This is a genomic window from Flavobacterium sp. KH_001, from assembly GCF_057840745.1.
The window spans coordinates 3114256-3575628 of record NZ_CM174520.1 but is presented as its reverse complement, the minus strand read 5'-3'; the positions used below and the strand labels follow the sequence as shown (position 1 = coordinate 3575628).

At 34.2% G+C, this 461373-nt stretch carries 396 protein-coding genes (2 of these 396 cut by a window edge); 199 read left to right on the top strand and 197 right to left on the bottom strand.

Annotated elements, in window-relative coordinates:
• The 3 genes in view from gndA to pgl are tightly spaced (at most 26 nt apart) and all read left to right on the top strand, a layout consistent with a single transcriptional unit that may run on beyond the window.
• Window positions 1–50: the 3' portion of an NADP-dependent phosphogluconate dehydrogenase gene (gndA, locus tag AC3ITQ_RS15475; protein ID WP_489235066.1), read on the top strand. 1360 nt of this gene lie to the left of the window's left edge; 50 of the gene's 1410 nt are visible here — the last part of the coding sequence; its start codon lies off the left edge, out of view; the stop codon is at window positions 48–50.
• A 26-nt stretch (window positions 51–76) separates the two neighbouring features.
• A complete protein-coding gene (gene zwf, locus AC3ITQ_RS15470) occupies window positions 77–1609 on the top strand; it encodes a glucose-6-phosphate dehydrogenase (protein WP_489235065.1) in 1533 nt (510 codons plus the stop codon).
• Window positions 1593–2309, top strand: a complete 717-nt coding sequence (gene pgl / locus AC3ITQ_RS15465; protein WP_489235064.1) for a 6-phosphogluconolactonase — start codon at window positions 1593–1595, stop codon at window positions 2307–2309. Before zwf ends, pgl begins: the two co-directional genes overlap by 17 nt.
• A 44-nt stretch (window positions 2310–2353) precedes the next feature.
• Here the strand turns inward: pgl and AC3ITQ_RS15460 are convergent, their stop codons facing one another.
• Entirely contained in the window at window positions 2354–3133 is a 780-nt protein-coding gene (locus AC3ITQ_RS15460) for a methyltransferase domain-containing protein (RefSeq protein ID WP_489235063.1), read from the bottom strand.
• Window positions 3134–3350: 217 nt separating this feature from the next.
• Here AC3ITQ_RS15460 and AC3ITQ_RS15455 point away from each other — a divergent pair, with 217 nt between their 5' ends.
• The 5 genes from AC3ITQ_RS15455 (at window position 3351) to AC3ITQ_RS15435 (ending at window position 7133) form a co-directional block, all read left to right on the top strand.
• Window positions 3351–4352 carry an SDR family NAD(P)-dependent oxidoreductase gene (locus AC3ITQ_RS15455; protein ID WP_489235062.1) on the top strand — a complete coding sequence of 334 codons (1002 nt, stop codon included), beginning with the start codon at window positions 3351–3353 and terminating at the stop codon, window positions 4350–4352.
• 140 nt (window positions 4353–4492) lie between these two features.
• Window positions 4493–5308 (top strand): helix-turn-helix domain-containing protein, encoded by an 816-nt coding sequence (locus tag AC3ITQ_RS15450; protein WP_489235061.1) that lies wholly within the window; start codon window positions 4493–4495, stop codon window positions 5306–5308.
• A gap of 109 nt (window positions 5309–5417) precedes the next feature.
• Entirely contained in the window at window positions 5418–5864 is a 447-nt protein-coding gene (locus AC3ITQ_RS15445; RefSeq protein ID WP_489235060.1) for a hypothetical protein, read from the top strand.
• 141 nt (window positions 5865–6005) lie between these two features.
• The gene (locus AC3ITQ_RS15440) at window positions 6006–6587 is read left to right on the top strand and encodes a TetR/AcrR family transcriptional regulator (RefSeq protein WP_489235059.1); all 582 of its coding nucleotides are present in this window, start codon (window positions 6006–6008) and stop codon (window positions 6585–6587) included.
• Between the two features lie 54 nt (window positions 6588–6641).
• Window positions 6642–7133: an acyl-CoA thioesterase gene (locus tag AC3ITQ_RS15435; RefSeq protein WP_489235058.1), complete on the top strand. Its 492-nt coding sequence runs from the start codon at window positions 6642–6644 to the stop codon at window positions 7131–7133.
• 165 nt (window positions 7134–7298) lie between these two features.
• Here the strand turns inward: AC3ITQ_RS15435 and AC3ITQ_RS15430 are convergent, their stop codons facing one another.
• Both AC3ITQ_RS15430 and AC3ITQ_RS15425 read right to left on the bottom strand, forming a co-directional pair.
• Window positions 7299–8723, bottom strand: coding sequence for a SusD/RagB family nutrient-binding outer membrane lipoprotein (locus AC3ITQ_RS15430; protein WP_489235057.1), 1425 nt, complete (start codon window positions 8721–8723; stop codon window positions 7299–7301).
• Window positions 8724–8735: 12 nt separating this feature from the next.
• Window positions 8736–11915, bottom strand: coding sequence for a SusC/RagA family TonB-linked outer membrane protein (locus AC3ITQ_RS15425; protein WP_489235056.1), 3180 nt, complete (start codon window positions 11913–11915; stop codon window positions 8736–8738).
• Window positions 11916–12636: 721 nt separating this feature from the next.
• Between AC3ITQ_RS15425 and AC3ITQ_RS15420 the strand changes: the two genes are divergently transcribed.
• Window positions 12637–14244, top strand: coding sequence for a class I SAM-dependent methyltransferase (locus AC3ITQ_RS15420; protein ID WP_489235055.1), 1608 nt, complete (start codon window positions 12637–12639; stop codon window positions 14242–14244).
• A gap of 63 nt (window positions 14245–14307) precedes the next feature.
• Here AC3ITQ_RS15420 and AC3ITQ_RS15415 read toward each other — a convergent pair whose 3' ends face one another.
• The 7 genes from AC3ITQ_RS15415 to AC3ITQ_RS15385 all read right to left on the bottom strand — a co-directional run bounded on the left by AC3ITQ_RS15415 (window position 14308) and on the right by AC3ITQ_RS15385 (window position 21081).
• Window positions 14308–15336 carry a rod shape-determining protein gene (locus tag AC3ITQ_RS15415; RefSeq protein WP_489235054.1) on the bottom strand — a complete coding sequence of 343 codons (1029 nt, stop codon included), beginning with the start codon at window positions 15334–15336 and terminating at the stop codon, window positions 14308–14310.
• Window positions 15337–15706: 370 nt separating this feature from the next.
• Window positions 15707–16159, bottom strand: coding sequence for a hypothetical protein (locus AC3ITQ_RS15410; protein WP_375031801.1), 453 nt, complete (start codon window positions 16157–16159; stop codon window positions 15707–15709).
• A gap of 189 nt (window positions 16160–16348) precedes the next feature.
• Entirely contained in the window at window positions 16349–16984 is a 636-nt protein-coding gene (locus AC3ITQ_RS15405) for a hypothetical protein (protein ID WP_489235053.1), read from the bottom strand.
• Between the two features lie 230 nt (window positions 16985–17214).
• Entirely contained in the window at window positions 17215–17409 is a 195-nt protein-coding gene (locus tag AC3ITQ_RS15400) for a hypothetical protein (protein WP_489235052.1), read from the bottom strand.
• 116 nt (window positions 17410–17525) lie between these two features.
• On the bottom strand, window positions 17526–19010 hold the full coding sequence (locus tag AC3ITQ_RS15395; protein ID WP_489235051.1) for a hypothetical protein: 1485 nt from the start codon (window positions 19008–19010) through the stop codon (window positions 17526–17528).
• Window positions 19011–19056: 46 nt separating this feature from the next.
• Window positions 19057–20835 carry a DUF8693 domain-containing protein gene (locus tag AC3ITQ_RS15390; RefSeq protein WP_489235050.1) on the bottom strand — a complete coding sequence of 593 codons (1779 nt, stop codon included), beginning with the start codon at window positions 20833–20835 and terminating at the stop codon, window positions 19057–19059.
• 45 nt (window positions 20836–20880) lie between these two features.
• On the bottom strand, window positions 20881–21081 hold the full coding sequence (locus AC3ITQ_RS15385; protein WP_489235049.1) for a hypothetical protein: 201 nt from the start codon (window positions 21079–21081) through the stop codon (window positions 20881–20883).
• 413 nt (window positions 21082–21494) lie between these two features.
• Between AC3ITQ_RS15385 and AC3ITQ_RS15380 the strand changes: the two genes are divergently transcribed.
• Window positions 21495–22943, top strand: a complete 1449-nt coding sequence (locus AC3ITQ_RS15380; RefSeq protein WP_489235048.1) for an FAD-dependent oxidoreductase — start codon at window positions 21495–21497, stop codon at window positions 22941–22943.
• Between the two features lie 7 nt (window positions 22944–22950).
• Here AC3ITQ_RS15380 and AC3ITQ_RS15375 read toward each other — a convergent pair whose 3' ends face one another.
• Window positions 22951–23376: a response regulator gene (locus tag AC3ITQ_RS15375; RefSeq protein WP_489235047.1), complete on the bottom strand. Its 426-nt coding sequence runs from the start codon at window positions 23374–23376 to the stop codon at window positions 22951–22953.
• Between the two features lie 295 nt (window positions 23377–23671).
• Here AC3ITQ_RS15375 and AC3ITQ_RS15370 point away from each other — a divergent pair, with 295 nt between their 5' ends.
• The 5 genes from AC3ITQ_RS15370 to AC3ITQ_RS15350 all read left to right on the top strand — a co-directional run bounded on the left by AC3ITQ_RS15370 (window position 23672) and on the right by AC3ITQ_RS15350 (window position 29664).
• Window positions 23672–25498 carry a PAS domain-containing sensor histidine kinase gene (locus AC3ITQ_RS15370; RefSeq protein ID WP_489235046.1) on the top strand — a complete coding sequence of 609 codons (1827 nt, stop codon included), beginning with the start codon at window positions 23672–23674 and terminating at the stop codon, window positions 25496–25498.
• Between the two features lie 11 nt (window positions 25499–25509).
• Entirely contained in the window at window positions 25510–25950 is a 441-nt protein-coding gene (locus AC3ITQ_RS15365) for a response regulator (RefSeq protein ID WP_375032874.1), read from the top strand.
• Between the two features lie 33 nt (window positions 25951–25983).
• Entirely contained in the window at window positions 25984–27315 is a 1332-nt protein-coding gene (locus AC3ITQ_RS15360; protein ID WP_489235045.1) for a sensor histidine kinase, read from the top strand.
• A 183-nt stretch (window positions 27316–27498) separates the two neighbouring features.
• Complete coding sequence (locus AC3ITQ_RS15355; RefSeq protein ID WP_489235044.1) at window positions 27499–29073, top strand: Na+/H+ antiporter; 1575 nt, start codon at window positions 27499–27501, stop codon at window positions 29071–29073.
• Window positions 29074–29121: 48 nt separating this feature from the next.
• Window positions 29122–29664 carry an isochorismatase family protein gene (locus AC3ITQ_RS15350; RefSeq protein ID WP_489235043.1) on the top strand — a complete coding sequence of 181 codons (543 nt, stop codon included), beginning with the start codon at window positions 29122–29124 and terminating at the stop codon, window positions 29662–29664.
• 84 nt (window positions 29665–29748) lie between these two features.
• Here AC3ITQ_RS15350 and AC3ITQ_RS15345 read toward each other — a convergent pair whose 3' ends face one another.
• The 6 genes from AC3ITQ_RS15345 to AC3ITQ_RS15320 all read right to left on the bottom strand — a co-directional run bounded on the left by AC3ITQ_RS15345 (window position 29749) and on the right by AC3ITQ_RS15320 (window position 35488).
• The gene (locus AC3ITQ_RS15345; protein ID WP_489235042.1) at window positions 29749–30567 is read right to left on the bottom strand and encodes an alpha/beta fold hydrolase; all 819 of its coding nucleotides are present in this window, start codon (window positions 30565–30567) and stop codon (window positions 29749–29751) included.
• Window positions 30568–30614: 47 nt separating this feature from the next.
• Entirely contained in the window at window positions 30615–31385 is a 771-nt protein-coding gene (locus AC3ITQ_RS15340) for an alpha/beta hydrolase (protein WP_489235041.1), read from the bottom strand.
• A 340-nt stretch (window positions 31386–31725) separates the two neighbouring features.
• Window positions 31726–32367 (bottom strand): NAD(P)H-binding protein, encoded by a 642-nt coding sequence (locus AC3ITQ_RS15335; RefSeq protein ID WP_489235040.1) that lies wholly within the window; start codon window positions 32365–32367, stop codon window positions 31726–31728.
• 226 nt (window positions 32368–32593) lie between these two features.
• Entirely contained in the window at window positions 32594–33646 is a 1053-nt protein-coding gene (locus tag AC3ITQ_RS15330) for an aldo/keto reductase (RefSeq protein WP_489235039.1), read from the bottom strand.
• A gap of 59 nt (window positions 33647–33705) precedes the next feature.
• Complete coding sequence (locus tag AC3ITQ_RS15325; protein WP_489235038.1) at window positions 33706–34290, bottom strand: TetR/AcrR family transcriptional regulator; 585 nt, start codon at window positions 34288–34290, stop codon at window positions 33706–33708.
• Between the two features lie 178 nt (window positions 34291–34468).
• Entirely contained in the window at window positions 34469–35488 is a 1020-nt protein-coding gene (locus AC3ITQ_RS15320) for a hypothetical protein (protein WP_489235037.1), read from the bottom strand.
• A 200-nt stretch (window positions 35489–35688) separates the two neighbouring features.
• On the opposite strand from AC3ITQ_RS15320, the gene AC3ITQ_RS15315 reads away from it, so the two are divergent.
• The 12 genes from AC3ITQ_RS15315 to AC3ITQ_RS15260 all read left to right on the top strand — a co-directional run bounded on the left by AC3ITQ_RS15315 (window position 35689) and on the right by AC3ITQ_RS15260 (window position 48148).
• Complete coding sequence (locus AC3ITQ_RS15315) at window positions 35689–36204, top strand: RNA polymerase sigma factor (RefSeq protein ID WP_375032884.1); 516 nt, start codon at window positions 35689–35691, stop codon at window positions 36202–36204.
• Window positions 36205–36253: 49 nt separating this feature from the next.
• Window positions 36254–37153, top strand: coding sequence for a FecR family protein (locus AC3ITQ_RS15310; RefSeq protein WP_489235036.1), 900 nt, complete (start codon window positions 36254–36256; stop codon window positions 37151–37153).
• Window positions 37154–37180: 27 nt separating this feature from the next.
• Entirely contained in the window at window positions 37181–39688 is a 2508-nt protein-coding gene (locus AC3ITQ_RS15305) for a carboxypeptidase-like regulatory domain-containing protein (protein WP_489235035.1), read from the top strand.
• Between the two features lie 331 nt (window positions 39689–40019).
• The gene (locus tag AC3ITQ_RS15300) at window positions 40020–40925 is read left to right on the top strand and encodes a COG4315 family predicted lipoprotein (protein WP_489235034.1); all 906 of its coding nucleotides are present in this window, start codon (window positions 40020–40022) and stop codon (window positions 40923–40925) included.
• Between the two features lie 140 nt (window positions 40926–41065).
• Window positions 41066–41461 (top strand): OB-fold protein, encoded by a 396-nt coding sequence (locus AC3ITQ_RS15295; RefSeq protein ID WP_489235033.1) that lies wholly within the window; start codon window positions 41066–41068, stop codon window positions 41459–41461.
• 2 nt (window positions 41462–41463) lie between these two features.
• Window positions 41464–42309 carry a DUF5777 family beta-barrel protein gene (locus AC3ITQ_RS15290; RefSeq protein ID WP_489235032.1) on the top strand — a complete coding sequence of 282 codons (846 nt, stop codon included), beginning with the start codon at window positions 41464–41466 and terminating at the stop codon, window positions 42307–42309.
• Between the two features lie 11 nt (window positions 42310–42320).
• Window positions 42321–42671: a cytochrome c gene (locus tag AC3ITQ_RS15285; RefSeq protein ID WP_489235031.1), complete on the top strand. Its 351-nt coding sequence runs from the start codon at window positions 42321–42323 to the stop codon at window positions 42669–42671.
• Window positions 42672–42684: 13 nt separating this feature from the next.
• On the top strand, window positions 42685–43227 hold the full coding sequence (locus tag AC3ITQ_RS15280) for a YceI family protein (RefSeq protein ID WP_489235030.1): 543 nt from the start codon (window positions 42685–42687) through the stop codon (window positions 43225–43227).
• A gap of 410 nt (window positions 43228–43637) precedes the next feature.
• Entirely contained in the window at window positions 43638–44177 is a 540-nt protein-coding gene (ilvN, locus tag AC3ITQ_RS15275) for an acetolactate synthase small subunit (protein ID WP_489235029.1), read from the top strand.
• Window positions 44178–44336: 159 nt separating this feature from the next.
• Entirely contained in the window at window positions 44337–45074 is a 738-nt protein-coding gene (locus tag AC3ITQ_RS15270; protein WP_489235028.1) for a hypothetical protein, read from the top strand.
• A 434-nt stretch (window positions 45075–45508) separates the two neighbouring features.
• Window positions 45509–47050, top strand: a complete 1542-nt coding sequence (locus AC3ITQ_RS15265; protein WP_489235027.1) for a hypothetical protein — start codon at window positions 45509–45511, stop codon at window positions 47048–47050.
• A gap of 177 nt (window positions 47051–47227) precedes the next feature.
• Window positions 47228–48148: a phytanoyl-CoA dioxygenase family protein gene (locus tag AC3ITQ_RS15260; RefSeq protein WP_489235026.1), complete on the top strand. Its 921-nt coding sequence runs from the start codon at window positions 47228–47230 to the stop codon at window positions 48146–48148.
• Between the two features lie 71 nt (window positions 48149–48219).
• On the opposite strand, the gene AC3ITQ_RS15255 is transcribed toward AC3ITQ_RS15260, so the two are convergent.
• Both AC3ITQ_RS15255 and AC3ITQ_RS15250 read right to left on the bottom strand, forming a co-directional pair.
• Window positions 48220–50232, bottom strand: coding sequence for a M56 family metallopeptidase (locus AC3ITQ_RS15255; RefSeq protein ID WP_489235025.1), 2013 nt, complete (start codon window positions 50230–50232; stop codon window positions 48220–48222).
• Window positions 50229–50591, bottom strand: coding sequence for a BlaI/MecI/CopY family transcriptional regulator (locus AC3ITQ_RS15250; protein WP_026983956.1), 363 nt, complete (start codon window positions 50589–50591; stop codon window positions 50229–50231). Before AC3ITQ_RS15250 ends, AC3ITQ_RS15255 begins: the two co-directional genes overlap by 4 nt.
• Before the next feature lie 308 nt (window positions 50592–50899).
• Between AC3ITQ_RS15250 and AC3ITQ_RS15245 the strand changes: the two genes are divergently transcribed.
• The 7 genes from AC3ITQ_RS15245 (at window position 50900) to AC3ITQ_RS15215 (ending at window position 59031) form a co-directional block, all read left to right on the top strand.
• The gene (locus tag AC3ITQ_RS15245) at window positions 50900–51949 is read left to right on the top strand and encodes a glycoside hydrolase family 130 protein (RefSeq protein WP_489235024.1); all 1050 of its coding nucleotides are present in this window, start codon (window positions 50900–50902) and stop codon (window positions 51947–51949) included.
• Between the two features lie 21 nt (window positions 51950–51970).
• The gene (locus AC3ITQ_RS15240) at window positions 51971–52120 is read left to right on the top strand and encodes a DUF6766 family protein (RefSeq protein WP_489238943.1); all 150 of its coding nucleotides are present in this window, start codon (window positions 51971–51973) and stop codon (window positions 52118–52120) included.
• A 183-nt stretch (window positions 52121–52303) separates the two neighbouring features.
• Window positions 52304–54445 carry a catalase gene (locus AC3ITQ_RS15235; protein WP_489235023.1) on the top strand — a complete coding sequence of 714 codons (2142 nt, stop codon included), beginning with the start codon at window positions 52304–52306 and terminating at the stop codon, window positions 54443–54445.
• A gap of 18 nt (window positions 54446–54463) precedes the next feature.
• Window positions 54464–55036: a YciE/YciF ferroxidase family protein gene (locus AC3ITQ_RS15230; protein WP_489235022.1), complete on the top strand. Its 573-nt coding sequence runs from the start codon at window positions 54464–54466 to the stop codon at window positions 55034–55036.
• 250 nt (window positions 55037–55286) lie between these two features.
• A complete protein-coding gene (locus tag AC3ITQ_RS15225) occupies window positions 55287–56360 on the top strand; it encodes a BamA/TamA family outer membrane protein (protein ID WP_489235021.1) in 1074 nt (357 codons plus the stop codon).
• Between the two features lie 144 nt (window positions 56361–56504).
• Window positions 56505–57101 (top strand): hypothetical protein, encoded by a 597-nt coding sequence (locus AC3ITQ_RS15220; protein ID WP_489235020.1) that lies wholly within the window; start codon window positions 56505–56507, stop codon window positions 57099–57101.
• A 460-nt stretch (window positions 57102–57561) separates the two neighbouring features.
• Window positions 57562–59031 (top strand): glycoside hydrolase family 130 protein, encoded by a 1470-nt coding sequence (locus tag AC3ITQ_RS15215; RefSeq protein ID WP_489235019.1) that lies wholly within the window; start codon window positions 57562–57564, stop codon window positions 59029–59031.
• A gap of 352 nt (window positions 59032–59383) precedes the next feature.
• On the opposite strand, the gene AC3ITQ_RS15210 is transcribed toward AC3ITQ_RS15215, so the two are convergent.
• The 6 genes from AC3ITQ_RS15210 to AC3ITQ_RS15185 form a co-directional block, all read right to left on the bottom strand.
• Window positions 59384–60478, bottom strand: coding sequence for an AI-2E family transporter (locus AC3ITQ_RS15210; protein ID WP_489235018.1), 1095 nt, complete (start codon window positions 60476–60478; stop codon window positions 59384–59386).
• Window positions 60479–60522: 44 nt separating this feature from the next.
• Complete coding sequence (locus AC3ITQ_RS15205) at window positions 60523–61209, bottom strand: ion channel (protein ID WP_489235017.1); 687 nt, start codon at window positions 61207–61209, stop codon at window positions 60523–60525.
• 52 nt (window positions 61210–61261) lie between these two features.
• A complete protein-coding gene (locus AC3ITQ_RS15200; RefSeq protein WP_489235016.1) occupies window positions 61262–62830 on the bottom strand; it encodes an efflux MFS transporter permease in 1569 nt (522 codons plus the stop codon).
• A 3-nt stretch (window positions 62831–62833) separates the two neighbouring features.
• On the bottom strand, window positions 62834–63898 hold the full coding sequence (locus tag AC3ITQ_RS15195) for an HlyD family secretion protein (RefSeq protein ID WP_489235015.1): 1065 nt from the start codon (window positions 63896–63898) through the stop codon (window positions 62834–62836).
• 11 nt (window positions 63899–63909) lie between these two features.
• Entirely contained in the window at window positions 63910–65247 is a 1338-nt protein-coding gene (locus AC3ITQ_RS15190) for a TolC family protein (protein WP_489235014.1), read from the bottom strand.
• Window positions 65248–65489: 242 nt separating this feature from the next.
• Complete coding sequence (locus AC3ITQ_RS15185) at window positions 65490–66527, bottom strand: bestrophin family protein (RefSeq protein ID WP_489235013.1); 1038 nt, start codon at window positions 66525–66527, stop codon at window positions 65490–65492.
• A gap of 186 nt (window positions 66528–66713) precedes the next feature.
• Here AC3ITQ_RS15185 and AC3ITQ_RS15180 point away from each other — a divergent pair, with 186 nt between their 5' ends.
• The 9 genes from AC3ITQ_RS15180 (at window position 66714) to AC3ITQ_RS15140 (ending at window position 75995) form a co-directional block, all read left to right on the top strand.
• Entirely contained in the window at window positions 66714–67097 is a 384-nt protein-coding gene (locus AC3ITQ_RS15180) for a response regulator (RefSeq protein WP_489235012.1), read from the top strand.
• Window positions 67098–67291: 194 nt separating this feature from the next.
• Window positions 67292–68773, top strand: coding sequence for an ankyrin repeat domain-containing protein (locus AC3ITQ_RS15175; protein WP_489235011.1), 1482 nt, complete (start codon window positions 67292–67294; stop codon window positions 68771–68773).
• Window positions 68774–68831: 58 nt separating this feature from the next.
• Window positions 68832–69311, top strand: a complete 480-nt coding sequence (locus AC3ITQ_RS15170) for a DUF2271 domain-containing protein (RefSeq protein WP_489235010.1) — start codon at window positions 68832–68834, stop codon at window positions 69309–69311.
• A 70-nt stretch (window positions 69312–69381) separates the two neighbouring features.
• The gene (locus AC3ITQ_RS15165; protein ID WP_489235009.1) at window positions 69382–71568 is read left to right on the top strand and encodes a PepSY domain-containing protein; all 2187 of its coding nucleotides are present in this window, start codon (window positions 69382–69384) and stop codon (window positions 71566–71568) included.
• A gap of 110 nt (window positions 71569–71678) precedes the next feature.
• Window positions 71679–72164, top strand: a complete 486-nt coding sequence (locus AC3ITQ_RS15160) for a hypothetical protein (RefSeq protein ID WP_489235008.1) — start codon at window positions 71679–71681, stop codon at window positions 72162–72164.
• Window positions 72165–72172: 8 nt separating this feature from the next.
• Entirely contained in the window at window positions 72173–73189 is a 1017-nt protein-coding gene (locus AC3ITQ_RS15155; protein ID WP_489235007.1) for an FAD:protein FMN transferase, read from the top strand.
• 622 nt (window positions 73190–73811) lie between these two features.
• The gene (locus AC3ITQ_RS15150; protein ID WP_489235005.1) at window positions 73812–74690 is read left to right on the top strand and encodes a helix-turn-helix domain-containing protein; all 879 of its coding nucleotides are present in this window, start codon (window positions 73812–73814) and stop codon (window positions 74688–74690) included.
• A 72-nt stretch (window positions 74691–74762) separates the two neighbouring features.
• The gene (locus tag AC3ITQ_RS15145; RefSeq protein ID WP_489235004.1) at window positions 74763–75605 is read left to right on the top strand and encodes an NAD(P)H-binding protein; all 843 of its coding nucleotides are present in this window, start codon (window positions 74763–74765) and stop codon (window positions 75603–75605) included.
• 6 nt (window positions 75606–75611) lie between these two features.
• Window positions 75612–75995, top strand: a complete 384-nt coding sequence (locus AC3ITQ_RS15140) for a DUF5367 family protein (RefSeq protein ID WP_489235003.1) — start codon at window positions 75612–75614, stop codon at window positions 75993–75995.
• Between the two features lie 66 nt (window positions 75996–76061).
• On the opposite strand, the gene AC3ITQ_RS15135 is transcribed toward AC3ITQ_RS15140, so the two are convergent.
• Window positions 76062–76754 carry a hypothetical protein gene (locus AC3ITQ_RS15135; protein ID WP_489235002.1) on the bottom strand — a complete coding sequence of 231 codons (693 nt, stop codon included), beginning with the start codon at window positions 76752–76754 and terminating at the stop codon, window positions 76062–76064.
• 998 nt (window positions 76755–77752) lie between these two features.
• On the opposite strand from AC3ITQ_RS15135, the gene AC3ITQ_RS15130 reads away from it, so the two are divergent.
• From AC3ITQ_RS15130 to AC3ITQ_RS15085, 10 genes are all read left to right on the top strand, one after another.
• Window positions 77753–77893 carry a hypothetical protein gene (locus tag AC3ITQ_RS15130; RefSeq protein ID WP_489235001.1) on the top strand — a complete coding sequence of 47 codons (141 nt, stop codon included), beginning with the start codon at window positions 77753–77755 and terminating at the stop codon, window positions 77891–77893.
• Between the two features lie 25 nt (window positions 77894–77918).
• Window positions 77919–78146 (top strand): hypothetical protein, encoded by a 228-nt coding sequence (locus tag AC3ITQ_RS15125; RefSeq protein WP_489235000.1) that lies wholly within the window; start codon window positions 77919–77921, stop codon window positions 78144–78146.
• 332 nt (window positions 78147–78478) lie between these two features.
• Complete coding sequence (locus tag AC3ITQ_RS15120; RefSeq protein ID WP_489234999.1) at window positions 78479–79084, top strand: DNA-3-methyladenine glycosylase; 606 nt, start codon at window positions 78479–78481, stop codon at window positions 79082–79084.
• Between the two features lie 524 nt (window positions 79085–79608).
• Window positions 79609–80196: a TetR/AcrR family transcriptional regulator gene (locus tag AC3ITQ_RS15115; RefSeq protein WP_489234998.1), complete on the top strand. Its 588-nt coding sequence runs from the start codon at window positions 79609–79611 to the stop codon at window positions 80194–80196.
• A 444-nt stretch (window positions 80197–80640) separates the two neighbouring features.
• Window positions 80641–81450: an SDR family NAD(P)-dependent oxidoreductase gene (locus tag AC3ITQ_RS15110; protein ID WP_489234997.1), complete on the top strand. Its 810-nt coding sequence runs from the start codon at window positions 80641–80643 to the stop codon at window positions 81448–81450.
• 623 nt (window positions 81451–82073) lie between these two features.
• On the top strand, window positions 82074–83744 hold the full coding sequence (gene kaiC / locus AC3ITQ_RS15105; protein ID WP_489234996.1) for a circadian clock protein KaiC: 1671 nt from the start codon (window positions 82074–82076) through the stop codon (window positions 83742–83744).
• Window positions 83745–83751: 7 nt separating this feature from the next.
• On the top strand, window positions 83752–84048 hold the full coding sequence (locus AC3ITQ_RS15100; RefSeq protein WP_026985338.1) for a circadian clock KaiB family protein: 297 nt from the start codon (window positions 83752–83754) through the stop codon (window positions 84046–84048).
• A gap of 4 nt (window positions 84049–84052) precedes the next feature.
• On the top strand, window positions 84053–84352 hold the full coding sequence (locus tag AC3ITQ_RS15095) for a circadian clock KaiB family protein (protein WP_072970964.1): 300 nt from the start codon (window positions 84053–84055) through the stop codon (window positions 84350–84352).
• Window positions 84353–84355: 3 nt separating this feature from the next.
• Complete coding sequence (locus AC3ITQ_RS15090; RefSeq protein ID WP_489234995.1) at window positions 84356–85615, top strand: sensor histidine kinase; 1260 nt, start codon at window positions 84356–84358, stop codon at window positions 85613–85615.
• A 1-nt stretch (window position 85616) separates the two neighbouring features.
• A complete protein-coding gene (locus AC3ITQ_RS15085) occupies window positions 85617–86018 on the top strand; it encodes a response regulator (protein ID WP_074657897.1) in 402 nt (133 codons plus the stop codon).
• A 443-nt stretch (window positions 86019–86461) separates the two neighbouring features.
• Here AC3ITQ_RS15085 and AC3ITQ_RS15080 read toward each other — a convergent pair whose 3' ends face one another.
• From AC3ITQ_RS15080 to AC3ITQ_RS15065, 4 genes are read right to left on the bottom strand one after another with little or no spacing between them, the layout of a single operon-like run.
• Window positions 86462–88156: a hypothetical protein gene (locus AC3ITQ_RS15080; RefSeq protein ID WP_489234994.1), complete on the bottom strand. Its 1695-nt coding sequence runs from the start codon at window positions 88154–88156 to the stop codon at window positions 86462–86464.
• Between the two features lie 39 nt (window positions 88157–88195).
• Window positions 88196–89374 (bottom strand): hypothetical protein, encoded by a 1179-nt coding sequence (locus tag AC3ITQ_RS15075; RefSeq protein ID WP_489234993.1) that lies wholly within the window; start codon window positions 89372–89374, stop codon window positions 88196–88198.
• Window positions 89358–90353, bottom strand: a complete 996-nt coding sequence (locus AC3ITQ_RS15070) for a nucleoid-associated protein (protein ID WP_489234992.1) — start codon at window positions 90351–90353, stop codon at window positions 89358–89360. Before AC3ITQ_RS15070 ends, AC3ITQ_RS15075 begins: the two co-directional genes overlap by 17 nt.
• Before the next feature lie 9 nt (window positions 90354–90362).
• The gene (locus tag AC3ITQ_RS15065; RefSeq protein ID WP_489234991.1) at window positions 90363–93383 is read right to left on the bottom strand and encodes an Eco57I restriction-modification methylase domain-containing protein; all 3021 of its coding nucleotides are present in this window, start codon (window positions 93381–93383) and stop codon (window positions 90363–90365) included.
• A 561-nt stretch (window positions 93384–93944) separates the two neighbouring features.
• Between AC3ITQ_RS15065 and AC3ITQ_RS15060 the strand changes: the two genes are divergently transcribed.
• The 9 genes from AC3ITQ_RS15060 to AC3ITQ_RS15020 all read left to right on the top strand — a co-directional run bounded on the left by AC3ITQ_RS15060 (window position 93945) and on the right by AC3ITQ_RS15020 (window position 104578).
• Window positions 93945–95747 (top strand): type VI secretion system Vgr family protein, encoded by a 1803-nt coding sequence (locus AC3ITQ_RS15060; protein WP_489234990.1) that lies wholly within the window; start codon window positions 93945–93947, stop codon window positions 95745–95747.
• A 2-nt stretch (window positions 95748–95749) separates the two neighbouring features.
• Window positions 95750–97111: a hypothetical protein gene (locus tag AC3ITQ_RS15055; RefSeq protein ID WP_489234989.1), complete on the top strand. Its 1362-nt coding sequence runs from the start codon at window positions 95750–95752 to the stop codon at window positions 97109–97111.
• Window positions 97095–97505, top strand: a complete 411-nt coding sequence (locus AC3ITQ_RS15050; protein ID WP_489234988.1) for a hypothetical protein — start codon at window positions 97095–97097, stop codon at window positions 97503–97505. The genes AC3ITQ_RS15055 and AC3ITQ_RS15050 overlap by 17 nt, the downstream gene beginning before the upstream one ends.
• A 113-nt stretch (window positions 97506–97618) precedes the next feature.
• Window positions 97619–99427, top strand: a complete 1809-nt coding sequence (locus tag AC3ITQ_RS15045) for a type VI secretion system Vgr family protein (protein ID WP_489234987.1) — start codon at window positions 97619–97621, stop codon at window positions 99425–99427.
• Between the two features lie 2 nt (window positions 99428–99429).
• Window positions 99430–101082 carry a phospholipase effector Tle1 domain-containing protein gene (locus tag AC3ITQ_RS15040; protein ID WP_489234986.1) on the top strand — a complete coding sequence of 551 codons (1653 nt, stop codon included), beginning with the start codon at window positions 99430–99432 and terminating at the stop codon, window positions 101080–101082.
• 67 nt (window positions 101083–101149) lie between these two features.
• Window positions 101150–102136 (top strand): DUF2931 family protein, encoded by a 987-nt coding sequence (locus AC3ITQ_RS15035; RefSeq protein WP_489234985.1) that lies wholly within the window; start codon window positions 101150–101152, stop codon window positions 102134–102136.
• 107 nt (window positions 102137–102243) lie between these two features.
• Window positions 102244–103227 carry a DUF2931 family protein gene (locus AC3ITQ_RS15030; protein ID WP_489234984.1) on the top strand — a complete coding sequence of 328 codons (984 nt, stop codon included), beginning with the start codon at window positions 102244–102246 and terminating at the stop codon, window positions 103225–103227.
• Window positions 103228–103262: 35 nt separating this feature from the next.
• Window positions 103263–103541 carry a hypothetical protein gene (locus AC3ITQ_RS15025; RefSeq protein ID WP_489234983.1) on the top strand — a complete coding sequence of 93 codons (279 nt, stop codon included), beginning with the start codon at window positions 103263–103265 and terminating at the stop codon, window positions 103539–103541.
• Window positions 103542–103543: 2 nt separating this feature from the next.
• Window positions 103544–104578 (top strand): DUF2931 family protein, encoded by a 1035-nt coding sequence (locus AC3ITQ_RS15020; protein WP_489234982.1) that lies wholly within the window; start codon window positions 103544–103546, stop codon window positions 104576–104578.
• 129 nt (window positions 104579–104707) lie between these two features.
• Here AC3ITQ_RS15020 and metQ read toward each other — a convergent pair whose 3' ends face one another.
• The 3 genes from metQ to metN are packed head-to-tail and all read right to left on the bottom strand — an operon-like array spanning window position 104708 to window position 107247.
• A complete protein-coding gene (gene metQ / locus AC3ITQ_RS15015; protein WP_489234981.1) occupies window positions 104708–105526 on the bottom strand; it encodes a methionine ABC transporter substrate-binding lipoprotein MetQ in 819 nt (272 codons plus the stop codon).
• Between the two features lie 43 nt (window positions 105527–105569).
• Window positions 105570–106223: a methionine ABC transporter permease MetI gene (locus tag AC3ITQ_RS15010; protein WP_489234980.1), complete on the bottom strand. Its 654-nt coding sequence runs from the start codon at window positions 106221–106223 to the stop codon at window positions 105570–105572.
• Window positions 106216–107247, bottom strand: a complete 1032-nt coding sequence (gene metN, locus AC3ITQ_RS15005) for a methionine ABC transporter ATP-binding protein MetN (protein WP_489234979.1) — start codon at window positions 107245–107247, stop codon at window positions 106216–106218. Before metN ends, AC3ITQ_RS15010 begins: the two co-directional genes overlap by 8 nt.
• A gap of 562 nt (window positions 107248–107809) precedes the next feature.
• Here metN and AC3ITQ_RS15000 point away from each other — a divergent pair.
• Together AC3ITQ_RS15000 and AC3ITQ_RS14995 are read left to right on the top strand one after the other, a co-directional pair.
• Complete coding sequence (locus tag AC3ITQ_RS15000) at window positions 107810–108226, top strand: OsmC family protein (protein ID WP_489234978.1); 417 nt, start codon at window positions 107810–107812, stop codon at window positions 108224–108226.
• A gap of 84 nt (window positions 108227–108310) precedes the next feature.
• Window positions 108311–109108 (top strand): alpha/beta hydrolase, encoded by a 798-nt coding sequence (locus tag AC3ITQ_RS14995; RefSeq protein ID WP_489234977.1) that lies wholly within the window; start codon window positions 108311–108313, stop codon window positions 109106–109108.
• Window positions 109109–109266: 158 nt separating this feature from the next.
• Here the strand turns inward: AC3ITQ_RS14995 and AC3ITQ_RS14990 are convergent, their stop codons facing one another.
• From AC3ITQ_RS14990 to AC3ITQ_RS14980, 3 genes are all read right to left on the bottom strand, one after another.
• On the bottom strand, window positions 109267–110238 hold the full coding sequence (locus tag AC3ITQ_RS14990) for a hydrogen peroxide-inducible genes activator (RefSeq protein ID WP_194655844.1): 972 nt from the start codon (window positions 110236–110238) through the stop codon (window positions 109267–109269).
• A 217-nt stretch (window positions 110239–110455) separates the two neighbouring features.
• The gene (locus AC3ITQ_RS14985; protein ID WP_026985355.1) at window positions 110456–110782 is read right to left on the bottom strand and encodes a metalloregulator ArsR/SmtB family transcription factor; all 327 of its coding nucleotides are present in this window, start codon (window positions 110780–110782) and stop codon (window positions 110456–110458) included.
• A 1-nt stretch (window position 110783) separates the two neighbouring features.
• Window positions 110784–111212 (bottom strand): SRPBCC family protein, encoded by a 429-nt coding sequence (locus AC3ITQ_RS14980; protein WP_489234976.1) that lies wholly within the window; start codon window positions 111210–111212, stop codon window positions 110784–110786.
• A gap of 328 nt (window positions 111213–111540) precedes the next feature.
• Between AC3ITQ_RS14980 and AC3ITQ_RS14975 the strand changes: the two genes are divergently transcribed.
• Window positions 111541–111795, top strand: a complete 255-nt coding sequence (locus AC3ITQ_RS14975; RefSeq protein ID WP_375032934.1) for a hypothetical protein — start codon at window positions 111541–111543, stop codon at window positions 111793–111795.
• 167 nt (window positions 111796–111962) lie between these two features.
• Here the strand turns inward: AC3ITQ_RS14975 and AC3ITQ_RS14970 are convergent, their stop codons facing one another.
• Window positions 111963–113000 carry a LacI family DNA-binding transcriptional regulator gene (locus AC3ITQ_RS14970; RefSeq protein WP_489234975.1) on the bottom strand — a complete coding sequence of 346 codons (1038 nt, stop codon included), beginning with the start codon at window positions 112998–113000 and terminating at the stop codon, window positions 111963–111965.
• A gap of 197 nt (window positions 113001–113197) precedes the next feature.
• On the bottom strand, window positions 113198–114799 hold the full coding sequence (locus AC3ITQ_RS14965; protein WP_489234974.1) for a Na+/H+ antiporter: 1602 nt from the start codon (window positions 114797–114799) through the stop codon (window positions 113198–113200).
• 206 nt (window positions 114800–115005) lie between these two features.
• Here AC3ITQ_RS14965 and AC3ITQ_RS14960 point away from each other — a divergent pair, with 206 nt between their 5' ends.
• On the top strand, window positions 115006–117354 hold the full coding sequence (locus AC3ITQ_RS14960; RefSeq protein WP_489234973.1) for a mechanosensitive ion channel family protein: 2349 nt from the start codon (window positions 115006–115008) through the stop codon (window positions 117352–117354).
• Between the two features lie 68 nt (window positions 117355–117422).
• Here the strand turns inward: AC3ITQ_RS14960 and AC3ITQ_RS14955 are convergent, their stop codons facing one another.
• From AC3ITQ_RS14955 to AC3ITQ_RS14940, 4 genes are all read right to left on the bottom strand, one after another.
• Window positions 117423–117896 carry a hypothetical protein gene (locus AC3ITQ_RS14955; RefSeq protein ID WP_489234972.1) on the bottom strand — a complete coding sequence of 158 codons (474 nt, stop codon included), beginning with the start codon at window positions 117894–117896 and terminating at the stop codon, window positions 117423–117425.
• A 328-nt stretch (window positions 117897–118224) separates the two neighbouring features.
• Window positions 118225–119631 (bottom strand): efflux transporter outer membrane subunit, encoded by a 1407-nt coding sequence (locus tag AC3ITQ_RS14950; RefSeq protein ID WP_489234971.1) that lies wholly within the window; start codon window positions 119629–119631, stop codon window positions 118225–118227.
• 19 nt (window positions 119632–119650) lie between these two features.
• Window positions 119651–122818, bottom strand: coding sequence for an efflux RND transporter permease subunit (locus AC3ITQ_RS14945; RefSeq protein WP_489234970.1), 3168 nt, complete (start codon window positions 122816–122818; stop codon window positions 119651–119653).
• Between the two features lie 7 nt (window positions 122819–122825).
• Complete coding sequence (locus AC3ITQ_RS14940; protein WP_489234969.1) at window positions 122826–123992, bottom strand: efflux RND transporter periplasmic adaptor subunit; 1167 nt, start codon at window positions 123990–123992, stop codon at window positions 122826–122828.
• 267 nt (window positions 123993–124259) lie between these two features.
• Here AC3ITQ_RS14940 and AC3ITQ_RS14935 point away from each other — a divergent pair, with 267 nt between their 5' ends.
• From AC3ITQ_RS14935 to AC3ITQ_RS14925, 3 genes are read left to right on the top strand one after another with little or no spacing between them, the layout of a single operon-like run.
• Window positions 124260–125303 (top strand): sensor histidine kinase, encoded by a 1044-nt coding sequence (locus tag AC3ITQ_RS14935; protein WP_489234968.1) that lies wholly within the window; start codon window positions 124260–124262, stop codon window positions 125301–125303.
• Window positions 125303–126034 carry a LytR/AlgR family response regulator transcription factor gene (locus AC3ITQ_RS14930; RefSeq protein WP_489234967.1) on the top strand — a complete coding sequence of 244 codons (732 nt, stop codon included), beginning with the start codon at window positions 125303–125305 and terminating at the stop codon, window positions 126032–126034. The genes AC3ITQ_RS14935 and AC3ITQ_RS14930 overlap by 1 nt, the downstream gene beginning before the upstream one ends.
• 16 nt (window positions 126035–126050) lie before the next feature.
• Window positions 126051–126344, top strand: coding sequence for a DUF3861 domain-containing protein (locus tag AC3ITQ_RS14925; RefSeq protein WP_489234966.1), 294 nt, complete (start codon window positions 126051–126053; stop codon window positions 126342–126344).
• Window positions 126345–126401: 57 nt separating this feature from the next.
• Here AC3ITQ_RS14925 and AC3ITQ_RS14920 read toward each other — a convergent pair whose 3' ends face one another.
• Both AC3ITQ_RS14920 and AC3ITQ_RS14915 read right to left on the bottom strand, forming a co-directional pair.
• The gene (locus AC3ITQ_RS14920) at window positions 126402–127013 is read right to left on the bottom strand and encodes a thioredoxin family protein (protein WP_489234965.1); all 612 of its coding nucleotides are present in this window, start codon (window positions 127011–127013) and stop codon (window positions 126402–126404) included.
• Window positions 127014–127024: 11 nt separating this feature from the next.
• Window positions 127025–127507, bottom strand: a complete 483-nt coding sequence (locus tag AC3ITQ_RS14915) for a TlpA disulfide reductase family protein (protein ID WP_489234964.1) — start codon at window positions 127505–127507, stop codon at window positions 127025–127027.
• Window positions 127508–127717: 210 nt separating this feature from the next.
• Here AC3ITQ_RS14915 and AC3ITQ_RS14910 point away from each other — a divergent pair, with 210 nt between their 5' ends.
• The 3 genes from AC3ITQ_RS14910 to AC3ITQ_RS14900 all read left to right on the top strand — a co-directional run bounded on the left by AC3ITQ_RS14910 (window position 127718) and on the right by AC3ITQ_RS14900 (window position 130087).
• Window positions 127718–128554 carry a sulfite exporter TauE/SafE family protein gene (locus tag AC3ITQ_RS14910; protein WP_489234963.1) on the top strand — a complete coding sequence of 279 codons (837 nt, stop codon included), beginning with the start codon at window positions 127718–127720 and terminating at the stop codon, window positions 128552–128554.
• Entirely contained in the window at window positions 128541–128948 is a 408-nt protein-coding gene (locus AC3ITQ_RS14905) for a DUF1634 domain-containing protein (protein ID WP_489234962.1), read from the top strand. Before AC3ITQ_RS14910 ends, AC3ITQ_RS14905 begins: the two co-directional genes overlap by 14 nt.
• Before the next feature lie 119 nt (window positions 128949–129067).
• Window positions 129068–130087 carry an LLM class flavin-dependent oxidoreductase gene (locus tag AC3ITQ_RS14900; RefSeq protein WP_489234961.1) on the top strand — a complete coding sequence of 340 codons (1020 nt, stop codon included), beginning with the start codon at window positions 129068–129070 and terminating at the stop codon, window positions 130085–130087.
• A gap of 205 nt (window positions 130088–130292) precedes the next feature.
• Here AC3ITQ_RS14900 and AC3ITQ_RS14895 read toward each other — a convergent pair whose 3' ends face one another.
• From AC3ITQ_RS14895 to AC3ITQ_RS14850, 10 genes are all read right to left on the bottom strand, one after another.
• Complete coding sequence (locus AC3ITQ_RS14895; protein WP_489234960.1) at window positions 130293–132686, bottom strand: TonB-dependent siderophore receptor; 2394 nt, start codon at window positions 132684–132686, stop codon at window positions 130293–130295.
• Window positions 132687–132929: 243 nt separating this feature from the next.
• A complete protein-coding gene (locus tag AC3ITQ_RS14890) occupies window positions 132930–133907 on the bottom strand; it encodes a glycoside hydrolase family 43 protein (protein WP_489234959.1) in 978 nt (325 codons plus the stop codon).
• A gap of 76 nt (window positions 133908–133983) precedes the next feature.
• Window positions 133984–135159: an aldose epimerase family protein gene (locus AC3ITQ_RS14885; protein WP_489234958.1), complete on the bottom strand. Its 1176-nt coding sequence runs from the start codon at window positions 135157–135159 to the stop codon at window positions 133984–133986.
• Between the two features lie 21 nt (window positions 135160–135180).
• Window positions 135181–136209, bottom strand: a complete 1029-nt coding sequence (locus AC3ITQ_RS14880; RefSeq protein ID WP_489234957.1) for a glycoside hydrolase family 43 protein — start codon at window positions 136207–136209, stop codon at window positions 135181–135183.
• A 220-nt stretch (window positions 136210–136429) separates the two neighbouring features.
• On the bottom strand, window positions 136430–138244 hold the full coding sequence (locus AC3ITQ_RS14875; protein ID WP_489234956.1) for a glycoside hydrolase family 2 protein: 1815 nt from the start codon (window positions 138242–138244) through the stop codon (window positions 136430–136432).
• Between the two features lie 122 nt (window positions 138245–138366).
• Entirely contained in the window at window positions 138367–140118 is a 1752-nt protein-coding gene (locus AC3ITQ_RS14870) for an exo-alpha-sialidase (protein ID WP_489234955.1), read from the bottom strand.
• Entirely contained in the window at window positions 140119–141162 is a 1044-nt protein-coding gene (locus tag AC3ITQ_RS14865; RefSeq protein ID WP_489234954.1) for a glycoside hydrolase family 43 protein, read from the bottom strand.
• A 252-nt stretch (window positions 141163–141414) separates the two neighbouring features.
• Window positions 141415–142587, bottom strand: a complete 1173-nt coding sequence (locus AC3ITQ_RS14860; RefSeq protein ID WP_489234953.1) for a glycoside hydrolase 5 family protein — start codon at window positions 142585–142587, stop codon at window positions 141415–141417.
• Between the two features lie 80 nt (window positions 142588–142667).
• The gene (locus AC3ITQ_RS14855) at window positions 142668–144194 is read right to left on the bottom strand and encodes a RagB/SusD family nutrient uptake outer membrane protein (RefSeq protein ID WP_489234952.1); all 1527 of its coding nucleotides are present in this window, start codon (window positions 144192–144194) and stop codon (window positions 142668–142670) included.
• A gap of 18 nt (window positions 144195–144212) precedes the next feature.
• Complete coding sequence (locus AC3ITQ_RS14850; RefSeq protein WP_489234951.1) at window positions 144213–147221, bottom strand: SusC/RagA family TonB-linked outer membrane protein; 3009 nt, start codon at window positions 147219–147221, stop codon at window positions 144213–144215.
• 392 nt (window positions 147222–147613) lie between these two features.
• Between AC3ITQ_RS14850 and AC3ITQ_RS14845 the strand changes: the two genes are divergently transcribed.
• Window positions 147614–151564 carry a hybrid sensor histidine kinase/response regulator transcription factor gene (locus tag AC3ITQ_RS14845; RefSeq protein ID WP_489234950.1) on the top strand — a complete coding sequence of 1317 codons (3951 nt, stop codon included), beginning with the start codon at window positions 147614–147616 and terminating at the stop codon, window positions 151562–151564.
• 185 nt (window positions 151565–151749) lie between these two features.
• On the top strand, window positions 151750–153030 hold the full coding sequence (locus AC3ITQ_RS14840) for an acetyl-CoA C-acetyltransferase (RefSeq protein ID WP_489234949.1): 1281 nt from the start codon (window positions 151750–151752) through the stop codon (window positions 153028–153030).
• Between the two features lie 90 nt (window positions 153031–153120).
• Here the strand turns inward: AC3ITQ_RS14840 and AC3ITQ_RS14835 are convergent, their stop codons facing one another.
• Window positions 153121–153732: an FMN-dependent NADH-azoreductase gene (locus AC3ITQ_RS14835; RefSeq protein WP_489234948.1), complete on the bottom strand. Its 612-nt coding sequence runs from the start codon at window positions 153730–153732 to the stop codon at window positions 153121–153123.
• Window positions 153733–153838: 106 nt separating this feature from the next.
• On the opposite strand from AC3ITQ_RS14835, the gene AC3ITQ_RS14830 reads away from it, so the two are divergent.
• The 3 genes from AC3ITQ_RS14830 (at window position 153839) to AC3ITQ_RS14820 (ending at window position 157146) form a co-directional block, all read left to right on the top strand.
• Complete coding sequence (locus AC3ITQ_RS14830; protein ID WP_489234947.1) at window positions 153839–154210, top strand: winged helix-turn-helix transcriptional regulator; 372 nt, start codon at window positions 153839–153841, stop codon at window positions 154208–154210.
• Window positions 154211–154386: 176 nt separating this feature from the next.
• Window positions 154387–156297, top strand: coding sequence for a fumarate reductase/succinate dehydrogenase flavoprotein subunit (locus AC3ITQ_RS14825; protein WP_489234946.1), 1911 nt, complete (start codon window positions 154387–154389; stop codon window positions 156295–156297).
• 102 nt (window positions 156298–156399) lie between these two features.
• Window positions 156400–157146, top strand: coding sequence for a succinate dehydrogenase/fumarate reductase iron-sulfur subunit (locus AC3ITQ_RS14820; protein WP_489234945.1), 747 nt, complete (start codon window positions 156400–156402; stop codon window positions 157144–157146).
• Window positions 157147–157251: 105 nt separating this feature from the next.
• Here AC3ITQ_RS14820 and AC3ITQ_RS14815 read toward each other — a convergent pair whose 3' ends face one another.
• The 3 genes from AC3ITQ_RS14815 to AC3ITQ_RS14805 form a co-directional block, all read right to left on the bottom strand.
• On the bottom strand, window positions 157252–158583 hold the full coding sequence (locus tag AC3ITQ_RS14815) for a S41 family peptidase (protein ID WP_489234944.1): 1332 nt from the start codon (window positions 158581–158583) through the stop codon (window positions 157252–157254).
• A gap of 1 nt (window position 158584) precedes the next feature.
• Complete coding sequence (locus AC3ITQ_RS14810) at window positions 158585–159025, bottom strand: MarR family winged helix-turn-helix transcriptional regulator (RefSeq protein ID WP_489234943.1); 441 nt, start codon at window positions 159023–159025, stop codon at window positions 158585–158587.
• Window positions 159026–159313: 288 nt separating this feature from the next.
• A complete protein-coding gene (locus AC3ITQ_RS14805) occupies window positions 159314–160063 on the bottom strand; it encodes a 4-hydroxy-tetrahydrodipicolinate reductase (protein WP_072971019.1) in 750 nt (249 codons plus the stop codon).
• A 412-nt stretch (window positions 160064–160475) separates the two neighbouring features.
• Here AC3ITQ_RS14805 and AC3ITQ_RS14800 point away from each other — a divergent pair, with 412 nt between their 5' ends.
• The 6 genes from AC3ITQ_RS14800 (at window position 160476) to AC3ITQ_RS14775 (ending at window position 167481) form a co-directional block, all read left to right on the top strand.
• Complete coding sequence (locus AC3ITQ_RS14800; RefSeq protein WP_489234942.1) at window positions 160476–160910, top strand: DUF1810 domain-containing protein; 435 nt, start codon at window positions 160476–160478, stop codon at window positions 160908–160910.
• Between the two features lie 125 nt (window positions 160911–161035).
• Window positions 161036–161383 carry a hypothetical protein gene (locus AC3ITQ_RS14795; protein WP_489234941.1) on the top strand — a complete coding sequence of 116 codons (348 nt, stop codon included), beginning with the start codon at window positions 161036–161038 and terminating at the stop codon, window positions 161381–161383.
• A gap of 268 nt (window positions 161384–161651) precedes the next feature.
• On the top strand, window positions 161652–162347 hold the full coding sequence (locus AC3ITQ_RS14790) for an ABC transporter ATP-binding protein (RefSeq protein ID WP_489234940.1): 696 nt from the start codon (window positions 161652–161654) through the stop codon (window positions 162345–162347).
• A gap of 28 nt (window positions 162348–162375) precedes the next feature.
• Window positions 162376–164670, top strand: a complete 2295-nt coding sequence (locus AC3ITQ_RS14785; RefSeq protein WP_489234939.1) for a TonB-dependent siderophore receptor — start codon at window positions 162376–162378, stop codon at window positions 164668–164670.
• A gap of 5 nt (window positions 164671–164675) precedes the next feature.
• Complete coding sequence (locus AC3ITQ_RS14780) at window positions 164676–166127, top strand: ABC transporter permease (protein WP_489234938.1); 1452 nt, start codon at window positions 164676–164678, stop codon at window positions 166125–166127.
• Between the two features lies 1 nt (window position 166128).
• Entirely contained in the window at window positions 166129–167481 is a 1353-nt protein-coding gene (locus tag AC3ITQ_RS14775; protein ID WP_489234937.1) for a DUF3526 domain-containing protein, read from the top strand.
• A gap of 75 nt (window positions 167482–167556) precedes the next feature.
• Here the strand turns inward: AC3ITQ_RS14775 and AC3ITQ_RS14770 are convergent, their stop codons facing one another.
• A complete protein-coding gene (locus AC3ITQ_RS14770; protein ID WP_489234936.1) occupies window positions 167557–169002 on the bottom strand; it encodes a serine hydrolase in 1446 nt (481 codons plus the stop codon).
• 268 nt (window positions 169003–169270) lie between these two features.
• Between AC3ITQ_RS14770 and AC3ITQ_RS14765 the strand changes: the two genes are divergently transcribed.
• Together AC3ITQ_RS14765 and AC3ITQ_RS14760 are read left to right on the top strand one after the other, a co-directional pair.
• Window positions 169271–169933 carry a VOC family protein gene (locus AC3ITQ_RS14765; RefSeq protein ID WP_489234935.1) on the top strand — a complete coding sequence of 221 codons (663 nt, stop codon included), beginning with the start codon at window positions 169271–169273 and terminating at the stop codon, window positions 169931–169933.
• A gap of 51 nt (window positions 169934–169984) precedes the next feature.
• Window positions 169985–170383, top strand: a complete 399-nt coding sequence (locus tag AC3ITQ_RS14760; RefSeq protein WP_489234934.1) for a tautomerase family protein — start codon at window positions 169985–169987, stop codon at window positions 170381–170383.
• Window positions 170384–170450: 67 nt separating this feature from the next.
• Here AC3ITQ_RS14760 and AC3ITQ_RS14755 read toward each other — a convergent pair whose 3' ends face one another.
• From AC3ITQ_RS14755 to AC3ITQ_RS14730, 6 genes are all read right to left on the bottom strand, one after another.
• Window positions 170451–172526 carry a beta-galactosidase gene (locus AC3ITQ_RS14755; RefSeq protein ID WP_489234933.1) on the bottom strand — a complete coding sequence of 692 codons (2076 nt, stop codon included), beginning with the start codon at window positions 172524–172526 and terminating at the stop codon, window positions 170451–170453.
• A 128-nt stretch (window positions 172527–172654) separates the two neighbouring features.
• Window positions 172655–174655 carry a heavy metal translocating P-type ATPase gene (locus AC3ITQ_RS14750; protein ID WP_489234932.1) on the bottom strand — a complete coding sequence of 667 codons (2001 nt, stop codon included), beginning with the start codon at window positions 174653–174655 and terminating at the stop codon, window positions 172655–172657.
• Between the two features lie 314 nt (window positions 174656–174969).
• Window positions 174970–176223: an efflux RND transporter periplasmic adaptor subunit gene (locus tag AC3ITQ_RS14745; RefSeq protein WP_489234931.1), complete on the bottom strand. Its 1254-nt coding sequence runs from the start codon at window positions 176221–176223 to the stop codon at window positions 174970–174972.
• Window positions 176224–176225: 2 nt separating this feature from the next.
• A complete protein-coding gene (locus AC3ITQ_RS14740; protein ID WP_489234930.1) occupies window positions 176226–177473 on the bottom strand; it encodes a TolC family protein in 1248 nt (415 codons plus the stop codon).
• Between the two features lie 127 nt (window positions 177474–177600).
• Window positions 177601–180720, bottom strand: a complete 3120-nt coding sequence (locus AC3ITQ_RS14735) for an efflux RND transporter permease subunit (protein WP_489234929.1) — start codon at window positions 180718–180720, stop codon at window positions 177601–177603.
• Between the two features lie 93 nt (window positions 180721–180813).
• Window positions 180814–181137: a DUF6660 family protein gene (locus tag AC3ITQ_RS14730; RefSeq protein ID WP_489234928.1), complete on the bottom strand. Its 324-nt coding sequence runs from the start codon at window positions 181135–181137 to the stop codon at window positions 180814–180816.
• A 316-nt stretch (window positions 181138–181453) separates the two neighbouring features.
• Here AC3ITQ_RS14730 and AC3ITQ_RS14725 point away from each other — a divergent pair, with 316 nt between their 5' ends.
• Window positions 181454–182575: a hypothetical protein gene (locus AC3ITQ_RS14725; protein WP_194655795.1), complete on the top strand. Its 1122-nt coding sequence runs from the start codon at window positions 181454–181456 to the stop codon at window positions 182573–182575.
• A gap of 11 nt (window positions 182576–182586) precedes the next feature.
• Window positions 182587–183360 (top strand): porin family protein, encoded by a 774-nt coding sequence (locus AC3ITQ_RS14720; RefSeq protein WP_489234927.1) that lies wholly within the window; start codon window positions 182587–182589, stop codon window positions 183358–183360.
• Here the strand turns inward: AC3ITQ_RS14720 and AC3ITQ_RS14715 are convergent.
• The 5 genes from AC3ITQ_RS14715 to AC3ITQ_RS14695 all read right to left on the bottom strand — a co-directional run bounded on the left by AC3ITQ_RS14715 (window position 183357) and on the right by AC3ITQ_RS14695 (window position 190027).
• Complete coding sequence (locus tag AC3ITQ_RS14715; protein WP_489234926.1) at window positions 183357–183950, bottom strand: chemotaxis protein CheB; 594 nt, start codon at window positions 183948–183950, stop codon at window positions 183357–183359. The two genes, AC3ITQ_RS14720 and AC3ITQ_RS14715, sit on opposite strands and share 4 nt — an antisense overlap.
• A complete protein-coding gene (locus AC3ITQ_RS14710; RefSeq protein WP_489234925.1) occupies window positions 183932–184741 on the bottom strand; it encodes a CheR family methyltransferase in 810 nt (269 codons plus the stop codon). Before AC3ITQ_RS14710 ends, AC3ITQ_RS14715 begins: the two co-directional genes overlap by 19 nt.
• A 7-nt stretch (window positions 184742–184748) precedes the next feature.
• Window positions 184749–185114, bottom strand: coding sequence for a response regulator (locus AC3ITQ_RS14705; protein WP_375032987.1), 366 nt, complete (start codon window positions 185112–185114; stop codon window positions 184749–184751).
• Between the two features lie 114 nt (window positions 185115–185228).
• Window positions 185229–188798, bottom strand: coding sequence for a response regulator (locus tag AC3ITQ_RS14700; RefSeq protein ID WP_489234924.1), 3570 nt, complete (start codon window positions 188796–188798; stop codon window positions 185229–185231).
• A 14-nt stretch (window positions 188799–188812) separates the two neighbouring features.
• Window positions 188813–190027 carry a hybrid sensor histidine kinase/response regulator gene (locus AC3ITQ_RS14695; protein ID WP_489234923.1) on the bottom strand — a complete coding sequence of 405 codons (1215 nt, stop codon included), beginning with the start codon at window positions 190025–190027 and terminating at the stop codon, window positions 188813–188815.
• Window positions 190028–190340: 313 nt separating this feature from the next.
• Here AC3ITQ_RS14695 and AC3ITQ_RS14690 point away from each other — a divergent pair, with 313 nt between their 5' ends.
• Window positions 190341–191189, top strand: coding sequence for an SDR family oxidoreductase (locus AC3ITQ_RS14690; RefSeq protein ID WP_489234922.1), 849 nt, complete (start codon window positions 190341–190343; stop codon window positions 191187–191189).
• Window positions 191190–191309: 120 nt separating this feature from the next.
• The gene (locus AC3ITQ_RS14685) at window positions 191310–191573 is read left to right on the top strand and encodes a SemiSWEET family sugar transporter (RefSeq protein WP_489234921.1); all 264 of its coding nucleotides are present in this window, start codon (window positions 191310–191312) and stop codon (window positions 191571–191573) included.
• Between the two features lie 154 nt (window positions 191574–191727).
• Here AC3ITQ_RS14685 and AC3ITQ_RS14680 read toward each other — a convergent pair whose 3' ends face one another.
• Both AC3ITQ_RS14680 and AC3ITQ_RS14675 read right to left on the bottom strand, forming a co-directional pair.
• Window positions 191728–192558: a hypothetical protein gene (locus AC3ITQ_RS14680; RefSeq protein WP_489234920.1), complete on the bottom strand. Its 831-nt coding sequence runs from the start codon at window positions 192556–192558 to the stop codon at window positions 191728–191730.
• A gap of 350 nt (window positions 192559–192908) precedes the next feature.
• Entirely contained in the window at window positions 192909–193247 is a 339-nt protein-coding gene (locus AC3ITQ_RS14675) for a hypothetical protein (RefSeq protein WP_026985405.1), read from the bottom strand.
• A 219-nt stretch (window positions 193248–193466) separates the two neighbouring features.
• On the opposite strand from AC3ITQ_RS14675, the gene AC3ITQ_RS14670 reads away from it, so the two are divergent.
• Window positions 193467–196673, top strand: coding sequence for a PAS domain S-box protein (locus AC3ITQ_RS14670; protein ID WP_489234919.1), 3207 nt, complete (start codon window positions 193467–193469; stop codon window positions 196671–196673).
• A gap of 69 nt (window positions 196674–196742) precedes the next feature.
• On the opposite strand, the gene AC3ITQ_RS14665 is transcribed toward AC3ITQ_RS14670, so the two are convergent.
• The gene (locus tag AC3ITQ_RS14665; RefSeq protein ID WP_489234918.1) at window positions 196743–197171 is read right to left on the bottom strand and encodes a response regulator; all 429 of its coding nucleotides are present in this window, start codon (window positions 197169–197171) and stop codon (window positions 196743–196745) included.
• A 255-nt stretch (window positions 197172–197426) separates the two neighbouring features.
• Here AC3ITQ_RS14665 and AC3ITQ_RS14660 point away from each other — a divergent pair, with 255 nt between their 5' ends.
• Window positions 197427–197930 (top strand): pyridoxamine 5'-phosphate oxidase family protein, encoded by a 504-nt coding sequence (locus AC3ITQ_RS14660; RefSeq protein WP_375032996.1) that lies wholly within the window; start codon window positions 197427–197429, stop codon window positions 197928–197930.
• 102 nt (window positions 197931–198032) lie between these two features.
• On the opposite strand, the gene AC3ITQ_RS14655 is transcribed toward AC3ITQ_RS14660, so the two are convergent.
• The 3 genes from AC3ITQ_RS14655 to AC3ITQ_RS14645 form a co-directional block, all read right to left on the bottom strand.
• Window positions 198033–198740: a DUF72 domain-containing protein gene (locus AC3ITQ_RS14655; RefSeq protein ID WP_489234917.1), complete on the bottom strand. Its 708-nt coding sequence runs from the start codon at window positions 198738–198740 to the stop codon at window positions 198033–198035.
• Window positions 198737–199468, bottom strand: a complete 732-nt coding sequence (locus AC3ITQ_RS14650; protein WP_489234916.1) for a DNA-formamidopyrimidine glycosylase family protein — start codon at window positions 199466–199468, stop codon at window positions 198737–198739. Before AC3ITQ_RS14650 ends, AC3ITQ_RS14655 begins: the two co-directional genes overlap by 4 nt.
• A 77-nt stretch (window positions 199469–199545) precedes the next feature.
• The gene (locus tag AC3ITQ_RS14645; RefSeq protein ID WP_489234915.1) at window positions 199546–200145 is read right to left on the bottom strand and encodes a YciE/YciF ferroxidase family protein; all 600 of its coding nucleotides are present in this window, start codon (window positions 200143–200145) and stop codon (window positions 199546–199548) included.
• A 191-nt stretch (window positions 200146–200336) separates the two neighbouring features.
• Here AC3ITQ_RS14645 and AC3ITQ_RS14640 point away from each other — a divergent pair, with 191 nt between their 5' ends.
• Window positions 200337–200849 carry a hypothetical protein gene (locus AC3ITQ_RS14640; RefSeq protein ID WP_489234914.1) on the top strand — a complete coding sequence of 171 codons (513 nt, stop codon included), beginning with the start codon at window positions 200337–200339 and terminating at the stop codon, window positions 200847–200849.
• A gap of 197 nt (window positions 200850–201046) precedes the next feature.
• Here the strand turns inward: AC3ITQ_RS14640 and AC3ITQ_RS14635 are convergent, their stop codons facing one another.
• The 7 genes from AC3ITQ_RS14635 to AC3ITQ_RS14605 form a co-directional block, all read right to left on the bottom strand.
• Window positions 201047–201691 carry a DUF5661 family protein gene (locus AC3ITQ_RS14635; RefSeq protein ID WP_489234913.1) on the bottom strand — a complete coding sequence of 215 codons (645 nt, stop codon included), beginning with the start codon at window positions 201689–201691 and terminating at the stop codon, window positions 201047–201049.
• Window positions 201692–201783: 92 nt separating this feature from the next.
• The gene (locus AC3ITQ_RS14630) at window positions 201784–201945 is read right to left on the bottom strand and encodes a DUF1328 domain-containing protein (protein ID WP_194655776.1); all 162 of its coding nucleotides are present in this window, start codon (window positions 201943–201945) and stop codon (window positions 201784–201786) included.
• Between the two features lie 109 nt (window positions 201946–202054).
• On the bottom strand, window positions 202055–203146 hold the full coding sequence (locus AC3ITQ_RS14625) for a DNA topoisomerase IB (RefSeq protein WP_489234912.1): 1092 nt from the start codon (window positions 203144–203146) through the stop codon (window positions 202055–202057).
• Window positions 203147–203257: 111 nt separating this feature from the next.
• Entirely contained in the window at window positions 203258–203488 is a 231-nt protein-coding gene (locus tag AC3ITQ_RS14620) for a Rho termination factor (protein WP_489234911.1), read from the bottom strand.
• A gap of 179 nt (window positions 203489–203667) precedes the next feature.
• The gene (locus AC3ITQ_RS14615; RefSeq protein ID WP_489234910.1) at window positions 203668–204102 is read right to left on the bottom strand and encodes a DoxX family protein; all 435 of its coding nucleotides are present in this window, start codon (window positions 204100–204102) and stop codon (window positions 203668–203670) included.
• Between the two features lie 17 nt (window positions 204103–204119).
• A complete protein-coding gene (locus AC3ITQ_RS14610; protein WP_489234909.1) occupies window positions 204120–204494 on the bottom strand; it encodes a hypothetical protein in 375 nt (124 codons plus the stop codon).
• Between the two features lie 33 nt (window positions 204495–204527).
• Complete coding sequence (locus AC3ITQ_RS14605) at window positions 204528–205181, bottom strand: hypothetical protein (protein WP_489234908.1); 654 nt, start codon at window positions 205179–205181, stop codon at window positions 204528–204530.
• A gap of 222 nt (window positions 205182–205403) precedes the next feature.
• On the opposite strand from AC3ITQ_RS14605, the gene AC3ITQ_RS14600 reads away from it, so the two are divergent.
• Complete coding sequence (locus tag AC3ITQ_RS14600) at window positions 205404–205991, top strand: DUF4142 domain-containing protein (protein ID WP_489234907.1); 588 nt, start codon at window positions 205404–205406, stop codon at window positions 205989–205991.
• Between the two features lie 191 nt (window positions 205992–206182).
• On the opposite strand, the gene AC3ITQ_RS14595 is transcribed toward AC3ITQ_RS14600, so the two are convergent.
• From AC3ITQ_RS14595 to galA, 5 genes are all read right to left on the bottom strand, one after another.
• Entirely contained in the window at window positions 206183–207235 is a 1053-nt protein-coding gene (locus tag AC3ITQ_RS14595) for an NAD(P)-dependent alcohol dehydrogenase (protein ID WP_489234906.1), read from the bottom strand.
• A gap of 174 nt (window positions 207236–207409) precedes the next feature.
• Window positions 207410–207814 carry a cupin domain-containing protein gene (locus AC3ITQ_RS14590; protein WP_375033008.1) on the bottom strand — a complete coding sequence of 135 codons (405 nt, stop codon included), beginning with the start codon at window positions 207812–207814 and terminating at the stop codon, window positions 207410–207412.
• A 27-nt stretch (window positions 207815–207841) separates the two neighbouring features.
• Window positions 207842–208255: a (R)-mandelonitrile lyase gene (locus tag AC3ITQ_RS14585; protein WP_489234905.1), complete on the bottom strand. Its 414-nt coding sequence runs from the start codon at window positions 208253–208255 to the stop codon at window positions 207842–207844.
• Between the two features lie 181 nt (window positions 208256–208436).
• Window positions 208437–209309 carry a helix-turn-helix domain-containing protein gene (locus AC3ITQ_RS14580; protein ID WP_489234904.1) on the bottom strand — a complete coding sequence of 291 codons (873 nt, stop codon included), beginning with the start codon at window positions 209307–209309 and terminating at the stop codon, window positions 208437–208439.
• A gap of 291 nt (window positions 209310–209600) precedes the next feature.
• The gene (gene galA, locus AC3ITQ_RS14575; RefSeq protein WP_489234902.1) at window positions 209601–212423 is read right to left on the bottom strand and encodes a beta-galactosidase GalA; all 2823 of its coding nucleotides are present in this window, start codon (window positions 212421–212423) and stop codon (window positions 209601–209603) included.
• Window positions 212424–212644: 221 nt separating this feature from the next.
• Between galA and AC3ITQ_RS14570 the strand changes: the two genes are divergently transcribed.
• The 5 genes from AC3ITQ_RS14570 to lpdA all read left to right on the top strand — a co-directional run bounded on the left by AC3ITQ_RS14570 (window position 212645) and on the right by lpdA (window position 217422).
• The gene (locus AC3ITQ_RS14570; RefSeq protein WP_489234901.1) at window positions 212645–213028 is read left to right on the top strand and encodes a hypothetical protein; all 384 of its coding nucleotides are present in this window, start codon (window positions 212645–212647) and stop codon (window positions 213026–213028) included.
• 9 nt (window positions 213029–213037) lie between these two features.
• Window positions 213038–213904, top strand: a complete 867-nt coding sequence (locus tag AC3ITQ_RS14565; protein ID WP_489234900.1) for a chromate resistance protein ChrB domain-containing protein — start codon at window positions 213038–213040, stop codon at window positions 213902–213904.
• A 55-nt stretch (window positions 213905–213959) separates the two neighbouring features.
• On the top strand, window positions 213960–214460 hold the full coding sequence (locus AC3ITQ_RS14560) for a hypothetical protein (protein WP_489234899.1): 501 nt from the start codon (window positions 213960–213962) through the stop codon (window positions 214458–214460).
• Window positions 214461–214472: 12 nt separating this feature from the next.
• The gene (locus tag AC3ITQ_RS14555) at window positions 214473–215633 is read left to right on the top strand and encodes a chromate transporter (protein ID WP_489234898.1); all 1161 of its coding nucleotides are present in this window, start codon (window positions 214473–214475) and stop codon (window positions 215631–215633) included.
• Between the two features lie 382 nt (window positions 215634–216015).
• Window positions 216016–217422 (top strand): dihydrolipoyl dehydrogenase, encoded by a 1407-nt coding sequence (gene lpdA, locus AC3ITQ_RS14550; RefSeq protein WP_072971057.1) that lies wholly within the window; start codon window positions 216016–216018, stop codon window positions 217420–217422.
• 154 nt (window positions 217423–217576) lie between these two features.
• On the opposite strand, the gene AC3ITQ_RS14545 is transcribed toward lpdA, so the two are convergent.
• The 3 genes from AC3ITQ_RS14545 to AC3ITQ_RS14535 all read right to left on the bottom strand — a co-directional run bounded on the left by AC3ITQ_RS14545 (window position 217577) and on the right by AC3ITQ_RS14535 (window position 219741).
• A complete protein-coding gene (locus tag AC3ITQ_RS14545) occupies window positions 217577–218047 on the bottom strand; it encodes a hypothetical protein (protein WP_489234897.1) in 471 nt (156 codons plus the stop codon).
• Between the two features lie 37 nt (window positions 218048–218084).
• Window positions 218085–219179 carry a hypothetical protein gene (locus tag AC3ITQ_RS14540; RefSeq protein ID WP_489234896.1) on the bottom strand — a complete coding sequence of 365 codons (1095 nt, stop codon included), beginning with the start codon at window positions 219177–219179 and terminating at the stop codon, window positions 218085–218087.
• A 67-nt stretch (window positions 219180–219246) separates the two neighbouring features.
• Window positions 219247–219741 carry a TlpA family protein disulfide reductase gene (locus AC3ITQ_RS14535; RefSeq protein WP_489234895.1) on the bottom strand — a complete coding sequence of 165 codons (495 nt, stop codon included), beginning with the start codon at window positions 219739–219741 and terminating at the stop codon, window positions 219247–219249.
• Between the two features lie 210 nt (window positions 219742–219951).
• Between AC3ITQ_RS14535 and AC3ITQ_RS14530 the strand changes: the two genes are divergently transcribed.
• The gene (locus tag AC3ITQ_RS14530) at window positions 219952–220254 is read left to right on the top strand and encodes an ArsR/SmtB family transcription factor (RefSeq protein WP_026985435.1); all 303 of its coding nucleotides are present in this window, start codon (window positions 219952–219954) and stop codon (window positions 220252–220254) included.
• A 6-nt stretch (window positions 220255–220260) separates the two neighbouring features.
• Window positions 220261–221367 carry an NADH:flavin oxidoreductase gene (locus tag AC3ITQ_RS14525; RefSeq protein ID WP_489234894.1) on the top strand — a complete coding sequence of 369 codons (1107 nt, stop codon included), beginning with the start codon at window positions 220261–220263 and terminating at the stop codon, window positions 221365–221367.
• A 220-nt stretch (window positions 221368–221587) separates the two neighbouring features.
• Here the strand turns inward: AC3ITQ_RS14525 and AC3ITQ_RS14520 are convergent, their stop codons facing one another.
• From AC3ITQ_RS14520 to susR, 4 genes are all read right to left on the bottom strand, one after another.
• Complete coding sequence (locus AC3ITQ_RS14520; protein WP_489234893.1) at window positions 221588–222727, bottom strand: acyltransferase family protein; 1140 nt, start codon at window positions 222725–222727, stop codon at window positions 221588–221590.
• A 260-nt stretch (window positions 222728–222987) separates the two neighbouring features.
• Window positions 222988–223638 (bottom strand): DUF1349 domain-containing protein, encoded by a 651-nt coding sequence (locus AC3ITQ_RS14515; RefSeq protein WP_489234892.1) that lies wholly within the window; start codon window positions 223636–223638, stop codon window positions 222988–222990.
• A gap of 140 nt (window positions 223639–223778) precedes the next feature.
• Window positions 223779–225995, bottom strand: coding sequence for a glycoside hydrolase family 3 C-terminal domain-containing protein (locus AC3ITQ_RS14510; RefSeq protein WP_489234891.1), 2217 nt, complete (start codon window positions 225993–225995; stop codon window positions 223779–223781).
• Between the two features lie 206 nt (window positions 225996–226201).
• Entirely contained in the window at window positions 226202–227842 is a 1641-nt protein-coding gene (gene susR / locus AC3ITQ_RS14505; protein WP_489234890.1) for a SusR family glycan utilization regulator, read from the bottom strand.
• 209 nt (window positions 227843–228051) lie between these two features.
• Between susR and AC3ITQ_RS14500 the strand changes: the two genes are divergently transcribed.
• Window positions 228052–228396: a 5-carboxymethyl-2-hydroxymuconate Delta-isomerase gene (locus AC3ITQ_RS14500; RefSeq protein ID WP_489234889.1), complete on the top strand. Its 345-nt coding sequence runs from the start codon at window positions 228052–228054 to the stop codon at window positions 228394–228396.
• A gap of 278 nt (window positions 228397–228674) precedes the next feature.
• Here AC3ITQ_RS14500 and AC3ITQ_RS14495 read toward each other — a convergent pair whose 3' ends face one another.
• Both AC3ITQ_RS14495 and AC3ITQ_RS14490 read right to left on the bottom strand, forming a co-directional pair.
• Window positions 228675–230936, bottom strand: coding sequence for an acyl-CoA dehydrogenase family protein (locus AC3ITQ_RS14495; protein WP_489234888.1), 2262 nt, complete (start codon window positions 230934–230936; stop codon window positions 228675–228677).
• A gap of 144 nt (window positions 230937–231080) precedes the next feature.
• The gene (locus tag AC3ITQ_RS14490) at window positions 231081–231998 is read right to left on the bottom strand and encodes an EamA family transporter (protein ID WP_489234887.1); all 918 of its coding nucleotides are present in this window, start codon (window positions 231996–231998) and stop codon (window positions 231081–231083) included.
• 101 nt (window positions 231999–232099) lie between these two features.
• Here AC3ITQ_RS14490 and AC3ITQ_RS14485 point away from each other — a divergent pair, with 101 nt between their 5' ends.
• Window positions 232100–233518: an aminotransferase-like domain-containing protein gene (locus tag AC3ITQ_RS14485; RefSeq protein ID WP_489234886.1), complete on the top strand. Its 1419-nt coding sequence runs from the start codon at window positions 232100–232102 to the stop codon at window positions 233516–233518.
• 60 nt (window positions 233519–233578) lie between these two features.
• On the opposite strand, the gene AC3ITQ_RS14480 is transcribed toward AC3ITQ_RS14485, so the two are convergent.
• The 5 genes from AC3ITQ_RS14480 to AC3ITQ_RS14460 all read right to left on the bottom strand — a co-directional run bounded on the left by AC3ITQ_RS14480 (window position 233579) and on the right by AC3ITQ_RS14460 (window position 238941).
• The gene (locus tag AC3ITQ_RS14480) at window positions 233579–234526 is read right to left on the bottom strand and encodes a bestrophin family protein (RefSeq protein ID WP_072971068.1); all 948 of its coding nucleotides are present in this window, start codon (window positions 234524–234526) and stop codon (window positions 233579–233581) included.
• Window positions 234527–234573: 47 nt separating this feature from the next.
• Entirely contained in the window at window positions 234574–235296 is a 723-nt protein-coding gene (locus AC3ITQ_RS14475) for an adenine nucleotide alpha hydrolase family protein (protein WP_489234885.1), read from the bottom strand.
• Window positions 235297–235373: 77 nt separating this feature from the next.
• Window positions 235374–236777, bottom strand: a complete 1404-nt coding sequence (locus AC3ITQ_RS14470) for a sensor histidine kinase (RefSeq protein WP_489234884.1) — start codon at window positions 236775–236777, stop codon at window positions 235374–235376.
• A 1-nt stretch (window position 236778) separates the two neighbouring features.
• Window positions 236779–237453, bottom strand: coding sequence for a response regulator transcription factor (locus AC3ITQ_RS14465; protein ID WP_489234883.1), 675 nt, complete (start codon window positions 237451–237453; stop codon window positions 236779–236781).
• A gap of 249 nt (window positions 237454–237702) precedes the next feature.
• A complete protein-coding gene (locus tag AC3ITQ_RS14460; RefSeq protein WP_489234882.1) occupies window positions 237703–238941 on the bottom strand; it encodes a BamA/TamA family outer membrane protein in 1239 nt (412 codons plus the stop codon).
• A 229-nt stretch (window positions 238942–239170) separates the two neighbouring features.
• Between AC3ITQ_RS14460 and AC3ITQ_RS14455 the strand changes: the two genes are divergently transcribed.
• Window positions 239171–239749 carry a pentapeptide repeat-containing protein gene (locus AC3ITQ_RS14455; RefSeq protein WP_489234881.1) on the top strand — a complete coding sequence of 193 codons (579 nt, stop codon included), beginning with the start codon at window positions 239171–239173 and terminating at the stop codon, window positions 239747–239749.
• A gap of 51 nt (window positions 239750–239800) precedes the next feature.
• Here the strand turns inward: AC3ITQ_RS14455 and AC3ITQ_RS14450 are convergent, their stop codons facing one another.
• From AC3ITQ_RS14450 to glyA, 5 genes are all read right to left on the bottom strand, one after another.
• On the bottom strand, window positions 239801–240301 hold the full coding sequence (locus AC3ITQ_RS14450) for a GNAT family N-acetyltransferase (RefSeq protein WP_489234880.1): 501 nt from the start codon (window positions 240299–240301) through the stop codon (window positions 239801–239803).
• Between the two features lie 21 nt (window positions 240302–240322).
• Window positions 240323–241363 carry a GMP reductase gene (locus AC3ITQ_RS14445; RefSeq protein WP_489234879.1) on the bottom strand — a complete coding sequence of 347 codons (1041 nt, stop codon included), beginning with the start codon at window positions 241361–241363 and terminating at the stop codon, window positions 240323–240325.
• A gap of 217 nt (window positions 241364–241580) precedes the next feature.
• Entirely contained in the window at window positions 241581–242120 is a 540-nt protein-coding gene (locus AC3ITQ_RS14440; protein ID WP_489234878.1) for a hypothetical protein, read from the bottom strand.
• A 43-nt stretch (window positions 242121–242163) separates the two neighbouring features.
• On the bottom strand, window positions 242164–242757 hold the full coding sequence (locus tag AC3ITQ_RS14435) for a MiaE family protein (protein ID WP_026985454.1): 594 nt from the start codon (window positions 242755–242757) through the stop codon (window positions 242164–242166).
• Window positions 242758–242907: 150 nt separating this feature from the next.
• Window positions 242908–244182: a serine hydroxymethyltransferase gene (gene glyA, locus AC3ITQ_RS14430; protein WP_194655740.1), complete on the bottom strand. Its 1275-nt coding sequence runs from the start codon at window positions 244180–244182 to the stop codon at window positions 242908–242910.
• A gap of 108 nt (window positions 244183–244290) precedes the next feature.
• On the opposite strand from glyA, the gene fahA reads away from it, so the two are divergent.
• Window positions 244291–245577, top strand: coding sequence for a fumarylacetoacetase (gene fahA / locus AC3ITQ_RS14425; protein ID WP_489234877.1), 1287 nt, complete (start codon window positions 244291–244293; stop codon window positions 245575–245577).
• A gap of 200 nt (window positions 245578–245777) precedes the next feature.
• On the opposite strand, the gene AC3ITQ_RS14420 is transcribed toward fahA, so the two are convergent.
• Window positions 245778–246818 carry an agmatine deiminase family protein gene (locus tag AC3ITQ_RS14420; protein ID WP_489234876.1) on the bottom strand — a complete coding sequence of 347 codons (1041 nt, stop codon included), beginning with the start codon at window positions 246816–246818 and terminating at the stop codon, window positions 245778–245780.
• Between the two features lie 186 nt (window positions 246819–247004).
• Between AC3ITQ_RS14420 and AC3ITQ_RS14415 the strand changes: the two genes are divergently transcribed.
• Together AC3ITQ_RS14415 and AC3ITQ_RS14410 are read left to right on the top strand one after the other, a co-directional pair.
• On the top strand, window positions 247005–248525 hold the full coding sequence (locus AC3ITQ_RS14415) for a choice-of-anchor I family protein (protein ID WP_489234875.1): 1521 nt from the start codon (window positions 247005–247007) through the stop codon (window positions 248523–248525).
• Between the two features lie 202 nt (window positions 248526–248727).
• A complete protein-coding gene (locus AC3ITQ_RS14410) occupies window positions 248728–249990 on the top strand; it encodes an OmpA family protein (RefSeq protein ID WP_489234874.1) in 1263 nt (420 codons plus the stop codon).
• Window positions 249991–250106: 116 nt separating this feature from the next.
• Here AC3ITQ_RS14410 and AC3ITQ_RS14405 read toward each other — a convergent pair whose 3' ends face one another.
• The 5 genes from AC3ITQ_RS14405 to clpB all read right to left on the bottom strand — a co-directional run bounded on the left by AC3ITQ_RS14405 (window position 250107) and on the right by clpB (window position 256773).
• Window positions 250107–250994 carry a carbon-nitrogen hydrolase gene (locus AC3ITQ_RS14405; protein WP_489234873.1) on the bottom strand — a complete coding sequence of 296 codons (888 nt, stop codon included), beginning with the start codon at window positions 250992–250994 and terminating at the stop codon, window positions 250107–250109.
• A gap of 322 nt (window positions 250995–251316) precedes the next feature.
• Window positions 251317–251730 (bottom strand): hypothetical protein, encoded by a 414-nt coding sequence (locus AC3ITQ_RS14400; protein ID WP_489234872.1) that lies wholly within the window; start codon window positions 251728–251730, stop codon window positions 251317–251319.
• 408 nt (window positions 251731–252138) lie between these two features.
• Entirely contained in the window at window positions 252139–252552 is a 414-nt protein-coding gene (locus AC3ITQ_RS14395; protein WP_489234871.1) for a hypothetical protein, read from the bottom strand.
• Between the two features lie 339 nt (window positions 252553–252891).
• On the bottom strand, window positions 252892–253782 hold the full coding sequence (locus tag AC3ITQ_RS14390) for a DUF808 domain-containing protein (protein WP_489234870.1): 891 nt from the start codon (window positions 253780–253782) through the stop codon (window positions 252892–252894).
• A 387-nt stretch (window positions 253783–254169) separates the two neighbouring features.
• Window positions 254170–256773: an ATP-dependent chaperone ClpB gene (gene clpB, locus AC3ITQ_RS14385; protein WP_489234869.1), complete on the bottom strand. Its 2604-nt coding sequence runs from the start codon at window positions 256771–256773 to the stop codon at window positions 254170–254172.
• Window positions 256774–256981: 208 nt separating this feature from the next.
• Here clpB and ytxJ point away from each other — a divergent pair, with 208 nt between their 5' ends.
• Window positions 256982–257371: a bacillithiol system redox-active protein YtxJ gene (gene ytxJ / locus AC3ITQ_RS14380; RefSeq protein WP_489234868.1), complete on the top strand. Its 390-nt coding sequence runs from the start codon at window positions 256982–256984 to the stop codon at window positions 257369–257371.
• Between the two features lie 73 nt (window positions 257372–257444).
• Here the strand turns inward: ytxJ and AC3ITQ_RS14375 are convergent, their stop codons facing one another.
• The 13 genes from AC3ITQ_RS14375 to AC3ITQ_RS14315 all read right to left on the bottom strand — a co-directional run bounded on the left by AC3ITQ_RS14375 (window position 257445) and on the right by AC3ITQ_RS14315 (window position 273561).
• Window positions 257445–258611: a hypothetical protein gene (locus AC3ITQ_RS14375; protein WP_489234867.1), complete on the bottom strand. Its 1167-nt coding sequence runs from the start codon at window positions 258609–258611 to the stop codon at window positions 257445–257447.
• Entirely contained in the window at window positions 258608–259606 is a 999-nt protein-coding gene (locus AC3ITQ_RS14370; protein ID WP_489234866.1) for a DUF2157 domain-containing protein, read from the bottom strand. The genes AC3ITQ_RS14375 and AC3ITQ_RS14370 overlap by 4 nt, the downstream gene beginning before the upstream one ends.
• A 155-nt stretch (window positions 259607–259761) precedes the next feature.
• Window positions 259762–261042: an argininosuccinate lyase gene (gene argH, locus AC3ITQ_RS14365; RefSeq protein WP_489234865.1), complete on the bottom strand. Its 1281-nt coding sequence runs from the start codon at window positions 261040–261042 to the stop codon at window positions 259762–259764.
• A 204-nt stretch (window positions 261043–261246) separates the two neighbouring features.
• On the bottom strand, window positions 261247–262317 hold the full coding sequence (locus tag AC3ITQ_RS14360) for a M20 family metallo-hydrolase (RefSeq protein WP_489234864.1): 1071 nt from the start codon (window positions 262315–262317) through the stop codon (window positions 261247–261249).
• Window positions 262318–262506: 189 nt separating this feature from the next.
• A complete protein-coding gene (gene argB / locus AC3ITQ_RS14355; protein ID WP_489234863.1) occupies window positions 262507–263283 on the bottom strand; it encodes an acetylglutamate kinase in 777 nt (258 codons plus the stop codon).
• Window positions 263284–263377: 94 nt separating this feature from the next.
• The gene (locus tag AC3ITQ_RS14350; RefSeq protein WP_072971868.1) at window positions 263378–264325 is read right to left on the bottom strand and encodes an N-acetylornithine carbamoyltransferase; all 948 of its coding nucleotides are present in this window, start codon (window positions 264323–264325) and stop codon (window positions 263378–263380) included.
• 51 nt (window positions 264326–264376) lie between these two features.
• Complete coding sequence (proB, locus tag AC3ITQ_RS14345; RefSeq protein WP_489234862.1) at window positions 264377–265138, bottom strand: glutamate 5-kinase; 762 nt, start codon at window positions 265136–265138, stop codon at window positions 264377–264379.
• A 143-nt stretch (window positions 265139–265281) separates the two neighbouring features.
• A complete protein-coding gene (locus AC3ITQ_RS14340) occupies window positions 265282–266475 on the bottom strand; it encodes a glutamate-5-semialdehyde dehydrogenase (RefSeq protein ID WP_489234861.1) in 1194 nt (397 codons plus the stop codon).
• A 95-nt stretch (window positions 266476–266570) separates the two neighbouring features.
• The gene (locus AC3ITQ_RS14335; RefSeq protein ID WP_489234860.1) at window positions 266571–267710 is read right to left on the bottom strand and encodes an aspartate aminotransferase family protein; all 1140 of its coding nucleotides are present in this window, start codon (window positions 267708–267710) and stop codon (window positions 266571–266573) included.
• A gap of 155 nt (window positions 267711–267865) precedes the next feature.
• Window positions 267866–268843, bottom strand: coding sequence for an N-acetyl-gamma-glutamyl-phosphate reductase (gene argC, locus AC3ITQ_RS14330; protein WP_489234859.1), 978 nt, complete (start codon window positions 268841–268843; stop codon window positions 267866–267868).
• Window positions 268836–270029: an argininosuccinate synthase gene (locus AC3ITQ_RS14325; RefSeq protein ID WP_489234858.1), complete on the bottom strand. Its 1194-nt coding sequence runs from the start codon at window positions 270027–270029 to the stop codon at window positions 268836–268838. Before AC3ITQ_RS14325 ends, argC begins: the two co-directional genes overlap by 8 nt.
• 65 nt (window positions 270030–270094) lie before the next feature.
• The gene (locus AC3ITQ_RS14320; protein ID WP_489234857.1) at window positions 270095–270736 is read right to left on the bottom strand and encodes a GNAT family N-acetyltransferase; all 642 of its coding nucleotides are present in this window, start codon (window positions 270734–270736) and stop codon (window positions 270095–270097) included.
• A 554-nt stretch (window positions 270737–271290) separates the two neighbouring features.
• Complete coding sequence (locus tag AC3ITQ_RS14315) at window positions 271291–273561, bottom strand: M1 family metallopeptidase (RefSeq protein WP_489234856.1); 2271 nt, start codon at window positions 273559–273561, stop codon at window positions 271291–271293.
• 188 nt (window positions 273562–273749) lie between these two features.
• On the opposite strand from AC3ITQ_RS14315, the gene AC3ITQ_RS14310 reads away from it, so the two are divergent.
• From AC3ITQ_RS14310 to AC3ITQ_RS14300, 3 genes are all read left to right on the top strand, one after another.
• Complete coding sequence (locus tag AC3ITQ_RS14310; RefSeq protein ID WP_489234855.1) at window positions 273750–274598, top strand: aldose 1-epimerase family protein; 849 nt, start codon at window positions 273750–273752, stop codon at window positions 274596–274598.
• 10 nt (window positions 274599–274608) lie between these two features.
• Complete coding sequence (locus AC3ITQ_RS14305; protein ID WP_489234853.1) at window positions 274609–275157, top strand: GNAT family N-acetyltransferase; 549 nt, start codon at window positions 274609–274611, stop codon at window positions 275155–275157.
• Between the two features lie 133 nt (window positions 275158–275290).
• Entirely contained in the window at window positions 275291–275848 is a 558-nt protein-coding gene (locus AC3ITQ_RS14300; protein WP_489234852.1) for a DUF3575 domain-containing protein, read from the top strand.
• On the opposite strand, the gene AC3ITQ_RS14295 is transcribed toward AC3ITQ_RS14300, so the two are convergent.
• Together AC3ITQ_RS14295 and AC3ITQ_RS14290 are read right to left on the bottom strand one after the other, a co-directional pair.
• On the bottom strand, window positions 275845–276066 hold the full coding sequence (locus AC3ITQ_RS14295) for a VF530 family protein (RefSeq protein WP_489234851.1): 222 nt from the start codon (window positions 276064–276066) through the stop codon (window positions 275845–275847). The two genes, AC3ITQ_RS14300 and AC3ITQ_RS14295, sit on opposite strands and share 4 nt — an antisense overlap.
• A 106-nt stretch (window positions 276067–276172) precedes the next feature.
• Window positions 276173–276799 (bottom strand): outer membrane beta-barrel protein, encoded by a 627-nt coding sequence (locus AC3ITQ_RS14290; protein WP_489234850.1) that lies wholly within the window; start codon window positions 276797–276799, stop codon window positions 276173–276175.
• Window positions 276800–276939: 140 nt separating this feature from the next.
• On the opposite strand from AC3ITQ_RS14290, the gene smpB reads away from it, so the two are divergent.
• The 3 genes from smpB (at window position 276940) to AC3ITQ_RS14275 (ending at window position 279251) form a co-directional block, all read left to right on the top strand.
• Window positions 276940–277395, top strand: coding sequence for an SsrA-binding protein SmpB (gene smpB, locus AC3ITQ_RS14285; RefSeq protein WP_026985485.1), 456 nt, complete (start codon window positions 276940–276942; stop codon window positions 277393–277395).
• 78 nt (window positions 277396–277473) lie between these two features.
• Window positions 277474–278112: a hypothetical protein gene (locus AC3ITQ_RS14280; protein ID WP_489234849.1), complete on the top strand. Its 639-nt coding sequence runs from the start codon at window positions 277474–277476 to the stop codon at window positions 278110–278112.
• Window positions 278113–278201: 89 nt separating this feature from the next.
• The gene (locus AC3ITQ_RS14275; protein ID WP_489234848.1) at window positions 278202–279251 is read left to right on the top strand and encodes a Fic family protein; all 1050 of its coding nucleotides are present in this window, start codon (window positions 278202–278204) and stop codon (window positions 279249–279251) included.
• A gap of 28 nt (window positions 279252–279279) precedes the next feature.
• On the opposite strand, the gene AC3ITQ_RS14270 is transcribed toward AC3ITQ_RS14275, so the two are convergent.
• Window positions 279280–279921 (bottom strand): protein-L-isoaspartate(D-aspartate) O-methyltransferase, encoded by a 642-nt coding sequence (locus tag AC3ITQ_RS14270; protein ID WP_026985488.1) that lies wholly within the window; start codon window positions 279919–279921, stop codon window positions 279280–279282.
• A gap of 143 nt (window positions 279922–280064) precedes the next feature.
• Between AC3ITQ_RS14270 and AC3ITQ_RS14265 the strand changes: the two genes are divergently transcribed.
• The 8 genes from AC3ITQ_RS14265 (at window position 280065) to AC3ITQ_RS14230 (ending at window position 287370) form a co-directional block, all read left to right on the top strand.
• Complete coding sequence (locus AC3ITQ_RS14265; RefSeq protein ID WP_194655712.1) at window positions 280065–281030, top strand: Gfo/Idh/MocA family protein; 966 nt, start codon at window positions 280065–280067, stop codon at window positions 281028–281030.
• Between the two features lie 90 nt (window positions 281031–281120).
• Complete coding sequence (locus AC3ITQ_RS14260; protein ID WP_072971110.1) at window positions 281121–282008, top strand: 3-hydroxyacyl-CoA dehydrogenase family protein; 888 nt, start codon at window positions 281121–281123, stop codon at window positions 282006–282008.
• 12 nt (window positions 282009–282020) lie between these two features.
• Window positions 282021–282542: a hypothetical protein gene (locus AC3ITQ_RS14255; RefSeq protein ID WP_489234847.1), complete on the top strand. Its 522-nt coding sequence runs from the start codon at window positions 282021–282023 to the stop codon at window positions 282540–282542.
• On the top strand, window positions 282533–283192 hold the full coding sequence (locus AC3ITQ_RS14250) for a YggS family pyridoxal phosphate-dependent enzyme (protein ID WP_489234846.1): 660 nt from the start codon (window positions 282533–282535) through the stop codon (window positions 283190–283192). The genes AC3ITQ_RS14255 and AC3ITQ_RS14250 overlap by 10 nt, the downstream gene beginning before the upstream one ends.
• Before the next feature lie 60 nt (window positions 283193–283252).
• On the top strand, window positions 283253–284614 hold the full coding sequence (locus AC3ITQ_RS14245) for an exonuclease domain-containing protein (protein WP_489234845.1): 1362 nt from the start codon (window positions 283253–283255) through the stop codon (window positions 284612–284614).
• Window positions 284615–284643: 29 nt separating this feature from the next.
• Window positions 284644–285483 (top strand): ion transporter, encoded by an 840-nt coding sequence (locus tag AC3ITQ_RS14240; RefSeq protein ID WP_489234844.1) that lies wholly within the window; start codon window positions 284644–284646, stop codon window positions 285481–285483.
• A gap of 156 nt (window positions 285484–285639) precedes the next feature.
• Window positions 285640–286560, top strand: a complete 921-nt coding sequence (gene miaA / locus AC3ITQ_RS14235) for a tRNA (adenosine(37)-N6)-dimethylallyltransferase MiaA (protein WP_489234843.1) — start codon at window positions 285640–285642, stop codon at window positions 286558–286560.
• Between the two features lie 63 nt (window positions 286561–286623).
• On the top strand, window positions 286624–287370 hold the full coding sequence (locus AC3ITQ_RS14230) for an acyl-[acyl-carrier-protein] thioesterase (RefSeq protein WP_489234842.1): 747 nt from the start codon (window positions 286624–286626) through the stop codon (window positions 287368–287370).
• A gap of 137 nt (window positions 287371–287507) precedes the next feature.
• Here the strand turns inward: AC3ITQ_RS14230 and AC3ITQ_RS14225 are convergent, their stop codons facing one another.
• The 15 genes from AC3ITQ_RS14225 to AC3ITQ_RS14155 all read right to left on the bottom strand — a co-directional run bounded on the left by AC3ITQ_RS14225 (window position 287508) and on the right by AC3ITQ_RS14155 (window position 302675).
• A complete protein-coding gene (locus AC3ITQ_RS14225; protein WP_489234841.1) occupies window positions 287508–288044 on the bottom strand; it encodes a hypothetical protein in 537 nt (178 codons plus the stop codon).
• Window positions 288045–288121: 77 nt separating this feature from the next.
• Window positions 288122–288811, bottom strand: coding sequence for a peptide chain release factor H (gene prfH, locus AC3ITQ_RS14220; RefSeq protein WP_489234840.1), 690 nt, complete (start codon window positions 288809–288811; stop codon window positions 288122–288124).
• Between the two features lie 12 nt (window positions 288812–288823).
• A complete protein-coding gene (locus AC3ITQ_RS14215; protein WP_489234839.1) occupies window positions 288824–290215 on the bottom strand; it encodes an RtcB family protein in 1392 nt (463 codons plus the stop codon).
• Between the two features lie 532 nt (window positions 290216–290747).
• Entirely contained in the window at window positions 290748–291464 is a 717-nt protein-coding gene (locus tag AC3ITQ_RS14210; protein WP_026985497.1) for a response regulator transcription factor, read from the bottom strand.
• A gap of 3 nt (window positions 291465–291467) precedes the next feature.
• Complete coding sequence (locus AC3ITQ_RS14205; RefSeq protein WP_375033073.1) at window positions 291468–293054, bottom strand: sensor histidine kinase; 1587 nt, start codon at window positions 293052–293054, stop codon at window positions 291468–291470.
• 59 nt (window positions 293055–293113) lie between these two features.
• Complete coding sequence (coaE, locus tag AC3ITQ_RS14200) at window positions 293114–293710, bottom strand: dephospho-CoA kinase (RefSeq protein WP_489234838.1); 597 nt, start codon at window positions 293708–293710, stop codon at window positions 293114–293116.
• 1 nt (window position 293711) lies between these two features.
• Window positions 293712–294710 carry a glycosyltransferase family 2 protein gene (locus AC3ITQ_RS14195; protein ID WP_489234837.1) on the bottom strand — a complete coding sequence of 333 codons (999 nt, stop codon included), beginning with the start codon at window positions 294708–294710 and terminating at the stop codon, window positions 293712–293714.
• 122 nt (window positions 294711–294832) lie between these two features.
• Complete coding sequence (gene fabV, locus AC3ITQ_RS14190) at window positions 294833–296023, bottom strand: enoyl-ACP reductase FabV (protein ID WP_489234836.1); 1191 nt, start codon at window positions 296021–296023, stop codon at window positions 294833–294835.
• A gap of 107 nt (window positions 296024–296130) precedes the next feature.
• On the bottom strand, window positions 296131–297783 hold the full coding sequence (gene recN / locus AC3ITQ_RS14185; RefSeq protein ID WP_489234835.1) for a DNA repair protein RecN: 1653 nt from the start codon (window positions 297781–297783) through the stop codon (window positions 296131–296133).
• Between the two features lie 50 nt (window positions 297784–297833).
• Window positions 297834–298718 carry a type IX secretion system protein PorD gene (gene porD, locus AC3ITQ_RS14180; protein WP_375033078.1) on the bottom strand — a complete coding sequence of 295 codons (885 nt, stop codon included), beginning with the start codon at window positions 298716–298718 and terminating at the stop codon, window positions 297834–297836.
• Between the two features lie 67 nt (window positions 298719–298785).
• Window positions 298786–300000: a bifunctional phosphopantothenoylcysteine decarboxylase/phosphopantothenate--cysteine ligase CoaBC gene (gene coaBC / locus AC3ITQ_RS14175; protein WP_489234834.1), complete on the bottom strand. Its 1215-nt coding sequence runs from the start codon at window positions 299998–300000 to the stop codon at window positions 298786–298788.
• A 9-nt stretch (window positions 300001–300009) separates the two neighbouring features.
• Window positions 300010–300327 (bottom strand): DNA-directed RNA polymerase subunit omega, encoded by a 318-nt coding sequence (locus AC3ITQ_RS14170; RefSeq protein ID WP_007807938.1) that lies wholly within the window; start codon window positions 300325–300327, stop codon window positions 300010–300012.
• Window positions 300328–300335: 8 nt separating this feature from the next.
• A complete protein-coding gene (locus tag AC3ITQ_RS14165; protein ID WP_489234833.1) occupies window positions 300336–301130 on the bottom strand; it encodes an outer membrane protein assembly factor BamD in 795 nt (264 codons plus the stop codon).
• A gap of 130 nt (window positions 301131–301260) precedes the next feature.
• A complete protein-coding gene (gene dapA, locus AC3ITQ_RS14160) occupies window positions 301261–302148 on the bottom strand; it encodes a 4-hydroxy-tetrahydrodipicolinate synthase (protein ID WP_489234832.1) in 888 nt (295 codons plus the stop codon).
• Window positions 302149–302162: 14 nt separating this feature from the next.
• Entirely contained in the window at window positions 302163–302675 is a 513-nt protein-coding gene (locus AC3ITQ_RS14155; protein ID WP_489234831.1) for a DUF6913 domain-containing protein, read from the bottom strand.
• Between the two features lie 46 nt (window positions 302676–302721).
• Between AC3ITQ_RS14155 and AC3ITQ_RS14150 the strand changes: the two genes are divergently transcribed.
• Together AC3ITQ_RS14150 and AC3ITQ_RS14145 are read left to right on the top strand one after the other, a co-directional pair.
• Complete coding sequence (locus AC3ITQ_RS14150) at window positions 302722–303501, top strand: 5'-nucleotidase C-terminal domain-containing protein (RefSeq protein ID WP_489234830.1); 780 nt, start codon at window positions 302722–302724, stop codon at window positions 303499–303501.
• A gap of 53 nt (window positions 303502–303554) precedes the next feature.
• Complete coding sequence (locus tag AC3ITQ_RS14145) at window positions 303555–304466, top strand: bifunctional metallophosphatase/5'-nucleotidase (protein WP_375033084.1); 912 nt, start codon at window positions 303555–303557, stop codon at window positions 304464–304466.
• On the opposite strand, the gene AC3ITQ_RS14140 is transcribed toward AC3ITQ_RS14145, so the two are convergent.
• The 10 genes from AC3ITQ_RS14140 to rpsF all read right to left on the bottom strand — a co-directional run bounded on the left by AC3ITQ_RS14140 (window position 304452) and on the right by rpsF (window position 330843).
• Window positions 304452–305147, bottom strand: coding sequence for a lysoplasmalogenase family protein (locus AC3ITQ_RS14140; protein WP_489234829.1), 696 nt, complete (start codon window positions 305145–305147; stop codon window positions 304452–304454). The two genes, AC3ITQ_RS14145 and AC3ITQ_RS14140, sit on opposite strands and share 15 nt — an antisense overlap.
• Complete coding sequence (gene ligA / locus AC3ITQ_RS14135; RefSeq protein ID WP_489234828.1) at window positions 305134–307140, bottom strand: NAD-dependent DNA ligase LigA; 2007 nt, start codon at window positions 307138–307140, stop codon at window positions 305134–305136. The genes AC3ITQ_RS14140 and ligA overlap by 14 nt, the downstream gene beginning before the upstream one ends.
• A 246-nt stretch (window positions 307141–307386) precedes the next feature.
• Window positions 307387–309321 (bottom strand): OmpA family protein, encoded by a 1935-nt coding sequence (locus AC3ITQ_RS14130; RefSeq protein WP_489234827.1) that lies wholly within the window; start codon window positions 309319–309321, stop codon window positions 307387–307389.
• 11 nt (window positions 309322–309332) lie between these two features.
• Entirely contained in the window at window positions 309333–310265 is a 933-nt protein-coding gene (locus AC3ITQ_RS14125) for a PorP/SprF family type IX secretion system membrane protein (protein ID WP_489234826.1), read from the bottom strand.
• 46 nt (window positions 310266–310311) lie between these two features.
• Window positions 310312–324624 (bottom strand): Ig-like domain-containing protein, encoded by a 14313-nt coding sequence (locus tag AC3ITQ_RS14120; protein ID WP_489234825.1) that lies wholly within the window; start codon window positions 324622–324624, stop codon window positions 310312–310314.
• Window positions 324625–325836: 1212 nt separating this feature from the next.
• Window positions 325837–326310, bottom strand: coding sequence for a DUF6495 family protein (locus AC3ITQ_RS14115; protein WP_489234824.1), 474 nt, complete (start codon window positions 326308–326310; stop codon window positions 325837–325839).
• A 111-nt stretch (window positions 326311–326421) separates the two neighbouring features.
• Entirely contained in the window at window positions 326422–329592 is a 3171-nt protein-coding gene (locus AC3ITQ_RS14110) for a TonB-dependent receptor (RefSeq protein ID WP_489234823.1), read from the bottom strand.
• Between the two features lie 100 nt (window positions 329593–329692).
• Window positions 329693–330133 (bottom strand): 50S ribosomal protein L9, encoded by a 441-nt coding sequence (gene rplI, locus AC3ITQ_RS14105; protein ID WP_072971140.1) that lies wholly within the window; start codon window positions 330131–330133, stop codon window positions 329693–329695.
• 66 nt (window positions 330134–330199) lie between these two features.
• Window positions 330200–330496: a 30S ribosomal protein S18 gene (gene rpsR, locus AC3ITQ_RS14100; protein WP_002987043.1), complete on the bottom strand. Its 297-nt coding sequence runs from the start codon at window positions 330494–330496 to the stop codon at window positions 330200–330202.
• A gap of 5 nt (window positions 330497–330501) precedes the next feature.
• Window positions 330502–330843, bottom strand: coding sequence for a 30S ribosomal protein S6 (gene rpsF / locus AC3ITQ_RS14095; protein WP_007810575.1), 342 nt, complete (start codon window positions 330841–330843; stop codon window positions 330502–330504).
• 177 nt (window positions 330844–331020) lie between these two features.
• Between rpsF and AC3ITQ_RS14090 the strand changes: the two genes are divergently transcribed.
• A complete protein-coding gene (locus AC3ITQ_RS14090) occupies window positions 331021–331719 on the top strand; it encodes a LytR/AlgR family response regulator transcription factor (RefSeq protein ID WP_072971141.1) in 699 nt (232 codons plus the stop codon).
• Here the strand turns inward: AC3ITQ_RS14090 and priA are convergent, their stop codons facing one another.
• From priA to nadC, 5 genes are all read right to left on the bottom strand, one after another.
• On the bottom strand, window positions 331720–334167 hold the full coding sequence (gene priA, locus AC3ITQ_RS14085) for a replication restart helicase PriA (RefSeq protein ID WP_489234822.1): 2448 nt from the start codon (window positions 334165–334167) through the stop codon (window positions 331720–331722).
• A gap of 26 nt (window positions 334168–334193) precedes the next feature.
• Window positions 334194–334940 carry a subclass B1 metallo-beta-lactamase gene (bla-B1-FLAV, locus tag AC3ITQ_RS14080; protein ID WP_489234821.1) on the bottom strand — a complete coding sequence of 249 codons (747 nt, stop codon included), beginning with the start codon at window positions 334938–334940 and terminating at the stop codon, window positions 334194–334196.
• A gap of 7 nt (window positions 334941–334947) precedes the next feature.
• A complete protein-coding gene (locus tag AC3ITQ_RS14075) occupies window positions 334948–335376 on the bottom strand; it encodes a DUF2147 domain-containing protein (protein WP_489234820.1) in 429 nt (142 codons plus the stop codon).
• 1 nt (window position 335377) lies between these two features.
• Window positions 335378–336301 carry a YihY/virulence factor BrkB family protein gene (locus AC3ITQ_RS14070; RefSeq protein WP_489234819.1) on the bottom strand — a complete coding sequence of 308 codons (924 nt, stop codon included), beginning with the start codon at window positions 336299–336301 and terminating at the stop codon, window positions 335378–335380.
• 99 nt (window positions 336302–336400) lie between these two features.
• Window positions 336401–337258: a carboxylating nicotinate-nucleotide diphosphorylase gene (nadC, locus tag AC3ITQ_RS14065; protein ID WP_072971146.1), complete on the bottom strand. Its 858-nt coding sequence runs from the start codon at window positions 337256–337258 to the stop codon at window positions 336401–336403.
• Between the two features lie 239 nt (window positions 337259–337497).
• On the opposite strand from nadC, the gene AC3ITQ_RS14060 reads away from it, so the two are divergent.
• From AC3ITQ_RS14060 to rlmH, 8 genes are all read left to right on the top strand, one after another.
• On the top strand, window positions 337498–338598 hold the full coding sequence (locus AC3ITQ_RS14060) for a DNA alkylation repair protein (RefSeq protein ID WP_489234818.1): 1101 nt from the start codon (window positions 337498–337500) through the stop codon (window positions 338596–338598).
• Window positions 338599–338631: 33 nt separating this feature from the next.
• Window positions 338632–339387, top strand: coding sequence for a YwqG family protein (locus AC3ITQ_RS14055; RefSeq protein WP_489234817.1), 756 nt, complete (start codon window positions 338632–338634; stop codon window positions 339385–339387).
• A gap of 227 nt (window positions 339388–339614) precedes the next feature.
• Window positions 339615–340496 (top strand): pirin family protein, encoded by an 882-nt coding sequence (locus AC3ITQ_RS14050; RefSeq protein ID WP_489234816.1) that lies wholly within the window; start codon window positions 339615–339617, stop codon window positions 340494–340496.
• A gap of 3 nt (window positions 340497–340499) precedes the next feature.
• Entirely contained in the window at window positions 340500–340895 is a 396-nt protein-coding gene (locus tag AC3ITQ_RS14045) for an OsmC family protein (RefSeq protein WP_072971149.1), read from the top strand.
• Window positions 340896–340901: 6 nt separating this feature from the next.
• Window positions 340902–341186 carry a GNAT family N-acetyltransferase gene (locus AC3ITQ_RS14040; protein ID WP_489234815.1) on the top strand — a complete coding sequence of 95 codons (285 nt, stop codon included), beginning with the start codon at window positions 340902–340904 and terminating at the stop codon, window positions 341184–341186.
• A 179-nt stretch (window positions 341187–341365) separates the two neighbouring features.
• Window positions 341366–342781, top strand: coding sequence for an amidohydrolase family protein (locus AC3ITQ_RS14035; protein ID WP_489234814.1), 1416 nt, complete (start codon window positions 341366–341368; stop codon window positions 342779–342781).
• Window positions 342782–342947: 166 nt separating this feature from the next.
• On the top strand, window positions 342948–343250 hold the full coding sequence (locus AC3ITQ_RS14030; protein WP_489234813.1) for an antibiotic biosynthesis monooxygenase family protein: 303 nt from the start codon (window positions 342948–342950) through the stop codon (window positions 343248–343250).
• 94 nt (window positions 343251–343344) lie between these two features.
• Complete coding sequence (gene rlmH, locus AC3ITQ_RS14025) at window positions 343345–343818, top strand: 23S rRNA (pseudouridine(1915)-N(3))-methyltransferase RlmH (RefSeq protein ID WP_026982293.1); 474 nt, start codon at window positions 343345–343347, stop codon at window positions 343816–343818.
• 35 nt (window positions 343819–343853) lie between these two features.
• Here the strand turns inward: rlmH and AC3ITQ_RS14020 are convergent, their stop codons facing one another.
• On the bottom strand, window positions 343854–344504 hold the full coding sequence (locus AC3ITQ_RS14020) for a hypothetical protein (protein ID WP_489234812.1): 651 nt from the start codon (window positions 344502–344504) through the stop codon (window positions 343854–343856).
• Between the two features lie 149 nt (window positions 344505–344653).
• Complete coding sequence (gene folP, locus AC3ITQ_RS14015; RefSeq protein ID WP_489234811.1) at window positions 344654–345478, bottom strand: dihydropteroate synthase; 825 nt, start codon at window positions 345476–345478, stop codon at window positions 344654–344656.
• Between the two features lie 223 nt (window positions 345479–345701).
• Between folP and AC3ITQ_RS14010 the strand changes: the two genes are divergently transcribed.
• The 4 genes from AC3ITQ_RS14010 (at window position 345702) to tpiA (ending at window position 349138) form a co-directional block, all read left to right on the top strand.
• Window positions 345702–346244 (top strand): DUF1599 domain-containing protein, encoded by a 543-nt coding sequence (locus AC3ITQ_RS14010; RefSeq protein ID WP_072971155.1) that lies wholly within the window; start codon window positions 345702–345704, stop codon window positions 346242–346244.
• A 90-nt stretch (window positions 346245–346334) separates the two neighbouring features.
• A complete protein-coding gene (locus AC3ITQ_RS14005) occupies window positions 346335–347435 on the top strand; it encodes a BT_3928 family protein (RefSeq protein ID WP_489234810.1) in 1101 nt (366 codons plus the stop codon).
• A 382-nt stretch (window positions 347436–347817) separates the two neighbouring features.
• The gene (locus tag AC3ITQ_RS14000) at window positions 347818–348318 is read left to right on the top strand and encodes a TlpA family protein disulfide reductase (RefSeq protein ID WP_489234809.1); all 501 of its coding nucleotides are present in this window, start codon (window positions 347818–347820) and stop codon (window positions 348316–348318) included.
• Between the two features lie 67 nt (window positions 348319–348385).
• Window positions 348386–349138 carry a triose-phosphate isomerase gene (gene tpiA, locus AC3ITQ_RS13995; RefSeq protein WP_489234808.1) on the top strand — a complete coding sequence of 251 codons (753 nt, stop codon included), beginning with the start codon at window positions 348386–348388 and terminating at the stop codon, window positions 349136–349138.
• 66 nt (window positions 349139–349204) lie between these two features.
• On the opposite strand, the gene AC3ITQ_RS13990 is transcribed toward tpiA, so the two are convergent.
• Together AC3ITQ_RS13990 and AC3ITQ_RS13985 are read right to left on the bottom strand one after the other, a co-directional pair.
• Window positions 349205–350071, bottom strand: a complete 867-nt coding sequence (locus tag AC3ITQ_RS13990; protein ID WP_489234807.1) for an IS3 family transposase — start codon at window positions 350069–350071, stop codon at window positions 349205–349207.
• Window positions 350071–350505, bottom strand: a complete 435-nt coding sequence (locus tag AC3ITQ_RS13985; protein ID WP_489234806.1) for a transposase — start codon at window positions 350503–350505, stop codon at window positions 350071–350073. Before AC3ITQ_RS13985 ends, AC3ITQ_RS13990 begins: the two co-directional genes overlap by 1 nt.
• A gap of 173 nt (window positions 350506–350678) precedes the next feature.
• Between AC3ITQ_RS13985 and prmA the strand changes: the two genes are divergently transcribed.
• The 12 genes from prmA (at window position 350679) to AC3ITQ_RS13925 (ending at window position 360009) form a co-directional block, all read left to right on the top strand.
• A complete protein-coding gene (gene prmA / locus AC3ITQ_RS13980) occupies window positions 350679–351512 on the top strand; it encodes a 50S ribosomal protein L11 methyltransferase (protein ID WP_489234805.1) in 834 nt (277 codons plus the stop codon).
• A 35-nt stretch (window positions 351513–351547) separates the two neighbouring features.
• Window positions 351548–351823, top strand: coding sequence for an ATP-dependent Clp protease adaptor ClpS (locus AC3ITQ_RS13975; RefSeq protein ID WP_192185045.1), 276 nt, complete (start codon window positions 351548–351550; stop codon window positions 351821–351823).
• Between the two features lie 64 nt (window positions 351824–351887).
• On the top strand, window positions 351888–353159 hold the full coding sequence (locus AC3ITQ_RS13970) for a sterol desaturase family protein (protein ID WP_489234804.1): 1272 nt from the start codon (window positions 351888–351890) through the stop codon (window positions 353157–353159).
• Between the two features lie 9 nt (window positions 353160–353168).
• On the top strand, window positions 353169–353846 hold the full coding sequence (locus tag AC3ITQ_RS13965; protein ID WP_489234803.1) for a lysoplasmalogenase: 678 nt from the start codon (window positions 353169–353171) through the stop codon (window positions 353844–353846).
• A 131-nt stretch (window positions 353847–353977) separates the two neighbouring features.
• Window positions 353978–354430, top strand: a complete 453-nt coding sequence (locus tag AC3ITQ_RS13960) for a 2-dehydro-3-deoxyphosphooctonate aldolase (protein WP_489234802.1) — start codon at window positions 353978–353980, stop codon at window positions 354428–354430.
• Window positions 354431–354434: 4 nt separating this feature from the next.
• Complete coding sequence (locus AC3ITQ_RS13955; RefSeq protein WP_489234801.1) at window positions 354435–354815, top strand: hypothetical protein; 381 nt, start codon at window positions 354435–354437, stop codon at window positions 354813–354815.
• A 3-nt stretch (window positions 354816–354818) separates the two neighbouring features.
• Window positions 354819–355142: a hypothetical protein gene (locus AC3ITQ_RS13950; RefSeq protein WP_194655664.1), complete on the top strand. Its 324-nt coding sequence runs from the start codon at window positions 354819–354821 to the stop codon at window positions 355140–355142.
• A 486-nt stretch (window positions 355143–355628) separates the two neighbouring features.
• Window positions 355629–356261: a hypothetical protein gene (locus AC3ITQ_RS13945; RefSeq protein WP_489234800.1), complete on the top strand. Its 633-nt coding sequence runs from the start codon at window positions 355629–355631 to the stop codon at window positions 356259–356261.
• Between the two features lie 156 nt (window positions 356262–356417).
• Window positions 356418–357218 carry an arylamine N-acetyltransferase family protein gene (locus tag AC3ITQ_RS13940; RefSeq protein WP_489234799.1) on the top strand — a complete coding sequence of 267 codons (801 nt, stop codon included), beginning with the start codon at window positions 356418–356420 and terminating at the stop codon, window positions 357216–357218.
• A 263-nt stretch (window positions 357219–357481) separates the two neighbouring features.
• A complete protein-coding gene (gene kdsA, locus AC3ITQ_RS13935; protein ID WP_072971167.1) occupies window positions 357482–358300 on the top strand; it encodes a 3-deoxy-8-phosphooctulonate synthase in 819 nt (272 codons plus the stop codon).
• Window positions 358301–358318: 18 nt separating this feature from the next.
• Entirely contained in the window at window positions 358319–359233 is a 915-nt protein-coding gene (locus AC3ITQ_RS13930; RefSeq protein ID WP_489234798.1) for a hypothetical protein, read from the top strand.
• Window positions 359234–359331: 98 nt separating this feature from the next.
• On the top strand, window positions 359332–360009 hold the full coding sequence (locus AC3ITQ_RS13925) for a YiiX family permuted papain-like enzyme (protein ID WP_489234797.1): 678 nt from the start codon (window positions 359332–359334) through the stop codon (window positions 360007–360009).
• A 114-nt stretch (window positions 360010–360123) separates the two neighbouring features.
• Here the strand turns inward: AC3ITQ_RS13925 and AC3ITQ_RS13920 are convergent, their stop codons facing one another.
• The 14 genes from AC3ITQ_RS13920 to dnaK form a co-directional block, all read right to left on the bottom strand.
• Complete coding sequence (locus tag AC3ITQ_RS13920) at window positions 360124–361512, bottom strand: M28 family peptidase (RefSeq protein ID WP_489234796.1); 1389 nt, start codon at window positions 361510–361512, stop codon at window positions 360124–360126.
• An 86-nt stretch (window positions 361513–361598) separates the two neighbouring features.
• On the bottom strand, window positions 361599–363527 hold the full coding sequence (locus AC3ITQ_RS13915; protein WP_489234795.1) for a discoidin domain-containing protein: 1929 nt from the start codon (window positions 363525–363527) through the stop codon (window positions 361599–361601).
• A gap of 30 nt (window positions 363528–363557) precedes the next feature.
• Window positions 363558–364343, bottom strand: a complete 786-nt coding sequence (locus AC3ITQ_RS13910) for a glycerophosphodiester phosphodiesterase family protein (protein ID WP_489234794.1) — start codon at window positions 364341–364343, stop codon at window positions 363558–363560.
• Window positions 364344–364436: 93 nt separating this feature from the next.
• Window positions 364437–366737, bottom strand: coding sequence for a beta-glucosidase BglX (bglX, locus tag AC3ITQ_RS13905; RefSeq protein WP_489234793.1), 2301 nt, complete (start codon window positions 366735–366737; stop codon window positions 364437–364439).
• 10 nt (window positions 366738–366747) lie between these two features.
• A complete protein-coding gene (locus AC3ITQ_RS13900; RefSeq protein WP_489234792.1) occupies window positions 366748–367461 on the bottom strand; it encodes a carboxylesterase family protein in 714 nt (237 codons plus the stop codon).
• Between the two features lie 11 nt (window positions 367462–367472).
• Entirely contained in the window at window positions 367473–368846 is a 1374-nt protein-coding gene (locus AC3ITQ_RS13895) for a glucoamylase family protein (protein WP_489234791.1), read from the bottom strand.
• A gap of 74 nt (window positions 368847–368920) precedes the next feature.
• A complete protein-coding gene (locus tag AC3ITQ_RS13890) occupies window positions 368921–370384 on the bottom strand; it encodes a RagB/SusD family nutrient uptake outer membrane protein (RefSeq protein ID WP_489234790.1) in 1464 nt (487 codons plus the stop codon).
• A gap of 4 nt (window positions 370385–370388) precedes the next feature.
• Entirely contained in the window at window positions 370389–373391 is a 3003-nt protein-coding gene (locus AC3ITQ_RS13885) for a SusC/RagA family TonB-linked outer membrane protein (protein WP_489234789.1), read from the bottom strand.
• Window positions 373392–373635: 244 nt separating this feature from the next.
• A complete protein-coding gene (locus AC3ITQ_RS13880; protein WP_489234788.1) occupies window positions 373636–376380 on the bottom strand; it encodes a helix-turn-helix and ligand-binding sensor domain-containing protein in 2745 nt (914 codons plus the stop codon).
• Between the two features lie 95 nt (window positions 376381–376475).
• The gene (locus AC3ITQ_RS13875) at window positions 376476–377660 is read right to left on the bottom strand and encodes an acetate/propionate family kinase (RefSeq protein ID WP_489234787.1); all 1185 of its coding nucleotides are present in this window, start codon (window positions 377658–377660) and stop codon (window positions 376476–376478) included.
• 86 nt (window positions 377661–377746) lie between these two features.
• Entirely contained in the window at window positions 377747–379840 is a 2094-nt protein-coding gene (pta, locus tag AC3ITQ_RS13870) for a phosphate acetyltransferase (RefSeq protein ID WP_489234786.1), read from the bottom strand.
• Between the two features lie 32 nt (window positions 379841–379872).
• On the bottom strand, window positions 379873–380943 hold the full coding sequence (gene corA, locus AC3ITQ_RS13865) for a magnesium/cobalt transporter CorA (RefSeq protein ID WP_489234785.1): 1071 nt from the start codon (window positions 380941–380943) through the stop codon (window positions 379873–379875).
• A 182-nt stretch (window positions 380944–381125) separates the two neighbouring features.
• The gene (locus tag AC3ITQ_RS13860; RefSeq protein WP_489234784.1) at window positions 381126–381680 is read right to left on the bottom strand and encodes a hypothetical protein; all 555 of its coding nucleotides are present in this window, start codon (window positions 381678–381680) and stop codon (window positions 381126–381128) included.
• A gap of 187 nt (window positions 381681–381867) precedes the next feature.
• Window positions 381868–383751: a molecular chaperone DnaK gene (dnaK, locus tag AC3ITQ_RS13855; protein WP_489234783.1), complete on the bottom strand. Its 1884-nt coding sequence runs from the start codon at window positions 383749–383751 to the stop codon at window positions 381868–381870.
• Window positions 383752–384133: 382 nt separating this feature from the next.
• Between dnaK and AC3ITQ_RS13850 the strand changes: the two genes are divergently transcribed.
• The 7 genes from AC3ITQ_RS13850 (at window position 384134) to AC3ITQ_RS13820 (ending at window position 389722) form a co-directional block, all read left to right on the top strand.
• Window positions 384134–385399, top strand: a complete 1266-nt coding sequence (locus AC3ITQ_RS13850) for a Na+/H+ antiporter (protein WP_489234782.1) — start codon at window positions 384134–384136, stop codon at window positions 385397–385399.
• Window positions 385400–385489: 90 nt separating this feature from the next.
• On the top strand, window positions 385490–385942 hold the full coding sequence (locus tag AC3ITQ_RS13845) for a carboxymuconolactone decarboxylase family protein (protein ID WP_489234781.1): 453 nt from the start codon (window positions 385490–385492) through the stop codon (window positions 385940–385942).
• 46 nt (window positions 385943–385988) lie between these two features.
• A complete protein-coding gene (locus tag AC3ITQ_RS13840) occupies window positions 385989–386339 on the top strand; it encodes a YciI family protein (protein ID WP_489234780.1) in 351 nt (116 codons plus the stop codon).
• Between the two features lie 36 nt (window positions 386340–386375).
• Window positions 386376–387605 (top strand): RNA polymerase sigma factor, encoded by a 1230-nt coding sequence (locus AC3ITQ_RS13835; RefSeq protein WP_489234779.1) that lies wholly within the window; start codon window positions 386376–386378, stop codon window positions 387603–387605.
• A gap of 49 nt (window positions 387606–387654) precedes the next feature.
• Window positions 387655–388122, top strand: a complete 468-nt coding sequence (locus AC3ITQ_RS13830) for a hypothetical protein (RefSeq protein ID WP_489234778.1) — start codon at window positions 387655–387657, stop codon at window positions 388120–388122.
• A 208-nt stretch (window positions 388123–388330) separates the two neighbouring features.
• Window positions 388331–388768 (top strand): acyl-CoA thioesterase, encoded by a 438-nt coding sequence (locus tag AC3ITQ_RS13825; protein WP_133507135.1) that lies wholly within the window; start codon window positions 388331–388333, stop codon window positions 388766–388768.
• 87 nt (window positions 388769–388855) lie between these two features.
• Entirely contained in the window at window positions 388856–389722 is an 867-nt protein-coding gene (locus AC3ITQ_RS13820) for a mechanosensitive ion channel family protein (protein ID WP_489234777.1), read from the top strand.
• Window positions 389723–389781: 59 nt separating this feature from the next.
• Here the strand turns inward: AC3ITQ_RS13820 and AC3ITQ_RS13815 are convergent, their stop codons facing one another.
• Entirely contained in the window at window positions 389782–390474 is a 693-nt protein-coding gene (locus tag AC3ITQ_RS13815) for a hypothetical protein (protein ID WP_489234776.1), read from the bottom strand.
• Window positions 390475–390740: 266 nt separating this feature from the next.
• Between AC3ITQ_RS13815 and AC3ITQ_RS13810 the strand changes: the two genes are divergently transcribed.
• From AC3ITQ_RS13810 to AC3ITQ_RS13780, 7 genes are all read left to right on the top strand, one after another.
• Window positions 390741–391733: an alpha/beta fold hydrolase gene (locus tag AC3ITQ_RS13810; protein WP_489234775.1), complete on the top strand. Its 993-nt coding sequence runs from the start codon at window positions 390741–390743 to the stop codon at window positions 391731–391733.
• Window positions 391734–391760: 27 nt separating this feature from the next.
• Window positions 391761–392150, top strand: coding sequence for a DUF1398 domain-containing protein (locus tag AC3ITQ_RS13805; protein WP_489234774.1), 390 nt, complete (start codon window positions 391761–391763; stop codon window positions 392148–392150).
• An 18-nt stretch (window positions 392151–392168) separates the two neighbouring features.
• Entirely contained in the window at window positions 392169–392993 is an 825-nt protein-coding gene (locus tag AC3ITQ_RS13800; RefSeq protein ID WP_489234773.1) for a ThuA domain-containing protein, read from the top strand.
• A gap of 11 nt (window positions 392994–393004) precedes the next feature.
• Window positions 393005–393859: a sulfurtransferase gene (locus AC3ITQ_RS13795; RefSeq protein ID WP_489234772.1), complete on the top strand. Its 855-nt coding sequence runs from the start codon at window positions 393005–393007 to the stop codon at window positions 393857–393859.
• Window positions 393860–393877: 18 nt separating this feature from the next.
• Window positions 393878–395119 carry an ATP-binding cassette domain-containing protein gene (locus AC3ITQ_RS13790; RefSeq protein WP_489234771.1) on the top strand — a complete coding sequence of 414 codons (1242 nt, stop codon included), beginning with the start codon at window positions 393878–393880 and terminating at the stop codon, window positions 395117–395119.
• Between the two features lie 5 nt (window positions 395120–395124).
• Window positions 395125–395397 carry a hypothetical protein gene (locus AC3ITQ_RS13785; protein ID WP_489234770.1) on the top strand — a complete coding sequence of 91 codons (273 nt, stop codon included), beginning with the start codon at window positions 395125–395127 and terminating at the stop codon, window positions 395395–395397.
• A 69-nt stretch (window positions 395398–395466) separates the two neighbouring features.
• Complete coding sequence (locus tag AC3ITQ_RS13780) at window positions 395467–396081, top strand: hypothetical protein (RefSeq protein ID WP_489234769.1); 615 nt, start codon at window positions 395467–395469, stop codon at window positions 396079–396081.
• Window positions 396082–396189: 108 nt separating this feature from the next.
• On the opposite strand, the gene AC3ITQ_RS13775 is transcribed toward AC3ITQ_RS13780, so the two are convergent.
• Complete coding sequence (locus AC3ITQ_RS13775; RefSeq protein WP_489234768.1) at window positions 396190–397233, bottom strand: RluA family pseudouridine synthase; 1044 nt, start codon at window positions 397231–397233, stop codon at window positions 396190–396192.
• Complete coding sequence (locus AC3ITQ_RS13770) at window positions 397223–397846, bottom strand: PASTA domain-containing protein (protein WP_489234767.1); 624 nt, start codon at window positions 397844–397846, stop codon at window positions 397223–397225. The genes AC3ITQ_RS13775 and AC3ITQ_RS13770 overlap by 11 nt, the downstream gene beginning before the upstream one ends.
• 487 nt (window positions 397847–398333) lie before the next feature.
• On the opposite strand from AC3ITQ_RS13770, the gene AC3ITQ_RS13765 reads away from it, so the two are divergent.
• The 6 genes from AC3ITQ_RS13765 (at window position 398334) to AC3ITQ_RS13740 (ending at window position 402846) form a co-directional block, all read left to right on the top strand.
• Complete coding sequence (locus tag AC3ITQ_RS13765) at window positions 398334–399305, top strand: D-alanine--D-alanine ligase (RefSeq protein ID WP_489234766.1); 972 nt, start codon at window positions 398334–398336, stop codon at window positions 399303–399305.
• 127 nt (window positions 399306–399432) lie between these two features.
• Window positions 399433–400125 carry a DUF421 domain-containing protein gene (locus AC3ITQ_RS13760; RefSeq protein ID WP_489234765.1) on the top strand — a complete coding sequence of 231 codons (693 nt, stop codon included), beginning with the start codon at window positions 399433–399435 and terminating at the stop codon, window positions 400123–400125.
• A 26-nt stretch (window positions 400126–400151) separates the two neighbouring features.
• A complete protein-coding gene (locus tag AC3ITQ_RS13755) occupies window positions 400152–400802 on the top strand; it encodes a zinc ribbon domain-containing protein (protein WP_489234764.1) in 651 nt (216 codons plus the stop codon).
• 53 nt (window positions 400803–400855) lie between these two features.
• Window positions 400856–401314, top strand: a complete 459-nt coding sequence (gene coaD, locus AC3ITQ_RS13750; RefSeq protein ID WP_026982220.1) for a pantetheine-phosphate adenylyltransferase — start codon at window positions 400856–400858, stop codon at window positions 401312–401314.
• A gap of 1 nt (window position 401315) precedes the next feature.
• Window positions 401316–402179: an alpha/beta hydrolase gene (locus AC3ITQ_RS13745; protein WP_489234763.1), complete on the top strand. Its 864-nt coding sequence runs from the start codon at window positions 401316–401318 to the stop codon at window positions 402177–402179.
• A gap of 88 nt (window positions 402180–402267) precedes the next feature.
• Window positions 402268–402846, top strand: a complete 579-nt coding sequence (locus AC3ITQ_RS13740) for a PhnA domain-containing protein (protein WP_489234762.1) — start codon at window positions 402268–402270, stop codon at window positions 402844–402846.
• Window positions 402847–403068: 222 nt separating this feature from the next.
• Here AC3ITQ_RS13740 and AC3ITQ_RS13735 read toward each other — a convergent pair whose 3' ends face one another.
• Complete coding sequence (locus AC3ITQ_RS13735) at window positions 403069–403518, bottom strand: hypothetical protein (protein ID WP_489234761.1); 450 nt, start codon at window positions 403516–403518, stop codon at window positions 403069–403071.
• 347 nt (window positions 403519–403865) lie between these two features.
• Window positions 403866–405215, bottom strand: a complete 1350-nt coding sequence (locus tag AC3ITQ_RS13730) for a DEAD/DEAH box helicase (protein WP_489234760.1) — start codon at window positions 405213–405215, stop codon at window positions 403866–403868.
• Between the two features lie 338 nt (window positions 405216–405553).
• Here AC3ITQ_RS13730 and AC3ITQ_RS13725 point away from each other — a divergent pair, with 338 nt between their 5' ends.
• On the top strand, window positions 405554–407281 hold the full coding sequence (locus tag AC3ITQ_RS13725; protein WP_489234759.1) for a M14 family metallopeptidase: 1728 nt from the start codon (window positions 405554–405556) through the stop codon (window positions 407279–407281).
• Between the two features lie 646 nt (window positions 407282–407927).
• On the opposite strand, the gene AC3ITQ_RS13720 is transcribed toward AC3ITQ_RS13725, so the two are convergent.
• Both AC3ITQ_RS13720 and AC3ITQ_RS13715 read right to left on the bottom strand, forming a co-directional pair.
• A complete protein-coding gene (locus tag AC3ITQ_RS13720) occupies window positions 407928–408158 on the bottom strand; it encodes a DUF4287 domain-containing protein (RefSeq protein ID WP_489234758.1) in 231 nt (76 codons plus the stop codon).
• A gap of 176 nt (window positions 408159–408334) precedes the next feature.
• Window positions 408335–408946, bottom strand: coding sequence for an NUDIX hydrolase (locus tag AC3ITQ_RS13715; RefSeq protein WP_489234757.1), 612 nt, complete (start codon window positions 408944–408946; stop codon window positions 408335–408337).
• Between the two features lie 7 nt (window positions 408947–408953).
• Here AC3ITQ_RS13715 and pyrE point away from each other — a divergent pair, with 7 nt between their 5' ends.
• The 3 genes from pyrE (at window position 408954) to AC3ITQ_RS13700 (ending at window position 411095) form a co-directional block, all read left to right on the top strand.
• Entirely contained in the window at window positions 408954–409598 is a 645-nt protein-coding gene (pyrE, locus tag AC3ITQ_RS13710) for an orotate phosphoribosyltransferase (protein WP_026982211.1), read from the top strand.
• Window positions 409599–409767: 169 nt separating this feature from the next.
• Entirely contained in the window at window positions 409768–410160 is a 393-nt protein-coding gene (locus AC3ITQ_RS13705) for an SRPBCC family protein (protein WP_489234756.1), read from the top strand.
• A 278-nt stretch (window positions 410161–410438) separates the two neighbouring features.
• Complete coding sequence (locus tag AC3ITQ_RS13700; RefSeq protein ID WP_489234755.1) at window positions 410439–411095, top strand: hypothetical protein; 657 nt, start codon at window positions 410439–410441, stop codon at window positions 411093–411095.
• Between the two features lie 67 nt (window positions 411096–411162).
• Here AC3ITQ_RS13700 and AC3ITQ_RS13695 read toward each other — a convergent pair whose 3' ends face one another.
• Entirely contained in the window at window positions 411163–411903 is a 741-nt protein-coding gene (locus AC3ITQ_RS13695) for a biotin--[acetyl-CoA-carboxylase] ligase (RefSeq protein WP_489234754.1), read from the bottom strand.
• 93 nt (window positions 411904–411996) lie between these two features.
• On the opposite strand from AC3ITQ_RS13695, the gene rsfS reads away from it, so the two are divergent.
• The 7 genes from rsfS (at window position 411997) to AC3ITQ_RS13660 (ending at window position 417627) form a co-directional block, all read left to right on the top strand.
• The gene (rsfS, locus tag AC3ITQ_RS13690; RefSeq protein ID WP_007809313.1) at window positions 411997–412368 is read left to right on the top strand and encodes a ribosome silencing factor; all 372 of its coding nucleotides are present in this window, start codon (window positions 411997–411999) and stop codon (window positions 412366–412368) included.
• A 15-nt stretch (window positions 412369–412383) separates the two neighbouring features.
• Window positions 412384–414309, top strand: a complete 1926-nt coding sequence (gene ftsH / locus AC3ITQ_RS13685; protein WP_072971201.1) for an ATP-dependent zinc metalloprotease FtsH — start codon at window positions 412384–412386, stop codon at window positions 414307–414309.
• A 113-nt stretch (window positions 414310–414422) separates the two neighbouring features.
• Entirely contained in the window at window positions 414423–415031 is a 609-nt protein-coding gene (locus tag AC3ITQ_RS13680) for a lactate utilization protein B/C (protein ID WP_489234753.1), read from the top strand.
• A 1-nt stretch (window position 415032) separates the two neighbouring features.
• Window positions 415033–415923 (top strand): phosphatidate cytidylyltransferase, encoded by an 891-nt coding sequence (locus AC3ITQ_RS13675; protein WP_489234752.1) that lies wholly within the window; start codon window positions 415033–415035, stop codon window positions 415921–415923.
• Window positions 415913–416566: a phosphatidylserine decarboxylase family protein gene (locus tag AC3ITQ_RS13670; protein ID WP_375031877.1), complete on the top strand. Its 654-nt coding sequence runs from the start codon at window positions 415913–415915 to the stop codon at window positions 416564–416566. Before AC3ITQ_RS13675 ends, AC3ITQ_RS13670 begins: the two co-directional genes overlap by 11 nt.
• A complete protein-coding gene (locus AC3ITQ_RS13665) occupies window positions 416567–416836 on the top strand; it encodes an acyl-CoA-binding protein (protein ID WP_194655616.1) in 270 nt (89 codons plus the stop codon). It begins immediately after the preceding gene.
• A gap of 8 nt (window positions 416837–416844) precedes the next feature.
• Window positions 416845–417627: a superoxide dismutase gene (locus AC3ITQ_RS13660; protein ID WP_489234751.1), complete on the top strand. Its 783-nt coding sequence runs from the start codon at window positions 416845–416847 to the stop codon at window positions 417625–417627.
• Between the two features lie 56 nt (window positions 417628–417683).
• On the opposite strand, the gene AC3ITQ_RS13655 is transcribed toward AC3ITQ_RS13660, so the two are convergent.
• Window positions 417684–419555, bottom strand: coding sequence for an alpha-amylase family glycosyl hydrolase (locus AC3ITQ_RS13655; RefSeq protein WP_489234750.1), 1872 nt, complete (start codon window positions 419553–419555; stop codon window positions 417684–417686).
• A 419-nt stretch (window positions 419556–419974) separates the two neighbouring features.
• On the opposite strand from AC3ITQ_RS13655, the gene AC3ITQ_RS13650 reads away from it, so the two are divergent.
• From AC3ITQ_RS13650 to AC3ITQ_RS13620, 7 genes are all read left to right on the top strand, one after another.
• Window positions 419975–421660: an OstA-like protein gene (locus tag AC3ITQ_RS13650; protein WP_489234749.1), complete on the top strand. Its 1686-nt coding sequence runs from the start codon at window positions 419975–419977 to the stop codon at window positions 421658–421660.
• Between the two features lie 169 nt (window positions 421661–421829).
• Window positions 421830–423026 (top strand): aspartate aminotransferase family protein, encoded by a 1197-nt coding sequence (locus tag AC3ITQ_RS13645; RefSeq protein ID WP_489234748.1) that lies wholly within the window; start codon window positions 421830–421832, stop codon window positions 423024–423026.
• A gap of 212 nt (window positions 423027–423238) precedes the next feature.
• Window positions 423239–424636 (top strand): tetratricopeptide repeat protein, encoded by a 1398-nt coding sequence (locus AC3ITQ_RS13640; protein ID WP_194655611.1) that lies wholly within the window; start codon window positions 423239–423241, stop codon window positions 424634–424636.
• A complete protein-coding gene (locus AC3ITQ_RS13635; protein WP_375031883.1) occupies window positions 424636–425385 on the top strand; it encodes a shikimate dehydrogenase family protein in 750 nt (249 codons plus the stop codon). The genes AC3ITQ_RS13640 and AC3ITQ_RS13635 overlap by 1 nt, the downstream gene beginning before the upstream one ends.
• Before the next feature lie 67 nt (window positions 425386–425452).
• Entirely contained in the window at window positions 425453–426202 is a 750-nt protein-coding gene (locus AC3ITQ_RS13630) for a lipid A phosphoethanolamine transferase (RefSeq protein ID WP_489234747.1), read from the top strand.
• Between the two features lie 293 nt (window positions 426203–426495).
• On the top strand, window positions 426496–428484 hold the full coding sequence (locus tag AC3ITQ_RS13625; RefSeq protein ID WP_489234746.1) for a DUF349 domain-containing protein: 1989 nt from the start codon (window positions 426496–426498) through the stop codon (window positions 428482–428484).
• A 268-nt stretch (window positions 428485–428752) separates the two neighbouring features.
• Complete coding sequence (locus AC3ITQ_RS13620) at window positions 428753–429169, top strand: OsmC family protein (RefSeq protein WP_375031886.1); 417 nt, start codon at window positions 428753–428755, stop codon at window positions 429167–429169.
• A gap of 77 nt (window positions 429170–429246) precedes the next feature.
• On the opposite strand, the gene AC3ITQ_RS13615 is transcribed toward AC3ITQ_RS13620, so the two are convergent.
• Both AC3ITQ_RS13615 and gyrA read right to left on the bottom strand, forming a co-directional pair.
• Window positions 429247–430518, bottom strand: coding sequence for a tetratricopeptide repeat protein (locus tag AC3ITQ_RS13615; protein WP_375031887.1), 1272 nt, complete (start codon window positions 430516–430518; stop codon window positions 429247–429249).
• A 42-nt stretch (window positions 430519–430560) separates the two neighbouring features.
• The gene (gene gyrA, locus AC3ITQ_RS13610) at window positions 430561–433203 is read right to left on the bottom strand and encodes a DNA gyrase subunit A (protein WP_489234745.1); all 2643 of its coding nucleotides are present in this window, start codon (window positions 433201–433203) and stop codon (window positions 430561–430563) included.
• Between the two features lie 258 nt (window positions 433204–433461).
• On the opposite strand from gyrA, the gene AC3ITQ_RS13605 reads away from it, so the two are divergent.
• From AC3ITQ_RS13605 to AC3ITQ_RS13595, 3 genes are all read left to right on the top strand, one after another.
• Window positions 433462–436008, top strand: a complete 2547-nt coding sequence (locus tag AC3ITQ_RS13605; RefSeq protein WP_072971217.1) for an ATP-dependent Clp protease ATP-binding subunit — start codon at window positions 433462–433464, stop codon at window positions 436006–436008.
• 140 nt (window positions 436009–436148) lie between these two features.
• Window positions 436149–437522, top strand: coding sequence for a 30S ribosomal protein S6--L-glutamate ligase (gene rimK, locus AC3ITQ_RS13600; RefSeq protein WP_489234744.1), 1374 nt, complete (start codon window positions 436149–436151; stop codon window positions 437520–437522).
• Between the two features lie 92 nt (window positions 437523–437614).
• Window positions 437615–438130, top strand: a complete 516-nt coding sequence (locus AC3ITQ_RS13595) for a DUF421 domain-containing protein (protein ID WP_072971219.1) — start codon at window positions 437615–437617, stop codon at window positions 438128–438130.
• A 132-nt stretch (window positions 438131–438262) separates the two neighbouring features.
• Here the strand turns inward: AC3ITQ_RS13595 and AC3ITQ_RS13590 are convergent, their stop codons facing one another.
• The 4 genes from AC3ITQ_RS13590 to hutH form a co-directional block, all read right to left on the bottom strand.
• Window positions 438263–439627 (bottom strand): SMI1/KNR4 family protein, encoded by a 1365-nt coding sequence (locus AC3ITQ_RS13590; protein ID WP_489234743.1) that lies wholly within the window; start codon window positions 439625–439627, stop codon window positions 438263–438265.
• A 201-nt stretch (window positions 439628–439828) separates the two neighbouring features.
• On the bottom strand, window positions 439829–441172 hold the full coding sequence (locus AC3ITQ_RS13585; protein WP_489234742.1) for an inorganic phosphate transporter: 1344 nt from the start codon (window positions 441170–441172) through the stop codon (window positions 439829–439831).
• A gap of 32 nt (window positions 441173–441204) precedes the next feature.
• Window positions 441205–441849: a DUF47 domain-containing protein gene (locus AC3ITQ_RS13580; protein WP_026982186.1), complete on the bottom strand. Its 645-nt coding sequence runs from the start codon at window positions 441847–441849 to the stop codon at window positions 441205–441207.
• Between the two features lie 48 nt (window positions 441850–441897).
• Window positions 441898–443412, bottom strand: coding sequence for a histidine ammonia-lyase (gene hutH / locus AC3ITQ_RS13575; protein ID WP_489234741.1), 1515 nt, complete (start codon window positions 443410–443412; stop codon window positions 441898–441900).
• Window positions 443413–444048: 636 nt separating this feature from the next.
• Between hutH and thrA the strand changes: the two genes are divergently transcribed.
• From thrA to AC3ITQ_RS13555, 4 genes are all read left to right on the top strand, one after another.
• Entirely contained in the window at window positions 444049–446496 is a 2448-nt protein-coding gene (thrA, locus tag AC3ITQ_RS13570) for a bifunctional aspartate kinase/homoserine dehydrogenase I (RefSeq protein WP_489234740.1), read from the top strand.
• A 153-nt stretch (window positions 446497–446649) separates the two neighbouring features.
• On the top strand, window positions 446650–447573 hold the full coding sequence (locus AC3ITQ_RS13565) for a homoserine kinase (RefSeq protein WP_489234739.1): 924 nt from the start codon (window positions 446650–446652) through the stop codon (window positions 447571–447573).
• Between the two features lie 265 nt (window positions 447574–447838).
• On the top strand, window positions 447839–449128 hold the full coding sequence (gene thrC / locus AC3ITQ_RS13560) for a threonine synthase (protein ID WP_489234738.1): 1290 nt from the start codon (window positions 447839–447841) through the stop codon (window positions 449126–449128).
• A 123-nt stretch (window positions 449129–449251) separates the two neighbouring features.
• Complete coding sequence (locus tag AC3ITQ_RS13555) at window positions 449252–451405, top strand: hypothetical protein (protein ID WP_489234737.1); 2154 nt, start codon at window positions 449252–449254, stop codon at window positions 451403–451405.
• 157 nt (window positions 451406–451562) lie between these two features.
• Here AC3ITQ_RS13555 and AC3ITQ_RS13550 read toward each other — a convergent pair whose 3' ends face one another.
• The gene (locus AC3ITQ_RS13550) at window positions 451563–451952 is read right to left on the bottom strand and encodes a helix-turn-helix domain-containing protein (RefSeq protein ID WP_489234736.1); all 390 of its coding nucleotides are present in this window, start codon (window positions 451950–451952) and stop codon (window positions 451563–451565) included.
• 215 nt (window positions 451953–452167) lie between these two features.
• On the opposite strand from AC3ITQ_RS13550, the gene AC3ITQ_RS13545 reads away from it, so the two are divergent.
• From AC3ITQ_RS13545 to AC3ITQ_RS13535, 3 genes are all read left to right on the top strand, one after another.
• A complete protein-coding gene (locus AC3ITQ_RS13545; RefSeq protein ID WP_489234735.1) occupies window positions 452168–452674 on the top strand; it encodes a GNAT family N-acetyltransferase in 507 nt (168 codons plus the stop codon).
• Window positions 452675–452915: 241 nt separating this feature from the next.
• Window positions 452916–453464 carry a HutD family protein gene (locus AC3ITQ_RS13540; protein ID WP_489234734.1) on the top strand — a complete coding sequence of 183 codons (549 nt, stop codon included), beginning with the start codon at window positions 452916–452918 and terminating at the stop codon, window positions 453462–453464.
• 80 nt (window positions 453465–453544) lie between these two features.
• Complete coding sequence (locus AC3ITQ_RS13535) at window positions 453545–453970, top strand: hypothetical protein (protein WP_489234732.1); 426 nt, start codon at window positions 453545–453547, stop codon at window positions 453968–453970.
• Window positions 453971–454175: 205 nt separating this feature from the next.
• Here AC3ITQ_RS13535 and AC3ITQ_RS13530 read toward each other — a convergent pair whose 3' ends face one another.
• Window positions 454176–454745: a Crp/Fnr family transcriptional regulator gene (locus AC3ITQ_RS13530; RefSeq protein ID WP_489234731.1), complete on the bottom strand. Its 570-nt coding sequence runs from the start codon at window positions 454743–454745 to the stop codon at window positions 454176–454178.
• A gap of 228 nt (window positions 454746–454973) precedes the next feature.
• On the opposite strand from AC3ITQ_RS13530, the gene AC3ITQ_RS13525 reads away from it, so the two are divergent.
• Window positions 454974–456092 carry a pectate lyase family protein gene (locus AC3ITQ_RS13525; RefSeq protein WP_489234730.1) on the top strand — a complete coding sequence of 373 codons (1119 nt, stop codon included), beginning with the start codon at window positions 454974–454976 and terminating at the stop codon, window positions 456090–456092.
• A 250-nt stretch (window positions 456093–456342) separates the two neighbouring features.
• Here AC3ITQ_RS13525 and AC3ITQ_RS13520 read toward each other — a convergent pair whose 3' ends face one another.
• The 3 genes from AC3ITQ_RS13520 to AC3ITQ_RS13510 form a co-directional block, all read right to left on the bottom strand.
• Window positions 456343–456726: a DUF3037 domain-containing protein gene (locus AC3ITQ_RS13520; protein ID WP_489234729.1), complete on the bottom strand. Its 384-nt coding sequence runs from the start codon at window positions 456724–456726 to the stop codon at window positions 456343–456345.
• The gene (locus AC3ITQ_RS13515) at window positions 456716–457498 is read right to left on the bottom strand and encodes a HipA family kinase (protein WP_489234728.1); all 783 of its coding nucleotides are present in this window, start codon (window positions 457496–457498) and stop codon (window positions 456716–456718) included. Before AC3ITQ_RS13515 ends, AC3ITQ_RS13520 begins: the two co-directional genes overlap by 11 nt.
• A 140-nt stretch (window positions 457499–457638) precedes the next feature.
• The gene (locus AC3ITQ_RS13510) at window positions 457639–458487 is read right to left on the bottom strand and encodes an NAD(P)H-hydrate dehydratase (RefSeq protein WP_489234727.1); all 849 of its coding nucleotides are present in this window, start codon (window positions 458485–458487) and stop codon (window positions 457639–457641) included.
• A gap of 300 nt (window positions 458488–458787) precedes the next feature.
• Here AC3ITQ_RS13510 and gcvT point away from each other — a divergent pair, with 300 nt between their 5' ends.
• On the top strand, window positions 458788–459870 hold the full coding sequence (gcvT, locus tag AC3ITQ_RS13505) for a glycine cleavage system aminomethyltransferase GcvT (protein WP_489234726.1): 1083 nt from the start codon (window positions 458788–458790) through the stop codon (window positions 459868–459870).
• 176 nt (window positions 459871–460046) lie between these two features.
• On the top strand, window positions 460047–461373 hold the 5' portion of the coding sequence (locus AC3ITQ_RS13500) for a S41 family peptidase (protein ID WP_489234725.1). Its footprint extends 704 nt past the window's final position; only the first 1327 of its 2031 coding nucleotides appear in the window; the start codon lies at window positions 460047–460049; its stop codon lies off the right edge, out of view.

Genomic DNA, 461373 nt, shown 5'->3' with positions numbered 1-461373 from the left:
ACGAAAGAATCGATACAACAGGTGTTTTTCACACCCAATGGTCTGAATAAGGAACTATAAGCAACACAACACACAAATGAGTAAGTTCAAAAATATAAATCCAACCATTATTGTCATTTTTGGAGGAACCGGAGACCTGGCAAAAAGAAAACTATTTCCCGCATTTCAAAATCTCTACCTTGACGGCCGTATCTCGAAGAAGTTTCAGATTATTGCACTGGGAAGAGCTGAAAAAAGCGATGAAGAATTCCGCAGTTATGTCTTAGAAAATCTAAATATCTTTTCAAGAAAGAAAGATATTGCAGATCCGGAAACTCAAAAATTTCTTTCTCACATCAGCTATCACAGTCTTGATATTGATAAAGAAGCATCTTATCAAAGTTTAAATGAAAAGATAAATGCTATTGATGAAAGTTTTGGAGAACGTGCCAATCGTCTTTTTTATCTTTCGATTACACCTTCTTTCATCACTACAATTTCTAGTAATATTAAAAAAATTGGCCTTGCTGCTAATCCAAAGCAAGATCGAATCATTATTGAAAAACCTTTTGGTTACGATAAAACTTCTGCAATTGCCCTTAATGAAATGCTTTCGCAGACTTTCAAAGAAGAGCAGATTTACAGAATCGACCATTATTTAGGAAAAGAAACTGTTCAAAACATTTTGGCTTTCCGTTTTGGAAATTCGATGTTTGAACCTTTATGGAGCCGAAACTTCATCGACTTTGTACAAATTACAGTAGCAGAAGAAGTTGGCGTTGAAGAACGCGGTGGCTTTTATGAAGGAGTTGGTGCCTTGAAGGATATGATTCAGAACCATTTGCTTCAAATTTTATGTATGACCGCTATGGAAGCTCCGGCTTCATTACAGGCAGATGACATTCGAAACCGTAAAGCAGATGTATTAAAATCAATTCGACGTATCAAACCGGAGGAAGTGGATCATTACGTTGTCAGAGGGCAATATGACGCAGGTGCTATAAAAGGAAAACCAGTTCCGGGATATCGTGAGGATAAAGGAATTGCACCGGATTCTATTACAGAAACCTACGTGGCCATGAAAATTTATCTGGACAACTGGAGATGGCAGGGAATTCCGTTTTATTTACGTACCGGAAAAAGAATGGAAGAAAAACAATCTTCTATTATTATTCAGTTTAAACCAGTTCCGCATTCTTCCTTTTCTTATGGTAAAGAAGGCATGACGCCGAACAGGCTTATTATCAATATTCAGCCTGCAATGGATATCAAACTGCAGTTTATGACCAAAAAACCAGGTCTGTCACTTTCATTGAGACCAGCTGAAATGATCTTTGATTATTTCGCCTGCTCTACAATGTCGCCGGAAGCTTATGAAACGCTTATCGCTGATGCATTGGCAGGAGATCCTACGCTATTCATGCGTTGGGATCAGGTAGAACAAGCCTGGGATGCTATTGATACTATCCAACAAGTATGGAAAGATACAGTGCCGGTTAACTTTCCAAATTACAAAGCAGGAAGCTGGGGACCTGAAGAAGCTGATGAATTATTAGCGCGTCAGGGACACAAATGGATTCCAAACACACAAACAAAAGAAGAACTTTTAGAAGATGATACAGATATATAATACGACAGAAGAAATTAATGTAAAAGCAGCAGACCTTTTTGTAGCAGCAGCACAAAAAGCAATTGCTGAAAAAGGCCAATTTACAGCCGTACTTACAGGAGGCTCCTCTCCTGCCGGGATTTACAAATTATTAGCTTCTGATGCTTACAAAACCAAAATAGACTGGAGTAAAGTTTTTATTTTTTGGGGAGATGAACGTTGGGTTCCGCTTAATGACGACCTTAGTAATGCAAAAATGTCCTATACTACTTTACTGAGCCACGTTGCTATTCCGTCTGAAAATATTTTTGAGATGTACAAAGATGGCGTTACACCTGAAGATTTTGCTGTTACTTACGAACAGTCAATTAGAAAGGTTTTAGGTGACGAAGGAAAATTTGACCTTATCTTATTAGGAATGGGAGATGACGGACATACAGCATCACTTTTCCCTGGTCAGGCCGTTTTAGAAGAACAAAATAAATGGGTTGCGGCCTATTACCTTGAACCTCAAAAAATGCATCGTATCACACTTACTGCACCCTTAATCAATAAAGCTGAAAAAATCATCGTAGTGGCTTTTGGAGAAAAAAAAGCACCTGCATTGAAAGAAGTAACAAAAGGACAATATAATCCTTCTACATACCCGATGCAGTTGATTAAGCCTGTTTCAGGACAATTATTATTTCTTGTAGATAAAAGCGCAGCTGGTACTAACTAGAAAATTATTTTTATAACCAGTTTATATTTAAAACTATAAACTGGTTATATTTTTTCTTCACTTTTTCTTCCATAAAGCAGAATTCTTTTAAAGGCATAAATAGCGGGAAGCTTTGGAAACTTTTCTTCAATTCTAATTTTAAATGCTTTTATAAAGGATTGCTTTTGATCTTCCTTAAGAAGCTCTAAATAAGGAATCAAAGCCGATCCTGAAATAAAATTATACAATGTATCATGATCATTCGCAATTATGGGATAAACTTTCTCCATAATCTGAATTTCTTCCAAACCACCATCAAACATAATTTGCGCATATTGATCCATACTTAATACAGGAGAATCTCGTCTCCATCCCTTAAAATATGTTTTAAAAGGGGCTTCTTCAGCCAATTGATATAGAATTTTATTTAACAGATTTTCTTTCTGAATGGGCATCTGCACTGCAAACTGACCTTTTGAATTAAGCAAACTAACCAGTTTTGGAAATAATATCTCGTGATTATCAGACCACTGTAACGCTGCGTTACTAAAAACTAAATCCCATTTTTTATTTGATTCCACTATATCTTCTACTGACATGCGTTCAAAATGAAGATTAGCGGTCTCCAAAGATTTTGATTTTATCAGCATTTCAGCTGACGAATCAATCCCAAGAAAATCAGTTTTACTGAACTTTTTAGCTAATATGGCGGTTTGTTCACCAGTGCCACAACCTAAATCAATTGCAGTTGAAGATTCGGGCAATTTGATAAAATCCATCAGATCATAAAATGGTTTATTACGAAGGTCTTTAAACTTATTATATATTTCGGGGTTCCAAGGCATAAGGCACAAAATTTTATGATTCCAATTACATAGAAGGAGGTTACTTAGCTAATTTACAATATCATTTAAATTAATTCAAAAGTTTCACTTAAAAATATAGTAACTGTAAAAATATAGCTCAATTGACATTTTAAACAAAGTAATTTGACTTTATAAACAAAATACAACAGCACTTATCCCTATAATTTTGTCCTATAACTTTTTAATAATGAAAAACATGAGACGTAACAATTATCAGGGAGCTTTACAGCAGCCCATTGGTTCAGGTTTTAACGCAACATCAACTTCATCAGATGTTATTAATGGAATTGACCTTAGAGGAAAAATCATAATCGTAACCGGCGGAAATGCTGGTATAGGATTGGAGACTACCAAAACGTTGGCTAATGCCGGTGCAACCGTAATCGTACCAGCCAGAAACATTGAAAAAGCAAAGAAAAATCTTGAAGGCATTGAAAATGTAGAAATAGAAATGATGGATGTAATGAATCCCGCTTCAATCGATGCCTTTGCAGAAAATTTTCTCCAATCAAACAGACCATTACATCTACTTATAAACAATGCAGGTATTATGTGGGTTCCTTTGCGCAGAGACAGTCGCGGAATCGAATCACAATTGGCTACCAATTACTTGGGGCAATTTCATTTAACTGCAAGATTATTTCCGGCACTTAAAAAAGCAAATGGCGCAAGAGTAATCAATGTATCCTCTCTTGGACATCAAATGGCTCCTTTTAATTTTGAAGATCCTAATTTTCTACATAGAGAATACGAAACCTTACAAGCCTACGGACAATCAAAAACGGCGAGTAACTTATTTTCTCTTGAACTTGACAATCGTGCGAAAGCATTCAATGTAAGAGCATATTCTTTGCATCCTGGTTCAATTGCCGGAACTGAGTTAGCAAGAGAAGCTCCATTAGAATTATTCCAAAAAATGGGCTTTCTGGATGAAGACGGTAATCTTCTTCCCGAAGTGGCTGCAAAATTAAAAACAATTCCACAAGGCGCTGCTACAACAGTTTGGTGTACTACCAGCGCTGCACTGGAAAATATTGGAGGTGTTTATTGTGAAGATAATGATATCGCCCCATTAGCAAATGGAGAAGACAGCATTGGATCCTATGGAGTAGAAAGGTACTCTCTTGATGAAACAAACGCTAAAAGATTGTGGGACTTAAGCGAAAAAATGACGGGTATTTCATTTCCATTTTCTTAAATCAACTATAATCCTGCTCTATAAAAAAATGGGCAGGATTATGATATTTCAAATCTATTGCAACGCCCGGCACAGTTAACTATCTTTGAACTAGCAAAGTAAAAAACAACAAGAATATTTTTATTAGAAATCATTAAAACATGGACCATATTTCAAAATACTTAACACCTGAAATTAAGCTTTCCAGCTACGATGATAAATTATTTAAATCCGACTTAATCTTTGACGACCATATGCTTATTTGGTTTATTTCGGGCGAAACAAAAATAATACAGGCAGATGCTACTTTTTACTTTAAGACTGGTGATATATTCTTAATTCCAAGAAACCATATGGCTACAATCATAAATTATCCAAAAAATGGACAGCCGCACAAGACAGTAGTAATGCATTTAACTACAGAACGATTAAAACAGTTTTATGAAAAAATTGATGTAGAAAAAAAATATGTTGGCGGACAGAAAATATATAGTTTTAGTAATCATCCATTATTAGAAAGTTGTCTGAGTTCAGTAATACCTTATTTTGATCTGGAAGGTAAATTTCCTGAGAATATTGCATCGTTAAAAATTAGTGAAGCGATAAGTATTTTAAGAGAAATTGATAAAAGCGTAGATAACATTTTGGCCAATTTTGATGAACCAGGTAAAGTTGATCTAATTAATTTCATGGAGCGAAATTTCATGTTCAATATGCCAATGGAAAAATTAGGTTATCTGACAGGCCGCAGCTTATCAACCTTTAACAGAGATTTTAAAAAACATTTTCATGACACACCTCAAAAGTGGCTAACACAAAAGAGGTTAGAATTGGCCTATTATCAATTATCAGAAAAAAAGAAAAAACCAACAGAAGTTTATCTCGAAGTGGGTTTTGAGGACCTCTCCCATTTTTCCTTTGCGTTTAAAAAGAAATATGGCTTATCTCCTAATCAAATAGCAACACATAATCTCTAGTAACAATTTAGTATACAACCATATAAAACAAAGGTTACCCTTTTCAATTTTTAATTTTATTCTTAGCTTTTTCAATACTATATTTGAAGTGTAAAAATAACACCCTTTAATGATCTTTTCCCTGCTCTTTCAAATTCTTGTTTCCTGGCTGGTAGCCTGTTGTATCATAAGAGTATTTAATAAGTCAATATCAACACCAGACGCAAAACTCTATCAGGAACCGACCCTACTTACCAGTATTCTTTCTGCTATCGCTATTGATTTATCAGTAAAAACTAAATTAAGAATCGGAAAGCTATTGCATCACAGCTTTGGATTGTGTTTTGCAGCAGTTTACTACATAGTATGGTATTCTGAATTCGCCGAAATTTCATGGTCAACAAGTATTATTATTGGTTTCGTTACCGGTCTGATACGAATTATAAGCTGGACTTTTCTTCTTGAAATTATACCTTCCATGCATACTGCTAATTTTAAAGGATATTATCTTCAGCTTGTATTTGTACATAGTATTTTTATCATTGCTGCTTTCTCTTTGGACTGGCTATTGCTTTAATATCTTTTAAAACATGCATTTGTCGAACATACAATATCAAAATCTCACTTCTAAGTAAATGAGATTTTTTTTATTTTTCACAAATACCGATCGGTATTTGCGTTATATTTGTCATAAATCTTATCGCATAAATTAGAAATCATGAATACTTCAGACATCATATTAAATAAAGTAGCTCCAATATTTAATAAGCAAGGATACATAGGTACCAGCCTGACTGATATAACAAAAGCTACCGGACTTACTAAAGGTGCGATTTACTGCAATTTTTCGAACAAAGAAGATTTAGCATTAAAAGCCTTTCAATTAAACATAAATTTAGCTATAACACCTTTATTCAAGCTTGTTGCCGCTAAACAAGGCAGTATAAATAAATTGCATGCTATAACAGAGTATCAGCGCAGCTATTATGATCTGGTTAAAGACATGGGCGGCTGTCCAATGTTACGAGCAGGAGTTGATACAAAATTTATCAATCCGTTACTATTTACAGCAGCACAAAACTTATCCCAAAAATTTACTATCGGTTTAACTAATATTATAAGTGATGGCATCCTTAACAATGAAATTCAGCCAAATACTGACGCAACAAAATATACCAAAATAATTTTATCACTAATTGAAGGAAGTTCGCTTTTGGCCTTTACACACAATGACGCAACCTACATAAATGATGCAATGGATTTTATAGATATTACTATAATTAGCAGCATCAGGAAATAAAAATTTTTTAACCCGTCAAATACCGATCAGTATTTGATATAATTTATTTAGAAGATGGAAAAAATATTAAAGACAAAAAGAAAAGTTAGATTTCAGGACTGTGATCCTTTTAATCATTTGAACAACTCCAAGTATTTAGAATATTTTATTAATGTCCGCGAAGATCAAATTGCTGAACATTATGATCTTGATATATTTAAGTACATGAAGACTACAGGACTTAGTTGGGTTGTTGCTTCTAATCAGATAAGCTATTTGAAACCGGCTTTTACAATGGAAACGGTACTGATTGAATCTCAGCTAATTCAATATACAGACAATCTCCTACTCGTTGAAATGAAAATGTGGAATGAAGATGAAACAGAATTAAAAGCCATACTATGGGTAAAATTTATTCATTACAACATTCAGGCAAAAAAAGTAGCAAACCATTCTGAGGATTTGATAAAATTATTTGAATCTGTTGTTTTACCAGTTGATCAGACAGTTTTCGAAAAGAGATATTTAGAAATTATTCAAAATTTAAAAAACAGAACTTATGCCTAAATTAGAAACGATAAAAGAATTTATGACAGTGTTCGAAGCTAAATAGTTTAGCTTATTAAAAACATATAAACTGTTTTACATTAAAGCCAAAAACTCCGCAAAAGATATTTGCGGAGTTTTTTATTAGAAGCATTTTATTTAATTTATCTCTTTAGGATTTTTAGCCTATTTTACATCAAACCAAAGTTTTGTAGTAAGCAAGTCTTTACCCTGAACCGCTATTGCTGCCTGATAACTATTCCCGTTCAACGATTGCTCTGTACCTGGATAAAAGAAACGTGAAGGTAACTTTCCGTCTAAAACTGTTGCAGGACCTGCTGTCAATACGGGATAGTCCAATCTTCTCCACTCTGCAAAAGCATCAAGACCTTGTCCAAAGAATGCAATCCATTTTTGTGTACCGATCGATTTAGCATAGTCTGTTGCATCGTATTTTACACTAACCTGATTAAGATAATTAGCGATAACGGTTGCATCGGTAATTCCAAATTGATTGAACGATGCCGTAATCGCATTTTTATAAAGCTGTTCAGCATCACCAGAAATATAACCACGAGCTACCGCTTCAGAAAGATTAAATAATACTTCAGAATAAGATACAAGTACTGCCGGCGATGAGGAAGTTAAGAAGTAAGTTCCCGGTTTTGATGTTTTAGCAAAACCCTGGCTATTAGCATCACTGTTTGATAATCCATTCGCGCCTCCAACATATTTACCTACACTTGCATCTGAGGGCAATTGTGCATAAACTGGTAAACGTGGATCGGATAGTTCATTTAGCTTATCAACCATTGTTTTTGAAATACGATAATCATCACGAGTTTCGAACCATGCCGAAGCAGGATTTTGTTGAGGCGAACTAGTGTAAGTAAACTTAAAAGTATCACTATTACTGGCAAATACTCCTGCAGCATCACTTGTTGCTTCAATCGCAGCTTGTTTAGCCAACGCTGGTTCTCTGTCAGATATTCTTAATGCAATACGCAAACGAAGTGAATTCACCAGTTTTTTCCATTTTAAAATATCACCTTTGTATGATAAGTCACCTGTTACAGTACCATTTGCTGTGTTTAGCAAAGACTGTGCTTGTTTCAAATCTTCTAATAATCCTGTATATACTTCCTTTTGAGTATTATACGCCGGATTTACTTTTAAACCTGCTTCTTTATAAGGAATGCTTCCGTAAGCATCTGTCAGCAATAAAAAGGTCCATGAACGTAACGTTAATGCAATCCCTTTGTAATTTGAATTTGCCTGCGCCTCAGGAAAATTGATAATTGTATTCAAATCCGTAATCAGGGTTGCATATCCTGTATTCCACAAAGTTGTGAAAGAAGTATTGGACACATCGTATCTATCCGGTTCTGTATATTGGATCTTAGCCCAATGCTGCACAAATAACAAAGACGAATCAAAGTTATTGGTTGAACCCCAATATAAATCAGCCCCCTGCTTTAGGGTTCCTGTTAACAGGTAAGGCGCTAATGGTGTTTCTGTTGCATTTGGATTTTTATTAATATCATCCAAAGTATCACTGCATGAAGTCAGTGTAATTGCAAATAGCGTTGTATATAATATATTTTTTAACATGATTCTGTATTTTTAAAATCTTAGATTGACATTAAGGCTGAAATTTCTGGTAGTTGGCAGAGATAAACTCTCCAATCCCTGTGCGTTACCTGTATTGAAAGCTGTTTCAGGATCAATATTTGGTGCATCTTTATAGATAAAAAACAGGTTACGCCCCACTGCAGTAATACTAGCTCCATCTAATCCAAGCTTCTTAGCAAATGACTTATTGAAGTTAAAAGCCAATTTTACTTCTCTTAATTTTACAAAAGTTGAGCTGTAAATATAAGCTTCACTAATATTGTATGACGCTTTGTAATATTCCTGCGCACTAAGAACTGAAGTGTTAGGAGTTCCATCAGCATATACTCCGTTAAAAATCATTCCATCCTCATATACTGCAGCACCTCCTGGTGCACTTGTACCTGCGGGCAATAAAGTTTTCGTAGTACCTGCTAAATAGTAATTTAATCCACCATTAGCGGCATCACGTCCCGGAAGAGTTTGTGCCAATACTCCTGTATAATTACCTGTTCTGTTCGTTCCTGAGAAAAGCTCACCTCCTACACTTGCATCAACAAGAAATGATAATTCAAGATTTTTATAGGTCAATGTATTCGTAAGTCCAGCTAAATAATCTGGTGTGTAATGTCCTAGTACTTTCTTTTGCGGATCAGCTTTTGGTAATCCGTTCGCACCTACTACTATATTTCCATTTGCGTCGCGTTGATAAGCTGTTCCATAAAGTGCCCCGTAAGCCTGTCCTACAGATGCCAAAACATCAACACCTCCTGAAGAGCCAATCGTGTAATTTTGAATCTGTTTATCATAATCCAAAATCTCTACTTTGCTTATATTCTTTGAATAATTTACAGCTACATTCCATTTGAAATTTTCATTTTGAACAGGGTTTCCATCCAATTGAATTTCGATACCATGGTTGTTTATTTTACCCGCATTGATTAATTGTGAATTATAACCACTTGAAGCAGTAGTTTTTATTTCCAAAATCTGATCAAAACTATTGGTATTATAATAAGCAAAATCAAAGTGCAGTCTGTTTTTCCAGAAAGAAGCTTCTAAACCAACTTCGGTAGAACGTGTTGTTTCCGGTTTTAAGTTCTCATTAAGTTTCTTTTGAGAAGATGTTTGAATCGGATTTCCGTCGAATGCAGTTTGAAAATTGTAAACCGTAGACAATTGATACGGATCTGCATCATTACCAACTTCAGACCATCCACCACGTAGCTTTAAGAAATCAAGTGTACTACTTTTCAATTTCAAAGCATCAGATAATACTAAACTACCACTAACAGAAGGATAAAAATAAGAACGGTTACTGCTTGGCAATGTCGATGACCAGTCATTACGGGCAGTTGCATTCAAAAAGGCATAATTTTTATAACCCAATTGTGCAGAAGCATAAGCACTGTATACTCTCAATCTTGATAACGAGTTAGATGAAGTTAACGGATCTCTTGAATTCGTCAATGTGTATAAATCAGGTACTGCCAAACGTGGCGCTTTTTGATAATTATTTGCGTCACTATGGTTACGAACGTTGAATCCGGCAAGGGCATCTAAACTAAAATCATCACTTAGTTTATTCGTGTAAGTAAAAATACCTTCTGTATTTTGTTCGTTTACTGTGTAGGCATCTTCAGCATAGGATCCGAAAGGAGTTCCATTTGTACCATATTTAATTTCATACTTTCTGCGATCATTATAATAATCAACTCCGGTACGGAATTTAAAATTAAGTCCTTCAAAAATCTTGGCATCCAAATGAATATCACCTATTAAGCGGTTGCGCTGTTGACTTGTAGTGTTGTAATTGGCATTCCAATACGGATTGCTGTAATAGCTGTTATTCCAGTTTCTGGTCCAATCCTTGTCAAGTTCATTAATATCAACCTGACGTCCGAACCAAAGGAACTGCAGCATTACGCCGGCAGCACGGTTACCCGATGGACCACCTGGTAAAGCTGGTGCATTGGTAACAATATAGTTCGCATTTACACCTACTTTTACACTTTTGGATATTTGATAATTCGTGTTAACGGTAAAGTTTGTTTTGTTAACCTCACTGTTAGGCACTGTTCCTAATTGTTTTTGATTGTTTACTCCTAAACGAAAATCTGATTTTTCATCTGATTTGGCCACAGAAATGCTATTATCATACGTAATACCAGTATTAAAAAAGTCCCTAACATTATCAGGATGAGCTACAAAAGGTACTGCCTCACCATTTGAATAAAACTGCGGAATAAGGCGCCCATCCATTTTAGGCCCCCAACTTTCATCAACCCCATCATTAACTCCTCCTCCTTTACCATCAACGTAACTAAATTTTCCATTTGATCCTTGTCCAAATGAATTCTGAAAAGAAGGCAAAGTACTAACCTGAGAAACCGTTATACCGGTACTAAAGTTTATCCCCAATCCTTTTTGACCTTTTCCTGATTTTGTTGTTATAAGAACAACACCATGTGCAGCACGTGATCCGTAAAGTGCCGCCGCATTAGGGCCTTTCAGTACAGTTAATGTTTCAATATCATTAGGATTCAAATCGGCAATTGCGTTTTTGAAATCACGGGTAGCACCACCAAAATTCAATTGTGAGTTATCTACCGGGACTCCATCCACCACAAATAATGGCTGATTATTTCCTGATATAGAGGTTTCACCACGAATAATGATACGTGAAGACCCCATATCACCCTGCGAATTGGTAATACGCACACCGGCCAATTTACCGGTAAGACTATTTAGAAAGTTCGTTTCTTTTGTATCGGATAGCTCCTTACCTTTCAGTGCCTGAGTGGTGTATCCTAAAGATTTCTTTTCTTTCGTAATACCAAGTGCAGTAACTACAACTTCTGATAACGCATTTTGTTCCTGAGTAACCTCAATAACAACTGAGTTTGTATTCGCTACAACTTCTGTTTTTTTATACCCTAAATAACTCACTATTAATGTATAAGGCAATTTTTGTCCTGTCTGGAAAAAAAACTTCCCATCAAAATCTGTCACAACTCCGTGTGTAGTCCCTTTAATATTTATTGAAGCCCCAATAATAGGTTCTTTTGTAATAGCATCTACAACTGTTCCCTCGAGTTTGGATTGAATTAACGGTTTGGTTTCTTGTGCTTTAATCCCTATGGAAATCAAGAAAACACACAACCAGATATATCTATTTAATTTTTTTTTCATTACTTTGTTTTGGTTTAAAAATAAGTAAGCCCTGAACGGATTAACTCCATTCTCGCTTTTCTTATAGAGATGAACAATTTCTTTAAGCTTTACCATTTCTGCTGCAACAGAAATGGTTTTTTTATTTGCAACACATTCGCTTTTTCATTTTTATATATTTTTAGATTACTATTATTTAAATTGGTTTTTATAAAAATTTCAACCTAGAATTTCAAGGTTTTCTCTTATCATAAATTTCAAGAATTAGACATTTGAAGCGTTTCAAAAGCAACAAACTCTTAAGGATAAATCTTCAAAATGGCTCCTGCTTTTTTAAATCAAATCAATTTTAAGTCGTACATCCCTTTGTATATAAGACTTTTAAATTCTACCAATTTGATAGAACAAAGGTATATTAAAAATTTAAACACCCAAGTTTTAAGAGTTTTTTTTGCAAAAAAAATGTTAACTAAAATTTTAGTAAAATTTTAAGTCACTTCAAACAAGACAGTTACTCGTTTATATAAAATCTTTTCATAAATACGAATTTTCTTAAATTTTAAAGATTGCATTAAAAAAATCACCTCTTTTTAAAACTCCGATGCTGAGATAATCGATGCTTTTTTTTTCACACTCCCCGTTCCTTAAAAATCTTCTAAAAAATGGTTTATATATTCAAAATGTCTAACATCAGATTTCATTTTAAACTATCTTTATAGTAAGAAACCTTCATTTTTATACTATGAACGATAAATCATTACTCAGAGGTTCTATTTTCAGACATCTTGATGGCTTAGCTGTTGCTCCCGTAGCAATTGCACTTAAAAAAAAGGAAGTTTTAGCGTTTATCCTAAACAAAAAGAATGTACAGCTGACAGAACTTGTAACTATTTTTAAAGCAAATGAAGGTTATCTGAATGTTGGTTTGCGGATTTTGGCTTCACAAGGCTTTTTAGATTATGATGTCAATAACGAAACACAGGAAATTAAGATTTCCGTTAATGAAAAGACAGAAATAGCTTTTTCATTGTTTCATCTTTATCAGGATGTTGTTGATTTACTTCACTTTTCGATACAGTTTCATACCCGCATTTTTGACGATGTGCCGTTTGAAAAACTCAATATTATTTTTGAAAAATATAAAAAGGGATATGGAATTAAACCCTCCGAAGATGTTCTGACAAATACCATTCAGGATCAGGTTTTAAAACATATTGAAGGTTATCTGATTGCGCCCACTATAGTTCGTTTGGCAATGAATGGCATGTTTCATAAATATTTTATGGAGACTTCTTTTAAACCGGAAGAGTTTCATAAATCGCCTGAAAATTTTAAAAAAATATTGGACTTTCTGGTGCATCTTGGATGGTTTATCGAAAAAAATGGCAATTATCAGTTTACAGAAGTGGGTTTGTTTTTTGCAAAGAGATCAAGTGCTTATGGCGTGACCGTTTCTTATTTACCAACATTTGCCAAAATTGAAGAATTAATTTTTGGAGACCCGGCTGTTTTAAGAATGATAGCCGATGGCGAAAATGAAATTCATGTAGATCGTGAAATGAATGTTTGGGGAAGCGGCGGTGCTCACGACACTTATTTTAAAGTGGTAGATGAAATTATTATTAAACTTTTTAATTTACCAATTGAAGAACAGCCCAAAGGAATTCTAGACATGGGTTGTGGTAATGGCGCTTTTCTGCAACACATTTTTGAAGTAATCGACAGGCAAACTTTAAGAGGAAAAATGCTGGATGAGTATCCATTGTTTCTGGTGGGTGCCGATTATAATCAGGCTGCTCTTAAAGTAACCAGAGCTAATCTTATAAAAGCAGATATTTGGGCAAAAGTAATTTGGGGAGATATTGGTCGCCCTGACCTACTTTCAGATGACTTAAGAGAAAATTACAATATTGACCTGAAAGATTTGCTGAACGTGAGAACATTCCTGGATCACAATCGCATTTGGACAGATCCGGAGTATATCAACCAAAATAGAATTAGTACCTCAACTGGTGCGTTTGCTTACAGAGGTAAAAGAATCAGTAATAATCTGGTAGAAGATAATCTCCTGGAACATCTGCAAAAATGGTCACCCTATGTACGAAAATTTGGTTTGCTTCTGATTGAGTTGCATACCATAAATCCAAAATTGGCTGCCAGTAACTTAGGAAAAACACCTGCAACGGCCTATGATGCCACACATGGTTTTTCTGATCAATATATTGTTGAGATTGATGTCTTTAATAATGTTGCTGCAGAAGCAGGATTATTTCCCGATAAAGCAATTTTTAAACGATTTCCGGAAGCTGATATCGCTACGGTAAGTATTAATTTATTGAAAGGAAACTAAATGAAAAAACCTCCAAAATCAATGACTTTGGAGGTTTTACTTTTTATAAATTTCTTTAAAGAATTAAGATATCAGTACTCTTTTATATTTAGGTATGTCTTTTAAAACAATTCCCGTACCTCTTACCACAGCTCTTAAAGGATCTTCTGCAATATATACCGGAAGATCTGTTTTTCTTGAAATTCTTTGATCAAGTCCACGCAACATTGCCCCTCCACCAGCGAGATACAGTCCTGTATTATAAATATCTGCGGCGAGCTCAGGTGGTGTCAAAGAAAGCGTTACCATAATCGCATCTTCAATTCTAAGGATTGATTTATCCAACGCTTTTGCAATTTCTCTTGAAGTAATTTTGACTTCCTTCGGTTTTCCTGTGAGTAAATCCCTTCCACGAACCAATAAATCATCTGGTGGAGAATCTAATTCTTCAATTGCAGCACCTACATCTATTTTTATCTGTTCGGCAGTAGCATCTCCAATATATAAATTGTGATGCGTTCTCATAAAATAAAGAATGTCATTGGTAAAAACATCTCCGGCAATTTTTATGGATTTGTCGCAAATTATTCCTCCTAAAGCAATAACTGCAATTTCTGTAGTTCCTCCTCCAATGTCAACAATAATGTGTCCTTGTGGCTGCATCACATCTAAACCTATTCCGATTGCAGCGGCCATAGGTTCATGAATTAAATACACCTCTTTTCCGTTTACTCTTTCACAGGATTCTTTTACAGCTCTCATTTCCACTTCGGTAATACCGCTGGGAATACAGACTACCATTCGGAGTGCGGGAGTGAAAAAGTTCTTCTTTAATTCGGGAATGTTTTTAATAAACCAGTTAATCATTTTCTCCGATGCATCAAAATCTGCAATAACGCCGTCTTTAAGCGGTCGGATCGTTTTAATATTTTCGTGTGTTTTACCCTGCATTAAGTTAGCCTCTTTGCCCACAGCAATAATTTTCCCACTCCTAATATCTTTGGCTACAATCGAAGGACTATCCACAACGACTTTTCCATCATAAATTATTAAAGTATTAGCGGTGCCTAAATCCATAGCAATCTCCACTGTCATAAAATCAAATAAGCTCATAATATAATTTTCTATAAAGAATGAACGCTTTTGTTACTTCTTTATTCTATGTCAACACAAACTTTCACTTTATTTTATAATAATTTTGGGAGTATTTGTTATTAATTTTTAGATAGTTAGAATAATTTTCTGATTAAAATGAACTTTTAAAATTTGGTTTGGTAAAAAATTAAGAATTTTGCGCAGACATAAATGCGGAAGGAATTGCCCATAAGCGAAAATATAAGTTGTGCTTACATAATCTAAGTCCGCTAAGCTTTTTGAACTTTGTGTTTTTACTAAACTTAAATGAAAATAGTTTTAAAAGAGGGCAAAAAAAAACCTCCAAAATCATTTGATTTGGAGGTTTTTTATATATTGTGAAAGAAGATTACATTTCGTTCAAATCGTTGAATTCGTGTAATGATTTTAATGTGCTTTCGTAAAATAAAATGGCAGCGATTAAATTCCCTTTATCTGAATAAGGCATCATTTTTCTTTGAAACTCTACTGTTGTATCTAAGAAAGTTGTTGTTCCAACTGCTTGTCCGTCTAATACTTTTTTGTGCTCAGAATCGTCTGGTATACCTAAGTCTGCCATAGTAACACCTGGTTTAGTAACCAAAGCAATATAAGGTAGCGTTTTTACTAAAACTTTTATACGCTCAATGTATAATTCCAAAAGTTCACCTTTTTGCATACCACTTAATTCTTTTTGATCATGGTATTTACGGATGATAGCTGTTGTACTGATAATACTTCTTGGAGCATTTTTCGCCTGTGCTGAAACAGCTTCAGTTGATAAGAAGAAAAGGAAACTAAGTAGGAAAATTGTGCTTTTCATTTTGAGAATGTAATTGGTTGTTAATACGACAAAAATATATAAATTAACTTAAACTGCAACAGTATTGATTTCTTTTTTTTAATTTAAATTTAACAATCAGCCTAAAAATTAAATTGGCATAATCCATATAGAAAAAAGGCTGCTTACAAAAACCACTCTTTACAGTTGTTTATCAACACATTAACACACTTAGGATTTAATTATTCTAAAACGTCCCGGGTATTTTATATATATACTTTTTTTGTTGCCATAATAATCCATGAAGTCTTCGCAAACAAAAACGGCATGTGCAGTTGACCAGGCAACCACTCCGCAGAATTCACTTCCTGATTCGCGCTTTAATTTTTGTATTTCTTTGCCTTCTTTAAATCCTAGATATTTGTAAATTGTTGGAGTGTATACTTCACCTTCTTCTAAATCCTCTAGTGCTTTATCAAAAGTTGACTTCTTATCAATAATTTGTTTATACTTTGCCATTACAGCATAGGTCAATACGGCATAATCTGTTATTTTTTCACTCTCACAATTTTCTTTTATAAATACAAAGTCAGCAGAAAATTTAGCTTTGTTTAATTCATCATTTTTCAGGTTAAATGATGCACTATTTTTTAGTGTAATTTTATAGGTAGTGTCGTTTACTTTTTCAGTCACAAAAAGATTGTCTAGTCCATAAACATTTAAAGCAGCTTTAATAAAAGCAATCGATGAGCAATTGGTACGCTCTCCTTGTTTAAAGCTTTCAAATATTTTATCCGCGCTCAATTGTGAGTAAGCATTGGAACAAAAGAACATTAATAATATAACTATTGAACTAACAAATTTCATTTTATGTTGTATTTTATAATTTCCTCATACCATTTTTGAGGATTCATAGATTATACAAATCTATTAAAATCAATTCATAGTTTTTTTTTACTTCTTATTTTTTTTCAAAGATTGTAAATTGAAATCTAAAAAAAAAGGGCAATTTAGGCAGATCTAAAATATGTATCAATTAGCACTTAAGCACATAGACCAAAAAAAACGCCTCAAATAAAGTTTGAGACGTTTAGTTTTTATTTTTTTTCTTCATTATCCATTTTATCATCTAATTCAGGTGCTTCACCTTTAAATTCATGAGTGTCAACATCATAATTTTCATCATTTGTTAAAACCTCATCATGTTCCTTATATTGATGTTTTCTTGTATCACTTCGGTCAGCACCAATTTTTTGATTAGTGCTTTTCGGATTTTGATTATTTGTGTTCATAATAATACGTTTTAAAGTTTAAATAAAATTACTTTAAATGTCTCCTTATACCCTTATATAATCATTTCTAAAAATTACAAAATACCACCTTAAATATCCTAACAATAAGTATTTCTCTATCTTGCTGTTAAATTTAGAGAAACTGTTTGCATATTTCCTGTTCCATCATTCCGTTCTGCAAAAATTTCAATATAATCTCCTGTTTTCATTTGCACCGTTCCTATGATTGGCAAGGCTATTATACCGGAAGTGGAGAAAAGACCACCACTGGGTCTGCCATATACCTTCGTTTCAGTAATTACAGTTCCATTCCTTGCTATATAAAGAATCAAAGTTGCATCAGCGTTAGTCTGGTAGGAAACTGAAGCAGATACTTGAAAATATCTTGTTTTAGTTCCTCTGTACATTATTCTATTTTCTCCCTCTTTAGTAAAACGAAATAAATTATTAGAAGTAGTTGTACCCAACACTTTTACTCGTGAACCATTAGTACCCAGTGGAGTTGTCACAGCGCTCCCAACCGCAGCAATAAGATTAATATCACCAGTAGCATCACTATCTCCTTCTCGAGGAATACCCGGTGAATCGACCGTCCAGGCATTGCTAAAATTATATCCCGGATAAGTTAATGTAGGGGTATAACGGTTAATAAATACGGGAGAGCCACTTGTAGCAGAAAAAACCGTACCTAGCAAAATTCCGGTTCCCACGGCAGTACCAGTCAAAGTACTTACATCCATTGCTACATCGCCAGGATCACAAGTGCTAAAACCACTGTTTTTTTGTATTAAACTAAAGGAACCTGTAAATCTCTCAAATGTTCCAGTATTAGAACTAAACCAGGCCTGATTACTTAGTAACAAATTTCCAATATTAGAATATGTAATACCACCTGTATTAGTTACAAACTGAACAATATTGCCAAAATATAATCCCAAACCTGAAATAGTTCCTACACCTCCAGTCATTCCCCTTACAACAGTGTTCTGAACCAAAAGCGAAGAGTCAGTTGCTATTCCGGGACCGGTAATATTAAAAGCACTTGTTCCCTGTAAAGTAACATTTCTAATACTGCCTCCAGTACTTCCTTGAAAAACTACTCCTGGAGCTTGTAAAATATCTTCATTTGTGTCAAGTCCGGCTACATAAGCATTGTTTAAATCAATAGGAGCTGTTAAAACTATGGTACCATTAATTTCATAGAGGGTATTTGAAGTTAATAAATATCTTGTATTCCCTCCTGCTAATAATTCTGGTGCCAGGTCTGTTGCCGATTTAACCAGTTTATAATTGTTTCTTAAAGCGGAACCTTCATTAGCAATTTTGACCCATGAGGTGGTAGTTAAATTATAGTAATAAAAGGCTTTTACAGTAGTGTCATAAACTAATAAACTTTCAGCAGGAGTAACAATTGCAGTTCGTTGTGCTGTTGTCATTCTAGGTGCTAACATACCTTTTGTTGTAGAAGTTATATCTAAAACAGAACTTCCATTTGGAGTAACAGTACCAATACCAATTTGTGCATGACCAAGGAAGGTTAAAAAGAAGAAAAACAGTACTAGTACATTTCCTGTATTTTGCGGAGTAGATATATTTATCATAATTTCTCTATTTTTGGTTGCTTTGATTTCCTATTTTAAATTTTAATTATCTGGCTGAATTTGAAATAACCACTTTCTCTGTCAATTTTTCATTGTCTGTTGTTAAAAACTCAACTATATAAATTCCATGACTTAAGCCATTAGTTGAAAAAGAAAAATTGGAATCTGCTCCCAAATCCTTTTTCGATAAAACTACCTTCCCCAGTATATCGTAGATTTTAAAAGCCTTAATCACTATATTATTGGGATTTGATGCTTTTAAAGCGTTGTTATTATTATCCTGAAAAATTATAAATTGATTGCGGACTTCTTCAGAGACGCCAAGTGTTTCACTTGTAAACGTGATTTTAAATCTGTCTGGATATATTCCAGGGGCAACCGTTATCTGATAACCTTCATTTTTGATATCGTGGTAAGATTGATCCAGACCATCATAAAGATAAATTGGCTGTGAGGTGTCAAAGTTTTTTACTTCCGGAACATAAAATTTAAAAGTAGCACTGGTAGCCGCTTTTACTGTCAAGGGTATTTTTTTTGTTGGATCAAAATTTACTCCCTGAATAACATAACTACCATTTTCAATCCAGAAAGCCACATCATTTGGAGGACTGGTATCCATGTTCAAAGCATCAATACCGATATCTACACCGTCTGTAGCCTCCGGCAAAAAAGCCAATGCCAATTGTCGGGTAAACTTATTGTCAATAATTGTATTTAATTTAAAATACTGGAAAATACCTGCTTCATCATTATTGGCTATTTTATTAGCTGTATCTTTTGTCTGTTTTTCAAACTGAGAAACACCTACCCCTTCTTTAGTAAATACACGATGTGCATTTTTAAAGGTCGCTGTACCATTAGCATTGGCAAAAACTACAAACCCCTGACCTATTGGTGCATATCTGCGGGGAATTGATAATGAAGAAGACAAACCTGTTGTATTCAAAGTTCCATCCTGATTATAAGAATTGAATGTTGCCGGCACATAAACACCATCAACACCTACAGACATTGGTGAATAACTTCCATATCCACCTCTATAAGCAGCGAGATAATGAGAATTTACCGTTTTGTCCTGTTCCCAAAAATAAGCAATCCCACCAGTTGCCACATTATCCGAATCTAAAAGAAAAGCATTTAAATGTAATGCCGATGGATATGGATTACCTGTTAAAGTTGAATTATTAGCACCTAAATTGATAGTAATATTTCCATCGTTTGGTTTTCCTCTAAAATCATATCGCTGGGCACTTCCCGGATTGTTGGGTACTCCCGTTCCTTCAGGGTCAGTAGTATCTGTTCCGCTGGCTCCTTTCATAGAAAAACCTTCTCCGGCAGCAATTGTACTTGCCCCTCCTACAAATACCCATTGCGAGTAATTATTTGCATTTATTAGCTTATGTATCCAAACTGATGAAATAGCAAGCGGATTAGCTGTTCCGTTATAACTACTCACCACTATTGCAACATTTGACAATATAGATGTGGTGGGTTGATTGAGCATTGTAATGCCAAAATTTTCATTTCCTACTGTGGCAGAAGCATTTCCAACAGGCGAACACCAATAATTATATTCAAAGTTATCACTGGTACCTTCCTGATAGACGGATAATTTTCCTTGTCCGGTATTGGTTGATGCAAGAGTCGTACCCTGAATTAATTGTCCATTATTTCTCAGATACAAGTTTGAGTTTGCTTCTAAGTTAATGTTCTGTTGTACAAAAAGAATTTCGCTTTTAACGTACATATTTGCAGTTGGTCCAAAATAAATCTGGGCAAAACATTTTGAAGTACTAAGTACTAATAAAAATAATATTCTTGTCATAATTTCAAATTAGAGGTACAACAAAACAACTTAGAGATTTTATAACTAAGCTTTCTTTTTATTTACAATCAGAAAGCCTAATAAAATAGCAGAAGCAACTAAAAACAAGATTTTATCATTAATGGTTGCAGGTAATCCTACGGGAGGCGGAATCGTGGGCGGAGGTGGTCCCTGGCCCTGAAACGAATATATATAAGGAGAGAAAAAAAATAATAAAAATACCAGTAACACCATTTTACATTTCATAATATTTAATTTTGGGGTATTAAATAGCTGCAAAAAAATCTTAAAGAAAAAATTAAGATATTTTCAGATGAAAGTTGGAATAGGAGAAATTCTACTATTCCGATTTAGATTGCATAAGGCAATGTCCTTATGCTTTACGTGTTTTGGTGTCATAAAATTATGATTAATCTTACATTAATTTTTATATTTTAAACCTGATATTTTATATAATTCCCACATTAACAGTATTGTTGTAAAAAACAACCGTCCTTACAAGTTTTCAATTGTCTATTATAATTTTTCGCCAAAAAATGTAAACAAGTCTTGTACTCGTACTCTTTTGTTTTAAATTTGCCGGCATAATCAAGCAAGTGATTAAATAATTTTTCTGGGAGATACTCAGGAATAAATGACCTAATTCAAGGAAGTAAAAAGTGGAGAATAAACAAACGAGCTGGAATATTTGTCACGAATGTCAGGGACGAGGCAAAAAAAGTCAAAGGCTCAGTAAGAAAGTACGACTCCGCTACCAGACAGAACTTGACCTATTTGAAAAATCGAAAGACGAAGGATCTGCTCCAATTCGCCCTAAAGCGCACTTATACCAATGTCTTAACTGTTCTGGATCTGGATTACTTCCTTCTGACATCTCTCCTATTGCTGATAATGAAAACTATCCACACATTGCCATAATTGGTGGTGGCATTGGTGGAGTTGCTCTTGCAGTTGCTTGTTTACACCGTGGTATTCCTTTTACTCTCTATGAACGCGATACTAATTTTGAGGCACGATCTCAAGGTTACGGACTTACGCTGCAACAAGCTAGTAAAGCCATTGAAGGATTTGGAGTTTTTTCTTTAGAAGCAGGTGTAACTTCAACAAGACATTTGGTTCACACTACTAATGGGAAAGTTATTGGAGAATGGGGAATTAGAAAGTGGCTACAATCAGAGGCTAAAAATTCTCTAAAGCGTACCAATATTCATATAGCCCGTCAATCTTTGCGTTTAGCTTTGTTAGAACAACTTGGCGGAGACGCTAAGGTACAATGGGGACATCAATTAATAGATTTTAAAGAAACTGATAACGAGTCTGTTGATTTAACTTTTCAGGTTAATGGAGAAATAAAAAACGTTAAGGCTGATCTTGTCGTCGGCGCTGATGGAATTCGCAGTTCTGTGCGAAGATTATTGATTGGTGAAGAAATTACTCCTTTACGTTACCTTGGCTGTATTGTAATATTGGGAATTTGTCCCTTAAGTGCGCTCGAAAATCTTGATAATTCTTTACTCGATTCGGCTACTGTATTCCAAACCGCCAATGGCAATGAACGTATCTACATGATGCCTTACACGTCTGACACTATAATGTGGCAACTTAGTTTTCCAATGGCCGAAGAAGATGCTAAAGCTTTAAGCGCACTAGGAACACATGCTCTCAAAGAAGAAGCTTGTCGCAGAACACAATGGCATGCTCCTATTCCACAGATTTTGGCAGCAACTTTGGAAACTCAAATTTCCGGCTATCCCGTATACGACAGAGAATTACTTACTTCAGAATTATTAGGAAAAAGTGGAAAAGCTACTTTGATTGGAGATGCTGCGCACCCAATGAGCCCGTTCAAAGGACAAGGCGCAAACCAAGCATTACTGGATGCGCTCTCGCTTGCTAGAGGCATTGCAAAAGGATGTAAATCTTTAGCTCATTGGAAGAAAAATGGTCTAAGAGAAAGTGTTTTAACCGAATTTGAATCCGAAATGTTAGAACGCAGTGCTGTTAAAGTGAAAGATTCTGCTGAGGCTGCGGAATTCCTACATTCTGACATTGTGCTTCATGAAGGCGATGAACCCAGAGGAAGGTGTTTAAAGAAAAAAGATCTTTAGCCCTCTTCTACTTTATATAATTCGGCGAAACACATTTCTGCCAGTATTCCACTATACTTTTTATCATATCTTTCATTTCTATAAAATCGTATGGTTTTATAAAAAATCCCTGTACCGATTTTGAATAGGCTTCTACAACATGTTTTTGTTCTGCACCTGTAGTAAAAAATAAGTAAGGAATGGACTTCATTCTCAAATCTTCATTTTCATGAATTTTTGAACGCAGTTCGATCCCATTTAATTTTGGCATATTTATATCTGAGAAAATAATAAAAGGCTCGATAGCGGTTGCAGTCAGGTAATTTAGTGCTATTTCTCCATCACTAAAAAAAATGATTTCATTCTTGTAATGAAGTTCTTTAAATACCAACCCCAGGATTTCCTGATCATCCTGATCATCTTCTATAATGATTATTGGTCCGCCCTTATTCATAAACTCTTCAACTTTAAGGTTAATTACTAGTGGGAAAGATACTCTTTTAAATTAAACGGAATACAAAATTTCCGTAAGCAAATGCCAAAGCTGTTAAAAATCATGATCTTGTATTCACTTACTTTTTATAATACTATAAATAAGTAAGCGTTTAATCAGTTAATTTGACTATATTCGTTAAAAATCATAATTCCCTAAATTTAAATTTAAGGTTTCCGTTCTAATAATTACTAAAATATAGGTGCTTTTCCAGCAAATTACTGCCATTATTTTTCTAAATATAACTTCGTATTATATGAATATCAAAGAAAAAAATGACAAAAAGGAAACACTCCTTTTACCAGATCAAAAAGCTTTTCATGAAAAAGAAAACGATCAAAACAGTACAGCACCAGGCATATCAAAAAAAGGGCTGTCAACTCCGAATAATCAAAAAACAAACAAAACTTTAGAAATTGAGCCTCTAATTACAAAATCTGCCCTTCAGAATAATGAAAAACAGCTGGAAGAAATTCAAATCTTAAAGGAACTATTAAAGGCAAAAGAGCAGCTATTAAACAATCACATCAACGCCATTAATACTACCAATGCTTCAATTGAGTTCGATCTCGAAGGCAATATTTTAAGTGTCAATCAAATTTTTCTTGCCATTATGGGCTATAGTGAAATTGATTTATTGGGAAAACATCATAGTGTTTTTGTTGATCCCTCCTACTCAAAATCGAATGCTTATAAATTATTTTGGAGCAGTTTAAAAAAAGGGATTTATCAAAAAGACGAATTTATTCGCGTTGCGAAAAATGGAAAATTAATATGGCTTTTGGGTAGTTACACACCTATTCTAGACATTCACGGCAAACCCTATAAGATCTTAAAAATTGCTACAGACATTACGCTTGCAAAAACACAATTTTTACAGTTGGCTGTTCAGGCACAAGAGAAGGAAAAAAGAGCCTCTGAATTGGTTATTGCAAACAAGGAGCTTGCTTTTCAAAATGCAGAAAAAGAAAAACGTGCAGCCGAACTCGTTGTCGCCAATAAAGAACTGAAATTTCAGAACGGACAAAAAGAGGAACGGGCATCTGAATTAATCATTGCTAATAAAGAACTCGCTTTTCAGAATAAAGAGAAAGAAAAACGTGCTGCAGAACTAGTTATTGCCAACAAAGAGCTAAAGTTTCAGAACGAACAAAAAGAGCAAAGGGCATCTGAATTAATCATTGCCAATAAAGAACTTGCCATTCAGAGTAAAGAAAAAGAAAAACGTGCCGCGGAGTTGATTATTGCCAATAAGAAATTAGCAGCCGAAAATATTCTGAAACAAAAAAGAAAAGTGGAGAAAGAAAAGCGTGCAGCCGAATTGATTGTTACCAATCGGGAACTTGCTTATCAGGAAAAACGTACTAAAGAATTGACACTGGCAAACGATGAACTCAAGAAAGCTCAGGAAGAACTGGAGTCCTTTTCTTATTCTGTTTCGCACGATCTTCGGGCACCAATACGTGCCATTAATGGATATACACAAATTCTAATCGAAGATCATAGTGATGCCATTGACGATGATGGAAAAAATGTACTCAACGGCATCATAAAAAATTCCAATAAAATGGGAGTTCTTATCGATGATTTACTAGCCTTCAGCAAATTAGGACGTAAACAGGTATCCTCTATGGATATAAATATGAAGTCACTTGTAAATACTGTTATAAGCGATTTAACCATTGAAAAAGGCGAAAACACACCCATATTCGAAATCGATGAACTTGCTCCGGCAAATGGCGATCCATCGCTAATTAAACAAGTATGGATCAATTTGATATCGAATGCAATCAAATATTCAAAATATAAATCAGAAACCCGAATTAAGATAACATCAACTTCCAAAAATGATAAAATCATATATAGCATAAAAGACTGGGGAGCAGGCTTTGACATGGAATATTATGACAAATTATTTGGTGTCTTCCAGCGTCTGCACTCACAGGAGGAGTTCTCAGGAACAGGCATCGGACTTGCAATAGTCCAAAAAATAGTAAACCGACACTACGGAACAGTGTGGGCAGAATCAAAATTAGATGCAGGTGCAAAATTTTACTTTAGCCTGCCAGATATTAAACATTAAAAGATAAAAAAATGAATTACGACGATATTGAAATTTTATTTGCCGAAGACAGCATGGAAGATGCTACACTAACGATACGCGCCTTAAATAAAAGCGGTTTTACAAACAAACTTTTACATGTAAAAGACGGAGCCGAAGCACTTGATTTTATGTACTGTAGAGGAATTTATTCCGAAAGAAATCCAAAATCGCATCCAAAACTTTTTCTTTTGGATTTAAAGATGCCAAAGATGTCCGGAATACAGGTGCTTGAAAAAATTAAAGGTGATATTCAATTTAAATCAATTCCGGTAGTTATCCTGACTTCTTCTCAAGAGGATCCCGATATAGCTAAATGTTACAGTTTGGGTGCCAACAGTTATATCGTAAAACCAGTAGACAGTAGTAATTTTTTTAATGCCATAAAAGATATGGGTATGTACTGGATGATACTCAGTCAGCCAGCACTCTAAAGTTAAAAGCGAACAATTATTTAATCTGAAACTATGATTCCTTATCAAATTAAAAAAGATATAAAAGTTTTGTTATTAGAAGATAATACTGCTGATGCGGACTTAATAGTAAGGCATTTGACAAAATCTGGATTGTCATTTAACTCAAAAATAGTGGAATCCCGAAAAGCTTTTGAAGAATCACTTGATACTTTTTGTCCGGATATTATATTATCAGATTATTCACTACCCGCGTTTGATGCGGGTTCTGCCTTTAAAATAATTAAAGACCGGGAACTCAATATACCTTTTATAATTATTTCGGGTACTATTGGTGAGGAAAATGCAGTAATGCTTATAAAAGAAGGTGCTACAGATTATGTCTCTAAAAATAATTTTTCGTCTTTACTGCAAAAGATTACGCGTGCCCTTAAAGAAGCTGAAGAACTAATTGAAAAAGAAGACCTCCTCCAGAAACTAAGAATACAAACTGCAGCACTACTTATAGCAAATCAGGAACTGGAGTTTCAAAACGCTGAAAAAGAAAAAAGGGCTATTGAATTGCTAAATGCAAATAAAGAGCTGCTTGCCTTCAATTTTATCTCCAGCCATGATCTTCAGGAGCCGCTTCGAAAAATTCAAATTTTCATTTCAATCATGATGGAAAAAGAAATGAAAACCATGACCGAAGACGGAAAAAACAATTTGAACCGTATACATGTCGCAGCAACAAGAATGAGACAACTCATAGAAGACTTGTTAGATTTTTCCAGGGTCAGTACAGTCGACAATCAATACGAAACAACTGATCTACAAGACATTATTGATGATGTAAAATTAGAACTTAATGATACTATCCATCATAAAAAAGCTGTTTTTAAAATAAATAAATTGATGCCGGTTAATATTATGGCCTTTCAATTTAGACAGCTTATTTACAATCTAATAAGCAACTCTCTAAAGTTTTGCTTACCTGAAGTTCCTCTCAAAATTACAATACACTCTTCAATTCTTAAAAATGAAGAATTTAGAGCCCTTAATCTGCCAAACAGTCCACAAATTTGTGATTATTGGAATTTTACTTTTCAGGATAACGGAATTGGTTTCGAAGCGCAGTACAATCAAAATATCTTCGTTATCTTTCAAAGACTACATCACACTGAGGATTATTCCGGAACTGGAATTGGTTTAGCCATAGTAAAGAAGATTGTAGAGAACCACAACGGAATTATAATTGCTGATGGGAATCTAAATAAGGGCGTTACATTTAACATCTACATACCAATTGATAAAAACTTTAAGAAAATCCCGGAAGATTTAAAAACCGATAAACAATTTTCAGAAGTTATTGCTAGTGATTTACATAGCGAATATGAAATGCATTAGTCTCCGTAGATGTTCTGCTAAAATTAATTAAATTAGCTAAAGAATATTTTCTGATCAATTAAAAATCAATTAAATAACATTTTAATCTGATCTAATATCTGCAATGGTATATTTAAATATTTCAAAAAAAACAGACTGTGTAGTTAAATACAACATTAATTTTTCCTTTTATAAATTAAAAGAATGCTTGATAACTTCCCTTTTTATCTTGGTATATTAATAGTTATTTTATTGCTGATTATGATCGCAAATAAAATAAAAGTGGCTTATCCTATTTTGCTTGTATTAGCGGGATTGGCCATTAGTTTTATTCCGGGTGTACCCATAATTAATATCGAACCTGAGCTCATATTTTTTATTTTCCTTCCTCCTCTACTTTATGAAGCTGCCTGGACCGTTTCGTGGAAGGAAATGTGGCGTTGGCGACGAATAATTACAAGCTTTGCTTTTGTTGTCGTTTTTCTTTCAGCGCTTTCAGTAGCACTTGTTGCTAATTATTTTATTCCCGGATTTTCGCTGGCATTAGGGTTTGTATTGGGTGGAATTGTATCTCCGCCAGATGCAGTTAGTGCAGGTGCTATTTTAAAATTCGTCAAGGTACCAAAAGCAATCTCCTCTATTCTGGAAGGCGAAAGTTTATTGAATGATGCCTCTTCCTTAATCATTTTCAGATTTGCTATGATCGCTGTCGCAACAGAGCAGTTTATATTCGTTAAGGCTGCCACAAGTTTTAGCTGGATGATTATTGGTGGAGTTTCTATAGGATTACTAATAGGATGGCTTTTTATGAAAGCACACAAGTACTTACCTACTGATACAAATGCAGATATTGTCCTGACGCTTCTTACACCTTACATTATTTACCTTGCCGCTGAAGAAGTACATTGTTCCGGGGTTTTGGCTGTAGTAAGTGGAGGTTTGCTTTTATCGAATAACAGACATCGTTTTCTTACCAGCAAATCTCGTTTACGCGGTGTAAATGTTTGGGAGAGCCTCTGTTTCATATTAAACGGATTCGTTTTTATGTTAATTGGACTAGATCTTCCACAAATTACCAAAGGTCTTGAAGAAGTAAGCCTTCCTTCAGCAATTGGGTTTGGTGTGCTAATTACGTTGGTTTTAATGGTAAGTAGAATACTTTCTTCGTATGGAGCTGTACTTGTAACAATGATTGCCCGTAATTTCATCACTGTAGCGGATACAAGAAATCCCGGTATAAAAACACCTTTTATACTCGGCTGGACTGGAATGCGTGGTGTTGTTTCTCTAGCCGCAGCACTATCAATACCGGTTTATTTGAATAACGGAAATGGTTTTCCGCAGCGAAACCTTATTTTATTTATCACTTTTATTGTAATTCTTCTGACTTTAGTCATTCAGGGCCTAACGCTGCCCTACTTCATCAAAAAAATTAATCTTACAGATATTTACGATCCCATACCGCGCGAAGAGGCTTATAATACAATACGAAAAGAATTAGCAGAACACGCTATAAATTATCTAAAAACGCATTATAGCGGAGAGGTTGAAAACAATACACCCTTACAGCATCTCATTCAAAAATGGGAACTTCACAGCAACGGAATCGATGACGAATCTATTGGAGAAGAACTTAAAGTTATTTATCTCGATCTGTTAAACGAACAAAGACAATGGCTGATCGATAAAAACAAGGAAGATCAAACTTTAGACGAATCCATAATTAGAAGACAAATGTATTACTTAGATATTGAAGAAGAAAAATTACGCTTTCTTTAGAATTTAATTAATTTGATTGAATACCTGTTTAACGCTAAATTTAAGCATATGAAAATCTTACCATCAAATTCAACGTTACTCATTATTGATGTTCAGGAAAAATTGTTGCCGAAAATTTACGCAAATGAAGAAGTAATAAAAAGTGTAATATGGGCAGTAGATTTAGCACAAACAATAGGAATTCCGCATATTCTCACCGAGCATTGTCCTCATAAAATAGGAACAACACCAGCGGTTTTACGAGATAAATTCGAAGAAAAAGATATTGTAACAAAAGTGTATTTTTCTGCTGTTCGCGAGGGAAATCTTATTGAGAAAATCCAAAAAGAAAGAAAACAAATAATTGTTGCAGGAACTGAAGCGCACATTTGTGTACAGCAAACTGTTCTGGATCTTCTGGAATTGGATTATCAGGTTTTTATTCTTGATTCGGCCGTTGGTACCCGAATTTCGCATGATAAAGAAAGAGCGATCGAACGAATGAGTAAAAATGGTGCCGAAATAATTACACCTGATATGCTGGCTTTCGAGTGGCTTGAAAAAGCAGAAACACCACTCTTTAAAGAAGTACTTAATAAATTTATTAAATAATATAAAAAACCGCAGTATTAGATTCAGAAGAATTTTATACCGTGGTTTTAGTTTTCTACAATTTTTTTTACTTAAATCTAATTTTTAAGATTTAATAAAAGCTAAAATATCAGCATTAATAGTTGCTGCATCTGTTGTTGGCATTCCGTGACATAAACCTGGATAAGTAATCAATTTTCCGTTTTTAACCAATTTAGCGGCTCTTAAAGCTGTTGGCACATAAGGAACAATTTGATCGTCTTCTCCATGAAGTATAAGTACAGGTTTGTCTACACTTTTCAAATCTTCAGTAAAATCCGTTTCCGAAAATGCTTTTATACAATCATAATGTGCTTTAATTCCTCCATTCATTCCCTGACGCCACCAATTATCCTGAATTCCTTTTTTTATATCGGCCCCTTCTCTATTATATCCGTAAAACGGGAAAGTAATATCGTGGTAAAACTGTTGTCTGTTAGTGGCTGTATTCAAACGAATATCATCAAATACTGCTATTGGAACTCCGTCTGGATTATTATCATTCAATACCATATAAGGCGTTACGGCACTAATCAATATTACTTTTGCCACTCTGCTTCCGTATTTTGCAGCATATCTTATGGCTTCTCCGCCTCCGGTTGAATGTCCGATATGTATGGCATCTTTCAAATCTAAAAATGCTGTAAGTTCTGCTACATCAGCTGCGTATGTATCCATTTCATTTCCTTTATACGTTTGTGTAGATCTTCCGTGTCCACGTCTGTCATGCGCAATTACTCTAAATCCCTGATCAAGGAAATATAACATCTGTGCATCCCAATCATCTCCTGATAATGGCCAACCGTGATGAAAGAAAATAGGCTGTCCTGTTCCCCAATCTTTATAATAAATTTCTGTTCCGTCTTTAACTGTAATCGTACTCATTTTACTTTTTTTTAATGGTTATTAATCACTTTAAATTGAATTCACTTTTATAGTTTTTCATACCAGTCCAAAATATAATCGGCCACTATTTCCCATCCGTTTTCTCCACAGATGAAGTGACTTTTTCCCTCAAAAATCTTCAGATCGACACGACTTTTTTTGTCTTTGTATTTATTGGCTAATGTTGTTGTAAGAGAGGGAGGGAAAATATTGTCACTACCTCCTCCTATAAATAGAATCGGTTCGTGTGATGCGCCAAAATCGATATTAGAAAAAGAGTTTAGTACTAGTTCGCGGCTTACTTTAAAGCTTTCAGGCACTGCATAAGTTGCAAAAGCATCTGCTCTTTCACTCTCTGGCAGTGTATTAAAAAAACATTTATCATACCACTCACGGCTTCCCATAAAATACTTTTTACCAGAAAAAAAGCCAAATGCCGGTATAACTGATTTTAATGTTTGTACTGGAGGAAATACATTTTTTGGCGGTGCACCATCTATACTTACAGCTGCAGCCACTTTATTTAATTCTAACAATTTCATCGCCGCCATTCCCGCCATTGAATGTCCAATAACTAATGGTTTTTCAGGAAGACTGTCGATCAGTTTCGAAATGTTGTCAACCACATCTATAAAACCTGTTTTAGTAAGTGCAGGATGTACCTGATTTCTTAAAGCTGCAGGTTTTCCATCATGTCCCGGATTAGGAGGTGTATAAACCGTATATCCTCTTTGTTCGTAATGCGCTTTCCACTTTGCCCAGCTAACGTCATTTACAAAGTTTCCGTGGATGAGAATTATGGATTTTGATTTTGTCATAAGAATTAATATTTAAGGATTAATAATGTATTATCAATGACGATTTTAAAATTTCAAGCTTTAATTACTATTCCAACAACTGTCTTTTTTTGAATAAATGACATTGTTTACCTGAATTTTCAATTCTAAAATACTAATACAATCTTTACACCTAAATTACAAATAACTTATTATCAATCAATTAAATAAAAAATATTTTTTACTACTCGCTACATTTCGCTAATTTTTAATGCCATTTGTGATATATAACAAGAAATAGCTTTTCCTTAAAAAGTAATGGAATCGCTCTGTTATTTATCGGAAAAACTGATAGAAATTATACCTTTTTAAACTAAAAATACTATCCGAAACTGAATATTTGATCCAGCTCAATGATAGAAGTTCCATTGGGTAAAACTTTCGGAGCAATTGCCAATTTCTTCGCCAAAATAGTAGTCGACAATGGCCTGAATTTTCTAAACAACCCTATTGCATTGGCTGCTCTTAGCACATTATCCATGATTTTCTCACCAAATCGATCGGTGCCAACTCTTGACAGCAATCCAGGTTTGAAAATAATATATTGTGGGAAACCTAGTTCTGCAATTTTATCTTCCAGTTTTCCTTTTATCTGGGAATAGAAAACCTTGCTCTTTGCGGCGGCACCATAAGCTGATAACAAAACAAAAGACGGAACTCCGTTTTCTCTTGCTAGTCTTGCAAACGTTGCGGGAATATCAAAGTCTATTTTTGTTTGATTTTCCTTTGATCCGGCGGCTTTAAGCGTTGTTCCTAAACAAGAAAAAAACACGTCGCCAACGATTAAATCTTTATAGGAAGCTATATTAGAAAAATCGATAATTTGTTCTGTCAACTTGGGATGTTGTTTTTCGATAGATCTCCTAACGAAAATAGTAACTGAGGTATAAGCCGCATCTTCTAAAAGTTCGTCAACCAAAAATTCTCCTGTCGAACCTGTTGCTCCAATAACTAATGCTTTCATAATATAATTTTAAAATTCCTTTATAACTTTTTAATATTTTCTCTACGAATTCCATCCCGCAATTGGGTTTCGATTTACATTGTTATCAAAATTTCATTTAAGGTAAGGATATAAAACTTAACTACTTTCGATAGCGTTCTAAAAAATGTAAAAAAAAATGCTAAACTCTTCGTTTAGCATTTTTTTCTTTTAACCTACTTAGAAATTCTTTTATTTTTTTGCGTTTTTAAACTTTATGTTTTACTTCTACAAGTCCGGTACTTTCTCCAAATATACCCGCCTGACTTTCTGAAATCATTTTATGGGGATATCCTAAATCAATTGTGCTTATTTGATTAAGGTTTTCAATCTCTTCGCTGGTAAGTGTAACCTTTAGTGAATTCAAATTATCAGCAAGCTGCTGTTCATTTCTTGGGCCTAAAATTGTCACAGTAGATAACCCGCTATTGTCGTGTTTTTGTCTTAGCCATGCTAAAGCTATGTCTAATATTTTAGTCTCTTTTTCATTAGCCATACTTTCAAGCGCATTTAAAATTTCTGTTTCTCTGTTTCCTGTTTCACCTTTTAGTAATGCACCACCCCACGCCTGCTGTCTTGATGGTTCATTTTGGAGATTAGAACGGTATTTTCCTGTCAGCGTTCCGCCTGCTAATGGTGACCAAAATGCTGCTCCCAGTCCTAAAGACTCTGCCATAGGTAATAATTCGCGATCTGCTCCTCTTTCAATTAAATTGTATTCTATTTGTATTCCTGCAACCGGAGCCCATCCTCGAAGCTCGGCCAGCAATGCAGCATTTGCAATCTTCCACGCAGGAAAATTGGAGAATCCGGTGTATAAAATTTTCCCCTGACGTACCAAATCATCCATGGCTCTCATGATCTCTTCAATTGGCGTTTGTCCGTCTGCAAGATGCGCCCAGTAAATATCCAAATAATCGGTATCTAATCGTTTTAAGCTTTGCTCAACAGAATGAATGATGTTCTTTCTGCTGTTTCCTGTAGTCAATAACGTAGATCCTCCAGTAGAGAATTTAGAAGAAAGTATTAAATCGTGGCGTTTCTCTTTAATAAGGTTTCCAAGGATTTCTTCTGATTGGCCCAATTGGTAACCATCGGCCGTATCAATAAAATTACCTCCCGCTTCAATATATTTATTGAAAATATTTTTCGAAGTTTCTTCGTCTGAACCATGCCCCCAACGTGTTCCAAAGTTTCCTGTTCCTAATGCCAGTTCCGATACTCTAAGTCCGGTTTTCTGTCCAAAAATTTTGTATTTCATAATGCAAAAGTTTAAATTTTTATTTTGTACCAATCGGTACATAATTAGTTAAAAAAAAGCTATTCAATCATTTCAAGATTAAATTTTATAAGCGCTGCCAATGAGGCATCATCCATATTCATTCGTTTGGTGATATTAATTCCGTTCCATAAATTCAGCAGATGGCTTCCAATAAGTTCAGCACTTTTATCCGTTGTGATAAGACCTCTCTTTTTACTTGTCTGAATGATATCAACAAAAATTTTTTCCAATTCAAAAAGAAGTTTTACTACCATTTTTCTGGTATATTCATCTTTTGTTGCCATTTCAACCAAAGCATTTCCCATAAAACATCCTTTCGCCATATCTATATTGGCACTGTCTGAAAGTTCAAGAAAAAACGACTTTAAATATTCAAAAGGGTTTTCACTCTCTCCTATTTCTTTTCTCAATTTAGAAAGTAAATTAGTCGCAAACTGCTGCAGTGATTTTTCGTAAAGTTCTTTTTTGCCTCCTTTAAAAAAAAGGTAAAAACTTCCTTTACCAATTCCCATGGCTTTTAACAATTCTTCGGCTGAAGCCGCTTCATATCCTTTCTCCCAAAAGACCTGAGCGGCTTTTGAAATCACTTCCTGTTCATCAAATATTTTAGGTCTTCCAGCCATTTTGAATTAATTATGGGTCAAAGATATAATATTGTACCGATTAGTACAAAATAAAATTAACTCATTAACAAAAAATTAACAAAACCCATATATAACTAACTATAAGCTATTTACACTTGTTTTTTTTATATTGATATATAGAGAATAAGATGAAGGACAATTTTTTAACTCTCAGAAATTATTGTTTTTCAAAGTAAAGATAGTTGGTGCCACTACTTACATCGCGTAATCTTATTTGCGAATTATTAAACTCAAACAATTTCCAACTATTATTTAGTTTACCTAGCAGTTCTGTACTGAAATTTAGTTTTAACTCTCTAACATTATTCTGTACAGTACTTTCCCAAGTGCCCGTTGCTGAAGTAGTTCCGTTGCTGGCAACTACAGATTTGTCGCTTTTGAAAACAAATGAGTAGCCGTTATAAGAGGAAGTTTTTTCTGAATCGTCAAAATAATAAGGTATTTCCCAGGAACCATTTGTTATAGTTGCAGTAAAATCAAGTGTTACAAGATTATTTTCCGGGCAATAATCAATGGCATATTTTATAGCATTTTCGAAGTCTAAATTATTTGTAATAGACTTTGTTTGATTATGGTAATCCATTATAGAAATTGGATATTGCAATGAAATATATTGACTGCCGTTCAGGCTTTTTATAAAATTAAAAAAAACCTGATCACTTGTAATCGATACAGATCCTGCTGCCTGATTTGCACTGTTATAGGTATTTATTGTAATAGGATAATTAATATTTAATCCATTTATTTTCGATAAAAGATCTGGATACATATTCCAATAATCGATTAAAGAATTAAAATCAGCTTCATTCGGAATGTTTTTTTCGATGTAATTATAGTAAACCATCGTTACCGGAAAACTTATTTTTACAATATCATCATCGGTAGTACTTTCGTTGATATTATCTATTACTTTTTGATAATCTGCTGTGGTGTTAACAGCAATTTGCTCGTTATTAACCGTAACGGTATAAGGTAGTTTTATAGTGCAGTAAGTCGAGCCGTCAATTATATTATCCTGCACTGTTTGCACCATTGCAACCCTTTGCAAATAACTCGTTAGAGGAGAAACATTTGTGATTGTTCCCTGTGTATTATTGTTTTGCTCATCCATTTCACTTTGACAAGAAAGTAAGAACAAGAAAACTGCTATTGACAAATATTTTTTCAGAGGGAACATATTGATATTTTTACAAATGTAATAAAATTTAAGAAACTGGTTTTTAATAAATTCGGCATCAAGGCTTTTGGTTTCATTTTTTCTATTTTTGAATTACGCTAACAAATAACATTTCTTACTTGTATAAAACAATCTGTTTTCCTTTTACCCTACTTAAAGTAAAAACAAATACTTTTACAGCGTACAAACCGAAAATCCAAATGCTAAATAAAAACCAATCAAATACTTGTGACGAAATAATTTTTTCGTCTTTTTTTAAAAGTCAGATAAAAGCACTGCGAAATTTTCTTTTCTACAAATTTGGCAACATGGATCAGGCAGAAGATTTGGCACAGGAAGCATTTGTCAAACTTTGGCAAAACTGTTCTTCTGTACCGCTGGAAAAAGCAAAATCATACATTTATACCATTGCAAACAACAGTAGTCTGAACGAAGTGGCACACCAAAAAGTTGTTTTGAAATATGAAAAAAACTTTACCGGTCTGGACAAAACAAATGAAAATCCAGAATACCTTCTCGAAGAAAAACAATTTCAGGCCAAACTTTTGAAGGCTATTGAAAACCTAAACGAAAAGCAACGTGTTGCTTTTTTGATGCATCGAATTGATGGAAAGAAATACAGTCAAATAGCCTTAGAATTAGACATTAGTGTCAAGGCAGTTGAAAAACGTATTCATTTAGCTTTATTAAGCTTACGTAAAGAAATTGATTTATAAAAGTAGGGTAAATTTAGTTCCACTTGTTTTAATATATAATACTAGTACAATGAAAAAAGATCGATTATTAGCAAAATGGCTCAACGATGATTTATCTCCGGATGAATTAGCTGCATTTGAAGCAAGTCCTGATTTCGAAAAATACCAAAAAATAAAAAATTATACTGCTCATTTAGAAATAGATGATGTGGATGAAAACGCTATGTTGTCTAGTATTCTCAGTCAGAAAAAAGTGGTTCCAAAAGTAGTTCCGCTACACAAAAAATGGATATTTAGAGCAGCCGCTATATTCCTGCTCTTTCTTGGAGTTACTTTTGCAATGAAGTTTTTTGTACCTCAAACCGAAACAGCAAATTACGGGGAAAAAACAACTTTTTTACTACCTGATAATTCTGAAGTAGTATTAAATTCCGGCTCTGAAATAAATTATAAAAAATGGAATTGGGACAACAATAGGCATCTCGAACTAAAAGGAGAAGCTTATTTTAAGGTAGCCAAAGGCAGACGCTTTGAAGTACATACTAGTCTCGGAAAAGTATCGGTTTTAGGAACTCAATTTAACGTTAAAGCCAGAAAAAACAGATTTGATGTAGTGTGTTATGAAGGACGTGTAAGGGTAAATTATGAAAATACTCAAATCTTATTAACTCACGGGCAAAGTGTTAGTTTCGAAAACGGAAAACAAACTAACATTCCAACACGTTCACTTAAACCAGCGTGGACGGACAATCAAATTTGCTTTTATAAAGAAAACATTAGAAGCTTATTAGACGAAGTTGAAAGGCAATACAACATTGCAATCGAATTAAACACAAAAGACACAACATCCTTGTTCACAGGGAAATTGCCAGCTAAAAACCTAGATATCACTTTGCAAATTATTAGTACAACATATCATTTGAAGGCTAAAAAAGTATCGAAAAATAAAATAATTTTTGACGAAAAATAAATGTTGCTCCCCAAACAATTTCATTTTTTGTTTTTTATATTTTTCCTTGTCCTGAATCTTTTTGCTCAGGACAAAGGAAAACTTATGCCTTTTAAAAAAATCATAACTGACATTGAACAGCAACATCAGGTTAGTTTTAATTATACTGAGGATAATATTAACGGTCTGGAATTAACTCCTCCAAAAAAATCACTTTCCTTAGACCAAAAACTACAATATCTCGCAAAAAACAGCCATTTATCTTTTGAAAATATTGGCAACAAATTCATTAATATTTATAAAAAAGATACTAAACCACAGCTAATTTGCGGGTATATTTTTTCTAGTATTGATAAAAAACCCATTGAAGGTGCAAACATTAGTTTAATTGACAAAACTCAGATTACAAGTGATTCAAAAGGTTATTTTGAATTAAAAAAAGAAGAGGAAGGTATCCTTTTAATTAGTCATGTCGGATTTATAACTAAAAGAATTGCAGTCAATAAAGCTGACTACGAAAACTGCCTTCAAATTGAATTAGAATCTGAAATTACTAAACTTGCCGAAATTAAAACCTCTGCGATTCTGGCTTCAGGAATTTCAAAAAACAAAGATGGATCATTTGAAATTAAACCGAAGAAATTTGGTATTCTGCCAGGACTTATAGAACCAGATGCTTTACAGACAATGCAGCAAATACCAGGTGTAAACAGCATCGACGAAAGTGTATCTAGCATTAATGTACGCGGCGGTACACATGATCAGAATTTATTTTTGTGGAACGGAATACGAATGTTTCAAACAGGACATTTCTTTGGATTAATATCAGTATTTAACCCTAATTTGGCACATACCATTTCCATTTATAAAAATGGAAGTTCTGCCTTTTTTGGAGAAAGTGTTTCGAGTGTCGTGGCGATTTCTTCGACTCCCGAATCAGCAGAGAAAAATTCTTTTAGTGCAGGAATAAATATGATTAATGCTGATATTTATGGAAAGTACAATCTTTCAAAAAAGAGTTATATCGAAATTTCAGCACGCAAATCGATTACTGATTTTATAGAAACCCCCACGTATAAAGAGTATTTCAATAAAGTATTTCAAAACACCACAATAACTGATTTTTCAAAAAATCAAAATGTCAATTATCATAGTGATAAAAAATTTGGTTTCTATGATGCAACACTCAAGTATGCCCAAAAAATTGGAAGCAAAGACCAGCTAATCCTGGATTTAATTACCATTAAAGATAATCTGAAGGTTTTTCAAAGTGCTACTGTATATGACATAAACAGATCAGAAAACAATGTTTTACGCCAACAAAATTATGGTGGAAACCTGTCGTGGAAAAGAAACTGGAACAGCTTCAATACCACTAAAATTAATATCTACAACTCTTCCTATGAACTTTTGGCCAACCAAAAAACCAGTATTGGAGATCAAATAGTAATTCAGGAAAATACGGTTAATAACAACGGAATAAATCTGGAAAACAATCATACGATTAACTCTAAATTTAGTTTTAACGATGGCTATCAATATAATGAAATGGGAGTTACTAATTTAGAGCAGGTAACTAATCCAGATTTCTATCGTAAAGTTAAAGACGTACTAAGAATTCACGCAATAGTTTTAGAAGGAAAATACAATGACACACTTTCCAGACTATATTTTAAGGCAGGAACCCGAATTAACTATATTGAAAAGTTTAGAAAGTATATTGTAGAACCACGAGTTCAGCTTAGTTATGGTATCAATAAAAATTTAAATATAGAATTACTCGGCGAGCTAAAAAGTCAAAATCTACAACAAATCATTGATTTGCAGAAAGACTATTTTGGTATCGAAAAAAGACGCTGGATTATCTCTGATAACACGACAATTCCTATTCAGAAAAGTAAACAGCTTTCTTTAAATTTATTCTATAAAAAGAATAACTGGCTGCTTGATATCGAGAATTTTTATAAAAAAGTAAATGGTATTACCACTTCAAGCCAGGGTTTTCAGAATCAATTAGAGTTTGTTAGAATGTCTGGTGATTATGAAGTTTGGGGCACAGAGATGTTAATTCAGAAAAAAATGAATCATTTTCTAACCTGGCTAAGTTATACTTACAACCATAATACCTATCATTTTGCTAACTATGAATATCCAAGTTTCCCCAACAATTTTGAATTAATGCATACCGTATCCTGGGCAGGAATTTACGAGAAAAACAATTTTAAAATTGCTTTGGGAACAAAATGGTCTTCCGGAAGGCCAAAAACTTCTCCTGACCTTTCTCAAATTGATCCTTCAGCTCCCGTATTGGTTTACAATAGACCCAACAATACCAATCTGCATATTTTTTCGCAGGTTAATATTTCCTCTACTTACAAATGGGAAACAGCAAATGGAATTCAGTACAAATTAGGAATCTCCATTTTAAATATCCTAAATCGAAAAAATGAAATTAGCGAATATTATAGAATAAGTACTTTAACAAATTCTATAGAAGAAGTTGAAACATTCGCACTGCAAAGAACTCCTAATCTGAGTTTTAGGGTTTCTCTGTAAACCATTTTCTACAAGATTTATAAAAGATACTTGTCCCTTTTTTATTTTTTTTATAAAAACATCAATTCTTTGGTAGGGTAATCTACATCAAGGCTGTTTTACTATTGAATCCTATCAAAAGAAAAAACATGACTTCTTTAAAAAAATTAATACTAACCGATCATCGCGATCTTTTTAATGACAGTTCGTAACCTAATCAATTAAATCATCGAACGAAATGCCATTAAAAGAAGGCACAAATACTCGATATATAAGTATAATGATAACAATACTTTACAGAATCAGTCAAAGTATAATTTTTCCTTTCAATAGTAACTTAATTACAAAAACCATGAAATTACAACAACTTAAATTAGCTTTAATTGCCCTTGTAGTAACTACTTTCTTTCTTAGCTGTAGCAGCGATAACGGTAGTGATGATACTACTCCTACACCGCCAGAAGTAAAAACAGAAGTTAAACTTTCTACAAGCGCAACATTAGGATCTTATCTGACAGACAAAAGTGGAAGATCTTTGTATTTCTTCTCAACAGATGCAAAAGGACAATCCTCTTGTACAGGAGGATGCGAGGCATTATGGCCTCCTTTTTATGTAGATAATTTAACGGCTGATAAGCTAGGTGCCGGTTTAACATTTTCAGATTTTGGAACTATTACTACAGCGTCTTCTAAAAAACAGTTAACCTATAAAGGATGGCCTTTGTACTACTATGCGCCGGTTTCTGGAAGTGACCCATATGGTAATGCTGGTACTAATAAAATAGAAGATCCAGGCCAAACGACCGGAGATGGAGTTGGTGGTATTTGGTTTATTGCGAAACCAGATTATTCTATTATGATCGTAAGAAGCCAGCTAGTAGGCCATGATGGTAAAAATTACAAATCAGATTACACTGTTGGAGATGGCTTAACTACCTATTTTACAGATGCAAAAGGTTTGACATTATATACTTTCGTAAATGACAATTACAAAGTAAACAATTTTACAGCAGCAGATTTTTCAAACAATGCTATTTGGCCAATATATGAAACAGATAAAATTGTTGTTCCTTCTATTCTTGACAAATCTAAATTTAGTGTTATTACAGTATTTGGCAAATCTCAATTAGTCTACAATGGCTGGCCTTTATATTATTTTGGGCAAGATGCAAAAATAAGGGGCGCAAATAAAGGAATTAGTTTCCCTAGCCCGGGAGTTTGGCCTGTACCGGTAAAAGACATACCTCTTGCGATATAAACTGCTAACCATTAGTAGAAATTCATGTAATCCCTTTTAAATCTATTTCAAATTAGTTCAATTTCTATTGGACTAATTTGAAATAATAAAAGGAAGAAAAACTGCCCTACTGTAGTATAATTTAAAATCCTAAAATTAACATGACTAAAACGAGAATAAAGATTCTGATATTCTTATTAGTGATAAGTTTTGGCCCTTACTATATCTATCAAAATGTTTTATATAAAGATGCCAGAGACATCAATAATGAAAAATCAGTACTTACCATTAGTGCCCAAAATCTAGAAAAAGAATATGCTGCAAATCCATCTCAGGCCGACGCTAAATACTTAAATAAAACAATTGAAGTTCAAGGAATCGTTTCAGAAGTTACGGATTCTACTATGGTTGTAGACAAAAAAGTTTTTTGCAAGATGAACGGAGAAGTAAAAAAGACTTTGATAAACAAACAAATCAATATAAAAGGAAGATGTATTGGTTATGATGATTTGTTCGAACTAGTAAAATTTGATCAATGCAGTATTCAACAACAGTAAATATGAAAAAAAAAATATTCCTAATAGCCAGCTTTCTAATCAGTTTTTACAGTAACGCTCAAGATGATCTTCTTTCTGACCTTGATTCCACTCAGGTCGTTGACAAAAGTGTCACAGCTACCTTTAAAGCCTTGCAGATTATAACCTTACAATCTACAAAACTAGCTGCCAAGAAAGAATTCTATATGGTAATATCGCATCGATTTGGGTCTGTAAAAGGAGGTATTTCGGAGTTTTTTGGTTTTGATGACGCCACGACAAAAATTGGCGGAATCTATGGTGTAACCGATTGGCTTTCCGTTAGTGCATCGCATCATACTTTGCTAAAAATGAATGAAGCATCAGCCAAATTTAGACTAGTAAGACAAACTGAAACCTTCCCATTTGATATTGTTGGTTACAGTACTATCGATTTTAATAGCGGATTAAAAGAAGAAGATTATCCCAAAATTGAATTCTCTGACCGTTTGAGTTATATCAATCAGCTTCTGATTTCAAGAAAATTCTCTGATAGAATATCACTGGAATTGGTTCCTTCCTTCATCCATAAAAACTTATACAATACTGACATAGAAAACGATAACCAATTCACTTTAGGAGCTGGTGGGCGATTAAAATTAACTAAAAGACTTTCTCTTAATTTAGAATACGGTCAAAATTTTAACAAACCAGACTTTTACAACAACCCCTTATCTGTAGGACTTGACATAGAAACCGGAGGTCACGTTTTTCAATTGCTTTTTACAAACTCGCAATCAATGACTGAAAGTGGTTACTTAACAACTGCTTCCGGCGATTGGGGAAAAGGCGATTTTTTCTTTGGGTTTAATTTATATAGAGTTTTTTAAAAGTATAAAATATGAAAAAATATATTTATTTATCTGGCATAATACTGTCCCTATACAGTTGTGAATCTACTACTTATGAAAGCCTGCAAGAACCAGCTGTTATTGTTGATAAAGTTACTTACACAGCAAATGTCAAATCTATTATTGATCAAAATTGCATTGGCTGCCACGCTTCAGGTTCAGGAATCAGACCTTTAGAAACTTATGATCAGGTTAAAGACGGTATACTTAATAGTGACTTATTAGATAGAATTCAGCGACAAAACGGAATGTCCGGACAGATGCCAAAAGCAGGAAGAATGCCACAGGATAAAATAAACACCATCCTGAAATGGAATACAGATGGATTATTGGAAAATTAAATCAACAGTAAAAATGAAAAAACTAATTGTGCTCCTACTTTTGTTTGTTGGAATAGTAAATGTTTCGGCTCAAAAATATATGACAAAAACCGGAAGCTTAAAATTTGAAGCTTCAGTTGAATCTTTCGAAGAGATTGCGGCAGAAAACAAAAATACATCTGCCATTTTAGACGCAACAACGGGAGAAATTGCTGTTCTGACTCTCGTAAAAGGATTTCGATTTAAAATTGCCTTAATGGAAGAACACTTTAATGAAAATTATATCGAATCGGACAAATTTCCTAAAGCAACATTTAAAGGAAAAGTAGAAGATTTTGATGCAGCAAAACTTTCATCAGCCTCTGGTATATTTAAAATTTCCGGAGATTTAACCCTGCACGGGAAAACAAAAAAAGTAACAACAAATGCTAAAATTTCAAAATCCGGTGATAAGATTACTGTAACAGGAAATTTTGACGTAAAACCAGAAGACTTTGACATTGAAATCCCTAAGTTGGTTAGCAAAAAAGTGGCTGACAAAGTAAAGATTACTTTCAATTTACTGCTAACAAAATAGAAGACATATCAAAAAATGAAATCTATTCTCTTTTTTGTTTTCAAGGTAGTGTTGTTAAAGTTGACTAAAAATCAATATATTTGCCTCTCATAAAAAGAAAATGAAAAACAATAGTAACATCTCTATTATTATTAGTGTAGCCATTATTAAATGTCTACAGCGAGGTATTATATAAATATATTTGAAGATATAATTTAAAAAGACCTCCCTTAATCAGGAGGTCTTTTTGATTTTAAACCATTATGAAAAACGTAACAACAAATAGTATTATCGCAATTATTATTATTCGTCTCACATGACGAGTCAGGATTCTATTGCATAATAAAAACCTTTCTCTGTCAAAACGAGAAAGGTTTTTTTTTTGAAAAAAATTAAACCTAACAATTAATTAATACTCACAAGAAATAGCCATGAAAAATCCATACACTTTTACAATTTATGCCGAAGATCAAATACAATTGTTTCAAAAAATCACTTTAATCTTTTCAAGAAAAAAAATTAAAATAGAAAGCTTCAACTTTTCTTCTTGTGAAGTTGATCACATATCCCGCTATACAATTGTAGTAACAGAAACTTCCGAAGTAGTTCGAAACTTAGTACCTCAAATCGAAAAAATCATTGAAGTGTATAAATGTTATTGCAATACTAATGAAGAAATTATCTGGAAACAGATTACTCTTTTTAAAGTGCCAACAGCCACTATATATGAGGATAGTCTAATTCATTTCCTAAAAAAATATGATATCACAGCAGTTTCCATCGAAAGGGATTATACTGTTTTTCAGGCCACCGGAAAAGAAAACGAAATCAATGAATTAGTTATCAAATTGTCTAATTTTAGTCTTATTGAGTTTGTAAAAAGTCCCAGAATTGCGCTGATAAAAAACAGTGAAGGTTTTGCAAAGGAATTGTCAGATATGGAAATGCAGAGAGAGGATTTTTTTGTATAACGCCTTGAAAAAACTTAAAATCTGTTATTTTTCTACTATTTTCTGCTGTCAAAATTCCTCAGAAAGTTTAAATTGTTATATTTACTTTTTTAGCTGACAGAAAACGGTGTGATTATTCAATTTTTATGCTGTTGAGTCAATTAATTTTTAGAAGTCAAAATGGAAAAACATATAGAAACGGTAACATCGTTACCTCTGGAAAATACTCCAACTACATACCCTCAAATAAAAAAAGCCGATTTATTACCCCATCCGGAATCTCGCTTAGATTCTATGGAAATGAAGGAAACACCGCTTAGCGATTCCACTATTCCTTACAGAGATTTAACGAGCGTTGCCAGTAAAAAAGAAAGTATTTCCCGACTTATTTCGAAACTTGATGTAGAAAATAGCATTAGATATCAGCGAACTGTAGAAGATACCTATTGCAATGTCTATTCTTACGATTATTGTTATTTCTCCAAAGTATATCTTCCTACAGTTTGGTGGACAGAGGAATCTCTTGAAAAAATAGTACAAGGACAAGAAATCGAAGCTATTTTCGAGCAAACCGTAGACAGAATTTATTCCAGTGCTATAACCGATTGGTTTTCTGAATGGGGACCTAATTTTGGCTGGCAGAAAATGTATACTGCAGATGAAATTCAAAAGAAAGTAAATGAAAATGGCGGTATTGGAATAATTTGCGCCAAAAGAAGAGAAAAAGGACTTTCAGGACATATTGTTCCAGTCGTGCCGGAGACAGAAGTGCATAAAGCCTATCGTGAGAATGGTGTTGTCATTTATCCATTACAATCACAGGCTGGAAAACTAAATTATAATTATTTTTCGGAAGTAAGAAAAGACTGGTGGAATGATGAATTATATTCCTCTTTTGTGTTTTACTATCATGAATAAATTAAGCCTACAAACCTCCTACTCAAACATTCAAAAAAATAATTGATTTTCAGCGTGTTAACCACTTGGAAATAACATAATAAAAAACTACTTTTGCAACTTGGAAAAAACAGGAATAGCTAAAAAGTACAATTAGGCTATTCATCTGCTTAAATTATTGATATAAAAGTAATTAATGATCATTACGGTTTTATAAGCCCCTTTATAAAATCTTACTTTTTTATCGGTTATTCAGTTGATACAAGTGCAAAATTCCTAAAACTAACATACATTTCTAAAATTCTAAAAGTCGAGTAAAACTTTTTTAGTGGAAGCAACAATTTATGCAATCCGTTAAAGATTTTTTGTCGCCGGTTTTGATCAAAATAGATTTGTATTTCTAAATAAAAACAACTTTAAAAGTATTATCAACTATAAAAAGAAAATTAGTATAAATGAAAGACAATCAGACAAAAAAATATTATTGGGGAATTGGATTAGAAAACGAAACCTATATGCAATTTGAAGAATCCTTAATAGTTTCTGGTGAGTTTATACAAGAAAAAATTGGTTTTGAGAAATACAGTATCGACTATAGAAAATGCTACAAACCGGAAAGTTTAGCTCCTGTTTTGAAAAAAGCTTTTTGCGTAAATGAAAACTATAAAGTAAGTAGAATGATGAACAGTCATTCACTTGAAAAACTGGATATCAACTATCAGCATAAAACATTATCACCAGTAAAACCATTAATGGATACCGCAACTGGTGAAGTAAGCGCACAGCCTATTGAAAATCCTGAATATCTTGGAAAATCGATCATGGAACTTTTCCTTGAAGATCAGCCATATAATATTCAAAGTATGATTACCCAAAGAAACAAAACAATGGGGTCTGTACATTTTGATGGCGATTCTATCGAATTTGTAACCAAATATTTTGAAAACAGAACAATTGCTGAGTCCTGCAAAGAACTAAAAGCAACAAAAAAGTTATTCTTAGATAAAATCAATGAATCCTCTGTTTTAAACGGAAAATTAAACTTTCCGGATTACAACAACGGACTTAATATGTTCATGACCAATCAGGAAAACCTGGTTTTGTTTAATAACGGAACGTATCATTTTCATATTACATTACCTTCATTGACCGAAGACAGCCGAATTGTTGATTACAATGAGTTTGAAAAAACACACGCCAATGCGATTTATTTATTGCAATGGTTTGAGCCTTTTTTCATAGCGACTCTTGGAAGTCCTGATATTATGGGCGTGATAAGTGACAAATACAGTCTGGATAAAAAGTTTACTTTGGGTTCTATGCGAAATGCAATGTCTCGTTACATAGGCGTTGGAACCTATAACAAAGCAATGCCAAAAGGTAAAATTTTAACCTACAACGTAGACAATTTTAGAAAACTACTGAAATTCGAAAAAGAAGAAAACATCTGGTGGCGCGATCAGATTGAAACTGAAATGGAATATGAAATGCTTTCAGAAGTGGGGCTTGATTTTAATCAGGAAAAAATGTACCAAAGCGGTTTCGAATTCAGAAGTTTTGATGAGTTTCCGGCAGAATATTTAAATGATGTACTTTTCTCAATTATTTTAATTTGTGAGCATTCTTTAAACCTTCCTGATGTTCAGTGGGGTCATGACAGTAAAGCGTGGAATAATCTTGTTTTCAAAACCTTGAAAATGGGTTATGCAACTGAAATTAATGAAGAAGAAAAGAACGAAGTTTTAACTTTACTTCAGCTATTAAATCCTTTAGATGAAAATTATAATACTTTAAAATCTGAATTTGAAACAATCACATTGTTAGACGAATTTTTCTTTAAAATTCTGGCTGTTTTACATGATAAATACAAAGACAACAATGTTTGTCTGGATGCAATGTACGGACAAAAAACAAGTTCTCCGCCAAAATGGAATAACTTCAATAAATACCAAACAGAACGCCATTTACAGCAAATTGGAAATTTCTCTGATAATTAATTTATAGAGTAAAAATAGTGAAATCCACATCAAATTATGATGTGGATTTTTTTTAATATATAGCTAAAGGACTTCAAAAGACAAACATATAAACCTTAATATCAGGTATATCTACTTATAATGCATTAGTAAAAGATCGCTAATTTTATAGCTCTTTTAAACTAATATCTAGACATTATGCAATTAACCTTCCTTGAAAAACTCTGGAAACGTGCACTGTACCCTTCCGAATTTCCAGCTTCGGATAATACACAAACCTGGAACGATGAGATTAAATCCCTGTATCATCTGGGGATTAGCATGGAAGATACTTTGCAGTTTTTATACTTTGAAAATCCTGATTTTGATACTTTCAAAAACTGGATCAATAATCGGACAAAAAACGAAAATACAGCAGCTGAAAATTTCATTAAAAACGTTCTCTCAGAAGAAGATCTTCAATTTTGGGATAAAAACGGTTATGTCATTGTAAAAAATGCTATTTCAAAAAAAGATTGCGAAGCGACACAACAAGCCATATGGGATTTTCTGGAAATGGATCCCCGCAAAAAAGAGACCTGGTATAAAAGACATCAAGATCAAAAAGGTTTAATGCTTAATTTTTCGGATCATGAAAGCTTAAATAAAAACAGATTTTCTACGAGGATAAAAAAAACATACGAGCAACTTTATAATACAGATAAAATTTATAAAACCATTGACAAAGTAAGTTTTAATCCGCCTGAGACTGAAAATTTTATTTTTATGGGAAGTCCGCTTCATTGGGACACTAGTTTAAAACAGCCCATTCCATTTGGTCTTCAAGGCTTACTTTATCTGACTGATTGTGGCGTTAATGATGGTGCTTTTCACTGTGTTCCGGGATTTCACAATAAAATAAAGCATTGGCTCGATGCCCTTAAACCAAACGAAAACCCAAGAGAAAAAGCCATTAAAACATTAGAAGCTAAACCTATAATTGGTAATGCAGGTGATTTTATAATATGGAATAATGCGCTGCCACATTGCGCAACAGCAAACAAAGGTGAAAACCCAAGAATGGTTCAATACCTGACCTATTTACCAGATGATTATAATGCTGCAGAAGAGTGGCTTTAAATCATAAAAAAAAGCCCATTCCTTTCGGTTTGGGCCTTGTCTTGTCTTACAACTTGATGTATTTTTTATGTTTAGTTTCCTAAAACAGCTTTTAATGAAATGTATTTATCTAAGCTTTTAAAATCATGCCCCTTTCCTTTCATCGATTTAACAAAAGAAGGCGTTGCACCAACTGCTTTTGCTCCCACTACATCTTCAAGATTCAGATTGTTAAAACCAAGATCTTTGTATTGCAGTATTAATTCAGGAGTTACATTCAGTGACTTCAAAGCAAATAAATCATCTGTTGTAATGTTTTTATAACCTGCTTTTTCAAAACTATTTATATATTCCGGTGTTACATTTAATGATTTCAAAGCCATTAAATCATCATTTGAAAGATCTTTATAGCCTATTTTTTTATAGGAATCAATAAAGGCCTGATCAATGCCCAATGATTTAAATGCAATAACGTCGTCCTCTTTATCTTCTTCGTCATCTGCCTCTTTGTTATTCTTTTTCGAATTTGTAGAGCTTTTGAAATCCTTAATATATTTTGCATCAATTCCCTGAGATTTTAATGCAATAATGTTACCAGCACTTAGATCTTTGTAACCTGATTTACGAATTTCTTCAATATAAGCCTTGTCTATTCCTAATGATTTAAAAGGAACCAAATCGTCTAAATCAATATCCGGAATTGCTTGTTTAATTGAAGTAATATACCCTTCGTTTACCTCTAATGCCGCAAGAGGAATCACTTCATCCTTATCCAGATTGTTGTACCCGTTTTTCTTAAGCATTTGTACATAAGACTTTCTGATATTGATCATAAAGAAAACCATAAAATCTTCATCGTCTTCAAGATCAATTCCTTCTTTGCTCATTGCTGTACGATAATCTTTGTTTGCTGTAAATTTATAGGTTCCCATTCCATTATTACCTTCAAATTTACCAGTAAAAGTCATTATTCCAGCTTCACGAGTTAATGTAAAAGTACCTTGTTTGTCTTTCGGAAGATCTTTAAACTCATTCAGTTGAAAAGTACTGTTAGAATTGTTATTCTCATCGCTTTTAAATTGAACACTTACGGTATTACCTTTGATTGTAGCAAACCAACTTCCTTCGGTTTCCATTCCGCCCTGATTGTTTGACTGTTTTTCTTGTTTCTCTTTAGAGGCTAGATTTTGACTTTGCGCTGCCGGTTGATTAAAAAGGCAGGCAAACAGCACCATAATTGGCACCAGGAAAAAATATTTCCAGGTGGTGTGCACGTTTGATTTTTTTGAGTTCATCATGATGATTCGTTTTTTTAATAATGATTGATTATAGTTAGTTGTAAGACTCAAAGGAAATTGGGGTGCCGCTACTTTTAGCAGACTAAACTGGTAACTTTCTTTTTCAACCACATCTTGCTGCAGCATTTGATCATCTGTCAGGAATTCAAGATTGATTTCTAACGTTTTTCTCCATTGCCATGCGAAAGGATTGAACCATTGAAAAATAAGAACGATCTCAGCTAGCAAAAGATCAATAGTATGTTTTTGCTCAATGTGAATTTTTTCGTGCAGTAAAATCTGATTGTAGGTTTCCCATTCATATTTCTCCGGATTGATAAAAATATTATTAGCAAAAGAACAAGGTGCTTTATCACCTGTTATTTCGACAATACGAAATTTTCCATCCTGAATAACTGATGTTGAATAGGCTCTGTAAAGCAGTATAATGGCCTGCATCAAAAAGTTAAGCGCAAAGACAATCACGCCAAACCAATACAAATAAATCAACACCTGAGTAACTGATTCAACATTGATTCCTTGTTGAGTTTCTTCAATAAGAGTTGGCTGTACAGGCTCTTCTTTTACTGCTGGAGTTATATTGGCATTAACCAAAGTTTTTGCTATTATAACAGGTTTTTCTACTGCAATTTTTCTAAACGATAATTGCTGAGGAATCGGGATTAAAGGCAAAATAAAAGCCAATGCCATACAGGAAAGCAATACAAACCGGTTTAAATGAAAGAACGTTTCTTTTTGCAAAAGCAGTTTGTAAAATACCAAACAGGCAGTAAGAATAAGCGCTGAGTATAAAATATAAGGTATCATATCTTTTCTTTTTTAATAAGGTGCACAATTTCATCTAATTCTGTTTCGGTAAGTTTTTGCTCTTTGGCAAAAAACGCCAGCATTCGCGGATAAGAATTATCAAAATACTGACTAACAATATCCTTCAACGCAAATTGTTGGTATTCTTCTCTACTAATCACAGGAAAAAAACAATGCATATTTCCAGCCGTTTCATGATTCAAAAAACCTTTTTCTTCTAATATCTTCACTATTGTCGCCACACTATTATAATGCGGTTTCGGATCTGGTAACAATGGAATAATATCTCGTATGAAGGCTTTGTTCAAATCCCAAAACACCTGCATGATCTGTTCTTCTCGTTTCGCTAGTTTTATCATGGTTTACAAATTTTGATGCAAGATACTACTAATTAATTAGTAGACAAACTAATTTGTTAGTAATTTAACTAACCCATTAGTAATAAAAGCAGAATTGTAGTTCACAATACACTTCATTGCATTGATTTACAAGAACATAAATAAACCAGAACTCTCTTTTTATTTTAACCGAAATGTCAATCTTGAAAAATTAAACACCTATTATATAAAAGAAGATAACAACAAAAATGCGTATTTTTATGTTTCATTTATTTCTAAAACTCAGTTAAGTCCAGTTCTGATTCCAAATTAATTTAAACCAATAAATTATGAGCGACATTGCACAAAGATTTCCAGAGAATCCCCTTTTGATGCCGAAAGATTTGCAGGCAAGCAGCGAAGAATTACAAATTATCAGTCTTTTAAATCCGGGTGTTTTTGTTTTCGAAGGGAAAACGTGGTTGTTAGTGAGAGTTGCAGAAAGTATTGCACAAAAAGAAGGCGTTATCTTTTTTCCGGTCGTAAATGCTCTCGGGAAAATCGAAATTATTGAAATACCACTTAATGATCCTGACTTGATTGCTACGGATGCCAGAGTAATACAATATAAAGGGCTTGATTATTTAACGACACTCTCCCATCTTCGCCTGTTATGCAGTGATGATGGGGTTCATTTTTATACTCCTGAAGGGTTTAATTCTCTTGTGGGTTCTGGAATATTGGAACAATTTGGTATTGAAGATGCTCGTGTCAGTTATCTTGAAAATACTTTTTATATAACTTATACAGCTGTTTCATCCAACGGTGTCGGTGTTGGATTACGTACCACCAAAGACTGGAAAAACTTTGAAACGAAAGGCATGATATTTCCTCCACATAATAAGGATGTTGCCATTTTTGAAGAAAAAATAAACGGTAAATTTTATGCTTTACACCGACCATCAAGTCCACAGATTGGAGGGAATTATATCTGGCTGGCTGAATCTCCGGACGGAATTCATTGGGGAAATCATCAATTTCTTTTGGGCACACGCATGGGACTTTGGGACAGTGCCCGAGTTGGTGCCGGTGCCGCTCCAATAAAAACTGATAAAGGATGGCTCGAAATTTATCACGGAGCCAATGCGGAACATCAATATTGTCTCGGAGCCTTTTTAATGGATCTTGAAGATCCGTCTAAAGTTATTGCGCGTACAACAGAACCTATCATGAGTCCGCAGGAAAACTATGAGTTGAGTGGCTTTTTTGGTTATGTTGTTTTTACCAATGGTCATGTTGTGGATGGTGATAAAATTACCATATATTACGGAGCTGCTGACGAATTTGTTTGTGGAGCTCACTTTTCAATTGCAGCAATTTTAGCAGCTTTAGAAAACTAAGCTCTTACTGAATAATCTTCAATCATACTACAGAGTGATTCTCACTTTCAAAACTGGCAAAGCGAATTTCTCTCTGTTTTTGCCATTATACTCCTATCCGTTTATTTAAGACAAATGGGATCTCCCCAATCAAAACCTGTTGATGCACCGCATATGCAAACAGGTGAATAGCAAGCAATTAAATAAACATTTTAATCTCATGGTAATTGTACAACCTTATAAAATAATCTTATAAGCGGTTGGTGAATACATAAAGTAAATTTGGGAACCGAATATCAAAAAGAACACAAAGAATTGATATTCCGACGCTAACACATTTAAAACTTCAAAAAAACAAATCAAAACTTACTGTTTATGAAAAATTTACAAGACGAAAAACAGCGTGATTTATTGCAAAATAAATCAGATGGAACTAACAAATTCCTGACCACAGATCAGGGCGTTCGCATTAACGACGACAACAATTCCCTTAAGGCTGGTGAACGCGGACCTTCCCTACTCGAAGATTTTATATTAAGAGAAAAAATCACCCATTTTGATCACGAAAGAATTCCGGAAAGAATCGTACACGCACGCGGATCCGGGGCTCATGGTTATTTTGAAGTGACCAACCCAATTCCTGAATTAACTAAGGCCGGATTTTTAAAAGAAGCTGGATTAAAAACGCCTGTTTTTGTGCGATTTTCGACCGTTGCAGGTTTTAGAGGTTCAACCGATCTTGCCCGTGACGTAAGAGGATTTGCCGTTAAATTTTACACTCAGGAGGGAATTTATGATCTGGTAGGAAATAATGTTCCTGTATTTTTTATTCAGGATGCCTCAAAATTTCCGGATCTGATTCACGCCGTAAAACCGGAGCCACACAATGAAATTCCGCAAGCCGCTTCCGCACACGATACGTTTTGGGACTTTATTTCACTAATGCCGGAATCCATGCACATGATTATGTGGGCGATGTCAGACCGTGCTATTCCGAGAAGTTATCGAATGATGGAAGGTTTTGGAGTTCATACTTTCAGATTAATTAACGAAGCAAACGAATCTGTTTTCGTGAAATTCCACTGGAAACCAAAACTAGGAACACATGCTGTAGTTTGGGATGAAGCCTTAAAAATTTCAGGAAAAAATCCTGATTTTCACAGACAGGATTTGTGGGAAGCTATTGATATGGGGAATTTCCCGGAATGGGAATTAGGTGTTCAGATTATTCCACAGGCAGACGAACATAAATATGAATTTGATTTATTGGATCCAACTAAAATTGTTCCGGAAGAATTGGTTCCTGTAACAATTGTTGGCCGAATGGTATTGAATAAAAACCCGGATAATTTCTTTGCTGAAACAGAACAGGTTGCCTTTCACCCTGGACACGTGGTACCAGGAATTGATTTCACAAATGATCCTTTGCTTCAGGGAAGATTATTCTCTTATACGGATACACAATTATCAAGATTAGGAAGTCCAAATTTTCATGAAATTCCAATTAACAGAAGTGTTTCGCCAATTCACAACAACCAACGTGACGGACATATGCGTCAGGAAATTAATAAAGGCCGTGTAAGTTATCATCCAAATTCGCTTGGCGGAGGATGTCCTTTTCAGGCAAAAATTGAAGAAGGCGGATTTTCAAGTTTTAATGAACGTGTAGACGCGCATAAGGTGCGAGAAAGAAGCGAAAGTTTTGCAGATCATTTTGGTCAGGCAAAATTATTCTTCAATAGTCAGACTCCTACAGAAAAAAGCCATATTGTAAAAGCGTTGCGTTTTGAACTAGGTAAAGTGGAAACAGCTGCGATCAGAGTCAGAATGCTTGGGCTTTTATCTCAGGTAGACATGCAGCTAGCCGAAAAAGTGGCTGAGGGATTAGGTACCTCAGTACCATCAATTCTTGAAACTCCTATAAATAAAGGTGTTTCTCCAGAAAATGAAATGGGAAATCAGGAACCGCGTTCCATTGATTCATCAGTAAAATCGTCTGATGCTCTTTCGATGATCAAAAACCCAACGAATACGCCCACAATAGCTTCCAGAAAAGTAGCTATACTTTGTGCCGATGGCGTTTCTGCCGCTTCAGTAATGAACATAAAGAATATATTATTAAAAGAAGATGCCAAAGGATTTGTAATTGCTAAAAACCTCGGATCTGTTCTTACTGACGAAGGAGGTGCAATTCCGGTTGATTTTAGTTTACTTACGACATCATCAGTACTTTTTGACGCCGTTTATATTCCACATAGTGAAGGCCTAAATGATTTGGCCCAAAATGATGATGTGTTAGAGTTTTTAAATGACGCTTACAAACACTGCAAAGTTATTGGTGCCGATGGCCAGGCAATTGGAGTATTGAGCGAAACACCATTTGCTTCAAAACTTAATAACGATGATTCAGGTATTATTTTATACAGTGATCCAGCCACCGAAACATTTGCACTTGATTTCATAAACGCTATGGCCAGCCATCGTATTTGGGAACGTGAAGAAAATTTATACAACTAACACTAAAATATAATTCATATGAAAAATTCAGATAAACCTACACCGGATAAAGCTGCCGTTAATAAAAACGGTAAACATAATATTGTATCCCCTTCTGCCGATGCCGCTTCGGAGCTAAAAGACTTCTTTATAGACAGTCTAAAAGATATCTATTGGGCAGAAAACGCACTTGTCACCGCTTTGCCTAAAATGGCTTCAAATGCCACATCTCCTGCACTTACGAGTGCCATTTTAGAACATCTTTCCGTAACCGAAAACCAGGTAAAAAGACTAGAAAAAGTTTTTGAACTCCTTGGTGAAAGTGCCGAAGGAAAAAAATGTGAAGCCATGGCTGGATTACTAAAAGAAGGCGACAGCATTTTGCATGAAACGGTTCCGGGGGCCGTGAGAGATGCCGGCATTATTGCGGCCTCACAAAAAATTGAACACTATGAAATTGCGTCCTACGGTACTTTGTGTGCCTTTGCCAAAACACTTGGCGAAAATGACGTCGCAAAATTGTTAACGCAAACGTTGGCTGAAGAAAAAGAAGCCGATTGTGTGCTAAATGATGTTGCATTAAATACAGTAAATAGGGTTGCGGCTGAATAAGCAGCGTACTTAATTACTTATTTTCATTTTTACTAAAAACATCTGCAGTTTATGCAGATGTTTTTTCATAACAATATTTTATCTGAAAACATGGGTGTAGATCCTTTCTTTAAAACAATGACACACTATAATTCAGTTCTTTATAAATAATTCTACGTATATTTATAATAATCCTTTCCGAAAAGGAATAGTAAATTAAAAAGGAAAATCGTCTAATAAGTGCTGATTCATAATTTTCAAAAGAAACCAAATGCAGAAAATTTTATTATCTATAATCTTGTCTTTATCCTGCTCCTTAGTATGGACGCAAACGAAATCAAATGATAGTACTGCTACAGCTGTTACAACCAAAAAAAATATCGATTTTAATGTAATGCCGTACATCAGTTACAACAGAAATCTTGAATTTATGTTTGGAGCTATTCCCATGATGATGTATAAAATAAATCCAGCCGATACAATTTCTCCTAAAAATTTATCAGGAGTTTCAGCTATTTACACTACCAATAAATCCTATTTTGTGGCCTTATTTAATAAGTTTTATTTAAAAGAAGATCGTTGGCGCGCCACGTTTTTCTTTATGACGGGAAATCAAAATTCTCAATTTTATATGGATGATATTGATGCACCAGATTTTTACGATTACGGCACCAAAACAACAGTTGTCAATTTTAGTGTTCAGCGTAAAGTGGTAAAATCATTATACGCCGGAATTGGGTATTCGTATGCGCATTATGATACTACGTACGAAGACAATGTACAACCCGCTTCAAAAACACATACAAATGGCCTACAGGCGATCGTAATGTATGATACCCGTGATGCAGTTTATTATCCTACTAAAGGTGAGAAAGCAAGAATACGATGGGTTACTTTTCCTGAATGGTTTGGAAATGACGTTTCAGCCAATAAAATCCTCTCAGAATACAATAAATATTTCCCAATGCGAAATGGAACCGATGTTTTGGCTGCCCGTTTTTCAGGTAAATTCGGATTAGGTGCTATTGCCTTTGAACAACAGGTTACTATTGGCGGAGAAGACATCAGAGGCTATTCTGAAGGAAAATATCGCGGTGATGGATTAATGGCGATACAAAGTGAATATCGATACAATTTCAGTAAAAAAATGGGTGTTGTTGGATTTGCGGGGCTTGCCACCATTTATGGTTCTGATACACCCGATTTCAATTGGAAAATGTATCCGGGTGCCGGCGTTGGATATCGGTACAAGGCTTTTAAAACAGTGAAATTTAATGTAGGACTGGATGCGGCCGTTGGAAAAGATGACTGGGGAATTTATTTCAGAATTGGAGAAGCTTTTTAAAAAGTCAATAGTTGTTAAATAATCTATAAAACAACACTCTTTTTGACAATCAGTTCGTCATAAAGACAATAAAAAGTTTAATTAAATGTTTAGGTTATTAGGTTAAATCTAATATTAACTTATATATATAAAATAGAAAAAAGTATGAAAAAGATTTTGTTTTTAGTTATGATGATTGGTGTTTCAGTGCATGGATTTGCACAAGATGAGTTCAATAGAAAACAGCAATCAATCCAACCTAAAAATTCAGAAAATAAAGAAGTGATTCCGCCAACAGAAGCTCCGCCAACAGACGAGCCTCTGCCTCTTTCAAAAGAGCCGATTGTTTTAAAAATAAATCCGGATGAACTCTTCAATAATAATGTTCTTTATAAAAGAGAAGCCAATGTAGAAGGTATTTTTTATAGAAGAAATGAATATTTAGGTGGTTTTGTAACGAAATCTTTTACGTCTACAATTCGTTACAGAGATGCTGCTTTTGTTGACGGCGATAAGATCAAAGTGTACCTGAATGATAAGGTTATTGAACCTGAAGTAATTCTTGACGGAAGTTATAAAGGATTCAAAATAAATTTAGTAAAAGGTATCAACAAAATTGATTTTGAAGCTTTGAATGAAGGTTCTGCTTCACCAAATACCGCTGAATTTCAGGTTTATGATGATAAAGGCGAAGTAATTGAATCAAGCCAATGGAATGTTGGTAAGGGTTACAAAGCGGTTATCATTTTGTATAAAGAGTAAACTTAAAAGGTTTAATTATTCGTTCAAAATTATTAATGGGGACAAAGTGAAAAAATCATTTGTCCCTTTTTTTATATCTCAAACGTTCTTTCTTTTCTATTTAAAAACAATCTTCAAAATATATCTACTGTAAATCAAATATTTATACAGATAATTTTATTCTTTTTTGTAAATTTGAAATACCCCTTTATTAAAATCGGACTTTATAAATTGATTGTTTCAGAAAACTAAAGTTTGTAAAGTGAAAGACTATGTATGGAGTTTTAATAAAATTTTAAGGTTTTTTCGTTAGCAAAATCACTAACTTGTATAGAGCTATTAATACACAGTTAAGCTGTTTTAAAATAGATATGCTTCTTAATTCTCTAAAAAAAAGAACCATAAAGTAAAATAACTGAAGTCGTTTTATCCGTTTAGGAATAAAATTGAGCTGACTTTTATCTAACAAAAAAATAAAAATATGCGAGTACCCATCATTAGAAAAAACATAGTATTTACACCAGATTCGAAAAGAGTTGTTGCCCGATATTTTATGAATGGCGATGAAAGAACCCAACAAATGGTGATGCGGATAATGATGCTGGATGAAAAACAGGTTTTGCAAACTTTAGAACAGACACTTCGGGAATTTGCCCGACGCCATCGAAATATTTCAAGCATATTTTTAAAACACTGCGAGAAAATCAGACCTATAATCGAAGGAATGCAGGTCGATTATGAAGCTATTTCCCTGGATCGAAAGATGCTGATAGGCTCCTACTGTACCATGGAATATGCCATTGAATCTGCCGCTATTTTTAACCCCTCCATCATAGAAGATTTTGATCAGACGGGACTAGAAATGGGCGAAAAACGTGTTATTCTTTCTTTTAGAGCAACGGGTGAAGGTCATATTTCTTCGATTGTTTTTAGGAGAGCCATTCTGGATCGCAACAACAACCTTCAGGTCATGAAGATTGGACATCATATCGACAAGGCTGAAATAGAGCACAAAACTTTGTACAATAAAGAGCGATTTTCCATGAAATTGTCTGAGATGCATACCCATGACAAATACATCACGCAAGTCATGCAGGAATTGCCGGATGAATTTGAGTATGCTGTCTTAAAAAGTCTCGTAAAAACGGGTTTAAGCGATCCATCAATTAGCCAGGAAAGAAGAACGGCGCTCGAAGAAATAATCTGGCTCGCCAATTCTTTTTATGATTTATCATTCCAGCATGATTCTGACATTACAGAGCGTGTTATTTTTCCCATATCGGAGTCTGAAAGCCGTGGTATAGAAGATGCGCGTTTTGTTCGCTTTGATGATGATCATGATGATTCTCATCGTGTATTGGCCACTTATACAGCTTATAATGGTCACGCTATATTGCCAAAACTTATTTCTACTGAAGATTTTTATACATTTAGGGTAATGCCTTTGCATGGTGTGGGTGCTCAGAATAAAAATCTGGCCTTATTTCCGAGAAAGATCAAAGGAAAATATGCCATGCTCTCCCGTATTGACGGCGTTAATAACTACATCATGTATTCAGACAGGGTTACCCAATGGAATACTCCTATCCTACTTCAGGAGCCACGTTTTGCCTGGGAATTTACACAAATTGGAAACTGCGGATCGCCCCTCTGGACAACTGAAGGCTGGCTTGTTATTACCCATGGCGTGGGTACAATGCGACGCTATTGCATTGGAGCTTCCTTATTTGATCTTGATGATCCATCAAAGGAAATCGGAAGACTAAAAGAACCTTTGCTTTCTCCTCTGGAAGACGAACGTGAAGGTTATGTTCCGAATGTTGTTTATTCCTGTGGTGCTATTATTCACAATAACAGCCTTATATTGCCTTACGCTGTTTCTGATTATTCTTCTACTTACGCAGTTGTAGATTTAGTCGAGCTATTAACGGCTTTAAAGAATAGCAAATAATTTCACAGTACTATTCACAAAAAAACAGATCCCATTTTTACTCTTTGCAGTTGTTTCACGCAGATTTAAAAAAGATTTAAGCAGATTAAGTTTGATAATTAAAATCTGCTTATATCTGCGATAATCTGCGTGAAATAAAATCTGGTTTGACTTAACTGCTCTCTCAGAATGCAATTATTTCACGCAGATTTAAAAAGGATTTAAGCAGATTGAGTTTGATTAATTAAAATCTGCCAAATCTGCTAAATCTGCGAGCGAATTAAAAATCTGCGCTAATCTGCATTAATCTGCCAAATCTGCGTGAAATAAATTGCCTTAGCGCTCTCAAATTGAGTAGATTTTTATATATAAATTACTCAATTGTCTCCGGTATAATAGCTTCAACTTTAGGAGGATCAGTACCTTCCTCCAGCCATGCAATGAACAATTTATACCCAATTGAAAATACAATTGGACCAACAAATAATCCTATAAATCCTGACATTATAAATCCGCCAATTACTCCTAAAAATATCACCAGCATGGGCACCAAAGCGCCTTTACCCAATAAAAGTGGTTTCAGAACATTATCTGAAAGTCCACTTATGATAAAAAAGATAGTCCACCCAATCGCATAACCAGAGTCTCCTGTAGAAAAGAGATATACAATTACCCCAATATTAATTATGATTGGTCCGATCTGTAAAATAGAAAAAACAAGACAAATCAAGGTCAATATTCCGGCATAGGGAATATCGGCTAAAAACAATCCAAATGCCTGAATAATGGTCTGAATAATGGCCACTCCCAAAATCCCTTTCACCACCTGATAAATGGTTGAAGTCGAAATGGTCATAATTTCATCTGCTTCGTTTCCGGCAATCTTTTTTAGAAATTTATAAACCATAGTTTTTGCACCGGGCGAAACCAATAAAACTCCGGCAATAATAACGGAAAGTATAAATTGCAAAAAGGCCACACCAGAACTCAATATACTACTCATAATTTTTGCAGAGAATTCCTTTATCTGATCCTGATATTTAACAACACTTTGTTCTAAATCTGTTGATGCAGAAAGTAAAAACTCGTACAGCGGTTTACCAACTACTGGCCACTCCTTAATTGAAGCACCCGGTGGGCTAACCTTAAGAGTTCCCGCTTCAAACTCAGTTTTTAATTCTAAAAAATTGGATGTTGCTGCTTTTAAGGCATATATTACCGGAACTAACATTATGGCTATAATAGTGATTGTTATTATTACAGCGGCCAACGTTTTTCGCCCTTTTAATATTCTTTGCAGAAAATTAAATAAAGGATAAAATGCTACAGCTAATATTGCTGCCCAAAGAATTGGCATAAAGAAAGGCATTAGCAATGTGAGACAAAATCCAACAACCAGGAAGATAAAAAATAGCTGCAAAATAGTGTCAAAGAGTTCTTTTCGTTTATTCACATTCGAATTTTCCATTTTATTTTGTTTTTAGATAATAATTGGTTTTACATGTTTGTTTATTATTTTTTCAAAGAAAAGTTGGCATCAGAAACCAATCTTCCTATTAAGATTACCGGATATAAAACGCCTGTCAGCACCTCGATCTGAACGAGGGAGCGAGCAAACGGATGAATAGGGACAATTTCGCCATAACCTGTCGAGGTCATGGTGATATAACTGAAATACATAAAGTTAGCCTGTTCGCTGCTGCTATCAAATGGAGAAACAGCCATCTGAAAAGAACCTTCGATGTGTTTAAAAACAAATAAATACACCGTACACCATAGATTGACCAACAACATATAAACGACTATCGAACCAATAATACGATATTGTGTTACGGGCCCGGGTTCCAATACTTTGATCAAAACCAATCCAATTAGAAGCAACATTAAAGCAACCGACAAAAAGAGGTCGGCAAATACCACAATGACGTTGGTCTGAAAAAAGTCGATCCACTGTACCATTAAAAACAAAAATGGAATAATAGAAACCAGAAGGGCTTGCTTTTTATCTTTTGCCAATGAAATAATGCCTGCCATGATAAATAGCATCCAAAAAATATTTATAACTACCATAAAACGAGAATAGCTGCCAAATAATGGAATCACAACAAACTGCATGATACAAAGCAGTAACAACATGACGCTAAGTCCTTTTTCCCGTGTCCATAAACGATATAAAAAACGATCATTTTTTAGTTCCATAATTCTCGATTATTAATTAAATAAGAAGCTAAACTGGATTATATGTAATACTTTAAATTGGTATAGGCTCCGCTTCTACTTTTCCAATTGGTCTGCGCCAAAGTTTAAAGAGAAGAATGATAAAAATGGGCAAAAAACAAATCGCCGACATGACCAGATAAATATCTTTGTAGGCCAGTAACATCGAGGTCTGAGCCGTTTGATTAGAAAGGCTTTTCTCCGCTTTTTTCTGTGCCTCAGCATCTGATAATCCCATGAATAAAAAGTTTCTTTTGGAATTCGCTAATTGATTTTCTGCCTGTTTATTCGTCATGGTCAATTGTTGGCTAAGTCCCGTTTTGTGCTGTATATTCATATTTGAAATAAAAGTTCCTAAAATAGCTCCTCCCAAAAGTGATGCAAAAACCGCCTGAGCAATAATCCCGCTCATCATGCGCGATGTACTTAATTTCGGCGGAACTCCTTCTGAGATATAAAGTAAGGATACTGGAAAAAGAAACCCCATTCCGAGTCCTTTAAAAATCAGTGGCAAAAAGAAATCGGATGCATCTATTCCGGGATAGAACCTCAAAAACAGCATAAGATGGTACAATCCGTAACAAGCGAAACCAATAATCCAGATGGTTGCCAGATAGATTCGTTTGTATAAAAGATAGGTTGCCAACGGAATCGAAATACACAAACCAAGCAGTAAAGCAAGATGGGTCTGAGCTCCTAAAACCGAATCAAAACCTAAAATATTAGTCATATAACCCGTTACTATACTGCCCGTTCCGTTCATAATCCCAATATAAAACATCAAAAAAGCACCAATTACTACATTTTTATACCGATAAACGTCCGGATCAATTATTGGATTTTCTGTGAAACGCGTGTGCAACAGGTAAATTCCAAATAGTACAAACAAAAGAGCCGTCGCCAATCCTATTTTTGGATCATCAAACCAATTTCGGGTTTGACCTTCGGCACATAAAAAGAGAATCACCATAAAAAACAGTATCATGATAATCCATCCTCGCCAGTCAAACTGAAATACCGTTTTCATAGGCGCCACATCGGCTTTATAAAAATACCAGGCTAACAGAATGCATACTAAAAAATTGACATTAAGAAAATAGACACTAAAAGTCCAGTTGTGCAAACTGGTAAAATGAGCCCCAATATATTGATATAAATGCTGACTTCCTTTTTGAATAAACTGAAGAATACCATACAACAATGCCATATTAAAAACAGGATTGTATTTTAATATAATAGGCACCATCGAAGCAAATATTCCAATAACGGAAACAATAGCCATAAGAGCACGACATAATGTAAACCACCCGATTGTAGGTGCAAATAAAGAGGCCGTATTGAAAAGCAGCGATAAAAAACTTACCGATAAAATCATGGTGCGAACGCGAATCTGTTTGCCTAACTTTAATCCCAAAGGCATAAAAGCCAACATACTAAAAATGGGAATGTAAACGGAATAGGTAAAGACAGTTGTTGAAGCCCCAAAATGCCCCAGAATCTGCGAATTATCATAAGTCGTAACATTCAGACCATTAAAAAAAGGAATCGTAAGGATGTATAATCCTATGAGTGTAAAAACGCTTCCTTTTTTTCCTGCGATCATGTTTTACTTTTTTACTTCGACAGTTACATTCATTCCGGGTTTTACTTCTTCTAAATCTTTGGCTGCAGCCTCAAATTCAATTTTAACTGGAATTCGTTGTGTTATCTTCACGAAATTCCCCGTTGAATTATCCGGTTCGACCATAGAAAATTTAGCGCCCGTGGCCGGCGAAAAACCAATTACTTTTCCTTTAAATTCTTTTCCGTCCAATGCATCAATGGTAATGGTAACCTGTTGCCCTTGTTTTATTTTTTCAATTTGAGTTTCCTTAAAATTGGCAGAAATCCATAGTTTTTGGTTCAGTACAATCGTGGCTATTGTTTGGTTGGCGTTAATTAATTCTCCGATCGAAAGATTGCGCTCTCCAACATAACCATCAGATGGGGCTATTATGCTGGTATAGGATAATTGCAACTTTGCTGCATCAAGATCTGCTTTTTTTCTGGCCACTGTCGCTCTCGCTGCTTCCAAATTGATATTGCTCTGTTTGGTTACGGAGCCACTGGCTTCCAGTCCTTTCTGACTCGCTTTTACGTAAGCTTCCTCCGATTTCAGTTTTGAAATAACCTGATCGTATTGGTTGCGCGTCACAGCCGAATCGGCATACATATTTTTGAAACGCTGATAATCTTTCTGAGCTTTTTCAAGACTCGCCAAATCTCCGGCTAATTTTTCCTGACCTGAAGCCTGATTGGATGCTGAGGTCGTAATGGTCTGCACTAAGGAATGCAGGTTTCCCTCGGCTATAGCCAAATCAGCTTCGGCTTGCTTCACTTTGATGATGTATTCGGAATCATCCAAAACAACCAAAGTGTCGCCTTTATGAACATACTGATTGGCCTCAAACCTGATCTCCTTAATATGACCAGTTGCCCTTGCTGCAACACTGTTGATATAAGCTTCAACCTGAGCGTTATTAGTGGTTTCATAATTACTGAAATCAAAAAACAAGCTCAAAATCCATAAAGCTCCTGCAATCAAAAAAACAAAAGATAAAACCGTTAGAACCGTGTTTCGTCTTTTATCATTTTTCTGAACTGCTTCATTTGGTGCATTTTCTTCGCTCATGATAGTATATCTTAAAGTTTACCCATGGCATACTGCAGGGAATAATATTGAATAATTAAATCTAAATTGGCGTTAACCAAGGAAATTCGGGAGTTATTTAATTGCAACTCAGCATCTACGATTTCGCTGATTAAAGCAAAATCATTATCATATCTGCTTTTTACAATTTTATAATTGCTCATCGAGAGCTCCACATCTTTTTTAAAGGTTTTGATATTCTCTTTGCTTTCTGCATAACGTACGTAAGCATTTTTTACTTCGGTAGTAATTTGGTCTTTCGTAACGGCCAAAGCAATATTACTCTTGTCAATCTCTAATTTATCGCCTGATATTCTGTGTTTTAAAGTATAAAAACTCGAAACATCCCAACTTAAAGAAAGACCTGCCGCCCAATAATTAAGTATATTGACATAGGTCGGCCATTGTGCCGGATATTCGGTATTCAGAATAAGATTAGCATTGATGTTGGGTCTGAAACCGCTTTTGGTTAGACTCAAAGAAGATTCAGAAAGCTGAATGCCAATTTCGGCTCGTTTTAACTCTTCTCTATTCAAAAAGGCTTCTTCTAAACTTTGCTGAAGATTTAAATTCTCTGTCGGAATCATGCTTTCTGTAACTTCAGGCTTTAAAATCGTATTGGTAGGAAACCCAATTATGATATCCAGATAATTACTGATTAATTCGATTGTATTGGTACTTCTAAAAACCGAAACCTTAAAGTTAGATTGTTGTAATTCGGTTCTTAAAAGATCACTTTTTAGGTTCTGACCGTTATTAACGCGTGATTTTAACTGGCTGATACGAAGATCTGTATTGATAATATTTTGTTTGGTTACCTCAATTTGACGGTATAATTTTTCAAGGGTAAAATATTGTTCTGTAATCGCATTTTTAACGTCGGCTTCTGTCATTTTAACAACGGATTCCTGCATCTGGCTTAGTAATTTTTGTTGCTCAATTCTATTGTTGATAGAACCTCCGTTGTAAATTGGAACTGCCGATACGACATTGGCAAATCCCATATGATTCAAATAATCTACTGTAATGTTGTTTTCGTAAAATCCTTCATACAATTTAGGATCACCTATATAGGTATATCCTGCACTTAATCCAATGCGGGGCATTTTAGCAATTTTAGCCTGACCTACATTTTCATTGGCGATGGCCAGATTGGTATTGGCAATTTTAAGTTGTTTATTATTTTGAATACCAAGTAAGATGGCTTCATCCAGCTTGATTTTTTTTGCATTTCCGAGACTATCTTGCTGAGCAAAACTAAAGCTGGTAGTACATACCAAAAGAAGAAACAAAAACTTTAAACCTAAATCTTTTAATTGCCAATAATTCATAAGATTTAATTCATTTTTAGTTATGTAGGATTGTATTTAGTAACAATTCATTTTAAATAACTTCAACTAAAAGATTGTACGGGGAAAAAAATTGAATATTTCAATTACATAAACCGAGACATCCTATCAAATTTAAATATTTATTTCGATAATCATAAACAAATGTTAATTTTATTTTTAAATAATCAGATTAATTCTTAAAATAATAAAATTAAACCAAACTTTAAAAAAAGTAGTCTCTTTTACAATAAAATTCCGTTTTGTGCCTTAATAGTTTTTGGGATATCTTCTTCTTTCATCATTTGTTTTAAATCAATTTCAATAGTTCGGCAGATAGAAAGCATCGGAATGTCGTTTGGTAAACCTCCAAATGGATTCTCAGAATAATCCCCAACAAGTTCCATCAGTAAAAAAATCCAGGAAACAATACTTACGACCGGAATAAACAGCCATACATTATAAGGTCCCATTTGATCAAATTCGGCAATTAGACCAAATGGCAACAAAAAAATAAAGATCCAGACAAATAAATTACTTGCATAAGCATATAAACGGGGTAACGGAAAATTCTTAATTCGCTCTGCCTTACCCTGTTCATCGTATAAATTATTTAAGAGGGTTTGCAATTGCACATGGTAAAAATCATTAATGATATCATCTTTTCTAAGCTGCATTAAATCTTGCGATTGCAAATCAATAATATGCGTAGCCATATTCCTGAATCTCTTCAAATCAGCATATTCCTCAGAATTAAGATATTTTTCCAGCATCTCTTTCGTAAAATCATCTTCAAGAGTATCACCAGCCACTTTTTCTATTGATCTTCGACTTCTTTTGGCAATATGAGTCCCAAGTGTAATGTGTTCCCAGGATGTAGGTATTGATAATTGGGCACGAAAAGCATACACATAAGCAATATTCCTGTAAATGAGTTTTTTGGTTATGGCATCAATTTCTTCTTCAGAAAGTTTTTCAAAAGATGGATGATTTCTAATATAACCTCTCGTGGTAACTCCCCACATACGGCTAATATTGAGAATTGTACCCCATATTTTTCTGGCTTCCCAGATTCTCTCGTAAGATTGGTTGTTCTTAAAACCGATGTAAAAAGACACCGCAGTCCCAATGATACCGATACTAACCCACGGAATTGCAATCCATTTTAGATGTAGAAATTCGTATGAAAATAAAACGAGAAACGACCATACAATAATCCATAATAAATAACCTCCGCTGAATTTCACTAATGCACTAAAGCTGAAACTATTATTTACAAACATAAGTATCTGATTTTATAACCCTTATAAAGATAAAAATTAGCGTAATACAAATATCATTTTGCGTTTAAAAAGTAGTATTTAACCGTTAAAAATTATTTATCCGAAATTTAAAAACCTTGGTATTATATAAAATCACATATGAAATTGTGTAACTTCATTTGACTGTTTTCTTTGTATTTTTAAAATATGAAGTATCAACATATTTTGATAATAGATGATGATCCTGAAGATATTGATATATTTTCAGAAGCTGTTAATTCATTTAAGGAAAACATCACTATTATAGCCTCTACAGATGCTTCTGTGGCTCTGGAAGACCTCAAAAAAGCAACACAACTACCGGATATTATTTTTCTTGATTTGCAAATGCCGCGTTTGACGGGGAAAGATTTTTTGCACAAAATAAAAGAAGATGACCATTTACAAAATATACCAATTATCGTTTTATCCGGCCAGTCTGATCTAATCATAAAAGACACTTATCAAAAAATTGGTGCCAGTAATTTTATTTGCAAACCAAATAGCTACAAAGAATTAATTCAGATACTTCACGAAATACTTTATTCGTAAATTAAACCTTTTTCAAATTCTCTAATCTTAAGACTGAATTAAGATTGATTTTCTTTTCCAAATAAAATTGTCTTACTAATATTTATTTTTACATTTGCCTTATTTTTATTTATTCTAAATAGATTGCTTTTAAAGCACTTTTCAGAAGGAATAAAAGCATAACCAATTATTTTAAAAATTGTAAAATTCTAAATATGAAAAAGAAACTTTTCATTTCAATTGCATTAGTTGCTGCTCTATTTTCTAATGCACAGCAAAAGAATACTTTATTGGAAGCTAGCTTTTGGAAAACTACTCCAAATGTAGAAACTGTAAAAGCTGAAATAGCAAAAGGAAACAATCCATCTCAATCCAATCCAAATGCATTTGATGTTGTTGTTCTTGCCATCAATAATGATGCACCTAATGAAACGATTAAATTTTTATTAGACCAGCCAGGTAACCCTGTTACTAAATCAACTCATGATAATCGTATTTACCTGCACTGGGCCGCTTATAAAGGAAATGTTGAAATGGTAGAATATCTTATTGCAAAAGGTTCAGATATTAATCTTCAAGACAGTCATGGCGCTACGCCAGCTGATTTTGCTGCAACTAGCGGACAAAGCAATCCAGCCTTATATGAAGCTTTTTTTAAAGCAGGATTAAATCCGGCTAAAAAATACAATAATGGTGCTAACTTGTTATTACTTAGCATTGCATTTGATAAAAACCTGACGCTTGCAGAATATTTCACAACAAAAGGAATGTCTCTTAAAGATGTGGACAGTGATGGAAATACAGCATTTAATTATGCTGCCAAAGTTGGAAATATCGATTTACTGAAAAAGATCGCAGTAAAGGGAATTAAGTATAATGACAACGCCTTATTCTTTGCAGCACAAGGAAGCCGAAGAGAAACGACTTCATTAGAGGCTTATAAATATTTGACAGAAGAGTTAAAACTAAAACCAACCGCCGTAAACAAATCGGGAGAAAATATTTTGCATTTACTGGCAGGCAAACCAAATCAAAAAGAAATTATCAGTTACTTCCTTGCAAAAGGCGCAGATGCGAATAAAGTAAATAAGGACGGAAACACACCTTTTATGATTGCGGCCGGAGCCAGAGAAAATGGTGCATTGGAATTGTTACTTCCAGCCGCGAAAGAGATCAATTTAAAGAATCTAAAAGGAGAATCAGCTTTAACAATGGCGGTAAAATCAGGAACTCCTGATAATGTCGCACTTCTTTTAAACAAAGGCGCTGATGTAAATGTTACCGATAAAGATGGTAATAATTTAGGCGTATACCTTATTCAATCGTATCGTCCTGAATCGAAAGGACAAGATCCTTTTGAAACAAAAATAAAATTATTACAAGACAAAGGCTTAAATCTTGCTGCTGCTCAAAAAGACGGGAACACTTTGTATCATTTAGCCGTGGTAAAAAGTGATTTCACTTTGTTGAAAAAATTAGCTCCTTTAAATATTGATGTCAATGCCAAAAATAAAGATAGTATGACCGCTTTACATAAAGCTGCCATGATTTCTAAAAACGATGAAATCCTGAAATACCTGATTTCTATTGGAGCCAAAAAAGACATTAAAACTGAATTTGACGAAAGTGCCTACGCCCTTGCCAAAGAAAACGAGTTTTTTACAAAACAAAATGTATCAATCGAGTTTTTAAAATAAATAATTTTTAAAATTCCAAATAAGAAAAATTCCAAATTCCAATAAAAATACAATACACATGAAATCAATTCTTAAAGTCGCTTTTACAGCTGTATTAATATGCCTTGTTTCTTTTCAATCTGTTGCGCAAAGCAAATACAAATGTATGCTTCAAATGAACAATTATATGGGCGAAGGTGCTTATATCGTAGTTTCACTAATTAATTCAAAAGGGGAATACGAAAAAACGCTTTATGTAATGGGTGATGATAAAAAATGGTATACATCCTTAAAAGAATGGAATAAATTTCAAACCCAAAAGAAAGAGAATATTAGTGCTATAAGCGGAGCATCTGTTACTGGTGGCGACCGAAGTATTACCACTTTTGAAATTGATGATTCTAAATTGAACAAAGGATATAAACTAAGATTTGAGTCGGCTGTTGAAGATCAAAAATATTATGTAACAGATGCCGAAGTTGTACTTACAACTGCAGGTCTTGCTGAAAAAACAGACGGTAAAGGTTATATTAAATACGTACGATTAAATAAAATTTAACAATAGAAATCTAAGCTTTGTCAAAGTTTAAAACTTTGACAGAGCTTAACTACCTTTTAGCATACACTCCATGACTCTTTCTTTTTGGCGTTCCTCTCACCTGGCTTTGGCTTTGGTTTCTTCTTTATTTTTGATCTTGGCATCGGTAACGGGTATTATTCTGGCTGTTGATGCTGTACAGGAAAAAACACTTCCGTATAAAATCGAAAATTTTGATACAATAACGTTGGAAGAAACGCTTCCTGTCTTAAAAAAGAATTATTCTGAAATGACGGAGCTAACCGTTGATTACAATCAGTTTGTAACGCTGCAGGCCATCGATAAGGACGGGAATGATATCAACGCTTATATTGATGTCAAAACAGGAAAAAAATTAGGAACTCCGGTTAAGAAAACTGAGTTTATTCAATGGATCACGAGTTTTCATCGTTCTTTATTTTTACATGAAGCCGGTCGCTTTTTTGTGGGTGTTATTTCCTTTTTATTATTCCTGATTGCTATTTCCGGATTTGTTTTGGTTTTGAAAAGACAAAAAGGAATCCGCAACTTCTTTTCGAAAGTAATCAAAGAATATTTTGCTCAATATTACCATGTGGTTTTAGGACGATTGGCTTTAATTCCGATTCTGATTATTGCACTTACGGGAACGTATTTAACTTTGGAAAGGTTTAACTTTTTCATGGATAAAAAAGAGCAAAAGGAAAAGACAGAAACTGTTATTCCTGCCAAAAAAGGTACGGCTATCAATATTTTCAAGACTACACTTTTAACAGATGTAAAGAAAATAGAATTTCCTTTTACAGATGATCCTGAAGAATATTATATCATTGAATTAAAAGACCGCGAAATTGAAGTAAATCAGGTTACAGGCGAAGTAATTAGTGAAAAAAAATCGCCAATTACGGCTCAATTTGCCGATTTAAGTTTAGACCTTCATACGGGAAGAATAAACGCCATTTGGGCTATAGTTCTGGCTCTTGCTTCACTAAATATTCTCTTTTTTATCTATTCCGGTTTTGCGATGACTTTAAAAAGAAGGTCAAGCCGAATCAAGAATAAATTTAAAGCTAACGAGAGTAAATACATTTTATTGGCTGGGTCTGAAAACGGAAGCTCTTTGCGATTCGCCAATGCGATTCAGAAACAGTTGATTGCTGCTGGTGAAAAGGCTTTTTTAACCGAATTGAATAGCTACACGGTTTTCCCAAAAGCAGAACATATCATTGTTTTCTCTTCCACACACGGTTTGGGCGATGCGCCATCCAACGGAAGAAAATTCATATCCCTTTTACAGAAACACAAACAACAGCAAAAAATTAATTTTTCTGTGGTTGGATTTGGTTCAACGGCTTATCCTGATTTTTGTGGTTTTGCCCGCGAAATTGATGAACTTTTAGAAAAACAAAACTGGGCAGAACGTTTTCTGGATTTACAGACTGTCAACGACAAATCGGCGGTGGAATTTGTGGAGTGGATTAAATTGTGGAGTGCCAAAACCGGAATTCCGTTATCTACAACGCCTTCCTTATACAATCACGCCCCGAAAGGTTTGCAGAAATTAATGGTTCTGGATAAAACGGCTGTTTCTGAAACAGAACATACTTTTATCCTTACGCTTAGAGCCAATATGAGAGCTAAATTTACTTCTGGTGACTTACTGGCCATTTATCCTGCCAATGATACCAGAGAGCGCCTCTACTCTATCGGAAATCATTCCGGTAACATTCAGTTGGTTGTCAAACTGCATCCAAACGGATTAGGTTCCGGCTTTTTGAATGAGTTAAAACCCGGCAATGTCATCAAAGCCCGAATCATTAATAATCATGCTTTTCATTTGCCTAAAAAAGCTTCAAAAGTGGCTTTTATCTCCAACGGAACCGGAATTGCGCCTTTCCTTGGAATGATCGAACAAAACAAGAAAAAAACCGAAACGCATTTATACGCCGGCTTCCGAATGGAAACAGAAACGGTTTCAGGTTATAAAGAGTTTGCATCCCAAATGATGCAGAAACAACATTTACAAAGTTTTCATTTGGCTTTGTCCCGTGAAGAAAATCATTATTATGTAATGGATTTAATTCAACGCGATGCTAGCTTTTTTCTGAATTTATTAGAAAATAATGGCGTAATCATGATTTGTGGTTCCTTGGCTATGCAAAAGGATGTTGAATCGACGCTTGATTCTTTATTAGTGGAGAAAAACAAAAAACTAAGCGATTATAAAAACAAGGGTCAATTATTGACGGATTGTTATTAAATTTAAACAATAACCGCGTAAAAGAAAACTACGTAAATTTAAACACATAGAAACATAGCTTTTGAAGCCGCTTAATCTAAAAACGCATAGCTATTCTTTACAATACCAAAATGAGTAAAAAAGTACTTACCAAAGAAGATATTTCTAAAATTAAAAGAATCAATCTTTTCAGGTTCAGCAATGATTGGTATTCAGTGTTATATGCAATAACTATATTTGTATGTGCATATTCATTTCTTTATCCATATTACGGTTGGAGAAGAAAACCAATAAATATTCCCCAAAACACTGAAGAATACATAAATGCAGTTATTGACATGCAAGTGTTTTTTCTACCTCTTGTTGTTTTATCAATATTGAATTTACCTATAAAGAAAATCGAAATTCTAAAAGGTTATAAAACAGAAAAGAAAGCCACAGTTATCGTTAAATTAAAAATATTTAAGCGATTTAGAATTATCATATTCAATTCATATCATTTATTATTTTTTAGCAACAGCTTTAAATATAATGACCTAAAATCAAATGATAAGGTAGTAATTGAAACAACCTATTTTGGAAGATTCCTAAATTATAAAAAAGAAAATAAAACATAACTACTACTATGCAGTTTAAATACAAATCCCATTTCAATCCATTGCTGTTCCTTTTGGTACTGGTTTGCAGTTTCAATGCTGAAGCCCAAACTTTACGAAAAAGAACAACTATGCTTATGGGAGGCCGATTTGATATTTCGATTGTAGCAGACGATTCTTTGGCAGCAGAAAAATCCATTGATGAAATTATTGCCGAAATCACCAGAATCGAAAACCTTATTTCGGACTGGAAACCCACTTCACAAGTTTCAGAAGTCAATCAGAATGCGGGAATTCGTCCTGTAAAAGTCGATAGAGAAGTTTTTGAATTGACACAAAGAGCCCTTCATTTTTCTGAAATTACCAATGGCGCTTTCGATATTAGTTTTGCTGCAATGGATCGCATCTGGAAATTTGACGGCTCGATGACCGAAATGCCTTCGGCGGAAGCCATAAAAAAATCAGTAGAGAAAGTCGGTTACAAAAACATCATTTTAGACAGCACACAATCAACCATTTTCCTGAAATTAAAGGGAATGAAAATTGGATTTGGCGCTTTGGGTGAAGGATATGCCACCAATAAATGCAAAGATATAATGCTTTCCAAAGGCATAAAAGCCGGAATTGTAAATGCGACCGGCGATATGACGGTTTGGGGAAAACAACCGAATGGCAAAGACTGGAACATTGGCATGACGAATCCTTTTCAGACCGATAAACTTTTTGCCGTTGTTCCGTTGCACGATGGCGCTGTAACGACTTCAGGGAGCTATGAAAAATTTGTAGTTTTAGATGGGAAACGATATTCTCATATCATCAATCCTGCGACCGGATATCCTTCTACCGGACTTTGCAGCGTTTCTGTTTTTGGTCCCAATGCCGAAACAGCCAATGGATTTAGCACTTCGATCATGGTTCTGGGAAAAGAAGCCGGAATCAAACTGATTAATCAATATCCCGAATACCGCTGGATTATGATTACGGATAAAGGGAAAATTATTAAATCGAAGAATTTTAATAAGACTAAATTTCATTTGAAAAACTAGGTTATTTTAAACACATAGAGACATAGACTTTGTAAACGCTTAAAAAAGGCATTTCATTTGTCTAAAAACACATAGCTATGTGTATAATTTTTTTCACGCAGATTTAAAAAGATTTAAGCAGATTCAACAGATTTTTAATTCCTTAAAAAACACATCGCTATATGTTAGAAACTAGTTTCTTTCCATTACCTTCTTTTTAGGCACAAAAACTATGTTTCTATGTGTTTAATTTTTTTCTCACGCAGATTTAGCACATTCGGCAGATTTTTAATTTTTAATTCCTTAAAAAACACATCGCTATGTGTGAGAAACTAGTTTCTTTCCATTACCTTCTTTTGAGACACAAAAACTATGTTTCTATGTGTTTAATTTTTTCTCACGCAGATTCTGCAGATTCTGCAGATTTTTAATTCCTTAAAACACATAGCTATGTGTTAGAAACTAGTTTCTTTCCATTACCTTCTTTTGAGACACAAAAACTATGTTTCTATGTGTTTAATTTTTTCTCACGCAGATTTAAAAAGATTTAAGCAGATTCAACAGATTTTTAATTTTTAATTCTAAATTTTTAATTCCTTAAACAGCAACTTTTCATACTTTTATCAAAAGATCCTGATTTAGTATGACAACAGATATTTTAGAAGTAAATGATTTTATTGTTTTGATTGAGCAGTCTTACGCGACAAAAACAGTAGTGGAGAAATGCGAAATTGACGGCGATTCCATTGGTTTTGCTTTCTATGGTTCTGGCAATGTCGAATTGGAAATCAAACATAACAATCAAACCAAATACCTGACGAATACTACCGGTTTAGCGATTTGTTTCTTCGGAAATCAGAAAGTGGAATTTGCCCATAAAATTGAACCGGATAGACCTTTGCAATCGATAAGTGTCTTCGCCAAACTTAAATACATTAACTCGTTGCCTAAGGCTGAAAAAGAAATCTTCGAAAACCATCTTTCTGATTTGATGCATCCAAAAGAACATTTTGTAAAAGGTCCGGCATTTTATATGACGTTGGATATGCAACAGGCCGTTCAGAAAATCTTCAATACATCGTACACCGGCACTACCCGATTGCTGTTTTTAAAAAGTCAGGTTAATGAACTTTTGGCTCATTTTTTTGCCTTGCTAACCACAGAGAAAAAAGGAGATTTATCTGAATACGATAAAAACAAACTTTTTCATGCTAAGGAAATTGTAACTACACATTATTCCAAACCGCCATCGATTACCGAATTATCCAAGATGGTTGGCCTCAACAGCAATAAACTGAAAAAGAATTTTAAAGAGCTTTTTGGCATTCCGGTTTTCAAATACATTCAGGAAGAAAGATTGCATAAAGCCTATGAATTACTCCGCGACAGCGAAAAAACCGTACAGGAATCGGCTTGGGAAGTGGGTTATGAAAGTTTGAGTTCTTTCTCGAATGCATTTTATACTAAATTCGGGACACGACCGAATGATGTCAAACAACAATTCTTTTCAAACAAATCTTAATTCTTTTCCGACAAATGATTTCGTTCTAATCGGCCCAAATTTGTATCAGTTAATCACTTAAAACGAATTGATATGAAAACTACAAAGATTTTAGTCTTGGGAGCCAACGGAAAAACAGGACGCAGAGTATTGGAAAGATTAGAAAATAATACTGATATTGAAGTTCGCGCAGGTTCAAGATCGGCTGCCATTCCTTTTGACTGGGAAAAACCAGAAACCTGGCAAGCGGCACTTCAGGACATAGATGCCGTTTATATCAGTTATCAGCCCGATTTGGCCATTCCATCCGCAACAACCGCTATCCAACTTTTTAGTGGCTTAGCAACGCAAATGGGCGTTCAGAAAATGGTCTTACTTTCCGGAAGAGGTGAAAAAGAAGCGCAAGTTTGTGAAGAAATAGTAAAAACCAATGCCAAAGAATGGACAATCGTACGAGCAAGCTGGTTCAATCAAAACTTTAGTGAAAGCTTCTTTCTGGAGCCAATATTAGCAGGTTACGTTGCATTACCAAGAGCCGAAGCATTAGAACCTTTTACAGATGCGGATGATATTGCGGATGTCATCGTTGCTTCACTTTTAGATGACAAACACAACGGACAAACCTACGAACTTACAGGGCCAAGATTATTGACTTTCAAGGAAGTTATTGTCGAAATTGCAAAAGCTACCAATCGAGATATAGCTTTTCAATCTTTAACTTTAGAAGAATATATCCAGATGTTGAGAGAATATCAGGTTCCCGAAGATAATATTTGGCTGGTAAATTATTTATTTGAACAGGTTTTAGATGGCCGAAATTCATCCATTACCACGGATATAGAAAAGGTTTTGGACAGAAAAGCTAAAGATTTCTCCGCTTATGCTTTAGAAACGGCCAAAACCGGAGTTTGGAATCAGACTGTGCCTCAAAATTAAATCGAAATGGTTTATCTGAGAGGCATACTAGCAGGATTATTCGTTTGGATCTGTGTTAGTTTATCTTTCTATGTTTTAGAATTGATTCCGTCACTAGAAAATTCCTTTTCCGCGCAAGCGTTAATTGTTATGATTTGCATTTCATTTTATGCTTTTCTGGCGGCTCAATTTTATTATAAAAAAGGATATCGAACGAACGGCATTACAACAGGAATCTTAATCTCCGGAACAGCTTTCTTATTGGATGTTTTGATCACAGTTCCTTTTGTTGAAATTCCGAATGGCAGAAATTATCAAAGTTTCTTCAGCAGTCCCGTTTTATGGATTTTCGTTTTGATAACTGTTTTTACGGTTTATTTTTACTGGAGAAAGAACATCAAAATAAATTAAAAAATACGCCAGAGTCAATCTGGCGTATTTTATTTTCATATAAATCCAAAGCAATACTAACAAAAATCAGGACGGTTCTTTAAGTGGCGATTTGACCAGCCAAACAGCCTTCAATCCAAACATAATGATCACCAATGGCAAGTATAATTCATTGTTCAATAAAGTACTTATACCCAGAATATTAATATCGAGATAGGAATCGAGCATTCGCAGAAACAATCGGCAACTGTTGATTATAAAAACAACTTTGATCAGACGATCAATTCCTGTTGATTTTAAATACAAACCCGCTAAAATAATACTTCCTAACAATTGAGAAAGTCCTAACGGAAAATACAGTGCCCACCAAACCTGTTGTAGCGACGTAACTGTTTTAATAATAGCTTCCCGATCTGCACTATTTGCCGTTGCATAAGTGTCAACTAAATAACCCTGCACAAAAAACAATTCAATCGAACGGATAAATAGCTCTAACAAACAAAAAATAAAAAAGCCTATAAAAGCAAGAATCCGCCAGCCTTTATCCTGCCTAAAATCATCAAAACAAATCGTGAAAAATAAATACAAGAGTCCAAACATACTCAATAGCATCAGCCAGGATCGGTAAATATTGAGTTTGTTTCCGCCATTCAAGAAATCAGTAATTACATTTCCTGTTTCGGGTACTTTTGCAAAAACCCACCATTGAAAGGTCTGAACTAAAATATAAATGATCGCTACAACGGCCGCACCTATTCTCATTCGGTTATTTGTTATCATATCGCATCGAATTAAATTAATAACTGATATTTTGTATTAGGTAACACAAAAATGAAACCTATCTGTATATAAAATCCCGCAGTTTATTAAACAGTAATCTAGTGAACACTATAAAAAAACAAAGCTCCTACATCAGGAGCTTTTGTTTTTAAGATATTTTCTAATTATTTTTTCATAGCAACACCCGAACATCGAAAGTCTATTTTCTATAATTTATCTTCTATACTCCATTTTCTATACTCCATTTTCTATAATCTATTCTCTATACTCTATACTCTATACTCTATACTCTATACTCTATACTCTATTCTCTATACTCTATTCTCTATCCTCTATTCTCTATTCTCTATTCTCTATACTCTATTCTCTATACTCTATTCTCTTGCCTCTTGCCTCTCTCTTCCCCAACTACCCCTTCCGGATAAGATAAATCAATATCTCATCTTCTAATTCTTTCGACAAATTATCACATTCCAGTTTATGCTGAAAATGCTTTTCGAATTTTTTCTTAAACTTATCAGCTTTCAGCCTGGTCTTACAATAGTCATCACAAATCATTTTAAACTTGTCGTCTACTAAATATAAAATCTTAAGTGATTCAATATAATCAACGAATTTGGCATTATATAACTCTTTAGGAACAGCCATACGATCTAATTTTTTAAATTGTTGAAATTAAGACTCCAAAACACCCTGATAAAAACAGAAATCAAATTCTCAAGAAATTAAGAACAGTATAAAGTTATGTCGGAATAGCATTAAAAAAAAACAAATTGTAAGTTAAGTCTGTTTCATATTATAAATTGAAACCTCAAATTTAGAATAGAAGTAAAATGCAACCCTTTTTGTAGATATACATCTACAAAATCACTAGCTTTGTTAGACACAAACAAATACTTAACTACCTAACAATAATACAATTAAAAACAAAAAAAGTATAAATTTATATTTGTGATCTGTTTTAGATTTGTATCTATTAATTTTTTAAAAGCAATGAGATGAATATTTCAAACCAGAAAAATAACGTTGAAAACAGTACCAGAACATCTGCTAAAAAAACTAAAATGATGAGCACTTCCGCCAGAAGTAATGAGAAGTCCAGTATTGAGACAAGGAAATCAGTTCCGATGAATAAATAATTAATACCCATAAAACCTTTAGATTATGCCAAGAGAAATCAACGAAGATTTCGGTCTGGACGATCGCAATTTTCACCCGGAAGAACAGTTAATCCATTCTGTCAGTAAAAAAAAGAGAAACAAAAGATTAAAACAGGACTTAGAAACCGAACTCGACAAAGATCCTGATGATGTTCTTGATGACGCTTTAGATGAAGATCTTAAAAATTTTTCAGATGAAGATTTCGATAAAAAAGACAAATCTGATTCCTGAATATAATCTTAGCGAGTAAACTACGCTCAAAGTAAAGCAACCTGAAACTTGAAACCTGAAACTTGAAACTTGAAACTTGAAAAACAAATTGTCCTAAAAAAGAATGCAGGTATATTAACGCATCCTTTAAGTCCTAATTAATTTTTGAAATTTATTTCATAAAGAAGCTCAATTGTTTAATTGAGCTTCTTTATTTTTAATCCTTAAAATGCAAATCCAAAATAAAGCTATTTTAGAAAAAAACTAAGCTAAAACAAGTTTTTATTTGTCCAATAAAAAGCTAAATATCATATAATTAAAAATGATTTACTAAAGTATTAAATTAAGTTATTTTGAAATTACCATTATCGTATTATCTTCATAAAGACGTCCTTTTTCTGGCCAAAGATTTGCTCGGAAAAGTGCTATTCACTCAAATCCAAGGACAAATAACAGCAGGCGTAATTGTCGAAACTGAAGCCTACTGTGGCGAAATAGACAAAGCCTCTCATGCCTACGGCGGCCGACGTACCAACCGAACCGAAATCATGTACAGCGAAGGCGGTGTCTCCTATGTGTACTTATGTTATGGCATTCATCACTTATTCAATATCGTAACTTCCGTTAAAAATGAACCGCATGCTGTGCTCATACGGGCTATTGAGCCCCTGATTGGCACAGAAACAATGGAATTACGACGTAATATGCCGATCACTAAAAGCGCTATTTCATCGGGTCCGGGTTCTGCGGCTAAAGCTTTAGGAATTGACAAGACTTTTAATCAAAAAGATTTAGGCGGAGAAGAAATCTGGATAGAAGATCACGGCATCCGATACAAAGAAAATGACATAGCCGCAACCCCGAGAGTAGGTGTCGAATACGCGCAGGAAGACGCCTTTTTACCCTGGAGATTTTTCATAAAAGGCAACAATTACGTCAGCAAACCTAATAAGATCTAAACGAAAAAGTACATTAAAGAAAAAATTTAACAATACACCACTAATAACAAGAATTACAAATACTTAACAAACTACTATTGATTTTATTTATAGTGGAAATCGCCCACGAATTGAACGGATTTGACTGGTTTCCGCTGATTATTTTTTGATAAGTTTTGCCACTCCCTATAGCTATCGGGATTCACAGATTAGAATGATTTCATCTGCCAAATCTGCATAATCTGCGAGAACAAAATTTATAGCAAAAGAAAAAAATCAATAAATCCATATACTCCATGGCAAAAAAATCCCAGTAAATCTGCCCAAATCTGCAAAATCTGCGTGAAACAATTTTAAGCCAAAGAAATAAATCCATTAAAATCCGTGCAATCCGCGGCAAAAAAAAACCAGCGCAAACCCGCCTAAATCCGCGTCATCCGTGTACCATTTCGCATTTCATAGTTCACGCAATCACAAATAAATCATAAAAAATTTGCATAACTGACCAATCGGTCATATATTTGCAGAGTAAAATAAAAGCTATCATGGCAAAGGGAGAAGAAACCAGACAATTCATCATCGATAAAGCAGCACCCATCTTTAACACAAAAGGGATCGCAGCAACTTCCATGAGCGATATTATGGAAGCGACCAAATTGTCCAAAGGCAGCATGTACGTTCACTTTGAGAACAAAGAAGTTCTGGCCTGCGCTGCCGTAGATCACAATATGAAAGTATTAGGCGATAAACTGATGGCAAAAATCAGCCAAAGTAAAACAGCGAAAGAAGAACTATTCACCTATATCGATTTTTTCAGCAATGCCGTAAACCCGCCCCTAACCGGAGGTTGTCCGTTATTGAATTTCGGAACAGAAGCAGATGACACCAATCCTGTTGTAAAAGAAAAAATCAATCAGGGAATAAAATACAATCAGCAATTACTGGAAAACAGCATCAAAAAAGGTATCGCCAACGGAGAATTTAAACCAGACTGGAATGCCGGAGATTTTGCCACCGTAATTTTCGCTATGATGGAAGGCGGTCATCTAATTTCAAGAATGTCAGACAACAACGATAAGATGCAAATCATCGTGAAAACCCTCAAAAAAACTATAGAGGAAAACACTCTCTAATTTTTTTTTGTTAAAAAAATGACCTTTCGGTCACTTTTTAAAGGTTCTGAGGTTCTGAGGGGCTAAGGTGCTAAGATTAATAGGTAACTAAGGTAACAATACAAATAAATAAAAATTTAAACACATAGAATCATAGGCTTTGCAAACGCACAAAAGACATTTCATTTATTAAAAAAACACATGAGCAATAGATTAGATATTTCTCGCAGATTCAGCAGATTGAGCAGATTTTTACTTTTAAATCTAAATTTTTAATTCCATAAAAACACAAAGCTATGTGTGAGAAACTAGTTTCTTTCCACATCCTTTTTAAGCCAAAGTAAAACTATGTCTCTATGTGTTTAAAATTATTCACAAAGCAATTCACAATTCACCATTAACAACTCACAATTCACCATTAACAATTCACAATTAAAAACTTACAATTAAAAACTCACAATTATCATGAAAACAATCTTAATTTCAGGAGCATCAAAAGGATTCGGAAGAGCCTGGGCAGAAGCATTTTTAGCAAAAGGATACAAGGTAGCTGCAACAGCAAGAAATATCGATACCCTGGCCGACTTAAAAGCACAATACGGAGACGCTATTTTACCTCTTAAACTCGACGTAAACAATCGCGCAGAATCTTTAGCAGTAGTAGAAAAAGTACACCAACATTTCGGAACCATTGATATCCTAATCAACAATGCCGGTTACGCTTTAAACGGTGCAGTTGAAGAAGCTAGCGAGCAAGAAGCAAGAGCACAATTCGAAACCAATTTCTTCGGAACTTTATGGTTAACACAAGCCGTTTTACCGATAATGAGAAAACAACAAAGCGGTCATATTATTCAGGTTTCTTCAATTTTAGGAATCACCACTTTACCGGTTTTAGGTCTTTACAATGCCTCTAAATTTGCGGTTGAAGGTCTTACTGAAACCCTATCTCAGGAAGTAAAACAATTCGGAATCAACGTGACTCTAGTAGAACCAAACGGTTATTTCACCGATATCTGGGGTAACGGATTCAACAGCGAAAAAATTGAAGCTTACGACGGACTTAAAAAAGCGATTGCAGAAGGACATGACCCCGACACTTTCGGACAAATCAACGCCACAGTACCAGCCATCATCAAACTAGTCGAAGCCGAAAACCCTCCTCTACGCCTATTCTTAGGAAAAGTAGCCTTACCATTCGCCAAACATGCCTACGAACAAAAACTAGCCACCTGGGAAGAATGGAATGACGTTTCTGTAGCAGCACACGGATAATTTTTTTTTTAAGTTGATTGCAAAACGAGATTGTTTCTTTTTAGGAAATGGTCTCGTTTTTTTGGTTTTAGTTTGTTTTGTTTCAGGTTTCAGGTTTCAGGTTTCAGGTTTCAATTTAAGCCGCAGTTTTTATATTAGATTATTTCTTAAAATAGAATATTTCTTAAACCGGTTATAAATCAAAGTTTAAATTTCAAATCTTGCTTCTTACCTCTTTCTTCTATTTTCCATTTTCTATATTCTAAATTCTTGCATCTTGCATCTTGCCTCTTTCTTCTATTTTCCATTTTCTATACTCTATTTTCCATTTTCTATACTCTATTTTCTATATTCTATTTTCTATTTTCTATTTTCTAAATTCTTGCCTCTTGCATCTTGTCTCTTCCTTCTAACATCTCAAAATTAACATTACATCTTCCCTCTAAAATCTTACATAATCCCCACCACAAACCCTATCAACAATCTCAAAAAATTAACTCCATTTTCAATTTAAAAGCAACAAAAACCCTTATTTTCCCGTAATTATTGACATTTTCTTTAAACAGCTGTTAAATTTTCAATAAAAACTAATCGCTAATTCTGTAAGAAACCGTATATTTGAGTAAACAGTATATTTAAATAAAGTGCAAAAAAAAACAAAAACACCAAGTTTTATATTCCCCAAAACTCCAACCGGAGTAGACGGACTGGACGAGATTACAAATGGAGGATTCCCAAAAGGGCGCCCTACTTTAATCTGCGGAGGTGCTGGCTGTGGGAAAACATTAATGTCAATGCAATTCCTGATAAAAGGAATCACCGATCATAACGAAACCGGGGTCTTTATGTCTTTTGAAGAGCCGTCGGACGACCTTACCTTAAATGTCAAATCACTAGGTTTCGACATTGAAAAACTAAAAAAAGACAAAAAACTCGTAGTCGATCACGTGCGCGTAGAGCGATCAGAAATTGAAGAAGCAGGCGAATACGATCTGGATGGTTTATTCATCAGATTAGGTTATGCCATCGATTCTATAAAAGCAACACGTGTGGTATTGGATACTATTGAATCCTTATTTGCAGGTCTGGACAATCAGGCGATTCTCCGTGCCGAACTGCGTCGCTTATTCCATTGGCTAAAAACCAAAGGCGTAACAGCCATTATAACCGGCGAACGCGGCGAAGCAACCCTTACCCGTCAGGGCTTAGAAGAATACGTGTCAGACTGCGTTATTGTACTCGATCATCGTGTTATCGAACAGGTTTCGACGAGAAGACTCCGAATCGTAAAATACAGAGGATCTACGCACGGTACCAACGAATATCCGTTTTTGATTGACGAAGAGGGAATTTCAGTATTACCTATTACATCTTTAAAACTGGATAATGAAGTCAGCTCTGATGTAGTTTCAACCGGAGTTCCGGGCTTAAACGATATGTTTCAGGGTGGCGGTTTTTTTCGCGGAAGCAATATTTTAGTTTCAGGAACAGCCGGAACAGCAAAAACAACCGTGGCCTGTTATTTTGCCAATGAACAATGCGAAAAAAACGAAAAAACGATCTATTTCGCCTTTGAAGAATCGCCACAGCAATTGGTGCGTAATATGAGATCGATTGGTATCGATCTTCAAAAACACATCAAAAAAGGAACATTGCAGATCCATTCTTCTCGTCCTTCATTGAACGGACTAGAATTGCATTTGCTTACGCTTAGAAAACTAATTAAAGAGTTTCAGCCCACTACCATCATTATTGATCCTATCAGTAATTTGATCACGGTAGGAAGCGAACACGAAGTACGTTCGATGCTCGTAAGGCTTATTGATATGCTGAAAGCACACAATATAACCGCTCTTTTTACGTCTTTAAATAAACAGACCGATAATTTCAGACCCGATTTGGCTGAAGAATCCGTATCGTCATTAGTTGATACCTGGATTACGGTGCGCGATATGGAAGGCATTGGCGAAAGAAACCGCGGGATCTTTATTATTAAAGCAAGAGGAATGGGACATTCCAATCAGGTTAGGGAATTTGTGATTACCAGTAAAGGAATCGAATTGCTGGATGTAGAATTAGGTCCAAATGGCATCCTGACCGGTACAGCAAGACAAACGCAGAAATTTAAGAAAACAATATCAGATATTAAGCTTCAGAACGAAATTAGTCGTAAAGACAGAGAAATTGAACGTAAACGCAGAGTTCTAGAAGCCAATATAGAAGCACTTAGAAACGAATTCGAATCGGCACAGGAAGAATTAAGCTCCCTGAAAGCCACAGAAGAATTACAGGCATCATTTTCTAAGAAAAAATAACAACAAGATGAAAAAAGAAGTCGTAGCCGAATGGCAGTTACTGCTCTATATAGCAGGTCAAACACCAAAATCGATCAAGGCGCTTGAAAACATAAAAAAGTACGCAGAAGAACACCTGGCCGGGAAATACAGCATCGAAATTATCGATTTGCTGAAGAATCCCCAATTGGCCGAAGGTGATCAGATTTTGGCGGTACCAACCTTAGTCAGAAAATTTCCCGAACCTATTCGCAAGATCATTGGCGATCTTTCGAATGAGGAAAGAGTACTTGTAGGGCTTAATATTAAACCCTTAAACACTTAAAAAAATGGATAATTCAGCTGATGGGACAAGTACAACCAAACATAAGTTCATGCTTTTTGTTTCGGGTATGTCTGTTAAATCAGGACATGCTATCGAAAATTTACGCAAAATATGCGACAAGCACCTCCGCGAAAACTATGAACTGGAAATCATAGATATTAGCCGGGATACAGAACAGGCCGTCATACATCAAATTGTAGCGATCCCAACTTTAATAAAAATACAGCCCGCTCCTAGGCGAATCATTTTAGGCGATTTGTCAGATAAGGAAAAGGTATTGAGAATACTTAATTTAAGTGAATAGAATTTGATAGTAAACGATAAAAATATTGACTCCTTATTGGCAGAAATTGAATCGTTAAAGCAACAGCTTTACGAATCAAACAGTATCATTGATGCCATAAAAGAAGGAGATGTTGATGCCCTTGTGGTCAACACCAACGGAACACCACAGCTGTACTCACTGGAAACAGCCGATTATACCTACCGACTCCTGATCGAGAAATTCAGACAGGGCGCACTAAGTATCGCCAAAAATGGCCTGATCTTATATTGCAACGATTATTTTGCAAAACTGGTCAATACGCCCTCAGAAAAAATCATTGGGAATTACCTTCAGGAATATTTCGATAATGCCTCGCAATTTGTAACGCTCATTGAAGGTTTAAAGTACGGATTGGGCACGCACGAAATCCTTTTTAAAAGTGATGGTGGCTCCCCTACTACCTTTACGGCTTATATTTCGCTGACAGACCTTGAACCGTCTGTAGACGCGATTGGAATCATCGTTATTGATTTAACCGAAAAGAAAAAACACGAAGAAGCTTTAATCAGGCATCAGCAGGAACTCGAAGGAAAAATCAACGAGCTCAACCGCATTAACAGCAATTTGGAAGAATTCATTCACGTGATTTCGCACGATTTAAAAGAACCGCTGCGTAAGATCGTCATGCACAACGGAAAAATTGACGGTACTTATTTAAACGGAGTAGACGCCAGATCGATGGAAATCATAAAATTATCGGTCTTGCGACTCAATTCCCTGGTTGATGATTTGGTCCAATACTCCTCGCATACCGCACAGGAAGAACGCACCGAAATTAATCTCGCCTCTGTTATTGCCGAAGTAACAGAAGATCTTGAAGTAACGATTACTGACAGAAATGCCGAAATAAAAACCGGCGAACTCCCTGTTATCAAAGCGTCACGCGTGCAAATGCGCCAGCTTTTCTCCAATTTAATATCCAATGCCATTAAATATTGCAGGCCCGATAAGCCTCCCGTAATACAAATTTTTCAGGCAGCTGATTTAGACGTTGAAATACCAAATCAAAATAGTAAATTTGTAAAGATTCAGATCAAGGACAACGGTATTGGAATGGAGTCCGGCCATCTTCTTAAGATTTTTACGATTTTTCAGCGCCTCCATGCCCGAAACGAATATTCCGGAAACGGTATTGGCCTCGCGATTTGTAAAAAAATTATGGAAAACCACTCCGGAAACATCACTGTCGAAAGCACACTGAACGAAGGAACAACTTTTAATCTTTACTTTCCAATTGTATAAAATGCCGCAAAAAAACCTTCATATCATAATTGCCGAAGATGACGATGACGATGCCGATGTAATCCGTGAAATCTTCAACAACAACCCCAGTTTTGCGAAAGTGAGCCTCGTAGCCAATGGCGAAGAACTGCTCCATTTCCTAAAAAATGCGGCAAACGAAAACCCCGACGTAATCCTGACCGATATTAACATGCCCATACTCAACGGCATCGAAGCCCTGCAGGAAATTTTAAACCACAACGACCTCAAAAACATTCCCTGCTTTGTCTATTCCACGAGCATAAACCCTTCTTACAAACAAAAATGCGATGTACTGGGCGTAAAAGGCTATCTCATTAAGCCCTACTCCTACGAGGCCTTCGCCGAAATCCCTAAGACGATTTTAAGTAGTATTGAAGAATAAAAATATAAAACGAGATGTTTCTTTTAGAGAAGGTCTCGTTTTTTTATTAGGAGCTGTTTCCCGCTATTCGCTGCAATCTTTTGTGCCGAACCCCGGCACAAAAGGATTTACGCTTCTATCGGGGCTAGGGGAGTTTATATTTAAAAAACATTTTTGAAGAAGGAGAATTAATCGAAAAATGTTGTTGTTCGGGATTTTCGAACGACCACTCAACATATTGCTCTTGCTGGGGATTTGTTTAAAATTAAGTCTATAAATAGCCACGTTGCAAACGCTACGATTGCTATTTGAATTTATGTAGGTACTCGTCACAGACGAGCACCAGATTGATCAATTTCTTTTAATAGCTTCCAGTATATTTTGGTTTATTATTTCTTCCATATAAAATTATAATTGGACTTAAATTTTGCAGGTGTTATTTTAAATTATTCATAAACCATTCACTATCTATCCCATTCTTTATAAGATCCGTTTTTAATAATTTCTCTTCCTTTTCGGCATCTTTCGAGAGTTTGTTGTTGAGCTGAATAACAGTCACATAATCCCCGTAATTCAAGTATTGTTCCAATTCTTTGGGACAATTGGTCATTTCCTGTGTAATCTCTTTTGTTAATTCTTTCAGCAATTTGTTCGTATAACCAGTGATATCCGCTTCTAAATTCATCTTCCATTGCACTTCTGAGTTTTCTTTCATCAGTTGTATCTGATTGAAACTGTCTTTTATAGGTTTCAAAGCGTTCGCGTTCTTCGTTCTCAAGTTTTCCAAATTCTTGTTCAAGGAGTCTTCCTTCTTCTTCAATTCGAGTCTTTTCTCCTTCAAAATTTCTCTCAAATTCTGATTCGTGTTCCGTATCGTCCTCAATGTATCCCTGCTCTCGCTTAATACCTGCGATTTCATTCTCAATTCTTCTCTTTTCAGGCTCAAATTGTCTTCTAATGTCTGCGTCAGATTTTCCAAGATTGTATCGGCGTTCGAGTTGTTGGCTAATAATTGCTGTTTCGCTTTCAATTGTTTCTCTTTTTGCAATATATCGGCTTTCCAAGTTGCTGTATCGTTCTTCAATTGCTGAGTATTGGAGATAATATTCATCGTATAAGTTTTTCTCTGTTTCTGTAATGAATTCTTGAAAGTCTCCTTCTGCTTGTTCAAGAGATTCCAGCGATTGGCTATGTCGGTTTTCAACTGCTGTTCTAAATTGGCTTCGTAATTGTTCCAATTGCAGTTTTGTTCTTTCTGTACTTGCCTTAACTCTTGATATGCTTGATTCAAATTGTTGTTCAACACTTCTGTATCGTTGCGATTCCAGACATCTTGTAATTGCCCGTATAAGATTGCTAATTTGGTTTTTTCGGCAAATGATAGATTCTGTGAGAAGTCCCATTTGGAGTTCATCAATTTGTGAAATTCCTTCTGTATTTCCAGCGGGAAGTTGAAAGTAATTGGTGTTTTGTTCGACATGATTAAATACCCATTTGGTGTTTTTGGTTACAAGAAAGTTTTTAGCAATATTTTCCGGAGAATCTTTAGGAATTACTATTTGAATAGTATCAATTCCTAAACGCCTTATTTTAGCTTTTTTTTCATCATTCAATTTGTGGGAAACAACAATTTCGATAAGCAATATTGGTTTTCCATGAATATCGAAGAATGTTACATCCGGTCTAATCAATAAATTCTTATTGTCGATATCAGGATTCTTTCCAAACTGAACTTCTCCATCATCACCTTCATAAAATGAAAGTTCTTTTTTTACAGAATTTGCCTCGACAAAAATAGCTTCTTGAATTAGTTTTGCACTTTTACCGTCTGATGCATATTTATATAAGTTTGGCACTTTTATTCGTTTCGTTCTTTGAAGAATGTCAATTGCTAAGTTGTGCCTATAATCCTGATTACTGAATGTACATGGGATTTCTCCCTTTTTTACATCTTTTGCTATATGCCGAAAATAAGATTTATAAAGAGTATTTTTCTTTTGAATAACCGCTTCCATTTCTGCATCGCAGCCCATACACCAATAGCCTTTACGACCGCTTTCGGCTTCAAGTATATATATAGGATCTCCTTTTACGCTTTTGGCGTATTCGTTTTGTTCTTTTGGATTTGATTTAGCAGTAATCATTTTAATTTGATTCAATAAATTTTATTTCAATTAACAGACTACAAATAGCTTATTTTAAATCATAAAAATACTCCTATCAAAAAAAATAAATAGAAATGTTAATATGACTGTAAAGAGTATAAAAATAGTTAAAAAGCTAACTAACAGCAGCTTATTTCTTTGTTTTTTCAGTAATATTGTTTTCAAGCCTAGTAATTGTACATATATAGCATCTAATTGTGTTACATCTTTAATCTTGGTTAAAAAATTATCAATATCTGATTCGATAGCGTCAATTGATTCTTCAATATTTTTTATTAGAATAAACCATATCAACATATTAAAAACAAATCCCAAAATTAATAACGCCAAATTCTTAACCCATAATTGACCACTAAAATCAAAGTTATTTAACAACAAAATATAACCTATTGGGATGCCAAAAATATAATTTGAAGCTTTACCAATTGATTCGTAAATTCTATCTACTAATTTTTGAAAATATTCTGTTGAGGAAGTTTTTATTTGTTCAAACGAAAAACCTTCGAGAAACAAAGAAAAACTTTTATCATAATTTGAAACCAAATTATCCCATCCTGTTGTTAGAACTATATAGGTATTTCCTTCTTTATCAAGAAAATTTATTAATTCATTTAAGAAAATTTGTTTTTTCTCTTTCTCGCAAACAGAACCTTTTAATTTATCTTTTATTTCTTGTGAAATCGAAAAATTAAAATCCATTAATTCTTCAAAATCATAATCAACTATTAAATTAATTGCTTTTCCATATTTATAAAAAACAAATTCCAAATTACTTCCCGTTTCATTATAACTGTGGGCTATTTCCTTTAAAAAATCAATTAAAAGAATATTATTCTTGTACTTATCAAAGAAAGCATGATTGCTTTCTTTTTTTTTATAATCTAGTTCTCCAATATAAAAATCTTCATCAAAATATTCAAATTTGTTACCATTTATAAAATCTCTTGTAGTTTCAAAATAATTATTAACATCAGCAGTTCTTATTTCTACAACTACTGTATCTCCCAAATATGTTTGAATAGAATCCTCATAAATACCTTTATTTGTTCCAGATTCCGATATTTCAATTAAATTATTTTTTAATAAAGATTGAATAGAATTAAGATCATCATCGACCAAGGAGATAATGCTTCCTTTTATGGAAAATTCGTCCCCTTGTAAATTGTTTAATTTTCTTCTAATAAATATTACGTCATCAATTTTTGATTTCATCGTTAAAAATTTTATTCAATGATTCAACAGGAACATCATTAATTATTATCTGATTACCTTTTCTGATAATCTTTCTATTTTTAATTAATGCATTATCGAAAGTTAATGTATAACCCGATTCTATTATTTTATTCCTTACAAACACCTCAAAGTCAGTCCTCCTATTAATACCGATTCTACCGCTTACCTCTATTCCGTTTCGTTCTAAAAATCGAAGAAATAAATCTGGCTTTTCCTTGTCCATTATTGAAGAAATCGATTCTAATTCAACATCTACTTTTGCGTCAAAGCACTTTTGAACATAATCAGAAATATTATCTCTTATTTTATCCCTCTTTACCTTTGAAATATTACTTTCAATGTAATACAAACTCATCGCATCTTTTAATTTATTAAAATTTTCCCTAGAAGAGGTCATATCAGTTGAACCTATAAATTCGATGAAATACTTTGAAACCGCCCTCGTACCCTTTATAAACGAGAGATATAAAACATCATTATTTTTCCATCTATTAATATTTAATCTATTAGCCCTAGCTAATTTTTCAATATCTAAAGTCATTAATTTTTTTATATCTAATGCTTCATCATCAACAGCGAACTGAGATGATTTGTCCATCATTGCTGTTATAATGAAGTCCATTTGTCTTTCTTCATAATGGACAAAAACAACATAACCTCCTGTAGTTGTAGGGATATCAATCTCTTTTTTTAAAATTTCCATCGATTCAGATGTAAATTTCAAAAAATCATTTCCATTTAGATATTCTTTAGCTTTTTTTTGAAAAGGATAAATATCTTCATCTTTTTCAAAAGTTCCTTGCGTAGGATTTTTAGTGCTATAGCTTTTTATTAATCTTTGAACAAACTCAATTGTCCCCTGATTATCTATATTTAATAATTTTTCAGAACAATTTAATGTAGGCTTTCCTTGCTGTTCTTTTAATATTTGATGTAATACTAGTTTTTTTAATTCCATTTTTTTCTTTTAATTTTTCTCAACAATCTCAATTTCCTCTTCACTCAAACCATAGAACTCATAAATCATCTTATCAATCTCTTTATCGGTACTATCGATTTGTGATTTAAGATTAATTGCTTTTTTTTGTTCTTGGTTGAAATAATCTTCCCATTCGGCTTTCAGGGAGAGGCTGAGGACGACTTTCTTCTTGGACAATTCTTTGACAAAATCGCTATAAGACAACAAATGCCATTCTTGGAGTTTTTTACTCAATTCGGTCAACGAAAACTCACGCTCCAAACTGCGTTGGAATTTCTGGGAAACATCTTGTAATCCCTTGTTTAATGACAACATTAAATTGGATTTCTCAATGAATGGTTGTTGATTTTTTAACTTTTTTACAGGTAATTCAAGGAGTTGAGATTTTTTTACTTTAGGAAAGACCACTTTATTATCAGAAGTAGTATTTATGAAATAAAAGTATAATAGTTTTGAATTTAATAAACAAAGGAGAAATTTTAAAGAATATGCTCGATCTTTTTCAATTATTAAATAAGTAGTTTGGTCTGTAAAATAATTTGCTTCATCAAAAGTTGTAATTATTCGCTTTCCTAAAATTTGTCTAACAATCAGCTTATGCTGATTAAAAATTTCTTTGTTTCTAAATGCCTGATTTGAGTATAGTTTTTCATTTTCAATCTTATAATCAATAAATATATTATCATAAGAATTAAAATATTTAGATATGTTTTTTCCTAAGACAAATGGTTGATGCGAATCGTCTCTTTTATTGTCAAACAAAAGCTCTTTTCTTACTTTTATCCCATTTTTCACCTCGTAATATTTATCAAGTTTAGTTAACTTATTTAATTTATCAATAATACCTATTGAATTTGCATCAATTTTTTCATTGATTAAATAATCTTGATTTATAAAAACCTTTTGGTTTATTCTTTTTTCAAATATGAATTGTAATTTGGTAATATTGAAAAATGTGATTTTGTTTTCATCATCAGATCTATTCTGAATTAAAAACACAGCTGTTTTAACACTTGCATCTTCGAAAATATTTTCATCTGAATTTGCAATTATTTTAATTGAGAATTCATCAAGAAGATATTTTCTTAAAGGCTTATCGTATTCATTTATTAAAAAAACTGATGGAGTAATAAATGACAGACAACCTTTTTTGTTTATAATTTTACAGGATTTTTCAATAAATAATTTATATAAATCTAATTGATATGAACTTGTTTTGTAGTTGTTTATAAAATATTCTTTTTCACGATCATTAAATAAACCTCGACTTCTCACATAAGGCGGATTCCCAATAATTACATCAAAACCATCTTTAGCAAACACTTGTGGAAAAGCTTCCTCCCAATTGAAAGCTTTGTTGCCTGCTACTTCTGGATCATCAATCAAAGAGTTACCACATTTGATGTTGCTGTTCAGATCGTTCAGCTTTCGATTGGGTTGTGCGGTGCGTAACCAAAGGGAGAGTTTAGCAATTTCGACGCTTTCGTCGTTGAGGTCAACTCCAAAAAGATTGTTTTCCAAAATACTGTTTTCGATATCGCTTAATACCAAAGCATCGCCAAAGAGTTTGGCTTGCAATTCATCTAGATAACGGTGTTCTTCAATCAGAAAATCCAATGCCTGGTTCAAGAAAGCTCCAGAACCACAAGCAGGGTCACAAATAGTAAGTTGTAATAACCACTGACGGTAATCTTCCAACTTGACCACCAATCCATGAATTGTTTTCTTTTGGCGTTTTTTATCGGTAGTGTATTCTTCCTCTACCAACTGTAATTCGGCTTTCTTTTCGATGCAAAGTTTGCCAATGGTGTTTTCGACTATGTATTTTGTAATGTATTTTGGTGTATAAAAAACGCCGTCTTTTTTACGTTTGGTCTTGGTCTTGTCAATTTCCTGACCTTCGAGTTGGGCTTTGGTTTCGTCTAACTCATTTAATGAGTTTTCGAAAATATGTCCCAAAATATTAACATCGACTTCACTAGCAAAATCGTAATGGCTCAGTTTTTCGGTGTGTGTAAATAATACTGCATCATCAATGCGGATGCTGTCGAGCATTTCGTCCGGTTTGAACAAGCCGCCGTTGTAAGCAAAAATCTGGTGTTCTTCCTTAACCATGGCAACGGTTTCACTAAAAGCCGGCAACGAAACTTTGGCACCGGAATTCAAATCATTGAAATAGATTATGTAACGGTCGTACAACGAAACTTCAATACGCATTTCACGTAATTGTTTCCATTCTTTATTGATTCGGAAAATTAGGTTGGTCGGCAACAGATTTCTGTCCTCTGCAAAGAAAACAAACAGAAAACGATCCAACAATTTCTGTGACTTTTTGAACAATTCTAACCGTTCATACCCAGGATTCAAAGCCACCATATTCTGGTATAATTCCCTTTTGAAAACGGAATAATCTTTGTAGAGTTTTTTGGTTATTACATCTTCCTGGCTTACCGATTCGTTTTTGATTTTTCTGGCAATATCTTTGGAAATATTTTCATAAGCCAAGCATAAATACAACAAATTGAATTCTTCCTGCGTAAGTTTGAAAAGATTAAATTCCAAATGTTCAATAGCATTGTCTATATAAAAACGAACTTTCTCAAAATTGGATGTAATTACATACACACAATCCGGCTGGTTATTTTTGTATCCAAAAGCCTGAGTTTCTATTTTTCCTAAATCGGTTGTGTTGGTGCCTTTCAGTTCAATTACGGCAGTTACCTTTTGATTAATTACAATAGCACCGTCGGCTTTTTTGCTGTCTTTTACGTTTTTGTGTTCGGTAGTCAGATTGAAATCAGGCTGTGGATTTTTGGTATAGCCCAAAATAGCAACAAACAAGTCGATCAGGAATTCTCCCTGATATTGTTCTTCCTTGCTGTTGCGGATATTTTCTTGAATGGTCGGATTCTGGAAATGATTCTGGAATTGTTGCCATTTCTCTTGTAAAACGGTTTTATTTTGGGATTGCAGATGCTTTAGAACTACAGATTTTTGGAATAATGACATTAGTAACGCTTTTTTATAAGTTTTAAAAATACACAATTTAAACTAATAAAAAACAGCTCTCCGAAATGTTCTTTTTTAACGCTGCGTAAATGTCTCTGACTTTGCCCCCGCTCCGCGAAGTGTTCTTGCATTCGTTGCGACAAGTCTCAGACTTTGCCATTTTCAACAAAGCCCACAATCGAAAACAAAAACGCCTCAAAGTCCCTGCTCTGCAAAGTCTTCTCTTCCCCCGCTCCCCAAAGTGTTCTTGTCAATCGCTGCGCAAACGTCTCTGACTTTGCGCCATTTCAACAAAGCCCATAATTGAAAACAAGAACTGCTCAAAGTCTCCGACTTTAAACTAAATTTTACTTAAAAATAGAATCAAAACAAAACCTTAAAAGACAGTACTCCCAAAGTATCATCTTTTAAGGTTTTTCTTTCTGTACTACTCTCCAATTTTATTTTAAGTTCAACTGATTCAAAAAACCTTTTACTACTATTCTAATACCTTTTCCTAGCAATCCATTGGAAATAGCCAGCCCTATATTTACGAATCGATCTAATCAAAACAGTACAATCATGAGTAAATTTTCCGAGCAGGTACACATTTCTATCAGCAGTTTTTCGCAAAACGTTATTTATTACGATTTGCAGCTTTCACAAAAAATGGCTGAGCATCATTATTTCTCTTTTATGTGGCAGTATACCGCCAAAGCCGTAATCGAGCCCGCTGATCAGGCGGCTGCTTTAAGCAAACACATAGGCGCAGAAGTCATTTTTACCTTTAAAGTCAACGGTATCCAATTAATGTCAAAAGGTATCATAAACGGCGTTGAATCGGTTGACCGCCACGGAAGTCCGGCGGGAATATTGGTTTCCGGAATCAGCCACACCGTTGTCATTGATGATATGAAAAAATCCAGAATCTTTCTCGAAAAGAACCTTCAGGATATTGCACTGGAAATCTTTTCAGAAGAAAGTTCCGGAGAATTTTATCAGCGCGAAGCCATTTTGCCCACTTTCACAAAACCCTTCAAATACAAACCGCAGTACAACGAAACCAGTTTTGAATTCCTGAAACGATTAGCAACACGTTACGGACAATGGTTTTATTTCGACGGCATGCGCATGCAATTCGGGCAAACCAAAACCAGCAAAGTAAAACTCATCAACGGTTCTTCGCTGCATCACTTTAAGATTCAGGCGCAGTTGGTTTCGCATAAAACATCTTTCGGCGGATACGACCCCAACAACGCATCAAACATCAAAAACGCCTCCGAAAAAAGCAACAGCGGAAGTCAGGATCGTTTTGCAAAATCGGTTGGTTTCAATCAGGGATCGATTGCCCGTCAGGGTTTAAGCAATGGCGCGTATACCAACAATGCCCAAAACAAAGACGAAATCGACGAAATGGTCAAACTGCAAACCGCAGGCAGAGATGCGAACAGTATTTTTTACAGTGGTACCTCCTATTTACCAATCGGCCTCGGACAAGTTTTCACCATCCAAAACAAAACCGTAGAACACGAACTAATAGCCATCGAAATAACCCACCACTCCGAAGTAAACGGAAACTACAGCTGCGAATTCAAAGCCATCCCCGCTGATGTCGCCGCACCACACTACACCGACGTCACCACTTTTGCAACTGCCGAAAGCCAGTCCGCCTTAGTAAAAGACAACAACGACCCCGAAGGCATGGGCCGCATCAAAGTCAATTTCTATTGGCCCGGCTGGGGAAATACGAGTGAGTGGATGCGCGTAGTGCAACCCTACGCAGGCGCAGACAAAGGACTCTATTTCAGACCCGAAATTGGCGAGGAAGTCCGCATAGCTTTCGAAGGCAACAATGTCGATTGTCCGTATGTTTCCGGAACCTATTACAACGGCCAGGCAAAACCAGAATTCTTTGATTCTGGCAACATGATAAAAGGCTGGAAACTGAGATTTGGCCAGTTATTCAAATTCATCGAAAAAGTGGGCATCTGGCTTTCTGACCCGAGTGGGAATGAAATTCATTTGGATGAAGAGGGTAAAAATATAAATGCCACAACTCCGGAAACTTTTACTATACGTGCTAAGAATATTGTTTTTGAGGCTACTGAGAGTATTACTTATACGGCGGGAATGAATATTACAGAGGATGCCGGACTTAACCATACTATCAAAGCCGGAGCAAATATGATACAAAATGCAGAAGAAGATTATTATGTAAGAGCTAAAAACATTACAAAACTCGCAAGTGAAAACTATTCTGCAGATGCGAAAGATATATCCAGAAATGCTTCTGGAAAAATTCAATCTATTTCCTTTGGTGATCACACTCAAAATAGCAAAGGTAAGTTTGAAAACAACTCTGGTGAAAACTCAACTAACTGTTGATTATGGGAAAGATAACTATACTAGCAAATAATATTTCCGAAGAAGCTTCAGGAAATATTCGAAGTGATGCATCACATATTGTCAATCAATCAGGAGGAAAAATTATTCAAAATAGCGAGAAAGGAATTAATTATAATAATTACCAGGATAGACAACCACCAACTGATATACGTATTAAAAAAGTTGAAGGGCCATATGATAGTAATAATAAATTAATCGATAAAATTGAGTTAGGCAAGCTTTATTCTTTTAAAGCAACTCCTACCCGAAAACCAACATTTATTGAAATTGCTTTGCTAAAATGGGCTATAAAACTTGATGTTAATAAAAAGGAAATAATTGGTGGAGTAGCCTCACAAAATAAATTAGAAGGAGACAAAATAAGAATTTCATTTAAGATTAATCATGATTTTGAGAAAGCAAGAATTTATGCTTTTTATCAAAAGCCTGATGATCTGGTTAGTGTCGAATTGAGTTTGAAGAAACTTAAATTTCCGATGTTGATAGGTTACTCAAGAGGTTATGATTTGAAGCACCATTATATGGATAAGCGCAATGATGATGTAAAAAAAATAGCTCTCGGACTTGAAGATTCATTGTATGGACAAGGTGGACGATTTACAACGGATAACCTAGATAATTTAGACAATTTAAATGAATCCGATCTTGAGAACAATATGTCGGAATTGATTAAATCAGGAATTTCTATTAACAATGGTTTGGAAAAAGTAGGAGAAGAAATGCTTACACATTTTTTTGATAATAAAGGTGGAGAGTATGAAAATCAAATTTTAAATAGGGTAATATCAAAAGATTCTAATTTTGATTTTTTTAAGAAAGCCGTAACTTATAAAATACTAATAAAATTAAAAAAATTAAACTGGAATTTATCCAACATCAAAGAAAATGATTTAGTAAGATTTGATAATGTAGCATTTAATCAGGATATAAATAGAAAAGATGGATTAACAATCCTTATAGATGCAGTCGAACATATTGAAGTTTATATTGTCGATTATAAAAAACTTCATGAAGAAAAATATAAACTAACGTTGAAATTTGTTTTGTATGATACTTTCGGTCTGGATTTAGAAGATTTAAAAAAATATGGAAAACGAAATGAGAGTAATCCTAGCAGATATTTTCTCGATTGGGAAGATGGTAACACTTCTAAAAGAATTTATATTCAAAACAATTACGGACTAGGGTTTTCATCATGGTGGATTTTACAACATAGATTTAATCATAAGCCTTTTACAACAAAAGCAACTATCTTACAAGAAGGAATATTTGATAAAAAAATAGTGTATTCTTCTCCTAAGGATAATTCCAAAAACACAAATAACGATGAAAAATACAATTAAAAATAATAGAGAAATTTTCAGTTATCTAATAAAAAAACTTAATTTTTTATTGATTTCATTAAGTCTGATTAGTGCATTTGTTTGGCAGATCAGTCTTAAAGATGAAAAAGACTTAATTGGAGGTTGCGATGTGTCAATTATGCTATTTTTCATATATACATTGATGTTTTTTACTTTAATGCTATTACTTTCATCTTCAGCTTATTTAAATCTATTTCTTGTCATTCGAAATAACTTAATTTTTCGTTTTTTATCTTTTTATGGAACAAGTGTCATTGGATCAATAGCTGTGTTAAGCCTTAATAAATATAATAAAATTTCTATTGCAATAGTATTTTTATGTATTCTGGTTTATAGTTTATTCTATCTGAAATTTAATAAATTTTTAAAATAAAGAATAAGTACACAATCTTTCAAGTTTTTCTTCTATCGTATTAATCTCTCAGACTACAAACTCAATTTTATGTAAAGATATTTACGAATCGATCTAATCAAAACAGTACAATCATGAGTAAATTTTCCGAGCAGATACACATTGCTATCAGCAGTTTTTTGCAAAACGTTATTTATTACGATTTGCAGCTTTCACAAAAAATGGCTGAGCATCATTATTTCTCTTTTATGTGGCAGTATACCGCCAAAGCCGTAATCGAGCCCGCTGATCAGGCGGCTGCTTTGAGCAAACATATAGGCGCAGAAGTTATTTTTACATTTAAAGTCAACGGAATTCAGTTAATGTCTAAAGGCATTATAAACGGCGTTGAATCGGTTGACCGCCACGGGAGCCCGGCCGGAATATTGGTTTCCGGTATCAGTCACACCGTTGTCATTGATGATATGAAAAAATCCAGAATCTTTCTGGAAAAGAACCTTCAGGATATTGCACTGGAAATCTTTTCAGAAGAAAGTTCCGGAGAATTTTATCAGCGTGAAGCCATTTTGCCCACTTTCACAAAACCCTTTAAATACAAACCGCAGTACAACGAAACCAGTTTTGAATTCCTGAAACGATTAGCAAAACGTTACGGAAAGTGGTTTTATTTCGACGGCATGCGCATGCAATTCGGCCAAACCAAAACCAGCAAAGTCAAACTCATCAACGGCTCTTCGCTTCATCAATTTAAGATTCAGGCGCAGTTGGTTTCGCATAAAACCTCTTTCGGCGGATACGACCCCAACAACGCATCAAACATCAAAAATGCCTCCGAAAAAAGCACCAGCGGCAGTCAGGATCGTTTTGCAAAATCGGTTGGTTTTAATCAGGGATCGATTGCCCGGCAGGGTTTAAGCAATGGCGCGTATACCAACAATGCCCAAAACAAAGACGAAATCGACGAAATGGTGAAACTGCAAACCGCAGGCAGAGACGCGAACAGTATTTTTTATAGTGGTACCTCCTATTTACCAATCGGCCTCGGACAAGTTTTCACCATCCTAAATAAAACCGTAGAACACGAATTAATAGCCATCGAAATAACCCACCATTCCGAAGTAAACGGAAACTACAGCTGCGAATTCAAAGCCATCCCCGCCGATGTCGCCGCACCACATTACACAGACATAACCTCTTTCGCCACCGCCGAAAGCCAGTCCGCCTTAGTAAAAGACAACAACGACCCCGAAGGCATGGGTCGCATCAAAGTCGATTTCTATTGGCCCGGCTGGGGAAATACGAGTGAATGGATGCGCGTAGTGCAACCTCACTCCGGTTCAGGAAAAGGCTTTTATTTCATTCCTGAAATTGGCGAAGAAGTACTAGTTGGTTTTGAAGGTGGCAATGTTGATTGTCCTTTTGTGATGGGAACCCAATATAACGGACAAGCATTTTCTGGCTACAACACTCCCAAAAATGATTTAAAAGTCATACGAACCCGATCTGGAATTATAATAATTCTTAACGATGCTGATGGAAGCGTTTTAATCCAGGACCCTAGCGGAAACAAATATTTTATGGACGGAAATGGAAATATAGAGTTAGCAGCTCCCAAAAATATGACATTCAATGCAGGAGAAGACATCAATATGAATGCAGGACAAAACATGACCACAACAATAGGACTCAATAAAACAGATACTATTGGCGGCAATCATAATGAAAGTATTACTGGCTCGAAAACCATTTCTATCGGTATCAATTTTATGCTAAATGTTATAGGAAACATGGCTGAATGGATAAAAGGAAATAAAGAAACAGAGAGTAAAGACATTAAAGAAATGGCACAGGAAGTTCTCTTAAACAGCGTCGAAAAAAGTATAAATGTACGAGGCGCCAAAAACGTAAACAACCACAGTGGCGAAACATCTAAAAACGGTTAATCATGAGCATAACAAGAATTATTGGCGGTAAACTAACTAAAACTGCCACAACCGGAAATATAGACATACGTGCAACAGAAGGAAATGTAGATTTTATTGCTGCTCAGCATAATATTTGGCATGGAGAACAAGAAGGCATTTTCTATCATGATTATGAACCTCTGCATCCATCAGATACATTAGCCACTACAATCGATATTACTTTAAATATATTTTTTGACGGCACACAAAACAATAAAACCAATACAATAAAAGGCAGGGATTACAAGGAGTCGAACCATGAAAATGACAGTTATACCAATGATTTCTCGAACGTAGCACGTGGTTATGACACTATAAAGGCCGATGAACCTTTTCAGGAAAGTATTTATATTGAAGGAATAGGAACCCATGATGAGCAAAGCGATGATGTTCTTCCGGATGTTGCCATGGGTATGGGCGACAGAGGTGTAGTAGCAAAAGTTGTTAAGGCTTGTGTCGAAGCTGGCAAAAGAGCCTTCAAGTATAAAGGAAAAGAGATTGATAAATTAAAAGTAAATGTTTTTGGTTTTAGCCGTGGTGCGGCAGCTGCCAGACATTTTTTGCATATCGCCAATAGTCCTGCTATTGTTTTTAATACAGATGAAAATAATAATATAACAATAAATACACCTCGAAGCTATCAGGGGATGGAAACTCAGGATTTTAGGTTTAAGGTACCTTACAGCCCTATATTAGACAAACATGGTTATTTTGCCGCCTGCTTATTGAAAAACCAAATTAATCCAAAAAAAATTGAATTCAATTTTACAGGGCTTTATGATACCGTTGCTTCTTACGGGGTTTATCATGGAAATGATGTAAGTGATTTAGATCTTGATGCCATTAAAAATTCACATTTTGTTTTTCAGCTTTCGGCAGATGATGAATACCGGGAAAACTTTGACCTTACTGATATTACCAGTGCAGGTTTAAATGGGCTGGAGTATACACTGCCCGGCGTCCATTGTGATATTGGCGGTGCTTATAATGATCTCGAAGACGAAGTTTCTGTTTTATATTATAAAAGAGAATCTGTTTACAACAGGATAATTCATGGTACTGATACCGAAATAGAAAAATTTAGGAAAATAGTAATTAACGAAGGCTGGTACAAACCTTATCAAATTACTGCCGGAGTTCTTCGCGATTCAGACCTGGGTACAGTAACAAAAGGAAGCGTTGATGATACCGAAACTTTTTACACCGTTGTCGGTACAAGAAAAGGCCTGCGCAATATTTATGACAAGATCCCACTAAAAAAAATGCTTTTTTATTCAAAACAATTTGGAATAGTTTACGACGAAATAATCATTACAGACACTCATGAGATAAAATACCCTTTTTTACAACAGGTATATAACCAACTATTAAACTATATGGTGGCATGCAATGATTTACGCAATAAATATATAGCAGAAAAGTCGACCGATTCTCAAAAGTATTTGAACGAGTTACGTCAAATATCATATCTCGATTATATAAATGAGAATGATTTAAAAACTTTGAGAAACGAATATTTACATTGGTCCGTAAAAGCTAACAAATTCGGACTGGAAACACGCGAAAGTCAGGCCCCCTCTAAAGAAGGAGCACTGGAACAGCAATTTAGAAAAAGAGAAATACACCATGGATAGAATAAAAAAGCTATTACTGCATTGTAGTGTACTCACCATTATTTTTACCCAATTAATCAGTTGCCAAATGAAAAAAGACTTACCGCAATTTCATGTAGAAATGTGCCATCCTGAAAGCAAATACAGAATAGAACCTGTTTACGATAAAATAAAAACCTTAGAGGGTATTTCTGCCTCATTTCCTTATGGTGGTACCTCGGGCGTATGGGGAGATTCTCATAAATCATGGACAGAACAGTATGGTACCCCAGTTGGGGCAGACATTACATATTATGCTAAATATGAAGATACATTTTATCGCTTAAATGTAGATTTTCCCATAGATACGATTGTAGATTTAGCCAAAAGGTTATATGCTACTGATGAAGATTTAGAAAATGATGAAGCACTAAAAGAGTATGTATATGAGCGTAAACCTAATCAATATGGGGCGTATACAGAATTTAGAGATCTTGTTTTTGGTTTTGCGCCAAAAGGAATGGTGGTGGTTTGGCTGCGATATGGCGCTTCACAAAAAGAACTGGGGCGCTATCAGGCAGAAGTCATAAAAGACGACAGATCATTAGCGGACAAATTATTTTCAACCAAAATTACAGTTTCAAGAGATCAAATAAGGTCTACTAGACTTATTCCAGATGCCAGTCCTGAAAAATGGGACAATTACCGTGAAAAATATGTCTGGCGTCCTGCCATAACTTCTGAAAATAAAAACTTTAAACTTTTCTGGATATTAACAGAATATTTTAATGCTGAGACTGAGAATGCAGTTCGCCCCATTTTATTGCATCCTGCGAAAAGAGAAAGGGCTATTCCGAGTCTTATTACATTTTTTTGGGAAACCGGTAAAGGAGAAAAGTTCGAAGGCAGGGCATTTTTTAATTGGGAAAGAACCAATGAACTGTTTAAAAATGAAGATAACGGCGATAGTGAAATTCGAATAAAGATCGACGACAATAATAGTGATTTTCAGGTAATGTTAAACGGAAAACCACTAGAAACAGTTAATAAGAGAATTTTTAGAACGGAAAGAGAATTTAAAGAATCGTATAAATAATTTTATTATTAGGCAGAAAAGAGAAATACACCATGGATAGAAGAAAAAAGCTACTACTGCATTGTAGTTTATTCATCATTATTTTTACCCAATTAATCAGTTGCCAAATGAAAAAAGAATTACCGCAGTTTCACGTAGAAATGTGCCATGCTGAAAATAAATATGAAATAGAGCCTGCTTACGATAAAATAAAAACTTTGGAGGGTGTTTCTGCCTCATTCCCTTATGGAGGTTCTTCGGGCGTATGGGGAGATTCTCATAAATCATGGACAGAGCAGTATGGTACTCCAATTGGGGCAGACATTACGTATTATGCAGGATATGAAGATACATTTTATCGCTTAAATGTAGATTTCCAGGTAGATACGATTGTAGATTTAGCCAAAAGGTTATATGCTACTGATGAAGATTTAGAAAATGATGAAGAACTAAAGGAATATGTATATGAACGTAAACCTAATCAGTATGGGGCGTATACAGAATTTAGAGATCTTGTTTTTGGCTTTGCGCCAAAGGGAATGGTCGTGGTTTGGCTGCGATATGGTGCTTCACAAAAAGAACTGGGGCGCTATCAGGCTGAGGTCATAAAAGATGATAAGATCCTTGAGAAAAAGTTATTTGCTTCCTGGTCAATGAATCGAAAAGAAGTACGTGAAAAATATTTAATTGCAGATGCCAGTCCTCAAAAATGGGACAATTACCGTAAAAAATATGTCTGGCGTCCTGCCATAACTTCTGAAAATAAAAACTTTAAACTTTTCTGGATATTAACAGAATATTTTAATGCTGAGACTGAGAATGCAATTCGCCCAATTTTATTGCATCCTGCCAAAAGAGAAAGGGCTATTCCAAGTCTTATTACTTTTTTTTGGGAAACCGGTAAAGGAGAAAAATTCGAAGGCAGGGCATTTTTTAATTGGGAGAAAACAAACGAACAATTTAAAAATGAAGATAATGGGGATAATGAAATTCAAATAAAAATTAATCCTGATAATAACGATTTTGAAGTACTAATAAATGGCCACCCTTTAGAAACAGTCAATAAAAGAGTTTTTACAACGGATAGGAAATTTAAAGAATCTTATAAATAATTGCGACATACAACAATTAACAAAAAGAAAATACAATGGATAAATTAACTAAGACCCATTTTCTCTTGATATTAATCGCGATATCAATGCAAACTTACTTATTAAATGGTGAAAGACATTCTGAAGAGGCTATATTATTTGCAGTTCCTATAACGATTAATATACTGTTATTCTTGATTTACATTACTCATAAAGAAAATTCGGAATACAATGACTCAATAAAAACTATATTAAGGTATTCCTTAATTATTTCAGCAATCTATTTTGTGGTTTTTGGATATTTATTTCAATTAGGCAAAGCTTTTAAAAATTAATTATGAAAAGAGAAAGCAAATTTAATGATCCAACAAACAAATTACTTTTATTACTATTGATAATTACTATAATTGCAAATTGTGTTCAAAGCTATTATTTCAAAGCAAACAAAAGATATGACTGGACAACTAATGTTATAAGTAGCAAAGGAAATATAGTGCAGGTTTCAAATTGTACTTTTAAAGGTAACTCATACGATATTAATAAAAATATAATACTCGACAATGGCTGGGATAAAACAAATGATACTGAAAATAATGTGAAAGATACTTTTTTTCCAGATAGTCTATCAATAAAATGGTTTTCGTATAGTGAGCAAAAATTTTACAATGGTAGTTTTGCTTTACCTAACGAAACTATTGAGACAAAAGCAATACAAATGGGTATGTTTCCCAGCGTTCAGAATGATCATAATGATTATAGAGTCCTTCACTTTATTGCTGAAGTTCAGCAAAAAGGAAAGATTGTAGTATGGATACAAAAATTTGATGAAAACCGTAATTCAACAAAATTAAAAATTGCTACTTACCACGCCAAAGAGACAAAAGCAAGCTGGCATATTTTTGATGATAGTTCAGAAACCAATAAAATATCAGAAATCGATATTTCTAAAAAAGTGGCTTTAGTGATGGAACGACATTTTTATAAATTAAATATTTCATTACCGGAAGGATATATCCTAAACAATTCTTACTTCGAATTATTTAATCAGCACATTTGGCGTTTTAGTGAACGAGAACTAAAAACAGTATTAAATTTTGATTTTCTACCAAAAGAATTTGATTTGGAATGGAGCAATGGAAAAAAAAAATTTACTACACAATTTTCTTTTGATGAAGATGAGGTCTTAGAAACTTTCAGAAAAGAAAGTATTAATAGAGATTCAGTAGAGTCACTGGTTTTAGAACTAGTCGTAAATGACCATAATGATGCAATAAAAGTTAGACTTAAAAATTCAAAAACAAATTCAGACATTATATTTAAAGATAAATATCAATCTAAAAATGAGAGAAGTATTATCCAACTTAGAAACTAACCAATAAAAGTAGGGCTTTTTTATAACAACACAATTTCAACTATAAAAGCAACATTTTAAAACTTCAAAACTCCGTAAAATCCTAAAAGGATTTTACGGAGTTTTTTTATTCTAACATTTTACCCACAACTACCAGCCCTTCACAGCCCCACCTTTAAATTCACGAACCGCTGCCTGCTCTACTTCTGCAGATTGGAATGCCTGAAGAAACTGTTTTACCTTTTCTTCATTTTTATTGTCTTCACGGCTTACCACCAGATTTACGTATGGAGAATCTTTATCTTCTACAAACAAGGCATCACGCGCCGGAACTAAACCTGCCTGAGAAGCAAAAGTGTTGTTGATAATAGCAATCGAAACATTTTGATCGTCTAAAGCACGAGGCAACTGAGGCGCTTCTAATTCTAATATTTTTAGATTTTTAGGATTACTTACAATGTCTGTTACTTTAGGCAACAAACCAACTCCAGAGCGCAATTTTAATAAACCGTTTTTTTCTAAAAGCAATAACGAACGGCCTCCGTTTGTTGGATCATTTGGAATAATGATCGTGCTTTCGTTTTTAAATTCGGAAAGGCTTTTTATCTTTTTAGAATAAGCCGCAATCGGATACACAAATGTTTTTCCGATAATGGCCAATTTATAACCGCGTTGTTTAGACTGCTCATCCAAATAAGGTTTGTGCTGAAAAGCATTGGCATCAATATCGCCCTGACTCAACGCTTCGTTGGGAATTACATAATCATTAAACGAAACCAGTTCCACCTCAAGGCCGAATTTTTCTTTCGCAACTTTTTTAGCCGCCTCTGCTACTTTTAATTCTGGTCCGGAAGCAACTCCGACTTTAATATGATGCGGATCGTTCTTTTTGTTTTCTCCACAATTTGATAAAACAAGTGATAAGGCTATAATTCCGGCTGTTTTAAAGAAATTTAATTTCGTATTCATCTTTAATATTTTTTAATTTTTAATTCTAATTTTTAATTGGCAATTATCTGTGGTCAAATCGTTTTGATAAAGTATCACCGGCAAACTGGATAAGGAATACCAGAATCACCAATAAAGCCAATACCGAATTCATCGTTACCGCATCATAACCAATATAACCGTACTGATAGCCCACTTGTCCTAAACCGCCCGCTCCTACTGCTCCGCCCATTGCAGAATATCCCACAAGAGTAATTAAAGTGATAGAGGCTGCATTGATCAAAGAAGGCAACGCTTCCGACAATAATACTTTATATACTATTTGAAAAGGGGTTGCACCTAAAGCTCTTGCGGCTTCAATTAATCCTGATGGCAAACCTAAAAGACTATTCTCTACCAATCGTGCAATAAAGGGCGCTGCCCCAATACTTAACGGAACCAATGCCGCACTAACACCAATGGATGTTCCCACAATCGCGCGAGTAAACGGAATCATCCAGACAATTAAGATAATGAAAGGAATAGAACGGAAAATATTCACCAAAACAGATAACACTCTATTTAAAACAGGCTGTTCTAATATTTGATTTTTTCGGGTAAGGAAAAGCAAAATACCTGTTGGAAGTCCTAGCAGGAAGCCGAAAAATCCGGACAAAAATGTCATGATGATCGTTTCCCAGGTTCCTTTTAATAATAATTCAATAATGGATTCAGACATAACCTATGATTTCTGTTTTAATATGTTTTGATATAAAATATTCGATTGCAGCTTTGTAGTTTTCGCGTTTACCGGATAACTCGATCAACATAATTCCAAAATTAACTTCACCGGCCTGATCCATTTGGGCACTAATAATTTTAAAATTAGTGTCAAACAATCTCGAAACTTCTGAAATTACAGGTTCATTCACTGATTTTCCTGTCATTTCAAGTCTTAATAGCGGATTTAAATTTTCGCCATCTTCCTTTTGTAATCTTTCCAGATAAACGGCAGGAATATCGAGATGCAAAGAAGAAGCAATAAATTCCCTTGTCAGTTCATGTTTGGGATCGGCAAAAATTTCGCCGACACTTCCCTGCTCTATCAGTTTTCCGTGACTAATTACGGCTACTTCATCACAAATTGATTTAACCACTTCCATCTGGTGTGTAATCAATAAAATAGTGATGTTAAGTCGGCGATTGATGTCTTTCAGTAAATTCAGAATAGATCTTGTGGTTGCAGGATCCAGTGCGCTTGTTGCTTCGTCACACAATAATACTTTTGGATTATTGGCCAATGTTCTGGCAATCGCAACTCTTTGTTTTTGTCCACCCGAAAGACTTGCCGGATAATCATTTGCTTTTTCGCTTAAACCAACCAATTGAAGCAATTCTAAAACTCTTTCCTTAATTGTTGCTTTTGATGTTCCAGCTAATTCCAAAGGAAAAGCAACATTTTCAAAGACTGTTCTCGAGGAAAGTAAATTAAAATGCTGAAAAATCATTCCGATTTGCCTTCTTTCAATAGCAAGCTGCGCGTTTGATAATTGTATCAGGGATTTTCCATCTACAATAATTTCTCCTGAAGTTGGTCTTTCCAGTAAATTAACGCATCTGATTAAGGTACTTTTCCCAGCTCCCGAAGTTCCGATTACACCAAAAATTTTCCCTGGCGGAACCTTTAGCGAGACATCCGATAGCGCCGAAACAATTCGGTCTTTCTGATGAAAAGTTTTACTGACGTTTTTTAATTCAATCATTCTTTAATTTAGTTTAAAACAAAAAAGCCTTTCAAATTAGTCATGAAAGGCTTTTCGAAAAAATAGTATTATTTTATATAGAAGCCCATACAATCATTGCAGTATCCCAGCACATCATTTTGTTGCTGTTATAATAATTCTTCATATTGTGGCTATTATTTCTCATTGCGGTTGCAAATTTAAAGAGTAATTTTCAATTTCACCTCATAAATCATCAAAACTTTTATTAACCTATCAAAATAGTAGATTAATTCATTTTATGAGTTATGGATTATGGATTATGTGTTGTTATCCGATATTCTATATTCTATACTCTATGTTCTATGTTCTATGTTCTATGTTCTATGTTCTATGTTCTTTATTCTTATTATCTATTCACTCCTCAAAAATTTCTTAAAGCTACTTTCCTTCTCTAAGAACACTAAACCCAATCATTATAAATTATTTTAATAATACTAAAAAATTATTAATTTGATTAATAAGCAAACCCGCCATAAATTTGTCTCATCAAAATCAAACAATTGATTTTAAATAATTAAAACAACTTAAAAAAATAGAAATCATGAAATTTACAAGAAGAGCAAACGCAAATTGGAAAGGTACTGGAATGGAAGGTAAAGGAACTATCAGTACACAAAGCACAACTTTGAACGAAGCACAATTATCTTTCAAAACCCGTTTTGAACAAGGAGTAGGAACCAACCCTGAAGAATTAATCGCAGCGGCACATTCAGGCTGTTTCACCATGCAATTAAGCTTTTTATTATCTGAAGCTGGTTTTGTTCCGGAAGATTTAGATACTGTGGCAAAAGTTACTTTCGAAGACGGAACCATTACTTTAATTCAATTGGAATTGACTGGAAAAGTACCTGGAATCTCAGAAGAAGATTTTCAATTGGCAGCTCAAAAAGCAAAAGAAATTTGTCCAATTTCAAAATTATTAAACACTGAAATTACTTTAGCTGTAACGTTGAACTAATTTCAATTTCAATTTCAAAAATCAATATCAATATTAATATCAGATAATCTAAAATCTAAAATCAACAATCTAAAATTTATAAATATGAAAACACTATCTATAAAAGAACAATTGAAATCTTACTTCTTGTTCACCGCTTTAATCTTAAGTTTAGTATTTACAACTGTAAATGGTAACGCACAATCCAAAACTGCTGCTCCACAAATTAAAAACGTTGTATTGGTACACGGTGCCTTCGCAGATGGTTCAGGATGGCAGGGGTTATACCAAATTTTAACTAAAAAAGGATATAACGTAACTATTGTTCAAAATCCGTTAAGCTCTTTAGCAGATGATGTTGCTGCAACTAACTTAGCTTTAGACAGACAAGACGGACCAACCATTTTGGTTGGACATTCTTGGGGCGGAACTGTAATTACAGAAGCTGGAAATCACCCAAAAGTAGCAGCATTAGTTTACGTAGCAGCTTTACAACCTGATAATGGAGAAAACTCTATTCAATGGTTACAAACTGCGCCTCCTGCTCCTGAAAATGGTGTATTAGCTCCAGATGATAAAGGAATCGCTTATTATGACAAAGCTAAATTTCATGCTGGTTTTGCAGGTGATTTAAGCAAAGAACAAGCTGATTTTATGTATGCTTCTCAAGGTGCTTTCCACGCAGAAGGTTTTGGAACACCTATTACAAAAGCAGCCTGGAGAGATAAACCTTCTTACGGAATTGTAGCAACAGAAGACAAAAGTATCACACCAGATATTCAACGTGCGATGTACAAACGTTCAAATACCAAAATCACTGAAATAAAAGGAAGCCATGTTGTTTTTATTTCTCAACCAGCAAAAGTTGCTAATGTGATTATTGAGGCATCGAAAAAGCAATAATTGTTTCAGCTTTGATCTAAGTATTTAAACACATAGAAACATAGATTTTTATACTGCAAAAAGGCGTTTCACTTGTTTCAAGACACATAGCTATGTGTTTTCAAGCAAGTGAAACGCCTTTCTCGACAAAGGAAAACTATGTTTCTATGTGTTTAAAATTACATAAACTTACTCACCGCTTTCACAAAATAAGGCGAATCGTTCCAACGAATTTTTCGATAGGCGAAGTCTTTTTTGAGGGAATCCGGAAGGGAATTCCAGATCGCTTCGTTCATTTTCTCCAATATTAATTTCTTCGAAAATGAATCTGAAACTACCAGACTGATTTCTCTTACTGGAATGGGTTCCGTGAAAGGTTTAAAAAGTCCGGATGGTGCGTCGTTCAAAATAGAAAGCTGCGGAATAATCGCAAATCCTAAATGTGCTCTGACTAAGTTTTTTAAGGTTTCAATCGAACTGATATCGTAAGTAAACTGCTCTTTTATTTTATCTGAGGATTTTAAACCGCAGATATCCAGTAATTGTGCATTATAGCAAAACTCGTGATGTAATAACAATAATTCGGTTTTATCTCCGGGCTGCATTTCATAAAACGCTTCTTTCGCCATGGGATGGGACTCATTCAAATACGCCACAAAAGGTTCTTTAAAAATGGGATGTTCAATTAAATTCGGATTTCCGGTTGGGGTCGCCATAATTGCGACATCAATTGTTCCCGTTTCTACATCTTTCATCAATTGTCCGGTATTGGATTCTCTTATAATGAAATGTACTTTTGGAGTAGCCTCTTTCATGGCTTTAATAAACAACGGAATCAAATAAGGCGATAAAGTTGAAATGATACCCACTTTGATCTCCCCTTCCAACAGGTTTTTTTCATTCACTACAAAATCCCGAATTTCATCCGCCTCACGGAGAATTTTTTTCGCACGATTGATAATTTCGGTTCCTAATATAGTTGGTGTCAAAGGTACTTTATTCCGATCAAAAATCTTTATTCCGATTTCCTCTTCCAGATTCTTTAGCTGAATTGTTAATCCGGGTTGGGTTACCATACACACTTCGGCGGCTCTTGCAAAATGACGTTCTTCGTCTAAGGCTACAATATATTTTAATTGCTGGATCGTCATTTATTATAATTTTATTTTATAAAGATAGAAAAATATCAATTTTAATTATAAAACTGTGAAGAATAAAAAATTTTACCACAAAGTACGCTAAGTTTTTTTGATGTGGACGGCTTTGTAAAAACACAAAGTTCACAAAGCTTTGTGAATATAACTTTGCGAACTTTGCGTAGATCTTTGTGCGCTTTGCGGTTAAATCTCAAAGCTGCTCAAATTTCCGTTAGTTAGACAATTTATCCTCCCCCATTAAAGAATCCAGTTTTTTCAATTTTGATCCCCAGAATGCATCAAAGAAAGAAATCCAGGTTTTTAGTTCATCGAAACCGTCTTTTTTGAGACTACAATACCGTTCACGACCACTGTCTTCTATGGAGATAAAACCTGCATTGTACAAGATTTTCACATGCTTAGAAACCGCCGGACGGCTCATGTCGAAATGATCAGCGAGCGAATTGATTGTTAGCCGATCTTCGCATAGCAGGGAAAGCATTTTCCTTCTGCTTGGGTCTCCGATGACCTGAAATACGTCAAGAGCTGGTGTTGCCATGTTATGCGTTTAATAAATTGTTTATTTTTTCGAATTTCTCTAGCCAGCCATGATTTAAACCATTGAAAAAATCAAGGTTTTCGTCTTTGTCAAATCCGTTATGTTCCAGATAAACTTGTGTGCCTTTTTCTGTGGGCTCGAGTTTCCAAATTACAACTGATTCAAGTGTGATCTTCTCATCCCCTGGCCCACTTTTCCAGGAATAGGATAATTTTTTGTATGGCTCAATTTCCAAAACGCTACAATAAAAAGTGCCATCGAAATCTAAATCCGGAATCGGGTTGATTCTAAATTGAAAATCGGTTCCCACTATTGGTTTAAAATTATTTTTCATTAACCAAAGAGCCATTAAGTCTGAGTCTGTCAGGTATTGCCAAGCCTTTTCAGGGGAATGAGCAAAAAAATACTGATGTTTGATGCTTCTTTTCATAATAAGTAACTTTTAAGTTACACAAACATATAAGTAACTTTTGAGTTACGCAATTATTTTCAAAAAAAAGATAACAATGTTCTGTTTAGAAAAAAACATAAACAACCTATTGTCAGTTCTTTAAAACAAAAACATGGGAATTTTATAACATTTTTAAAAAATTTTATAATTTTTAGCAAAACCAAAATCTCAAATTGTACGTATGTATCAATATACGATACTCTGGAATGGCTTAAATTCAAATGGAGAAGTTTTTGGAGCATATTGAGTTTAATGACCTTCCGGGTTATCGTTTTATTTCGTTAAATTTTATAAAAGCCGTAAAAGTTTGGAAAAGACTGAAATTCAGAGATTAAAAAAGAGTTTGCAATATTTGGAAAGCAAACAGCGAGAATTTAAAAAACAGCAGGACAATGATACTCGCAGTATTGAATCCATTATAAAATATCTAAAAAAAGACATGATCCAACAGTTTAACCTAACGGATTATGATTCATTAATCAAACAACAGATTAAAGACACAGATGTTTTTATTGTCCATGTCAAATACATGATAGAAAGTATTTTTTCAAATTCAATTTGAGCGCTGAATTAACTTTCACCACAAACAAAAAAGTACAGCAATCGGTTGTTCTTAAATCATAAAAAAACTCCTTTAAATTAAAATTGAAAGGAGTTTAATATATTAGAAAATGCCGTTAAATTTTATGAATTTTGATTCCAGAACTAAAACTTATTATTCAATAAGGCTTAAGATTCTTTTCTTCTGGAAGATTCACGTACAAGTACTTCCGTATTTAAGAAAGCGATTTCCTGTACATCTTCATTTTTCGCCGACTTCAGATTCTTAATAATAATATCTGCAGCCGCTTTTCCCATTTTTTCAGCAGGATGCGTTATAGTTGATAAATTTGGATCAATAATTTGAGAAATAGGGTCATTATTAAAACCTATAATGGCAATATCTTCCGGTACTTTTATACCTCTTTTCTTGGCTGTTTGCACCGCACTGACCGCAATGATATCTCCTGAAGCAAAAACGCCGTCAGGAAGTGGTTTTATGTCAAACAATTTATTGCTTGCCTTTACTCCTTCTTCATAAGTAACGGCTTTCAAATCAATAATTAATTCTTCATCAACCGGCAAATTGTGGTCTCTCAAGGCTTCAACATAACCTCTTTTCCTTTCGTTATATAAATTACCAAATTCTGAGCCCGCTGTTAAATGCGCAATGCGGAGGCAACCTTGTTCTATAAGATGTTTTGTCGCTTTATAACCTGCAGAATAATTGTCAATTACAACTCTGAAAGTATTGTAGTCCTTAGGAACCCTGTCTACAAAAACCAATGGAATATTGTTATTTGAAAATTGCTGAAAATGCGAAGTATCTCTGGTTTCCATCGCAAGCGAACAAATAACACCGCTTACACGGTTGCTGTATAAGGATTTTGCCATATTAACTTCGTCGTGATACGAGTCATGCGATTGCATGATAATTACCGAATAGTCCGATTTTTGAGCCGTAATTTCGATACCACTAATTAATGATGACAAAAAAGGCTGTGTAACTGTTGGTATCAGAACACCTATTGTTTTTGTCTTGTTTCCACGCAAACCTGCTGCAAGAGTATTGGGCACAAAACCCATTTCTTTTGCGGCCTTTTTAACTTTCCTGATCGTCTTATCACTTATTGAATGATGATCTTTTAAAGCCCTTGAAATTGTTGAGGTTGCTAAATTTAACTTCTCAGCAATATCATATATAGTTACGTGTTTATTTTCTTCCATAAAATAGATAATAAGAGATGTAAATATAAGTTATTTTACAACATTATATCTTCTCTAAATTAAGCTTCCATTTTGACGACTATCCAATATTAAAATCTATTGATGCAAAAATCCAACATTCAGCATTTCAACATTTCAACATTCAGCATTCCAATTATCGAATTATCCAATTATCCAATTATCTAATTGTCTAATTGTCAATCCTCATACATTTCCATCCATAAACGTGTTTCTTCCAGATCAAGTTCTTTTTCTATTTTTCGAAAAATTTCTTCATTCACTGATCCTTGTTTGTGCATTACTTCCAGTTTTGCGCGCTCAATATTCAGCAAATCTATTTGAAGTTTAGTAAACTCATTAAAAATCTCTCCTCCCATTACATTACCATTCCCGAAAAAATTAGCCGGAAGTTCTGTTTTCTGCAAACGATTAAACTTAACTTCATATTTACTTTTAATGTTATGAAGTAAATCGTCATTAAGCAATGAAAAGTTATCTTCAATATGGGCAATTGTCTCAGAAACAATAACATTCCTGATCTCGTATTCTTCGGCTATAATAGAATAAGGCTGAATTTTTAATTTTTTGATCAGCCACGGAAGTGTTAATCCCTGAATGACCAATGTCGAAAGAATAACACAAAAAACCAGATAAATAATAAGATTACGCAAAGGAAACGCCTCTTTTTCATTCATCATTAAGGGCAATGCCAAAGCGGCTGCCATCGAAACTACGCCCCGCATTCCCGACCACCCAAAAATGATCATGTTTCGATAATCAAATTCTTCTTTCTGTTTATTTTTACTGCTTAAGTACTTCTGCAACAATGTTGACGGAATTACCCATAGAAAACGTACTACAATAACAACTGCACTAATACTCGCTCCCCATAGCAACAAAGAACTGCCAGAATAATTACTGATTCCAATGATAATATGACGAAGCTGTAAACCAATCAATATAAAGATAAGACCATTTAAAATATTAGTCAAAATACTCCAGATGGTTACGGCCATAATACGGCTTTCATGTGTAAAAATACTGCCTGATCGTGCCGAAAGATAAAGTCCGGTTGTTACAACGGCAAGTACACCGGAACATTCGAAATGCTCTGCAATTAAATAAGAAGCAAAAGGGGTTAAGAGCGTTAATGTCGCTTCTATTATATCATCGCAAACAAATTTTTTATGAACAATGCTCATTACAAAACCTACCACTAAACCAATGGCAATACCAAGTGTTGACATGATAAAGAAATTTAAACCAGCCTCCCAAAGCACAAAATTTCCAGCCAGAATTGCTGCCAATGCATATTTATAAGCTACTAATCCACTAGCGTCATTAAGCAGACTTTCGCCTTCGAGTATCGCAATAAGACGAGGATGAAGACCCAGACCTTTTGTTATTGAAGTAGCCGAAACCGCATCTGGAGGTGAAATAATAGCGCCTAGTAAAAAAGCCAAAGGCCAGGACATATCTTCTATAAGCCAATGTGCTGCTAGAGCAACTGCTATCGTGGTAAATAAAACTAAACCAACAGCTGCCATCGTTATTGGCCGAATTGTTTTTTTAAATTCAAACCAGCTCGTATACCAGGCAGCGTGATATAATAGCGGAGGCAAAAAAATAATAAAAACAACTTCAGGATTCAGGGCAATAACCGGAAGCCCGGGAACAATACTAATAACAACACCGCAAAGTACCAAAACAATTGGAATTGGAAAATTGTATCTTTTACTGATCAGACTAAGAAAAGCAACGCCAAATAGTAACATAATAATTACTGTGATATTTTCCATTTACTGCTGTTTATAGGTTTTTGGATTATACGAAATTAGGGAACTAATATAATATTTTATGCGATTATGAATGTAATAAACAGTAAATAATCCGACACAAAATTCAAAACACTTTTACTTGTCTGGCATCAGAATATTTCGATATTTTCTATTAAAGTGTCTTAAAAACAATTAAATTTGGAAACCCTAAATTCATTACTTCCATTATGTCTCAAAAAAGAAATTCTCTTTGTTTATTAGCCCTAGTTCTTGCATTATTTTATGCACCACTCTCCTATTCGCAAGCCGACACTGTTAAAAAGGAAAAACGTTCCAAATTATTTGAAGAAGCCACCACAGACAGTGAGTATCTTATGGCTATTGAAAAGGCCAATGAAATGATGGAATCAGCTTATAATGATGCCGATTTTGATAGTGCTTCTCATCATTTATTTGGAGAAATTAAAAGAACACAAAGCAAACTTGACCTGATTCTGGCAAGTTTGAAAGGTGCCAATCCAAATGTGCGTAACCAGCAAATGTATCAAACCGTCCTGGAAGAAATTCAGCAGCAGCTGGAAGAACAGAATAAGGCTATCAATTTGCGCAATGAAAATCTGGAAAAGATAAAAGGCCGATTTATAGAGCTGCGAAAAGACAAAAATCTGATGGCACTCTTAAAAGATACCATCCGTCGCAAGCATTTCAAAAAAGAATTTGCCAACCTAAGAAAAAAATACCGAAGTACAGATAGCCTGATGACGAAAAATCAGGGAATTCTAAACAAGAAAAAAAGAATTACTGTACAACGAAAAATAGCTGTTTCGAACGCCTTACTGGTTGTCGAAGGTAAGCTTGAAAAGTCCGGAATTAGCATGCTGCATAAAGAATATCCTTTTTTATGGAGTATTAACGACTCTATCCCCAAAAAAACAGTGGCACAAAACATTGGTGTCAAAATAGTGATTGAGGAAAAAGTTGCTGCTTATTATTTAAGTTATCGTACTGGCGGACTTATTACCCTGCTCTTTTTCATGGGACTTGTCGTCTGGTATGTTTCGCGTAATTTAAAATACCTCAGAACAAATGGACATTCAGAAAACCTTTCCTTATTTAATTTCAAATATTTAAACAGAGGGTTTCTTATTCCGGTTGCTGTAATAGGGCTTAATATTGCTGTTGTGAGCAATTTGTTTGCACCGGCTTTGTTTATAGAATTACTTCAAATGCTTTTACTCGGAATTTTGACTATTCTTTTCAAAAATCAATGGTCAAAAGTAGCGATGAAAAACTGGCTCTTTCTATTGGGATTATTCTTCACGCTTTGTTTTCTGGATCTTTTTATTGAAGTTGGATTCTTTCAACGCTGTGCTTTCATTGCCATAAATGTTTTAGGAATACGCTATGGTCTGGTGCAAATCAAAACGCTCAAAGAGCAATTGTACATTCAGGGATTTTTCAAATGGGCAAGTATAATTTTCATCGGTTTTAATGGTTTGTCTATACTTTATAATCTTTTCGGAAGGGTTTCACTTTCGAACATGCTGAGCCTGACTGCTTTCATTTCGCTTACACAAATAGTAGCGCTTAGTGTGCTATTGAAAATAATCTTAGAAATCATTCTTCTACAGATATATACCACCAGGGTTAAACGTGGAATTGAAAAGATTTTTGATCACGAAAGTTTATCCAATACACTCAAAAAGCCTTTTGTTTTGGTAATTGGTTATATGTGGGTGGTAGTAATTGCCTCGAATTTAAATATTTGGCAATCACTTCGAACTTCTTTAGGAGAGTTACTAAGCCGTCCAAACAATATTGGAAGCATAACTTTTACCTTAGGAAACATTGTTTTGTTTTTTATCATCATCTGGATTGCCCATTTATTACAAAAATATGTTGCTTATTTCTTTGGAGAAATTGACGATGAAAACGAAGAAAATGTCAACAAAAGGCAACATTCTAAATTGCTCATTACAAGACTGATTGTTTTGATTGGTGGTTATCTTTTGGCCGTTGCTGCTTCCGGAATGCCTTTGGATAAACTGAGTATTCTTTTAGGAGCTTTAGGAGTCGGTGTTGGACTTGGACTTCAGAATGTGGTTAATAATTTCGTTTCGGGTATTATCTTGATTTTTGACAAACCGATTCAGATTGGGGATGTTATCGAAATTAGTTCTGAATCTGGACGAGTGAAATCGATGGGATTGCGTACCACTAAAATCAATGCGCCAAACGGTGCAGAAATCATTATTCCGAATGGAAATTTATTATCGCAAAACATCACCAACTGGACGTATACCGATAATTTTAAATTGGTTGAAGTTTCAATAGACATTAGTGGTGATACCACTCCAGACGATATTAATGCGACGATCATGCAGGCGCTGGAAAGTTTGTCTTTGGTAAACACAACCAAAACACCACAAATTTTCTACAATGCTATTTCTGATGGAAAATATAAAGTTCTGGTAAAATTCTGGTGCAGCATTTACCGTACGGAAGAAACAGTAAGCTCTGCCCGTCAGGTTTTATTCAGCAGTTTTAAAGCTAAAGGATTGACTTTTTCAAGTTAAAACTGATAATGTAAAGTATAAAAAAACGCCTCAGAAATCTGAGGCGTTTTTCGTTAATCGCATTTTAATTAATGATGATCATCATACTTATGATCTTTATTAGAACTCCCTTTTGAATTTTTAGGGTTTTCATGTTTCTGTTTGTGTTCTGATTTGTTTTTCTCCGGTTTACTTCCTCTGCTTTTCTGAGGTTTTCCATGATATCCTTTTGGATAATTTTCTCTGTGTTTCTTGTGATACGAATAAGGAGTGTTTCCTTTATAATCGTTTAACACCACCTTATAACCTCCATATAAATCATAATTTCTGTATCGTGAAGGAAGTCTTTTATCACGGGTCCATCGACCATTATTGTCATAAATATACTGCCTTTGGGCAACATCATAATAAATATCAATATCAGGTAAATAATAATATCTGCTGTCGTCATTTCCTTCCGGTCCCCAGCTTGGAGGAGTCCCAATATTTACATTAATTGAAACTTGTGCCTGAGCAAAAGATATACTCATAAAAAGCACTAAGGCGAATACTAATTTTTTCATCGTTTTTGTTTTAAAATTTAATTTCATTTAATAGTAATCGAAAGTAATGCCAATAATTTCGTTTATCGCATCCATTATACAAAACCACCAAACCAATCGACGGAGAGCACTTTTTAACCGATGTAGAGGTATAAAAAAACGCCTCATTACTGAGGCGCTTTTCATTAGTCATGTTTTTAATAATAGAGATCGTTGTGTGGAACTTCAGATCTTTTTCTTTGACTTTTATTATTACTTTCCAAAAATAATAACAACTTCAACTTCAGCATAATTCTTTATACCGATCAGCTAATTTTATCGACCAATAATGCTTTTCGGCATAAAGAATTTATTTCCAGCCTCCGCCTAAAGCGCGGTACAAATCAACCACCGCTTGTAATTTTTGTAAATTATCATTAACGCCACTCAACTGTGCCGCTAAAAGATTTTGCTGTGATGTCAAGACATCTGTATAGTTTGTAGCCGAACTGTATTCTAAAAGCTGTTGTGTATAATCAACTGCCTTTTCTAAGGCTTCAATTTGTTTTTCTCTTGAATCTTCTTTATCAGCCGCCATTTGATAAGCGTACAAAGCGTTCGAAACTTCCTGTCCTGCAACCAAAAGACTTTGTTGGAAATTATTATAAGCCTGCACTTGTTGTGATTGTGCTGTGGTCAGTCTCATTTTATTAATTCCCTGATTGAATAATGGCTGTGTCAATCCGCCAATTAAGGAATAGAAAACAGAATTAGTAAAGAAATCTGTCAATTGCAAATTCGAAAAACCACCACTTGCTGTTAATGTCAAACTTGGATAAAAATAAGTTTTGGCCATATTGGTCATTTCGAAAGCCGTTCTCAAATTAAATTCCGCCTGACGGACATCCGGGCGATTTTCTAATAATTGAGAAGGTAAACCTATCGCCAGATTTTCAGGAATAACCTGAGTTCCTAAAACCCCTCTGTCAATTGGCCCCGGAGCTTCTCCTAATAAAATATGAATTGCATTTTCTACTTCACGAATATTGCGTTTTAAATCCGGAATCAATACTTCTGCCGCATGTTGGTTGGCTTCACTTTGTACAACCGCCGCACCTGTAACAATCGCGCCTTCTTTTAAATCTTTTATGGTTTGCACATTTTTGATTCGGCTTTCTAAGGTTTCCTCTGTGATTTCCAATTGTTTATCATAAGCTAATAATAAAAAATAATTATTGGCAATATCTGCTATCAGTTGGGTTTGAATCGCTTGTCTGGCAGCATCTGTACCTAAATAAGTCGCCAAAGCTGCTCTTTTAGAACTGCTTAATTTTCCCCAGATATCCGCTTCCCACGAAGTACTTAATCCTAATTTATAAGTTGTAGTCAACGTGTTGATGTTTATTCCCGCAGGAAAATTCAATCCCGCTTGTGACTGTTTGTTACGAGTTACATTAGCATCTACATTCAGCGTCGGATAATAGGCTAATTTACTTTGAACTAAAGAAGCATTAGCCTGTACAATATTTTCAATAGCATTTTTCAGATTTAAATTCTGATCTAATCCTTTTTGAATTAGCGCATTCAGTTTTTCATCTTTAAAAACAGTTTGCCATGGCATATTCGCAATAGTAGTCGAATCGGCGGAAGCCTGATCACGATACAGTTTCTCTGTCGAAATCGTTTCCGGGCGTTCGTACTTTTTGGTAACCGAGCACGCACTTAAAAGTGCGGCTGTCACTACCAGTAGTATATATTTATTTGAACTATGAGTCATTTCTTTTGAATTAAATTATTTACTCTTTATGAGCTTCTATCAATTGTACTTCTTCATCGTCATCTTCATCATCATAACCATCTTTAGCAGGACCGCTTACTTTTTCCTGTAAAGTCTGGAAAATGATAAACAATACCGGAATTACAAAGACTCCCAAAATGGTTCCGATTAACATCCCTCCAACTGCTCCGGTTCCGATTGATTTATTTCCGACAGCTCCTGCTCCTGTTGCAAACATCAACGGAACAAGTCCGAGAATAAAGGCAAACGAAGTCATCAAAATTGGTCGTAAACGCGCCACGGCTCCTTCAATTGCTGCTTGTACAATTGGCAATCCTTTTCGTCTTCGGTCTAATGCAAATTCGACAATCAAAATACCATTCTTCGCCAGCAATCCAATCAACATGATTAAGGAAATCTGCAAATAAATATTACTGTTTAATTTGAAAATAATCGAGAATAAATAAGCTCCTGCCAATCCAAACGGAATGGAGAACAACACCGCAAATGGCAATATATAACTCTCGTATTGTGCACTCAATAAGAAGTAAACAAACACCAAACACAATATAAAAATGAAAATAGTTTCACTTCCTGAAGCCAATTCCTCACGCGTTAATCCTGAGAACTCATAGCCATAACCAGCAGGAAGATTTTCTGCAGCCACTTCCTGAATTGCCTTAATAGCATCTCCAGAACTAAAGCCCGGATTTGGTGCTCCTGTAATCGAAATAGAAGTAAACAAGTTAAATCTTGAAATCGATTCCGGTCCAAAAACTCTGGTCATTTTTACAAACTCTGTAATTGGTGCCATTGTTCCCGCATTGTTACGAACAAAAATTTTATTTAATCCTTCTGTATTGGTACGGAACTCCGGTGAAGCCTGTATCATAACACGATATTGTTTTCCGAATTTATTGAAATTCGAAGCATACAAACCTCCATAATACCCTTGCATGGTTGACAAAATCGAGTTTACGGGAACTCCTGCATCTTTGGCTTTAGCCAAATTAATTTCCATCATATATTGTGGAAAACCAGGATTAAATGGTGTTGTCGCATATTGTATTTCTGGACGTTTGGATAGTTTTTCTAAAAAGTCAGTATTCACTTTATAGAATTCTGCTGTCGAATGACCTCCTTTATCCTGCAATTGAAATTCGAATCCACCACTTTGTCCAAATCCCTGAATCGTTGGTGGCGAAATAAAGAAAATATTAGCTTCACGAATACCGCTTGTTTTGGCGAAAAGCTGACCAATTACATCATTAACGCTTAACTCACGTTCATCCCACGGTACTAATTTTACGATAACCATACTGTAAGCACTTCCGGCTCCGGCTGTAAAGTTTTGTCCCACAATACGAAGCGTGTTTTTAACTCCCGGAATCGTTTTGGCAATACTGTCTACTTGCTTAGCGATTACATCAGAACGTTCCATAGAGGCCGATGGCGGCAAACTGATATTCGCAAAAACAGTTCCCTGATCTTCCGAAGGAACGAAAGCAGATGGTGTCGTTTTCATCATATAAAACAATCCTGCACTGGCAATAAGAATAGCGGCCAATACAATCCATTTTTTTACTGAAAGAAAACTTACCGAACGTTTGTATCTGTTGGTTACATTATCAAATGCAACGTTAAACGAGGTGTAAAATCTTTGAAGATAACTTTTATGTTTGTGATCGTCAGCATGCGGTTTTAAAAGCAAAGCACACAATGCAGGACTCAAAGTCAAGGCGTTAACTGCCGAAAGAATAATAGCAACTGCTAACGTAATACCAAATTGTTTGTAGAAAACCCCAGTAGATCCGTTAATAAACGTTACCGGAATAAATACCGCTGCCATTACCAAAGTAATCGAAATAATCGCTCCGGAGATTTCATCCATCGCATCGATTGTCGCTTTCTTAGACGATTTATAACCATGATCCAGTTTAGCGTGCACGGCCTCGACGACGACAATCGCATCATCGACCACAATACCAATCGCAAGTACCATCGCAAAAAGTGTCAGTAAGTTAATCGTAAATCCGAATAAACTCAGGAAGAAAAATGTTCCTACAATCGCAACCGGAACCGCAATCGCCGGAATTAATGTCGATCTAAAATCCTGAAGGAAGATAAATACAACGATAAAAACCAATATAAAAGCTTCAATTAAAGTATGAATTACCTTTTCGATAGAAGCATCCAAATTTTCATTAACGTCAACAAGTATGGTATATTTAACTCCTTTCGGGAAGTTTTTAGCCGCATCTTCGATCAGTTTTTTAGAGTTGTTGATTACATCACGGGCATTTGATCCCGGAGTCTGGCTAATTGCCATCGCCGCAGATTCTACACCATTTGTTTTAATTGTTGACGCATAACTTAAAGATCCCAATTCAACTTTGGCAACATCTTTTAAGCGCAGCATTTGTCCGTTACCGACAGATTTGATGATGATTTCACCAAATTCCTTTTGGCTTGTTAAACGCCCTTTGTATTTAATTACATATTGAAAAGCCTGATCGCCATTTTCACCAAATTTACCTGGAGCAGCTTCGATATTTTGTTCGGCCAAAGCAGCCGAAATATCACTCGGAATCAATTTATATTGTTGCATGATGTCCGGTCTTAGCCAGATTCTCATAGAATAATCTTTTGCACCAAAAACCGTTACGTCTCCTACTCCAACCACACGCTGAATTTGCGGTACAAGGTTAATCTTAGCATAATTTTGAAGGAAAGTCTGATCATATGCTTTATCGTCGCTATACAAAGAAAATATCAACAAGTTACTACTCTGACTCTTTGTTACTGTTACCCCTGCCTGAGTTACCTCTACCGGTAATAAACTCGTAGCTCTCGAAACTCTGTTTTGCACGTTTACCGCTGCTAAATCTGGATTTGTTCCTACTTTAAAGAAAATTTTGATAGAAGCATTACCATCATTTGTTGCGGAAGAAGTCATGTAGGTCATGTTCTCCACACCATTAATTTGTTCTTCTAACGGAATTACGATACTTTTTAATACCACATCGGCATTCGCACCGGTATAACTTGCTGAAACGTTTACGGTTGGCGGGGCAATATCCGGATATTGAGAAATAGGCAACTCAACGAGTCCTAAAATACCCAGAATGACAATAATAACAGATATTACTGTCGAAAGAACTGGTCTTTTTATAAATATTTTAAACATTTTTTTATTATTTTAAGTCAGCGTATACCGTTTCTGAACTTTGATTTTGAGATTTAATTTCGCTTCCGTCTTTTAATGAAGCTACTCCCTCTAATACAATTTGATCACCTGTTTTTAAACCACTTGTAACCACATAATAATTACCTGCTGTATTTTCTAAAACTGTGATATTTACGTTTTTAGTTTTCCCGTCTTTCCCAACTGTAACCGCAAAAACCTTATCCTGAAGTTCGAATGTGGCACTTTGTGGAATTAGTATTTTTTCTACAACTTCATTCGGAATTCTAACTGTTGTACTGCTTCCGCTTCTGATGATGCTTTTTGGGTTTCCGAAACGTGCTCTAAAAGTTACCGAACCCGTTTCTGTATTAATTAATCCGTTTACGGTTTCAACTCTTCCTTTCTCCGGATACGTTGTACCGTCTGAAAGAAGTAACGAAACTTCAGGCATGTTTTTTATTTTTTGAGCCAGCGTAGTTCCCGGAGATGCTGTACTTTGAGTAAAATCCAAAAGCTTTTTTTCATTTAAAGCAAAATACGCGTAAACGTTACCAATGCTTGAAACTGTGGTCAAAGGATCTGCGGTATTTGAACTTACTAAGCTTCCTAAACGAAACGGAATAGAACCTACAACGCCATTAACCGGACTTGTTACAGTTGTATAGCCTAAATTGGTTTTAGCATTTACCAAAGCGGCGTTTGCCTGCGCTAAAGTTGCCATAGCCGATTCGTAATTGTATTGTGCCGATTCTAAATCATATTTACTGATGATTCCTTTTTCAACCAAAGGTTTTACTTTATTCACGGCCAGTTTTGCAGCACTTACAGAAGCCTGTGCGCTTTTAATACTTGCTGAAGCCGTTCTAACTTCCTGCTCGTATTCCGGAGCACTGATTTTGAATAAAGGCTGTCCCACTTTTACAACGGCACCTTCATCAACAAAAATCTTATCGATATAACCTTCAACCCTTGGGCGAATTTCGATATTTTGCTGTCCCTGAATGGTTGCCGGGAAATCGGTATATAAGGTGGCTGACTGTGGCTGTAATGTCAGCGTTTTATATTCTTTTACTTGTGCTGCAGCTCCGGCTTTTGCCGATTGATCATTTTTATTCCCGCACGAAGCGATGATAACAGACGCAGCAAGAATGCTTAAAAAAGATTGCTTATTCATTTTGATGAAATATGAGATTATCAATTTATTAGTAAGCAAAAGAACTAAAACTCTTCAAACAAAATTTTTCAAATAGACGAAGCCCCAGACACAATCGATAGATATACAGTGAGAACCGATAAAAGTTGTTTCGGTAAAAAACCGTATTTTTGATAAAGGCTCGTCGGCTGTAAAATGGTTTTTATGGATTGTGATTCCATTTTGAGCGATTGGTTTTCTGTTATATTAGAATAAAAACTAATATTGTCCTTAAAATCAGAAAGTATAATGACATTTAATTTTTTCAAACCCTATATGTTTCCTGTAATCCATATCCTAACCTGGATATTATTAGGATACATTCAGCTGTTTTACATACCGCTTACCTGGAATATTAATCTTCCGGGCATTTTTTGGTTTTGGCAATCTCTTGTCTTATTTCTCCTGATCGTTATTTTCTATTATAATGCCTTGATTATAGTTCCAAAAACAATCATAAAAGATAAAGTAACACCGTTTTTACTGTGGGCGCTCTGGATCGTTTTTGCTCTGCAGCTTGTCTCCTATTTATATAATTACAATACCGATCTGCGTGATCAACTGGCAGCTCTTTTAGGCTTTAAAAAATATAGAAATGATTATTTTGACAACTATGTTTTCAGTTTAACCCTATTGGTTTTAGGAATCAGCACCAGTTTTGCGATGCTGCAACACTGGCAGAAAGCTGCACAGCACAAACAAAAATTAGAACAGGATAAAACCATGGCCGAACTGGCAATGCTGAAAGCACAGATTAATCCACACTTTTTTTTCAATTCGCTTAACAGTATTTATTCGCTGACTTATACAAATATCGAAGATTCCAGAAATGCACTGCACACTTTAAGCCGAATGATGCGCTACCTGCTTTATAGTACAGAAGAAAGAACCACGTTATTGAAAGAAGCTGATTTCATGAAGGATTTTATTGCCCTGATGAAACTTCGTGCCAATAGTAAATTGACCATTACCACAAACATTCCTGAAAAAATACACGACTATCCAATTGTTCCCATGTTGTTGTTACCTCTGGTCGAAAATGCTTTTAAACATGGTATTCACGCTACGGATAAAAGTGAAATACATATTTCGCTTTCGCAAAATGGAAGTGATCTTACTTTTGAAGTAGAAAACACTTATTTCGAGAAATCTTCTACAACAAATGAAGGCGGTATTGGACTGACCAATACAAAACGAAGACTTCATTTAATTTATCCAAACAAACATTCCCTGAAAGCCGGAATTGGCGAAAATGGAATGTATAACGTAAAACTGCAAATAACTTTAGAATAATGACAACATTAAAATGTATAGCAGTTGATGATGAGCCTCTCGCTTTAAAATTGGTAGAAACTTTTATCGAGCAGACGCCTTTTCTGGAATTAATTTCCAGTTGTGACAATGCCGTTGAAGCCATGGGTGTAATCAGGGAAAAACAGCCGGATTTAGTCTTCTTAGATATTAATATGCCCAATTTAACCGGAATGGAATTGGCACGACTTTTACAGGAACAGCCGGGATCATTGCCAAAAATTGTTTTTACGACCGCTTACAATCATTACGCCATCGAAGGTTACAGAGTGAATGCAGTTGATTATCTTTTAAAGCCGTTCAGCTACGAAGAATTTTTACGTGCCGCCAATAAAGTATTGCAATTGGCCGAAGAAACTTCAAATGAAAATCTGCAAACCAATCCTGAAGATGATTTTATCTTTTTGAAAGTAGAATACCAATGGGTTAAAGTGAATTTGAAAGACATTTTATACATCGAAAGCTTAAAAGATTACGTAAAAGTACATCTCGAAAATTCAGATAAAGCTTTGATGTCCTTGATTTCATTGAAAGCTTTGGAAGAGAAATTACCCTCTTCAAAATTTATGAGAATGAATCGTTCGTTTATCGTTTCGCTTGAAAAAATAAGCGCGATCAGCAAGAATTCAATCTTCATCAATAAAATAGAAATTACCGTCGGCGAACAATATAAAGAGACTTTTAAAGTAATCGTTGACAAATGGATAAAGTAAATTAGCATATAATAAAATGGAAAAAAGATCAAACAAATATTACTTAACATTAAGCTTAAAAGAATACGCAAACGGCGAAACACAGCCTGCAAAAGAACTTGGAATAGAATTTGGCAATCACGATGAAATATTTGACATCATCGAAAGAATAAAGGCAAAAAACTTATTTGACAATGAATCTGAAGCGATACAATTTGCATTGGGATTGAAACTATTTGGAGAGATGAAATTGAAGTATCGTAAAAATCCTTTATTTGATGAATTAAACGAGGTTTTTCCTGTGTTTATGAAGAAATTGAAAAGTTTGTAAAAACAAAAAACGCTCCAGATACCTGAAGCGTTTTTCTTATATAAATGAAAGAAAAATTTAAGCTTTCGCTTTTCTCTTAACCGTACAGCCAATTTCTTTTGTCTGGGTAATCGCTGGTTTTTGATTGCTTTTTAATGACGCAATAACATCTTCAGCATATTTTATTTTTTGCGGATTGTTTCCTTCCGGATCATTGTCGATTGCTCCAACATATTCCACTACATTTCCTTTAGCCGTTTTTGATACGATAAAAAGATGCGGTGTACGTTTTGCTCCGTATTCATCCGTTATTTTTTGTCCTGCATCAAATAAATATGGGAAAGGATATTTTTTGTTTTTTGCCAATTCCTGCATTTTATCAAAAGTATCTGCTGTAGAAGCTTCAGGATCATTTGGGTTGATAGCAATTACCGGATAACCTTGTGGTCTGAATTTGTTATCCAAATCAATAATTCTTTGCTCATAACCAATAGCGTATGGACAAGTATTGCAGGTAAAAACAACAATATAACCTTTTGCTTTTGGAAAGCTGTTAAAAGAAACTTCTTTGCCATCTACATTTTTCAATTTAAAATCTGGTGCAACATCTCCAGCTTTAAGGGTTGCATTTTGCGCCTGAGAAAGAAAGGCAGAAAATGCCAGCATAACTAAAAGGATTATTTTTTTCATGGTTAAATAATTTACAGTTTTTTATATTCAGTTAATAATTGTTCATAGGTAAATTCGCTTTCAACAAATTTTCGTTTATCGCCTTTAATAAATAGCGTTGCCGGAATACTGCCTGACCAGGACGGATCAATACGGTCAATATATTCCTGTGGACTGCTTTCATTCAATAAAAAAACTTCATTTTTTAAGTTCTTTCTTTTCACAAAAGGTACAACAGCCGAAGTTAATTTCGATTTAAAATCAACACTTACCAGCAAAACTTTCACTTTCTCTGATTTATAATCGGCCTGAAGCTTTTCAAAATGAGGTAATTCTTTAATACACGGTGCACACCAGGTTGCCCAAAAGTTGACTACATAAGTACTGTCTTTACCGTTTTTTACTCTTTCATTCAGCTGGTCAATATTTAGCAGCTTTACATTTTGGCAATAAGCCGAAAATGAAAAAGCCAGAAATAAAAAGGCGTAAACTGCATTTTTTTGAATTTTCATCATACCATTAAAAGATTTATTTCAGAATTGATCCTTACAAATATAAACGATAAGTTTTTTCGCAGTTGTTAATAAAAGTTTAATGGAGGAATTTATTGTATTTGAAATCTATACCAGATAAAACGTTTTCGCTTTTTTAAGGTCTTTTTAAGCACCTAAACATTTCCTTACCAAATTTCTATTCGTAAATTAGCGAAAACAAAATTGATTCGAATGACAGTACTTACGTTTACCCTGATTATGATTCTTGGCGCTTTTTTAGCAGGTTTTATTGGTTCATTATCAGGTTTAGGAGGCGGTATCATTATTATTCCGCTTTTAACTGTCATTTTAGGAGTTGACATTCATTACGCCATTGGTGCTGCTTTGGTTTCTGTAATTGCAACCTCTTCCGGTTCTGCCGCAGCTTATGTGCGGGAAGGAATTACCAACATGCGTTTGGGAATTTTTCTTGAAATCGCCACTACAATTGGTGCCGTTTGCGGTGCTTTACTTTCTACTATTGCTCCTACTTCCTTTATAGCTGTTTTATTCGGTATGACTTTAATATTCTCAGCTATTAATTCCCTTCGAAAAAAAGAAGAACATATTGTATTAGAATCAAGTCCGTTAGCAAAAAAACTAAGATTACAAGGTACTTATCCGTCACATGATGGCGAAGTTATCAGTTACGGAACAAAAAACGTTATTGGCGGTTTCAGCATGATGGGAATTGCCGGAATGATGTCTGGGCTACTCGGAATTGGCTCTGGAGCTTTTAAAGTAATTGCAATGGACAACATTATGCGAATTCCGTTTAAGGTTTCAACTACAACCAGCAATTTTATGATGGGTGTTACAGCTATGGCGAGTTCTGTCATTTATATTCAGAAAGGTTATATCGAACCCGGAATTTGTATGCCGGTTGTTATTGGTGTTTTGTTCGGCGCTATGGCCGGAGCCAAAGTATTAGTGAAAACAAACCCTAAAAAACTCAGAATATTTTTTGCCTGCCTGATTTTTGTTTTGGCAGTAAATATGATTTATAACGGACTAAATGGAAAAATCTAACAGTATGCAGCAGGAAAAATTTGGAGAAAAAGATTTTCAAAACATAGTAGGTAATTTATTGCGTTACGGTGTCTGGATTTCATTAGCAGTCGCTTTTATTGGTGGAATAGTTTATTTGATGGGACATAGCACAGATATTGAGAATTACTCTGTATTTCATGAAAATGACCGAAACATATTTGAAGTAGTTGCTGATGTTTATCAGGGAGTAATTCAGGGAAAAGGAGAATCGCTGATTTTCTTCGGAATCATTTTACTTTTTCTCACACCTGTATTTCGTGTTTTGCTTTCTTTATTTTCTTTCCTTCTGGAGAAAGATTATCTTTATGTTGTGATTACACTGATTGTGATCCTGATTATTTTGATCAGTGTTTCATTTGGGTTCTCTCATTAATATAGGCTGTAGGCTATAAGCTTTAGGCTATAGGCTTTAAAAAGCTTAAAGCATATTGCCTGATGCCTAACGCAAAAAAACTTTGTGACTTCGTGCCTTCGTGGCAAAAACCTAAAATTATGGAAATAGGAATAGACAGTTTTGCTTCGGCAATGTACGGCAGCAACAATTTAAGTAGTGTTGATGCCATGGAACAATTACTTCAAAGAATAGAACTCGCAGATCAGGTTGGTCTTGACGTTTTTGGAATTGGAGAACACCATAAAAAAGAGTTTTTAGATTCGGCTACTGTTGTGATATTAAGTGCTGCGGCTGCGAGAACTAAAAACATCCGATTAGCGAGTGCTGTTTCAGTGCTTAGCGCTGCCGATCCAGTGAGAGTATATCAAAGTTTTGCTACTTTGGATTTAATTTCAAAAGGTCGCGCCGAAATTGTAGTGGGCCGCGGCTCTTCTATTGAAGCTTATCCCCTTTTCGGATTTAATCTGAATGACTACGATGCGCTTTTTAAAGAAAAATTAGAATTATTTCTACAAATTCGGGACAATGAATTTGTAACCTGGTCAGGAAAATTCCGTCCTGCCATAAATAATCTTCCAATTTATCCGAGAACCTTACAGGAAAAGTTACCTGTTTGGCTGGGTGTTGGCGGAACTCCGGAATCTTTTGTAAGAGCAGGAAGCTTAGGATTACCTTTAATGGTAGCTATTATTGGAGGACAGACACACCGTTTTCGCCCTTTGATTGATTTATATCGTGAAGCAGGAAAAGCAGCAGGCTATAAACCCGAAGAATTAAAAGTTGGTTTACATTCGCCAGGTTTTGTTGGAAGTACAACAGAAAAAGCCATCGATGAATATTATCCTGGTTATGCCGAACTTTGGACAAAATTAGGACTAGAGCGAGGTTGGCCGCCGGTTACAAAAGCCAAATTTGACGGACTTATTGATGACGATGGTGTTTTAATTGTAGGAAGTCCGGAACGTGTTGCAGAGAAATTATTAAGACACAGCGAATCCCTTGGCGGCGTAGACCGATTCACTTTCCAAATGGACAATGCAGGACTAACCCACAAGCAATTAATGAATGCTATAGAATTGATTGGTACAAAAGTGATTCCACTAATTAAAAAAGGTTAATTTTTTTTGGCACAGATTGCACTGATTAAAAGGATTTTAGAAACTAAAAACCAGACTCTAAACCCTTTGAACCTTTGCCACTCTGCCCCTTTGAACCTTTGCCACTCTGCCCCTTTGAACCTTTGCCACTCTGCCCCTTTGAACCTATTAAAAACAAAAACATCCGCTATTTGCGGATGTTTTTGTTTTTAATCTTTTCTAAAAATTAGAATTTATAAGTAACCCCAACTCTGAAGTTTCTTGGTGCTTCTGTCTGCCAGTAATAAGCAGAAAGCCACTCATAATAAGAACCACTGTAAAGGTATTTATCCAAAATATTGAAAACATTCGCCGTAACTTTTACTTTTCCTGTTTCATAAGATAAACCTCCGTCTAATTTAAAGTAAGATGGTAATTTTTGAAGCCCTTCACTCCAGGTATCTGTTTGACGGCCATCAAGGAAAGTTCCTCCTAAAGAAACTCCAAATCCTTTAATTTTACCACTTTGAACAGTATAGTTTAACCATGCATTTGCTGTATGTTTTGCGTATCCAGGGACAACAGAACCTTCTTTAATAGTTGTAACATTTGATTCAAGAACAATAGATTCAGTAAAAGCGTAGTTTGCAATAAGATTTAAACCTTCAAAGATTTTTCCTCTCACATCAAATTCAGCTCCCTGAGCTCTTTTTTCACCTAATACGACACTAACTGGCTTACTTGGATTACTCAAAGGATCTGTTGTGAGTTCGTTTTTCTTTAAAATATTGTACACAGATAAAGATGTATTCCATGAACCGTCAAACCAGTCTTTTTTAATACCAAATTCAATATTATTCCCTGTCAAAGGTTTGATTTCTTCTCCTTCTTTAACATTACCTGTCTGTGGTAAAAAGGCCTGATCATACAATCCGTATACTGCAAAACTATCAGTTATAGAATAACTTACCCCTACACGTGGTGTAATATGACTGTCTGACTTTGTATCCTCATAGCTGCTGGACTGGCTAATCCATGTGTATCTTGCAGCAAGTGTCAATCTTAATTTATTTTGAAAGAAACCAAGTTCGTCCTGAATATATCCAGCTGCATATTCCGAACCATAAAGTCCGCCAGCTCTCTGACTAAGAGGTGTTTCGTGGTCAAAAGCAGGAAAACCATTAGATGGTGTTCCATAATTTGGGTTATAAACATTGAATGGATTAGCAGCTGTATCAAGATTATGAGATTGTCCCCAATCGGCCATATAATCTTTGCTTCCTAAATCTACTCCACTTAGTATTTTGTGAGTAACAGTACCTGTATTGAATTTTCCGTTCACAAATATTTGTCCCAAATACATATTACTTTCGGCATCCCAAATACCAACGTTTCTAATAATATTTCCTTTACCAAGTGTATTGTCATCAGATCCAACTAAACTTGGCCATGAACTATATCCTTGTTGAAGGTATTTAAAATAAGAAGTCTGTGCAGTCAATTTCCAGTTATCATCAAACTTGTGTTCAAACATCAAATATCCACTGTGATCCTGAATATTAGTATCAGGCAAACCTGGCTGCGTCATTGTAAATCCTACAGGTAGAGTTGCATACCCATCAGACTCTGGTCCAAAAACATAATAAGAACCTACCTCAGTCATATTTGCATACTGAAAATTATATTCAGCAGTCAATTTTGTTTTATCATCGACCTGGTATGTAATAACAGGAGCGATTACATAACGATTATTATGCTCATAAGCACGGTGAGAACCTTTATTCTGTGCGGCACCATTGAATCTGTATAATAATTTTCCTTTTTTATCCAATTTACCGTCAAGATCAATACTAACTCTGTAAAAGTCATAACTTCCACCAAGTACAGAAACTTCACCTTTTGTCATTCCTGTTGGTTTTTTTGTCACCACATTATAAAGCCCGCTTGGATCTCCGCTTGAAAGCATGAATCCTGCAGGTCCTTTTACGAATTCGATATGATCTACAAAACTCATATCTTCTGTTAATGGTCCCCAAAAAGAAGAAACCACATTAAATCCGTTACGAAAAGCCTGAATTTGAGAACCACGCATTGTTATATTAGTATACAAATCACCCCAGTGCTCTAAGCGCACAGCACCACTCACGTTACGGATTACACCATCACTCATACTTGTAATTTGCTGATCTTTTAAGGTCTGACCGCTAATAATTTGTATGTTTTGCGGAATCTCTAAAACAGGTGTCTGTAAACGCAGAGATAAAGAAGGTTTATCTTGCTTGTATTTGTTTTTTGTAATAACAACTTCTTCAAGGTCTTCCTGGCTTTCAGAAAGTGAGAAGCTTTTATTTGTAGTTTGTTTCGATTTCACTACAATATTGTCTTCAACTGGCTGAATTCCGACAGCACGAATGCTAATTACATAACTGCCTGGCTTTACATTCTTAATCTCATATTGTCCATACGAATTGGTAACAGCAGTATATTTAGTTCCTTTAAGAGCAACTGCAATATTTTCTGCAGGGATATTTCCACTTAAAGAAACTTTCCCAGTTACTTTTCCTAATTCCTGACTCATCATACTTAATGAGCTCAAAAACAGCATATAAAAGAAGACTTTTTTGATAGTATTTATATTCATTTTGAATAGGTGTTAAATTTATGGTGCAAAAATAAGTTCTAAAGTTGTGTTATCCAAATTATTTTTACTTATTCTAAATAAGAAAAGAATTTATTTCCTTACAACAAAAACACAAGTAACTGATAACCAATAAAAAAGGCTGTTTCAAAAGAAACAGCCTTTCATTAAATATTTTTCATTCTACATAATTGCAACAATAAGTATCTAAAAATTTAAGTTAAATTAACAGAACTAAATTTTTATTTACTTTTCAAAAAAGACAAAACTACCAGAATCTGCTTTTAAAGTTTTTCCATCAAAATCAATTGAAATAATTCCTGTTTTTCTTGGCGCAACAGTACTTTCATTAAAATGAGTATGCAAAACATAATGCATCTTATTGTTTTTATCCCAAAAAATATCACCGTGGCCAATACCATTCTGCTTTACATTTTTCCTGCTAATAATTGGGCTGTCAGCAGACTTTTCCCAAGGACCAAATGGACTTTTACTTGTGGCATAACCAACAGCGTAATCAGGATTTCTGAAATCATTTGCAGAATAAATCAAATAGTATAAACCATCGTGTTTTAAAACCGTTGGGCCTTCTGTTACGGGCCAGTCTGTATTTTGAGTGTTTTCCCAAGGTAAGGTTCCTGAAATACATTCGGTTAAAGTTTCAGGTTTAATGCTTTGAAGATCGTCATTTATTTCGGCTACAAAAATTCGGTTTCCTTTTGTCAATCTTACGTGATACAAATATTTCTTTCCATCTTCATCAATAAAAATAAACGGATCAATTTGATTTCCTGTTTCAATAATTGGCTTTTGAGATTCATTCTTAAATGGCCCCAACGGACTATTACTGCTGGCAATCGCAATATTTTCATTTGCCGTATAAATCATGTAAAACTTATTGTTATACTTCAAAATCTGTGGCGCCCAAAAACCTTTGTCACCAAAAGCATCACCTTTTTTTAAAGCCAGTCCATTTTGAGCACCTGCCGGCCCTTCCCATTTTTGTAAATCGGATGATTTATAAACCATAAATCCTTGTCCGTTTAATGGCGTTTCTCCTCCGGTAGTTCCGTATAAATAATAGGTTCCGTTATCATAAAATATAGTTGGATCGGCCAATAAAATAGCATTTGCTTTCGTTTCTGCTGGTTTGTCTGTACTTTTTTCCTGCGAACAGGCAGCAAAAGCACATAACAAACTTATCATGCTTACTATTTTTTTCATTTTTAAATCTGATTAAATAAAATTACATTATTCTAACATTTTCTAATTCTCACATTTTCTAATTATCTAATTAAAATCACTTTACAGAAAACTGATACAACGAAACCGTATGGTATTTTTGACCCGGTTTCAAAACAATTGGCGCAAATTTTGGCTGATTTGGAGCATCTGGAAAATGTTGGGTCTCTAAGGCAAAAGCCGTTCTAAAATCATCTTTGGCTCCCGATTTAAAAGTGTTTTTAGACTGCATGAAATTCCCGCTGTAAAACTGTAGACCCGGTTCTTCGGTATAAATATCCAGCGTGATTCCCGATTTATCTCCCGAAATTGTGGCTGCATGATTCAGTCCGTTTTTCTTAGTTCCGTTTAAAACATAATTATGATCATAGCCTTTTCCGAACGTCAATTGTTCATCTTTCGTTTCAATTCTTTCGCCAATGGTATGTTTTGACGTAAAATCAAAAACAGTGTTTTTCACAGGTTTTAATTCGCCTGACGGGATTAATCCTTCATCAACTGGTGTAAATTCATTAGCATAAATCTGAAGTTCGTGATTCAAAATGGAACCGCTTCCCTCTCCATTCAAATTAAAAAAGGCATGATTGGTTAAATTCACCAAAGTCGTTTTATCAGTCGTAGCTTCATACTCCATTTTGATGGTTTGATCCGCTTCAAGCGTGTACGTCACTTTTACCGTTAAATTTCCAGGAAAACCCTGCTCTCCGTCTGGAGAAATATAACTAAAAACCAAAGTGTTTTCATTCGTTTTATTGACATCCCAAACCACATCCTGAAAACCTTTTACACCGCCGTGCAAAGCATTTTTACCATTGTTCAAAGGCACCTGGTATTGTTTTCCTTCTAGAGTGAACTTTCCTTTTGCAATGCGATTTCCAACTCGGCCGATGGTTGCTCCAAAATAAGGTTCAGTCGAAGTTTTAAAGTCTTTTGCGCTGCTCATTCCCACTACAACATCGGTTTGTTTCCCGTTTTTATCTGCTATCCAAAGTCCGATTAACCTTCCTCCGTAATTGGTAAAAGCAGCTTTTATTCCTTTGTTTTCGATCCAATACAAATTGACTTTTTTACCATCAATTATGGTGTCGAAATTTTTAGTTTCTAAAACGGCTTTAACCGAATCTGTTTTTACTTCAGAAGTTGTTTCTGAAGATTGAACATCCTTTTTATTGTCTTTACAATTAAATTGAAAAAGTGCCAGCAAAACAACTGCTGCTATTTGAATATTTTTCATTTTGATGATTTTAAAATGTTTTTATTTTGATGGAATAGCCAATTGCGTTTCTTCGCTTACAGGTTCTCCCAAAACGGGAAATCCGTTTGCATCCCAGCTGATTTTTTGCATTCTCGGCGATCTCTTGTTCCCGCATCCTTCACCCGGGTTTGAATTGGCGTGATATAAAATCCAGTCTTCTTTTCCGTCCGGAGATTTAAAAAACGAATTATGTCCAGGTGCATATACTTTGTTTTTATCCGATTGCTTGAAAATTGGCTCATCGGCTTTTTTCCAGGCATTTGGGTCTAATAAATTGTCACCGCCATTGAAACTTAATAATCCCAAAGCATAGAAATCTGTCCAACAACCGCTGGCCGAAAACACTATGAAAATTTTATCCCCATTTTGCAAAAACTGCGGACCTTCATTAACATTTACCTGAGGCGGATTAACAGGATCATTCAGTGCTCCGTGCGTTTCCCACCCATGTGTTGGGGAAGAAATTAGAACGCGATCCCCTTCGATTTCAAGCGGGTTTTTCATCTTGGCGATGTAAATATTCTGCTGTCCGTTTGTGTCGCCTTCCCAGCCTGCCCAAATCATGTACAGCTGTTTTTTATATTCAAATACATTTCCGTCAATGGCCCATTTATCCGTTTTTGCGGCAATTTTTCCTTTAAATTCCCACTTTCCTTTAAACGGATCTGATGCTTTATTTTCTAAAACATACATACGATGGTTGTTGTTATCGCCATTATCTGCGGCGAAATAAGCGTACCATTTTCCGTTAATAATATGAAACTCCGGCGCCCATATTTCTGCTGAATAATCGGTTCCTTTTGGAGCTTCCCAAATTGTTTTACTTTCGGCATTTTTTAAATCAGATAAATCTTTGGTTTTCCATAAAACCAATCTGTTTCCCAGTGTATTAGTATAGTAATAATAGCCTTTATAGTACGTACTGTAAGGGTCTGCTCCTGAAGGCAAAAGTGGATTCGAGAATGTTTTTTGCTGCGAATATCCAGCAGAAACAATCATTAGCAAAAAGAGAATTAAGTGCTTTTTCATTTTTATTTTTTATTTTTTATTTTTTGGCCTGTTTTAAACACATAGGGACATAGTTTTTCTTTGTCTGAAAAAGGCTTTTTCACTTGTTTAAAAAAACATAGCTTAACGGGAAGCTTTATCACAGTCTAAAACTTTGACTAATGCTATGTGTGGAAACTAGTTTCTTCTACCTTCTTTTTTTCAACACTAAATCCTATGTATCTATGTGTTTAAAAAAATCCTATTTTTTATTTAAGGCGTTAATTACCTCAGTATTCATTTTATTAACCTTTTTAAAGTCCATCTTGTCTACTTTTCTGTCATACGTCATAAATCCGTTTACTTCGCCTTCAACATCGGTTGTTTGTGTATAAACTGCCGCCGAAAATCCTGATTTCACAAAGTTTTTTAAGACTTGGGCATATTTGATATATTCAGTAGTAACCTCATTTTCATTTTTAAATTTTACATATCCCCAATTGTCATTGGCTCTCCATAAATGGCCTTCAATTGGTAAACCAATTCCACCATATTCGCCTAAAACAGTTACTCTTCTTGCATCATATAAATACATTTCTGGTCCAGGATAGTGGTGTAAATCTAAGATATCTCCAGTCTGAAAATGATTTCCTCCACTAGAGGAGTTTGTCAATCGGCTTGGGTCGTGTTTTTTTGTCCATTCGGTAATTTCGACCGTTTTAAATTGACCCCAGGCTTCGTTGAACGGAACCCAGACTACAATACTCGGATAAGAATATAAATGATCCATAATCTCTCTCCATTCTTTTCTGTAGATTTCTTCTGATTTTGCAGAACGCTGTAATTCAGTTCCGTCAAAATACTTTCTGTCTTGCCAAATCGGCTGATCGTCTCCGCTTGGCATATCCTGCCAAACCAAAATTCCCAATTGATCACAATGTGTATACCAACGATCTGGCTCTACTTTTACGTGCTTGCGAATCATATTAAAACCTAATTCTTTTGTTTTAATAATATCATATTTCAAAGCTTCATCTGTTGGTGCCGTATACAATCCATCAGGCCACCAGCCTTGATCCAATGGACCAAATTGAAAGTAATCTTTGTTATTCAGCTGCATTCTTACAATACCGTTTTCATCTCTTTTGGATGAAATTTTTCGCATTGCAAAATAGCTTTTTACTTCATCCGCCACTTTATCTTTACTAATTAAACTGATTTTTGTCTGATACAAAAACGGACTTTCAGGGGACCATAATTTTGGATTATTCAAAACAATATCCAAACTTTCCCCTACAACCGCTTTTTCTTTAGCGATTTCCTTAGCTCCTTCGAAAACAGCAATTTCGACAATATCGCCCGTTTCTGCTCCGGCAACTTCTGCTTTGATATTGATACTGTTTTGATCAACATTAGGAGTTGTTCTTAGATTGGTAATATTTTTAGCGTTTACCGGTTCAATCCAAACGGTTTGCCAAATTCCGGTAACAGGCGTGTACCAGATTCCTTCCGGATTTTTCACTTGTTTCCCTCGTGGCTGTGGCCCATCGTTTGAAGGATCCCAAACTTTTACTACCATTTTTTGGGTACTTCCTTTTTTGATAAAAGGCGTAATATCAAATGAAAACGGAGTGTAACCGCCAGTATGCGAACCTACTTTTATATCGTTAATGAAGATTTCTGTTTTCCAGTCGACAGCACCAAAATGCAAAAGAATGTTCTGGCCTTCCCAATTTGATTCAATTGAAAAATTAGTTTCGTACCAAAGCTCTTTCTCTGCTCCCACTTGTTTCATAACACCAGACAAGCTTGATTCTACAGCAAACGGAACCAGAATTTGCCCATCATATTTTGAAGGTGCCGTTTTTCCAAAATCCTGAATGGTGTAATTCCATAAACCATTCAGATTTTTCCATTGGCTGCGCTCCATAATCGGACGGGGATATTCTGGTAAAGTTTTATTCGGATCAACCTGAGGGGCCCATTTTGTCTTGATTTTATCACCTTGTGGTTTCCATTGTGCATTTGCTGCAAATCCTAAAAACAGGGCAACCAGCATTATCGTTTTATTTCTCATTACAATTTTCCTTTTTTAGACATTAAATAAATTACCAGGCTATTTCCACAAAAGCCTGGTAATTCCAAACACTAACTTAACTAACCAATTTTACGTGAATTTTACTTCACTATTCTTTATTCTTAATAATTCAATTTCAGGCTTGACCACGAATACGGTTTTTCAGCTATATTGCTCGAAATACTTTCTAAATAACTTGTGCCGCCTTTTGTTCTTAGTTCTACATTACAGCCAATTCTTGTTTGTTTTGAAGGCATCCCTCCTAATAAACTCCATGGAATCTTTGCTTCTATTTGATATCCCGTAGCTGTTTTTACAGTTGTTGAAACAATTCCCTGAATCTTATCTGATTTCTTCCACTTACTATTTTCGCCCTCAGACATTGAAAATGCAGCTGTTTGTCCAAATTCTAATTTAAAAATTGAATTTCCTGGTGCTACTAAATTCTGATTCTTTGGATCTAAATACAGATTAAAACCATCGCTTTCGCCAATACTGTTTGCGTTCACAACCTCGCTGTCTTTCACTTTTGCAAAAACATACAAAAACAATGCATCATAACTAAAATTTGCTTCCAGTTGCGTTGCTCCGTTTTGGCCAATAAAAACAGGACCTGTTTTCTTCCATTCGGCTTCATTGCTTTGTCCATCAATTACCGCTGTTGCATTTACAGCATTAATTTCGGGTAAAACACGGCCTTTAATCATCCATACCTGAGATGAATTTCCAAACTGATTGGTCGTTGTCAGTGCAATAACCGTATCGTCATCTAAAACTTCAATGCTATTCCATAAAGCTGATTTCCCTGGAGCAATTAAAAATGGAACTGATTTTCTGTCAAAGTTTTTGGCCTGATTCGTTCCGATTACGACTTTCATTTCAGCATTATTCAGTTCGTTCGTGGCTCTATTTTCAGTTCCTTGGTAGGACATTAAAACCTCTCCCGTACTTAGCTGAGCCAAATAAGGTGCACCTGCGTAGGCAGCAACATTTATTTCTTCTGCTAAAGCATAATTTCTATTATTGCTGGAGGCATCAACCGTTTGTTTCCAGTTTTCTGAAAGTGTATTTCGGATGATATAAGGTTTAAATTGATTGTTTGTACCGTTATCTTCTATTGAAAATACAATCTCACTTTGATTTTTCAACAGCATTGGCGATGGCATTCCGTCTCTTTTTCCAGTTCTAAAACTTACTATTTCAGGGCTTTCTGACCAGGTTGAACCATTGTCAGAAGAACGAAGCAATGATATATTTTGCTCGTTTGAATTTTTATATACATTTTCATTAGAAAAAAACAACTGAACTTCTCCACTCGGAATTTGTAATGCCGAAGGTTCCCAGCAGCCGTTTTCAAATTCTGCTGCCGCTTCATACACAATTTTATTATCCGTCCAGGTCAGTCCTCCGTCAATACTTTTAATGGTATTAATAGAAAAATTTGCTCCGCTATTATCTGCAATAGGTCTCGGATTATAACAAATCAAAATTGAGTTGTCTTTTAATTGCAAAATATCAGGCGTTGTCATATTTACGGAAGCCGTTCCTGAAACCACTTTAATTGGCGCACTCCAGATTGCACCTAAATCATTACTGATTTTGACCAAAATGGCCCCTCCGGCTTCATAAGTACAAATTAATTTTTTGCTGTCTAATTGAATTAATCTGGCGTAACCATTATAGTCTGAACTGTTTTTATCTGAAATTTGAGTCAGAGATGCATATTCCCAGGCTATTCTGATGCCTTCTGTTGCAGGTTTGGATTCAATTGGCGTAACAATTGGTTCTTCCTTAATTGGATCGCCTGACGAATCACTGCAGGAAAGCAACGGAATAAAAATTAATCCCAGCAAAAAACTATTTATATTTTTCATTTACTTTTTAGGTTTTGATTCTGTTTTGGTCAAGCCAAATTGCTGCACCAGACTGTCATATTCATTTCTTGAGATGGTGACCATACAACCGTGGCGCACTTTTTCAGGAAAACTGTATTTGTCCCAATCCGCAAAAAAAGTATATCCTGAAGCTTGAAACCAAGGTCCGTTTAGGTTATCAGCGATTGATAATCCATAAGAAACTCCCGGATATTGCTCGTAATACATGTACCAGGCTTTATCATCCGGTGACGGAATCAACATTGGTGCTTCTCTAAAATTTGGGCTGATAGATTGTTGAGGCAAAGAATAAGGTCCTAAAAGTGATTTTGATTTCGCAATTCGAATCGTTTTTCCAGTTGTCCAGTACAAAGTTGGATAGGTTTCATCTTTAATAACAGCATAATAGGAATCACCAACTTTACGGATGAAAACATCAATCGTTCCCATATCCCAATCGAATAAACGTTTTGGCGTTCCTTCAAAAGTTTTTAAATCTTTAGACAAAACATATAAAGTTCGCTGACTTGCCCAATAACGCTCCGGATCTTCTTTTGTTCCGTCAAGATGCGGTGTATGCCAGGTCATGATGAACTTTCCTGAAGGTGCATCGTAATACAGTTTTGGCGCACCAATTCGCTGTAAAGCATTCGCATAATCAGGCGTGCTTTTTAAATCAGGTGTATAATCTGAATGTTTTTTCCAAGTAATTAAATCATCCGAAACCCAAATATTAATGCTTTTCGCATCGTCACCCGTGTTTCCTGCGATGTAATATTTCCCATCAGGCCCTTTACAGATATCCGGATGGCCTTTATACTCTTCAAAAACCCTTTTCCCATCATTTAAGTTATCCCAATGCAAACCATCTAAACTAACCGAATAATACAATCTGCCGTAATCTTTGTGCGTCATATGTGCAAAAAGATAGGCTTCATTTTTAGGTTTTTCATTTCCCTTCACCTGTCCCGGAGGATCTGGCTGTTGCGCTTTCGCAGAAATTCCAACCCACAATATTCCTAGAAAAATAAGTTGTCTTATCATGTTTATTGTTTTTAGTTTCTTAAATGTGCCAATTAGAAAATTTGATAATTAGATAATTATTACAAGGATTGTGCTGCATTATCTAATTATCTAATTGACGCCTTATCTAATTCTCCTTTGCCACAGATAAAAGGATTAGAATGATTTTTTCGCCACGAATTCACGAATGATTGCGTACAATAAATAGAAAAAATTCGTGAATTCGTGGCTATTTATCCGTTCCAAAAAATAATTATCTAATTGGCACATTATCTAATTCTTATTCGCCTCAGCCGTCATCTTTTTAATCAAATCTGTTTCGGCTTTGATATAGGGCGTTCCGTCTGTGTGGAATACTTCGTGAAACCAAACTTCTGGTTCTGCAGTGTACGTTTTTGTCCAGCTGTCCCAGGCGTATTTGGTTTGCGTTTTTCCGTCAACCAATCCCCAATTGATCATAGCAACATTATACTTGCGGGCAACTGGTAAGAAACCTGCAAATGTGCTTCCGTTTGGTCTTGCCATATATTCTGTACACAACAAAGGTTTTCCGTAGCGTTGCAATTGTTTGATTACTTTTTCGAAATCTGCAGGCGTATTGTAATTATGAAATGAAACTACATCAGATTGTTCGATCTGCATTTTGTGCATTGGTTTCATTTTAGCTTCATCGCTCCAGTCTCCAACCCAAACTCCCGAAGTCAATGGTTGTGACGGATTGCTTTCTCTCGCCCACACAAAAACATCTTTTAGAAGAGGCAGAACCAAATCGGCTTTGTTTTTAATTTCAACTTTTTCGTAAGAAGGTCCCGTCATATTATCCGGTTCATTCCAAACATCCCAACCCAAAATACGTTTATCGTCTTTAAATTTAGAAATCGTTTCTTTTACATATTTCTCTAAGCGAGGATATTCTTTTGAATCCTGTAATACCTTTTGTCCCGGACTTTGAACCCATCCTGAGTTATGCGTATGCGGTTTTGGAGCACGTTGCTTTCCTAAAACCGGAAACGGATCCCAGCACGAATCAAACAAAACAAATAGTATTTTGATATGGTGTTTATCGGCAATTCCTAAAAAAGTATCCATGCGTTTGTAAAGTCCTTCGGCATCTTGTTTGTGTAGTAAATCATGAAGATAAACACGCATTACATTCATTCCGATTCCCTCAGCCCAGCCTAATTCCTGATCAATTCTTTTTGCGTCAAAAGTGTCGGCCTGCCACATCTCTAACTGATTGATGGCCGTGCTCGGATAATAATTGGCACCCACCATCCAGGGCTGTTCTGCGTACCATTTATTAGCCTGTTCTTTGGTCCAGATTTCTCTTTTTTCGACTGTGGCTGTTTCGTTTTTGTTTTCTTCAGAATTGCTTTTTGTTTTGTTGCAGCTAAGCAATAAAAGCCCTGCTAACGTAAGCGTTAGGTACAATTTTATTTTTCTCATTATCACTTTTTGTATTATGAACAATCGTTCTTTTATGATAAGGGAATCAGATTGAGTGATCTGATTCCCTTAAAAATAGTTTAATATTCCGGGTGTTGATCCAGATTTGGATTATTGTCTACGTCAACCTGTGGAATTGGCAATCTTTGATTTTTACCAACTGTAAAGTTTTTGAAATCAGGATCACGAAGTGCAATTTTATCAACAGAAGCCTGCGTATCTAAATCGCCCCAACGTTTTAAATCTTCCCAACGAACACTTTCGCCGGCTAATTCTAAAACTCTTTCCATTTTTAATCTTTCTAAAAACTTATCGTGATCATTTCCTATTTCGGGATGAGCTGCAGCCAGAGTATTCATGTTTACACGCGCTCTAACTAAATCAACATATTGATAAGCAGCGGCAGTATTTCCTAATTCGTTTAAAACTTCGGCATAACGTAACAAAACATCGGCATAACGAATTAGTCTGTAATTCACCTGGCTGTAATAATCTTCATTATTTCTATAATAATCACGACTTCCTTTTCTAAACCAGGCTTCATCATTGTTCCATTCCCAATCTTTACCATAGGTTTTATCTCCAAAATCAGCCAATAAATCCGGGTAATATAAGGTCCATCTTAAACGAATATCAAGATTACCATCTTTATTTTGCTCCTCTTTGAAAGCATTGATCAACCAAAAACGAGCTTGTCCGTCAGACCATCCAATACTTCTTGGAGCAAAAAACTGAGCACGATTACTTGAAACTGCAGCATTTGGATCTTCACCCGTTCCTCCTTTTCTTTGATCTCCAAACTGGATTTCAAAAACAGATTCGTTATTGTTTTCATTAATATCTGTAAAGTTGTCTCTGTAGTTCGACACTAAGCTGTATTTAGCCCCATCACCAGAAATTAGATATTCTAAAGCTGCTTTTGCTTCTGTCCATTTGTGCTGTTGCATATACACTTTTGCAAGAAAAGCTTTTGCCGCTCCTTTGTCCGGTCTTCCGGTCTGGTCTCCTGCCCAGTCTCTTGGTAAATCTGCATACGCTTCATTCAAATCTTTTTCGACCTGAGCCCAAACTTCTGTTACATTTCTTTGCTGCGGTAAATCAGCTGGCGTAGAAGGCTCTAAAACCAACGGAATATTTTCCCAAAGAATGGCAGCATAGTAGTAATGTAATGCTCTGAAGAACTTAGCCTGAGCTAAAATTTTCTTTTTATCATCTTCATTTTGAAAAGGAATATTCGGAACATTAGCTAATACCTGATTGCATCTAAAAACGGCTTTATACGTATCTCTCCAGGTTACGTTGTTCCCTTCCCAAAAATTATAATTGATGTAATTAAATCTGGTCCAGTCTGCCAACTCTGTCCACGGGCTTACACTATACCCTTCATCAGAAGTTAAATCTAAACGAAAATACATCCATCTTGCCCATAAACCATCTTTATAAAACATGGCATAAATAGAGTTGACTCCGGCTTGTGCATCACTTTCAGTTTTCCAATATTGTTCTGTTTCAATATCAGTCTGGCTGTTCAGGTCTAATTCATTTTCACAAGATGATGCGAAAAAGAGACCTAAAAAAACTACGGTTATTGTTATTATTTTTTTCATTATGCTATTTTTTTAAAATTAAAAGCTAAACTCAACACCAAAAGAATAGGTCTGAAGGTTCGGGAAAGCACCATTATCAACACCTCTTTCAAAAATATTACTGTTGCTGAACTCAGGATCCAATCCTTTGTATTTAGAAATCGTAATTACGTTTTGTGCAGATAATGTTAATCTTGCTCTGGTAATTCCTGATTTTTGTAAAACGCTATCAGGCAAATTGTACCCAAAACCAACGTATTTTAGTCTGATAAAGTCACCGCTTTCCAAGAAACGATCACTATCTCCTCTTGAGTTTAAAGTTGAACCTTTTGTAATTCTAGGAAAATCAGTATTTGGGTTTTCAGGTGTCCAAGGCTGAATTCCTGTTCTGTAATTACTATTGTCATCAAAACGATCTACCACACTTCTAAATCCGTTGTAAACTGTAGCTCCGTGTGAAGCGATCCAGTTCATAGAGAAATCAAAAGATTTATACTCCGCTCCGGCGTTTAAACCCATTTCAAATTCCGGCCATGGACTTCCAACGATATCTTTGTCTTCAGTTGTAATTTCTCCATCACCATTAACATCTTTAAAGCGAATATCTCCTGGCAAAGCATTTGGCATAATAACTTTTCCGTCTGCATTTTTATAATTCTGAATTTCTTCTGCAGATTGAAATAAGCCGTCTGTTTGCAGTACATACCACATTCCTACCGGATTTCCGCTGCGGGTCATTGTGTTTCCAACAATGTTTTCATTTTGACCGTTCCCTAAAGCAACTAATTTGTTGTTTACTTTTGTGAAGTTTACAGAAGCATTAAAAGAGAAATCATTGATTTTTTTGCTGTATGCCAATTCAAGCTCAAGACCTTTATTTTCAACAGTTGCAGCATTAGAAATTGGGTTTCCTCCATCATTTCCTGTAGTTAATAAAATTGGGAAACCGAATAATACATCTTCTGTACGGGCAATAAAATAATCTGCTGTAAAACGCAAATCATTATTTAAAACACCAAGATCTAACCCCACATTGGTTTGTTTTAATTTTTCCCAACGCAATTGAGAATTGGCAAGTTTTACCTGAGTTGCAGAAGGATATAAAGTTTGTCCGTCTCCTAAAACAACCTGTCCGAAATTATTAATAAAACTTTTAGATTCATATTCTCTAATATTTCCGGAACCTAATTCTCCGTAACTCGCTCTTACTTTTAAGTCCTTAATGAATTCTGATTTAAAAAAGGATTCATTGCTGATTCTCCATCCTGCAGAAACCGACGGGAAATTACCCCACTTATTGCCATCACTGAATCTTGATGATCCGTCACGTCTAATCACAGCATTGAATAAATAACGGTTATCATAATTGTACTCTAATCTTCCTAAATAAGAAGTCAAAGCTGCTTCATTTATAAAACCTCCAACTACCGGCGAATTTCCTTGATTTAAAACCGTATAATATTCACCTGTTGCTGAATTTATTGGAAGATTTCTCTTTGTCCCGTAAATTTGGTCATAAGTATCTTTCTGAAAAGTCTGACCTGCCAAAATAGTAATATCATGTTTGCCAAATTCTTTCTTGAAAGTCAATGTGTTTTCATACAGCATTGTTTGTGATCTTCCTCTATTTTGATCTGTGTAGGATTGATCCACCGGCTGGTTTAAGGACCAATTTCCAACTTTTCTTAAAAATTCATAAGAATCAACGCTGGTTTCGTATCCAAAATTGAAACGGTATTTCAACCATGGTGCGAATTTTATTTCTGACCATACATTTCCTCTAATTCTGAAATTTTCATTTGTAGTATTAGCAAAATCTGCAATTGCTAAGGGATTTGTACCGAATGTATCTGCAACACCTTGCTTTCCGTAACCATATCCTCCAGGATTCGAAGGATCGTAAACCGGAATTGTAGGCGTTAATCTGTACACGTCAATAATTGGATTTCCAGACATTTCATCAGTTTTTGAATTACTGATCGCTAAGTTTTCTCCAATGCTGAAAATTCCTTTTGAACCACTTGAATTTACGCGGAAAGAGATTCTGTCAAAATCAGTTCCCACCACAGTTCCCTGATTTCCAAAATAGTTAGCCGACATGAAAAAAGTAGAATTTTCTCCTCCGCCTGCAAAACTGGCATTGTAATCCTGAATCATTCCGGTTTCAAAAACTTCATCCTGCCAGTCTGTATTCACTGCCATATTTAGGTTTTGTCTTGTAAATCCAGCATTATCGTACGCCATATTATTGTATTTTGCAAACTCTTCTGTTTCCATTAAATCATATCTTGGCATAGTGGTAAAACTTGTTTTCGCCGAAACTTCAACCTGAAGTGGCCCTTTTTTACCTTTTTTGGTTGTAATAATGATAACACCATTTGCCGCTCTTGAACCATAAATGGCTGCCGCGGATGCATCTTTTAAAACCTGAATACTTTCAATATCGTTAGGGTTAAAATCTCTGTTAGCCGTTGTCACTAAACCATCAATTACATATAATGGATTAGAACTCTGAAGATTTTTTAAACCACGAATTTCAATATTGGCTTCCTGTCCGGGACGCCCGCCACCACGAACCTTTACACCTGTAACTAAACCTTGTAATCCGTCAGCAACAGTTGTAACCTGTCTTTTCGTGATTTCGTCTGCTTTTACCAGCGAAACTGCTCCTGTAAGGTCTTTTTTCTGCTGTGAACCATAACCTACAACAACAATCTCATCCAGTTTCATTGCATCTTCAGTTAAAGAAGCATTTACAGTAGTTTGATTGTTAATAGCTATTTCTATGGTTTTGTATCCTTGTGAGCTAAAAATCAAGGTTTGGTTTGATTTGGCTGCAATAGAATACTTTCCGTCAAAGTCGGTGGCAACACCATTTTTTGTGTTTTTTATTAAAACATTCGCAAAAGGAATCGGATCTCCATTTTCAGAAATAACTGTTCCTGTGATCGTAACCTGCTCCTGCGCATACGTTTGCTGTAATAATAAACTAAAGAAAAACAAGAGGTAATATCTCTGCTTTAAAATTTGAGTGAACTTTGTTTTCATTGATTTTTCATTTTAGATAGTTTTTCATTTTTTTGGTTGGTTTTGTAAAGTCATATTAAAAATTTTAATCGTCCGGGATGCGAACAAAAAAATAATTAATATTGTTCTTTAATAAGAATTGGTTCATTTTTCTGTTAAATTATTAATGATGTATTTTTTCAAACATTATTTTATTGATAGCTTATTTTTATTGCTTAAAAATTATCAATATGATTTATTTGAAAATTCAAAGTAGATGATTTTAATTCAAAATAAAATGATTCATTTGTGTCAATATCTCTCTCAAATGATTCAAATTGTATCAATTTTGACTAAAAATAAAATTCTTGCAACATTTGGAATAAGATTGACACGATTTGCTGAAACCCGTTTTTTAAATAAAAATTATAACAATGCGTAAATTCTTTCTTTTACTATTTTTTTTAACTTTTTTGACAAATTTTATTCACGCACAGGAATATTATTTTAAACATTTTCAGGTTGAAGAAGGACTTTCAAACAACACCGTTATTACCTCTATTCAGGATGAAGACGGGTTTATGTGGTTTGGAACTAAGGATGGTTTGAACAGGTTCGATGGCTATCATTTTAAAACGTATAGAAGCCAAAATGATCCCATTCACAGTCTTGGAAGCAATTATGTTCAGTCATTGCACGCCTATCGGGGCGCTATTTGGGTGGGAACTGATAAAGGGTTGTATCAGTACGATAAAAAAACAGATCATTTTACAGTTCTTAATGAGGCTATAAATGACCGAATCAACGATATAAATCATGATCACAAGGGAAATATTTGGTTTATTTCGGGCAATATATTGTACAAATACGCGCCATCCAAAAAAGAAACCAAAACTTTTAGTCCTAACAAATATTTTGTGGCAACCTCAATTGCAAGAGATTCAAAAGGCGAAATCTGGGCTTCTTCCTTAAACAAAATATATCATTATTCTGAAGAAAGTTTGTCGTTTGAAAATATCGCTTTAACACCTCCTTCCAATAAAACCAATTTCAGAATCACCACAATTTATGCTTTAGACAATGAAAATATTCTAATTGGAACGCAGGATCACGGTGTACTACTATATAATAGAAAAAACAAAACGACTTCTGATTTGAAATTCAGTTCCAAAGAGCCCGTTTTTGTGCGTCAGTTTAGAAAAAAAGATACTGCAGAACTTTGGATTGCCAGTGAATCCGGTGTTTATGTTTATAATCTTAAAACAAAAACGAGCGTTAACCTCAAAAAAAACTATAATGATCCGTACGCCATTTCAGACAATGCGGCCTACTCTATTACCATTGATAAAGAAAACGGAATCTGGATTGGTACTTATTTTGGCGGAATCAATTATCATCAAAAACAATACACCCAATTCAAGAAATATTTTCCGCAGAAAAACCAGAATTCCATCACCGGAAGCGCCGTTAGGGAAATCCATAAAGATGACGCAGGCGATTTTTGGATTGGTACTGAAGATGCCGGTTTAAATCGTTTTAATCCTAAAACTGGAAAATTTACTTCGTATTTACCTAACGGAAGTAAAAGTGGTGTTTCCTATTATAACATTCACGGTTTATTGCCTCGAAAAGACAAAATCTGGGTTGGAACTTTTGAGCATGGATTAGATGTTTTAGATAGAAAATCGGGTTTAGTTATCAAACATTACAGTGCCAATGATCCTTCAACAGGTTTGAGAAGTAACTTTATTTTTTCGTTTGGTGAAACAAAAAATAAAGATTTAATAGTTGTTACCACGATGGGAATCTATCGTTATAATGAACAAAATGACAATTTTGATATCTTAAAAATGTTTCCCGAAACCACCCACTATACCATTTTTAAAGAAGATAGTGATGGGAATTACTGGGCCGGAAGTTATAGAGATGGTTTATTTTTCTACAATTCAAAAACACATAAAAAAGAGGTTTTTATATATGATTATAAAAATCCGGATGGCATTAGCAACAATTCGATCAATTCGATTTTTGAAGACAGCCATAAAAACTTATGGTTTGCTACCGAAAATGGTCTGAATTTATTTGATAAGAAAACAAGAACTTTCAAAAAATTCACCACTAAAAACGGACTTCCAAGCAGTGTGGTTTATTCTATTTTAGAAGATGGAGAAAAGAATTTATGGCTAACCACTTCTAAAGGTTTGGTGAAATTTAATCCAAACCACAAAAAAATTAAAATTTATACCACTGCCAATGGTCTATTGAGCGATCAGTTTAACTATAGTTCGGCTTTTAGAGATACCAATGGCGATATGTATTTTGGAAATTTAAACGGAATGATCAGTTTCAATCCGAAGAATTTTACTAAAAACAAGTATACACCTTCGATGTTCATCACGAATCTTCAGATCAACAATAAAGATATTGACGCCAATGAAAATGATTCGCCTATAAAACAATCTATTTCGCATCTTGATGAACTCGAACTGAACAACGATCAATCTTCGTTTAATCTTGAATTCGCTTCTTTAAATTTTACTGCCCCTGAACTTACAGAATACTGGTATAAGCTTGAAACCGTCAACAATGACTGGGTTTATCTGGAAAGAAACAATAAAGTTTTCTTTACAGAACTGGCTCCTGGCGACTATGTTTTTAAAGTAAAATCACTAAACAGTTTTGGCGTCTGGAGTAAAGAAGTGAAATTGAAAATTGTAATTCTGCCGCCTTTCTGGGCGAGTTCTTATGCTTATTTTTTCTATTTTCTATTGATTTGCGGTTCGTTTTATTACATCATCCGTTATTCTCAAAATTTGACACAGCTTAAAAATAACCGTAAAATAAAACATTTAAATGACGAAAAAGAAAAGGAAATCTATCAGGCTAAAATTGACTTCTTTACCAATGTAGCACACGAAATCAGAACGCCTTTGACGCTTATAAAAGGGCCACTAGAAAAACTTTTGGTGATGGAACATCAATCGCCTGAAGTACCTCAGAATCTTTCTATCATGAAGAAGAATACTTCGCGATTACTGAAATTGGTTAATGAATTGCTAGACTTCAGAAAATCGGAAATTGGCGGATTAAAACTCACTTTCGTGGAAGCCAATATCTCTTCTCAGGTTCGTAATTTACATTTGAGATTCAGTCCGTTAATTGAAGAAAAAGGAATTGATTTTGAACTTAATTTAGGAGAAAAGGACATTTTTGCTTTTGTGGACAAAGAAGCCTTCAAAAAAATCCTGAGCAATTTGATTAGTAACGCTATTAAATACTCCAAAGACAAGGTTTCTATTTCTTTATTCAGAGATGATAAAAAACTGACTTTAGTGGTTAAGAATGATGGAAATTTGATTCCGTTTCAGCTAAAGGACAAGATTTTCGAACCCTTTTTCAGGGTTGATAATATGGATTCGACTTCCGGAACCGGAATTGGGCTTTCACTGGCGCATTCGCTAACACAATTGCACAACGGAAATTTACAATTGATTCCGGATTCAGAATTAAATATTTTTGAACTGATTGTGCCGCTGCATCAAAAAGAAGAATTTATGTTGTATACCGATTCTAAAAAAGAAGAAGTTCAGACTAAAATTGAAAAGATTGAAACAGAATCCAAAAATGAAAAAGCACAAATTTTAGTAGTGGAAGACAATGAAGATTTATTAAATTTTATTACTTCTGAATTGTCTTCAACCTACACTATTTTAAAAGCAGAGAATGGTGAAAGCGCCATAAAAATCATTCATAACCAAAACATTCAGCTCGTCATTAGTGATGTCTCCATGCCGGTTATGGACGGAATTACAATGTGTAAAGAGATTAAAACGAATCTGGAAACCAGTCATATTCCGGTAATTTTATTGACCGCAAAAAACTCCCTGAAGTCACAAATTGATGGTTTAGAAGTGGGTGCCGATGCTTATATCGCAAAACCATTCTCAATGGATTATTTAAAAGTTCAGGTCAATAACTTGATTGAAAACAGAAAACAGATTATGAACTATTATGCGAGTTCTCCGCTTTCGCACATCAAAAGTATTGCCCATAATAAAACAGATGAAAAATTCCTTAAAAAACTGGATGACGAAATCCTGAAAAACATTACAGATCCAGATTTAAGTGTAGAATCTCTGGCCGAAATAATGAATATGAGCCGTTCTACTTTATACCGAAAAATCAAGGATATTTCAAACCTGAGTCCGAATGAATTAATCAATATTGTGCGTTTAAAAAGAGCTGCAGAATTACTATTGAATGAAAATTACAAAATGTATGAAATAGCCGAAATGGTCGGTTATAAATCGCAGACAAGCTTTGGAAGAAATTTTCAAAAACACTTTTCGATGTCACCTTCAGATTATATTGCGATGAATAAGTAAATGTGTCAATGTGCCAATTAGATAATGAGATAATTGTGATGCTAATAATTATCTAATTGACTAATTTTCTAATTATCTGATTATCTAATTGCCACATTTTCTCATTATCTAATTATCTAATTGCCACATTTTCTAATTATCTTTAGACTGGAAAATTAAATTTCTGTTGAAACAAAAATCTAAAGATGAATAATAGCAATACAATCAGAAAAGTCGCCATTGTGGGTTATAACCGAATTCCGTTTGCGCGTGCTAATACCGCTTACGCTAATGTTGGAAACCAGGAAATGATGACGGCAGCCTTAAACGGACTTATTGATAAATACAATTTAAAAGGCGAATTATTGGGCGAAGTAGTCGGCGGTGCTGTAATTAAACACACTTATGACAGCAATTTGATTCGGGAATGTGTTATGAAAACATCTCTTGATCCAGCAACTCCGGCCTGTGATCTACAGCAAGCCTGTGATACCGGAATTGAAAGTGCTATTTATGTTGCCAATAAAATTGCCTTAGGACAAATTGAATCCGGAATTGCCGGTGGAGTTGATTCCATTAGCGATATGCCAATTGCGGTTAGTGAAAAACTTCGAAAAATCTTATTGAACGCCCGACAGGCAAAATCATTAGGAGAAAAAATCAAAACGTTTTTGAAACTTCGCCCAGCCGATTTAACGCCTTTAGTTCCGCGAAACGAAGAATCACAAACCGGACTTTCGATGGGCGGTCACACTGAAATTACAGCCAAGCATTATCAAATATTCAGAGAAGATCAGGATAATTTGGCGCTTAAAAGTCATTTGAATATGGCAAAAGCGTATGATGAAGGCTTTTTTGATGATATGATCACGCCTTTCAATGGATTAGACAAAGACAATAATCTGAGAAAAGACAGTTCTATTGAAAAATTATCGAAATTAAAACCTGCCTTTGATAAAGTAAACGGAACATTAACCGCTGGAAATTCAACACCACTTACTGATGGTGCTTCATGTGTACTTTTAGCCAGCGAAGAATGGGCAAAAGAACGTGGACTTCCAATTTTGGCTTACATCACTTTTGCTGAAGTTGCTGCCATTGAATATGTCAAAAATCAACAAAACCTATTATTAGCACCTTTATTTGCTGCAAGTAGAATGCTTGAAAAAGCCGGATTAAATCTGCAGGATTTCGATTATTATGAAATTCACGAAGCTTTTGCTGCACAGGTTTTAGCTACTTTAAAAATTTGGGAAAGCCCGGAATTGAGTGCTCAAATAGGTTTAAAGAAACCACTTGGCGCAATCGACCGAGATAAACTGAATGTAAAAGGAAGCAGTTTGGCATCCGCTCATCCATTCGCTGCAACCGGCGGAAGAATAATTGGTGTTATGGCTAAATTATTGAACGAAAAAGGTTCCGGAAGAGGATTTATTTCGATTTGTGCCGCTGGCGGACAAGGAATTACAATGATTATTGAGAAATAATATTTTCAAATACTTTTAACACCACAATTATCTTTGTCAAAGTTTAAAACTTTGACAAAGATTTTAAGATCTAAATTCTGTCATCAAAAATTAAAAAGCAAACTCCTCAACACTTGCCAAAGCTTTCGGCAATGCATTCTCAGCAAAATCAGGAATCGCAGTTCCTTCTACACGAAAAGTAGTAACATCCGTAATACCTAAAAAGCCTAATACCGTACGCAAATAGGATTCTGAAAAGTCATAACTTTTATAAGGGCCTTCAGAAAATATAGCTCCGGAAGCAATAGATAAGAACACTTTTTTATCTGTCAATAATCCTTTTGGACCATTTTCATCATAACTAAAAGTCTTCCCTGCCCTTGCCACCTGATCGATCCAGCCTTTTAATACAGCAGGAATTCCAAAATTATAAAGTGGCACACCAATTACAATAATATCAGCCTCCAAAAGATCTTTTACTGCTGCATCTGAATATTTAAGAGCGTCTTTTTGAGGTTCTGTATGAAGTTCTGTCGGTACATAAATCGCACTTATATGCAAATCAGTCAAGTATGGCAAAGGTGTTTTTGAAAGATCAAGTGTTTGCAGCTGAATTTCATTGTGTTCTGCTTTCAGTTTCTCCAGAATAGCATTGGATAATTTATTACTAAACGAGGCATCTCCTTTGATGCTCGTTACTATATTCAGAATTCTTTTACTCATGATTCTATTTATTTTGTTTACAATACAAACTTATCTACATTTGCTATCTCTTTTATAGTACTATCCTCAAGGATAGCGCTATCCTTGAGGATAGTCACATGATAATATGAAAACAAATAGCGAATTAAAAAAAGAAAAGTGTGGAGAACCGGAAGAGTGTCTGGCGGCATTACTACCTGTTAGAGATGCATTAGAAGTTTTAAGCGGCCGATGGAAATTGCCCATTTTGATTGCATTATCAAACCGACCTAAACGATTTAAAGAGATTTCTAAGGATATAAACGGAATCACAGATAAAATGCTTTCAAAAGAACTTAAAGATCTGGAGATAAACAAATTGGTTACCAGAACAGTTTATGATACTTTTCCTCCAACTGTTGAATATGCCAGAACAGCTCACAGCCATACTTTATATAATGTGATTGGAGCCTTAAATGAATGGGGAACATTGCATCGAAAGGAAATTATTGGTAAATAGCTTTTGTTTTTTTCTTATCAAAAGCAAAATTTTCATTTGGTTAATCAAAAGAACCAGATCAATAATAGTTTCTTTTAATTTCCACGAAAATCAATATTTTATCTTAAATTAGTGTACCAAAAAACTGACACAGTTTTTTAGAAGTTTTGTATGAATTCATTTTAAATCCAATAAAAATGATTGACTCAAAAATACCCGAAGGTCCACTAGCTGAAAAATGGAGCCATTACAAGGCAAAAGCAAAACTTGTAAATCCGGCCAACAGAAAAAAACTAAACATTATTGTCGTTGGAACAGGACTTGCCGGAGCTTCCTGCGCGGCTTCTTTGGCTGAACAAGGTTATAATGTCAAATCATTTTGTTTTCAGGATTCCGCCAGAAGAGCCCATTCTGTAGCAGCACAAGGTGGCGTTAATGCGGCTAAAAACTACAAAAATGACGGCGACAGTACGTTCCGAATGTTTTATGATACGATAAAAGGCGGCGATTTTAGATCCAGAGAAGCTAATGTTTACCGTTTGGCAGAATGTTCCGCTCATCTTATCGATCATGCTGTAGCGCAAGGCGTACCCTTTGCCAGAGAATATGCCGGTTATTTAAACAATAGATCTTTCGGAGGGGTTCAGGTTTCAAGAACATTTTATGCTCGCGGACAAACGGGGCAACAACTTTTATTAGGGGCTTATCAGGCATTATTACGTCAGGTTTCATTGGGAAAAGTTGATTTAAATACCCGTCATGAAATGCTTGAATTAGTTGTTATTGATGGAAAAGCCAAAGGAATAATCGCCAGAAATCTGGAAACGGGAGTGATTGAACGCCATGCGGCAGATGCAGTTGTTTTAGCTTCCGGTGGTTATGGAAAAGTATATTATCTTTCTACGTTAGCAATGGGCTGTAACAGCTCGGCCATTTGGAGAGCTCACAAAAAAGGCGCTTTTATGGCTGGTGTAAGCTGGATTCAGTTCCACCCTACTTCACTTCCCCAGCATGGAGAAAACCAATCGAAACTGACTTTAATGTCGGAATCTTTGCGAAATGACGGCCGAATCTGGGTTCCAAAAACAGCCGCTGACGACCGAAATCCGAATACAATTCCGGAAGAAGAGCGTGATTATTATCTGGAACGCAAATATCCTTCTTTTGGAAATTTGGCTCCAAGAGATATTTCATCCAGAGCCGCAAAAGAGCAAATCGATGCCGGACATGGTGTCGGACCAATGAAAAATGCCATTTATCTCGATTTTTCGGATGCCATAAAAGCGCAGGGAAAAGATAAAATCGAAGCCAAATACAGCAATCTTTTTGCGATGTATGAGAAAATTACCGGAATCAACGCTTACAAAGAACCGATGCTGATTTCACCGTCGGCACATTTTACGATGGGCGGACTTTGGGTTGATTACGAATTGATGACCACTATTCCGGGCTTATTTGCTTTGGGAGAAGCTAATTTTGCAGATCACGGCGCTAATCGTCTTGGAGCAAATTCTTTACTTCAGGCCTGTGTTGATGGCTATTTTATTGCACCTTACACCATTCCGAATTATTTATCAGGGGAATTAAACGCCCCAAAAATTGATACTTCTCATCCCGCTTTTGAAGAAGCTGAAAAAACAGTACAATCGCAATTAAACCGGTTTTTGAGCAGTAAAGGAACGCTTTCAACGGATTATTTTCATAAAAAAATTGGCCGATTATTATATGAAAAGTGCGGACTCTCAAGAAGTAAAGAAAAACTCGAAGAAGCACTTGAAGAAATTAAAATTCTAAAGTCTTCTTTTGAAAAAGACTTATTAATTACCGGTGATGACAAACTTAATAGCGAATTAGAAAAAGCCGGAAGAATCGCTGACTATATAGAATTAGCCGAATTAATGTGCCATGATGCCCTACAGCGCGAAGAGTCCTGCGGTGCTCATTTTAGAGAAGAATATCAGACTCCCGATGGTGAAGCGGTTCGAAATGATGCCGATTTCTGTTATGTCTCGGCCTGGGAATGGAAAGGAAAAGAACAGCAACCTGAACTTCATAAGGAACCGCTTGTATTTGAATCCGTTGAACTTGCTGTGCGAAGCTATAAGTAATTGTGAATTGTTAATTGTAAATTATTAATTAACAATCCATAAGGCTCCATTTTACAACTTGCAAGCAATTCATAATTAACAATTTATAAATAATAATTAGCTATGAAACTATACCTTAAAATATGGCGACAATTTGATACTTCTTCCAAAGGAGAAATGGTAGATTATGAAATAGACAACGTTTCAGAGCATATGTCTTTCCTTGAAATGCTAGATCTTTTGAACGAATCCCTGATTCAAAAAAAAGAACGTGTCATCGAATTTGATCACGACTGCAGAGAAGGTATTTGTGGGCAATGTGGTGTTATGATTGACGGACGAGCACATGGACCTTTAAAAAACACTACAACCTGCCAGCTTCATATGAGAAGTTTTAAAGATGGTGACACAATCTATATCGAACCCTTTCGTGCAAAAGCTTTCCCTGTACTCAGAGATTTAAAAATCAACAGAAGTGCTTTTGATAAAATCATCACAGCTGGCGGATTTATTGGTGCTTCAACCGGTCAGGCACCAGAAGCTAATAGTATTCCTATCTCCTATGAAACCGCCGAAGCTTCTTTTGATGCTGCCGCTTGTATTGGTTGCGGAGCCTGTGTAGCGACCTGCAAAAATGCAAGTGCCGCTTTGTTTACAGGTGCCAAAATCACTCATTTAGCTTTGCTTCCGCAAGGAAAAATTGAAGCCTCCAAAAGGGTTTTAACCATGGTTCAGCAAATGGATGCAGAAGGTTTTGGAAATTGTTCTGACACCAGAGCCTGCGAAATCGAATGCCCTCAGGGAATTTCTATTCTCTCAATTGCAAAAATGAATGCCGAATACACTAAAGCTTTGATTTTCAGAAAATAAAGCAGTAACATTTAAAATTTTATGAAAATAGAACTTTAAAAATTACTGCCTCATTACATCTAATAAAAGTTCGATTTTTTTCAGTTGCACAAACTGTACTCTGTCTTAATCTTTTTTATACAGCCTTTCCTGCCCATCTGGATAAATTCTCTTAATGCCTGTGATTTCGTTTTTTTCTGAAACAATTTTAATGCGGAAATCATTATCTCCATCAAACATAAATAAGTCTTGCTCTAAAGGAATCAATAAAAGAGTAACGATATTGTTCCATCTGTAATACAACTTATTGTCTTCGTATACAAGCTCAGATTTTCCAAATTTACCCTGATACGACTTTAAAATTGCAGGATCAACACTTAAAGGTTTTTGTCTGTTTTTAACAACTGGAATAAACCAATCAAGATTGTTGCCGACTGAATCTTTATTTTTTAATGACAAATTTTGCAAAGCCAGCAAATGAGAACTGTTTACAGCTTCTTCACTTTTACATAAAACATCTGGCATCACTCCTTTTCCTTCAAAATCCTGATTAGTAATAGGGTCTTTAACCTCTCCAAAAGGTATATTTATAGAAAAACCGTTTGATAAAACTTTTCGATCAATAGGATGAGCTCCTCCGGCTGTTTTTTCACCTACAATAGTAACACGTTTTAAGTTCTGCAGTGAATAACTCATCCATTCTGCAGCAGAAAAAGTAGAATTGCTTGTTAAAATATAAATATCGATATCAGCAAGGCGTTTACCCGGAACAGAGGGCAAAAGCCACATTTCGCGCTCTATTTTTTTTCTGCCTTTTTCATAGTAATAATATTTGTATAGAGGTAATTCCTTACCAGAATAAAAATAGCTGCTTATAAATTGGCCCATTTCCATAGCGCCCCCATTATTTTTACGCAAATCTATTATTAAAGCATCTGTATTCTCAAAAAAATGCATAGCAGCAGCGGCGGTTTCACTTGCTATTGCAGGATCTTCAAAATAATCAAACTCTAAATAGCCAATGTTTCCTTCAAGAATTCGTGTTTGCTGAAAGCCAAAATTTCTCTTTTTTGCCTCAGTTAATTCTTGAGCCTTAATTTTTTGTTGTATCTCTTTATTTCCTTTTTTTTGTTGGTCTGCCGCCCATTCCGGATCAGACATTACTCTAAAGTGCAAATCTTTACTAAATTCTAAAAGGTCAGTTGTAAGTTTAGAAGCAAATTCAGTTGGAATTATGATATTTTTATAGATTCCCTTTTTATAATTCTCATTTAGTTTTTTATTTATATCCGAAATCGCGTTTGGTCTTATGTAAAACTCCTGGAGTTCTTTGGCAAGCGAATCAATAATTTGCTTTTTTTGCAATTCACTTAAAGTAACCTCTTTTGTAGTGGAGTCTTTTTGCGAGTAGGTACAAATTGATAATAATAGTATTGCGAAAGTTAAAATGTTTTTCATTTTATAAAGTTTTACAGTTGGAAATTATTTTATGAAGTAGTTTGTCAAGCAATGTAATTTCGTCGAGAGTTAATCCACTAAGTGCTGTTTTTCGATTAAGTTTAAAAATAGGAGTCAATAAAACAATGGTCTTTTGACCTTTCTCAGTTAATAAAAGCTTAGATTTTCTTTTGTCTGATGCATCTACTTCTCTAGTCAAATAATCTTTTTGAACCATGAGCTCTATTATTCTTGTAATGGAAGCATTGTCTTTGAAAATTAATTTTGCTATTTCTATTTGAGGTATTCCTGGGTTATCATTTAAGATAATTAATACTAAACATTGATCGACTGTAATATCATTTACAACCTTTTGTATGTTTTTTTGACAAATTTTCCTGTATTCTTTTATCGCCTGCTCTATCGTATAAAGTACGGTTCCGGTTGGAGTTTTCTTTTGCATATTAAGTCACTTAGCTATAAATCTATTTGATATATCAAATATAACTATTTATTTGATATATCAAATAGATTTGAATAAATTATTATTCTCATCGAATTTATCCGCATACATAAAAAAACCCGACAGGTATTATAACCTTGTCGGGTTTTAACAGTAAAGAAACAAAGCTTTTATATACTTCTTTGTACAATTATTTTTTAAGCTATCTTACTCTCATTACACACAAAATCGCAGAGCAGCAAAGTCTAAAGCGTAAAAAACATCGTGTCTTAGTGCCTTCGCAGCAAATCACACAGCAAAATAAGGCGATAAAATATCTTCAAAATTATACAACCCTTTTTGTTTGTCTTTTAGATTTTCGGCAACAAAAACAACGCCGCTTCCAAAAGCTTCTCTTGAGATTGATTCGTGAATTAGTCTAACCGTTTGATAGGGAAATCCGAAGATCACTTCATGTTTGCCTACGATTCCTCCTGCTCTAACAGAATTAATATTTTCTTTCTCAACATCTAATGCTTCTGCAATTTTTATTGCGGTTCCTGAAGTTCCTTCTTTCTTTTTAAAATGTTCTTCATTCACTTCAATATCCACCCAGGGTGCAATTTTCTTCAAAAACTTAGCTGCAAAAAGTAAATAATTCACTCCAAGTGTAATATTCGGTGACCAAAAAACAGTGGTTTTAAGGGATAATTTCTTTAATAACTGAAGTTCTTTTTCTTTATAATGAGAAATAGCCGAAATGATTTTAATATTCCTTGTCGCAGCCAGTTCTCCATAATCGTAAATTCCTTCATTCGAAGAAAAATCAATAATAACATCAACAGGGTGTTTATCTAAAAGCTCTTCTATTGATGTTTTAGAACTGGAATAAATTAATCCGGGTTCATCTGACTGAATTCCGAAAAATTCCGGAACCGATCTGTGTTCTAAAACGGTACTTTGTCTTAAAACCCACTCTAAGCAAAATTTTTTATTTTCCAGCAGTATTGATGCTACTGATTTTCCCGTCTTTCCGAATCCGATTAGTCCTATTTTCATAATTTATTTTTTTATTGGGCGAAATACCCGTTAACAGAAATTGACATTTTTTGAAGTTTTTGTCAAGTCTAAAATTTAATTATTATCTAAGCTGATAATTATCCTCTCTCGCTAAAATAGAAATATTATCACAGGAATACTAGCAAAAAGTGGCATTTGTAACAATTAAAACCGTAGTTAATCAGAATAATAGTGCTAATTTTTTTGTCTGCGCATTTTGGAATTAATTGCTCTTCTATTATTTTCTTTCTTTAAATAAAGAATTCGCAAATTTGGCAGATTAAAAAGTGCTTAATTTTTCATTATCCTATTTTTAGAAAAACCATGATAAAAAAAAAGATTTCTTAATATCCAACTAAACAAATTTTAAGTAGTTTTATGGTCTGATTGTCCCAAACAAAATCAGTACATAATGGCCTACAATAGCAACGAATTAATGCGTTTTTTAGACGCGCAGAATAAATTATACCTATCAGCGCTTTCTGAAATTAAAAAAGGTAAAAAAGAATCTCCTTGGATGTGGTTTGTTTTTCCTCAAATTAAGGGAATGGCCTCTTGTGATACCTCAAAATTTTACGAAATTAAAAATGCCGACGAAGCGATAGCTTTTCTGGAACATCCCATTCTTGGAAAACATTTGATTGAAATCACAGAAGAATTAATCAAAAACGAAGAAAAAACAGCAGCAGATATATTCGGTAATCCTGATGATGAAAAACTACAATCATGTTTGACTTTATTCGCCAGCATTCAAAACTCGGAACCCATATTTCAGGAGGCATTGCATAAATATTTTGACGGATCATCAGACTTTCATACGTTACAGCTATTGTACAGCAATCTTTAAAAGCATTGAAAACTTAACTTAAAAATCTCAAAAAGATAAAGTGATTTCCTTTCGTTTCTAATTAAGATAACTATATTTGCAACACTGTTGCGTTTGTTATAATTCGCATAGTTCTCCCAAAAAGAATGAAAAAGAAAGTTATTATTATTAATTTTTTGATGTCTCTAATGGTATTGTCCGCAATGCTGTTTCAGACGGTCCATTCTTACGAACATCTTTTAACACAGTTAACAGAAAAGCATTGTGAGCATCATACCAGTGCCAATCAAAAGGAAATAACACATAGCCATTCTGTTGATACTAAATGTCAGATTTGTCATTTTGCTTTTAGTACTTTTATTCCGAATTCTTTTCAGTCCTTATCTTTTGAAAAAGTACAAATTGAAACTTCTAGCGTATTTCTATATACAAAATCAGTTTCAACTTTCTTCAAAGGCAGTCTTTTTGCATTAAGAGCACCTCCTGCTCTTTAAGCATTACCTTCAACATTTTATAAAAGCCATACTTGTTTGTCCATTTTCTACATCTGGACGAAAGAAAATTGTATTTATAGCTCTTATCCAATTATCGATAAGCTATAAAACGGCATTTTTTAAATATTGAAATTAAGCTATTGTATTAGCTTCAATACATAATCCTTCTTTTTTCCGCAAACCCGATAAAGCACTGTTTACGAACAGAATGCTCCTGTCGTTTTACGGTTTCTATTCATTCAAACTCATAATCCAAATCAATAAAATTATGCTTACAGCTGAGAATCTGACTAAAAAATATGGCGACCAAATCGCGCTTAACAAACTCAATCTAACAATCAAAGAAGGAGAAATATTCGCTCTTTTAGGGCAAAATGGAGCTGGAAAAACTACCACTATCAATCTGTTTCTGGGCTTCATTGAACCTACGAGTGGAGAACTGGAAATTAATGGTGTTTCGGTAACTGAAAATGCTCAGGAAACAAAAAAATTCGTTGCTTACATTCCCGAAACAGTGATGCTTTATCCGAATCTTACGGGCATGGAAAACCTTAAGTTTTTCTCGTCTTTGGCCGGATTTAAATATTCTGATGGTGAATTAACATATTTCCTAAGCAAAGCCGGACTGCAAACAAGGGCACATCATCAGCCACTTGGTGGTTACTCAAAAGGAATGCGTCAGAAAGTAGGTATCGCCATTGCCATTGCAAAAAAAGCGAAGGTTCTTTTGCTAGATGAACCTACCAGTGGTTTAGATCCAAAAGCTTCTAATGAATTCTCCCAGATCCTAAAAGAACTTTCAGCTGATGGAACCGCTATTTTAATGGCTACACATGACATTTTCAGAGCACGTGAGGTCGCCACTCATATCGGAATTATGAAACAAGGCAATCTCGTCACCATTATTGAGGCTGAGAAAATATCGGCAAATGAACTTGAAGCACTTTATTTACAAACTGTTTAAAAGGAAAAGTAGTTTCCATCAACCAAAAATGAAAAATTTACTTTCCTTTTTATTCTTATTTATAAGTGCACAATATCTGCATTCACAAGCCATTAGCAAAAAAGTCAAAGACAGCCTTGCTCAGGATTCCATTCAAATGGAAAAAAATGAATTACAAACTGTTGAAATCGTGGGACGATCGACACGAAAATACAACAGCGACTACTCTTTTTCTGCTACAAAAACGGCAGCATTAAATAAAGATATTCCACAGTCAATTTCTACAATTACCAAAGAATTAATTGCTGATAAAGGTGCTTTTTATTTGGCAGATGCCGTAAAAATGGCCAGTGGTGTTATTCCCGCCAGTTACTACAATCAATACACCATTCGCGGTATCAGTCAAAATGAAGAGGGCCAAATTATTAACGGAATGCGAACCAGACAATATTATTTTCTACAACCTTTGACCACTAATATCGAACGTATAGAAGTTATAAAAGGGCCTTCGAGCGCCACATTCTCGTCTGTAGACCCGGGTGGAAGCATTAATATGGTGACCAAAAAACCTTTGGCGACAGACCGAAAAGAAGTGAGTCTAAGTGTTGGCAGTTTCAGTACACTTCGAGGAACATTAGATTTTACAGGGCCGTTAAACGAATCAAAAACACTTTTGTATCGTGTAAATGGGGCTTATCAGGAAGCCAAATCGTTTCGGGATTTGGTCAACAATAAGTCATTTCTGCTATCACCCTCTTTCAGTTACATCCCGAATGAAAAAACGGCTATTAATACCGAGTTGATTTTAAGCAATATGAACGGTACTCTGGATCGGGGGCAGCCAATTTTTGGTGCCGTTGCCGGAAAAACCGATTTAAACAAAACACCAATCAGTTTAAATTTAGGCGCTGCGAGTGATTTTTTCAAATCAAAAGAAATGATTTTGATGACCAACTTTGCACATAAATTCAATTCTAAAATTGGTTTTAATGCCTCCTATATGAAACAAACCTGGACAGAGGATCTTCAGGAACACCGCACAACCAATGCTTTTGCGGTTGATATGAACAATAAGCCGGTAACAAGTCTGGCCATGATGCAGTTTGTTCAGCGTGAGCAAAATTGGGATATTGACAATTTAAGCGCCTATTTTAACTTTGATTTCAAAACAGGAAAACTCAATCATAAACTACTTACAGGATATGATTTAAGCAGTTGGAACAAAAATAAGGGCGGTGGGCAAAATGCAGCGCGTGGCTATCTATTAAAAGACGGAACTGTAGCCGGTTCATTTATTCCGGCAAATGCAGATAACTACCAGACTACCACTATTGATGGCGTTGTAATGCCGAAACCCAATGTAGATTATTTTAATTTAAATAATCCGTCTTATAAAATCACAAGTGCTGACGATTATACTTTAAATGTTCGAACTGCTTTACCGTCGGCTTTAACCACAACAAACGCCCTTTATATTCAGGATCAGATTCAATGGCAAAGAATTACCTTTTTACTAGGCCTAAGACAGGAATGGTTTGAAGATATTACCAATTACGAATCAAATAATGAACTGACCGTAAAGAAATCGGCTTTGCTGCCGAGAGTTGGGATCACTTACGCCATAAACAAAGCCATAAACGTTTACACCACTTATCTTGAAGGTTATCAGCCACAATCGAATACCGTTACTTTGATGCCGCAAACAGGTAGCTTACCCGCCGGAAGTTTGTTTGATCCTCTGGAAAGTAATTTAAAAGAAGTAGGCTTAAAAGCGGTCTTTCTTAATAATACGATGAGTTTCAATGCAGCATTATACGAAATCAATCAACGCAATATTTTGATGAATGCTAATGATCCCGCTAATCCTGATTTATTGGTAACAAGAGGAGCTGAACGCAGCCGTGGTTTTGAATGTGATTTGGCTGGATATATTACACCGCAGTGCCAGATTAATGCTTCTTACAGTTTCATCGACGCTGAGATAATCAATGATCAGAACCCTGCACTTATTGGTGCAAGAAAGCAAAATACACCAAAAAATAGCGCCAATTTATGGACACGCTACAACTTTGCTGCAGAGACTGTTTTAAAAGGTTTTGGCGTTGGTTTCGGTATGCAATATCAAAGCAGCAAAATACCTTGGTTTACAAGAGATTTTACTCTTCCTGATTTTACGATTTTTGACGCCGCTTTGTATTATAAACCCAATAATAGCAATATTCAGATTGCGGTCAATGCAGGCAATTTATTTAATAAAACGTATTGGTTAGGTGCTCAAAACTATTTGAGATTGTTTCCCGGAAGCCCACGAAACGCAAGCCTGACAGTAACTTATAAATTTTAACTGGCATGAAATCCATACATATAGAACTTTTAATAGCAAAACATTTAAGGAATACGGTTTTTAAAAATTCGGCCGTATTTATAATCTCATTATTTATTGGTGCTCTCTTACTGTTTGCAGCGATATCGGGTTGGGAAAACTACAACAGCCAGAACGAAACCAGTGAAAAGTACCAGCACCAGTCACGGGAAGACTGGCTGAGCAATCCGGATAAAAATCCCCATCGGATGGCGCATTATGGAAATTTTGCCTTTCGCAAAAGCACCTCTTTAAGTGTTTTTGAATTTGGAATGGAGCCTTTTTTCGGGAATGCCATATTTCTTGAAGCGCACAAACAAAACACAGCCAATTTCTCTGAAGCCGGATTCTCCAACAGTATTATGCGTTTTGGAGAAATTAGTATTGCAATGGTTTTTCAGGTTTTATTGCCACTGTTGATTTTTTTCCTCGGATTTAATTCGGTCGCAGCCGAAAGAGAAAACGGAACACTAAAACTTCTTTTAAGCCAGGGAATCAGTTGGAAACAGCTTTTATTTGGCAAAATACTTGGGGTTGCGAGTGTTATTATGATGCTTTTTATACCTGCAGTTTTAGTACTTATTTTCGTTTGGATGCTCCTTCAAAACTTTACCATTTCAACGGATGAAACGATAAAAATGCTTTTGTTTATACTCTTTCATTTTGTTTACCTGTTGTTTTTCTGCGCGATTGCGGTTCTGGTTTCTGCTTTAAGCAAAACATCAAAAAAAGCACTGATTTCCTTAATTGGAATCTGGCTGCTCTTCACTATTATTTTGCCGAGAACAACACAGGCCGTTGGAGCTTACATTTTTGAAGCACCTTCGAAAGTGCATTTCAATAGTAATATTGAAAAAGATATTCTGAAACAAGGCGACAGCCATAATCCAAATGATCCGCATTATAAAGCAATCAAAGATTCCTTATTGCGCGCTTACAAAGTAGATTCGGTACAGAAACTTCCTTTTAATTATTCCGGTTTTATTATGACCGAAGGGGAAAAAATCAGTTCAAAAATTTACAATCAGCACTTGAAAGATTTACTTCAAATTTATGAAACGCAAAATAGTTTTTCGAAAGCCGTTTCGTTTTTAAACCCTTATATCGCCATGAAAAATTTATCAATGGGATTATCCAACACTGATTACGATTCTTATATCGATTTTCAGAAACAGGCTGAAAATTACCGTTATAATATGGCTCAAAAAATGAATGCGTTACAAATTAAATACATCAGTAATAAAAAGCCGGCACCAACAGACAAACCAATCACAATTGACAAAGACCATTGGGCCGATATTGATTCTTTTCATTATGAGCCAAAAGGAATTCTGACTGTTTTAAAAACCGAACTCCTTTCAGTTATCTCCCTAATTCTCTGGATTCTGCTGCTTTTTGTTTTTATCAAAATCGCAGCTAAAAACCTAAAAGCCATTTAATATGTTAGTATTACTATTTAAAAATTTCATCCGTTCGAAAGGAACTAAAATTGGTTTGCTTTTTTTACTGCTCATCGGTTTTATAAGTCTCTTAATTGGTTGTCAATTTCAACAAAAACAACAGCAAAATATAGCAGAAACAGCGCTTTATCAAAAAGAGCATATTGCAAGAAATGCAGCTTTTCATAAAGATGAAATGGGGCTCTTGCTGTATTACATAAAATTTTCGTTGGTCAATAAAACATTACCCATAAACAGTCTTGCTATCGGGCAACGTGATGTAAATCCGTCGATACAAAGTGTCACGATTCGTGGTTTGGAAGCACAGAAATATGATTCGGAGTTAAATAATCCCAATAATCTGTTGGCTGGAAATCTTGATTTTGGTTTTGTACTTATTTATCTTTTTCCGCTTTTGATTATCGCTTTTTCATATAATATCATTTCCGAAGAAAAAGAAAGCGGTACCTGGAAAATTGTTGCGACCCAGAGTTCCAATATAAATTTTTATATCCTGAAATTGTTTTACATCCGAATAGTAAGCCTAATTGCGGTGCTTACCGTTGTACTTATAATTGCGGCGTTTTTTCTGAGTATTCCATTAGATCAATCTTTGCTTGTCTTTTACGGACTTGGTATTTTATATATTCTTTTTTGGTTTTCGGTTAGTTTCTTTATTGTTTCACTGCAAAAAAGCTCAAACTTCAATGCTCTAATTTTATTGACTATCTGGCTTTTTATGATCATCATATTACCTGCTGTCATCAACTCATACATTGTCAATAAATATCCGGTTCCCGAAGCTTTAGAACTAACTTTAAAACAAAGAAATGCCTATCATGAAAAATGGGATATGGATAAACAAATTACACTTGACAAATTCTACACGCATTATCCGCAATTTAAACACTATCCTTTGCCAAACACCGAATTCAGCTGGCTTTGGTATTACGCGATGCAGCAAATGGGCGACGACGAATCGGCAATTCAATCCAGAGAATTGGAGTTGAAACTAAAACAGCGCAATCGGGCCAGCAAACTTATAGCGCAGTTTGTACCAACGCTTCATACGCAAATACAACTGAACGAGATTGCTAAATCTGACTTAGGAAATCAGCTTTTATTTTTAAAGGAAACTAAGCAATTTCATGAAAAAATGCGATTGTATTTTTATCCTAAAATATTCGATAATACTCCCGAAAATCAGGAAAAATGGGAGAAATTTAAGATTGAAACTTTTGAAGATAACTCAAAATTAGATTTTGCAAAAGCGTTCCTTCCTTTGCTCCTGTTCAATTTAATTTTAATGAGTTTTGGCTGGCTAAATTTCAATAAAAAAAAACAAACTTTCTAAGTTTTTCAGTTCATAATAATTGATAGAAAGCCTATTTCATTAATTTGAAATAGGCTTTATTATTAAAATTTAGCTTTATTTTGAGACTTCCTTTAATTCGTTGATCTTTTTATTAACCCGAGCAAGATAAGTTGAGTCAGTGCTTAATTCCATTGCTTTTGTATAGTTCAATAAAGCATTTTTCTTATCCTTATTGACTTCATAAGCTTCAGCAAGACTATCAAAAGCATTACTGGATTTAGGATATTCGCTGGCATTTAAATTGAAAACTGTTATTGCATCCGCTACGTTTTTATCTTGATACAGCAACGTGTATCCAATACCATTTAAATGTTCTTCCCATTTGACATTCGAATATTTTGGATCTTTTTTTAAAGAAGCAAAAGCATTTTTGAAGTTTGATATATTTTCCTTAGTCGTTTTCTGCAATGTTTCTAATGCTAAAAAATCATAATCAACAATATCATTATCCACAAAATAAGCAATACGATTTACTAAATTTACAATATAGACATCACTACCTATTCCATTTGCTAAAAATATAATGCTTAAATTATCTTTTGGAAAATTTCGATAAGCAGCTCTTCTTCCTCCTGAAAAACCATATGATGTATGTCCATTTACTATATTCTGGTCCCATCCAAAAGTAAATTTATGAGCTGATTTGGCATATGGAAAGATTTCCCACATCATTTTCTTAGACTTCTCATTAATCAATTTATTATTATTGAATTTGCTATTCCATTGTATGAAAGCATCCATCGTCATGTTGAGACCATTACAGCTACTAAGATAACTTCCGTTGTTTGGAAGTTCTATTTGCATTTTACCCGTTGCATAATTAGAATATTGCGTAACTCTATTTGAAATAATATCTCTTGAATCTGTGGAGAAAAAGACACTCTTATTATCTGTTTGAGCGAACTGATTATCTTTTATAAATGTTTCAATATTTTGCTTACTTACACTTTCGATAATTTTCTGAAGCAGCCAAAAATTAGTTTGATTGTATTCGAATTTTTGCCCTTTCTCAAATTGTATGACATCTGCAAAGACTTTCTCTTTTGCTTCATTTTCTGGCAATTGCTCATAATTTACAATATCCGGAAGTCCTGAAGAATGTGTGATCAAATGTTTTACCTGAACTGAATTCCAGGAAACAGGTAAATCATGAAAGTATTTTGAAATTGGATCTTCTAACGATAATTTATTTTGCTCTATTAATTGAAATGCTCCGGTTACAATAATCGTTTTGGTTAATGAATAAATTCTAAAAATAGACTTATCAGATACTGGTATATTGTATTCGATATTCGCTTTTCCGTAATCATTTCTATGGATGATTTTGTCGTTCTTAATGACAGCTACAGAAATTCCTGGTATATTGTATTTGCCAATAACTTCAGATAAATAGGTATCAATTTTGGCACTTGCTTCATTTGTTATTTTTACCTGTTCTTGTGCTGATATTACAGCAAAGGAAAATAGGGCGATAAGCGAAATAAATTGTTTTAGCATCATAAAATTATTTTAAGTAAGACGTGCTTTTATATTCTTTGTTACACTTGTTATTTTATTTTTTGTCAGCAAAATTCTATAAATATAAAGTAATTAATTTTGGCCTATCCAAAAATAACGTTAGCAGTAAATCAACCAATTGCTACATCTTCATAATAATTTACTATCCACGCATTGAAGTTTAAAATAGTTCCTTAACAAAATTTAAATTATCATTTTTTAAATTTGTTTGAAACGAAAAGAACTCTGCTCTTCTCAAAATAGACCCGTTATGAAACTCCAGCAAATTCAAATTCAAACCAACAATATTCAAGAAACTGAGACATTCTATAACGATATTCTTGGTCTTAAAATCCTTGAAAAAAAGTCTGACTCCCTCGCTATTCAGGCGGGAAGTTCGATTTTAAAATTTATTGAAAACCCTGAATTTGATTCTATTTATCATTTTGCTTTTAATATTCCTGAAAACAAACTGGAAGAGGCCATTCAATGGTGTGCTGACAAAGTCGATTTGATAATCATTCAGGACAAACGCATCATTGCCAACTTTGAAACCTGGAATGCAAATGCCGTTTATTTTTACGATAATAATGGCAATTTACTAGAGTTTATTGCCAGACATGATTTAGATAATTTTCAAATAAAGGAATTTAGTTCTAAATCCATATTAAATATTAGTGAAATTGGTATTGTTGACGAAAATCCAATGGAATTAGGAGAGCAATTAATAGAAAGTTATGATTTGAAGTTTTTTGAGAAAAATTTTAATAGTGAAACTTTTGCTGCAATTGGAGATGATGAAGGTTTGCTTATTATAGTAAAACCATATCGAAATTGGTATCCAACTGAAATTCCCTCAAAAAGCAATAAAACAGATATTAGAATTGAAAATAAAGGCGCCGAAATTGAATTAAATTTTAATACAGCTTCTTAATTTAAAAACTTACTATTCTTTATTTTTACAGAAACAAAAATTACACAAAAAATGCCATTTGTCAGAATCAGTCTTCCGAAGAAACTTTCATTAGAAACAAAAAATAAGATTTCGGAATCGATTCATCAATCTTTAATTGAAGAATTTCATATTCCCAAGGATGATTATTTTCATGTTATTGAAGAATTAGAAAGTCATCAAATAAAATATCCCGAAAGTTATCTTGGGATCTCACATTCTGGAGAAATCGTGTATGTTCAAATCATTGCCGGACAAGGGCGAACACTGGAACAGAAAAAGAAATTGTATCAGCAAATTGCCACCAGAATTTCATCTTCTACGGAGATTCTGATCAACAATGTTATTATTGTTTTACTGGAAAATAATGGTCTTGAAAATTGGTCTTTTGGTAATGGCGAAATTCAGGAACCAAAACATTTGAAGAAGTAATTTAAAAATACTAAAAATCAAATTATTGAATTTGACTTTTAGTATTTTCCAGATAACTATTGGTAATCTAAAGTTCTTCAATTATTGTAAATTCCCAAGCAGGCAATGAAATCTGACCTGATGCCATTATATTTTCACCTGTCAATAAGTTTTTTCCTTTCGGATGTGGATATGTAAAAACTTGATTATCTCCCGAATAATTAAAATAATAATGAATCATTTTTCCTTGTTGATTCACTCCTGATTTTACTATTATAGGAAATTTCAATTCCTGATCTTTACTCCAAAGTCCTGCATTTTTTACGGCACCTTCTAAAACTTTGTCGTTAATAGCACTGTTGGCACCAAATCCGATATAAGTCGCAATACCTTTTCCATAATTATTTTGAGTTACTGCTGCGTAAGTCCCCCATTGTGGATGATCGTACCATGCTAAAACTTTTGCGGTTGTAGGAACTAACAGCTCCATCCATTTATCAGCTTTATTTTGCTCTTTTCCTACATTAAAAGGATCGCCTTTTAGACTTACTTTGTCAGGAATCGTAAATTCGCTGTATATTATACCGCAGGCTTCGCTTATGATCCCCGGCTGGCGTAGCGTTCTAACTTTGTTATGTTCATCTGAAAAACCACTTTTAAAGGTGTAAACAATATGTCCACCGTTTTTTACAAAATTATTCAAACGAACTAATAAACTATCCGGTGCTGCATATAAGGCCGGTACAACAATCAATTTATATTTTTCAATTTGAGTACTTGAAGGGTCAATAAAATCGACTCCCACATTCATTTTGTACAGTGCATCATACATTGGTCTCAGAATTCCGTTATAGCTACCCGGACCAAAAGAATTATAGGCCGTTAAAGCTTCATTGCTAAATAATATAGCGACATCATTTTTCTTTTTTAAATGAATTAAATGCGGACTCAGTTTCTTAAAATCAGCACCTATTGTTTTGGCTTCTTCATAAGTTGGATTTGGCTCAAAATCATGACTTAATAAACCTTTCCAGTAGGTTTCAGCCGAGTTATGAATGGAATGCCAATGCCAATAAGAAACCATATCAGCACCTGATGCCAGGTGACTGAAGGCTTGCAATCGCAATTGTTTTGGGTAAGGAACCCATTCAGCAAAGCCCTGAGCTTCAGTTTCAATTACGAAATAGTTTTGTCCGCCTTTCATGGAGCGCGCTACATCACCTCCGAATGATATTTCTAATCCGGTAAGTTTATCCTGCGAAGGATGATAAATGTCTACACCCGAAATATCTAAAACTTTTGATGCTGCAAAATGATCTACTTCTGGTTGAATTCCGTAACTATGACCCCACCAGTCAAAATCAAAATTTTGAGTTACAAACTGACTTGGTTTCTTATATTCTCTCACTATTTTTGACTGCCATCCTAAATATTCTGTCACAAGAGAACGCTGAAATTTTGCAAACTCAGCATTTAAGCTGGCATTAATACTACCGTTAACAGAAGGAAAATCATCCCAATTATTAATTCGGTTACTCCAATAGTCGAGTCCAAAAATCTTATTTAAATCATCTAAAGAAGGATATTTATTTTTCATATACCCCACAAACTGGGCCTGAACATTTGGCCCGCTTGTGCCATATGATTTCGTTTCATTATCAATTTGATACCCTATAATAGCCGGATGATCTTTTATGTGTTCCAGCATTTTGCGAATTGCTTTCTCTGCAGCACTTCTAAAATGCTCATTGCTGATATCCATATTCTGGCGTGGTCCATATTGGTTAGGACCACGGTTTGTTATAGCCAAAACATCTGGATGTTTTTTGACAAGCCATGTTGGAACAGCGTAAGTTGGCGTACCGATAATTACACTGATACCTGCCTTATGCATCGCATTTAGAACACGATCAATGTGACTAAAATCAAAAACTCCTTCCTGAGGTTCCATAGTACTCCAGGTCGATTCTGCAATTCGAACGACATTAATCCCGGTTTCTTTCATCATTTTAATATCCTTATCCAGTCGCTCATAAGGCATATATTCATCATAATATGCAACCCCGAACAAGAGCTTATCTTGCTTGATCTGTGAAAATGCTGCATCAATACTCAATATAAATGTAAAAACAACACTTACAAAAAAGGTTAAATTTTTTTTCATATATTTCTTTTTTTACGAATATAATGAAAAAAATAAAAGCGTTTTTTGTTTCTTTTAAAAATTGCCCCAAATAGTGTCTGACTTTTTGGGGCCAGTATAATGCAAATTAAGCTGTACTATATAAACTTTTAAAACTTCATCTTCTGAATCCTAACCGCATTCAATATCGCCAATAGCGCCACTCCAACATCAGCAAAAACAGCTTCCCACATGGTTGCGAGTCCGCCTGCACCTAAAATCAAGACAAAAGCTTTTACTACAAAAGCCAAAGTAATATTTTGCCAGACAATCTTTTTGGTTTGTTTTCCGATGTTGATTGCCATCGGAATTTTGCTTGGTTTATCGTCTTGTATTACGATATCAGCCGTCTCAATTGTCGCGTCACTTCCTAAACCTCCCATCGCAATTCCGACTGTACTTAGTGCGATTACCGGAGCATCATTTACGCCATCGCCTACAAAAGCTACAGTTTGATTTTTTGCTTTAATTTCATTGAGTTTATTGACTTTATCCTCCGGGAGCAAATCTCCAAAGGCATTTGCAATTCCAAGTTTATTGGCCACAAATTGTACAACATTAATTTTATCGCCGCTCAGCATCGTTACTTTAACCCCTAATGCTTTTAGTTTACTGACTGTTTCGTGAGCATCTTCTTTAATTTCATCTGCGATGGTTAAATATCCGGCAAACTTCTTATCATACGCAATAGCGATTGTAGTATAGACAACTGAATTGGGATCCAAATCATATTTAATACCGAATTTATCCATCAATTTGAAATTCCCAACATGAAGTTCTTTTCCGTTAATCTCCGCCTTTAAGCCGTGACCCGAAATTTCTTCAACGTTTTTTAATTCAATTGAAGAATCAATTTCACCTACGTAATTGTGAATTGCAGTCGCCACCGGATGTGTGCTTTGGCTTTCTAAAACATTAACTAGTTTGAGTATATCTTCTTTATCAAAACCATCCGAAATAATAACTTCCTGCACTTTAAAAACGCCCTCGGTCATGGTTCCGGTCTTGTCCATTACAACATTCTGAATTGTCGAAATACTATCCAGAAAATTGCTTCCTTTGAAGAGGATTCCATTTTTACTTGCTGCTCCAATTCCACCAAAATAACCCAGTGGAATACTGATAACTAAAGCACAGGGGCAAGAAATCACCAGAAAAACCAACGCTCTGTAAAGCCAATCGCTAAAAACATAATTATCCACAAAAAAAATTGGCAGCAAACAAATTGCAATCGCCAGATATACTACAATTGGCGTATAGATTTTGGCAAATTTTCGAATAAACAATTCGGCCGGTGCTTTTTTAGTTGTCGCATTCTGAACCATTTCAAGGATTCTCGACAATTTACTGTCTTTATAATCAGTTGTAACTTTTACCTGCGCGATGGTATTTCCATTGATCATTCCGGCTAAAACAGTTTCTCCTTTTTTCTTGGTTGCTGGCTTGCTTTCCCCTGTAAGCGCTGCTGTATTAAACGAAGCTGTATCGGACAATAATTCTCCGTCTAAGCCTAATTTTTCTCCTGCTCTGAGCTGAATAAGCGCTCCTATTTTAACATCAGCCGCTTTGACCTTTGTCGCTACATTATTTTCTAAAATAGTGACTTCATCCGGACGCTGATCTAGTAAACTTTTAATATTCGATTTAGCTCGTGCGACCGCCAATCCCTGAAAGTTTTCTCCAATCGTGTAAAACAGCATAACCGCGACACCTTCAGGATATTCTCCTATAGCAAAAGCGCCGATTGTGGCAATGCACATCAGGAAAAACTCTGAAAACACATCGCCTTTCATAATGCTTTCGTAAGCTTCTTTCAAAACCGGAAGTCCAACCGGCAAATAAGCAATGATATACCAGCCAATTCTAACATAACCGGAAAACCAACTTTGCGGAAAATAATTGTCAAACCCAATTCCGATGAGCAATAAGACAAATGAAATTATTGCCGGAAGAAACATTTGAAACATACCACCAGAACAACCATGATCGTGGTCATGGTCGTGATCGTGATCGTGTCCGTCATCTTTAGTATGATGATGTTCTTCATGTGCTGAACAGCAACCGGATTGGTTTGTTTTCTTTTTAATTATTTTTTCTTCTGTATGTTCCATAAATCTCTTTTGTTTCAAGTTTCAGGTTTTCTTTGTTTCACCTTTAAAATGCCTGAAAAACACTTTCTAAAGTTACATATTTTAAGACAAATGTTTTTATCTAGTGATTTTTATTTAATCTAGAAAGGACTCGAAGTCGCAATTTTTTTTCACGCAGATTTAAAAAGATTTAAGCAGATATCCGCAGATTATTATTTTAATATTTCAAAAAAAGTAAATCTGTTATAATCTGCTCTAATCTGCAGAATCTGCGTGAAAAAATATTTAAATTTTATATAAAAAACTTCGTGCCCTGGCGTCTTAGTGGCAAAAAATCAATGTTCGTGTTCCCCGCCACCTTTCATCGCAGAAAGCAAATAAAAAGCACCTTCTGTAACAATTTTGGCATTCGGTGCAATTTCATCTACGAATTTCACTTCTGTAAATCCTAAATCTGTGGTTCCGGGAACTACTTCAATTGCTTTAAAATGAATTTCTTTCTCGTGATTTACTTCTTTACCGGTTTGTTTTTCCTGGTGTTCCTCTTCTTCAACAAAAACAAAATATTTATCAGCATTTCGAACTACAGCGTCTTTTGGTAAGGCAGGAACAGTCGCGTTTGTGATGTTAATATTCGCAGAAACATACATTCCCGGAATTAGTCCTTTAGCATCAGCCGATTCGATTTTAGCGTGAACGGCGACCGTTTTGCTTTCATTTGAAAACGATTTATTGATTCCGAAAATCTTTCCTTTAATAGATTTATTAGACTGATTCGTCAATACAAAATCAATAACCTGACCGACAGATATTGATCCCAAATCTTTCTCATAAACATTCAGATCCAAATGCATTTGGATATTGTCAACCACTTCAAACAATGAAACTCCGGTTTGGGCATAAGCGCCTTTTGCGATGCTTATTTTACCGACATAACCGTTTATTGGTGCCACAATTGGTACTAACGAAGTGCTTCCTTTTGTGCTTACATGCAATGCTTCTAATTTATTCTTCGCCGCTTGCGCTCTTGCTCTTTCTGCGGCTAATTTTGCTTTTACTTCCTGAAACGTTTTCCTCGGATTTACATTTTCGTCACTCAATGTTTTCTGACGATTGTATTCCAATTGCAGATATTCAATATTGGCTGTAGCCGAATGATAATCTTCCTGCATTTCGATTACTTCCAAATTTTGAATCGTAGCCAACACTTTTCCTTTGTTCACATATGTACCCTCCAAAACAAAAATATCTTTCACGGTTCCGCCGATCAAAGTCGAAACTTCAGCAGAATTTTGAGGTGGAACAGTTGTATAACCATTTGCTTTGATGACTTTATTAAGATTTCTGTTTTCTACGAAACCGGTTTCAATGCCAATAGTTTTGTATTGAGAAGCGGTTAAAGCAACTTCCGTAGACGATTTTTCTTCTTCGTGTGTTTCTTCCTCTTTCTTTTCATTGCAGCTGGTGAACGTAACCGCAAGGAACGCAAAGAGGAAAAAGCGCAAAGCACGCAAGGAAATTACACGTTGCGACCTTTGCGTAAACTCCCTAGCGTTCTTTGCGGTTAAGCTATTTAATATATTTTTCATTTTTAATTATTTTTGATGGTTGGAAATTGAAGTTCGATGGCACTTTGATTGTAATTATGAGTCGCCTCAGCATATTGTTTTTTAATATCAATAGCCTGATTTAAAAAGCTGATGTACGACCAATAACTCATATCGCCATTGGCATAACTTTTTTGTGCCGTACTGATAATCTGATCAGCATATTGCAAACCTTCATTCTGATAGTAATCGAGTGCTTTTTGTTGTTTTGCAAAGTTGTTTTGCAATTCCTGCTGTTGCAGATTCAATGTTAATTTGCTTTTATCCAAAGCCAATTGCGACTGTGAAATACTGATCTCAGAAGCTTTGGCTTTTGCCGAGTTTACTCCGCCAAACAACGGAATCTGCAAGCCAGCGGTAAAGCCCTGAAATAACCAGTCCGTGTTGATACTTTGGGCAAAATATCCTAAACCTAATTTGGGTGTTCGCATCGCTTTATAAGTATTGGTTTCCTTTTGATAAACCGAAATTTGCTGCTGGTAATAATCGGTCAATAAACCTTCTGCTTTCGAATTTCCTTCTTCTTTTATAATAGCGTATTGTAAAGCTGTTTTTTCATCGGGAATAATATTTTCATCTGTTTGAACAAAAAACTGCAATTGCTTTTGGTAAATCGCCAAATCGTATTCTAATTGTGCTTTCTGCGTCTCAATTTCTTTTACTTTCGCTTTAGCGCTAATAACTTCGATATTACCGCTTTCTCCGGTTTGAAAACGCAATTCAGCATTCTTTAGAAATTTGGTGTATATATCATTTAATTCCGAATTTAATCTTTGAATTGAAACGCCATATAAATATTGATAATACGCCAATGTCACGGCCTTTTCAATTTCGTAAGACGATAACGCTTTTCGTTTTTCGGCCAGTTTTACCAATTCTTCCTGCAATTGTCGATTCGCTTTTGTGATATTCCCAATTGGAAAATATTGCTGTACAGACACGTTATGGTCAAAATCGACACTATTAAATTGTCCGCCCTGATACTGTACCTGAAGCGGATCTGCCTGAAAGGCCGTCTTTTTTAGAACGGTTTGCTTTTCAATTTCTTTATCGGCAATTTTTAAGTCGATGTTGTTTGATTTAGCCTGTTCTATTGCTTTTTCTAAGCTGATTGCTTGTTGGGCTTGTACAAACGTACCGACTAATAGGAACGTTCCTAACCGCAAAGTGCGCAAGGTTTTTTGCGCGAAGTTCGCTAAGGGATTTGTGTTTATTTTATATCGTGTTTTCATATTGTAGATTTTTATTTCACGCAGATTTTAAAAAGATTTAAGCAGATATGCGCAGATTTATTATTTTAATATTTCAAAAATTAAATCTTTTATAATCTGCTGTAATCTGCAAAATCTGCGTGAAAAATCATTTTTCATTACTTCTAAATTTCTCCAGCATCAAATACAGAATTGGCAAAACGATTAACGTCAATAATGTCGCTGAAACTAAACCTCCGATAACCACCGTTGCCAAAGGTTTCTGTACTTCTGCTCCGCCGCTTGTGGATAAGGCCATTGGCAAAAATCCTAACGAAGCCACAGCCGCAGTCATTAAAACCGGACGCAATCTGGTTTTGGTTCCGATTAAAACTCTTTGTAGCGGATCAAGTATTCCTTCTGCTTTTAACTGATTGAAATAGGATATCAGAACGATTCCGTTTAGAACGGCAATTCCGAACAACGCAATAAAACCAATTCCGGCCGAAATACTAAACGGCATACCACGCATCCAAAGCGCAAAAACACCACCAATAGCCGATAATGGAATGGCGGTAAAAATTAGTGCGGCTTGTTTGAAGCTGTTGAAAGTCAGATACAGTAAAATCAATATCAATCCCAAAGCAATAGGCAATGCGACCATTAACCGATTTGTCGCTTCGACCAAATTCTCAAACTGACCACCATACGTTACGTAATATCCCGAAGGAAGATTAAAATCCCGAACTAATCGCTCCTGAATTTCCTCCACAACGCTTTTAATATCGCGTCCGCGGACATTTAATCCAACGGTGATTCTTCTTTTCCCATCTTCGCGCGTGACCTGAACCGGACCTTGTTCATAATCAACTGATGCTACTTGCGAAAGCGGAACCTGCTGTCCGTTAGGAAGCGGAATAAACAAATTACTCACATCATTAATATCTGCCCGATTGTCCTGATTCATTCGAACCACAACATCAAATCTTTTGCTTTCTTCGTAAATTTTTCCAGCACTTTCTCCTGCAAATGACGAACGAATAATCTGATTGATATCTGAAATATTCAATCCGTATAAAGCGATTTTATTATAATCGTATTTGATTGTAATTTGCGGTAAACCTGTTACTTTATCAGCTTTTAAGTCACCGATTCCTTCAATCTCTTTAATTCTTGCGATTAGTTCTTGTGCTTTTGCATCCAAAATCTCTAAATCATCTCCAAAAATTTTGATAGCGATATCGCTTCGGCTTCCTGTCATTAATTCGTTAAAACGCATCTGAATAGGCTGAGAAATCTCAATATTGGCGCCCGGAATGATTTCCATTTCTTCTTTCATGGCGTTGGCCAAGTCTTCCCAATTATCGTATTTACCTTTCCATTCTTTTTTATCTTTCAACACAATAATCAAATCACCGCTTTCAATGGGCATGGGATCGGTTGGAATTTCACCGCTTCCAATTTTGGTAACAATCGTTTTGATTTCCGGGAATTTAGCTTTCAGTAACTTCTCATATTTAGTAGTCGTTTCTACCATCTGCGTCAGCGAACTTCCTGTCATAATGGTGGCATTTATAGCCAAATCGCCTTCTTCAATTGTTGGGATAAATTCACCTCCCATACTATTAAATATGAGCAATGCAACAGCAAACAAAGCCACTGCGGTTCCCAGAACTATCTTTTTAAACTGTAACGCTTTCTCTAAAAATGGTCTGTATAAATTCTCCAGCCAAAGCATCATTCGGTCACTGAAATTGGCTTTATGCTCTGTGTTTTTGGATAAGAATAACGCACTCATCATTGGTACATAAGTCAATGAAAGCACAAAAGCACCGATTACTGCAAATCCAACCGTCATTGCCATTGGTTTGAACATCTTGCCTTCGGTACCAATTAAAGCCAGAATTGGGAGATATACAATCAGAATTATGATTTCTCCAAAAGCGGCACTATTTCGAATTTTTGAAGCCGAATTATAGACTTCAACATCCATTTCTTCTTGCGAAAGCTCTTTTTGTCTTTTGAGTTTTTGCAGATGATGCATTGTTGCTTCTACAATAATAACGGCCCCGTCGACTATAATTCCGAAGTCAATTGCACCCAAACTCATTAAATTTCCGCTTACGCCAAAGGCATTCATCAAAATAACTGCAAAAAGCATGGCTAGCGGAATAACAGAAGCGACAATCAATCCGGCACGTAAATTCCCCAGAAATAGAATCAGCACAAAAATGACGATTAAGGCACCTTCCAAAAGGTTTTTTGTTACAGTTCCGATAGCATTGTCGACTAATTTTCCTCTGTCAATAAAGGCTTCGGCAACCACTCCTTCCGGCAGACTTTTGTTAATCTGAATCATTCTTTCGTGAATTCTGTTGACCACTGCGCTGGAATTTTCTCCTTTTAACATCAAAACCAAACCCGAAACGATTTCTCCTTTTCCATCTTTGGTTGACGCGCCATAACGCAACGCAATTCCTTCACGAACTTCGGCCACATCACGCACTAAAACTGGTGAACCATTGCGGTTTTTAACCACGACATTTCCCAAATCTTTTATGCCCTTCGCCATTCCGACGCCGCGAATAAAATAGGCATATTGATCTTTTTCAATGTACGCGCCTCCGGTATTTTGATTGTTTTTTTCTAAAGCATCAAAAATTTCGGTAATCGTAACACCAAGACTATTCAATGTATTTGGATTTACTGCAATTTCATATTGTTTCAGTTTTCCGCCCCAGGTACTGATGTCTGCAACACCTTTAATTCCTTGTAGTTGTGGAATAATAATCCAATCCTGAATGGTTCTTAATTGTATCGCATCGTATTTGCTTTCATAGCCTTTTTTGGCATAAACATCATATTGATAAATTTCTCCCAAACCAGTTGTAATTGGAGCCAATTCAGGCGAACCGGCATAGGAGGGAATATTTTCTTCTGCTTGTTTTAAGCGTTGAAATATTTGTTCCCTGGCCCAATAAATATCAACATCGTCTTCAAAGACGACAGTTACGACTGATAAACCAAAGCGTGAAATACTGCGGAGTTCTATAACATCCGGAACTGTTTTTACAGCCTGTTCCAGCGGATACGTAATTAATTGCTCCACTTCCTGACTGGCTAACGTTGGCGCTGTTGTAATGATTTGAACCTGATTATTTGTAACATCAGGCAAAGCATCTAAGGGCAAATTTTTAAGCGAATAACTTCCCCAGGCAATTAATACAAGGGTAAATAGCAATATAAAGAACTTATTCTTTATACTGAACTGTATAATTTTATCTAACATTTGAATATATAATGACGTGAGAAATTAGACAAAGTTTGTCTATTCATTTTGTAGAAAATCCACAACTCTCTAACCCGACCTGGCCGGGCATCATTATGCTATTTGAGGAGGTTGCCAAATGCTTCCGTAGAAATTGGAGGCAAAAACAGAATTATAACTTGGTAAAGCTTTTGAAATAATAGTAAAAGCTACAGGAAACTCAAAATTTTCAGAAATCTGATAGCTTAAAACCTGAGCTCCACAACAATTACAAGCGCAAAATGGAGAACACAAATCGTTGTCTTTGTCATGAGAATGATTCCCTTCTGATGAAAACTGAGCTGTTTTATGCGCGGCACTATTCACTTCCATATCTGCGCAAGGCATATTTGAAAGAGCCATCAAATAAATTGATAATAGTATTGCTATCCATTTCATAATGGTAAAAATACTATTTATTTTTTATATTAAAATCTAAATAATTGAAATTGATATCTTTCCTGAGCTTTTTTTTTATCACATACAGATATTTTTTTTTGTTTAAAAATTTTACTTTCTGAAAAAAGATTGCAAATGGTAAGAAAATTTATTTAACTTTAACAATAATTAACATATTGACCCAAATTAAATTTTAAAACATAAAAGCCTATTCAATTACAATACAGACTATAAGCATACATTTTCCTTACAGCATACATTAGTTACCCATTTATTTTTCGCAGTTCTATTAATTAATTTTATAACACTACAATCGATGAAATGTAATACACTAATATCAGCCTCTTTATTATTCTTTAGCATGCAAATTTTTGGTCAGGTTTATACTGACAAAATAGTTGGTAAAAAAAATGAACAACTCAAAGACAGTCTTAAAGTCGAAAAATACCCATATGCCTTGCCAATTTGGGGAGAAAAAGTTGCTCAAAAAGGATATAAATTACCTTATTCTGCGGGAGTTTCTGTAAATTATTTTTGGCAGGAATCTGAAATTGTAATTAGTAATCTGGAAGTAGGTTTTAATAATGGTCCTCAATATAATTTAGATGAAATCGTGCGATTCGATAAATCTACCGTCGAAGCTGGTGCCCTAACCATCAGACCTGATATTTGGCTGCTTCCTTTCTTAAATATTTATGGGATTTTTGGAAAAGCCAAAACAGCGACTAAAATTAATGCCGGAATTTATGTTCCGGATGCCGATAATAACTGGTCTCAAATTGCAAGTTTTAGTACTAAGGCTAATTTTGATGCAACAACCTTTGGTTTAGGTATGACTCCAACAATTGGTATTGGCGGAGGCTGGCTGGCGCTTGACATGAATATGGCCTGGACCGATATTAGTTCTCTTGATAAACCTGCTTTCTCTTATGTTTTTGGCCCAAGACTAGGAAAAACTTTTAAATTACCTAAACCAGAAACCAATGTTGCTGTTTGGGTTGGTGCTTTTAGAGTACATATTAATGGTGATACTGACGGAAATATTCCATTATCTGATATGTTTGATTTAACTGGTCTTGAGGAAAAAGTAGATACCGGTTTCGCAAAAATAGAAGAAAACCAAACAAAAGTTGATACCTGGTGGGATGGTTTATCACCTGCACAACAAGCAAATCCGGTAAATATTGCCAAACATAATACTGCAGATAGAGCGCTTAGCAAAGCCAGTGATATTTTGACTTCTTTAGATGGCGCTTTAAGCACTGCAGAGTCCTCATCTGTGCAATATTCGCTGCAAAAAAGACCTAAAGATATGTGGAATTTCATTATTGGCTCTCAATATCAATTCAGTAAACACGTGATGTTTCGTGCTGAAGTTGGTTTCTTAGGTAGCCGTACACAAGCATTAGGCAGTCTTCAATATCGTTTTGGACTTTAATCCATAATCCTATGAAAAAAGGTTTATTATTACTTATCGCATTCTTTTGTATAACAACAGCACAATCACAAGTTTTAATTTCCTTGCTTTTTGGAGACAAATTAAACTCTCCGTTTTTAGAATTTGGTTTGGATGGCGGTGTCAATTTTTCAACGATTTCAAATATGGAAACCTCAGGCACTGAAGTGGGGTTTAATCTTGGATTTTATTTTGATATCCGATCTAAAAAAAATCCCGCCTGGATGATTAATACTGGTGTAATCGTAAAATCTCCTATGGGAGCGCATGGTCTACCCGTTTATTCTTTAGGTGATGCCAATTTAGATAATACTTTTGCCGGCGGAAAAGTCGATCGTGAGATACGCTATTTCAATGTTCCGATTTTAATTAAATATCAGTTTAAAAATAATATTTATCTAAAAACGGGGCCACAGCTTGGATTACTAGCCAAAGCTTTTGATAAATTTCATAAAGATTATAATGGTGATGATGTGGAATACAAACATAACATTAGAGACCAGATACATGTTATCGATGCCGGAATTGCACTTGGTGCCGGTTATCATATGAATATTGGAAACGGGTTAAATATGACGGTTCAATATTATTACGGATTGGTTCCTGTAATGAAAGGAGATGGGCCTATACAATACAACAGATCTTTATATGTAACAGCAGGTTTGCCAATAGGCCGTGGAAAAGCAGCCAGAAAAAAAGCAGAAAAAGAAGCCGAATTAAACCGTGTTATTCTGCCTGAAGAAGAAGCTCCAAAACCTGGAAATTAATCATTTGGGCTGTTGATAGAAATAATCAATTTTAAGATTTCATGATTGTGCAAAACAAAATGAGGTTCTGTATACAAAATAGCATTGTTAGGCATAAAAGGCATTTCGGCAGCCAACGGATTTTGAATTACAAGAGTTCCTCCATGAGCCTGAATAGCCTGCAATCCAAACGTGCCATCAGTATTGGATCCCGATAATAAAATTCCCACTAAAGATTCTCCATAAATTTCTGCAGCAGATTCAAAAGAAACATCAATACTTGGTCTGCTAAAATTTACTTTCTCAGAAGTGTCTAACGCTAATAAGTCATTTTTTTCAAATAATAAATGATAATTTGAAGGTGCCACGTAAACAAAACCCGGAACCAATGGCGTTTTATCTTCAACAGTTTTTAACGGTACATTAGATTTTAAACTAATTAAATCTTCCAGTGTCTGGTCGTCAGTACTTTTTCGATGCAAGACGATAACCATTGCAAAACCATTTATTTTGGGTATTTCAGGCAAGATTTGCATTAAAGCATTTAAGCTTCCTGCAGATCCGCCAATTATCACCACTTTACAGCCTGTTATTACTTCACTTTTCTCCATATTTTTTCTTTTTCAAACTGTTTGTATTTCGTTGGAGAAATCGAGTACTTTATGGTTTCTTTTGTTCCTAAAGCCAGAAATCCCAAAACAGCCAGACTTTCATCAAATAAATTAATAACTCTTTTTTGCAGATCGTTATCAAAATAAATTAAAACATTGCGGCATAAAATCATGTCAAATTCATTAAATGAAGTATCCGATACCAAATTATGCTGTGAATAAACCATCTTTTCAGCGAGTTCTTCATTAAATTTTGCAATACCGTAATTGGCAGTATAATAACTCGAAAAATCTTCCAATCCACCAGCATCACGATAGTTTTCTGAATATTCTTTCATCATTCTTAACGGAAAAATTCCTTTTTTGGCTGTTTCCAAAACCGACGCATTAATGTCCGTAGCATAAATAAGCGATTTATGGAGTAAACCGGCTTCTTTAAGCATAATGGCCATGGAATAGACTTCTTCGCCTGTAGAGCAGCCTGCGTGCCATAATCTAATGAAAGGTTTGGTTCCGAGTAATGGTAAAATTTCTTTTCGTAAAACGTTATAAAAAGTGGGATCGCGAAACATCTCAGTTACATTTACCGTGATTTCGTCTACCATTCTTTTGTAATATTCAGGGTCATATCGAACTCTGGAAAGAAATTCATGAAAATGGGTAAATCCATCTAAATGAAAAAGTCTGTTCACGCGTCTTTTCAAAGAAGCTCTCGAATAACTTCCAAAATCAAAACCATAATATTCGTAAACATCATTAATAAGCGTTTCTAATTCGATATCTTCAATCATAATCAATTCATATTTCCTTCAGCACCTGAAGTAATTTATCTACATCAACTGGTTTTGAAACGTAGGCATCTGCCCCAGCCTCCAAACATTTTTCTTTATCGCCTGTCATAGCCTGTGCCGTAACCGCAACTACAAAAGTCAATTTTCGTGACGGAATCGCTTTTATTAGCGGAATTGCCTCATAGCCATCCATTTCCGGCATCATCATATCGATTAAAACGGCATCAATGTGCTCGTCTGATTCTAATAATTTTAAAGCTTCTTCTGCACTTAAACAAGACAAACAATCGAATGATTTGGCACGTAAAGTATTTTCTAAAGCAAAAATATTTCTAGAATCATCATCAATAATTAAGAGTCTTTTTTTATTCATATTCCCCTGCTTTTAATTTTTATTTTTTTTTTGCCACAGATTCCACGGATTCGCACAGATTAATTTTAGAAAGAAATCCTTTAAATCTTTTAATCTGTGGCAAAATTTTTTTAATTATATTTTATCGTAAAGCCAAACTCTCAATAACGAAAGCAGCTGATCAATATCGACTGGTTTTGTTATATAATCTGAAGCTCCGGCTTTAATGCATTTTTCCCTGTCGCCTGTCATTGCTTTTGCGGTTACGGCAATAAGCGGTAAGTTAAGGAATTTAGGCATACTTCGTATTTTTTCGGCTGTTTCGTAACCGTCCATATTTGGCATCATCATATCTAACAAAACGATATCCGTGTCCGGATGTTCTCCTAAAATTTTGATCGCTTCTTTTCCATCAAAAGCAGTAATCACATTCATTTTAAAAACTTCTAAAGCTTTTGTCAATGAATAGATATTGCGTACATCATCATCTACAATTAACACCTTTTTCTCAAACAGGATATTGTTAAGTAAATTTAGCTTTTTATGACTGTCTTTTTTGTCTTTCGGATCTTTTTTGTCTTCAACTAAATGAAGGAAAAGAGAAACTTCATCGAGCATTCTTTGGTACGAATGTGCCGTTTTTACAATAATTGAATCGGCATATTTCTTAATCTTGACTTCTTCTTTAATAGACAAACTTTTTCCTGTAAAGACAATTACAGGCAAGTTTTCTAAGCCTGGATTTTTCTTTACGCCCTCTAAAATTTCATACGCTTGTTTGTCCGGAATTCCCATGTCCAGAATAACACAGTCAATCTCTTTTTGATTCAACGCTTCTAATCCTTCTGAAACTTCACTTTTTATTTCTGAATTGATATTATACGTTTCTAAGAAAAAGGACAATGCTTTAGCATGCTTTGGATTGTCTTCAATAATAAGTACTTTTTGCGCTTCCTTATTAATGATACTTTCTATTCGAAGAAAAACTTCCGGAATTTTATCAAATGCCACCGGTTTATCTAAGAAATCTACCGCTCCTTTTAGCAAACTTTCCTGTTTCAATTTATGAGAAGACATGATGTGCACCGGAATATGTTTGGTGTGAGAATTGTTTTTTAATTCCTCTAAAACTTCCCAGCCACTTTTTATCGGAAGTTCAATATCCAGTAAAACACCAACAGGTTTATAAAGCAAAGCAAAATTTAAAGCATAATCTCCCCTAACCGAAACAACGCCTTTATAGCCTTTTTTACGGGTGAAATTTAAAAGCGATTTGGCAAAATTAATATCGTCTTCAACAATTAAAATTACCTTATCTCCTTCTAAAATGGAAGTTCTGTCGTCTTCAATTTCATCCGGAATTATAGCACTTAAATACTTGTTTTTAGGTTTTTCCTCTATTTCCTCTTCCGTCGGTACAATTTCTAACGGTGGTGCTTTGTCTATTTCAACCTTTTTGATGCTAGATCCAAAAACAGGAACACACAAAGTAAAGGTACTTCCTTCATTTTCTTTACTATGCAAAATAATTTCGCCTCTTAGCAATTTCGCCAATTCACGGCTGATTGACAATCCTAAACCAGTTCCGCCGTATTTACGTTTTGTTGAACCATCTGCTTGTTGGAACGCCTCAAAAATCAGAGGCTGTTTTCCTAATGGAATTCCGATTCCGGTATCTTTTACAATAAAGCAAATAATTTTATCATCGTCGGTATTTACCTTGATTTCTAAACTTACAGATCCTTTATCTGTGAATTTTATTGCATTTGAAATCAGGTTTTTAAGAATCTGTTCCAAACGCATTTTGTCTGTTTTAATGACAATTGGTGCTTCTTTAGAAATGATTTCAAACTTAATGTTCTTCTCTTTTGCAACATGGCTAAACAGATTCCATAAATTATCTGTAATTTCTTTGGTCGAAACATCTAAAAATTCAAGATCCATTTTTCCGGCTTCAATTTTAGATAAATCCAGAATTTCATCAATTAATCCTAACAAACTATTTCCTGAACTCTGAATCACTTTTGCAAATTCAATTTCTTCAGGAACCATGCTTTTGTTGTTATTTTCAGATAATAAACGGCTTAAAAGTAAAATCGAATTCAGTGGTGTTCTCAATTCGTGAGACATATTGGCTAGAAACTCTGACTTATAACGGGTTGTTAATTCTAATGCTTCAGATTTCTTCTGAATTTCATTGTTTTTCTCTTCTAATAAAACACTTCTTTCAGATAATTCTTCGTTGGTTTGTTCCAGTTCTTCCTGTTGTACACGCAATTCTTCTTCAGATGCCTGAAGTTTCTCCGTTTGTGCTTCAAGCTCTGCATTTATTGCTTCAAGCTCTGTGTGTTGTGCCTGTAATTCTTCTGATTGAGATTTGGTTTCTTCCAATAACTCCATCACTCTTCTTCTATTTTGAGTTGACTTAATGGCAATTCCAATGTTGTTAGCAATTGTCTTTAAAAACTCTATTTGAAGATCAGAAAATCCATAAATACTCGCTAATTCAATAGCTCCTTCAATTCTGGTATCCAACATAGGAAACGCTACAACATGTGTTGGTTTTATTTGGCCTAAGGCATAATTAATTTGAATATCATCTGGTGACAGCACTTTCAATTCAAGCAATTGTTTGGAAATAACAGCCTGTCCAATCAAACCTTCTCCTTTTAGTATACGTTCACGATTTTTACCCGGAATATAGCTGTATCCACCAGAAAAATGAAGTTCATCTCCTTCTAATACATACAAAACGCCGGCGCTGCTGTTGGTATAGTTACATAAAAACTCAATAACATCTTTTGATAATTTTTGAAGTGTTTTATCACCTAACATTACGTTATTAAGACTTGCAACTCCTGTTTGCATCCATTCTTTTTGTGATAATAGCTCAAAAGAAGATTTCAGGGAAACTCCCATGCTATTTAGTGATTCCCCGACATTGCCTAGTGCATCAGATTGAGTATCAGTAACCCGAATATCATAATTTCCACTTGAAATATTACTGGCAATCATACTAATTGCCTGAATTCTTTCAGCCGTTTCCCGATCTTTTTTCTCTAATTCATTCTGAAGAACTAAACGCTCATTATAATCCTTTAAAATTCGGAACAAAAAGACAATTGAAATCACAATAGCAATAATAAAGGCCACAACTATTAGCACTAAACTATAAGTTCCATAACGTTCTGAATTCTCACCACGTTCTTTTAGCAGCGTCTGCTCAATATTTTCAATACTTTTAATTTTTGCTCTTAGGTCATTCATCATTATGCGACCTTCATTTAGATCAAACACAACGGCATCTTTTCCAAGACGTTTTTTTACAATTTGATTGTTCAGGTACTTAAAAAAATTAGATCTAAGTTCTTTTAATTCCTGCAATTGTTTTTGCTGTATTCCATTATCAAGAGTGAGTTCCTGTACTTTTTCAAAATAATTATTAGATCTCGTCTCAGAATCACGGTATCTTTCAATAAACTGTTCATCTCCCGTTATGAGATAACCTCGCATGCTGGTTTGCGCCTCGGTTATAATCGCTGATCCTTCATTTAAATTGTAAATAACTTCCTGAGTATGGTTTACCCAATAATTACTATCCAATAAACTCTTTATACTAAAATAAGAGGCTGTAGAGGAGATCATTAATACCAGTAATGAAACTAATGAACTGATTAATAAATTACGTTTAAAGTTGTTCTTCATGTTTTAAATTATAATTATTCGTATTTTAAAGGAAGGATAATAATAAAACTTGCGCCCTCTCCTACCTGACTTTTTGCTGTTATTAATCCGTTGTGTTTTTCGATGATTTTTTTGGCAATTGCCAATCCAATTCCGGTTCCTTCGTATTTCTGTCGATCATTTAAACTTTGAAAAATAATAAAGATACGATCCAGATAAATTTCATCGAATCCAATTCCGTTATCCTTTACTGTTATTCTGCAAAACTTTCCGTCAGGAGAAATTGGACTTTCGAAAGATTTTTCGCTAATGATTTCAGAGGTTATTTCGATTACCGGTTTATCGGTATTCCCGGAGAACTTAAGTGCATTTCCAATTAAATTCTGGAAAACTTGACGTAGCTGACTTGGAATACTATCTATTGTTGGCAGTTCGCTGGTTTTGATAGTTGCATTTTTACGTTCGATCATATAATCAAAATCCGAAAGCACTTCCTGCAAAACCTCATTTAAGTCCGTGGTTTCAGGCTTTACTTGTGATGATAATCTTGAATATGCCAGCAAATCAGTAATCAAAGTCTGCATTCTTTCCGCGGATTTAATCGTACGGTCGACATAATCAATCGCCTTTTCATCAGTAGTTAAATAAAGTTCTTTGATGATTTTGATGAAGATTTGAATCTTTCGGATGGGTTCATTCAAATCATGAGACACCACCCAGGAAAATTGCTGAAGCTCGTGGTTTCTTAGTTCCAGTTCTTCATTTTTTAAAACCAGTTCTCTGGTTCTTTCTGCAATTTTAATTTCAAGATTATCCTGAGCTTCTTTTCTAATTTTTATTTCTTTTGAAAGAAGATCTTTCATTCCTTTCAATTCGTTCTGCTGCTCATAAATTTTTAGGAATGTTTTTACTTTCAGAATAAGCAAATCAGAATCTACAGGTTTGGTAATGTATTCTACAGCACCTGTTTCGTAACCCTTGAAGATGTATTTTTTTTCGATATTTAATGCCGAAAGAAAAATAACGGGAATGTCTTTGGTACGCTTATTTCCAGAAAGAATTTTGACTACCTCGAAACCATCAAGTCCGGGCATCTGAACATCCATGATGATAAGACAATAGTTTGTCTTTAGGATTTTCTTCAGGGCTTCTTCTCCAGATTCAGCAGTGTCAACATCGATATCGTGCAATTCTAATGTCTTTTTTAAGGCAATTATATTTGCTCTTATATCATCTACAATTAATACCATGCTGTTGGGGTAAAGCGTTATGAATTAAAATTGTTAAGTTAAAATTCGATTCAGATAAAATATTTGTTTTTTGAAATACTAAAACGGTGATTAGCTCGTTGTAGCGAAACTCCCAAATTTATAAAAAAAAACATCCCAAGGGTTTTATTGAAGCTGCCAATATATTACATAATTCCCATGTGAGGTTTATAAAATATCCATATCTAGTCTTGAAAACATTTTTTATTGAGACAATCTTAAATTCAATTCAGTCAACGTTTTACTTGATCAATTTCTATTTTAGAGTCATAATTATGGAGTAAAATTACTAGTTATGAAAAAGACAAAAACATTTCCGGAGCAAAAGCAAAATCTTCCAGGAAACGAACATTTGATGCATCCGGAACCAGAAATTATTAGAGAAAACTACGTTGGAAGCGGAAAACTATTAGGGAAAGTTGCTTTTATAACCGGCGGGGATAGCGGTATTGGCCGAAGTGTAGCCGTTCATTTCGCCAGAGAAGGTGCTAATATTGCGATTGTTTATCTTAAAGAAGATAAAGATGCGCAGGAAACAAAAGCGTTAATTGAAAAAGAAGGGCAGGAATGTTTGCTAATCAGCGGGGATTTGAAGGATGAGAAATTCTGCAAAAACGCTATAAAAAAATGTCATACCCATTTCAAAAAAATAAATATTGTGGTGAATAATGCCGCAACACAATTCCCCCAAAATGAATTGGAAAAAATAACCGCTTCGCAACTTCACAAAACTTTTGAAACTAATATTTACCCGTACTTCTACGTTACAAAAGCAGCGTTGCCTTTTTTGAAAGAAGGCGACACCATTGTGAATACCAGTTCAGTTACTGCATATCGGGGCAGTGAACATTTAGCAGATTATGCAAGTACAAAAGGCGCCATAGTAAGTTTTACAAGATCGCTATCAACAATGCTGGCCAAAAAGAAAATACGCGTTAACGGCGTTGCCCCTGGCCCAATCTGGACGCCTTTGATTGTTGCTAGTTTTGATAAACTAGCCGATTTTGGAAAAGACAATCCAATGGAAAGAGCCGGCCAGCCCTCAGAAGTTGCGCCTGCCTATGTGTTTCTGGCCTGCGAAGACAGCAGTTATATTACCGGGCAGTTTATTCACATAAACGGAGGAGAATTGATCGGAAGTTAAAAGTTTTGTTTCAAGTTTAAAGTTTAAAGTTACTTCACTTTGAGAGGTAGACTGAGACTGAGACGATGACTGAAAACTGTAATTGAGTCTAAAAACTTAGAACCTTAGCAACTCTAAAAGATGAACTATATAGACATTATCGGACTATTTGCAGGTACTTGTGTCACTATTTCTGTAATTCCACAGATTCTTAAAGTTTGGAAAACCAAAAAAGTGAAAGCGATTTCGCTCAAAACTTTTGGTATTTTAACGTTCGGAATTGCAGTATGGATTTTCTATGGCATTCTGAAAAATGATTTGCCGATTATTATCACCAACAGCGTTTCGTTGTGTCTGAATCTTGTTATGGTTTATTTTATTATTTATTACGAGAAAGAATCTTAGAAAAATGCTAAGGTGCTAAGGCACTAAGGTACTGAGGTTCTTAGATTCTAAGCTTATGGTGTGTAAAAACCTTAGCACCTCTAAATAAAAAAAACAGCCCGGTAAAAGCTGTTTTTTTCGTAAGATCGAATGTATCGACAATATGTAATGCTTATCAGCTAGCTAATTTTTGGTTGTATGGCTTAAATGACAAATGGTATTTCTCTTTGAAAATACGTGGCAGATAGTTTCGGCTTGCTAATCCTGCAGCATGCAAAACTTCAGCGATATTGATATTCGAAATTCTTTTGATTTCATTAATTTGTCTGGATGCCAAATTCATTATAGGTTCAAAAGTATCCATATAATTATAACTATGTTGGGCTATCTCCATCTCTAAAATACTGTTTAACAGACTTTTTTGAAGCAAAGTTCTAACCAATCCTTTTTGAGGTATCGTATTTAGCTCCTGCAGTTTTTCAGCGATCTTATGGTTTTTGTTTCCGATATATAAATACTGTCCTGAATCTGTAGTGAATCTCTTTTTAAGTTGAGAAACCATTTCAATATTTTCTTCTTTAGCAGAAGCTATTGTTGGCATCCCTACTAATGAAAACTGAATTGGTTTATGACTTTCAAAAAATAATACACTATTGATCACCGATGTATTATTTAAAACAGCAGTCTGATTGCTTTTAATTTTTCTTTGCGTTCCATTTGCACCAAAACTGTGTGTTACCGTTCCTTTTTCGCAATAAGCAAAAAATACAGGCGCCGTTTGAAGCGATTCTATACTTAAAGTGACATCGTGATTAAAAACAAGATCAAAATTTACATATGACATTTCTTTTTCAAAGCGAACAGCCTTGATAGTGCCTCTCGCCCATTTTGATTTTATGTTTAATGTGTATTCATTATTGTTTACAACTAATTCACCATCAAGACTATCTTTAAGATCATTAAAAATAGTATTGAATCCTCCAGTATTTAAGTATAGTTTTTTCATCTTGGTTTGAATAAAGTGGTTAGTACATATTTACGTACAAAACTTATTTATGGTTTTACTTTGTTATTTTGATATTTCAAAGTTCGTACATATTGCAAATCAATTTATTACACAATTATGGAGAGAAATTTCATAATTATTACCAATACAAAACAAACTACAATATTATTTGCCACAAAGACACTAAGACACAAAGCTTTATTGTTTGTTTTACTTAAATTAGGTTACCTATATAAAATATTTCTTTGTGTCTTAGTGCCTTAGTGGCAAGAGCAAAAAAAACAGCTGCCTTCAGAAAAATCCGAAAACAGCTGCTTCTCAGCAAAATAAAAATACCTACTTAAATTATCTTATGTAAGTTTTTGGACGTCTGCATTTACAGAATAATTCTCCTCCGGAATATCTTTGAAGAATTCAGCTTCTTCTAAATCGGCGGTTGGACCATATCCTATTAAGTGAGTTCCTTTTTTTTGATCACCCGTTTCTATTATATATAGAATAGACATATCATCAGGGTCGCTCATACCTTCGTAACGATGATGGGCAACTATAAAAATTTCTTCTGGTTTATAAGCGTATTTTGTTTCTGAGTCTAATAAACAGCCGTTTTCAAACAAAAAATTTGCCGTGTAACCTTCTTCCTGATATTTTCTGATATAATCGGTTTCGTGTTTTTGTTCTTTTTTCATGACTTGATCTTTAAGCAAGATTGTTTTGTAAATCTTTATTTTATCAAATTTCATCATTGATACCAAATAAAATTAACTCAATAGATTTAAATCTTACCTCAATTAAAAAAAGCGAAATCAGAATCAATATTATTTTCTAATTTTAACTATCCCTATAAATTATTCAGGGATTACTATAATTAAAAACGTACTATTCTTTACAATAAAACCAAAATTTTAATGACCAAAGTAAATCAGGATTTTCTTGCTAAGGGCGGTGAAATGGGTGCGCTGACACGTGCCAAAGACTGGAGTAAAACGGCAGTCGGACCGGTCGAATCGTGGCCGCAAAGTTTACGCACTACTTTAGGAATTCTTTTAAACTCTAAATTCCCCATGTTCTTATTTTGGGGACCGGAACATATTTGCTTTTATAATGATGCTTATCGCCCAAGTCTGGGAATGGAAGGAAAACATCCTTTTATCTTAGGGGAAAAAGGAGCCGATTTCTGGCCCGAAATCTGGGATTTTATCAAACCCTTAATCGATCAGGTGCTAACGGAAGGCGAATCAACCTGGCACGAAGATCAACTCCTGCCCATATATCGCAACGGAAAAATAGAAGATGTTTACTGGACTTTTAGTTATAGTCCGGTGAATAATGACCAGGGAAAGATCGACGGCGTCTTAGTGATTTGCAATGAAACGACGGACAAAGTAAAAATGGTGAACAAACTAGAAGAAAGCAATACCCGCTATCTTAATAACATTTTACAAACTCCAAGCGCCATGTGCGTTTTTAGAGGACCTGAATTTGTGGTTGAAATTGCCAATGATCTTATGCTGGAATTATGGGGAAAGAAAAATAGTGAAGTAAAAAACAAACCTATTTTTGAAGCCTTACCGGAAGTAAAAGGACAAGGCTTGGAAACCATTCTTGATAATGTATACCAAACGGGAGAAAAATTTGAAGCACACGAACGACTTGTGAAATTACCCCGTGAAAGCGAAATTGAAGATGTATATGTCAATTTTGTTTATGAAGCTTTAAAAGAAGCTGACGGAACCATTTCAGGGATTGTAGCAGTAGCCAATGATGTTACGGCACAAGTAATCGCACGAAATACTGTTGAAGAAAGCGAGAAAAGATTTAGAAACATAGTAAAACAAGCACCACTCGGAATTGCGATTCTAAAAGGCAAGGATCTGATTGTTGAAATGGCCAATCCTACTTATTTACAAATTGTAGATAAACAAGAAAATGATATTTTAGGGCATCCTATTTTCAAAATGGTGCCGGAGGCCAAAGACACTGTTTATCCTTTGCTTTTACCTGTTTATGAAACCGGAATTCCCTATCATACTGATGAACTTTCGGTAACCTTAAATCGATATGGCAAAGAAGAATTATGCTATTTTAATTCAGTTTTTCATCCATTACGAGATGAAAACAATATAGTTTCCGGAATAATAATTGTTTCTTACGAAGTTACAGAAGCCGTAAAGGCAAGACACCTTTTGGCAGAAAGTGAAAAAGCATTTCGTCAGATTGTGATTGAATCTCCTATTGCAATGGCCATCTTTAGAGGTAAAAATCATGTTGTAGAAATGGCAAATAATGCCATGATGAAAGCCATTTGGCAAAAAGAAGAAAGTGAAACTATTGGGAAGCCAATTCTTGAAATTTTTCCTGAATTACTAGAACAAAAATATCCGGAATTACTTGATGATGTAATAAAAAACGGCAAGATTATTCGGGAATACGAAGCGGTCGCTTATGTCGACATAAAAGGAGAACTTAAAAAGTTTTATCTCGATTACCAATATACGCCTTTGTTTGAGCAAGACGGAAAAGCATCGGGTATAATGGTTACTGTAAATGATGTAACTCAAAAAGTTGATGCCCGAAAAAAACTGGAAGATGTTGAACAAAGAGCCCGGTTAGCGGCCGAAATTGCCGAAATTGTAACCTGGGATTTAAATGTACCTACTCAGGAATTAATTTATTCTGAAAATTTGCCAGCTCTTTTTGGTCATAAAAAAAACAAGAAATTAACAAGACCGGATATACTGCATCAAATTCATCCCGATGATATTTCAATTTTAGAAAAAGCCTATAAAGTTGCTCTTAAAACCAGCATTTATAAATACGAAGCCCGAATTATAAAACCTGATCACTCAACTTCGTGGATTAAAGCACACGGAAAAATATTTTTTGATGATAGCAGCGAACCCATACAAATGATTGGTACTATCATAGATATTACAGATGAAAAAAACAGCCAGCAAATTCTAATGAAAAGCGAAGAGAAATTCAGACTTCTCGCCGATTCTATGCCGCAATTTATCTGGACTGGCGATGAGATGGGAAATCTGAATTATTTCAATAAATCAGTTTATACGTTTTCTGGTTTATCTGAAAAAGAAATTGATAAAGACGGCTGGTTGCAAATTGTGCATCCAGATGATCGCGAACTAAATATAAATAAATGGATGGAAGCCATAAAAACCGGAAGCGACTTTTTGTTAGAACATCGTTTTCGTCGTTATGACGGCGAATACAGATGGCAGTTAAGCCGTGCTATTGCTCAAAAAGACGAAGAAGGAAATACTCAAATGTGGGTGGGAACAAGCACGGATATTCATGATCAAAAAAACTTTACCGATAAACTCGAAAAAGAAGTTTATGAAAGAACGGCACAGCTAGAGCTTAAAAACAGGGATTTAATTAATATGAATATTGAATTGCAGTCTTTCGCCTATATTTCGAGTCATGATTTGCAGGAACCACTTCGCAAAATTCAGACTTTTGCCAGTCGCTTAGCTGATTTAGATGATGAGAACATTTCGGCGAAAGCCAAAACTTATTTAAACAGAATTGAAGTTTCGGCCAAAAGAATGCAAACGCTGATACAAGATCTTCTTGCCTACTCCAGAACCAATTCTGCCGACAGGGTTTTTGTGAAAACAAATCTGGACGAAATTGCCGAAGAAATTCAAAGCGATTTCTCTGAACGAATCGAGGAAACAAATGCAATCATAGACTTTGATCCTTTAGGAGAAGCAACTGTTATTCCGTTTCAATTTAGGCAATTACTGCATAACCTCATCGGAAATTCCTTGAAGTTTTCTAAAAAAGGTGAACCTCCCTATATTGAAGTCAGAGCCAATAGAATTAAGGGAAAAGAAATCGAAATGCCGGTTATTTATCCTGGAAAAATGTATTATCATTTGACAATATCCGACAATGGAATTGGTTTTGATGACGAATACAAAGAACGAATCTTTGAAGTTTTTCAGCGATTAAATACCGAAAGTGAGTTTTCAGGAACAGGAATTGGTTTGGCGATCGTTAAAAAAATTGTCGAAAACCATAAAGGTATCATTACAGCGCACAGCGAAAAAGGCAAAGGCGCAACATTCGAAATTTATTTACCTGAATTATAATAAAACAAAAAACACATAAGTGTTAGTGCTTATGTGTTTTTATATAGAGTTTTAAATTCTTTTTATTCTTTACGATTTGTAAACGAAACTTTTAGTGTCCGGAACAAATTCTGCCCAATTGATTTGTAATGCGTGTTCTATAGATTTTACAATATCCTTCATTACAACAGGCTTAGTTATAAATAAATTAGCGCCTAATGAACGACATTTTTCAATAATACCGGGTTCGTTTGAAGTTGAGAAAATGACAACTGGAATGTCTTTTTTATCTGAGTTTCTTATTTCTGTCAAAACATCAAAACCATTTTTTCCGGGCATATTCAGATCTAAAAAAATGATATGCGGCGTTGGTGGCGGATTATAAATTGCAGATAGTAATTTATCACCTCCGTTGTAAGTTTTAAGTTGTATTTTTTCTGGTAATAACTCTATGGCATCAGCAAAAATGCTCAAATCGTCCTCATCATCATCCGTGTAAAATATCGTCAAATCTGTCATGGTGTTTAGTGAAACGATTTATTTTTTTCAAAGATACTTCAAATTTATCGATTTATTAGCTTCTCTACAAGCCATGAAATGAAAAAATTAGTAGTTGTAATCTCATAAGTAATAATACAAATTATGTAACCGAAAATAATTTAGAAAAAGCAATTTTACTTATATAAAATTAAACCTGAAACATTGTGCCATAACTCACCTTAGATAAGAGTTTTGCATTACTGTTTTAGCATTAAATAACTAAATATAAAAGTCATGGGAGATCATAAAGACCTTACAAACGAATTTGCTGTAGATAAAATAAAAGATCTTGCAGAAAACATAAAAACGTGTATGTTTTGTACGTATAATGAATACAGATTACAATCGCGTCCAATGTCTGTTCAGAAAATTGACGACCTAGGCCAGCTTTGGTTTTTATCAGACAGAAACAGCAGTCAGAATGCAGAAATCAGCCAGAATCCACAAGTTGAAATTTTCTTTTCTGAACCACATGATAAGTTTCTTACTTTACATGGGACTGCATCTATTTCTTACGATAGAGATACGATTAAGGAATTGTATGATCCAATTGTAAAAGTATGGATGCCAGGCGGCGTAGATGATCCAAACTTAAGTGTAATTAAAGTTATTCCTGAAGATGGTTATTATTGGAATAACAAAAACGGTTCGATGGTGGCTATTGCAAAAATGGCAGCTGCCTATGTTACCGGAAAAACTATGGATGATGGGATTGAAGGGACTTTAACTTTAGAATAAGTTTCTATTTAACCGCAAAGTTCGCAAAGGGTTTACGCCAGGTTCGCAATGATTAATTACTATCCTTGTGCCCTTTGCGTAAACCCTTTGCGAACTTTGCGGTTAGACTCCTTTAAATTCCAAAGCATTCAAAATCCCAGCTTCGCTTGCAGTATTATTAAAATACACAAAACCTGGTTTTAAGGCTATTTCTTTTTTTATCTGAAGTAATTCCTCAGTATTATAACTCGAATAAAACAATTTCGGAATACCATGAAATCTAACATAAACCAGAGGGAAATTAGTAAAAACAGTTTTGGGTAAATTTGGATAACTCACACTGCAAAACGTAATGTTATTTGCTGAAAAAGCATCCCAAACTTCTGGAGTCCACCAGCTTTCATCTCGGAACTCAATTACATTTTTAAACTCAGGATTCAGGTTTTGAATGATTAATTGCAAATTCTCAGCACTAAACTTATAACTTGGCGGAAACTGAAATAAAATCGCGCCTAGTTTTTCCTTTAAACCCGAGTTACAAATCTGATAAAATTCAGAAAGTAAATCTTCGCAATTAATAAACTTTTTGATATGTGTAATTTCTTTGTGCGCTTTAACTGAAAATGTAAAGTTTTCCGGTGCTTTATTGTACCAGTTTTCAAATACTTTTACAGTGGGAAATCGATAAAAACTACCATTAAACTCGTAAGTATTAAAGTGCTGGCAATAAAAGTCAAACCATTTTGAAGTGGGCAGATTTTCAGGATAGAAAATGCCTTTCCAAAATCGGTTATTAAAGCTGGAGCATCCTATTTGAATTTCATTTTTCATGTGTGTAATTGTTGACAGTTAGTACAGAAAAAACTTCGTCGATTTCGTTGACCAGTGTGTTTTTTTATCATAGGTAAATTGCAACGCAGGCATACTGTTTTCGTATAAGCTTCCCAATGCTTTTTCAATTCATTTTTTTTCTTCCAGTACAGGAATTCAAAACTATAAACAGAGCATTCAGAAATAATTTCATTCAGATGATGAAACGGAATTTTACCAACTAAAGACTCCGGATGGATGCGGCATCGGTACAAAACTTCATTTTTAATAATGTTTCCTACTCCTGCAAATATCTTCTGATCTAAAATCGCATCACAAATCATTTCATTTGGATTTTTTTCCAGACTTTGTTTTGCTTTTTTGGGATCCCAATTTTCATTCATTACATCTTCGCTCCAATCATAGATAGCATCAATATCCCCTTCCAGAATTTTAATGGAACAGGTATAAAAATTAATTTCTCCATCAGAAAATACCAGGCTTAATCTCGGTTTAGTTTCTTTTCGTTCATTAACACGATATGTTCCAAACATCAGCATGTGAATCTTTACGGTAAAACCTTCAAAACAAATTAAAAAATGTTTTCCCCAGGTTTTAAATCGCTGTATTGTTTTATCTTTAAGACGCTCAATATCAATAGCACTATTTCCGGAAACATCGATTATTTTTTTTCCTGTAAATTGTTGTACTTCTTCTTTTAATATCACTATGGACGGACCTTCGGGCATAATATGGCTTTTAAATTATAAATTAAAAAGTGCAGTTTTATAGACTGCACTTTTCTTATCTTCTATCAAAATAAAATCTAGTCTGCTTCTGCCGCTTCAAAGTTTACGGCAGTTACAGCCACAATTGTCAGCGCTTTATCGGCAGCTTTTTCTTCTTCAAGTGTTTGTTCCAATAAAGAAGCAGCTTCTTCCATACCCAAAGTTTCTGCAAACTGTCTTAGTGTGCCATAAGTAGCAATTTCATAATGTTCGATTTTCTGGCAAGCGGCAATGATTCCGGCATCGCGAACGACACCAATTTCAGTTTCTTCCAGAATTCCGTTTCCTTCTTCAATTAAGCCCGCCATTGCATCGCATTTTTTCGCAGTAGCTTTTTGACCTGCAAGCTCAAAAACTTGCTCTAAACGGCTAATTTGCCCTTCTGTTTCGGTTAAATGATTGTTTAGGGCATCAATAAGTTCTGGTGATGAAGCATTTTTAGCCATTTTAGGAAGCGCTTTTGTCAATGCTTTTTCTGCCCAGTAAATGTCTTTAAGTCCATCTTCAAATAATTCTGTTAATCCTGATGCTGCATCAGACTTTGGTTTTGTAACTCCTGTTTTTGAAGTCGCTTTTGAAGTCGTTTTTACAGTTGCTTTAGACTTTGTAGTTTCCTTTTTATTCGTTGCGGTTTTCATAATAATAAATTTATATGGATTAATATGAGATAAAATTAGGTATCGCAGTTTCGGTTTAGTTATATCATTGTTTGATTTCGTTCTATTCTAAACACCTGTTAATTATACAATTACAACTTACAATCCTATAAAGAAATCGGTCACCTTCGTGATTAGATTTGTATAATACTAATACTATAAAACTTTATATCATGAATACTACAGAACAAAAAAACAGTACAACCAGTAATAGAGATCCAAGAAACCAAAACCCAAATATTGTCGATAAAAACAGACTTATGAATGAAGAACTGTATGATATCGACGACATGAAAGAAACAGATGATGATAATGCAGTAATCGCAGAACGCGGCTATACCGTTAGAAATGGACACAATCCTGATGGGATAAATCCGGACGAAATGGTTTATGATAAGAAGGATATCGAAGATTTGGACGATGATTTTCACTCAGAAAAAGATTTAATACATACTAGCGATGATCTATATGATGACGCTGTAGACGAAGATCTTGATCCTGCTGTGGATGAACTAGATAATCCTTCAGATGTTCGTGAACGTGAAGATGGTGATTTTAATGAAGTTGATGATCTGGAAGATATTGATCCGGATGACGAAGATGAGGACGATGATTTTGAACAGGAAGAAATCGAAGAAGAAGATTCCGAAGAGGACTATCCTGCAAATGATCCTAGAAAATTTTAAACTCACAAAGGCTAAAAACAAGAAAACCGTTAATTACTTAACGGTTTTTTTATTTTTTAATGCTATGTCAGGTTATCTTGTCATTTCGACGAAGGAGAAATCACACTAGAAACTCCGCACAGAATGTCGCCAATCTTTGTCGAATCCCGCGTGTGATTTCTCCTTTCGTCGAAATGACAAACAAGAAGAAATATTCATTAATCCCCAATTTTCTCCAAAGTCGGAATGTCATCCATTTTTTCCAGACGTTCTGCGAGTCCGGCTCTAGCTTCGTTTAATTCCAGTTCGGCTTTGCCTAATTCTTTATACCATTCCTCTTTTCCAACATCCGAAGCCTGAATTTTACGCATGATTTCATAAATTTCTCCTTCAGCTTCCATTACTTTTAATCTTTTGTAATATGTCAGGCTCTCCGTCATATGCGCCAATGCAATCATAGCGGTTAAAAACGGATGATTGTTGGTTACATTAACGTCTTTAATTCTTCCGTGTTCGAGTTCTACTTTTAAGGCAAAGGCAAATTCCTCCATATTAAATGCTTCATGTTTGCTTTTCGGATTCAAATACGCTTCAATTGCTTTTACGTTATTCATTGTCGAGAGATCAACATCTGTCCCTCTCTTTTTTAAATCATTATACACCACATTCCCTATTGCTCTCGCTTCATCGATGGTTGGGTCGTTTTCCGGATTTTCAAAATCACGAGCCGACCAATCCCAATTTTTAGGATGAACAGGTTTTATATATTTCTCACAAAAATCTGTTACATCCTTTTTTAAACTTACCATTTCGTCGTCTCTTTTGATGTAAACATCCTGATAAGCACCGCTTTGTGTTCCCATAGTATTTCTTTATTTTAAAAATATAAACGACACATTTACCGAAGTATATGTGTCGTTTCAAGTTCGTTATTTAATTTACTGAGCTATATAGACTAAATACTTCTGCGGCCGCCAATAAGCGAAAGAAGAAATAACACAATGAATATAAAGAATAATACTTTAGCTATACTTGCTGCTCCGGCGGCGATCCCACCAAAACCGAATATTCCGGCCACTATGGCTAGAATAATAAAAATGACTGTCCAACGTAACATAAGCTTGATTTTTAAATTAATATGATTTTTGTTTGTTACTCAAATTTCATGTTTTTAAAAGATAAACATTAACTCTAAACATTATATTTATAGCTCTATAAGTACTGATTTACAATAAATTGAGCTGGTAATTTTGTATTAACTCAGAAAAAGCAATTTCGGTTCTCGAAAAGTATTTCTGATTGCTTCGGCTTTTTTTTGCTCTATCAAAATAGTGCTGAATTGAGCCGTCTTCATAAGTTGAAACCAATAGAGGATGAACGTAATAATTCTTGCAAACGTTTCTGGTATTTCCTAACGCCTCTGCTGTAATATCATAAGCTTCCAGAATATTCTTTTTTATTTCTTTTTCGTCTGATGTAGTTCCGATATCCATTAGGGTTTCAAAAAATAATATCGACGCCGCCCAGGTTCTAAAGTCTTTTGCACTAAAATATTCCCCTGAAATATTATGTAAATATTCATTGACCATATGGCTGTCTAAAACCTTCTTTTCACCATTTCGATCGTAATATTTAAAAACTTCCCAACCCGGAATTTCTTCACATCGACTTACTAATTTTATAAGTTTTTTATTTTTGGTTGTTATAGTATGTTGAATTCCCTTCTTTCCGACAAATTCAAATCGGAGTGAATTTTTATCAATATTAATATGGCGTTTTCGCAAAGTTGATAATCCATACGATTTATTATCCTTGGCATACTTCTCATTCCCAATTCTGATATGGGTTTCTTCCATCAATCGAATTACTAAAGCCACTACCTTCTCTCTTCCCCATTCTTTTTGTTCTAAATCTTTATCAACCTGTTTTCTTATCGAAGGTAATTTTGAACCAAATTCTGCTATTTTATAGAATTTAGTCTGATTTCTGATTAAATTCCATTTTGGATGATATCTGTATTGTTTTCTGTTTCTATCGTCTAAACCGACAGCTTGTAAATGTGCATTTGGCAAATCTGAAATTTGTACGTTTTGCCAGGCTGGCGGTAAAACCAAACTATTTATGCGCTTTAGTTCGCTTTTTTGTTTAATACAACGACCCTTTTTTTTATAAATAAACCCTTCTTCACATTTGCATCTTTCAATAGTCAGTTGCTGATTACTTATATATACTAAATCCAATTTTTCCAACACCAGATGTGGCGTTTTAATTAATTGCTTCACTAATTTTTCAGCTTTGGCTATTGTTGTTGTATTCATGTTTATTCGATTTTTGTCTCCCGTCAAGCGGATGTTTTAGCCACAGATTCTAAAAATTTAAAAAGATATTCCCCTTTCATTACCATTGGAATGTGTGGCAGTATTTTATTTTTAATATTTCTTCAAAGAATAAATCAAATTCTTTTTACTCATGTAAGAACGTCCCGGAATACCCGCTTTTATTGCTTCCTGATATAATTCCTCTTTGGTCCATTCTTCATATGGTTTTGTTTTTTCAACCTTTGCATCAGAATCTCTGGTTTTAGAAACCCGTTCTGATCCTTCCTTGCTATATCCTTCCTTTAAAAGTCCATGATAGTCGCTTTTAGTACTTGCATGCATGATTTAAAAATTTAGGCTTGATTATTTATGTTTGGTGTATATCAAAATTCGTCTATAAGAAGCCTTTTGGTGTTATACAATTATTGCAATAATTTTCATAATTATCTCTAAACCTGACGCATAAAAAAATCCCAACTCTTTTGGAATTGGGATTTTTTTGGTTGTAGTTAAAATGGTAGTTATTTATTTTGAAGATATAGATCAATTTCCAGATATTTTTCTTTCATCAAACTCAATGCAAAAGCAGCTGCTGCCGAGGTGAAAACGGAATAATCAAGTGGCACTTTAATTCCCACAGAAAAAATCATCGATAACCCGAAAAGTAATAATAGACAACCGCTGAGTTTTGCGAATAATTCGGTTTTGAAACCTATTAACAAAAATATTGGAAAAATGATTTCAGCTCCTGTCGCAATTATTGCAACTGGCTCGATTAAACTATCTGGAATTAACGGATTTAAAACTTTAGTATAAGCAAGGAAATTGGTCCAATTTCCCCAAGCTGAAACTGTGGCATTCCATAATCCGAATCTATCTGCAACTGCTGATAGAAATCCGATGGAAAGTGTAAGACGTAAGAATATTTTAATTAATTTTTGATTGATGATGTTCAAAATGTTTTTTTTTTTGGTTATCCAACTACTATATTATAAATAAATCTAATTACAATAACAGCATTTAAAATCAAAAGAGTAAATAAATATCCCCTTAAATACTGTTTCCTGTAGGGTTGATTTTTTTCAATAAAGATTGTAGTTATAAACGCTAAAAACAAACATAAAACAGGAAGAGAGAAAATCATTCCCATTAACCCAGCACTTACTGTTGCTAAACTATTAGCTGCATTATAAGTCCCGTCCAAATTATACACTCCCATTCTTCTGGATAAAATGATAATAAAAATAGAATTTAATGCTATTAAACCCAAAGAAACCAGAAATATAACTCTGTTTGAAATTCCTGAGATCTTATTTGCAAAACTTTTTTCTGAAGGAATGTTTTCCATTTATAACTAGGGTTTTTAATTTTATAGTTTTGTTTATTTTATTACATCTTTACGAAAAGAAATATTTATTGAATCTTCTTTTTTAGCTGCATCCCAATAAACAAATGGTTGCAGCTTTTTAATACCAGATAGGTCCTTTTCAAAATTATTTTGATAACTAAATGCTGTTTCATTTTCACCTGCATATTCATTAAATTGTATGTTTCCTACATACAAAATTTCACCCTTATTTACTTTAAATGGAATTGAGAACCCACCTATATTATCATTTCTTTGCATTATTGCAAAACCACTATTTGAAAAAAGTCGTATACCGGTAATTTCATAATCACCAGCAGGTCTCTCAATTGCAAAGAGGTAAGTAAGTCCATTATCTAATTCTCCTTTATGCCTCATCTTAACAATCTGTGCAGGAATAAATTTTACCTCTTTAAAATTCTTTCTTGCTACCTTTTGATCAGCAGATTTATAGGTAATCTGTAAATAATAACCATGAAATCTTGCTTTTTCTTTAGGAAAAGTAAGTGATCCAAAAATTAATCCATTGTCCGTTTTATTGGGATTAAAAGTCATCTGTTGAGCTGATACATTAGACACAGCACAACTAAAACAAAAAATTAACAACGGCAATATTAAGTTATCTATTAGAGACGTCATTGTAATTTGAAAGGCAGCTTTAGTGTTCATTTTCATATTTTAATTTTTATTTACATCATTTAAGGATTCAATAATAATTGTATGTAGTAAGTAACAAATATTATAATTTATACATTACAATTTTTACGGTAAACCACATTTTGCTAAAATATTTCATGCGTATTCAAATCATATAACAATCTTTCAAAATCCTGTAAGACATTCTTACTCAATCTAAATAATTTTACATCATAACATTTAAACTATAAAATCATGAAAAAGATACTATTAGCCGGAAAAGTAATTTTAGGAGCAGTACTAATCATTATATTCTTGAATTCTTGTAAAAATGAACCTAAACAAGAAGATCCAAAAGAAGTAGCAGAAGATGCAAATGAGGCAAAATTTGACTCTATAGATAGTAAAGAAGATGATTCTGAGTTTTTAGTAGATCAGGCTGAAATTAATTTAGCTGAAATCGAAATTGGAAAATTAGCTCAAACTAAAAGTACCAATCCTGAAGTGAAAAAATTCGGAAAAATGTTAGTTGACGAACATACTAAATCGGCTTCTGAAGTTAGTGCTTTGGCTAAAGCAAAAAACTTTACCCTTCCAACTTCTCTTACTGAAGACGGTCAGGAAGAATACAAAAAATTAAACGAAAAATCAGGAGTGGATTTTGATAAAAAATTCGCTGACATGATGATCGATGGTCACGAAAAAGCGATCAAAAAACTTGAAGAAGCTTCTAAGGATGCGAAAGATCAAGATGTAAAAACGTGGGCTTCTAATAATATTGCCGGATTGACCGCGCATTTAGAGCACGCCAAATTGCTAAAACAAAATTTAGACAAAAAGTAAAATAAATTTAATTGGTTATTATTATTTATTTTAAAAACCCCTTAAGAGTTGAATTGCTTAAGGGGTTTCTTTTTTTTTAAAGGGACTGAGGTTCTGAGATGCTAAGGTTCTAATTTTCTTTTTCTTAGGGGCATAGTAAATTAGTAATAAGCGAAAAAACTTAGAACCTTAGTACCTTAGCCACTTAGAACCTATTTCAGCGAAGCCATATCAATCACAAAACGATACTTGATATCTCCTTTTAATAATCTTTCGTAAGCATCATTTACTTCGTTTACGCCAATTACTTCGATATCAGCAGTGATATTGTGTTCAGCACAAAAATCCAACATTTCCTGAGTTTCTTTGATTCCACCGATGGCAGATCCTGCGAAGCTTCTTCTTCCTAAAATTAAACTGAATGAAGTTACCGGAAGCGGATCCATAGGAGCGCCAACTAGTACCAGATTTCCGTCTACCTTAAGTAAATTTAAATACGAATCGATATTATGTTCAGCCGATACGCAATCTAAAACAAAGTGCAACGTTTTAGCATGTCTTGCCATTTGTTCCGGATCTGTAGATAAAACTACTTCATCAGCTCCCAAACGTTTTGCATCTTCGGTTTTAGATAATGATGTAGTGAAAACCACTACATGAGCGCCCATTGCTTTAGCCAATTTGATTCCCATATGACCTAAACCACCGATTCCAACAATTCCCACTTTTTGACCAGGACCAACTTTCCAGTGTCTTAACGGAGAATACGTTGTGATTCCTGCACATAACAACGGTGCAACTCCGGCAAGATCTAATTTGTCTGAAATATGCAATACATAATTCTCATCAACTACAATACTTTGTGAATAGCCTCCAAAAGTTTGTCCACCTAAATGTTTGTCAGGTGAATTGAACGTTAATATATTTCCTTCGTCACAGAATTGCTCTAAATCATTTTTGCAATGCTCACATTCTCTACAAGAATCAACCATACAGCCTACTCCAGCTAATTGACCTACTGTGAAATTCTTTACATGCTCTCCTACTTTTACCACTCTCCCTACAATTTCATGTCCGGGAACAATTGGATAAACAGTACCATGCCACTCGTTTCTCGCCGAATGTAAATCGGAGTGACAAATTCCGCAATATAAAATTTCTATTTCTACGTCATGCGCCTGTACCGCTCTTCGTTTGATGTCTAATTTTTTTAATGGTGCCTCAGCAGCTTCTGTACCAAAGGCTTTTACGTTTTTTGTTTCCATGTTTTAAGTTTTTTTGTTTCAAGTTTCAGGTTAATAGCCACAAAGGCACTAAGTCGCAAAGATTGGCAACTTATAGGAACGGATTCTCTATTGTCGGGAAGACAAGATTGTGGTCAGGTAAGTCCAGAATTATCTAATTATCTAATTATCTAATTGACAAATTATCAAATTCCTCTAACTCCCAAAACTGTGATATTCTTTATCTGTCACGCTATCAAGCCATAATCCGTGGCCTTTGTCTATCTCGGTAATAATAGCTAAATAAGAAAATTTTCTAAACGGGGTTGCGCCATACCAATGCTCGATTCCCGGTAAAATTGTAATCACTTCGTCTTTATGAATCAGGCGAACTGCGCTTCCTTTTTCCTGATAATACCCTACTCCTTCTTTTGCAATGAGCATATGCAGACTTGAATTAATATGCCAATTACTTCTTGCACAAGGCTCAAAAGTAACTTCCTTAATCATTGTATTTTCGGGATGAATATTGCTGGTTTGTTTTTTATAAGATACTTCGCCCGTCATATACGTATTCGGGACTTTTCCTTCTTCGATAACAGTGGTATAATTTGTTGACATGACTTATTTATTTTTTGGAGTTAGTATTTATTGAAAGCTATTGTATTGCTCGTCAGTTACAGGTTCTAACCAATCTACAATTCCTGTTTGGGTATTAGTACTTATTGCGATGTGAGTGAATTCGCTATCTGGAGAAGCGCCGTGCCAGTGTTTAAGATCGGGCGGAATATTGACAACATCACCTACTTGTAACAATTGAATAGGTTTCCCTACTTCCTGATAATAGCCTGTTCCGTGTGTTACGATCAGGATTTGTCCGCCGGGATGAGTGTGCCAATTGTTTCTTGCACCGGGTTCGAAAACGACATTACCAACTGCAGTATTTAGAACTGGGTCGTTTGGTACCAGCATTCTAACCCAGGCTTTTCCTGTAAAGTAATCTGCCGAAGCTAAATCGCCTTTGGGAAAAATTTCGTTTAATTGATTTTCTGAAGTTTTCATAATTATTTGTTTTTTACTATCAGCACAACTAAATCTGAAAGCAGGAATGCGCTTAAAGAGGTTAGATTTAGTTTGTAGAAACCGATAAAGGATTAATACTAATTATTTCGATGCAAATTTACTTGGTAAAACTGACCAGAGATAATGATAATCAAACAAAAAATTAAGAATATGAAACAATTTACATTCTTAACGATTTAGGAATTGTCCCTGTAAGTCTTTTAAAGTAATTATTAAAATAGCTTGGATATTCGAATCCGAGTGAGTAACCGATATCTGCAATGCTCCAGTCTGTATGTTGCAATAAAGCTATGGCCTCGCCGATAATTCGTTCTGTAATATGTGCTGTAGTAGGTTTTCCGGTAACTTCTTTTACCGAACGATTCAGGTGATTTACATGCACAGCAAGGCTTTGCGCATAATCTTGCGGCGTTTTTAAAAGTAAAGGCTGATCTTTTGTTTCTACCGGAAATTGTCTTTCTAAAAGTTCCAGAAACAATGAAGTGATTCTTGAAGAAGCATTCTTATGTTTAAAAAAGTTTTCAGAAGGCTGCATTTTCATCGACTCATGCAAAATCAAATTGATATAATTGCGGATTAAATCATCTTTAAAAACATAATCTGTTTCCTGTTCTTCGATCATTTTTTGGAATAATGAATCTATAAACAACTTTTGTTCAGGTAATAACGAAAAAATTGGTGTTCCGCCTATTTTAAACAAAGGCGATTCATGAAGACTTGCTGATCGATCATTTACCTTCAAAAAATCTTCAGTAAAAACACAGGCAAAACCTTCATAGGAAGGGGAAATAATATCCCATGAATAAGGAATATGAGGATTTCCGAAAAACAAAATAGTTCCGTCGACTTCTATTCCGCGATCCGCGTAATGTATGAGACTTTTGCTGGTATTGATGCAAATCTTGTAAAAATCCCTACGGTTATAGGTTGGAATTTTACTAACATCACCATTGATTTCGTATACTTTAAAACCTTTTAGCTTCAAATCGTTTAAACCAACTTCTGAAGCCTGAAAATCTAATTGCTCTTTCATTTTGCAAAGTTATGAAAATCAAATAAAAAAATATGTTTATTTTGTTTCAGGTTTCAAGTTTTAGATTGTGTTGAGCTTAAACGCAATCCCGATAGCCATCGGGAGCTAAGGGTTTACGCTAAGGTCGCTAAGTTTTTTTTATTGGGGCGAAATAATCTCGGCAGAGTCGCAAAAGCGCAAAGTTTTTTTCACGCAGATTTTGCAGATTTAAGCAGATAAAAAGGATTACTTTGAAAAATCTTTACCAATCTGCCTAAATCTGCAAAATCTACGTGAAACCCTATCTTCTAACTATTTCAACTTTAAAGACGTTGATTGTAATCCTTTTGCAGAAGCAGATAAAACAACTTCTTTTTCACCTTCCTCCTTTTGAATAATGATTTGTGCATATCCGTTAAAGAGTTTTCTTTTCCAAGGTTCTGCCGGAGTTACAATCTGAATAATTCCGGGATCGGTGTTCATTACATCCCAGTCTTTTATTTTTTCAAGTGGGGTTGTTGCAATATAAATCGTATTTTTTCCTTCTTTTAAAATACTTTTATCTAAGATGTATTTTTGAGCATCTTCCTTACTTGATTCGACTTTATTTCCGTTTACAAAAACAACAGTTTCTTTTCCTATTTTCTTGTAGAAGAACGTTACGATATTAGAATCTGAGTTGTTTTTTAGCTCAAAATCACCTTTGTAAACATAAGCCGGAGCTTGTTTTTTATAATCCCTGTCTTTAAAAGCATCATTCCACTCAGCATCAATATCATCCTGAATTTTACTTGGCAGATCAGCTGAAATTAATTTCTTCTCCTTAAAATTATTTATAGCAACCAAGTCAATGTTATCAATAAATTTATCACTCTCTAATGAAGTCGGTTTTCCATTTCCGACTCCAAGAATTTTTCCTACTTTTATTGAAAACGCAATTTCATTGTTTGCTGTTGGCACATGCAATCCATTTTTATCAGTGATTTCGGCCGTTACAACCACTATATTTGAATTTGGAAGATTTTCTTTATCAACAGAAAGTTTTATTTTTTCCGAATTTCCTGTCGTTTTTTGAACTTCTGTCAGGATCTTTTTTCCATTTTTATAACCAATTGCTTCCAAAGTTCCGGCTTCGTATTTTACCTTCCATTCTAAATGACCATTTAGCTCCATTTTCTTTTTTCCGAGACTTTTTTTATTTAGAAAAAGCTCCACTTCATCACAATTTGAATATGCCCAAACATCGATTTCCTTTCCTTCCATTCCGCTCCAGTTCCAATGTGGCAAAAGATGTAAAACAGGCTCAGTTCCCCACCATGATTTCAAATAAAATACATTGTCTTTTGGAAAACCACAAACATCCATCATTCCAAAATAAGAAGTCACCGATGGCCACCCATAAGGAGTTGGTTCACCACGATAATCAAAACCTGTCCAGAAAAATACTCCTGCCAAATACGGTCTTTCCGCATAAAATTTCCAACCCTCTTCGATGCTGTAAAATGTTGGGCGTGGTTTTTTATCGTAAGCACTTTGGTAATGTTTGGCATCATCTGTAAAATAAACACCTCGCGTTGCAAAGGTTGATCCTTCCTCAGTTCCCATTCCGGGTTGTTGTTTAAACTCATTTCGGTGTGCATCGATATCACCATTTCCTAAATAATTATAACCCATAATTTCAACAATAGAGGATATTCCACTTTTAAAACCACTACTTATTCCAACGGTTACAGGTCTTGTTGAATCAATACTCTTTGCAAATCCCTGCATGACATTGGTAACACGCTCACCCACAATATTTCCTTCAATATTCCATTCTTCATTTCCAACCGACCAACAAAAGATGCTCGGATGATTGCGGTCACGCTCGATCATTCGCTTCAAATCATTCAAATGATAATCGTTAATTCCCATTAAACGAGTTTCATCTATTACCAACATTCCCAATTCATCACAGGCTTTGAGTAATTCCGGAGTTGGTGGATGATGCGAACAGCGATAGGCATTCGACCCCATTTCTTTGAGTTTTTTGATTCGGTAATACTGCAATTCATCCGGTAAGGCCGTTCCAATTCCGGCATGATCCTGATGATTGTTAGTTCCTTTGAGTTTCACCGATTTTCCATTCAGAAAAAAACCTTTTTCAGCATCAAATTGAATGGTTCTTATTCCGAAAGGCGTTTCATAACTGTCGATTACCTTTCCGTTTTGTTTGATTTGAGTTTCTAAACGATATAAATTCGGATTTTCGATATCCCATAACAATGGATTTTTTACTGATAATTTTGAAGTGGAATTTACAGTTTTATAAAAATCCGGAGCCTCAACATTTTCAGAAACAGTAGTGATTTGTTTCCCTTTAGCATCAAAAATAGTCTGAGTAATTTCAACTGAACCTTTATTATTCCCTTTATTTTCGATAGTAACTTCAGCAGTAATTTCAGCGCTATTCTCTTTTATTTCTGATGTTACATAAGTTCCGTTTTCAATAACATGAATAGGATTTGTTTTCTTTAAATATACATGTCGATAAATTCCGGCGCCCTCATAAAACCAGCCTTCTTCCATCGAAGCATCAACGCGGACAACGATTGTATTTTCTCCACCATAATTCACATAAGCTGTAACGTCATATTCAAATCCGTTATAACCGCTTTCTTCTGTTCCGAGGAAATAGCCGTTAAAAAACACTTTTGAATTTCTGAATACACCATCAAATTTCAGAAAAATGATTTTGCCTTTATCACTTTCCGAAATACTGATTTTCTTTCTATACCAGCCAATGCTTTTTTCAGGAAAACCTTTTCCAGCCGTTTTAAAGCCGTGACTGTAACTTGCTTTTTCGCTAAACGATTGTTCTACAGCCCAATCATGTGGAAGATCTAATTTTCGCCAGGCACGGTCATCAAAACCTGACGCTGCAGGGCCATCGCCAAATCCAGTTTTTGTTAAATACGAGAAATAACCTTCGGCATGCCCAAAGTCTTTTTGAGTATCATATAAATGTCCAAACGAAAAACGCCAGTCTTTATCAATTAAGGTTGATTCTCTTTCTGATTTAATTTGTGCCGAAGTACAAAACGAAATCAAAAAAATAAAACAGGATAGTATTTCTTTCGGAAAAATAGATTTCATAGATAATGTGGTTTATAGTAAATGTTAGCAAAGAGCGCTAAAATTAGAATTTTAAAATGGGATAAATCAATAGTATTTTATCAAAGTCTAATCTTTATCTCAAACAATAATACCTGAAAATTAGACGTTAAAAATTTAGAATCATTCTATCAGTGGTTCTTTACCAAATCTTATTGTTTTGGTGTAATTTTATATTGAAATTAACAAAACCAAATTGTATTATGAGTGTTATAAAAGACGAAAATACGCTTCTTAGCACCATTAAGCGTATTGATGACAAAATCGATAAATTAAACGATCAAAAAATAATTGCTTTTTTTGAGCACCTTGGCCTGGCCGAAAGAGAGGATGTTCCAAAGAATTTTCTGGATTTTGAAACTATATTGATCGTAGTTCCAAACAGACATATTTCACACGAATTAAAATATTTTAAATACTCTATTTCCCGACTTTCGTTCGTGACCAATCCGTACGCGAAACAAATTCACGTCTATGATTTTAAGGAATGGAATGCTATTACCCGTAATAAAACTCAATTTCAGGTCAGAGAATTGTTAAAAACCAGTTTTGGTGGCGTAAGAGATATTACTGAGGGAATGAATTAACTATAGCCGATGAAATGGATAACCAGAGAAAGACCTAAAATTGATAGAATTGCGTGCCCATGGCTAATTAAAAAGTTTGTCGACCGGGATGCTGAATTTATTTATGTTCCTTTTGATGAAGTTTTGGCTAAAGCCGAAGTTTTAAATGCGATTCCGTTTGATATTCCGAATGTAGAATACACACATTACAATGAAGAATGTACTTTTGACTACATTGTAAAAAAGCATGAAATTAAGGATCCTGCTATTTTAATAATGGCTAAAATTGTGCGTGGAGCGGATACGGATCAACATGATCTTGCAAAAGAATCAGCAGGACTCTGGGCCATTTCTGCCGGACTTTCTCATAATATCACCAACGATGCCGAATTATTGAAAAGTGGAATGGTTATTTATGACTCGCTTTACAGCTGGGCAACGCATTTGTACAAACAAAATCATTTGCAAAATAGTCCGTTTGAGAGTCTGCTCCATGAGGTTTACAACAAATTCCTGGCAGAAAAAAAATCAAATCAGAAAACACCTTCTTGGGTTAAAGATTTAAAAGAAATCATTCAGGATCAGATTGATACTCAGTTTGCTTTTGATCTTAAGAAAATTTCAAGTGATTTGGAACTCAATCCTTCCTATCTCTCCAGAGAATTTTCGAAATATTTTGAAGATTTGAATTTTGGAGAATATGTTAGAAAATTGCGCATCGAAAAAGCGATAAACCTTATTCAAAATTCCACTTATACCTTAACTGAAATTGCTTATATGACAGGCTTTTCAGACCAAAGTCATTTTACGCGAATATTTAAATTGCATACCGGTAAAAATCCATCCTCATACCGAAAAAATGCCCTAAAAAGTAAACCAGATACAAAAGGTAAATAAGGTTCTATTTATATCTACCAAGTCTATATAGTTTTGTTTTACCAACAAAACTATCATGATTTCATTCAGACACATTACATTTATTGCTTTATTTTTCACCAGCTTTAATTCTTTTTCTCAAACAACTTATCCTAAAATTACGGGTTATTTCGGCGTTATGCATCCAATTGTAACAATAAGTAGTGAACAAACCAATTTAAATTTCAGGGATTATTATGCTGTTGGTTTTCCAACCGGAATTAACATTTGGAAAAGCGCAAAAATAGGTTTTTCTTTTGAAGTTGTTCCGAATATAAAAGTACAAGGTGCAAGTGACAAAGTAACCAATTTATTATTCCATCCCGGTGTTCTGGTTGCCTTAGGAAAGGGTTATACTTTTGCCGGACGAGCAGCCTTTGAAAGCAGCGGAAGATATGGTTTTACACCAGTGCTAAACAAAACGGTTATCAAAAGTGACAATTGCAGTTATTTTGTTGCGGTTCCGCTTCCGGTTCGATTTGGTAACGATCATCCTGCAACGTTTACGGTAGGTTTTCAATTTGGAATTGCATTTTAAAAACACACAATAATGGCAGATTCAAAATATTCATTAAAAGAACTTACTTTATATTTTCTAAAACTAGGCACAGTAGGTTTTGGCGGGCCAGTTGCCCTTGTAGGTTACATGCACAAAGATTTAGTAGAAAACCGGCAATGGATCTCAGAAGAAGAATATAAACAAGGCTTAGCTTTGGCACAATTAGCTCCAGGCCCTTTGGCCGCTCAATTGGGCATCTATATTGGTTTTGTACATTACCGATTATTAGGCGCCACGTTAATCGGGTTTGCATTTGTATTGCCTTCTTTTTTAATGGTTGTCCTTTTAGGAATAATATACAAATTATACGGAGGATTATCCTGGATTCAGGCCGTATTTTATGGCGTTGGCGCAGCTGTAATTGGTCTTATAATGGTAAGTTCTTATAAACTTACCGTAAAATCAATTGGTAAATTCAACTTCGAATCCTTAAAACTAAATTGGTTGTTGTGGTTGTTTTTTCTCATTGCTCTTGGCGTAACTTTTATAACACAGCAAGAACCTGTTTTACTATTTATTGCCGCCGGTTTATTATATATGATTATAAAAGCACCGCCGAAATGGTGGAATTCAAGAGCTGTAAGTTCTATATTGCTGCTACAAGTTCCTTTTTGGAATTATGAAAGCACAACATTACTAAAAATCGCGATTTTCTTTGCGCAGGCAGGAACGTTTGTATTCGGAAGTGGATTAGCCATTGTGCCTTTTTTACATTCAGGTGTAGTAACTGAAAATCATTGGCTGACCGAACAACAATTTTTGGATTCTGTAGCAGTTGCCATGATTACGCCTGGTCCAGTAGTTATTACAGTAGGATTTATTGGTTACTTGGTCGACGGCTTTCTTGGAGCTTTGGTTGCTGCCCTTGCGACATTCTTGCCTTGCTATTTATTTACTGTTGCAATGGCGCCTTCCTTTCACAAAATTGCCAAAAATAAATCGGTTAAATCATTTGTTGATGGTATTACCGCCGCCGTTATTGGAGCATTGGTAGGCTCAGTTTTTGTAATTGCTTCGCGCACGATAATTGATATTCCAACTGCTTTTATAGCCGCAATAACAATTGCGACTTTATTATACATTAAAAATATAGCTGAACCTTACATCATACTTATTGCTGCTGTTCTTGGCTTAATTATAAAATTTGTTTAAACAGGAAAGTTTCACGTTGGTCGTCGTGGCAAAAAACTCAAGACTCTTTATTGAAATTTAGGTTTTAATTTTTTTAAGGAGCTGTTTCCTGCTGTCCTTCCAATCTTTTGTGCCGAACCCCGGCACAAAAGGATTTTCCCTCCCATCAGGGCTAGGGCACTCATTTTCAAAAGAAGTTTACTTTTTAAAATCAAATACTATTTATTTTTAAATATCATTAGCTCAATAGATTAATTAACGAAATAACGCAAATCTTCTTTCGTAATAAATTATAAATTACTATATTTCAACAACTTAACAAAAGGCACACTCATTGCTTGTTTTTAAAAGTATTCATTTCTTGCCTTTAATCCTTTTTTGAAAACATAACTAAATTTTACCTATGGAAACAAAATTTGATATCATCGTTATTGGTTCAGGTCCGGGCGGCTATGCCTCGGCAATTAGATGTTCGCAATTGGGTTATAAAACTGCAATTGTCGAAAAATACAAAGCTTTAGGCGGTACTTGTACCAATGTAGGCTGCATACCTACAAAAGCATTACTCGATAGTACAGAACATTATCATACCGCCGAAACCAAATTTGCTACTCATGGTATCAATACAGGTAAGCTAAGTTTAGATTTTACCCAATTAATAAAAAGGAAAAGCGAAGTTGTAGAACAAAATATTAATGGTCTTAATTTTTTAATGAAGAAAAATAAAATTGAAGTTTTTGAAGGAATTGCTTCATTTTTAAACGACAAAGAAATAAGCGTTAAGGGAACTGACGGTTCATCAACAACAATTTCTTCAACCTATTATATTATTGCCACAGGCTCTAAACCTGCTACAATTCCTGGTGTTGAAATTGATAAAAAGAGAATAATTACTTCTACGGAAGCACTTTCGCTTCCTGAAAAACCAAAAAGCATGGTAATTATTGGCGGTGGAGTTATTGGTGTCGAAATGGCTTCAATATATGCAAGAATAGGAGTCGAAATTACTATAATTGAATATTTTGACAGCCTGATACCGACAATGGATAAGGATTTAGGAAAAGAACTTAAAAAGATATTCACCAAACAGAATATTAAAATCTTATTGAGCCATAAGGTACAGTCAGCCAAAAATAATGGCAAAAACACAACAGTAAGTTTTCTTGACGCAGCAAATGCTCCACAGGAAATTACGGCCGATTATTGTTTGGTTGCGGTTGGAAGAAAACCTTACACAGAAGGTTTAGGTCTGGAAAATACTGGCGTAGAATTAGATTCAAAAGGCAGAATTGTAACCAATGAAAAACTCCAAACCAAAGTCGAAAACATTTATGCTATTGGTGATGTTGTTGCCGGAGCAATGCTGGCGCACAAAGCAGAAGAAGAAGGTATTTTTGTAGCAGAAACCATTAACGGACAAAAACCCCATATCAATTACAAATTGATTCCAGGTGTTGTGTATACCTGGCCTGAAGTTGCTTCTGTTGGTTATACGGAAGAAGAACTGAAAGAGAAGAATATAGAATATCGTGTCGGCAAATTTCCTTTCTCTGCCAGCGCAAGAGCGAGAGCCGCTATGGAAAAAGATGGTTTTTCTAAAATTCTTTCCGATCCAAAATACGGTGAACTGCTAGGCATGCACATCATCGGTCCGCGAGCTGCCGATTTAATTGCACAAGGCGTAATTGGTATGGAATATGAAGTTACCGACGAAGATATGTTCCGAATTTCATATGCTCATCCAACTTACTCTGAAACTTTAAAAGAAGCTTATATGATTGCTTCGGGACAAGGAGCTATTAACATTTAGAATTGTTTCAGGTTTCAGGTTTCAGGTTTGGATTGTGTAGCTTAACCGAAATGTTCGCAAAGTTAATCACATACAGCTTTGCGAACTTAATAAAGCCAACTATCAGATACCAATAAAAAACATACTTTGCGTGCTTTTCGGTAAAATTAATTCGTTATCTAATTTCAAAAATACTAAGAAACTTTTGTTCTAATTTTTTCCTCTTTCTTTCTTCATTCCACCTCGAATAAAAAGCCATAAAAAGTAAAAACAAGTTAACGATTGTAGACGCTCGTCTGAGTCCTTTCGCAAAAAACAGAAAAAATATATTGATTGCCAGAATTAGAATTATTGGAGAATAGTACGCCCAAAATTGCTGATATTTATTGCTTGGTTCAACAATATATTCAACTTTTAGTCTATTATTAAAGCTCTCATATTTCCCTTTAACAATAAAATGTGTTGCTGATTTTTTTGAATTTACAGTTAAACTAAAACTGTTATCATCAAAAAATCCATAGAAAGTTTTTATTGCACCTGATAAAGGAAATATTCTAACCTGCCCCAATGCTGCTTTTGGTGAACCAATTTCAGTATTGTTTTTTAATCTTACTCGAAATTCTTGTAAGCTGAGTTTTGACTCCATTTCATTAATATTTCAATTTCGATAATAATAGCTAATTTTATTTTAACCGAGCTAACTCAATAGAACCATAAATTGCTCCAATGGCTTCAAAAACTTCATCTTGATTCTCAATTGACTTCCAACCTTTTTTTGTTAGTTCATTTCTAACTTCGTCTTCTGATTTTCCCTTTATAAAAAGGTAATTAGTAAAATCTATAACTTCAATTGGAATTCTTTCTAATTGATAAGCCGCTATTATTGAAACTAATCGTAAAAATGAAATATAATATGTTAACACTAATTGAAGAATCCAGCTTATAAGCAATCCTATCCAACCAGTATTTATTTTTTTAACCATTAGTCCCTCGGCAAATCTAATTTTTAGAAATTCAAAAAAACTTATTCTTTCAAAATTGTTTTCTCTCAAAATTATCTCAAATTGAAAATATTGATTGGAAAGATAAATTATAACAACCATTACAATCAATAAAGTTTGGATTTTTGATATATCAGTAAAATTTGCCAATTTTATTAAATATTTTAATGAAAATGCAATTGCTAATGCAACTAGCAATTCAAAAGCTCCAATAATATATATTACATGAATTGAAACTTCTGCAATAATAAATCCAAGTATTACTGATAGTATCAGGCCACCCCCGACTAAAATTGAAAAATTTTTCTTTTTTGGCTGGTTGGGTTCTGGCAAATTTTCAGGAATTATATAATCGTCCCAGTTGTTTTTTCTTTCAGTTTCTTTTTCAAGTTCACTTAAAGCTTCTCTATCATATTCCTTTTCAGTCTCTTTTAATGCATGGATAAACAATTTAACTCTTTTCGAATTTCTTCCATTATCCCACATTTCATTCCCTAAAGATTCACTTTTTACTTCTACATTTCCATGATTAAAAGTAATTGTAATTGCTTCAGTCCATTTTTCAACCCCAAATGCTTTTTCTTTTCTTTTTGCTTCAATTGATTTTTCATCTTTATAAACAATATCCCAGTTTAATTTCAAAATTGTCTTTTCAACAATTGGGATAAATACAGTTTTGTTTAATGAGGTACGAAATTCTTCTTTGTATTTTGGTGTGAAATGAAAACTATGCTTTTTAGCAATATTTTTTTCGTAAATCTTAAATTTTTCTTCCATGAAATTGTTTTATTTTTTTTAAACATTTAACAATTTATAATAGCTTATTTGAGTTTTATTTTTTTTTCTATTGCGGCGCTAATATACTCTTCACCATTTCATTCAAGGCATTTCCATGAATGTTTTTAGCCAGAATAATTCCGTTTTTATCAATCAAAAAGTTTAATGGGACAGATTGAAGCATATAATCTACAGCAGCTGGAGATTTCCAATACTTAAGATCACTTACCTGTATCCATGGGAGTTTTTGTTTGGCAATTGCTCCTAACCAAAGTGGCTTTTTCGTATCCATTGAAACACTGTAAATGGATAATTTACCCGGATAAGTATTGTATAATTTTATTAATTCCGGATGTTCCTTTGTGCATGGTCCACACCATGATGCCCAAAAGTCAATTAAAACTAAATCTCCTCTTAAAGAAGTCAGTGCTACATTATTGCCTTTTGTATCCGGAAGGTCAATTTCTGGTGCTATATCTCCTACTTCAAGTCCTACAACTTGTGCATTTGAACTGGTTATCACGCAACATAAGAATCCTAAAATAAGTAAAGTTTTTTTCATAATGGGTTAAGTGTTATTGGGGCTTTTGCAAAGTTTCAAGTTTTCTTTGTTTCAGGTTTCAAGTTTAAAAACTTTGCGACTCTGCGACTTTGCGAGATTTATACATTAGCAAATATAAATACTTCTTTATAATTCTTCCCTCCGTCATAAAATTTTCCTAAATATTTTTTCTTAAATTGGTATATCGGGAAAAGTCGATATATTTGCACCATGGAACAAATAGAAATCTTTAAGGCACTGTCAAACAAATCCAGATTGCAAATGCTGGAATGGCTAAAAGAACCCGAAATACACTTTCCGGATCAACTCCAGCATGCAGGATTTGAACACGGCGTTTGTGTCGGGCAAATACAAGCCAAGGCCGGCCTGACGCAATCTACAGTTTCTGAATATCTGTCGATTTTACAACGTGCCGGCTTTATAGAAGCGAAACGCGTGGGACAATGGACTTACTATAAACGCAACGAAGGTGCCTTTGAAGCACTCAGTAAATTAATTCAAACTAATTTGTAAATTACTATGAGTACAAACAACCTGTTTTCGCCATTTAACTTAAAAACGTTAAATCTTAAAAATAGAATCGTAATGGCGCCAATGACACGCTCATTTTCGCCAAACGGAATTCCAACTGATGAAGTAGCTTCTTACTACCAAAAAAGAGCTGAAGGTGAAGTTGGTTTAATATTATCTGAAGGGACAGTAATCAACAGACCTTCATCATCAAATGATGCAAACGTACCTCACTTTCATGGCGATACAGCTTTAAAAGGATGGAAAAAAGTGATTGATGAAGTTCATGCTGCCGGAGGTTCAATGGGGCCACAAATATGGCATATGGGAATTATGGACAACCACCATTCTGGATGGGTTCCGCCAGTTCCTTTTGAAGGTCCGTCAGGATTAAACAGACCTGATTTTAGAAATGGAGTTGCCATGACAGAGAAAGATATTGAAGATACCATTCTTGCTTTTGGACAAGCTGCTGCTGATGCTAAAAGATTAGGTTTTGATACGATTGAAATTCACGGTGCGCACGGTTATTTAATTGACCAGTTCTTTAGAGCTGAAACGAATTTACGTACTGATATTTATGGTGGAAAAACATTACCGGAACGTAATCGTTTTGCTATTGAAGTAGTGAAGGAAATCAGAAAACAAGTTGGAAATGATTTCGCAGTTATCATGCGTTTTTCTCAATTCAAACCTTCTGATTACAATTATAAACTGGCTAAAAATCCGGAGGAATTAGAAGCCTGGCTTACACCTCTTGTGGATGCCGGAGTGGATATTATACACGCGTCGCAACGTCGTTTCTGGGAACCTGAATTTGAAGATTCTGATTTAAACTTTGCAGGATGGGCTAAAAAAGTTACCGGAGCACCAACTATTACAGTAGGTTCTGTGGGACTTTCTGGAGATTTCTTTGGAGCGTTTGCAGGAGAAAGTTCAGAGCCAACTTCTTTAGAAGAATTAAACAGACGTTTCGACAGAGGCGATTTTGATTTAGTTGCTGTTGGAAGACCGCTTTTATCTGATCCTAATTGGGTTGCGAAAATCAAAGCCGGAAAAATGGATCAATTGAAAGGTTTTAGTAAAGAAGCTTTGGGAGCATTGGTTTTAGAATAAAGAAGGTACAGAGTTACAAAGGTTCAAAGGGACAAAGGTTTTAACCTTTGAACCTTTTTTCAAAAATACAAAAGGGATGAAACTTTAAAAGTTTCATCCCTTTTTTTGAATAGCTAATAACTAACAAAATTAGAAATTCAATATCTTTAGTTAGGTACAGAGTTGCAGAGGTACAAAGGGGCAAAGTTTTTAACCTTTGCATCTTTGAGCCTTTGTCCCTTTACAAAGAAACTCTTCTTTTCTGAAATTTATTCTGAAGCCAATTTCTAACAGGCTCATCGTATAATTTCAAACATAAAAAGGCAATAACGATACTGGCAATTAAAACACCGATCCCAATTCCGTAACCATCTTTTATCTCTACTTTATTATCAACAACCCAGGCAGTATACCAATAAATTAGAGGATAATGTGTGATGTAAATTGGATAAGAAATATCACCTAAAAGTTTGCATATTTTAGCTGAGAAAGCACTTTTGATTTCACCTCCTGCTCCAATCGCAACAATTAGAGGAAATACTAAAATAATACAGAAAGATTCATATAAACCGTTCATCCACAAACTATTTTCATCTCCAATTCTTGGTATAATAAGCACTGCTGAAATCATTAAACTACAAATCCAGAACGCACCTTTGATGTGAATTAGTTTTCCCAGACGGCAAAGTAAAACACCTGCAAAAAAGGGATATAATAAACGGGTAAATCCAACATTCATTTGTTCCAGATTCAAAGACCATCCGCCTATAACGTCTCCTTTTGGTCCGAAAACAGTATAATTAATCAGCATTCCTGCGAATATCAATACAAAAATAGTCATGACTTTATTCGAGAATTTACGGAATAAGACAGCGTATAAAATATTGGCAATATATTCGAAGAAAAGCGACCAGGCTGGTCCGTCAAGCGGATGCATTTCGCCCCAGCCTCTGATTTCTAAAGAAGGTGGAATTGGTAATAATGTAAATCCGATTACCATGGTTACAATTACTTTCCAAACTTCCATTCCGGCAATCATGGGAAATAGAATATCAGATGCCTGAAAATAGTAAAATATAGCACCAATGATCATTCCCATAATGACCATGGGCTGAAGGCGAATCAAACGTCTTTTATAAAACTCCCATTGAGTCATTTTTGCCCAGCGATCGTCATAGGCATATGCCACAACAAATCCGGACAAAAGAAAAAAGAAATCAACGGCTAAATAACCGTGATTGATTATTTGTTTAAATCGGCTTCCTCCGTTATGCGCTTCGAAAATATGAAAAGCAACAACTAAAATTGCCGCTACTCCACGCAAACCGTCGAGAATTTCGTAATGTTTTTTTGGTTTAAAATCGGTAGAAATTGAATTCATAAAAAATGGTTAATGGTTAGTTGTTAATGGTTAATTATTATTGAACTTATTTAACCGCAATCCCGATAGCTATCGGGAGCAATGGTTTTACGCAAAGATCGCAAAGCTTTGCGAACTTAATAAAGCCAATTGCAAGCAAACTATAAAAATACTTTGCGCACTTTGCGGTTAAATTAACTTTACAACATAGGAGTTCACAAAGCCTTACGTAAAACTACATAATTATCTAATTTTCTAATTATCTCAATTATCTAATTATTTTATTCCTGATGATTCTTAAGCCATTCCAGCCTTCTTTGATCCGGTAAATGTGTTACTTTAAAATTTTCGAATTTAGCCTCAAAACCTTTTCCGTCTGGCGATGCAGCCATTAATCCAACCATTACTGGTGTATTATCTTGTAAAGGCGCATTTCTGGTCATGATATAATTTTTATCATCATAAGAGAAAAACACTTCAACAGCATCTAATCTTCTTACTACTTTTATCCAGACAAAAGGTGGCGCTTTATCCAAAGTTGTTACACTCCAGTCGCTTTTGTTGTGTGTTACCACTGTGCTAATATTAAATTTTCCGTCGACAAATTCAACTCCGGTTTTAATGTAGTTTTTTTCATCAATACGAATCATTAATCCCATTTGATCAAATCTTGCAATGTAATTACCCGTTATTTTTACTTTGGCTTCAAATTCTCCGCCATAAGTTGCGTAATAAAAAGGTGCATCATCAACTGTAAATCCGTAATGTGAAATACGCCAATAATCACTGCTGCCGGTTACATTCATAATTAATGCATTGTTTTTAATTTCCCATTTTTCAGGTTCATTAAACCATTGCATTTTATTCAGGCTTTGCGCCGAAAGGTTTTGTGCCAAGAATAAAACTATGGCGCCAAATAGAATATTTTTCATGTTATTCATTTTTTTATTTAACTACTAAGATATTTAAACTTTTAACATCTAACATTTTACATCTAACTAATTGAAAAAGCAAAGCTGCAACTTTTTACCATTGCAGCTTTACAACCAACCAATTTAGAAAATTAATGAAATTATTGAAGTGAAAAACTCACTTTAGATTTTATAGCTGTAGATGATGCACCAATTAAAGCTTCAAAAGCTCCCGATTCAGCAACCCAGTCGTGTTTTTTATCGTCGAAAAAACTCAAAGCCGTTTTATCAACCGTAAAAGTTATCGTTTTCTCTTCTCCTGCTTTAAGTAAAACTTTCTCAAAACCTTTTAATTCTTTAATTGGACGAACCAAAGAAGATTTTAAATCGGAGATATAAAGCTGTACTACTTCTGAACCTTCTCTGCTTCCTGTATTTTTCACTTTCACAGAAAATGTAATCTGATCTCCAGCCGACATTTGTTTTTTGTCTGCTGTTACTTTTCCGTATTCAAAAGTCGTATAACTTAATCCATGTCCGAAAGAAAATAACGGTTTTACTTTATGTTTGTCAGCCCAACGGTAACCCACAAAAATGCTTTCCTTGTATGTTACATCATCTCCTCCTGGAAATTCACCCAATGCATGGGCTCCGTTATCAGACAATTTTACAGGGAAAGTGAACGTTAATTTTCCGGAAGGATTTACATCTCCAACCAAAACTGCCGCCAGCGCATTTCCTGCTTCTGTACCTAAAAACCATCCTTGTACAATTCCCGGAACTTCTTTTACCCACGGCATCGCCACAGCATTTCCTGAAATATTTACATAAACGATGTTTTTATTTACTTTCGCCAATTCGCTGATTAATTTATCCTGACCATAAGAAAGCTCTAATCCTTTACGATCATGTCCTTCATCGTCCTGATTTTCACTTTTATTTAAACCTCCGATAAACAGTACAATATCAGCATCTTTGGCTACTTTTAAAGCTTCCGCAGTCAATTCTGCCGGAGAACGTTTTTCTTCTAAACTTACTTTTGCAATTACCCCGTTATAATTACTTGTCGGGTCTCCAACATAACCGCGAGCGTAAACGATTTCCGCCTGATTGCCAATTCTTTTCTTTAATCCTTCAAGTGGTGTGATTTCGTAACGTGCTTTCAATGAAGAACTTCCTCCACCAACAGTCATCATTTTAATGGCATTTTCACCAATAACAGCGATCTTTTTAGTTTTAGAAAGATTGATTGGTAAGATGTTATTGTTATTTTGAAGTAATACGATTCCTTCTTCAGCGATTTTTAAACCTGCCTGAGCGTGTTCTTCAGTTCCAAAAGAACCAAAAGGACGATTTTTATCCATAGTCGTTAAGAAAGACAAACGTAAAATACGACGTACTTTTTCGTCTAATTCTTTCGTTCCAATCTCCCCTTTTCTAATCATTTCTGAATAAGGTTTTGCTAAATAATAGTTGTCATAAGCATTACTTGTTCCCCACGAAAGTCCGTTGGTCCAAGAACCAAATTCCATATCCAAACCATTGTGAATCGCTTGTTTTGTATCGTTAACGCCTCCCCAATCTGAAACTACAACGCCTTTGAAACCCCATTCTCCACGAAGAATATCGTTTAACAAAAACTCATTGTGGCAACATTGCTGTCCTTTGTATTTATTGTAAGATCCCATAATGGCCCATGCATCACCTTCTTGTACAGCCGCTTTAAAAGCCGGAAGATAGATTTCATATAAGGCACGATCATCAACAATTACGTTTACTGAGTTACGATTCGTTTCCTGATTGTTTAAAGCGAAATGTTTAACGCAGGCAGCTACTCCATTCGACTGAACTCCTTTAATATAAGGAACCACCATTTTTGAACTTAAGAATGGATCCTCTCCCATATATTCGAAGTTACGTCCGTTTAATGGTGTTCTATAGATGTTTACACCAGGCCCTAAGAGTACATTTTTGTTACGGTAACGCGCTTCTTCTCCAATTGATTTTCCGTATAATGAAGACAATTCCTTATTCCATGTTGCTGCAAGTGCCGTTAAAGCCGGAAAAGCAATACAGGAATCGTTTGTCCAGCCTGCCTGATCCCATTCATCCCATTTAACTTCGGTGCGAATTCCGTGTGGTCCGTCGGTCATCCAGTTTTCCGGAATTCCCAGACGCTTTACACCCGGAGAACTAAATTTAGATTGCGCATGAATCATAGCAATTTTTTCAGCGGTTGTCATTTTCGAAAGCGCATCTTCTACACGTTCACTAATTGTTTTTTTATCATCAAGATAAACCGGAACATTGTTTTGGGCCTTAATCCCAAACGAACTCAACATAAACAGAACAAGAAGAGTTTTAACGTTTTTAAACATAACTATTAATTTATTAAAGCATTTAATTTACAAGCAGGGACTTTTAGTCAAAAGTACCTTATAATAATATTGTAAAGCTAAAACGTTATAGTTCGTGTTAGAATTTTAAACGAAAAAAAGTAGTGAAATAAAAAATCAAAATACTGATTATCAATTAATTAATTTTTAAAAACTGGCAAAAAAAGTAGTGAATTTAAAATAAATAGTTACATTTTCAATGAGATTAAACCAATTTTCATGACCATTTCTTCAAAATCATTTCGGGAAACCGCCGCTTTATTTCGAGCTCTAGTGCGATAGTTATAAATAGTACTTAAAGAGTAACGAAGAAAGGCTGCAATTTTTACACTGTCTGTAATCCCAAGTCGGATAAGTGCAAAAATTCGAAGTTCTGTATTCAATAATTCACCTTGTTTTAAAACAATCTGTTCTTCTTTAATAAGCAAATCATTAAAGTCTTTGACAAACGTTGGATATAAATTCAAAAAGATAACATCGAAATTCTTGTACAATTCTTCCAGTTCATTATCAACCAGAGTTGTTGATTTTAGCATTTTATAAATTTCATCAAATTGTTTTGCAGTTGCCTTCTTATTAAGGATAATGCGATAATTTTCTAATTTATTAATGTAAGTCGAACACAGACTGAAGAAATGCGCAATATATTCTTCTTTAATGTGATTTGATTCTGATAACTGGGCGTTACGTTCCTGCAACTGATTGTTAGTTTCGGTAATGTCTTTGTTTAATTCGGCTAATTTTTGACTGGTTTCATAAAGCTCTCCACGAATTCTGGATACCTTTTTCATTTGTTTGTAAACGTAAATTACAGCTACAATCAAAAATGCCGATAACAAACTAATGCATAAAAGATAAAGCTGAAGTTCTGTTTTTCGCTTTGCTTCTCTTTCTGAATAAACAGTATTAATAATCGAATAAACTTCTGACATTAAAAGCGTACGAAATTGTACATTACAATAAAGCGCATCTTCAATCGCCGATTGCGTCAATTTATAGGCCATGTCGACATCTCCAATTTCATAAAAAACTAACGCCAATTCCTGTAGTGAAGCATTATCTTTATTGGCATTTTTTAAATCGGCAGTAGCAGAAAGCGCATAGTATTTTTTTCGCAGTTCTAATTGATGTGATCTTTCATAAATACTCCCTAAAAGGTAGGTAATCATTGCGTATTGCAGATTATCTTCTTTAGTATTTTCCAGTAAAGCTTTTAATTGTTTCTCAGCTGCACTCTTTTTAAGATATATGCCTTGCTGAATTTTATTGATTTTATAATTTAAAGAATTAGGATCTAATACCATCAAAAGAGAATCGCGGTATTTTTGAATTTGCTGCATGTATTGAACACTATAACTATTGGCAGCATAATGTTCGAAAAACTCACGGTACGCTACATAATAATTAGGAAGCAAAGCCTTTGACAAAGTTTTCTTGTCTATACTTTTTATCAATGCTTCAGATTCCCGATATTTTCCTGAGGAAGAATAAAGCGTGACCAATTGTATTTTGGCTAAATTAGATAAATCTTGATTTTGAAGTTCTTCGGCAATTTTCAGATTCTTTTTGACATAAAAGATAGCCGAATCTGAATTGAATTTTTGATATTCTGTATACAAGGTTTTGTTGTAGTTGTACTCCTGCTCTTTCGTTAAATCGTCTGATTTAATTTTTTTGAAGTTTAAAATACGTTCTTCTTTCAATTGAACGTAGCGCTGTTTATTTTTTAACGCATCGTTTAGCTTATCCAAAATAGTATCTGTACTATCTGATGCATGAACCGGGTTTCCTAAAAGAACCAATAAAAGAAATAACAAACAATTTTTCAAACTAAATAAAGATAAAGGATACCTACAAATATAGTAAAGTGATGCAATTAATTTGAATTATTTATTAAGGTCTGCTTTTTCCAAATACCAAATTTCATAACAAAAGAAATATAAAAAGCGTTTTATAAAAACCCCATTTTAAAGAAATCTGCGCAATGTTTTTTCTAATTTTGTTAGAACAACATTTCCTTAATTAAAACTAAAGCAACATGCCACATTTTGTAATTGATTGTTCCGAAAACGTAATCCGATTAAAATCTGCCGACGAAATTATGCAGGAAGTTTTTAACGCCGCTTTATCAACCGATCTTTTTATTGCTTCCGAAATTAAAGTCCGTATCAATCCATTTTCATATTATAATAATGGAAATACGCTGGATGATTTCATTCACGTATTTGGATATATTATGGAAGGCCGAAATACCGATCAAAAAGCAAAATTATCAAAAGAGATTGTAACAAAATTGAATGAAATACTCTCTGAAGTCCCAGTAATTTCAATAAATATTAAAGATTTTGAGAAGGCGAGTTATTTTAATAAAACGATGATTTAAGGCTGATGTGATATAATAAAATTTATATCATTATATATTTGTTATAAAAATTAAAGCCAAATAACCCAAATATTGTCATCCTGACGGAGGAAGGACCACACTTGTAGCTCCGCAAAGTACATCGCCACTCTTTGTCGAGTTTCTAGTGTGATCCTTCCTCCGTCAGGATGACAAAAATGCGAATAAAAAAGCTTTGTCAAAGTTTAAAACTTTGACAAAGCCGAGATCTATTTTCTTTACTCTTTACTCTTTACTCTTTACTCTTTACTCTTTACTTTTCAATTAACAGCAATTGGTGCTGCCAAACAACTTTCCGGAATATCAAAAGCATTTACCAGTGCTACTGCATCTGGCCGAATATCCCAACAAAGCTGGTTGACCATTTTACGGATTGCTTTAGTTTTTACCGCTTCCATATAACCATCTTCAAGATACCAGCCTTTGTTTTTTTCTAATTGCGAAAGCGCGTATAATTGATTCAGCTTCGTCAAGATTTCTTTTGATTTTTCATCCTCAACCGTTTTAATAGCAGCCTGAAATTGTTCTAAAACTACTCGTTCTAAGTACGCCTGAGCAACATCTATCATTTGGTGTTGTACCACATTGAAAGCATCGTAAGGCTCTAAACCATTATCAACCAATTTTTTAATACGTTGTGCTGCTGAGGCCAAAATTGTTTTTTCTCTGTGAATAAAAGCCTGTAAGTGAAATTGATCATCCAGCAAATGTTCATCATCTGTTCTGCGGGTTGCTATCGGATTTTTTTCGGTAATAGCGACTTTAGCATTTTCATAGACATAATTGATAATTCCCAAAGAACCCATTTCGCCAAATGCTTTTCTGAATTCTGATAAACGATTTTTGGCGACTAACTGCATCAAAACAGTATTATCACCTTCAAAAGTGGTATAAATTTCGGTGTCGTTTTTTAAATCATCGATTCTGTTTTCAGATAAGTATCCTTTTCCGCCACAAGCCTCGCGGCATTCCTGCAAAATATCTCTGGTGCTCCAGGTAGAATACGATTTCATTCCGGCAGCCAAGGCCTCGATTTCCTGCATTTCATCTTCCGTTTTATTCAAAAATCTTTTAGTCAGATATTGCAAAGCAAAATGAACCGCATATGTTTTTGCCAAGGGCGGAAGTAAGCGACGTTGGTGCATTCTGTAATTTAAGATCGGAACTTCTGAACCGCCTTCAGGGCCAAATTGTCGTCTTTGATCACTGTAACGAATCGCAATTGTCAATCCTGATTTGGCTGCCGCCAATGCAGAACGTGGAATTCCAATTCGGCCTCCAACCAAAGTTCCGAGCATCGTAAAAAATCGCCTGTTATCACTCGGAATCGGGCTTTCAAATTCGCCTTTCTCATTGACTGAAGCAAAACGATCCAGCATATTTTCTTTCGGAATAACAACATTATCAAATGAAATCGTTCCGTTATCAACGCCATTTAAACCCATTTTATGACCGCAATCGCCAATGGTAATACCGTCTAAAGTATTTCCGTTTGTATCACGCAACGGAACTATAAAAGCATTTACACCGTAATCATGATTATCAATTATTAATTTAGCGAAAACGGTTGCCATTTGTCCGTGAACAGCGGCGTTGCCAATATATTCTTTTTGAGCATTTTTGTTTGGCGTATGAATGGTAAAAGTCTGCTCGTTATGATTATAAGTTGCAGTTGTTTCTAATCCTTTTACGTTTGAACCGTGATGTGTTTCGGTCATCGCAAAACAACCCGGAATTTTCAACGAACCAATATCTTTTAAGTATTTAGCATAATGTTTCTCGGTTCCGAGCGATTGAACACTCATTCCCCAAAGACCAAACTGAACACCAAATTTTATCACTAAACTTAAGTCATGATAACTCAAAGTTTCCATGATCGCAAAATAATCGGCTATGTTTTCTCCTCCTCCATATTGTTTTGGATAAGCCATATTTCCGAGGTTTTCTTCGGCTAAAATTTTACACCAATTGTAAACGGTCTGGCGGTAAACAGTAATATCGGTGGAAGTTTCATAAGCAAATTCAGGTCTTGAAATCACCGATTTTACTCTTTTAATAATAGCAGCTTCATTTCCATCCAAAAGTTCTGTTATCTTTTGAATATCAAAATTAGAAGTCGTTTGAGAATTTGCCGTAAAAGAATCTGCTTTAGTTTTGAAGTTCTGAATAACTTCTTCGCCTAAAATTCCTAGATCATTTTCAAGCTTTGTAAACTCAGGTTTTATTGTTGAAATGTCTACATCTTTTTCAGAAAGTGCCTCTGCAATATCAAAAATAGATTTTATAGATGATTTATTATGAATGCTTTTCTCTATATCCAGTTTCCATTGTGCGAGTTCATTTCGCGAAGGCGGATTTGAAATATCTACTTTAGAAAGAAGCTGTTCTTTTTCTTCGGGCGAAAGCCACACTAGTGTTTTGATAAATTCCTGAATCGTAGCAAACTCTTTTTGAGTTAACAAATCATCGGACCACACTAAATAGAACAAAGGTATAAAGGCTTGGAGCTTGGTATTTTTCATAAGAATACAAAATCGGTTTAGGAATAAAGTTTTAAATATTGCTCAATAAAAAAGCAGGAATGAAAATACTCATTCCTGCTTTAAGATCCTGTTAAGATTCTGGTAATTTTATTTTTAAACCAATAAAAAGTATGCAAATTACATTTAAATAGAATCTTTAGACGACAGGGTATATTTCTGTTTTAACGCAAAAATATGGTGTGAATTAAAAACGATAACCGCTATAAAAATGATGCTGTAAGCTGCAATTTGTAAAGCACTAATGTGTTCATGAAAAACAAAACTTGCTAAACAAAAAGCAATCATAGGATTGATATTCAAAAGCATTCCAACTGTTGATGAATTGATGCCTGAAAGTGCATAAAGGTTCAGGAACAAAGGAAATATGGTAAACAAAATTGCAATGGTTTCGATACAGAAATAAAACTTAAATTCGGTTGGAACAGGCCCGCTGTATGCCGGATAAAAAGGCAATAAAAATAAGGCTGCCAAGGTAATATGAAACGTTAGCGTAATAAACTTATCAAAACCTTTATTGATACGCTGGCTTACTAAATAAGAAGCGTATGTCAGACCAATAATAATACTGAAAAACATATCCATTATTGCTGTGTAAGACAATAACAAACAACCGGAAACACTCAGTCCGACAGAAATCCATTGTGTTTTGCTTAGTTTTTCTTTTAAGAGAAAATAAGCCAATAAAGTGGTCAAAATTGGACAAACCAAATACGCCAGCGATGTTGCTTTTACACTTACATGATTCATCACATAAATAAAGGTGAACCAGTTTAACATCAGAAAAACACTTCCGCCAATATTCAATAAAATTGCTTTTCGTTTCTCTGACGCTGATAACGCCTTAAAAATTGAGACTGTTTCTAATACTTTTTTTCTCTTAAAAGCAAAAACAATTAGCAACATCAAAATACTACAGCTAAAAACGCGGTAAAATAAAATATCTAAAGAAGGATATTCATGGATAGGCTTTAAAGCCAGACTAAAAAATCCCCAGATTGCAAAACAAGTAATGGCTGCTATGTAATATTTGGTTGTTTTCACGATGATTAATTTGATTAGTTTTCTATTAAAGCAAATTTCTTAAAAATAAAACAGCAATACAGATACAGTTTTTGTAAATTGCACCATAACAGTTTTTTTTTATGAGAAATTCGAATTACTTATATCTGCAGTTTGCTGATCGCATCGAAAAGCAAATAAAATCGGGCGTTTTGAATGTTGGCGATAAGCTTCCTTCAATACGTGAAGTTTGTGCCGAAACAGGTTACAGTATGAGTACCGTAAGCAAGGCTTATTATGAAGTGGAAAGCAGGTCTTTGATTGAATCAAGACCTCAATCCGGTTATTATGTGAGTAATACCTCTGCCAGAATTATTACAGAACCTTCTCCAAGTAGTCCTGTTTTAAAATGCCAGAATATTGATCGTGAAGATTTAATTGATCAGGTTTATGGTAATATGACAGATAGCAATATTACGATGCTTTCTTTGGGTTTTCCTTCGAATGAACTTCTTCCTATTGCTAAATTAAACAAAGGAATTATTCAGGCCACACGTCAGCTTCCCAATAGCGGAACAAGTTATGAGCAGGTACAGGGAAATCTTAATTTGAGAAAAGAAATTGCACGTTGGTCCTTTACCTGGGGCGGTTCCTTAACGGAACATGACATTATTACCACTCCGGGCTGCACAAGTGCGATATCACATTGTTTGATGACGCTGACCAAACCCGGAGATACTATTATTACAGAAAGTCCTGCCTATTTTGGGATTTTGCAATTGGCTAAGTCATTAGGTTTATATATAATGGAATTGCCCACAAACATGACTACCGGAATTGAACTAGAAGCTTTAAAAAAAGCACTTGCGACAAAAAAGATAAAGCTCTGTTTGTTGATGAGTAATTTCAGCAATCCGTCCGGAAGTATGATGCCAGTTGAACATAAAATGGAAGTCGTTAAGTTGATGGAATTTTACGATGTTCCGTTAATTGAAGATGATATTCACGGTGATTTGTATTTTGGCTCCAGCCGACCAACTAATTGCAAAACCTATGACGAAAGTGGCATTGTTCTTTGCTGCAGTTCTGTGTCTAAAACATTGGCTCCAGGTTATCGTGTGGGCTGGGTTTCACCGGGGAAATTTAAAAAGCAAATATTGCGTAATAAGATTTACCATACGCTCTCCTCGCCTACTATTACACATGAAGTTGTGGGCGATTTCCTGAAAAATGGACGTTATGAAAATCACCTTCGAAAAATTCGACAAATCCTGAATCACAATTGTAATAATTATATAAATACGGTTCTCGAATCTTTCCCAACAGGAACAAAAGTAAGTCAGCCACAAGGTGGTTTTTTTCTTTGGATCGAATTGGATAAAAATGTTGATACGGCAGCTTTTTATCATTTGGCTATGAAACACAATATTAGCATTGCGCCGGGTCGAATTTTCTCTTTTCAGGATCAATTCTCCAATTGCATGCGCCTAAGTTTTGGTTTGCCTTGGACAAATGAACTGCGAGAAGCAATCAAAACATTGGGAAGACTGCTGCATTATTAAAATAGAAAACCAGACAACAATTACGTTGTCTGGTTTTAACAAATCAAAATCCAACATTAATTACAAAACAAAATAAGCGTCTGCTTCCACTTTTTTTGTTTCCGGCTTAAGATCAAACTCTTTAATGATATCAAATTCACTTTGATATTCATTCAACATTTGCATTATGTTTTTTTCTATCGTGTTTGCAATAGCAGTAACAGGTGTATCTGTTGGTCTGTTCTCGAAAGGATCCTGCAGGTGAATTGCCATTCTTTCAATTAAAAAGAAAGCTGCTGCAATTGCTGTAATAAGCGGAATAGCGAACCAGCTCAATACGCTAGTCAATCCGAAAGGCAACAATAAAATAAACAGACATAATGTTAATCTGATATACATGCTGTATGTCGTTGGGAAAATGGTGTTTTTAATTCTTTCACATTTCCCCATATGATCACATAATCTTGATAAAGTATTGTCAATTTCCACTTGCTGATACATATTTATGCTTTTCTCATTTTTAGCATTTCTAAGATCTCTTGCGTGCAGCATTAAAATCGCGTTTGGAATATTTTGATGGTTTTTAATAAATTGCAATTCTTCATCACTTACCAAACCTTTAAGCGGTTTTATAGCATCTTTATTTCGAAGTGCCTGACCCAAACTATAACACCATGCAATCTGTCTTTTGGCGAAATTTTCTTTGAATTCGCTTGCTTCTACAGAAAAATCAGGATCTTTGTAAAATGTCAGTACCTGACGAATTAAGGTTCTTGAATCGTTTACAATTGCTCCCCAGACAATACGGGCTTCCCACCATCTGTCATAAGCCTGATTTGATTTAAAGGCTAATAATAAGGATATAATAGTTCCAATCATTGTTGGAATAGCAATTGGAATATCAACTGGCAGGTTTATAAAATAGTAATGAAAAATTTCGAATAATATCGTGTATGTAATTACTAGTGCTAATTCTACTTTAATTTTTCCGAGAACGTACCTCATTGGAATTCTTTTCTTTAATAACATCTTTTCGGCTTTTAATTAAACTTATATTTATTTTGAAGGAATGAGCCTTACGCCATTTCTTCGTAGAGCGACAAAACTGGAAGTCCTAATCTATCGTTGATATTTTCTTTCTTATTTTTTTTGAATTTGATTTTTTCGCCTTTACGTGTTTCGACTAACAAGTCGATATCGTATTTTGAAATGGCTTCTGATAAATAAGGAGCAAATTCTTCGTAGTTATCATCAAACTTTGAAGTTTGGCTAACAATTTCGAAAGAGAAATTGGCACTTAAATACTGCTGAACATCTTTAACATGCATATTAGCATTACCGTTTTCAATGTAAAGTGCTTTATTAAAATCTTCTTTGAATTCTTCGTTTCCTAAATGCAAAATCGGGCATTTTTGATTTCCTGCCAATTGTATCAGATATTGATGAATTCGTTTTGTTTCTTGTTTATAAGAATTGGGCAGAACAACTAATTTTACATCAAAAGCTTCAATAATTCCTTTAAAAATTGGAGCAGAAAGTCCGTATTGATTGTGAATTTTTATTTTGCAGTTTGGAGTATGTTCGATAATATATCTGCAAGTTTCGAGAACTAGTTCCTGACTTGAAGTAAGACTAACTCTCATTTCACGCAAAAACTGTGATGATGAAAAAGTATCAGGAGTATCTGAAACCATCATTAGAATAATCTCGCAATTAGTATTTTTTGCCTGATTAACAGCTGATTTTACAGCGCTGATAGTATCTTCTTCTAAAGTCGTTGGTATAAGGAAATTTTTCATATGTATAATTGTTTAGTTTATACATACAAAATAACTGCTCGTATATTAGAAGGTTCTTAATCTAAAATTAGAATTTCCTAAGATTCAACATTAGAATTTCTAATGTTGGCTTTTTTGGTATTGTCTTTCTTAAAAATGATTGTTACAATCGTTCCTTTATTCTGTTCCGATTGTACTTGTATCTCGCCATCATGCATACGGATAATCTTAGAAGCTAAAGGAAGTCCTAAACCATAACCAATATATTTGGCTGCAATTTTCCCTCTAAAGAAAGGTTCATATAAATGCGGAATATCTTCTGGCGGAATTCCGATTCCGATATCATTAATACTGATTTTAATCCAGTCTTTATTGGCAGAAAGCGTCACAAACACTTCATTATTGTCAGAATATTTAACTCCGTTGGTAATAATATTATTGATCGCCAATTCTAAAAGAGGCTTATTACACGGTATTAAAAGCAGATTAGAATCTTTAGGAGCAAAATTAAGTTTGATGCTAACGCGGTTGTCCGGATAAATTTTATCCAAATCCGATTTTACATCCATTAATAACTCATCAATTCTGGCAATATCTAAAACTTGTTTTTTTCCGTCGTAACCGGTTTGTGTTAACTTCAACAAACTTTCAGTTAAATTTCCTAATCTTGAAGCCTGGCTGTAAATATTCTCCAATGACTGAATATATTCCGGAACTGCTCTTTCTTTCAAAAGCATAATTTCAGACTCGGCAATAATGGTCGTAATTGGTGTTTTTAATTCGTGAGAAGCATTATTGATAAAGTTCGCCTGAATTTCAAATGAAGTTTCCAGTCGGTCCAGCATATCATTAAAAGTATGCGTAAGATCTGATATTTCATCAGAATTTTTAACTTCGGGTAATCTGTTATGAAGATTAGAAGCACTAATTCTGTTTACCTCTTTTGTAATTCTCGCCACCGGATTAATAACTTTTTTAGCCAGAAAACGCCCCAAAAAGAAAGCCAGAATCACAAAACCGATTCCGCCAAAAAGCAATATTTTCACGATATAAACTGTCGTGGTTTTACCTCTTTTGTCACGCGCACCAACGATAACAATATATTTTTGATTGTTTTCTGTAAAAATCTGGCCTAAGTAATATTTACTATTTACCTCAAAATAGTCTTTTCCGGTTTCCAGAATATTGGAGTAAAATTTATTTGGTAAATTTAGTTTGGTATTATAATCAAAACTATTGGCACTGTTTATTTTAAGAACATATTCTTCCTCTTCAATAAGTTCTTCCAGTCCATTTTTTTTAAGATTGCTATAGTATTTTTTCTTTTCAGGATCATTTTGAAAATGAATTGAAGCCACAATTTTAGCTCTGTCTTCTAATCTTTTCAGGAAATGATATCGATTATTTTCACGAAACAATACAAAAACTAAAACACACAATAACAGTGTACTAAAAGTAGAAAGTGCAACATAAGTAAAAGTGATTTTTTTTCTTATATCCATTTTATGACTGTATAACGTAACCTAAACCTTTCATGGTATGAATCAGTTTGGTTGTGTAAGGTTTATCTATTTTTTTTCTTAGATAATTGATGTAAACATCAACAACATTGGTGTTCATATCAAAATTAATATCCCAGACATTATCTAAAATCTGGTCACGCGAAACAATTCTACCCGTATTTTTGGCTAAATAATAGAGTAACTTAAACTCCTTGGCAGTTAAAACAATTGATTCTCCGTTTCTTTTAACTGTTTTAGATTTACTATTAATTTCTAAATCACTGATTATAATAGAATCTACTTTTTCAGTTTCCTGATTGGCTCTTCGATTAAGTGCATTTACTCTTGCATCGAGTTCGCCAAATTTAAAAGGTTTTACCACATAATCATCTGCGCCGGCATTTAAGCCCGTAACAATATTTTCAGAGGTTCCAAGCGCTGTCAATAGTAAAACCGGCACAAAATTTTTGTCGGCTCGCAATCTTCTGCAAATTTCAATACCGTTTATATCCGGTAGCATTACATCTAAAATTACTACATCAAAAGTATAATTCTGAATCATCTCCAAAGCCGTTTTACCATCAAGAGCGACGCTGACATCATTGTTGTTTTCAGCGAATCCTTTACGTAAAATAGATAAGAGATTTGGTTCGTCTTCGACTATCAGTAATTTCATTTGAATAATTGTATGAGTAACAAAAATAAGGATTGAGTTTAAAAATCTAAATCTCAATCCTTATAAATTATGATTTTATTATGAACAGTTGAACGAAGAGAATTTTGGATTTTAGATTTCAGAATGTAGATTTCGAATCTTGCTATCTTAAATTAGGTTTAGAATTTTTCTTCCTCATTCAAATAATATCCATTGAAATCGCTTTGTAATTTAGATTTTAAATGATCCGATCTAAAATCTAAAATTAGTTTAGAAAGTTTCTCCCGCATTCAGGTAGAATCCTTTAGAACTATTCCCCCATGCCTGATCAACAATCAAATTGGTTCGTGTTGCTTTATCTATTAAAATTCGTAAACCTAGACCTGCAGCGGGTTGAATGGACTGAAAAAGTTTGGTATTAGTATCAGGATTACTTGTAGTTACAAAATTCGTAAATACAACTCCGCTGAACATTTGATTGCACGTAATTGGAAACCTGAATTCGCTTGCCAGATAAACTAAGTTTGTTCCTCTAAACAAACCCTGCGTATACCCTTCTCCACTTCGACTGCGTTGATCCCAGCCAATAGCAGGTAAATTTAAATAAGGAACTTTTCCCCTTGTCACGAATTGCCCATAGGTCCAAAGAGCTAAAATATAACGTTCATTTTTCTGCGAAAGCGGAATAAAATTGCGATACTCTGCATACAAAACATTGCTATTATCCTGATTTTTAAACAATACCGGATTAAAACGATAATTTATGTTCGCAAACCATCCACGTGTCGCATTTACCTGATTATCCCTGGAATCGTGTACCAAATTAAGACTCACACCTGTAAGGAAATACTCCGAATTATCAAATCCATATTTTTGGCTATATTCATAATGGTAAGTGGTTTTTCCGTTCTCCAAATCGAGTTCCTTGTCAACTATATTTGCATACCAATCAATATTGATTCCACCACCAACATAAAAATTCTTTTTTACTTCAAAAGAAGCTGCCTGGTGAAATTTAAAATAATTATAATCCATTGGCTGTGCAATAGAATCAATGCTGAAACCTTGTGGTTTGTCCCTGGCAGCAGGAATAATATTCGTACCTAATCCGTAGTTCGGCTGCGAAAATATATACATTCTATAGTCGCCGCTTAAGAATATCCTGTTATTTTTTAATAAAATATTGTTTTTGACATTTACCAGCCATTGCTTTTTCGTAGTGTAAGTTATCCCAACATTGGCAATTGAATATTTATCAGCTTTTTCTTTTCCTTTAAAAGTATATTGTGCTACTGCTCCATAAAAAAACCCTGTTGCTGGTTGAGAACCAATGGCCGGAATGATTAAGAAGAAGCTGTTTTTTATAGGTTTAACGACATAAATGGAATCTTTCTTTTTGAAGATTTCTATTATTGTTTTGGGTGGGCAAATATTTGGATTAATGGAATCGTTTTGAGCGATTGAGGCAAAATGAATAAAAAATAATAATACTAAGATCTTATATTTCATCTGAAAGCAATTATTTTTTAAAAATTTTACCATCTGAAAGTTTTATTTTTTTGAAATAATGATTCAATCTTATTGTAAATATAAGTCTTATTTTCAACATTTTACGCGAATATTCCTTTAAATTAAAATGAAAACGCTCATAATATTTTAAAAATTTAGGATCCAAAATTCATCAATTATTAGGGTAATCAGTATCTTTTCACTCTCAAATAATCATCAAAAAACAGCATTGAAAAAAGAGTCTGAATATTTTCTTGATAAAGAATACAATTCCATCATTTATGGTAGAGACGAAGCCAATTTCAAGGATTTTGAATGTTGTGTTTTCAATAATTGTAATTTTTCTGCCTGCACCTTTTTAGCCGTTACTTTTATTGATTGTGTTTTCAATGACTGCATTTTTAGTGAAGCTAAAATCAATTATGTAGCTTTTAGAACTGCCACTTTTAATCGCTGCGAGATCAGAGAAGTAAATTTTGCAATGTGCGATAAATTGATTTTCGAAATCCATTTTTTCGATTGTATATTGGATTTTTCGAAGTTTTATACCTTAAAAATAAAAGGAACAACGTTTACCAATTGCAGCCTCATTGCTGTAGATTTTATGGCTACAGATCTCACAAGTGTTCTTTTTGACAATTGCGATTTATACCGATCTGAATTTGACAAAGCCATCGCCAACAAAGCAGACTTTAAAACAAGCTATAACTACACCATTGATCCATCAAAAACGAAATTAAAAAAAGCTGTTTTTGCTTTGAAAGAGGTGAAAGGGTTATTATTTAAGCATGATGTTATTGTGAGTTAGTGAAATAAAAAAAGCCAGTGTAGAACTGGCTTCTTTATCTATACTTGATAATTAATTCAATTTTTTCTCCATCACATAATCTTCCATCAAATAGCCTTTTCCAATATCAATATTAACTTCATCAACAACTTCAAAACCTATTTTTTTATAAAAACCCAAAGCCGAATTAAATCGGTTGACATTTAAAATTAATGCTGTTGAATTATTTTCTAAAGCTAAATTTGCGATTTCATCAATAACCTTTTTGCCAATACCTTTTCCTTGTGTTTCAGGTAAGAGGTATATTTTATGGATTTTAGTTGCAGCTTTGCCACTATAATTATGTTCTATACCGATAAAACCTAAATTAATTTCATCTTCATAAATCATATAAAATAATTGCTCTTTTTTATTGTATTGATCAGTCAGAGCCTCATCAGAATAAAAAAGATCTAACATATAATCTAATTGTTCTTTTGATAGAATTTCGCCGTAAGTAATTGGCCAGGTTATATGTACTATATTTTGAATTAGCTTAATATCATTAATCCTTGCTTCTGAAATTGTAACCATATTGTATTTAAAATCTTTTTATTATTTAGTGAAAATCTGATTTTCCTGTTCGCTTACGCGGATGAAAGTTGTTCGTTTAGTAAGTTCTTTTAAACGTGAAGCACCAACATAAGTACAAGCACTTCTTAAACCTCCCAAAATATCTAAAACTGTACTAATCACTTTACCTTTAAAAGGAACCTGCACTGTTTTACCTTCACTTGCTCTGTATTCTGCTACACCTCCAACATGTTTGTCCATCGCAGTTGTCGAGCTCATTCCGTAAAATTGCTTAAATTTCTCTCCGTTAACTTCGATCAGTTCTCCTCCGCTCTCCGTATGTCCGGCTAACATTCCGCCTAACATCACAAAATCGGATCCAGCGCCAAAAGCTTTTGCTACATCTCCGGGAGTAGAACAACCACCGTCACTTATAATATGTCCGCCTAAGCCGTGAGCAGCATCAGCACATTCGATAATCGCAGAAAGCTGTGGATATCCAACACCGGTTTTTACACGTGTTGTACAAACAGAACCCGGACCAATTCCGACTTTTACAATATCGGCACCAGCCAGAAGCAATTCTTCGACCATTTCGCCGGTAACGACGTTTCCGGCAATAATTACTTTATCAGGGTATTGTTTTCGTGTTTGTTTTAAAAACTGAACAAAATGTTCGGAGTAACCGTTTGCTACATCTATGCAAATAAATTTGAGTAATGGATTAGCTGTAATAACTTGCCCGATTTTAGCAAAATCATCTTTTCCAGTTCCTGTGCTTATAGCAATATAATCGTAAAAATCAGGAGTTACATCTTTAAGAAAATTATTCCATTCTTCCGGAGAATAGTGTTTATGAATAGCGGTAAACAATTTTTCTTTGGCCAAAACTTTTGCCATTTCAAAAGTACCAACCGTATCCATATTCGCAGCCATAATCGGAATTCCGGTCCAGATTGTGGTACTGTGCAAAAATTTAAAATTTCGTTCGAGAGAGACTTCAGACCGGCTTTTAAGTGTCGATCTTTTTGGTCGAATCATTACATCTTTAAATCCTAACTTCAAATCTGTTTCTATTCTCATGGTTTTAAATTTTCTGTTACTCTCAAAGATATTAATTTTGAAAATGACGGCTTTAAAATCAATAGAAAACTAATTATTCAGTTATTAACAATTGTAGATTCTAGATTCTAGATTCTAGATTATTAAAAAATTCCACAGAGTCTCACAAAGATTTCACAGAGATTCACAAAGTATGAGAACCTGAAACTTTAAACTTGAAACAAAAAAAACTTACTACTTATTCTAAATACTTTACTTTTAAAAATCCAATTTTATAGTGAACCTGTAATGTATCATTATTTTCTAACTTATATAAAGACTTCAAATTACTTTTTATTCTTAGCGAATCTATTTTATTTAATTGATCATCAAAAGAAATAAATTCACTTTTCTTATCATAAATATGAAACACTTTGTTTTCGTCATTTCTTAAAACAACATAATCTTTATTAATTTCTTCAACTTTTATTTTTGAATTAAAATATAAAAGAATATCATCTGTCAATCGTTTCGAAAAAAAGGCAATAAATAAAAAAAGAATTGAAGTACCAAAAAGGAAAGTTCTATTAAGTATTTTTCTTTTAAATCCTATTACTATAATAATTACAGCGAAAATTAAAGGTAAAATAAAGGAATAAAGCCAGGATTCATTTTTAAAAGCATCAACGTCACTATAAAAATACTTTTCCTTAATATATGGATCTAAAAAAAAGAACTGTAAAATAATTAGAGCTCCAATTATTAAATATTGTACTAAAGTAGATTTTGATAGTTTCATTAATATGTACTTTTATTAATTAGTTTACAATCATTATTAATTTTTACCCATGAATCGTTTCTCCTTTTCCGTAATTTGAAATAATTGACTCTTCATAAGCAAGCCATTCTCTCCAGCGTTTTTCAACGTCAATTCCCACTCCGTATTTTCTAGCGTATGTGATGAATGTTACGTAATGTCCAGCTTCGCTTTCCATTAATTCCCTGTAAAAAACAGCCAATTCTTCATCCTGAATATTTTCAGATAAAACTTTGAAACGTTCACAGCTTCTGGCTTCAATCATGGCTGAGAATAATAATCTTTCAACCAAACCAGAAACACGGCTTCCGTCACCGCTTTTCTTCATATATAAATAGAGTTCATTTACATAATCGTCTTTGCGCTCGCGGCCTAACTTTAATCCTCTTTTGATGATGATATTGTGAACCTGTTCAAAATGATCAATTTCTTCTTTGGCTAAAGCCAATAAATCTTTCACCAAATCCTGATGTTCAGAATTATTGGTAATAATCGTAATCGCGTTTGTTGCTGCTTTTTGCTCGCACCAAGCGTGATCGGTCAAGATTTCCTCAATATTTTTTTCTACAATATTTACCCATCTTGGGTCAGTTGGCAGTTGTAATCTTAGTACGCCCATAATCTTTTGTTTGTTTTGTTTCAAGTTTTCTTTGTTTCAGGTTCTTTTAGGAACGAAAAAAAGTTTAAAGTTTTGCTTTACGTTTTTATTACGTGTCACAAAACTTTAAACTTGAAACCTGAAACTTGAAACAATTAAGTTTCAAGTTTATTAATATACGAAAATCGGTCTTTCGCTCATCATTTCGTTTACTTCGTTAGCTACTTCTTCGATAACTGCTTCATTTGTGTGATCAGCTAATACTTTATCGATTAAAGCTACGATAGTTTCCATATCTTCTTCAACTAAACCACGAGTTGTGATTGCAGCTGTTCCAACACGTATTCCAGAAGTTACAAATGGTGATTTATCATCAAATGGAACCATATTTTTATTTACTGTAATTTCAGCTTTTACTAATGCATTCTCTGCTTCCTTACCAGAAATATTTTTATTTCTTAAGTCAATAAGCATCATGTGGTTATCAGTTCCGCCAGAAATAATTTTGTATCCTCTTTTTACGAAAGCATCAGCCATAGCATTTGCATTTTTTTGCAATTGCATAGCGTATGTAAAGAACTCATCTTTTAATGCTTCACCAAAAGCAACGGCTTTAGCAGCGATAATGTGCATTAAAGGTCCTCCTTGATTTCCAGGAAAAACAGCTAGATCTAATAATGAAGACATCATTCTGATTTCTCCTTTTGGAGTTGTTAATCCTTGTGGATTTGGAAAATCTTTTCCCATCAAGATCAAACCTCCACGTGGTCCACGTAAAGTCTTGTGAGTTGTTGTAGAAACGATATGACAATGTGGAATTGGGTCATTCATCAATCCTTTAGCAATTAAACCTGCAGGGTGAGAAATATCAGCAAATAAGATTGCTCCTACGCTGTCAGCAATTTCTCTGAAACGAGCAAAATCCATATCACGAGAATAAGCAGAAGCTCCGGCGATAATTAATTTTGGCTTTTCTTTAGTTGCGATTTCCTGAATTTTATCATAGTCTAAACGACCCGTTTCAGCATCTACACCGTAAAAAACAGGACGGTATAAACGACCTGAAAAGTTTACAGGAGAACCGTGAGTCAAGTGACCACCGTGAGATAAATCAAAACCTAAAATAGTATCACCAGGATTTAAACATGCATGGTAAACTGATGTATTTGCCTGAGAACCTGAGTGTGGCTGTACGTTTGCGTATTCAGCACCAAATAATTCTTTGGCTCTGTCAATCGCAATTTGCTCAATAACGTCAACTACTTCGCAACCGCCGTAGTATCTTTTGCCAGGATATCCCTCAGCGTATTTGTTAGTTAAAACAGAACCAGCTGCTTCCATTACCTCGTCGCTTACAAAGTTCTCTGAAGCAATAAGTTCTAATCCGTGAATTTGTCTGTCTTGTTCCTCTAGTATAAGGTCAAAAATTTGTTCGTCGCGTTGCATTTTTTCGTTTTTCGTTAATTTGATGCAAAAATACAAAAAAACGTTTGTGATACTGTTAGATTATGATATATTTGACATAGAATTTTTCAACAAATAATTAACATACACATGCCGATAACCGCCAACGATACCAAAAGAAAATCATGGTTGGAAGTGCCAGAAAATAGTGACTTCCCTATACAGAATATTCCTTTCGGTGTATTTCTTACTAAAGAAAATGTCGTTACAGTAGGAACAAGAATTGGTGATTTCGCTATAGATTTAGGGGCTTTACAACAATTAAACTATTTTGAAGGAATAGATTTAACTGATGATATGTTTATGCAGGACACGCTAAATGATTTTATTTCTGACGGAAAAAAAACATGGAGATTAGTCCGAAACCGTATCGCCGACATATTCGACGAAACCAATCCACAACTTAGAGATTCAACAAAAGATCGCGATATTGTTATTTTTAAAATTGATGATGTAGAGATGCAATTACCCGTTTTAATTGGCGATTATACTGATTTCTATTCCAGTAAAGAACATGCAACGAACGTTGGAAAAATGTTCCGCGATCCTGAAAATGCCTTATTACCTAACTGGTTACACATTCCGGTAGGTTACCACGGAAGAAGTTCTACTATTGTTCCGTCCGGAATTCCGGTACACCGACCAATGGGACAAACTTTACCGGCTGGAGAAAAGTATCCTGTCTTTGGTCCGTCTCGTTTAGTAGATTTTGAACTAGAAACAGCTTTTATTACAACTGACGTCAATGTTATGGGAGAAAATATCCCAACATACGAAGCTGAAGATTATATTTTCGGAATGGTTTTATTGAATGACTGGAGTGCACGTGATATCCAGAAATGGGAATATGTGCCACTAGGACCGTTCTTAGCAAAAAACTTTGCAACGTCAATTTCTCCGTGGATTGTAACTATGGATGCTTTGGAACCTTTTAGAACTAAAGGACCAAAACAAGATCCATCTCCGCTTCCTTATTTACAGACAAAAGGAAAAAAAGCTTTTGATATTCATTTAGAAGTTTCAATTCAACCTGAAAATCAGGAAGAAGAAACTGTAGTTTCTAAATCAAACTTTAAATATTTGTATTGGTCAATGGCACAACAATTGGCACATCACACCTCTAATGGATGTCGTGTAAATTCTGGTGATATGATGGGTTCCGGAACTATTTCTGGTCCAACTCCTGATAGTTTTGGTTCTATGTTAGAATTGACTTGGGGAGGAAAAAATCCGATCAAATTAAAAGACGGAAGCGAACGTAAATTTATCGAAGATAATGATACGGTAATTATAAGAGGCTACTGCGAAAATGCCGAAGTAAGACTTGGTTTTGGAGAGGTTTGCAGCCAATTATTACCTCCTTTTATCAGACCATGAAGAGCAGATAAAACAGATTAATTGATAATTGATAATTATGTCTACAAATAAAAAAAGCTTGTTAGTTTAGTTCTAACAAGCTTTTTTTTATGCTATTATTTTGCCACAGATTCAAAGGGGATTAAAATGATTTTTCAATACAAGTACAATAAATTATGGTTTAAAAAAACTTAGTGTCCTTGTGCCTTTGTGGCGATTACTTAAGCCGGAATCTGTTGGCTTAAACAATGTAATGTTCCGAATCCCCAGATGAAATCGATACAACTAATTCCGATCACTTCTCTGTCCGGGAAACATTCTGATAATATATTCAAAGCTACGCGATCATTACTATCATTAAATGTCGGAACTAAAACACATTTATTCAGAATTAAGAAATTAGCATAACTTGCCGGTAATCTTAAATCTTCAAAATCAACACGTTTTGGCATTGGTAACGCCACAATTGTTGGTGCTTTTCCGTCTTCTAATTTGGCATTTTGCAAACGCTTTAGATTATCTTGTAATGGTTTGTAATTTGAATCGTTTTTATCCGTTTCTACTATCGTTACGATTGTATCTTCATTTACAAATCGGCATAAATCGTCGATATGCCCGTGTGTGTCATCTCCTTCTATTCCATCTCCAAGCCAGATTACATTGGTTACACCCAAATATTCTTTAAAAACAGCTTCGTAATCTTCTTTGGTAAAATTTTTATTTCTAACCTGAATTGTTGGATGCATTAAGCATTCTTCAGAAGTCAACAAAGTACCTTTTCCGTTTACGTCTATCGCACCGCCTTCAACAATTACCGGTTTTCCTTTGTACACAACCTGTGTTAACGGAACATCAATGAAATCGGCAACTTTACCTGGAACAAATTTATCTAATTGATAGTTTTTGTATTTTGCCCAACCATTGAAATTGAAATTCAACGCTTCTCTTTTTGAACCATTTTTCACAATAATTGGTCCGGAATCACGCATCCAGCTTCTGTTTGTTTTATGAATAATAAATGAAACATTCGCAAGATCTACTCTTGCTCTTTCTAAAATTTCATTTACTTTTTCTTTTAGTTTTTCATCGGCTACGACCAAAAAAACTGTTTCAAAATTGGCTACTTTTTTAATAAATTCTACAAAAGCCCATTGAACAGCTTCGTATTTTCCTGGCCAGTCATTACCATTATGTGGAAAACACAATACAATTCCTTGTTGTTTTTCCCATTCTGCTGGAAATCTTCTATTATTTGTTGACATATAGAGGTTCTAAATTTGAAAGAGTACAAAGATAATCATTCAGAAGGATTATAAAACAGTCTCTTGGAAATCCACCACAATTAAGCCAAAATATCTGCCAAAAATTAAGTTAAAGATTAAATAATGAAGGCTTAATATACGACCAGGATCTCCTAATTACTTTTGACGAAACTAAAAACTAATAAAATGAAAAAAGTATCTATCTCATTACTAACTGCTCTTTTAATTATGACGAGTTGTAATAATGATGAAAATTCAAACAACGAACCGGAAGAAGTTGTCGTAAACGAAAATCCGGGAACTTTTAAAGAAATTGGTTCTATCACGATTGGTGGTGAAGCTGCTGCAGAAATTTCCACTTATGATGAGAAAACAAAAAGGCTTTTCACTGTAAACAATAGCGGAACAAATCAAATTGATGTAATTGATATTTCAGATCCTAGTAAACCCGTTAAAATTGGTAAAATTGACTTAACTCCTTATGAAGGAGCTTCAAATAGTGTTGATGTTTATGACGGAAAATTAGCCGTTGCTTTAGAATCAACCACTAACAAACAAGCAAACGGAAAAGTTGTAATTTTTAATACTACAGATTATAGTTTAATTAAACAAGTAACAGTTGGTGCATTGCCAGATATGATTACATTTTCGCCTGACGGAAAATATATAATGACAGCTAATGAAGGAGAGCCAAACACAGATTATTCTCAAGATCCAAACGGAACTATTTCTATTATTGAAACCAGTACATATGCTGTTACAACTTTAGATTTTGCTTCATTCGCTCCTCAGGCTGAAACTTTGAAAAAAGACGGTTTCAGAATTTCAAAAGTAGCCAAAAGTTTCGCTCAGGATATTGAACCAGAATACGTTACTATTTCAGATGATTCTAAAACGGCCTGGGTTACTTTACAAGAAAATAATGGTGTTGCAAAAGTAGATTTAACTTCAAAAACAATTACAGCTATTTATCCTTTAGGATATAAAAATTATAATACAGCTGAAAATGCAATTGATGTAAGCGATAAAGATGATAAAATTGCTTTTAATCCGTGGAAAGTAAAAGGTATGTTTATGCCGGATGCTATCAGCCAGTTTTCATCTAATAATGTTCCTTATTTTGTGACTGCCAATGAAGGTGATGCAAGAGAGTATACTGCTAATACAGATATCAAAAGAATGAAAGACTTAACGTTAGACGCTACTATTTTTCCAGATGCAGCAACTTTAAAATTAGAATCAAATTTAGGACGATTAAATCTTATTGCTGACATGGGAGATACTGACGGCGATGGTGATTTAGATGAAATGATAGCTTTTGGAGCCCGCTCATTTTCTATTTGGAACGGAAGTACTGGAAAAATTGTTTATGACAGTAAAAATGATGTTGACAAAAAGACACAAGAACTAGGAACTTATGATGACAAACGTAGTGACGACAAAGGTTCTGAACCAGAGGCTGTAAAAGTTGTGAAAATGGGAAACCAGAATATTTTATTTGTTGGCCTTGAAAGATCTGATGCTTTCATGACGTATGATGTAACAAATCCTGTATCACCTCAATATTTACAAACAGTAAAGACAGGAGATGCACCGGAAGGAGTATTATTTATTCCTGCTTCTAAAAGCCCTACAAAAAGAAGTCTTTTAGTTGTGAGTAGCGAAGGTGACGGAACCGTAAAAATCTATCAGCCAGATTTAAAATAAGTTTCAATCATCAATTTCAAAAAAAGGGTAAAAACTAATTTTACCCTTTTTTTTGTATCTAATATTGAGATTATTTTAACTTATTTACATAAAAAAATGCCAAAACGTGGGAATTATGTAAGAGCATATACAACACAATCTAAAAGTCTAAGCATAATTTTGTCATGAGTTTAAAATAAAAACCAACTTAATATTGAATATCATGAAAAAGAAATTAGCCTCCGTATCCCTGTTAATACTGGCATTTGCAGCAAATGCGCAAAATATGGCAACTACAACAACACAGCCTTCTATAGATAAAGAACCTTACGACAAGTGGTCTATTGAATTAAATGGTGGTGTTAACAAACCAACCAGAACAATGACTGCTGGTTACTCTACCGCAACTCTTAATCCTTTTCACGCAGATTTAGGTGTTAGATATATGTTTAGTCCTAAATTTGGGGTGAAATTTGATGTTGGTTACGATCAATTTACAGAAAGAGACGATACACCAGATTTTGAAAGCCGTTATGTTAGAGCAAGTTTACAAGGTGTTGTAAACATTGGTAGAGCTCTAAATTTTGAAACCTGGACAAACACTATTGGTGTTTTGGCACATGGTGGTTTTGGAGTTGCTCAATTAAGTACTGAAACCGGATATGGCGGACAAGATTATGTGGGTCATGGAATTTTAGGATTAACAGGTCAGGTAAAATTAAGCAATAGAGTTGCCTTGACCGGAGATCTTACCGGAATTGTTAATGGAAGACAAAACTGGAACTTTGACGGAATGGGCACGACAACTACAGGTTCATTTGATGGCGTATTATTAAACGCTTCTGTAGGTCTAACCGTTTATTTAGGTAAAAATGGAAAACATGCTGACTGGGTTGGTGAAGAAGACAGAATCGATGAACTTGAGCAAAGAGTTAGTTTAATCGAAACTGGTCTTTTGGACACAGACAAAGATGGTGTAGCTGATTTATATGATTTAGAACCAAATTCAATTACAGGTGTTGCTGTAAATACAAAAGGACAATCAATCGATACAAATCAAAATGGTGTCCCTGATGAATTAGAAAGTTATTTAGACAAAACTTACGCTAAAAAAGGCGATAATAATCTAACTAACAATACTGTAGAAGAATTAATTAACGGTGGATATGTAAATGTATATTTCGACTTTAACTCTTCTAAACCAACAAACGCTTCTTTATCTGGTGTTGATTTCTTAGTGAAATACTTGAAAAACAATCCAGGAAAATCCGCAGATATCATAGGATATGCTGATGAAATTGGAAATTCAAGCTACAACACTGAATTATCAAGAAAAAGAGCTGAGGCTGTGAAAAAAGTAGCAACAAACGCTGGAATTGATGCTTCAAGATTGAATGTTGTTGCAAATGGTGAAGACACTTCTGTAAACAAAAACTCTAAAGAAGCTCGTCAAATCGTGAGAAGAGTTACTTTCCAAGTAAAATAATCTCTATAAATATAAATGCAAAAGGCGGTTTTCAAATTTGAAACCGCCTTTTTTACTTCCAACAAAAAAGGACAAATTTACATTTGTCCTTTTTTTATAGTATCGTTTCGACTTATTTAGTCGATTGCTCTTTTTACAATATCACCAAAAGCATCAATTCTTCTGTCTCTGAAGAATGGCCAGTTTTGACGCACATTTTCCTGTAAATCCAAATCAACTTCGGCAATTAAGATTTCTTCCTGATCGTGAGAAGCCTGAGCTAAAATTTCCCCCTGAGGTCCCGCGATAAATGATGCTCCCCAGAACTGAATTCCATCTGTTCCGTCGATATATTGCTCTAAACCAATTCGGTTAGCGGCAGCTACGAAAACCCCATTTGCAACCGCATGACCTTTCATTACGTTCATCCAGGCGCCATATTGATTTTCTCCGTATTGTTCTTTTTCTTTTGGATGCCATCCAATTGCTGTTGGATAAAACAATACTTCTGCACCTTTTAAAGCTGTAATACGAGCTGCTTCGGGATACCATTGATCCCAACAAATAAGGGTTCCAACTTTTCCTTTTTTAGTCTCTATAGCCTGAAAGCCTAAATCACCAGGAGTGAAATAGAACTTTTCGTAGAAATGAGGATCGTCCGGAATGTGCATTTTGCGGTATAAACCAGCTTCAGTTCCGTCTGTATCGATGATATATGCACTATTGTGATAGATTCCAGCCATTCTTTTTTCGAAGAAAGGAACAATGATTACCACCCCTAATTCTTTTGCCAATGCGCTAAAAGCAATAAAAGAAGTACTATACAATGGTTCTGCTAAAGCAAAATTATCGACATCTTCACTTTGGCAAAAATAATGACTGCTATATAATTCTGGTAATAAGATCACTTCTGCCCCTTTACTGGCAGCATCTTTAACCCAACTGATACATTTTTTAAGATTATTTTCGGCAACGTCATTCAGGTTTAACTGAATAACGGCTATTTTATATTTTCTTTTCGGCATGACATAAAATTTAGAGTGCAAAAATAGTAATTTTTAGAGGAATGACAAAAGGAACAAGTCTTACATAAAATTAAAAAAAATGAACTATTAGTTGTTTAATTTGTGAGCTTGGATTTGCGCATGTTAAATAGATTCTAACAATATAAATTAACTCACTTTTGCTCTATAATATTAAATAATCCCTAAATACAATTCTTTTATAATTGACAATTGGATATTCTTATTGTAAAAAAGCTCAAAGGATTTATAATAAAAAAACATTTTTGCACAAATATTTTATGCAAAAATGTTTTTTCTAAAACTATATCAGTTAAGAAATAAACTATTCACTGACAACCACAGTACGAGTAATAAATTCAGTTTTTGATTTTTTAAATTTGATTTCAAACGTACCTTTTTCCGTTGATTTGAATTTAAAGACTACAATTCTAGAAGTTGGGACCTGCCTCGAACAAGCTTCAGCAGGATATCTTACTTCCACTTGCAAACCTTTTACCTTATCAATTATTACTTCACTATATCGGTCGAACTGCCCGCATTCATTATCTGCTGTAAAAAAAATTTCATACGACAACTCGTCATTCACTTTTCCGCTTTCTGGCCCTCTAATTTCTGTTACAAATGCTGATTTGGTAGTTGACTTATCAATAGGCTGATCATCATCACTACTGCATGAAAAAAAAACTGTCACTAAAAATAATACTGACAAAATTATCTTTAATCTAAAACTCTTCATAAATAATAATTGTTATTAATTGTTAATTGTTAATTGTTATTATGAAGATAGTATATAATCGAAAAGGTTGCTTTAAAAAATGTTAAATAGTTTAACAAAAACACTAAAATCCTTATAAATCAATCATTTAATTAAGTTTGAATTTTTAGTCGGAAAGAGACCTCGATATACTAAATTCGTATAATGTTTAAAGTAGTAGATAAATAATATAGTTTTTTTCTACTTTATGACAGTCTTAAAAGAAGTTACATTGATCAATCGACTACTTACTAATTAAGCATAAACAGTATTCTCATTTGGTGGATTATTTTTAGTAAATTAAATTCAAAAAAAAGACCATTTTGTATTAAGTATATAACTTCTCAAAATGATCTTTTTCTAACCTAAATTTATAACCTAAAAACTGTATTAATCAATAACCACTTTTGTTGTGATAAATTCAGTCTCAGATTTTCTGAATTTGATATCGAAAGTTCCTTTTACAGCTGACTTGAATTTGTAAGTCGTCTTTTTAGGAGCTGGAACTTGTTGTGTACAAACTTCTGAAGGGTATTTTGCTTCAATCTGTAATCCCTTTACTGTACCAAGTGTCACTTCACTAATTTTATCAAATTCTCCACAAGCGTTATCTACCACAAAAGTTACTTCATAACTAAGCTCATCGTTTACTTTTCCGGTTGCTGGTCCTTTAACCTCTGTTACAAATGCAGCTTTGGCTACTGGGCTAGGAGTTTCTATTTCGTCATCGTCATTGTTGCATGAAACAACCGCTAATGATAAAAATAATACTACTAAAACTGATTTTAATCTAAAACTTTTCATATAAAATTATAATTAATTGTTAATTACTATGAAGATGCGAATGCGTTGCATTGGTTGCTTAGTTAAAATGTTAAATATTTTTCAGACCACATCAAACAACTATATATCAACACTTTGCCAGATTAAAAAAAATTATGCAACTACCGTTATTTCTTATGAAAACTAAAACTTCTAGCTTAGCCCCGATAGTAGCGGTATCCTTTTTATTCGCTTTTTCTGCGAATAAAAAGATACAAGCGGATAGCGGGACAGCTCTTGTTTTGGAAACTGATTTTTCTGCTTCAAAAAAAAAACACCAGCCTTTCGACTGGTGTTTTACATTTTTAATATGGTTTTGTTTTATGCTTTAGCAGCTTTTTTGGGAAGTATTTTTTTTATCAAATTAACTATTACCAAGACCACAAGTCCTAAAGCCAGACCTACTACAAACTCTTTTATAATATCAGGAAGATTAATTTTAAGTGATAAATGATGAAAAAATGGAATATGATGCACGAAAATACCTCCGGCAACTAATAACAAAGCAATTGTACCAATAACGGTCAAACTTTTTATAATTAATGGAAGTGCTTTTACCAAAATATTACCAATAAATTTGGAGACACTTTTTTCTTTTTTACTAAACTTAATAAGTTTATAACCTGCTTCATCCATACGAACAATTAACGCTACAATTCCGTAAACACCTATTGTTGCAATTACTGCAATGATCGATACTACAACGATTTGCTGTGAAATAGGTTTACCAACTACCGTACTCAAAGCGATGATCACAATTTCAACAGAGAGAATAAAATCAGTTACGATTGCCGATTTTATTTTTCCTTTTTCCATTTCAAGAATTTGTTCTTCAGTAAAGGTTTCTTCGGTAATTCCTTCTGATTCTTCATGCGAATGCGGAAATATAAACTCGTATATTTTTTCAGCTCCTTCGTAGGCCAAAAACAATCCACCCAAAACTAAAACTACTATAATAGCAATTGGAAAAAAAGCACTCAATAAAAAGGCTATTGGTAAAATAATAACTTTGTTAAGTAATGAACCTTTACTGATTGCCCATAACACCGGAAGTTCTCTTGAAGAAGCAAATCCGGAAGCTTTTTCGGCATTAACAGCTAAATCGTCCCCTAAAATACCTGCAGTCTTTTTTGCTGCAACTTTACTCATTACTGCAACATCATCCATAATTGCTGCAATATCATCTAATAGTACGAAAAAACCTGATGCCATTATAATTGTTTTTTATTTTGTGATTCCCTTAATTTTGGTAGTGCGAATCTACTACTTTTGATTCAATTTTCTGCTAAGAAATTAGCTGCATTGTCCTAAAAGTACCCAGATAATTACAAAAACTAAGATTGTTCCAAAACATCCTCCGCCTAATTTTTTTGCTCCGTAACCTGCGATTAATCCTCTAAAAATATTGTTCATAGTATTGGTTTTTAGTTATTTATTTGATTAAATATAATAATTTTTAAGTATCATAAAGTTGAGAAATTACTGAATCAATTATTTTATATGAATTTTAAAAAAAGTTTCATTATTCACGGTTTTAGTTTTATTGCAAAAAAAAACACCAGTGCTAAAACTGGTGTTTCTCAAATTGTTATTCAAATCTTATTCTACAGGATGTGTTTGGTTTCTAAAAACCAACTTTCCGTCAAAAGCATCAATTAATATAATGCTATCTGTTGTAATATTTCCAGCCAGAATTTCTTTAGACAATTGATTCAATACTTCACGCTGAATTACACGTTTTACGGGTCTTGCACCAAATTCAGGATCGTAACCTTTGTCTGAAAGATATTTGATTCCTTCCGGAGTTGCATCCATCGTAATACCCTGTAAGGCCAGCATTTTGCTAACGCTCTTCAATTGTAAACTTACAATTCTGGAGATGTTATCGACAGTTAATGGCGTAAACATTACGATTTCGTCAATACGATTTATAAATTCCGGACGAACAGTTTGTTTCAATAATCCTAAAACTTCCACTTTTGCAGCTTCGGTTGCGGCTTCTACACTTCCTTTTAAATTCTCAAATTTCTCTTGTATAATCTGACTTCCCATGTTGGACGTCATGATGATAATTGTGTTTTTGAAATCAGCCAAACGGCCTTTGTTATCTGTCAATCGGCCTTCATCTAAAACCTGCAATAGAATATTGAAAGTATCTGGATGCGCTTTTTCGATCTCGTCTAGCAAAATCACAGAATACGGTTTTCTACGAACGGCTTCTGTTAATTGCCCACCTTCGTCGTAGCCTACGTATCCCGGAGGTGCACCAACCAAACGGCTCACACTATGGCGTTCTTGATACTCACTCATATCGATACGTGTCATAGCATTTTCGTCGTCGAATAAATATTCGGCCAATGCTTTTGCCAACTCTGTTTTACCGACTCCGGTTGTTCCTAAAAATAAGAACGTTCCAACAGGTTTTTTCATATCCTGCAAACCGGCGCGGCTTCTACGAACGGCGTCACTCACCGCTTCTATCGCTTCTTCCTGACCTACTACTCTTCTGTGTAATTCTTCTTCAAGATGAAGCAGCTTTTCTCTTTCAGTCTGAAGCATTTTCATTACTGGAATTCCAGTCCATTTTGCTACAACTTCGGCGATATCTTCACGGGTAACTTCTTCTTTTATTAAAGAATTTCCTGTTTGATATTCTTGTAATTGTTTCAATAAAACATCCAAACGTTCTTGTGCTTCTTTGATTTTTCCGTAACGAATTTCGGCTACTTTTCCGTAATCACCATCACGTTCTGCACGTTCTGCTTCGTATTTAAAGTCTTCAATTTCTTGTTTTACAGATTGAATTCCGTCAACAACATCTTTTTCCGATTTCCATTTAGTATAGATTTCATTGCGTTCTTCTTTGAGATTCGCCAAATCCATTCCTAAAATCTTCAATTTACTTTCTTCTTTTTCGCGTTTGATAGCTTCAATCTCGATTTCTAACTGCATGATTTTACGATCCAAAACGTCTAATTCTTCTGGTTTTGAATTGATTTCCATTCTCAATTTAGAAGCAGCTTCGTCCATCAAATCGATCGCTTTATCCGGTAAAAAACGATTCGTAATATAGCGTTGTGAAAGTTCAACAGCAGCAATAATCGCCTCATCTTTAATTTGAACTTTGTGATGTGTTTCGTATTTTTCTTTGATACCACGTAAAATCGAGATTGCACTTTCCGTATCCGGTTCATCTACCAAAACCTTTTGAAAACGACGCTCTAGTGCTTTATCTTTTTCGAAATATTTTTGATATTCATCTAAAGTTGTTGCTCCAATCGCTCTTAATTCACCACGAGCCAAGGCTGGTTTCAGTATATTAGCCGCATCCATCGCGCCTTCTCCTCCACCCGCACCAACAAGTGTGTGAATCTCGTCAATAAACAAAACGATATCACCTTCAGCAGCTGTAACTTCTTTTACGACTGATTTTAATCTTTCTTCGAACTCTCCTTTATATTTTGCACCGGCAATCAAGGCTCCCATATCTAAAGAGAAAACAATTTTATCTTTTAAGTTTTCAGGCACGTCGCCATCAACAATTCTGTGTGCTAAACCTTCTGCAATAGCAGTTTTACCAACTCCAGGCTCCCCAACTAACATTGGATTATTTTTGGTTCTTCTGGTCAAAATTTGCAAAACACGGCGAATTTCTTCATCACGCCCGATAACCGGATCCAGTTTTCCTTCACGTGCTAATTCGTTTAAGTTTTTAGCGTATTTATTTAGGGCGTTATATGTCTCTTCAGCTGAAGCTGATGTTACTCTCTCGCCCTTTCTAAGTTCTTCAATAGTTGCTTTTAAAGCTTTTCCTGTTACGCCCTGATCTTTTAAAATTTGGGCCACTTTACTTTTTGAATCGAAAATCGCTAAAATTAAATGTTCGATTGAAACGTATTCATCGTTCATTTTTTGTGCAATAATTTCAGCTTCATTCAACGCTTTATTAGCATCTCTGGAAAGCATAATATCGCCTCCCGAAACTTTTGGAAAGCTCTGAATAGTTGAATCTAATATTTGTAAAAACAACGGCACATTTACGTTCAGTTTTTTCAAAATAAATGGTGCTACATTTTCATCTACCTCAAAAATGGCTTTAAAAATGTGTTCGTTTTCTATTTGCTGCTGTCCGTATCGTTGCGCCAATTGCTGCGAAAGCTGAATGGCTTCTTGCGATTTAGTTGTAAATTTATTTATGTTCATAGTATATGTTATTAAGGTTTGATCTTCATTTTAATAATCGATACCATTAAAATTTGAGCCGATTGAATTAAGCTTTTCATTTTAAATGGTGTAATTTTGCTAATGAACTTTCAAATTATATTCCATTCTAAAAATACAGACAAAAAGTCATCAAAAACAGCTTTTTAGCTAATATTAAACGACAAAAAGTCACAAACACAGTCAAAATATGAGTTTTTTAAATTCTATCTTCGGAAATTCAGACAATTCCGAGTCACAAAAGAGTAATGTAAACTGGATTCCTCTAACAAATTTAGCACAGTTAAGCGATATAGAGAACATGTCTAATGTTAAGCCTATTGTAATTTTTAAGCATAGCACAAGATGCAGTATTAGCCGTTTTGCCTTAAAACAATTCGAAAGAGAATATGATTTAGATGAAACTGTTGATGCTTTCTTTTTAGACTTAATTGAGCATCGCGATGTTTCAAATGAAATTGCCAGTAAATTTGGTGTTTACCATGAATCGCCACAGCTTATTTTAATTAAAAATGGTAAAGCTGTTTATGATGTTTCCCATAGTGATATTGATGCAGGAGCATTGAAAAGTAAAGTATAGTTCTTTGTGAAATGTAAAATGTGAATTGTGAGATGTTTTATTCTCTTACAATTCACATTTTACATTTTACCACTTAAAAACTTCCGTCAGATCCGCCTCCGCTATAGCCTCCTCCTCCAAATTCCATTGGAGAATCTTGTGGTTTTACACCTGGTTTCATTCCGAAAGCTGATGCTACAATTAGGGCTTCAGCGTTTAAAAGTGCATTTGAATTATTAATTCTGTCTGGTTTAAAAGTCAAACCGCTTTCTTTCTCTTTCAATTTCTTTATTGAAAAATAAGCTATTACAAACAAAACTACTCCACCAAGTGTCAACGCCACTTCGATTGGTAAAACCGAATAATAAAAACGGATGGTATAAATTGAAAACCCAATAGCTAAGAAACTTATCCAAAGCATTATTCTGTCTTTTGATTTTAAAGCTTGTACCAAATAAACAATCGGAACAATCAGCGTGAAAGCATAAAAGAAATACGCAAACGGAATATCTTTTCCCGGGAGAACTTCATTTCCTAAAAGCATTACAGAAAGTTCTCTAACAACCAAATAATTACATGAAAGATAAAATAGTATTAAACAGAAACTATTAGCCAATAAAAGACCATTGTAATAATAGCTTTCCATAAGACTATGGATTGATTTTTTAGTAGAGAAGTAAAAACCAGCAGCAGCAATCATGGCTGCAAAAGGCAAAATTGTTTTTCCTATTTCGCCAAATTCAAATAATCCATAGAATAAAACTGCTGAACTTGCTAAACAAAAAACCAATAATGACGGCAAATGCAAGTATCGTCTGTACATTACAAATGCCGTAATTGCCATAAAAATAGCAATTATCAATTCGTAGCCATCAGTTGTAATTCCGATGGCAAAACCAGCATTTAAAATAGCTCCCAAAATAAAAGCATCATCTAAACCATGTCCGTAATATTTTTGATTCGCCAAAAATTCTGCTCCGGCAAAACCAACTCCAGCAAAAATATAACAACAGATTTTGAAATACAATTCATCGCCCACCATTCCAACTATGGAAATAGCCCCACATATTGATCCGTATAAAAATGATCCTAACAGAAAAAATCCTAATCGTACCAGAATATTCTTTTGGGTTTTAAAATCCGGCAATTGCTTTTTTATCAAATCTTTTTGCTCTTTGCTGATAAAACCGGCATTTTGTAAAGAATTTGCTTCTTCCAAAAGAGCTAAGTCGTTTAATAATTGTTTATCGTGTGCTATCATTCGGTTATTTCTTTATGGAAGTTTTTAATTAGTTTTATAAATACTACTATCGAACCAATGAAATAGACTGGCAGCATAAAGACAAAGAATTCCCAAATATCAGAGAAATCTACTAAATCTAAAATTCGAAAAAAGAATATATTTAAGCCTATATAAGCATAAATGATCATAAAAATATATAAGGACATTGCCTTAGTTTCATGACTGACTTTATAAAAATAATAAGATGAAGCAGCCAAAACCAACCCAAAAAGCAGCCAAATCCCATCATAATCAGAATCTGTCAAATTACTAATTGAGGCTATGCTTATTAAATGCAAAGCAAAAGTGAGATAAATGAAATTAAAATGTATTTTTAAATTTGTTCTAGAACTGTATATTGTCCATAAAATAAGTAAACCTCCCAGTATGATAGCAGAATAGCTAAGTGTTTCATTCGAATAAAAATCATTATGCAATAAATCCTGAGGTGTGACAGAAAGCCCGATATAGGCAGCTAAACCCGTAATTGCGATAGTTAAAACACTTTTATTATCGAAATAATAGGCACAAAAGAAACTTACTAGAGTTGGAATTAAAGTTGCCAAATCATAATGCGTTCCGAAAGGTTTGTACTGAAATTGCAGATAACCGATAAAAATACAGGTCAAAATATTAGCTGCTAAAACCAAATATTCCAGAAATGGGCTCTCAAAGACAGTTTCAGTTTTCTGAAATCCTTTTGAATTTTTAAAGCAGTAATAAAAACAGACAGCGATAACAATAAGCAATATCGAAAGAAGCGCAACATGCCCAATTGTATCAATGTTTTCATAAATTAAAATCCCGATTCCGGAAGTAAAAAGTAACACAGATAGATACAGGAAAAGTTTCAATTCTGCATTCAATGAGAAAATATTCAGATTACGATAAGCAGTAATTTCCTGATATTGATTCTCAGTAATTAGATTCTTATCCAGAAGCGATTTAGTCGCCTGGTCATCAAACTTATTCATGTTTTGGTTTTATAAATAGCAATCAAAAATACTCTTTTTTTGATTGATTAAAGCTTATTATTTAATACATAAAATCTTTCTTTAAAATTTATTGAACAAAAAAAACCGATTTGCACTAACTACAAATCGGTTTCTTATTGAAAAGTATAACTTTATTAAAAAGCCGCTTTCATTTTATTTTTAATAGCATCTAAACACAGATTATTTATACTGCCTTCGTGTGTGTGTTTTGTTTCTTTTGGAGATTGATACGTTCCCGCCTCCAATTGTTCTGCAACAGCTTTGTAAGCGTCTCTAAACGGCATTCCAGCCACAACCATTTCGTTTAAAGTATCAACTGTAAACAAATAATCGTATTTTTTATCTTTTAAAATATTGTCTTTTACTGTAATATCTTTAACAGAGAAAATCGCAATATCCAAGCATGCTTTTAAATTTTGAAGTGCAGGAAATAAACCTTCTTTTAAAAGCTGCAAATCTCGGTGATAACCGCTTGGTAAATTATTGGTAATTAAAGTGATTTCGTATGGAAGCGCCTGAATCTTATTACATTTTCCTCTTATCAATTCAAATACATCCGGATTTTTCTTGTGAGGCATAATACTTGAACCTGTTGTAAGATGTGCCGGCAAACTGATGAAATCAAAATTCTGACTCATATATAGACAAACATCCATTGCAAATTTCGATAACGTTGCAGCAACGCTACTCATCGCGAAAGCTACTGTTTTCTCTGCTTTACCACGGCTCATTTGCGCCGCCACTGCATTGAATTTCAAGGTTTCAAAACCTAATTCCTGAGTCGTAAAAGTTCTGTTGATAGGGAAAGAACTTCCGTAACCTGCAGCAGATCCTAAAGGATTTTGATCCACAATTTTCGATGCAGCATTCAACATTGTTATATCATCAATTAAACTTTCAGCATAAGCAGAAAACCACATTCCGAACGATGATGGCATGGCGATTTGTAAATGCGTATAACCCGGTAACAATACATTTTGATGTTTCTCTGCCGATTCCATTAACAAATCAAACAATGTTTTTACCTGCTCTTTTATGGCTTTTAATTCATCTTTTAAATACAAATGAACATCAACTAAAACCTGATCGTTACGAGAACGTGCCGTGTGGATTTTCTTTCCGGCATCGCCTAGTTTTACTGTTAGTAAATATTCGATTTTAGAATGTACATCTTCAAAACTGTCTTCAATTTCGAAATTTCCAACTACGATATCTGCAATAATGTCGTTTAAGGCATCAACCAAAGAAATTGTTTCTTCTTCGGTTAATAATCCAATTTGACCAAGCATTTTAGCGTGTGCAATTGAACCTAAAGCATCGTATTTTGCCAAAACTAAATCTAATTCACGATCGTTTCCTACGGTGAAATGTTCGATTTGTTTATCTGTTGGTATTCCTTTTTCCCAAAGTTTCATAACTTAGATTTTTAGACCTCTTAGATATTAGATTTATAGACTTCTTAGATTTTCAATATCTTAAGTTTATATTTTCTAATTTACTTCTAATGTCGTTGTTTATATTGCTTGTGTCTCTAGCCCCGATAGTAGTGGAAATCCTTTTTCTGGCTCTTTAGCCAGGAAAAGATTGCAACGGATAGCGGGATTAGCTCCTAAATAATTTTATATTTTAAAGAAATCGCTTAGTATTTTGATATACAAGTCGATTCCTTCTTCAATTTCATTTACAAAAATAAATTCATCTGCTGAATGTGACCGTAGTGTTTCACCTGGTCCTAATTTTAAAGACTGACAGCTTAAAACCGATTGATCTGAAAGTGTTGGCGAACCGTACGTTGTTCTTCCCAATGCGATTCCGGCCTGAACTAAACCGTGTGCAATTGGAATAGACGAAGCATTTAAATGCATTGATCTTGGCGTTACTTCAGCATTTACATTCGCTTTTACCACTTCTAAAATCTCCGTATTTGTATAACGATCTGTTACACGAATATCAACAACCAAATCACATTCTGACGGAACAACATTATGCTGTTTTCCTGCACTGATCTGTGTTACGGTCATTTTTACCGGACCTAAAACATCAGAGATTTTATCGAATTTATAGTTTTTAAACCATTCCATTACCGGAATTGACTTATATAATGCATTATCATCATTTTGATGTGCAGCGTGGCTTGCAGTTCCTTTTACTTTTACGTCCAAAACTAATAAACCTTTCTCAGCAATTGCCAATTGCATTAATGTTGGTTCGCCTACAATGGCGCAATCTAATTCTGGTAAATGTTTTAAAACACTGTTTAAACCGTTTTTTCCGCTGCTTTCTTCTTCGGCGGAAGCCACAATTACCACATTATGTGACAAGTTTTTATTCTCATAAAAGTGAACAAAAGTGGCCAAAAGTGAAACCAGACAACCTCCGGCATCATTACTTCCTAAACCATATAATTTTCCGTCTTTTTCAATTGCTTTAAACGGATCGTTTGTATACGCCTGATTTGGTTTAACCGTATCGTGGTGAGAATTCAGTAAAAGTGTTGGTTTATTTTCGTCAAAATATTTATTGAAAGCCCACACATTATTATTTTCTCTTTTAAAAGGCATTTCGTTCTGATTGAACCAATTTTCTATTAATAGCGCTGTCTGATCTTCTTCACTTGAAAACGAAGGTGTTTCTATAAGGCTTTTTAATAAACTAATTGCTTCCTGGGTAAGCGTTGCAATATTTTTCATAGTTAATGGTTTCTTTGCCACGAAGGCTCGAAGTCACAAAGTTTTTATTAAATCTGTGACATTTTTAATTTGCGCAAATTTCTTAAATTAATATTTAAAACACCTTCCGCAATTCTATTTTTTTGCCACAGATTAAAACAATTTTCACAGATTTATAAATCCTTTTAATCATTTAATCTGTGGCTATTTTTATAATGTAATTGTAGTATGCAAAACATCTGGATTTTGCAGCATCTTGTGATGCCCAATTTTGATTTTCTGAACACCTCTTGACAAGCTGTTGAAGCAATTATCTAATTTCGGAATCATTCCGGAGTGGATTACTTTTTCTTCTTTTAACTTGTTATATAAAGCTTCGTTGATTTCTGTAATTACAGAAGAGTCATCTTCTGAATCTTGCAAAACACCTTGTTTTTCAAAACAGTAAGTTAGCGTAACATCAAAAACTTCAGACAATGCAATTGACAATTCACTTGCAATAGTATCAGCATTTGTGTTTAACAATTGTCCGTTTTTATCGTGTGTAATAGCACAGAAAACAGGGACAATTCCGTTTTCAAGCAATGTTTTCAATAAAGTTGTATTGACTTGTTTTACATCGCCTACAAAACCATAATCAATTGTTGGATGATTTCTTTTTGTTGACTGAATTAAATTCCCATCAGCTCCCGAAAATCCCATTGCATTGTTGTCTTTTGCCTGCAATTGTGCCACAATATGCTTGTTGATTTGCCCTGCGTAAATCATAACTACAACATCAAGCATTGGAGCATCTGTAATTCGGCGTCCATCAATCATTTGAGGGACCAAACCAATACTCTGCGCCATTTTTGTAGCCGATTTTCCGCCGCCGTGAACCAATACTTTGTATCCTTCTATTTTAGAAAAATCAGTTAAGAATTGCTCTAGTTCTGCTGGGTTGTCGATTATATTTCCACCAATTTTTATTACGGTAACTTCTTTCATTAGGTTCTAAGTTGCTAAGGTTCTAAGGGACTAAGGTTTTTACTGGGCAGTTTCTTAGTATCTTAGAAACTTAGAACCTTAGTCCCTTAAAAAATTATAATTTCTTCAAAATCTTCTGTAAAACTAATTGTGCTGAGTACGTTCTGTTATTCGCTTGCTGAATTACGATTGAATTCTCGCTGTCGATAACTTCGTCGCTTACAATTACGTTACGACGAACGGGAAGACAATGCATGAATTTTCCGTTGTTTGTTAAAGCCATTTTTTCAGCAGTAACTGTCCAGCTTGGATCGATGTTGGTTACTTTTCCGTAATCGTTGAAGTTGCTCCAGTTTTTCACGTAAACAAAATCAGCATTTTCAAACGCTTTATTTTGATCGTATTCAATTTTGCAATCTTTGGTAATTTCCGGACTCAATTCGTAACCTTCCGGATGTGTGATTACAAAATCCATGTCTTTTTGCAATTGCATCATTTCTACAAATGAATTCGCAACCGCTTGTGGTAATGCTTTTGGATGCGGCGCCCAAGAAAGCACTACTTTTGGTTTGTGTTTCGTTTTGTATTCTTCCATTGTAATAGCATCTGCCAAAGACTGTAATGGATGACGCACGGCACTTTCCATATTAACGATTGGCACTGTGGCGTGTTTCAAGAATCCAGAAATAACGGTTTCAGCATAATCTTTTTCTTTGTCAGCCAGACCTGCAAAAGCACGAATAGCGATAATATCACAATATTGTGAAACCACTTCTGCAGCTTCTTTAATGTGTTCTGAGGCTCCAGAATTCATTACCGCTCCATCTTCGAACTCTAATGTCCAGCCTTCGTTAGTAAAATTCATTACCATAACGTTCATTCCTAAATTTAAAGCTGCTTTTTGAGTACTCAAACGCGTTCTTAAACTCGGATTAAAGAATAACATTCCTAATGTTTTATTCTTTCCTAAACTTTGATTTTTAAGCGGATTCTTTTTAATTTTTAATGCGCTTTTTACCCATTTTGATAATGAGTTGATATCTTGTATTGAAATATAGTTCATTGTTTTTTTTGTTTAATTGTTTATTTGTTTAATCGAAACCAATAAACTTTTTTATACAATCTTTGTAAAAGGAATCTCCTCCTTTAATGCTTTTAAAATAAAATTATCGTTTAATCCGTTGACGATCCAGGTTTCTATATTGGCCGCTTTTGCGATTCCGGCTGCTTCTATTTTAGATTGCATTCCACCTGTTCCGTGTGATGATTTTGATTCCCCGATTTCTTTTTCTAAAACTTGTAAATCATTAACGAACTTTATCGTTTCCGGATTTTCATCGTGAATGGAATCTTTCGTATAAATACCATTTGTATTAGTCGCAATAATCAGAATATCAACATTTAAAAGAACCGCTGTTAACGCTGCTAATTTATCGTTATCTCCAAACCTAATCTCATCTGTAGCAACGGTATCGTTTTCATTGATAATCGGAATGTAATTATTCTCCACCAAAACATTAATTGTATTGACAATATTTACTTTCGACTGCTGCTTTTCAAAATCAGAATAAGACAATAAACACTGCGATGTTAATAAACCTAAATCGCTGAAGTTTTCATGAAAAATCCGCATTAAATGAGGCTGACCAATCGAGGCTAGAGCTTGTTTCAATGCGATTTCTTTGCCTTTGCTTTCTAACTTTACAAACTGTTTTGCGGCTGCGATTGCTCCTGAACTCACAATTACAAATTCGTAATCTTTATTCAAAGCGGCAATCTGCATACCAATATCTTCAATCTTTCCCCGCGAAATATGATTGGTTTCCTTGGTTAAAGTATTACTTCCTATTTTTAATAAAATCCGCTTTTTCCCCATTGTTGTTGTTTTAACCGCAGTTTTTTAACCGCAAAGTGCGCAAGGTTTTTTATATTTTTTGTGTTTACAAACGGTAAGTTCGCAAAGCTTTGTCTTTAATATTTTTCAAATTATCTAATTATCTAATTGTCAAATTATCTCAATTACCTAATTTGCCCTTCTCCGTACACGTACCACTTATTGGTAACCAAATGCTGTAAACCAATAGGTCCTCTCTGATGTAATTTGTCTGTACTTATCGCTAATTCTCCGCCTAAACCAAATTGTCCGCCGTCTGTAAAACGTGTTGACGCATTATGATACACTGCAGCGGCGTCAATAGACTCCATGAATTGCTTTGCCTTTTTTTCGTCTCTTGTAATAATAGCTGCCGAATGTCCTCCACAATATTTGTTGATCTTTTCAATTGCATGTTGTTCAGAATCAATTGTTCCGATGACAATTTTATAATCCAAAAATTCTTCGTACCAGATATCTTCGTTTTGAAGTGTTTCCGTATTTTCGAAATTCTCTAATGATTCATCAACGATAATTTCAACTTTAGATTCGGTTAAAGCTTCGATTAACATTGCTGTAAAACCTTCGAAATTAGGTAATCTTGAATCTATTAAAACCTTATCTAAAGCATTGCAAGCCGATATTTTAGAAGTTTTGGCATTTAAAATCACTTTTAAAGCCAAATCGGTATCAGCATTTTCATGTACATAGACAAAATTGTTTCCGCGACCGCTAACAATTACCGGACAAGTGGCATGTTGTTTGACAAACTCAATTAATTTTTCTCCTCCTCTCGGAACAATTAAATCGACTTTTTGAGTTGGTTTTTCTAAGAAAGCTTGTGTTTCTGCGCGATTGTAATTCAAATATTCAACCCAATCTTTCGAAACTCCATTTTCTTCCAAAGCTTGATGCCATAAAGCAACAATTTTCAAATTTGATTGTAAAGCTTCTTTTCCTCCTTTTAATAAAATCTTATTTCCGGATTTAAAGGCGATACCACCCGCTTCAATAGTAACGTCTGGGCGCGATTCATAAATGATTAAAATCGTACCAAATGCAGCCGTTTTATTAATTACTTTTATTCCATTATCATGAATAAAATGAAAACGTTCTACTCCAACCGGATCTTCCTGAGAAGCCAGTTGGTTTAATGATAAAATCATCTCGTCGACTTTTTTGTCATCTACTTTTAAGCGCTCTTCCATCGCTAAATCTGAGCCATTATAAGCCAGTAAATCCTGCCGATTAGTGAGAATTATTTGACTCCGTTCCTGCTCGACCAGCTTTGCCATGGAGTGCAAAACGAGATTGCGTTTTTCAATTGATAATGGATTCATAATTTATAGTTGGTTGGTTGTTTTTTGGTTGTTTCTTTTAAGGGAAACCGTATGATACCTAACAGGTTTTGGAAACCTGTTAGGATAAGTATATTCTAATTTTTCAATTCTTCTAAACTTTCTTTTAAAGCGACAATAAATGTATCAATGTCTGATTTTTTCACAGTAAGCGGTGGTAAAATTCTTAACAGATTTTTGTTGTTTGCACTTCCTGTAAATATATGTTTCTCGATAATTAATTTCTTTCTTAAAGCAGAAACATCAAAATCAAATTCAACTCCAAGCATTAATCCTTTTCCTTTTACTTGTTTAATTCCAGGAACCTGTTTGATTTTTTCTAGGAAATATTCATAAACTTCGTTTACATTCTTCTGTAAATCTAATTTTTCAATTACATCCAAAACGGCAATTCCTGCCGCACATGATAAATGGCTTCCCCCGAAAGTAGTTCCCAATAATCCGAAGCTTGCTTCAAATTTTGGAGAAATCAAGATCGCTCCAACAGGAAAACCATTACCCATTCCTTTTGCTACAGAAATAATATCAGCATTGATTCCGTGATGTTGGAAAGCAAAGAATTTTCCGCTTCTTCCATATCCAGATTGTACTTCATCCAAAATCAAAACAACATCGTGTTTTTTACATGCTTTTTCTAAAGCCTGAAAAAATTCTGTCGTTCCTTGATCTAAACCACCAACTCCTTGAATTCCTTCAATGATTACTGCAGTAACATCTCCTTTTACAAGTTCAGCTTCTACTAAATCAATTTGGTTTAGAGGCAAAAAAGTAACTACTTGCTGTGCATTTATTGGTGCAACTATTTTTTTATTATCTGTAACGGCAACAGCTGCAGAAGTTCTTCCGTGGAAAGAATTATCAAAAGCTACAACTCTTGATTTCCCATTATGGAAAGAAGCTAATTTTAATGCATTTTCGTTGGCTTCAGCTCCGGAACTGCATAAAAACAATTCATAATCTTCTAACCCGGAAAGCTTTCCTAATTTCTGAGCCAATTCAACCTGCAAAGGATTCTGAATCGCATTCGAATAAAATCCTAAGTGATCTAATTGATTTTTTAGTTTCTCAACATAATCAGATTGCGTATGGCCAATCGAAATTACACCATGTCCGCTATATAAGTCTAAATATTCCACTCCGTTAATATCTGTAATAGTGCAGTCTACTGCTTTTACAGGGGTTATATCATAAAGTGGGTATACGTTAAATAAATTCATTTTCGTTTTTGTTTATTTTGTTTCAGGTTTCAGATTTCAAGTTATTTGTAGAACGTGAAACTTGGAACTTAAAACTAGTTTAATTTTCAGTATTCCTATTTCAAGTAACGCAAAGAACGTGGAACTTGAAACTTTAAACCTGAAACAAATTTTCTCTAAAATCCGCTTGGTTTCAAATGTAAACCGGTGGTTTCTTCTAATCCGAACATCAAATTCATATTTTGAATCGCTTGTCCTGAAGCACCTTTGGTTAAGTTGTCAATGATTGAGGTCACTAAAACCCGGTTTCCTTTTTTCATTAAACTGATGATACATTTGTTAGTTTGAACGACTTGTTTCATATTAATATTTGTCGTTGTTACGGTTACAAAGGGTTCATTCTTGTAGAAATCTTCGTATTTGGTAACCAATTGTTCCAAACTATCGTCGGATAATGTATATAATGTTGCGAAAATTCCTCTTGGAAAATCTCCTCTGTTCGGAATAAAAAGCAATTCACTTCCAAAATCATCCTGTAATTGCACCAAACTTTCTGAGATTTCTCCCAAATGCTGGTGCTCAAAAGCTTTATAATGCGACATATTATTGTTTCTCCAACTAAAATGCGAAGTTTCTGAAAGTCCAACTCCAGCACCTGTACTTCCGGTTGTGGCATTAATATGAACATCATTATTCAATAAATTATGTTTTGCCAATGGCAATAAGGCCAACTGAATTGCAGTTGCAAAACAACCCGGATTTGCAATGTAATTTGCTTTTTTAATATCCGCTTTATTCAGTTCCGGCAAACCATAAATGAAATCTTTTCCTTCGAAATGAGCGTCTTTATTCAATCTGAAATCATTTCCTAAATCAATGATTTTAGTGTGACTTGCAAATTGATTTTCCCTCAGAAATGAAATTGATTTTCCATGTCCTAAACATAAAAACACGACATTTACCTCTGGATTGATGGTGTCAGTAAAATTCATTTCAATATCTCCCATCAAATCGTGATGTGCCACAGAAAGTGGTTTACCCGAATTGGTTGTACTGTAAACAAAATCGATGTTTACATTGGGATGATACATTAATATTCTGATAAGTTCTCCAGCCGTGTAGCCCGAACCACCAATTATTCCGACATTAATCATGATCTAAATGGTTTACAGATGAAAATATGTTTTGTGCATTTCCTAAAATCTTAATAAATCCTTTTGCATCGTCAGACGTCCAGGCGTTGTTCATTTCTCCGTATTGACCAAAACCAGTATTCATCAAATCATTATCTGATTCAATTCCGTCAAGCGAAAAATGGTAAGGCTTTAAAGAAACCGTTACAACACCATTAACTGTTTTTTGAGTGTCCTGCAAAAACGTTTCAATGTTTCTCATTACAGGATCTAAAAACTGCCCTTCGTGAAACAACATTCCGTACCAGTTTCCTAATTGCTCTTTCCAGTATTGTTGCCATTTTCCAAGAGTGTGTTTTTCCAGTAAATGGTGTGCTTTGATAATGATTAAAGGAGCCGCAGCTTCAAAACCAACTCTTCCTTTAATTCCGATAATCGTATCTCCAACATGAATATCTCTTCCAATGGCGAAAGCATTTGCCAGTTTTTCAAGAGCCACAATATTATTTGATGGTTTATCCATTATGCCGTTTAAACCTACTAGTTCTCCTTGCTTAAAGTGTAATCTTACCTTTTCTTCACCTTCTTTTTGCAATTGCGAAGGATAAGCGTCACTTGGTAACGGTTGGCTAGAAGTTAAGGTTTCTTTTCCTCCAACACTAGTTCCCCATAGCCCTTTATTAATCGAATACTGTGCTTTTTCCCAAGAATAGTGAACACCATTTTTAGATAAATAATCAACTTCTTCTTGTCTTGAAAGTTTTAAATCTCTAATTGGTGTAATAATTTCGATTTCCGGAGCAATGGTTTGGAAAATCAGATCAAAACGAATTTGGTCATTTCCTGCACCTGTACTTCCGTGTGCAATGGCACTTGCTCCCACCTTTTTAGCATATTTAATAGCTTCAATTGCCTGGAAAACACGCTCTGCACTTACTGATAATGGGTATGTATTGTTTTTTAATACATTTCCAAAAATCAAATATTTTATAGCTTTATCATAATATTTATCTACGATTGTAAGATTTGCGTGTTGCGCACTTCCTAATTCGTAAGCTCTTTTTTCAATTGCTGATAATTCTTCAGCATCAAATCCTCCTGTATCTACAAGTACGGTATGAACTTCGTATCCTTTTTCATTTTTTAAATATTTCAAACAATACGAGGTATCTAATCCTCCACTATAAGCTAATACAACTTTTTTCATTTTATATAATTTAGGCTAATACTTTCGTATTTAGCAAGTTTGAGATTTCTTTTTTATTGGTATTCTTATGGCAAAAAAATAAAAGACATAATTTTATTTAAGAATAAAGCTTGTTTTATTTTTTTCAACCTGTTCAAAACAGCTTCGTTAAAAGGATGTCTTGGAGGATCTTTTTGTTTTTCTTTTGGGTCATACAACATTCCGGTACAAAGACACATTTTGTTTTCCTTGCTTTTCAGAATTTCGTAGTTGGTACAGGTTTTACAGCCTGACCAAAAACTTGGATCAGTAGTTAATTCAGAAAAAGGTACTGGTTTGTATCCTAAATCAGAGTTGATTTTCATTACCGCTAAACCAGTAGTGATTCCGAATATTTTAGCATCAGGATATCTTTGCAGTGAATAATCAAAAACTTTGGATTTGATCTTTTTAGCCAAACCTAAACTTCTGTAATCCGGGTGTACGATTAAACCAGAATGTGCCACGAATTTTCCGTGTTGCCAACTTTCGATATAACAAAAACCTGCAAATTTTCCATCTGCCAAAGCAATCATCGCATCACCGTTTGCCATTTTTTTCTGAATGTACTCAGGAGTTCTTTTAGCAATCCCCGTCCCTCTTAATAAGGCAGATGATTCTATAGTATCGCAAATTTCCTGTGCGAATTTGAAGTGTTCTTCTTGAGTTACAACAATAGAGATTTTCATTTCAATAGTTGAAGTTAGAGTTAAAAATTAAAACGTACTGTTTAGTTTGAAATCTAGAAATCAATCCAATAAAATTAGACAAAATAGAAGTAATATCCTCAAAATCAAAAGATTGATTTAGAAAATTTACAAAATAATATATAGTTTTAGGATATGTTTGTCCAATGGACAAATTAGATGATTTCAAAATGAAAAATGAATATAAATAAATACGCGGCGAAAAACTCTGTGAATACTATAGAGATAGTATCCGTACTTCGGGAGAAGTTACAGGAGTGTTTGTCCGTGACAAAGAAGTTATATGTAAACTTATTTTATTCATCGAGTGCAAAAGTACACTATTTTTTTATTTGCAAAACAAAAAAATAAAATTCTAACATTTTTTTAGCGTAATGTTATTTTTTTGAAGGGTACTGAGATTCTAAGTTGCTATCCCAAAACTTCGGGACTGAGTTTTTTTCTGAAGCCCGAAACCTAAAACTTGAAAAATTAAAAAAGAAAACCCGATAGTTTCAATTAACTATCGGGTTTTAAGTGTTTTAAAATTTTATTTTTTAATTCTTAGTAAACGGAATAACTTTTCCATTACCTAAAACAATCATATCAAAACCAGTTTTAGCTTCATTAAATTTAAATTTCAATCCTGCTCTTTTAGATTCAAAAGTATCTTTTTCACCTTCTACAGGTTCAACAGCAAACTTAGGATAATTTGTAATTTCTGCATTAAGAACACTATTCTTCTCTGTAAATTCAATTTTTAAAGGAGCATTTGCAGTCGAATAATTCCCTAAGTATCCATCTAAAATAATGTCTTTTTCAATTTTACCTTTTCCCGCTGTCCAAACATTATTACTTTCGTTATAATCTGGAAAAGCATGATCAGGATCTAATGTAATGCTTTCGATTTCTTCAGTAGAATTGTGTTTAAAAGTCCAGTCATTATTACGTTGCCAAATTTCAACAGGCAATTTTACTCTCGTGACTTTTCCACTTTTTGTTTTTACATCCAAAATAATTGGCATTGGCATTTTATCAAAATTCTCTACTGTAATAACAACTCCTTTAGCAGGGTCATTTTTTACGTATTTAATAGAATTAATTCCTTGGTCAAATCTCCAGTTATTTGCAAACCAACTTCTCCAGAACCAACTTAAATCCTCTCCAGCTACATTTTCAATTGTTCTAAAGAAATCATCCGGAGTTGGATGTTTGTAAGCCCAACGTTCTACATAGGTGCGTAGTGCTTTGTCAAAACGCTCTTGTCCTAAAACCTGCTCTCTCAAAATTGTTAATCCTGCACTTGGTTTTGCATAACATAAAACGCCAATATTAGCTTCCTTCATATTGTCAGGAGAACTCATAATTGTTTCTAATTTTGGACTTGTATAATACTCTACATCTTCATGAAGATCTGCAGGTTTTTGTTTGTATTCTCCATTATTGAAATCAAAAGAACTTACTGAATTAATAAAAGTGTTAAAACCTTCATCCATCCACGCAAATAAACGTTCGTTTGACCCTACAATCATTGGGAACCAAATATGTCCAAATTCGTGGTCTGTAACTCCCCATAAATCATCTCCTTTAGATTTCCATCCACAAAAAACAATTCCCGGATATTCCATTCCGCCTTCATTTCCTGCAACGTTTGTTGCAGCTGGGTAAGGATATTCAAACCATCTTTTTGAGTAATTCTCGATAGACGCTTTTGTATATTCTGTAGAACGCCCCCAAGCATCATTTCCAGCACTTTCTACCGGATAAGCTGATAAAGCCAACGATTTTTTTCCACTTGGCAAATTAATCTTTGCTCCATCCAAAATAAAAGCAGGAGAAGATGCCCAAGAGAAATCACGAGAATTTTTTATTTGAAAATGCCATGTTTTTTGTGCCGTTGCATTGGCCGTTGCAGTTGCAGCAACTTCTTCTGCTGTACGAATCATCACGGTTTTGTCGCTTTGTGAAGCAGCTTTATAACGTTTAAATTGCTCTGCTGACAAAACTTCTGCTCCATTCAACAACTCTCCTGAACCTACAACATAATGATTAGCAGGAACTGTAAGTTTCACGTCAAAATTTCCGTATTCCAGATAGAACTCAGAAGCTCCTAAATAGGGTGCAGTATTCCAACCGCGTACATCATCATATACGCACATACGTGGATACCATTGTGCAATTGTGAAGATTTTTCCGTTTTTTGTTTCTAAAACTCCCATTCTGTCAGATCCTTCAAAAGGCGCTATAAATGAGAATTCGATCTTTATTTTTACAGATCCTCCTTTTGAAGCCAATTCTTGTGGAAGGAAAATTTGCATTCTTGTATCTGTAACGATGAATTTTGCATCAGTTTCAACTTTAGTTTTTCCTCCAGAAATTACTTTTACAGATTTAATTTTATTACCTCCCTCAAAAACCTGTCCCTGAGCTCCATTACGGCTACCTGTCAAAGGCACAACTGCATTTCCTCTTGAATCCTCTTTGAATAAATTTTGATCTAGGTTTAACCAAACAAATGATAATTTATCCGGACTATTGTTGGTATACGTAATCTCATCAGTACCAGTAATTTCATTTTTTACTGCATCTAATTTTGCTGTTATTTGATAGTCAGCTCTGTTTTGCCAGTACTCAACGCCAGGCTGACCACTTGCAGAACGGGTTGATGTGCCATTTTTTGTGTAAAAATGCGGTGCAAAAGCATCATGATAATTGTAATTGTTTACCGGATTTGCTGCTGTTGAAGCTGGGGTCTGTTGCGCCCAAACAGAAGAAATCCCTACAAACAAAGCCATGGTTAATAAGGCTTTAGAGGATTGTTTTTTCATATTTTTTAGCTGTTTATGTAGCAAATTAATGAAAAAAAAAGCTATTTATAGAGAAAACCTTAAGCTTTAATTGAACTTTAGCAAAATTTTATCAAAAAAAATAATTTAGGCTATTTCTTTCAAAAACTAAAATTTATAAAATATATTTACAGCTAGATAAAAAGTAATTATTTTTCAATTATATCATTTTGAACACAACTATTTCAAATTCAACCCTTAAAGCTTCGATTAAAAATGCAGGAGCTGAATTATTCTCATTAAAGAGTCAGGACAAAGAATTTATCTGGGAAGGCAATCCTGCTTTCTGGGGCAAACACTCTCCTGTGCTTTTTCCAATAGTAGGTACATTAAAAAACAATACCTATACAGTATTGGGACAAGAATATCAATTACCAAGACATGGTTTTGCCCGAGATATGGAATTTCTATTGATTAATAAAACCGAAAATAGCGCTACTTTTTCCTTACAGTCAAGTGCTGAAACGCTGAAAAAGTACCCTTTTGAATTTGAAGTACAACTTATATATACTCTTAAAGAAAGTACTTTAGACATTGAATATAAAGTAATCAATAAAAATAAAAATAAAATGCCCTTTTCTATAGGTGCGCATCCGGCGATTGCTTTGCCTGGTGATTTTGAAAATTATAGCTTGAAATTTGAAAAAGAAGAAGTGTTACAATTTTCACTTTTAGAAAATGATCTTGTTTCGAATAAAACGCAAGTTTTAAAAACTACTGAAAATTTAGTTCCCCTGAATTACAAATTATTCAAAAACGATGCTTTGGTTTTTAAAACATTAGAGTCAAACTCACTAACTATCCTTGAAAATTCAAAACCATATATAAAAGTTGATTTTGAAGATTTCCCAAGCTTAGGTATCTGGACAAAAGAACAGGCTCCATTTATATGCATCGAACCTTGGTTTGGGTATTCAGACACACCCGGGAATTCTGGTGATCTATTCGAAAAAGAAGGAATTTTAATTTTGGACGCAAACCAGACATTCACTTCAAAATTTAGTATACAAATATTATAAAATCTAAAAAATGCTAGAATTCAATTTTTCTCCATTTCCAATTATAGAAACAGAACGTTTACTTTTAAGAAGAATTACCAACGATGATGTAAATGAAATTTTTGAACTGCGTTCTAATCCTGACACTATGAAATATATCCCAAGACCTTTAGTAAAAAATACTGAGGATGCTTTGGAACATATTGCGATGATTGAAGAGAAAATTGTAACAAACGTTGGTATTAATTGGGGGATCACATTAAAAGATAATTCAAAACTATTGGGTATTATTGGGTATTACAGAATGCAGCCTGAAAATTACCGTGCTGAAATTGGCTATATGTTGGCACCGGAATTTCATGGAAAAGGAATTATTCCTGAAGCTGTAAACAGATTAATCAGATATGGTTTTGATGATTTAAAATTACATTCTATCGAAGCGGTAATTGATCCTGAGAATTTCGCCTCAGAAAAAGTATTGCAAAAATGTGGTTTTGTTAAAGAAGCACATTTAAAAGAATCTGAATTTTATGAAGGACGTTTTCTTGACAAGGTAATTTACTCACTCATAGAAAAATAGAACCAACATTTATTTCTGCTAAAAAATAAATGTTGTTAAATATATTTTTTTCACAATAGTAGGTTTGCTATTGCGTTATATTTGCACGCGAAATAAGCAATTAAACCTTATTTTGATTTTCGAAAACTTACTTATGAAAAAAATAGTTATTCTCCTTTTGCTCTTGCTTTCAATCCACTCTCAAAGTCAAACTTATTTAAAATTTAACGCTGCGACTGCTCTTTTAGCTATACCAAATGTTGGAATTGAAACTAGTATTGGAGAAAAAACGACGTTTAGTATTGATGTTATGGCTTCTTTCTGGGAATCTTTTAATGGTCATAGTCCAATGAAATTTTACACTCTAACTCCTGAAGTGAGATATCATTTTAAAGAGAAATATGATGGTTTATATGTTGGTGGTCATATTGGACCTGACATTTATGAAATTCAAAAATGGAACTATTGGGATAGTAATAAATATGAGCATGGATTTGGCTATCGCATGGGAGTTACAATTGGTTACAATATAAAAATCAATGACAAATTCTTATTAGATATTTTTGCCGGCGGTGGCTGGCACCAAGGGTTTTATCATGGTTATTATAATGATGGAACACCTGGTCGATATGAAAAAGCTGAAAATTGGAATAAAAGTGGTGAGTGGCTGCCTTATCGTGGTGGCGTAATGCTTTCTTATAAATTAAACTAGAATTTAGGTAGTGATTTAATGTATAATTCTTCTACCTTTTTACGAGCCCAATCTGTTTTTCTTAAAAATGTCAGACTGGATTTTATACTTGGATTTGAAGTAAAACATTTTATCGGAATTAATTCTGATAAAGTATCAAAACCATAATAAGCCACAAGCTTTTCTAATATGGATTGAAGCGTAATTCCGTGTAAAGGATCTTTTGATTGATTTTGCATTTTATCTTTTTATAATAATATTAAAAGACCGTACTCTAAAAGTACGGTCTTTCTTTTTTTACAAAATTAACGAATTGAAATTAAATTTAATTCAAATCGACTACTATTAGAATATAAATTTAAATCCGACAGAAAGTGGCGTTGTTAAACTTGAACCTCCAACTAAATAAGCTGAGTCAACATTTGCCATGTGTGCTAATCCAAAATTAGTTACAGTAGTCTTAGCACCATCTTTTGGGTCTATAGAAGTAGATGAAAAATTTACCAAATCATAAGAAAACTCAACTGAGAAACTTTTTGTCACGAAATAATCAAATCCCCCTGAAACGGACAAACCAACCTGATTTATTTTAGTATCTTTTTCTTTTTCCTTACCTGTAATAATCGGCAATGCTGCCTGTCCGAAGAAATAAAGAGAACCAGCAACGTTCCAATATTTTCTTGCTAACGGCTCAATTACAATTAAATCTGTTTTTGCTGTTGTTTTTGAATTAAAATCCGACTTCATGTTTATATAACCCAGTCCAGCACCAATAGCAACCGATGGCGTGACGAACGTTCCTACGATTGGTATTACGGACAAATTCGTATCCGTAACGTCTCCAGTTTTAGTTTGCTGATAACCAAATTGAGAAGTAGCAAACCACGCCCCTTTTAATCCTTGATTTGCATCCTGTGCATTTGCAGTTAAACTGATTAACACAATACCAACTAATGATAAAATTTTTTTCATTTTTGAGTTTGTTTTAAATTATTAAACAAACTTATATGTAAGTTTTTTCTTTAAACATGATCAAAGTCATTGATTAAAAAAAAACTTTAATTATCTTAGATTGTATTAAAGTTTTTCAATTTTGTTTTACATTTGCAACTATGTTAAAAACAGTCAATATACTTAATAAGAGAGCTCGTTTTGATTACGAGATAATCGATACCTATACAGCCGGAGTTGTTTTAACCGGAACAGAGATTAAATCTATACGCTTAGGAAAAGCGAATATTACCGAAAGCTTTTGTGAATTTAGCAATCTTGAGCTTTTTGCTATTAATACTTATATTGAGGAATATTCTTTTGGAAATCAATTTAACCATAAATCAAGAAGTGAGAGAAAATTGCTTTTAAATAAGAAAGAATTAAAAAGCCTTCATAAAAGTGTACAGGCAAAAGGACTTACGATTGTACCTTTAAAACTATTCACTAATGAAAAAGGGCTTGCAAAATTGCAAATAGGCCTTTGTAAGGGAAAGAAAAACTACGACAAACGTGAGTCTTTGAAAGAGCAAGACACAAAACGCGACTTAGACCGAATTAAAAAAGCTTACAATTAAAATACTTTAAATTTATTTTAAAGGATTGTTTATTAAGATTTTATCGTTATTTTTATAGAAACAATTTAACTGTAAAATATGAAAAAGTACTTAGTTTTGTTAATCGCCGTACTGGCACTTTCAAGTTGTGGCAGTAATACATCAATTGTAAATAGCTGGAGAGATCCCGACGTAACAGTTGCTCAGGAGCACTTTAAAAAAGTTTTAGTTGTTGCTTTAGTTAAAGATGAAGCTTCCAGAAGAATTACAGAAAACAGGATTGCAGCCAGTAATCAGATTTTCAAAACTTCCTATCAATTTTTAAACGAAACTACAAAGCAATTCACTCAGGAACAAAAATTAAAAATTCTACAAGACGAAAACTTTGACGGTGTTGTTACGATGCGCTTAGTAAGTACTGAAAAAGAAACAAATTACGTTCCCGGAACTTATACAGGTATGTATTACGGAGGATTTGACGGAATGTACACTGGAATGTATGGTTATGGATTTGGAAACTGGTACGGAATGTACTCTCCAAATTTCTACGATCCGGGGTACTATCAGGAAACTACTTCTTATATGGTTGAAACCAATATTTTTTCATTAAAACAAAATAAATTAATCTGGACAGGAACTACGAAATCTGACTATGTTACAGATCTGGGGCAAACAGTTGATGCCATTATGCAAGCGGTTGTTGGCGAAATGAAAAAAGACGGATCACTACCAAAATAAAATCATGAAAAGCAATATATAAATATTGCTTTTTTTACACTCTTAAAAATGACTAATTTTGTCAAGACAATTTATATCATTTATTTAAAATGAAAACATTACTTAAAAATGCAAGAGAACAAAAAGGATTAAAAACCCGTGAGGTGGCACAACTTCTTGGGATTGATCAGGCCCTAATAAGTAAATTTGAATCAGGTACAAGAAAACCTACCAGAGAGCAAATTTCCAGACTATCTCAACTCTTAGAAATTGACTTTGAAACTTTGATGATTGCCTGGTTAAAGGAAAAAATCTTATATGAAATTGGTGATGATGAATTTGCTTTGAAAGCTTTAAAAGTTGCCGAAGACGAGATAAAGTATAATAAAGCAATATCAAATTTAAAAATATCAACTTCTTTAGAAAAGATTTTAAAAGAGATTGATATTCTGAAAGATAAACTAGATACTTACAGAAAATTCGATAGTTATAAAATTAAGCAGGCTCTTGAATTAGAATATACTTTTGAAAGCAATCGAATTGAAGGAAATACGATGACACTTCGTGAAACCGATATGGTTATTAATGAAGGCTTAACTATTTCCGGAAAAAGCATGCGGGAACATCTTGAAGCTATTAATCATCAGGAAGCAATTGGTTTTATAAAAGATCTAATGCAGAAAAATAATAGCTTGAACGAACGTGATCTTTTATCCATTCATAATTTAATTCTACGTGGTATTATTCCTGAGGATGCCGGACGCTACCGAAAAGTTCAGATTATGATTCAGGGAAGTAGTCATATGCCGCCACAGCCTTTAATGGTTGCTCAGGAAATGGAAGAATATTTTATTTGGTACGAAATCAATAAAAACAAATTGCATCCCATTATTCTTGCTGCTGAAATGCATGAAAGACTAGTTACGATTCATCCCTTCATTGACGGAAACGGAAGAACCTCCCGATTAATCATGAATCTAATCTTAATGCAAAAAGGTTATTTAATTGCTAATATAAAAGGGGATTATGAAAACCGAATGCAATATTATCAATCCTTAGAAAAAGCGCAAACAAAAAAAGACAAGGAAGATTTTTTACTTTTTATTGCTCAAATAGAAAAAGAAAGCTTAGAAAGATATATTAGTATTCTTACACAATAATAAAAGCCCAACTAATTGGGCTTTTACTCTAATTTTTATCTTCTAACAAAGGAACAAATCGAAATTCTCCAAACTCATGTTTCTCAAATTGCGTTTCATTTTTACGAATTAATAAAGTCATAATCTGTACATCTTCACCTAACGGAATAACCAGCCTTCCTCCTATTTTTAACTGCGCCATTAGCGGCTGAGGAATAAATGGAGCACCTGCTGTAACAATGATACTGTCAAACGGGGCATGATTTGGTAGTCCTTTATAACCATCTCCAAAAGAAAGGTGCTTTGGACGAATGTTTAATTTAGGAAACAAATTAGAGGTTGCTTTAAACAGCTCATTTTGCCTTTCTATGCTATAAACCTTTGCGCCAAGCATAAACAAAACGGCAGTTTGATAACCTGAACCTGTTCCAATTTCTAAAATTTTGTGATCTTTTTTAACCTCTAACAACTGCGATTGAAAAGCAACAGTGTAAGGCTGAGAAATAGTTTGTCCCGCTCCTATAGGAAATGCCTTATCCTGATATGCATAATCTTCAAAACTTGAATTCAGAAAAAGATGTCTTGGGATTTTTTTTATTGCATCCAAAACTGCTTTATCAGTAATTCCCTTTTGTTCTAAAGTGCTTACTAATTGATTACGAAGTCCTTGATGTTTGGCAGTGTCTTTCAAAATGGGTAGGTTTTATTTTGGCAAAAATAAGAAAGTAAAAAAGAAATCAAATATTGATTTTTAATTATTAAATCGCTAAATCTTTATTGTATTAACTTTTACTTTCAACAAATAAATTATATTTTTGTTTAAAATACATTCTCATGTTAAAAGTAGGAGTTTTAGGTGCTGGTCACTTAGGTAAGATACATTTACGCTTATTACAACAATCTGACAAATACGAATTAGTTGGATTTTACGACGAAAATCAGGAAAATGCCGAAAGAATTTCAAAAGAATTTGGCTATAAAAACTTCAACACTATTGCAAAATTAATCCACGCTGTGGATGTAATCGATATTGTAACGCCAACACTTTCACATTATAAATGTGCTAAGGTAGCTATAAAATCAGGAAAACATATTTTTATTGAAAAGCCTATTGCAAACACTGTAGAAGAAGCTGAAGAAATAATTGCTTTAGCTAAAGAATACAATGTAAAAGGACAAGTTGGTCATGTAGAGCGTTTTAATCCTGCTTTTATTGCAACAAAAAACATGATCGAAAATCCGATGTTTATTGAAACGCATCGTTTGGCAGAATTCAATCCACGTGGTACCGATGTTCCTGTAGTTTTGGATTTAATGATTCATGATATTGATGCCATTTTGAGCGTTGTAAATTCAAAAGTAAAAAACATCAATGCTAGTGGTGTTTCTGTTATTAGTGAAACTCCTGATATTGCCAATGCCAGAATTGAATTCGAAAATGGTTGTGTAGCGAATTTAACAGCCAGCAGAATTTCTATGAAAAACATGCGTAAAACACGTTTTTTTCAAAGAGATGCCTACATTTCTGTAGATTTTCTGGAGAAGAAATGTGAAGTAGTGCGTATGAAAGATGCTCCGGAAGTTCCTGGAGATTTTGATATGATTCTTCAAAATGCAGAAGGCGTAAAAAAACAAATCTATTTTACCAATCCTGATGTTGAACAAAACAATGCAATTCTGGATGAATTAGAATCTTTCGCAAATGCTATTAATACTGATACGACGCCAGTTGTAACTTTAGAACAAGCTACAGATGCTTTGCGTGTGGCATACCAGATTATTGATTGTTTCGATAAATAAAATATAATTTTAAAAATAAATTAGCCACGAATTCCCGAATTTAATTGGTGAATTCGTGGCTAAAATCATAAATATAATACCTAAATTTAAATGAAAACTATAGCTGTAATTGGTGCTGGAACAATGGGTAACGGAATTGCTCATACTTTTGCACAAAGTGGTTTTACCGTAAAATTGATTGATGTTTCTGAGAAATCTTTAGATAAAGGAATGGCAACTATCGCTGCCAACTTAGACAGAATGCTGTCTAAAGGAACAATTACTCAGGAAGATGTTGCCAAAACTATCACTAATATTATCACTTATACAGATATAAAAGACGGTGTTGTTGGCGTTGATTTAGTTGTTGAAGCTGCAACAGAAAATGTAGAATTAAAATTGAATATCTTCAAGCAATTAAACGAAGCTTGTTCGCATAATACTATTTTAGCGACGAATACTTCTTCTATTTCAATTACACAAATTGGAGCAGTTGTAGCACATCCTGAGCGTGTTATTGGAATGCACTTTATGAATCCGGTGCCGATTATGAAATTAGTTGAAATCATTCGCGGATACAATACAAGCGATGAAGTTACTAAAATCATTATGGACTTATCTGTAAAACTAGGAAAAACGCCAGTTGAAGTAAACGACTATCCAGGTTTTGTGGCAAACAGAATTTTAATGCCAATGCTAAACGAAGCAATCGAAACGTTATACAATAAAGTAGCTGGTGTTTACGAAATTGATACCGTAATGAAACTAGGAATGGGGCACCCAATGGGACCACTTCAATTAGCTGATTTTATTGGTCTTGATGTTTGTTTAGCTATTTTAAACGTAATGTACGAAGGTTTTAAAAATCCAAAATACGCTCCTTGCCCGCTTTTAGTGAATATGGTTAGAGCCGGAAAATTGGGAGTTAAATCTGGTGAAGGTTTTTATGATTATAGTGAAAGTAAAAAAGCAGAAAAAATTTCGAAGCAGTTTGTGTAATATTTTTTAAAAATGATAACATTTGAGAGTGAATATAAAAACTTCAATCAACGCCTCTTTATTTTAAAAAATTTGGCATTCGCAATTGAATTTATAATTTGCTCATCTCTAATTATCATTTTTAACCTTTCAATATTTTACACAATTGTAATTGAGTTGTGCCTTTTAACTATTTGTGGCTTTATAATCATCAATAGTAGTAAAAGCAATATTGATATAATAACTTTCGAAGAAAATAACATTATATTACATGGAGAAACATTTAATACGAAATGGCTAAAATCGATAAATATAAAAGAAAGTTATATTGAAATACATAGTATTGGTTCTCGACAAGGAATAAGAGGTGCTACTTTTTATTTAAAAATAAAAAACAAAAAAGATAATTACATCCTAAATTCATTTGAAACATATTCTGACGAAGGTATCATACAGATTTTTAATGAGTTTAAGAAGTCCAAGGAAGAAAAAGTAATTATAGACGAAAGACTAGTATTATTGAGAATTCAAGAAAAAATAGAAAAATGTCAATAGCATTAAATTTAAACACAATCAAATCCACATTACCAGAACATGTAACTCTAGTTGCAGTTTCTAAAACCAAACCCGTTTCTGACTTAATGCAAGCGTACGAAGCAGGTCAACGCATTTTTGGAGAAAACAAAATCCAGGAAATGACGGATAAATGGGAAGAAATGCCAAAAGATATTCAATGGCATATGATTGGTCACGTTCAATCGAATAAAGTCAAATTTATGGCACCATTTGTGAGTTTGATTCATGGAGTTGATAGTTTGAAATTATTGCAGGAAATCAACAAACAAGCTTTAAAAAACAATAGAGTTATAGATTGTCTGCTTCAAATATATATTGCTGAAGAAGAATCTAAATTTGGTTTGGACGAAAATGAATTAAATGAATTATTATCTTCTCCAGAATTCAAAGAGATGAAAAACATTCGTATCTTAGGGTTAATGGGAATGGCAACTTTTACAGATGACCAAAACCAAATTAAAAAAGAATTTACACATTTGAAATCAATTTTTGATTCCATTCAAAACATCGAAAATGAAAATTTACAATTAAATACAATTTCAATGGGAATGTCCGGAGACTTTCAGCTTGCCATTGATTGCGGAAGCACAATGGTTAGAATTGGAAGTAGTATCTTTGGAGGAAGATAATCTGATTTTAGATTGTAAATTTTAAACTGATTACTAAAAACTGAACACTGAATACTTGATTTGTACGCAATACTAGACATAGAAACCACTGGAGGACAGTTTAATGAAGAAGGGATTACTGAAATTGCCATTTATAAATTTGATGGCCATGAAGTAGTTGATCAATTTATTAGTCTTGTTAATCCTGAAATTCCGATTCAGCCTTTTGTGGTGAAATTAACCGGAATAAACAATGCTATGTTACGTTCTGCTCCTAAATTCTTTGAAGTTGCAAAACGAATCATAGAAATCACTTCAGATTGTATTATTGTCGCGCATAACGCTTCTTTCGATTACCGAATTTTACGTACCGAATTCAGACGTTTAGGATATGACTTTGAAGCCAGAACACTTTGTACAGTAGAATTGGCTAAAAAATTAATTCCGGAACAGCCTTCTTATAGCTTAGGAAAACTAGTTAGAGCGCTTGGAATACCAATGGCAGACCGTCACCGCGCCAGTGGAGACGCCATGGCAACCACAAAATTGTTTAAGATGCTTTTAGAAAAAGATCTTGAAAAAACAATTGTAAAAGACTTCATAAAACTGGAAGTTGAAAAAGGTATTGCACCAAAATTATTAGATTTGGTCGGACAAATGCCAACTAAAACTGGTGTTTACTACATTCATAACGAAGGCGGAAACTTAATTTATATTGGTAAAAGTCAAAATATCAGAAAAAGGGTAAACCAACATTTCACTGGAATCACAACAAAAAGTAAAAAAATACAGGCTGAAGTTTTTACCATAACGTATGATGAAACCGGAAGTGAGTTAATTGCTCTTTTGAAAGAAAGTGAAGAAGTAAAAATAAACCGTCCAAGACACAATCGCTCGCAGAAGAAAACAGTTTTTCCATTTGCTCTCTATGCAGAAAAAGATTCAAATGGCTATTTAAATCTAAAACTTCAAAAAGCTGATGGTCGCAAAAAAGAAATCACCTCATTTGCTTCTTTACAGGAAGGTAAAAACATGCTTTTTAAATTCACTGCAAAATATTATCTGTGCCAAAAATTAACGGGTTTATATCAAACTAAGAAAGAGTGTTTTCAATATAAAATAAAAGAATGTGATGGTGCTTGTATTGGCGAAGTTTCACCTGAAACGTATAACCTAAGAGTACAACAGTTCATCTCTGAGCACAGTTTCGAAAACAAAAGCATGATTCTTATCGACAGAGGTCGAAATGTAAACGAACGAAGCGCCGTATTAATTGAAGATGGCATTTATAAAGGCTATGCTTTTTACGATTTGAATTATCAGATTACAAATATCGAAATCTTAAAAAACATTCTAATTCCGATGCAAAACAATCGCGATGTAAAAAACATAATTCAAAATTACATGCGCAAAAGCAAATCGCTTAAAATTCTTCATTTTTAAAATATCCTAATTTTAATTATCTTAGTGATATGACACAAGTGAAATCAAAATACGAAATCTTTAGGGAAAAAATCAAAGTAATTCTATACGGAACAGACACCGTTTTAGGAAGACTCTTCGATTTAGTTTTACTCGGCCTAATTTTATTGAGCGTTCTTTTGGTCATGATGGAAACCGTTCAGGGAATCAATCAGAAATACCACTCTCAACTTATTATCTGTGAATGGATTATTACCGTATTTTTTACTATCGAATATCTTTTACGCATTATCTCGATTCAAAAACCAGTAAAATACATTTTCAGTTTTTATGGTATTATCGATTTACTTGCTGTATTACCAATGTATCTTTCCATATTTTTTCCAGGAGCAAGCATTTTATCCGTCATAAGAGCTTTACGTTTTTTCCGATTATTCAAAATACTTCATATTCCGCAAATTTCACATCAGTCTGTACAATTACGAGAGGCGATTGAAGCCAGCAAAGAAAAAATTCTTGTTTTTATCTATTTCGTATTAATTAGCACCGTAATTATTGGTTCTGTTATGTATGTGATAGAAGGCAAAGAAAGTGGTTTTACAAGCATCCCAGTTAGTATTTATTGGACCATAGTTACCTTAACAACAGTGGGTTATGGCGACATTTCACCAATAACTCCCTTAGGCCAATTTGTCGCCTCATTTGTTATGATTTTGGGTTATGGAATTATCGCCGTTCCAACCGGAATTGTAACTGCAGAATTTGCCAAAAACAGTCTAAAAAACAATACTGTAAGCGGAAAAAAAACATGCGAAAATTGTAATTCACAAGTCCACTTTGATAATGCAAAGTACTGCTACGAATGTGGAACACAATTACCTAATATTTAATTTATGGAGCTATTTCCATCTGTACTTTGCAACTCCTCCTTATCTTTGTTCTTTTTTTAAGGTATAAAAGGAGCTTCCGCTGGTCGCTCTTTTATCCCAAAAAAAACTAACAAATATAAGTCCGGGGTTTCCACTTCCATCTGGGCTAGAAGAAATATGAAATACTTAATTACCATTGTCGGACCAACAGCTATAGGCAAAACAGCCTTGAGTATTGCTTTGGCACAACATTTCAATTGTGAAATAATCTCTTGCGATAGCCGACAATTTTTTAAAGAAATGACGATCGGAACAGCAGTTCCAAATCAAGAAGAGTTAAATTCGGCTAAACACCATTTTATCCAAAACAAATCTATTTTCGAAAATTATACCGTTGGTGATTACGAAAAAGAAGCACTTTTAAAATTGGAAGAATTATTTCAGAAGAATGATTTTGCTATTTTAATTGGTGGTTCAGGACTATATGTAGATGCTGTTTTAAAAGGTTTTGATGAATTCCCCGAAATTAATCCGGAAGTTCGTTCTGAAGTGAACTCAAACTATGAAAAACTTGGAATCAATTATTTACAAAAGCAATTACAGAATTTAGATCCAGACTATTTTCAAAAAATAACTTTAGAAAATCCACAAACACTTCAAAATCCGCAAAGGATGATGCGTTTTGTGGAAGTTTGTATCGGAACTCAAAAACCATATTCTTCCTTTTTAAATCAGAAGAAAAACAACCGAAACTTCAGCCCTATTCTAATTGGCCTAGAAGCAGACAGAAAAGTAATTTATGATCGTATTAACCAGCGCGTTGATATTATGATGAACGAAGGTTTATTGAATGAAGCAAAAGCTTTGTATCCTAATAAAGCGTTAAATGCGCTGCAAACGGTCGGTTATAGAGAATTATTTAGTTATTTTGACGGAGAATTTTCATTGCCATTTGCCATCGAAGAAATCAAGAAAAATACCAGACGATTTTCTAAAAGACAACTAACATGGTTCAAACGAAATGAAAACACCAAATGGTTTGACTATGCAACAGATAGAAAAGAAACTATTAATTACATAGAAAATCTTCTAAAGTAACATCAAAAGTCATTTTTCTATACTCTTTATTCTATTCTCTAAAAATAAATCTAAAATTCAGAAATGCCAATATCTCCAAATTTCACGTCAGTTTTAAGCAAAGACTGGGAAGTCAATTTCACACAATGCACACCAAACGGTTATTTAAAATATACCGATTTGTGTAATATTTTACAATTAACCGCAGCAGCACATTCTGAAGTTGGAGGCATCAGTTTTTTTGATATGCAGGAATTTCACCAAGCCTGGGTTTTAAGCCGCATGCGTGTTGAAATCAATTCGTTACCAAAATGGCAAGATATTGTTACTGTAAAAACATGGATTAATAGCCTAGAAAATTCACGTTCTGTTCGTGCATTAGAAATGTATGTTAACGGAAAAAAAATAGTAGGCTGCGAAACGTATTGGGCCGTTTTTAATACGCAATTACGCCGTCCGGAAGCTTTAGCTTTACCTTATGAACATTTCGAATTATTCCCTGAGAACAGAGCTACTTCTGAAGGTTTTTCTAAAATCAATATCAATCATGAAAAAGAGGCGGTTTTCGAAAAAACAGTTTATCTATCTGATTTAGATATTGTAAACCATGTTAATAATGTCAAATATTTAGAATGGTGCCTTGATCATGTTGATCCAAAAAGAATTATGAAACAGGAAGTAAAAAGCTTTGAAATGAATTTCATGAAAGAGCTTTCATTAAAAGATAATGTAGTTATTCATGAAAGTGAAGACGATGATCATACTACTGCAACATTCAGTATTACAAAAGAAGAAAAAACTTGTTTTGCTTTAGAATTGCATTGGAAATAATTAATAGCCCACAGATTAAACGGATCAAACAGATTATCACTGATTTTTAACTCTCGAGAGTTATTAAGATTTCTCTTGAAAAAAGAAAAAAAACGATGCCATTCAAATTTGAATGGCATCGTTTTTTTCTACTAAAATTATTTTGATTTCTTTTTTGAATCCTTTTTTGATTTATTAGGCTTCTTTTTCTTTTTCAGCAACTCCATTTTACCTTTGATTCTTTTCTCAACTTCTATAATATCAGAATCAAAAGCTAATTGCAATATGCAAAGTTTTGCATTCTTGATTTCCTTAAGCGCATTTTTAAATTGGTGTTGCGCTTCTAAAAGAATAGCTTTCTTTACATAAATATCAGATTTATTGATTCCTTTTATTGTCAAGGCAAAATCAATCAGCTTTTGTGCTTCTTCATAATCTTCATTCAAAATTAAAGTTTGCAAATAATGCGGATATACTTCAAGGGCATGAATATTAATTGCTAAAGCTTCCTGAAAATAATTTTTCGCTTCTTCATAATTCCATAATTGCTCTGCCTGAATTCTTCCGTATAAACACAAAACCATTGTGTTTTTATCATTATAAGAAAAAGCATAATCTAAAGATTCAATCGTTCCTTCAAGCCAATACGGATAATTATCCAGGGCCTGAAAAATGTATTTATCAATTGTTTTCATTTTATGTGTTGATATTTATTGTTTTCTTTTGGTCACATATAATTCGCACATCATGATTGTTTTCTGCGACCAACTTTTTAATTATGCTCATTTCGTAAATCTTGTTTTAATTTCTGACGAGTTCCCTTGTAACTTTTCTGCTCTTTATTCTTTTTGAAATCACTTCCGGTAAAAACTCTAATCGGATTTCCGCGCTGAATATTCAGTTGGTTCTCCCATTGTTTTCCGACATGATTCTTAAGTTGTTGCAAAGTTTCGTCATCTAATTTTTTTAATAATCTTTCTGTTGCCAGTTTTTTGTTTTGATGTTGTGATCGGCTGTCCATAGAAACTACGGCGATTCCGGTTGGAATATGAGTTGCTCTTATGGCTGAGCTTACTTTATTGACATGCTGCCCACCAGCGCCAGAACTTCGCATTGCCTGGTATTGAATATCATTTTCAGAAACTGATGCATTCTTTTGCGGTTCAATTTCAAAAATTCCAATAAACCAGTTTTTGCGTTTGTGCATTTTTCTAAACTGACTTTGTCCAATCCATTGAATCGTCCCTATCCATGAATTTACAAATTGACTTGCATTTTTTCCTTTTACAGAAAGCGAAGCCGTTTCAATAGTCCCATTTTCCTGACCAGCTTCCCTTTGCAGCAAAACAGTTTCTAGCTGCTCTTCCTGAGCTTCTTCTAAAACTTTTTTAAGCACTTGGGCGACTACCCAAGTGCATTCTGCAGGTCCGCGACCTGCCGTTATCTGAATTATTTTTTCCACTTTAAATCTTTTTTATCGGTCCATTCTAACAATCTTTGGAGTGAAAGTCCCCAGAACTTCAACCAAATCTGTTTGATTTCCCATCACTTTTGTAATGTCTTTGTAAGCCATCGGAGCTTCATCAATATTTCCTCCAATTAAAGTAACATTATGCGCTTTTAAAACTTTCTTAATTTCGCTTTGTGTAAAAGTACTTTTGCATTTAGCCCTAGAAAATAAACGTCCCGCTCCATGCGAAGCCGAGTTTAAACTTTCAGCGTTACCTTTTCCTTTAACAATATAGCCAGGTGCTGTCATGGAACCCGGAATAATTCCCAATTGACCTTGTGCCGCAGGGGTTGCTCCTTTTCTGTGCACGATACATTCCTGACCATTAACCATCTCTTTCCACGCAAAGTTGTGATGATTCTCAATTGTTACCACTACTCTTTTACCAATCGCTTTGGCTATTCTTCTATGAATATCATCGTGACAGGCTTTTGCATATTCTCCGGCTAAGTTCATTGCTAACCAATATTCCTGACCGTCGTGTGTGTTTAAATCAAGCCATGCCAAATGCTGCACATTTTTTGGTAACGGACATTGTTTAGTTGCCAGATACGTATAATGTTTGGCAATATTAGCACCTAATCCTCGTGAGCCACTGTGTGACAGAACAGCAAAATATTCACCTACTCCCAATTTCCAATCGTTTTCAGGACTGTCAATCTTTGCGATACCAAATTCAACGAAATGGTTTCCACCACCAGAACTTCCTAATTGTTTATACGCTTTTGGCAAAAGATTCTTTAGCAAAGGAATATCCTGAAATTCACTTTTGTAAAACACTTCATGATCTGCTCTTGAAGCATGAACTTCATTCATTCCGAACTTAGTATTATCTTTTAAAATTGCTTCTAACTGATGCTCTTTTCCCTTGAAATACGAGGCTGGCAAATCAAAAATTGAAAGACTCATTCGGCACCCGATGTCTACTCCAACTCCGTACGGAATGACAGCATTGTCCGTCGCCAAAACGCCGCCAATTGGCAATCCATAACCGGAATGTGCGTCTGGCATTAAAGCTCCTGCCATTGAAATTGGTAATTTTAAAGAATCATACAACTGAAATTTAGCTTGCTGATCAATTTCATTTTCTCCAAAAATGGTAAAGGGAGCACGAGTTGTTTTCAGCTGGTGCATTCTTACCTGAACCGGGTTTATCAAACCTTCGGCAACTTTTCCCCAGGTACCGTGACCTTCAAACTTTTCTGGATGAAGCAAAACTTCTTTGGCCTCTGTTAGAATGGATTCTTTTTTTTCTCTTTTTCTATATCTGTTTATTTGCCCTAAGGCGATGTTTATTGAATTATTTTTTGGAAAGCCTAATTTAATCAGGTCTTTTCCGGATAATTTATTTCCCATAAATTTTTAATTATTCTTATTGTTTTTTTTGTAAACCGATGTTCGTCAAAACTGAAAAGTTCGAACAAAACATAGGCGTACCTGATCTTTTATCCTTTCGGATAAATAATGAAACTGTTATTCGGGAAAATTTGAAGTGTCTAGAATAAAAAAAGCCCGAAACTAAATGTCTTCGGGCTTTTTTATATCTAAAAATGAATTTCTAAGATTGAAATAAGCCACGAAGAAGCGCTGCACCAAATCCGTTTGGTGTGAAGCTTTGTGATGTTGATGTAAGTACAAACATTTCTCTTCGTTTTATAGGGTTATTATTTTTTTCGTCTGCAAATATTCATAATTGTTTTTTGATTTTCCAAATTTATTTTAAGAAAATTCATGTAAAAATATTTTCAACAATAAAACTTATCAATAAATTTAAAGCTATACAATTAACAATGAGTAATTTAAATTCTAAATTCTTAAAAAATAAAAGGCACAAAAAAAAGCTCTGATTTCTCAGAGCTTTACTATTTTATTAGTTTGGTGAATTTTGTTATTCAGTTACTTTGCTTTTAACAACTAATCTAAAACCTTCTCCGTGAATGTTTAAGATTTCAACATCTTCATCAGCTTTTAAGTATTTTCTAAGTTTAGCAATGTAAACATCCATACTTCTTGAAGTAAAGTAGTTATCATCTCTCCATATTTTTGTCAACGCTAATTCTCTTGGCATCAAATCATTTTCATGTAGAATTAACATTTTAAGCAATTCATTCTCTTTTGGAGATAATTTTATCGGCTCGTCATTTTCGAAAGTCAAAAATCTAAGTTTAGAATTTAAGTGGAATTTACCGATATTAAATTCAAACTGTACTTGTTCTGCTTTTGTATCTGCAGATTTTCTTTGAATAATAGCTTTGATTTTCATCAATAAAACTTCTGAATCAAAAGGTTTATTCAAATAGTCATCAGCACCAGCTTTATAACCTTTTAATACATCTTCTTTCATAGACTTTGCAGTCAAGAAGATAATAGGCACTTCACTATTTTTTTCTCTAATTTCTTTGGCTAAAGTATAACCATCTTTATAAGGCATCATTACATCAAGAATGCATAAATCATACACATCTTTCTTGAATTTTTCGAAACCTTCCATACCGTTTTTAGCTAAAGTAACTTCAAAGTCATTTAACATTAGATAATCTTTAAGAACTGCCCCAAAATTAAGGTCATCTTCTACTAAAAGTATTCTTTTGTTATTATTTTCCATATTTTAATTTATTAATGGTATTTTTATTATAAAGGTGCTACCTTTTCCTTTTTCGCTTTCAACATATACTTGACCATTGTGATCCTCTACTATTCGTTTTACATAAGCCAGACCTAAACCGTGTCCTTTTACATTATGTAAATCTCCTGTATGTTCTCTGTAAAATTTCTCAAAAACTCTCTTTTGAGCTATTTTACTCATACCAAGACCATTATCCTTAACTTTTATCAGAATCATATCTTTGATATTTTCTGTAAAAATTTCAATTTCAGGAACATCTGGAGAATATTTTATCGCATTCTCTAAAATATTTACCAATACGTTTGTAAAATGCACTTCATTTACTAAACAAGTAGTTCTTGAAGCGTTATAATGTTTTACAACGGTTCCATGTCTATCCTCTAAAATTAAATTTACATGTTCAATTGCATCATCAATAATATCATGAATTGCAGTTGGTTCTTTTGTAATATCCAATTCTCTTTTTTCTAATTTAGAAATGCGAAGAACGTTTTCAACCTGAGCATGCATTCTTTTATTTTCATCCCTAATCATTTGCAGATAACGGAATACTTTCTCTTTATCTTCAATAATCTTAGGGTTTCTAATTGCATCAAGTGCCAAATTTATAGTAGCAATTGGAGTCTTAAACTCATGCGTCATATTATTTATAAAATCTGTTTTTATTTCAGATATATGTTTTTGACGCAACAATTGATTTAATGCACTTGTGTAAGCAATTATAATAATAAGCGTAAAAACTATTGATAATATTGTAATACTTAATAACTCTGACAATAAAAATTTCTTTTTATAAGGAAACGTTATGTACAATTCATACTTACTATTCCCTTCATTATCAGTATATATAGGAATGTGATAACTTGCATCTTTATCAAAATGAAACCCATCCGATTTTACTTTAGTTGGCAAACCACTATTCAGAACACCAAATTCAAATTTGGTTTTTACACCATATTCTTCTAGTTCCTTTTTTAATAATTTATTAAGCTTTTCTTTTGTTATTCTTCCTTCAATTGGCGTTAAGGAAGCAATATCTTTATATTGAATTTGCTGCTGTACTTTATTTAAAATATCTAAGCTTCCTGATTTTTCGATTTTTAAATCTGGTATAATACTTTGCCCTAAAGGATTATTATCGATACCATTGTTGTTATTATAAACCTCTGTTACACGCTTTGAACTAAAGTTTTTAAACCTTTCACTACTGAATTTTTTATTAAAAAGTGAACCACTTATATCATAATCTTCAGAAGTTAGTGTACTAGAATAAACAATTGTTTTGTTTGTTTTGGTATTTCTTTGCACATAAAGGACTTCCAGTAAATCTTCTTTCTTAGGGATTTTACCAGTACTGTCTTTTATACGATTGTATTTGTCATAAAAACTATATTCTTCCTGCTGCTCAAGTTTATCAGCAACATTACCAATTACCTGGGTAACGTGGTATTTAAATTGTTCGTCATTATTTTTGAACGAAGAGTTGAACCAAAATACCTGAACCAGAATTATCCCAATAAGAGACAAACTCATAAGCAAAACAAGTATTCTAAAAAATAATTTATTCATCGAAACAAAATTAATATTTTAACAATATACTAAATAATACATTAACCAAATATTAACATTTAAGACTGATTTTGTTTAATATCTAAAATTTTAAGAATTTTAACAACTTCTTCCTTAGCAATTTTAAGATTTACGTTATTAATAACAAAATTGCTTCTGGAAATTCGATCTTCATCCTTCCATTGCATTTGCATTCTGCTTATAACTTGCGCCAGGGTGGTATTATCGCGTTTTAAGACTCTTTCAATTCTAACTTCTTCTGGTGCGGTTACTGTTATAATATAATCACATTCTTTATATCTGCCACTTTCAAATAATATAGCGGCTTCATAAATTATGTACTCGTAATTTTTATGTCTCAATAACCATACCTCAAAATCTTTTTTTACAGCCGGATGTACTATTGCATTTAATTTCGCTAACTTTTCTTTATCATTAAATACAATTTCAGCAAGTTTGGCCCTGTTTAAGACATCTTTTTCAAAAACACTTTCTCCGAATACATTTTTTATCTCTTTTATAACATGATCCAATTGCATTACTGCTCTTGCACCATCATCAGCTATATAGACAGGAACTCCCATTTCTGCAAAATAATTAGCAATGGTTGTTTTGCCACTACCAATACCTCCTGTTAAACCAATAACCTTTGTCATATTACATTTTAAAAAACATACGAGGAAAAGCTTCTTGCGGTTTTTTCTTTAGAAGAATGATTTTTATAAATGATTTTAAAAACCCTGTTCCGTAGCCATAGAATTGTTTCCAAACTGCAATCACTGACAAGTATCCTATTTTAACACTTTTATTTTGAATACTTGCTGTAAGAAAAATTATAACGAAATATACGAAATATAATTGTAATAAAACATCTATATTGAAAATTAACAGTAAAAAAGCTAATAATAACCCTAGTATAAAAAAGGTAGGAAAGAAAAAAGTAATCTTATTATGTTCTGGATACCAACTATTTAATATTGGCCTTGCAATTCCAAATTTATGCACCTGAACAGAGAATTTCTCCCAATCAATTCTGCGTTTATGATAAACATATGCCTCAGAAAACAATCTTGTTTCAAAACCTAAATTCCATAAACGAATTGACAAATCAGGATCTTCACCCGGGTGAATATTTCCAAATCCGTTTGATGCTTCAAAAGCTTTTTTAGAAATCCCCATATTGAAACTTCTTGGCTGAAACTTATTAATTTTTTCTGAACCACCACGTACTCCGCCAGTTGTCAAAAATGAAGTCATTGCAAAATTGATCGCTTTCTGTATATCCGAAAAACTATCTAATGCTTTATCAGGTCCACCAAAACAATCTACATATTCTTCATTTAACGCTTTACGCACCTCTGTTAAATAATTAGGCGGAATAATACAATCTGAATCAAAGATGATAAAATAATCTCCTCTCGCCTTTTGCATTCCAAAATTTCTCGAATCTCCAGGGCCTGAATTTTCTTTAAAATAATAAGATATATTCAATTTTCCCTGATAGTTCATTACAACATCTTTACATGGAATCGACGAACCATCTTCAACAAGAACAATTTCAAAAGGTTCATTATAATCAGATTTTGAGAGACTTTCTAAAAGTTCATCAACTTCATCTGGGCGATTATACACGGGTATAATTAAAGAAAAAATCATAATGGAATGTGCGGTATTAAAGTGGCAATTTTTTTAATTTCAAAATTTTAACAAAGATATGTTATATTCATAAAAAAACCATCAACTTTAGGTTGATGGTTTTCATTTATAGTAATAAGTAATTATTTAATACTTTCAATATTTACAACTTCATTTACCTCAGCTTTATAATCAACTCCGGCAAATTCAAATCCAAATAAATTTAAGAAATCATTTCTGTATCCTGCTAAATCTCCAATAGCCGGCAATGTTTCAGTTGTAGCTTCTTCCCAAAGTTTAGCCACTTTTGCCTGAACGTCATCACGCATTTCCCAGTCGTCTATTCTGATTCTGCCTTTTTCATCAACAGGAACAGGTGATCCAGTATATAATCTTTCTTGAAACAAACGCTGAATTTGCTCGATACAACCTTCGTGAATCCCTTCTTCTTTCATAATTTTATATAAAAGAGAAATATATAATGGAATTACCGGAATAGCAGAACTAGCCTGAGTCACTAAAGCTTTATTTACAGAAACATAAGCTTGTCCTCCGATAGATTTTAAACTATCAGTAATAGAGAAAGCAGTAGCTTCTAAATGATCTTTCGCACGTCCGATTGTACCTTTACGGTAAACCGCTTCAGTTAATGATGGTCCGATATAAGAATAAGCAACTGTTGTAGCGCCTTCAGCCAATAAATTCTCCTCTTTTAACGCATCCATCCACATAGCCCAGTCTTCACCACCCATTACAGCTACAGTGTTTTCAATATCCTCTTCATTTGCAGGAGCTATAGAAACTTCAGTTACATTTCCGGTATGAAAATCTACCGTTTTATTTGTAAAAGTTTGCCCAATTGGTTTTAAAGTCGAGCGATGCAATACGCCAGTATTAGGGTTTGTACGCACTGGTGAAGCCAAACTGTAAATAACTAAATCTACCTGACCTAAATCAGCTTTGATTAAATCTAATGTTTGTCTTTTTATTTCATTTGAAAAAGCATCTCCATTGATACTTTTGGCATATAGACCCGCTTTGTGAGCTTCAGCTTCAAAAGCTGCAGAATTATACCATCCTGGAGAAGCCGTTTTTCCTTCAACTGGTGGTTTTTCAAAAAATACACCAATAGTTGCAGCATCAGATCCAAAAGCACTTGTGATTCTTGAAGCTAATCCAAAACCTGTTGAAGCTCCAATTACCAATACTTTTTTTGCTCCGGCAATTGCACCTTTTGATTTTATATATTCTATTTGATTTTTAACATTTTGCTCGGCTCCTTTTGGGTGGGCTGTCAAGCAAATAAAGCCTCTCATTCTAGGTTCTATAATCATATTTTTATTATTTATTCGTTCATTTGCTACTCATTAAAGTGAGGTAAATGATTAGCTTATTTACGTTTAGTGAATTCGTTTTTAGATGACAAATATAAAGTATTTCTTTAGTTCAACAAGGCTTTGGCATGATTTAAAGCCGAATCTGAGACAACTGCTCCAGATAACATCTGAGCAATTTCGATAACTCTTTCGTCCTGAGACAGAAGCTTTAATTCTGACTGTGTATCATCGCCAACCGTAGACTTGAATACTTTGAAGTGCGAATCGCCTTTTGCCGCTATTTGAGGTAAATGAGTAATAGCGAAAATTTGCATATTGTTACTCATTTCTTTCATTATTTCTCCCATTCTGATTGCAATTTCTCCGGAAACTCCTGTATCTATTTCGTCAAAAATTAAAGTTGGTAATTTTGAATATTGAGCCAGGATCGCTTTTACAGCCAACATTATACGCGACATCTCTCCTCCTGAAGCTACTTTTTTCAATAATCCAAAGTCAGTTCCTTTATTGGCAGAGAATAAAAATTGTAATTCGTCTTTTCCGTTTTGGAAATACGTTTCTGACGGTAAAAGTTCTATATTAAAACGAACGTTTGGCATTCCTAATGTTTCTAAAATTGAAATCAATTTATTTGATAATACAGGAATTGCATTTGCTCTATTTTGATGAATTTCAGCTGAAAAAGCATCTAATTCCTGAACTTTTTGTTCTATTGAATTTGTTAATAAAGTAATTTCTTCTTCTATATTTCCTAATTCAATAACAGCGTTTTCTAAATTGGCCTGAATTTGAAGTAATTCATCAACAGAAATTACCTGATGTTTCTTCTGTAAATTATAAATCAATTGCAATTTCTGATTTGTAAGTTCCAGTTTTTCAGGATCATTTAGTAATTTCTCCGAAACGTTTTGCAGATCTCTTGAAACATCATCAAATTCAATTGCAACGCTCGTTACTCTTTCAAATAAATTTTGATATTCTACAGAAAATGGGGCAATTTTTTGAAGTGATGCTTTTATTTCATTTAGATTATGAAAAACTCCAAACTGCTCTTCATTTGCAATAACCAAAGACTTGTCTATTGCTTCTTTTATAACTTCGACGTTATTTAATTTCTCAAACTCAGCTTCTAGCTCTTCTTGCTCGCCAGATTTTAATTTAGCAGCAATCAATTCGTTCAACAAAAAAGTATTATATTCCTGTTCTTTTCCTGAATCGCTTTGCTTTTTCAGTAAAGCATTTAATTTTGATCTATCTGATTTGTAAGCCTTCAATAACTTTTGGTATGAGGCTATCACATCAAAATTATTAGCAATAGCATCAATTATTTTAAACTGAACTGTTTCATCTGATAACTCCTGGGTTTGCTGTTGCGAGTGAATATCAATCAAAAACAAACTTAAATCTTGTAATTCCTGAAGGTTCACCGGGCTATCATTGATAAAAGCACGAGATTTCCCTGAAGGCAAAATTTCACGTCTTATAATAGTATCATCTTCATAATCAATGTCATTTGCTTCAAAAAATTCTTTTAAATTATATTTAGAAATTTCAAACTGTGCCTCTATAATACATTTCTCCTCTTTGTTTTTTAAAGAAGTCAAATCGGCTCTTTTTCCCAAAACCAAACCCAGAGCACCTAAAATAATAGATTTCCCAGCTCCGGTTTCACCTGTAATTATAGAAAAGCCTTTTGAAAAATCTATTGATAATTTTTCAATCAGAGCATAGTTTTTAATTGACAGCGAAGTAATCATAGGATAAAAAAGGAATTATAGAAGTTAATAAAGTAGTAAATGAAAATCAATTAATATTTAATTTGCGACCATTTGGTAGAATTCAGAGGCGACACTTTATTCAAAACATCAGACAAATCAGTCACTGTAATACTTGGGCCACCTGAAAAGATAGAAACAATCTCATCTGATTTTGCATCAAAAAATACCCGAGTTAAAAAGGCATTTGGTTTAACCGAGTTAAATTTCCCTATAAGTAGTATTGAAGATTTAATTCTTTCTTTTGCACCTTTTAAATCGTCGCTCATCTTATCTAAACCACTATGATACAAAAAGGTAACCTGACGCAAATCACTATACATTGGCGAAATCATATCTGTTATTAAATAATAACGATTCTGAATTCCATCGGCTTGACTCCATCCCTTATATCCGCCTTGCTGTGCAACATTTGCAATGTTTTGAGCCGTTTCAAGATATTGATTTCCAGCTCCCATTTGAAACGAATCTGCATCCATACCTAAAATTAAATAACTGTAAAAAGAAACAACAGATACTAAATTTGACTCAAAAGTGGTAGGATTAAACAACAAAGGCTCATATTCCGTGTAACGAAAACTAAAATCTTTGTCGTTAAAATTGAATATAGGTGACGAATAAGTTGAATTAAAAATCAATCTGGAAGATTGTACCTGAATTGTTCCGGAAAACTGGTCAGAATTATTTGATGACAAGGTGATATACATTGAACAATTGATACGTTCATTTTGTTTTAGCACCGACCCTGTCCAATCTGTTTTATTTACAAATTCAGATAAGGATGTCTGGAGTGTTTTAAAAACCTGTTGGTTAGGATTTGGCAGCCTTTCAGTATTAATAGTTACGGTACAATTTAGCTGTTGTGCTTGTGTCAAGCCAAAAATTAAAAATACTAAAAGAGTAACTATTTTTTTCATAGAAAAATACTATTTGACTTGGCGTAAATATAAAAACACTAATACTTATTCTGAGACCTTAAAATAATTACAATTTTGCAAAATGCGAAATCACCTTATTTAAAATATCAACTGCAACTGATTCTTTTGATTTTAATTCCATTGGTTCAATTTTAAAATCCTTATCAATAAAAGTAACTTTATTGGTTTCTTTTTTAAAACCTGCCCCTTCATCTTGTAAAGAATTAAGAACAATCAAATCTAAGTTTTTTTTCTGAATTTTCAGCTTAGCATTTTCAATTTCATTTTCAGTTTCCAAAGCAAATCCAATTAAAAGCTGCTCTTTTTTAATTGCTCCCAAAGATGCTAAAATATCTTTTGTCTTTTCAAGCTCAATTATGAATTCATCTGCAGCCTTTTTAATTTTCTGAGAAGCAACAACTTTAGGCCTATAATCAGCAACCGCCGCTGCCGCAATAGCAACATCAACCTGATTATAACAAGAATGACATGCGTCGTACATTTCCTGGGCCGAAACTACATTAACAACTTCAATTAAACTATTTTTTACTTTAAAATGGGTTGGACCCGCAACTAAAATTACTTGTGCACCTAATTTTGCAGCTTCATTAGCTATATCAAAACCCATTTTCCCAGAGGAATGGTTTCCGATAAAACGCACAGGATCTATCGCTTCGTATGTTGGTCCCGCAGTAATAAGTATTTTTTTTCCTTTAAGTGGTAATTTACTTTCTAAATCGGCTTCAAGAAAAGCAATAATATTTTCCGGTTCAGCCATTCTTCCTTCTCCTGACAAACCGCTGGCAAGCTCACCACTTTCTGCCGGAATCATTACGTTTCCAAACTGCTTTAAGGCTGCAAAACTAGATAAAGTTGAAGGATGTTTATACATGTCCAAATCCATTGCGGGAGCAAAATAAACAGGACATTTAGCTGATAAATAAGTTGCTATAAGAAGATTATCACAGTTTCCTGTAGCCATCTTAGATAATGTATTAGCAGTTGCCGGAGCAATTAACATTAAATCAGCCCAAAGACCTAATTCAACATGATTGTTCCAAACCGCATCTTCATCATCCTGATTAAAAAAAGTAGAGTGTACAGGATTTTTTGATAACGTTGATAACGTAAGTGGAGTTACAAAATCCTTAGAAGCAGGTGTCATTATCACTTGGATATGTGCACCTGCTTTTATAAAGAGTCGTACTAATGAGGCTGTTTTATAGGCTGCAATTCCACCAGAAACTCCTAGTAAAATTTTCTTCCCGTTTAAAACTGACATTATACTATATTATTTGTTTGAACCTCTGTGGTAAGTTTTTCCGTCTAACCATTCCTGAACAGCTAAAGCGTGTGGTTTTGGTAATTTTTCGTAAAATTTAGAAACTTCAATTTGTTCTTTATTTTCAAAAACTTCTTCAAGACTGTCATTATAAGTAGCAAACTCTTCTAATTTCTCAGTTAATTCCTTTTTTATTTCAGAATTAATTTGATTTGCTCTTTTAGCCATAATGGTAATTGCTTCATACACATTTCCTGTTGGCTCTTCAATAACAGTTTTATTATATGTTATTGTATTTACAGGAGCATTCGTCTTTTTTAAATCCATGACTTTATTTATTTAGTAAATTTTTGTAAATCTGTTTCAACTCTGGCGTACATTTCGTCTGCCTCTTTTTTATATTTTGTGTCGCTTTTGAACTTTAATAAGTTATTATAAGCCACTTTAGCTACATTTAAACGCTCTTCCATTTTTGAAGGAATACTGTTTATCGCTAATTTATATGCCGAATCGTATTTGTAGAACAATGCATCTTCTTTAAAAGGTGTTCCGGGGAAATCAGCAATAAAATTATCAAAAGCTATTAATGCAGATTTGTAATCTGAAATAGTATTATATCCTTTAGCATTTTCATATGCCTTTTTCTCTAATTTACCATTCAAAATTTTCACCGCTTCGTTAGCCTGAGCAATGTATTCTGAATTTGGATAATTATCAATAAACGCTTGTAATTTCTCTAAAGCTTTTACTGTATCAGTCTGGTCTAAACTATAAACCGGAGCTAATTTTGAATAACTATATGCACCTAAAAACGCAGCTTCTTGTACTTTTTCACTACGAGGATAGCCTGAAACAAAACTTTCAAACTGATAACCAGCTAAATAATATTGTTTTGTTTTGTAATAGGATTGTGAAAACATATAAAAAAGTTTTTCAGCCTGAGGTTTACCTCTATATGATGGTGCTAATTGTTCAAAAAGTCGAATTGCTTTATTGTACTTTCCAGCGTCATACATTTTTGTTGCCATTTCAAATTTTGCCGCAACATCTTCATTTTTCAAAGCTTTTTGGTAATCACTACAAGAACAAAAAAGGACAACAACAATTAATAGAGATACTATTTTTTTCATTTTCTTACTTTTATTATGATTTCTTAGACAATTATGCCAAAGCAAAATCACACCGAAGTTCCGGTGGCAAATTTAGTTATTAATTTAGCTACTACAAAATATTTTTTGGTATAATAAAATACCGGCAAATTTACTCTACTTTAATACTGCTTTTAACAAATTTGTTTAATCTTTCTGCCAATGAATCATCAACAGCTACCAAAGGTAAACGCACTGTATTATCAGCAATACCAAGGGCTTGAAACACTTGTTTGATTCCAGCTGGGTTTCCTTGTTCAAAAATCATATCAATACAATCTGATAAAAAGTACTGCGTTTTAAAAGCTTCACTTACTTTTTTATTCAGACCCAAACGGATCATTTCTGAAAATTCTTTTGGAAATCCCTGTCCAATAACTGAGATCACCCCAGCTCCACCAGCTAAAACAATTGGTAAAGCGATCATGTCATCGCCAGAAATCACAAGAAAATCTTTTGGTGCATTTTTTATTAATTGCATAGCCTGAGCCATATCGCCGGCAGCTTCTTTTATTGCTACAACATTACTAAAATCATTAGCCAGACGAACTACCGTTGCAGGCAGCATATTGCTAGATGTTCTGCCAGGAACATTGTATAAAATTACCGGAATTGGTGAAGCTTCAGAAATAGCTTTAAAATGCTGATAAATTCCTTCCTGCGTTGGTTTATTATAATAGGGAGAAACAGAAAGGATAGCCTCAAAAGCAGAAAAATCTCCCGTCTTTAATTCCTCAACAATCTGCATTGTATTATTACCACCAACACCAAGAACTAAAGGCAATCTTCCCTTGTTAGTATCAATTACTGTTTTTATAACTAATTCTTTCTCGGCTTGTGTTAAGGTAGCGTTTTCAGCTGTTGTTCCCATAACAACAAGATATTCAACTCCTCCATCAATCGAAAAATTAACGATGCGTTGTAAAGCTTCGATATCAACTGAAAAGTCTTTTTTAAATGGAGTTACAAGCGCAACACCAGTTCCTATTAATGATTGCATATTCTATTTATAATTTATTTTATACTTTTTAAATACTTAAACAATTCGGAAACGAATAGTTTATAATTTTCCATTTCGGTATCAATCATCCATCGATTTAATGTTTTATCGACCGAAGAAAATCCTACCTTAAACTTCGCTTTTGATTTACTTGTTGTCATCATTAAAATCGGTTTTTCGATTTCATAGTAACTAATCAAAAGGTCAAATTCTGAATCAGTAAATTCACTTAGAAATTCTTCAGTAAACTCTCCCTTCCAATTGATCTGTTTTTTACCAAAAGTAGGTCTCGAATATGTTTTTTCCTTTTTTAATTTACCTCTATATGCAACAATTTTTATGTTTTCAGAGACAATCCCTTGTAGGATCAGTTCTTTAACCAATTCCTTTGAATGACGAAATTCACTTTCATCTATCAGCAGACCAATTGTTTGCACATTACTAGTAAACACTTCGTTTTTTACAATATGCAGGTTATTTTTTAATGATTTTTTTACAAAAAATTCCTTTATATAATTTAAAAACATAGTATTTTTACCAATTACAAAATTAATTATTTAAGTCGCATTTAAGATGGTAAAACTAAAAAAGTATAACGGATTTTTAAAACTTTTTGTTATATTCTTAACACTTTTTTTTATATTTTCCTGCAGTCAGAAAAATTATAATCTAACGAAGATAGAAGGAAAACAGCTTCCGGTAACAGAAAAAGCAAATGAAACTCCTGAAATTGAAAACTTCATCAAACCATATCGCGATCATATTAATAAGGATTTAGACAGTATTTTGGCTTATTGTCCAGAAACTTTGGATAAAAGCACCGGAAAATGGCAAACTACCATTGGAAGTTTAATGGCCGATGTTTGTTTACAAAGGGGGAATTTAGTTTTTAAGGCGCGTGAGAAGAAAGACATCGATTTATGTTTATTGAATCATGGAGGAATCCGTGCTATATTACCAAAAGGAAATGTAACGACGAGAACAGCTTATGAAATTATGCCTTTTGAAAACAGTTTGATTGTTCTTGCATTAAGCGGTAATCAAATTCTTGAAATTGCCAGCTATATTATTAAGGAGAAAAAACCACAACCTCTAGCCGGAATGACTTTTACGATATCAAAAGAAAATACAGCGAAAAACATTCTGATTCAGGGAAAACCTATTGATGTTAGTAAAACTTATTATGTGGTTACAAATGATTATTTGGCCAATGGCGGTGATAACATGAGTTTCTTTCTAAAAGCTACTGCTAAATTTGACCTCAATTACAAAATCAGAAACGTGTTAATTGATTATTTTAAAGAAGTTGATACTATTCCGGTTAAAAATGATGTTCGAATTACAGTTGAATAAAACATTACGAGACAAAAATTAAAATTACTGCGCTTACGCAAAAAAAACATACAATGAAAAGAAGAGAATTTATCGAGAAAACAGCCGCAAGTACTGCCCTATTGAGCTTAGGTTTGTCATTAAGCAGTTTTGAATCTAACGATATTAAGCACTTAACTATTTTACACACTAATGATGTTCACAGCCACATAGATCCTTTTCCGGCTGATGATCCTCGTAATGCAAATAAAGGCGGTGTGTCTCGAAGAGCAGCTCTTATAGAAACTATCCGTAAGGAAAATCCAAATGTACTTCTGTTAGATGCAGGTGATATTTTTCAGGGAACTCCGTATTTTAATTATTACGGCGGCGAGCTTGAATTTAAGCTAATGAGTATGATGAAATACGATGCGTCTACCATAGGAAATCATGATTTTGACAATGGTCTTGATGGTTTGCATGCACAAATGCCTCATGCCACTTTTGAATTTATCAATTCAAATTATGATTTTAAAAATACCGTAATGAATGGCCTTGTAAAACCTTATAAAATCTTCAATAAAAACGGAATTAAAGTTGGCGTTTTTGGGTTAGGAATTGAACTTGATGGTTTGGTTGACAAGAAAATGTACAAAGAAACCGTCTATAATGATCCTGTAGAAATTGCACAAGATATGACGCAAAGACTAAAAAAGGAAGAGAAATGCGATCTAGTAGTTTGTCTTTCTCACTTAGGCTATAATTATAAAAATGACGAATCTAAAATTTGTGATTTGAAATTGGCTGAATTAACACAAGATATTGATTTAATTATTGGTGGGCATACGCATACGTTTTTGGACAAACCAACTATTGTGAAAAATAAGGCCGGCGAAAATGTATTGGTTAATCAGGTTGGTTGTTATGGAATAAACTTAGGCCGTATCGATTTTTATTTTGACAAAAATAAAGCTCACACCAATCAGGGAAAATCAATCATTGTATAATACTTTTCTTTGCCCTTTTGATCTTTCGAGAAAATATTCGGCCATAAAATAGTAGGCTAGAATTTGTGTTACATCACGAATCAAAACCAGCACGACAGAGTGCGAAAAGTATTCATTGAAAATATAAAATATATCTGAAAATATATAACAAACTGCCATTAAAGACATTATTAGGGCAATATGTGTACCTTTTACGATATAACGCACAAAACAGAAATAACTCATAATACTAAGAACAATACCGTAAATAGTATAGAGTGCATTGTACTTTTTCATATTATCTGACTGCAGACTTAAAACCGAAACGAGCAAATAAACTATAAAAATTACTACTATTGATACCGGCAGAATGTCTTTTTTACTTAATTTAACTTTCTCTCGCTCTACTATGAAAATTTTTAAGAGAAGCAGATAAACTACCAAAAAACTTAAAACTGCACCAATTTCAGAAACCTCAACATCCATCAAATCAAATACCTGACCTACAAAACAAAATAGAAATATAAAGGCTTCTGTCTTTCCTAACTTAGATTCATTGCTTATAAAAAAATAAAAGAATATTGCTGGCAATACTACTGCTTTTGCATAGATTGCCAGAAAATCCTGCTCTGTCCAATCAAAAATAATGGTCAGCAGCAACGCCAGAAAATACAAAATCAACGACGGTTTATTCGCTTTCATTCAGTTTAGTTATAAAATCTTCCTCAGATAATATCGGAATATTTAATTTATTCGCTTTTTCTAATTTGGCAGGCCCCATATTATCTCCTGCGACCACAAAATCAGTTTTTGCAGAAATGGAGCTTCCAACTTTCCCTCCATTATCTTCAATTGTTTTCTTTAATTCATCTCTCGAAAACTGAGCAAATACTCCTGACACAACAAAAGTTTTTCCGATGAATTTTTCTGTAGCATTGGGATTGATTTTTTCTACTATTTCAAATTGAACTCCATAACTTTTTAGGCGTTCAATTATTTTTTGATTTTCTTCATTCTCAAAAAACTCAATTACACTTTTTGCAATTCGTTCTCCAATTTCATCAACTAAAATTAGTTCCATTAAGGATGCCTGACTTAGTGCATCAATATTTTTATAATGCTTCGCTAGTTTTTTAGCAACTGTTTCTCCAACAAAACGAATTCCCAGTGCAAACAAAACACTTTCAAATGGAATCTCTTTTGATTTCGCAACGCCATTTACCAGATTCTCAGCTGATTTTTGTGCCATCCTTTCTAAAGGTAAGATATCTTCAACCTTTAATTCATATAAATCAGCATAATTATGAACTAAACCGTTGTTGAATAATAATGCAACTGTTTCACCTCCAAGACCTTCAATATCCATTGCTTTTCTTGAAATATAGTGTTGGATTCGTCCAATAATCTGAGGAGGACAGCCATAGAAATTCGGGCAATAATGGTTTGCTTCACCTTCTGAACGAACTAGTTCTGTCTGACATTCCGGGCAATGGGTTATATATTCTGTTTTTACTGAATTTTCAGGACGCTGTTCTAGATCGACAGCAATAATTTTTGGAATAATTTCTCCTCCTTTTTCAACAAAAACAGTATCGTTTATTCTGATATCTAACTTCTCAATTTGATCTGCATTGTGCAAGGAAGCTCTTTTTACGATCGTTCCGGCTAATTGTACCGGTTCCAGATTTGCAACCGGAGTAATTGCTCCCGTACGTCCTACCTGATACGAAATTGATTTTAATTTAGTCGAAACCTGTTCTGACTTAAATTTATAGGCAATCGCCCAACGTGGTGATTTTGCAGTATATCCTAATTCTTGCTGATGCTGAATACTGTTTACTTTAATAACTACACCATCTGTTTCATATGGCAATTTATGGCGATGAACATCCCAATAATCAATGAAGTCAAAAACTTCCTGCATATTTTTAACAAGTTTCGCTTCATTTGGAACCTTAAATCCCCAATTTCTAGCAGACTCTAATCCTTCTATTTGAGACGAAAAAGGTAATTTACCACTTGTTACAGAATATAATAAACATTCTAATGGACGTTTTGCAACCTCAGCACTGTCTTGTAATTTTAAACTTCCAGAAGCCGTATTTCTAGGATTTGAATATGGTGTTTCTCCAATCTCAATTAATTCCTGATTCATTTTTTCGAAACCTTTTAAAGGCAGAATAATTTCACCACGGATATCAAATTTATCCGGATAATTTCCTTTTAGCTTTAATGGAATCGATTTTATCGTTTTGATATTATTTGTAACCTCATCTCCCTGGAATCCATCTCCTCTGGTTAATGCCTGAGTTAGTTTTCCATTTTCATAAGTAATACTAATAGAAGCACCATCATACTTTAATTCGCAGGTGTACTCTAATTTAACATTCCCTAAAACTTTCTGAATTCGGTTTTCCCAATCCAATAGATCTTCTTTGGAGTAAGAATTATCCAAAGAATACATACGATATTGATGGGCAATAGTTTTAAAATTCTTGGTAACAGCTCCACCTACACGTTGCGTAGGAGAATGTTCATCAAAAAACTCAGGATTTTTTTCTTCCAGATCCTGAAGCTGTTTTAACTTAATATCGAAATCATAATCTGAAATTGTGGCATTATCTAGCACATAATAATTGTAGTTGTGCTGATTAAGTTCTTCGCGTAAAGCCTGAATTGTTTCTTGAATACTCATAAAATATTAAAATGATGCGGATTGTAATGTTGAATAACTGAATATCAAAATTAGAATTATTTTCGCTGAAAAACATCAAAAAACAAAAGTTTTAAAAAATCAAAAATCAAGTTGCAAAAAGATGCAACTTGATTTTCTTCTTGTCCACTATTCTTAAAAAAGAATTAAACAAAACCAACTTCCAAATGGTTTCTTCGTTCCATACTTTGTTACTGATTATCAAATAATTAGATCACAAATATAAAACTATTTTTGGATAATGATAAAGTCAGAACGTCTATTTAACAAATGTTCTTCTTCTGTACATTTTACTCCATTTTTACATTTATTAATCAGTCGGCTTTCCCCATAGCCAATTGCACTTTCAATTCTTGACGGATCAATATCCTGTGAAACAATATAATCTCTTGTTGACTTAGCCCTGTTATCAGAAAGTTTCAGGTTATACGAATCTTTTCCGCGGGAATCAGTATGCGATTCAATCTTGATTCTGATGTTTGGAAATTTTTTCATAATAAAAACCACTTTTGTTAACTCTTCAATTGCAAGCGGTGTGATATCATATTTGTCGTAGTCAAAATATATTGGGTTAACATCTACTTTTTCAACTCCTTTTTTCTTAACAACTAAATCATCATAATTGCTCAATTCGAAATTAACATCCTTAATCTCCCCTCCGTTTTCGTTGGTAGTTTCTACTGTTTTATCATCGCTGCTATAATTTGGTTTTGCGGCGATCATTTTAACTAATTTTCCACACGGAACTTCAATAGCATATTTACCTTCATAATTTGTTTTGGTTTCACCAAGAACTTCACTATAAGAGTTGTACGCCATAATAGAAACATCAACAAGCGGTAATTTTGTTTTGCGGTCTGTTGCCATACCGGAGATGCTTTGGTTGCAAACAGGTTTCCCTTTGGTAAAGGAATAAATATCATCATCTCCTTTTCCTTCTGCCCTGTTGGAAGAAACATAACCATAATTCTCCTGACTGTCAATTATGAAAGCAAAATCATCTTTATTACTATTAATTGGAGGACCTAAGTTTACAGGAGTTGAAAAGTTACCATCGGCTAAAAGTGAACTTTCGTAAACATCCAAATCGCCATAACCGTAATGTCCATCAGAAGAAAAATAGAGTTTTCCGTTGCGGAAATAGGGAAAAAGATCATTACCAATTGTATTAATCTTTGATCCAAGGTTAACAGGGGAACTCATTGTTCCGTCGGCAGCAATTTTCACGTAATACAAATCGGTTTCCCCAATACCTCCCGGCATATCTGATGCGAAAAAAAGCCATTGTCCGTCTTCACTTAAAGAAGGATGTCCGACCGAATATTCATCACTGTCAAAGAAAACCTTTTGAGGATTCTCTAGTTTATTATTTACAATATCGCCTTTAATAATTTGAAAATTATTCGTTTTGGTTTCATCGATAACCAATTTATTCTTTTTAACGATGTTTGTCGAATAATAGATTATTTTTCCCGTCGAATCAAAAGAGGCTGTGGCTTCATGATATTTAGTCATCACATTTGGAAGGAATACTGTTTCGTTAAACAAACTTCCATCTGCAGGGTTTCTTTCAGCGGTATACAAATTTAAAAAAGGCTGATTGTTCCATGTATACAATTTTTCGCTAAACTTTGTTGTATCCCTTGCAGAAGTAAATACTACCCGATCCTGAAAGAAAGTAGCCCCAAAATCAGATTTACTTGTATTAATATCCAGATTTTTAATTGCATAAAGAGATTTTGCTTTTGACAAACTATCCATCTGCTTTTTTTGAGCCACGTATCTGTTTATTTCATTCTGATCTCCTTTTTTAGAAAGATACTCTTTTGTCATTTTATCTGCTTCGTCATAATCCATAACACCTTTTAAACACTGAATGTAACGCAAGTAGTAGATATCTGTTAAATTATTGCCTTGTACCTCATATAGTTTTTTATACCACTTTAAGGCATTTCTGGCATCTGAAATAAAATAATAGGAGTCGGCAGCATTCTTTAAAGTTTGTGCTGTCGGGCTTTTAATGTTCTGCAAAATTTCTTCGTAGGCTTTTGAAGCATCAGCGTAAGCATAATTTCTAAACAGAGCATCTGCCTTTTTTAAATTAGTCTGAGCAAAACTAAACGTAAAACTCAAAACTAAACTTAGGATATATAATTTTTTCATAGGTTTTACTTTTAGAAGAATCGAGGAGATTTAATTTTACTTTCGTTTTTGTTAAACTGATAACGCAAGATAATTTCATGCGACCCATCGTTGTATTTGTTCAGATCACTAACGGTGTAATCAAAAGCATATCCGATATAGAAACTTTTAGATATTTGAAAACCTGCCAGAATGCTTATAGAATCGTCTGTTCTATAAGAACCTCCTATTACAAATTTTTCAGCAATCATAAAATTCGCCGAAATATCTGCAGTTAGCGGTGCTCCACTTACTGCCTTTACCAAAAATGCGGGTTTGAATTTTAAATTTGGATTTAAATCAAAAACATAACCTCCCATCAGGTAATAATGCAAACGATCATAGTTTACTGATTCCTGAATATCATCGTAATAATTACTCTGAATAAAACTCGGAACAGAAAGCCCTAAATACCATCTGTCAGTATAATAATAAACTCCCGCTCCAACGGCTAATTTTGCCTGGTTGTCGATATTCTGATTTAACAAAACATCATTTGGATCGTAGTATCTCCCTTTTGACCAGTCAACATTTAACATTCTCATACCCGCTTTAAGACCAAATGCCAGTCTTTTTTCATAACCAAGAGGAATAGAATAGGCAAAATTTCCATCAATATATAATTCATTTGATGGTCCAATTTTGTCATTAACAATGCTTAATCCTAAACCTATTTGCTCATTTCTAAGCGGTGACTGAATAGTAAACGATTGTGTCTCTGGCGCTCCGTCAATTCCAACCCATTGCGAGCGATACAAAAGAGCTGCTTCTAAAGTGCCGGTAGACCCAGCATAAGCTGGGTTTACGGCCATAGTGTTGTACATATATTGTGTGTACTCCGGATCTTGCTGTGCACTGACGCAAACCGAGATAAAAGAACATATTATGATGAAATACGTTTCTAATGATTTTATATATAGTTTCATAACGATACTTATTTAGTTTAATTAATTAGATGATTAATATAGCTGCTTATCTCATTATAGATAACCATCCTTTTTTAACCGTTCCGTTTCCAATGTCTATCACATAAAAATAAGTACCTGTAGGCAACATATCTCCTCTATTTATAACTCCAGATACATTGGCAGTACCGTTCCAATCATTTTCATAATGTTGTTTACTGTATACTAATGCACCATATCTATTATAAACTTTTAACTCATTGTTTGGATACGATTCAATACAGTCAATTCTGAAAAGATCATTTGTTCCGTCATTATTCGGAGTAAACTCGTTATAAACTGTTAAACAAACAGGCTCAACAGAAGCTGAAGCAGTATTGTTTGTTGCGTCAACATCTAAAGGAGTTGAAATTTCAATAGTTGCAACATTTAAGTAATCACCTCCAGGTAAAACTTCCGCAACGATCGTAAGTGTTACACTTTGACCAGCATTTAGTGTTGGAATTGTCCAAAGTGTCGTTGTCTGATCATATGTACCGCCGCTTGCATTTGCGTTTATGAAATCATAACCACTAGGTAATAAATCGCTTACAACAGTATTTATAAAATTACCTTCACCAACGTTGTTCACTGTTACAGTAAAGGTCACCTGCTCACCAAAATTTGGTTTAGGATTATTAACTGTATTCGTAATTGTTAAATCAGAACATGTAGCTACAACAACATTCAAAGATTTAGTTGTAGTTTCATCACAGTTATTGGTATAAGTTACTGTTACAGTACCAGAGCCTACATCAGACCATGAAATAGTTGCTGAACCATCTGCAGTACCTCCGCCAGAAGTAATTGTTCCATTTGAAACTGACCATACATAATTGGATTTTCCATTCGCAATTGAATATGTAACATCCTGGAAAACACAAGGTGTATCATCAGTAGATGCTAATTGTACCAAAGCATCATTTTCGAAATTAATTGTTATTCCAAGTCTTGTGGCACTAGCACAACCATTTGTTGTATTATTAAGAGCACCGGCATAATATGTTCCAGCCGTAAGCTGTGTATTTGCTGCCAAAGGTGTACCGCCCGTTGCTGAAGAATACCAAACTACATTTGTTTCATTTACTAATATATCAACAAGTGTTGGCAATTTAGATAAACAGAATGTTTGTGTAGTTCTTGGTGTAGTTACGACACCAGGGGTACTAACATCTACTACAACTGCTAATCTTACTGGATTTTCACAGCCTACTGTACTTGACACAGCACCGTAATAAGTTCCGTCGACCAAAGCTGTTGTTGCTGGCAACGCAGTTCCACCGATTGCTGCACTATACCAAATTACATTTGCTTCATTCACCTGAATATCAGCAACTGTTGGTGTATTTAATGTACAGAAGTTTTGAGTGGCAGAATTTGTAGTTGGCGTAGCTGCAGGGTTTACAATAGTTACTGTTACCTGTAAGCGGGTTGCACTTTTACATCCCGTTATTGCATCTGTAATTTCTCCAAAATAGATACCAGATGTTAAAGGTGTTGTTGCTGGAATCGGTGTTCCGCCAATAGCACTACTAAACCAAACCACATTACTTTCGTTTACCTGAATATTAGCAAACGTTGGAGTAATATTTATACAAAAGCTCTGAGCTATATTATCAGTTGTCGGAGTATTTGAACTTCCAACAGTAACTGTTACTTTTAGTCTTATAGTACTTTCACAACCTGTAGTTGCGTCTTTTATAGCGGCATAATAATCTCCATTTACTAAAGCTGTAGTTGAAGCAATTGCTGTTCCACCTGTTAAAGCTGTATACCAAACAACATTACTTTCGTTTACCTGAATATCTGCAACAGTTGGATTATTTTCAGAACAGAAAGCCTGAACAGGAGCCGTTGTTGTTGGTGTACCAGGATCAGTAACGCTAATAGTCACTGATAATCTTGCAGTACTTTCACATCCTGTTGTTGGATCTTTGATTACTGCAAAATAAGTTCCACTTGTAAGTGTATTAGTTGATGGGATAACTGTTCCACCTGTTAAAGCTGTGTACCAAACTATATTGGTTTCATTCAACTGGACACTTGCAAATGTTGGTGCATCAACCAAACAGAAGTTTTGCGTTCCTGCCGTTACCAAAGTTGGTGTACCCGGATCTGTAACACTAATCGTTACTGATAATCTTGCAGCACTTTCACATCCTGTTGTTGGATCTTTGATTACTGCAAAATAGGTTCCGCTTGTTAAGGTATTAGTTGATGGGATAACTGTTCCACCTGTTAAAGCTGTGTACCAAACTATATTTGCTTCATTCAACTGAACACTTGCAAAAGTTGGTGCATCAGCCAGACAGAAGTTTTGAGTTCCTGCCGTTACCAAAGTTGGTGTACCTGGATCAGTAACACTAATCGTTACTGATAATCTTGCAGCACTTTCACATCCTGTTGTTGGATCTTTGATTACTGCAAAATAGGTTCCGCTTGTTAAGGTATTAGTTGATGGAATAACGGTTCCGCCTGTTAAAGCTGTGTACCAAACTATATTGGCTTCATTCAATTGAACACTTGCAAATGTTGGTGCATCAGCCAAACAGAAGTTTTGCGTTCCTGCCGTTACTAAAGTTGGTGTACCCGGATCTGTAACACTAATCGTTACTGATAATCTTGCAGCGCTTTCACATCCTGTTGTTGGATCTTTGATTACTGCAAAATAGGTTCCGCTTGTAAGTGTATTAGTTGATGGAATAACTGTTCCACCTGTTAAAGCTGTATACCAAACTATATTGGCCTCATTCAACTGAACACTTGCAAAGGTCGGTGCATCAGCCAGACAGAAGTTTTGAGTTCCTACCGTTACCAAAGTTGGTGTACCTGGATCAGTAACACTAATCGTTACTGATAATCTTGCAGCACTTTCACATCCTGTTGTTGGATCTTTGATTACTGCAAAATAAGTTCCGCTTGTAAGTGTATTAGTTGATGGAATAACTGTTCCACCGGTTAAAGCTGTATACCAAACTATATTGGCCTCATTCAACTGAACACTTGCAAAGGTTGGTGCATCTGCCAGACAGAAGTTTTGAGTTCCTGCCGATACCAAAGTTGGTGTACCCGGATCAGTTACACTAATCGTTACTGATAATCTTGCAGCACTTTCACATCCTGTTGTTGGATCTTTGATTACTGCAAAATAGGTTCCGCTTGTTAAGGTATTAGTTGATGGAATAACGGTTCCGCCTGTTAAAGCTGTGTACCAAACTATATTGGCTTCATTCAACTGAACACTTGCAAAGGTTGGTGCATCAGCCAAACAGAAGTTTTGTGTACCAGCCGTTACTAAAGTTGGTGTACCTGGATCAGTAACACTAATCGTTACTGATAATCTTGCAGCACTTTCACATCCTGTTGTTGGATCTTTGATTACTGCAAAATAGGTTCCGCTTGTTAAGGTATTAGTTGATGGAATAACGGTTCCGCCTGTTAAAGCTGTGTACCAAACTATATTGGCTTCATTCAACTGAACACTTGCAAATGTTGGTGCATCAGCCAGACAGAAGTTTTGAGTTCCTGCCGTTACCAAAGTTGGTGTACCCGGATCAGTAACACTAATCGTTACTGATAATCTTGCAGCACTTTCACATCCTGTTGTTGGATCTTTGATTACTGCAAAATAGGTTCCGCTTGTAAGTGTATTAGTTGATGGAATAACTGTTCCGCCTGTTAAAGCTGTGTACCAAACTATATTGGCTTCATTCAATTGAACACTTGCAAATGTTGGTGCATCAGCCAGACAGAAGTTTTGAGTTCCTGCCGTTACCAAAGTTGGTGTACCTGGATCAGTTACACTAATTGTTACTGATAATCTTGCAGCACTTTCACATCCTGTTGTTGGATCTTTGATTACTGCAAAATAGGTTCCGCTTGTTAAGGTATTAGTTGATGGAATAACGGTTCCGCCTGTTAAAGCTGTGTACCAAACTATATTTGCTTCATTCAACTGAACACTTGCAAATGTTGGTGCATCAGCCAGACAGAAGTTTTGAGTTCCTGCCGTTACCAAAGTTGGTGTACCCGGATCAGTAACACTAATCGTTACTGATAATCTTGCAGCACTTTCACATCCTGTTGTTGGATCTTTGATTACTGCAAAATAGGTTCCGCTTGTTAATGTATTTGTTGATGGAATAACTGTTCCACCAGTTAAAGCTGTGTACCAAACTATATTTGCTTCATTCAATTGAATACTTGCAAATGTTGGTGCATCGGCCAAACAGAAGTTTTGCGTTCCTGCCGTTACTAATGTTGGTGTACCAGGATCTGTTACGTTAATCGTTACTGATAATCTTGCAGCACTTTCACATCCTGTTGTTGGATCTTTAATTACTGCAAAATAAACCCCACTTGTCAACGTCGTTGTTGCCGGAATCAAAGTTCCGCCGCTTAAAGAATCATACCATACTATATTGGCCTCATTCAACTGAACACTTGCAAAGGTTGGTGCATCTGCCAAACAGAAGTTTTGTGTGCCTGCTGTTACTAAAGTTGGTGTACCAGGATCAGTTACACTAATCGTAATAGCCAATCTAACATTACTTTCGCAAGTCGTTATCGGATCTTTTATTGCTGCAAAATAAGTTCCGCTTGTTAGCGCATTGGTTGATGGAATAATTGTTCCGCCAGTTAATGCAGTATACCAAACTATATTTGCCGCTGGACTCACATCAATACTTGCAAAGGTAGGAGCACTTGATAAACAGAATTCCTGTGCGGTATCTGCAATTACCGGTGTTCCTGGATCAGTCACACTAATATTAATAGCCAACCTAACAGTACTTTCGCAAGTTGTTGTTGGATCTTTTATGGCTGCGTAATATGTTCCACTTGTCAATGCTGCTGCCGATGGAATTAAACTTCCACCATTAAGCGCGGTGTACCAAATAATATTTGTTGCCGGGCTAACATCGATACTTGCAAATGTTGGATCATTTACCACACAGAATTCCTGAGTCGTTCTATTGATTATCGGAGTTCCAGGATCTGTTACGCTAATTGCAACAGCTAATCTCACATTGCTTTCGCAAGTTGTTGTTGGATCTTTTATGGCTGCGTAATATGTTCCGCTTGTCAAGGCTGTGGTTGATGGAATTACTGTTCCACCTACCAAAGCTGTATACCAAATAATATTGGCCGCAACTGCTGGACTTACATTTATACTTGCAAATGTAGGTGCATTTACCAAACAGAATTCCTGAGCGGTATCTGTAATAACTGGTGTGCCAGGATCTGTTACACTTATTGCAACAGCCAATCTAACATTGCTCTCGCAAGTCGTTGTTGGGTCTTTTATTGCTGCGTAATATGTTCCTGAAGTTAATGCTGTTGTTGCCGGAATTAAACTTCCACCTGTTAAAGCTGTATACCAAACAATATTTGTTGCCGGGCTAACATCGATACTTGCAAATGTTGGCGCATTTACCAAACAGAATTCCTGAGCAGTATCTGCAATTACTGGTGTTCCTGGATCAGTCACACTAATATTAATAGCCAACCTAACAGTACTTTCGCAAGTTGTTGTTGGATCTTTTATTGCAGCATAATATGTTCCTGATGTTAATATTGCTGTTGATGCAATTAGGTTTCCACCATTTAACGCATCATACCAAACAATATTTGTTGCTGGACTCACATCAATACTTGCAAAAGTAGGAGCATCTACCAAACAGAATTCCTGAGTCGTATCTGTAATAATTGGTGTACCTGGATCAGTTACCGTTACTGTAACTAATAATCGGCCTGAACTTTCGCAACCAGTGATTGGATCTAAAATTCCTGCATAATAAGGACCATTGGCCAAGGCTGTTGTTGTTACCAATGCTGTCCCTCCAGTTGGTATACTATACCACACCACATTTGCTTCATTTACCTGAAGATTAGCAACTGTTGGATTACTAACCTGACAGAAATCCTGAGTTGAGTCAGTAGTCGTTGGTGTTTCCGGATCATTAACTGTTACGGTAACTAATTTAAGTTCACCGTTTTTATTCTGACATGTATTATCACTTGTAACTGCTACATAATAAGCCATCGGGCTCATAGCAGTGGTTAATCCTGAAGCCGTTAAAACTCCGGTACTACTAACTGTATAACTTACTCCACCAATTGCACCTGTAACGATAGGTTGAGTTTTATTAGCATCTAAATACCAGAAGAATACAGGATTTGCTAAGCTACTTGTTGGTGTCAATGTCGCAACCGTGTCATGACAAATAGAAGCGTTATCTACAACAACATCAGTTTCAAGTGAAGTTGGCAAAATAGTGAATGTTACAGGTCTTCTGTCTGCGGGCGCAGTTTCACAATATTCTGTAGCACTAACTCCAACATAATACGTATAAGTGCCTGGTGCTAAACCGGTCAATACCAATTTTGCTGTTACTTCGCTAAGGGCTGTTTGAGTTGTACCATCAAAACTATACCAGTGATATACCGGATTTGTAAGTATCGGTGTCGCATTTAAAATTGCATCCACTGTAACTGTGCCGCTTTCGCTACAAATGATAGTATTATTTCCTCCATTAATTGTCACATTTGCAATTGCAGTTGAAGGAGTTGTTGCTCTCACTTCCACTGTAACCTCGCCTCTTTCTAAAGCAGGGCAACCGTAACGAATTGGCTGAACATAATATTTATAAGTCCCTGCAGCTAATGTAGCAGGAAGTGTAAACGTTTGACCGCTAGCAACCTGATTTCCTCCTGTTGGGGAATCATACCAGATATAATCAGTACAAGCTTTTGTTGCAACTTCGAGACTCAACTCTTGTCCGGGACAGACCGTGATTTTATTATCCGGGTCACTGCCAATAACTTTAGTATTAGTTACACGATCAATAGTGTGAACTCTAAGCTGATCTAATACAGAAGCTGTACCTCCAAAACTAATCACAACTTTGTCATATGGCTGCGTTTGTGGTGAAATAATTGTCATTGCCATTGTGTCACCAGAAAGTAGTTTCAATGTCAATAAATTATTATCACTTTCTATTGGCGCACCAACTGCTATATTTCCAGAATAAAGCTGAATAGTGAATCCCTCCAATAAACCAACTGTTAAAAGCGTGCCTGGTTTTGAAATTGTAATTCTTAAACTATCTCCAACCATAGAAGGTGTTCTAAAAGTTGCAGTTAATTCAGCTGCGGCAAGAATTCCTGTTCCAGTAAACATTGTTGCATAAGTAGCAACGTCACCATCGGCCACATTAAATGGATTAGATACACCCACTGTAGATGTTAATGCTCCAATTCCTAAATCTCTTACACCTGAGAAAACATCTTCTATATCACCTTGTCCACAAGTAATCTGTGTTACTTGTTTTTTGTAATAAGCATCATAAACATTTACATTTTGTGCCACACTTAGAACAGATCCAAGTTGTACTCTAATACCATCATAATCCTGAGGACCAGAACCATCAGAAGGAACAAATGTATATTCAAATGAATTTTGGCCTGGTAATAAGTTTAATAATGATCCTGATACAGATTGTAAAACTCCAATATCAACAGGATTATTAGATACATCTCGTTTAGTACCTATAACTGTAATATTTTGTCCTACCGCAAGCACACTATTTTCTAAACCTAATTTAACGGTTACCGGAGTCCCCTTAGTAATTGTAGCAGGCCATTGCAGATTTTGCCAAGTAGTTCCAATACCCAAAAGACCTAGACCTGTTGTTATTGTCGAGTAAGTACTCGGATCACCATCAGCTCCTAAAGTTCCATTTGTTACTACTCCTGTAATAATTGAATCTGATGATTGAGAATTAGCGTACACTCTTTCTAGTAAAGAATCGCAATCAACCGGATCAATAACACTAATTGTTACTGTTTGACTGGTAGTACACGTCCCCAAAGTTGCTATTACTGTGTAGTTAAAAATACCAACTGTATTAAGAACTCCTAAATTTGCTGATACAGGATCACCTTGCTGATTATACCAGGCAATTGTTCCGTTTGATGAAGCGGTTAAATTAACCGGAGATCCTTTTAGTACAGCAATTGAATTTGTCACCCCGGTTAATGTTGGTAACGGATTTACTGTTACAACAACTGGCAATTTAACAGATGGACAAGTAGAACCAGCTGTTTGAGCCTGAATGAAATAAGTACCTCCTGCAGTAATATTTGCCGCAGCCTGCTCTGTCATTATTGTAGTTCCATCTGTATTAAAGAAAGTGTAAGTTGTGTTTCCTGATGTATCAAAATTTGAAATAGCATCTCTCAAGTTTGCTTTACCGCAAGCGGCATAAGGATTTGTTACTGATAAAGCTGAACCAGTAGGATAATTTACTATTACTTCTTTTAAAGTATTATCTGCATTCTCACAATTACCTTCATTAACTACTGAAACATAGTAAGTATATGGAGCATTTGCAGCAATAAGCCCGCTAATAGTTAAAGCACCTGTTGTAGCATCTTTAGTATAACTTACTCCGTCTATAGTCCCTGTAGTAATTTCTTGTGTTTTATTTTGAGTTGTATAATATTTAAATTTTGCTCCCGTCAAAGCAGATGTTGGAGCCAATGTTATACCACCGGCACAAGATGCTGTCTGAGGACTTGCAATGTTTATATCTGTCTCTAAAGGAACAGGTAATACTGTAATTGTAACAGGCTGACGAAAACTACTAGCACATCCAAGGCGTGATGATTCTAAATAATAAGTCGTTGTATTTAGCAATGGACCAGTCGGATTAACAGCTACTACGTTTCCACCTGTTGGAGCATCATACCAGGTAAAGGTTTCTGATCCTGTAGAAGACGCTGATAATGTCGCGGTGCCGTTTACACAAATTGGTGTGGCTGCCCCAGTTATTGTAGGATTTGGAAATCTATAAGAAGCTCCATAAATATCCAAGCTTGACAATGCGGTGAGCAATCCATTTAATTGAATCTTAATACTTGTGAAATCGCCCGCCGCAATAAAACTTGCTCTAAAACGATTTCCTGATAATAACTGAACATTTAAGAGATTATTAATAGTATTTAGATCACTATTTGGTGTACCTAAATTAAAACTTTGCAAGCTGATGTTAGAAAGCAGACTAATATCAAGTAACCCAACAGGAATTCCTAATTCGATATCTATAATATCTCCTGCCTTACCTGCTGTTGTAAAGGTTAATTCTTGTTGAATATAATCCCCTAGTAAACCAAGAGGTATTGAAAGTGTAGCAGCTGTATTATTCAACCCATCTACAGAATTGCCTGGTAAATTAGAGCTACAAGTTAAACAGTTTGTTGTACCTCCTTGGGTTGTTATCTGTGAAGTAGCAGCTAAACAAGGACTAACATTAGTGATAACTATAACATTAATTACAGCTCTATTACTACTCGTACAATTCGAGGACAAATCAGTCGCCTCAACATAAAACGTTTTATTTGCAGTTAAAGCCGGAGTTGGCGTATAGGTACTACTATTTGATTGTACAAGATTTCCGAGAGCATCATACCAATTATATTCAAAACCTGCATTATTTATTACTGCCAGGGTCACAATCTGACCTGACTGAATTATTACACTTGAAGATACAGGAACTGGTGCTGCAGGTAGAGGATTTACATTCACTGTTACTGGTGTACGTGTTGTACTAGAACAGCTTCCAATTACAGCCTCAACATGATAAGTTGTAGAAGCTGATAAAGATGGTGTTGTGTAAGATGTACCTGTAAATAATAAGTTTCCAGCAGTGGCAGCATCATACCAATTATAAGTGGTACCAACAACTGGCGATTGTACAACTATTGTAGTCGTTCCTCCACTACATACATTTAAGGGCGTAGCAACAACTGTCGCTGGTGCCACAGGATTACTTACTGTAATAGTAACCGGATTTCTTTCACTATTCACACAACCATTACGAATAAGTTCAACATAATAAGTAGTATTCGCTGTTAAGACAGGTGTTGTATATGAAGCTGTACTGGACAATAAAGTTCCTGCTGTTGCAGCATCATACCATCTGATTGTTTCACCTGCGTCTAAAGAGGCTGTCAGAGTGGTTGTTCCATTACAAATAGTTTTGTTCCCAGAAATTGCAGGTGCTTTATATCTGTAAGTGGCCTGATAAATATCTAAACTAGTTAAAGCTGTTACTGTACCACCTAATCTAATTTCGACACGATCAAAATTGGCTCCGGCAACTATGCTGGCTTTAAAGCGATCTCCTGATAACAATTGTAAAGTAACCAACGCATTATTATTTGTAGAAACTCTATCATTATTATAAGTTGTTCCATTATAAGTTGCCAAACTAACAGCTCCTAATAATGAAACATCAGCAATACCACCTGGTAATTCCAATTCAACATCTACAATATCTCCTGCTTTACCAGGATTATTGAATTGTAAGGTTTGCTGAATCCATCCGTTTAGTAAACCTACCGGAAGAGTAAGTCTGGCTGCCGTAGCTATATTTCCGTCTACAGAATTGTTTGGTGTTGTTGAAGAACATAGTAAACATAATCCGTTTTGGGTTGTTTGCTGACTATTGGCTTCTAAACAAGTTCCTAATGGATTAGTTATAACAGTTACTGTCACTGGTACTCTGGTGGCGCTTACACAACCTCCAGCAGTGTTACGCGATTCAACATAATAAGTTTTTGTTGCAGTTAAAATAGGAGTTGTAAAAGTATTTGAGTCTCCTAGTAATTTTGTTCCTCCTGTAGGGACATCATACCAGTCCAAAACAACATTTGCTTCACTAGTTGAAGCATTTAAAGTCGCATTTTGTCCTGATAATATAGATACACTCTGTGTCAGTACCGTTGCAAGTGCAGGAACTGGCGTTGAAGTAACAGGAACTGCAGTTCGGGTTGCTGAACTACATGCTCCAATTGAAGCCTCAACATAAAAAGTGGTAACACCTGTTGGTACAGTTGGTGTATAAGTAGTTCCAGTTGCTAACGCTACACCTCCCGTTTGTACATTATACCAGGAATAGGTTGTTCCGGCTACCGGATTTGAAACTGACAATGTAGTCGACTGAGTTGGTCCTGAAGAGCAAATCGTCGTACCGACACTACTAATAGTTGGTAATACGGGGTCAGTAATAGTTATAACAACCGGATTCCTTTCACTATTTACACAACCATTACGAGTAAGTTCAACATAATAAGTAGTGCTCGCGGTTAAGACAGGAGTTGTATATGAAGCTGTACTGGACAATAAAGTTCCTGCTGTTGCAGCATCATACCATCTGATTGTTTCACCTGCATCCAATGTTGCTGTCAAAGCAGTTGTTGTTCCACTACAAATAGTTTTGTTCCCAGAAATTACAGGTACTTTATATCTGTAAGTGGCCTGATAAATATCTAAACTTGTTAAGGCTGTTACCACACCTCCTAGTCTAATTTCGACACGATCAAAATTGGCTCCGGCAACTATACTGGCTTTAAAACGGTTTCCTGATAGTAATTGCAAAGTAACCAAAGGGTTATTAGTAAAAATTCTATCATTATTGTATGTTGCTCCGTTATATGTTGCCAAACTAACAGCTCCTAACAATGAAACATCAGCAATACCACCTGGTAATGCCAATTCAACATCTACAATATCTCCTGCTTTGCCAGGATTATTGAATTGTAAGGTTTGCTGAATCCATCCGTTTAATAAGCCTACCGGAAGAGTAAGTCTGGCTGCCGTAGCTATATTTCCGTCTACAGAATTGTTTGGTGTTGTTGAAGAACATAATAAACACAATCCGTTTTGGGTTGTTTGCTGACTATTGGCTTCCAAACAAGTTCCTAATGGAGTTGCTAAAACTGTCACTGTAACAGGTACTCTGGTTGCACTTACACAACCACCTGCAGTATTACGTGATTCAACATAATACGTTTTTGTTGCAGTTAAAATAGGAGTCGTAAAAGTATTCGAACTTTCTAATAATCTCGTTCCTCCTGTAGGGACATCATACCAGTCCAAAACAACATTTGCTTCACTAGTTGAAGCATTTAAAGTCGCATTTTGTCCTGATAATATAGATACACTCTGTGTCAGTACCGTTGCAAGTGAAGGAACTGGCGTTGAAGTAACAGGAACTGCAGTTCGGGTTGCTGAACTACATGCTCCAATTGAAGCCTCAACATAAAAAGTGGTAACACCTGTTGGTACAGTTGGTGTATAAGTAGTTCCAGTTGCTAACGCTACACCTCCCGTTTGTACATTATACCAGGAATAGGTTGTTCCGGCTACCGGATTTGAAACTGACAATGTAGTCGACTGAGTTGGTCCTGAAGAGCAAATCGTCGTACCGACACTACTAATAGTTGGTAATACGGGGTCAGTAATAGTTATAACAACAGGATTTCTTTCACTATTCACACAACCATTACGAGTAAGTTCAACATAATAAGTAGTATTAGCTGTTAAGACAGGAGTTGTATATGAAGCTGTACTGGACAATAAAGTTCCTGCTGTTGCAGCATCATACCATCTGATTGTTTCACCTGCATCCAATGTTGCTGTCAAAGCAGTTGTTGTTCCACTACAAATAGTTTTATTTCCAGAAATTACAGGTACTTTATATCTGTATGTTGCCTGATAAATATCTAAACTAGTTAAAGCCGCAACCACACCGCCTAGCCTAATTTCAACACGATCAAAATTAGCTCCGGCAACTATACTGGCTTTAAAGCGATTTCCTGATAGTAATTGCAAAGTAACCAAAGGGTTATTAGTAAAAATTCTATCATTATTGTATGTTGCTCCGTTATATGTTGCCAAACTAACAGCTCCTAACAATGAAACATCGGCAATACCTCCTGGCAATGCCAATTCAACATCTACTATATCACCTGCTTTTCCAGGATTATTAAATTGCAAAGTTTGCTGAATCCATCCGTTTAATAAGCCTACCGGAAGAGTAAGTCTGGCTGCCGTGGCAATATTTCCGTCTACAGAATTGTTTGGTGTTGTTGAAGAACATAATAAACACAATCCGTTTTGGGTTGTTTGCTGACTATTGGCTTCCAAACAAGTTCCTAATGGAGTTGCTAAAACTGTCACTGTAACAGGTACTCTGGTTGCACTTACACAACCACCTGCAGTATTACGTGATTCAACATAATACGTTTTTGTTGCAGTTAAAATAGGAGTTGTAAAAGTATTCGAACTTTCTAATAATCTCGTTCCTCCTGTAGGGACATCATACCAGTCCAAAACAACATTTGCTTCACTGGTTGAAGCATTTAGAGTCGCATTTTGTCCTGATAATATAGATACACTCTGTGTCAGTACCGTTGCAAGTGCAGGAATTGGTGTAGAGGTAACAGTAACTGGAGTTCGGCTTGGTGCTTTACATGCGCCAATAGATGCTTCTACATAAAAATTACTAACCCCTGTTGGAACAATTGGAGAATAAGAGTTTCCACTTGCCAGAGCAACACCTCCAGCTGCTAAACTAAACCAGGAATAGGTAGTTCCGGCTACCGGATTTGAAACTGATAATGTAGTCGACTGAGTTGGTCCTGAAGAACAAACTGCTGTACCAACTGTACTAATTACAGGAGCTAACGGATTTGATACATTAATAACAACTGGTACACGTTCATTTCCCTCGCAACCAGCTACTCTCGCAACACCTATATAATAAGTTGTGTTTGTAGTTAAAATTGGAGTTGTATACGAAGTTGTAGTAGCTAAAGCTGTAGTTGAGGTTGGTGAACTATACCAAGCTATAGTTGTTCCAGCTGCAGGAGTTGCAGTTAATGTGGTAGAACTTCCTGAACAAATTGTTTGATTTAAACCTCCTGTTACCGTTGGTGCAGCAAATTCTAAACGAACATCGTAAATTCTTAAATCAGTTAGCGCACTTACGGCCCCTCCTAACTGTATTTGAACCTGGTTCGTGTCACTAGTCAAAGTGTATCGTAATACTCCAATAGTATTTCCTGGTAATAATGCCAGATTAAGCAAAGGATTATTTATCGCTACTGCTGATCCTGAATTTGTACCATTAAGTTTAGGCTGAATAGTACCTGTAGATAATAATGATAGATTAAGCAAACCAGCACCACTACCAATATATAAAACAATTTCATCTCCAGCCTTTGCTGTTTGGTTGAGAACCAAAGTTTCTTGAACAGAACAAAACACCCCGACGACTGTACTCAGCGTCGCAAATGTTGTTAAGCCCGCGTCATTATCATAGGCAGCTGTTGGATCCGTTACAGAAGCAATGCAAATACCTGAAGTACCATTTGTATTTGATATTGGTCTACAAAAGGTTTGTGCAAAGTTTTTACTGCTTAAAAGCAATAAAAATACCAAAAACAATAATCTCTTCTTTACGATGAGATCATAAAAAGTAAAAGTTTTTTTCATAATTTGGAAGATTAGAAAATGGACAATAAAATACCTGTTGCGATAAGTACGTATACTTAGGCAATTTTAAAAAACGTTAATAATCAGCTACTTAAAATGAAATTTAAAATAACAGTTGTCTACTACTTTAAACCACATTTCATTAAAAAATATCACGTATACGGAAGTATACAAAGACCACTTCTTATTCTTTTGAATAAAAAACATCTTAAACTTTTGTGGAATACTGATATGAATCAATTTCCAAATAAATAGAGTGATTTGCAGAAGGTTAATTTTCAGAAAGAAAATCTATGTCTATTAGCAGAATTTGGGGAATTCTATTAAATATTGAGAGTATGTTTCAATTCGATAAAATGTTGATTAGACAGTCTATCCTTATTTAGAAAATTTACAAAATTCTTAAATTTGAAACATTATTTAATACAAAGGATTATCAATAAAAAATCACGACAATACTTTTATATACAAAACCACAGACTGGGCTTGTTAAATAAAAAGCTGACGTAATATTGGCTTTTTTGAAAAACGTTTATAGTTAGATTGAAATTTGCTTTTTTTTGCACAAGCTTAATTCTATCTGAAAGAATAAAAAATAAAGCTAAAGTAATTTGAAGACCTAATGCAAATTTGATAAGTAGAGTAATTGTCAATTCCATAAGCAAATTAATTAAGTTATTTTAAGAAAACCTTTAAACTCTAATGCAATAAAAAATCTTTAGTATATTTTTTCACTTAAGAAAGAAAAGTTTTTTTTACCAACATTTTGTTTAACCTTTCCTCCACTAAAATTAATTAAAAGGAAAATATAAAACAAGAATAAAATTCCTATTTTTTAAAATATAAAAAAAGGTTAAATGTTAAAATACTATCTAAAATACCAGAAAAAATGGCGCTTTTAAGAAGAAAAATGATGTTATAAATATCACAAAAAAATATAATTAATTTTAAGCATACAATAAAAAAGAAAGTAAAAACTTACAAATTTAACGTATTTACTGATTAAAATAAGCTTAAACAAACACAATTAGCTGCTATTTTAATGAGTATCAAGCAACAAGGTTATTTTTGCACTTATTTACAAAAAACACGTAGAAATACGGGCCAAAAAAAATGTAAAAGTTTAAACAAAAGTTAAAAAAGTAAATAAAGGCAAACAATTTAACATTAATTGTTTGCCTTTCATTCAACTTAATTTTGTCTACTAAAATTTTAAGATTCCAAAATAGTATTAATTTGTTTAAACAATTGACCGTCGCTTAAAAAAGCACCTTGCTGAATCAATTCAAAAATAGACACATTTCTGTCTTCAGTAAATACTTTTTTCCCAACTTTCATTTCAATCGTTTCTGTAAACATATTATCACTTAACCATTGCAAACCATCCTTAGTTAAAAAGTCTGTTTCCGGCACCAGTGATTTTAACACTATTGATTGAACATGTGTTTCAAAACACTGAAATAAAAAGATATGATTTTTCGAGAAATGCTCCAAAAATTCTGCTCTTGATAAAACACCCTCCCAGATCAAATCAGAGAAAACATCAAGTTCCTGTTCAGCAACCTCAGGTTTATTTATTTTAAGAGAATCCCATTCCGCTTTGTCAATAGCCTGCGTAGCCAAAAAGCTGGCAAATTCTGCGTGCAATTCATCAAATTGCTCTTTTGTAAGTCTTGCGTATTTCATTTATTTTCTTTCTTTAAACACTCTAAAAAGAGCTTTACCATTTTTTGTTGTTATTATTCAAAAAAAAGCCCCCGCAAATGCGAGGGCAAATTTATAACTTTTTTTCCTTTACTAGAAAATGTATCTGATACCAAATTGCATTTGCCATCTTGATGTTAAACTGGCATCATAACTAAAGGTTTTAGTTGGTGCATTATTAAAAGTATAAGTTGGTGTATTTCCTGCCACAGTCACTCCTATTGGCTGAACACTGGTTGGAACCTGAACAACTCCCCAATCTGAATTTATCAAATTTCCAAAATTCAAAATATCAATACTAAATTGAATTGTATTCTTTTTTTCAGAAGCAGATGAAACTTTAAAATTATAATCTTGTAATAGTTTTAAATCGCATCTTCCTCTCCATGGAGATATTGCACCATAACGATCTGCATACTGCCCTCTCCTATCTCTCATATACTTATCCTGAGCTATAAATTTATCAAAAGCTTCAGCCTGACCAGCTCCGCTAAAAGTCATCTGACCGATTTCTGCAGTTGTAGGTATGTAGATTAGATCATTTACAGCTGATCCATCTCCATTAATATCACCTCCATAAGTGTAATTAAAACGTCCTCCCTGAGCATATTCTAAAAATGTTGAAACTGTTGTAGCCCATTTGTCATGACCATACTTCCATTTTTTAGAAGCCACTCCAATAAAACGATGATTGTCACCATATTTGGAATTCGATAATACATCATTATTTACATTTCCAAGCGCCGGATTAAAAGCAAAAGCATCTCCTGTAATTTCAGCCTCAATAGAATTGACATCTTTTGATTTCAAATAATTATAAGCAACACTGGCGTATAAACCATTTTCAAAGTTTTTTTGCAATTTAACCGTTGCATTAAAAGCACTTCCTTTGTCTGAGTTCGTCATTACATAAGCATCATTTTCTCCGTGATCTGCCGCAACATAAATTGCTCTATTGTCTACGCCTGCTAAAGTTCCTGTTGGAGGTTTTAATCCCCAGTTTTGAACATGTACTGCATTGATATCTTTATTATAAGACAAATCTAATGTTACAATATAATTACTTTCAAAACGATGATCAAATCCTAAACTTGTTCTCCAAACCTGAGGCCATTTATAATCCGGATCCATAATTTGCAGGAAACTGTCATCAGCACCACTCACCTGATTTCCTAACCATACAAAAGGAATTCTTCCGGTAAAAACCCCAGAACCACCTCGTAGCTGAGAAGTAGCATCACCTTTAACATCCCAGTTAAAACCAACTCTTGGCGACCATAAAATTCGATCGCTTGGCAAATCTGTTGAGATTAAAGGTTCAGCTTCTCCTGTTTGAGGATTATAATAAGCAATACCATTATCTCTGCCAGCGCCTCCATTATCAGTATCTATATATTTCTGAATCAAATCAGCGGTGTTAAAATACAATGGTTTATCTATTCTTAAACCAACAGATAATTTAAAATCATCATTTAAACTAATATCATCCTGTGCATAAAATGCTAATTGACCTACATTTAATTCAGCCAATTTCCAACCACCGTCTGCCCCAACTTCAAATTGACTTTTTGTATTAAATGTATCTTGCGCATATTTAAGGTTTTGCGCAATGATACTCGTTGCATAAGGCTGAGCGGCATCATTTAAGAAATCCTGAGTAGTGAAATAAGGAGTAAAAAAAGTTCCTGCATAACCATTTGGATTTCCAAAATTGTCATATCCAGCTAAATTGAAAGAATTTTTAAATCCAAATTTTTCAAAAGAAGTTCCAAAAGTAAAGACATGTTTACCAACTGTATACGTCAAATTATCTGTAATCTGAAATACTTTCTGGTCTAAAGTATTATTGATCGAAAAAGGTTCATGCCCTGCGATGATATAATTAGAACCTGCACCATCCTGAATATTAATTACAGGAGCCGGAACAGAAAACGGCACACGATAATCATTAAAATGAGAATATCCAGCCTGCAGTTTATTTGAAACTTTTTCGCTGAATTTAGAATTAAGTTCCACTAAAAAGGAGCTTAAATTATTATTGATTTGATAACCCGAATTTCTAAACTGCAATATTGAAGCATTTGGTCCTCTAAAACCTAAGGCTGTTGGGTGAGCCGGCTTATCTTTTGAAGCATCCAGGAAATTATAAATAACAGCCAATTTATGGTTGTCATTAATATTCCAGTCTACTTTTATAATTCCTTTATTAGAGTTCGATTCGTGTATAAATCCCTGATAAGCTCCCGTATCATATCCCAAATCTGATAGCGCTTTTGAAACCGCAATTAAATCAGACTCCATAACCCTTGATTCATTAATTCCTGTTACACCATCATTGTTGTTTGCAACGAAATTTGATCCTAAATCACTTCGTTTGTCGATTTCGAAATTTCCAAAAATGAATAACTTGTCTTTAATAATAGGTAGTCCTACACTAGCACCAGCCTGAGTTTGCTCCAAAGTTGGTACAAATATTTTTTCTCCTTTAATTTTACTTCCCGTCAAATCCTGATTTCTGTAAAATGCGTAAGCCGTACCGTGAATTTCATTTGATCCCGATTTCGTAACGGCATTTACAGAAGCTCCGGTAAATCCTGATAATGTTACATCGTAAGGTGCGGTTGCTACCTGAATTTGCTCAATTGCATCTAATGAAATAGGCTGAGCACCAGTTTGCCCACCAGGAGTCGCAGCATCCAGTCCAAATGGATTATTAAAAACAGCACCATTTAAAGAGTAATTATTATACTGATCATTTCTTCCTCCAAAAGAACCACCGCTTGCCGTTGGCTCTAAACGAGTAAAATCTTCGGCAGATCTTGAGATTGTAGGTAAAGCTGTTAATTCCCTTCTGCCAATTGTAGTTTCAGCACCGGTTTTTCCGCTTTTAAAAACTTTGTCCTTAGTTACAATTTTAACTTCCTCCAATGCCTGACTCGCATCTGCTAAAACCACATCAATATTAAAAGGTTTACCTAAATCAAGATAAATATCATCATATTCCTGATTTTGAAAACCTACAAAACTTACTACAATTTTGTAAGGACCTCCAATTCTCATGTTTAAAATACTAAACCTTCCATCTTCATTGGAAACAGCTGAATACTTACCTCCTGTTGGAGTATGAATCGCTAAGATCGTAGCACCTGGTAGTAGCTCATTGGTGGAGCTTTTTACAATACCCTTAATACTCGACGTCGTTGTTTGCCCTACGGCTGCGGTTAAGGCCAGCAAACATAACAATAATGCAAAGATTTTTTTCATTTTCCTGATTTTGAGTGAGTTATTATTCTCAAAATTAGGCAAAAAAAAACCACTCCTAAGAGTGGTTTTTATATTTTATTAACAAGAAGTTAACAAAATGTTATTTTTCAGCGATAATCTCGTATGGTAAGTCAACGATAACATCTCTGTGTAAACGGATGCTAGCAGAATATTTTCCAGTACGTTTTACGATACCACTAGTGATGAATTTTCTATCAATAGCGTTACCTGATTTCTCTAATGCTTCAGCAATGTCGATGTTTGTGATAGAACCAAAAAGTTTTTCTCCACCAGCTTTTGCAGTAAGTTTAATCTCAAGAGCTTTTAAAGTTTCAGCTAATGCTTTAGCATCAGCAACCACTTTAGCTTCTTTATGTGCTCTTTGTTTTAGGTTTTCAGCTAAAACTTTTTTAGCAGAAGGAGTTGCTAATGAAGCAAAACCTTGAGGGATTAAAAAGTTACGACCGTAACCAGGTTTTACAGATACTACATCATCTTTAAATCCTAAGTTCTGTACGTCTTGTTTTAAAATAAGTTCCATGTTGTTGTCCTTATATTTTAGAAGTTAGGTTCTGCTTTAACAGAAACCAGCGACTAGAGTTTTTAATTATTTTAATAAATCGGCCACGTATGGCATTAAAGCTAAGTGACGAGCTCTTTTTACAGCTACAGAAACTTTTCTTTGGTATTTCAATGAAGTTCCAGTTAAACGACGAGGAAGAATTTTTCCTTGCTCATTAACGAATTTCAATAAGAAATCAGCATCTTTATAATCGATATATTTGATTCCTGATTTTTTGAAACGACAGTACTTTTTAGTTTTGTTAGTTTCAATGTTTAAAGGCGTTAAATATCTGATATCTCCGTCTTTTTTTCCTTTTGCAGATTGTTCGATTGTAGACATAATAATTACGCTTTAGTAGATTTTAATTTAGCTCTTCTTCTCTCCGCCCATGAAATAGCATGTTTGTCTAAACTTACAGTTAAGAAACGCATAACTCTTTCGTCACGTCTAAATTCAGTTTCAAAAGCAATTAGAACTTCTCCAGCTACTTTGAATTCGAATAAATGGTAAAAACCACTTTTTTTGTTTTGGATTTCGTAAGCCATTTTTTTCAGACCCCAATCCTCTTTCGATACCATTTCAGCTCCTCTACTAGTAAGAAATTCTTCAAATTTCGTTACTGTTTCCTTCACCTGAACCTCAGATAAAACGGGATTTAAAATGAAAACAGTTTCATAATGATTCATAAATACAATATTTATTTGTTAAAATTGGGTGCAAAAGTAACCATTCTTTTTATATATACAACACTTTTTTTACTTTATTCGTTGTAATGTAAAAAATAAGGTCTAAGTTTAGTTTTTTTCCTAGAAAAATAATACATTTACTACTGCTATCCTGAATTTATTCTAAATTTAAATGTTATGAAACTAAACTGTGTTGTTGTAGATGATAGTTCTATACAGAGGACAATTATTGCAAAATTAGTTAATAATCACCCAGGTTTGCACTTAATCGGGGACTTTTCTAATGCAATAGAAGCAAAAAGTTGTATCTCTTTAAATAATATCGATCTAATTTTTCTAGATATTGAAATGCCTGTTATCAATGGTTTTGATTTCCTTGACGGACTAAAATCTAAGCCTCAGATTATATTTATTACTTCTAAAGCCGAGTATGCCTTAAAAGCTTTCGACTATGATGCTACTGATTATCTTCAGAAGCCCATTGCCGTTGACCGTTTTAATGCTTCCGTAAAAAGAGCAATAGATATGCATCTGCTTAAAAAAGAGGTAAAAGAGGAAGAAGGCGAACATATCTTTATTAAAAGTAACCTTAAAAAGCTTAAAATTTTCACGTCGAAAATTAAATGGATTGAAGCTTTTGGAGATTATGTAAGAGTAGTCACAGAAGACGACAGCAACCTGGTTCTTTCGACAATGAAATCTTTTGAAAATGATTTATCAAAAGACAAATTTATTCGAGTACACAAATCCTATATTATTAACATAGACAAAGTGGAACGCTTCAATAGTAAATTTGCCGAAATTGGAATCACAAAAATTCCATTAAGCCGAAACAAAAAAGAAGATTTAGTCAAAGCATTGTCAACATCGTCTTAACTAATAAAAATCGACGTTAACAATTACTTTTATAGCTCTGTACTGAGCAACAGCTTCAAAACTATTCAACATTTTCTGAATAGTTTTTTTTGTGTTTCCTAAATGCAGGTTTTGCGGAATCTTAATCAAAATCGTTCTGATATATTCATTTCTGATTCGGCTGATCGCTGGTTCTTCCGGACCTAAAACCGGCATGTTTAAGTTCTGACTCAAAACCTGGTACAGCCACATTGATCCTTCTTTTAATTTTTCAAAATCTTTGTGCTTTAAAGTCAGCTTTATAATTCTGAAATAAGGCGGGTATTTATAGATTTGTCGGTCGTATAATTGCTCTTTATACATACCTATATAATTATGTGTTGTAACCTGCTGGATTGTGTTATGATTAGGATTATAAGTCTGAATCACAACTTTTCCTTGTTTTTCTGACCTTCCTGCCCTACCAGCAACCTGTGTCATCATTTGAAAACTGCGCTCAAAAGCCCTAAAATCAGGATGATGCAACATATTATCGGCATTCATAATTCCAACTAGACTTACATTATCAAAATCTAAGCCTTTAGCCAGCATTTGTGTACCAACTAAAATATCAATTTCTCGATTTTTAAAAGTGTCAATAATTTTCTCAAAACCAAATTTACCTCTTGTTGTATCCTGATCCATTCTTCCGGTTTTAGCTTTAGGAAAAAGAGAAATTAACTCCTGTTCGATTTGCTCTGTACCGAAACCTTTTGTGGTTAAATCAATACTTGAACAACTATGACAATGCGTTGGTTTAGCAATTGAATACCCACAATAATGACATCTCAATTGATTTTTATTTTTATGAAAAGTCAAACTCACATCACATTGTTGACAATGCGGAACGTGACCACAAGTCATACATTCTATTATTGGGGAATACCCTCTTCTGTTTTGAAATAAAATTACTTGTTCGCCCAAAGCCAAAGCTTCTGTAATTTCTTCAATTAAAAGATCACTAAAATGGCCCGTCATCCTTTTTCTGAAATGCTTGTCTTTTAAATCAACCAAAATAACTTCAGGCATTCGAACATTATTATAACGTTCTCTGATCGTAACTAAACCAAATTTTTCAATTTGTGTATTAAAATACGTTTCAATACTTGGAGTTGCTGATCCTAAAAGCACTTTGGCATTATGAAAATTAGCCAAAACAATTGCCGAATCGCGAGCGTGATATCTCGGCGCCGGATCTGTTTGTTTAAAAGTCTGCTCGTGCTCTTCATCCACAATCAATAATCCAAGATTATTAAAAGGTAAAAACAAAGCCGACCTCGCTCCTATTACAATTTGAGCTTTATCAGAATTCTCCAGCGTTTGTTTCCAAACCTCTACCCTTTCATTGTTACTATATTTAGAATGAAAAACAGCAACCTTATCTCCAAAATGATTTCTAAGACGAGAAACCAACTGAGTTGTCAATGCAATTTCAGGCAATAGATACAAAACTTGTTTTCCTGTTTCTAAATACTCCTCAATTAACTTAATGTATATTTCAGTCTTTCCGCTTGACGTTACGCCATGAAGCAGACAAACTTCTTTTTCTACTAAACTATTTTTAATTTCATTAAAAGCCCTTTCCTGCGCTTCACTTAATTGCAATTGTTTTTCAGAAGCTTTTCCATCAAAAGATACTCTATCATGCTGTAGATAATATTCTTCAAAAATTTCTTTTTCAATTAATGTTTTTACAATCGTCGCAGTTGAATTTGAAACTTCAGTCAATTTCTTAACGGTAATCGGTTTCTTTTCTGAAGCATTAATCTGAAAATAAGCCAAAACAATTTCTTTTTGTTTACTCGATCTTTTCAGAAATTCTAACAACTCATTTAAACCATTATCTGATTCATATTTTGAATGCAATTTTACATATCGAACCAGTTTAGGCTTGTAGCTTTCTTTTATTTCTTCTTCTAAAACAATGATATCCTTTTCCATTAATTTTTGAAGAACAGGAAGAATATTTTTTTTATTTAAAATCGAAATAATCTCCTGAACTTTCAAAGAACTCTGCTGTTGTAAAGCTTCATAAACCAAAAACTCATCGTCAGAAAGTTCATTTTGATTCACAATAACATCAACTTTATGTGAAATAATCGTTTCACTTTCAAGCAATAATCCACTCGGAAAAGCACCTCGATACACATCGCCTATACCACACATATAATAATTTGCAATCCAAAGCCAATGTTTAATCTGAGTTTCGGTAGCAATTGGTTTTTCGTCTAAAATCTGGTGAATTTCTTTGGCTTCATATAAAGTCGGAGCATTTTCATGAATATCCAAAACAAGTGCAGTATATATTTTACTTTTAATAGGCACCGCCACCCGCATTCCTTTTTTAATAAAATGGAACTCGGTCTCAGAAACACGATAAGTAAGGGGCTTAACTAATGAAAGTGGTAAAATAACTTCGACAAAAAACATGCGCTTTTTTTATAGGATTGAGATAATTATTTTTTGGCCGAAATTTTTTCAGCGTTATATTCCTGAACCAAATTCAAAGTATGTTTTAAAGAGGTTAAATCTTTCCAATCATCATGACCGGTAATAATATATTTAGGATTCATAAATTTAGACTGCACTTTTTTAATCGATTTTCCCCACTCTTTTACATCGGCATCACCTAAATATCCTAAATCTTTTGCTTCTGCACTTTTGATGAAACAACCTCCATAAAGCACTTTTTCTTTATCAAACCAAACTACAATATTGTCCGGAGCATGTCCTTTTCCCGGATAATAAACCTGAAAAGTATGTTGGCCTACTGTAAATATTGTATCACTCGGAATTACAAATTCAGCTCTATTTTGATCTTTCTCTTTAAGGATTTTGTCCGTTGCTTTTATAGTATACGTTTTAATCCCTTTTTGTCTGTAAAACCCCAGACCTCCTGCACGATCATCATGAGAGTGCGTTGCAAAACACATAATGACATCTTTATTATGTCTTGCTTTAATCGTATCTAACAAAGGTTGAAACTGCGTTTGATCCCAAGGAGCATCAAACAACACAACACCTTTATCTGTAACAAGATATAATGCATTGGCAGAAATCAAAGTTCCTTTGTAATCATGAAATGTCTTATAAACATAAAAGTCACCTGTAAGATGACTTATTTGTAATGGCGAATTCTTAGATTGTCCAAAACTATTGGATAGTATTGCTAAGAATAAAATTATCGAAGCTAATTTTCGCATATTCTTTTTATTTCACTCGTGTCCAGTATTGCGTTCTTCCCATAATAGAAATCCCAACATAACCACGAAGTTTTAATTTATCTGCTGATTCTAATTCAATATAACACTTGTATTTTTTACCATTTGTTGGATCTAAGATTGATCCTCCATTGTATTCAGAACCATCTTTTTTAAGTCCGTTAATGATAATCATACCTAAAATTGGTTTGTTTTTTTCAGCACCTTCACATTTAGAGCAAACATCTTTTTTATGGCTCTCACGAAGTATTTCTACAACCTTGCCGTATATTTTTCCTGATTTTTCATAAACCTCTACTACTGATTTTGCTTCACCAGTTTCATCATCAATGGTTTTCCATTTTCCAATAACGCTTTGTCCTTGCATTGTACTTAATGTCAAGAAAAAAACACCAATTGCTAACATCCAATTTTTCATATTATTTATTTTTTTTTTGTTTTAATTTTCTGACAGAAGCATTCAATTCGAACCCTAAAAGCAGAATCATACAGTTGATCCAAATGTAAAACATTAGAATTAATAATGTCCCAATTGAACCATAAAGTTCGTTATATTTTGAGAATTTTATAACCCAAATCCCAAAAAAGAACGAAGATATAACAATTAAGATCGTTGTAAAAACAGATCCTATGCTAATAAAAGGCACTTTGTTATACTGTTTTGTACCATAACGTAATAATATTGAAGATGTTATAAGAATCATTAAAATAACGAACAAATATCTCCCTAAAATAATGAGCGGAATACGATCACTCAACACATCCTGAATGATTGTTTTTTGAATAAATACCTCAAAAACGACAATTGTAGCCACGGTAACGAATAATATAATAGTCATGATGAGCGAAATCGCCAACGCAACTAAATACTGACTAAACCATCCGCGTTTATCAAAAACATGTTTGGAAGATTCAAAACCACTTAAGATTCCGTTAATACCATTTGCCATCAAAAAAATAGAAAGCAAAAATCCAGAAGAAAGTAATCCCGAATGACTATTATTTAAGATATCACTAATGATTTTGCTAATTGCATCGTATGTATTTGGCGGAACTCCCTGCTGTACAAATTGAAGAAAATCATCCTGAAATCCCTCAATAGGAATAAACGGAATTAAGTTTAAAATAAATAATGCAAAAGGAAACAAAGCCATGAAAAAGCTAAAAGAAACAGCACTCGCATGATACGAGAAAGCCCCTTCCAAAATTCCGAGTACATACATTTCAAGCAAATCGTACAACGAAAACCCTTCAAGCCAAGGAAATTTTATACTCTTAAAAAGACGAGCTACAGAACGTACAATCGGGACCTTTTCAATCTGATCTTCAATTTCTTGAGACATATATTTATTTTAGATTTTAGACTTCTTAGATTTTTGGATTGTTAGATTAAAGCATTCTGTGCCATGTCAACAATTAACCATTAACAATTAATAATTAATTTAAAACGCTTTCAAACTCAAATCCATATTATAAATTGAATGCGTCAATGCTCCTGATGAAATGTAATTTACTCCGCAAAGTCCATATTCGCGAATGGTTTTTTCATTGATATTTCCAGACGATTCTGTTTGGCATTTTTTACCAATTAAAGCCACTGCTTTTTTAGTATCTTCATAATTGAAATTATCGATCAGGATTCTGTGAACGCCATCACTTAAAAGAATTTCACGAATTTCATCTAAATTTCGTGCTTCAACAATGATCTTTAAATCGAGATTATTCGCTTTCAAATACTCTTTTGTTTTTTTTATAGCAAGTGTTATTCCGCCAGCAAAATCAATATGATTGTCTTTAAGCATGATCATATCATATAAAGCATAACGATGATTTTCGCCTCCTCCTATTTTTACAGCCCATTTTTCTGCTACTCTAAAATTTGGCGTTGTTTTGCGTGTATCTAATATTTTAGCCCCCGTTCCTTCTAAAAGCTGCATTAACTGACTGGTTTTGGTAGCAATCGCAGACATACGCTGCATGGTATTCAAAACCACTCTTTCCGACTTTAAAATAGACTGCGAACTTCCTGAAACTTCAAAAACCACATCGCCATATTCCACATTCGTTCCGTCTTCTATGAAAGTCTTTATTTTTAATTTTGGATCTACATATTCAAAAATCATTTTTGCCAATGCAACACCGGCAATAATTCCCTGATCTTTTACCAATAATTTAGCTTGTCCGTGCGCTGTATCAGGAATACAGGCCAATGAACTATAATCTCCCGGGCCTACATCTTCTCGAATTGCATTGCTGATCAATAATTGTAATTCGGTTTGAAATTGTGCTTCGCTAATCATTTTTCTTAAATTTTATAAGATGCTAAAGTAGAACTTATTTTGTGGATTTGAAAGCTCCTTTAACACGAAAAGTCAATTAGTATCTTAATTATCCCTTTTTATTTACCATGAAGATATTAAGAAAAATTAAGCTTTTCTCTTTAATAAAAGTTAATCTCTTAATGTTCAAATATTTTTATTTTTTTGTTCGCCACTAATAAAGAACATTAAATATCTTTGAGGTTTATTCAAATAAAATCATGGGATTAATTAAAGATATTTACTCCGTTTCTTTCTACGAAAAATTTGGTCAGGCTGTCGCCGAAGTGCATCCATCTTTCAAAAAAGAAAAATTCATTGAAGCCATTTACGAAGGCGATTTTGCACAAAAAGAATGGAAAGACCGCATGAAACACACTACTGTTGTCTTGCATCAATTTATGCCTGAGAATTTTCCGGAAGCCGTTGCTTTAATTGATAAAATCATTAAAAACTTAAAGAAAAACAGTTTTACTGATGGTAATCTGGCCTTCATTTTCTTTGCCGATTATATTGAAAAATATGGTTTAGAAGATTTTAAAACTTCGGCTAAAGCCTTTGTTTCTATAACACAATTTATTAGTTGTGAATTTGCTGTTCGTCCTTTCATTTTAAAATACAAAGAAAAGATGATTGATGAAATGACAAAATGGTCGTTACATGAAAATCATCATGTTCGCAGATTAGCCAGCGAAGGAAGCCGACCAAGATTACCCTGGGCAATGGCTATTCCCTTCTTAAAAAAAGATCCTACTTCAATTTTACTTATTTTAGAAAATCTAAAAAATGATCCATCTGAATATGTTCGTCGAAGCGTCGCCAATAATTTAAATGATATTGTAAAAGATAATCCGGAAATTGTACTTGAAATTGCTCAAAAATGGAAAGGCATCAGCAAAGAAACTGACGGAATTATTAAACACGGCTGTCGTACTTTATTAAAACAAGGTCATCCTGAAATCCTGAGTCATTATGGTTTGAAAAGCACTAATATTGAACTTTCAAATTTCGAAATCAAAACGCCAAAAGTCAAAATTGGAGATTATTTACAGTTTCAATTTCACTTAAACAATAAAAATGACGAAGCTAAAACCATTCGTTTAGAATACGCCGTTCATTATAAAAAATCAAAAGGCCATTTGGCTAAAAAGGTTTTTAAAATCAGTGAGAAAACCTATCAGCCACATCAATTGACTAAAGTGGAAAGAAATCAGTCTTTTAAATTAATTACGACTCGTGTTTTTCATACGGGCATCCATCAATTGTCGATTATTATTAATGGAGCGGAAAGTGAGGCTTTGGAATTTGAATTGATTGAATAAATACTTTAAACATTAAACCTAAAAAAACCTAAAATGACATTTCCCGACTATTTAAAAGAATTTGAAAGTGATTTATTAAAGTATAAGTTAGGCTTTATTCAAATTAATGCAAAACCTATACAAGAAGAAAGTAGTCTACCTTTTACTCAAAGCAAATTTTTAGGAAAACCATATTTGCCAATTAATATGGAATATCCAAAAGACAAAACAGGGAAACCAATGGTTTTGTTGGCACAGCTTAATTTTTCGGAAATTCCTAAATTAGAAAATTATCCTGAAAAAGGGATATTGCAATTTTATATTTCATCAGAAGATTGGTACGACATGAATGATTACAAAGTATTATATCATGCGGAAATCGAAAACAATCAAACTAATTTTGATTTTCTAACTGAAGAATTATATTCCGATTTTCCTGTTTATTGTGAACATAGCCTAACTTTTTTAAAACAAGAAGAATATGGAGGTGTTCTAGATTTTAGATTTGATTATAGTTTTAACGGTCTTGATTATTGGGAATTTGAGGAAAAATTGGATGAGATACAAAAAAAAGAAATTCAAAAATTGTTGTATTATGAAGGCCATAAAATTGGAGGTTATGCTTATTTTACGCAATCAGATCCAAGAGAATATGATGATAAATTAAAAAATGATGTTTTACTGCTTCAAATAGATACCGATGAAGAAATAATGTTTGGTGATAGTGGCGTTGCAAACTTCTTTATAAACAAAGAAGATTTAATTAATAAAAACTTTGAAAAAGCATATTTTAATTGGGATTGTTGCTAATTAACTAATCTTGTTTTAGCCATAAAAATTATCGCAAATTGCACTAATTTTCACTAATTTATTTGTGTTAATTTGTGCAATTCGGGTTATATTTTCAATTCAAATAGAATCTTTATAATTCTATTTCCTTACTTTTATGATTCATACCAAAAACAATTTTTCTTAATCTAAATTAAGTTACAGATCCCGGTTATCACTGTAATTTTGTTTTCAAATCAAATATAACCATGTCAAATATTAGTTTAATTATCGAAGAACGTGCTGCCAATATTGGCAATTTTATGGTAGGCAGATTATTGCCTTTCCGTGAAAAACGAGCTGTCGGACCATTTGTATTTATCGATCATATGGGACCTGCTCATTTAAGTGATCATGAAAATATGGATGTTCCTCCGCATCCGCATATCGGACTTTCAACATTGACTTTTTTATTCGAAGGAAGCATCATGCACCGCGATAGTTTGGGAACCGAATTAGAAATAAAACCGGGCGCCGTAAACTGGATGACGGCCGGAAAAGGAATTGTACATTCTGAAAGAACCCCGGAGTATTTGAGACATTCTGACAAAATGCTTCACGGTTTACAAATTTGGGTGGCGCTTCCAAAAGAATTGGAGCAAATGGATCCGAATTTTGCACATGTAGAAGCAGATGATATTCCAGCCTGGGAAGAAGATGGTGTTTCTTATAAACTAATTGCCGGAGAAGCTTTTGGTAAAAAATCACCAGTTCCGGTTTATAGTCCCTTATATTTTATTGAAATTAAAAGTACTGAAGCTAAAAAAATCAATATCGGAAAAGATTTATTCGGCGAAAGTGGATTGTATATTTTGGAAGGAAGCATCAAAAGTGGCGAGCATGTTTACGATCCAAAACAGATTCTGATTACCAATGACAGCACTTTATGTGAGTTTGAAATCTCAGAAAACAGTACTGTTTATATTTTTGGCGGACAGCCTTTTCCTGAAGAACATTTTATCTTTTGGAATTTTGTTTCATCGGATAAAGAATTACTCGAAAAAGCAAAAAAAGACTGGACAGAACAAACGTTCCCGAAAGTTCCGGGCGAAACCGAATTTGTGCCTTTACCTGAACCAAGAATCAAATAAAATATGGATACGATCTCAGCAAAAATAGATACACGTTTGTATCGAACGGAAGTAAAATCAGCAAGTGATAACGTCTTAATATCTGATGAACCCCAAGAACTGGGCGGTAAAAACTTAGGTCTAAATCCGACGGAGCTCTTGGCTGCATCATTAGCCTCTTGCACTGTAATTACATTAAGGATGTACATCAATCGCAAACAATGGAACGTATCAGAAATAAACGTCAAAATTGATTTTGAGAGAGATTCTGAACGAAGTGTATCCGTTTTCACAAGAAAAATAGAAGTAATTGGTGAAGTTGACGAAACGCAAAGACAAAGATTGGAAACCATAGCCAACAGCTGTCCAATTCATAAAACGCTAACCCATTCAATAGAAATTAAAACCACATTAATATAATTTATCATGGAAATAAATCAAATCAACGATATAAGAAAAGGCTATTTTGAAGCTTTAGAAGACGGAAAAGAAGCAGGAAAGATGACCTATACCTGGGCTGGAGATTCAAAATTCATTATCGACCATACTGAAGTTAACGAAGGATTCAACGGAAAAGGTGTTGGTAAAAAACTGCTAATGAAAGCTGTTGAATATGCCAGAAATAATAACCTGAAAATTATTCCGCTTTGTCCTTTTGCAAAAAGTGTTTTTGATAAGACGGAGGATATTCGTGATGTACTTTTTTCGTAAGGTACAGAGGTTCAAAGGTTTTATAGAGACGCACTTTTGTGCGTCTTTTTTAATTAATTATCGAAAGATTTTTTCTAAAACTTTGTCCCTTTGCTACTCTGAACCTTTGAACCTTTAAAAACAAAATTTTCAAATCTCCTCGAAAAGCCTTACATTTGCATGTAATTTAAACTTAGACTATGACGAGGATAATTACACTTTTCTGTTTTTTTATAGCGCAAATCAGCTTTTCTCAAACAGCTGACAACTATTTAGAAAAAATCAGAAACAATGAAGCTCTCTTAACAGCTTTTTTTCAACAAATGCCTAAAGGAGGCGATTTACACCATCATTTTTCAGGATCAATTTATGCAGAACCGCTTTTGGAAAGAGCTATTGCAGAAGATTTTTATTTGAATTTGGAAACCATGGCAGTCGCTAAAACAAAACCTTCAAACGGCAATTGGCAAACTTTTTCCTCTCTTAAAAATGAAGGCAAACTATCTTTTTACGAACAACAAGTAATGCAAACCTGGTCGGCAAAAGATTATAACGGCTCTGTACCTTCTGATGATTTGTTTTTTGACTCTTTTATGAAATTCGAACCAACTATCCAAGGCCATTTTGCAGAAGGAATGCTAGAATTAAAAAAACGTGCCCTTGCAGAAAATGTAAGTTATATCGAAACACAATTATCAACAATTCCTTGCGATATGAATGTTTCAGATTTAACTGATTTCAATTCAAAACTGCGTCAGGCTGCTGCTCAAAAAGATGAAAAAGCGATACTGAAACTTTTAGACGAATTGTACAAAGCGATTCAGCAGAAAGATGCCAAAAAATATGCATCTGATTTCAATACTAATTTCATAGCAAAACTTCACAAAGACTTAAAAATTGATAACGATAAATTTACAATGCGTTATCAAAACTTTGTACTTCGTTTTATGGATCCGGTTGATTTATTCAAGAATTTGACAATTGCTTTTATTTCTGCAAACGATAGTAAATTGATTGCCGGTGTAAACATTGTTTCTCCAGAGCATGGTGAAAATTCTATGAAAGATTATTGGTTACACATGGTCATGTTTAAATACTGTCACTCAAAATTTCCTGACGTAAAATATACGCTTCATGCTGGTGAACTGACTTTAGGTTTAGTTCAGCCAGAAGATTTAACCTGGCATATTAACGATGCGATTCACATTGCGGGCGCCAACAGAATTGGACACGGAGTTGATATTGCATACGAACAAAACTCCTATGATTTATTACGTTATATGGCAAAAAATAATATTCCTATCGAGATTAATCTGGCAAGTAATGAATTCATTTTAAAAGTAAAAGACGGTCGTCATCCGTTTACGCTTTACAAAGAATTTAATGTGCCAATCGTAATCAGTACAGACGATGCTGGAATTTTGAGAACCAATATGACAGAACAATATGTTTTATTGGCCAAAAGATATCCTGATGTTTCGTATGCAACTATAAAACAATACGTTTACAACAGTATCAATTATAGTTTTATTCAGGATGCTTCTGTAAAAAAGCAATTATCGAAAGATTTGGATGCCAGATTTAAAACTTTTGAAGACAAATTTTCTAAAAATTAAACTTGTCGAAATTTGTGTAAAAATATTTCACGCAGATTTACACAGATTGAAGCTGATTGACGCAGATTTTAAATAAAAATAAAAATCTGCCGAATCTTCTAAATCTGCGAGAAATAATTTTTTCTCGCAGATTTAGAAGATCAAGCAGATAAATTCATTTAATTATATGATTCTAGAAGCCGTTTTCTTATTTATAAAACCTTATTTAGCAAATCAATTCGAGGCTGATTTTGTAAAAGCAAGTCAATATATTTCGTCAATTGATGGCTATTTAGGACATCGCTTAGAGAAATGTCTGGAGGTTGATAATAAATATCTTTTATTGGTTGATTGGAATACATTGGAAGATCATACCATAGGTTTTAGAACTTCAGAAGCGTACTTAGAATGGAAAAAGATTTTGCATCATTATTACGAGCCTTTTCCAATTGTAGAACATTTTGAAACCGTTTTTAAGAATAGAAAATAGCCGATAAATTGCCAACAAATTTTACGGATCTAAAAGATTCACACAGATTTTTAATTTGTGTAAATTCGTGCAATTAGTGGCAAAAAAAAAAACAATGAACATCAAACTTATCGCCATTGGCAAAACCGACAATAAATCGTTGCAGACTTTAATCGACGATTATACCAAACGTTTGTCGTTTTATATCAAATTTGATTTGGAGATTATTCCTGACATCAAAAACGTGAAGAATTTATCTGAAAGTCAACAGAAAGAAAAAGAAGGCGAATTAATTTTGTCTAAACTTTCTCCGACAGATCAATTGATTTTATTGGATGAAAACGGGAAAAACTTCTCCAGTGTTGGTTTTTCTGAAGAATTACAAAAGAAAATGAATTCGGGAATCAAAACTTTAGTCTTTGTAATTGGCGGTCCTTACGGTTTTTCAGATACGGTTTACAGCAAAGCGCAGGGGAAAATTTCGCTTTCGCTGATGACATTTTCACATCAAATGGTGCGTTTGTTTTTTATTGAACAATTGTACCGCGGGTTTACGATTTTACGAAATGAACCTTATCATCACCAATAAGAAAGTATTCAGTAACAGTTTTTTAGTATTCAGTTCTAGTAGATAAATTCTTCTTCTTCACTTATAAAAACAAATGGAATCTTTTTATCAATTATAGTTTTTACCAGGATTTTACATTGAATATAATATCCATAAGGCATATTTTTATCGTATGAAAATATAATTTCAGCTTTTGGATTTATTACTAAGCTATCGAGAAAAGGTTTCAAATTATTTTTAGGAAAATCATAGGTTTTTCTGCCTCTGTATTCTATCATCCCATTTTTTCTGAAATACAATTGACTGGTATTTTTGCTAACAGACTCCATTTTATAATACACTTTCGTGAAAGGCAAAAAGGCTAAATTCTTTCCGATGGAATCTGCATAGGAATAATAATTTTGGGCGTTTTCGTTTTTATGGGCGCTGTCTCCTCGCTTTTTCTCCTGTAATTTCATTACTTCTGGAATCACTAATCTCAAAGGCAAACGTTTGTCAATATTGAAAATCCAATTGGTTGAGATGATGCTGTTTTTTCTATTTACTTCGGCAATTGTGTCTTTACCTTCGGTTTTGAAAAAGATATAAATTGGCGAATGATCCTGAACGTCTTTTACAAATGAAACATTTGCTTTTGGGAGTAAGACGTCTTTTTTTTCTCCACAGGAGAATAGAAGAAAAGCTATAATTAATGTAAAGTATTTCATATTTTATTTTATTTTAACCCAAAGTATGTCATTCCGACGGAGGAGGAATCCCCGCAAGTAGCTCGACAAAGTTTGGCAATTATGATTGCGGAGTTTCTTGTGGGGATTCCTCGTTCTTCGGAATGACAAACCTGTCGCATAAACTCCTCTTAAATATTCATTTTTCCAAACAAAGTAACACATTCCACAGCTTCTTTTACATCATGCACACGCAAAATTTTTGCGCCTTTGGTCAACGCAATTGTATTAACAACCGTCGTTCCATTTAAAGCTTCTTGTGCTGAATTACCAAGTGTTTTATAAATCATTGATTTTCTTGAAACTCCCGCCAAAACTGGTAATTCCAACAAATTAAAAAGTTCCATTTTTTGCAAAACTTCATAATTTTGATCGGTTGTTTTAGCAAATCCGAAACCTGGATCGAGAATCAAATCATTAATTCCGAGGCTACGCGCCTTTTTAACTTTTTCAGAAAAATAGAAAAGCATTTCTTTTACGATATCATCATATTGCGTCAAAGTCTGCATGGTTTGTGGATTTCCACGCATGTGCATCATAATATACGGAACATTGTATGCTGCAATTACATCAAACATTTTATCGTCAAGTTCTCCGGCTGCAATATCATTTATAATTGCTGCGCCGCTTTCTATACTTACTTTTGCAACTTCAGCTCTAAACGTATCTATTGACAATAAAGCGTCAGGAAAATATTTTAAAATCAATTCGATTACCGGAACAATACGCTCAATTTCTTCTGTTTCAGTAACAAATTCAGCACTTGGTTTACTCGAATAAGCACCAATATCTATAAATGTCGCACCTTCAGAAAGCATTTTACCTGCCTGAGCGATAATTTCTTCTTCATTTTTATACTTTCCTCCATCAAAAAAGGAATTCGGCGTCACATTCAAAATCCCCATTACTTTAGGAATTGACAAATCAATAAGTTGCCCTTTGCAGTTAATTAACATTTTGTTTCAAGTTTTATTTGTTTCAAGTTTCAAGTTCTCAAAGATTGCGTAAGTTCCAGAACTTGAAACTTGAAACCTGAAACTTGAAACATCATTTTTTCAGTTTCAAATTATCCCATTAACACTTTGTTTAGAAAAAACTTGAAACAAAGAAAACCTGAAACTTGAAACTCTTGAAAAATTCCTTATTTTTGAAGAAATTTTAGCAAATATACAGCAATAAATGAAGAATACTTCCCTTGAATTTGATAATGTAATTACAGTTTGCCGTACCTTATATATCAACAAAATGAAAGATTATGGTAGCGCATGGAGAATTTTAAGACTGCCTTCGCTAACCGATCAGATATTCATAAAAGCGCAAAGAATCAGAAGTTTACAGGAAAACGAAATCCGTAAAGTAGATGAGGATGAAAAAGGAGAGTTCATAGGAATCATCAATTATTCTATAATGGCTTTGATTCAATTAGAATTGGGTGTTGCAGAACAGCCAGATCTTGATGTTGAAAAAGCAACCGAATTATACGATGCTAAAATTAAACTTACCAAAGAATTAATGGAAGCCAAAAACCATGATTATGGCGAGGCCTGGCGTGATATGCGTGTGAGTTCCTTAACTGATTTGATTCTGCAAAAAATACTTCGCGTAAAACAAATTGAAGATAACAAAGGTAAAACTTTAGTTTCTGAAGGCATTGATGCTAATTATCAGGATATGATCAATTATGCTGTTTTTGCACTAATTCTTGAGCCTATAAATAAATAAAATTCCAAAAAATAAATTCCAAATTCCAATCCTAATCTTTGAAATTTGGTCCCGATACCCATCGGGAGGAATTTAAACTAAACCTATATTATGAAAAACATCATTACTCAATTCTCCCGAATATTCGTCGGCGTATTATTTATCATTTCAGGATTAATAAAACTAAATGATCCGGTTGGTTTCTCTTATAAACTGGCTGAATATTTTAGCGAGCCGGTTTTCAACATGCCTTTTTTAGAGCCATTTGCTTTAGGATTAGCTATCTTTTTAGTGATTTTGGAAGTTGTTTTAGGTGTAATGCTATTGGTTGGTTATAAAGTAAAAACTACGATATGGGCTTTATTGCTTTTAATTGTTTTCTTTACCTTCCTTACCTTTTACTCTGCTTATTTTGATGTCGTAAAAGATTGTGGATGTTTTGGAGATGCTTTGCATTTAACACCTTGGGAGTCGTTCACAAAAGATGTGGTATTGCTTTTCTTTATTTTGATCTTATTCTTCAATCAAAAATTATTAAAACCATTGTTTTTAACCCCACAAACTAATTTTGCTGTTTATGTAAGCGTTGTTTTGTGTGCTTTTATGGCGGTTTGGGTTTTAAATCACAATCCGATAAAAGATTTCCGTCCTTACAAAGTGGGAACCAATATTGAGAAAGGAATGGAAATTCCGGAAGGCGCTCCAAAGTCTGTAGTTGAAATGATTTTTATCTACAAAGTAAACGGTGTTGATAAAGAATTTGGTGAAAAAGATTTAGCAAATATTCCTGCAGGCGCTACTTTTGTAGATAGAAAAGATAAAGTGATTACCGAAGGATATGTTCCGCCAATTCACGATTTCACGATGACAAAAGACGATTCTGACTATAAAGAAGAACTTTTAAAAGAACCAAAATTATTACTTTTTGTTACTTATGATTTGAGTTTATCTGACCCGTCTGGAATGAAAAAGTTAGAAGCTTTAAACAAAGAAGCGCAAGCTAAAGGTTACAAAGTGGTTGCAATGACAGCTTCTGGAGCTGATGAAATTGCAAAAGCTAAAAAAGAATACGGCTTAAATGTTGATTTTTATTTCTGTGATGCAACAGCTTTAAAAACAATTGAAAGAGCAAACCCAAGTATTGTAGTTTTACATAATGGAACTGTGATTCAGAAAGTGCATTACAATGATATTGGAGATTTGAAATTGTAATTTCCTCTAAATAAAAAATAAAAATCGGTAGGCTATAAATAATTTAGTCTGCCGTTTTTTTTATTAAAATCCGACGTTTTTAGTTCCTAAAATCCTTCCAAAAGCAAAAAAATCGTTCCAAATTTTAGTTCATTAAAAAAAAATTCCCCATTTTTTTCATTTTTCAGGCGAACTATTACGATTTCAATCGCGTTTTTCTAACCGAAAATTCCAGTTTTGTTACAAAATAAACGACTCTTCAAATTTTGTTAATCTCCATTTGGCATTCAATTTGTTTGTTTAACTTTGTTGAGAACCTTAATTTATGAAATTGCTCTCATTTGAATTTGCAGATTCAGTTCAGAAAATACAATTCATACAATTTTAAAACTAATATTATAATATGAAACAAATAGCTCTAGTTATTATTGCACTGATTACTTTTTCTTGTTCTCAAGCACAGAAAACCAGTTTCTCTAAAGAAGCTCTGTCTGAAAAATTATTAACAGTTGATGGAGATCAGACTTCTTTCAAAAACATTTTAAAAAAATACAAAGGAAAAACTTTGGTTATTGAAGTTTGGGCTTCCTGGTGTGGCGATTGCGTAAAAGCAATGCCTAAAGTAAAAGAACTACAAGCCAACAATCCCGACGTTTCTTACTTATTCCTTTCTGCTGATAAAACGGCTGAAAAATGGAAAATCGGAATTGAAAAACACGAAATAAAAGGGGATCATTTTATGATGAACGACGGAATGAAAGGTGTTTTCGGAAAAGCAATTGATCTGGACTGGATTCCGAGATATATTATCATTGACAAAACAGGAAAAATCGTTTTATACCGTGCAATTGAAACTGATTTTGATAAAATCAATGAAACCCTAAAAAGTTTAAAACAAGCTTAAACTGCTTCGCAAATTACCACAAAAAACAAAAAAACAAAAAATTAAAAGAATAATAAAAACTACCAAAATGAGAAAAAAGATTGTTGCAGGAAACTGGAAAATGCATAAAAACGCAGAACAAACTCAAGAATTATTAAGTGAATTAATTACAAAAATACCAGCACAAACTACTGCTCAGGTAATAGTTGCCCCAACGTTTGTAAACTTACAGGCTGCAGTTGCAAAAGTAAAAAACACAACTATTGGAGTTTCTGCTCAAAATGTTCATCAGGCTGAAGGCGGTGCTTTTACAGGAGAAATTTCTGCAGAAATGTTAACTAGTATTGGTGTAAACACTGTAATTCTTGGTCACTCTGAGCGTCGTGCTATTTTCCATGAAACAGATGCATTAATCGCAAACAAAGTGGATACCGCTTTGAAACATGATATGACGGTAATTTTCTGTTTTGGAGAAGAATTAAAAGATCGTCAATCAGGGAATCATTTCAATATTGTAGAGAATCAATTACGTGACGGATTATTCCACATCGCAAAAGAATCTTGGGCAAATGTTGTTTTAGCTTATGAGCCAGTTTGGGCAATTGGAACTGGAGAAACTGCTTCACCAGAACAAGCTCAGGAAATGCATGAATTCATTAGAGAAGTTGTACGTAAAGCTTTTGGTGCTGATATCGCTGACGAAGTTTCTATTTTATACGGTGGTTCTGTTAAACCAGACAACGCAAAAGAAATCTTCTCTAAACCAGACGTAGATGGTGGTTTAATTGGAGGTGCTGCTTTAAAAGCAGAAGATTTCTTAGCAATTGTTACAGCAATCTAATTTTAGATTTTATAATCTTGACTAGTCCTAAATAATCGATACAGATTATTAGACAAATATCTTTAATTAAACACCTGTAAGAACTTTTTTTACAGGTGTTTTTCTTTTATAAGTTCTCATCTGTATTATGTTTTGTTGGTGCATTTGATTAGGGGTGAGCATATAATTAGAGTAATGTGGTCTTTTATTATTATAAATATCAATTGCATTTTTCACTAGCGCCTTCATCACAGCAATCTGCTGATTAAACTTATCAATATTAAATTCTTGTTTTAGAATTCCATTTATTCTCTCTGCCACTGCATTTTCATATGGATCCGAGTTTTGAGTCATGCTGCATTTTATATTGTTTTGATTTAATAGTTTTTGATATTGATCAGAACAATACTGTAGTCCTCTATCGGAATGATGGATTAATACTGAGTCTTTATCACTGCGTTGTTTTATTGCATTTTTTAAAGCCGTTAAGGTACTTTGAGTATTCATGTTATCTGCCACATTAAAGCCCATTATTCTTTTAGAGTAAGCATCTGTTATTAGACTTAAATAACAAGGATTATCTCTTTTCCCAATATAAGTTATGTCTGATACCCAGACTTGCTCAGGTCTGCGGATCTGTAAATCTAATATTTGATTTTGATGCTTTCTAAATCGGTGATGAGAGTTTGTTGTTATGTGATAAGAACGTTTAGGCATTATCAACAAATGATTTGCTCTAAGTATATTGATAAATTTATCTCTACCGATTTTGAGTTGATGCAATTGAACTTTTAAAAGATAATACAGTTTTTTTGCTCCTATTCGGGGCATTGTCTGTCTAATTCCAAGAACCAGGCTGATAACTTCTGAAGCCAGATGCTGTCTGGAACTGGTTCTTTTTATTCTTCGATAATAAACCTGTCTGTCTATCCCGAACAAAGTACAGGCAAACATTATTGTTTGTTGATGTTCTTCTTTAAAATGGTCGATTGTTCGGGTGGTGAGTTTTTTCGGATGTCAATTTGATATTCTTTTTCAGCTATATCAATCATCATATCAAAAATAATAGCCTTTTTATCAGCAACATAAGCCTGCTGTTCTAAAAATGCTTTTTGTCTTTCTAATAACTTCACTTTGGCTTCAAGTTCCATTATTTTTTGTTCAGGAGATTTTGACATAGTAAGAGGTGTTTGATTGTCCCAATCAAAGTTACCAAATTTCCGAAGCCATTGAACGATTGTAGAACGGGACTGAATGGCATAATCTTTTTTAACTTGCGAAATTGAAGTTCTCCCTTGTTCTATTTCCTGAACAATTTGAAGCTTAAAAGCCATAGTGTAATCTTTCTGTGTACGCTTTACATAGCGCAATTGTTGATCTTTTTCCATAATGATACTTTTTGTGTATCGCTATTTCAGGACAAGACATCTTACTTATATAAAAAAGCGTTCGCTGTGCGAACGCTTTTTTTATGGTTTAAATAATTCTTAAATTAATAATGTTCTTTTAGATTTATAAGCAACTTCTGCTTTCTATTGTTACCTTTGCAAAAAAATTATTTATGTCAAATATATATTTAGGATATCATTTTACGATTGAGCCGAAAGAACCGGGATCAGAAATTTTAATTGCTGAATTAGGCGAAAAAGCGTTTGAAACTTTTACAGAAACGGACAACGGAATTTCTGCTTATGTGAAGAAAGATCTATGGGATGAAAACATTCTGGATGACATTTATATTTTACAGTCTGAAGAATTTAAAATCGAATATACAATTGAAGAAATCGATCAGGTAAACTGGAACGAAGAATGGGAAAAGAACTTTGAAGCGATTGATGTAGACGGAAAATGTCATGTTCGTGCTCCTTTTCATCCAAAAACAGATGCCGAGTTTGATATCGTAATCGAACCAAAAATGAGTTTTGGAACAGGTCATCACGAAACAACTCACATGATGATTCAGCATTTATTAGAAATGAATGTTCAAGGTTTAAAAACTTTAGACATGGGTTGCGGAACTGCAATTTTAGCCATTTTAGCTGAAATGAAAGGTGCTCAGCCAATTGATGCTATTGATATTGACAATTGGTGTTATTTGAATTCTATCGAAAATGCAGAACGCAATAACTGCAAACACATCACCGTTTATGAAGGCGATGCAGCTTTATTAGCTGGTAAAAAATATGACTTAATTATTGCCAACATCAACAGAAATATATTGTTGAATGATATGCAAAGTTATGTGGACTGTTTAAATAAAGACGGGATCATTTTATTTAGCGGTTTCTACGAAGAAGACATTCCATTTATCGATGCTTCATGCACCGAAAAAGGGCTGACATATGTTAAAAAATTTCAAAGAAACAACTGGGTTTCATTAAAATACGTAAATTAGTTTTAGTAATTACAACAGTACAAAAACCTAAAAACATGAGTACTAAAGAAAAAGTAAGAGAAAGAGTTCGTGAAAAAGAAGCAGTTGGTTTCAATAATGAAATCATTGTTTATAATGACGATGTAAACACTTTTGATCACGTAATTGACACTTTAATGCGCGTTTGCAGTCACACGGCTGAACAAGCAGAACAATGTTCCTTAATTGTACATTATAATGGAAAATGCACTGTAAAAACAGGGCCAATGGACAAACTTAAACCCCAATGTACACAACTTCTGGAAGCTGGACTTAGCGCCGAAATTGTTTAATTGTAAATAATTTAAAAAACATTCTATTTTATTCTATATTTGGAATAAAATAGAATGTTTTTTTATGGAAGAATACGGAAAAATATTAATTATCGCCACACCTATTTTTTTGGTTTTAATTATAATTGAAAAAATTTACGGCATCTATAAAAAAGAAGATACTGCACCTTTAATAGACAGCGTATCGAGTATCAGCTCCGGAATTACCAACTCGGTGAAAGATGTTTTAGGCTTGAGCCTTACTTTTATTTCCTACGAATGGCTCGTTTCTAACATTGCGATTTACCATCTCGAAGCTAATATCCTCTCCTATTGCATTGCGTTTTTTGTTATCGATTTTTACGGATATTGGAGTCATAGATGGGCACATCAAATTAATTTTCTTTGGAACAAACATGCCATTCATCATAGTAGTGAAGAATTTAATCTGGCCTGCGCCTTACGTCAGCCCATTGCGAGTTTAGCAAACTTATTTACTTTTCTATTGATACCTGCTGCCTTATTAGGAGTTCCTGCATCCGTAATTGCGATTACTTTACCACTTCATTTGTTTCTGCAATTTTGGTACCATACCAAGCACATTAAAAAAATGGGCTTTCTTGAAAATATTTTGGTAACTCCTTCTCATCATCGGGTACATCACGCCATAAATCCTGAATATTTAGATAAAAACCATTCGCAAATCTTTATTTTTTGGGACAAGCTTTTTGGTACTTTTCAGGCCGAATTAGATGATGTTCCACCGGTTTTTGGAATCACCAGGCCAGCACATACGTGGAACCCGATTAAGATAAATTTTCAACATCTTACTTTATTAATTAAAGATGCATGGCGTGCAGAAAACTGGAAAGACAAGCTGACCATCTGGTTTAAACCAACAGGATGGCGTCCTGAAAATTTTGAAGAGAAATATCCCGTACACAAGATTGAGAATGTCTATGATTTTGAAAAATACGGTACACAAAACTCTCAAAAATTAATTTATTGGGCTGTGGCACAAGTATTAATAACACTTTTATTTGTGACTTATTTGTTTGATAATATTGCTAAAATTGGCCTGCCAAATATCTTTATTTATGGTTTTTTTATTCTAATTACTATTTACAGTTATTGTGAATTGATGGATAAAAATAAATATGCTATTCTTTGGGAAGGATTGCGCTTCATTACAGCCATTGCCATTATTTCTTATTACGGAGACTGGTTTGGCTTAAACCAGGTTTTTCCTTTCTCCAATTATATTATTTTAGGTTACTTAAGCCTGTCATTTTTGACTTACGCTTATTTTATTATGAAAGACTTTAGAACTCCCCAAAATCAATTAATAAATTCATAACCCCCAATTATGAGAAATTCGACCATTTTTAAAACCTACGTTGCTTTTAGTGTCCTTTACCTACTTATTTTACTTGCAGGATATGAAAATTTAGATTTATTTTTAAAACCTGTTTTAATTCCGCTATTAGCGTTTGGCACTTACTTTTATCGTAGTTTCCCAACTAAAAAAGCCCTTTTAGCGGCTTTATTATTTTCATGGATTGGAGACGTAATTTTGCTTTTTGCCGATATCGCTGAAATCTATTTCATACTTGGCCTTGTTTCTTTTCTGATGGCACATATTATTTATTGTGTACTATTTAATAAGCAAATAAAAACACGGGTTCATACAAATAAAATTGCTTTCGGAATTGGGAGCCTGCTTGTCGCCTTCTATCTTATTGGGATGCTTTCCGTTTTATTGCCCTCTTTAGGCGATTTAAAAATACCTGTTATCGTTTATGCGAGTGTGATTTCGATTATGCTTTTATTTGCCTTTAACGGTTTTTTAGTTTGGAAAAAACCAGGGAATATATACATTTTTGCAGGTGCAATTGTCTTTGTAATTTCAGATAGTATTTTGGCAATCAACAAATTCTATGCACCAATAGAAAGAAGTTCCTTTTTTATCATGCTGACTTATCTTGTGGCACAATATCTGATTGTAGTTGGAATATTAAAACTGAATCCTAAAAAGGCAGAATAGTTTATAATGGCACACGGATCACACGGATAGGACAGGTTTTTACCGATTTATTTTTTTTAATCATTTAATCCTTTAATCTGTGGCAAAAACTATTTTACTCTTTACATTTGTAAGACCAATACTCTTAAACCATGAAAAAAATAGCTTTTTTTATCATTTTACTAATTACTGCAACCTCTTGCGTGAGTTCAAAATCGACTTTGAAAAACGTTGATGATAATGCTCCCGATTTGGTTTTGAAAAAAGACAATACTTTTGCCATTACACTTTTTAGCAAAGACAAAAAGTACGGCTACGATCCAGATTATCCTGTAAATATTTTTTACCAAAACACCAGAAACGAAACCTTAAACGAAACCCGTTTTCTAAATGCTCTTGCCGGTCCAAATGGTGAAAAAATCACTTTTAAAAGATTAGAAACCTGTTGTCCTTTTCCAACCAAAAGAAGCGATATGGGTGCAGGATTTTTGAATGTATATGAATTAACCTGGCAAGGACAAAAGAAACCTATTACGCTTTATTTGAATGTATATGAAAAAGGAATTTTGATGGTTCCGATGGGATTGAGCTTGAAGAAGGAATAATCAAATGATAAAAAAAATACTTATCAGCATTATTACTATACTAGTCGTTCTTTTTGGATGGATTTTTTTTGGATTATATTTAATGGAAATTGAAGATCATTACGGTGATTTACAAGAAGTTTATTTTGACTCAAAAAGTGGCAATATTATCGTAAACAAGCAAACTCAAAAGTTTGGTGTCATTACAAAAAATTGGAAAAGGGCTGATGTAATTACAAAAGAAAATGACAATTTAGATTTATATGAATTAATTTATGTAAATCAAAAAGAGAATAAATATGAAGTTTTTAGAAGTGAAAAGGAATTAAAAATTAAGGAATTAAGTTTCGAAAAAATCATGGAACTAAAAAAGAAAAAGCTGATAGAAACCATTATAAAAAACTAATTTATGTTAGGACTACTATCTCTAATCTTAATGATACTACCTTTATTGTTTCAATTTGTATATGGAACAAAAGCCATTCGAAAAACTACGCCGATGACGTTTGGAAAAGTGTCTTTGACAAGTTTCATTTTGCAAATACTTTTTTCAAGTGCTATTTTTGGCGTTGCTTATTATAATTTTTCAAAATATTTTGATGAGCATCCAGACAAAGCCAGATGTCTGACTCCTATAGCGGGTCTTATATTTCTTCTACTATTTTTGACTATTGTGTTATTAGTGACTATTGCCGTACAATATTTTATAAAACAGCGAAAGCTAATAAGCTAAGCCCACATAAATTGTAATGAAAACAAAATCAGCTTTTATAATTTTCACCCTTTTATCACTGGCAGTATTTCCTTATTACATTGCTATTCTAACTATAAATTCTGATTTTTTCTATTCGATAATTCCGGGATGGCATACTACTATTATTCCAGGTCAAATAATTTCAAATTTGATCAAGTTTATAATTTTAAGCATTGTAACATTTCATTATTGGAAGCTTTCAAAATTAACTAAAGAGATTAGTTATAAGAAATTCTTAATCCATTTTTCGTTAACTTTTCCTGGAGTATTATTTGGTAAAATAAATCTTTATGACCTGCTTACCTTCAATCCAGAATACGTTATCCATCAAATTCAAATTGTCGTCTTTATTCATATTTTTATGAATGTTTTATTTTTTGTTGGACAAATTCTCTTTTGGATATTTTATGTTAGATTTCGAAAAAATAGCATCCTTTTATGACAAATCAAAAACCAATAAACTAAATGGATCCAAAAGAATTTACAATTAGAAGAGGAATTACAGATAATTATCCTAGAAAACTAATCTTAGAGCAAAACCAAATAAAATTTGACAGCAAAGATTTAAAAAATAATTCCTTTATCACTTTTCAAAAAAATGAAATTGCTGAATATAATTTTGGAGTAAAATTCATGAGATATAAATTCGTTTTTGGAAGAGAATATGTTATATCGATTCGTAGTAATGATAATCAAATTATTAAGATTAATTTTAAAACTTATTTTGGCAGAAAGAAAGATGAATATCATAAGCTTTGCAATGAAATTTTAGACTCTTTATGGGAACTTTATTTCGAAGAAATAGCAACAAAATACATTCAAAAGCACGAATTAGGGGAAGACATTAAAATCGGTGAAGTGATTATTACTAAATACGGTTTGACTATTTTAAGTACTGCATCTTTAAAACCTAAAAGTGAATTTATTCCATGGGAAAAAGTTAGAACCAGAGCTTACACAACTTATTTTGCCATTTATTCTAAAGACAATGCAGTTAATGTAAATCGTGGTTATAGTTATTTAAATGACTGGAATACCAATGTTTTATATGGAGTTGTTAAAACTCTTTTAAAGAAAAAAGAAATTGATAATGATTAAAATCAAAACAAATTAATAGAATAACAAGATTTAGATTATTGAGAAGACAAATTTTATTGTAGACCAAGCTGGTAAATCCCCAAAAAAAATAAGTTAAACTCTTCGTTCTACTTATTTAAATGCTTTAATTTTGATTGTATAGAAAAAATATAATTAATGAATCAATCAAAAAATCAATATAAAATTGAAGCAGAAAGTTTCAATTTACAACAGTACTTAGACAGAATCAAATTTTCAGGAGAAATTGAATTGAATATTGAAGGCATTACAAAACTAATGCGCAGTCAATTGTTTAGTGTTCCTTTTGAGAATATTGATGTTCAGGCCGGAAAAGTTATATCGTTAAACGGTGATAATATTGTAAATCAAATTGTGAATCTAAATCGAGGCGGTTATTGTTATCAGATCAATGGTTTATTTTCATTGGCTTTGCAGGAAATTGGTGTTCCGCATTATTATGTTGCGGCGCGTCCTTTGGTAAATCCGGGACAAAATGCTAAAACACATTTGGGTATTATTGCCACTATCGAAAATGAAGAATACCTAATTGATTTAGGTTTTGGAGGAAACAGCATTAGAAAACCTTTAAAACTGAGTGAAATTGGAACTAAGATTCAGCACGATTCTGATACTTTTACTTTGGTAAAAACAGAAGATGATGACTATTTACTTCAAATATTAATTGGAACAGAATGGTCTAATCTTTATTCATTCAATTTGGCAACGCAACGATGGATCGATTTTAAACCTGCTAATTATTATAATTATTCGCATCCGGATTCGGTTTTTACCCAAAAATTAATTGTGGTTTTACAAAATCCGTTGGGCAAAAAAATACTATCTAAAAATTCCTTAAAAGTAATGACAAATGGGGTCTCTGAAATTATTTCTTTTGAAGATGATCAATTGGAAAATATTCTGATAACAGAATTTAATTTGAGACTGGAAGAATCTTAATACTTAATAATTCGAAACTTCTTAAAAACTCATAATTCCACTAAACCATTAGCCCTGATGGGAGGGAAAATCCTTTTTTGAGAAAGCCTATTTTTTATGGTTTTTGCAGAGCGACCGGAGGAAGCTCCTGCAAAGACCAATAAAAAAAGGTTTTGGAGAAAAAGATTGTAACGGACAGCAGGATTAGCTTCTTAAAAAAAACATAAATCTTCATCTGCTATTGATAAATCATAACTACCTTTGCACTGTCAAAAAATCATATTATGAACATACAACATATTCCACAAATTAAGCATACTGATAGTGGTAATTTCTTTTTATTGGCGGGACCTTGCGCTATTGAAGGAGAAGAAATGGCTCTTAGAATTGCTGAAAAATTAGTTGGTATTACCGACAAACTTCAGATTCCTTATGTATTTAAAGGATCTTTTAAAAAAGCCAACCGTTCTCGAATCGATAGTTTTTCGGGAATTGGTGACGAAAAAGCATTAAAAATTTTAAGAAAAGTTTCGGAGACTTTTCACGTACCAACTGTAACAGATATTCATACGAATGAAGATGCTGATATGGCGGCACAATACGTAGATGTATTACAAATTCCGGCTTTCTTAGTACGCCAGACTGATCTTGTTGTAGCTGCGGCTAACACAGGAAAAGTGGTTAACTTGAAAAAAGGACAATTTATGAGTCCGGAAAGCATGAAACATGCTGTTCAAAAAGTATTAGACTGTCATAATGAGAATGTTATGGTTACAGATCGTGGTACTATGTTTGGTTACCAGGACATGATTGTTGATTTTAGAGGAATTCCTACTATGCAGCAATATGCTTCTACGGTTTTGGATGTAACACACTCGTTGCAACAGCCTAACCAAACTGCCGGTGTTACGGGCGGAAGACCTGATATGATTGAAACTGTTGCTAAAGCAGGTATTGCTGTGGGTGTTGACGGTATTTTTATCGAAACTCATTTTGACCCTGCTAACGCAAAAAGTGATGGTGCTAATATGCTTCATTTGGACTATTTTGAAGGTTTAATGACCAAATTGGTTGCCATTAGAAAAACAGTTAATTCATTCTAAATTTTTAATACACGTTCATTGAAAACAAATATTTTATTTTTCTTTCTGGTGTGTTTTTCATTAAACGCTTTTGCTCAGGAAGAAATCGCAGTAGAAAGATACACAGCACATAATAAAGGTAAATTTTTCGTTTCCTGGGGAGGTAACAGAGACAGTTATACTAAGTCTGATGTGAATTTCAGAGGGAAAGATTACAACTTCACAGTTGCTGATATGAAAGCTCATGATAAACCAAAAGGATACCATATTGATTATGTGAATCCGGCAAACATGACTATCCCACAGACTAATTTTAGAATGGGATATTTCTTTAACGATCATTACAGCGTTTCTATTGGTTGGGATCACATGAAATATGTGATGACACAAAATCAAACAGCAAATGTTACTGGTTATATTAATTTACCTGCTGATCAAGCTGGATCTTATTATAACGGAGACAACACATATTACAATAATAGACCTGTAGATATGTCTCTAAATGGTGCTCAGGAAGGTGGTTATGATCAAGGTACTGCTCAAGGAAACCCTCCTGCATTTTTAATGTACGAGCATACCGATGGTTTGAACTATATTAATACCGAGGTTTCCAGACATGACGATATTTCGAAATGGTTTGGTTTGCCGAATACAGATAAAGTTCAGATTAACTTAACTGAAGGTTTGGGGGCCGGAGTTTTATATCCTAAAACCAATACAACACTTTTAGGAAAAGAACGTCACGATGATTTTCATATTTCAGGATATGGCCTTTCTGCAAAAGCGGGAATCAACTTTACTTTTTTCAAGTACTTCTACTTGCAAGGAGAATTAAAAGGAGGTTACATTAACATGCAGGATATTAGAACTACAGTTAGTAATGAAGACAAAGCTTCGCAAGACTTTTTCTTCTTTCAAAGAATTATTGCTGTGGGTGGAATTTTTAGAATCTAATATTTCATAAAGTATACTTAAAAATAGTTATCATTTTGGTAACTATTTTTTTTTGCTCTTAATTTGCCAGATCATACTTTATTCATAAAAGTCAAAAGATGAAAAAATCAAAATATCTATTTCCCATCATTACATTTTTACTGAGCTTTGGTTGTGCTTTGTTTGTTGCAATGAAAGTTTTTCCGAATAATCCTTTTTCCGGAACAAAGTCGGAAAATAGTATTTCAGATAAAATTCATGATGGAGATCTTATTTTTCAGACGTCAGAATCTAAACAATGTGAAGCAGTAAGAATTGCAACAAACTCTAAGTTTTCGCATTGCGGCATTATTGTCTTTGTTAATGGCGGACAATTTGTTTTGGAAGCGGTACAGCCTGTAAAAATAACACCTCTTGAGGAATGGATTTCACATGGAAAAGATCATAAATATGTTGTTAAGAGACTCAAAAATGCCGAAACTATTTTGAATGAAGAAACTCTTGACAAAATGAAAACGTACGGCAAACAACTTCTGGGGAAGGAATACGATGCTTATTTTGAATGGACGGATAACCGAATTTATTGTTCTGAATTGATCTGGAAGATTTATAAAAATGGCGCCGGAATAGAATTATCAAAATTGAAGCAATTGAAGGATTTTAATTTGAATGATGAAAGAGTCCAAAAGATATTGAAGGAAAGATATGGAAATGATGTTCCGCTTGAGGAAAAAGTTGTTGCTCCTTCTGATCTCGTTGATTCTAGTTTGTTAAAAACTGTAATTGATACGTATTAAACAACTGAATATTTTAGTCCACGGGCTTTGCGAATAAACAGATTTACACAGATATTTTTCAAATAAAAAAAGCGATGATTACTCATCGCTTTTTCTTTATAAATTAAATCTTAATTAATTCGCAGTTGGAAGAACAATTCCGCTTTGATCAATTAAATAAATTAATGACGTCATTGTTGCTGCTCCTAATTCTAACTCTCTTTTGTTGATTGCATCAAATTTATCGTTTGCAGCGTGGTGATAATCAAAGTAACGTTGTGAATCTGGTTTTAAACCTGCTTTAACGATTGTTTTAGACGTTAAATGACCAATATCTGAACCTGCGTGACCAATTGTAAAACTGTGTACTAAATAAGGCTCAAAAAAGTCTTTAAATCCTTGTATCTTCTTGAAGTTGGCATCGTCTGCCTGAATTGAAAATCCTCTTGGCGTAAATCCGCCTGAATCACTTTCCACCGCTAAAATATGATTCTCTTTCTTTTGTTTAGAAACTTCTTCATATTTAGCGCCACCCTTTCCTCCGTTTTCTTCATTCATGAATAATACTGCACGAATTGTATTTTTAGGTTTGTAATTTAAATTTTTAAGAATACGCACCACTTCCATACTTTGCACTACTCCTGCTCCATCGTCATGAGAACCGTCTGCAAGATCCCAGGAATCTAAGTGACCGCCAACAACTATAATGTTCTCGGGAGTTACTGTTCCTGTCAATTCTCCAATTACATTATAAGACAATACATCTGGTAAAGTCTCACAAGATTGCTTAAAATAAAACTTTAAAGCTGGGTTAACTTTTAGAGATTTGCTTAATAATTCAGCTCCATTCGTACTTATCGCAGCAGTTGGAATATATTGTTCTTTTGGCAAATCACCATAACTTTGAGCTCCTGTATGAGGAAAATCGTCTAAACGTAAATTCATAGAACGAACAATGGTTCCGACAGCACCAAATTTAGCAGCCTCTTTTGCTCCGGCAAATCTTTGATCTACACAAGCACCGTATGATGTAAATGTTTCGATATTTTCAGGGTTCATTGGTCTGTTAAAAAACACAATTTTACCTTTTACTTTATCTCCTAAAGTCTTTAATTCCTCAATACCTTGTACTTCAACAACTTCAGCAGTAAGCCCTGTTTTTGGCGTTGCAATTGATCCTCCCAAAGCACAAATAGGCACTGCCGTTTTGTTTTTATTATCTAAAATAAAAGCAGTTTCTTTTTCGCCACGAACCCAATGAGGTACCATAACTTCCTGAAGGTATACTTTATCAAGTCCCAAACTTTCCAACTGGGATTTTGTGTATTTTACCGCCTCCTCAGCACTCGGAGAACCTGATAAACGGCTTCCGATATCATTAGATAAATACTCTAGCCAAGTGTAACATTTTGCCTCGGTTAAAGCTTTTTTATAGAATAATTTAATGTTTTTTTCATCATTTGACTGTGCAAAAGATGTCAATCCGTTTAAAACTAAAACAGTTAAAAGAATCGTTTTTTTCATAGGTTTAATTATGTTTTTTTGGGTTGTTGCACAAAGGAACAAAATTCTTTAGACCTGCCACAGATTTCATTACAACTTTTATCAAATTATTTTACCTCGATTAACTTGTTTTGTACACCAATTCCGTTTTCATTAAAAGCCTCAATTGTAAAGTAATATTTTGTGCCTTTATCTAAGCCTCTAAAATCATATGAAGCTTCATCATACACCATAATACTGTTGTATAATTTGTCTGGAGAGATTCCGTAATAAATATTATAACCTACCGCATCTGGCTGTTTTTTCCAGCTAATAATTGCATTTCGGGAGTCTTTTGCATTTCTGTTAACTTTAAAATTAGAAACTGCTTTTGGTTTTGCTGTTAATCCATTTCCGAAAACTCTAAAGTCTGAAACTGCAAATAATCCTGAAGCATTATGAATGTTTACCATTTTGATGTAACGTGCCTTAATTGATTTTGATAACTCTACATAATCATGCGGAACGTCTTTTGCATTTTGAGATTTATCAACCACTAATGTCCAGTTTTGGGCATCATCAGACATGAAGATTTTATATTGGTAATAAATATCCATAGCCTTGTTGTACTGTGTCGCTTTATGATCTGCATAATTGATTTGTAACGCTTTTATTTCCATTGGCCTGCCTAAATCTAGTTGCATCCATTCGCCAGGTGCATCTGTTTTTGCTGACCAATAGGTTTGAATATTTTCATCGGTTAAATTTTCAGAACCGTAACAAAACTTTTCATATACTTTTTTACCACCGTTATCCATTCTGTGCGTTTCTACTTCCATGCATTCCTCAGAAGAAGAAACGGTTACTGGCTTTTTGTACGAAAGTAACATCCATCCTGAAGAAGCTCCTTTTTCCTGATTTCTTTGAGAAGTTGGCAGGACGATCGGAAAATCACCGTAAGCCGTAATGGAATACATTACATCATCTTTATCAAATCCCGCAGGAAACATATCTATACGACGCTCAAAACGGTCCTTTATGGAGATTTTACAAGTTCCGGTGTTCCAGTAATTTCCGTAATTATCAGCAAAAGTATTTCCGTGTCCGGCTCCAATTACAAATCCGCCTGGTTTGTATGACATGGGATTGTGTTTTTGATATGTAAATGGCCCTAAGGGATTATCTCCAACATGAACACCATTGGCATACCCTTTAAATTCAGTTGCCGGCGCACCATATTGCATATAATATTTACCATTGTGTTTGGTCATCCAGGCTCCTTCAATAAAATTTCCCCAAGGTGCAGGCTCCATATCATTGTTTGGTCCAAAACGCTCCCAACCATGATTGGAAGGATCTAAAATAGCCACTTCTTTTATCTGGCCGTAGGGACGCTGAATATCCTCTACTTCTGTCGCCTTGTATAATTTTTCATAATCAGATTGATTTCCTTTTGGAAGCCATGTATTATAATCTACTTCTACACCAACAAGAGGTAATTTTCCACTTGAACCATAATACATATAAACCTTTTTATCATCATCCTGAAAAATGGCAGGATCCCAGGTTGGCAGCATTGCCTTATCAACATGTCTTAACCATTGCCCTGATTTTGGATCAGCTGTTTTCCAGATGGGATGATCTCTTTTCCAGGTTGAACCTACATAAAACAAAGTATCATTTACAACCCATGCAGCAGGTGCGCACTGATCATCATCTCCGGGCTTTCTTTGAAAACTGCCGTAAACAAATTTCCAATCTGACATGTCTTTACTCCAAAAGAAACCAGCCTGATTTGTGGCGAATAAATAATATTCTCCTTTAAAAGTTATTATAACCGGATCTGCACTTGAACGACGTGATTCCGGAATTCCGTTATGATTGTGTGTTGTGTAATTGTAACCAATATTAATTGGGTTGCAATAAGTCGTTGCCGGTTTATTCGGATCGAACCATTCCGTTTTTCCAGGAATATTCGTTTTTTGTGCGAAAACATTGTTGTTGAAAATCATCAAAAACAATAGAATTGGCAATGTGATTTGATATGCTTTTTTCATAGTTTCATTTTATTTGGAAAGTTTAAAAGATTATTTTTTCTCCTTTACTCTTTCTTTTAATAGTTCAGGTTCATTTGTGGTTATGTAATTGAATTTATGATCAATAATCCAATCCATATCAGAAACTTCGTTTACTGTCCAGGCATTTAGGATAATATTATTTTCTTTCGCTTCTTTAATCCATTCCGGATGTTTTTTAAAAACAGAATAATGATAATCGACTCCAGAAATCTTATCTAATTTTACTTCTTTTGGAGATTTATTACCTTCCAGATATTGTAAAACTGTTTTCTGATCTACTTCTCGAATTTGCTTTAAGATTTCGTAATCAAAACTTATATAACAGGTAATTTTATCTGCATGCAGTTTTTTGATCATTTCAACAGTTTTTAAAGCTGTTTTTTTTCCTCTTTCCTTATTTATTTCTGATGGCTTTATTTCGCAGACTAAAAGGGTATGTTTGTTGTTTCGTTTGCCTTCAGTAATATACTCGTGCAGTGTTGGCAGCTTTTCTCCGTTTGAAAGTTTAAACTTTATTAAATCTGCATAATTTGTTTCTTCAATAAGCAATTTGTTATAATGCGCATCGTGATTGATTACAAGCGAATCATCTGCTGTTCGCCAAACGTCAAATTCAGAACCTGGAAGTTTTAAATCAATTGCATGTCGCAAAGAGGCAATAGAATTTTCAGGAAGATTATTCTTTTTCCATGCTCCACGATGTGCAACAATTGCATTTTTTTCCACTCCACAAGAGTAAAAAATAACTATCAATAGGAATAAAATAACTACTTTAAATGCGTTAGAAATTTTCATTGTTTTAAAATTTATCATTTTTTAAAAAGTTCTTTTTATGAAAAAGCCCTTCGTTAACCAGACGAAGGGCTAATTACTAATCTAACAAACCAACTATTTAGTTAACTCAAAACTAACTTTCTTATCTGCAGCTGAATTTCCTCCAACGAAAACATCAAACTGTCCAGGTTCTGCTACGAATTGTAAGTCAGAATTATAAAATTTTAAATCTTTAACCGTGATATCAAATGACACAGTTTGTTTTTCGCCTTTTTTAAGCGTTATTTTTTGGAAATTTTTTAGCTCTCTAACCGGTCTTGTTACAGAACCTACTAAATCTCTGATATACAATTGAACGGTTTCTTTACCGTCATAATTTCCTGTATTGCTAACATCAACAGTTACTTTCAATTTTCCACTTTCATTCATCTTATCTGATGAAATTTTCAGGTTTGAATAGTCAAAGTTGGTATAACTTAATCCAAAACCAAATGGAAATAATGGCTCGTTTCTTTCGTCAATATAATTTGATCTGAATTTTTCGAATTTACCTTCTGTATTTGCAAGAGGTCTTCCTGTATTTTTGTGTGCATAGTAAATTGGTACTTGTCCAACGCTTCTTGGAAAAGTTGTAGTTAATTTTCCAGAAGGATTTACATCACCAAATAAAACATCAGCAATAGCATAACCAGCTTCAGTACCGGCAAACCACGCATTTAAAATCGCAGGAACAGTCTCGTTTTCTTCTTTTAAAACTAACGGACGACCGTCAAATAAAACTAACACAACTGGTTTTCCTGTTTTTAATAAAGCGTTTAACAAGTCTTTTTGCGCTTGTGGAATTTCTAAATTGGTACGGCTGCTAGATTCTCCGCTCATTTCTGCAGATTCTCCCAGAGCTGCTACAATTACATCAGATTGGTTCGCTACTTTTAAAGCTTCTGCCAATAATTCTTCTTTAGAACGACCATCACGGTGTAAGGTTTTTCCAAACATTGTTGCATTAGTTTCAAAAGTTTCATTATAATCTAAATTGCTTCCTTTTGCATACAATACTTTTACAGAAGATCCTGCTACTTCTTTAATTCCTGCTAATAATGAAATAGCATTTTCCATTTTAGTAGCTACGCTCCAGGTTCCCGGCATGTTTTCTTTTGCATCTGCCAATGGTCCGATAAGTGCAATTGTTCCAGATTTTTTAAGAGGCAATACCTGATTTTGATTTTTTAATAAAACCAAAGACTGTGCAGCAATCTGACGTGCTTCTTTTCTGCTTGAAGATGTGAAAATCTCCGTTTTAGCTCTTTTTTCATCACAATATTTATAAGGATCCTGGAATAATCCTAAATCGTACTTTGCTTCTAAAATAAGTTTAACAGCATTATCAATTTGCTCGATAGTTACTTTTTTCTCATCTAAAGATTTTTTCAATGTAGTCAAGAAGCCTTCACCAACCATATCCATTTCAACACCAGCATTTAAAGACAAAGCCGAAACAGCTTGCAAATCTCCCATCCCATGTTCGATCATTTCGTTAATTCCTGTAAAATCAGTTACTACGAAACCTTTAAATCCCCATTGTTTTCTTAAAACATCTGTCATTAACCATTTGTTTCCAGTTGCAGGAATTCCGTCAACTTCGTTAAAAGAAGCCATTACAGATCCTACACCAGCATCAACAGCTGCTTTGTAAGGAGGGAAATAATCATTGAACATTCTGATATGACTCATGTCAACCGTATTGTAATCACGACCTGCCTCTGGTGCTCCGTATAAAGCGAAGTGTTTTACACAGGCCATAATCGAATTATTTTTAGAAAGGTCATGTTGCTGATATCCGTTTACCATTGCTTTTGCAATTTGACTTCCTAAGTAAGGATCTTCTCCTGATCCTTCAGAAATTCTTCCCCAACGTGGATCACGGGAAATATCTACCATTGGCGAAAATGTCCAGTTGATCCCGTCAGCACTTGCTTCCTGAGCCGCAATCTGAGCACTTCTTTCGATCAGATTCATATCCCATGTACAAGATAATCCCAGCGGAATTGGGAATGTTGTTTCGTAACCGTGAATAACATCCATACCAAAAATCAATGGAATTTTTAAACGGCTTTTTTCAACAGCAATTTTTTGTACTTCTTTAATTTTTTGAACAGATTTAATATTGAATAAACCACCTACTTTACCTTCAGCAATTTTTTTAGCCACATCAGAACTGTTTGCTTGTCCTGTCGTAATATCTCCAGAAGTTGGTAAATTAAGCTGACCTAATTTTTCGTCTAAAGTCATTTTCGACAAAAGTTCAGCTACAAACTCTGATTTTGGTTTAATTGTTACTGTGTTTTTAGTGTTCTTTTTTTGAGCATAACCCAAAACAGCACATCCTAAAAAAAGTAAGACTAATTTGTTTTTCATTCTAATATATTTATTTATTCATATTTGTTTTAATCTGTTTCAACATCCAGTCATAAATTTCCGGATTGTTGTAAACTCGTGACCAACTGTCGTGGCCTGCGTCATCAAAAATAGTCAGTTGAACATCTTTGGCGTTGCATTTTTTTAATTCTTTGTAAATCGTTATGGCATAATCAACCTTTACTACATCATCCAATAATCCATGAAAAATTCTCGTCGGAATATTGGCAATTTTACACGCACTTTCTAATTCAATTAAATCAACAAACCCCGAAATCGGAACAATTGCTGCAAACTTATCAGGATAGGTAAGCGCCAAATTCCAAGCTGCCCAGCCACCGGAACTTAAACCTGTAACATAGATTCTGTCGGCGTCTATTTTGTTCTCTCTTTGAACTTTTAGAATCAATTCATTAATAGACTCGATGTTCCACTTCTCGTCTTCCTTACATTGAGGAGCCAAGACATAAGCATCTAATTGATGTGTTATTAAGTATTTTAAAGGTCCATGAATTTTTACTTTTTCTATGTCTGTTCCTTTTTCTCCATCACCAGAAATAAAAACGATTAATGGCTTTTTCTCTTTTGTATTCGCTGGTTTGTGTAAAGCATAACCTAATTCATGTTTTAGGACTGCAACCGTCTTTATTGTTCCTGTTTTTTCGCTTTGTGCAAAACCCAAAATGGAAAATAATATTATTAATAAAGTTATTTTGTATTTCATTTAATGAAGGATTAGAATCCGTATTTTTTAGACTTAAATCCCAGTTTTACTAAACCCTGTTTTACTTCAGGAGCATTCATAAATAATTTCCACAATAAACCTGAACGATAGTTTTCGATCATAACCACTTCTGGTCCCTGATCAATTGCCAAATATCTTTTTGCTGTCCAGTTGTTTTCTAAACTTACTGCATCATAAAATCCGGCTTCTCCCCACGTATCTTTTTTATGGTTTTCGTATAGATTTCGAATTACAGCCATCGATTCTTTTGGTGTATATACAATTGAACTGACTGCTGCTGTTGGCGAAATAACTCCTTTATCATTGCTTGGCATATGCGCATCATAGCCAATTGAACCGTCAGGATTTCTAGAATAGGAAGCCGTTAATCCCCAATAATCAGTTCCATAACCTTTAAACTTCTTTGGATTTTCGACACAATATTGGTAGTCAATTTTTACCTGATTTGAATTTAGATCCCAATAATTTGCATATTTGTCGCTCAACTGATTCGGATCTAAGCCTAAATAAGAATAATGTGCCCAAAATAAAGGTCCGCCGAATTCTTCAGCTCCATTGTGTTTTAAAATTAAAGGCAAATTATATTTGGTTTTAGAAGAAACAATTCCCCCACTTCTAGCCCAACCTTCGTGATATACTTTTGCATCAATTGTATGTGTTGGCGAGGATGCTGCCATAACATAAGTAATAAGACATTCATTGTATCCTTGCAAAGCAAAATTCATTTGCCAGTCATAAGTTGGAGACCAATGCCAGTACAATACATTTTTATTGTTAGTAAACCAATTCCAATCCACCCCTTTCCAAAGTTCATCATACTTTTTAGCTACTGCTTTCTCTTTATCAGAACCTGTTTGTAAATATTCGCGAACCGTAATCATTCCTGCTACTAAAAAGGAAGTCTCTACTAAATCTCCTCCATTATCTTTCATTCCAAATGGCTTTACTTTTCCGGTGTTTCCATCCATCCAATGTGGCCAGGCACCGTGAAAACGATCAGCTTTTGCAAGAAAATCAGCAATTTTATTTAGTCTTTCAACGCCTTTCTCTTTTGTTATATAACCACGTGACATACCAGAAACAAGAGCCATTAATCCAAAACCTGAACCTCCTGTTGTAACAATATGAGCATCATTTTCAGGATAATTCCCATCAGGATGAAAACGTTCTCTGGCTAAACCTGAATTTGGTTCAGCATAATCCCAGAAATAAGCAAAAGTCTGTTTTTCGACTGCATCTAAAAGCTGATCGTCTGTCAATTGCTTAACAGGAATACTTTCAGAAGAAACTTCTTTTTGTTTATTTTCTTGCTTACCACAGCTAAAAAGGGTGATAATACTAAATAGAATCGATAATCTAATCATTACAAAATTTTAAAAAATTCATATTTTTAAAAAATCACTCCCTTCAAAAGAAGAGAGTGATTTTGAAGTTTTAATTAGTAACCACCAGGGTTTTGTTGTGAAAGTCCATTCGCTTCTCTTAAGAATGAAGTTGGAATAGGCCATAATTCATGTTTTCCAACAATAAAAGTTTTTCCGTCTGCTGCCATAGCCGCTTCTGCTTGTCCTGTTCTAACAAGATCAAACCATCTGTCGTGCTCAAAAGCAAATTCTAATCTTCTTTCTTTCCAGATCGCTTTTCTAATATCACTCTGAGAAGTAAATGGCGTATCTCCCAAACCAGCTCTTTTACGAATTTGATTTACTAAAGGAATTGCCTCAGAAGTTTGCCCTAATTCATTTAAAGCCTCAGCTTTCATTAATATAACTTCAGCATATCTTAAATATCTAAGATTTGTATCTGTAAATTCCTGATTATAAAAAGATGATGAATATGCTTTATAATTATATCTTGGATTTGCTACAGTTGATGGAACTTCTCTACCATCATATAAAACTGAACCCCTGAAAATAATGGTTGCATTTTTTCTAACATCTCCAGGCTCATAGGCATTTGCTAAGCCTTCAGTTGGTGTGTTGAATCCCCAACCCCAACCTCCGGCACCACGTGGTGCTTGAGAAACAGAGTAATTTCCAATTCCAAATCCAGGGCTAGAAGTAGAACCTACTCCATTAATTTCGAAAATAGATTCCGGACCAAATTCTCCTTCTTTTTTAAATTGTGAAGCATAATCAGAAACTAAAGAGTAACCTGTTACTTTATCACAATTGTCAATTACTTTTTGCCAATTTTTTTGATATAGATTTACTTTTGCTAATAAAGCATAAGCTGATCCTTTAGAAGCTCTAACAACATCTGCTCCTGTGTAAGCTGATTTTAACGGTAAAGCTTCAATAGCCTCATTAAGATCTTGTTCTATAAAAGCATAAACTTCTGCTACTGATTTACGCGTCAATTGCATTTTTCTATCTTCCTCAGAAATTGGGACAAGAGCCAAATGATCTACAATTGGAACTCCACCATATCCTTTTACTAAAGTAAAATACATAAAAGCTCTCAAAAACTTCGTTTCACCTACTAATCTTGCTTTTAAACTAGGTGTTGCCATATCTAATTTAGGAAACATTGCCAATGCCTGATTACATCTGTTTATCCCAGCATAATTAGCCTCCCAGGTTGATTGAAATGATGGAGTTGAAGCATTATAAGTTAAAGCATCTACAATACCTTTGTCACCACCTGCATCTCCAGGATCAGAACCTTTATCTGCATCATCTGAGATAATACTTGAAACTGCATTCCATCCAAAAGAGGACATTTCCCATCCTAGAAATTGATTGTAGATGGCCGTTACAAAACCTGTCGCGCCAGCGTCGCTATTAACCAAATTAGGATCAGCCGGAATAGCTTCTGTTGGCTCGACATCCAAAAAATCATTTGAACATCCGGATAATAGCAATCCTGAAAGTACAAACATTGATATATATAATCTTTTCATAATATTAAAATTTTAAATTTGCACCTATAACAAATGATCTCAATGATGGGTAAGCATCTAACTCAACCCCCTGAGTGCCTTCAACAAGTTTACCATCACTTGTAACATCTGGTGAAAATCCAGAGAATTTTTGTGAGATAAACGGATTAATTGCGTTTACATAGATTCGGCAAAAGCTAATAAACTGATCGTCTTTAAGTGGAAGTTTATATCCTAAAGTAATGTTATTGATTCTGAAGAAATCTGCAGATTCCAAATAATATGTTGAAGCTATAGGATTCGCATTAGAAGGTGCTGGATTTGAAGATGTTGGATTTGTAAGTGACCAGAAATCGCGAGCTACTGAAGCTTCGATATTTTCTCCCCCAAATCTTTGTGCTTTTTTACCATTATATACCTTTGCTCCTCCTGTTCCATAACCATCAACAGAAAAATCAATATTTTTGTAATTCAACCCTAAAGTAACACCATAATTAGATGTTGGTAAAAGTGAACCTACATATTTTTTATCTTTTAGTTCGTCTAACCCTGCTCTTGCAACTTTAGATCCATCTGCTTTATAATAAAGCATTTGTCCGTTTGCTTGGTCAATGCCAGCATACTCATACATAAAAAAGCTGCCTAAAGGCTGTCCTACCGAAGTATTATCAAGAATTTTGGTGTTTTCTCCATTTCCTAAACTTCCTCCAATAATTGGATTCAACTGTACATTTTTAAGACTGGTAAGTTCATTTTTATTATGAGAAAAATTTCCTCCTACCCAGTAGCTTAAATTGTCGTTTATTTTATCATCCCAACGCAAAGAAATTTCATAACCTTTGTTAGATACTTCTCCAATATGTGCAGGTGTAGCTACTGTAATTCCTGAAGTAGAATATGGTTTAACATTCAAAATTGTATTTGTTGTATTTTTATCATATACATCAAATGATCCTTTTAATCTGCTGTTCAATACTTCAAAATCAAATCCTCCTGAAAGTTCTTCAACAATCTCCCAAGATAAATTAGGATCTACCTGAGAATTTATTGTAGTACCAGAACCTATACCTGAATAATCTAATCCAGAAGTTAATAGTTGCGTATTAAGAGGTACATTTTGATTTCCTAATCTACCCCAAGATCCTCTAATTTTTAATAAATTAATAGGTTCTACATTGCTCAAAAAGCTTTCTTTAGAAACAATCCAACCTAAACCAACAGATGGGAATGTTCCCCAACGTTTGTCATCAGCAAATTGTGATGATCCGTCACGTCTTACAGTACCTGTAACCAAATATTTGTCTAATAATTTGTACTGAAAACGTGCAAAATAAGACGCTAATCTTCTTTGATTCAAAGCCTCATCTTTAAAACCTGTCACTGAACTTGCAACATTAATATCTTTTAAAGACCAGTAGTTAGAATTTGGATTTACATTTTTTCTATCGATCGTTAACTTTTCTCTGGTACCTTGTACATTAGCCTCAATACCTGCCGTAACTTCCACATCATGAATTTCCGCAAAAACTTTATTATAAGTCAAATAATTAGATAAATTCCAATTGAAATATTCGTCTCTACCTCTTGTCAAAGTATTTTTATTCAAATCTGAAGGGTATGCCGATGCTACACGAGTAGGATCTGCAGCTAACCAAAGTGCTGTATTATCTACATAATTATACTGATTGTATGTAAAATACTCTCCATTAAATTGTGAGGTAAATTTTAGAGATTTAATAATATCCCAATCTAATTTTAATCCACCTTGTAAAATAACACTTTCTTGTTGCTCATCTGTATAGTCTAATTGAGCGACAGGATTACCAACATTATTAAAAGATGCTCCTGTTTCAGCTACAACACCATTCGAAACAAAAGGTACACCATATTTTCCATCAGCATAACGTACGGGAACTAATGGTGATTGTCTATAAGCATTAGTAAATGCACTCAAAGGCATTGGTGTATTCTTTATAGTACTTACACTAAAATTTTGGCTTATTTTAACTTTTTCTGAAAGTTTGAATTCATTATTGTTTCTAATAGTAGTACGTCCGTAATCAGATCCGTTTAAAATTCCTTTTTCTTCATAATTTCCAACACTAAAAAAGTATTTTACATTTTCCGAAGATCCTGAAATAGAAATATTGTTTTGAGTATAAGATCCTGTTCTTGTAATCTCATCAAACCAATCAGTATTATAAGGCTGATTAGCAGAAAATCTTCCTTGTGGAAAATCATTGATAAAAGCAGCATTACTATAGCGAACATACTCATCACTATTTGCCATTTTTACTTTTTTCAAAGGGCTTCTAATACCTGCAAAACTTTCGACATCTACAGTAAGTTTTCCTTTTCCATTTTTGGTTGTAATCATAATTACACCATTTGCCCCTCTAGTTCCATAAATAGCTAATGAGGAAGCATCTTTCAAAATTTCGTAAGATGTAATATCATTAGTATTAATGTTATTGATATTTTCAGTAGGCATACCATCTACAACATATAAAGGATTTCTTCCTCCTAATGCAGTTCCAGCTCCTCTAATTACAACTGAAGGAGTACTTCCTGGTGCATCTGAAGTAGACACCTGAACACCAGCCGCTTTACCTTGTATAGCCTGAGAAGCATTTGCAACCTTCATTTTTGTAATTTCTTCAGACTTAATTGAACTAACAGCTGAAGTATTATCAATTTTCTTTCTGGTACCATACCCAATAACCACCACTTCTTTTAGAGCAGTATCTCCTGCTTCTTTTAGTGTTATGGTCATTGGAGTAGCTGTTGCGGGTACAGAAACCGCGTCAAAACCAAGCATAGAGACTTTTAAAAGCTCCCCTTCTTTTGCATTAATTGTAAAATTTCCGTCGAAATCAGCATCTGTAGATGTACGGGATTGCGGAGCACTAATAACTGCTCCCGGAATACCCATTCCACTACTGTCTACTACTTTTCCTTTAATTGCCTGTCCAGACATATATGCCGGAAGCAATAAGAGCGCTAAAAAGCTAAAAATAAAATTTTTCATACAGTTCGTAATCGTTTAAGTTAGTAGAGCCAAATTAAACAATTACAACGTTGTAGTACATCAAACAGCACTACTACATAGCTACATCATTATGTTAAAACATGATTATAAATCAATGATAATCAATACCATAAATGTTAATTTAATTTTATTAACATAACGTTATGATGTAGTGATGATGTATTGGAATTATGTAAAAAATGCTATTCAAAAATATAAAAAACATAAAATTTAAATGCAAATCTTACACACTTAATAAAAACTTTGACAGGTTTTCTTCCTGCGAGAGATTTAATTTCTTTCTAAGGCGATATCTGTGTAATTCTACACCTCTAAAAGAGATATTCATCATAGGTGCAATTTCCTTTGAAGAAAGGTTCATTTTAAGATACACACACAGTTTTATATCCTTTGGAGTAAGAATTGGATATTTCTTTGAAAGACTAATGATAAATTCATTGTGAATCTGATTCAAATTGGTTTCAAAAATTTCCCATTCGTGCTTATTTACTTCATTAATCTTAATTGCTTTTTTTATTTCGCTTTTAAGTTTATTAAAGTCTTTTTCAGAATCAAGAATATTCTGAATGTTTTCGATCATTTCACTTTGTTTGGCAATTGATAGTGACTTCCCTGCAACTTCAGATGATTTGGTTTGTAATTCGAGTTCCAAGATATGTTTTTGATATTCTTGCATATTCAACTCGTTCTCTGCTTTTAATTCCATTTCAAGAATTTCTCGCTGATGTTTCAATTCTTCGGCCTGCAATCTTAATTTTTGCATATAACGAAGCTTGTTCCATTTGTAATAGAAAAATAGCACCGCTCCTATTATTAATAAGTATAACAAAATCATCCAAAATGAAAAATACCAAGGTTTTGCTACACTAAATTCGAAATTCGCAACTTTATCATAGTTCGCCCCATCGTGTTTAAAAACCTTAACAGCATGACTTCCACTATCTAAATTGTTTAAAACAATTAGTCCGTTTAGGACGGGAATAAATTCCTTGTTATTGTCCAATTTATAAAACAAATTAGGCTTACTGGCTCCATAAATTCCTGAAATAACATTTATTTGCAGTTCCGTATTATATTTAATTTTGGAATCGTTTGGAACTAAATTTTCCTCATTAAAAGATTCAATCTTAACCGCTGAATTTTGCCTATTCTCATATTTCAATTGTAAGGATATAAAACCATCATCGAGATTTAGTAAATAATGATTGGCATGCTTAAAAATCCTTAAATTATCATTGATTAATTTCCCTTTATAATACTTCGCCTGAATAATATTCCACAAAAATTTATTCCCAGTAGCTTTAATATGGTATAAAATTCCATCCTGAAGTACCATAAAATGATCCTCGTCTATGCTTATTATATCCGAAACATTTTTAAAGTTCTGGTTAAATAATTCGTTTTCTTCTAGTTTGTTGGTTATCGAATTATAAGTGTACCACGAATTATTGATCAGGAATAGAATTTCATTTCTAAATTCAAATATCTTAACTCCAAAGTCGTTTTTAATCTTACTTTGCTGTGTGATATTTTCAACTTTTTTAGTTTTAAAATTATCATCGTATATAACACGATAGAGGCCACGGTAATTATCTGCAGCCCATATTTCATTCTTTTTGTTCTGGGCTATATATTTTATAGGTTTAGAAAGATCTTTAATCACTTTCTTCTGACTTAAATCTGAAAGATTATCATAAACAACAACGCCACTATAAGTCGACTGAAAGTAATTATTATTAATACTGCTTTTCGATAAATTCCAGCCACCACTAATATTATTTATTTTAGACAGCGAACCATTATCGTAAGAAAATGTGCCATCGTTATGACCAATAATATATTTATTATTGATTTCTGTAATATTCCATGCCTGCCCCTGAGTATTGGGTATCATTTTGAATTTGCCTGAATCAAATTCAAAAACGCCATGGTTTGTTGCTATTAAATAACCTTTGTTTGTAGTAGCAACCGAGTAAACAGAGCCTAAAATACCTGAATTATCATAAAAGATTGAAATAGGAGAATTGATCTCAACATGAGCGATTCCATTATCTAAGCCCAGCCACAAATCATTTTCTTTGTCAAAACCAATACTCAAAATGGAGTTGTTCATTAAGACATTTTTTCTGTCAATATTTTTATAGGTATCAGATTTAAAATCATAGATAAAAACACCTCGGTTTCCGGTACCTACAATAAGTTTATTGTTTTTAGTAAACTTGCCTACATTAATTGTTGACTCTTTTAAAATTTCATTTAATGGATTATTCCAAGGCTTTAAACCCTCTTTTTCTACTGTAAAAATTCCTTTTTTCTGTGTAAAAATATAAGTCCTGTTTTGGTATTTTTCAATGGCATGAACGACACAGTTTTTAAGAACATTCCATCCCTTTGGATTTGCAATCCTTGATCCGTTCATTTTAAAAGTACCTTTTGCTACAGAGGCAACATAAAGATCCTGATCAACAACAAAGCAATACGAAATTAGAAATGGAAATTTAATTTTCTGAATGTGTTTTCCGTTATAAATAAAAACATCATTGAAGGACTGGAAATATAACGAACCATTGAATCTGAAAATTTTCCAGATTTCTTCATTGTCTTTCTCGTCAAACAAGCGCAGGTTTTTGGTAATTGAAACATACTGCATTTTGCCCTCTTTTCGATACCAATAGCCAAATTCCTTATAAGAACCGGAATAAATACGATCCCCTTCAATCAAAATGGATCGAATAATAGTTTTATTTGGTAAGGTATATTTCTCCCATTTTACGCCATCATATCGCAGCAAATAATGATTATTAGCAAAATACATGGCATTATCTTTACCCTGGACAACGTTCCAAATTTGGTTGTCGCCCTGATAGTTTGATTTATTATAATTTTCAACGAAAGGAAGTAATTCTTGTGCTTGAATTTGTGAAGCGATGAAAAAGAAGAAAAGTGATTTTAGAAGTATCGATTTCAAAATATTCAGTTTTATAGCCAAAGATACTGACAAATATTTAATAAGTAAAAAAGCCTCTCAATTGAGAAGCTTTTTTATTAGTATTAGTATCTTATTTAATTGTCAAGCAAATGATAAACCTGATTTGCTATTTCATATTCTTCATCAGTTGGCACTACCAAAACTTTAGCTTTGGAGTCTGCTTTGTTGATTTCTCTAATAGCTTTAGAGCGAACTTGATTTTTTTCATCGTCTATTTCTATTCCAAAATAATCCATATCCGTACAAACTAATTTCCGCATATACGAAGAGTTTTCACCAATTCCAGCCGTAAAAACAATGGCATCTAAGCCATTTAATGCTGCAGCATAGGCGCCAATAAACTTTTTAATGCGATAAGCATTCATTTGCAAAGCCAATTGACATTCCTTATTTCCTTTCTCAGCCTCAGCTTCAATATCACGCAAATCACTGTAGCCAGTAAGTCCAAGCATACCGCTTTGTTTTAATAAAACTGCATTTACTTCATCCGCTGTATAACCAAGATTTTTAATCATGTAAAAAACAACCGACTGATCAATATCACCGGAACGTGTTCCCATAATTAACCCATTTGACGGAGAAAACCCCATTGTAGTGTCAATACATTTTCCGTCTTTAACAGCAGCCATACTACAGCCATTTCCTAAATGAATAGTAATGATTTTAGAATTATGCTCTAAAAATTCAATTGCTTTTTCAGAAACATATTTGTGGCTCGTTCCGTGAAAACCATACACACGGACTTTATTTTCTGTCAAAAGATAATTTGGAATTGCATATTTATAAGCCACTTCCGGCATTGTTTGATGAAAGGCAGTATCAAAAACAGCTATTTGCTCGGCTGAACTAAAGATTTCTTCAGCAACATTAATTCCTTCTAAATTGGCTGGATTATGTAAAGGAGCCAGCTCAAAAAGCTGTTTAATTTTTGCTTTTACTTTTTCGTCAATTTTTACTGTATCGCTAAAATCACTTCCTCCATGCACTACACGATGACCTACCGCTGCAATTTCTGAAGTCGATTGTATAACACCTTTTTCAGCATCCAAAAGCATATTAGCTACTTTCTGTAAACCTACTTTATGATTGGGAATAGGAGATGTTTCTTCTATTGAATTTGATGCCGTTTTAAAAGTAATATTTGAAGTTTCTAAACCAATTCTGTCAATCATACCGGAACAAATTACTTCGTTTGTTGGCATTACCATTAATTGATATTTTATGGATGAACTTCCTGAGTTTATAATTAGTATTTTCATTTTTGAGTATTTTGCCACAAAGGCGCTAAGTCACTAAGTTTTTTTATTTCCGACGAAGATGCAAAGTTTTAATTTCTATTTTTTAATTAAAGTCCCTGTGCCTGAATTGCTGTAATTACAACTGTGTTTATAATATCGTCTACGGTACAGCCACGACTTAAATCATTTACAGGCTTGTTTAAACCTTGTAACATTGGTCCAATGGCCAATGCTCCGGTTTCTCTTTGAACAGCTTTATACGTGTTATTTCCTGTATTTAAATCGGGGAAAATTAATACGCTCGCCTGCCCTGCCACTTCAGAATCCGGCATTTTACTTTTTCCTACGGCACGATCTACTGCGGCATCATATTGAATTGGTCCTTCAATTTTTAAATCAGGACGTTTTTGTTTTACTATTTCCGTTGCCGTTCTTACTTTCTCTACTTCATCACCTTTTCCTGAAGTTCCGGAAGAATAAGAAAGCATCGCAATTTTAGGCTCAATTCCGAAAGCTGAACTTGAATCTGCTGAGGAAATAGCAATTTCTGCCAATTGTTCTGCTGTTGGATTCGGATTAATGGCACAATCTCCAAAAACAGAAACTCTATCCTCCAAACACATAAAAAATACAGAAGAAACAACAGATGAATTAGGTTTTGTTTTAATGAATTGTAATGCTGGCAAAATCGTATGTTGTGTGGTATGTGCTGCTCCCGAAACCATTCCGTCAGCGTGCCCTTTATACACCATCATAGTTCCGAAATACGAGACATCTTCCATTAAATCCCTTGCCATTGTTATGCTTACATTTTTGGCTTTTCGAAGCTCATAATAGGTATTCGCATAATCTTCATAAAACTCAGATTCACTTGGATTAATGATTTTTATTTTTGAAAAATCAAAAGTTATTCCGAGTTCAGCTACTTTGTTTTCTATTTGTTTTTTATCGCCAATAATTGAAATATCAACCACATCCATATCTAATAATCTCGACGCAGCAGTAATGATTCTATCATCATTTCCTTCTGGTAAAACAATATGTTTACGGTGTTGTTTGGCTCTTTTGACCATATTGTACTGGAACATTTTTGGCGTCATTCCTTCGGGAACAAAAGTGATCACTCTTTCTGATAAAGCTTCAATTGCTACATATTTTTCAAAAGTCGTAATTGAAGTTTCGATCTTATGCGTATTATTCGCGTAGATTTCAGATCGTATCGAACCTATTTTATTGGTAATATTATAAGTTCCCCCATCAACAGCAATAATTGGAACAACTGCAGAAAGTCCCTCAATAAGTTTTAAGATACTGTCTTCCGGAATAATATTTCCCGTTAAAATAATTCCTGAAATAGTTGGATAATTTACCGACTCATTAGCCTGTAAAGCTCCAAGAATAATATCAGAACGGTCACCAGGTGTAATTACAAGGGCATTGTCATGCAAATGAACCAGATAATTGTGCAACTGCATTGCTCCTACACTGTAATGTCCAATTTCATTATTTAAATAAGCACTTCCGAATAGAACTTTAGCATCTAGCTGATTAACAATTTCCTGCATTGTCGGATTATTCAAACTTGAAATCAGCGGAATAGTATTAATCAAAACATTGGCCGGCAGACTTTTTTGAAGACCTTTGGTTACCAATTCAATATTTTCAGGCTGGACTTTATTGGCAAAAACCGATAAAACTTCAACCTCTTTTACTTTAAAGGAATCGTAAACCAAATAAAGGCTGTCTACTAACTCTTCTAAAGTTTTCCCAACTCCTGATCCAATAATCATGGTTGGAATTCCGAGATTTTTGGCAATTAAAACATTCAGGTCTAATTCTATCGAAGTACCTTCTCCTGTGAAACTGGTTCCTTCAACTAAAACAAAATCAAAACGTTCTTCCAGTTTTTTATATTTTTCAATAATTAAATCCAGGACCTCACCTATTTTTCCTTTATTTTTTTTCTTGATCAGTTTGCTTTTGGTAATGGCGTAAGCCTCTTCAAACTTAATATCAAGGTTAAAATAAGACAAAACTGTTTCAATATGATTGTCTTGTTCTCCATCAACAAAATCTTCTATTATAGGTCTGAAATAACCCACTTTAGCCGTTTTACCAATTAAAATGCTCATCAAGCCTAAGGTAATAATAGATTTTCCGCTATTATGGTCGCTGGTAGCTATGTATACTGCTTTGCTCATAATTTAAAGTTTGAAATAATAATTAATAAACGTTAAAACCAACGTCTTTTTTTGAAATAGATAATCAAGGCTATCACCAATAAAAACATGGCTCCCATGACCATAAAATAGCCGTTTCTCTCTTTAAGCTCCGGCATATACTCAAAGTTCATTCCGTATACCCCAACAATAAAAGTAAGCGGAATAAAAATGGCTGAAATAATCGTCAGTGTTTTCATGATCTCATTCATTTTCCGGCTTTGTTCCGAAAAATAAAAGTTAGAAGCACTTTCCAGTGAACTCATATCTGAATCAATTTGCTCCAAAAGCTCTAAACTTTTTTGATGCAATCTGACGAAAAAATTAAAAGTTTCCTTCTGAATCAGTTCATTTGTATCATCATCTTTAATCGTCTTCAAATAATACAATGAATCACGCAATGGTATAATGGAACGCTTTAAAAAATTAAAATTATCACGATGATTTTCTATCTTTTCCAAAATAATAGGATCAGCACCTTTTTTAGTCAGATCAATCAATTCTTCAATATTATCCTCTTCATCTTCAATTGTAATGTAAAAATTCTCCATTACAGCGTCTAATAATAAATAAAGCAAATAATCTACTTTTTTTGTTCTTACAATTCCAGCGTGCGTGCGTAAACGTTCCCGTATATGAGTGAAGAAATCGCTCCGTTTTTCCTGAAAAGAAATCAGAATTCCGTCTTTTAAAATAAAACTCAGCTGTTCTACTTTAAGACCATCTGAATACTCAGAAGGCAAAAGCGATTTGATATTAAAAAATAAAACATCTTGTTGTTCTTCTAATTTCGTTCTTTTGGTAGTGTTTAATATATCTGCTAATAAAAAATCATCAAGCTTAAAATGCGCTCCGATTGTTTTAATTAATTCGAGATTATTTAATCCATGAATATTCAGCCAATTATTTTTAGTGTAATCTATGCAGGTATTTAAGGCAAAAACGGTAAATTTCTCATATTCGATAACGTCAGCATCGTTATATACAAAAAGCTGCATTTCTGTTTCATGATCTTTATGAGATCCAGTATACTCTAAACTAGTATGTTGCAGTTTACGGCCTTTTTTGTATTTTATCTTTCTCATTCAAAATGATTTATATAGTAATATTACAAAAAAGATTTTGAACGGGAAATGACATTTGTCATTTTGTGAAGATATACAAATAGTAAAAACCTGCTATTGCTAACTTCTTGATCTTAAAAACTTAGTCACAAAAAAACCGGACTATTTCTAGTCCGGTTCATAATTATTTACACTACAAAGTTTTATTGAGACAACACAGTATAAGATAAATTGCTAAAAACTCCATTTTTTACTTCAAAAATATCAGGAGTTACAATTTTAGTTTGGAGGGCGTTACCTTTTTCCGACTTAAAGCTAAAAGTTCCCGATACTGTTTTTTTCTCCGGATCCATTGCAGTTATTGTCATTTTTCCAACCACTGGCATATGCTCTGTATAAGTATTTCCGTCTATTAAATAAGTATTTACAAACAAGGCATCGCTAGGAATCCATTCATTCCCATCAGTATCTTCTATATCTTCATAAAAATTATATTCTTTCAATGGCATTGCGTCGCTACTTGTAAACTCACTTTCACAAGCTAGCATAAGCATTTGCGAGCCATCCTGAATATTTATATCAAATCTTTGTCCACTTCCGGAAATTTTAATTAAAGTAACACTATTAATTTTAGTTGGCTTCCATTCTACTCCGTTTATGGTAGCCGAAATTGAGCTGTTATCGTCGTCGTTTTCATCACTGCTGCAGCCTGTAAATAAGATAGATAAAAACAATAATCCTCCAAGAATTTTTTTCATAGTTTTTAGGTTAAGTTTTGGTTTATTTTCCTTCAAAATAACTACTAAAACTTGTAAAAAAAGTACGGAAAACCTCATTCCTAAAAATAAATATATAGAACCTTCTTTTAATAGAGAAACACTCGTTTTTTTGCATAAAAAAACCGGACTATTTCTAGTCCGGTTTTTCATTATTGTAAAAGAAGAATTATTTGACTTCTTCGAATTCAACGTCTTCAACATTGTCACCTTGCGATTGCTCTTGTTGGGGAGCTGCTTGTTGACCTTGTTCACCTTGAGCATACATAGCTTCAGTTGCAGTTTTCCATGCAGCGTTCACATTGTCTAATCCTTTTTGGATAGCCTCAAGATCTTGAGATTGGTGAGCAAATCTTAATTCAGTCAAAGCAAACTCGATAGCAGTTTTGTGATCGTCAGTAAGCTTATCTCCTAACTCTTTCAACTGAGTTTCAGTTTGGAAGATAGTACTGTCAGCTTCATTAATTTTTTCAGCTTTAGCTCTTAAAACTTTATCAGACTCAGCGTTAGCTTCAGCATCTTGTTTCATTCTTTCGATTTCTTCAGAAGTTAATCCAGAAGAAGCTTCGATACGAATATCGTGAGATTTTCCAGTTCCTTTATCAGTAGCAGTTACTTTGATGATACCATTAGCATCAATATCAAAAGCAACTTCGATTTGAGGAACTCCTCTTGGTGCTGGTGGAATACCATCTAAGTGGAAACGACCGATAGTTTTATTATCTACAGCCATAGCTCTTGCACCTTGAAGAACGTGTAGTTCAACAGATGGTTGAGAATCAGAAGCAGTAGAGAATACTTGAGATTTTTTAGTTGGAATAGTTGTGTTAGCCTCAATTAAGATAGTCATAACACCACCCATAGTTTCGATACCTAAAGATAAAGGCGTAACGTCAAGTAACAATACATCTTTTACATCTCCAGATAAAACTCCACCTTGAATAGCTGCTCCAATTGCAACAACTTCATCAGGGTTAACTCCTTTAGACGCTTTTTTACCAAAGAATTTTTCAACTTCTTCAACAATTCTTGGGATACGTGTAGAACCACCAACTAAGATAACTTCGTCAATATCAGAAACTGATAAACCTGCATTTTTCAACGCTTTAGCAACTGGTGCCATAGAACGTTTTACTAATGAATCAGTTAATTTTTCAAATTGAGCTCTAGTTAATTTTTTAACTAAGTGTTTTGGTCCAGAAGCTGTAGCAGTTACATAAGGTAAGTTGATTTCAGTTTCTGCAGAAGATGACAATTCAATTTTAGCTTTCTCAGCAGCTTCTTTGATACGTTGCAATGACATTGGGTCAAGACGTAAATCGATACCTTCTTCAGCTTTAAATTCGTCAGCTAACCAGTCAATAATTGTATGGTCAAAATCATCTCCTCCTAAGTGAGTGTCTCCATCAGTAGACAATACTTCGAAAACTCCGTCTCCTAATTCAAGAACAGAGATATCAAAAGTACCTCCACCTAAATCGTAAACAGCAATTTTTTGATCAGTTCCTTTTTTATCTAATCCGTAAGCAAGTGCAGCTGCAGTTGGCTCGTTGATGATACGCATAACTTTAAGACCTGCAATTTCACCAGCTTCTTTAGTCGCTTGACGTTGTGCATCGTTAAAGTAAGCAGGAACAGTAATAACCGCTTCAGTTACAGTTTGACCTAAATAGTCTTCAGCAGTTTTTTTCATTTTTTGAAGAGTCATTGCTGACAACTCTTGTGCAGTATATAAACGACCATCAATATCCACACGTGGTGTATTGTTATCTCCTTTTACTACTGAATAAGGTACTCTTTTTGCTTCCTCAGTGATTTCACCAAAAGAATGTCCCATAAAACGTTTGATAGAAGCAATAGTCTTTGTTGGATTAGTTACTGCTTGTCTTTTTGCAGGATCACCTACTTTAATTTCGCCACCTTCAACAAAAGCGATGATAGATGGAGTTGTTCTTTTTCCTTCTGCGTTAGGAATAACAACTGCTTCGTTACCTTCCATTACAGAAACACAAGAGTTCGTCGTACCTAAGTCAATTCCGATTATTTTACCCATTTTTTATATATTTAATTTTGATATACATTTTATAACTCAGGTGGCATAAGTCAATCTTTGTGCCAATATAAAAAACCAAAGTAAATTGTCAGTTTTCATGTCGGCACACTAAAAATCATCTGACAACATGACATTTTTAAAACCTGACAGACGTGGCATATCAGTGCTTTACGTGTCATTATCAAGAGCTTTTGTTGTTATTTCAGGAGCTGTTTCCCGCTTTCGGTTATATCTTTTTTAAAGCGAAGAAAAATCGCCTTAAAAAAGGATACCGCCTCTATCGGGGCTAGGGCACTCTCTTTCAAAAGAAAATTTATTCCAATTACAATCAAATTTTTTTTTAATTAAATTAGCTATTCCTAAAAGTCTCTAAATCTATTTAATGGAAAACTACACCATCATCATTTTTATTCTGGCCATTGTCATTGGTCTTTCTGCATTTGCTGACAAATCAAAAATCCCCTATCCTATTCTTTTAGTTATTGTCGGAATCGGAATTGGTTTTATTCCAACAATGGCAGAAATAGAAATCAATCCCGAAATTATATTCCTGATATTTCTTCCTCCTTTATTATATGATGCTTCGTTTAATATATCTCCTAAACATTTCAAAACAAATCTTAGCACCATAAGTACCTTAGCAATACCTCTTGTGTTTCTAACCACCTTTTGGATTGCCGTAGTTTCTCATTATATGATTCCCGGAATGACCTGGCCGTTATCCTTTGTACTCGGAGCTATATTATCAGCTACAGATGCCGTCGCAGCCGTAAACGTTACAAAAGGACTCGCAATACCTGAAAAAACAATTACAATCCTAGAAGGTGAAAGTTTAATTAATGACGCATCTGCCTTGGTTGCGTACCGTTTTGCCGTAGCGACCGCAATGGGTTCTGCTTTTATAATCTGGAAAGCAACATTGGAGTTTGTACTTTTATTAGGCGGTGGATTCTTAGTCGGGTTTGTAATGGCAAAAATTCTGGCGTTCATTCTTAACAAAGTCCGCAAAAACATAAATGTCACAGTTAGTTTTATGCTTTTGATGCCCTTTGTCACTTATTTAGTTGCGGAGCACCTGCATGTTTCCGGAGTAATTGCAGTGGTATGCTTAGGTTTGGCTATATCGCGTTTCAGTAAAAAAATCTTTCCCGAGAGTTTAAAAAACAATTCCAAAAACCTTTGGGACGTCATTATTTTCATTCTAAACGGATTAATTTTCATCCTAATCGGACTCAATTTTCGATACATTTTAAAAAATATTGATAACGATATGATTCTGCCTTATATTGGTTACGCCGCCATTATAACTATTGTAGCCTTATTAACCAGAATGATAAGAATCTTTTTTCAGAAAATAAACCTGCAAAAAGCTTTTCAAAAAAATGATCGAAAAAAACGAAAAGTCAGTGAACATGCCTTACTTGATTCTAAAAACAGTTTAGTTATTGCATGGTCCGGAATGCGCGGTATTGTTTCGCTTGCTATAGCTCTGGGTTTACCAAAGTTGCTCCCGGACGGAACTCCTTTTCCTGAACGAAATGCAATATTATTTATTTCCGTAGCGGTTGTACTCTTAACCATTGTGGGGCAAGGACTTTCACTTCCGTGGATTGTCAAAAAATTAAATATTAAAGAGGAAGAAAAATAATTTTAAAAAAAATAAAATAATTTGTCCAATTCTGAAAGTTCGATTGTTATTCCATTATAACAACATTTATAAATTTAAAATTTAAACAAAATGGAAAATCGAATTAACATTCACGAAAAAGGACAAAACGCATTAAAAACACTTTATCCAATTGGCGGATATTTGAAAAAATCTCCTCTAGAGCAATCCCTTATCGAATTAGTTCTTTTTAGAGTATCTCAAATCAATCAATGTGCTTATTGCCTGGATATGCATTACAAAGATGCAAGAGATAAAGGTGAAACAGAACAAAGATTATATGGATTAAGTGCCTGGAGAGAAGCAGGATATTACACTAACCGCGAAAGAGCAGCATTTGCATGGGCAGAAGCTTTAACTAAATGTGAGGTAACCGATTCAGTTTACAACGAAACTGCTAAAGAATTTTCAGAACAAGAATTAATTGATTTAACTTTAGCTATCACAAACATTAATACCTGGAACCGTATTAATCTTGCTTTTCCTAACGAACCTGGAACTTACAAAGTGGGACAATTCGGTTAATTTGAAATAAAAGGAAAACTGATTTACAACATCAAAAAATAACATCATGAACGAATTTGTATTAATATTTCGCAGAGATTTTAGCACTAAAGAAACCCAGCCTTCACCACAGGAATTACAAGATTCATTAAAATTATGGCAGGACTGGCTGGGAGGAATTGCAGCGCAGGACAAACTGGCAAAACCTTTGCAACGCTGGGATGGCGAAGGAAAAATTGTGACTACAAATAAAAGCGTCATAAACGGACCTTATGTAGAAATCAAAGAGTCAATTGGCGGGTTAATTATGATAAAAGCTGCTGATTATGATGAAGCTGTTGCGATTGCAAATGGCTGCCCAATATTAGATTTAGGCGGTAACGTTGAAATACGTATGGCTGTTACAGGAACCTATTAATTATTAATTTTATTTCCTGATTGCATTTTTAAATTTATGGAAGAAAGTCAGCTTTTACCCAATTTATTCAGAACAGAGTATCGAAAAATAGTTTCGGTACTCTGTTATTTGTTTGGGATCGAAAATATCGAAATTGCCGAAGACATTACAAGTGATACCTTTCTGGCTGCAACTGAAACCTGGAGCATAAAAGGAATTCCTGAAAATCCGACAGCCTGGCTTTATACAGTGGCAAAAAACAAAATCAAAAATTACTTAAAACGAGATGCCATTTTCGAACAAAAACTTGCTGTCGAAATAAAATACACAGCAAATAAGTCAGAAGAAATTGAAATTGATTTGTCAAACAAAAATATTAATGACAGTCAGTTAGCCATGATTTTTACGGTTTGTAATCCTGTAAATTCTGCCGAAGCACAAATTGCACTCGCTTTAAATTTATTATGCGGATTCGGAATTCAGGAAATATCAGATGGCTTTTTAACCAATAAAGAAGTTATTTACAAAAGAATCAATCGCGCCAAAGAAAAACTCAAAGAAGCCAATATTAAAATTGAACAACCTACCATTGCTGAAATCAACAATCGCCTGGAAACCGTTTTAACAACGCTGTATTTATTATTTTCTGAAGGTTATTATTCGACTTCGCAAAACACAATTCTCAGAAAAGACCTTTGTGCAGAAGCCATGAGATTGACTTTTTTACTGATCGAAAATCCAACAACTAATTTACCAGCTGTAAACGCTTTACTTTCCTTAATGTGTTTTCATAGCTCAAGATTTGATGCCAGAACAAACGAAAATGGTGAAACGATCTTATATCAGGATCAGGATGAATCATTGTGGAATCAGGAATTAATCGAAAAAGGTCAATATTATCTTGTTCAGGCATCAATAGGAAATACACTTTCAAAATACCAACTGGAAGCCAGCATCGCCTATTGGCATACGCAGAAAGAAGATACTCCTGAAAAATGGCAAAATATCCTGCAGCTTTATAATCATTTACTCTTTTTAGAATATTCGCCTATTGCCGCTTTGAACAGAACTTTTGCTTTAGCCAAAACAAATGGAAAAAAGGAAGCTATTATTGAAGCCGAAAAATTAAATCTTACTCAAAATCCTTTTTATTATTCGTTATTAGGCAATCTTTATACTGATATTGACAATAAAAAAGCCATAGAAAATTTCGAAAAGGCATTGCAAATTACTAATTCTCCAGCGGATCAGGCGACAATAATCAAAAACATTAATTCAATAAAGTAATATTAAAATTTAATCTATATTCGTCAACCAAAACCATAAACTTAAAAACATGAACCAGGAATTAGAAAGTAAATTTGACGAATTTGACAAACCAGCAATTATTAGAAGAAAACTCCTTCCATGGTGGATTAAAACATTCTGCTGGATTTTTATGCTATTAGGTGTCTGCGGTCTGGCATCATTAATTGGAAATGCTTTTACAGACAACGTTAGTTTATCTCTTTATGGTTTCTCAAGCAACACAGCATATTCGGGAGTTGGTATTTTTATCATTGCAACCATGACACTTAAAGGTTTTGCAGCGTATTTATTATGGTTTGAGAAGCCAAATGCCATAATAATCGCCAAAATTGATGCTATCGTAGGAATTGTAATTTGTATTGCGGCAATGTTTATCTTACCATTTACTTCCGGAGATGGACACATCCCTATTAGATTAGAAATTCTTTTGCTTATTCCCTACTACATCAAAATAAATAAAATTGAATATGAATGGGATAATCTTGAAAGTTTGTAATTCAAATAAAAACAGCTCTTTCTTCTTTTTTTGAAAACTTTATAATGAAGTAAAAATGTAAGTTCTTTTTATATGCATGCATAATATTTTCAATTTATATCATACATTTCCTTTTTAATTCGTAATTTCGATTTTCTAAAAAGGACTGTTTTATAAAGACCAAAATCTTTAAGAAACACTCGTAATAAAAATTAAAATACAATAAAAAATGGCTTCATTTATTAAAGAAATTTCTTTTCGCTGGTCTGATCTTGACCCTAATTTCCACGTTCGTCACAGTGCTTATTACGATTTTGGTGCACAACACCGTATCGAAATCCTTGAGGAGTTAGGTTTAACTTTGAGAGTGATGCAAACACAAGGATTTGGTCCTGTTTTGTTTAGAGAAGAATGCGTTTTTAGAAAAGAACTAAAACTTTCAGACAAAATATTTATTCATACCAAAACATCAAAAATGAAAGCGGATGCTTCTCGCTGGTCAATTATTCACGAATTCAGAAGAGAAGATGATACACTTTGTGCTGTCATTACGGTTGATGGCGCCTGGATGGATACTAAACTACGTAAACTAGCTTCTCCAACTCCTGAAATTGCGATTGAAGCTTTAAGTATTTTTCCAAAAAGTGATGATTTCGTTGGTTTATAAAAACAAACATCCTTTTTCATAACTTTATCAAATCCAAAAAACAGTATTTAAATATGTTTTTTGGATTTTTTTCTTAAATCAAAAATTATGGTTGATTACTTAAAAGACTTTAGAATAGGTTTCTTTATCGCCTTTATAGCTATTACGACAATTATTCTTGGTGCAATAACAGATAAAGTGCTTCGCTACTTTTTGTATCGCAAACAGGCTAATAAAGATTATGATGCAACCGGATTCAAGTTTTTAAAACATTTAATTATAACTGTAATTTATATTCTTGGTTTTGCTTTTGCACTCATACAAATTCCGGAGTTTAAAATTATTGGGCATTCCGTTTTAGCGGGTGCGGGAATGATTTCTTTAGTCGCTGGTTTGGCTTCTCAACAAGCTTTAAGTAATATTGTCAGCGGTATTTTCTTAGTTATTTTTAAACCTTTCAGAATCAATGATAAAATAACTATCAACAATTTTGTCGGCACGGTTGAAGATATAAATCTTAGACAAGTTGTTTTGAAAGATGCCGAAAACAACCGAATCATTATTCCGAATGCGGTCATCAGCAATCAGATTATTGTCAACACCAATATGCATGACACAAAATGCTGTAAAATAATTGAAATCGGAATTGGATATGATTCTGATGTTGAAAAAGCATTAGAAATCATGAAAGACGAAATTGCCAAACATCCTCTTTTTATTGATACCAGAACAGCTGAAACCAAGAAACAAAAAGCACCTTTGGTTGTAGCTCGCGTTGTGGCACTGGCAGATTCCAGTGTAACACTAAAAGCCTGGGCCTGGGCAAAAAATTCGACAGATGGTTTTGTAATGTATTGCGATTTACTGCAAAGCATCAAAAAACGTTTCGATGAAGCAGCTATTGACATTCCGTATCCTCAGCGAGTTGTGACTTTAAAAAAAGACAAAACAAGTACTGAAGAATCCTCAAAATAGGCAAAAAAGAAAAAATCCGCGACAATCCGTTTAATCTGTCAAATCCGTGGCCTGACATTTTACTGAAATTTCAATCCAAAATTCACTTTATCAAAAGTTGTACTGCAGGAAATTGCAAATCGGCCCAAGTTTACGGTTCCAAAAATACCTTCTACTCCATGTCCGGAATAAAATCCACCTGCTGAAAAACGACGAACCTGATATTTCAAAGCAATATCATTTACCCTGCTGCTCAATTGTCCGAAAACAATAACGTTGGGAATAACTTCATAACTTCCAAAAGCCTTCGGAACTAGTTTTTTATAGTAATCGAAGCTTTCATCGGTTTCATAATCGACACTGGTCGAATGCAGATTTTCTAGGTTACCACCTATATAAGTGTTTTCAGAAAAATGCCATGAAACACTAAAACCGGTAAAGGTTCCGTCATAACCGCTTCGGGATTCCAGATAACCAAGACCAATAGTAGCTCTGAATTTGCCGCAAATTTTTCCGATATACCCAATATAGGTTCGGTCAATTTCCGACTTATCGATTCCGGCACCAAAAATAATATCATCATCACACATATTAAGTGCATACTGAAAATAGGCCGAATATTGATCTTCATTGGCCGCGACAACGCTCCGGCCCTTATCGAGATCGATATTTGCAGATATTAATGTAGAGTTTATTACTGCGAAATCAAATGTGTTGATTTCCTGGGCAAATGTGGGGACTGTGAGCAAGAGTAATAGTATTGTTTTTTTCATAATACCAAGTTTAGCTGACAACATTCTTACTCTAATTTACATCTATTTTTCTTGTTAATAAAAGAAGTTCCTCAAATAACCATATTACTCGATTAAGTGTAAATTTTAAGTAATTAAATTCTTACATTCAATCAATATTCAAAGTAAATACTAAAATTAAGGAGGTATATTTGCTATAATTTTCTCATAACTTTAAGACTTTAATTTTTGCTTTTCAAAATGGTTAACGGTAATTTTATAGTTCTTAATCCTAAATCAGTCCTAAAATGAAAATTATAAAACTGCTCTTAGTGCTATTTCCTATAGTTTGTTTTTCTCAGGAAGGAAACATTAAGTCTTTAGACATTAACTTAACCAATTACGAATATCCTTTTCCAGTAAAATTTATAGAATTGAGCAATCAGCGTCAACTTCTAAAAATGGCCTATATGGATATCATTCCTGAAAATTACAACAAGAAAAATATCGTACTCCTTCATGGTAAAAACTTCAACGGAGCCTATTGGGAAACTACCATTAAAGCTTTGGCTAAAGAAGGTTTTCGTGTCATCGTTCCGGATCAGATTGGTTTTGGAAAATCTACCAAACCAGATAATTTTCAATATACATTTCAGCAGTTAGCCGAGAATACAAAAAAATTATTAGCTCATTTGGGTATTGAAAAAACAGCGATTTTAGGACATTCCATGGGCGGAATGCTGGCGACAAGATTTGCTTTAATGTATCCGGAAACTACAGAAAAACTAGTATTAGAAAACCCAATTGGTTTAGAAGACTGGAAATTGGTCGTTCCTTACAAACCTGTAGATTGGTGGTACGAATCAGAATTAAAACAAAATTACGAAGCCATCAAAAAGTACCAAATGGCGAATTATTATGATGGAAAATGGAATGCCGATTTCCAAAAATGGGCTGAGCTTGGCGCCGGTTGGACTTCAGCTCCGGATTATGATCGCGTGGCATGGAATTCGGCGCTTTTATATGATATGATTTTTACACAGCCCGTTGTATACGAATTCAAAAACATCAAAAGCCCTGCCCTTTTAATTATCGGAACAAGAGACAAAACCGCTTTAGGCAAAAACCTGGTTTCTGAAGAAGTCAAAAAAACAATGGGAAACTACGCCGAATTGGGCAAAAAAACACAAAAAGCAATTCCGAACTCAAAATTAGTCGAAGTGCCAAACACAGGACATTTACCACATATTGAATCTTTCGATCAATTTATAAAACCATTAATCGTATTTTTGAAACAATAAATATTGATAATTAAAAACTCAAAATATATGTTTACAATAGAACAAATAAAAGAAGCACATGCTAAAGTAAAAAGCGGAGCAGATTTTCCAAATTACATACAGGACTTAATCATTTTAGGCGTAAAAGGCTATGATACTTTTGTCAATGACGGACATACTGAATATTATGGCGTAAACAATTATACCGTTGCCTCTGATGAAAAATATGATTTAATACCAATTTCGTCAACAGTAAATAAAGAACGCTTTATCGAATTTTTAGTAGCACATCAGGACGGACAGAGTGATTATATGACTTTTTGTAATCAATGTGGGCAATGCGGAATAGCAAAATGGAGAGTTGATATTATCGAAATGACTTGTATTTATTTTAATCTGGCAGGTAACGAAATACTAATCGAAAAAATTCCTAGCTAGTCAAAAAAAACAGATCTCATGTTTAAAAAATATATTCTGATTGTTGTTTTTTCGATTTGCTTTTTAGGATTTTCACAAGCTAAAAAAGCAAATTCAAAATTTAAAGTAATTGCTTTTTATACGGCAAAAAATGATCAGGCGCATATCAGCTTTGTTCACGAAGCGAATAAGTGGTTTCCTAAAATTGCAGACGAAAATCATTTTGAATACGATTCAACCAGCAATTGGGACAATCTGAATGCCAAATTTTTAGCACAATATAAAGTCGTTTTATTTTTAGACACAAGACCAGAAACGCAAAGTCAAAGAGAAGCTTTTCAGAAATATATGGAAAACGGTGGTGCTTTTATTGGATTTCATTTTTCGGCCTTCGCCTTAAATGATTCTTCATACCCTCTAAACTGGAATTGGTATCATAATATTTTCTTAGGTTCCGGCGAATACGGAAGTAATACCTGGCGACCAACATCGGCAGTTTTAAGAGTTGAAAAGGAAGATCCGATAACAAAAGGACTTCCTAAAACTTTTTCATCACAACCCAACGAATGGTATAGATGGAGCAACGATTTAACTAAAAATCCAGATATTAAAATTCTGGTAGCGATTGACGAAAGCAGTTTTCCGCTCGGAACCGGACCAAAAGCGCATGAAATTTGGCATAGCGGCTATTATCCTGTAGTTTGGACCAATAAAAAATATAAAATGCTCTACGTAAACATGGGCCATAATGATATCGATTACGAACACGGAACTAATAAAACACTTTCACATACTTTTGAAAATGAGAATCAAAATAAACTAATTCTGAATGCCTTACAAGTATTCGGAAATTCAAAAAAATAAATGATTTCAAAATGTCACACAAACTTTCTCCAATAATAAACCCTCAAGAGTTAATCCAATTAAAAGATTCATTAGAAATTGTTTTAATTGATGCCAGAGCCGGAGTCAATGCTGAAGAAAACTATAAAAACGAGCACTTAAAAGGCGCGCGTTATGTCGATTTGAATCGGGATTTAGCAACTGTTGAAGAAAATCCTGCAAATGGCGGAAGACATCCTTTACCTTCTTTAGAAAAGTTTTCAGAAGTATTTTCTAAACTGGGAATCTCTCCCAATAGTCACGTTATTATTTATGATGATAAAAACGGTTCAAATGCTGCTTCACGCTTTTGGTGGATGTTGAGAGCAATTGGCCATGAAAAAGTTCAGGTTTTAAATGGAGGTTTACAAGCAGCTATAAAAAGCGGTTTTCCAACAAGTTCGGCATTAGAAGATGTCGTCCCAACTGATTATAAAATTTCAAATTGGAAATTAACTGTAGCCGATATTCAAGAAGTCGAAAAAGCCCGAAATAATAGCGAAAACATAGTAATCGATGTTAGAGACAAGAATCGTTTTGATGGTCTCACAGAACCGTTGGATTTAATTGCGGGCCATATTCCCGGAGCGATTAACGTTCCGTTTAGCGAAAATTTAAATGAAGATGGTTTTTATAAATCGGCTGAGGATTTAAATCAAAAATATAAGTCAATTTTAGGCAATACAAAACCTGAAAATGTAATCGTTCATTGCGGTTCAGGCGTAACAGCCTGCCATACTTTACTAGCAATAGATTTTGCCGGAATTGAAATTCCAAAATTATATGTTGGCTCTTGGAGCGAATGGTCGAGAAACGATCGCGAAATGTTTACACAGAAAACAGAATAATTATTTTAAAATATAAAAATGCAGCATTGGGATATCCTTTTATCAAACTTAGTAAATAAAAAAGCCTTTATAGACATATTGCTTTCCGGCAGCGCCAAAGGAGAATTAGCCGTTTTTAACAATAAAAAAGGAATTTTATTTTCAGACATCGCCATTGAAAAATTCATCGAAAAAGAGTATCAGTATGATTCGGTAGAGGCTTCTCCGGAATCACACAGACAACTACGAACCTTTTCATCCGGCGAACGCAAAAAAGAATTTTTAAAATACTGCATCAACCAAAAACCGGATTTTATCATTTTTGATAATCCTTTTGATCATTTAGATCAGGCCTCAAGAGTCGTTCTAGCACAATCATTAGAAAAACTAACAGATGATATTGCCATTATTCAATTGGTAAATCGAGTTTCTGATGTTTTGGAATTTGTTCCCAACAAGGCACAAATCAAAGACAATTCCTTTGAATTACATCCGATTTCAAAAACCGAAAATCATTTTAAAACCTTAAATACAGCCGCAATTCCAAAAGCGATTGAACCGCATTCTTTCCACGAAAGTGTATTAATTAAAATGGAAAATGTTTCCGTTAGTTATGAGGAAAGAAAAATTCTGGACAATATTTCATGGACGATAAAACAAGGAGAATTCTGGCAACTAATTGGCCCCAATGGTTCCGGAAAAAGCACTATTTTATCTTTGATCACAGGCGATAACCCAAAAGGATTTGGTCAGGATTTATATTTATTCGGAAGAAAAAAAGGAACCGGAGAAAGCGTTTGGGACATCAAAAAGCAAATCGGAATCTTCGCTACTTCTATGACCGATTTATTTCAAAAAGCTCATACGCTGGAAGAAATGATTCTTTCCGGATTTTTCGATTCCATCGGACTTTATATTGAACCAACCACACACCAAAAACAAATTGTTTCGCAATGGCTTGAAGTTATTGAAATGACACATTTAAGAAAAAAACGTTTCATAGATCTTTCTATCGGTCAGCAAAGAGTTGGATTAATTGTTCGTGCCGTCTTAAAACATCCGCCTCTATTAATTTTAGATGAGCCTGTAGAAGGTTTAGACGACGAAAATGTAGATATGGTGATTCAATTGATCAACACCATAAAACAAGAAACAAACGTGAGTATTTTATACGTTTCACATCGTATTGAATCCGGCCTGGCTCCTACTTCTGTTTTTGAATTATTACCAGCATCAACGGGCTCAATCGGAAAAATAAAATACCACTCGGAGTTAAACTAAAAAGTATGGAAACTAAAGAACTGGAGAACATTATTAAAATTTGTAATAAAGCCACCAGACCACCTTGGAATTCTTTCATAGAAGGAAGAGATCACGAAAGCGGATCAAGTTTTATTATGACAGGAGACGAAAATGATAGAGATTATGATATAGAATTTTTTAATATTCGAAAAGATGATCAAGATTTTATCGTGATGTCAAGAAATGTTGTGCCTCAATTAGTAAGCGAAATTATACGTCTACAAAAAATATTAAAAGATAGTTCTATTTCATTTTAATTACATTTCAAGATGAAGTTTTGAGTTTTCTTATATTGATAAAATTCAGAGTCAAATTAAAACACATAAATGAAAATCAAATTAATAGCGCTATTTGCAATTACACAAATAGCAATTTCGTGTTCTACCACAATTTCAACAGCAAATAAAGAATACAAAATCACCAAAATTTCTAAGTTTAAATCAGATTGGGATTTTAATTCAAAAGAATGGTTGCTGCAAAAAGATACTATAATTGGAATTGGAGGCCCAATGCATTGGGGCGTTATAGAATCTAAAAAACAACTTCCCAAAAATTATGAAATCGATTTTAAAGTCAACATAACCAAAGAATCCTTATTTGAGGTAATGTTAAACATCGACAAAGAAAAATACATCCGAACGTATCTGTATCAAATCGATCAAAATATCGTAATTGGAAAAGGAGTTTACAGTAAAAACAGCGATGAATATGGTAAACGCGGCGGCCCAACTTTATTCAAAAAACCAATGAAGTTAGAAAACAACAAATGGTATTCAGTTAAAATAAGAGTTGCCAATAATCAATTGTACTTTTCAGTCAATAATGAAACTTTCTTAGAATGTTCCATCGAAAAAAGTAATCTAAGCGAAAAAGGAAAATTAGGTTTCTTAACCAACGGCGAAGCCAAAATAATAGACTTAACAATTAAAACGATTGAATAAATAGAAGTAAAACACAAATTCCACTAATTTACACGAAATTAATCAGTGTAAATTAGTGGAATTTGTGTTTAAGAAATTATCTAATTTTCTAATTGACAAATTATCAAATTAATTCTCTTCCTCTTCCGTATTATGCGATTTCACATAATTACGCCATTTCTCAATACAATCCTGAAAATCCTGAGGCAGTTCCGTATCAAAACGCATCATTTCGCCTGTATTCGGATGCACAAAACCAAGTGTTTTGGCATGCAAAGCCTGACGTGGCAATGCTTTGAAACAGTTCTCAATAAACTGTTTGTATTTAGTAAACGTAGTTCCTTTCAAAATCAAATGACCACCGTAACGTTCGTCATTAAACAACGGATGCCCAATATGTTTCATATGCGCACGAATCTGGTGTGTTCTTCCGGTTTCTAATCTGCAGGAAATCAAAGTCACATAACCAAAACGCTCCAAAACTTTATAATGTGTTATTGCCGGTTTTCCAATTTCAGGATCAGCAAAAACAGCCATTTGCATGCGGTCTTTTAAGTGTCTGGCAAGATTTCCTTCAATCGTACCTTCCTCTTCTGTAACATTCCCCCAAACAAGGGCAATATATTCTCGTTCAGAAGTTTTGGCTTCAAATTGTTTTGCCAAATGTGTCATGGCCGCTTCCGTTTTAGCCACAACCAAAAGTCCGGATGTATCTTTGTCAATTCGGTGTACCAATCCCGGACGTTCACTGCTGTTCATTGGCAAATTATCAAAATGATGTGCCAAAGCATTTACCAACGTTCCAGTGTAATTTCCGTGACCCGGATGTACTACCATTCCCGGCTCTTTGTTAATCAATAACAAAGCATCGTCTTCATAAACAATATTCAACGGAAGATCTTCCGGAAGAATATGGTTTTCAAATGGCGGATGCGATAACATAACCGTTACAACATCAAATGGTTTTACTTTATAATTTGATTTTACGGGAATATCATTTACAAAAATGTTTCCTTCAGTAGCGGCGTTCTGAATCTTATTTCGCGTCGCATTCTGAATCAAATTCATTAAATATTTGTCAATACGTAAAAACGCCTGACCTTTAGGGACTTCAAATCTGAAATGCTCGAATAATTCGTCTTCCAGATCTAAATTTTCAATATTATTGTTCATCTTTTGGGGTTTCTGTCTCAGGCACTGCTAAACTATCTGTTGCCTGACTATCATCTACATACGTTGCTTTTCCATCTCCTAAAACTAAGTCGATTTTAGAAGCTTTTAGCACGCGGTCTCCTACTTTTAAGTTTCTTCCTTTATAACGCATCTCCAAAACCATATCTTTTCCAAGGTTCGGAATATAAGTAATCGTCCCTGCTTCAAGACCTAAAGCCTTCAAAGTCGGAACCGCTTCACGATACGTTTTCTCAATTAAATCAGGGATTTTAACTGATGAAAATCCTGAAGAATTAATTTTAATATATATTTTTCTTCCCACTTTTACTTTCGTTCCCGGCAACGGATCTTGCTCAACAACACTGTATTTTGGGAACTGACTTCTATAATCCACACTATCCAAAAGCACGTAATCTAAGTCTAATTCGTCCAATTTCTCTTCAACTTGTTCTTCAGTTAATTTTGCTAAATTCGGAACCTCAATTTCATGTCCGTGATCAGTTGTAAAAGTCAACCAATGCATAAACAAATAACCTAAAACAGCAATAATAGCAAACGCTATTAAAATTTGCACGAAAAAAACCCGGCTTGTTAAATACTGACGTAAACTCATAAATTTATTTTTATTAGTCGCAAAGATAAAGCTATTTCGTTTCAAAAAAAATGATAATTTTGTTTTAAGTAAGATTAGTAATATCATACTGCTAATGTTACTTAAATTGTACATTTTTGGAATTTGGAATTTCAATTTTGGAATTTCAATTATTAGGAGCTATTTCCCGCTTTCGGCTATATCTTTTTTAAGGCGAAGAAAAATCGCCTCAAAAAAGGATACCGCCTCTATCGGGGCTAGGGCACTCTTTTTCAAAAGAAGATTTCTCTTCTGTCATTTCGACGAAGGAGAAATCACATCCAGAGAGTAACGCACTGAATTGACGCAGCAAACGGAGCTTCTAGTGTGATTTCTCCTTCGTCGAAATGACAAACAGAATGGAGGAATTAGTGAACATTATTGCAATTGCTTCGTCCGTTCGCTATCGCTCGGGTCGTGGCAAAACTTGAAACGTGAAACAAAATAAAACTTTAAACAAAAATATATAATGAAAAATATTGCCATTATCATGGGCGGGTATTCAAGCGAATATAAAATTTCTCTTATTTCAGGAAACGTCGTTCATCAATATCTTGACAAAACAAAATACAACGGATTCCGAATTCATATTTTTAAGGAAAAATGGGTTTATGTAGACGAAAACAACGCCGAATTTGCCATTGATAAAAATGATTTTTCTGTAACTGTAAACGATCAAAAAATCACTTTTGATTGTGTTTTCAACGCAATTCACGGAACTCCGGGCGAAGACGGATTAATGCAGGCGTATTTTGAATTATTAGGAATTCCACAATCATCTTGCGATTATTACCAATCAGCATTAACTTTCAATAAACGTGATTTATTATCGGTTTTAAAGCCATACGGAATCAAAACCGCTATCTCTTATTATCTAAATAAAGGTGATGTAATTGATACTGCAGAAATCGTTAAAAAAGTGGGTCTGCCATGTTTCGTAAAACCAAACAAAGCAGGTTCAAGTTTCGGAATTTCAAAAGTAAAATCAGAAGCTGAATTACCAATTGCGATTGAAGTGGCTTATAAAGAAGATAATGAAATCATCATCGAAAGTTTTCTTGACGGAACAGAAGTTTCTGTCGGCGTAATCAATTACAAAGGAGAAATTAAAGTATTGCCAATTACCGAAATTGTTTCAGACAATGATTTCTTCGATTATGAAGCTAAATACGAAGGAAAATCACAGGAAATCACACCAGCCAGAATTTCAGACGAATTAACACAGAAAGTAGGTGAAACTGCAAAACGTGCCTACGAAGTTTTAAAAATGAAAGGATTCTCAAGAAGTGAATTCATCATCGTAGACAACGAACCTTACATGCTTGAAATGAACACTATTCCAGGTTTAACAACTGAAAGTTTAATTCCGCAACAAGCCAAAGCAGCCGGAATTTCTCTGGAAGATTTGTTCACAAACGCAATCGAGCTAGCGCTCGCATAAGTTACTAAGATACTAAGGTTCTGAGATGCAAAGATTTCAGAACCTTTTTTACATAAAAACAATTTATCTGGTTTCCAAAAAAACCTTTGAACCTTTGCCACTCTGAACCTTTGAACCTCAAAAAGAAATGAAAGAAATCTTCGAATGGAATAGATTATTTTACAATGATTTGCCGGCAAATTTTGCCTTAGAAGTTGTATTTCGTTCTACTGTCATGTTTATCATTTTATTGCTGACTTTAAAGTTAGCAGGAAAACGAGGTGTAAAACAATTATCCGTTTTTGAAACTGTAATTATCATTGCATTAGGTTCTGCAGCAGGAGATCCAATGTTCTATGAAGATGTCGGTATTATTCCCGCAGCAATAGTTTTCATGGTAATTATTATTTTATATCGTTCCGTAACCTGGCTGACAGGAAAAAGCAAAAAGTTCGAAGAATTTATTGAAGGAAAAACAGAATGCCTTATTCAGGATGGTAAGTTTTCGATCTCCACTTTTAAAAAAGAAAGTCTGGCGCAAGATGAATTTTTCTCTGAATTACGCATCAAATCTATCGAACATTTAGGACAGATAAAACATGCTTTTATAGAAACCAGCGGAGAAATCAGTGTGTTTTTCTATGAAGATAAAGAGGTGAAATATGGTTTACCTATTCTACCGGGCTTATTTAACGACAAAAGTAAAAACATATTAAATGAAGGTGTGCACGCCTGCACTTTTTGCGGCCATACCGAAGAACAAAAAACAGGAACCGCAAAATGTAAAGTTTGCCACAAAGACGAATGGGTTCCGGCAATCAAAACACTTAGAATAACGTAAACTTAATTACTTTAATAAAATAATTTATGCTATTTCTAATTGGAACTCGGGATTCAAATGTAAAAAATGGAGTCATTTTAAATGAAAAATGCCCAAAATGTAAATCGGAAAACGAGTTACATTTCAGCATTTATAGAAAGTACACTCATATAACTTTAATTCCTTTATTTCCTGTTGGAAAATCTGTTTTTATCAGATGTAATCATTGTCAAGAGAACTTTGATTATGAAGATTTATCTGAAAGGGCGCAACTTCAACTTCGAAATGAAAAATTAGACAATTCAATTTGGATGTTTTCCGGTTCCGCTGTTTTAGCTTTATTCCTTATTTTTACAATCAATAATTATTTTAATCAAAAAGATGAAACCCGTATTTTGATAAAAAATCCAGTTGAAGGCGATATTTATAATTTAAAGCTACCAAATGGTTATTATTCAAATATGAGAATTGACAAAGTAACTAAAGATAGCATTTACACAACAAATAATGATTTTGATGCCTATTTACCGTATGAAGCAGATGATTTGGATAAAGCTGAAAATTATTCTAACAGAAAGGTCTCTTATTCAAAAACGGCGTTATTAAGACTTTATGAAAATGATGAAATCATAAAAATAAAACGAAGTGAGTATCCTATGGAACCACAGAAATCAGAATATTTTCCAATAACAAAATAAAAAAGCCTTTGCGCCTTTGTGCCTTTGCAGCTTTGAACCTTAAAAAAGAAAAAATGCGAAAAGCCATATTTCCAGGATCATTTGACCCTATCACACTTGGTCACGAAGATATTATCAAAAGAGGAATTTCACTTTTTGACGAAATCGTAATTGCCATTGGTGTCAATGCCGAAAAAAAATACATGTTTTCACTTGAAGAAAGAAAGCAATTTATTGAAGAAACTTTCAAAGATGAACCAAAAATCTCCGTTATCACTTATGAAGGATTGACCATAGATTTAGCGCATAAGGAAAAAGCGCATTTCATTTTAAGAGGTTTGCGTAACCCAGCCGATTTCGAATTCGAAAAAGCGATTGCACATACTAACAGACGCCTTTCTAAAATTGAAACTGTGTTTTTATTGACTGCCGCAAGAACATCTTATATCAGTTCAAGTATTGTTCGTGATGTATTACGAAATGGCGGTGAGTATGAAATGCTGGTTCCGGATGCGGTTAGGGTTAAAAAGTAAAATGGCAGATAACAAAATTTGTTTAATTTCTAAGATTATACTTTTAAGTTTGATGTTACTCCCAGTAAAAAGATTAATGGCTCAGAAGAGTTATGACTTTGGGAAAGAAATCCAAAATGCCGACCAATATAATTTCGAAGAAATAAACTTTATTGATTCAGAAGATAATACTAAATTAAGTGGAACTTTAATATTCCCCAAAACGGAATATTCAAAAATTGTCGTTATTGTACCCGGCAGTGGAAATGATACCCGCAATTCGCATTATATCTTAGCCGAAGAATTATTAAAAAATGGAATAGCAGTTTATCGTTTTGATGACAGAGGGGTTGGGAAATCAGGCGGAGAAGTTAATTTTAGTGTTGATCAAATTATAAAAGATCTTTATTATGCTTTAGATAATATTCAAAAAAATAATAGTTTATCTAAAAAAGAAATTGGTGTTTTAGGTCATAGTTTAGGTGGAATTGCAACCATAGATGCTTATCAGGAAGGACTAAAAATAGATTTTTTAATCTTGATGGCAACACCAATAGAAAAATTCCGTAAATTTAATCAACCTCAATATAGTTCAAAAACTAATCCCGAAATTAAGGTAAGTACCAAAACGCTTTTTCAAAATTTACAGATCCCAATGCTTTTTATTGCAGGTACAAATGATAGTTTTTTTCATTGCGAAAAAACAGCAGCACTAGTAAATGCTTTAAACAATAAAAACATCGAAGTCAAAACTCTAAGCGGATTAAATCATTTTCTGAAAGCTGATACTGATGCCTGGAAAAAAACAAAAGAATTTGATACATTGTATCAAATAGATAATAAGGCTGTAAATGATATAGTGAACTGGATAACAAACCTTAAATAGACTGTAATTTTATTATAATCTAAAAAACATAAACTTGCAAGCGAAAGCAATTATAAGTAATTTCGCATCTTTAAAACAAACAGAAATAATGAGCATCGAAAGAGAATTGAACAAACGAAGCGGATCTAAATGTGAACTTTGTGGCGCTGAAGAGAATCTAAAAGTATATCAGGTATTACCAACTAAAAAAGGCGGACTTGACGAAAGTATATTAGCTTGTAGTACTTGTATTGACCAAATTGAAAACCCGGATAATGTTGATCTAAATCATTGGAGATGCTTGAATGACAGTATGTGGAACGAGAATATTGCGGTACAAGTGGTTGCATGGAGAATGTTAAGCCGTATGCGCGCTGCAGGATGGCCTCAGGAATTGCTAGACATGATTTATTTAGATGAAGATACTTTGGCCTGGGCACAAGCAACTGGCGAAGGCGAAGATGACGAAAACAAATTGGTTCACCGTGACAGCAATGGCGTTATTTTAGAACACGGAGATTCTGTAGTTTTAATCAAAGACTTAAAAGTAAAAGGATCAAGCATGGTTGCTAAACAAGGAACGGCAGTTAGAAACATCCGTTTAGACCACGAAAACGCTGAATACATTGAAGGAAAAGTAGATGGTCAGCAAATTGTGATTATTACGCAGTACGTGAAGAAAATATAACCTATGAAGGTTCAAAGGTACAGAGTAACAAAGGTTCAAAGGTTTACAACTTGACACGAGACTTTAGTCGAATTGGCGAAGCAAACTAAAAAAATCTGAAACTTGAAAACAAACAAAAAAGGCTATTCAAATTTGAATAGCCTTTTTTTTATTGTATTTAAAATTTCATGAAAAAGGTTTAACTTGAAACAAATAAAACCTGAAACCTGAAACTAAAAAAAATTATTTTTGGAATAATTTATTGATTTGATCTTTTACGAATGGCTCAGAAACATTGCTTGTTGCTGAAGAAGCTTCTTTGCTTGAAACCATAAACTGCACTGTAGCTTTCTCAGGAGTAACACTTCCTGTGTAATGCAACCAAATATAATTGTTTGGCAATTCTAATTTAATATCATATAATGGGCTTGCACCAAAACCATTCATGATAATATTATAAAGACTTGCGTAATCGTTATTAACGTTTTTAAACGTAAATTTTCTCAAAGATGAACCTTCTTCATCGTCGTTCTGAATACTTGTGTAGTATACAGTGTATTCATCTCCGATTTTTTGAATGTAGTTGTTGTTTACTTTTCCTAATTTCTCAACCGGAACAGTTTCAAGAACTTTAATTTGTGCGAAAGAGACAACACTTAACAATAAAACGGCAATCGTAATAATTCTTTTCATAATTAATTTGGGGTTTATTATTTACTAGTACAATAAACGCAGAAATTATGATAAAATAAAGTGTTAGCGGTTAATTTATTAACAAAAGATTAAGATTGTTGTTTAAAATCATTTTTTGCTAGTAAAAACAACAAATTAAAATATTGAAAATCAACAAATTAATCAAGACATAAACATATAAAAGACCATAGAAAACAACTTAAAATCCCGATTTTACAGACCTCAAAAAGATTAAAAAAAGAAAAAATTTTACTACAAAAATGACTAAAAATCCATGCGTAGGTTTTCAATTTTATATCCCTTTAACCTCAAAAAAAGCTGAAACGAGACACCAGAAACAAAAAACCTTACCTTTCCTCTTCCTTCTTCACTACTTTTCTGGCAACCTCAATTTTAAATTTCTTGCCTTTCATTTTTTCATCTTTTATGTTTTTCAACAGGTCTTTTACTTTATTGTAACGTACTGCTGCAAACGAAATGAAGTCTTTTACCTCAATCAATCCTAAATCACCTTTTTCCAATTTTCCCTTTTGAGAAAAGAAACCAACAATATCAATCTTATTCAGTTTTGTTTTCTTTCCACCACTAATGTAGATGGTTTGGTATTCTGGAGGTTTTGGTAATGTTGTAGTATTCTCGACTTTTAAAACTTCCATTCCGTAGTCGATATAATCCAGTTTCTTTTCACTTTCGTGAATGATAATATAAGCTGTTCCTGAAGCCTGCATACGTGCTGTACGCCCATTACGATGGGTAAACTCGTCTTCTTTTAAGGGTAAATGATAATGAATAACGTGTTTCATTTCAGGAATATCTAATCCACGTGCCGCTAAATCGGTGGTGATTAAATAGCTCATACTTCCGTTTCTAAACTGAATCAAAGCGCGCTCACGTTCATCCTGATCCATTCCACCATGATAATAGGTAGCATAGATTCCCTTTTCGTTTAGAGTATCACTGATACGTTCTGCAGCATCACGGTGATTACAAAATATAATAGCCGATTGTGATTTCAACGAACAAATCAAATTGAATAAACTATCTAACTTATCTTTTGCTGGCGAAACCACCATCTTCATGGAAAGATTTGCTTTTTCTTCTTCTTCCGGAATAAAGTCTAAAACCGTCGGATTAACTACTCTTGTATATCTCGGAATTTCAATATCTGAAGTTGCTGAAACTAAAACTCGCTTGTTCAGTTTATTCAATTTTCCAATGATATAAGACATTTGCTCATGGAAACCTAATTGCAACGATTTGTCAAATTCGTCTAAAATTAAAGTCTGAATTTTATCTGTACGGAAAGTATCTCTGTCGATATGATCGGCAATTCTACCCGGAGTTCCAATTAAAACCGCTGGCGGATTGCTTAAATTCTTGATTTCAGTATCTATGGAGTGCCCACCGTAGCAAATATTCACTTTGTATTGCGTTCCCATTTTTTTCCAAACCTGCTCAATTTGCAGACCTAATTCGCGCGAAGGCACAAGAATTAAACATTGAACTGAAAGAATTTCAGGCTGTAATAATTCTAAAACCGGAAGCAAAAAAGCCAGTGTTTTTCCTGATCCTGTTGGAGAAAGCAGTAAAACATTGTTATCGTTTAAAATTGCGTCTTGCGCAACTTCTTGCATTTCGTTTAGGCTTTCAATTCCTAAATTCGAAAGTATGTTGTTGGAATGGTGTTTTTTATTCATTTTGCAAAAGTAGGTAAAAAAAGTTGTTTGCTACGCCAATTCGGCAAAAGCCTCGTGTCAGGTTTTCTTTGTTTCAGGTTTCAGGTTTTCTAAACTTTGTCTATAATTATTACCGCAAAGTTTACAAAGGTTTTTTAAATAGATTGTGTTTCTAATGTGTTGACAAACACAAAGTTCGCAAAGCTTTGTGAACTTTGCGTATCCCGATAGCTATCGGGATTGCACTCTTTGCGGTAAATGTCAAAGTTGCTCTATTCTCACTTCAACTTGAAACTTGAAACAAGAAAAACTTGAAACTAATTTTTTCTATATTTGATTTCTATTAAAACCCCAAATTCATGAAACTTTTTACCATTTTCATTTCACTTTTCACAATAACAGCTTTCGCTCAAAACAATAAAAAATACGATACCTTTTTTGAGAAAGGAAACGGAAATCAATCGGCTTCGTATGAGGAAACGATTAAGTACTTTAAACTTTTAGCCAATGATTTTCCGACGATTCAAATTAAGGAAATGGGATTGACAGATTCTGGTGAACCGTTGCACATGGTAACTTTTAATCCTGACAAGGAATTTGATTTTGATAAAATACAAAAAAATAAAGCAGTACTTTTCATTAATAATGGCATACACGCTGGAGAGCCTGATGGAATCGATGCGACGATGCAATTCTACAGAGATTTGGCAATTGGTAAAATGAAAGCGCCTAAAAACACGGTTTTAGTTTGCATTCCGGTTTATAATATTGGTGGAGCTTTAAATCGAAATTCTACAACACGTGCTAATCAGGACGGGCCAGAAGTTTACGGTTTTAGAGGGAATGCCCGAAACTATGATTTGAATCGTGATTTAATGAAATCAGATACGCGAAATACAAAAAGTTTTGTGGAGATTTTCCAAAAAATAAATGCTGATGTTTTTATTGATAATCATGTGAGTAATGGTTCTGACTATCAATACAAACTAACTTATATCATGACACAGCATAATAAATTAGGAACTGTTTTGGGTGATTATATGAACGATGTAATGATGCCGGCTTTGGTAAAAGATTTACAGCAAAAGAAAATCGAAACGACGCCTTATGTCGATTCATTTAAGGATGCGCCGGACAAAGGTTTTGGACAGTTTGTTGACAGTCCGCGATATACAACGGGTTATACTTCTTTGTTCAATACCATTGGATTTGTAGTTGAAACACATATGCTGAAAAAATATGCCGAACGTGTAAAAATGACTTACGAATACATGAAATCCACTATGGATTTTACTGATGCCAATTATCAAAAAATCAAAGAATTGCGCGTAAAAAACCTAGAGCAATATCAGCCTAAAAAATCATATACTTTAAAATGGGAACTGGACAGCACAAAAGCCACGACTTTTTCGTTTTTAGGATATGAAGCAGGATACAAAAAAAGTGATGCTACATCAGGCGATCGCTTGTATTACGATCGTAGTAAACCCTATAAAAAAGACGTACCTTATATCAAAGAATTCAAATCACTAAAAGACGTTGTTATTCCATCTGCTTATATCATTCCGCGTGGTTATTGGAATATAATTGAGCTGCTGAAGAACAATAATATCTCATTTACACAAATAAAAAATGATACCATTATTGAGGTGGAAAGTTATAGAATTGCCGATTTCAAAACGTTCACAAATGCTTACGAAGGACATTATTTACACTACAATACGAAAGTAATTTCTAAAAACGTAAAAATGACTTTTGCCAAAGGTGACTATCTTGTTTCAACAAAACAGAAAGGTGTAAAATATCTCGTAGAAGCTTTTGAACCAGAAGGCGTTGATTCTTTCTTTAACTGGAATTTCTTTGATCCGATTCTACAGCAAAAAGAGCATTATTCAGAATATATTTTTGAAGATACAGCTGCCAAATTGCTAAAAGATAATCCACAACTAAAAGCCGAATTAGAAACCAAAAAACAAAACGATCGTGAATTCGCCAAAAACGCTGAAGCACAATTAAACTGGATATATAAAAATTCTGTTTATTATGAAAAGGCGCATATGCAGTATCCTGTTTATCGCTTGCTTTAAATTTAACCGCAAAGTTCGCAAAGGAGTTTATTTTTTAGTGTGTTGAAAAAACTCTAAGATCGCAAAGCTGTTCGTTAAAATCTTTGTAAATAAATAGAGGATTAAAAATGATTAGAAAAATACTAAGCCCAATAATAATTTCAGTAATTCAAATTGTTGTTTTAGTAATAATTCATGACAGTTTAAATCATTTCTACCCAATACAACATAGATCAGTTGGATTTGGGTTGACTCTTTTTTTAACCGGAATTATTTTTATGCTCTGCATTCTTGCATTTAATTTTTATCTGGAATTTTTTAAACGAAATTTGTATTGGATTGCATTCTGGCTTTTAATTCTGACTAGCATTTTACCATTATCAGCATTTAATGAAAGACCTTTAAGAAGTTCGTTTTTAATTCTGCTCGCTTTATTCGGATTTTTATCTTCTTTAATTTTGAGTAAATGGAGAATGAAAATTAATATGAAAACTGAAACAAACTTTTGAAAATAGTTCGCGTGAGGGATAGGAGCTAGCTACCGAAGTAGCGTGGATAGCCCGACAGCATCCCGATAAGTGGGCGTATGTACGCAAAGTAATTTGCCCACTTATCGGGATGGTGGCACGCCCTAATTATGTATACGATAAATAATAAATTGAATTAATTATTGACTATTCTCGTCTTTTATACCTTTAAGCAAAGCATAAATTGCCATTGCATGTCCCTGACCTAGGTCAAAATCTTCTTTAAGCCAAGTGACGATATCTCCAGCTTTCACATCAGGTTTAAGTTTTCCGTCTTGTGTGAAGCTTTTTAGTTCTGCCAAAGTCCTGAATTCAGCCGGACCATTACCAGTCTTTTCCTTTATTGTTTTTAAATATCCCTGAAATGACATAACAATATCTATTAGTTGGTTAATCTATATGTACGAAAATACAAATAAAAATTTAGATTTACTAAACAACTAATTATTCAATTCCAAAGTACCGGGACTAAGTTTTATCTATATTCTATGTTCTATATTCTTACCTCTTCCTTCTTGCTTCTTGCTTCTTGATTCTCGCTTCTCCCCTACTCTTCAACAGAAATCTTACTCTCTTCTTCAAAAAGTAATTTGATATTTTCGTACGAGTTTTTCAACGCTTCTTTGATTTGTTCCGGATTTAGCCAGGCCACTTTTTCGATACCTTCTTCGATTTGACCTTGCGGGGTTCCTTCGAAATCAGAAAACATCTCGAACCAATGTGTGATTTTAAGCTTGTATTTTCCATTACGTTTAAAAACGTGATAGGTTTTCTGGAGCTTATTTACGATTCGGAGTTTTCCTACGCCGGTTTCTTCTTCAACTTCGCGCATCGCAGTGTCTTCAATTTCTTCCCCTTTTTCAATTCCACCTTTTGGTAAATCCCATTTTCCGTTTCTGAAAATGAATAAAACTTCTCCATTTTTATTGTACACAAAGCCTCCTCCCGCTTTACTAACAGGGATTTTAGCCTTGAGAGTCTTCATAATCTCTCTTTCGTCGGGATGATATAAGTAAGCCTTTTGAATTTTATTTTGAAAAATTTTCACTATAAGCTGTTCAATATCAATACTCTCCAACAGGAACAATTGAAAATTAGTCTCTCTTGAGATTTCATTTGTCAAAAAAAGTGGTTTGTCGTTCACAAAAACTTTATACATTTGTATTATGATTTTTAATAAAGATACTGCCGAAAAAACAGCCGAATTGCTTTTGCAAATAAATGCAATTAAATTGAATCCAGAAAATCCTTTTACATGGGCTTCTGGATGGAAATCGCCTATTTATTGTGATAATAGGTTAATTCTTTCATTTCCGATCATCCGAAATTACGTCCGTGATGAATTTGCGAAAAACATTGAAAAACAATTTGGAAAACCAGATGTTATTGCCGGTGTTGCCACTGGAGCTATTGGAATTGGAATTCTTGTTGCTGAAAGCCTTGGATTGCCATTTGTTTATGTGCGTCCGGAAGCTAAAAAACACGGAAGACAAAACCAGGTTGAAGGTTTTTTACAAAAAGGACAAAATGTAGTTGTCGTTGAAGATTTAATTAGTACCGGAAACAGCAGTTTGATGGCTGTTGAAGCTTTACGCAATGAAGGTGCTAATATTAAAGGGATGGCAGCGATTTTCACCTACGGCTTTGGTGTTGCCGAAGAAAACTTTAAAAGCGCAAATATTGACTTGTACACACTAAGCAATTACGAAAACCTGTTGGAATTAGCGGTTCAGAAACAATATATTACAGAAGAGCAACAATCTACTTTACAAGAATGGAACGCAATTCCATCAACCTGGGGACAGGATTAATTTTAGATTTTAGATTTTACTCAAAAATCGCTTCGCTCTTTTAGAATTTGGAATTTAAAAAATTGAAATTTATTTGAAGAAAGCTTTGCGAACTTTGATCTTATAAAGCCTGCACTATAAAAAAAACCTTTGCGCCCTTTGCGGTTAAAAAAAAAATAAAGAATAAAATATGAACTTAGAAAGTCCAAAAGTTACTGTTCAGAAATCAGCTCAAGATCTATTTGATCAATTATCTGATGTTAAGAATTTTGAAAAATTAATGCCGGATAATATCGCTAAATTTGAAGTGATTGGCGAAGATGCTTTTATTTTTGGATTGAAAGGTATGCCGGAAATAAAACTTAAAATGAAGGAAAAAACAGCACCAAGCAAAATTGTTTTGGGAGCTGCAAGCGATAAACTTCCTTTTACTTTGGTTTCAAACATTGACAGCGTTTCAGATTCATCAAGTGAAGTGCAACTTTTCTTTGAAGGAGAATTCAACGCAATGATGGCCATGATGATCAAAGGACCAATTAGTAAATTCATTGAAACCCTAGCTAACAATATGACTAAATTGTAATTGTTAATTATAAATTATTAGTTGTTAATTCGCTATTTACATAAAACTTAAAGCCTGATCTTATGATTGGGCTTTTTTTTGTTGCCACGAAGGCACTAAGACACAAAGTTTTTTTTAGAATAATCTCGCGAAGTCGCAAAGTTTAATTTTCTTTGTGTCTTAGCGACTTTGCGGCAAAACCCTCATTTCATCCTTAAAAAACAACACTTCAGAACTATAAATTATTCCAGACTGAATTATTAATCGAAGTTTGATCCATAAAACTAACACAAACTAAAATGGAAACAACGATTAAGATTTTAATTTACACTCACGCTTTTTTTGGAGGAATTGGTTTAATGACCGGAATTGGAAGTGTTTTGGTAAAAAAAGGAAGTTCATTGCATAAAAAAATGGGAAAATTATTCTCCATCGGAATGATTACAAGCTGTCTTATCTCACTTCCAATTTGCTGGCTTCCTGGTCACCAAAATATATTTTTATTTCTGATTGGATTATTTACTATTTATCTTGTCATCTCGGGAAACAGGACTTCTTCTTTCAAACACAAATTAAAAGCCGATTTCATTGACAAATTAATTTCAGGAAGTATGTTGTTCTTTTCCGCAACAATGATTTCTATCGGATTATACTGCCAGTTAAATGCAATTGAAAACGGCATATTATTTACTTTCTTCGGTGGATTTGGGTTTTATATGACTGTAAAAGATTTTATGTTTTTTAAAGATCCTTCTGAATTCAGAAAAAAATGGCTTTCCAAACACATTGGAAAAATGGTTGGCGCCTTGATAGCTTCAATTACGGCTTTTATAGTAGCCGGAATGGGAATTGGGAATTTAATTTCCTGGATACTGCCTTCCATTCTCGGGACAATTTACATTCTATATTGGAATAGAAAAATAGCTCCAAAAAAAGAAAATCTGGTAAAAGTGTAATCTGCCACGAAGGCACAAAGTTTTCAAAACCTCAGAACCTTAGTAACTCAGAATCTCAGAACCTTTTTTAATAAAGCATTTGAACTTCTTTAATATCAAACTCAGAAACAGAATCATCTTCAAGCAGAATTTGTATTTTCCCGACAGAAGAAACGCCTTGAATTATTCCCATGAAGTTTTGCCCGAATGCTTCCGTATTAAGGTTTTTAAAAGGCATTGGAATACCTTTTCGGAATAACGAATTAAAATATTCGCTCCAGAAAACAGCTGAATTTGACTCCCATGAATCTATTTTTTGCTGGATTTTTTCGATAATTAAAGCCGGTAATAATTCTTTGTTAAAAGTATGTCCTAAAATAACTGCCAAGGAAGAAGCATTTGGCAATTCTTCAAAATTTGTTTGATTTACATTTAGTCCTAATCCAACTACTGACACGATCCTGCCATCGCTTTTGATGGTATTTTCGATTAGTATGCCACCAATCTTTTTATTGTATGACATAATGTCGTTAGGCCATTTTATACTTAAATCAGGAATATTTAATGATTTTAAAGCATCAATTACGGATAAGGAAACGATTAAACTCAAATTAAAAACCTTTTCATTATCATAAAGAAAATCCTTGACCAAGGCACTCATAATTAAGTTTTTACCTGATTCTGACTCCCACTTCGCCCCCATTTGCCCCTTGCCTTTTGTCTGATTTTCAGCTGTTACCACAGTAAAATTATCAAGTTCGTCCTTGCTTGATAATGCCTTAAGAAAGTCGTTTGTCGAATCTATGGCATCGAGTTTGATTAGTTTCATTCAAGTAATTTAAATAACTTAATTTAATATTTTGTTAAGGTTCAAAAATAATCACAAATTTTGGTAACTTTACAAATTCATATAAAATAATTCATGGCGAAAAAGACTATTAATAATGATGTTCTACTGGCGAACATAATAAAGGGGATTGAAGAAGTAAAAGGAAATGATATTGATATTCTTGACTTAAGAGAAATAGACACGGCTGTTTGTGACTATTTTGTCATTTGCAACGGAAGCTCTAACACTCAGGTTAACGCCATTGTAAACTCAATCCAAAAAACAGTATCTAAAGATTTAAAAGATAAACCGTGGCATGTAGAAGGAACCGATAACGCGGAATGGGTTCTTATGGATTATGTGCACATCGTGGTACATGTTTTCCAAAAACACATTCGTGAATACTATAATATCGAAAGCCTTTGGGGTGACGCCAAAATAACTACAATCGAAAACAAATACTAAAGAAAATTTTTTCTAATGGCTAAAGATAATAATCCAAATCCGAGTAAATTTAAAATAAGTCCCTGGTTAATATATACTGCAATACTTTTAGTTTTTTTATTTATAAGTTTTGCAACTGGAGGATCTAACTTAAGCGAACCTGCTCAATTAACTTCTTCTAAATTCAATGTTTTATTAGAAAAAGGTCAAATTGAAAAAGTGATCGTTTATAATAAAGCTGAAGCAGAAGTTTATTTAACTGCGGCTGCTCTTAAAGATGCAGCTAATAAAAAGGTAGCAAAGGACATGTTTGACAGAGTAAACAAAGGTCCACACTATACTTTAGAAATTGGTAACGACCAGATTTTTCAAACTAAACTTGAAAAAGCGGTTGGCGAAGGCAAACTGAAAGATTTTAATTTCTTGCAGAAAAACAATTGGAGCGACATTTTAATCAGTCTGCTTCCAATCATCATCATTATTGGTGTATGGATTTTCATTATGCGTAAAATGTCAGGCGGCGCTGGTGGCGGTGGCGGACAAATTTTCAACATTGGAAAATCGAAAGCTAAATTATTTGATGAAAAAACAGATATCAAAACAACATTTAAAGATGTTGCTGGTTTAGAAGGTGCAAAAGAAGAAATACAAGAAATTGTAGAATTCCTGAAAAACCCTGAAAAATATACGAATCTTGGAGGTAAAATTCCGAAAGGAGCCTTACTTGTAGGGCCTCCTGGAACTGGTAAAACTTTACTAGCTAAAGCTGTTGCCGGTGAAGCACAGGTACCTTTCTTCTCATTATCAGGTTCTGATTTCGTGGAGATGTTTGTAGGAGTTGGTGCTTCGCGTGTTCGTGACTTATTCAAACAAGCAAAAGAAAAATCGCCTGCTATCATTTTCATCGATGAGATTGATGCTGTTGGTAGAGCGCGAGGAAAAAGCAATATGTCAGGAGGAAATGATGAAAGAGAAAATACCTTGAACCAATTATTGACAGAAATGGATGGTTTTGGTACAAACTCTAATGTAATCGTTTTGGCTGCAACTAACAGAGCTGATGTTCTTGACAAAGCTTTAATGCGTGCCGGACGTTTCGACAGACAAATTTTTGTTGACTTACCAGACATTCGCGAAAGAGCTGAAATCTTTAAAGTTCACTTAGCTCCTATCAAAAAAATCGAAGGTCTTGATTTAGATTTCTTAGCAAAACAAACTCCAGGATTCTCTGGTGCTGATATTGCAAACGTTTGCAACGAAGCTGCCTTAATTGCTGCACGTAACAATAAAACTGCAGTTGACAGACAAGATTTCCTTGATGCTGTTGACAGAATCATTGGTGGTCTTGAAAAGAAAAACAAAATTATTACTCCGGAAGAAAAAAGAGCAATCGCGATTCACGAAGCTGGACACGCTACTGTAAGCTGGATGTTAGAGCATGCTGCACCACTTATTAAAGTAACTATTGTACCTCGTGGACAAAGTTTAGGAGCTGCATGGTACTTACCAGAAGAAAGACAAATCGTTAGAACAGATCAAATGTTAGACGAAATGTGCGCAACTATGGGAGGAAGAGCTGCTGAAAAAGTAACTTTTGACAGAATTTCCACTGGTGCATTAAGCGATTTAGAAAAAGTTACACGTCAGGCTCGTGCGATGGTTACAATTTACGGTTTGAATGAAAAAATCGGAAACGTTACTTATTATGACTCAAGCGGACAAAGTGAATACAACTTCTCTAAACCGTATTCTGATGAAACTGCAAAAGTTATTGACAAAGAAATTTCAGAATTAATTGAAGGTCAATACCAAAGAGCAATTCAAATCTTAGAAGAGAACAAAGACAAGTTAAATCAGCTTGCTGATATACTAATTGAAAAAGAAGTTATTTTTAAAGATGACTTAGAAACAATTTTCGGAAAACGTACTTTTGATAAAAATTTAGAAGAAGTGGTTTCGTAAATTATTCAGAAATATGTAATATTTTTTAAAATCTTAATTCAAAATAGCCTTTTGAATTAAGATTTTTTTATCTTTGAACGTTTTCAATTAACATGTAAAGTATTTCATATAAAATGAATTTTTTCAAAAAAATATTTGGTTCTAGCGACGCCGCATCTGACGAAGAACATGAAAGCGAATATGGAGGAGGAAATCCAATTCCGAATAGTCATTTATCTCTTGACGAACAATTCATTTTCAATTTCAAGAAAAATGGTGGTAAATTTTTGTATTGTGAAAACAAACAAGAAGTTGCAGAACAATTTGAAAATATTTTAGAAGAGAACGATTGGTTCGAAAACGAAGTTTTATGTTATGAACCAGGTCTTTTTCATTTGTTAGAAGAGAACAAACTTATTTATATTTCCCCAAGAGCTCCTAAATTTTTATTAGCTTCTTGTGAAAACCTTATAGCCGATGAAGGTTCGATTTTGTTTTCATCTAAACAAATCAGACAGGACAAACCAAATGAATTGCCGGCAAATATCGTTATCATTGCCACTACCAGTCAGATCCTACCAATGAAAAGTGATGGATTAAGTGCTATTAAGCGAAAATACGAAAGAGACTACCCTACCAATATTACTACAATAAAATATTTCGAAAAAGCAAAAGAGGAAGATTTTACTCAATACGGAAGCGTTGCAAAAAATCTTTATTTACTGCTTCTAGAAGACCTTTAAGATGAACGAAACACTCAAGAGAACCATTTCTGGTGCTGTTTATATCGCTTTATTATTAACTGCAATTCTGTTTTCTACTGAAAGCTTTATTATCCTTTTTGGTCTTTTCTTAATAATTACAATTTACGAATTTTGCAATTTAGTTAATCTTAACAAAGTGTTTTCCATTCTTTTTGGAATTCTGTTATACGGGACAATTTTGTTAGTCAGTCATTATAACAAAGAGACCACTTCGTATTTAAACACTACATTCAATTCAGACTTAATTTTAAATACTAATATCCAGCAATTAGATCTCGTGTTGCTGGCTGTAACATTAGTTATCGCTATAAAATGCATTTTATTTTTGTTTTATGACAATATTCAGAGTGTCAGTACATCTTCAAAATATTTATATTTATTAGGATACATTGTCCTACCATTTATATTTATTGTTAAAATTTCTTTTGGTACCAATGATTATAATCCAAAAATTATTCTTGGTTTATTCATCTTAATCTGGACCAATGATACTTTTGCTTATCTTGTTGGAAAATCGATGGGAAAACATAAATTATTTGAACGTGTTTCTCCTAAAAAAACTATTGAAGGTTTTATTGGCGGAGTTGTTTTTGCCGCTTTTGCAGGATTTTTAATTTCGAAATTATACATTCAGCCAAAACCTGAATTTAGTAGTAAATCAATTCTAATCTGGACTATAATCGCTTTAATTGTAAGTATTTTTGGCACCATTGGAGATTTGATTGAATCAAAATTTAAAAGAATTGCCGGTGTCAAGGACAGCGGTTCCATAATGCCAGGCCATGGAGGTATCTTAGATCGACTAGATAGTGTTATATTTGTAGCACCAATTATATTTTTATTTTATCAAATTTTATATTATGTTTCATAAAGAGGGAGGCCCATCCATTTTATTAGGTACTGTTTTTGCAGTTGCTGTACTTTTAATTGCTGACAAATTCATTGATATTAGTTGGTTAAGAATTTTAGTTCAAATAGCTGGATTAGCTGTATTGATTATTATTCTGCAATTTTTCAGAAATCCAAAAAGAATCGCAATCAGAAACAGCGATCACATTCTTGCTCCGGTTGATGGAAAAGTTGTGGTTATTGAAGAAGTTTATGAAGGTGAATTTTTTAAAGACAAACGTTTACAGGTTTCTATTTTTATGTCACCAATAAACGTACACGTTACGCGTTATGCTATGGACGGAATTATCAAATTCAGTAAATATCATCCGGGCAAGTTTTTGGTTGCATGGCATCCAAAAGCAAGTGAAGAAAACGAAAGAACCACTGTTGTTATTGAAAACGAGACTTTTGGTCAGATACTATACAGACAAATTGCCGGTGCATTAGCGCGTAGAATTGTAAACTATGCACAAGAAGGAATGCAGGTTGTTCAGGGTACTGATGCAGGTTTCATAAAATTTGGTTCAAGAGTAGATTTATTTTTACCTTTAGGTACCCAAATTAATGTAGAATTGAATCAAAAAGCAATTGGTGGAAAAACCATTATCGCTACAAAAGCATAAATGACCAAAAAAGATTTAGATACTCGTTTCTCAGAGGCTGTAGAAACTGCTTTAAAAATGACTCAGTCCTCACTGCCACAAGATGTGCAGCTAAGACTGTATGCTTATTATAAACAGGCTACTTTTGGCACAGCAGTATACAACCAATCTGAGAACTTTGATTTACGTGATGCATTTAAAACAAATGCATGGATGCAAATTAGTCATATATCCATTGATGAAGCAAAGGAAAATTACATTGAAATCATAAATTCTTTAACATCAAAATAAATTACATTATGAAGAAAAATTTTATTCGCTTTGGCATTTTAACTTCATTCTTCGTATTATTTTCTTGTAATGATAGTAATAAATTAACCGAAGTTGTTGAAGTTCCTCTACCAACAAAAGAAGAGAAAATAACAATTGGAACACCTGAAGAAGTAAAAGCCGATCCAGGTTCATTTGAACTTACAAAATTGACTTTTCCTTATGATGGATTAGCACCTGACATACGTTCTCTAACTTTAGAAACCCATTATTCGAAACATTATTTAACTTACACCAATAATTTAAATAAGGAAATTGTTTCGACAGAATTTGAAAACATGCCAATTGAAAATATTCTGAAAAAAATGGATCTTAGTAATGCTAAGCTTCGTCAAAACGCGGGAGGATATTACAATCATACCATGTATTTTAATCTTTTGACACCAAAAGAACAAACACCTAAAGACACTTTAGCTGGTTCTATCAATAAAGAATTTGGTTCTTTTAATAATTTAACGAACCAATTTAAAGCTATGGCCACCAAACAATTTGGTTCAGGATGGGTTTGGTTAGTTGTTGACAGATATGGAAAACTTCAAATAACCCTTACAGGAGATCAGGATAATCCATTAATGAAAAACGCCTTGATTCCCGGAACTCCAATAATGGGAATTGATTTATGGGAACATGCTTATTATTTAGATTACCAAAATAGAAAAGGAACTTATATTGATGCTTTTTACAAACATGTTAATTGGGAAAAGGTAAACGAAAATTATAAAGAGGCTTTAAAGAAAGTCAAAAAAGTATAAAACGAAAAAGCTGATACAATATGTATCAGCTTTTTTTATATCTTCTATTTCAAACCTTATTTCAATTCATAAATAAACGACTCTGAGGGGCCAATTTTTACTTTTACAGTTCCTTCTCCATTATTCACTTTTAACTGCACTACATTCTTTTGATACAACTGATCTGTCAAATGGTACCCTCCATCTTTTAAATTCCATTTTAAAATAACATCAGAAGGAACTTTTAATTCAAATTCACTTGTTTTTTCAGAAGAGAAGTTCACAACAACAATTAGTTTTTGTTTTCCGGACCAACGCACATAAGAATAAATAGAGTCGTCATAACCTGCATTGTTCTGACGGTTTGTAGATTGAATTTCCTGAAAACTTCCCATCAAAGCTGAACTATTAATTGAAAAGTTCAATAATCGTTTGTAAAAATCACGTAAATTTTTCTGTAAATCAGAAAGTTGTCCTCCATCAAATTTCCCTTCATTCATCCAGCGTTGGTGATTTGGCACTCCTATATAATCAAAAATAGAAGTTCTGGAATGTGTTCCGAAACCTGCATTTTCATTTCCGGCCTCTCCTACTTCCTGACCAAAATAAACCATTGTTGGTGATGTACTTATTGTAGTTGAAACAACCATTAAAGGTTTTCCTCGTTCTGGTGTTCCTGCAAATTCAGGACTTGCCAAACGTTGCTCATCATGATTATCCAAAAAATGAAGCATATGATGCTCAATATCTGACATTCCCTTTTGAATATCTGATAAACCGTCTGGTGATGATTTTCCTTTTATGACATCTTTCAACTTATCGTAAGTTTCTACTTTATCATATAAATAATCCATCTTTCCTAAACGAATATAATTACGATATTCATTTGGATTGTAAACTTCTGCCAACAAAAAAGCATTTGGATTTTTCATCTTAATAGCGGAATTCATATAGCTCCAGAACTCGTATGGAACCATTTCGGCCATATCATAACGAAAACCGTCAACCCCTTTTGCTGTCCAGTACAAAGCAATAGATTTAAACTTTTTCCATGAATCAGGCACATCTTTATCCTGCCAAAAAGCAAAATGTTCCTGATAAGATTTTTGATCAAATCCAGCCGGAATTTCAGGAAAGTCTTTCGAACCATCCGGACGAATTCCATAGTTGACTTTTACAGTTTCGTACCAATCATTTTGGTCCGGTTTCACTTTTCTGGAACCATTACCTGTCCATTTTGCAGGATTCTCATCAAAGACACCATCAACTAATGGATTCTTTTCACCATTTAATGGGACATCTCCATCCGGGATTTGAAAATGTTCTTTTGGTATGTAGTAGAAATTATTATCTCTTTTATACTCCACATTTACATCATCATCAGCCCCAAAATCCTTCACCCCTTCCGGATTACTTTTCCCTTCATACTTTCGTGCAATATGATTGGGTACAATATCAATAATAAGCTTCAAACCTACTTTGTGTGTACGAGTAATTAATGCTTCAAATTCCTGTAATCGATTTGCAGGATTTACAGCTAAATCAGGATTTACATTATAATAATCTTTAACCGCGTAAGGTGACCCTGCACGACCTTTTACTACTTCAGGATCATCATTTGAAATTCCATAAGCGGTATAATCCCTAACCAATGCATGGTGAGGAACGCCGGTGTACCAAATATAGGTGACTCCTAAATCTTTGATTTCATGAAGTGCAATATCAGTAAAATCATTAAACTTTCCGACTCCATTTTCTTCAATGGTTCCCCAGGGTTTGTTCGTTGTCTTTTTATTTCCAAATAAGCGTGTAAAAACCTGATACACTACAATTTTCTTCTCTGTAGCAATTTCTTCTTTAGACGTATTCATTTTCAAATCTTTTGTTTTACATGCCGAAAACAGCACGGTTACAGCCATTCCTGCAACTATAATTTTTTTATTTATCATACTCTTATTTATAATATGATCTTTTTTTTGAGCTTTAATAAATTACTTCTTCTAAAAAACCATTTTCTAAATTTAATGTAATTTTTAAAACTCAAAAGAAAGTCATTTTAACTTCTAATCAAAAAACCAAACTACAACGTAATAGTTCTCCGTTTTGTTGGTAACTTAAAAAGAGACCATTTTTTATGATTTAAAGATTTGACAACTTTTATAAATATTACTTTTTAATGTTGGATGACCACTGCGTTTGTCTATGATATAAATTTATATATAAAAACTCATTTAAAAAACATCAACAAACCTTTGAACCTTTATCGCTTTGTCCCGAAGCTTCGGGATTACATCTAAAAAATATAAATTAATCCTAATATCCATAAAGGTTATATCCTTTTTCATAAATTTGACAAAAATTTAATCAATTGAAGAAATCACTCTTTTTCATATCTTATTGTTTGTTTCTATTAAGTGTTCAAACCATTTTTGCGCAGGCACCTAAAAAAATTATTGTAGAAAATGCTGATTTTTCTGATGTGGATCAGGAATTAATGCCGGATGCACTTTTATTAACAGGAAATGTAAAAGTAAATCATGACGGAGTTGTACTAACATGCAATAAAGCTTACTTTTTTCAAAAAGAAAATTATCTAAAAGCTTTTGGTAATGTGCAATTAGTTCAGGGTGATACATTGTTTTTAAATAGTAAATATGCTGAATATAACGGAAATGTAAAAAAGGCATTTGCAACTGGAAATGCTGTTATGACTTCTCCTGATGCAACTTTAGCAACTGATACCATTAATTTTGATCGAAATGTTCAGGAGGTTTTTTATAATACAAAAGGAACTATCATCAACAAAGACAATACACTAGTTAGTAAATCAGGCAGGTATTATGTAGCTGAAAAAAAGTTTCAGTTTTTGACTGAGGTAACACTGACGAATCCTAAATATGTGGTAAAATCAAATCACTTGGATTATTACAGTAATTCGGGGCATACCTACTTACTTGGGCCATCAACAATTACAAGTAAAGCCAACTACATTTATACTGAAAAAGGCTTTTATGACACCAAGAAAAACCTCGCGCATTTTCTCAGGAAATCTTATATAAAATACGATGACAGGCGGATTGAGGGCGATAGCTTGTATTATAACAGAAATATCGAATTTGCATCGGCAACGCGAAATGTAAAAATTACGGATTCGATCAATCGCGGAATCGTAAAAGGACATTATGCCGAAGTGTACAAACTGAAAGATTCTATGTTTGTGACCAAAAGAGCAGTTGCTGTTAATTTTGTAGAAAACGATTCGGTTTATATTCACGGAAAAAAACTAATGGTTACCGGAAAAGAAGGCGAACGAATTTTAAGAGCTTACAACAACGTTCGTTTTTTTAAAGTTGATATGAGCGGAAAATGTGATTCTATACATTCAAACTCCAAAACGGCTTTGACAAAATTAATAGGTAATCCGATTTTATGGAACGGAGATAATCAGATTACTGGAGACGTCATGCATTTAATTGGTGACAATACTACCAAAAAACTAGATTCATTAAAGGTGCTCAATAACACTTTTCTTGTCTCGCGGGATACACTCGGAACCGGATTTAATCAGGTAAAAGGACTCAATTTATTCGGAAAGTTCAGGGATGGTAAACTCCACGATGTCGATGTCATCAAAAATACCGAAGTGATTTATTATATGCGAAATGACGCCAATGAGCTAATCGGAATTAATAAAAATGTCAGCAGTAAAATCAATCTTATTTTAGAGAATAATGCTATTGAAACGATTACATTTTACAATAAAGTCGATGGCGATATTTACCCAGAGGCAGATTTACCCGAGAACGCCCGTAAGTTAAGAGGTTTAGTCTGGCGTGGTGATGAAAGAATAAAATCGAAAGATGATATTTTTAGTGCTGAAGACAATGAAGAAAATGACAAACTAATTCAGCAAGGAAAAGACCAGGAAGCAAAAGATAAAGACGTCCCGATGAAAGTCAGGAAAGAGACGCGCGACTACGATAAAAAGAAGCCCGCAGTGAAAACAAATGCAGCTAAAGCAGATACAACAAAAACTGTTAAGACTAAAAAGTAATTTTTAGTCGCAGTCGTAGTTTTCTGCGTAAAACCTTGCGAACTTATTAAGACCCCAGCCTCAGTTTGTAGTACACAAAACTTTGCGATCTTTGCGGTAAAAATTTAGTAGCAGTTTCAATTTTCAATAAACTTGAAACCTGAAACTTGAAACTTTTAAACAAATAACAGTGAATCCAGATTTTATAAAATACCAGGCACAAACTTCTCCTTATCCGTTAGGAATGGAAGTTTCACACGCTATTGGCTCCTATATATACGACACAAACGATAAAAAATATTTAGATTTTGTTGCCGGCGTATCGGCTTGCACGCTTGGACACCAGCATCCGAGAGTGAATCAGGCAATAAAAGATCAGCTGGATAAATATTCGCATGTGATGGTTTATGGCGAATATTCACAAAGCCCAGCCGTTCAGTATTGTAAATTATTGGCTTCACTCCTACCAGAATCTCTTAATAAAACCTATTTAGTAAACTCAGGTACAGAAGCTATCGAAGGCGCGCTTAAATTGGCTAAACGAACAACAGGTCGAAGTCAGCTTATTTCGTGTCACAATGCTTATCACGGAAACACAATGGGATCAATGAGTGTTATGGGATTTGAAGAGCGCAAACAAGCTTTTCGTCCTTTACTGCCGGATGTCGATTTTATCACTTTCAACAACGAAGCCGATTTACAAAAAATAACAACCCGAACTGCAGCCATTCTTTTAGAGACCATTCAAGGCGGTGCCGGATTTATTCAGCCTGAGAACAACTTTTTACAGAAAGTTCGAAAACGTTGTGATGAAGTTGGAGCCATTATGATTGTAGACGAAATTCAGCCAGGTTTCGGTAGAACCGGAAAACTTTTTGGTTTTCAAAACTACGATGTCACTCCGGATATTGTAGTTATGGGCAAAGGAATGGGAGGCGGAATGCCTGTTGGTGCTTTTACAGCTTCTGCGGAAAAAATGGATCTTTTAACAGAAAATCCTAAGCTGGGACATATTACTACATTTGGGGGTCACCCTGTCATTGCGTCAGCTTGTTTAGCGACTTTGCAGGAATTAACTGAGACTAATTTAATGCAGGAAGCCTTAGAGAAAGAAAAACTCTTTCGATCGCTTTTGGTACATCCTTTGATAAAGGAAGTTAGAGGAAAAGGATTAATGCTTGCTGCGATGACTGCAACAGCTGAAATAACCAATGAGGTTATTTTAAATTGTCAGGATAAAGGATTGATTTTATTCTGGCTGCTGTTTGAAGGATGCGCCATTCGAATTACACCGCCATTGACCATTTCTGAAGAAGAAATAAAAGAAGGTTGCGCTATAATTTTAAGCGTTATGGATGACATTATAAAAAAAGAACAAAAAGCTTAATTTAAAGCGATCTGAGTCTGTTATCCAACAAAAATAAAAATTAGAATAATAATCAAAATAATCTTTTATATATCAGAAGATTATGACTAAAAACAGAATCAAAATTCTGTCCATATTGTTAATTAAATTGTTCAAAACAATTAATTTCCTTTCCCCACAACAATAATATGGTTGCCTAAATTTATAACAGGCTAATTTCAAATAAAGACAGTATGCAATTAAGCAACGAAGAAGAAGATTATAACCTATCCCTATCCAAATTTGAGTCAATGTTAAAAACTAACAAAGTACTCTTTTTTGATTCTGAAGAATTCGAAGAAATTATTCTTCATTACTTAGACATAGGTAAGGCTAATTTAGCAAAAAAGGCCTTAAAACTTGCATTAGACCAACATCCAAAATCTACAGGCTTAAAATTAGTACAAGTAGAAATGCTGGTTTATGACGACAAACTTGAAATCGCTGAAAAGCTTTTGAATGAGTTGTATGCAATTGAACCTAACAACGAGGAAATTTACATCCAGAAAGCCAATATTTGTTCTAAAAGAGATCAACACGAAAAAGCGGTAGAATTGCTTAAAATTGCCTTGCAATATACTGACGACTACGCTGACGTGTACAATCTTATTGGAATGGAATATCTTTTTATGGATAACCTTGAGATGGCAAAAGACAGTTTTATCAAATGTCTTGAAGAAGACTTAGAAGATCAATCTGCTTTGTATAACGTAGTATATTGTTTTGAATTTTTAGATCAAAATCAGGAAGCAATTGTTTATCTGAATGATTATATCAACAAAAACCCATATAGCGAAATCGCTTGGCATCAGCTTGGGCGCTTGCATTATGGCGTAAAAGAATATGAAAATGCCATTCGTGCTTTTGATTATGCAACGTTAATCGATGACGAGTTTTTAGGTGCTTTCATGGAAAAAGCAAAAGCTTACGAGCGTTTGAAAAAATACGCTGAAGCAATTGAAAGCTACAACAGAACTATCGAATTGGACGATGCAACTTCATATGCACTATTGCGTATTGGAAAATGTTATGAAAAACTGGGAAATGCCGTAAAAGCACTTCAATATTACAACCAAACTGTTCATGAAGACCCACTTTTGGACAAAGGCTGGATTGCGATTACCGACTTTTATGTTCGCCAGAAAAACTTTCAAAAAGCATTATTTTTTGTCAATAAAGCTTTAGCAATTGACAATCAAAATCGTCTGTATTGGAAACGTTACGCAACGATCAATAAACAAATGAACTTTTTTGAGGAAGCAGAATTTGGCTATAGAAAAGCAGTTGAATTTGGTGATTATGCTTTGGATACCTGGTTATATTGGGTTGACATCTTACAATTTTTAGGAGAATTCGAAAGCGCTATTCAAACCTTATTGCAAGCTTCAGAATACTTTCCGGAGGAAAACGAAATCGAATATCGTTTGGCAGGATTGTATTTCATGATTCAGGATAATACAAAAGCAAAATTCCATTTAAGCAATGGTTTACGTTTAAACTTTGACAATTACATTTTGATCGAAGATTTATTTCCTGTGGTCTGGACAAAAAAAATGGTGAAAAATTATATTGAAAAACATAGAAAACAATAATGATTGATATTTTAAAAAGACGTTTTGGCTTATTAGGGCGTAATATTAGCTACTCATTTTCAAAAGGATATTTTACAGAAAAATTTAGCGATGAAGTTTTTGTTGGTAACAGCTATGAAAATTTCGATATTTCTGAAATCAATCATTTTACCGGATTGCTAAAAAACAACCCAGATTTAAAAGGTTTAAATGTTACTATTCCTTATAAGGAACAAGTAATTCCTTATTTGGATAAACTATCAACAAAAGCAAAATTAATTGGTGCTGTTAATACAATTAAGTTTACCAAAAATGGAAAACTAAAAGGCTATAATACCGACTATTACGGATTTAAAAAATCATTAAAACCATTATTAGAACCACATCATAAAAAAGCGCTTATTTTAGGAACAGGTGGTGCTTCAAAAGGTGTTGCATTTGCTCTTGATGAGCTTGACATTCCCTATACTTTTGTATCTAGAGAAGCTAAGGAGAACATCATTGATTATGATCTAATCAATGCGACGACTTTTGACAATTTCCAAATTATAATCAATTGTACTCCCGTTGGAACAAGTCCTAATATTGAGGCTTGTCCTGATTTACCCTACGAATTCTTTACTGAAAAACACATTGCATACGACTTAATTTATAATCCTGCAGAAACGCAGTTTATGAAAAACGCTAAAAAGTACGGAGCAATTACTAAAAATGGATATGACATGCTTATTTTTCAAGCTGAAAAAGCATGGAAAATATGGAATAAATAAAAAAAATCTTAACAAATAAAATGTCAAAGTAATTTTTGTAACTTAGTCTATTCATTAATAGGTAGTTATGAAAAAAATATACTTACTCTGTATTTTTATATTTCTAGGAATTACAACTTCAAAAGCGCAAGGGACAGAAGTCGAAGAAAAAATTCCATTTACTGAACCGCGTTTTCGTTATTATCTGCAAACTTTACTCTTTTACAACGAATACCTGGATACCAAAAATGGTTCGTTTAATACGACACAAGCACGTGCCTTAATTCCTATTGGCAGCAAGGCATGGAACTTAAGGTTTGACCTCCCTTTAGTATCCGCCAATACTAATGAGACAAACAAAACCGGGCTTGGAGATGTTGGTATGGGGATAAGTTATATCCCCTTTATGAAAAACAGCCAGGGCATTGCTCTAAGAGCAAGGGTCTATGCTAATTCCGCAGTAGATCCGGCATTTGGATCCGGAAAATGGGTAATTATGCCGGCCTTTTTTTATGGCAGATATTTTAATGAGAAAAAATTTCTATGGATTTCCTCCTTTGAATACCAACAAAGTTTTGCAGGCTCAAGTGAACGCACTGACATTAGCATTGCTGTTCTCGAAAGTGTACTCTTTCATTTTTTTGGCAAAAACTGGATCGCTGGCGACGTTGCATTGCGATATAATAGTACTTTAAATGGATACCAAAATAATGCATACGTTGAATATGGCAGAAAAATAACCCCTACAAATCTGATCTATATTCATCCAAGTGTTGCATTTGGCGGAGATAAAACGTACAATTACGGTATAGAAGCTGGTTTTCTAATTTTATTCTAGTTTACGAGTAATTCAAAAAATCTTCATTATACCATACTCTATCAATATCCGGAAAAAACAACCAATCTTCAGTTACGATATAAATTTATGACTGTTTTTCTTAAAACACTATTTATTCCTAATTTAAATAAACTTTAAAAAATCAATAAAAAAAATCACATCATAATCGCAAATTCCTTGAATAAACATGAATTTAATCGTAAAATAGCGTATAAACAAAGGATTTATTTTGTATTTAGAAACACCTTTACTATCTTTCGCAATGTTTAAAATAAAAACCTTATACATTTAAAATGTTAGAAGAAAAGAATGATAACCTGCAAGAAGCAGATGGAAAATCAGGAATCGAAATTAGCGATTCTATACAAAATGATGCAATTGAAACATTGAGTTCTGAAACAACGGCGGAAAACGAAATTTCACCTGAAACTGAAATAGAGAATACTGCAGAAGCTGAAGAAACCAATCATCAAACAGCACTTGACGCTATAACAAATTCTAATGCTGAAGAAAGCGAAGATGAAACGCTAAAAGAGCGCCATGATATTCCTATGCAGGATTATGATACTTTTTCATTAGATGCCCTTGTTGATGAATTAAAAAAGCTTGTCCATACAGATAAAGCAATGTCTGTAAAGGATCATATCGAAGAAATTAAAAAATCTTTTTTATTACAATACAATCATCTTATTGAAGAGAAAAAAGAGGAATTTAATGCCTCTAAACAAGATCCAAACGAAGAGTTCGAATATCATTCTCCGCTAAAATCTAAATTTGATGAATATTATAATATCTTCAGAGAAAAAAGGAATGCCCATTTTAAACATTTGCAAACCAATTTAAAATCAAATTTAGAGAATCGACTTGCCATTGTTGAAGAACTAAAAGAACTTATAAATCCACAGGAGAACATCAAAGATACGCTTAAACATTTCAATGATTTAAGAGAAAGATGGAAAAATGCCGGAGCAATCCCAAAAGACAAATACAATCACGTTTGGAATAATTACCATTTTCATGTGGAGAATTTCTATGATTACCTACATTTAGATCGTGAAGCCAGAGATTTAGATTTCAAATACAACCTTGACCAAAAGCAAAAAATAATTGCTCGTGTAGAGGAATTAGTAAATGAGACTGATATCAGTAAAGCATTTAGAGAATTACAAGATTTACATAGAATCTGGAAAGAAGATATCGGACCAGTTTCTAAGGAACATCGCGATGCTATCTGGAATAAATTTAGCGAGTTGACCAAAAAGATTCACGATAAGAGAGAACTTTTATTTGAAAGCCAAAGAGCTAATGAGCAACAAAACCTCGAAGTTAAAAAAGGTATTATTACCACAATAGAGGTTTTAGCTACTGAAAAAGTTGGATCTCACTCACAATGGCTGGTACAAATTCAGAAAGTAGAAGCACTTAGAAATGAGTTTTTTGCTGCTGGGAAAGTTCCATCAGACGTAAATGAAGAAACCTGGGCTGCTTTTAAAACTGCTGTTAGAAACTTTAATTCTTTTAAAAATTCATTTTATAAAGACATTAAAAAAGATCAAAACGACAATCTAAACAAAAAAATGGCACTTGTTGCAAAAGCAAAAGAACTACAGGAAAGTACCGATTTTGGCGCCACTACTCCAGTAATGAAACAAATTCAGGAAGAGTGGAAACAAATTGGTCACGTTCCTAAAAAATATTCAGACAAAATCTGGAAAGAATTCAAAGACGCTTGCAATCACTATTTCAACAAGCTAAAAGAACATAAATCTGAGGAAAACGGAGACGAAGTAGCAGCTTTTGATAACAAAAAAGCATACTTGGATATTTTGAGAGCTTATCAGTTAACAGGAGATCATAAAACAGATTTAGACGCTATTAAATTACATATTGAAACCTGGAAAGGATTTGGAAAAGTACCCTTTTCAAGACGTCATATTGAAGGGAAGTTCAATAAAATTTTAGATGCCCTTTTTGAAAAACTAAGTTTGAGTAAAAAAGAAACGGAGATGATGCGTTTTTCTAACAGAATTGATTCTTTATCTGAAAGTAACGATACACGTAAATTAGATAATGAAAAGATATTCCTAATGCGCAAAATTGAAGAAGTTCAAAATGAAATTTTTCAGTTAGAGAATAATATTCAATTTTTCACAAATACTAAAAACGCGAAAAAAGAAAATTCAATTGTTCTTGAAGTTCGTAAAAATATCGCTATCCATAAGGAAAGCCTTGATGTTTGGAAAGATAAATTGAAACAATTGCGTAATTTAGGTCAGGAATAGATCTAATTTAATCTAAAAACACAAAGGAGTAATAAAATTCATTACTCCTTTTTTTATTCTTCCTTTTTTTACCGCAAAGTTCACAAAGCTAAATTAACACAAAAGCTTTGCGAACTTTGCGTAAAATCATTGTACACTTTTCGGTTAAGTTTTTTTTTTCACATTTCAACCTCAAACTTAACATTCGAATTAACTTTCATAAAACTATTCCGTAAAATATTGATTATATTTGATTATCAAAAGATTACAAACCTTAAAATAGTATAAAATGAAATTTACAAGAAAAGCAAACGCCAACTGGAAAGGAACCGGTATGGAAGGAAAAGGGACCATTAGCACTCAAAGTACCACTTTAGATAACGCACAACTATCATTTAAAACCAGATTTGCAGATGGAGTGGGCACTAACCCAGAAGAACTTGTTGCTGCAGCACATTCAGGCTGTTTTACGATGCAATTAAGCTTCTTATTGAATGAAGGAGGTTTTACCGCAGATGACTTGTCTACGGAGGCAACAGTGACTTTTGAAGATGGAACTATAACACTAATTCATTTAGATTTAAAAGGAAAAGTACCATCCATTTCAACTGAAGAATTTGAAAAAACAGCTGCAAAAGCTAAAGAAATCTGTCCAATCTCTAAACTTTTAAACACCACAATTACATTAACAGCCACTTTGGTATAGTTTTATTTAATTATTACGCATAAAAAAAACCATTCGTTATAACGAATGGTTTTTTTTATAGTTACAAAAATTAATTCTTAGTTCATTGTAGCTTTCAATGCTTTTGCTTCAGCAGTCATTTCTAAAGCTTTATAAACACCTAATAATGTTTTAGATACATCTTCATTTTTAGGATCTAATTCATTTGCTTTTTTAAGGTAAGGAATAACTCCTTTAAAAACACTTTCTCTTTGTTTCTTCAAAACTTCATAACGCTTAGTATCTTTATCAGAAGTTCCCAATTTATTCATTTCATCAATAATTGGTTTCTCTGCTTCTAATTTTAAAGCAGCAAGATTCAAATATGCGTTTGTATAATTTGGATTAATCTCAATTGCTTTCAAATAATATTTCTCAGCATCTGCTTTGTTATTAGCGTTAGCACTAATAACTCCTAAATTGAAAACTAAATCAGCATTATTTGGATCTTTTTGTAAAGCCTCACCAACTAATTTTTTGTAAGTTTCAAAATCTTTAGTTTCAAGATACAAATTAGCTTCAGTTAGAAGCAAAGAACTATCTTCCGGATTTGTTTTTCTTGCATCAGCAACCGCTTTCTTAGCATCTTCAATACGTCCTTTTTGAACTAAAATTAAAGCTAAATTTTTATAAATCTCACCTCTCTTAGAAGGAATAGCTTCTGTTTTCGGTTTTTCGTGAGTTCCTAGTTTTACAGCTAAATCTCTTTCACTAGCGGTATTAAAACCATCTTCATTACCTGAAGCTTTATTTAACGCGGTGTAACTAGTACCTTTACCAGAATAATTCAGTTTCTTTAATTCTTCATACATAGGCAAAGCAGCGTCATAATCCTGAGCATTTACTGCAGTAGAAGCAGCATAGTATAAATTGATAGTATCTTTTTTATCTAACGAATAAGCATCATACAATTTTTTTGCACCTTCTGAATTTTTATTTGCCTGAGTGTCTGCAATAGCTGAATTAATTAACAAACCTTTAATTTGAGTAATTGAAGCAGCAGCCTGTGTAGAGTACTTTTGTTTTCCAGAAGTTTTTTCAATCTCAATTAACTTTTTATAGCTTTCAGCTGCAAGAGATAAATTTTTACTTTCTTCAACTTTTTTGTTAGCTAATTCTAAATAAGCATTTCCTTGTACAGAATAGTACTGTGCTTGTTCAACATCTTTAGCATTAACTATTAAATTTTCTGCATCTTTTAGTATTGCAATTGCTCCCTGAGCATCTCCGCTTTTTAATGCTTTTTCAGCACCTTTAATCTGATCTTTTTGAGCAAAAGTAGCTACTGAAATCAATAATGCTGATGCAAGTATTACATATTTACTTTTCATAATATTCAATTTGTGTATTTAATTTTAAATGTGGTTTTTTATTTATTCCTCTGACTCTTCTTCTTCAGAATCATCCTCGTCTATTACTTCTTCATCAGAATCATCGTCATCGTCATCTTCAACAGTTCCGTCATCTTCAAGAACTTCTAAGTCCGGCTTAACTCTTTCAATAACAGGCCCAACTACATTTCCTTCTTCGTCAACAACAACTTCTTCAACATCATCTTTCATTACTTTTGTTACAGCAGCAATAGAATCTTTACCTTTTAGGTTAATTAATCGAACACCTTGTGTTGCACGACCCATAACACGTAAATCTTCAATAGCCATTCTAATTGTTAATCCAGATTTGTTGATAATCATTAAATCATCAGCATCAGTTACTGCATTAATAGAAATCAGTTTTCCTGTTTTCTCAGTGATATTAAGTGTTTTAACACCTTTACCACCACGGTTTGTGATTCTGTAAACATCTTCACCATCTTCGTCAACTAATTTGGTACGTTTTCCGTATCCATTTTCAGTTACAACTAAGATTTGTGAATCGTTAATATCATTTTTATCTACAGTAACCATACCAATTACTTCATCAGTATCATCTTTTAATGTAATTCCACGAACGCCAGAAGCCGTTCTTCCCATCGGACGTGTTTTGGTTTCTTCAAAACGAACCAATTTACCAGACTTAACTGCTAAGATAATTTGGCTTTCTCCATTTGTTAATTGCGCGCCCATTAATTCGTCACCTTCCTTAATAGTTATAGCAGCAACACCGTTTACCCTTGGTTTAGAATATTTCTCTAAAGAAGTTTTCTTAACCTGACCTTGTTTGGTAACCATTACAAGATTATGACTGTTGATGTAATCTTTATCTTTTAGATCTTGTGTACAGATGAAAGCTTTTACTTTATCATCACTTTCAATATTTACTAAATTCTGAATTGCTCTACCTTTTGCCGTTTTACTTCCTTCCGGAATTTCATAAACACGCATCCAGAAACATTTCCCTTTTTGAGTAAAGAACATCATATACTGGTGGTTGGTTGCAACGAACATATGCTCAAGGAAATCCTGATCTCTTGTCCCTGCACTTTTTTGTCCAACTCCACCTCTATTTTGAGTTTTGTATTCTGTCAGATTAGTACGCTTGATATAACCTGCATGCGAAATTGTAATTACTACATTCTCATCAGCAATTAAATCTTCAATACTTACATCTCCGCCAGAATATTCAATTATAGAACGACGCTCATCTCCGTATTTTTCACGAATTTCTTCAAGTTCTTCCTTAATTAAGTTAGTCCTTAAATTAACATCAGCTAATAACGCTTTTAAGTGTTCGATTAATTTCATTAATTCTTCAAACTCAGCTCTTAACTTATCTTGTTCCAGACCAGTTAACTGACGCAAACGCATCTCAACAATAGCACGAGCCTGAATATCTGATAATTTAAATCTTTCGATTAATTTCTCACGTGCTTCTTCTGTATTCTTAGAACCTCTGATGATAGCAATTACTTCATCGATATTATCAGAAGCAATGATTAAACCTTCTAATATATGTGCTCTTTCTTCTGCTTTACGCAATTCAAATTGCGTTCTGCGAACTACAACATCATGACGGTGCTCAATAAAATAGTGAATCATATCTTTTAGATTCAACATTTGTGGGCGACCTTTTACAAGTGCAATATTATTTACACTGAAAGATGATTGTAATGAGGTAAACTTATATAAGGTATTCAAGACTACGTTTGGCGTAGCATCACGTTTCAGGATATAAACGATACGCATACCATTTCTATCCGATTCGTCACGAATATTCGCGATACCTTCAATTTTTTTATCGTTAACTAAATCAGCCGTACGTTTGATCATTTCGGCTTTGTTAACCTGATATGGAATTTCGGTAACAATGATACATTCTCTTCCGTCAACTTCTTCAAAACCAACTTTAGCACGCATTACAATACGTCCTCTACCCGTTTTAAAAGCTTCACGAACGCCTTCATAACCATATATTACACCTCCAGTTGGAAAATCCGGAGCTTTAATATGCGTCATTAATTCGTCTATTTCAATATCATTATTGTCAAGATACGCTAAAGTACCGTTGATTACTTCCGTTAAATTGTGTGGAGGCATATTAGTAGCCATACCAACCGCAATACCAGTTGCTCCGTTTACTAATAAAGTAGGAACTCTTGTTGGCATTACTTTTGGCTCATATAATGTATCGTCAAAGTTCAATTGAAAGTCAACTGTTTCTTTTTCGATATCTGCCATAATATCTTCTGAAATTTTGCGCATTCTGGCCTCAGTATAACGCATTGCTGCCGGACTGTCACCATCAACAGAACCAAAGTTACCCTGACCATCTACTAATAAATATCGCATACTCCATTCCTGAGCCATACGTACCATGGCATCATAAACAGAGGTATCTCCGTGTGGGTGATACTTACCCAGAACCTCTCCTACGATTCTCGCAGATTTTTTGTGGGCAGATCTTGATGTTACTCCTAAGTCATACATTCCGTAAAGAACTCTTCGATGCACTGGTTTCAAGCCATCTCTAACATCAGGAAGTGCTCTAGATACGATTACTGACATCGAATAATCGATGTAAGCTGATTTCATTTCATCTTCTATGTTAATAGGAATTAACTTTTCTCCTTCAGACATAAGTTGTTATATTAAATAATTATATTAGTTTCAAAGCGTGCCAAGATACGTTTTTTTCGAATTTTTTCAGCTATTTCCTTACACTTATTTCAATGATTTATTAACAACTTTATTTATTCTTTTGGTTAATAAATTAAGCGTTTTTTAACGCTTTTATTGTTATTTTTTTTGTCAATTAGCTGACAGTAGTTCTCGAAGGGTACGGTTTTTGTTTTTCAAACTGTAATTCACTAAATTTACAATACCAATAAATATATTATGGATGATAATTTTTCACCAAGAGTAAAAGATGTTATTACATACAGTAAGGAAGAAGCCCTTCGTTTAGGACACGACTTTATTGGTACTGAACATCTAATGCTGGGCATTTTAAGAGATGGTAACGGAAAAGCTATTCATATACTTAATAACCTAGCAGTCGATTTAGACCATTTACGCAGGAAGGTAGAAATACTGAGTCCAGCCAACCAGAGCGTTGAAGTAAATGCTGAAAAGAAAAATCTTCATCTTACCCGACAGGCAGAAAGAGCCCTGAAGACCACTTTTCTTGAAGCTAAAGTATTTCAAAGTTCGTCGATTAGCACGGCACACTTGCTTTTATGCATCTTACGAAACGAAAACGATCCAACAACCAAGCTATTGAATAAGCTAAAAATAGATTATGACATAGCTAAAGAACAATATTTAAACATGACGCCAAACGAAGAAGAATTCTTAGAAAACTTGCCAAGAAACGAATCGTACAATGACGATTCAGGACAAGATGACAGTCTTAAAGAAAGTAGTTTTAACAATCCGGCCAATAAGTCAAACAAAAAATCCAAGACTCCGGTTTTAGATAATTTTGGGAGAGATTTAACAGAAATGGCAGAGGAAGGAAAACTAGATCCGGTAGTAGGACGCGAGAAAGAAATTGAACGTGTTTCGCAAATCTTAAGCCGTAGAAAAAAGAACAACCCACTACTTATTGGAGAGCCTGGAGTTGGTAAGTCTGCTATTGCAGAAGGACTTGCTTTGCGTATTATCCAAAAGAAAGTATCTCGTATTCTTTTCCACAAACGTGTGGTTACTCTTGATTTGGCTAGTTTAGTAGCCGGAACAAAATACCGCGGTCAGTTTGAAGAAAGAATGAAAGCCGTTATGAACGAGCTTGAGAAAAACGACGACATTATTCTTTTTATTGATGAGATCCACACTATTGTAGGTGCAGGTGGAGCAACTGGTTCACTTGATGCTTCAAACATGTTCAAACCTGCTTTAGCAAGAGGAGAAATCCAATGTATTGGTGCCACAACTCTTGATGAGTACAGACAATACATTGAAAAAGATGGTGCTTTAGAAAGACGTTTCCAAAAAGTAATTGTAGAACCAACTTCTGTTGAGGAAACAATTGCAATCTTAAATAACGTAAAAGATAAATATGAAGATCACCACAATGTTACTTATACGCAGGAAGCAATTGAAGCCTGCGTTAAATTAACAAACAGATATATGTCTGAGCGTTTTTTACCGGACAAAGCTATTGATGCTCTTGACGAAGCTGGTTCTCGCGTACACATTACTAATATTGATGTTCCTAAACAGATTCTTGATTTGGAGCGTCAATTAGAAGAAGTGCGTGAAAACAAAAACATGGTAGTTAAAAAACAAAAATATGAAGAGGCTGCCAAACTTCGTGATGATGAAAAACGTATTGAAAAAGATCTTGCCGTTGCACAAGAACAATGGGAAGAAGACTCTAAGAACAACAGAATTGAAGTTACAGAAGATAATGTAGCTGATGTTGTTTCGATGATGACCGGAATTCCTGTTAACAGAATTGCACAAACAGAAAGTAACAAACTGGCTAAATTACCTGAATTGATTCAGAATAAAGTAATCGGTCAAAATGAAGCTGTATTGAAAATTGCACGTTCTATTCAACGTAACAGAGCCGGACTTAAAGATCCTAACAAGCCAATTGGTTCGTTTATTTTCTTGGGTCAGACTGGAGTTGGTAAAACACAATTGGCTAAAGTTTTAGCAAAAGAATTATTCGATTCTGAAGATGCATTGGTACGTATTGATATGAGCGAATACATGGAGAAATTTGCAATTTCTCGTTTAGTTGGAGCGCCTCCGGGATACGTAGGATACGAAGAAGGTGGTCAATTGACTGAAAAAGTTCGTAGAAAACCATATTGTGTGGTTCTTTTAGACGAGATCGAAAAAGCGCATCCGGATGTATTTAATATGATGCTTCAGGTTTTAGACGATGGTTATTTGACAGATAGTTTAGGTCGCAAAATCGACTTTAAAAACACAATTATCATCATGACTTCTAATGTTGGCGCACGTCAATTGAAAGATTTCGGACAAGGTGTTGGTTTTGGAACTGCTGCAAAAGTGGCTCAAGCCGATGAAAATTCAAAAAGCATCATCGAAAATGCATTGAAAAAAACTTTTGCTCCTGAATTCTTAAACAGAATTGATGACGTAATTGTATTCAATGCTTTAGAAAAAGCTGATATTGATTTGATTATCGAGATCGAGCTTAAAAAACTATATTCTCGTATTGCTGAATTAGGTTATAAACTAAGTCTTACTGATAAAGCAAAAGCGTTTATCGCTGAAAAAGGTTTTGACAGACAATTTGGTGCAAGACCGCTTAAAAGAGCGATTCAGAAATATGTTGAAGATTTATTGGCAGAAGAAATCATCACTTCAAAAATTCATTCAGGAGACGAAATCTTAATGGATTTAAAAGATGACTCTCAAGAACTTTCAGTAGAAATACACAAAGCAGAAGAGCCGACTAATCAATAAATTAGTTTAATTTTATAACAAAAATAATATACCCGTTACGTTTTCATAACATAACGGGTATTTTTTTTGAATAATTTACTATCTTTAGTAAAAGCAAATAGCTATTTTTGAATTTAAATTAAATAACAATAAAACAACGTATGCTTCAAAATAAAGTCATTTTAGGCAGTGAAGAATGGTGCTCATTTCCAGAACTAGGAATCCCTACAATCAAGGCTCGTGTTGATTCTGGTGCCAAAACTTCTGCAATGCACGCCATCAACATAGCTCCTTTTATAAAAAATGATGCCAATTGGGTGAAATTTGATATTAATCCAATTCAAAATAACATTAAAACCATCATTCATTGCGAAGCTCCGTTGGTTGACAAACGAATTGTAAAAAGCTCAAGTGGTTTTAGAGAACATCGTTATGTCATTCAGACCAACTTAAAAATTGGTGATGTAAAATGGCCAATCGAAATGACCTTGACCAATCGTGACTCAATGGGTTTTCGTATGCTTTTGGGTCGTGAAGCCATGAGCGGGCGTGTACTAGTTGACCCGGAAGAAAAATACCTTTTAGGACAACCTACAAGCGAAGCACTTAAAGAATTATATCAAAATTCTGAAAAAGCAACTTCTGGTTTAAGAATCGGACTTTTAGCCAGTAATCCTGAGCTATACAGCAATAAACGAATCATGGAAGCCGGCGAAATGCGTGGCCATGAAATGCATTTTTTGAATATCAAAGAATGCTACATGAAACTGGATGCCAAAACTCCTGAAATTCATTATAGAGGCGGTAAAATATTAAATCAATTTGACGCAATTATTCCCAGAATTCGCCCAAGCATTACGTTTTACGGTTGTGCGCTGACACGTCAATTCGAAGCGTTAAAAGTTTTCGTTTTAAATTCAGCTACAGCCATCACACAATCACGTGATAAATTGTATTCATTGCAATTGCTTTTAAACAGCGGAATTGATATCCCAACTACTGGTTTTGCTAATTCTCCTTTGGATACAGATAACTTAATTAAGATGGTTGGAGGTTCACCTTTAATTGTAAAATTACTGGAAGGAACACAAGGAAAAGGCGTTGTTTTGGCAGAAACTAAAAAAGCGGCAGAAAGTGTTATCAACGCGTTCAAAAGTTTAAATGCTAATATACTAGTTCAGGAATTTATCAAAGAAGCCAACGGAAAAGACATTCGTTGTTTTGTAATTGACGGAAAAGTAGTTGCTGCTATTCAGCGTGAAGCTATGCCGGGAGAATTTAGAGCTAACATTCACCTTGGCGGAACCGCATCTGTAATAAAAGTAACAGCAGAAGAAAAAAAGATAGCCATTAAAGCTGCAAAAGCAATGGATTTAAAAGTGGCAGGTGTTGACATTATTCGTTCTTCTAAAGGACCATTATTACTGGAAGTAAACTCATCTCCAGGGCTTGAAGGAATTGAAGGGGCAACAAATAAAGATGTTGCGGGAGAAATGATTAAAGCAATCGAAAAAAACTTCAAAATAATTAGTTAGTTCATCCTAACTTAATGTTCGATATTTATTTTAGCAACTTTGTCAAAGTTTACACTTTGACAAAGTTTTTTTTACCTTTAAAATAAAAAACAATGCTAAACCCCTATTTAGATATTATTTTCCGAAGTCTTGCTGTTTATTTTTTTATGACAATCGCTTTGCGAATCTTCGGCAAAAAAGAACTTTCGCAATTAAATACAGCAGATATTATTCTGATTTTATTGATCAGTAATTCTGTTCAAAATGCAATGGTTGGTCCGGACACCAGTCTTTGGGGAGGTTTGGTTGCTGCGTTGGCTTTATTTGTGATTAACTTTATCATTAAGAAATTAACACACAAATACAAACTAGTCAACGATTTGCTTTTAGATAAGCCCGAAATCCTAATTCATAATGGAACATTGGATTTTAATGCTTTGAGCAAATTAGACATTTCACACGAAGAATTAAAAGAAGCGGCACGTGAGCATGGTTTAGAACATTTAACAGATATAAAGCTCTGTACGCTAGAAATTGACGGTACAATTAGTATTATTTCGAAAGATAAAACCAATTTAAAAGAAACACATTACAAGCGTAAGCACAATCATAAGAATTTTAGAAAATAAAATTAAAAAAAATCTAAATAGAAAATTCCAAATTCCAAATTTGAAAAACGTCTTAACATTGGAATTTTGAATTGTAAATTATTGGAATTTTGTATAAAAAAGACTGGTTTCAATTCAATACCAGTCTTTTTTTTATTTCCAAAACTCATACCATTTTTTACGTTTAACTTTGTTTTGAAAGTGGTTTTCTATGTTAATATCCCTAATCGTTCTGTTAGTTAAACCATAAGCTTTTAATCTGTGGTTAAGATTAGCTAAAATATAATCTTGCTCTTTGGGGAATTTTTCCGCCAGTAGTTTGTAATACTTCAAAAGTTTATGATCTTCTACTCCATCCAGAGCTTGCAAAACAGTATGTATAACTCGATTTGATTGATCACTTAAACCTAAAATAAAAGTATCTAAATATTTACTCTTATTCTTCAACAACCCTAGTGAATAATAAGCACTAACTCTTATCATTTCATTTATATTTGTAGTAAAAGGAACAACAAACTTACCGTAATCGATATTCATTTCCTTTAACAAATAAGTACAAAATCTAAACGTTTCCTCGTCATTGATCTTCTCCGAATGAGCTTCTATAATTTCAAGCCAATCAGAACTCTTATCCTTCGCATACCAAAATACAAATTGAAAAACATCTAATAAATTCTCATTTGCAAAGGCAACTAAATACGGATAAGCAAGTTGATAATCAAATTTTGTAAGTATCTGAATTAGCAGTTTTTGATTTTCACCTGCACTCAATTTACATTGTTCCTCCAGGACATTAATCGTTTCAAAATCAAGATTTCGTTTCTTCAAAAGACTTCTTAGGCATTCTAATTTAGTTTGATTTTCATTGGTTGAAAAATACACCTCTAAGATATAAGCTGACGATCCCCCCAGAGTATATCTAAATAAATAAGAATTTCTTGATTTTAAATTTTCAGGTATAATTTCATCGAGCCATCTTTCATACCAGTCCAAAAAATTTGATTCGAAAGCGAAATAGGGCTTTTGCCTGTCAACATCCACATTTACAACTCTTCCTTTAAATTCCCCATTCAAAACAAGTGCATGATAATAACTACATCCCTGACTTCCGATAGGTAATAATCCCGAAAATATTTTTCCTAGCTCTATATCAAATTCTTCATCAGAAATAGTTTCATTTTCTTCGATGTTTTTGTTTAGATTATTCCAAAAATCATCTGACATATTTGGAGAAATTCTACAATCTTCTTTTAAATATTCTTTTGAATTTTCATAGATAAATTCATTTGTATTTTTTCCAAAAGGATAAATTCCATAAGAAGGTCCGGCACCTGAATCTGAATAAGAAATTCCGCCATTACCAATATTAAACAAAAATGATTTGTAACCTTTAGGAAGTTCCAACTGATATTCATTTTCAAAATTTAAGATATCTTCTTGTCTTACGTTATTTCCTAAAATATATTTATGACTGTCTGCTCCAAATACTTCTAATTTATTATCGGCATTTTTAGCCATTAACAGCTTACTTTTAATCCTTTCTAACTGCTTCAATTCTTCCATTCTTATTTTACATTCTTTTGTTAAGTAATAAAATGCAATTATTAAATCTACATTATTTTACTCAAATAAAAAAAGCCGATTTCAATTTGAAATCGGCTTTTTTTTATGTCGATAAAATGCGATCAAAACTTCTCACATTTAATAAAAATCATTTTACTAAGAAATAAATACACTCAATACAAAGTAAACCAATCCTGCTAAAAGAGCCGAAATAGGAATCGTTAATATCCACGCCCAGATCAAACTTACAGTTACACCCCAACGAACGGCAGATACACGTTTAGTTAATCCAACCCCGATGATAGAACCTGTAATAGTATGCGTTGTACTTACCGGAATTTTCAAGTGTTCTGTAAAGTAAAGCGTCAAAGCACCTGCAGTTTCAGCAGCAACTCCTTCAAATGAGCTTACTTTAGTAATTTTAGAACCCATTGTTTTTACAATTTTCCAACCACCACTTAACGTTCCGGCTGCAATTGCAGAATAACATGCTAACGGAATCCATCCTGGCATTACTCCTTTTATCCCTAAATCATCATTTGGTAAAACAACATCTAACCAGGAAGCCATGTGAACTCCGGGATTTGTATTAATATACACTGCTACAGCTGCAGCAATAATACCCATAACTTTTTGAGAATCATTTCCTCCGTGTCCTAAACTAAAAGCAGCAGAAGACAATAATTGCATCTTTTTTAAAGCTGCATCAGCCTGATGAAGGTTTAGACTACTGAATATTAAACAAAAAGCACTTACCGTTAAGATAATAAAGGCTACTAAAAACCATTTGATATTATGCCCATCGAAAGCTACACTCCAAAAATGAGACTCGAATCTAGGCTTACCATGCTTAATGATCTCTTCGTAAGGCACCATAAGATTGCTCACAACCCAAACTGTTGCAATCATTAGTCCAACAGTAAATATTTTAGGTAAAATACTTTTACGAGAAGCATTTAACAACCAAATTGATATTAAATAAGACGCTAGTGCTCCCAATAATGGTGCTAAAACAATGAAAGCAATGATAATAAGAACTCCCGAAGGCATTCCTCCATCTTTCCCTGCTTTATACCAACTTACGATTTCGTACCAATAGTGTGTAGTTCCATCTTCTCCTGCATAACCTGAGAAACCGTGTACAGCAATCGCATGTGCTACAGCTGCTCCGGCGAAACCACCAATTAAAGTATGTGATGAACTTGAAGGAATTCCTAACCACCAGGTCAATAAATTCCAACAAATAGCTGCAATAACACCGGCAAGGATAACAACAAGGTTAATTTCCATAGTGTGCGCTGTTTTTGCAACAGTATCTGCAACACCAAATCCAAAAACCCAATAAGCCAGAAAGTTAAAAAATGCTGCCCAGAGTACGGCCTGAAAAGGCGTCAAAACCTTTGTAGCAACAACAGTCGCTATAGCATTTGCCGCATCATGAAAACCGTTGATGTAATCAAAAATTAAAGCTAATACTATAATAATTATAAGTAGCGTCATAAAATTATAACTTCAGAATGAAATAAATTGAATTAAGAATGTTTTACAGAAATAGATTCTAGTATGTTCGCAACACTCTTACATTTGTCTGTTGCTGATTCTAAAACAGATAACACTTCTTTATATTTAATGATATTTTTAGCGTCTGTTTCGTTTTCAAAAATTTCAAAAACTGCTTTGTTATATACATTATCAGACTTGTTTTCTAGTTTGTTAATTCTAGCACAAGCATCTTTAATAATGTTCATGTTTTTTAAATTGCTCAACTCTTTTACAGCACTGTCAATGTTTTGACAAGCTTCAAGGTTGATTTCTGTCATCTTTCTGATAGATTTTGTAATCTTATCAACCTGATACAATCTCATTCTGCTTGCTGCACCGTGAAGGTAATCAGCAACGTTATCAATAGAAGTAATTAAAGTGTGAATATCCTCTCTATCAAATGGCGTAATGAAGTTTCTGCTCAATTCAAGATTGGTTTGACGTGTAATGTCTTCTCCTCTTTGCTCTAACTCATCAATTTTTTGAAAAAGAACTTCTCTTTCTTTCAATGGAAGGTTTACAGCTTCGTGTAAGTTAGAAGCTAATTCAATTAAATTGCTTGAAGCCTCTTCAAAAAGTGGAAAGAATTTTTTGTCTTTCGGCACTAAAAATTGGAAAATACTGTTTATTGACATTTTTATATTTTTGATAGTGCAAAATTACTTCATTAATATTCTGTTATGTTAAGCCAGTGTTAACAAATCGTTTTCAATTTGAAAACTATCCAGAAACGTAACTGTCTTCTCAATATCGTAATGTAAGATTCTGTCTTCTTTAACCAAAGGCACAACTTCTCTATAACTGCTTAAGAACATTTCGATGAAATCACTTGATTTTAAAGGCTCTCTGTACGCAATTGCCTGTGAAGCATTCATTAATTCGATCGCTAAAATACGCTCCAAATTATCCATAACACGTAACGCTTTTGTTGCTCCGTTTGCCCCCATACTTACGTGATCTTCCTGTCCATTACTTGAAACAATACTATCAATACTTGACGGAGTTGCCAATTGTTTGTTCTGACTTGCGATACTTGCAGCAGTATATTGTGGAATCATAAATCCTGAATTTAATCCCGGATTGTCAACCAAAAATGCCGGAAGATTTCTTAAACCTGAGATCAATTGGTACGTTCTTCTTTCAGAAATACTTCCTAATTCTGCCAAAGCAATTGCCATAAAATCTAAGGCTAAAGCCAAAGGTTGTCCGTGGAAATTTCCTCCAGAGATGATCTGATCAGACTCAATAAATATATTTGGATTATCCGTAACCGAGTTAATTTCGGTTTTGAATACTTTTCGAACATAATCAATAGCATCTTTTGAAGCGCCATGAACCTGAGGCATACAACGGAAAGAATACGGATCCTGAACGTGTTTTTTCTCTTGTTCAATAATTTCGCTTCCTTCTAAAAACTCATTAATACGCTGTGCCGTTACAATTTGTCCTTTGTGAGGGCGAATAAAATGAATCAATTCGTTAAAAGGTTCAATTCTTCCATCAAAACCTTCCAGAGAAATAGTTCCGATTAAATCTGCCAAATACGAATATTTATAGGCTTTTAATAAAATATAAGCTCCGTAAGCACTCATAAACTGAGTTCCATTTAGTAAAGCCAAACCTTCTTTTGACTGTAAAACGATTGGTTCCCAGTTAAAATGTTTTAAAACTTCTGCGGAAGCCACTTTCTTTCCTTCAAACAAAACTTCTCCTTCTCCTAACAAAGGCAAAGATAAATGTGCCAATGGCGCTAAATCTCCAGAAGCCCCAAGTGAGCCTTGCGTATATATAATAGGAAGGATGTCATTATTATAGAAATCAACCAAACGACTTACTGTTTGCAATTGGATTCCAGAATGTCCGTAGCTCAAAGATTGAATCTTAAGCAGCAACATTATTTTTACAATTTCTGCAGGAACTTCTTCTCCAGTTCCACAAGCGTGAGACTTAACAAGGTTCTCCTGAAGTTTTGATAAATTCTCATTTGAGATTTTTACATTACAAAGTGATCCAAAACCAGTATTGATTCCGTAAATAGGTTCAGAATGCGAAGCCATCTTTTTATCTAAATAATCACGGCACTTCTGAACGTTTACTTTTGCTTCTTCAGATAATTCAAGCATTTTCTGATTTACAATAATTTCTTGTAAATCTTCTAAACCTAATGTTTCAGTACTTATATAATGGACTTCTCTCATGTCATTTTTAATTTAAGGCATCAAAATTCAACAAATCAATATTAAAAAGCAACATTTGTTCATAATAATTAAAATTTCAACAAAACAAATTATACGTATTTAGCTATTTCACAATACTAATCATACAAAATCAGCACTTTAATTTTCTTCACCAAAATCAACCATCAAAACTTATTCTAAAAAACCAATTTCCTACTTATTTTATAGACTAATGACAGTTTCTACCGAATATTTCGATTAGAAATCAGCTTTTTAAGCTCCTGCACTTGCCATAAATACGGGTTTAAATATACGAATCCATCAATTTATGATATTCAATCTTAACAAAAGCTCAATATTGAATGAATGAGAATTAAATTATTAAAATATTCGCAAAAAGAAAATAAAGGTTTTTCGCTTTTATAAAAATCTGTACTTTTGAAACATCAAAAATGAAAAGTAACAGCGCAAAATATCAATCTACAATGACAACTCAAACTGGAGTTGCAATTGCTGCTACGACAATTTCTACAACAACTACTACCCCTTAGGGGTATACATTTCACATATCATCCAGGTTATCTATACTTTTTTCATGAAAGAAGAAAGGCATTGGATACATAAAAATATTTGCATAAAAAGAAAAAAATCATCAAAATGAAAGTATTAAAATTTGGCGGAACTTCGGTTGCCAATGCTCAAAATATAAAACTCGTTCTCGAAATTATAAATCAAAAATCTAAAGAAGATCAATTAGTTGTCGTTGTTTCTGCTTTAAGCAAAGTAACCGATTTATTGCAATTGGCTGCAGCAAAAGCAGCGGCTAATGACGAAAGTTTCAGAGAAATTGTGGCTGAAATCGAGAAAAAACACCTTGACACTTTAAAAGAACTTATTCCGGTAAGCGAGCAAAGCAGTTTATTAAGTCATGTAAAAAGAATCATCAACCATTTAGAAACATTGCTGGATGGCTGTTTCTTATTAGGCGAATTATCTCCAAGAACTGCTGACACTATTTTGAGTTTTGGAGAATTGCTTTCTTCTTATATCATTGCACAGGCGTATCAGCAAATTGACAAAAATATAGTTTATAAAGACAGCCGCGAAATCATCAAAACAAATGCTGACTTCGGAAAAGCTGCTGTGAATTTTGAAATTTCAAACCAATTAATTCAGGATTATTTTGCAGAGAATAAAGCGCAAATCAATATTTTACCTGGATTTATTGCCTTGACTCTTGACGGAATCACTACTACTTTAGGCCGTGGCGGTTCTGATTATACTGCGGCCATTATCGCCGGAGCACTTGAGGCATCACAATTAGAAATCTGGACAGATGTAAACGGAATGTTTACTGCGAACCCAAAAATCGTAAAACAAGCACGGCCAATTGCGACAATTTCTTACCAGGAAGCGATGGAATTATCGCATTTTGGTGCTAAAGTGTTGTATCCGCCGACAATTCAGCCGGTCTTAAGAAAAAATATTCCAATTTTAATCAAAAATACTTTTGAGCCGGAAGCTGAAGGAACTTTAATTTCTGATCAGGTTTCATCAAATGATACTGTTGTAAAAGGAATCAGCCATATCGATAATATTTCGCTTGTAACACTTGAAGGCCCAGGAATGATTGGTGTTGCGGGTTCATCAAGACGTTTATTTGAAGTATTATCTCAGGAAAAAATTAATGTTATTTTCATTACTCAGGCTTCTTCTGAGCACTCTATTTGTATCGGAATTTTAAATTCGGATGCCGATAATGCCGAAGCAGCAATCAACAGAGCTTTTGAAGTGGAGATTCTTCAAAATAAAATCGATCCTGCGATTGTAGAAAAAGACCTTTGCATTATTGCGTTGGTTGGAGAAAACATGAAAAACCACCAGGGTTTGAGCGGTAGAATGTTCAGTACTTTAGGAAAAAACAACGTAAATATCCGTGCGATTGCGCAAGGGGCTTCTGAACGTAATATTTCGACTGTAATTAACGAAAGAGACGTTAAAAAAGCGTTGAATACTTTACACGAAAACTTCTTTGAAGAAAACACCAAACAGCTGAATTTATTCGTAATGGGTGTTGGAAATGTGGGCGAAAAATTCATCGAGCAAATTCACAATCAAAGAAAATTTTTAAAAGATAACTTAAAGATCAACCTTCGTGTTATCGCTTTGTCTAACTCAAGAAAAATGCTTTTTGACGAAGACGGAATTTCATTAAAAGACTGGAAATCGACTTTAGACAAAGGCGAACATGCTATTCCAACAGAGTTTATTGCACGTGCCAAAGAACTGAATTTACGTAACAGTATTTTTGTGGATATTACAGCCAATGCAAGTGTTTCTGAAATGTATGAGAAATTCTTAAAAGAAAGTATTGCCATTGTAACCTGCAACAAAATTGCTTGTTCATCTGCGTATGACAACTATAAAAAACTAAAAAGTTTATCACGTCAATACAACGCTCCGTTTTTATTTGAAACGAATGTGGGTGCGGGATTACCGATTATCGATACTGTAAAAAACCTAATTGCTTCCGGCGATAAAGTGCATAAAATTCAGGCGGTTTTATCTGGAAGTCTGAACTTCATTTTCAACAATTTTGATAAGAATAATTCTTTTCACGATGTCGTTAAAGAAGCTGGAGTTCAAGGTTTCACTGAGCCAGATCCGAAAATTGACTTAAGCGGTGTTGACGTTGCCCGTAAAATCCTGATTTTAATTCGCGAAAGCGGTTACGAAATGGATATTGACGCAATCGCAAACGAATCGTTCCTACCATCCGAATGTTTGGATACAACAAACAACGAAGCCTTTTTTGCATCGTTAATCAAACACGCTCCTCATTTTGAGAAAATCTATGAGGAAGCATTGGCAAAAGATTCAAGATTGAAATACGTAGCGCAATTCGAAAACGGAAAAGCAAGCGTTGGCTTGCAATTCATTCCGAAAGATCATCCTTTCTACAATTTAGAAGGAAAAGACAATATCGTATTGTTCTACACAGATCGATACGTAGATCAGCCGTTATTGATCAAAGGCGCCGGTGCCGGAGCTGCGGTTACAGCATCAGGAATTTTTGCTGACGTTATCAGAATAGGGAATAATTAGCCACTAAGGCACTAAGACACAAAGTTTTTAAGTTTTCTAAACTTTGTGTCCTAAAAATTAAAATAAACTTTGTGTCCTAGCGTCTTCGTGGCAAAAACACAAAAACAAAAAAAACTTTGTGACTTTGTGCCTTCGTGGCAAAACCAACCAGAAATGAAAGAAATTAAACTATTTTGCCCGGCAACTATCGCGAATCTTTCGTGCGGATTTGACGTACTTGGACTTTGCTTAGACAATGCGGGCGATGAAATGATTGTTCGAAAAGTCGATCAAAAAGGCGTTCGTATTACTAAAATTGTCGGTGCCGATTTGCCTTTGGAAACCGAGAAAAACGTTTCGGGTGTTGCGGCTTTGGCGATGTTGGAAACTTTAGAAGAACTAGATTTTGGATTTGAAATCGAAATCTACAAAAACATAAAAGCCGGAAGCGGAATTGGAAGCAGTGCTGCAAGTTCTGCCGGAGCGGTTTTCGGAATCAATGAATTATTAGGAAGACCGTATTCCCGTAAAGATTTGGTGCAGTTTGCGATGCAGGGCGAGAAATTAGCCAGCGGAAACGCGCATGCCGACAACGTTGCTCCTGCCCTTTTAGGCGGATTTACATTGGTAAGAAGTTATGCTCCGCTTGATATTATCCGAATTGATAGTCCGGAAGAATTGTACGCGACCGTGGTTCATCCTCAAATTGAATTGAAAACCTCAGATGCGCGTTCGGTATTGAAACAAAACGTTTCCCTGAAAAGTGCGATTATGCAATGGGGAAATGTGGGCGGATTAATTGCCGGTTTATATACCAAAGATTACGATTTGATTGGAAGATCGCTTCATGACGAAATCGTTGAGCCTTTAAGAAGCGTTTTGATTCCGGGATTTGATTTAATCAAACAAACGGCATTAGAAAACGGTGCTCTAGGTTCTGGAATTTCAGGTTCTGGTCCTTCTATTTTTGCCCTTAGCCGAGGAAAAAACACCGCCGACCAAATCGCCAAAGCCATGAGCGAAGTTTATGAGAACATGAATTTACCATATGAAATTCACGTTTCGAAGATTAATCCTGATGGGGTTAGGATTTTGTAAAATGTGAGATGTATTAAGTAAATAGAATTAAGACACAGTTTGTCATTTCGAGGAACGAGAAATCACATAACGTGACCACACAGTACGTTGCTCTCTGGATGTGATTTCTCCTCCGTCGAAATGACAAAAGAAACTTAAATAACATAATATTGGAATTTGGAATTTTAAAAAATTGGAATTTGATTGTCTAGAAAGTCTATTTTCTATACTCTATATTCTATTCTCTCTTTTCTAAAATCTAAAATCTAAAATCTAAAATTAAACCATGAAATACTATAGTTTAAACCATAATGCACCAGAAGTTTCATTCAAAGAAGCTGTAATACAAGGATTAGCGAGTGACAAAGGATTGTATTTTCCGCAGATCATTACGCCTCTAAATCCTGCGTTTTTTAATGTAATCGAAAATTTAAGCCATAACGATATTGCTTTTGATGTGATTCAGCAATTTGTGGGCGATGATATTCCGGAGGAGAATTTAAGAGTAATTATTAAAGACACTTTATCTTTTGATTTTCCTGTTGTGGAAGTTGAAAACGGCATTTATTCGTTAGAATTATGGCACGGGCCGACAATGGCTTTTAAAGACGTTGGAGCGCGATTTATGTCACGTTGTCTGGCATATTTTAATAAAGACAAAAAAGACAGTAAAAATACCGTTTTAGTAGCGACTTCCGGAGATACTGGCGGTGCGGTTGCAAGCGGATTTTTGGGCGTTGACGGCGTTGATGTTGTGATTTTATATCCGTCAGGAAAAGTGAGCGACATTCAGGAAAAACAATTGACGACTTTAGGAAAAAACATCAAAGCACTTGAAGTAGATGGTGTTTTTGATGATTGCCAGGATATGGTTAAAAAAGCGTTTTTAGATGAAACTTTAGCACACAAAAACCTGACTTCGGCGAATTCTATTAATATTGCGCGCTGGTTGCCACAAATGTTCTATTTCTTCTTTGCTTACAAAGCGTTGAAAAGCCAAAACAAACCTTTGATTTTCTCTTGCCCAAGCGGGAATTTTGGGAATATCTGCGCCGGAATTATGGCAAAGAAACTAGGTTTGCCAATTGAACATTTTGTAGCGTCTACGAACGTAAACGATACTGTACCAAGATTCTTAGAAAACGGAAAATACGATCCAAAACCTTCTAAAGCAACGATTTCGAATGCGATGGATGTTGGAAACCCAAGTAACTTTATTAGAATTCAGGAATTGTACAACAACGATTTAAAAGCTTTCGAAAAAGATTTCTCATCGTACAGTTATACCGATGAAGAAACACTTACAGCCCTAAAACAAATTTACAATACCGACGGTTACATTGCAGAACCACACGGCGCTGTGGGTTATTTAGGTTTGAAAAAAGAATTGCAAAAACACGATAACGCGATTGGTGTTTTCTTAGAAACCGCACATCCTATTAAATTCTTAGATGTTGTTGAACCTGCTTTAGGCATTAAACTTTCGATTCCAGAACAAATTGAAAGTGTTATGAATGAGGATAAAGTGAGTGTGAAGATTAAGACTTATGAGGAATTGAAGGCGTTTTTAGGGTAATAACTTTATTGTATTTATAAAAAAATTAAAGTCACAATCACATGTGTTTATTTTTAACTGTGATTTTGTGGCTTTTTTAATTAATAAAACTAAATAACCTCACTCAAACAAATAATTTGAAATATGTTAATTAAAGAAATCTTTGAAAATTTATACAAAAATTCTATTGACCAGGACGATGATATTTGGAATTTAGTTTTTGACAGCCAAAATGATTATATTCTTAAAAATATTGAAGACCATTTCCAAATAGAAATAATGATGCTGTTTAAGGCATATAATGCTTCTGAAAAAGTTGTCCCTATTATACATCTCCATTTTGATGATATGATAAAATGGAAAAAGCAAAGCGTATCAAATGAAGATAAGGAAGTCTTTTCCTATTTGCAGTTTACTTGTGCAATCTGTGCAACAACACAACTAAATTTTGATGGAGAATTCATTTATTGCTTTGATATTTTTGTAAAATCAGTATTTGATAAAACATTTAAAAATGGAGAACAATATGACTTAAAAGACATAAACCCTTATATTTTTCTTGATTCAAAAAGAGCTTATTTAGCAAATTCAAAATCCGTCATAGAACAATGGTTTAGTCAATTGTATTATTATTCAAAATCATTTTCAGGATTAAATGAATGGTGCACATATTTTTTTGAAGAAGTATACTATCATTTAAATGAAGATTTTAAAATTGACTCTTATCACCCCCAATTTCTTTCAAATCTTTTATCGTGGTGTGAAATAAACCTTAATAAAAACGGCTCCCACGCAATTAGAAAAATTATAGAAAGAGAATATTATTTAATTGTCTGGTCAGATGATCTGGAAAAAAATATTATGAAAAGTTCTTTGGGGCTTCAACTTTTACTTTGCAAAAATTATAAAAATGGAGAAAAGTTAGAATTATATGAGGAATTAAATAATTCTAGCTCAGACCCATCGTTCCAAATACAATTAAACATTGCAATATGTTATAACGAAGAAAATCTAGTTGAAAAAATGAATTTTTTAATTGATGCAATAAAAACATATAATGAATTTTTAGACTATAATAATTTTGACACTATAGATTACATTTATCACAGAGCAAGGTTTTTTAAACTTTTATTTATCAACCCTATTTCAGCTGCTTTTGAGATAAATCAATGCGAAATAATCGAAGATATTTTACATACTTTTTATGATATTAAAGTTCCTCAAAAAAAAGGAGGTATCTTATTTATAGTTCCGAATCAAATTAACAAAATTGCATACTATTTCAACAACAAATTAATTTTAGACAAAAAAGATACACAAGAATTACTGATCAAAATTGTTGATACTGAAAACAGTGCTTTTAATTTACGTCGAATTCTTAAAGGAGGAATCAAACAAAATATTCAACAAATTGACAGGCCTTTGGGTGTACCAAATCCAAAACTCGGAAAAGAGTATGAAACAGATCTTTTAGAATTATATGATTTTACTCCTCTTGCAGAATCCTTAGAAGAGCTCAACTCTGTATGTCAATTCGATTTTAATTCAACACCTCTTCAGGCACTAATGATTAAATCCATTAAAGAAACTTTACCAATTAATTTAAGTTTATCTGAAAAATTAAAATTTCCCACAGTAAAAAATGTACTATTTTGGCTTGGTTTTAGTCAAACTTCCGAAATTGAAAAAGAAGCACTTCAAATAATTTTTGAAAAGGCAAATATAAATTTTGAAATACATCATGAGGAAAATAGTAGCCTGGAAAAGTTTTTACAAAAAATAAATGAAAGCAATCCAGACATTATATGGATTTCCTCCCATGGAGAACATGAACATTACGAACCAAATATATCTTCAATAAAATTATCTGAAAATGAATCTATAGGGATTCGAGATTTTCATTTACTAATTAATAAAGAAGAAAAGAGACGCTTAATTTTTTTAAACATTTGCGAAGGAGGGGTTCATACACAAACTGGAGAATTTAAAAATTTAGGATTTCCAAATTTATTAACTGCAAATAATCAAGATGTAATATCTCATTTATGGATGGCAGAACCTCGTTTTTCTTATGTATTTGGCGCTTTTTTTGCTTTAGGAATTGCATTTTTACAAAAAAACTTTTTTGAAGCGTTTAAATATTCATTATCAAAAGTTCTTAGCGACAAAGAAACTATTCTTGAAGAACTTGCAACTTTTGATTTAGATTTAAGTAATTTAATAGAAAGAATAGAAAATAATGACGGAACTGAATGGGGCAATATAATTACAACAGGAAGTCCTGTTTATAATGTTTAACAAACTCTTCAGCTAGCGCGAGCGTCCCGCTCGTGAACGCAAGATACACAGATTTCAATTGGATAAGGCACGAGCGGGACGCTCGCGCTAGCAATTAAGCATAAAAAAAGAGATCTTAATTAAGATCTCTTTTTTTATGCTTGTATGTTTAAAAACGTTATTTCCCGTTTAGTAATTTTTCTAAATATTCAACTTTATCTTTTTCAGCTTGCACCAAACGCTCGTAAAGTTCAACAACTTTATCTAAAGGATTAAAATTACAATTGCTATTGCCTGTCATAATAGCACCGTGATCTTGAAAAGTGTTTCCAATAATGTTAAAAACTGCTTCCTCCGAAAAGTTCTTAATCGCTTCAACAGAAACCCCCAAAGCTTTTGCTACTTCAATTAGTTTTTGTTCGTCTACATTTTCGCTGTTTTCAATAGCCGAAACTGCCTGCTGGCTTGTTCCTAAAGCCTGTGCCAGTGCTTCCTGTTTCATATCTTTAAGCTCTCTGATACGGCTTATATTTCTGCCGATATGTTTGGGTTTTATTGCTGTACTCATAATTCAAAGATATTTAAAATTCTTAAACGAAAATAAATTTCGGTAAAAAACAAATTCGTTTTGTAAGATACTCTTTTCATAATTAACAAATTCGGCCTAGTCAAAAAACACAAAAGATTAGGCTAAAGCCAGTTTCATATTGTAATTTTGTTCCTCCAGCTAAAGTAGGAGGCAATTCAAAAATTACAAAAAATTATTACAGCATAAATAGTACCATGATTACAAAAGCAACCTTACAAGATATTCCCGCATTAAACATTTTAATCAACTCTGCTTACAGAGGAGAAACTTCTAAAAAAGGCTGGACAACGGAAGCCAATTTATTAGAAGGAAAAAGAACCAACGAAGAAGAATTGACAGCAACGATTCTGAATCCGAAGAATACTATTTTGAAATATATGGAAAACGATAAAACTATTGGTTCGGTTTTATTGGTCGAAAAAGAACATCAATTGTATTTGGGAATGTTAACTGTTTCTCCTGAATTACAAAACAGCGGAATCGGGAAAAAGCTATTGGCTGAAGCCGAAAATCATGCTAAAGCTTTGGGTTTGTCAAGTATTATTATGACTGTTATTTCGGTTCGTGAAGAGCTTATTGCCTGGTACAAACGTCACGGTTATGTTGATACAGGCGAAAGAGAAGCTTTTCCGGAGAGCGAAATTCATGTTACGATTTCTGATGTGCCTTTGGAGTTTATTTATTTGGAGAAAAGGATTTAAGTTTTTCTTGCCACGAAGGCGCTAAGGCACGAAGTTTTTTAATCTCGCAATCCCGATAGCTATCGGGAGCAGAGTCGAAAAGTTTTCTTTTTTCATATTTCTTTGCTTCTTCACTCTCGATAGCTACCGGGATTGCGAGATTTTAAGATTCTTACGTTAGACGCACTGCTGTGCGTCTCTACAAAAAAACCTTTGCCTCTTTGTAACTTTGCAACTTTGAACCTTTTTTAAAAAATAAAAAATGAACATACGCCTTTTATCTAAAAATGATATTAAAGCCTCTATCTGGAGTGGTGGATTGACCTATGAATATATAATATATCCGGAAACAGCACGCTATGCAGATAGGGATTTTGCATTCAGGACAAGCAGTGCTACAATAGAGCAAGAGCCTTCAGTATTTACCAAATTTAAGGGCTATTACCGATATTTGGTTATGCTTGATAACAGCTTACATATTGAGGTAAACGAAGAAAAAAAAGTATATGAGAAATATGAAATCATGGAATTTAATTCGGATGATGAAGTGACTTCTTATACAAAAGGTATTGATTTTAACTGGATGGTTTCTGAAAAAATAAGCCATAAAAAACTGAAAATAACGAATAGCAATCAGAATAGTAATGCTGAAATACTAATTTTATTTTCTTTGGATATAACAGTTATTAAAATTAATCACAAGCCATACCATCTAAAACCTTATGATTTATTAGTTATTGAAAATCAAAAAAAGGAAAATATAATGCTTGATTTTTCTACTGACTGTCTATTTGGAGTTTTGGATTTTTAACTGATTTTGCCACGAAGGCACTAAGGCACGGAGTTATTTTGTTTGAACTAATACTTTATTAAAATTAATATCTACTCTAAATGGAATTACGATTTACAAAATATGCTTTTATAAATGCTTTATGGACTTTGATTCCTGTGTTTCCAATTTTTAGCCTTTTTCCTGCTGTATTTTTAGCACTGGGTATTGAAAAATTAGTCAATAATTGTGAAATGAGTTATATAATTGTTTTATGTCTTTCAATTATTTTGATTTTATTAATTGGTATTCTATTTATTCGAAAAACAGATTCCCTTTTATTGAACGACGAAAAAACTATTAAAGAAAAATTCATGTTGCTTAATTTTATTCTTTACTTTTTAATACATACTGCTGTTTTTATCCTTTTGGCGGGAGTAAATGTTACCTGTCATGGAGACGGACAAACTCCATTGTTATGTATTATATCAGGCCCAATCTCAAGCCTACTTTTAATTGTCTTCGGTTTTTTAATAGATCTTAAATAAATTATAAGGATCACTTAACTTTTTTATTATTGGTACGAAATAATCCTGATAGCTATCGGGCTTAAAGTCACAAGCAATTTAAAAAAGAAAAATTAGCAACTTAGCTCCCGATAGCTATCGGGATTGCGAGATTCTTTTTTTTTTAGCCTTTGAACCTTTGTTCCTCTGCCTCTTTCAACATTTCTGATACGGAAGAACAATATCCTTACACCATTCTCTTAATCTTCGACAAAAATTCATGGGAAACACCTAAATAAGAGGATAAGTTTTTATTGTTTATGGCTTTAACCTTGCTTGGATATCGTTCTATAAAATCCAGATATCGTTGTTTGGAAGTTTTGTTTAAGACATCTAATAATCTTTGTTGAATGGCTATATTGGCTTTTTCAACCATAATAATGTGAAATTGCATAAGTTTAGGAACCTGCTCTAACAATAGCGCTTTGTTCGCTTTACTGATCACCAGAATCTCACTATCTTCCATCGCCTGAATGTTGTAGGTTGTAGGCTTTTGGTGGTAGAAACTTTGGAGATCACACATCCATTCGTTTTCGAAGGAAAAGAAAATTACGCTTTCGTTTCCGCTATCGTTGAAAGTATAGGTTTTAAAAGCGCCTTTTAAAATAAATCCTTCATATGAATTGTTGGAGTCCTGAATTTGCAGAAATTCATTTTTCCTTAATTTTATAAATTCGGCTTTTTCTACAATAAATTTCCAATCTTCATCTGTTAGGTTAATTTTTCGTTCAATGTTTAATCTGAGGGCTTTGTACATGTGTTTTTACTTTTATTCTTACTTGGGGCGTAAGTTTTGAATGAATTAAAAAAGATGTAATCGATTACGTAAAAATACTTTTTTTACTTCTTTTTGTCTCTTAACAACTGTTAAAAAAATATTTAATCACAATATTTTTACAAAAGATTGAACTTGTTCAACTTTTTTAAAAATTATTATTGGCAGATTTGTACCGTTAAATATTTTATAAACCCCCAAACTTAGATTATGAAATTTAAATCAACATGGTCAGTATTAGTACTGACAATCGTATTCGGTTTTACAAGTTGTAACACTGAAGAAATTGCTTCTCCTGTAAGTGGTGAAAGCGCAATTATTGAAACTACTACACCTACTGGTAGTGTAACTGCAAAAATTGGAAACTGTGCTCAGGTTCCCGGATGGGCTTCGCAAAACGGAGGTACAACCGGAGGAGGAAGTGCTGCAGAAACAACTGTTACAACGTATGCTCAATTGAAATCTGCAATTGAAAGTAGTTCTGTAAAGGTTATTAAAGTTAGCGGTACTATTACCGTAACAACAAGATTGTCATTTCAGGATCAAACCGGAAAAACGATTTACGGTGCTGCAGGTGCAAAACTGGTTTCTACAAACCAAACTAAAGATGCTTCTGGAATCATCAACATCAAAAGATGTAAAAACATCATCATCAGAAATCTAATTTTTGAAGGTCCTGGTGCTTATGATACTGACGGTTGGGATAATGCTATTCTTGACGAATGTACAAATGTATGGGTTGACCACTGCGAATTCAGAGATGGTGTAGACGGAAACTTTGACATCAAAAACAAATCAGATTATATTTCAGTTACTTATTCTAAATTCCATTACCTAAAACCACCAAAAGCTGGAGGTTCTGGAGGATCAGACGATCACAGATATTCGAACTTAATTGGTTCTAGCGATGGCGCAACTGCAGATCGTGGAAAATTGAGAATTACTTTCGCTCGTTGCTGGTGGGCTCCTGGTTGTAAAGAAAGAATGCCAAGAGTACGTTTTGGAAAAGTGCATTTAGTAAACAACTTCTTTAATAGTACAGTGAGCAATAAATGTATAGCTGCAGGTTTCGAAGCAGATATTCGTGTAGAATCAAACGTTTTTGAAGGTGTAAAAACTCCTATCGATTTGATGACAGGTTATACAGCTGTTACAGCAACTGATAACGTTTTCACAAGTACATCAGGAAACCAGGCTGGAGGAAGCAAAACTGCTTTTACACCTCCTTATACTATAGTGAAATTAGCTAAAACTGCTGTTAAAGCTGATGTTACAAGTTCAGCTGGTGCTGGTGCAACTTTAGGTGGCAATATTTGCGGATCTTTCTAATGAAGTTTATTTAGTGCATAATTTCAATGTTATCCTATGAAATTATGGTAGCAAAAAGAAAATTAGTTAATTTAAACCACGGATTACAGTAATGTAGTTCGTGGTTTTTTATTTAACTGTAAAGAATCGCTACGCTTTTTTTAATCTCGAAAAGTCGCAAGGTTTTCTTTTCTTACATGCCCTTGCGACTTGGCGAGATTTTTAAGTTCAAGCTTAAATTTTCTTATATAACTTATATGGTGAAAAAAATCTACAGCACAAGTTCTTCAAACAATCTTTGAATTGTTTTTTCCAAATCTTCACATAAACCAGAATGTGGTCTTGAGGTTTGAATTGCTGAACTACGAATTGCAGTCAGCCATCGAAAACGCTCTGGAATTTCCATTTGTCCAATTGGTCCACCATCTTTTTCTCCGGCTGCAATTTTCTTTAAGGCAGTTATATTGCAATGCAGTTGCTCGATATCAAAATCGCTGGAAAGCGTTTCAACTTTAGCATCCTCGATGTGAGACAATACTTTTATAAATTTGGCTTTTTTGCAAAACAAAATGATTCCGATGTTTAGGAATTCTTCGCGCTCTACTCTGGGTACTACGCGAATTACGGCATACTCATATAAGTGACTATCTTGCATTTTGAGCTTGATTTACAAAGATTTCGGAATTATTTAATCGGGTTTGCAAGAATTGCAAATATACATTTCTCAACGCTTCCGGGGTTTCATCGGTATCTTCCCAATCCAGCCATTCTTCTGGAATTGTATTGACAATTTCTTCTAATTTTTCGTTTGTCAAAAGTGCTTTGAATTCGGCATCTACTTCTTTTAAAAGTGAGGCCTGAGGTAGTAGAACGTGATCTTTTATCAACGCAAACGGACTTTTGGCATGTTGTTCCCAATTGTTCCAGGAATGATGAAAATACAAACAGGCACCGTGATCGATAAGCCATAGTTCTTTATGCCAGATCAGCATATTGGTATTTCTAAATGTTCTGTCAACATTAGTTATATAAGCGTCAAGCCAGACAATTTGAGACGCTAATTTATCATCTACTGTGGTCACAACAGGATCAAAAGTGATTGAACCCGACAAAAAATGAAGTGCTAAATTCAATCCCTGACTTCCCTGCAGTAAATCCTGAATTTCTTCGTCGCCCTCAGATCTTCCAAAAGCTTCGTCGAGATTGGCAAAAACCAATTCCGGAAGCTGCAGCTTTAAGGCTTTGGCAATTTGCCCTCCAACTAATTCGGCTATCAAAGCTTTTACACCGTGACCGGCTCCTTTGAATTTTAGGACGTATTTAAAATCGTCATCGGCTTCTGCCAAAGCGGGTAAAGAACCGCCTTCGCGCAGTGGTGTGATGTAACGGGTAACATTTACCGTTCTGAGATCGAAGTTGTTTTTCATAGATACAAACTTACGATTTTTGATTTTAGATTTTAGAGTGTAGATTTTAGATTTAGAAAAAAGAAGCTAGAATAAAGAAAAAAGACTTCTCGGAATTATGAAAATTATCTAATTATCAAATTGACACATTATCTAATTTCCTAATTATCTAATTCCAAGAAAGCTTTTCCCAGATTAGCAATAATATCCGAAGCTATGAAAGATTGATAACCTGTTTCTGGCAAAGCGATATCTGCAGTTAAACCATGTATGAAAACACCAAGTTTTGCTGCATCTTTAGGTTCATAGCCTTGTGCCAGAAAACTTGTTATGATTCCTGTTAGGGTGTCGCCGCTTCCTGCGGTGGCGAGGGCTGCGTTTCCGGTTGTGTTTTCGTAGATTTCCTGTTTGTTGATGATATAAGTTGGAGCGCCTTTCATTACGATAATCAGTTTATATTTCTCTGAAAAGGAAATTGTTTTTTGAAATTTTTCAGATTCTGAATTCCATTTACCGATTAGGCGTTCGAGCTCTTTTGGATGTGGTGTCAGGATGGTGTTTTCCGGAACTAATTCTAACCAGGATTGATTTTCTGCTAAAATATTTAACGCGTCAGCATCGAGAACCAGACGTGTGTTATTACTTCTTAAAAATTCAAATAACGCTTTTTGAGTTGCCAGCTCCTGCCCGATTCCCGGACCAATTCCGATTGCTTGTGGAATTAATGGGAGGTGAATATTGGTGATCGAATTTGTGTTTTCATCGGTGACAACCATAACTTCCGGAATCGAGATTTGCAGAATTTGGTAACCGCATTTTGGTGTAAAAGTAGTTACGAGTCCGCAACCTGATTTTAGGCAGGCTTTTGAAGCTAAAACGGTAGCTCCTATTTTGCCGTAACTTCCGGCAATAATCACAGCGTGACCTTGAAGTCCTTTATGGGTTAAAGGATTTATGGGTTTATAAAACTTTAAAATTTCTTCTTTTGTGATTAAAAACGGGATTTTCATTGAATCGATTTTATGAATTAAAGTTACATAAATTTTGAAGAAAAAAGTTCTTTCTTATTACCTGAGTCCCCTAGCCCAGATTGAAGCGGAAAGCCCGGAGTAAAAAAAGCAAAAATTTCTTGTTCTAAAAAAGCGACCAGCGGAAGCTCTTTTTAGAACATTAGAAATTTTGCTTTTTTTACGAGGACTTGTAACAGAAAGCTGGAATAGCTACTAAATATTGCGAAATTTATAATTTAGACTATTAATTTCCGATATTTTTTAAATAAATTTGCGACTCACTTTTATAAACAACACACAATGAAAAATACTGCGCTTACGCACATACATGAGAGTTTGGGAGCGAAAATGCTGCCTTTTGCCGGTTATAACATGCCTATTACTTATGAAGGTATAAATGCTGAACACGAAACAGTTCGTAACAGTGTGGGCGTTTTTGACGTTTCGCATATGGGAGAATTTTTACTTACGGGACCAAATGCTTTGGCTTTGATTCAGAAAGTAACTTCGAATGATGCTTCGACTTTGACTATTGGAAGAGCGCAATATTCTTGTTTACCAAACAATGACGGCGGAATCGTTGATGATTTGATTGTGTATAAAATGAAAGAGGAAGAGTATTTGCTTGTGGTAAATGCTTCGAATATTGAAAAAGACTGGAACTGGATTTCTTCGCACAATGATTTGGGTGTTGAAATGAAAAACCTTTCTGACGATTATTCTTTATTGGCTATTCAGGGGCCAAAAGCGGTTGAGGCTATGCAGCCTTTATCGTCTATAGATTTATCAGCAATTGCTTATTATCATTTTGAAGTGGCTGATTTTGCTGGTTTTAATGATGTAATTATCTCTGCAACTGGTTATACAGGTTCTGGCGGATTTGAAATTTACTGTAAAAATGCTGATGCTGAAGCGATTTGGAATAAAGTTTTTGAAGCTGGTGCAGCTTTCGGAATTAAACCAATTGGATTGGCAGCTCGTGATACTTTACGTTTAGAAATGGGATTCTGTTTGTACGGAAATGACATTAATGATACTACTTCTCCACTTGAAGCTGGATTAGGATGGATTACAAAATTCAACAAAGATTTTACTAATTCTGAAAGTTTGAAAAAACAAAAAGAAGAAGGTGTTACTAAAAAACTAGTTGCTTTTGAAATGCAGGAACGTGCTGTGCCAAGACATGACTATGAAATTGTTGATGCTTCTGGTGCTGTAATTGGTATTGTAACTTCAGGTACCATGTCTCCTTCTATGAATAAAGGAATTGGTTTAGGATATGTTACGGTAAGCAATAGTGCTGTTGACAGTGACATTTTTATCAGAATTAGAAAAAATGATGTTCCGGCTAAAGTGGTAAAATTACCTTTTTACAAGAAATAATTTTAAAACATATAATTACGAAAATGCATTACTCAAAAAGTAATGCATTTTTTTATGTCAAATTTCTGTGCATTTCACCGAAAACAAATCGATCAAATGTAAGATATTTTAGAAAAAATATAACTTTTAATCAAAAAAATAAGCGTAATTTTAAGCTAAACGAAGACTTTCGATTTATGAAAAAAATACTATTATTTTTTTTGATGACTACAAATGCACTATTTAGTCAAAATAGCGCGGCAACATGCGAAATCTTATACAAGATAAATCGACTCATTCAGACGGAGCATATTAAGCCAAAACCAGTAGATGACAGTTTATCCATTTTTGTATTTGATAATCTTATTAATGAACTGGATCCCTCAAGAAATATTTTTTTTAAGACTGAATACGATGAGTTAGCTAAAAAATATCGTGTTAGTTTAGATGATATGATCATGGAGGGTGATTGTAATTTTGCAGATGATATTTCTAACAAATACAAAGACGGATTACGCAGAACTAAAGCTGTACTAGAAAAAATTCAGGCTGAAACTATTGATTATACTAAGAAAGATACGATTCGGTTTTATAAAAAATCGTTTCCTTTTTATCTTAAGAAAGAAGATTTAGAGAAAGTGTGGCTTAAGAAATTGCGTTATCAGATTTTAGATGATATTGCTGAAACCAGCGATAATCTGGATTCTATTAAAGCGAACTTCAAATCGATTGAGCTTGCTTCAAGAACCACTATTTTAACCAATGAAATTTGTCGTTTTAACACACTCTTAGAGACCAATACAAAACTGGAAGAGAGGATATACAACTTCTTTTGTACTTATTTTGATCCACATACGGCTTATTTTAGTGATGATTCAAAATCGAGTTTTGTTGCTTCTTTGTCAAAAGAACATTTATCACTTGGAATGACCGTTAATCTGAACGAGAAAAACGAAATTATTATTGATGAAATAGATCCAAACGGTCCGGCATTTAAAACGGGTCAAATAAAAAAAGGCGATCAAATTGTTTCTATCACTAACCATAAAGATACACTACAGGTTTCTTGTGCTTCTCTGGAATCTATTTCTACAATGATTTTATCAGAATCTAATAAAAGTATTACGCTTACACTAAAAAGAAATTCAGGCAAAAGTTTTGACGTTTATATCGAAAAACAAGTCATGAAAGATGAGGAAAATTCGGTTTTCAGTTTTATTGTAGGCAAAGAAAGTAAAATTGGCTATATCAAGATTCCGAGTTTTTATGCTGATTTAGATGGTAACAGCAGAAAAGGCTGTGCGGATGATGTTGCCCGAGAAGTAATAAAGCTAGACCGCGACAATATAAAAGGCCTTGTAATTGATTTAATTGACAATGGCGGTGGATCTATGGAAGAAGCTATTAAATTAGCAGGAATGTTTGTTGATTATGGTCCGCTTTCGATTGTAATAGACAACAAACAAGGCACCTCTGTAATTAATGATCCTTACAGAGGTATGATTTACAAAGGCCCAATTGTAG

Bases quoted from the DNA above. Each gene is read 5' to 3' on its own strand.
- AC3ITQ_RS13640 (WP_194655611.1), top strand. From the start codon at position 423,239: ATGCAATTAAGCAACGAAGAAGAAGATTATAACCTATCCCTATCCAAA.
- argH (WP_489234865.1), bottom strand. From the start codon at position 261,042: ATGAAACTTTGGGAAAAAGGAATACCAACAGATAAACAAATCGAACAT.
- AC3ITQ_RS14140 (WP_489234829.1), bottom strand. From the start codon at position 305,147: ATGAAAGCGAATAAACCGTCGTTGATTTTGTATTTTCTGGCGTTGCTG.
- AC3ITQ_RS13770 (WP_489234767.1), bottom strand. From the start codon at position 397,846: ATGAGTTTACGTCAGTATTTAACAAGCCGGGTTTTTTTCGTGCAAATT.
- AC3ITQ_RS14255 (WP_489234847.1), top strand. From the start codon at position 282,021: ATGATAACATTTGAGAGTGAATATAAAAACTTCAATCAACGCCTCTTT.
- AC3ITQ_RS15260 (WP_489235026.1), top strand. From the start codon at position 47,228: ATGCAATTAACCTTCCTTGAAAAACTCTGGAAACGTGCACTGTACCCT.
- AC3ITQ_RS15325 (WP_489235038.1), bottom strand. From the start codon at position 34,290: ATGGCTGGAAGACCTAAAATATTTGATGAACAGGAAGTGATTTCAAAA.
- AC3ITQ_RS14010 (WP_072971155.1), top strand. From the start codon at position 345,702: ATGAAGAATACTTCCCTTGAATTTGATAATGTAATTACAGTTTGCCGT.
- AC3ITQ_RS14250 (WP_489234846.1), top strand. From the start codon at position 282,533: ATGTCAATAGCATTAAATTTAAACACAATCAAATCCACATTACCAGAA.
- AC3ITQ_RS13555 (WP_489234737.1), top strand. From the start codon at position 449,252: ATGTTAATTAAAGAAATCTTTGAAAATTTATACAAAAATTCTATTGAC.
- AC3ITQ_RS14495 (WP_489234888.1), bottom strand. From the start codon at position 230,936: ATGAAAAATACCAAGCTCCAAGCCTTTATACCTTTGTTCTATTTAGTG.
- AC3ITQ_RS14990 (WP_194655844.1), bottom strand. From the start codon at position 110,238: ATGACGATCCAGCAATTAAAATATATTGTAGCCTTAGACGAAGAACGT.
- AC3ITQ_RS14560 (WP_489234899.1), top strand. From the start codon at position 213,960: ATGATTTCATTCAGACACATTACATTTATTGCTTTATTTTTCACCAGC.
- AC3ITQ_RS13760 (WP_489234765.1), top strand. From the start codon at position 399,433: ATGAAAGAAATCTTCGAATGGAATAGATTATTTTACAATGATTTGCCG.
- AC3ITQ_RS13860 (WP_489234784.1), bottom strand. From the start codon at position 381,680: ATGAAAAAAATTCTTGGAGGATTATTGTTTTTATCTATCTTATTTACA.
- pta (WP_489234786.1), bottom strand. From the start codon at position 379,840: ATGAGCAAAGCAGTATACATAGCTACCAGCGACCATAATAGCGGAAAA.
- AC3ITQ_RS15185 (WP_489235013.1), bottom strand. From the start codon at position 66,527: ATGTTTGTAAATAATAGTTTCAGCTTTAGTGCATTAGTGAAATTCAGC.
- AC3ITQ_RS15010 (WP_489234980.1), bottom strand. From the start codon at position 106,223: ATGTCTGAATCCATTATTGAATTATTATTAAAAGGAACCTGGGAAACG.
- AC3ITQ_RS13775 (WP_489234768.1), bottom strand. From the start codon at position 397,233: ATGAACAATAATATTGAAAATTTAGATCTGGAAGACGAATTATTCGAG.
- AC3ITQ_RS13625 (WP_489234746.1), top strand. From the start codon at position 426,496: ATGTTAGAAGAAAAGAATGATAACCTGCAAGAAGCAGATGGAAAATCA.
- AC3ITQ_RS13530 (WP_489234731.1), bottom strand. From the start codon at position 454,745: ATGTACAAAGCCCTCAGATTAAACATTGAACGAAAAATTAACCTAACA.
- AC3ITQ_RS14145 (WP_375033084.1), top strand. From the start codon at position 303,555: ATGAAAAGAAGAGAATTTATCGAGAAAACAGCCGCAAGTACTGCCCTA.
- AC3ITQ_RS14610 (WP_489234909.1), bottom strand. From the start codon at position 204,494: ATGGAAAACATTCCTTCAGAAAAAAGTTTTGCAAATAAGATCTCAGGA.
- AC3ITQ_RS15190 (WP_489235014.1), bottom strand. From the start codon at position 65,247: ATGAATTATTGGCAATTAAAAGATTTAGGTTTAAAGTTTTTGTTTCTT.
- recN (WP_489234835.1), bottom strand. From the start codon at position 297,783: ATGATTACTTCGCTGTCAATTAAAAACTATGCTCTGATTGAAAAATTA.
- AC3ITQ_RS14030 (WP_489234813.1), top strand. From the start codon at position 342,948: ATGATTCTAGAAGCCGTTTTCTTATTTATAAAACCTTATTTAGCAAAT.
- AC3ITQ_RS13845 (WP_489234781.1), top strand. From the start codon at position 385,490: ATGGAAAATCGAATTAACATTCACGAAAAAGGACAAAACGCATTAAAA.
- AC3ITQ_RS13895 (WP_489234791.1), bottom strand. From the start codon at position 368,846: ATGATTAGATTATCGATTCTATTTAGTATTATCACCCTTTTTAGCTGT.
- AC3ITQ_RS14875 (WP_489234956.1), bottom strand. From the start codon at position 138,244: ATGAGAAATAAAACGATAATGCTGGTTGCCCTGTTTTTAGGATTTGCA.
- AC3ITQ_RS14785 (WP_489234939.1), top strand. From the start codon at position 162,376: ATGAAAAATTTACTTTCCTTTTTATTCTTATTTATAAGTGCACAATAT.
- bla-B1-FLAV (WP_489234821.1), bottom strand. From the start codon at position 334,940: ATGCGAAAATTAGCTTCGATAATTTTATTCTTAGCAATACTATCCAAT.
- ilvN (WP_489235029.1), top strand. From the start codon at position 43,638: ATGAAAAATCCATACACTTTTACAATTTATGCCGAAGATCAAATACAA.
- AC3ITQ_RS15440 (WP_489235059.1), top strand. From the start codon at position 6,006: ATGAATACTTCAGACATCATATTAAATAAAGTAGCTCCAATATTTAAT.
- gcvT (WP_489234726.1), top strand. From the start codon at position 458,788: ATGAAAAATACTGCGCTTACGCACATACATGAGAGTTTGGGAGCGAAA.
- AC3ITQ_RS13765 (WP_489234766.1), top strand. From the start codon at position 398,334: ATGAAAAATATTGCCATTATCATGGGCGGGTATTCAAGCGAATATAAA.
- AC3ITQ_RS13590 (WP_489234743.1), bottom strand. From the start codon at position 439,627: ATGGCTAAAAATGCCGATAATAAATTAGAAGTATTTGGAGCAGACAGT.
- AC3ITQ_RS14645 (WP_489234915.1), bottom strand. From the start codon at position 200,145: ATGAAAACCGCAACGAATAAAAAGGAAACTACAAAGTCTAAAGCAACT.
- AC3ITQ_RS13700 (WP_489234755.1), top strand. From the start codon at position 410,439: ATGGAAACAACGATTAAGATTTTAATTTACACTCACGCTTTTTTTGGA.
- folP (WP_489234811.1), bottom strand. From the start codon at position 345,478: ATGTTAATTAACTGCAAAGGGCAACTTATTGATTTGTCAATTCCTAAA.
- AC3ITQ_RS15445 (WP_489235060.1), top strand. From the start codon at position 5,418: ATGATCTTTTCCCTGCTCTTTCAAATTCTTGTTTCCTGGCTGGTAGCC.
- AC3ITQ_RS14630 (WP_194655776.1), bottom strand. From the start codon at position 201,945: ATGTTACGTTGGACAGTCATTTTTATTATTCTAGCCATAGTGGCCGGA.
- AC3ITQ_RS13725 (WP_489234759.1), top strand. From the start codon at position 405,554: ATGAAACTTTTTACCATTTTCATTTCACTTTTCACAATAACAGCTTTC.
- AC3ITQ_RS13615 (WP_375031887.1), bottom strand. From the start codon at position 430,518: ATGAAAAGTAAATATGTAATACTTGCATCAGCATTATTGATTTCAGTA.
- AC3ITQ_RS15270 (WP_489235028.1), top strand. From the start codon at position 44,337: ATGGAAAAACATATAGAAACGGTAACATCGTTACCTCTGGAAAATACT.
- AC3ITQ_RS13535 (WP_489234732.1), top strand. From the start codon at position 453,545: ATGGAATTACGATTTACAAAATATGCTTTTATAAATGCTTTATGGACT.
- AC3ITQ_RS14840 (WP_489234949.1), top strand. From the start codon at position 151,750: ATGAATAATAGCAATACAATCAGAAAAGTCGCCATTGTGGGTTATAAC.
- AC3ITQ_RS14120 (WP_489234825.1), bottom strand. From the start codon at position 324,624: ATGAAAAAAACTTTTACTTTTTATGATCTCATCGTAAAGAAGAGATTA.
- AC3ITQ_RS13850 (WP_489234782.1), top strand. From the start codon at position 384,134: ATGGAAAACTACACCATCATCATTTTTATTCTGGCCATTGTCATTGGT.
- AC3ITQ_RS14450 (WP_489234880.1), bottom strand. From the start codon at position 240,301: ATGGTTACAATTTCAGAAGCAAGGATTAATGATATTAAGCTAATTCAA.
- AC3ITQ_RS13630 (WP_489234747.1), top strand. From the start codon at position 425,453: ATGAAAAAAATATACTTACTCTGTATTTTTATATTTCTAGGAATTACA.
- AC3ITQ_RS14775 (WP_489234937.1), top strand. From the start codon at position 166,129: ATGTTAGTATTACTATTTAAAAATTTCATCCGTTCGAAAGGAACTAAA.
- AC3ITQ_RS14780 (WP_489234938.1), top strand. From the start codon at position 164,676: ATGAAATCCATACATATAGAACTTTTAATAGCAAAACATTTAAGGAAT.
- AC3ITQ_RS15335 (WP_489235040.1), bottom strand. From the start codon at position 32,367: ATGAAAGCATTAGTTATTGGAGCAACAGGTTCGACAGGAGAATTTTTG.
- AC3ITQ_RS14395 (WP_489234871.1), bottom strand. From the start codon at position 252,552: ATGAAAAGTTTTAGATTAAAATCAGTTTTAGTAGTATTATTTTTATCA.
- AC3ITQ_RS13815 (WP_489234776.1), bottom strand. From the start codon at position 390,474: ATGAAAAAAACAATACTATTACTCTTGCTCACAGTCCCCACATTTGCC.
- AC3ITQ_RS14210 (WP_026985497.1), bottom strand. From the start codon at position 291,464: ATGGAAAATAATAACAAAAGAATACTTTTAGTAGAAGATGACCTTAAT.
- coaE (WP_489234838.1), bottom strand. From the start codon at position 293,710: ATGACAAAGGTTATTGGTTTAACAGGAGGTATTGGTAGTGGCAAAACA.
- AC3ITQ_RS14640 (WP_489234914.1), top strand. From the start codon at position 200,337: ATGAATACTACAGAACAAAAAAACAGTACAACCAGTAATAGAGATCCA.
- AC3ITQ_RS14475 (WP_489234885.1), bottom strand. From the start codon at position 235,296: ATGAAAAATTTCCTTATACCAACGACTTTAGAAGAAGATACTATCAGC.
- AC3ITQ_RS14925 (WP_489234966.1), top strand. From the start codon at position 126,051: ATGGAAAAAAGATCAAACAAATATTACTTAACATTAAGCTTAAAAGAA.
- AC3ITQ_RS14320 (WP_489234857.1), bottom strand. From the start codon at position 270,736: ATGAAAATCTCTATTGTTGTAACTCAAGAAGAACACTTCAAATTCGCA.
- AC3ITQ_RS15195 (WP_489235015.1), bottom strand. From the start codon at position 63,898: ATGAGCGAAGAAAATGCACCAAATGAAGCAGTTCAGAAAAATGATAAA.
- AC3ITQ_RS14980 (WP_489234976.1), bottom strand. From the start codon at position 111,212: ATGAAAAGAAGCATCAAACATCAGTATTTTTTTGCTCATTCCCCTGAA.
- AC3ITQ_RS15350 (WP_489235043.1), top strand. From the start codon at position 29,122: ATGAAAATCTTACCATCAAATTCAACGTTACTCATTATTGATGTTCAG.
- AC3ITQ_RS14600 (WP_489234907.1), top strand. From the start codon at position 205,404: ATGAAAAAGATACTATTAGCCGGAAAAGTAATTTTAGGAGCAGTACTA.
- AC3ITQ_RS15410 (WP_375031801.1), bottom strand. From the start codon at position 16,159: ATGAAAAGCACAATTTTCCTACTTAGTTTCCTTTTCTTCTTATCAACT.
- AC3ITQ_RS13985 (WP_489234806.1), bottom strand. From the start codon at position 350,505: ATGGAAAAAGATCAACAATTGCGCTATGTAAAGCGTACACAGAAAGAT.
- AC3ITQ_RS14545 (WP_489234897.1), bottom strand. From the start codon at position 218,047: ATGGAGTCAAAACTCAGCTTACAAGAATTTCGAGTAAGATTAAAAAAC.
- AC3ITQ_RS13550 (WP_489234736.1), bottom strand. From the start codon at position 451,952: ATGAGTACAGCAATAAAACCCAAACATATCGGCAGAAATATAAGCCGT.
- AC3ITQ_RS14165 (WP_489234833.1), bottom strand. From the start codon at position 301,130: ATGAAAAAAATAGTATCTCTATTAATTGTTGTTGTCCTTTTTTGTTCT.
- ytxJ (WP_489234868.1), top strand. From the start codon at position 256,982: ATGAGTTTTTTAAATTCTATCTTCGGAAATTCAGACAATTCCGAGTCA.
- AC3ITQ_RS14525 (WP_489234894.1), top strand. From the start codon at position 220,261: ATGAGTACAAACAACCTGTTTTCGCCATTTAACTTAAAAACGTTAAAT.
- AC3ITQ_RS15330 (WP_489235039.1), bottom strand. From the start codon at position 33,646: ATGAAATACAAAATTTTTGGACAGAAAACCGGACTTAGAGTATCGGAA.
- AC3ITQ_RS14275 (WP_489234848.1), top strand. From the start codon at position 278,202: ATGAAAACATTACTTAAAAATGCAAGAGAACAAAAAGGATTAAAAACC.
- AC3ITQ_RS14730 (WP_489234928.1), bottom strand. From the start codon at position 181,137: ATGAAATGGATAGCAATACTATTATCAATTTATTTGATGGCTCTTTCA.
- AC3ITQ_RS15025 (WP_489234983.1), top strand. From the start codon at position 103,263: ATGGATAAATTAACTAAGACCCATTTTCTCTTGATATTAATCGCGATA.
- AC3ITQ_RS15370 (WP_489235046.1), top strand. From the start codon at position 23,672: ATGAATATCAAAGAAAAAAATGACAAAAAGGAAACACTCCTTTTACCA.
- prmA (WP_489234805.1), top strand. From the start codon at position 350,679: ATGTCAAATATATATTTAGGATATCATTTTACGATTGAGCCGAAAGAA.
- AC3ITQ_RS14935 (WP_489234968.1), top strand. From the start codon at position 124,260: ATGACATTTAATTTTTTCAAACCCTATATGTTTCCTGTAATCCATATC.
- AC3ITQ_RS13825 (WP_133507135.1), top strand. From the start codon at position 388,331: ATGGCTTCATTTATTAAAGAAATTTCTTTTCGCTGGTCTGATCTTGAC.
- AC3ITQ_RS14745 (WP_489234931.1), bottom strand. From the start codon at position 176,223: ATGAAAAATATATTAAATAGCTTAACCGCAAAGAACGCTAGGGAGTTT.
- galA (WP_489234902.1), bottom strand. From the start codon at position 212,423: ATGAAATCTATTTTTCCGAAAGAAATACTATCCTGTTTTATTTTTTTG.
- AC3ITQ_RS14470 (WP_489234884.1), bottom strand. From the start codon at position 236,777: ATGGATATAAGAAAAAAAATCACTTTTACTTATGTTGCACTTTCTACT.
- proB (WP_489234862.1), bottom strand. From the start codon at position 265,138: ATGGGGAAAAAGCGGATTTTATTAAAAATAGGAAGTAATACTTTAACC.
- AC3ITQ_RS15265 (WP_489235027.1), top strand. From the start codon at position 45,509: ATGAAAGACAATCAGACAAAAAAATATTATTGGGGAATTGGATTAGAA.
- AC3ITQ_RS15155 (WP_489235007.1), top strand. From the start codon at position 72,173: ATGCAGTTTAAATACAAATCCCATTTCAATCCATTGCTGTTCCTTTTG.
- AC3ITQ_RS14880 (WP_489234957.1), bottom strand. From the start codon at position 136,209: ATGAAAAAGCACTTAATTCTCTTTTTGCTAATGATTGTTTCTGCTGGA.
- AC3ITQ_RS13620 (WP_375031886.1), top strand. From the start codon at position 428,753: ATGAAATTTACAAGAAAAGCAAACGCCAACTGGAAAGGAACCGGTATG.
- AC3ITQ_RS14825 (WP_489234946.1), top strand. From the start codon at position 154,387: ATGATTGACTCAAAAATACCCGAAGGTCCACTAGCTGAAAAATGGAGC.
- AC3ITQ_RS14260 (WP_072971110.1), top strand. From the start codon at position 281,121: ATGAAAACTATAGCTGTAATTGGTGCTGGAACAATGGGTAACGGAATT.
- metN (WP_489234979.1), bottom strand. From the start codon at position 107,247: ATGATTGAATTAAAAAACGTCAGTAAAACTTTTCATCAGAAAGACCGA.
- AC3ITQ_RS14305 (WP_489234853.1), top strand. From the start codon at position 274,609: ATGCTAGAATTCAATTTTTCTCCATTTCCAATTATAGAAACAGAACGT.
- AC3ITQ_RS15115 (WP_489234998.1), top strand. From the start codon at position 79,609: ATGGCAAAGGGAGAAGAAACCAGACAATTCATCATCGATAAAGCAGCA.
- AC3ITQ_RS14060 (WP_489234818.1), top strand. From the start codon at position 337,498: ATGGGATTAATTAAAGATATTTACTCCGTTTCTTTCTACGAAAAATTT.
- AC3ITQ_RS14620 (WP_489234911.1), bottom strand. From the start codon at position 203,488: ATGCATGCAAGTACTAAAAGCGACTATCATGGACTTTTAAAGGAAGGA.
- dapA (WP_489234832.1), bottom strand. From the start codon at position 302,148: ATGCAATCATTAATAGGAACTGGTGTTGCGCTTGTAACTCCATTTAAA.
- AC3ITQ_RS15430 (WP_489235057.1), bottom strand. From the start codon at position 8,723: ATGTTAAAAAATATATTATATACAACGCTATTTGCAATTACACTGACT.
- AC3ITQ_RS14295 (WP_489234851.1), bottom strand. From the start codon at position 276,066: ATGCAAAATCAATCAAAAGATCCTTTACACGGAATTACGCTTCAATCC.
- AC3ITQ_RS14890 (WP_489234959.1), bottom strand. From the start codon at position 133,907: ATGAAAAAAATAGTAAGCATGATAAGTTTGTTATGTGCTTTTGCTGCC.
- AC3ITQ_RS14335 (WP_489234860.1), bottom strand. From the start codon at position 267,710: ATGAATTTATTTAACGTATACCCACTTTATGATATAACCCCTGTAAAA.
- AC3ITQ_RS13730 (WP_489234760.1), bottom strand. From the start codon at position 405,215: ATGAATAAAAAACACCATTCCAACAACATACTTTCGAATTTAGGAATT.
- AC3ITQ_RS14410 (WP_489234874.1), top strand. From the start codon at position 248,728: ATGAAAAAGAAATTAGCCTCCGTATCCCTGTTAATACTGGCATTTGCA.
- AC3ITQ_RS15245 (WP_489235024.1), top strand. From the start codon at position 50,900: ATGAGCGACATTGCACAAAGATTTCCAGAGAATCCCCTTTTGATGCCG.
- AC3ITQ_RS13565 (WP_489234739.1), top strand. From the start codon at position 446,650: ATGAAAGAAATTAAACTATTTTGCCCGGCAACTATCGCGAATCTTTCG.
- AC3ITQ_RS13675 (WP_489234752.1), top strand. From the start codon at position 415,033: ATGAACGAAACACTCAAGAGAACCATTTCTGGTGCTGTTTATATCGCT.
- AC3ITQ_RS14485 (WP_489234886.1), top strand. From the start codon at position 232,100: ATGAGAAATTCGAATTACTTATATCTGCAGTTTGCTGATCGCATCGAA.
- rlmH (WP_026982293.1), top strand. From the start codon at position 343,345: ATGAACATCAAACTTATCGCCATTGGCAAAACCGACAATAAATCGTTG.
- AC3ITQ_RS15345 (WP_489235042.1), bottom strand. From the start codon at position 30,567: ATGAGTACGATTACAGTTAAAGACGGAACAGAAATTTATTATAAAGAT.
- AC3ITQ_RS14650 (WP_489234916.1), bottom strand. From the start codon at position 199,468: ATGCCCGAAGGTCCGTCCATAGTGATATTAAAAGAAGAAGTACAACAA.
- AC3ITQ_RS15160 (WP_489235008.1), top strand. From the start codon at position 71,679: ATGAGTAAAAAAGTACTTACCAAAGAAGATATTTCTAAAATTAAAAGA.
- AC3ITQ_RS13805 (WP_489234774.1), top strand. From the start codon at position 391,761: ATGTTTACAATAGAACAAATAAAAGAAGCACATGCTAAAGTAAAAAGC.
- AC3ITQ_RS13545 (WP_489234735.1), top strand. From the start codon at position 452,168: ATGATTACAAAAGCAACCTTACAAGATATTCCCGCATTAAACATTTTA.
- AC3ITQ_RS14420 (WP_489234876.1), bottom strand. From the start codon at position 246,818: ATGTCAACAAATAATAGAAGATTTCCAGCAGAATGGGAAAAACAACAA.
- AC3ITQ_RS13665 (WP_194655616.1), top strand. From the start codon at position 416,567: ATGACCAAAAAAGATTTAGATACTCGTTTCTCAGAGGCTGTAGAAACT.
- AC3ITQ_RS14520 (WP_489234893.1), bottom strand. From the start codon at position 222,727: ATGAATTCAATTTCTACCGATTTTAAACCAAAAAAACATTACGAAATT.
- AC3ITQ_RS13940 (WP_489234799.1), top strand. From the start codon at position 356,418: ATGAATCAATCAAAAAATCAATATAAAATTGAAGCAGAAAGTTTCAAT.
- AC3ITQ_RS15085 (WP_074657897.1), top strand. From the start codon at position 85,617: ATGCCGCAAAAAAACCTTCATATCATAATTGCCGAAGATGACGATGAC.
- AC3ITQ_RS14350 (WP_072971868.1), bottom strand. From the start codon at position 264,325: ATGAACTATATTTCAATACAAGATATCAACTCATTATCAAAATGGGTA.
- AC3ITQ_RS14665 (WP_489234918.1), bottom strand. From the start codon at position 197,171: ATGACAGATTTGACGATATTTTACACGGATGATGATGAGGACGATTTG.
- AC3ITQ_RS13955 (WP_489234801.1), top strand. From the start codon at position 354,435: ATGATAAAAAAAATACTTATCAGCATTATTACTATACTAGTCGTTCTT.
- AC3ITQ_RS14660 (WP_375032996.1), top strand. From the start codon at position 197,427: ATGGGAGATCATAAAGACCTTACAAACGAATTTGCTGTAGATAAAATA.
- AC3ITQ_RS14360 (WP_489234864.1), bottom strand. From the start codon at position 262,317: ATGAAAAATATTGCAACGCTTACCCAGGAAGCAATTAGTTTATTAAAA.
- AC3ITQ_RS14910 (WP_489234963.1), top strand. From the start codon at position 127,718: ATGACAGTACTTACGTTTACCCTGATTATGATTCTTGGCGCTTTTTTA.
- AC3ITQ_RS14040 (WP_489234815.1), top strand. From the start codon at position 340,902: ATGGAAATAAATCAAATCAACGATATAAGAAAAGGCTATTTTGAAGCT.
- AC3ITQ_RS15065 (WP_489234991.1), bottom strand. From the start codon at position 93,383: ATGTCATTATTCCAAAAATCTGTAGTTCTAAAGCATCTGCAATCCCAA.
- AC3ITQ_RS14435 (WP_026985454.1), bottom strand. From the start codon at position 242,757: ATGGGCGTACTAAGATTACAACTGCCAACTGACCCAAGATGGGTAAAT.
- AC3ITQ_RS14605 (WP_489234908.1), bottom strand. From the start codon at position 205,181: ATGAACACTAAAGCTGCCTTTCAAATTACAATGACGTCTCTAATAGAT.
- AC3ITQ_RS13785 (WP_489234770.1), top strand. From the start codon at position 395,125: ATGGAAACTAAAGAACTGGAGAACATTATTAAAATTTGTAATAAAGCC.
- AC3ITQ_RS15400 (WP_489235052.1), bottom strand. From the start codon at position 17,409: ATGAACACAAATAATCAAAATCCGAAAAGCACTAATCAAAAAATTGGT.
- AC3ITQ_RS13780 (WP_489234769.1), top strand. From the start codon at position 395,467: ATGAAAATCAAATTAATAGCGCTATTTGCAATTACACAAATAGCAATT.
- AC3ITQ_RS14670 (WP_489234919.1), top strand. From the start codon at position 193,467: ATGACCAAAGTAAATCAGGATTTTCTTGCTAAGGGCGGTGAAATGGGT.
- AC3ITQ_RS14515 (WP_489234892.1), bottom strand. From the start codon at position 223,638: ATGAAAAATATTCTATTTGGCGCCATAGTTTTATTCTTGGCACAAAAC.
- AC3ITQ_RS15405 (WP_489235053.1), bottom strand. From the start codon at position 16,984: ATGAAATTTGTTAGTTCAATAGTTATATTATTAATGTTCTTTTGTTCC.
- AC3ITQ_RS14000 (WP_489234809.1), top strand. From the start codon at position 347,818: ATGAAACAAATAGCTCTAGTTATTATTGCACTGATTACTTTTTCTTGT.
- AC3ITQ_RS15110 (WP_489234997.1), top strand. From the start codon at position 80,641: ATGAAAACAATCTTAATTTCAGGAGCATCAAAAGGATTCGGAAGAGCC.
- AC3ITQ_RS14195 (WP_489234837.1), bottom strand. From the start codon at position 294,710: ATGATTTTTTCTTTAATTATACCCGTGTATAATCGCCCAGATGAAGTT.
- fabV (WP_489234836.1), bottom strand. From the start codon at position 296,023: ATGATTATAGAACCTAGAATGAGAGGCTTTATTTGCTTGACAGCCCAC.
- rpsR (WP_002987043.1), bottom strand. From the start codon at position 330,496: ATGTCTACAATCGAACAATCTGCAAAAGGAAAAAAAGACGGAGATATC.
- AC3ITQ_RS15050 (WP_489234988.1), top strand. From the start codon at position 97,095: ATGAAAAATACAATTAAAAATAATAGAGAAATTTTCAGTTATCTAATA.
- miaA (WP_489234843.1), top strand. From the start codon at position 285,640: ATGAAATACTTAATTACCATTGTCGGACCAACAGCTATAGGCAAAACA.
- smpB (WP_026985485.1), top strand. From the start codon at position 276,940: ATGTTAAAAACAGTCAATATACTTAATAAGAGAGCTCGTTTTGATTAC.
- AC3ITQ_RS14685 (WP_489234921.1), top strand. From the start codon at position 191,310: ATGAACTATATAGACATTATCGGACTATTTGCAGGTACTTGTGTCACT.
- AC3ITQ_RS13790 (WP_489234771.1), top strand. From the start codon at position 393,878: ATGCAGCATTGGGATATCCTTTTATCAAACTTAGTAAATAAAAAAGCC.
- AC3ITQ_RS15415 (WP_489235054.1), bottom strand. From the start codon at position 15,336: ATGAGCTTATTTGATTTTATGACAGTGGAGATTGCTATGGATTTAGGC.
- AC3ITQ_RS14895 (WP_489234960.1), bottom strand. From the start codon at position 132,686: ATGAATATAAATACTATCAAAAAAGTCTTCTTTTATATGCTGTTTTTG.
- AC3ITQ_RS14170 (WP_007807938.1), bottom strand. From the start codon at position 300,327: ATGGATTTAAAAAAGACGAATGCTCCTGTAAATACAATAACATATAAT.
- AC3ITQ_RS13635 (WP_375031883.1), top strand. From the start codon at position 424,636: ATGATTGATATTTTAAAAAGACGTTTTGGCTTATTAGGGCGTAATATT.
- AC3ITQ_RS15235 (WP_489235023.1), top strand. From the start codon at position 52,304: ATGAAAAATTTACAAGACGAAAAACAGCGTGATTTATTGCAAAATAAA.
- AC3ITQ_RS15140 (WP_489235003.1), top strand. From the start codon at position 75,612: ATGGTTTATCTGAGAGGCATACTAGCAGGATTATTCGTTTGGATCTGT.
- AC3ITQ_RS14965 (WP_489234974.1), bottom strand. From the start codon at position 114,799: ATGGAAAATATCACAGTAATTATTATGTTACTATTTGGCGTTGCTTTT.
- AC3ITQ_RS14750 (WP_489234932.1), bottom strand. From the start codon at position 174,655: ATGGAACATACAGAAGAAAAAATAATTAAAAAGAAAACAAACCAATCC.
- AC3ITQ_RS14325 (WP_489234858.1), bottom strand. From the start codon at position 270,029: ATGAAAAAAGTTGTATTAGCTTATAGTGGAGGATTAGATACCTCGTAT.
- AC3ITQ_RS15125 (WP_489235000.1), top strand. From the start codon at position 77,919: ATGCCAAGAGAAATCAACGAAGATTTCGGTCTGGACGATCGCAATTTT.
- AC3ITQ_RS14130 (WP_489234827.1), bottom strand. From the start codon at position 309,321: ATGAAAAAATTATATATCCTAAGTTTAGTTTTGAGTTTTACGTTTAGT.
- AC3ITQ_RS14565 (WP_489234900.1), top strand. From the start codon at position 213,038: ATGAAATGGATAACCAGAGAAAGACCTAAAATTGATAGAATTGCGTGC.
- nadC (WP_072971146.1), bottom strand. From the start codon at position 337,258: ATGATTAGCGAAGCACAATTTCAAACCGAATTACAATTATTGATCAGC.
- AC3ITQ_RS14230 (WP_489234842.1), top strand. From the start codon at position 286,624: ATGCCAATATCTCCAAATTTCACGTCAGTTTTAAGCAAAGACTGGGAA.
- AC3ITQ_RS15450 (WP_489235061.1), top strand. From the start codon at position 4,493: ATGGACCATATTTCAAAATACTTAACACCTGAAATTAAGCTTTCCAGC.
- AC3ITQ_RS15355 (WP_489235044.1), top strand. From the start codon at position 27,499: ATGCTTGATAACTTCCCTTTTTATCTTGGTATATTAATAGTTATTTTA.
- AC3ITQ_RS13660 (WP_489234751.1), top strand. From the start codon at position 416,845: ATGAAGAAAAATTTTATTCGCTTTGGCATTTTAACTTCATTCTTCGTA.
- AC3ITQ_RS15250 (WP_026983956.1), bottom strand. From the start codon at position 50,591: ATGATAAAACTAGCGAAACGAGAAGAACAGATCATGCAGGTGTTTTGG.
- AC3ITQ_RS14045 (WP_072971149.1), top strand. From the start codon at position 340,500: ATGGATACGATCTCAGCAAAAATAGATACACGTTTGTATCGAACGGAA.
- AC3ITQ_RS14865 (WP_489234954.1), bottom strand. From the start codon at position 141,162: ATGATAAGACAACTTATTTTTCTAGGAATATTGTGGGTTGGAATTTCT.
- AC3ITQ_RS15040 (WP_489234986.1), top strand. From the start codon at position 99,430: ATGAGCATAACAAGAATTATTGGCGGTAAACTAACTAAAACTGCCACA.
- AC3ITQ_RS14905 (WP_489234962.1), top strand. From the start codon at position 128,541: ATGGAAAAATCTAACAGTATGCAGCAGGAAAAATTTGGAGAAAAAGAT.
- AC3ITQ_RS13915 (WP_489234795.1), bottom strand. From the start codon at position 363,527: ATGAAAAAAGCATATCAAATCACATTGCCAATTCTATTGTTTTTGATG.
- AC3ITQ_RS14655 (WP_489234917.1), bottom strand. From the start codon at position 198,740: ATGAAAAATGAAATTCAAATAGGATGCTCCAGCTTTAATAACCGATTT.
- AC3ITQ_RS14595 (WP_489234906.1), bottom strand. From the start codon at position 207,235: ATGGAAACAAAAAACGTAAAAGCCTTTGGTACAGAAGCTGCTGAGGCA.
- AC3ITQ_RS14415 (WP_489234875.1), top strand. From the start codon at position 247,005: ATGAAAAAAGTATCTATCTCATTACTAACTGCTCTTTTAATTATGACG.
- AC3ITQ_RS14950 (WP_489234971.1), bottom strand. From the start codon at position 119,631: ATGACTCATAGTTCAAATAAATATATACTACTGGTAGTGACAGCCGCA.
- AC3ITQ_RS13595 (WP_072971219.1), top strand. From the start codon at position 437,615: ATGCTAAACCCCTATTTAGATATTATTTTCCGAAGTCTTGCTGTTTAT.
- AC3ITQ_RS15225 (WP_489235021.1), top strand. From the start codon at position 55,287: ATGCAGAAAATTTTATTATCTATAATCTTGTCTTTATCCTGCTCCTTA.
- AC3ITQ_RS14690 (WP_489234922.1), top strand. From the start codon at position 190,341: ATGAAAAAGACAAAAACATTTCCGGAGCAAAAGCAAAATCTTCCAGGA.
- AC3ITQ_RS15135 (WP_489235002.1), bottom strand. From the start codon at position 76,754: ATGATAACAAATAACCGAATGAGAATAGGTGCGGCCGTTGTAGCGATC.
- AC3ITQ_RS14400 (WP_489234872.1), bottom strand. From the start codon at position 251,730: ATGAAGAGTTTTAGATTAAAGATAATTTTGTCAGTATTATTTTTAGTG.
- AC3ITQ_RS13670 (WP_375031877.1), top strand. From the start codon at position 415,913: ATGTTTCATAAAGAGGGAGGCCCATCCATTTTATTAGGTACTGTTTTT.
- AC3ITQ_RS15200 (WP_489235016.1), bottom strand. From the start codon at position 62,830: ATGATCGCAGGAAAAAAAGGAAGCGTTTTTACACTCATAGGATTATAC.
- AC3ITQ_RS13925 (WP_489234797.1), top strand. From the start codon at position 359,332: ATGAAAAAATCAAAATATCTATTTCCCATCATTACATTTTTACTGAGC.
- AC3ITQ_RS14725 (WP_194655795.1), top strand. From the start codon at position 181,454: ATGAAATGTAATACACTAATATCAGCCTCTTTATTATTCTTTAGCATG.
- AC3ITQ_RS15285 (WP_489235031.1), top strand. From the start codon at position 42,321: ATGAAAAAATATATTTATTTATCTGGCATAATACTGTCCCTATACAGT.
- AC3ITQ_RS14500 (WP_489234889.1), top strand. From the start codon at position 228,052: ATGCCACATTTTGTAATTGATTGTTCCGAAAACGTAATCCGATTAAAA.
- AC3ITQ_RS14590 (WP_375033008.1), bottom strand. From the start codon at position 207,814: ATGTCAACAAATTATACCACTGTTATCGAAGAAGGAAAAGTCCCGAAT.
- AC3ITQ_RS13945 (WP_489234800.1), top strand. From the start codon at position 355,629: ATGGATCCAAAAGAATTTACAATTAGAAGAGGAATTACAGATAATTAT.
- AC3ITQ_RS13510 (WP_489234727.1), bottom strand. From the start codon at position 458,487: ATGAAAATCCCGTTTTTAATCACAAAAGAAGAAATTTTAAAGTTTTAT.
- AC3ITQ_RS14920 (WP_489234965.1), bottom strand. From the start codon at position 127,013: ATGAAAAAAATAATCCTTTTAGTTATGCTGGCATTTTCTGCCTTTCTT.
- AC3ITQ_RS14885 (WP_489234958.1), bottom strand. From the start codon at position 135,159: ATGAAAAATATTCAAATAGCAGCAGTTGTTTTGCTGGCACTTTTTCAA.
- AC3ITQ_RS15030 (WP_489234984.1), top strand. From the start codon at position 102,244: ATGAAAAAAGAATTACCGCAGTTTCACGTAGAAATGTGCCATGCTGAA.
- AC3ITQ_RS15075 (WP_489234993.1), bottom strand. From the start codon at position 89,374: ATGAAATCAAAAATTGATGACGTAATATTTATTAGAAGAAAATTAAAC.
- AC3ITQ_RS13680 (WP_489234753.1), top strand. From the start codon at position 414,423: ATGAATTTTTTCAAAAAAATATTTGGTTCTAGCGACGCCGCATCTGAC.
- AC3ITQ_RS13720 (WP_489234758.1), bottom strand. From the start codon at position 408,158: ATGTCATTTCAGGGATATTTAAAAACAATAAAGGAAAAGACTGGTAAT.
- AC3ITQ_RS15390 (WP_489235050.1), bottom strand. From the start codon at position 20,835: ATGACAAGAATATTATTTTTATTAGTACTTAGTACTTCAAAATGTTTT.
- AC3ITQ_RS13875 (WP_489234787.1), bottom strand. From the start codon at position 377,660: ATGAAAATACTAATTATAAACTCAGGAAGTTCATCCATAAAATATCAA.
- AC3ITQ_RS13810 (WP_489234775.1), top strand. From the start codon at position 390,741: ATGAAAATTATAAAACTGCTCTTAGTGCTATTTCCTATAGTTTGTTTT.
- AC3ITQ_RS15045 (WP_489234987.1), top strand. From the start codon at position 97,619: ATGAGTAAATTTTCCGAGCAGATACACATTGCTATCAGCAGTTTTTTG.
- AC3ITQ_RS15020 (WP_489234982.1), top strand. From the start codon at position 103,544: ATGAAAAGAGAAAGCAAATTTAATGATCCAACAAACAAATTACTTTTA.
- AC3ITQ_RS14510 (WP_489234891.1), bottom strand. From the start codon at position 225,995: ATGTTTAAAAACGTTAAAACTCTTCTTGTTCTGTTTATGTTGAGTTCG.
- AC3ITQ_RS14315 (WP_489234856.1), bottom strand. From the start codon at position 273,561: ATGAAAAAACAATCCTCTAAAGCCTTATTAACCATGGCTTTGTTTGTA.
- AC3ITQ_RS15320 (WP_489235037.1), bottom strand. From the start codon at position 35,488: ATGTTCCCTCTGAAAAAATATTTGTCAATAGCAGTTTTCTTGTTCTTA.
- pyrE (WP_026982211.1), top strand. From the start codon at position 408,954: ATGATTTTTAATAAAGATACTGCCGAAAAAACAGCCGAATTGCTTTTG.
- AC3ITQ_RS13695 (WP_489234754.1), bottom strand. From the start codon at position 411,903: ATGAAACTAATCAAACTCGATGCCATAGATTCGACAAACGACTTTCTT.
- AC3ITQ_RS15340 (WP_489235041.1), bottom strand. From the start codon at position 31,385: ATGACAAAATCAAAATCCATAATTCTCATCCACGGAAACTTTGTAAAT.
- hutH (WP_489234741.1), bottom strand. From the start codon at position 443,412: ATGAGAGAAGTCCATTATATAAGTACTGAAACATTAGGTTTAGAAGAT.
- ftsH (WP_072971201.1), top strand. From the start codon at position 412,384: ATGGCTAAAGATAATAATCCAAATCCGAGTAAATTTAAAATAAGTCCC.
- priA (WP_489234822.1), bottom strand. From the start codon at position 334,167: ATGTTTTTTGTCGAAGTTATTTTACCACTTTCATTAGTTAAGCCCCTT.
- AC3ITQ_RS14625 (WP_489234912.1), bottom strand. From the start codon at position 203,146: ATGAATACAACAACAATAGCCAAAGCTGAAAAATTAGTGAAGCAATTA.
- AC3ITQ_RS15210 (WP_489235018.1), bottom strand. From the start codon at position 60,478: ATGGAAAATTCGAATGTGAATAAACGAAAAGAACTCTTTGACACTATT.
- AC3ITQ_RS14900 (WP_489234961.1), top strand. From the start codon at position 129,068: ATGGAAATAGGAATAGACAGTTTTGCTTCGGCAATGTACGGCAGCAAC.
- AC3ITQ_RS14465 (WP_489234883.1), bottom strand. From the start codon at position 237,453: ATGAAATTACTGATAGTCGAAGACGAACCAAATCTCTTATCTATTTTA.
- AC3ITQ_RS13740 (WP_489234762.1), top strand. From the start codon at position 402,268: ATGAGCATCGAAAGAGAATTGAACAAACGAAGCGGATCTAAATGTGAA.
- AC3ITQ_RS14800 (WP_489234942.1), top strand. From the start codon at position 160,476: ATGGCCTACAATAGCAACGAATTAATGCGTTTTTTAGACGCGCAGAAT.
- AC3ITQ_RS14390 (WP_489234870.1), bottom strand. From the start codon at position 253,782: ATGGCATCAGGTTTTTTCGTACTATTAGATGATATTGCAGCAATTATG.
- AC3ITQ_RS15170 (WP_489235010.1), top strand. From the start codon at position 68,832: ATGAAATCAATTCTTAAAGTCGCTTTTACAGCTGTATTAATATGCCTT.
- AC3ITQ_RS13580 (WP_026982186.1), bottom strand. From the start codon at position 441,849: ATGTCAATAAACAGTATTTTCCAATTTTTAGTGCCGAAAGACAAAAAA.
- clpB (WP_489234869.1), bottom strand. From the start codon at position 256,773: ATGAACATAAATAAATTTACAACTAAATCGCAAGAAGCCATTCAGCTT.
- AC3ITQ_RS15100 (WP_026985338.1), top strand. From the start codon at position 83,752: ATGAAAAAAGAAGTCGTAGCCGAATGGCAGTTACTGCTCTATATAGCA.
- AC3ITQ_RS13890 (WP_489234790.1), bottom strand. From the start codon at position 370,384: ATGAAAAGATTATATATATCAATGTTTGTACTTTCAGGATTGCTATTA.
- AC3ITQ_RS13800 (WP_489234773.1), top strand. From the start codon at position 392,169: ATGTTTAAAAAATATATTCTGATTGTTGTTTTTTCGATTTGCTTTTTA.
- rpsF (WP_007810575.1), bottom strand. From the start codon at position 330,843: ATGAATCATTATGAAACTGTTTTCATTTTAAATCCCGTTTTATCTGAG.
- lpdA (WP_072971057.1), top strand. From the start codon at position 216,016: ATGGAAACAAAATTTGATATCATCGTTATTGGTTCAGGTCCGGGCGGC.
- AC3ITQ_RS15060 (WP_489234990.1), top strand. From the start codon at position 93,945: ATGAGTAAATTTTCCGAGCAGGTACACATTTCTATCAGCAGTTTTTCG.
- fahA (WP_489234877.1), top strand. From the start codon at position 244,291: ATGCCGATAACCGCCAACGATACCAAAAGAAAATCATGGTTGGAAGTG.
- ligA (WP_489234828.1), bottom strand. From the start codon at position 307,140: ATGAGTATTCAAGAAACAATTCAGGCTTTACGCGAAGAACTTAATCAG.
- AC3ITQ_RS14930 (WP_489234967.1), top strand. From the start codon at position 125,303: ATGACAACATTAAAATGTATAGCAGTTGATGATGAGCCTCTCGCTTTA.
- AC3ITQ_RS15310 (WP_489235036.1), top strand. From the start codon at position 36,254: ATGAAAAAAGATCGATTATTAGCAAAATGGCTCAACGATGATTTATCT.
- AC3ITQ_RS15280 (WP_489235030.1), top strand. From the start codon at position 42,685: ATGAAAAAACTAATTGTGCTCCTACTTTTGTTTGTTGGAATAGTAAAT.
- coaD (WP_026982220.1), top strand. From the start codon at position 400,856: ATGCGAAAAGCCATATTTCCAGGATCATTTGACCCTATCACACTTGGT.
- AC3ITQ_RS13910 (WP_489234794.1), bottom strand. From the start codon at position 364,343: ATGAAAATTTCTAACGCATTTAAAGTAGTTATTTTATTCCTATTGATA.
- AC3ITQ_RS13540 (WP_489234734.1), top strand. From the start codon at position 452,916: ATGAACATACGCCTTTTATCTAAAAATGATATTAAAGCCTCTATCTGG.
- AC3ITQ_RS14985 (WP_026985355.1), bottom strand. From the start codon at position 110,782: ATGGCAACACCAGCTCTTGACGTATTTCAGGTCATCGGAGACCCAAGC.
- AC3ITQ_RS13515 (WP_489234728.1), bottom strand. From the start codon at position 457,498: ATGAAAAACAACTTCGATCTCAGAACGGTAAATGTTACCCGTTACATC.
- kdsA (WP_072971167.1), top strand. From the start codon at position 357,482: ATGAACATACAACATATTCCACAAATTAAGCATACTGATAGTGGTAAT.
- AC3ITQ_RS14830 (WP_489234947.1), top strand. From the start codon at position 153,839: ATGAAAACAAATAGCGAATTAAAAAAAGAAAAGTGTGGAGAACCGGAA.
- AC3ITQ_RS13920 (WP_489234796.1), bottom strand. From the start codon at position 361,512: ATGAAAAAAACGATTCTTTTAACTGTTTTAGTTTTAAACGGATTGACA.
- gyrA (WP_489234745.1), bottom strand. From the start codon at position 433,203: ATGTCTGAAGGAGAAAAGTTAATTCCTATTAACATAGAAGATGAAATG.
- AC3ITQ_RS14540 (WP_489234896.1), bottom strand. From the start codon at position 219,179: ATGGAAGAAAAATTTAAGATTTACGAAAAAAATATTGCTAAAAAGCAT.
- AC3ITQ_RS13820 (WP_489234777.1), top strand. From the start codon at position 388,856: ATGGTTGATTACTTAAAAGACTTTAGAATAGGTTTCTTTATCGCCTTT.
- AC3ITQ_RS14820 (WP_489234945.1), top strand. From the start codon at position 156,400: ATGAAACTATACCTTAAAATATGGCGACAATTTGATACTTCTTCCAAA.
- AC3ITQ_RS15095 (WP_072970964.1), top strand. From the start codon at position 84,053: ATGGATAATTCAGCTGATGGGACAAGTACAACCAAACATAAGTTCATG.
- AC3ITQ_RS14710 (WP_489234925.1), bottom strand. From the start codon at position 184,741: ATGATTGAAGATATCGAATTAGAAACGCTTATTAATGATGTTTACGAA.
- AC3ITQ_RS15420 (WP_489235055.1), top strand. From the start codon at position 12,637: ATGAACGATAAATCATTACTCAGAGGTTCTATTTTCAGACATCTTGAT.
- AC3ITQ_RS15360 (WP_489235045.1), top strand. From the start codon at position 25,984: ATGATTCCTTATCAAATTAAAAAAGATATAAAAGTTTTGTTATTAGAA.
- AC3ITQ_RS14215 (WP_489234839.1), bottom strand. From the start codon at position 290,215: ATGGGAAATAAATTATCCGGAAAAGACCTGATTAAATTAGGCTTTCCA.
- AC3ITQ_RS13605 (WP_072971217.1), top strand. From the start codon at position 433,462: ATGGATGATAATTTTTCACCAAGAGTAAAAGATGTTATTACATACAGT.
- AC3ITQ_RS13715 (WP_489234757.1), bottom strand. From the start codon at position 408,946: ATGTATAAAGTTTTTGTGAACGACAAACCACTTTTTTTGACAAATGAA.
- AC3ITQ_RS14530 (WP_026985435.1), top strand. From the start codon at position 219,952: ATGGAACAAATAGAAATCTTTAAGGCACTGTCAAACAAATCCAGATTG.
- AC3ITQ_RS14695 (WP_489234923.1), bottom strand. From the start codon at position 190,027: ATGGTATTAATTGTAGATGATATAAGAGCAAATATAATTGCCTTAAAA.
- AC3ITQ_RS15150 (WP_489235005.1), top strand. From the start codon at position 73,812: ATGACAACAGATATTTTAGAAGTAAATGATTTTATTGTTTTGATTGAG.
- argC (WP_489234859.1), bottom strand. From the start codon at position 268,843: ATGATTAATGTCGGAATAATTGGTGGTTCGGGCTACACGGCTGGAGAA.
- tpiA (WP_489234808.1), top strand. From the start codon at position 348,386: ATGAGAAAAAAGATTGTTGCAGGAAACTGGAAAATGCATAAAAACGCA.
- AC3ITQ_RS14740 (WP_489234930.1), bottom strand. From the start codon at position 177,473: ATGAAAACACGATATAAAATAAACACAAATCCCTTAGCGAACTTCGCG.
- AC3ITQ_RS14855 (WP_489234952.1), bottom strand. From the start codon at position 144,194: ATGAAAAAAATAATAACAATAACCGTAGTTTTTTTAGGTCTCTTTTTC.
- AC3ITQ_RS15455 (WP_489235062.1), top strand. From the start codon at position 3,351: ATGAGACGTAACAATTATCAGGGAGCTTTACAGCAGCCCATTGGTTCA.
- AC3ITQ_RS14050 (WP_489234816.1), top strand. From the start codon at position 339,615: ATGTCAAATATTAGTTTAATTATCGAAGAACGTGCTGCCAATATTGGC.
- AC3ITQ_RS15145 (WP_489235004.1), top strand. From the start codon at position 74,763: ATGAAAACTACAAAGATTTTAGTCTTGGGAGCCAACGGAAAAACAGGA.
- AC3ITQ_RS14995 (WP_489234977.1), top strand. From the start codon at position 108,311: ATGAAAACACTATCTATAAAAGAACAATTGAAATCTTACTTCTTGTTC.
- AC3ITQ_RS14535 (WP_489234895.1), bottom strand. From the start codon at position 219,741: ATGAAAAAAACTTTACTTATTTTAGGATTCTTATGTTGCGTGATAACC.
- AC3ITQ_RS14770 (WP_489234936.1), bottom strand. From the start codon at position 169,002: ATGATGCTAAAACAATTTATTTCGCTTATCGCCCTATTTTCCTTTGCT.
- AC3ITQ_RS13525 (WP_489234730.1), top strand. From the start codon at position 454,974: ATGAAATTTAAATCAACATGGTCAGTATTAGTACTGACAATCGTATTC.
- metQ (WP_489234981.1), bottom strand. From the start codon at position 105,526: ATGAATACGAAATTAAATTTCTTTAAAACAGCCGGAATTATAGCCTTA.
- AC3ITQ_RS14570 (WP_489234901.1), top strand. From the start codon at position 212,645: ATGAGTGTTATAAAAGACGAAAATACGCTTCTTAGCACCATTAAGCGT.
- AC3ITQ_RS14340 (WP_489234861.1), bottom strand. From the start codon at position 266,475: ATGAATCCATTATCAATTGAAAAACGCAATCTCGTTTTGCACTCCATG.
- AC3ITQ_RS13755 (WP_489234764.1), top strand. From the start codon at position 400,152: ATGCTATTTCTAATTGGAACTCGGGATTCAAATGTAAAAAATGGAGTC.
- AC3ITQ_RS15365 (WP_375032874.1), top strand. From the start codon at position 25,510: ATGAATTACGACGATATTGAAATTTTATTTGCCGAAGACAGCATGGAA.
- AC3ITQ_RS13990 (WP_489234807.1), bottom strand. From the start codon at position 350,071: ATGTTTGCCTGTACTTTGTTCGGGATAGACAGACAGGTTTATTATCGA.
- AC3ITQ_RS14020 (WP_489234812.1), bottom strand. From the start codon at position 344,504: ATGAAATACTTTACATTAATTATAGCTTTTCTTCTATTCTCCTGTGGA.
- AC3ITQ_RS14870 (WP_489234955.1), bottom strand. From the start codon at position 140,118: ATGAAAAATATAAATAGTTTTTTGCTGGGATTAATTTTTATTCCGTTG.
- zwf (WP_489235065.1), top strand. From the start codon at position 77: ATGAGTAAGTTCAAAAATATAAATCCAACCATTATTGTCATTTTTGGA.
- porD (WP_375033078.1), bottom strand. From the start codon at position 298,718: ATGAAAAAAATAGTTACTCTTTTAGTATTTTTAATTTTTGGCTTGACA.
- AC3ITQ_RS14155 (WP_489234831.1), bottom strand. From the start codon at position 302,675: ATGTTTTTAAATTATATAAAGGAATTTTTTGTAAAAAAATCATTAAAA.
- AC3ITQ_RS15055 (WP_489234989.1), top strand. From the start codon at position 95,750: ATGGGAAAGATAACTATACTAGCAAATAATATTTCCGAAGAAGCTTCA.
- AC3ITQ_RS14805 (WP_072971019.1), bottom strand. From the start codon at position 160,063: ATGAAAATAGGACTAATCGGATTCGGAAAGACGGGAAAATCAGTAGCA.
- AC3ITQ_RS14110 (WP_489234823.1), bottom strand. From the start codon at position 329,592: ATGAAAAAAATCTTTGCATTATTGTTATGTTTGCTGGCCTTAACCGCA.
- rplI (WP_072971140.1), bottom strand. From the start codon at position 330,133: ATGGAACTTATTTTAAAACAAGACGTACAGAACTTAGGATTTAAAGAT.
- AC3ITQ_RS14715 (WP_489234926.1), bottom strand. From the start codon at position 183,950: ATGGAGAAAAGTGAAGTAATAACAGGCTGTAAAGTGGTGATAATTGGC.
- AC3ITQ_RS14940 (WP_489234969.1), bottom strand. From the start codon at position 123,992: ATGAATAAGCAATCTTTTTTAAGCATTCTTGCTGCGTCTGTTATCATC.
- AC3ITQ_RS14225 (WP_489234841.1), bottom strand. From the start codon at position 288,044: ATGAAAACAATTGATAAATACATTTTTCAGGCCCTGGATAATTATCCG.
- AC3ITQ_RS13885 (WP_489234789.1), bottom strand. From the start codon at position 373,391: ATGAAAAATTTTATTTTTAGCTTTTTAGCGCTCTTATTGCTTCCGGCA.
- AC3ITQ_RS14765 (WP_489234935.1), top strand. From the start codon at position 169,271: ATGAAACTCCAGCAAATTCAAATTCAAACCAACAATATTCAAGAAACT.
- AC3ITQ_RS14375 (WP_489234867.1), bottom strand. From the start codon at position 258,611: ATGATAGCACACGATAAACAATTATTAAACGACTTAGCTCTTTTGGAA.
- AC3ITQ_RS14755 (WP_489234933.1), bottom strand. From the start codon at position 172,526: ATGAAAAAAAATTTAACCTTTTTTGTAAGTGTTGTTTTTACATTTATA.
- AC3ITQ_RS14970 (WP_489234975.1), bottom strand. From the start codon at position 113,000: ATGGAAGAAAATAAACACGTAACTATATATGATATTGCTGAGAAGTTA.
- AC3ITQ_RS14945 (WP_489234970.1), bottom strand. From the start codon at position 122,818: ATGTTTAAAATATTTATAAAAAGACCAGTTCTTTCGACAGTAATATCT.
- AC3ITQ_RS14370 (WP_489234866.1), bottom strand. From the start codon at position 259,606: ATGAATAAGTTTGATGACCAGGCGACTAAATCGCTTCTGGATAAGAAT.
- AC3ITQ_RS15035 (WP_489234985.1), top strand. From the start codon at position 101,150: ATGAAAAAAGACTTACCGCAATTTCATGTAGAAATGTGCCATCCTGAA.
- AC3ITQ_RS13655 (WP_489234750.1), bottom strand. From the start codon at position 419,555: ATGATAAATAAAAAAATTATAGTTGCAGGAATGGCTGTAACCGTGCTG.
- dnaK (WP_489234783.1), bottom strand. From the start codon at position 383,751: ATGGGTAAAATAATCGGAATTGACTTAGGTACGACGAACTCTTGTGTT.
- AC3ITQ_RS14005 (WP_489234810.1), top strand. From the start codon at position 346,335: ATGAAAAACATCATTACTCAATTCTCCCGAATATTCGTCGGCGTATTA.
- thrA (WP_489234740.1), top strand. From the start codon at position 444,049: ATGAAAGTATTAAAATTTGGCGGAACTTCGGTTGCCAATGCTCAAAAT.
- AC3ITQ_RS14555 (WP_489234898.1), top strand. From the start codon at position 214,473: ATGGCAGATTCAAAATATTCATTAAAAGAACTTACTTTATATTTTCTA.
- AC3ITQ_RS14035 (WP_489234814.1), top strand. From the start codon at position 341,366: ATGACGAGGATAATTACACTTTTCTGTTTTTTTATAGCGCAAATCAGC.
- rsfS (WP_007809313.1), top strand. From the start codon at position 411,997: ATGGCGAAAAAGACTATTAATAATGATGTTCTACTGGCGAACATAATA.
- AC3ITQ_RS15180 (WP_489235012.1), top strand. From the start codon at position 66,714: ATGAAGTATCAACATATTTTGATAATAGATGATGATCCTGAAGATATT.
- AC3ITQ_RS14850 (WP_489234951.1), bottom strand. From the start codon at position 147,221: ATGAAAACAAAGTTCACTCAAATTTTAAAGCAGAGATATTACCTCTTG.
- AC3ITQ_RS13585 (WP_489234742.1), bottom strand. From the start codon at position 441,172: ATGACGCTACTTATAATTATTATAGTATTAGCTTTAATTTTTGATTAC.
- AC3ITQ_RS15220 (WP_489235020.1), top strand. From the start codon at position 56,505: ATGAAAAAGATTTTGTTTTTAGTTATGATGATTGGTGTTTCAGTGCAT.
- AC3ITQ_RS14280 (WP_489234849.1), top strand. From the start codon at position 277,474: ATGAAAAAGTACTTAGTTTTGTTAATCGCCGTACTGGCACTTTCAAGT.
- AC3ITQ_RS13795 (WP_489234772.1), top strand. From the start codon at position 393,005: ATGTCACACAAACTTTCTCCAATAATAAACCCTCAAGAGTTAATCCAA.
- AC3ITQ_RS13520 (WP_489234729.1), bottom strand. From the start codon at position 456,726: ATGCAAGATAGTCACTTATATGAGTATGCCGTAATTCGCGTAGTACCC.
- AC3ITQ_RS14790 (WP_489234940.1), top strand. From the start codon at position 161,652: ATGCTTACAGCTGAGAATCTGACTAAAAAATATGGCGACCAAATCGCG.
- AC3ITQ_RS14070 (WP_489234819.1), bottom strand. From the start codon at position 336,301: ATGTCTCAAGAAATTGAAGATCAGATTGAAAAGGTCCCGATTGTACGT.
- AC3ITQ_RS13970 (WP_489234804.1), top strand. From the start codon at position 351,888: ATGGAAGAATACGGAAAAATATTAATTATCGCCACACCTATTTTTTTG.
- AC3ITQ_RS15375 (WP_489235047.1), bottom strand. From the start codon at position 23,376: ATGAATAAGGGCGGACCAATAATCATTATAGAAGATGATCAGGATGAT.
- AC3ITQ_RS15435 (WP_489235058.1), top strand. From the start codon at position 6,642: ATGGAAAAAATATTAAAGACAAAAAGAAAAGTTAGATTTCAGGACTGT.
- AC3ITQ_RS13960 (WP_489234802.1), top strand. From the start codon at position 353,978: ATGAAAAAAATAGCTTTTTTTATCATTTTACTAATTACTGCAACCTCT.
- AC3ITQ_RS14960 (WP_489234973.1), top strand. From the start codon at position 115,006: ATGTCTCAAAAAAGAAATTCTCTTTGTTTATTAGCCCTAGTTCTTGCA.
- AC3ITQ_RS14955 (WP_489234972.1), bottom strand. From the start codon at position 117,896: ATGAAAAAATTAGTATTCGCCTTAGTGCTTTTTATGAGTATATCTTTT.
- rimK (WP_489234744.1), top strand. From the start codon at position 436,149: ATGCTTCAAAATAAAGTCATTTTAGGCAGTGAAGAATGGTGCTCATTT.
- AC3ITQ_RS14635 (WP_489234913.1), bottom strand. From the start codon at position 201,691: ATGGGAACACAAAGCGGTGCTTATCAGGATGTTTACATCAAAAGAGAC.
- AC3ITQ_RS15300 (WP_489235034.1), top strand. From the start codon at position 40,020: ATGAAATTACAACAACTTAAATTAGCTTTAATTGCCCTTGTAGTAACT.
- glyA (WP_194655740.1), bottom strand. From the start codon at position 244,182: ATGCAACGCGACGAACAAATTTTTGACCTTATACTAGAGGAACAAGAC.
- AC3ITQ_RS13830 (WP_489234778.1), top strand. From the start codon at position 387,655: ATGAACCAGGAATTAGAAAGTAAATTTGACGAATTTGACAAACCAGCA.
- AC3ITQ_RS14300 (WP_489234852.1), top strand. From the start codon at position 275,291: ATGAAAAAAATAGTTATTCTCCTTTTGCTCTTGCTTTCAATCCACTCT.
- AC3ITQ_RS14915 (WP_489234964.1), bottom strand. From the start codon at position 127,507: ATGATGAAAATTCAAAAAAATGCAGTTTACGCCTTTTTATTTCTGGCT.
- AC3ITQ_RS13840 (WP_489234780.1), top strand. From the start codon at position 385,989: ATGAACGAATTTGTATTAATATTTCGCAGAGATTTTAGCACTAAAGAA.
- AC3ITQ_RS15215 (WP_489235019.1), top strand. From the start codon at position 57,562: ATGCGAGTACCCATCATTAGAAAAAACATAGTATTTACACCAGATTCG.
- AC3ITQ_RS14675 (WP_026985405.1), bottom strand. From the start codon at position 193,247: ATGAAAAAAGAACAAAAACACGAAACCGATTATATCAGAAAATATCAG.
- AC3ITQ_RS14835 (WP_489234948.1), bottom strand. From the start codon at position 153,732: ATGAGTAAAAGAATTCTGAATATAGTAACGAGCATCAAAGGAGATGCC.
- AC3ITQ_RS14290 (WP_489234850.1), bottom strand. From the start codon at position 276,799: ATGAAAAAAATTTTATCATTAGTTGGTATTGTGTTAATCAGTTTAACT.
- AC3ITQ_RS14125 (WP_489234826.1), bottom strand. From the start codon at position 310,265: ATGAAACTATATATAAAATCATTAGAAACGTATTTCATCATAATATGT.
- coaBC (WP_489234834.1), bottom strand. From the start codon at position 300,000: ATGTCAGTTTTAAACGGGAAGAAAATTTTACTAGGAGTTTCTGGTGGA.
- AC3ITQ_RS14480 (WP_072971068.1), bottom strand. From the start codon at position 234,526: ATGTTATTAAAGAAAAGAATTCCAATGAGGTACGTTCTCGGAAAAATT.
- AC3ITQ_RS14405 (WP_489234873.1), bottom strand. From the start codon at position 250,994: ATGCCGAAAAGAAAATATAAAATAGCCGTTATTCAGTTAAACCTGAAT.
- thrC (WP_489234738.1), top strand. From the start codon at position 447,839: ATGAAATACTATAGTTTAAACCATAATGCACCAGAAGTTTCATTCAAA.
- AC3ITQ_RS15205 (WP_489235017.1), bottom strand. From the start codon at position 61,209: ATGGAACTAAAAAATGATCGTTTTTTATATCGTTTATGGACACGGGAA.
- AC3ITQ_RS14845 (WP_489234950.1), top strand. From the start codon at position 147,614: ATGCGTAAATTCTTTCTTTTACTATTTTTTTTAACTTTTTTGACAAAT.
- AC3ITQ_RS14265 (WP_194655712.1), top strand. From the start codon at position 280,065: ATGTTAAAAGTAGGAGTTTTAGGTGCTGGTCACTTAGGTAAGATACAT.
- AC3ITQ_RS13975 (WP_192185045.1), top strand. From the start codon at position 351,548: ATGAGTACTAAAGAAAAAGTAAGAGAAAGAGTTCGTGAAAAAGAAGCA.
- AC3ITQ_RS14240 (WP_489234844.1), top strand. From the start codon at position 284,644: ATGACACAAGTGAAATCAAAATACGAAATCTTTAGGGAAAAAATCAAA.
- AC3ITQ_RS14440 (WP_489234878.1), bottom strand. From the start codon at position 242,120: ATGAAACTATCAAAATCTACTTTAGTACAATATTTAATAATTGGAGCT.
- AC3ITQ_RS15165 (WP_489235009.1), top strand. From the start codon at position 69,382: ATGACTCTTTCTTTTTGGCGTTCCTCTCACCTGGCTTTGGCTTTGGTT.
- AC3ITQ_RS15395 (WP_489235051.1), bottom strand. From the start codon at position 19,010: ATGATAAATATATCTACTCCGCAAAATACAGGAAATGTACTAGTACTG.
- AC3ITQ_RS13745 (WP_489234763.1), top strand. From the start codon at position 401,316: ATGGCAGATAACAAAATTTGTTTAATTTCTAAGATTATACTTTTAAGT.
- AC3ITQ_RS15290 (WP_489235032.1), top strand. From the start codon at position 41,464: ATGAAAAAAAAAATATTCCTAATAGCCAGCTTTCTAATCAGTTTTTAC.
- AC3ITQ_RS13950 (WP_194655664.1), top strand. From the start codon at position 354,819: ATGTTAGGACTACTATCTCTAATCTTAATGATACTACCTTTATTGTTT.
- AC3ITQ_RS15130 (WP_489235001.1), top strand. From the start codon at position 77,753: ATGAATATTTCAAACCAGAAAAATAACGTTGAAAACAGTACCAGAACA.
- AC3ITQ_RS15255 (WP_489235025.1), bottom strand. From the start codon at position 50,232: ATGATACCTTATATTTTATACTCAGCGCTTATTCTTACTGCCTGTTTG.
- AC3ITQ_RS14795 (WP_489234941.1), top strand. From the start codon at position 161,036: ATGAAAAAGAAAGTTATTATTATTAATTTTTTGATGTCTCTAATGGTA.
- AC3ITQ_RS14115 (WP_489234824.1), bottom strand. From the start codon at position 326,310: ATGAAATACGCAAGACTTACAAAAGAGCAATTTGATGAATTGCACGCA.
- AC3ITQ_RS13900 (WP_489234792.1), bottom strand. From the start codon at position 367,461: ATGAAATACAAAATAACTTTATTAATAATATTATTTTCCATTTTGGGT.
- pgl (WP_489235064.1), top strand. From the start codon at position 1,593: ATGATACAGATATATAATACGACAGAAGAAATTAATGTAAAAGCAGCA.
- AC3ITQ_RS14705 (WP_375032987.1), bottom strand. From the start codon at position 185,114: ATGAATAAAAAAAGACTCTTAATTATTGATGATGATTCTAGAAATATT.
- AC3ITQ_RS13705 (WP_489234756.1), top strand. From the start codon at position 409,768: ATGAACTTAGAAAGTCCAAAAGTTACTGTTCAGAAATCAGCTCAAGAT.
- AC3ITQ_RS14460 (WP_489234882.1), bottom strand. From the start codon at position 238,941: ATGAAATATAAGATCTTAGTATTATTATTTTTTATTCATTTTGCCTCA.
- AC3ITQ_RS15295 (WP_489235033.1), top strand. From the start codon at position 41,066: ATGACTAAAACGAGAATAAAGATTCTGATATTCTTATTAGTGATAAGT.
- AC3ITQ_RS13735 (WP_489234761.1), bottom strand. From the start codon at position 403,518: ATGAAAAGAATTATTACGATTGCCGTTTTATTGTTAAGTGTTGTCTCT.
- AC3ITQ_RS15460 (WP_489235063.1), bottom strand. From the start codon at position 3,133: ATGCCTTGGAACCCCGAAATATATAATAAGTTTAAAGACCTTCGTAAT.
- AC3ITQ_RS14815 (WP_489234944.1), bottom strand. From the start codon at position 158,583: ATGAAAAACATTTTAACTTTCGCAATACTATTATTATCAATTTGTACC.
- AC3ITQ_RS15385 (WP_489235049.1), bottom strand. From the start codon at position 21,081: ATGAAATGTAAAATGGTGTTACTGGTATTTTTATTATTTTTTTTCTCT.
- AC3ITQ_RS13835 (WP_489234779.1), top strand. From the start codon at position 386,376: ATGGAAGAAAGTCAGCTTTTACCCAATTTATTCAGAACAGAGTATCGA.
- AC3ITQ_RS14075 (WP_489234820.1), bottom strand. From the start codon at position 335,376: ATGAAAAATTGGATGTTAGCAATTGGTGTTTTTTTCTTGACATTAAGT.
- AC3ITQ_RS15175 (WP_489235011.1), top strand. From the start codon at position 67,292: ATGAAAAAGAAACTTTTCATTTCAATTGCATTAGTTGCTGCTCTATTT.
- AC3ITQ_RS14205 (WP_375033073.1), bottom strand. From the start codon at position 293,054: ATGAATAAATTATTTTTTAGAATACTTGTTTTGCTTATGAGTTTGTCT.
- AC3ITQ_RS14860 (WP_489234953.1), bottom strand. From the start codon at position 142,587: ATGAGAAAAATAAAATTGTACCTAACGCTTACGTTAGCAGGGCTTTTA.
- AC3ITQ_RS14810 (WP_489234943.1), bottom strand. From the start codon at position 159,025: ATGCAAAAGAAAACTCCAACCGGAACCGTACTTTATACGATAGAGCAG.
- AC3ITQ_RS14700 (WP_489234924.1), bottom strand. From the start codon at position 188,798: ATGAAGAACAACTTTAAACGTAATTTATTAATCAGTTCATTAGTTTCA.
- AC3ITQ_RS15315 (WP_375032884.1), top strand. From the start codon at position 35,689: ATGCTAAATAAAAACCAATCAAATACTTGTGACGAAATAATTTTTTCG.
- argB (WP_489234863.1), bottom strand. From the start codon at position 263,283: ATGAAAGAAGTTACCGTAATAAAAATTGGTGGAAATATAATCGACAAC.
- AC3ITQ_RS15070 (WP_489234992.1), bottom strand. From the start codon at position 90,353: ATGGAATTAAAAAAACTAGTATTACATCAAATATTAAAAGAACAGCAA.
- bglX (WP_489234793.1), bottom strand. From the start codon at position 366,737: ATGAAAAACAAATTAGTCTTACTTTTTTTAGGATGTGCTGTTTTGGGT.
- AC3ITQ_RS14680 (WP_489234920.1), bottom strand. From the start codon at position 192,558: ATGAAAAAACTATACTTAAATACTGGAGGATTCAATACTATTTTTAAT.
- AC3ITQ_RS14055 (WP_489234817.1), top strand. From the start codon at position 338,632: ATGACATTTCCCGACTATTTAAAAGAATTTGAAAGTGATTTATTAAAG.
- AC3ITQ_RS14720 (WP_489234927.1), top strand. From the start codon at position 182,587: ATGAAAAAAGGTTTATTATTACTTATCGCATTCTTTTGTATAACAACA.
- AC3ITQ_RS14735 (WP_489234929.1), bottom strand. From the start codon at position 180,720: ATGTTAGATAAAATTATACAGTTCAGTATAAAGAATAAGTTCTTTATA.
- AC3ITQ_RS14580 (WP_489234904.1), bottom strand. From the start codon at position 209,309: ATGAAAGAGCAATTAGATTTTCAGGCTTCAGAAGTTGGTTTAAACGAT.
- AC3ITQ_RS15425 (WP_489235056.1), bottom strand. From the start codon at position 11,915: ATGAAAAAAAAATTAAATAGATATATCTGGTTGTGTGTTTTCTTGATT.
- AC3ITQ_RS14760 (WP_489234934.1), top strand. From the start codon at position 169,985: ATGCCATTTGTCAGAATCAGTCTTCCGAAGAAACTTTCATTAGAAACA.
- AC3ITQ_RS14585 (WP_489234905.1), bottom strand. From the start codon at position 208,255: ATGAAAACTTCAGAAAATCAATTAAACGAAATTTTTCCCAAAGGCGAT.
- AC3ITQ_RS14445 (WP_489234879.1), bottom strand. From the start codon at position 241,363: ATGAGAATAGAAACAGATTTGAAGTTAGGATTTAAAGATGTAATGATT.
- AC3ITQ_RS14150 (WP_489234830.1), top strand. From the start codon at position 302,722: ATGGTAAAACTAAAAAAGTATAACGGATTTTTAAAACTTTTTGTTATA.
- AC3ITQ_RS15230 (WP_489235022.1), top strand. From the start codon at position 54,464: ATGAAAAATTCAGATAAACCTACACCGGATAAAGCTGCCGTTAATAAA.
- AC3ITQ_RS13965 (WP_489234803.1), top strand. From the start codon at position 353,169: ATGAGAAATTCGACCATTTTTAAAACCTACGTTGCTTTTAGTGTCCTT.
- corA (WP_489234785.1), bottom strand. From the start codon at position 380,943: ATGAGAAAGATAAAATACAAAAAAGGCCGTAAACTGCAACATACTAGT.
- AC3ITQ_RS15000 (WP_489234978.1), top strand. From the start codon at position 107,810: ATGAAATTTACAAGAAGAGCAAACGCAAATTGGAAAGGTACTGGAATG.
- AC3ITQ_RS14090 (WP_072971141.1), top strand. From the start codon at position 331,021: ATGAAACTAAACTGTGTTGTTGTAGATGATAGTTCTATACAGAGGACA.